The sequence below is a fragment of the Spirosoma agri genome (assembly GCF_010747415.1).
Taxonomy (GTDB): Bacteria; Bacteroidota; Bacteroidia; order Cytophagales; family Spirosomataceae; genus Spirosoma; species Spirosoma agri.
The window spans coordinates 3,344,940-3,806,312 of record NZ_JAAGNZ010000001.1; the positions used below are offsets into that span (position 1 = coordinate 3,344,940).

396 protein-coding genes, 1 tRNA gene, 1 other RNA gene and 1 CRISPR repeat array (2 of these 399 running past the window's edge) are annotated in these 461,373 nt (G+C 51.6%); of the genes, 185 read left to right on the forward strand and 213 right to left on the reverse strand.

Going from position 1 to position 461,373, the window contains the following annotated elements; genetic code table 11:
• Together GK091_RS13960 and GK091_RS13965 are read left to right on the forward strand one after the other, a co-directional pair.
• Nucleotides 1-467, forward strand: partial view of a peptidylprolyl isomerase gene (locus tag GK091_RS13960; RefSeq protein ID WP_164039084.1) — the end only. The gene continues 916 nt to the left of window position 1, outside the view; only the last 467 of its 1,383 coding nucleotides appear in the window; the start codon falls outside the window, past its left edge; it ends in the stop codon at nt 465-467.
• Nucleotides 468-559: 92 nt separating this feature from the next.
• Nucleotides 560-1,522: an AAA family ATPase gene (locus tag GK091_RS13965; RefSeq protein ID WP_164039087.1), complete on the forward strand. Its 963-nt coding sequence runs from the start codon at nt 560-562 to the stop codon at nt 1,520-1,522.
• A gap of 118 nt (nt 1,523-1,640) precedes the next feature.
• Here the strand turns inward: GK091_RS13965 and GK091_RS13970 are convergent, their stop codons facing one another.
• The 8 genes from GK091_RS13970 to GK091_RS14005 form a co-directional block, all read right to left on the reverse strand.
• Nucleotides 1,641-1,826, reverse strand: a complete 186-nt coding sequence (locus tag GK091_RS13970; protein WP_164034598.1) for a hypothetical protein — start codon at nt 1,824-1,826, stop codon at nt 1,641-1,643.
• A gap of 60 nt (nt 1,827-1,886) precedes the next feature.
• Nucleotides 1,887-2,876 carry an ABC transporter ATP-binding protein gene (locus tag GK091_RS13975; RefSeq protein ID WP_164039094.1) on the reverse strand — a complete coding sequence of 330 codons (990 nt, stop codon included), beginning with the start codon at nt 2,874-2,876 and terminating at the stop codon, nt 1,887-1,889.
• A gap of 12 nt (nt 2,877-2,888) precedes the next feature.
• On the reverse strand, nt 2,889-3,980 hold the full coding sequence (locus GK091_RS13980; RefSeq protein WP_164039098.1) for a hypothetical protein: 1,092 nt from the start codon (nt 3,978-3,980) through the stop codon (nt 2,889-2,891).
• Between the two features lie 83 nt (nt 3,981-4,063).
• Entirely contained in the window at nt 4,064-5,044 is a 981-nt protein-coding gene (locus GK091_RS13985; protein WP_164039101.1) for an SPFH domain-containing protein, read from the reverse strand.
• A 197-nt stretch (nt 5,045-5,241) separates the two neighbouring features.
• The gene (locus GK091_RS13990; RefSeq protein WP_164039109.1) at nt 5,242-6,867 is read right to left on the reverse strand and encodes an NADP-dependent glyceraldehyde-3-phosphate dehydrogenase; all 1,626 of its coding nucleotides are present in this window, start codon (nt 6,865-6,867) and stop codon (nt 5,242-5,244) included.
• Between the two features lie 183 nt (nt 6,868-7,050).
• A complete protein-coding gene (locus tag GK091_RS13995) occupies nt 7,051-7,743 on the reverse strand; it encodes a LytR/AlgR family response regulator transcription factor (protein WP_164039114.1) in 693 nt (230 codons plus the stop codon).
• Between the two features lie 3 nt (nt 7,744-7,746).
• The gene (locus GK091_RS14000) at nt 7,747-10,593 is read right to left on the reverse strand and encodes a PAS domain-containing sensor histidine kinase (RefSeq protein ID WP_164039118.1); all 2,847 of its coding nucleotides are present in this window, start codon (nt 10,591-10,593) and stop codon (nt 7,747-7,749) included.
• Nucleotides 10,590-11,129: a heme NO-binding domain-containing protein gene (locus GK091_RS14005; protein WP_164039121.1), complete on the reverse strand. Its 540-nt coding sequence runs from the start codon at nt 11,127-11,129 to the stop codon at nt 10,590-10,592. The genes GK091_RS14000 and GK091_RS14005 overlap by 4 nt, the downstream gene beginning before the upstream one ends.
• A gap of 237 nt (nt 11,130-11,366) precedes the next feature.
• Here GK091_RS14005 and GK091_RS14010 point away from each other — a divergent pair, with 237 nt between their 5' ends.
• The gene (locus tag GK091_RS14010) at nt 11,367-11,948 is read left to right on the forward strand and encodes an RNA polymerase sigma factor (RefSeq protein WP_164039127.1); all 582 of its coding nucleotides are present in this window, start codon (nt 11,367-11,369) and stop codon (nt 11,946-11,948) included.
• 150 nt (nt 11,949-12,098) lie between these two features.
• Here the strand turns inward: GK091_RS14010 and GK091_RS14015 are convergent, their stop codons facing one another.
• From GK091_RS14015 to GK091_RS14060, 10 genes are all read right to left on the reverse strand, one after another.
• Nucleotides 12,099-13,175 (reverse strand): dipeptidase, encoded by a 1,077-nt coding sequence (locus tag GK091_RS14015; protein WP_164039130.1) that lies wholly within the window; start codon nt 13,173-13,175, stop codon nt 12,099-12,101.
• 80 nt (nt 13,176-13,255) lie between these two features.
• Nucleotides 13,256-14,371 carry a D-TA family PLP-dependent enzyme gene (locus GK091_RS14020; protein WP_164039134.1) on the reverse strand — a complete coding sequence of 372 codons (1,116 nt, stop codon included), beginning with the start codon at nt 14,369-14,371 and terminating at the stop codon, nt 13,256-13,258.
• A 2-nt stretch (nt 14,372-14,373) separates the two neighbouring features.
• Entirely contained in the window at nt 14,374-14,850 is a 477-nt protein-coding gene (locus tag GK091_RS14025; protein WP_164039137.1) for a RidA family protein, read from the reverse strand.
• A 246-nt stretch (nt 14,851-15,096) separates the two neighbouring features.
• Nucleotides 15,097-16,329 carry an amidohydrolase/deacetylase family metallohydrolase gene (locus tag GK091_RS14030; RefSeq protein ID WP_170312736.1) on the reverse strand — a complete coding sequence of 411 codons (1,233 nt, stop codon included), beginning with the start codon at nt 16,327-16,329 and terminating at the stop codon, nt 15,097-15,099.
• 118 nt (nt 16,330-16,447) lie between these two features.
• Nucleotides 16,448-17,671 (reverse strand): aminotransferase class V-fold PLP-dependent enzyme, encoded by a 1,224-nt coding sequence (locus GK091_RS14035; protein ID WP_164039143.1) that lies wholly within the window; start codon nt 17,669-17,671, stop codon nt 16,448-16,450.
• A gap of 30 nt (nt 17,672-17,701) precedes the next feature.
• Nucleotides 17,702-18,190: a RidA family protein gene (locus GK091_RS14040; protein WP_164039146.1), complete on the reverse strand. Its 489-nt coding sequence runs from the start codon at nt 18,188-18,190 to the stop codon at nt 17,702-17,704.
• Nucleotides 18,191-18,270: 80 nt separating this feature from the next.
• Nucleotides 18,271-19,881, reverse strand: coding sequence for an alpha-L-fucosidase (locus GK091_RS14045; RefSeq protein WP_164039151.1), 1,611 nt, complete (start codon nt 19,879-19,881; stop codon nt 18,271-18,273).
• Nucleotides 19,882-19,935: 54 nt separating this feature from the next.
• On the reverse strand, nt 19,936-22,239 hold the full coding sequence (locus tag GK091_RS14050) for a glycoside hydrolase family 20 protein (RefSeq protein WP_164039157.1): 2,304 nt from the start codon (nt 22,237-22,239) through the stop codon (nt 19,936-19,938).
• Nucleotides 22,240-22,374: 135 nt separating this feature from the next.
• Nucleotides 22,375-23,895, reverse strand: a complete 1,521-nt coding sequence (locus GK091_RS14055; protein ID WP_164039161.1) for a SusD/RagB family nutrient-binding outer membrane lipoprotein — start codon at nt 23,893-23,895, stop codon at nt 22,375-22,377.
• 8 nt (nt 23,896-23,903) lie between these two features.
• Nucleotides 23,904-27,002, reverse strand: coding sequence for a SusC/RagA family TonB-linked outer membrane protein (locus GK091_RS14060; protein ID WP_164039164.1), 3,099 nt, complete (start codon nt 27,000-27,002; stop codon nt 23,904-23,906).
• A gap of 332 nt (nt 27,003-27,334) precedes the next feature.
• Here GK091_RS14060 and GK091_RS14065 point away from each other — a divergent pair, with 332 nt between their 5' ends.
• Nucleotides 27,335-28,093 (forward strand): DeoR/GlpR family DNA-binding transcription regulator, encoded by a 759-nt coding sequence (locus GK091_RS14065; RefSeq protein ID WP_164039167.1) that lies wholly within the window; start codon nt 27,335-27,337, stop codon nt 28,091-28,093.
• A gap of 146 nt (nt 28,094-28,239) precedes the next feature.
• Nucleotides 28,240-28,401: a lmo0937 family membrane protein gene (locus tag GK091_RS14070; protein WP_164039170.1), complete on the forward strand. Its 162-nt coding sequence runs from the start codon at nt 28,240-28,242 to the stop codon at nt 28,399-28,401.
• A 72-nt stretch (nt 28,402-28,473) separates the two neighbouring features.
• Here GK091_RS14070 and GK091_RS14075 read toward each other — a convergent pair whose 3' ends face one another.
• Nucleotides 28,474-28,785, reverse strand: coding sequence for a hypothetical protein (locus GK091_RS14075; RefSeq protein ID WP_164039174.1), 312 nt, complete (start codon nt 28,783-28,785; stop codon nt 28,474-28,476).
• A gap of 592 nt (nt 28,786-29,377) precedes the next feature.
• The gene (locus tag GK091_RS14080; RefSeq protein ID WP_164039180.1) at nt 29,378-29,749 is read right to left on the reverse strand and encodes a hypothetical protein; all 372 of its coding nucleotides are present in this window, start codon (nt 29,747-29,749) and stop codon (nt 29,378-29,380) included.
• Between the two features lie 387 nt (nt 29,750-30,136).
• On the opposite strand from GK091_RS14080, the gene GK091_RS14085 reads away from it, so the two are divergent.
• The gene (locus tag GK091_RS14085; RefSeq protein ID WP_164039183.1) at nt 30,137-30,592 is read left to right on the forward strand and encodes a response regulator; all 456 of its coding nucleotides are present in this window, start codon (nt 30,137-30,139) and stop codon (nt 30,590-30,592) included.
• 50 nt (nt 30,593-30,642) lie between these two features.
• Here GK091_RS14085 and GK091_RS14090 read toward each other — a convergent pair whose 3' ends face one another.
• A complete protein-coding gene (locus tag GK091_RS14090) occupies nt 30,643-31,407 on the reverse strand; it encodes a response regulator transcription factor (RefSeq protein ID WP_164039185.1) in 765 nt (254 codons plus the stop codon).
• A 223-nt stretch (nt 31,408-31,630) separates the two neighbouring features.
• Between GK091_RS14090 and GK091_RS14095 the strand changes: the two genes are divergently transcribed.
• Both GK091_RS14095 and GK091_RS14100 read left to right on the forward strand, forming a co-directional pair.
• Nucleotides 31,631-32,113, forward strand: a complete 483-nt coding sequence (locus tag GK091_RS14095) for an isochorismatase family cysteine hydrolase (RefSeq protein WP_164039187.1) — start codon at nt 31,631-31,633, stop codon at nt 32,111-32,113.
• 246 nt (nt 32,114-32,359) lie between these two features.
• Nucleotides 32,360-33,322 carry a YihY/virulence factor BrkB family protein gene (locus GK091_RS14100; protein WP_164039189.1) on the forward strand — a complete coding sequence of 321 codons (963 nt, stop codon included), beginning with the start codon at nt 32,360-32,362 and terminating at the stop codon, nt 33,320-33,322.
• A 196-nt stretch (nt 33,323-33,518) separates the two neighbouring features.
• Here the strand turns inward: GK091_RS14100 and GK091_RS14105 are convergent, their stop codons facing one another.
• Nucleotides 33,519-34,403 carry an alpha/beta hydrolase gene (locus GK091_RS14105; protein ID WP_164039191.1) on the reverse strand — a complete coding sequence of 295 codons (885 nt, stop codon included), beginning with the start codon at nt 34,401-34,403 and terminating at the stop codon, nt 33,519-33,521.
• A gap of 381 nt (nt 34,404-34,784) precedes the next feature.
• Here GK091_RS14105 and GK091_RS14110 point away from each other — a divergent pair, with 381 nt between their 5' ends.
• From GK091_RS14110 to GK091_RS14120, 3 genes are all read left to right on the forward strand, one after another.
• Nucleotides 34,785-36,905, forward strand: coding sequence for a bifunctional aldolase/short-chain dehydrogenase (locus GK091_RS14110; protein ID WP_164039193.1), 2,121 nt, complete (start codon nt 34,785-34,787; stop codon nt 36,903-36,905).
• Between the two features lie 11 nt (nt 36,906-36,916).
• Nucleotides 36,917-38,191, forward strand: a complete 1,275-nt coding sequence (locus GK091_RS14115) for a TIM barrel protein (protein WP_164039195.1) — start codon at nt 36,917-36,919, stop codon at nt 38,189-38,191.
• An 87-nt stretch (nt 38,192-38,278) separates the two neighbouring features.
• Nucleotides 38,279-39,679 carry an FGGY-family carbohydrate kinase gene (locus GK091_RS14120; protein ID WP_164039197.1) on the forward strand — a complete coding sequence of 467 codons (1,401 nt, stop codon included), beginning with the start codon at nt 38,279-38,281 and terminating at the stop codon, nt 39,677-39,679.
• Nucleotide 39,680: 1 nt separating this feature from the next.
• Here the strand turns inward: GK091_RS14120 and GK091_RS14125 are convergent, their stop codons facing one another.
• The gene (locus GK091_RS14125) at nt 39,681-41,441 is read right to left on the reverse strand and encodes a purple acid phosphatase family protein (protein ID WP_164039200.1); all 1,761 of its coding nucleotides are present in this window, start codon (nt 41,439-41,441) and stop codon (nt 39,681-39,683) included.
• A 107-nt stretch (nt 41,442-41,548) separates the two neighbouring features.
• Nucleotides 41,549-42,802, reverse strand: a complete 1,254-nt coding sequence (locus GK091_RS14130) for a DUF819 family protein (protein WP_164039203.1) — start codon at nt 42,800-42,802, stop codon at nt 41,549-41,551.
• A gap of 114 nt (nt 42,803-42,916) precedes the next feature.
• On the opposite strand from GK091_RS14130, the gene GK091_RS14135 reads away from it, so the two are divergent.
• The 4 genes from GK091_RS14135 (at nt 42,917) to GK091_RS14150 (ending at nt 46,455) form a co-directional block, all read left to right on the forward strand.
• Entirely contained in the window at nt 42,917-44,317 is a 1,401-nt protein-coding gene (locus GK091_RS14135) for an ATP-binding protein (protein WP_164039207.1), read from the forward strand.
• Nucleotides 44,318-44,335: 18 nt separating this feature from the next.
• The gene (locus tag GK091_RS14140; RefSeq protein WP_164039211.1) at nt 44,336-44,716 is read left to right on the forward strand and encodes a response regulator; all 381 of its coding nucleotides are present in this window, start codon (nt 44,336-44,338) and stop codon (nt 44,714-44,716) included.
• Nucleotides 44,713-45,759: an adenylate/guanylate cyclase domain-containing protein gene (locus tag GK091_RS14145; RefSeq protein ID WP_164039214.1), complete on the forward strand. Its 1,047-nt coding sequence runs from the start codon at nt 44,713-44,715 to the stop codon at nt 45,757-45,759. The genes GK091_RS14140 and GK091_RS14145 overlap by 4 nt, the downstream gene beginning before the upstream one ends.
• A gap of 102 nt (nt 45,760-45,861) precedes the next feature.
• Nucleotides 45,862-46,455, forward strand: coding sequence for an HD domain-containing protein (locus GK091_RS14150; RefSeq protein ID WP_164039218.1), 594 nt, complete (start codon nt 45,862-45,864; stop codon nt 46,453-46,455).
• 123 nt (nt 46,456-46,578) lie between these two features.
• Here the strand turns inward: GK091_RS14150 and GK091_RS14155 are convergent, their stop codons facing one another.
• Together GK091_RS14155 and GK091_RS14160 are read right to left on the reverse strand one after the other, a co-directional pair.
• A complete protein-coding gene (locus tag GK091_RS14155; RefSeq protein ID WP_164039220.1) occupies nt 46,579-49,794 on the reverse strand; it encodes a cyclic nucleotide-binding domain-containing protein in 3,216 nt (1,071 codons plus the stop codon).
• A 378-nt stretch (nt 49,795-50,172) separates the two neighbouring features.
• Nucleotides 50,173-52,107, reverse strand: coding sequence for a sensor histidine kinase (locus tag GK091_RS14160; RefSeq protein WP_164039223.1), 1,935 nt, complete (start codon nt 52,105-52,107; stop codon nt 50,173-50,175).
• Between the two features lie 240 nt (nt 52,108-52,347).
• Here GK091_RS14160 and GK091_RS14165 point away from each other — a divergent pair, with 240 nt between their 5' ends.
• The gene (locus GK091_RS14165) at nt 52,348-53,670 is read left to right on the forward strand and encodes a PQQ-dependent sugar dehydrogenase (RefSeq protein ID WP_164039226.1); all 1,323 of its coding nucleotides are present in this window, start codon (nt 52,348-52,350) and stop codon (nt 53,668-53,670) included.
• Nucleotides 53,671-53,772: 102 nt separating this feature from the next.
• On the opposite strand, the gene GK091_RS14170 is transcribed toward GK091_RS14165, so the two are convergent.
• The 3 genes from GK091_RS14170 to GK091_RS14180 form a co-directional block, all read right to left on the reverse strand.
• Nucleotides 53,773-54,234, reverse strand: a complete 462-nt coding sequence (locus GK091_RS14170; protein WP_164039228.1) for a YybH family protein — start codon at nt 54,232-54,234, stop codon at nt 53,773-53,775.
• 114 nt (nt 54,235-54,348) lie between these two features.
• Entirely contained in the window at nt 54,349-55,038 is a 690-nt protein-coding gene (locus GK091_RS14175; protein WP_164039231.1) for a YMGG-like glycine zipper-containing protein, read from the reverse strand.
• 304 nt (nt 55,039-55,342) lie between these two features.
• Nucleotides 55,343-56,485: a DEAD/DEAH box helicase gene (locus tag GK091_RS14180; protein ID WP_164039234.1), complete on the reverse strand. Its 1,143-nt coding sequence runs from the start codon at nt 56,483-56,485 to the stop codon at nt 55,343-55,345.
• 337 nt (nt 56,486-56,822) lie between these two features.
• Here GK091_RS14180 and GK091_RS14185 point away from each other — a divergent pair, with 337 nt between their 5' ends.
• The gene (locus tag GK091_RS14185; RefSeq protein ID WP_164039236.1) at nt 56,823-57,533 is read left to right on the forward strand and encodes a hypothetical protein; all 711 of its coding nucleotides are present in this window, start codon (nt 56,823-56,825) and stop codon (nt 57,531-57,533) included.
• Nucleotides 57,534-57,588: 55 nt separating this feature from the next.
• Here the strand turns inward: GK091_RS14185 and GK091_RS14190 are convergent, their stop codons facing one another.
• Nucleotides 57,589-58,929, reverse strand: a complete 1,341-nt coding sequence (locus GK091_RS14190; RefSeq protein WP_164039239.1) for a DEAD/DEAH box helicase — start codon at nt 58,927-58,929, stop codon at nt 57,589-57,591.
• A gap of 75 nt (nt 58,930-59,004) precedes the next feature.
• Between GK091_RS14190 and GK091_RS14195 the strand changes: the two genes are divergently transcribed.
• Nucleotides 59,005-60,339 carry a DEAD/DEAH box helicase gene (locus GK091_RS14195; RefSeq protein WP_164039240.1) on the forward strand — a complete coding sequence of 445 codons (1,335 nt, stop codon included), beginning with the start codon at nt 59,005-59,007 and terminating at the stop codon, nt 60,337-60,339.
• A 94-nt stretch (nt 60,340-60,433) separates the two neighbouring features.
• Here the strand turns inward: GK091_RS14195 and GK091_RS14200 are convergent, their stop codons facing one another.
• Genes GK091_RS14200 through GK091_RS14210 form a run of 3 tightly spaced genes read right to left on the reverse strand, consistent with a single transcriptional unit; the run spans nt 60,434 to nt 64,369 of the window.
• Nucleotides 60,434-62,023 (reverse strand): TolC family protein, encoded by a 1,590-nt coding sequence (locus GK091_RS14200; protein ID WP_164039243.1) that lies wholly within the window; start codon nt 62,021-62,023, stop codon nt 60,434-60,436.
• Complete coding sequence (locus tag GK091_RS14205) at nt 62,020-63,372, reverse strand: HlyD family secretion protein (RefSeq protein ID WP_164039248.1); 1,353 nt, start codon at nt 63,370-63,372, stop codon at nt 62,020-62,022. Before GK091_RS14205 ends, GK091_RS14200 begins: the two co-directional genes overlap by 4 nt.
• Nucleotides 63,365-64,369, reverse strand: coding sequence for an ABC transporter transmembrane domain-containing protein (locus GK091_RS14210; RefSeq protein WP_164039279.1), 1,005 nt, complete (start codon nt 64,367-64,369; stop codon nt 63,365-63,367). Before GK091_RS14210 ends, GK091_RS14205 begins: the two co-directional genes overlap by 8 nt.
• A 581-nt stretch (nt 64,370-64,950) precedes the next feature.
• Here GK091_RS14210 and GK091_RS14215 point away from each other — a divergent pair.
• Nucleotides 64,951-66,513, forward strand: coding sequence for a sulfatase family protein (locus tag GK091_RS14215; protein ID WP_164039282.1), 1,563 nt, complete (start codon nt 64,951-64,953; stop codon nt 66,511-66,513).
• Nucleotides 66,514-66,546: 33 nt separating this feature from the next.
• Here GK091_RS14215 and GK091_RS14220 read toward each other — a convergent pair whose 3' ends face one another.
• Entirely contained in the window at nt 66,547-68,250 is a 1,704-nt protein-coding gene (locus tag GK091_RS14220) for a DUF885 family protein (RefSeq protein WP_164040805.1), read from the reverse strand.
• Between the two features lie 301 nt (nt 68,251-68,551).
• Between GK091_RS14220 and GK091_RS14225 the strand changes: the two genes are divergently transcribed.
• The 5 genes from GK091_RS14225 (at nt 68,552) to GK091_RS14245 (ending at nt 73,176) form a co-directional block, all read left to right on the forward strand.
• Nucleotides 68,552-69,013 carry a GrpB family protein gene (locus tag GK091_RS14225; protein ID WP_262889194.1) on the forward strand — a complete coding sequence of 154 codons (462 nt, stop codon included), beginning with the start codon at nt 68,552-68,554 and terminating at the stop codon, nt 69,011-69,013.
• Nucleotides 69,014-69,056: 43 nt separating this feature from the next.
• Nucleotides 69,057-70,628 (forward strand): Na+/H+ antiporter, encoded by a 1,572-nt coding sequence (locus tag GK091_RS14230; protein WP_164039287.1) that lies wholly within the window; start codon nt 69,057-69,059, stop codon nt 70,626-70,628.
• A 179-nt stretch (nt 70,629-70,807) separates the two neighbouring features.
• The gene (locus GK091_RS14235) at nt 70,808-71,200 is read left to right on the forward strand and encodes a DoxX family protein (RefSeq protein WP_164039289.1); all 393 of its coding nucleotides are present in this window, start codon (nt 70,808-70,810) and stop codon (nt 71,198-71,200) included.
• A gap of 152 nt (nt 71,201-71,352) precedes the next feature.
• Nucleotides 71,353-72,252 carry an NmrA family NAD(P)-binding protein gene (locus GK091_RS14240; protein WP_164039290.1) on the forward strand — a complete coding sequence of 300 codons (900 nt, stop codon included), beginning with the start codon at nt 71,353-71,355 and terminating at the stop codon, nt 72,250-72,252.
• Nucleotides 72,253-72,255: 3 nt separating this feature from the next.
• A complete protein-coding gene (locus tag GK091_RS14245; protein ID WP_164039293.1) occupies nt 72,256-73,176 on the forward strand; it encodes a helix-turn-helix domain-containing protein in 921 nt (306 codons plus the stop codon).
• A gap of 50 nt (nt 73,177-73,226) precedes the next feature.
• Here the strand turns inward: GK091_RS14245 and trxA are convergent, their stop codons facing one another.
• The 3 genes from trxA to GK091_RS14260 all read right to left on the reverse strand — a co-directional run bounded on the left by trxA (nt 73,227) and on the right by GK091_RS14260 (nt 75,717).
• Nucleotides 73,227-73,931, reverse strand: a complete 705-nt coding sequence (gene trxA, locus GK091_RS14250; RefSeq protein WP_164039296.1) for a thioredoxin — start codon at nt 73,929-73,931, stop codon at nt 73,227-73,229.
• A gap of 207 nt (nt 73,932-74,138) precedes the next feature.
• Nucleotides 74,139-75,038 carry an NmrA family NAD(P)-binding protein gene (locus GK091_RS14255; RefSeq protein WP_164039299.1) on the reverse strand — a complete coding sequence of 300 codons (900 nt, stop codon included), beginning with the start codon at nt 75,036-75,038 and terminating at the stop codon, nt 74,139-74,141.
• A 268-nt stretch (nt 75,039-75,306) separates the two neighbouring features.
• Nucleotides 75,307-75,717: a DoxX family protein gene (locus GK091_RS14260; protein ID WP_164039301.1), complete on the reverse strand. Its 411-nt coding sequence runs from the start codon at nt 75,715-75,717 to the stop codon at nt 75,307-75,309.
• Nucleotides 75,718-75,753: 36 nt separating this feature from the next.
• Here GK091_RS14260 and GK091_RS14265 point away from each other — a divergent pair, with 36 nt between their 5' ends.
• The 3 genes from GK091_RS14265 (at nt 75,754) to GK091_RS14275 (ending at nt 78,043) form a co-directional block, all read left to right on the forward strand.
• A complete protein-coding gene (locus GK091_RS14265) occupies nt 75,754-76,176 on the forward strand; it encodes a winged helix-turn-helix transcriptional regulator (RefSeq protein WP_317166302.1) in 423 nt (140 codons plus the stop codon).
• Nucleotides 76,177-76,300: 124 nt separating this feature from the next.
• Nucleotides 76,301-77,527: a DUF5009 domain-containing protein gene (locus tag GK091_RS14270; RefSeq protein ID WP_164039306.1), complete on the forward strand. Its 1,227-nt coding sequence runs from the start codon at nt 76,301-76,303 to the stop codon at nt 77,525-77,527.
• Nucleotides 77,528-77,572: 45 nt separating this feature from the next.
• Nucleotides 77,573-78,043, forward strand: coding sequence for a lipocalin family protein (locus tag GK091_RS14275; RefSeq protein ID WP_164039309.1), 471 nt, complete (start codon nt 77,573-77,575; stop codon nt 78,041-78,043).
• A gap of 41 nt (nt 78,044-78,084) precedes the next feature.
• On the opposite strand, the gene GK091_RS14280 is transcribed toward GK091_RS14275, so the two are convergent.
• Nucleotides 78,085-78,999 carry a serine hydrolase gene (locus GK091_RS14280; protein WP_164039314.1) on the reverse strand — a complete coding sequence of 305 codons (915 nt, stop codon included), beginning with the start codon at nt 78,997-78,999 and terminating at the stop codon, nt 78,085-78,087.
• A 365-nt stretch (nt 79,000-79,364) separates the two neighbouring features.
• Here GK091_RS14280 and GK091_RS14285 point away from each other — a divergent pair, with 365 nt between their 5' ends.
• From GK091_RS14285 to bla (GK091_RS14295), 3 genes are all read left to right on the forward strand, one after another.
• Nucleotides 79,365-80,546: a cystathionine gamma-synthase family protein gene (locus tag GK091_RS14285; protein ID WP_164039321.1), complete on the forward strand. Its 1,182-nt coding sequence runs from the start codon at nt 79,365-79,367 to the stop codon at nt 80,544-80,546.
• An 18-nt stretch (nt 80,547-80,564) separates the two neighbouring features.
• A complete protein-coding gene (locus GK091_RS14290) occupies nt 80,565-81,908 on the forward strand; it encodes an amidohydrolase (protein WP_164039324.1) in 1,344 nt (447 codons plus the stop codon).
• 119 nt (nt 81,909-82,027) lie between these two features.
• A complete protein-coding gene (gene bla, locus GK091_RS14295; protein WP_164039327.1) occupies nt 82,028-83,071 on the forward strand; it encodes a class A beta-lactamase in 1,044 nt (347 codons plus the stop codon).
• Between the two features lie 7 nt (nt 83,072-83,078).
• On the opposite strand, the gene GK091_RS14300 is transcribed toward bla (GK091_RS14295), so the two are convergent.
• Nucleotides 83,079-83,831: a hypothetical protein gene (locus GK091_RS14300; protein ID WP_164039332.1), complete on the reverse strand. Its 753-nt coding sequence runs from the start codon at nt 83,829-83,831 to the stop codon at nt 83,079-83,081.
• 769 nt (nt 83,832-84,600) lie between these two features.
• Between GK091_RS14300 and GK091_RS14305 the strand changes: the two genes are divergently transcribed.
• The 5 genes from GK091_RS14305 (at nt 84,601) to GK091_RS14325 (ending at nt 95,874) form a co-directional block, all read left to right on the forward strand.
• A complete protein-coding gene (locus GK091_RS14305) occupies nt 84,601-87,732 on the forward strand; it encodes a SusC/RagA family TonB-linked outer membrane protein (RefSeq protein ID WP_164039336.1) in 3,132 nt (1,043 codons plus the stop codon).
• A 26-nt stretch (nt 87,733-87,758) separates the two neighbouring features.
• The gene (locus tag GK091_RS14310; protein ID WP_164039339.1) at nt 87,759-89,303 is read left to right on the forward strand and encodes a RagB/SusD family nutrient uptake outer membrane protein; all 1,545 of its coding nucleotides are present in this window, start codon (nt 87,759-87,761) and stop codon (nt 89,301-89,303) included.
• A gap of 91 nt (nt 89,304-89,394) precedes the next feature.
• On the forward strand, nt 89,395-92,775 hold the full coding sequence (locus GK091_RS14315; protein WP_164039342.1) for a VCBS repeat-containing protein: 3,381 nt from the start codon (nt 89,395-89,397) through the stop codon (nt 92,773-92,775).
• A gap of 120 nt (nt 92,776-92,895) precedes the next feature.
• Nucleotides 92,896-93,687, forward strand: a complete 792-nt coding sequence (locus GK091_RS14320; protein ID WP_164039345.1) for a polysaccharide deacetylase family protein — start codon at nt 92,896-92,898, stop codon at nt 93,685-93,687.
• Nucleotides 93,688-93,696: 9 nt separating this feature from the next.
• A complete protein-coding gene (locus GK091_RS14325) occupies nt 93,697-95,874 on the forward strand; it encodes a glycoside hydrolase family 20 zincin-like fold domain-containing protein (protein ID WP_164039350.1) in 2,178 nt (725 codons plus the stop codon).
• Nucleotides 95,875-95,906: 32 nt separating this feature from the next.
• Here the strand turns inward: GK091_RS14325 and GK091_RS14330 are convergent, their stop codons facing one another.
• The 3 genes from GK091_RS14330 to GK091_RS14340 form a co-directional block, all read right to left on the reverse strand.
• Nucleotides 95,907-96,347: a VOC family protein gene (locus GK091_RS14330; protein ID WP_317166303.1), complete on the reverse strand. Its 441-nt coding sequence runs from the start codon at nt 96,345-96,347 to the stop codon at nt 95,907-95,909.
• Nucleotides 96,348-96,743: 396 nt separating this feature from the next.
• Complete coding sequence (locus GK091_RS14335; protein WP_164039353.1) at nt 96,744-97,805, reverse strand: glycoside hydrolase family 43 protein; 1,062 nt, start codon at nt 97,803-97,805, stop codon at nt 96,744-96,746.
• Between the two features lie 8 nt (nt 97,806-97,813).
• The gene (locus tag GK091_RS14340) at nt 97,814-99,220 is read right to left on the reverse strand and encodes a glucuronyl esterase domain-containing protein (RefSeq protein ID WP_164039358.1); all 1,407 of its coding nucleotides are present in this window, start codon (nt 99,218-99,220) and stop codon (nt 97,814-97,816) included.
• Between the two features lie 444 nt (nt 99,221-99,664).
• Between GK091_RS14340 and GK091_RS29430 the strand changes: the two genes are divergently transcribed.
• The 3 genes from GK091_RS29430 to GK091_RS14350 all read left to right on the forward strand — a co-directional run bounded on the left by GK091_RS29430 (nt 99,665) and on the right by GK091_RS14350 (nt 102,348).
• A complete protein-coding gene (locus GK091_RS29430) occupies nt 99,665-99,970 on the forward strand; it encodes a hypothetical protein (protein WP_212592960.1) in 306 nt (101 codons plus the stop codon).
• A gap of 9 nt (nt 99,971-99,979) precedes the next feature.
• On the forward strand, nt 99,980-101,275 hold the full coding sequence (locus GK091_RS14345) for a GH35 family beta-galactosidase (protein WP_449448589.1): 1,296 nt from the start codon (nt 99,980-99,982) through the stop codon (nt 101,273-101,275).
• A gap of 455 nt (nt 101,276-101,730) precedes the next feature.
• Complete coding sequence (locus GK091_RS14350; RefSeq protein ID WP_164039364.1) at nt 101,731-102,348, forward strand: hypothetical protein; 618 nt, start codon at nt 101,731-101,733, stop codon at nt 102,346-102,348.
• Nucleotides 102,349-102,417: 69 nt separating this feature from the next.
• Here GK091_RS14350 and GK091_RS14355 read toward each other — a convergent pair whose 3' ends face one another.
• Both GK091_RS14355 and GK091_RS14360 read right to left on the reverse strand, forming a co-directional pair.
• Nucleotides 102,418-104,154: a hypothetical protein gene (locus GK091_RS14355; RefSeq protein ID WP_164039369.1), complete on the reverse strand. Its 1,737-nt coding sequence runs from the start codon at nt 104,152-104,154 to the stop codon at nt 102,418-102,420.
• Nucleotides 104,155-104,205: 51 nt separating this feature from the next.
• Nucleotides 104,206-105,936, reverse strand: a complete 1,731-nt coding sequence (locus tag GK091_RS14360; protein ID WP_164039375.1) for a hypothetical protein — start codon at nt 105,934-105,936, stop codon at nt 104,206-104,208.
• Between the two features lie 216 nt (nt 105,937-106,152).
• Between GK091_RS14360 and GK091_RS14365 the strand changes: the two genes are divergently transcribed.
• The 6 genes from GK091_RS14365 (at nt 106,153) to GK091_RS14390 (ending at nt 112,940) form a co-directional block, all read left to right on the forward strand.
• Complete coding sequence (locus GK091_RS14365; RefSeq protein WP_164039378.1) at nt 106,153-106,671, forward strand: RNA polymerase sigma factor; 519 nt, start codon at nt 106,153-106,155, stop codon at nt 106,669-106,671.
• A complete protein-coding gene (locus GK091_RS14370) occupies nt 106,655-107,449 on the forward strand; it encodes a HEAT repeat domain-containing protein (protein ID WP_164039381.1) in 795 nt (264 codons plus the stop codon). The genes GK091_RS14365 and GK091_RS14370 overlap by 17 nt, the downstream gene beginning before the upstream one ends.
• A 185-nt stretch (nt 107,450-107,634) precedes the next feature.
• Nucleotides 107,635-108,417, forward strand: coding sequence for a DUF4097 family beta strand repeat-containing protein (locus tag GK091_RS14375; RefSeq protein WP_164039384.1), 783 nt, complete (start codon nt 107,635-107,637; stop codon nt 108,415-108,417).
• 24 nt (nt 108,418-108,441) lie between these two features.
• On the forward strand, nt 108,442-109,140 hold the full coding sequence (locus GK091_RS14380; RefSeq protein WP_164039386.1) for a DUF4097 family beta strand repeat-containing protein: 699 nt from the start codon (nt 108,442-108,444) through the stop codon (nt 109,138-109,140).
• A 171-nt stretch (nt 109,141-109,311) separates the two neighbouring features.
• The gene (locus GK091_RS14385; protein ID WP_164039389.1) at nt 109,312-112,227 is read left to right on the forward strand and encodes a T9SS type B sorting domain-containing protein; all 2,916 of its coding nucleotides are present in this window, start codon (nt 109,312-109,314) and stop codon (nt 112,225-112,227) included.
• Nucleotides 112,228-112,301: 74 nt separating this feature from the next.
• Nucleotides 112,302-112,940, forward strand: coding sequence for a YciE/YciF ferroxidase family protein (locus GK091_RS14390; RefSeq protein WP_164039391.1), 639 nt, complete (start codon nt 112,302-112,304; stop codon nt 112,938-112,940).
• A 61-nt stretch (nt 112,941-113,001) separates the two neighbouring features.
• Here the strand turns inward: GK091_RS14390 and GK091_RS14395 are convergent, their stop codons facing one another.
• Nucleotides 113,002-114,156 (reverse strand): epoxide hydrolase family protein, encoded by a 1,155-nt coding sequence (locus tag GK091_RS14395; RefSeq protein WP_164039395.1) that lies wholly within the window; start codon nt 114,154-114,156, stop codon nt 113,002-113,004.
• A gap of 194 nt (nt 114,157-114,350) precedes the next feature.
• Here GK091_RS14395 and GK091_RS14400 point away from each other — a divergent pair, with 194 nt between their 5' ends.
• Complete coding sequence (locus GK091_RS14400; protein WP_164039398.1) at nt 114,351-116,228, forward strand: M1 family metallopeptidase; 1,878 nt, start codon at nt 114,351-114,353, stop codon at nt 116,226-116,228.
• Nucleotides 116,229-116,271: 43 nt separating this feature from the next.
• Here the strand turns inward: GK091_RS14400 and GK091_RS14405 are convergent, their stop codons facing one another.
• Complete coding sequence (locus GK091_RS14405; protein ID WP_164039402.1) at nt 116,272-117,072, reverse strand: arylamine N-acetyltransferase family protein; 801 nt, start codon at nt 117,070-117,072, stop codon at nt 116,272-116,274.
• A gap of 208 nt (nt 117,073-117,280) precedes the next feature.
• Here GK091_RS14405 and GK091_RS14410 point away from each other — a divergent pair, with 208 nt between their 5' ends.
• The 3 genes from GK091_RS14410 to GK091_RS14420 all read left to right on the forward strand — a co-directional run bounded on the left by GK091_RS14410 (nt 117,281) and on the right by GK091_RS14420 (nt 122,339).
• Nucleotides 117,281-118,513, forward strand: a complete 1,233-nt coding sequence (locus tag GK091_RS14410; protein ID WP_164039405.1) for a Bcr/CflA family multidrug efflux MFS transporter — start codon at nt 117,281-117,283, stop codon at nt 118,511-118,513.
• Between the two features lie 23 nt (nt 118,514-118,536).
• Nucleotides 118,537-121,917, forward strand: coding sequence for a DEAD/DEAH box helicase (locus GK091_RS14415; protein WP_164039409.1), 3,381 nt, complete (start codon nt 118,537-118,539; stop codon nt 121,915-121,917).
• 119 nt (nt 121,918-122,036) lie between these two features.
• Entirely contained in the window at nt 122,037-122,339 is a 303-nt protein-coding gene (locus GK091_RS14420; protein ID WP_164039411.1) for a hypothetical protein, read from the forward strand.
• A gap of 30 nt (nt 122,340-122,369) precedes the next feature.
• Here GK091_RS14420 and GK091_RS14425 read toward each other — a convergent pair whose 3' ends face one another.
• Both GK091_RS14425 and GK091_RS14430 read right to left on the reverse strand, forming a co-directional pair.
• Entirely contained in the window at nt 122,370-122,984 is a 615-nt protein-coding gene (locus GK091_RS14425; RefSeq protein ID WP_164039415.1) for a DUF3137 domain-containing protein, read from the reverse strand.
• Between the two features lie 229 nt (nt 122,985-123,213).
• Nucleotides 123,214-123,648 carry a VOC family protein gene (locus GK091_RS14430; RefSeq protein WP_164039418.1) on the reverse strand — a complete coding sequence of 145 codons (435 nt, stop codon included), beginning with the start codon at nt 123,646-123,648 and terminating at the stop codon, nt 123,214-123,216.
• Nucleotides 123,649-123,907: 259 nt separating this feature from the next.
• On the opposite strand from GK091_RS14430, the gene GK091_RS14435 reads away from it, so the two are divergent.
• Nucleotides 123,908-125,032 carry a glycoside hydrolase family 18 protein gene (locus GK091_RS14435; protein WP_164039421.1) on the forward strand — a complete coding sequence of 375 codons (1,125 nt, stop codon included), beginning with the start codon at nt 123,908-123,910 and terminating at the stop codon, nt 125,030-125,032.
• Between the two features lie 97 nt (nt 125,033-125,129).
• On the opposite strand, the gene GK091_RS14440 is transcribed toward GK091_RS14435, so the two are convergent.
• Nucleotides 125,130-126,344 (reverse strand): PQQ-dependent sugar dehydrogenase, encoded by a 1,215-nt coding sequence (locus GK091_RS14440; RefSeq protein ID WP_164039424.1) that lies wholly within the window; start codon nt 126,342-126,344, stop codon nt 125,130-125,132.
• Between the two features lie 266 nt (nt 126,345-126,610).
• On the opposite strand from GK091_RS14440, the gene GK091_RS14445 reads away from it, so the two are divergent.
• Nucleotides 126,611-129,169 (forward strand): glycoside hydrolase family 9 protein, encoded by a 2,559-nt coding sequence (locus tag GK091_RS14445; RefSeq protein WP_164039427.1) that lies wholly within the window; start codon nt 126,611-126,613, stop codon nt 129,167-129,169.
• 58 nt (nt 129,170-129,227) lie between these two features.
• On the opposite strand, the gene GK091_RS14450 is transcribed toward GK091_RS14445, so the two are convergent.
• From GK091_RS14450 to GK091_RS14465, 4 genes are all read right to left on the reverse strand, one after another.
• Nucleotides 129,228-130,298, reverse strand: coding sequence for a peptidoglycan DD-metalloendopeptidase family protein (locus GK091_RS14450; RefSeq protein WP_164039430.1), 1,071 nt, complete (start codon nt 130,296-130,298; stop codon nt 129,228-129,230).
• A gap of 91 nt (nt 130,299-130,389) precedes the next feature.
• Complete coding sequence (trxB, locus tag GK091_RS14455; protein ID WP_164039433.1) at nt 130,390-131,346, reverse strand: thioredoxin-disulfide reductase; 957 nt, start codon at nt 131,344-131,346, stop codon at nt 130,390-130,392.
• Nucleotides 131,347-131,537: 191 nt separating this feature from the next.
• Complete coding sequence (locus GK091_RS14460; protein ID WP_246202232.1) at nt 131,538-133,454, reverse strand: OmpA family protein; 1,917 nt, start codon at nt 133,452-133,454, stop codon at nt 131,538-131,540.
• 32 nt (nt 133,455-133,486) lie between these two features.
• Complete coding sequence (locus GK091_RS14465; protein WP_164039440.1) at nt 133,487-134,137, reverse strand: 7-carboxy-7-deazaguanine synthase QueE; 651 nt, start codon at nt 134,135-134,137, stop codon at nt 133,487-133,489.
• A gap of 75 nt (nt 134,138-134,212) precedes the next feature.
• Here GK091_RS14465 and GK091_RS14470 point away from each other — a divergent pair, with 75 nt between their 5' ends.
• Together GK091_RS14470 and GK091_RS14475 are read left to right on the forward strand one after the other, a co-directional pair.
• A complete protein-coding gene (locus GK091_RS14470; RefSeq protein ID WP_164039444.1) occupies nt 134,213-135,136 on the forward strand; it encodes a LytR/AlgR family response regulator transcription factor in 924 nt (307 codons plus the stop codon).
• A gap of 170 nt (nt 135,137-135,306) precedes the next feature.
• Complete coding sequence (locus GK091_RS14475; protein ID WP_164039449.1) at nt 135,307-136,734, forward strand: TraB/GumN family protein; 1,428 nt, start codon at nt 135,307-135,309, stop codon at nt 136,732-136,734.
• A gap of 95 nt (nt 136,735-136,829) precedes the next feature.
• Here the strand turns inward: GK091_RS14475 and GK091_RS14480 are convergent, their stop codons facing one another.
• Nucleotides 136,830-137,855, reverse strand: a complete 1,026-nt coding sequence (locus tag GK091_RS14480) for an SMP-30/gluconolactonase/LRE family protein (RefSeq protein WP_164039452.1) — start codon at nt 137,853-137,855, stop codon at nt 136,830-136,832.
• 163 nt (nt 137,856-138,018) lie between these two features.
• Here GK091_RS14480 and GK091_RS14485 point away from each other — a divergent pair, with 163 nt between their 5' ends.
• Together GK091_RS14485 and GK091_RS14490 are read left to right on the forward strand one after the other, a co-directional pair.
• On the forward strand, nt 138,019-139,098 hold the full coding sequence (locus GK091_RS14485) for an SMP-30/gluconolactonase/LRE family protein (RefSeq protein ID WP_246202233.1): 1,080 nt from the start codon (nt 138,019-138,021) through the stop codon (nt 139,096-139,098).
• A 98-nt stretch (nt 139,099-139,196) separates the two neighbouring features.
• Nucleotides 139,197-141,083 carry a heparinase II/III domain-containing protein gene (locus GK091_RS14490; RefSeq protein WP_164039457.1) on the forward strand — a complete coding sequence of 629 codons (1,887 nt, stop codon included), beginning with the start codon at nt 139,197-139,199 and terminating at the stop codon, nt 141,081-141,083.
• 79 nt (nt 141,084-141,162) lie between these two features.
• Here the strand turns inward: GK091_RS14490 and GK091_RS14495 are convergent, their stop codons facing one another.
• Nucleotides 141,163-144,048: a glycoside hydrolase family 9 protein gene (locus GK091_RS14495; RefSeq protein ID WP_164039460.1), complete on the reverse strand. Its 2,886-nt coding sequence runs from the start codon at nt 144,046-144,048 to the stop codon at nt 141,163-141,165.
• Between the two features lie 309 nt (nt 144,049-144,357).
• On the opposite strand from GK091_RS14495, the gene GK091_RS14500 reads away from it, so the two are divergent.
• The 4 genes from GK091_RS14500 (at nt 144,358) to GK091_RS14515 (ending at nt 150,196) form a co-directional block, all read left to right on the forward strand.
• Nucleotides 144,358-145,260 carry an alpha/beta hydrolase gene (locus tag GK091_RS14500; RefSeq protein ID WP_164039464.1) on the forward strand — a complete coding sequence of 301 codons (903 nt, stop codon included), beginning with the start codon at nt 144,358-144,360 and terminating at the stop codon, nt 145,258-145,260.
• A 7-nt stretch (nt 145,261-145,267) separates the two neighbouring features.
• Entirely contained in the window at nt 145,268-146,821 is a 1,554-nt protein-coding gene (locus GK091_RS14505) for a carboxylesterase/lipase family protein (protein ID WP_164039466.1), read from the forward strand.
• Nucleotides 146,822-146,925: 104 nt separating this feature from the next.
• On the forward strand, nt 146,926-147,813 hold the full coding sequence (locus GK091_RS14510; protein ID WP_164039470.1) for a cation diffusion facilitator family transporter: 888 nt from the start codon (nt 146,926-146,928) through the stop codon (nt 147,811-147,813).
• 277 nt (nt 147,814-148,090) lie between these two features.
• Nucleotides 148,091-150,196, forward strand: coding sequence for a TonB-dependent receptor (locus GK091_RS14515; RefSeq protein WP_164039473.1), 2,106 nt, complete (start codon nt 148,091-148,093; stop codon nt 150,194-150,196).
• 11 nt (nt 150,197-150,207) lie between these two features.
• Here GK091_RS14515 and GK091_RS14520 read toward each other — a convergent pair whose 3' ends face one another.
• Together GK091_RS14520 and GK091_RS14525 are read right to left on the reverse strand one after the other, a co-directional pair.
• Nucleotides 150,208-153,153: a TolB-like translocation protein gene (locus GK091_RS14520; protein WP_164039478.1), complete on the reverse strand. Its 2,946-nt coding sequence runs from the start codon at nt 153,151-153,153 to the stop codon at nt 150,208-150,210.
• Nucleotides 153,154-153,324: 171 nt separating this feature from the next.
• Nucleotides 153,325-153,817: a CRISPR direct-repeat array (repeat unit 30 nt; unit sequence ATTTCAATTCCACTCAGGTACGATTAGAAG).
• Nucleotides 153,818-154,077: 260 nt separating this feature from the next.
• On the reverse strand, nt 154,078-155,508 hold the full coding sequence (locus GK091_RS14525) for an aldehyde dehydrogenase family protein (RefSeq protein WP_164039481.1): 1,431 nt from the start codon (nt 155,506-155,508) through the stop codon (nt 154,078-154,080).
• A gap of 132 nt (nt 155,509-155,640) precedes the next feature.
• On the opposite strand from GK091_RS14525, the gene GK091_RS14530 reads away from it, so the two are divergent.
• From GK091_RS14530 to GK091_RS14545, 4 genes are all read left to right on the forward strand, one after another.
• On the forward strand, nt 155,641-156,852 hold the full coding sequence (locus tag GK091_RS14530) for a helix-turn-helix domain-containing protein (RefSeq protein ID WP_164039484.1): 1,212 nt from the start codon (nt 155,641-155,643) through the stop codon (nt 156,850-156,852).
• A 274-nt stretch (nt 156,853-157,126) separates the two neighbouring features.
• Nucleotides 157,127-157,900 (forward strand): tRNA pseudouridine(38-40) synthase TruA, encoded by a 774-nt coding sequence (gene truA, locus GK091_RS14535; RefSeq protein ID WP_164040813.1) that lies wholly within the window; start codon nt 157,127-157,129, stop codon nt 157,898-157,900.
• Between the two features lie 64 nt (nt 157,901-157,964).
• Entirely contained in the window at nt 157,965-158,573 is a 609-nt protein-coding gene (locus GK091_RS14540; protein WP_262889187.1) for a nucleotidyltransferase family protein, read from the forward strand.
• Nucleotides 158,574-158,680: 107 nt separating this feature from the next.
• Entirely contained in the window at nt 158,681-161,014 is a 2,334-nt protein-coding gene (locus GK091_RS14545) for a glycoside hydrolase family 65 protein (protein ID WP_164039489.1), read from the forward strand.
• A 45-nt stretch (nt 161,015-161,059) separates the two neighbouring features.
• Here the strand turns inward: GK091_RS14545 and GK091_RS14550 are convergent, their stop codons facing one another.
• Nucleotides 161,060-161,467, reverse strand: a complete 408-nt coding sequence (locus tag GK091_RS14550) for a hypothetical protein (RefSeq protein WP_164039492.1) — start codon at nt 161,465-161,467, stop codon at nt 161,060-161,062.
• Nucleotides 161,468-161,599: 132 nt separating this feature from the next.
• Here GK091_RS14550 and GK091_RS14555 point away from each other — a divergent pair, with 132 nt between their 5' ends.
• Complete coding sequence (locus GK091_RS14555) at nt 161,600-162,250, forward strand: class I SAM-dependent methyltransferase (protein WP_164039495.1); 651 nt, start codon at nt 161,600-161,602, stop codon at nt 162,248-162,250.
• Between the two features lie 97 nt (nt 162,251-162,347).
• Here GK091_RS14555 and GK091_RS14560 read toward each other — a convergent pair whose 3' ends face one another.
• From GK091_RS14560 to GK091_RS14570, 3 genes are all read right to left on the reverse strand, one after another.
• A complete protein-coding gene (locus GK091_RS14560; protein ID WP_164039498.1) occupies nt 162,348-163,085 on the reverse strand; it encodes a hypothetical protein in 738 nt (245 codons plus the stop codon).
• A gap of 23 nt (nt 163,086-163,108) precedes the next feature.
• Entirely contained in the window at nt 163,109-164,200 is a 1,092-nt protein-coding gene (locus GK091_RS14565) for an AMP-binding protein (protein WP_164039503.1), read from the reverse strand.
• 144 nt (nt 164,201-164,344) lie between these two features.
• Nucleotides 164,345-164,797: a ubiquinol-cytochrome c reductase iron-sulfur subunit gene (locus GK091_RS14570; RefSeq protein ID WP_164039506.1), complete on the reverse strand. Its 453-nt coding sequence runs from the start codon at nt 164,795-164,797 to the stop codon at nt 164,345-164,347.
• A 113-nt stretch (nt 164,798-164,910) separates the two neighbouring features.
• On the opposite strand from GK091_RS14570, the gene GK091_RS14575 reads away from it, so the two are divergent.
• Both GK091_RS14575 and menB read left to right on the forward strand, forming a co-directional pair.
• Complete coding sequence (locus tag GK091_RS14575; RefSeq protein ID WP_164039508.1) at nt 164,911-165,369, forward strand: DUF2452 domain-containing protein; 459 nt, start codon at nt 164,911-164,913, stop codon at nt 165,367-165,369.
• A gap of 66 nt (nt 165,370-165,435) precedes the next feature.
• A complete protein-coding gene (gene menB / locus GK091_RS14580; RefSeq protein WP_164039511.1) occupies nt 165,436-166,260 on the forward strand; it encodes a 1,4-dihydroxy-2-naphthoyl-CoA synthase in 825 nt (274 codons plus the stop codon).
• Nucleotides 166,261-166,392: 132 nt separating this feature from the next.
• On the opposite strand, the gene GK091_RS14585 is transcribed toward menB, so the two are convergent.
• Nucleotides 166,393-167,217 (reverse strand): hypothetical protein, encoded by an 825-nt coding sequence (locus tag GK091_RS14585; protein WP_164039516.1) that lies wholly within the window; start codon nt 167,215-167,217, stop codon nt 166,393-166,395.
• Between the two features lie 370 nt (nt 167,218-167,587).
• Between GK091_RS14585 and bla (GK091_RS14590) the strand changes: the two genes are divergently transcribed.
• Together bla (GK091_RS14590) and GK091_RS14595 are read left to right on the forward strand one after the other, a co-directional pair.
• Nucleotides 167,588-168,502 (forward strand): class A beta-lactamase, encoded by a 915-nt coding sequence (bla, locus tag GK091_RS14590; RefSeq protein WP_164039519.1) that lies wholly within the window; start codon nt 167,588-167,590, stop codon nt 168,500-168,502.
• Between the two features lie 128 nt (nt 168,503-168,630).
• On the forward strand, nt 168,631-170,037 hold the full coding sequence (locus tag GK091_RS14595; RefSeq protein WP_164039522.1) for a purple acid phosphatase family protein: 1,407 nt from the start codon (nt 168,631-168,633) through the stop codon (nt 170,035-170,037).
• A gap of 60 nt (nt 170,038-170,097) precedes the next feature.
• Here GK091_RS14595 and GK091_RS14600 read toward each other — a convergent pair whose 3' ends face one another.
• The 7 genes from GK091_RS14600 to GK091_RS14630 all read right to left on the reverse strand — a co-directional run bounded on the left by GK091_RS14600 (nt 170,098) and on the right by GK091_RS14630 (nt 176,701).
• Complete coding sequence (locus GK091_RS14600) at nt 170,098-171,159, reverse strand: hypothetical protein (RefSeq protein ID WP_164039525.1); 1,062 nt, start codon at nt 171,157-171,159, stop codon at nt 170,098-170,100.
• A 2-nt stretch (nt 171,160-171,161) separates the two neighbouring features.
• Nucleotides 171,162-171,797, reverse strand: a complete 636-nt coding sequence (locus GK091_RS14605; RefSeq protein ID WP_164039528.1) for an ABC transporter ATP-binding protein — start codon at nt 171,795-171,797, stop codon at nt 171,162-171,164.
• Nucleotides 171,798-171,801: 4 nt separating this feature from the next.
• Entirely contained in the window at nt 171,802-173,121 is a 1,320-nt protein-coding gene (locus tag GK091_RS14610) for an ABC transporter permease (RefSeq protein ID WP_164039531.1), read from the reverse strand.
• A 72-nt stretch (nt 173,122-173,193) separates the two neighbouring features.
• Nucleotides 173,194-174,108, reverse strand: a complete 915-nt coding sequence (locus GK091_RS14615; RefSeq protein WP_164039534.1) for an ABC transporter ATP-binding protein — start codon at nt 174,106-174,108, stop codon at nt 173,194-173,196.
• Nucleotides 174,109-174,275: 167 nt separating this feature from the next.
• Entirely contained in the window at nt 174,276-174,716 is a 441-nt protein-coding gene (locus GK091_RS14620) for a chromate transporter (protein WP_164039537.1), read from the reverse strand.
• Nucleotides 174,717-174,814: 98 nt separating this feature from the next.
• The gene (locus GK091_RS14625; protein WP_164039540.1) at nt 174,815-176,059 is read right to left on the reverse strand and encodes a dicarboxylate/amino acid:cation symporter; all 1,245 of its coding nucleotides are present in this window, start codon (nt 176,057-176,059) and stop codon (nt 174,815-174,817) included.
• 204 nt (nt 176,060-176,263) lie between these two features.
• On the reverse strand, nt 176,264-176,701 hold the full coding sequence (locus GK091_RS14630; RefSeq protein ID WP_164039544.1) for an SRPBCC family protein: 438 nt from the start codon (nt 176,699-176,701) through the stop codon (nt 176,264-176,266).
• Between the two features lie 155 nt (nt 176,702-176,856).
• Between GK091_RS14630 and GK091_RS14635 the strand changes: the two genes are divergently transcribed.
• Both GK091_RS14635 and GK091_RS14640 read left to right on the forward strand, forming a co-directional pair.
• Nucleotides 176,857-180,867, forward strand: coding sequence for a hybrid sensor histidine kinase/response regulator transcription factor (locus GK091_RS14635; RefSeq protein WP_164039547.1), 4,011 nt, complete (start codon nt 176,857-176,859; stop codon nt 180,865-180,867).
• A 235-nt stretch (nt 180,868-181,102) separates the two neighbouring features.
• The gene (locus GK091_RS14640) at nt 181,103-181,501 is read left to right on the forward strand and encodes a LytR/AlgR family response regulator transcription factor (protein ID WP_164039550.1); all 399 of its coding nucleotides are present in this window, start codon (nt 181,103-181,105) and stop codon (nt 181,499-181,501) included.
• A 109-nt stretch (nt 181,502-181,610) separates the two neighbouring features.
• Here GK091_RS14640 and GK091_RS14645 read toward each other — a convergent pair whose 3' ends face one another.
• Nucleotides 181,611-183,107, reverse strand: coding sequence for a glycine--tRNA ligase (locus GK091_RS14645; RefSeq protein WP_170312655.1), 1,497 nt, complete (start codon nt 183,105-183,107; stop codon nt 181,611-181,613).
• A gap of 90 nt (nt 183,108-183,197) precedes the next feature.
• Between GK091_RS14645 and GK091_RS14650 the strand changes: the two genes are divergently transcribed.
• The 6 genes from GK091_RS14650 to GK091_RS14675 all read left to right on the forward strand — a co-directional run bounded on the left by GK091_RS14650 (nt 183,198) and on the right by GK091_RS14675 (nt 188,189).
• Complete coding sequence (locus GK091_RS14650; protein ID WP_164039553.1) at nt 183,198-184,238, forward strand: AAA family ATPase; 1,041 nt, start codon at nt 183,198-183,200, stop codon at nt 184,236-184,238.
• Entirely contained in the window at nt 184,235-184,690 is a 456-nt protein-coding gene (locus GK091_RS14655; protein WP_164039556.1) for a hypothetical protein, read from the forward strand. Before GK091_RS14650 ends, GK091_RS14655 begins: the two co-directional genes overlap by 4 nt.
• Before the next feature lie 11 nt (nt 184,691-184,701).
• Complete coding sequence (locus tag GK091_RS14660) at nt 184,702-185,184, forward strand: methylated-DNA--[protein]-cysteine S-methyltransferase (RefSeq protein ID WP_164039559.1); 483 nt, start codon at nt 184,702-184,704, stop codon at nt 185,182-185,184.
• 6 nt (nt 185,185-185,190) lie between these two features.
• Entirely contained in the window at nt 185,191-186,228 is a 1,038-nt protein-coding gene (locus tag GK091_RS14665) for an MBL fold metallo-hydrolase (RefSeq protein ID WP_164039561.1), read from the forward strand.
• 162 nt (nt 186,229-186,390) lie between these two features.
• Nucleotides 186,391-186,879, forward strand: a complete 489-nt coding sequence (locus GK091_RS14670; protein ID WP_164039564.1) for a hypothetical protein — start codon at nt 186,391-186,393, stop codon at nt 186,877-186,879.
• A 92-nt stretch (nt 186,880-186,971) separates the two neighbouring features.
• Nucleotides 186,972-188,189: a pyridoxal phosphate-dependent aminotransferase gene (locus tag GK091_RS14675; protein WP_164039567.1), complete on the forward strand. Its 1,218-nt coding sequence runs from the start codon at nt 186,972-186,974 to the stop codon at nt 188,187-188,189.
• A 177-nt stretch (nt 188,190-188,366) separates the two neighbouring features.
• Here the strand turns inward: GK091_RS14675 and rpiB are convergent, their stop codons facing one another.
• Nucleotides 188,367-188,801 carry a ribose 5-phosphate isomerase B gene (gene rpiB, locus GK091_RS14680; protein WP_164039569.1) on the reverse strand — a complete coding sequence of 145 codons (435 nt, stop codon included), beginning with the start codon at nt 188,799-188,801 and terminating at the stop codon, nt 188,367-188,369.
• Nucleotides 188,802-189,061: 260 nt separating this feature from the next.
• Between rpiB and GK091_RS14685 the strand changes: the two genes are divergently transcribed.
• Nucleotides 189,062-189,862: an LOG family protein gene (locus tag GK091_RS14685; protein ID WP_164039572.1), complete on the forward strand. Its 801-nt coding sequence runs from the start codon at nt 189,062-189,064 to the stop codon at nt 189,860-189,862.
• A gap of 56 nt (nt 189,863-189,918) precedes the next feature.
• Here GK091_RS14685 and GK091_RS14690 read toward each other — a convergent pair whose 3' ends face one another.
• Nucleotides 189,919-190,953 (reverse strand): helix-hairpin-helix domain-containing protein, encoded by a 1,035-nt coding sequence (locus tag GK091_RS14690; RefSeq protein WP_164039577.1) that lies wholly within the window; start codon nt 190,951-190,953, stop codon nt 189,919-189,921.
• Nucleotides 190,954-191,131: 178 nt separating this feature from the next.
• The gene (locus GK091_RS14695; RefSeq protein ID WP_394351868.1) at nt 191,132-192,268 is read right to left on the reverse strand and encodes a PQQ-dependent sugar dehydrogenase; all 1,137 of its coding nucleotides are present in this window, start codon (nt 192,266-192,268) and stop codon (nt 191,132-191,134) included.
• A gap of 355 nt (nt 192,269-192,623) precedes the next feature.
• On the opposite strand from GK091_RS14695, the gene GK091_RS14700 reads away from it, so the two are divergent.
• The 3 genes from GK091_RS14700 to GK091_RS14710 all read left to right on the forward strand — a co-directional run bounded on the left by GK091_RS14700 (nt 192,624) and on the right by GK091_RS14710 (nt 195,477).
• Nucleotides 192,624-193,469 carry a serine O-acetyltransferase gene (locus tag GK091_RS14700; RefSeq protein ID WP_164039585.1) on the forward strand — a complete coding sequence of 282 codons (846 nt, stop codon included), beginning with the start codon at nt 192,624-192,626 and terminating at the stop codon, nt 193,467-193,469.
• 116 nt (nt 193,470-193,585) lie between these two features.
• Nucleotides 193,586-194,494, forward strand: a complete 909-nt coding sequence (cysK, locus tag GK091_RS14705; RefSeq protein WP_164039588.1) for a cysteine synthase A — start codon at nt 193,586-193,588, stop codon at nt 194,492-194,494.
• Nucleotides 194,495-194,607: 113 nt separating this feature from the next.
• Nucleotides 194,608-195,477 carry a YitT family protein gene (locus GK091_RS14710; protein WP_164039593.1) on the forward strand — a complete coding sequence of 290 codons (870 nt, stop codon included), beginning with the start codon at nt 194,608-194,610 and terminating at the stop codon, nt 195,475-195,477.
• A gap of 52 nt (nt 195,478-195,529) precedes the next feature.
• On the opposite strand, the gene GK091_RS14715 is transcribed toward GK091_RS14710, so the two are convergent.
• The 4 genes from GK091_RS14715 to GK091_RS14730 form a co-directional block, all read right to left on the reverse strand.
• Entirely contained in the window at nt 195,530-195,655 is a 126-nt protein-coding gene (locus tag GK091_RS14715; protein WP_212592962.1) for an NmrA family NAD(P)-binding protein, read from the reverse strand.
• Between the two features lie 30 nt (nt 195,656-195,685).
• Nucleotides 195,686-196,279, reverse strand: coding sequence for a TetR/AcrR family transcriptional regulator (locus tag GK091_RS14720; protein ID WP_164039596.1), 594 nt, complete (start codon nt 196,277-196,279; stop codon nt 195,686-195,688).
• Nucleotides 196,280-196,483: 204 nt separating this feature from the next.
• Entirely contained in the window at nt 196,484-197,248 is a 765-nt protein-coding gene (locus tag GK091_RS14725) for an SAM-dependent methyltransferase (protein ID WP_164040817.1), read from the reverse strand.
• Nucleotides 197,249-197,320: 72 nt separating this feature from the next.
• Nucleotides 197,321-197,788: a redoxin domain-containing protein gene (locus GK091_RS14730; RefSeq protein ID WP_164039599.1), complete on the reverse strand. Its 468-nt coding sequence runs from the start codon at nt 197,786-197,788 to the stop codon at nt 197,321-197,323.
• A 208-nt stretch (nt 197,789-197,996) separates the two neighbouring features.
• Here GK091_RS14730 and GK091_RS14735 point away from each other — a divergent pair, with 208 nt between their 5' ends.
• The gene (locus GK091_RS14735; protein WP_164039602.1) at nt 197,997-198,917 is read left to right on the forward strand and encodes an ROK family protein; all 921 of its coding nucleotides are present in this window, start codon (nt 197,997-197,999) and stop codon (nt 198,915-198,917) included.
• 65 nt (nt 198,918-198,982) lie between these two features.
• Here the strand turns inward: GK091_RS14735 and GK091_RS14740 are convergent, their stop codons facing one another.
• Nucleotides 198,983-201,640 carry a TonB-dependent receptor domain-containing protein gene (locus GK091_RS14740; protein ID WP_164039607.1) on the reverse strand — a complete coding sequence of 886 codons (2,658 nt, stop codon included), beginning with the start codon at nt 201,638-201,640 and terminating at the stop codon, nt 198,983-198,985.
• A gap of 148 nt (nt 201,641-201,788) precedes the next feature.
• Nucleotides 201,789-202,532 carry an SOS response-associated peptidase gene (locus GK091_RS14745; protein WP_164039610.1) on the reverse strand — a complete coding sequence of 248 codons (744 nt, stop codon included), beginning with the start codon at nt 202,530-202,532 and terminating at the stop codon, nt 201,789-201,791.
• Nucleotides 202,533-202,796: 264 nt separating this feature from the next.
• On the opposite strand from GK091_RS14745, the gene GK091_RS14750 reads away from it, so the two are divergent.
• The 4 genes from GK091_RS14750 to GK091_RS14765 all read left to right on the forward strand — a co-directional run bounded on the left by GK091_RS14750 (nt 202,797) and on the right by GK091_RS14765 (nt 208,045).
• Nucleotides 202,797-203,435: a pyridoxamine 5'-phosphate oxidase family protein gene (locus GK091_RS14750; protein ID WP_164039613.1), complete on the forward strand. Its 639-nt coding sequence runs from the start codon at nt 202,797-202,799 to the stop codon at nt 203,433-203,435.
• Between the two features lie 29 nt (nt 203,436-203,464).
• Nucleotides 203,465-203,965: a DUF4385 domain-containing protein gene (locus GK091_RS14755; protein ID WP_164039617.1), complete on the forward strand. Its 501-nt coding sequence runs from the start codon at nt 203,465-203,467 to the stop codon at nt 203,963-203,965.
• 98 nt (nt 203,966-204,063) lie between these two features.
• Entirely contained in the window at nt 204,064-204,945 is an 882-nt protein-coding gene (locus GK091_RS14760; RefSeq protein ID WP_164039619.1) for a bifunctional 5,10-methylenetetrahydrofolate dehydrogenase/5,10-methenyltetrahydrofolate cyclohydrolase, read from the forward strand.
• A 148-nt stretch (nt 204,946-205,093) separates the two neighbouring features.
• Nucleotides 205,094-208,045, forward strand: a complete 2,952-nt coding sequence (locus GK091_RS14765) for a glycosyltransferase family 117 protein (RefSeq protein ID WP_164039622.1) — start codon at nt 205,094-205,096, stop codon at nt 208,043-208,045.
• A 93-nt stretch (nt 208,046-208,138) separates the two neighbouring features.
• Here the strand turns inward: GK091_RS14765 and GK091_RS14770 are convergent, their stop codons facing one another.
• The 5 genes from GK091_RS14770 to GK091_RS14790 all read right to left on the reverse strand — a co-directional run bounded on the left by GK091_RS14770 (nt 208,139) and on the right by GK091_RS14790 (nt 212,584).
• Nucleotides 208,139-209,737 carry a Na+/H+ antiporter gene (locus GK091_RS14770; protein ID WP_164039624.1) on the reverse strand — a complete coding sequence of 533 codons (1,599 nt, stop codon included), beginning with the start codon at nt 209,735-209,737 and terminating at the stop codon, nt 208,139-208,141.
• Between the two features lie 239 nt (nt 209,738-209,976).
• Nucleotides 209,977-210,651 carry a response regulator transcription factor gene (locus tag GK091_RS14775; RefSeq protein WP_164039627.1) on the reverse strand — a complete coding sequence of 225 codons (675 nt, stop codon included), beginning with the start codon at nt 210,649-210,651 and terminating at the stop codon, nt 209,977-209,979.
• Nucleotides 210,648-211,442, reverse strand: coding sequence for a sensor histidine kinase (locus tag GK091_RS14780; RefSeq protein WP_164039631.1), 795 nt, complete (start codon nt 211,440-211,442; stop codon nt 210,648-210,650). Before GK091_RS14780 ends, GK091_RS14775 begins: the two co-directional genes overlap by 4 nt.
• The gene (locus tag GK091_RS14785; protein WP_170312656.1) at nt 211,418-212,071 is read right to left on the reverse strand and encodes a hypothetical protein; all 654 of its coding nucleotides are present in this window, start codon (nt 212,069-212,071) and stop codon (nt 211,418-211,420) included. The genes GK091_RS14780 and GK091_RS14785 overlap by 25 nt, the downstream gene beginning before the upstream one ends.
• A gap of 30 nt (nt 212,072-212,101) precedes the next feature.
• On the reverse strand, nt 212,102-212,584 hold the full coding sequence (locus tag GK091_RS14790) for a hypothetical protein (protein ID WP_164039634.1): 483 nt from the start codon (nt 212,582-212,584) through the stop codon (nt 212,102-212,104).
• A gap of 348 nt (nt 212,585-212,932) precedes the next feature.
• Here GK091_RS14790 and GK091_RS14795 point away from each other — a divergent pair, with 348 nt between their 5' ends.
• From GK091_RS14795 to GK091_RS14805, 3 genes are all read left to right on the forward strand, one after another.
• Nucleotides 212,933-213,187, forward strand: coding sequence for a hypothetical protein (locus GK091_RS14795; RefSeq protein ID WP_164039637.1), 255 nt, complete (start codon nt 212,933-212,935; stop codon nt 213,185-213,187).
• 247 nt (nt 213,188-213,434) lie between these two features.
• Nucleotides 213,435-213,977, forward strand: a complete 543-nt coding sequence (locus tag GK091_RS14800; RefSeq protein ID WP_164039641.1) for a phage tail protein — start codon at nt 213,435-213,437, stop codon at nt 213,975-213,977.
• Between the two features lie 274 nt (nt 213,978-214,251).
• The gene (locus GK091_RS14805; protein ID WP_164039643.1) at nt 214,252-220,068 is read left to right on the forward strand and encodes a putative Ig domain-containing protein; all 5,817 of its coding nucleotides are present in this window, start codon (nt 214,252-214,254) and stop codon (nt 220,066-220,068) included.
• Nucleotides 220,069-220,178: 110 nt separating this feature from the next.
• On the opposite strand, the gene GK091_RS14810 is transcribed toward GK091_RS14805, so the two are convergent.
• Nucleotides 220,179-221,291, reverse strand: a complete 1,113-nt coding sequence (locus tag GK091_RS14810; RefSeq protein ID WP_164039647.1) for a hypothetical protein — start codon at nt 221,289-221,291, stop codon at nt 220,179-220,181.
• A 375-nt stretch (nt 221,292-221,666) separates the two neighbouring features.
• On the opposite strand from GK091_RS14810, the gene GK091_RS14815 reads away from it, so the two are divergent.
• Nucleotides 221,667-222,674, forward strand: a complete 1,008-nt coding sequence (locus tag GK091_RS14815) for an SDR family oxidoreductase (RefSeq protein ID WP_164039649.1) — start codon at nt 221,667-221,669, stop codon at nt 222,672-222,674.
• A 79-nt stretch (nt 222,675-222,753) separates the two neighbouring features.
• Here GK091_RS14815 and GK091_RS14820 read toward each other — a convergent pair whose 3' ends face one another.
• The 3 genes from GK091_RS14820 to GK091_RS14830 all read right to left on the reverse strand — a co-directional run bounded on the left by GK091_RS14820 (nt 222,754) and on the right by GK091_RS14830 (nt 226,982).
• The gene (locus tag GK091_RS14820; RefSeq protein ID WP_164039652.1) at nt 222,754-224,916 is read right to left on the reverse strand and encodes a M3 family metallopeptidase; all 2,163 of its coding nucleotides are present in this window, start codon (nt 224,914-224,916) and stop codon (nt 222,754-222,756) included.
• 212 nt (nt 224,917-225,128) lie between these two features.
• A complete protein-coding gene (gene dnaJ, locus GK091_RS14825; RefSeq protein WP_164039656.1) occupies nt 225,129-226,292 on the reverse strand; it encodes a molecular chaperone DnaJ in 1,164 nt (387 codons plus the stop codon).
• Nucleotides 226,293-226,367: 75 nt separating this feature from the next.
• Nucleotides 226,368-226,982 (reverse strand): nucleotide exchange factor GrpE, encoded by a 615-nt coding sequence (locus GK091_RS14830; RefSeq protein ID WP_164039663.1) that lies wholly within the window; start codon nt 226,980-226,982, stop codon nt 226,368-226,370.
• Nucleotides 226,983-227,206: 224 nt separating this feature from the next.
• Between GK091_RS14830 and queG the strand changes: the two genes are divergently transcribed.
• Nucleotides 227,207-228,136, forward strand: a complete 930-nt coding sequence (queG, locus tag GK091_RS14835; RefSeq protein WP_164039668.1) for a tRNA epoxyqueuosine(34) reductase QueG — start codon at nt 227,207-227,209, stop codon at nt 228,134-228,136.
• Nucleotides 228,137-228,270: 134 nt separating this feature from the next.
• Here the strand turns inward: queG and kynU are convergent, their stop codons facing one another.
• On the reverse strand, nt 228,271-229,614 hold the full coding sequence (kynU, locus tag GK091_RS14840) for a kynureninase (RefSeq protein WP_164039672.1): 1,344 nt from the start codon (nt 229,612-229,614) through the stop codon (nt 228,271-228,273).
• 239 nt (nt 229,615-229,853) lie between these two features.
• Between kynU and GK091_RS14845 the strand changes: the two genes are divergently transcribed.
• From GK091_RS14845 to GK091_RS14865, 5 genes are all read left to right on the forward strand, one after another.
• Nucleotides 229,854-231,278 (forward strand): glycoside hydrolase family 88 protein, encoded by a 1,425-nt coding sequence (locus tag GK091_RS14845; protein ID WP_164039675.1) that lies wholly within the window; start codon nt 229,854-229,856, stop codon nt 231,276-231,278.
• Nucleotides 231,278-232,723: an oxidoreductase gene (locus GK091_RS14850; RefSeq protein ID WP_164039678.1), complete on the forward strand. Its 1,446-nt coding sequence runs from the start codon at nt 231,278-231,280 to the stop codon at nt 232,721-232,723. Before GK091_RS14845 ends, GK091_RS14850 begins: the two co-directional genes overlap by 1 nt.
• The gene (locus GK091_RS14855) at nt 232,720-233,520 is read left to right on the forward strand and encodes a 3-ketoacyl-ACP reductase (protein WP_164039681.1); all 801 of its coding nucleotides are present in this window, start codon (nt 232,720-232,722) and stop codon (nt 233,518-233,520) included. Before GK091_RS14850 ends, GK091_RS14855 begins: the two co-directional genes overlap by 4 nt.
• 71 nt (nt 233,521-233,591) lie before the next feature.
• Entirely contained in the window at nt 233,592-234,896 is a 1,305-nt protein-coding gene (locus tag GK091_RS14860; RefSeq protein ID WP_164039683.1) for a Gfo/Idh/MocA family protein, read from the forward strand.
• 74 nt (nt 234,897-234,970) lie between these two features.
• Entirely contained in the window at nt 234,971-236,230 is a 1,260-nt protein-coding gene (locus tag GK091_RS14865) for an MFS transporter (RefSeq protein WP_164039686.1), read from the forward strand.
• A gap of 269 nt (nt 236,231-236,499) precedes the next feature.
• Here the strand turns inward: GK091_RS14865 and GK091_RS14870 are convergent, their stop codons facing one another.
• The 6 genes from GK091_RS14870 to GK091_RS14895 form a co-directional block, all read right to left on the reverse strand.
• A complete protein-coding gene (locus GK091_RS14870; protein ID WP_164039689.1) occupies nt 236,500-236,865 on the reverse strand; it encodes a heavy-metal-associated domain-containing protein in 366 nt (121 codons plus the stop codon).
• 37 nt (nt 236,866-236,902) lie between these two features.
• Complete coding sequence (locus GK091_RS14875) at nt 236,903-238,438, reverse strand: hypothetical protein (protein ID WP_164039692.1); 1,536 nt, start codon at nt 238,436-238,438, stop codon at nt 236,903-236,905.
• Between the two features lie 62 nt (nt 238,439-238,500).
• A complete protein-coding gene (locus GK091_RS14880) occupies nt 238,501-238,848 on the reverse strand; it encodes a four-helix bundle copper-binding protein (protein WP_164039694.1) in 348 nt (115 codons plus the stop codon).
• A 140-nt stretch (nt 238,849-238,988) separates the two neighbouring features.
• Complete coding sequence (locus GK091_RS14885) at nt 238,989-239,579, reverse strand: AraC family transcriptional regulator (protein WP_164039697.1); 591 nt, start codon at nt 239,577-239,579, stop codon at nt 238,989-238,991.
• 5 nt (nt 239,580-239,584) lie between these two features.
• The gene (locus tag GK091_RS14890; protein ID WP_164039701.1) at nt 239,585-241,873 is read right to left on the reverse strand and encodes a TonB-dependent receptor; all 2,289 of its coding nucleotides are present in this window, start codon (nt 241,871-241,873) and stop codon (nt 239,585-239,587) included.
• 74 nt (nt 241,874-241,947) lie between these two features.
• Nucleotides 241,948-242,400, reverse strand: a complete 453-nt coding sequence (locus GK091_RS14895) for an HYC_CC_PP family protein (protein WP_164039704.1) — start codon at nt 242,398-242,400, stop codon at nt 241,948-241,950.
• 195 nt (nt 242,401-242,595) lie between these two features.
• Here GK091_RS14895 and GK091_RS14900 point away from each other — a divergent pair, with 195 nt between their 5' ends.
• Entirely contained in the window at nt 242,596-246,228 is a 3,633-nt protein-coding gene (locus GK091_RS14900; protein WP_317166305.1) for an FG-GAP-like repeat-containing protein, read from the forward strand.
• A gap of 62 nt (nt 246,229-246,290) precedes the next feature.
• On the opposite strand, the gene GK091_RS14905 is transcribed toward GK091_RS14900, so the two are convergent.
• Nucleotides 246,291-246,800, reverse strand: coding sequence for a DUF4494 domain-containing protein (locus GK091_RS14905; RefSeq protein ID WP_164039707.1), 510 nt, complete (start codon nt 246,798-246,800; stop codon nt 246,291-246,293).
• A gap of 292 nt (nt 246,801-247,092) precedes the next feature.
• Here GK091_RS14905 and GK091_RS14910 point away from each other — a divergent pair, with 292 nt between their 5' ends.
• Nucleotides 247,093-247,641 (forward strand): YceI family protein, encoded by a 549-nt coding sequence (locus tag GK091_RS14910; RefSeq protein ID WP_164039710.1) that lies wholly within the window; start codon nt 247,093-247,095, stop codon nt 247,639-247,641.
• 280 nt (nt 247,642-247,921) lie between these two features.
• Entirely contained in the window at nt 247,922-251,185 is a 3,264-nt protein-coding gene (gene porU2, locus GK091_RS14915) for a putative type IX secretion system sortase PorU2 (protein ID WP_164039714.1), read from the forward strand.
• On the opposite strand, the gene GK091_RS14920 is transcribed toward porU2, so the two are convergent.
• Nucleotides 251,182-251,883, reverse strand: a complete 702-nt coding sequence (locus GK091_RS14920; RefSeq protein WP_164039718.1) for a hypothetical protein — start codon at nt 251,881-251,883, stop codon at nt 251,182-251,184. The two genes, porU2 and GK091_RS14920, sit on opposite strands and share 4 nt — an antisense overlap.
• A 140-nt stretch (nt 251,884-252,023) precedes the next feature.
• On the opposite strand from GK091_RS14920, the gene GK091_RS14925 reads away from it, so the two are divergent.
• Nucleotides 252,024-253,970 carry an asparagine synthase-related protein gene (locus tag GK091_RS14925; RefSeq protein ID WP_164039722.1) on the forward strand — a complete coding sequence of 649 codons (1,947 nt, stop codon included), beginning with the start codon at nt 252,024-252,026 and terminating at the stop codon, nt 253,968-253,970.
• A gap of 11 nt (nt 253,971-253,981) precedes the next feature.
• Here the strand turns inward: GK091_RS14925 and GK091_RS14930 are convergent, their stop codons facing one another.
• From GK091_RS14930 to GK091_RS14965, 8 genes are all read right to left on the reverse strand, one after another.
• Nucleotides 253,982-255,151, reverse strand: a complete 1,170-nt coding sequence (locus GK091_RS14930; RefSeq protein WP_164039725.1) for a nucleotidyltransferase domain-containing protein — start codon at nt 255,149-255,151, stop codon at nt 253,982-253,984.
• A gap of 3 nt (nt 255,152-255,154) precedes the next feature.
• Complete coding sequence (locus GK091_RS14935) at nt 255,155-256,075, reverse strand: phosphoenolpyruvate carboxykinase (ATP) (RefSeq protein ID WP_164039729.1); 921 nt, start codon at nt 256,073-256,075, stop codon at nt 255,155-255,157.
• A complete protein-coding gene (locus tag GK091_RS14940; protein ID WP_164039732.1) occupies nt 256,066-256,506 on the reverse strand; it encodes a lasso peptide biosynthesis B2 protein in 441 nt (146 codons plus the stop codon). The genes GK091_RS14935 and GK091_RS14940 overlap by 10 nt, the downstream gene beginning before the upstream one ends.
• The gene (locus tag GK091_RS14945) at nt 256,478-256,765 is read right to left on the reverse strand and encodes a PqqD family peptide modification chaperone (protein WP_164039738.1); all 288 of its coding nucleotides are present in this window, start codon (nt 256,763-256,765) and stop codon (nt 256,478-256,480) included. Before GK091_RS14945 ends, GK091_RS14940 begins: the two co-directional genes overlap by 29 nt.
• A gap of 202 nt (nt 256,766-256,967) precedes the next feature.
• On the reverse strand, nt 256,968-259,115 hold the full coding sequence (locus GK091_RS14950; RefSeq protein WP_164039741.1) for a M3 family metallopeptidase: 2,148 nt from the start codon (nt 259,113-259,115) through the stop codon (nt 256,968-256,970).
• A gap of 227 nt (nt 259,116-259,342) precedes the next feature.
• The gene (locus tag GK091_RS14955; RefSeq protein WP_164039743.1) at nt 259,343-259,831 is read right to left on the reverse strand and encodes a hypothetical protein; all 489 of its coding nucleotides are present in this window, start codon (nt 259,829-259,831) and stop codon (nt 259,343-259,345) included.
• Nucleotides 259,832-259,980: 149 nt separating this feature from the next.
• On the reverse strand, nt 259,981-261,252 hold the full coding sequence (locus GK091_RS14960) for a dicarboxylate/amino acid:cation symporter (RefSeq protein ID WP_164039746.1): 1,272 nt from the start codon (nt 261,250-261,252) through the stop codon (nt 259,981-259,983).
• Nucleotides 261,253-261,326: 74 nt separating this feature from the next.
• Nucleotides 261,327-261,854 (reverse strand): acyl-CoA thioesterase, encoded by a 528-nt coding sequence (locus GK091_RS14965; RefSeq protein ID WP_164039749.1) that lies wholly within the window; start codon nt 261,852-261,854, stop codon nt 261,327-261,329.
• Nucleotides 261,855-262,048: 194 nt separating this feature from the next.
• Between GK091_RS14965 and GK091_RS14970 the strand changes: the two genes are divergently transcribed.
• From GK091_RS14970 to GK091_RS15005, 8 genes are all read left to right on the forward strand, one after another.
• Nucleotides 262,049-262,498: a DUF2147 domain-containing protein gene (locus GK091_RS14970; RefSeq protein ID WP_164039752.1), complete on the forward strand. Its 450-nt coding sequence runs from the start codon at nt 262,049-262,051 to the stop codon at nt 262,496-262,498.
• A 109-nt stretch (nt 262,499-262,607) separates the two neighbouring features.
• Nucleotides 262,608-263,741: a flavin-containing monooxygenase gene (locus tag GK091_RS14975; protein ID WP_164039756.1), complete on the forward strand. Its 1,134-nt coding sequence runs from the start codon at nt 262,608-262,610 to the stop codon at nt 263,739-263,741.
• Between the two features lie 65 nt (nt 263,742-263,806).
• Nucleotides 263,807-263,992, forward strand: a complete 186-nt coding sequence (locus GK091_RS14980; protein ID WP_164039759.1) for a CsbD family protein — start codon at nt 263,807-263,809, stop codon at nt 263,990-263,992.
• Between the two features lie 207 nt (nt 263,993-264,199).
• Nucleotides 264,200-267,058 carry a M16 family metallopeptidase gene (locus GK091_RS14985; protein ID WP_164039762.1) on the forward strand — a complete coding sequence of 953 codons (2,859 nt, stop codon included), beginning with the start codon at nt 264,200-264,202 and terminating at the stop codon, nt 267,056-267,058.
• 155 nt (nt 267,059-267,213) lie between these two features.
• Nucleotides 267,214-270,030 carry a M16 family metallopeptidase gene (locus GK091_RS14990; protein WP_164039764.1) on the forward strand — a complete coding sequence of 939 codons (2,817 nt, stop codon included), beginning with the start codon at nt 267,214-267,216 and terminating at the stop codon, nt 270,028-270,030.
• A gap of 186 nt (nt 270,031-270,216) precedes the next feature.
• Nucleotides 270,217-271,668 (forward strand): leucine-rich repeat domain-containing protein, encoded by a 1,452-nt coding sequence (locus GK091_RS14995; RefSeq protein ID WP_164039767.1) that lies wholly within the window; start codon nt 270,217-270,219, stop codon nt 271,666-271,668.
• 172 nt (nt 271,669-271,840) lie between these two features.
• A complete protein-coding gene (locus GK091_RS15000; RefSeq protein WP_164039770.1) occupies nt 271,841-272,761 on the forward strand; it encodes an EamA family transporter in 921 nt (306 codons plus the stop codon).
• Between the two features lie 12 nt (nt 272,762-272,773).
• On the forward strand, nt 272,774-273,379 hold the full coding sequence (locus tag GK091_RS15005; protein ID WP_164039775.1) for a DJ-1/PfpI family protein: 606 nt from the start codon (nt 272,774-272,776) through the stop codon (nt 273,377-273,379).
• A gap of 116 nt (nt 273,380-273,495) precedes the next feature.
• Here GK091_RS15005 and GK091_RS15010 read toward each other — a convergent pair whose 3' ends face one another.
• The 3 genes from GK091_RS15010 to GK091_RS15020 form a co-directional block, all read right to left on the reverse strand.
• Nucleotides 273,496-274,260 (reverse strand): SDR family NAD(P)-dependent oxidoreductase, encoded by a 765-nt coding sequence (locus tag GK091_RS15010; protein ID WP_164039778.1) that lies wholly within the window; start codon nt 274,258-274,260, stop codon nt 273,496-273,498.
• A 163-nt stretch (nt 274,261-274,423) separates the two neighbouring features.
• Complete coding sequence (tnpA, locus tag GK091_RS15015) at nt 274,424-274,849, reverse strand: IS200/IS605 family transposase (RefSeq protein ID WP_164039781.1); 426 nt, start codon at nt 274,847-274,849, stop codon at nt 274,424-274,426.
• Between the two features lie 163 nt (nt 274,850-275,012).
• Nucleotides 275,013-276,719: an IlvD/Edd family dehydratase gene (locus tag GK091_RS15020; protein ID WP_164039785.1), complete on the reverse strand. Its 1,707-nt coding sequence runs from the start codon at nt 276,717-276,719 to the stop codon at nt 275,013-275,015.
• 282 nt (nt 276,720-277,001) lie between these two features.
• On the opposite strand from GK091_RS15020, the gene GK091_RS15025 reads away from it, so the two are divergent.
• The 6 genes from GK091_RS15025 to GK091_RS15050 all read left to right on the forward strand — a co-directional run bounded on the left by GK091_RS15025 (nt 277,002) and on the right by GK091_RS15050 (nt 283,002).
• Nucleotides 277,002-277,856 carry a lytic transglycosylase domain-containing protein gene (locus tag GK091_RS15025; RefSeq protein ID WP_164039788.1) on the forward strand — a complete coding sequence of 285 codons (855 nt, stop codon included), beginning with the start codon at nt 277,002-277,004 and terminating at the stop codon, nt 277,854-277,856.
• A gap of 318 nt (nt 277,857-278,174) precedes the next feature.
• A complete protein-coding gene (locus GK091_RS15030; RefSeq protein ID WP_164039791.1) occupies nt 278,175-278,990 on the forward strand; it encodes an MlaE family ABC transporter permease in 816 nt (271 codons plus the stop codon).
• A gap of 56 nt (nt 278,991-279,046) precedes the next feature.
• The gene (locus GK091_RS15035) at nt 279,047-279,802 is read left to right on the forward strand and encodes an ABC transporter ATP-binding protein (RefSeq protein ID WP_164039794.1); all 756 of its coding nucleotides are present in this window, start codon (nt 279,047-279,049) and stop codon (nt 279,800-279,802) included.
• 100 nt (nt 279,803-279,902) lie between these two features.
• The gene (locus GK091_RS15040) at nt 279,903-280,925 is read left to right on the forward strand and encodes an MlaD family protein (RefSeq protein WP_164039797.1); all 1,023 of its coding nucleotides are present in this window, start codon (nt 279,903-279,905) and stop codon (nt 280,923-280,925) included.
• A gap of 180 nt (nt 280,926-281,105) precedes the next feature.
• Entirely contained in the window at nt 281,106-281,492 is a 387-nt protein-coding gene (locus tag GK091_RS15045; protein ID WP_164039799.1) for a hypothetical protein, read from the forward strand.
• 67 nt (nt 281,493-281,559) lie between these two features.
• A complete protein-coding gene (locus GK091_RS15050) occupies nt 281,560-283,002 on the forward strand; it encodes a Kelch repeat-containing protein (RefSeq protein WP_164039804.1) in 1,443 nt (480 codons plus the stop codon).
• Here GK091_RS15050 and GK091_RS15055 read toward each other — a convergent pair.
• On the reverse strand, nt 282,995-283,945 hold the full coding sequence (locus tag GK091_RS15055; RefSeq protein ID WP_164039807.1) for an EamA/RhaT family transporter: 951 nt from the start codon (nt 283,943-283,945) through the stop codon (nt 282,995-282,997). The two genes, GK091_RS15050 and GK091_RS15055, sit on opposite strands and share 8 nt — an antisense overlap.
• Nucleotides 283,946-284,085: 140 nt before the next feature.
• Here GK091_RS15055 and GK091_RS15060 point away from each other — a divergent pair, with 140 nt between their 5' ends.
• The 3 genes from GK091_RS15060 (at nt 284,086) to GK091_RS15070 (ending at nt 286,624) form a co-directional block, all read left to right on the forward strand.
• Nucleotides 284,086-284,643, forward strand: a complete 558-nt coding sequence (locus tag GK091_RS15060) for a DUF4142 domain-containing protein (RefSeq protein WP_164039810.1) — start codon at nt 284,086-284,088, stop codon at nt 284,641-284,643.
• Between the two features lie 88 nt (nt 284,644-284,731).
• Complete coding sequence (locus GK091_RS15065; protein ID WP_164039813.1) at nt 284,732-285,403, forward strand: PorT family protein; 672 nt, start codon at nt 284,732-284,734, stop codon at nt 285,401-285,403.
• Nucleotides 285,404-285,481: 78 nt separating this feature from the next.
• Nucleotides 285,482-286,624 carry a serine hydrolase domain-containing protein gene (locus tag GK091_RS15070; RefSeq protein ID WP_164039815.1) on the forward strand — a complete coding sequence of 381 codons (1,143 nt, stop codon included), beginning with the start codon at nt 285,482-285,484 and terminating at the stop codon, nt 286,622-286,624.
• 55 nt (nt 286,625-286,679) lie between these two features.
• Here GK091_RS15070 and GK091_RS15075 read toward each other — a convergent pair whose 3' ends face one another.
• The gene (locus GK091_RS15075) at nt 286,680-287,417 is read right to left on the reverse strand and encodes an EcsC family protein (protein ID WP_164039816.1); all 738 of its coding nucleotides are present in this window, start codon (nt 287,415-287,417) and stop codon (nt 286,680-286,682) included.
• Between the two features lie 106 nt (nt 287,418-287,523).
• On the opposite strand from GK091_RS15075, the gene GK091_RS15080 reads away from it, so the two are divergent.
• The gene (locus GK091_RS15080) at nt 287,524-288,246 is read left to right on the forward strand and encodes a murein L,D-transpeptidase catalytic domain family protein (protein ID WP_164039818.1); all 723 of its coding nucleotides are present in this window, start codon (nt 287,524-287,526) and stop codon (nt 288,244-288,246) included.
• A gap of 312 nt (nt 288,247-288,558) precedes the next feature.
• Here the strand turns inward: GK091_RS15080 and GK091_RS15085 are convergent, their stop codons facing one another.
• Nucleotides 288,559-289,773, reverse strand: coding sequence for a L,D-transpeptidase family protein (locus GK091_RS15085; RefSeq protein ID WP_164039820.1), 1,215 nt, complete (start codon nt 289,771-289,773; stop codon nt 288,559-288,561).
• A gap of 245 nt (nt 289,774-290,018) precedes the next feature.
• Nucleotides 290,019-290,624, reverse strand: coding sequence for a fasciclin domain-containing protein (locus GK091_RS15090; protein WP_164039823.1), 606 nt, complete (start codon nt 290,622-290,624; stop codon nt 290,019-290,021).
• Between the two features lie 287 nt (nt 290,625-290,911).
• Between GK091_RS15090 and GK091_RS15095 the strand changes: the two genes are divergently transcribed.
• On the forward strand, nt 290,912-291,379 hold the full coding sequence (locus GK091_RS15095; protein WP_164039826.1) for an FKBP-type peptidyl-prolyl cis-trans isomerase: 468 nt from the start codon (nt 290,912-290,914) through the stop codon (nt 291,377-291,379).
• 154 nt (nt 291,380-291,533) lie between these two features.
• Here the strand turns inward: GK091_RS15095 and GK091_RS29835 are convergent, their stop codons facing one another.
• Nucleotides 291,534-291,659 carry a hypothetical protein gene (locus GK091_RS29835; RefSeq protein ID WP_262889189.1) on the reverse strand — a complete coding sequence of 42 codons (126 nt, stop codon included), beginning with the start codon at nt 291,657-291,659 and terminating at the stop codon, nt 291,534-291,536.
• 140 nt (nt 291,660-291,799) lie between these two features.
• Between GK091_RS29835 and GK091_RS15100 the strand changes: the two genes are divergently transcribed.
• Nucleotides 291,800-292,753 (forward strand): L-threonylcarbamoyladenylate synthase, encoded by a 954-nt coding sequence (locus GK091_RS15100; protein ID WP_164039828.1) that lies wholly within the window; start codon nt 291,800-291,802, stop codon nt 292,751-292,753.
• Nucleotides 292,754-292,769: 16 nt separating this feature from the next.
• Here GK091_RS15100 and GK091_RS15105 read toward each other — a convergent pair whose 3' ends face one another.
• Entirely contained in the window at nt 292,770-293,681 is a 912-nt protein-coding gene (locus GK091_RS15105) for a 1-aminocyclopropane-1-carboxylate deaminase/D-cysteine desulfhydrase (RefSeq protein ID WP_164040824.1), read from the reverse strand.
• Nucleotides 293,682-293,809: 128 nt separating this feature from the next.
• Here GK091_RS15105 and GK091_RS15110 point away from each other — a divergent pair, with 128 nt between their 5' ends.
• The 4 genes from GK091_RS15110 (at nt 293,810) to GK091_RS15125 (ending at nt 298,108) form a co-directional block, all read left to right on the forward strand.
• On the forward strand, nt 293,810-294,847 hold the full coding sequence (locus GK091_RS15110) for an RluA family pseudouridine synthase (protein WP_164039830.1): 1,038 nt from the start codon (nt 293,810-293,812) through the stop codon (nt 294,845-294,847).
• A 60-nt stretch (nt 294,848-294,907) separates the two neighbouring features.
• The gene (locus tag GK091_RS15115) at nt 294,908-295,360 is read left to right on the forward strand and encodes a GNAT family N-acetyltransferase (protein WP_164039832.1); all 453 of its coding nucleotides are present in this window, start codon (nt 294,908-294,910) and stop codon (nt 295,358-295,360) included.
• Between the two features lie 141 nt (nt 295,361-295,501).
• Nucleotides 295,502-297,724 carry a transglycosylase domain-containing protein gene (locus GK091_RS15120; RefSeq protein WP_164039835.1) on the forward strand — a complete coding sequence of 741 codons (2,223 nt, stop codon included), beginning with the start codon at nt 295,502-295,504 and terminating at the stop codon, nt 297,722-297,724.
• Between the two features lie 12 nt (nt 297,725-297,736).
• Nucleotides 297,737-298,108 carry a hypothetical protein gene (locus GK091_RS15125; RefSeq protein ID WP_164039838.1) on the forward strand — a complete coding sequence of 124 codons (372 nt, stop codon included), beginning with the start codon at nt 297,737-297,739 and terminating at the stop codon, nt 298,106-298,108.
• An 88-nt stretch (nt 298,109-298,196) separates the two neighbouring features.
• Here the strand turns inward: GK091_RS15125 and trmD are convergent, their stop codons facing one another.
• The 8 genes from trmD to GK091_RS15165 all read right to left on the reverse strand — a co-directional run bounded on the left by trmD (nt 298,197) and on the right by GK091_RS15165 (nt 309,204).
• Complete coding sequence (trmD, locus tag GK091_RS15130) at nt 298,197-298,871, reverse strand: tRNA (guanosine(37)-N1)-methyltransferase TrmD (protein WP_164039840.1); 675 nt, start codon at nt 298,869-298,871, stop codon at nt 298,197-298,199.
• Complete coding sequence (gene rimM / locus GK091_RS15135; protein ID WP_164039842.1) at nt 298,861-299,454, reverse strand: ribosome maturation factor RimM; 594 nt, start codon at nt 299,452-299,454, stop codon at nt 298,861-298,863. Before rimM ends, trmD begins: the two co-directional genes overlap by 11 nt.
• Before the next feature lie 137 nt (nt 299,455-299,591).
• On the reverse strand, nt 299,592-300,176 hold the full coding sequence (locus GK091_RS15140) for a 30S ribosomal protein S16 (RefSeq protein WP_164039844.1): 585 nt from the start codon (nt 300,174-300,176) through the stop codon (nt 299,592-299,594).
• 133 nt (nt 300,177-300,309) lie between these two features.
• Nucleotides 300,310-300,707, reverse strand: an RNA gene (rnpB, locus tag GK091_RS15145) — RNase P RNA component class A.
• 173 nt (nt 300,708-300,880) lie between these two features.
• Nucleotides 300,881-302,533, reverse strand: coding sequence for a RagB/SusD family nutrient uptake outer membrane protein (locus GK091_RS15150; protein WP_164039846.1), 1,653 nt, complete (start codon nt 302,531-302,533; stop codon nt 300,881-300,883).
• A 27-nt stretch (nt 302,534-302,560) separates the two neighbouring features.
• Nucleotides 302,561-305,752: a SusC/RagA family TonB-linked outer membrane protein gene (locus GK091_RS15155; RefSeq protein WP_164039848.1), complete on the reverse strand. Its 3,192-nt coding sequence runs from the start codon at nt 305,750-305,752 to the stop codon at nt 302,561-302,563.
• A 733-nt stretch (nt 305,753-306,485) separates the two neighbouring features.
• Complete coding sequence (locus tag GK091_RS15160) at nt 306,486-307,907, reverse strand: DUF4403 family protein (protein ID WP_164039850.1); 1,422 nt, start codon at nt 307,905-307,907, stop codon at nt 306,486-306,488.
• 238 nt (nt 307,908-308,145) lie between these two features.
• Nucleotides 308,146-309,204 carry a Smr/MutS family protein gene (locus tag GK091_RS15165; RefSeq protein WP_164039852.1) on the reverse strand — a complete coding sequence of 353 codons (1,059 nt, stop codon included), beginning with the start codon at nt 309,202-309,204 and terminating at the stop codon, nt 308,146-308,148.
• 135 nt (nt 309,205-309,339) lie between these two features.
• On the opposite strand from GK091_RS15165, the gene GK091_RS15170 reads away from it, so the two are divergent.
• Nucleotides 309,340-311,826 carry a helix-turn-helix domain-containing protein gene (locus GK091_RS15170; RefSeq protein WP_164039854.1) on the forward strand — a complete coding sequence of 829 codons (2,487 nt, stop codon included), beginning with the start codon at nt 309,340-309,342 and terminating at the stop codon, nt 311,824-311,826.
• Nucleotides 311,827-311,856: 30 nt separating this feature from the next.
• On the opposite strand, the gene GK091_RS15175 is transcribed toward GK091_RS15170, so the two are convergent.
• The 6 genes from GK091_RS15175 to cobA form a co-directional block, all read right to left on the reverse strand.
• Nucleotides 311,857-313,323 carry a rubredoxin domain-containing protein gene (locus tag GK091_RS15175; RefSeq protein ID WP_164039856.1) on the reverse strand — a complete coding sequence of 489 codons (1,467 nt, stop codon included), beginning with the start codon at nt 313,321-313,323 and terminating at the stop codon, nt 311,857-311,859.
• Nucleotides 313,324-313,440: 117 nt separating this feature from the next.
• Nucleotides 313,441-316,980, reverse strand: a complete 3,540-nt coding sequence (locus GK091_RS15180) for a nitrate reductase (protein ID WP_164039859.1) — start codon at nt 316,978-316,980, stop codon at nt 313,441-313,443.
• Between the two features lie 78 nt (nt 316,981-317,058).
• Entirely contained in the window at nt 317,059-318,366 is a 1,308-nt protein-coding gene (locus GK091_RS15185) for a NarK family nitrate/nitrite MFS transporter (protein ID WP_164039861.1), read from the reverse strand.
• A gap of 66 nt (nt 318,367-318,432) precedes the next feature.
• Nucleotides 318,433-319,983, reverse strand: coding sequence for an alginate export family protein (locus tag GK091_RS15190; RefSeq protein WP_164039863.1), 1,551 nt, complete (start codon nt 319,981-319,983; stop codon nt 318,433-318,435).
• A 44-nt stretch (nt 319,984-320,027) separates the two neighbouring features.
• A complete protein-coding gene (locus GK091_RS15195; protein WP_164039865.1) occupies nt 320,028-320,288 on the reverse strand; it encodes a hypothetical protein in 261 nt (86 codons plus the stop codon).
• 7 nt (nt 320,289-320,295) lie between these two features.
• Nucleotides 320,296-321,054 carry a uroporphyrinogen-III C-methyltransferase gene (gene cobA / locus GK091_RS15200; RefSeq protein WP_164040826.1) on the reverse strand — a complete coding sequence of 253 codons (759 nt, stop codon included), beginning with the start codon at nt 321,052-321,054 and terminating at the stop codon, nt 320,296-320,298.
• 276 nt (nt 321,055-321,330) lie between these two features.
• On the opposite strand from cobA, the gene nirB reads away from it, so the two are divergent.
• The 14 genes from nirB (at nt 321,331) to GK091_RS15270 (ending at nt 339,860) form a co-directional block, all read left to right on the forward strand.
• Nucleotides 321,331-323,859: a nitrite reductase large subunit NirB gene (nirB, locus tag GK091_RS15205; protein WP_164039868.1), complete on the forward strand. Its 2,529-nt coding sequence runs from the start codon at nt 321,331-321,333 to the stop codon at nt 323,857-323,859.
• 134 nt (nt 323,860-323,993) lie between these two features.
• Nucleotides 323,994-324,347: a nitrite reductase small subunit NirD gene (nirD, locus tag GK091_RS15210; RefSeq protein WP_164039870.1), complete on the forward strand. Its 354-nt coding sequence runs from the start codon at nt 323,994-323,996 to the stop codon at nt 324,345-324,347.
• A 120-nt stretch (nt 324,348-324,467) separates the two neighbouring features.
• Entirely contained in the window at nt 324,468-325,952 is a 1,485-nt protein-coding gene (locus GK091_RS15215) for an ATP-binding protein (protein ID WP_164039873.1), read from the forward strand.
• 75 nt (nt 325,953-326,027) lie between these two features.
• Nucleotides 326,028-326,705: a response regulator transcription factor gene (locus GK091_RS15220; RefSeq protein WP_164039876.1), complete on the forward strand. Its 678-nt coding sequence runs from the start codon at nt 326,028-326,030 to the stop codon at nt 326,703-326,705.
• Between the two features lie 258 nt (nt 326,706-326,963).
• Nucleotides 326,964-327,587 carry a TetR/AcrR family transcriptional regulator gene (locus tag GK091_RS15225; RefSeq protein ID WP_246202235.1) on the forward strand — a complete coding sequence of 208 codons (624 nt, stop codon included), beginning with the start codon at nt 326,964-326,966 and terminating at the stop codon, nt 327,585-327,587.
• 83 nt (nt 327,588-327,670) lie between these two features.
• Nucleotides 327,671-328,987: a TolC family protein gene (locus tag GK091_RS15230; protein ID WP_164039883.1), complete on the forward strand. Its 1,317-nt coding sequence runs from the start codon at nt 327,671-327,673 to the stop codon at nt 328,985-328,987.
• A 40-nt stretch (nt 328,988-329,027) separates the two neighbouring features.
• Complete coding sequence (locus GK091_RS15235; RefSeq protein WP_164039885.1) at nt 329,028-330,077, forward strand: efflux RND transporter periplasmic adaptor subunit; 1,050 nt, start codon at nt 329,028-329,030, stop codon at nt 330,075-330,077.
• Nucleotides 330,078-330,107: 30 nt separating this feature from the next.
• Nucleotides 330,108-333,254 (forward strand): efflux RND transporter permease subunit, encoded by a 3,147-nt coding sequence (locus tag GK091_RS15240; protein WP_164039888.1) that lies wholly within the window; start codon nt 330,108-330,110, stop codon nt 333,252-333,254.
• A gap of 57 nt (nt 333,255-333,311) precedes the next feature.
• A complete protein-coding gene (locus GK091_RS15245) occupies nt 333,312-333,551 on the forward strand; it encodes an acyl carrier protein (RefSeq protein WP_164039891.1) in 240 nt (79 codons plus the stop codon).
• Between the two features lie 79 nt (nt 333,552-333,630).
• Nucleotides 333,631-334,050 (forward strand): hypothetical protein, encoded by a 420-nt coding sequence (locus tag GK091_RS15250; protein WP_164039894.1) that lies wholly within the window; start codon nt 333,631-333,633, stop codon nt 334,048-334,050.
• Nucleotides 334,051-334,168: 118 nt separating this feature from the next.
• Nucleotides 334,169-335,221 carry a lipid A deacylase LpxR family protein gene (locus tag GK091_RS15255; RefSeq protein WP_164039896.1) on the forward strand — a complete coding sequence of 351 codons (1,053 nt, stop codon included), beginning with the start codon at nt 334,169-334,171 and terminating at the stop codon, nt 335,219-335,221.
• 69 nt (nt 335,222-335,290) lie between these two features.
• Complete coding sequence (locus tag GK091_RS15260; protein ID WP_164039899.1) at nt 335,291-336,616, forward strand: adenylate/guanylate cyclase domain-containing protein; 1,326 nt, start codon at nt 335,291-335,293, stop codon at nt 336,614-336,616.
• Between the two features lie 162 nt (nt 336,617-336,778).
• Nucleotides 336,779-338,812 carry an SUMF1/EgtB/PvdO family nonheme iron enzyme gene (locus GK091_RS15265; RefSeq protein ID WP_164039908.1) on the forward strand — a complete coding sequence of 678 codons (2,034 nt, stop codon included), beginning with the start codon at nt 336,779-336,781 and terminating at the stop codon, nt 338,810-338,812.
• 121 nt (nt 338,813-338,933) lie between these two features.
• A complete protein-coding gene (locus GK091_RS15270; RefSeq protein ID WP_164039910.1) occupies nt 338,934-339,860 on the forward strand; it encodes an aldo/keto reductase in 927 nt (308 codons plus the stop codon).
• 1,665 nt (nt 339,861-341,525) lie between these two features.
• On the opposite strand, the gene GK091_RS15275 is transcribed toward GK091_RS15270, so the two are convergent.
• From GK091_RS15275 to GK091_RS15285, 3 genes are all read right to left on the reverse strand, one after another.
• Nucleotides 341,526-342,359 carry an SPFH domain-containing protein gene (locus GK091_RS15275; RefSeq protein ID WP_164039912.1) on the reverse strand — a complete coding sequence of 278 codons (834 nt, stop codon included), beginning with the start codon at nt 342,357-342,359 and terminating at the stop codon, nt 341,526-341,528.
• A complete protein-coding gene (locus tag GK091_RS15280) occupies nt 342,359-342,544 on the reverse strand; it encodes a hypothetical protein (protein WP_164039914.1) in 186 nt (61 codons plus the stop codon). Before GK091_RS15280 ends, GK091_RS15275 begins: the two co-directional genes overlap by 1 nt.
• A 341-nt stretch (nt 342,545-342,885) precedes the next feature.
• On the reverse strand, nt 342,886-343,263 hold the full coding sequence (locus GK091_RS15285) for a hypothetical protein (RefSeq protein ID WP_164039916.1): 378 nt from the start codon (nt 343,261-343,263) through the stop codon (nt 342,886-342,888).
• A 770-nt stretch (nt 343,264-344,033) separates the two neighbouring features.
• On the opposite strand from GK091_RS15285, the gene GK091_RS15290 reads away from it, so the two are divergent.
• Nucleotides 344,034-345,398, forward strand: a complete 1,365-nt coding sequence (locus tag GK091_RS15290) for a tyrosine-type recombinase/integrase (RefSeq protein ID WP_164039919.1) — start codon at nt 344,034-344,036, stop codon at nt 345,396-345,398.
• Here the strand turns inward: GK091_RS15290 and GK091_RS15295 are convergent, their stop codons facing one another.
• The 3 genes from GK091_RS15295 to GK091_RS15305 form a co-directional block, all read right to left on the reverse strand.
• Entirely contained in the window at nt 345,399-345,635 is a 237-nt protein-coding gene (locus tag GK091_RS15295) for a hypothetical protein (protein ID WP_164039921.1), read from the reverse strand.
• 115 nt (nt 345,636-345,750) lie between these two features.
• Nucleotides 345,751-346,572: a 3-deoxy-8-phosphooctulonate synthase gene (gene kdsA, locus GK091_RS15300; protein WP_164039923.1), complete on the reverse strand. Its 822-nt coding sequence runs from the start codon at nt 346,570-346,572 to the stop codon at nt 345,751-345,753.
• Nucleotides 346,573-346,586: 14 nt separating this feature from the next.
• A complete protein-coding gene (locus GK091_RS15305) occupies nt 346,587-347,429 on the reverse strand; it encodes an SHOCT domain-containing protein (RefSeq protein ID WP_164039925.1) in 843 nt (280 codons plus the stop codon).
• 80 nt (nt 347,430-347,509) lie between these two features.
• Between GK091_RS15305 and GK091_RS15310 the strand changes: the two genes are divergently transcribed.
• The gene (locus GK091_RS15310) at nt 347,510-348,109 is read left to right on the forward strand and encodes a hypothetical protein (protein WP_164039927.1); all 600 of its coding nucleotides are present in this window, start codon (nt 347,510-347,512) and stop codon (nt 348,107-348,109) included.
• Nucleotides 348,110-348,486: 377 nt separating this feature from the next.
• Nucleotides 348,487-348,681 (forward strand): hypothetical protein, encoded by a 195-nt coding sequence (locus GK091_RS15315; protein WP_164039929.1) that lies wholly within the window; start codon nt 348,487-348,489, stop codon nt 348,679-348,681.
• 8 nt (nt 348,682-348,689) lie between these two features.
• On the opposite strand, the gene GK091_RS15320 is transcribed toward GK091_RS15315, so the two are convergent.
• The 6 genes from GK091_RS15320 to GK091_RS15345 form a co-directional block, all read right to left on the reverse strand.
• Nucleotides 348,690-349,607, reverse strand: a complete 918-nt coding sequence (locus GK091_RS15320) for a hypothetical protein (protein ID WP_164039931.1) — start codon at nt 349,605-349,607, stop codon at nt 348,690-348,692.
• Between the two features lie 41 nt (nt 349,608-349,648).
• Entirely contained in the window at nt 349,649-349,834 is a 186-nt protein-coding gene (locus GK091_RS15325; RefSeq protein ID WP_164039933.1) for a DUF2158 domain-containing protein, read from the reverse strand.
• A gap of 70 nt (nt 349,835-349,904) precedes the next feature.
• Entirely contained in the window at nt 349,905-350,738 is an 834-nt protein-coding gene (locus GK091_RS15330) for a DUF4393 domain-containing protein (RefSeq protein ID WP_164039935.1), read from the reverse strand.
• Between the two features lie 36 nt (nt 350,739-350,774).
• Nucleotides 350,775-351,449 (reverse strand): DUF4145 domain-containing protein, encoded by a 675-nt coding sequence (locus GK091_RS15335; RefSeq protein ID WP_164039937.1) that lies wholly within the window; start codon nt 351,447-351,449, stop codon nt 350,775-350,777.
• A gap of 31 nt (nt 351,450-351,480) precedes the next feature.
• Nucleotides 351,481-351,762: a hypothetical protein gene (locus GK091_RS15340; protein ID WP_164039939.1), complete on the reverse strand. Its 282-nt coding sequence runs from the start codon at nt 351,760-351,762 to the stop codon at nt 351,481-351,483.
• A gap of 36 nt (nt 351,763-351,798) precedes the next feature.
• Nucleotides 351,799-352,503: a LexA family transcriptional regulator gene (locus GK091_RS15345; RefSeq protein ID WP_164039941.1), complete on the reverse strand. Its 705-nt coding sequence runs from the start codon at nt 352,501-352,503 to the stop codon at nt 351,799-351,801.
• 89 nt (nt 352,504-352,592) lie between these two features.
• Here GK091_RS15345 and GK091_RS15350 point away from each other — a divergent pair, with 89 nt between their 5' ends.
• The 14 genes from GK091_RS15350 to GK091_RS15410 all read left to right on the forward strand — a co-directional run bounded on the left by GK091_RS15350 (nt 352,593) and on the right by GK091_RS15410 (nt 358,760).
• A complete protein-coding gene (locus tag GK091_RS15350; protein ID WP_164039943.1) occupies nt 352,593-352,835 on the forward strand; it encodes a hypothetical protein in 243 nt (80 codons plus the stop codon).
• Nucleotides 352,836-352,936: 101 nt separating this feature from the next.
• The gene (locus tag GK091_RS15355; protein ID WP_164039944.1) at nt 352,937-353,134 is read left to right on the forward strand and encodes a hypothetical protein; all 198 of its coding nucleotides are present in this window, start codon (nt 352,937-352,939) and stop codon (nt 353,132-353,134) included.
• A 3-nt stretch (nt 353,135-353,137) separates the two neighbouring features.
• On the forward strand, nt 353,138-353,341 hold the full coding sequence (locus tag GK091_RS15360) for a hypothetical protein (protein WP_164039946.1): 204 nt from the start codon (nt 353,138-353,140) through the stop codon (nt 353,339-353,341).
• Between the two features lie 2 nt (nt 353,342-353,343).
• Nucleotides 353,344-354,132, forward strand: coding sequence for a phage antirepressor KilAC domain-containing protein (locus tag GK091_RS15365; RefSeq protein WP_164039948.1), 789 nt, complete (start codon nt 353,344-353,346; stop codon nt 354,130-354,132).
• 13 nt (nt 354,133-354,145) lie between these two features.
• Nucleotides 354,146-354,409 carry a helix-turn-helix domain-containing protein gene (locus GK091_RS15370; RefSeq protein ID WP_164039950.1) on the forward strand — a complete coding sequence of 88 codons (264 nt, stop codon included), beginning with the start codon at nt 354,146-354,148 and terminating at the stop codon, nt 354,407-354,409.
• 119 nt (nt 354,410-354,528) lie between these two features.
• Nucleotides 354,529-354,948, forward strand: coding sequence for a hypothetical protein (locus GK091_RS15375; RefSeq protein WP_164039952.1), 420 nt, complete (start codon nt 354,529-354,531; stop codon nt 354,946-354,948).
• 7 nt (nt 354,949-354,955) lie between these two features.
• Nucleotides 354,956-355,174, forward strand: a complete 219-nt coding sequence (locus GK091_RS15380; protein WP_164039954.1) for a hypothetical protein — start codon at nt 354,956-354,958, stop codon at nt 355,172-355,174.
• A complete protein-coding gene (locus GK091_RS15385; RefSeq protein WP_164039956.1) occupies nt 355,171-355,458 on the forward strand; it encodes a flagellar brake protein in 288 nt (95 codons plus the stop codon). Before GK091_RS15380 ends, GK091_RS15385 begins: the two co-directional genes overlap by 4 nt.
• A gap of 99 nt (nt 355,459-355,557) precedes the next feature.
• Complete coding sequence (locus tag GK091_RS29840) at nt 355,558-355,680, forward strand: hypothetical protein (RefSeq protein ID WP_262889190.1); 123 nt, start codon at nt 355,558-355,560, stop codon at nt 355,678-355,680.
• Between the two features lie 19 nt (nt 355,681-355,699).
• Entirely contained in the window at nt 355,700-356,731 is a 1,032-nt protein-coding gene (locus tag GK091_RS15390; RefSeq protein ID WP_164039957.1) for a MarR family transcriptional regulator, read from the forward strand.
• Complete coding sequence (locus GK091_RS15395) at nt 356,691-357,365, forward strand: hypothetical protein (protein WP_164039959.1); 675 nt, start codon at nt 356,691-356,693, stop codon at nt 357,363-357,365. The genes GK091_RS15390 and GK091_RS15395 overlap by 41 nt, the downstream gene beginning before the upstream one ends.
• Complete coding sequence (locus GK091_RS15400; protein ID WP_164039961.1) at nt 357,362-357,781, forward strand: VRR-NUC domain-containing protein; 420 nt, start codon at nt 357,362-357,364, stop codon at nt 357,779-357,781. The genes GK091_RS15395 and GK091_RS15400 overlap by 4 nt, the downstream gene beginning before the upstream one ends.
• The gene (locus GK091_RS15405) at nt 357,756-358,043 is read left to right on the forward strand and encodes a hypothetical protein (RefSeq protein WP_164039963.1); all 288 of its coding nucleotides are present in this window, start codon (nt 357,756-357,758) and stop codon (nt 358,041-358,043) included. The genes GK091_RS15400 and GK091_RS15405 overlap by 26 nt, the downstream gene beginning before the upstream one ends.
• Nucleotides 358,044-358,055: 12 nt before the next feature.
• A complete protein-coding gene (locus GK091_RS15410) occupies nt 358,056-358,760 on the forward strand; it encodes a DUF4494 family protein (RefSeq protein ID WP_164039964.1) in 705 nt (234 codons plus the stop codon).
• A 31-nt stretch (nt 358,761-358,791) separates the two neighbouring features.
• Here the strand turns inward: GK091_RS15410 and GK091_RS15415 are convergent, their stop codons facing one another.
• Nucleotides 358,792-358,965: a cobalt-precorrin-5B (C(1))-methyltransferase gene (locus GK091_RS15415; RefSeq protein WP_164039966.1), complete on the reverse strand. Its 174-nt coding sequence runs from the start codon at nt 358,963-358,965 to the stop codon at nt 358,792-358,794.
• Between the two features lie 8 nt (nt 358,966-358,973).
• Between GK091_RS15415 and GK091_RS15420 the strand changes: the two genes are divergently transcribed.
• From GK091_RS15420 to GK091_RS15445, 6 genes are all read left to right on the forward strand, one after another.
• Nucleotides 358,974-359,387, forward strand: coding sequence for a hypothetical protein (locus tag GK091_RS15420; RefSeq protein WP_164039968.1), 414 nt, complete (start codon nt 358,974-358,976; stop codon nt 359,385-359,387).
• Between the two features lie 536 nt (nt 359,388-359,923).
• Complete coding sequence (locus GK091_RS15425) at nt 359,924-361,417, forward strand: hypothetical protein (RefSeq protein ID WP_164039970.1); 1,494 nt, start codon at nt 359,924-359,926, stop codon at nt 361,415-361,417.
• Between the two features lie 93 nt (nt 361,418-361,510).
• Nucleotides 361,511-361,756, forward strand: coding sequence for a DinB/UmuC family translesion DNA polymerase (locus tag GK091_RS29965; RefSeq protein WP_164040828.1), 246 nt, complete (start codon nt 361,511-361,513; stop codon nt 361,754-361,756).
• Between the two features lie 948 nt (nt 361,757-362,704).
• Entirely contained in the window at nt 362,705-362,932 is a 228-nt protein-coding gene (locus GK091_RS15435) for a hypothetical protein (protein WP_164039972.1), read from the forward strand.
• 134 nt (nt 362,933-363,066) lie between these two features.
• A complete protein-coding gene (locus GK091_RS15440) occupies nt 363,067-363,258 on the forward strand; it encodes a hypothetical protein (RefSeq protein WP_164039974.1) in 192 nt (63 codons plus the stop codon).
• Nucleotides 363,259-363,663: 405 nt separating this feature from the next.
• Nucleotides 363,664-364,305, forward strand: coding sequence for a hypothetical protein (locus GK091_RS15445; protein ID WP_164039976.1), 642 nt, complete (start codon nt 363,664-363,666; stop codon nt 364,303-364,305).
• Nucleotides 364,306-364,320: 15 nt separating this feature from the next.
• On the opposite strand, the gene GK091_RS15450 is transcribed toward GK091_RS15445, so the two are convergent.
• The 16 genes from GK091_RS15450 to GK091_RS15525 all read right to left on the reverse strand — a co-directional run bounded on the left by GK091_RS15450 (nt 364,321) and on the right by GK091_RS15525 (nt 381,775).
• Nucleotides 364,321-365,685 carry a toprim domain-containing protein gene (locus GK091_RS15450; protein WP_164039978.1) on the reverse strand — a complete coding sequence of 455 codons (1,365 nt, stop codon included), beginning with the start codon at nt 365,683-365,685 and terminating at the stop codon, nt 364,321-364,323.
• A gap of 205 nt (nt 365,686-365,890) precedes the next feature.
• Entirely contained in the window at nt 365,891-366,166 is a 276-nt protein-coding gene (locus GK091_RS15455) for a hypothetical protein (RefSeq protein ID WP_164039980.1), read from the reverse strand.
• 145 nt (nt 366,167-366,311) lie between these two features.
• Entirely contained in the window at nt 366,312-366,764 is a 453-nt protein-coding gene (locus GK091_RS15460) for a lysozyme (RefSeq protein ID WP_164039982.1), read from the reverse strand.
• A gap of 146 nt (nt 366,765-366,910) precedes the next feature.
• On the reverse strand, nt 366,911-367,369 hold the full coding sequence (locus tag GK091_RS15465) for a hypothetical protein (protein ID WP_164039984.1): 459 nt from the start codon (nt 367,367-367,369) through the stop codon (nt 366,911-366,913).
• Nucleotides 367,339-367,569 carry a hypothetical protein gene (locus GK091_RS15470; RefSeq protein ID WP_164039987.1) on the reverse strand — a complete coding sequence of 77 codons (231 nt, stop codon included), beginning with the start codon at nt 367,567-367,569 and terminating at the stop codon, nt 367,339-367,341. The genes GK091_RS15465 and GK091_RS15470 overlap by 31 nt, the downstream gene beginning before the upstream one ends.
• Nucleotides 367,557-368,018, reverse strand: coding sequence for a hypothetical protein (locus GK091_RS15475; protein WP_164039988.1), 462 nt, complete (start codon nt 368,016-368,018; stop codon nt 367,557-367,559). The genes GK091_RS15470 and GK091_RS15475 overlap by 13 nt, the downstream gene beginning before the upstream one ends.
• 28 nt (nt 368,019-368,046) lie before the next feature.
• The gene (locus GK091_RS15480) at nt 368,047-368,310 is read right to left on the reverse strand and encodes a hypothetical protein (RefSeq protein ID WP_164039990.1); all 264 of its coding nucleotides are present in this window, start codon (nt 368,308-368,310) and stop codon (nt 368,047-368,049) included.
• 172 nt (nt 368,311-368,482) lie between these two features.
• Nucleotides 368,483-368,914, reverse strand: coding sequence for a hypothetical protein (locus GK091_RS15485; RefSeq protein WP_164039992.1), 432 nt, complete (start codon nt 368,912-368,914; stop codon nt 368,483-368,485).
• Complete coding sequence (locus GK091_RS15490) at nt 368,914-369,348, reverse strand: hypothetical protein (protein ID WP_164039994.1); 435 nt, start codon at nt 369,346-369,348, stop codon at nt 368,914-368,916. Before GK091_RS15490 ends, GK091_RS15485 begins: the two co-directional genes overlap by 1 nt.
• 7 nt (nt 369,349-369,355) lie before the next feature.
• Nucleotides 369,356-371,368 (reverse strand): SGNH/GDSL hydrolase family protein, encoded by a 2,013-nt coding sequence (locus GK091_RS15495; protein WP_164039996.1) that lies wholly within the window; start codon nt 371,366-371,368, stop codon nt 369,356-369,358.
• 6 nt (nt 371,369-371,374) lie between these two features.
• A complete protein-coding gene (locus tag GK091_RS15500) occupies nt 371,375-371,935 on the reverse strand; it encodes a hypothetical protein (RefSeq protein ID WP_164039998.1) in 561 nt (186 codons plus the stop codon).
• A gap of 24 nt (nt 371,936-371,959) precedes the next feature.
• Nucleotides 371,960-374,128 carry a hypothetical protein gene (locus GK091_RS15505; RefSeq protein ID WP_164040001.1) on the reverse strand — a complete coding sequence of 723 codons (2,169 nt, stop codon included), beginning with the start codon at nt 374,126-374,128 and terminating at the stop codon, nt 371,960-371,962.
• 3 nt (nt 374,129-374,131) lie between these two features.
• Nucleotides 374,132-376,021 (reverse strand): hypothetical protein, encoded by a 1,890-nt coding sequence (locus GK091_RS15510; protein ID WP_164040003.1) that lies wholly within the window; start codon nt 376,019-376,021, stop codon nt 374,132-374,134.
• A gap of 1 nt (nt 376,022) precedes the next feature.
• Complete coding sequence (locus tag GK091_RS15515) at nt 376,023-376,442, reverse strand: hypothetical protein (protein ID WP_164040004.1); 420 nt, start codon at nt 376,440-376,442, stop codon at nt 376,023-376,025.
• A gap of 3 nt (nt 376,443-376,445) precedes the next feature.
• On the reverse strand, nt 376,446-379,133 hold the full coding sequence (locus GK091_RS15520) for a discoidin domain-containing protein (RefSeq protein ID WP_164040006.1): 2,688 nt from the start codon (nt 379,131-379,133) through the stop codon (nt 376,446-376,448).
• A complete protein-coding gene (locus tag GK091_RS15525; RefSeq protein ID WP_164040009.1) occupies nt 379,130-381,775 on the reverse strand; it encodes a hypothetical protein in 2,646 nt (881 codons plus the stop codon). The genes GK091_RS15520 and GK091_RS15525 overlap by 4 nt, the downstream gene beginning before the upstream one ends.
• Before the next feature lie 612 nt (nt 381,776-382,387).
• Between GK091_RS15525 and GK091_RS15530 the strand changes: the two genes are divergently transcribed.
• From GK091_RS15530 to GK091_RS15550, 5 genes are all read left to right on the forward strand, one after another.
• The gene (locus tag GK091_RS15530; RefSeq protein ID WP_164040011.1) at nt 382,388-382,594 is read left to right on the forward strand and encodes a helix-turn-helix domain-containing protein; all 207 of its coding nucleotides are present in this window, start codon (nt 382,388-382,390) and stop codon (nt 382,592-382,594) included.
• Between the two features lie 163 nt (nt 382,595-382,757).
• Entirely contained in the window at nt 382,758-383,177 is a 420-nt protein-coding gene (locus GK091_RS15535; RefSeq protein ID WP_164040014.1) for a hypothetical protein, read from the forward strand.
• Nucleotides 383,170-383,427 carry a hypothetical protein gene (locus tag GK091_RS15540; protein ID WP_164040015.1) on the forward strand — a complete coding sequence of 86 codons (258 nt, stop codon included), beginning with the start codon at nt 383,170-383,172 and terminating at the stop codon, nt 383,425-383,427. The genes GK091_RS15535 and GK091_RS15540 overlap by 8 nt, the downstream gene beginning before the upstream one ends.
• Nucleotides 383,428-383,430: 3 nt before the next feature.
• Complete coding sequence (locus GK091_RS15545) at nt 383,431-383,820, forward strand: HNH endonuclease (protein WP_164040017.1); 390 nt, start codon at nt 383,431-383,433, stop codon at nt 383,818-383,820.
• Nucleotides 383,771-384,946, forward strand: a complete 1,176-nt coding sequence (locus GK091_RS15550) for a hypothetical protein (RefSeq protein ID WP_164040019.1) — start codon at nt 383,771-383,773, stop codon at nt 384,944-384,946. The genes GK091_RS15545 and GK091_RS15550 overlap by 50 nt, the downstream gene beginning before the upstream one ends.
• Here the strand turns inward: GK091_RS15550 and GK091_RS15555 are convergent.
• The 13 genes from GK091_RS15555 to GK091_RS15615 all read right to left on the reverse strand — a co-directional run bounded on the left by GK091_RS15555 (nt 384,915) and on the right by GK091_RS15615 (nt 394,569).
• Entirely contained in the window at nt 384,915-385,163 is a 249-nt protein-coding gene (locus GK091_RS15555; protein ID WP_164040021.1) for a hypothetical protein, read from the reverse strand. The genes GK091_RS15550 and GK091_RS15555 overlap by 32 nt on opposite strands.
• Nucleotide 385,164: 1 nt before the next feature.
• Entirely contained in the window at nt 385,165-387,930 is a 2,766-nt protein-coding gene (locus GK091_RS15560; RefSeq protein ID WP_164040023.1) for a tape measure protein, read from the reverse strand.
• Between the two features lie 2 nt (nt 387,931-387,932).
• Entirely contained in the window at nt 387,933-388,160 is a 228-nt protein-coding gene (locus GK091_RS15565; protein WP_164040027.1) for a hypothetical protein, read from the reverse strand.
• A 50-nt stretch (nt 388,161-388,210) separates the two neighbouring features.
• Nucleotides 388,211-388,600 carry a hypothetical protein gene (locus GK091_RS15570; protein WP_164040030.1) on the reverse strand — a complete coding sequence of 130 codons (390 nt, stop codon included), beginning with the start codon at nt 388,598-388,600 and terminating at the stop codon, nt 388,211-388,213.
• A gap of 95 nt (nt 388,601-388,695) precedes the next feature.
• On the reverse strand, nt 388,696-389,157 hold the full coding sequence (locus tag GK091_RS15575) for a hypothetical protein (RefSeq protein ID WP_164040032.1): 462 nt from the start codon (nt 389,155-389,157) through the stop codon (nt 388,696-388,698).
• 1 nt (nt 389,158) lies between these two features.
• Complete coding sequence (locus GK091_RS15580; protein ID WP_164040034.1) at nt 389,159-389,557, reverse strand: hypothetical protein; 399 nt, start codon at nt 389,555-389,557, stop codon at nt 389,159-389,161.
• The gene (locus GK091_RS15585; RefSeq protein ID WP_164040036.1) at nt 389,554-390,036 is read right to left on the reverse strand and encodes a hypothetical protein; all 483 of its coding nucleotides are present in this window, start codon (nt 390,034-390,036) and stop codon (nt 389,554-389,556) included. The genes GK091_RS15580 and GK091_RS15585 overlap by 4 nt, the downstream gene beginning before the upstream one ends.
• The gene (locus GK091_RS15590) at nt 390,036-390,392 is read right to left on the reverse strand and encodes a phage head completion protein (RefSeq protein ID WP_164040038.1); all 357 of its coding nucleotides are present in this window, start codon (nt 390,390-390,392) and stop codon (nt 390,036-390,038) included. The genes GK091_RS15585 and GK091_RS15590 overlap by 1 nt, the downstream gene beginning before the upstream one ends.
• A 2-nt stretch (nt 390,393-390,394) precedes the next feature.
• Nucleotides 390,395-390,946 (reverse strand): head-tail connector protein, encoded by a 552-nt coding sequence (locus GK091_RS15595; protein WP_164040040.1) that lies wholly within the window; start codon nt 390,944-390,946, stop codon nt 390,395-390,397.
• Nucleotides 390,946-391,170 carry a hypothetical protein gene (locus GK091_RS15600; RefSeq protein ID WP_164040041.1) on the reverse strand — a complete coding sequence of 75 codons (225 nt, stop codon included), beginning with the start codon at nt 391,168-391,170 and terminating at the stop codon, nt 390,946-390,948. Before GK091_RS15600 ends, GK091_RS15595 begins: the two co-directional genes overlap by 1 nt.
• A gap of 2 nt (nt 391,171-391,172) precedes the next feature.
• Complete coding sequence (locus GK091_RS15605) at nt 391,173-392,438, reverse strand: phage major capsid protein (protein ID WP_164040044.1); 1,266 nt, start codon at nt 392,436-392,438, stop codon at nt 391,173-391,175.
• 2 nt (nt 392,439-392,440) lie between these two features.
• Complete coding sequence (locus tag GK091_RS15610; protein WP_164040046.1) at nt 392,441-393,433, reverse strand: HK97 family phage prohead protease; 993 nt, start codon at nt 393,431-393,433, stop codon at nt 392,441-392,443.
• Nucleotides 393,430-394,569, reverse strand: a complete 1,140-nt coding sequence (locus tag GK091_RS15615) for a phage portal protein (protein WP_164040048.1) — start codon at nt 394,567-394,569, stop codon at nt 393,430-393,432. Before GK091_RS15615 ends, GK091_RS15610 begins: the two co-directional genes overlap by 4 nt.
• On the opposite strand from GK091_RS15615, the gene GK091_RS15620 reads away from it, so the two are divergent.
• Complete coding sequence (locus GK091_RS15620) at nt 394,568-394,843, forward strand: hypothetical protein (protein WP_164040050.1); 276 nt, start codon at nt 394,568-394,570, stop codon at nt 394,841-394,843. The genes GK091_RS15615 and GK091_RS15620 overlap by 2 nt on opposite strands.
• Here GK091_RS15620 and GK091_RS15625 read toward each other — a convergent pair.
• The 11 genes from GK091_RS15625 to GK091_RS15675 form a co-directional block, all read right to left on the reverse strand.
• Entirely contained in the window at nt 394,836-395,141 is a 306-nt protein-coding gene (locus GK091_RS15625; protein ID WP_164040052.1) for a hypothetical protein, read from the reverse strand. The two genes, GK091_RS15620 and GK091_RS15625, sit on opposite strands and share 8 nt — an antisense overlap.
• Nucleotides 395,134-395,472 carry a hypothetical protein gene (locus GK091_RS15630; RefSeq protein ID WP_164040055.1) on the reverse strand — a complete coding sequence of 113 codons (339 nt, stop codon included), beginning with the start codon at nt 395,470-395,472 and terminating at the stop codon, nt 395,134-395,136. The genes GK091_RS15625 and GK091_RS15630 overlap by 8 nt, the downstream gene beginning before the upstream one ends.
• Nucleotides 395,473-395,614: 142 nt before the next feature.
• Nucleotides 395,615-396,001, reverse strand: coding sequence for a hypothetical protein (locus GK091_RS15635; protein ID WP_164040057.1), 387 nt, complete (start codon nt 395,999-396,001; stop codon nt 395,615-395,617).
• A 104-nt stretch (nt 396,002-396,105) separates the two neighbouring features.
• Nucleotides 396,106-396,294, reverse strand: coding sequence for a hypothetical protein (locus GK091_RS15640; RefSeq protein ID WP_164040060.1), 189 nt, complete (start codon nt 396,292-396,294; stop codon nt 396,106-396,108).
• A gap of 16 nt (nt 396,295-396,310) precedes the next feature.
• Nucleotides 396,311-398,065 carry a terminase large subunit gene (locus GK091_RS15645; RefSeq protein ID WP_164040064.1) on the reverse strand — a complete coding sequence of 585 codons (1,755 nt, stop codon included), beginning with the start codon at nt 398,063-398,065 and terminating at the stop codon, nt 396,311-396,313.
• Nucleotides 398,066-398,087: 22 nt separating this feature from the next.
• Nucleotides 398,088-398,582, reverse strand: coding sequence for a phage terminase small subunit P27 family (locus tag GK091_RS15650; protein ID WP_164040067.1), 495 nt, complete (start codon nt 398,580-398,582; stop codon nt 398,088-398,090).
• Nucleotides 398,582-399,190, reverse strand: a complete 609-nt coding sequence (locus GK091_RS15655; RefSeq protein ID WP_164040068.1) for a ParB N-terminal domain-containing protein — start codon at nt 399,188-399,190, stop codon at nt 398,582-398,584. The genes GK091_RS15650 and GK091_RS15655 overlap by 1 nt, the downstream gene beginning before the upstream one ends.
• Before the next feature lie 181 nt (nt 399,191-399,371).
• Nucleotides 399,372-399,665: a hypothetical protein gene (locus GK091_RS15660; protein ID WP_164040070.1), complete on the reverse strand. Its 294-nt coding sequence runs from the start codon at nt 399,663-399,665 to the stop codon at nt 399,372-399,374.
• 5 nt (nt 399,666-399,670) lie between these two features.
• Nucleotides 399,671-400,213, reverse strand: coding sequence for a hypothetical protein (locus tag GK091_RS15665; protein WP_164040071.1), 543 nt, complete (start codon nt 400,211-400,213; stop codon nt 399,671-399,673).
• Entirely contained in the window at nt 400,210-400,488 is a 279-nt protein-coding gene (locus GK091_RS15670) for a DUF4884 domain-containing protein (RefSeq protein WP_164040073.1), read from the reverse strand. The genes GK091_RS15665 and GK091_RS15670 overlap by 4 nt, the downstream gene beginning before the upstream one ends.
• 27 nt (nt 400,489-400,515) lie before the next feature.
• Entirely contained in the window at nt 400,516-400,836 is a 321-nt protein-coding gene (locus tag GK091_RS15675) for an HNH endonuclease (protein WP_164040075.1), read from the reverse strand.
• A gap of 532 nt (nt 400,837-401,368) precedes the next feature.
• Here GK091_RS15675 and GK091_RS15680 point away from each other — a divergent pair.
• The gene (locus GK091_RS15680) at nt 401,369-401,593 is read left to right on the forward strand and encodes a hypothetical protein (protein ID WP_164040077.1); all 225 of its coding nucleotides are present in this window, start codon (nt 401,369-401,371) and stop codon (nt 401,591-401,593) included.
• Between the two features lie 862 nt (nt 401,594-402,455).
• Here GK091_RS15680 and GK091_RS15685 read toward each other — a convergent pair.
• The 7 genes from GK091_RS15685 to GK091_RS15715 form a co-directional block, all read right to left on the reverse strand.
• The gene (locus tag GK091_RS15685) at nt 402,456-402,899 is read right to left on the reverse strand and encodes a hypothetical protein (RefSeq protein WP_164040079.1); all 444 of its coding nucleotides are present in this window, start codon (nt 402,897-402,899) and stop codon (nt 402,456-402,458) included.
• A 295-nt stretch (nt 402,900-403,194) separates the two neighbouring features.
• Nucleotides 403,195-405,168, reverse strand: a complete 1,974-nt coding sequence (locus GK091_RS15690; RefSeq protein ID WP_212592963.1) for a TMF family protein — start codon at nt 405,166-405,168, stop codon at nt 403,195-403,197.
• 589 nt (nt 405,169-405,757) lie between these two features.
• Nucleotides 405,758-406,195, reverse strand: a complete 438-nt coding sequence (locus GK091_RS15695) for a hypothetical protein (protein WP_164040081.1) — start codon at nt 406,193-406,195, stop codon at nt 405,758-405,760.
• 3 nt (nt 406,196-406,198) lie between these two features.
• Nucleotides 406,199-406,678, reverse strand: coding sequence for a hypothetical protein (locus GK091_RS15700; RefSeq protein WP_164040083.1), 480 nt, complete (start codon nt 406,676-406,678; stop codon nt 406,199-406,201).
• The gene (locus GK091_RS15705; RefSeq protein ID WP_164040086.1) at nt 406,656-406,961 is read right to left on the reverse strand and encodes a hypothetical protein; all 306 of its coding nucleotides are present in this window, start codon (nt 406,959-406,961) and stop codon (nt 406,656-406,658) included. The genes GK091_RS15700 and GK091_RS15705 overlap by 23 nt, the downstream gene beginning before the upstream one ends.
• Nucleotides 406,958-407,149: a hypothetical protein gene (locus GK091_RS15710; RefSeq protein WP_164040088.1), complete on the reverse strand. Its 192-nt coding sequence runs from the start codon at nt 407,147-407,149 to the stop codon at nt 406,958-406,960. Before GK091_RS15710 ends, GK091_RS15705 begins: the two co-directional genes overlap by 4 nt.
• Nucleotides 407,130-407,303: a hypothetical protein gene (locus GK091_RS15715; protein ID WP_164040089.1), complete on the reverse strand. Its 174-nt coding sequence runs from the start codon at nt 407,301-407,303 to the stop codon at nt 407,130-407,132. Before GK091_RS15715 ends, GK091_RS15710 begins: the two co-directional genes overlap by 20 nt.
• A gap of 130 nt (nt 407,304-407,433) precedes the next feature.
• Between GK091_RS15715 and GK091_RS15720 the strand changes: the two genes are divergently transcribed.
• Both GK091_RS15720 and GK091_RS15725 read left to right on the forward strand, forming a co-directional pair.
• Nucleotides 407,434-407,784 (forward strand): hypothetical protein, encoded by a 351-nt coding sequence (locus GK091_RS15720; protein WP_164040093.1) that lies wholly within the window; start codon nt 407,434-407,436, stop codon nt 407,782-407,784.
• On the forward strand, nt 407,781-408,341 hold the full coding sequence (locus tag GK091_RS15725; RefSeq protein WP_164040096.1) for a GIY-YIG nuclease family protein: 561 nt from the start codon (nt 407,781-407,783) through the stop codon (nt 408,339-408,341). Before GK091_RS15720 ends, GK091_RS15725 begins: the two co-directional genes overlap by 4 nt.
• A 97-nt stretch (nt 408,342-408,438) precedes the next feature.
• Here the strand turns inward: GK091_RS15725 and GK091_RS15730 are convergent.
• From GK091_RS15730 to rpoN, 4 genes are all read right to left on the reverse strand, one after another.
• Nucleotides 408,439-408,512: transfer RNA gene (locus tag GK091_RS15730), tRNA-Arg, on the reverse strand.
• A 53-nt stretch (nt 408,513-408,565) separates the two neighbouring features.
• Nucleotides 408,566-409,363 (reverse strand): enoyl-CoA hydratase/isomerase family protein, encoded by a 798-nt coding sequence (locus tag GK091_RS15735; protein WP_164040098.1) that lies wholly within the window; start codon nt 409,361-409,363, stop codon nt 408,566-408,568.
• Between the two features lie 180 nt (nt 409,364-409,543).
• Nucleotides 409,544-410,182 (reverse strand): hypothetical protein, encoded by a 639-nt coding sequence (locus GK091_RS15740; RefSeq protein WP_317166307.1) that lies wholly within the window; start codon nt 410,180-410,182, stop codon nt 409,544-409,546.
• Nucleotides 410,183-410,302: 120 nt separating this feature from the next.
• Complete coding sequence (gene rpoN, locus GK091_RS15745) at nt 410,303-411,754, reverse strand: RNA polymerase factor sigma-54 (RefSeq protein ID WP_164040100.1); 1,452 nt, start codon at nt 411,752-411,754, stop codon at nt 410,303-410,305.
• A gap of 147 nt (nt 411,755-411,901) precedes the next feature.
• On the opposite strand from rpoN, the gene GK091_RS15750 reads away from it, so the two are divergent.
• The 6 genes from GK091_RS15750 to GK091_RS15775 all read left to right on the forward strand — a co-directional run bounded on the left by GK091_RS15750 (nt 411,902) and on the right by GK091_RS15775 (nt 419,168).
• A complete protein-coding gene (locus tag GK091_RS15750; RefSeq protein WP_164040102.1) occupies nt 411,902-413,434 on the forward strand; it encodes a nicotinate phosphoribosyltransferase in 1,533 nt (510 codons plus the stop codon).
• Nucleotides 413,435-413,803: 369 nt separating this feature from the next.
• Nucleotides 413,804-415,642, forward strand: coding sequence for a histidine kinase dimerization/phosphoacceptor domain -containing protein (locus GK091_RS15755; RefSeq protein ID WP_164040103.1), 1,839 nt, complete (start codon nt 413,804-413,806; stop codon nt 415,640-415,642).
• A gap of 9 nt (nt 415,643-415,651) precedes the next feature.
• Nucleotides 415,652-416,386 carry a response regulator gene (locus GK091_RS15760; RefSeq protein WP_164040104.1) on the forward strand — a complete coding sequence of 245 codons (735 nt, stop codon included), beginning with the start codon at nt 415,652-415,654 and terminating at the stop codon, nt 416,384-416,386.
• A 131-nt stretch (nt 416,387-416,517) separates the two neighbouring features.
• Nucleotides 416,518-417,255: an HAD family hydrolase gene (locus tag GK091_RS15765; RefSeq protein WP_164040106.1), complete on the forward strand. Its 738-nt coding sequence runs from the start codon at nt 416,518-416,520 to the stop codon at nt 417,253-417,255.
• Between the two features lie 93 nt (nt 417,256-417,348).
• Entirely contained in the window at nt 417,349-418,500 is a 1,152-nt protein-coding gene (locus GK091_RS15770; protein ID WP_164040108.1) for a TIGR03364 family FAD-dependent oxidoreductase, read from the forward strand.
• A 467-nt stretch (nt 418,501-418,967) separates the two neighbouring features.
• Nucleotides 418,968-419,168, forward strand: a complete 201-nt coding sequence (locus GK091_RS15775) for a hypothetical protein (RefSeq protein WP_164040110.1) — start codon at nt 418,968-418,970, stop codon at nt 419,166-419,168.
• 19 nt (nt 419,169-419,187) lie between these two features.
• Here the strand turns inward: GK091_RS15775 and GK091_RS15780 are convergent, their stop codons facing one another.
• The 7 genes from GK091_RS15780 to kaiC form a co-directional block, all read right to left on the reverse strand.
• On the reverse strand, nt 419,188-419,571 hold the full coding sequence (locus GK091_RS15780) for a hypothetical protein (protein WP_246202236.1): 384 nt from the start codon (nt 419,569-419,571) through the stop codon (nt 419,188-419,190).
• A gap of 398 nt (nt 419,572-419,969) precedes the next feature.
• Entirely contained in the window at nt 419,970-420,374 is a 405-nt protein-coding gene (locus GK091_RS15785) for a response regulator (protein WP_164040112.1), read from the reverse strand.
• A gap of 98 nt (nt 420,375-420,472) precedes the next feature.
• Complete coding sequence (locus tag GK091_RS15790; protein ID WP_164040114.1) at nt 420,473-424,105, reverse strand: PAS domain S-box protein; 3,633 nt, start codon at nt 424,103-424,105, stop codon at nt 420,473-420,475.
• 137 nt (nt 424,106-424,242) lie between these two features.
• A complete protein-coding gene (locus tag GK091_RS15795; protein ID WP_164040116.1) occupies nt 424,243-425,547 on the reverse strand; it encodes a sensor histidine kinase in 1,305 nt (434 codons plus the stop codon).
• Nucleotides 425,544-425,870 (reverse strand): circadian clock KaiB family protein, encoded by a 327-nt coding sequence (locus GK091_RS15800; protein ID WP_164040118.1) that lies wholly within the window; start codon nt 425,868-425,870, stop codon nt 425,544-425,546. The genes GK091_RS15795 and GK091_RS15800 overlap by 4 nt, the downstream gene beginning before the upstream one ends.
• Nucleotide 425,871: 1 nt before the next feature.
• Entirely contained in the window at nt 425,872-426,165 is a 294-nt protein-coding gene (locus tag GK091_RS15805) for a circadian clock KaiB family protein (protein WP_164040120.1), read from the reverse strand.
• A 19-nt stretch (nt 426,166-426,184) separates the two neighbouring features.
• On the reverse strand, nt 426,185-427,888 hold the full coding sequence (kaiC, locus tag GK091_RS15810; protein WP_246202237.1) for a circadian clock protein KaiC: 1,704 nt from the start codon (nt 427,886-427,888) through the stop codon (nt 426,185-426,187).
• Between the two features lie 372 nt (nt 427,889-428,260).
• On the opposite strand from kaiC, the gene GK091_RS15815 reads away from it, so the two are divergent.
• The 4 genes from GK091_RS15815 to GK091_RS15830 all read left to right on the forward strand — a co-directional run bounded on the left by GK091_RS15815 (nt 428,261) and on the right by GK091_RS15830 (nt 430,040).
• Complete coding sequence (locus GK091_RS15815; RefSeq protein ID WP_164040122.1) at nt 428,261-428,491, forward strand: hypothetical protein; 231 nt, start codon at nt 428,261-428,263, stop codon at nt 428,489-428,491.
• Nucleotides 428,492-428,495: 4 nt separating this feature from the next.
• The gene (locus GK091_RS15820) at nt 428,496-428,918 is read left to right on the forward strand and encodes an EamA family transporter (RefSeq protein ID WP_164040124.1); all 423 of its coding nucleotides are present in this window, start codon (nt 428,496-428,498) and stop codon (nt 428,916-428,918) included.
• Between the two features lie 117 nt (nt 428,919-429,035).
• A complete protein-coding gene (locus tag GK091_RS15825; protein ID WP_164040126.1) occupies nt 429,036-429,392 on the forward strand; it encodes a nuclear transport factor 2 family protein in 357 nt (118 codons plus the stop codon).
• Between the two features lie 270 nt (nt 429,393-429,662).
• Complete coding sequence (locus tag GK091_RS15830; protein ID WP_246202238.1) at nt 429,663-430,040, forward strand: hypothetical protein; 378 nt, start codon at nt 429,663-429,665, stop codon at nt 430,038-430,040.
• Between the two features lie 116 nt (nt 430,041-430,156).
• Here GK091_RS15830 and GK091_RS15835 read toward each other — a convergent pair whose 3' ends face one another.
• Both GK091_RS15835 and GK091_RS15840 read right to left on the reverse strand, forming a co-directional pair.
• Complete coding sequence (locus tag GK091_RS15835; protein ID WP_164040128.1) at nt 430,157-432,949, reverse strand: ATP-binding protein; 2,793 nt, start codon at nt 432,947-432,949, stop codon at nt 430,157-430,159.
• A 349-nt stretch (nt 432,950-433,298) separates the two neighbouring features.
• Entirely contained in the window at nt 433,299-433,628 is a 330-nt protein-coding gene (locus tag GK091_RS15840; RefSeq protein WP_164040130.1) for a hypothetical protein, read from the reverse strand.
• A 232-nt stretch (nt 433,629-433,860) separates the two neighbouring features.
• Between GK091_RS15840 and GK091_RS15845 the strand changes: the two genes are divergently transcribed.
• Together GK091_RS15845 and GK091_RS15850 are read left to right on the forward strand one after the other, a co-directional pair.
• A complete protein-coding gene (locus tag GK091_RS15845) occupies nt 433,861-434,118 on the forward strand; it encodes a hypothetical protein (RefSeq protein ID WP_164040133.1) in 258 nt (85 codons plus the stop codon).
• 206 nt (nt 434,119-434,324) lie between these two features.
• Nucleotides 434,325-434,582 (forward strand): hypothetical protein, encoded by a 258-nt coding sequence (locus GK091_RS15850; RefSeq protein ID WP_164040136.1) that lies wholly within the window; start codon nt 434,325-434,327, stop codon nt 434,580-434,582.
• 165 nt (nt 434,583-434,747) lie between these two features.
• Here the strand turns inward: GK091_RS15850 and GK091_RS15855 are convergent, their stop codons facing one another.
• The gene (locus tag GK091_RS15855) at nt 434,748-438,095 is read right to left on the reverse strand and encodes a M43 family zinc metalloprotease (RefSeq protein ID WP_164040138.1); all 3,348 of its coding nucleotides are present in this window, start codon (nt 438,093-438,095) and stop codon (nt 434,748-434,750) included.
• 346 nt (nt 438,096-438,441) lie between these two features.
• Nucleotides 438,442-441,312 (reverse strand): gliding motility-associated C-terminal domain-containing protein, encoded by a 2,871-nt coding sequence (locus GK091_RS15860; RefSeq protein WP_164040141.1) that lies wholly within the window; start codon nt 441,310-441,312, stop codon nt 438,442-438,444.
• Between the two features lie 789 nt (nt 441,313-442,101).
• Between GK091_RS15860 and GK091_RS15865 the strand changes: the two genes are divergently transcribed.
• Nucleotides 442,102-443,892, forward strand: a complete 1,791-nt coding sequence (locus tag GK091_RS15865; RefSeq protein ID WP_246202239.1) for a fibronectin type III domain-containing protein — start codon at nt 442,102-442,104, stop codon at nt 443,890-443,892.
• 109 nt (nt 443,893-444,001) lie between these two features.
• On the opposite strand, the gene GK091_RS15870 is transcribed toward GK091_RS15865, so the two are convergent.
• The 3 genes from GK091_RS15870 to GK091_RS15880 all read right to left on the reverse strand — a co-directional run bounded on the left by GK091_RS15870 (nt 444,002) and on the right by GK091_RS15880 (nt 447,486).
• A complete protein-coding gene (locus GK091_RS15870; protein WP_164040146.1) occupies nt 444,002-444,886 on the reverse strand; it encodes a sugar phosphate isomerase/epimerase family protein in 885 nt (294 codons plus the stop codon).
• A gap of 148 nt (nt 444,887-445,034) precedes the next feature.
• The gene (locus GK091_RS15875) at nt 445,035-445,820 is read right to left on the reverse strand and encodes a DUF2490 domain-containing protein (RefSeq protein WP_164040148.1); all 786 of its coding nucleotides are present in this window, start codon (nt 445,818-445,820) and stop codon (nt 445,035-445,037) included.
• Nucleotides 445,821-445,989: 169 nt separating this feature from the next.
• Nucleotides 445,990-447,486 carry a capsule assembly Wzi family protein gene (locus GK091_RS15880; RefSeq protein WP_164040151.1) on the reverse strand — a complete coding sequence of 499 codons (1,497 nt, stop codon included), beginning with the start codon at nt 447,484-447,486 and terminating at the stop codon, nt 445,990-445,992.
• A 155-nt stretch (nt 447,487-447,641) separates the two neighbouring features.
• Between GK091_RS15880 and GK091_RS15885 the strand changes: the two genes are divergently transcribed.
• Complete coding sequence (locus GK091_RS15885; protein WP_164040154.1) at nt 447,642-448,961, forward strand: esterase-like activity of phytase family protein; 1,320 nt, start codon at nt 447,642-447,644, stop codon at nt 448,959-448,961.
• Between the two features lie 197 nt (nt 448,962-449,158).
• Nucleotides 449,159-451,006 carry an alkaline phosphatase gene (locus GK091_RS15890; RefSeq protein ID WP_164040156.1) on the forward strand — a complete coding sequence of 616 codons (1,848 nt, stop codon included), beginning with the start codon at nt 449,159-449,161 and terminating at the stop codon, nt 451,004-451,006.
• 43 nt (nt 451,007-451,049) lie between these two features.
• Here GK091_RS15890 and GK091_RS15895 read toward each other — a convergent pair whose 3' ends face one another.
• Nucleotides 451,050-451,664, reverse strand: coding sequence for a chemotaxis protein CheB (locus GK091_RS15895; RefSeq protein ID WP_164040158.1), 615 nt, complete (start codon nt 451,662-451,664; stop codon nt 451,050-451,052).
• Between the two features lie 455 nt (nt 451,665-452,119).
• Nucleotides 452,120-452,287 (reverse strand): hypothetical protein, encoded by a 168-nt coding sequence (locus GK091_RS15900; RefSeq protein ID WP_164040161.1) that lies wholly within the window; start codon nt 452,285-452,287, stop codon nt 452,120-452,122.
• Between the two features lie 211 nt (nt 452,288-452,498).
• On the opposite strand from GK091_RS15900, the gene GK091_RS15905 reads away from it, so the two are divergent.
• Nucleotides 452,499-453,161, forward strand: a complete 663-nt coding sequence (locus GK091_RS15905; RefSeq protein WP_246202240.1) for an HAD-IA family hydrolase — start codon at nt 452,499-452,501, stop codon at nt 453,159-453,161.
• 230 nt (nt 453,162-453,391) lie between these two features.
• Here the strand turns inward: GK091_RS15905 and GK091_RS15910 are convergent, their stop codons facing one another.
• The 5 genes from GK091_RS15910 to GK091_RS15930 form a co-directional block, all read right to left on the reverse strand.
• A complete protein-coding gene (locus GK091_RS15910; RefSeq protein ID WP_164040163.1) occupies nt 453,392-453,748 on the reverse strand; it encodes a LytR/AlgR family response regulator transcription factor in 357 nt (118 codons plus the stop codon).
• A gap of 375 nt (nt 453,749-454,123) precedes the next feature.
• Nucleotides 454,124-456,910, reverse strand: coding sequence for an ATP-binding protein (locus GK091_RS15915; RefSeq protein WP_164040165.1), 2,787 nt, complete (start codon nt 456,908-456,910; stop codon nt 454,124-454,126).
• A 338-nt stretch (nt 456,911-457,248) separates the two neighbouring features.
• The gene (locus tag GK091_RS15920; protein WP_164040168.1) at nt 457,249-459,615 is read right to left on the reverse strand and encodes a TonB-dependent receptor; all 2,367 of its coding nucleotides are present in this window, start codon (nt 459,613-459,615) and stop codon (nt 457,249-457,251) included.
• Between the two features lie 255 nt (nt 459,616-459,870).
• Nucleotides 459,871-461,205: an MFS transporter gene (locus GK091_RS15925; RefSeq protein WP_164040169.1), complete on the reverse strand. Its 1,335-nt coding sequence runs from the start codon at nt 461,203-461,205 to the stop codon at nt 459,871-459,873.
• Between the two features lie 114 nt (nt 461,206-461,319).
• Nucleotides 461,320-461,373: the end of a zinc-dependent alcohol dehydrogenase gene (locus GK091_RS15930; protein ID WP_164040173.1), read on the reverse strand. 960 nt of this gene lie beyond the right edge of the window; 54 of the gene's 1,014 nt are visible here — the last part of the coding sequence; the start codon falls outside the window, past its right edge; the stop codon is at nt 461,320-461,322.

A 461,373-nucleotide genomic window follows, 5' to 3' on the forward strand; every position in this document is an offset into this window, starting at 1 on the left:
GGACGCTGGTTGCAGCGGACTCGATCAAGTTTGACAAAGCGGCCCACGACGTTTCGGAAGACAAGGCTACCGCCGATGCGGGTGGTCTGATTCGCGATCCACAATCGGGAAGCAGCCGCCTGGCCATGGACGGTACGATGGAATACGCCATGTTCCAGATGCTGGACACGATGCAGGTAGGAAAAATTTCGGTTCCGCTGCCTTATCGTACCGAAGATGGTAAGAGCGCGGTGCGGTTGTTGTACTTCAAGAGCAAAGTAGCGCCCCATACGGCCGACTTCAAGATTGATTTCGAGAAACTGCAAACGATCGTATTGTCCAACAAAAAGAACCGCGCCATCGATGAGTGGTTTCGCAAGTCGGTTGCCGATGTATACATCACGGTCGATCCAGAATTTCAAAGCTGCCGCATTTTTGGTACCACGCAGAATAGTGCGGCTTCGGTCAACGGGAGCGGCAACGAATAGTTTTTCGTTTTGAGGTTTACAGTTTTCGGTTAACTTGCAATGCCAGGCTCGGAATCGGGAACTGTAAACGTAAACTCTTTAACTTCTTTATTGTGCCTTACTCATCGGACGTTGCGGCTGCGGAAGCCCTCACTAACTCGTACAGGAAACTAAAAGCAGAGATTTCAAAGGTTGTTATTGGGCAAGATGATACGGTACGGCTGTTGTTGACGGCTATTTTCTGTCAGGGGCACTGCTTGTTGGTTGGTGTACCGGGGCTGGCGAAAACACTGCTTATCCAGACGATTGCCGGCGCACTGGATCTTGACTTCAACCGCATTCAGTTCACGCCCGATCTGATGCCCTCGGACATCCTGGGTTCTGAGACGCTCGATCAGGAACGGAATTTCAAATTTATCAAAGGCCCGGTTTTTGCGAACATTATTCTGGCCGATGAGATCAACCGGACTCCGCCCAAAACACAGGCGGCCCTGCTCGAAGCAATGCAGGAATACTCCGTCACCATTGCCGGCCAGAAATACGATTTAGGCCGTCCATTTTTCGTGCTGGCTACGCAAAACCCGATTGAACAGGAAGGTACGTATCCGCTACCGGAAGCACAGCTGGACCGGTTCATGTTCAATATCTACCTGGACTACCCGTCCTACAAATCGGAGCTGGATATTGTAAAAAGCACCACCTCCGATCAGCGCTACCAGGTACAGCAAGTGATCACGGGCGAAGAAATCCGGGAGTTTCAGCATCTGGTTCGTCGAGTGCCGGTGGTCGACAACGTGGTCGAATACGCGGTTACGCTGGTCCATAAAACCCGTCCCAATACGGAGATGGCGTCTTCGGATGCAAACCAGTATCTGGAATGGGGCGCGGGTCCACGGGCATCGCAGGCATTGATCTTAGCGGCTAAATGCAACGCGCTGCTGAACGGTAAATATTCACCGGACATCGAGGACATACGGGCGGTTGCGTTACCCATTCTTCGCCACCGCGTTGTTCGGAACTTCAAAGCCGAAGCCGAAGGTATTTCGGTCGAGCAGTTGATCAAGCGATTACTGTAGTCAGCAGTCTCCACGCCCAGACCGGATGCGTTGGGTTCACAAAACTGACTCCATCTATAACAAAAAGGGCCGCTCTCTGCGATGGAGAGCGGCCCCTTTGTATTGAGAGCAACACGACTTAGTTGTCTTCTTCCTTATCGTCCCGGTTCGTTTTACCAAGATAATCGTCATCGCCCATACCGGTCGATTTGTCATCAACGCCTGATGCGTCGACATCGTCGTCATTTTCACTAACGAGGAACGGTTTTTCGGGGCCCTGCCCTGTGTCCGTCTTCCATTCGCCCTCACTTTCCGGCCTTTTCATAACGTGTTGTCTGGTTTGTTTACCCGTACAACACGGAACGGCATACAGAGTTGACAAAAGTTAGCGTTGGAGTTTCCAGAGCGATTCAGCAGCCACCCGGATCTGTATCTGTTGTCCAACGCCTAAATAATCGCGGGTCGACAGCATACGTAAACAGACGTATCGCGAGATGTCTACCTCAATTTCGTAGTGGCTCCCTTTGAAAAATAAAGCCCGTATCGTGCCCGGTACGCCCGTCTCGTCCAATTGAATCTGTTCGGGTCGTAAACACAGTAAACTATCCGGATTATCGCTCGTGGTTACACCTAGTGCGGGTAAATGTTTAGCCTTGATCACATTGACCGGGCCAGTCATGCGGGCGGCATAGGCCGTATTTGGCTGACGATAAACCGCTTTGGGATCATCCAACTGAATCAATCGTCCATCGCGTAGAATGCCCAGCGTGCTGGCAATCGACAAGGCATCGCTGGCATCGTGGGTCACGAACAGACAGGACGTTTTTTCGTGACGAACCAGATCGAAGAGCAGATCGCGCACCAGGAGTCGATTGGGTAGGTCGAGGTGACTGAACGGCTCGTCGAGCAGCAACAGGGCGGGCTTATCAGCAATGGCACGGGCAATGGCGGTTCGCTGTTTTTCACCCCCCGACACCTGTCGCGGCAGTCGGTCCTGTACTTCCGTTAGTCGGCACAGTCTCAGCAGTTCATCGACCCGATAGGTGCGGTAGTTCGTTTCAAAAAAGCGCAGTGCATAGGCGATGTTCTCGCGAACTGACACATTCGGCATGAGTTGATACTCCTGATGGACAAGCCGGATATCGGCATGACCGGGCACCAGCACCTCCGCGGGTCCGGGCACCCGACTACCATTGAGCCGAACCTCCCCGCTATCAGCGTCCGTCAGACCCGCCAGTATACTCAGCAGGGTGCTTTTCCCCGAACCGCTGGCCCCAACGAGCGCCAGTATCTGCCCTGGTTCAAGGCGTAACGATACACGGTGAACCGCCGTCAGCGACCCGTAATTTTTGGTAATAGTAGTAGCTTCCAGCAAGCGGGTAGGCGGTTATTTTTTACTTATCGCGTAGAAAAACAGAATCAATAAAAGGATACCAGCCACCAGAAACGCAATTTTCCAGGCCGACTTAGGCCGTTCACCCGCAATACGACCCGTTTGCCCGTTCACCAGAAAACGGTACGCTTTTCCGTTGTACATATAGGCACAAATCCAGAGCGGCAACAGAATGTGCTTGAACGTCTGATCGCTCAATTGAGTATCCACCCGAAGCCCCCGCTGCACATCACCACCCAATTCCGACGCACAGGCGTTTTCTTCACGTTCGTGAATGTTGGCTTCGGCCTGGCGGGCACTCTCGGGCAGATCGATACTGTATACTTCGGCGTCCCAGCCCAACAGAAAACGCGGGTCGTAGTCAACCACATCGGTCAGGGTGTAGCTACTGGCTTCGGCTACCGTATCGGTCTGACTCTCCAGCTGTTTCGAGGCCATGATCAGTATATCGTCGTAGAAACCGGCGTGCGAACCACTCCGCGACTCCCATCGAACGCGTTGCTCCTGCTGGTTCATAGTTCCACCTTTGCCATCGGGGACCTGCACCGTCACGTAATAATGAAACCCGGCCTCACCCTGCCAGTTTGAGTAAGCCTGCGCATCGAAGGTCCAGAAGGGAATGTAGATGCCCCGAAAATTGTCGGGCATAGCCCCCGCTTTCAGATCGGACGGAGCCAGAAAGTCATCACCCACCCAGCTTCGGAATCGCTCTATCGCCTGCTCATGGGAAATCCGGAAGGGCAATACGCCAGCCGGTTCGATCAACCGGGTTTTGCGCGCTTCCGGGTTGACATTTTTCGTACCGCAGAAGGCACAGGTAATCGTTGGCACGTCGGAATTAACGGTAGTCCTGGCTCCGCAGTTGGGGCAGGCAAACACGCGTTTTTCTTCCGTCGGCGCATTGGGCAGCAACTGATTTTCCACCTGATACCCGTTCAGGGGACGCTCCTCCAGTTTCTCTTTAGTGAACGGAATGGCTTGTGTTCCGCCACAATGATCACAACTTAATTGCTGTTTTTCGGCCGAAAAGCGCATCTGTGACCCGCAGGTTGGACAGGGTACCCGAAATAAATCGGTTGGTGGCATTCAGTACAGATCGTTTTGGGGTTATCAGGGTTACAGTGGTCGGTACAGGATTAGGCATACGCTGACCACCGTGGGATAAATCGTTAAATTTTGGCCAGCAGTTCGGCTTTTTTGGCGGCAAATTCCTCTTCCGTCAGTACGCCAGCGGTCTTGAGGTCAGCAAGTTGCTTTAATAATTCCATGGTTTTGGCTTTATCATCACCGGCAGGCTGCGGTGCGTTCTGGGCGCTGGCTCCACCCATAAAATTACCCAAACCGCCCATCAGCACGGCAGCGCCACCGGCCCCACCCGATTCGGCGGCTTTTTCGAGCGATACACCCGCCTGAAACTGCTGAAAACGCGCCATGTCGCCAACCATGTTCATCTGGGTTGTCTTGTCCAGAAAAGCCTCAACCTCTGGTGGCAAACTGGTATTTTCGATGTAAAACCGGGTCAGTTCCAGCCCATAAGCGGTGAAATCATCCTGCAAGATCGGGCGCATCTTTTCCCCCAGTTCCTGATAATTACGCGCCAGATCAAGCACCGACGTATTCGATTCGGCCACCGTATCGGAAAATTTACTGACAATAGCCGTCCGTAGCTGCTCTTCCAGATCGCTAATCCGGACAACGGGGGTTGTACCGCCGTATTCGTGGATGAACTTGCCGCCATCGGTCACGCGCAGCGAAAACACACCAAATGCCCGCACCCGCACCTGTTTGAACTCAGGATCGCGCACGATGATCGGGTTTTGCGTACCCCATTTCAGGTTCGTGAACTGCTTCGTCGAAACGAAATATACATCGACCTTGAACGGCGATTCGAAACCGTATTTCCAGGATTTCAGTGTCGTCATGATCGGCATGTTCTGCGTGGTGAGTTCATACCTGCCCGGCGGATACACATCGGCCAGTTTGCCTTCGTTTAGAAAAACAGCCACCTGCGATTCACGGACGGTCAGTTGCGCCCCGTATTTGATATCGTTGCCGTTATCAGGAAATTTATAAATGACCGTATCGGTGGAGTTATCTACCCAATCGATTACGTCGATGAATTCATTACGGATAAAATCAAAAAGGCCCATTGTTGTTCGTTTAGGGATTGGAGGGAGAGAATAAGTGAAAGAGTGATTAGTGATAGAGCGATTGGTGCTGCGTATTGGTTGGTAAATTATACTATTTCTTCTTCACTATTCAGCCCAATCATAATTTACCGGCCAATACCCAAAATTCAATCACTCGTTCGCTCTATCACAAATCACTCAATTACTCGTTCACCCAGTTAAAAGATAAAGTTGGTGCTCAGAAACTCGGATTTATGGTTGCCAACAATGTCGTTCAGGATGCTTTTGTTGGCGTCGGTATCTTTGGTGGCAACAACGGTGCGAATGGAGAACGAGCGAAGCGCATCCTCTACCGACAGCGTTCCTTCAGCCGAATCTTTGCGACCCGTGAACGGAAACGTATCCGGCCCGCGCTGGCATTGCGCATTGATGTTGACGCGACTTACCTGGTTGACCAGTGGATCGATCAGGTCGGCCAGTTGGTCGGTATCGGTTCCGAAAATGCTCACCTGCTGACCGTAATCCGCCGTGATGATGTACTCAATGGGCTGCTCGATGGTGTCGTAGGGAATGACGGGCACGACCGGGCCGAACTGTTCTTCCCGGTAAAGTTTCATGCCCTCCACAATGGGGTAAACGACAGCGGGTCTGAACAGCGATCCGGCTACTTCGCCCCCGCCCTCGTTGATGATCGTGGCGCCCCCGGCCTGTGCTTCGCGGATGCACTCCGCCAGGTAATCGGGTTTGGTCGGTTCGGGTATGGGTGTAATCTGAACCCCGGCATCCCACGGCATGCCGGTTTTTAATTTGCTTACTTCCGGCCCAAAGCGACGCAGAAACTCATCGGCAACGGAGCGATGCACCCAGATGATTTTGATCGCGGTACAACGCTGCCCGTTAAACGAAAGCGATCCGAGCAGGCATTCTTTTACCGCCACATCAAGGTCGGCATTGGGCAGAATGATAGCCGCATTCTTCGCATCCAGACTCATGACCGACCGGAGCCGGTTGAGTTTCGGGTGAAACCGCTGCAACTCATCGGCAACCCGGCTCGACCCGATCAACGTCAGCACGTTGACTTTCCCCGACTTCATAACGGGCGGAATGACCGTAGCACCCCGACCGTAGAGCGAGTTGACAACACCTTTGGGGAAACTGGTCCGGAAGGCTTCGAGCAGCGGATAATGCAGTAACGACCCATGTTTGGGCGTCTTGAACAGGATGGTATTCCCCATCAGAATACTCGGAATGAGCGTCGTGTACGTCTCATTCAGCGGGTAGTTGAACGGCCCCATGGCTAGCACCACGCCCAGCGGTGACCGACGTATCTGCCCGATGATGCCTTCTTCAATGCGAAATCGGGAACTGGCACGATCGATGTTCTTCAGCGCATCGATGGTGTCATAAATGTACTTGACCGTACGGTCGAATTCCTTGGCGGAGTCGGCCAGATTCTTACCGATCTCCCACATCATCAGGTTAATAACCAGTTGCCTTTTTTCCAGCATTTTGCCGATAAACGTCTCCATGCACTGAATACGCTCACCGATCGACATCGTCGGCCACTCACCCCGACCATTGTCGTAGGCATTGACGGCGGACTCCAGCGCTTCGAGGGCTTCCTTTTCGGTCGTAACCGGAAAACTACCGACGAGCGTGCGTTGCAGCGTCCCGTCTTCGGCGGGTATACCGATTGGTGAATAAACATCAGAAACGGCACCATCCCACTGGCGCATCTCACCATTGATCAGGTATTCGCGCTGATGAATCGGTTCGATACGGTAGTCAGCCGGGATGGCCGACTCGTTTTGAGGAAACAGGCGGGCTAATGTAGGGTCATTCATACGAAACAGACGATAAGGAGAACGGCGGCAAACGTCGCAATTCGCGGAATGAATTCCAACCCGGTTAGACAAAAATCAGGTAGTGGTCCGTTCCAGAGCGCCCAATTGGACTCTGGCACCAAAACTGATTTTACCTGGGCTTGTCTGTGTCGGACACCAACTCACCATGAATCGGTTCTGTTTTCAGAGTAGATTCAGCCGATTCATCAGCGCTGATTTGTGGGCACGGCTAATCGGAATGACTTTATTGTTGAGAACCAGCGTATTCTCTTCAATATCAACGATCTTATCCAGGTGAACAATGTAGGAACGATGAACCCGCAGGAACTGACCGTCCAGCTTTTCCTCCAGCGATTTCATCGTTGTGTAAACGATGTGCATTTGGGTAGCCGTATGAATTTTAACGTAGTCGCCGGTATTTTCGACGTAACAAATCGACTCGAAGGGTAGCCTGACATAGCGACCGTCGATCTTTATGTATATTTCCTTCCGCTTTATCGTTGAATTTGGCAGGACACGTCTGTTCAGTTCCAGTACTTTTTCAACGGCCAGATTGAAGCGAGGTAGTGTGATCGGTTTCTTAAGATAGTCCGTCACCTGGTACTGAAACGCATCGAACGCGTATTCTTCTTTACTGGTTGTCAGGACTACAAAGGGAATCGATGAGAGCTTTTCCAGCAAATCAAATCCCGACAGACCCGGCATTTCGACATCGAGCCAGATCAGATCGACCATCTGTTCGGTAAGAAACACCAGGGCATCCGTCGCATTATTAAAAACACCATAAACATCCAATGACCCATGCTGCTCGCAAAGCCGCTGTAACGATTTGCGAGCCATCGACTCATCTTCAACAATAATACAAGTCAACGCCATAGCCTACGAGTGGGTAAATCTTTGTTTTTCTTTCTGCAAAACCGGAATCAGTTCGTTCACCTTCGCCACGATATCCCTACAGTCTATTTCCAGCGTTTTACCATCGACACCTTGTCTTACTTTATCTTCCAGGCTGTTCATTTTATGTTCCAGCATCGACAGGCCAACCATCCCAAATGTTGGCTTTAATTTATGCACTTGCTGCGCCAACACGGTTCGATCCTGTAGGAGACACACAGCAGGCAGTTCAAGTAGTTCGGGCACCACATCGTTCAGAAACGTTTCGAACATCTCCGCAGCGTAGACGCGGTCAGTGCCGTAGAGTTGTGTCAGGCGCTCCTGATCGAGTACGTTTTCAGCCTCGGTATCAAGGCCGACGGGTGCGTACCGCTGTAGCAGCGTACGGAGTTGAACGGGTTCGAATGGCTTCGTCAAAAAGTCATCCATACCCACTTCTTCGGCTATATTTTTTTGATCGAGCATGGCCGATGCCGTCAGGGCCACGATGGGTACGTGCTGGTTTGGATTGTGGGTACTCCGAATGGCAACCGTTGCTTCGTAGCCATTCATGATCGGCATTTGAATATCCATCAGAATAACATCGAACCGTTGTTTTTTCGCTTCTTCGACGGCCTGTTTACCATCCATCGCCAGCGTAAACGGAATCTTCCATTTGTTGAGCAGGCTACATAAGTATTTCTGGTTCATGAGGTTGTCCTCAACGACCAGCACGTGGCAGACCTTCAGGGCATCGTCGACCGACGCACTGTTGGGAGCCTGCGGTTCCGCTTCGACTTTCTTGTCGCTTCTGGCGTATGGCAGCGTAAACGTGAACTGGCTCCCCTCCCCTTCGGTGCTCCTTACCGAAATGGTGCCGCCTTGAATTTCAACCAGTTCTTTGGTTATAGCCAGGCCGAGCCCGGTGCCTTTGTGCTTGTGTCCCTGCGGATTCACCTGCTTGAACTTTTGAAAGACCACATCGAGCTTTTCCTCCGGAATGCCAACGCCTGAATCGATCACCGAAAATTCGATCCAGTTCGTCGGGCCATCCTGCTTTTTGATCCGGGCCATGATCTGAATACTCCCTTCTTCAGTAAACTTTTCGGCATTGCCCACCAGATTCATCAAAATCTGGTTCAGCATCACATCATCACCGATAAAATCACCGGTAATTCGGGCATCCAGCATCACATCGACCGATATGGAACGCCCCTGAAGTTTCATATCAAACACTTTCTGAACAGACCGCAGCAGGCCACTCAGGTCGAACGGTCGGGCATGCATTTCTATACGTCCGGCTTCAATCTTAGTCATATCAAGTAAATCAGAGATCAGGCTGTGTAAAAAATCAGCGGATGTTTTTAAGATATCGATATATTCCCGCTGCTGGTTTGTGGGTTGGGTATCGAACAACAGGTGCGACATGCCGATGATGGCGTTCAGCGGAGTCCTGATCTCATGGCTCATGTTCGCCAGAAACTGTTTTTCGGCCTGTCGGGCATCGTCGGCAATCAGCCGGGCCCGTTCCAGTTCCTCTTCCAGATGCTTGCGCTCCGTGAGATCATAATGAATGCCCATCGAGCCAACGATTGAGCCCGCTTCGTCCAGAATTGGTACGCCACTCACCAGAACCCAGACCGGGCTGCCGTCTTTCTTTTTCAACTGCAACTCGTAGGAACCGGCATTCCCCTTTTGCCGTTCCCGCTGCTGCTGTTCCAGAACGCTCAGGTAGCTGGGCACTACCAGAAAGTCCGTGGCTTTTTTACCAATCAGTTCGCTTTCGGTATAACCGACCATCTTACAGAAGCGCTCATACGAACGTACGATTGTCTGATCATTATCGACTTCGAGCAAACCCAGCTCCATATTATTCATGATACCCCGGTATTTTTCTTCACTTCGACGAATACGCTCCCGTGCCAGATACTTTTCGGTAACATCGTTGTATTTCCATAGATGGCCCATGAACTGATCACCCAGAAAAATGGGGACATAATCCCGTTCCAGGATTCGTCCGTTCATCATCCGGATTTCTTCACCAGTCGTCGCCTGCCGATTCTGAATCAGCCGCTCAACCTGATGGGCAAACCCTTCCGGGTCTTCCATGAGCTGCTTAAACGTATTCGTCGACTGCGAATAGTCCGTCCCGATCAATTGCTGTGGACTCTGTTCAATCTCAAACAGATCGCAGAACAGTTGATTGACCAGAATGATGCGTCGCTGTTCGTCTTTTACCAGCACACCCGATTGCAGACTGGTAATCAGGGTCGATAATCGGCTCTGGGTTGTCTGTAGCTCTGTTTCGGCTTTTTTTCGGTCCGACACATCACGCGCAACCGCCACCAGTTCGACCACATCACTACCCGATTCGATAAGCCGAACCGTTTGGCCGATCCAGACAATACGCCCGTCTTTAGCCACTACCGGAAACTCATTATACGAGCTGTCTTTCCGCTCGATCAGCATCGTCTGATAAAACTCCAGGAGGCTTTTTCGGTAACCGGGCGCGACAATATCAGTGAAATGTTTGCCGACAAATTCCTGTTCGCTATACCCAAGCATTTTTTCGACGGCCGAGCTGACGAACGTAAAAATGCCATCGGGCCCAACCTTATAAATAATGTCCTGAACCGACTCGATAACCTGACGATACCGCTGTTCGCTCTCGCGAAGTTCGGCCAGTTTATCCCGGATCTGTTGTTCCAGATTATCGTTCAGATGCTGAAGCTGCTCATTGGCATCGTAGAGTTCCAGCGCTTTTTTTTCTAAGATCAGTTCAGCCTCTTGCCTGGCCGCCTTTTCGCGGTCAAGGTGTCGTTTCAGTAGACCGATATCGTTGTTGTGTATCATTCCTTCACGATATCAAAGAGTACTTTGCTGCCGTCGTCCACCAGATTCGTTTTTCGGATTGTTGCTTTTTCCCCGAAATGAGCGAAACAGCCGTCCATCAGACCAAGCGCAAAGTCGGACAGTTTTCGCTCTGACGTGTAGTACATATAAATCTGACGATCAGACACTTGCTCTACAGTAAAATGCGGCAATTCCGCATCCGGATACAACTTCCTCACTTCGACATGGATATGATGATCGATGGAATGGAGGAGGCTGAACGCAGAATCGGACCGGTCGATCAGGGAGCGATACTTTTTCGTGAAGGTAACAAACATGTACTGTCCATACACCCGAAGCAGATCGGGTACCGGAATGTTGGTATGCTGGCTTAATTTGGTCACGAGTGTCACCATTTCGCCATGATTGTAGGTACCAATGGCAGTGTACTTTCCGCCTGACGGTAGGTCTGTTTCGGTCAATAATTGATCTACTAACGAATAACCGAATTTAGTTTCGATCATTTCCAAAAACTCTGTAAACACAATTCCTTTCATGGAAACTAGAGATAAACTTATCCTATTAGTAGATATATTTTAGTAACAAATATATTATTATTCTGGAGGATAAATCATTAATCCAAACTGCAAATACTTATTTATGCCAAAAAACGGGCAAAAGCTACAGTTCATCGAATTTCCGATAATAAAGACGGTTAACAGTCACAATTTTGTCAAAAGGAAACGAAAACCACTGCACTAAACCTCGTTTCTGCTTTACTCACTGCTCCAGCCATGAAAAGTAAATTGAACGACGAAGAAGTAATCCGGCAGTATTTGACAACCAACCCCAACGATTGCTTCGAAATGCTTTATAACCGGTACGTCGGTAAAGTCTACAATCGCTGCCTTTCATTAACCAAAGACTCCGAAAAAGCCCAGGATTTCACGCACGATATATTCATCAAGATGTTTTCCCGGCTGGATAAGTTTGAAGAGCGCTCTACCTTTTCGACCTGGCTGTATTCGATCTCCTATAATTATTGCATGGATCAGATCCGGCTTGGCAAGCGGCTGACAACAACGTCGCTGGAAGACGACATGAATGCGGATACCGAGCAGGATGCAAAAACGAGCCAGTACGTAAGCGCCGATGACTCAGAAGATCTGGAAGATAACCTGCAACACCTCAACCGGGTGATGAATGCCTTACCAAAAGAGGAATCCATGATCCTGCGACTGAAATACCAGGACGGGCTCGACATCCGCCAGATTGCGGAGCAGCTCAACTTGAAGGATAGTGCCGTTAAAATGCGCCTGAAACGGTCGCGGGAAAAGGTCAAACGTATTTATGGCATCGGGCTTATGGCCGGATAATTTTTGTAGAGACGCAATCCCTTGCGTCTCATACGCGTCAGCAATACATTACACTTACAAATCAGACTTAAACGCGCCTATTGCTTACGCGTGATATTGCTGGCGCGTATGAGACGCAAGGGATTGCGTCTCTACATAAGAAAATCCATATTACGTAATCGCCCACGCCTTGCGCAGAAAACGCAGCCAGTTGCCGTGCATGACGTTCGTAATGTCCAGTTCAGTGTACCCCCGCTGACGCAACAGATCAGGAATTTTCTGTAAGTCGGCAATCGTTTCCAGATCGTAGGGGCACTGTTCCTTGCCGAACGCACCATCCAGATCCGAGCCAATGCCGATGTGATTGGCATTTCCGGCAATTTGACAAATATGGTCCAGGTGATCAATCATCACCGCCAGATTGCAGTTCGTTCCTTCGGGTGTCGACTGACCGCGCACCCAGCCTGGAACCATCATCCAGGCGTCAAGAGCTCCCCCAATGACCGCATCGCGGGCAATCAATTCCTTAATTTGTTCGTCGCTGAACTGACGGTTGTGGTTCACCAGAGCCCGGCAGTTATTATGGCTTGCCCAGACCGGTCCGCTGAAGTAGTCCAGCGCTTCCCAAAAACTATCGTCGCACAGGTGGGTAGCATCCAGAATCATGTTGAACCGCTCCATTTCCTGAAGCAATGCTTGGCCTGCTGCGCCCATAAACCCCGTGGCATCGGTGCCCTGCGCGTATCGACCCGGACCGTAGTGAGCGGGGCCAATAGCCCGCAGCCCGTATGCATGGGCGCGTTCTACGTAGGCCGGAGTAATGATCGAATCGGCTCCTTCCAGACTCAGGATATAACCGACTGGTTTTCCATCGTTTGGTTCATCGTTACTCCAAAGCGTCAGGTGGTTCTCCAGACTGGCCAGATCGCGAATCTGCACCATCTCCCCCGCTTCTTCCATGGTTTTGTACCAGATTTGCTGGGCCTGCGTCTGTGCCCATGCCTGCTCCGGCGACTGCCAGCCGGGCAGTGGATTGTCGGGGGCGACGTACCGGGCAATCTGCGTAGCCACGACCAGACCCACATTACCCCGGCGCAAATCGGGCAGCGAAACGGTAGCCTTCGCCCGATCCGGCTTGTCGGTCATACCCCGTTCACGTTCCCGAAGGCGTTCGACCGGCTGGCGCAGATCGCGATTCCATTCCATCGCGTTCATGCTCAGATCAAGATGGGCGTCTATTGTAAACATTCGTGTCGTTTCTACTAGATGGTGTTTCGTAGGGCAGGCAACCGCCATGAATAGCTGGATCGCCCGCCATACGGAACGAATTAAACGGATAATTTGCGGTCTCGGGCAATGGTTAGCCACTCCCCGGAGACTTCACCAGCTTCGATGGTATACGCCCGTTCATACAGGGCTACGGTCGGGCAAATGTGGTTCGGCAGTCCGTACAACACATCACCGATCTGATACGAATGGCCGGGACCGGCTTCGACAACCAGATGCTCTTCGCTCTGCCCGACAGCCTTCAATTCCGGCGCATTCAGGAACGTAACGCGCTGGGCTAAGTCCCCCTCGGGAGCCACCGATTTATGGCCTAGATCCAGACAAACCGTTGTGGCGTCGGGTAACGAAATAACCCGCGCGACAACGAGTGCAGCCGTCAGAAACGGTTGTTCCGGCAAGCCAGCCTGATAGCCTTTGTCCCAGTAAATAAACGTACCGGGGCTACACTCGACATCCGCCCGTTTTGCGTGAATTGGGAACGTCGGGCTCCCTCCCACCACAAGTGCCGGTGTTGCAAAACCCCGTTCTACCAGCGTTTCCTGGAGTTGTTTTACGGGCTGGAAGGCAGCATCACAGTCAACTGTCCGGGCGGCTAGATCCGGATTTCGAAGGTGACCGTCGTAGGCATGCAAGCCAACCGGCCGGACACCAACCAACTGACTCAGTTCGGCGTAGAGCGTCAACACCGCATCGCCGGGACTAATACCCGTACGGTTCATACCTACGTTCAGGTCGATATACACGGGAACAATACGATCCGCTTCAACAGCTAGCTCCGACAGATGCTGAGCCGTAGTCAGGTTATCAACCAGACAGGCGAACTGGGTTTCCGGGTACGCGTTCATCAGCGCCAACAACCGGTGCATTTTCGGAACGCTGGGTTGATAGGCCAGCAGAACATCGTTTGCCCCGCAATAAGCCAGCATTTCGGCTTCGGCAATTGTCGCGCATTTGAACTTGGTGATACCCGCATCCAGCATCAGCCGGGTGGCTTCCCGCGACTTGTTCGTTTTTACGTGCGGCCGGAGTCGGTTCACATCGTCGATGGCGTCGATGAGTAACTGGATATTTGCCTGAACACGGTCGGGATAGATGACCAGTGCGGGTGTATCCAGCTGGCTAGCGTCGTCGAGTTGATACCAGGGGGTTTGTTCCATGATTAGGCTAATTCAAACAAGGCTTCCACTTCGACCGGAATGTTGTCGGGCAGCGAGCCCATCCCAACCGCCGAGCGAACGCCAATGCCGTTGTCCGTGCCCCATACGTCGGCGAACAGTTCACTGCATCCATTGATGATGTATGGATGGCGTTCGAATTCGGGAACGCAGTTTACCATGCCCAGCACTTTAATAACGCGCTTCACCCGGTCGAGGCTTCCCAGGTGGGTTTTGATGGTCGACAGAATGGTCAGCCCAACCTGCCGGGCGGCCAGTTTTCCTGCTTCCATGTCTATATCGGCCCCGATACGGCCAATAATCAGGCTTTTATCGTCCCGAACCGGACCATGACCCGATACATACAAATACTTTCCGTCGATGAGGTACGGTTTATAAACACCCAGTGGTTGAGGGGCAGGCGGCAAAGAAAGGCCGGTTTGGGCAAAGGCAATTTCGGGTGTTAATACATCAACTTGCATAATAACTTGATTTTAAGCAAAACAATTGAGTAATGAGGCTTTTACCAGAACAGCCGTAGCCATACAATCGCTACGGTATTAGTCGTGTAACGCTCAAACTTAACGGAAAATAGTTGTTTAATGGTCAGCGGACAGATCATCAATTAGTGAACGTTTGCGGCCATCAGCCCTTTTTCGTACGTGTCTTCTCGCCGATACACGCAGAGGAAAAGCCGATTTTTCGCGGATGATACGTGAATCGCCATGCTACGAACGGGGCGTCTGCGTTACGACAACCGGGATGGCAATGCCGTTCAAATCGTAGACAATCTTACCCTTACGAATGGTCATCTCGCATTCGAGCTTCTGCTTGCCAACGATTTTGTGACCAGTATAGTCGAAGAACCCGAAGTAACCCGTATCACGCACCTCAAACTGCCCTCCCCGAACGTTCAGGATCGCAATGTCGGCAACTGCACCCACGGACAAATGACCGAGTTCGGGTCGCCGGATCGCCTGCGCCGAATGCCAGGTGCTGGCCTCGATGACACTCGGTACATCCATCCCCATCGCCATAAATTTCGACATAACATTGAGCATATCTTTCATCGCATTGTTCATGCTGCCCGTGTGAATATCGGTACTAATGGTATTGGGGTAAAAGCCACTTTTCAAGGCCGGAATCGCCTGCGAAAATGCGAAGCTGATCCCACCGTACCCAACGTCGAACAAAACGCCTTTTTTCTGTGCTTCCCGGACGAATGGTTTTACTGTACCGGTTGCCGCGTCGAGAATGGGCTCACGCGTTTTTAGCTGCCCGAAACAATGCGTGTAGATGTCGCCGGGGCGCAGGTGTTTGGTAAACAGTTCTTCGAGGGACAGCATCGGGGTGCTACTACCGAAATCGATCATGACCGGTAGGTTCGCCAGTTTCCCTGCTTCGATGGCTCGCTCGGTGGGTGTCCAGTTGTAGCCGCTGTAGTGGGCCAGCTTAACGCCGACTACTAGATCAGGATACTGTTTTGCCATGTCGGCGGTCAGACGGGCGTCCATGTCGTCCAGATTCTGTTCGACCTTACCACCCCGCATACCGCTTCCGACAATGTTCAGCAAAGCCAGCACCCGCGTCTGTGAGCGATCAATCGTCTGGCTCTTAAAGGTTGGAAAGTCGCGCCAGCCCGAACAGCCCGCATCCACAATGGTCGTTACGCCGTTGCGGAACGTAAAACCGTCGGGTGGCAAAGCATTCGGGCCATTGCTATACGCCTGATCGGGATTCGTCCCGAAAAAAACGTGGGTGTGAATGTCGATCAGGCCCGGCGTCACCAACAACCCTTTCGCATCGACAACCTGTGCAACGCCCTGCGTATCAATATTTTTTTCGACCTTACTGATTTTACCATCCCGGATGGCAACGTCCAGAATGCCATCAATCTTGTTTTTCGGGTCGATAACGTGTCCGCCTTTGATGACAATACTGTACGGCTGAGCACACGCCATTTTTCCGGCGAAGAGAATAAACAGCCAAAGAACGACCTGTTTCACGATTGGATCTTTCTAGAATAAACGAATGATTTCCCGGCAAGGCCGCTTTCGGTCTACCCAGCCAGAGACCTGCCTAAACAGCCGCTTTGGACAGTTCTTCCTTGATCCGACGCGCCACAATTTTTTCCTGACCGGGTTTCAGCATCCAGACCGTTACGCCGATGTGGCTGGGTCCGCTACCGCCTACTTCAATCGACGGGTCACCTTTCCGGAGTGCTTCCTGTAGCTCTTTTCCGGTCAGATGAAGTTTATCGGGGTCCCACGAGATACGGAGTGTAGGCGTATGATTGCCCAACGGCGGAACGTGTACGTCCGTCTTAACTCCGCTGACGGTTTTCACCGCGCTTTCGATATGGGCGGTGTTGTCTTCCCACATTTTCCAGACTTTACCGTGGTCCTCGTTGATGAATCGTTCCAGCGCCACATACATGCCCAGAATTTCTTCTTTGTTTACTTTCATGCCCCGACCGATGTTGAAACCGCGGGGAGGCATGTGCAAACGAGCCGCCGATATAATGTCTTTTTTGCCCATCAGCAGACCGGCGCTTTGCGGCCCCCGCATGGCTTTACCACCCGATACGACCACAAAACTGAACCCCATCTCATTGAATCGCCATAGGTTCTCTACCGGCGGCACATCGGCAGCAATGTCGATGGATGTGGGGATGTTGTGCTTTTTGCCCAGGGCTACCCATTCTTCGTGCATGATCTTGCCCTTGTCGGCTTCGATGTGCAGAAAATGCATGAGCGCGGTCTTTTCGTTGATGGCTTTTTCGACATCCTCGGCGGTCTCTACCTGAATGATTTTACAGCCCGTATTGGTCAGTGCGTGGTTATACACGATGTCGTGGGCTTTCTGGCAGATCACCTCCGTTTTCATCCCGGTTCCTGTCAGGTGAGGCAGTTGCTCTACTTTTTTCAGGTCCATGCCGGTCAAGATACCCGCCAGACCAAGCGTCATCCCGGAAAAAGCGCCCGACGTAACCACGGCTGCTTCCGAATGAACCATCTGCGCAATCTTCGCTCCTACTTTGTCCTGAATCTCGTCAAGTAGACAAAATTCTTTGGCACCGTTCTGAATAGCTTCCAGCACTTCGTCGTGCATAAGCGATCCGGTCATGTAGGTCAGCGTACCAGCCGCATTGATGAAAGTGCGCACGCCTAACTCCTTGAACAGATCTCGTTTGGGGGCCGCTGTTGGAGCGGCCGTTACCGTTATCGGGAGAGCCCCGCCGACCAATCCACCGACGAGCGTTCCGCTCGATAACCGCTTGATGAGTTTTCGTCTGCTTAACATGTGAGTAAGGTTAAAAAAGAGAAAGGTTCGTTAGATATAGGCAATGCAATCCATTTCGACCAGTGAGCTACCCGGTACACCCCCGTAAACGGCAACGGTCGTGCGTACCGGCGGCTTGTTGCCAAATCGGCCTTTGTAGACTTCGTTCATGCCTTTGTAATCGTTCAAATCATGCAGGTACACGCTTACTTTCAGGACTTTCTCCATCGATGAACCGGCTTTGATCAACTCTTTCTCGAGTTCTTTCAGCACCTCCTCCGTATGGACCTTAATGTCTCCTTCTTTGTGGTAGCCTTTCCCGGCAACGAAAACCAGATTGCCCAGCTTGGTCGAACCCGAAAACAAGGGTACGTCGTCCTGCGTCACGACATTAAAGGCTTCTTTCTGCGGAGCGGCTTCGGTTTTTACCAATTCTGGGGATTCATCGGCGGCAACCGCGTTAGTCGCTGCGCTTAGTCCAGCGACACCGGCAATGGACGAAAAAAGGCGTTTTAAAATGGATCGACGTTGTGCTTTCATGAGCGAATTAACTGTTTGAGGGTATCGTTTTCTGTAGTTTTGCGCGTTTTTGGCCTACTCCTGCGCTCCGGTTTTACGCTTTATTCCAAGCGTAGCTTACTGATTTTCTGCGTATTGCCGTCAATCTTCAACCCGTCTTGGTACAGAATGGCCCGGTATTCGATTTCGTCGTAGGTGTTAATATTGTTGGCTACGATTTCCAGCGTCTGCGCACCCGGCTTCGAGATGGGATACACATCCGTTTGGGTCCACTTCTGGTTAAACTCTTCATTCAACGAGCTTTGTACCGGACGGTACTCGAAACCAACTTGGTATGTTTTGCCGCTGCCCATCTTCGTTAAATCAGCGGTCAATTTCAGATTACCACTGGCTGTTTTTTCGGCGTTGACCGTCTTGAAATGGGCTGGTTCAACGGCAGCTTCGACATTTTTCAGCTTAACGACGATTGGATTGGGCCACTTATGGTTGTTGTAAATCCGCTGCGCCCGAACCACCGAGATCTTGAGTCCTTCCGGTGTTTGCTCGAACCGCGCTTTGCCGTCGTTTGCCGGTTGGTATTCGACAACACTGCCCGTTTGGCCGAGTACGCTCACTTCGGTTGACGGCGTCGTCTTGACCGATTTCAGCAAAAACGTCCGGCGTTCACCGCGTGGCCAGTCCGGCATATTGGTCAGGTACGCGTAGACCGTATTGACGTCTTTCTGTTTGGTAAACCAGATATCACCCTCGTTTCGGACAATCCACGGACGAACGTTGTGAACCGCTTCCTGATTGATGAAATGCCAGGCCCCGATTTCCATCAACCGCCCTTGTTGCCCTTCGTTGAGGTCACCCCACTGCGTTGGTCCAATGTTAAGCAGATACGATCCGCCCTTGGCCCGCGATTCGATCAGAATGTCGATCAATTCTGTACCCGATTTATAGTGATCGTTGGTCGGCTTGTAATTCCAGGCGGTTCCCATCGTCATGCAGCTTTCCCAGGCCGTTGTCAGGGTTTCGCCGGGGAGGTATTGCTCGGGCGTTTCCAGCACACCCCGCGTGACGAGGCAGTTGGGCTGGTATTTCCAGACGGTTGCTTTCACCTCTTCGCGAAGTACGTCGCTGTCGATAAAAAATAGGTCGACCGGGCCATAGTTCGTCATCAGCTCTTTGCACTGCGCTTCGACAAACTGTTTGTATTTAGCCTGGAACGGTTTCGCTTTTTCCCAATGATCGTCGCGGGTAATAGCCTTCATGCCGTTGCGGTAGGCGAACGAAAAATCTTCGGGCGAGTAGTAAAAGCCAACGGCTAACCCCCACTTCCGGCACGCATCGACGTATTGCCGCACGATGTCTTTCTTATAAGGCGTGTTCATCACGCCGAAATCGGTGGTTTTGGTATCCCACATACAGAAACCGGCGTGGTGCTTCGTCGTGAACATGATGTACTTCATGCCCGCGTTTTTGGCCAGAATCACCAGTTTTTCCGGGTCCCAGTCTTTCGGGTAGAACGTTTTGGGTAGCTCACTGATGTACCGTTCGACGTAATCGGGCGACGCACCCACCAGCGAGTGACTGATAACAACGCCCAGTTGGGTATCCACATTCCAGTGGATGAACATCCCGAAACCAGCGTCTTTCAGCCACTCTTCGCGCTGGGGTTTGTTGTGATTCGCCCCAATCTGCGCAAACGAACTGATGGTAATAAGCAAAAAAAAGAGAAAGGTTAACCTGTTGATAAGCTGCATAAACACGTAAACTATAAATTAATCGACCCGAAACTCGTCGAGTAGAAGCCATGCTTTCCCACCGGCTCCGTATTCGCCCGATGGAATGATTCCTTTGTTGGTTGCCCGTATCCGTACATAACGCGCCCGAACCGGCGGAAACGTAGCGGTCACCGAATTGATCCCGTTGATCGGGAACTGCGTTTGCCGGTACACCTCCCGAAACGTTTTACCGTCTTCCGACACCCACATCTGAAGCGTGTCGGGTGCCCACATCCGCTGCCAGTGGTAGTTCAGAATGTGCGTACCGATGCTTGAAATGGACTGAGCAGTCTGTAAATCGATCAGCACGTCCGCATCTTTACCCTGAGAACCGATCCATTCGCCCGTATTGTAGCGGCTCGTTCCGGCCACGCCGTTGACTGCGATCAGCGGACTGGCGGGGCGGTAGCCGCCCATCGGTTCGGTTGAGAACGTGACCGGTTTACCCGTACTTTTGCTGATCGTCAATGCTTTCTGATAGACCCGTCCCTGTTGTTGATTGTCCAGAAAAACAGCGGCTTTCACGGTGCTGGTCCGATCAACTACGAGTGGTTTAGCATAGATTGAACTGGACGGAACAGGGACCGACCCATCAGTTGTGTAGCGGATGGTGGCATTGGGCAACGTTGTGGTCAGCGTCAGCTGCACCGTACCGTTCGGGTTGACCGTCACGGAATCGGTCAGTTCGTCGAAGCGATTGGCGTAGTGAACATTAAGTCGTTTCAGCATGGGCTCTTGCTGGCGTAGTCTCCGCAGAAAGCTTGGATAGTTACGGTGTTGCCGTTGACTCCAGGCGATTTCAGCAACGGCCAGGACCCGGGGAAAAATCATGTACTCGGCCTTTTCGGGACTGTCCATGTATTCGCTCCACGCCGTTCCCTGAACGCCTTTCAGGTACTTCGTCTCACTGGCCTGAAGATCGGCAGGAATCGGTTCGTACGCGTAGACTTTGCTCAAGGGCGTGTACCCGGCAGCCGCTAAGGGTTCTTCAGGATATAACGACTGGTAATAATCGAAATACACGTGACTTTCGGGCGTCATGATGGCGTTATGCTTTTGTTTCATGGCCTCAATCCCGCCCTCGATTCCCCGCCAGCTCATCACCGTAGCCCCCGGCGACATGCCTAAATCAGGACCGGTCCCTTCCAGTATCTCATCCCAGCCAATCACCTGCCGCCCTTTGCTGGTCAGGTATTTGTCGATCCGACGAATAAAATAGCTTTGTAGTTCGTCCTCATCCTTCAGGTGTTCACGGTGAATGCGGGCCTGACAGTTGGCGCAGGTTTTCCAGCGCGTTTTCGGGCATTCGTCCCCCCCAATGTGAATATAGGTGGACGGAAACAAGGAAACGACCTCATCCAGCACCCCTTCCAGAAACGCAAAGGTGCTGTCATTCCCCGCGCAAAATACGTCGTCGAAGATACCCCAGAACGTTGCCGCCTGATAAGGGCCGCCCGGCTTGCCATCCGGTTTCAGGCATCCTAGCCCTGGATAAGCGCTCAACGCAGCCAGCGCGTGACCCGGCATTTCAATTTCGGGGATGACGGTTACGTGCCGTTGGGTGGCGTACCGAACAATATCTTTGATTTCGGCCTGTGTGTAATACCCACCGTAGCGTTTGCCATCGAAGCGATGCCTGTTTCCACGGCGGGACAGCTCTTTCTTGTGACCGATCAGCGTTTCGGCTCGGTACGCGGCTTTTTGCTGTAAGGCCGGATATCGTTTGATTTCGATGCGCCAACCCTGATCATCGGTCAGATGCCAGTGAAAGGTGTTGATTTTATACAACGCCAGCAGGTCGATGTATTTCTTGATAAAGGCAATCGGAAACAGATGGCGGCTCACATCGAGGTGCATCCCCCGGTACGAAAAACGCGGGTAATCCATAATCGTGCAGGCTGGAATCGTACCCGCTGTTGCCTGCGAAAGAAGTTGGGTTAAGGATTGAATTCCGTAAAAGAGTCCGGCTTCGTCGTGTCCGGTTACGGTAATGCCCTGCGGACTGATCTGAAGTCGATACCCTTCGGGCTGGGTAATTTTTAGTGAGTCGATGGTCAAACCGATCGCGGACTTCGCTTTCGTCAGGGCCAGCGTCACCCCCGTACTCGCCCGAAGCTGCGCCTGCGCCAACGCGACAAATTGACGGGATACCCCCGAACCGGACGTAATGCCCACCTGGGCGTCAAGCCGGAATTGACCCGCCCCTGATTGATAGGATACGGGTTCAGGAATTAGGCCGCTTTGTGCAAACAGCTTTCCGGCATAAAGCAGGGTGAAAAAAAACGGGAATAGAACGCGCATTTGTTTTGAGAATAAAATTGACTGGGCACAACACGGCCCAGCCAATTACGTACATGAGAAAAGGGATTCGGTTTTCAAGCTTACTCCTTTGCCCGGTAACTACACCAAATAATGCATTAGTAACACCGTCGGCCCTTATTTGTCGAGCCACATATGGGTCAGAAATGTGTTCTCGCCCTGCCGCGCAACGGCGCTGTTGTAGTTCTCTTTGTTCAGGTTCTCCTCCGTGGCGGGGTAGAGCATCCGGCGGAAAATCTGTCCACCGGTGATGTTTCCGACGTAGTTGTTGGGAACCAGTGCGGGGTAGCCCGTGCGACGCCAGTTCAGGAAAACCTCCTGCGAATTCGGGAAGACCGATACCCAGAACTGCGTGTAGAGCTGCTCCATCTGTTTGGCAACCGTAGCCGTCGTCACCAGTGCGTTGGCGGTAGCGTAGGCGTCGATGTTTGCCTGCGAAATCACACCATCGGCTCCGTACAACGCCCATTGACGCATGGCCGCTTTCAGCCCCAGATCATACAGCGTGGCTGCCGACTTGGCCGTATACCAACCCCGGATCGCAGCCTCCGCCAGATAGAAGTTCATCTCGGCGGGGGTGATCACCAGCATCGGTGCATTCAGCTTCAGAAGCGTGTTCTGGTTCGGCTCCGAATACGTTACAAAATTCGAGGGTTTCGTATTGGGAATGTTTGCCGGCATCCCTTTCTGGATGCTTACATCCGTGCTGGCTTTTCCGTTTACGTACACGACCGACAGAACCGGCAACCGGGGATCGTTCGTGCTTTTCAGGTAATTGATAAACGTATCGTAGTATTTCCCCCCTTCCGGATTACTCACGCCATCGGCTTTCAGGTAATCGCTGTTCAGCATCCAGTAAGATAACGGATTCTGGTTGATCACCTGACCAGAGGCCATATAGGTAATTTTGGCGAGGTCGGCATCTTCCGTAATCACACCACCCGCAATGGCTTTCTTCACCCACGTTTCGGCCAGGGCCACGTCGGGTTTCGTCATGCGCATGCCCATTCGCAGCATAAGCGAGTAAGCAAATTTCTTCCACTTGGTGATGTCGCCCCCGTAAATCAGGTCAGCAGCGCCAAACGTCGATTTCGACGCGTCGAACAAGGCAACGGCTTTTTCCAGTTCGCTCAACAGATTGGCGTAAACGTCTTTCTGGGCATCGTAGGTTGGTTTGAACACGCTTTGGGTATACCCCTGCGCAGCCTGCGTATACGGTATATCGCCGTACAAATCCGTGACTTTGGCGAAGCTGTACGCACGCCATATTTTGGCGATGGCCAGTTTGTTCACCAAAGCCGGATCTTTTTCCAGTCCCCGGATCACTTCACCGATTTCGTTGATCTCGTTCGGGTACGCATTGCTGAACACCGTATAGGGTGCGGTTCCCTGGTTGAAAATGTATTTGGAACCCCAGCTCGCGACATCGTTGTAGCTGGTGGTGTATTGCATGGTTCCCTGAAGCCCCGTGATCACGTTCCCGACGGCATCGTACTGGGCTTTGGTAAAGACGAAATCAGGACTGGCTACGCTGGACGCATCCGGATTGACATTGAGTTCTTCCAGCCCCTTGTCGCAACTTTGCAGCGCGAAGAGTGCTACCAGGCAATAGGCGAATGTATGGAATCGATTTTTCATGGCTGTCATTAGAATTTTACGATGAGGTTCAGACCATAACTTCGGGTGCGGGGTAAGCCCAGCGATTCGAAACCCTGGTTCGAGCTGTTGGTGAAGCTCTGCTCCGGATCAAAATTGTCGGTCTGTTTGTAGAGGGTCAAGAGGTTCCGCGCCACAAACGAGATGCTGGCCGATTGCAGACGGACGAACTGAATGGCACTGACGGGAATGTTGTAGCTGAAAATCACCTGACGCAGTTTCACAAAGCTGCCATCGTGCAGGAACAGTTCCGTGTAGTTTTTGTCGTTGTCGTAATAGGTACGCAGGTTTTCTTTGGCGATCGTTTTGGTGTAGGCATCTCCGCTGGCCGTTACGCCCGTTACGGTTAGCCCATTTTCGCGACCATCGAGCGTGCGTTTCAGCTTGCCCATCCGGTTCGCATATACTTCCAGTACCGAAAACACTTTATTACCAAATTTGCCGTCGAGCAGTACGTTCAGCGAGAAGTTCTTGTATTTGAACTCGTTAGTCAGCCCCATCGTCAGTGGCGGAACGCCTTTGCCCAACTCCTGAAGGGCCGATTTCTGGGCAAAACCCGTTGTTGGATCGTAGACAATATTGCCATTGGCATCGCGAACGCGGGTCGTTCCAACGATGGTGCCGTACGAACGCCCTTCGATGGAGTTGATGTAGGCCCAGTTACCCACCGACGTAGCCATCTGCATCGAACTGATTCCGTCGGCCAGTTTCACTACTTTGCTGTCGTTGTAGGCAATGTTGTAGCTCACGTTCCAGCCGAAATTCGACCGCCGGATCGGGTTGACGGTTAGCAGGGCTTCGAGACCCCGGTTGTTCAGTTTACCGACGTTCAGGTACACCGAGTTGTAACCCGATGTTGGCGAAATGCTGGTCTGTACGATGTCGTTCGTGGTAGCCCGGTTGTAGTACGTCAGGTCAAGGCCCAGTTTTTTCCCGAAGAACTGAAGGTCCATACCCACCTCAAAGGTCGTTGAGGTCAGTGGTTTCAGACCCGCGTTGGTGATGGCATTGCTGGTTACGTTCTGAAGCGGCTGGCCGGAGCTGGGCACCATCGAATAGGTCAGATTGATCACGTAGGGATCGGGCGTTGCACCGCCCACCTGCGCCCACGACGCGCGCACTTTCGCATAATCGATCACGCGGGGCAGTTGAATCGCCTGTGACAGCACAAAACTTCCGCCAACGGAGGGGTAGAAAATCGTGTTATTCTGCGGGCTCAATGTCGAGAACCAATCCTGCCGACCCGTCATGGTCAGAAACGCAACCCCTTTGTAATCCAGATCGACCGAGCCAAAGGCTGAGTTGGTTTCCGTACGCTGGTTGAGCGGAATCGTGCTTGTCGTGGCGAGGTTGGTGGAGCTGTAGAAATAAGGGATAATGAACGTTTGTCCGCTCGTATTCAGCTGATTGTAGCGGAAATCGCGCCGGTTCAAACCCGCCAGTGCCGACAATCCGAAGTGGCCGAACGTCGTGTTGTAGTTAGCCGTAAGCATGCTGTTCGTTTCGCTCACGTCCGTCTTCAGCTGCGAATACTGTCCGTTCGGGATGTAGCGCGTGCCGGTTGGCAGAATGTAGGTGTAGTTATAGTTGTAAAAATCGCGGCTCGCCGTCCCTTTCACCGACAGGTTTTTCAGGAGTTTGTAGGTCAATCCAACCTGACCGATAAAGCGGTTTTTAGAATCGTCCTGCTTGAACTTATTGACGACGAAGTAGCTGTTCGATGCAATATCGGCATCGTTCCACGCAATTTCATTGCCGTTGGCATCGTAGCCGGGACTCAGCCAACGAATATCGGACGTGTTACCGATCATGTAGGGCGTCCAGTTCGGGTTGCCCAGGGCATCGCCCGCACCCGTCTTGTTATGGCCCGTTTCAAGTGTATACTGCGCCAAGGCTTCAATCGTGATGCGCTCGCCAAAGGCACCGTTCACGTTCAGGTTACCGGTTTTGCGGTTGTAGGTGTTGGTCGGCAGAATTCCTTTGGCATCCAGATCGGACAGCGAAAACCGATAGTTTACTTTCTCATTACCACCCGTGAAGGCCAGCGTGTTCGTAAATGTCTTGCCAGTTTGGTAGAAGTTTTTGAGGTTATTTTTCTGAGCCGTGTACGGGTGTGTCTTCCCGTCAGCCGCTACGAAATCAGACCCGTCGATCTTAGCGCCCCACGAACGACGTCCCCAGGCAATACCCTGCGCCTGCGTTGTCGGCTTGGCAGCGCCATCGCCCTGACCATACTCATACTGCCAATCCGGAAAGACAGCTACGTTGTCCATCGTAAAGGTCGAATTATACTCAACCCCGATACCGCGTTGCGCTTTGCCTTTTTTAGTCGTGATCAGAATAACACCATTGGCCGCCCGTGAGCCGTACAGAGCCGCAGCCGTGCCGCCCTTCAGGACACTAATCGATTCAATATCATCGGGATTGATACCCGCGATCCCATCCCCCCGGTCAACGTTTCCCTGACCACCGTTGGGTGTCGCGCTGCCGCCCGGCACCGTATTGTCGATGGGCATACCGTTGATTACATAGAGCGGCTGGTTGTCGCCGGTGAGCGAGCCATTTCCCCGGATAATGATCCGGCTTGAGCCACCGGGTCCGGTTGATAAGCCGGTTGCGTTTACCCCGGCAATTTTGCCGGACAGCGCGTTGGCAACGTTGTTTTCACGAGCCTGCGTAAATTCCGAGCCTTTCACTTCCGAGACGGAATAAGCCAGCGCTTTTTTGTCTTTGGTGATACCGAGCGCCGTCACCACGACCTCCCCAAGCTGGGTGGCGTCTTCTTTCAAGGCCACATTAATAACCGAACGGCCAGCTGCGCCAACTTCCTGCGCAACAAAGCCGATGTACGAGAAAATCACCGTTGCCTGTGGTCCCGACAATCGAAGGGTATAGTTCCCCTCGCTGTCCGTCACGGTTCCTTTGGTCGATCCTTTTTCCACAATGGTAACGCCGGGCAGCGATGCGCCATCACCAACGTTCGTCACCTTACCGGAAATCGTCTGAGCCATTGCGGGGACACTCAGCAACAGGAATAACGTTAAAAGCTTGCCCAACCGAGCCTGCCAGGGTAGTAACGTACAGTTCATAGAGATACTACTTTGAGTGTTGACTTAATAGGTTAGTACTTTAAAAAGGGGTCAGATTGCAATTTTTGCAATCTGACTCTGCAAATTTTGCGCAATATAACTACCTAACAACGTCTTTTGCAAATAATATTTTATTTATATGCTTCATATCTCCAGAATATATGCAAATTGTACGTTTTTAATTTAGTTTATATAGGTAATTCGAAAAATTTGCGAACTTCACCGCAATTAATACGGCATAATTTGCACACTGAACAAAAGTCGATTCGCTACTGCGTTAGATTCAGTCCTCTTTTTACTTTTACATTGAATAACTGATCTTGGATCACCCTATGTCAATTGCTTTTTTAAAGGACGAGCGTAAAGAACTGATTATAAAGCAGGTAAGCCTTCATACCCGAATGAGTCTGACTGATCTGGCCGCTACGCTGCACGTTTCGGAGGATACCGTTCGACGAGACATTAATGATTTGTCTGATGAGGGCAAGCTGATCAAAATTCGCGGGGGAGCGATGTCAAAGGCCTATCATCACTCGTCGCAGTTGCAGGAAACGTACGCGCACCAGAATAAACTGACGATTGCCGGAAAAGCCCTGACGCTACTCCACGATGGCATGTTAATTCTGATGGGCGGTGGCACAACCATCCGGGAATTTATCAAGATGATTCCAACAGACCTGAAAGCAACGTTCATTACGGTTAACCCTCTGACGGCGGTTGAGCTGCTGGACAAGCCAAATCTGGAGATCATTATGATTGGCGGGCAGATTTCCCGGTACAGCCAGATGAGCGTTGGCGGGGAAGTTTACCAGCGCTTGTCGGAGCTAAAGGTTGATCTCTGCATTATGGGGACGAACGCCATCGATCCCAAAGAAGGGCTTACCGATTCGGATTGGGAAACAGTACAGGCGAAAAAAGCCATGATTCGGGCCGCTCACAAAGTTGCTATTCTGGCCATATCCGAAAAGATGAACAGTGTCATGCGGATGAAGGTCGCCGATCTGAGCCAAATCGATTATCTGGTTACCGAACTCCCCGCCAACTCAGTGCAATTGGCACCCTACAAAACCGGCAAAACCACCGTGCTGTAACCGGCCGGCAGTAACCTGAATAAATCAGCATATGTAATACTAACGATACCATTCCCTCAAGTTTTCAGCCATAGGAGCCTCCAATGCAGTTTATTGGTCAGTATCGCCTTTAATTATCAACTTAAGCTTCTTATCATCTTACCGACATGGGAAATTTACTGTACACCATCGCTGTCATTTTAATCATCATTTGGCTATTGGGTTTTCTTGGATTCGGTAGTTTTGGTATGGGTGGTCTGATTCACATCCTGCTGGTTATCGCTGTCATTGCCATTATTTTACGCCTGATCCAGGGTCGAGGTATATAACAGCTCAACCCGCAACAACGCAAAAGCCAGCATCCGACGGATGCTGGCTTTTGCGTTGTTCAACAGATATGTTTACCGGTCAGTGCTGAGCCAGCGTGTTCCATTTTTATCAATCGTATTCTGAGCTGATGCCATCGTGCGCTTCATACCGTAGACCAGCTTAGTAACCGAATGACAAATTTTATAGGCTGTTCGTTGTCCCTTGATGCTATACGTATTGACTTCGGCCTCCTTGCACTCGTTTATGAGGTGCGGCTCAATAAGGAAGTCCTTGTAACGAATAGCCATACCTAACGCCTGATTTCTCGATTTATGTTGCTGGGAACTGCCTGCGTTGACAATAACCAGGGTCTGATGATTCTTGAGTAGCTTACTGAACTTCATGTTGAACAGGTTAATGGCTCAGAAAATAAGTCCCCATATCCACGAAACGGTTAACCAAAATAAAGAACCAGCAATGAGAAATACTAATGTCCAGGGGCCAACAGCCATTGCTTTCTTTTGGATTTCCATTGTTTAGGTCGTGTAGCGAATGATGAGACAATGATAATCGAAACGGGCCACAGCTAAAAATAACCTAAGTATTTATAACTATTTTTTAATCTAAGTAAATTTTTGGTTAGAAAGCATTTTTTCCGACTTAATACATTACCTGTCAGCAAGTTACAGCTAACTGATAGCTAATGAGGTGAGTACGATAAAACGCCAGGGTCTCATCCAGCGTACTGTCCACAGAGCTACTTATTTTACGCAACCTAACTTCACTGAGTTACGGAAAGTCGGTCATTTATCTAACGATAACTTAAGGTTTTTCTAATCCTCCTCTAATCCGGGCGATCTGGTGAGGGGTTACCTTTGTTTCATTAGTTTAACATGTATTTTTAAGGTAGATAATAAAAAAACGCCAACCCTTCTAGGACTGGCGTTTTTCGTGTTTACGTATTGTGCGTAACCCTATTGGGTGGGTCTGAATGCGCTATTGCTCGTGTGGAAACGTGATTGTGGCGGCTTCTCCACCAGGTTCGACCACTAGAACCCGCACACCGGTTGTTTGCTCAGACGCTGACGCCTGCGGTTCCGTTCCAGTAGCGATATAGTCAATTACCTGCTGCTCATCGCTGAATAAATAACTCGTCACCAATCGCCCGTTCCGGTCGGAATCTGGCCCGTCAGCCGTGTGTTCATTCACAAAAACGAGGTTAACGACCGAAAAATCAGCCGACCGCCTAGCCATTATTTCCAGGGAATCTGACCCGTTCGAATCGTGCTGGCGATGCGTGTTTAAGACGGTGTAGTAGTGGCCAGCATTACCTGTGTTTTCAAGCAGCCAGTTGTAAATTGTTTCCATAGTGAAGCCTTCCGATGTCTTGTTTCAACGATAACGGAGCACAAGCCGCTGCTGTTTTGAAAAAAACGAACGCCAATTTGTAGCACGACAACTCCGCTTCAACCGGCCAGCAGCGTATGCCGATTCTGAACGAAACGAGCCAGCCCAAAACCATGCTATGCCGGTTCTCATGCACTGCCATGCGGTACAGATGAGCAGTGATCAGGCTATGTGTCATGAGTCGAAGACAGGCTGAAAGTACGTTTCCCGGCTTTTTTCACCTACTAACCCAAAAGAAAAAATTGAATTGGCCAAAAGATAAATAAACTACACAAGACGATGCACGATAAGTTCTATTTAAGCAGTATCTTTAATTCTAATTCAATTCACCCAGTTGACCATAGCTCTATGAGTCGTCGCTTAACTAATTTCCGCTTGTTGGTTGTGGATGATCAGGAAGATCAGGCTACACTGACCCAAGGGGCTTTTTTGCAGATAATCCCGACAGCTCAAGTTGTTCGTGTAACAAACGGCGATGAAGCCATTCGTTTTTTGGCCAGCTGCACTGATCAGGAATGGGATTTCCCTCAACTCATTTTGCTGGACCTGTATATGCCCCACCGCGAGGAAGGGTGGCAAATTCTAAATGCGATTCGGGCTTTACCCGCTCCGTTAAACCAGGTTCCCGTTATCATCTTCAGCAGCTCTACTCACGAAGACGATATTCAAATGGCCTACCAGCTTGGCTGCACATCGTATATGGTCAAACCCATGACCTACGAAGAGTGGCTGGATTACTTCAAAGCCCTGAAAACGTATTGGTTAGATACGGCTACATTACCCCGTATGTCGTATACTATGTAGCTAACCCAACACCAGTGATCGGGTAACTAAGCACATGTTTACCCGATCATTTAATTTGCTGCGGGCAAACGCATAACGGTTAACCAATAGTGAGCAAGCTGGTTGATCGTATGAATGAAGGCGGTATTCTGCTCGGGAAGGACAACAACTGAATTCGCCTTACCCTCGTAGCCTTTCTCAACTTCCGATTTGGCTTTCTGACTCACCAGTAAGAGTGTGGGGATCGATGCGGTGCGTGCATTTCCTTTCAATAGCTGTAACGTGGTCAGCAAGCTCATCACCGACTTTCGGGCATCCAGCAGAATCAGGGTCGGCAATTCATGATCGGGCAGTAAGCCAAGCAACTCCGGCAAGCGAACGCCTGCATTCAGGCGGTGTACCTTACAGTCCGGCCACTGGTTTTCGATCGTCTGTTGCAAGAGCGACCCTTTCGTATCATCTTCGGATTGATAAAAGACCGAGCGCGACCGTTTATTCTCGACCTGTTCGATTTTTTCGAGTTTGATCGTAACTGCCGTATGCGCCACCTCAGTCCACCGCCGGCGTCCTACCGGAAGCACTACCTCGCTACTCATGCGGACCGTTCCGGCCATCCGGCGCCGAAGTGGTGCCTGCCATTCCTGAATATACTGCGGGTTAACCAGCGCTGTTTTGTGAACACGAATGAAATGGGGCAGCTGCTTTTCGAAATAGCTTAACGACTTACTAATCAGCTGTTCGCGTCCATCCATGAAATACAACCAGGTATAGTTGTTCGCTCCGGACATGTATTCGATCAACGTCGACTGATCGACGATTTCCTTAATAAATCCCATAAGTCAGTTTACGGATCTTCTGGTGAGTTTGCACACTGGGTGCTCAACTAAAAACTGTCCATCATTTCACGTAGATCATAAATTCTAATATAATGAGGATTTGGTCCCCGCTGTCAAGCGATGACCACAGGATGACGCGTGGACCATACGCTAGATACCAGAAAATAAACGTCCGTTCCGCTTGGTCAACCGGTATCACTCAGGCGTTAGCCCACCTTGACCCATGGCAACGAAAAGCGGAGATTTACGCGGCAACACCCCGGACGCTGCCCCGGTAGCACTGCTTATCATTGATATGATTAATGACCTGGAATTTCCGGGTGGCGACGACTTATTGACGCCGGTAATCGAGGCAGCCAAGAACATTGCCGTCCTTAAAAAGCGGGCCAAAGCCTTGAATATCCCAGTGCTTTATGCCAATGACAATTTTGGCCGCTGGCGCTCCGACTTTACGGAGCTTGTCAATCACTGTCTGAACGACGGGGTTCGCGGAAAGCGACTGGCTGAACTGCTGCCTCCCGAAGACGATGATTATAGTGTTCTTAAACCCAAACATCCCCCTTTCTTTGCGACAACGCTTAATGCGCTCCTAACCTACCTGCAAGTCGAACAACTTATTCTAACCGGTATCACGGCTGATGTGTGTGTGCAGTTTTCGGCCAACGATGCGTACATGCGCAACTATGGTCTGTTTCAGACCAGTTAGACCTGGCCTGTTTACTGGAGCAACCGTCTCCCGTTTAGTCCTGAATCGGTACGCTGTTTTAGCTAAATCTGGCGTATAGGCAACCCGAGGACACAGATACTTTTGGTGCACAAACAGCACTTTTATTGTACTTCTGGCCTAGTTTCGCCAACAACACCCCGCCAGTTGGGTTACAATTAGAGGCCATTGAGCTAAATTGACAGTTGATTAGTAAGACAAGGCAGCTTTCTCATTCACTCAACCGCTATGACAACTAGGACAACTAAGCCTTTTTTTGCCAGTTTATGGATTATTCTAAAAGATTCGTTTAACGGTTTTCTGGATGATCGCTGCCTGAAATTGAGCGCAGCTTTAGCCTACTATACCGTTTTCTCACTAGCTCCGTTATTGGTTCTCATCATCTCATTGATCAGTGTTTTTCTGGGCCAGGAAGCGATCCAGGGAGAAATTTTTTCCCAGATCAATGGACTGGTTGGCAACGAAGCCGCCAAGCAGATCCAGGATATGATCAAGAGCGTGCAATTATCGGGGAAGACCAATAGCGCGCTGGCCATTGGTATCGTCACGCTGTTACTCGGCGCTACCAGTATTTTCGTCGAAATTCAGGATTCGGTCAATCTGATCTGGCGTGTAAAGGCTAAACCGAAACGGGGCTGGCTGAAACTCATCAAAGACCGACTCCTTTCTTCATCACTAGTCGTCAGTCTGGGTTTTTTACTGCTTGTGTCACTGATCATAAACGGGATCATTCTAGCCCTGAGCGGCTTTCTGACGCGCTACATCCCCGAAATCGGCGTATTGATCATTAGTGCAATTAACTTCCTGATCAGCACTACGGTGGTTGCCGTCTTGTTCGGCGTTATTTTCAAGGTCCTGCCTGACGCCAAGATTTCCTGGAAAGATGTTCGGTGGGGCGCTATTTTCACGGCGCTACTCTTTATGCTGGGTCGTTATATCATTGGGCTCTATGTCGAAACGACAAGCACCAGTTCGGCTTACGGAGCAGCAGGTTCGTTGATCGTTATCTTGACCTGGATCTATTACACGGCGGCTATATTATACTTCGGGGCAGAATTCACCCAGGCGTACGCAAACCATATCGGCGTTAAGATCGAGCCAGCCGATTATGCCGTTTATGTCGAACAAACGGAGCGGGAACGCGAAGTAAAGACGATTCCAATCGCTCAGAAAGCGGCTAGCAGCCGGTAAATGGGTGCGAAGCCGGACCAGCGCAACCTAACAACGGGCGGGCTACTTTTTTCTCGGGGAAAAGTAGCCCGCCCGTTGTGTTACCAACGAACCTTCTCATTCACCACGCTCTGGAATAAGGAGAGTCTCATTAGAGATTGTCCAAATTTCTGTTTTGAGGTCATTTTGTCATCCTGTGTGAAATTTAGACTGTCTCTTAAAGGCCTACGAACTTGCGTGTTCCCTGATAAATGACGTTATTTTTCCAGAATAACTGCGTGACCATCGGGATATGTTTCTTACCGGGCAACACGGTGAACGCATGCCTGACGCCAAGATCCTGGAGCCGTTGCCTGAACTTACGGGTACTCTGCGCAATGCTCGGATAGGTACGCTCACCGACATACAGCAACACGGGTGGACAACGGGCGCTGACATGATACAACGCCGACATGGCCCGCCAGACGTCCGGTTTCTTACCGAAAGGAATGAGGTATTTTTCGTCACCGGAATACTCCATTTTTTGCAGATAATCATACATGTCCAGGCCAGCCGGATCGTCCAGAATTGCGCCTTTTATTGGATTTTGGGGGAGACCAAGCCGGGCAAAAAATGGATCGTCGGTAGACAGACTGGCGGCTATACCTCCACCAGCCGAATGCCCCATGACAAAAATCCGGTTCGGATCTCCACCGTATTCAGCGATGTGCTGCGCTGTCCAGAGAACCGCCCGCCCGCAATCATCGACCATTGCCGGAACTTCCACATCGGGTGCCAGCCGATAACTGACAACGACCGCAACGATTCCCTGTTTCGCGAGTCGCCGACCGACAAAACTATAGAGGCTTTTACTGCCGCTATTCCACGCCCCGCCGTGAATAAACACCACCACAGGCCGCGTCTTGGCCGACTCATTTTTAGGCGTATACACGTCAAGGGTCTGCCGTTCGGCATTGAAACCGGGCTGGTTCGCCTGTACATAGGCAATATCTTTCGTCCGTCGGCTGGAGCGGGCAACGGCGTATTCGTTGGCAAAGACAAACACCATAATAAGAACGAGCAGTGTCATCGGAATCTGCCAGATCAATCGGAGAAGCATCATTATCGAAACGTTCAGAAGACTAGAAGCGGGGCAGTTGACAGCCGCTCGCATCTATCAATACATACCTTATATACCCCCAGACTACTGTTTCAGTTTGTAAGGGGTTGTTTTATTTTGAATTTACCCTCCCCCCCGTCCTTTTACCCATACTGAGCGAGGGGTTGGTGAGGGTAAATTCCAGCGCGTATACATTAGTTTTACAGGCGATCGCTCTTTTGTGGTTTGGTCTTTCGTGTCCCTATGGAAATCACTATATTTTCAGAAATACGTCACAAAATAGGACAGTACAGGAAAGCACTTATTTTCGGGTCAACTAGCTTTGGCATCAACTAAAGAGCACAACAACACACACCTGCTTAACAGCAGTCTAATTTGTAAACTATGTCAACGACGACGAAAACGTTTCAGCACGTCAGCTATCTGTGGGACGAAGCCAAAGCAGCCGAATTGGCGGGCGATGAGGTAGGTTTGTTAATTTACCGGTCGAACCTGCTCGGTGCCGACCTGCGGCTGACCAACTACGGTGGCGGCAACACCTCCTGCAAAGCCATGGCCAAGGATCCGCTTACGGGTCAGGATACCGAAGTCATGTGGGTCAAAGGATCGGGTGGCGATATAGGAACGCTCAAACGAAGTGGTCTGGCCGCGTTGTACGTTGATCGGCTTCGGAGTCTGAAAAAAATATACCGGGGCCTCGAATTTGAAGATGAGATGGTCGAACTCTTCAACCATTGCATTTTCGATCTTGCCTCGAAAGCCCCTTCTATCGATACGCCCCTGCACGGCTTTCTGCCTTTTAAACATATCGACCACCTCCATCCCGATGCTGCCATTGCCATCGCAGCCGCCAAAGACGGTAAACAAATCGTTCAGGACCTGTTCGGCGGTACGGTTGGCTGGGTTGACTGGCAGCGTCCGGGTTTCGAACTAGGCCTGCAACTGGAACAATGTCTTCACGACAATCCGGGCATTCGGGGCATCATGCTCGGTTCGCACGGTCTTTTCACCTGGGGTGACACCGCTTACGAGAGCTACGTAAATACGCTGGAAGTAATTGAGCGGTGCGCCGAATACCTGGAGGAAAATTACGGTAAAAAAGGGGCGATTTTTGGGGGAACGAAACTAGAATCACTGGCCAAAGAGGATCGGCTAAGCCAGGCAGCTAAACTGGCCCCGATTCTGCGCGGTTTCTGCTCGAACCAACAGCCCATGATCGGTCACTTCACCGACGACGAACGCGTTTTGCAGTTTACCAATTCGGTAGATCTCGACCGGCTGGCTCCGATGGGAACCTCCTGCCCCGACCACTTCCTGCGTACCAAAATCAGCCCGCTCGTGCTGGAACTGGCCCCCGACGAAGCTCTGTCCGACACGCAAGCCATTAAAGAGAAACTGACCTCGGCGTTCGAGTCCTACCGGGCTATGTACGAGGACTATTACAACACCTGCAAACACCCGAACAGCCCGGCTATACGGGATAAAAATCCGGTTGTCATTCTTTATCCGGGTGTGGGGATGTTTACGTTCGCGAAGGACAAGCAGACCGCCCGCGTTGCCGCTGAATTCTACATCAACGCCATCAACGTGATGCGTGGTGCCGAAGCGATTTCGGAATATACTTCGCTGCCCCGGCAGGAAGCCTTTGATATCGAGTACTGGCTCCTGGAAGAAGCCAAGCTACAGCGGATGCCGAAGCCGAAACCATTATCTGGCCGGATTGCGCTCATTACGGGTAGTGCAGGTGGCATCGGGAAGGCGATCGCCAAGCGGTTTCAGGCCGAGGGCGCGGTTGTAGTGATCAATGACAACGATGCCAGCCGACTAAAAGGGGCCGATGACGAATTCAAGCAGCAGTACGGCAAAGACGCCCACGCAGCAGCCTTACTGGACGTTACTGATGCCGCTACCATCCGGAAAGCGTTCGATACGGCTGCGCTCGCATTCGGTGGCGTCGACATCGTAGTCAATTGTGCGGGTCTGTCCATTTCGAAGCCAATCGAAGAGCATACCGAAAGCGACTGGGATATTCTGTACGATGTGCTCGTGAAAGGTCAGTTCCTGGTCACGCAGGCTGGCGTTGAGGTGATGCGCAAACAGGCTATTGGTGGCGATGTGCTGAACATTGTCAGCAAAAACGCGCTGGTATCGGGGCCGAACAATGCGGGTTACGGTTCAGCCAAAGCCGCACAGCTCCACCTGAGCCGGCTCAATGCCGCCGAACTGGGTAAGGATCACATTCGGGTGAACGTGGTTAACCCCGACGCGGTGATTTCGGACAGTAAAATCTGGGCGGGGGCCTGGGCCGAAGGACGCGCCAAAGCCTACGGCGTAACGGTCGAAGAGCTGCCTGCCTATTACGCCAAACGAACCCTGTTGAACGAGGTTATCCTGCCCGACGATATTGCCAGTGCCTGTTTCGCGTTCGTTGGTGGTTTACTGAACAAATCGACCGGTAACGTGCTGAACGTGGATGGTGGTGTTGCTATGGCCTTTGTTCGCTAAACCCATCGCTTATGCAACTCGAATCCTATCAGATCGCTGACCATAACAATAGTCTTCGGGAACGTCACCAGCGCAAACTGGCGTACTGGACAGAAGAGGTAGCTAACGCCGAAGCGGTTATCGGTAAACTTATCGACTTTCAGATCGCGATTCCAAGCTGGGCACTGGGCACCGGCGGCACCCGTTTCGGGCGGTTTGCCGGTGGTGGTGAACCCCGTTCGCTGGAAGAAAAACTGGCCGATATTGGCCTGCTGCACGCGCTCAACCAGTCGAGCGGGGCCATTTCGCTGCACATTCCCTGGGATATCCCGAGCGATCCGGAGGCCATCAAACAACTGGCCACCCAGTACAGCATTCGGTTCGATGCCATGAACTCGAATACGTTCCAGGATCAGCCGGGTCAGCCGCTGAGCTACAAATTCGGGTCGCTGCAACACGTCGATCCGGCAGTTCGGCAACAGGCCATCGAACACAATATTGACGTCATTCGGCACGGCCTGGCACTGGGTTCCGACTCGCTGACGGTCTGGCTGTCGGATGGTTCCAGCTTTCCCGGTCAGCTGAATTTCCGTAAGGCGTTTGATCGTACGCTGGATAGTCTACAGGCGATTTACCAAGCCCTCCCCGACGACTGGAAAATGCTCGTCGAATACAAAGCCTACGAGCCGAATTTCTATTCAACTACGATTGGCGACTGGGGGTCATCATTGCTGTACGCGACCAAGCTGGGTCCGAAAGCGTACACGCTGGTCGATCTGGGCCACCACCTGCCGAACGCCAACATCGAGCAGATCGTCGCTATTCTGTTGAACGAGAAGAAGCTGGGCGGCTTCCATTTCAACGACTCCAAGTACGGTGATGATGACCTGACAACGGGTAGCGTCAAGCCCTATCAATTGTTTCTGATCTTCAACGAACTGGTTGACGGTCTGGACGCTCGGGGCCTGAATCATGCCACTAGTCTGGGCTGGATGATCGACGCATCACACAACGTAAAAGATCCATTGGAAGACCTGCTCCAATCGGTTGAAGCGATTCAGCTGGCCTACGCCCAGGCACTGCTAGTTGACAGGGCCGCGCTGGAAGAGGCACGGGAAACGAACGATGTGGTACGGGCGCAGGAGATTTTACAGGAAGCGTTCCGCACCGATGTTCGTCCACTGGTGGCCGAAGCAAGGCTACGGGCGGGTGGAGCGCTTAACCCGCTGGCCTTATTCCGGCAGTTGGATACGCGCCAGAAGCTCATTGGCGAACGCGGTACAAAAACCATTGCAACCGGACTGTAAATGATGCAGGATGTAGTAGGTATGATGTATGACTAATTGACTCCGGCCATACATTATACCTACTACATCACATATTAAAACCTACTCATGCCTCAAACGCCAGTTATCGCTATTTTCGACGTTGGTAAGACGAATAAGAAACTGTTTCTCTTCAATGAACAGTACGAAATCGTTTGGGAGAAGACGGCCCAGTTTCCCGAAACAATCGACGATGATGGCGATCCCTGCGAGGATGTGAACCGGTTGAGCGATTGGGTACGGTCGTCGCTGAAGGACGTACTGGCTTTGTCGGAATACTCGATCAAGGCCGTCAATTTTTCAGCGTACGGAGCCAGTTTTGTTCATCTCGATGCGGAGGGCAAACCCGTTGGGTATCTCTACAATTACCTTAAACCGTTCCCGGCAGCACTTCGGCAGCAATTTTACGCGACCTACGGCAGCGAGAGCGATCTGTCCCTGCAAACGGCCTCGCCCGCGCTGGACAGTCTCAACTCGGGGCTGATGCTCTATCGGCTCAAGTATGATAAACCGGCTCTCTTTGAGCGCATTGATTGCTCATTGCATTTGCCGCAGTATCTCAGTTATCTTCTTACGACGAAGTGCTTTTCGGACCTCACCAGCATTGGCTGCCATACCATGCTGTGGGATTTCCAGCAACATGACTACCACCAGTGGGTGAAAAACGAAGAAATCGATCAGATTCTCGCGCCCATTTTTCCGGCTGATGACGTAGTTAGCCCGACCGAGACTTATCTGCCGTATCCGGTTGGTATTGGCCTGCACGACAGCTCAGCGGCACTCATCCCCTATCTGGCATCATTTCAAGATTCGCCGTTCATACTTATCTCAACCGGCACCTGGTCCATCAGTATGAATCCGTTCAATGCCAGTCCCATTACGCCCGAAGAATTGCAGTACGATTGTCTGTGTTTTCTGCAATTCAGGGGGCAACCAGTGAAGGCGTCGCGGCTCTTTGCGGGGTATGAACACGAGCAGCAAACCAAACGATTAGCGGAGCATTTTGCCCTGTCCACTGACTATTACAAAACGGTCGCCTACGACCCGACTATCATTCAATCGCTGAGAACCAACCGGCCCACTTCGGGAACGAATTTCGATCAGGTGAAGAACCCGCCCATGCAGGAGTCGCTGTTCAGACACCGGGATCTAGCGCATTTTCAGAATTACGAAGAAGCGTACCACCAACTCATGCTGGACCTAGTGTCGCAACAGCTGATTTCTACGGATTTGGTGCTGGAAAATTCGCCCGTAACGCGGCTGTTCGTCGATGGCGGATTTAGCAAGAACCCGATTTATATGTCACTGCTGGCAGCGGCTTTTCCGCAAACGGAAGTCTATGCCGCTTCGGTAGCACAGGCTACGGCACTGGGGGCAGCCCTGGCTATTCACAAGCACTGGAATCAACAACCCCTTCCCCGCGAAATTGTCGAGTTGAAATTGTATTCGGTAGACTCTGTAACAATTTAGCTCACAGTTTAAAGGTCATCCGGGCCAGCAACTTGGTCCCGACCCGGGCGATGAACAGGTAATCGCCCGGAGGTACAGCGATCTGCTCCCTAATGTCAGCCGTGTTTACGTACTGCTTCTCAAAAAGGACAAGTCCCTGTTGATCCGTGATGTGCACGTCAATTGTTTGGGGAACCGGTACCGCTACGTTAATGGCCGCTGAACCCGTAGCAGCGTTGGGCTTGACTGTGATCTGACCGGAAAACTGCACATTATTATCCGTCGAATTGTCCATATCGACCGTAAACGCATCCATCAAACAACCGTTCTGATCGGTAACGATATACGATGTCGGCACCGATGGCGACACATTGATGGTGCGTTCCGTCTGACCGGAACTCCAGGTGTAGCTTCCCGGCCAGGATGCCGTCAACGTGAGTGGTTTACCGGGTTTAGTCAGGAAATAGTGGCGTTTGTTTACGTTCTTGAGCAGCGTGAATTTATCCCGGACAACACCGTCGGCGGCTACCCACTGCGCATCAAGCCGGTTATCGGTCACATCAATGATCATCGAGCCACCCACCTGATTGTTCGTGTAGACCATTGCCGGATGCGGAAATCCGGGAGCCTGCCCACCCAGTTGTCCACCGCTGCCGTTGACGACATAAATGGTCCCCGCCTGCTTATTCACGATGGGGCAGGAATTGGGCGACCCGTCGTAGCGGGCGTTGCTTTTCGACACGGCGTGCTGGTTACTATCGAAAGTGCCTGACTGTCCATAGTGTCCTTTCATCAGGTAACTTCGTTCGTACAGGTGGCTATGGCCCGACAAGACCAGATCGACACGAAACTGCTCAAGAATAGGCGTTAGCTGTTGACGGATCTGAATCATGTCATTATCAGCGTCCGAATCACGTTGTCCCTTGCTGTAGGGTGGATGGTGAAAAAAAACGATTGTCCACGGTAACTGGTTGGCGGCTAGATCCCGCTGTAACCATTGGGCCTGCCGACCCGTCGGATCATAGACGCGGGTGCCATCGTTACCCTCGGAATCAAGTGAAACGAAATGAATATTCGCATAGTCGAAGGAGTAGTTCTGTTTTGAACCCGATGGCACACCACCCGCTTCCCCCTGTTGCGGAACGCTGATGAGCTTAAAATAATCGATATTTAAATTGTTCGGATTATCAATGTATTCATGGTTTCCAGGGGTCGGCCAGGAAGGTAAATGCTTTAGAAGATCGGTATATACATTAAACAGGTTCTGTTGAAATTGATCGTCAAAACCCTGATTATAGGCATTATCACCGAGCCAGAGCCAGATATCAGCGGGACGATTTTGCGTAGCCTGGCGGAACTTATCCAGTACAGCAGCTTGGTTAGCGGTTCCACTACCGAAATCCCCGAGTGCCCATATCCGAACGGGAACCGTACTTCCCGCAACGGGTGATGTTTGAAAATACTGATCGCCAGACACCATCTGATCACCCGCCGACGAGCCCACCGCGTAATAGTAGCGGGTGGCGGTTTGTAAGCCCGTTAACGTAACAATGTGCTCGGTTGTCGAATTAACGTCCGTAAACTCCTGATTGAGTTGACCGTTGGTCGTGCCATACCGAATGCGGCTGTTGGTTGGCTGATCAGTACGCCAGCGGATGGTTATGCCCGTAGGGGTAACGGTTTGCAGATAGGGTGAGCGGGTAACCGTTTGGGCAACAGCAACCGAGCTTAGCAGCACAAACCCAACGATCCAGACGTAACGAAGTAGAACGATTCTCAACATAAATTACTGATAAAGACCATTAAAGGTACGGAACTTTAGCGAGGGTAACCAGATCACTCAACCAACCCGTTTATTCTGCCGGTATCAACACCGCAAATCGGTTAGCCTCATGGAACCAGTTGCATCATCCAGGCGCAGGCAATTCCGCCGTAGGTCCCCAGTACGTGACTAAGGACGGCCAGCAACACGCCTACCGGTGCCAGCGCCGGGTGAAAGACCGAAGCAACCGCCGGGGCCGTTGCAATACCGCCAATATTCGCCTGACTCCCCACCGCTACGAAAAAGTAGGGCGCTTTGACCAATCGGGCAACGGTGAACATAACCAGAATGTGAATGAGCATCCAGATAATGGCGACGACGAATAACCCCAGATTGCCACTGATATTCGATAGGTCGAGTCGCATACCGATCGTCATGATCAGGAAGTAGATGAACAGCGTCGATAAATCCGTTGTTCCCAGCTTTTCGAGTTTGCGGGCGCGGGTAAATGACAGGCCAATACCCAACGTCGTCGAGAGAATCACAACCCACAGGAAGTTCGACAGGAACGGTTCCAGGCCATGTGCCCGCATCCAATCAGCGTTGGGTAGAAATAATTGGGTCAGGTAGTGGGCCAGTCCGTGGGCAATGGCGGCACCGCCGAAGCCCAACGCCAGAATCGTCGCCAGATCGGTCAGATCAGCGGGTTTGTCGCGCTCCTCCCGGTAGCTTAGTATCCGCTCTTTCACCTCCTCAATGCTTGACGTATCAGCCTTTAGAAATCGATCGATTCGATCTGAGAAAGCCGCTCCGTAGATCAGGCAGGCCGTCCAGGTGTTTGCGACCACCGCATCGACAACCAGGACAATCACAAACAGCGCTTCGCTACAGCCGTAGATTTCCTTTAACGCAATCTGACTGCTGCTGCCACCAATCCAGCTGCCCGAAATGGTAACTAGTCCTTTCCAAAGCTGCTGATCGGTAGCCTGCTGCCGAAATTCGGGGGATAGTGCACTCACCAGTGCCAGAGCAATAGGCCCGCCAACGACGACACCCACCGTTCCGGCCAGAAAGACCAGCAACGCTTTATTCCCCAGCCGCAGAATGGACCGCAGATCAGCGGTAGAGGTTAGCAGGACTAGGGCTGCCGGCAACAGATACTGCGAAGCGACCGTGTAGAGCTTCGATTGCTCACCCGACAGGATACCAAAGCTGTTCATGGCTCCCGGAAAAATGTAACAGAGCAACAATGCCGGCACCCAGTTGTAGAATGTCTGCCAGCCCCTGTGTTCAGACCGGGATGTATGGAAAATCAGGGCCAGTAAGGCCAGTAGAATGCCCAGAATAACGGCATCCTGGGTGATCAACGGTTGCTTCTGCATAGCGAATCGCGGGCAAATTCAGGCCATAAGCTACTACTATTATATTTTTTATGCTCTCTCAGATAGTGTTATTTTGCGAAACCCATCTATACCTTTATCCAATCATTGACTCCTATGGATTTCGACAGTGGCCTGGTCCTGAGCATCCCGATTGCTATTTTCACCCTGCGGTGGTTCCGTCGATTCATGAGTACCGAGACGCGCCTGCCTCAATGGGATAATTTATTAAAGCGGGGCTGGCTACTGTTTATCGTTTTCTTCGTTATTGGCAAACTGTTCTCGGTCAAGGAAGGTGTCATAGAAGACTGGTACTTATTTTTTGTCTTTGGTGGTATTGTCGCGGCTCTGGTACAGATGCGGGATTATCGACCTGCCCGAACGCTGCTGCTGGCCGTGGTCCCGGTTATGCTTTGCTTTCTGCTTTCGCTGCTTATAGAAAGTATCGCACCCAGCCTGATGGAACGCTTCGAGGACCTGGTTGGCTCGTCGTGGGTGTTTACCATCATCTGGCTCGGCACCTTTACCATTTACGCCCGTAATCAGCAGAAATCCATCGAAACCGAACGCCTGAAGCGGGAAGCCGAACTGGCGAAAACGCAGCTCATCGTGGGCCACAACGCCGAACTCGAGCGTCTGGTAGAAGCCCGCACCGCCGAGTTGAACGGCCAGAAAGAAGAACTGGAACAAGCCCTGACGAACCTGCAAGCCGCGCAAAATCGACTGATTCAATCCGAAAAAATGGCCTCGCTGGGTGAACTCACGGCGGGTATCGCCCACGAAATTCAAAATCCGCTGAACTTCGTCAATAACTTCGCCGAGGTATCGGTCGAGTTGGTCGATGAACTGAAAGAAGAACTGGAAAGGCCCGAACTAGATACGGACTACATCAAGGAATTGGCCGACAACCTGATTCAGAGCCAGCAGAAAATTCATCACCACGGACGCCGGGCCGATGCCATCGTCAAGGCCATGCTCCAACACTCCCGCAGCAGCACCGACGAGCGGCATTCCATTGATGTCAATGCCCTCTGCGATGAATACCTGCGCTTATCGTACCACGGTCTTCGGGCAAAGGACAAGGAATTTAATGCGGAGTTGCTTACCCAATTCGATCCGACGGTGGGTAGGATAACGGCTGCCGGACAGGAAATAGGCCGGGTGATGCTCAATCTGTTCAACAACGCTTTTTACTCGGTCTCAGAAAAGAAAAAACAGCAACCCGCAACCGGCACGTATATGCCGCTGGTGCAGGTGTTTACCAAACGCCTTGACGGTCAGGTCGAGATTCGGGTACGCGACAATGGTCTGGGTATTCCACAGGCCGTTATCGACAAGATATACCAGCCTTTTTTCACCACCAAGCCAACCGGCGAAGGCACCGGACTGGGTCTGTCACTCTCCTACGACATCATTACGCAGGGACACGGCGGCACGCTGGCGGTGAACACGGTTGAGCAGGAGTTCGCCGAATTTATCATTACACTACCGGCATCAGACAGAATCAGCGTATCTTAGATCATAAAATTACTTCACATGAAAATATTGGTGGTAGACGACGAGACGGACATACAGCCGCTCTTTGAACAGCGGTTCAGACGGGAGATCCGGAGCGGCACCATGTCGTTTGCGTTCGCCAATTCGGGTGAGTCAGCGTTGGCCTACTTGGCACAAAAAGGAACCGAAGCCGTTCTGATTCTGTCCGATATCAACATGCCCGGCATGAGTGGCCTCGAACTGCTGCGTCGGATTCGGGGGGGGCATGCGGTGCCGCCACCGATTGTGATGATGATCACGGCTTATGGTGACCAGCAGAACTACGATCAGGCTATACGGGACGGTGCCGATGACTTTTTAACCAAACCAATCGATTTCGCCGAGTTGAAGAACAAACTCAGCCAGTTGAATCCGTTATGAAGACAAAAATATTAGTGGTCGATGATGAGACGGACCTTGAATTGCTGATCAAACAGAAATTCAGACGTAAAATTCGGGAGAATGTATACGAATTTATCTTCGCCAGTAACGGCCAGGAAGCCCTTAGCAAAATAGCCGAACATCCTGATACCGAAGTTATTCTAAGTGACCTGAACATGCCTGTCATGGACGGGCTTACCCTGCTGACCAAACTTCCAGAGCGGAGTGCGCTGCTAAAAGCGGTGGTGGTATCCGCCTACGGCGATCTGAACAATATCCGTACCGCCATGAACCGGGGGGCCTTCGATTTCGTCATGAAGCCGGTTGACTTTGCCGACCTCGAAATCACGATCGAGAAGACCATCAGTTACGTGGCGCAGCTGCGCGAAACGCTCCGGGCCGTTCAGGAAAATAACATTCTGAAAATGTATGTCGACGAAACCGTGATCAACTTCATGGCCCGGCCCGAATTTGCCAACAGCCTGCTGGTCAGCGAAACCGTTGAAGCGACTGTGATCTTTTTCGACATCTGTGGGTTCACCGCCATATCCGAAAAAATGCCGGCGGCCGAAGTGGTTCGGCTCCTCAATACATACTTTGATCAGATTGTCCAGGAGATTATTGCCCAGGGCGGTTATGTCGACAAGTTTATGGGGGATGCCGTGATGGCCGTTTTCCGGGGCGCTCACCACCTCGACCGTGCTATCGACGCGGCTTTAGCCGTGCGGCAGCAAATTCAGGCGAATCAGCTACAGGTGTCGAATGGCGTTGAATTTCAGCCAAGCGTATCGACGGGGATCAGTACGGGCGAGATGGTATCGGGCAATATCGGTTCAGAATCGCTCCGGCGGCTCGATTATACCGTTATTGGCGATACGGTCAATCTGGCCCAGCGCCTTCAGTCGGTAGCCAAGCCCAACCAGATCCTGATTAACGAAGCTACGTACCAGCGGGTCAAGGAGTCGTTTCAGTGCGAACGGGTTGGGGATGTAAGTCTGAAAAACAAATCCAATGCGGTTACTATTTATGAAGTGCTGGCCTGACCGAAACAAGTCGCGGTAAACGAGTGCCTGGCACTGATTTTGCGACCGTTTATGTAGCAACTATTCATTCCTCCAATAAATAGTCGGGAAACAACCAATTGTATGAACTACCAGGCTGCCAGCGACTATATCCTGCATCGACTACGGACACAGCTGTCGCCGTCCTTGTCTTACCACGGTGTTCATCATACGCTGGATGTTCTCCAGACGGCACAAGCTTTAGCCGAAGCCGAAGGTATAACAGACGAAGCATCACTGATATTGTTACAAACGGCGGCCTGTTTTCACGATGCGGGCTTTCTCACAACGTATGAGGGGCATGAGGAACAGGGTTGTCTGCTGGTGCGCGAGGTCTTACCCGGTTTCGGGTATTTGCCGGAACAGCTTGAGATGATCTGTAGCCTGATCATGGCTACGCAAATTCCGCAATCGCCCCAAACCCACCTGGAGCGTATTCTGTGCGACGCCGACCTGGATTACCTGGGCCGTGACGATTTTGCACCCATTGCCGACTCCCTTTTCCAGGAATTGCGGACGCGGGGAAGCGTGACCGATACACCGGTCTGGAACCGGATTCAGGTAAAATTCCTGGAAAATCACCGTTACTGGACACCAACGGCGATTGCTTGGCGACAGGCTGGCAAAGAGCAGCAGCTGGCTGCATTACGGACGCTGGTAGAAGCCGAAACGAACTGATCAGCTATTACCAAAAAAAACGTACCACGGGTTTTAACCCGTTCGCGAATTGGTTCGACGAAAAACCGGTAGTACAAGTATAGACCGCTTTGTAGCCATTTAGTTGGCTGAACAGGAGTCTGCTTAAACCGAGGCCGATAAATCGCGCAGGACTTCGTTCTGCCGACGCAGCCGCTGACACAAGGCCCGTACGATATTCTGCAATACCTCCCCCCGCTCTTCCATCAGATCGTAGAAGTCATCCTGATCGATCCGGAAGGTCGAAGCATCGGTTAGGGCAATGGCCGTTGCCGAGCGGGGTTCGGCATCCAGCAGCGCGAGTTCACCGAAGAATCCCCCTTTCAAGAACGTTGCCAACTGTTCTGACCCGTCGTAAATGCCTACTTCACCGTCGTAGATGATGAACAGACTGGTCCCGGTCTCGCCTTTGGCGAAAATTTCCTGTCCTTCGTGGTAGGTCACCTCGTTCATGATCTGAGCGACACTGCTAAGCACGTTTTCAGGAGTATCGGCAAAGAGCGCAGTTCGTTTGAGCGCAACGATGCGGTCGATGACCGAAATCTGGGCGGTTTGTGAATGAGTCATGGTTGTAGAAGCGTGTCCAGTTGATACCTTATAACGATCGGCTTTAGGCGGGTCCAGTTGCTGAAGTGCGGCCAATGCACTTTCCTGAATGAGCGGATTCGTCGATTGTAGATAGTTATCCAGGTAGCGGGTCAGCTGGCCGTCCGGAACAATCTGGCGCAGCGCTACACTGATCGTCCAGTCAGTGAAGGCCCGCTCGCCCTGCTGAACCACGTAAATCCGTATCGGCTCGGCATCGGTAAGCGGAGCCGTCAATTTCGTTAGTAATCGAACCTTCTCAGCAACGGGCAACTCGTCAACTAACGCTTGCAAGCTCCGGTACACAGGCTGCGGTATCAGGTTGTCGAGCATTTCGAGCGCGTTGGCTTTCCGGTCGCGGGCAGCATGAGAAACCCCACGTTGCGCATCGGCAATCAACTGTGGATCGTAGAGCTGCATCAATATCCCAAAAACGCGTTGCTGGAGTAACGTCAGTTCGTACGCCAGACAAGCGGCCAAATAGGGGTCCGACTCGCTGTCGATTCCCGTAATTAGCCGCAGAGCCAGTTGCCACTCGTCATCAAGGAGTGTCTGAAACCGACCCGAATCAGCGGCATCGGGCGCAAAACGACGCAGCGACCGAATAGCGGCCGCCCGCCAGAACAGATTAGGTTGTTCGGCCAGTTCGACTAATAGTTGTCGGCTTTCGGGAGTAGCGATCTGTTCGCACACACCCGCTATGCGCTGGATTAGCAGCGGATTGGCCGATGGCTGCACTGCCGCCCGCAAGAAAGGAATAATCGCTGACCCACCATTTGCCAGACTTTGTACGGCAACGCGTCCTGATTTTGGTTTGGTCAGCAAGCCAATGAGTTGTGGGGTTAGCTGAGCATCAGCCGCCTTGCCAGCGGCCCGTATGCCGGCCTCTTGCAATCCTCTATCCGAGCTTCTCAGCGCGGCTTCGACCAGTTTCTGCTGCTCAGGCTGGGTCATGAACGGCAACAGATCAAGCGCTTCAATGCGGTGGGTCGTATCGTCGGTAGCCAGTAAATCAGCCAGTTGAACCCGCGCTTCCGGATTTGCTGGGTTCGCCGTCAGGCGTCCCTGGATCGATCCCGTCCGACTATAAACATCCGGCTGTTGCCCTAATTCGGCCAGTTGATGCGAACTGATTTTGGGATGCTGAACCAGCAAACGAGCGGCTTTTTTTCGCAATTGCGGATCAGAATCGGTCGTGGCAACAGTATGCAGTACCAAGAGGTCCACCTGCTGGCCGACCGTGTTTATGGTTCGTTCCCGTATCACTTTATCGGCGTGTTGCAACAACAAGGCCGACTGCGCCACCAGGGTAGCTGGTTCATGTTCCTGAAGCCAGTCGATGGCATTTAGTACATCGGCGGGATACGGGCTTTGCAGGTTATTGATGATCACCTTACGGGCAGCAACGGGCAACAGGAGGTCATCGCTTCCCAGAAACCGGCGCTCCAATGCGCCTTTAAGCGTGTCGAGGTAGTGTCGGTAGGTCTTGTTCAGAAAGTAGATCGCCACTACCATAAACAGGGCCATCCACAAAAATGGAATCCAGTAGGGCAACGTCGGCACGTAGTGGAGGCCGATGAGGAGTGCCCCCGCCAGCGCCATACCCATCGGCTCGTAAAAGCCCTTCACCAGCGTATGCCCTTTCAAGCGAGTGTGTGGCGTAAGCGGCTGGAACAGAACCAGAAAAATTGGATCGAATACGGACCGGCGCAGCACTTCCAGCAACAAATACAACCCGCAGAAATAGACCAGCAGTCCGGTTTCGCTAACGCCTAGCTCCAGCAGAATACCAAACACAACAATGCTTAGTAGACCCGCCAGCGGCAATACCGCCAGCGACCAGCGAATACCGATCCGCTCGAATGTTTTCCAGGAAAGGACCAGTTTGAACAGGAGAGCTGACAAGTAGGTCAGGATCAGTATGATGCCAATAAACTGCATCAGGTCTTCCTGATGATGGAATTTTTCTTTGACGTTGACAAAAAAGAAGTACTCCACACTCGTGACCACGCAGGCAATGGCCGCCAGACTCAGGCACATCGTAAACACAAGTTCGCTGCCACCAAACAACTGCTGAACAAGCGGTGGTGGTGGTCGCCGGTGCAACCGGGCTTTAGTTGGGGCCACATCGACCACATGCAGCCGGATCGTTTGCCGTACGACATACATGGCCGCCCCAAACGCACCGAAAGCGGTAAGCAGCAGCAGAATCAGATCGGCATGGGCGTGTACAAGTACCGACAGCAGCGCACCGAGTGCTTTAGCGGGCATATCGCCCGAGCTGATGATACTGAACAGCCGTTTGCCCTGCCGAACATCGAAAACGACCGCCGACACGCCCCAGAATTCCAGGTTGGTCAGCAAATAGATCATTCGGTAACCGACCATAATTGCCACCGCCGACGCCACCGAATGTCCCCACAGCACAAACAAACCCAGTATGAACGTCATGACGACTACGGCCAGCAATACGCGAACGGCCAGCCGTTTCAAAAGCAGATGATGCTCAAAATAGGTGTACACCCGACCGACGACCATCATGGCCAGTGCCGCGCAAACGTAAGCAATGGGCAGGCTGGTTTGGGGATGATTTTCGAGCAGAATGACATTGGCCGCTACGTAGATCAGGATGGTGCCAATACCCAGAAAGAAATTGTGCAGAAAAAAGAGCCGGACTGTTGCTGCTTCTGTTGAGCGAACACCAATGAAACGATACCAGGCCTGAGCAGATGTCATTATAAGAAGAAACAAATGTAGCGCTAGCGCACTGTTTATCTATTCAGCGTCGAAAACGGCGAATAGACCGTAAAATAACACAAAGTTGCCGTTATTGCTCAACGCGCCAACCAAAAGAATTGAGTGTATGGCCTGTGTTTGTCCGGAGAAGAGCCCGCCGATTGACTGTTTATTGACTACCAAACCGCTAGATATCTTGCGTTAAGCGGTGGTGGGGGTCGGTCTTTTCGTTTAACAGCAAGGGGTTTGTTCCAACGCTATACCGGCACCATTGATCCGTTGGGTACCGACCCAGATACAGCTATTTCACAACCGTCATCTTTCCGAGCGGTTTCCGGATTCGACGGTCAGGATTGAAACGATGCGATACCATCGTTATCAACTGATTGCGGGCAAGGTTATGGTTAGTTCCGTAAATTCTCCTTCCCGGCTAGCCAACGTGAGCGTTCCTCCATGCCCTTTGGTGATGATGTCGTAACTCAGCGACAAGCCTAAACCAGTGCCCTGACCAGTCGGTTTAGTGGTGAAGAACGGCTGAAAAATCTTCTGCCTGATGGCGTCCGGAACCCCTATTCCGTTGTCGCGGATTGTTATACGGATCTGGTTCGCCTGTCGGCTCGTGTGCACCGAAACCACTGGCTGATAGCCGGGTTCATTGCTTTGCTGCCGCTTCTGTACTGCGTAGAACGCGTTATTAAACATATTGAGGAGCACCCGGCCTACCTCCTGCGGCACGACGTTAGCCTCACCCAGCGCTGGATCATAATTGGTTTCCAGGTGCGCTTCAAAGGATTTATCCCTCGCCCGAAGGCCGTGATACGACAGCTTTGCGTACTCATCGGTCAGGGCGTTCAGGTCCGTAGGTTGTTTGTCGCCCCCGCTCGTGCGGGCATGTTCCAGCATACCTTTCACAATGGCCGAAGCCCGCTTGCCATGCTGGTTTATTTTCTGGAGATTTTGCTGCATGTCGCCGATCAACTCATTTTCCAGTTCGTCGTCGCGCTGCCCATTCTGCCGGTATTCGATCAGTTCATCGACCAGTTCCGAACTGACTTCCGAAAAGTTATTGACGAAATTCAGCGGGTTCTGGATTTCGTGAGCAATGCCTGCCGTCAGTTCGCCCAGCGACGCCATTTTCTCCGACTGAATCAGTTGAGCCTGGGTTGCTTTCAGTTCGGCCAGCGTTCGCTGAAGTTCCTCTTTCTGCTCGTTCAGCTGCCGATTGGCCTGCTGCTTTGCCCGGTTGTTGCGGGACAGAATCAGCGCAAAAACCGCCAACAGCGCAACGCAGCCAATGAGCGCAAAAACAAACTGCCGCTGCCGATACGATTCCTTATCGCGAAGCTGGCGGTCTTTTGTCAGCAGTTGAATCTGGTTTTCTTTCTTTAGCAGATTCTGCCGGTATTGCAGCGAAGCCAGTCGACGGGTCGTTGCTTCGGCGGTCAGGCTGTCTTTATAGGCCGTATACTGCAAAAAATAGCGGTACGCCTGCGCATAATCCCCTTCTTTGGCGAAAGCCTTGCTCAACGCCTGGCTCGAATCACGCAGTTTCTTGCGGGCGGTCAGTTGCTGTACCACTTTGGGACTACTGCTGACCGATTTGATGAGGGTATCGATCCAGCGATCGACGAAATCCGGCCTGACCCGAACGCGCCGGTTCAAATCAGGGCTATACGCCGGTGACGGTATAGGAATCGCGTTCAGAAACTCGGTAGGGATCGAGGGCGAAACGCGTATATCATTCGCTCGTTTTCGCTCGAATGCCCCGGTAAAGTCGCCCCCTCCATCGGTACTCTCGCCCCTCGCTGACCGAAATGACTTCCGATTCATCACACGGGCAGCCTTTTGCATCGTCGCTCCCAGCGCAATCATCACTTTTCCCACAGAGCCAGTCAGCGCGGGCGACACGCGACGGTACTGGCTTTGGATTCGACCAACCTCATCCAGTGCCCACCCCGCTTCGCCCATATCCTGAATTTGGTCAGCGGCTTTAGCGGCCCTGTCCAACAACTCCGTAGCGGCTTCGGCCTGCTGTTTGTCCGCCTGCAAAGCGGCCAACCGACACAAAGCAACGACCTGACCTGGCCAGTATCCCATCGCTCTGGACTGACCCAGTAACGAATCGGCGACCTGAGCCGAACTGATACGTTGGCTCAATGCCGTCTTTAACCGGCTGATGTCGCTGGCTGGACCCTGTTTCGAGCGAGTTGTCATACTATCCTGACGCATCTCCTGAGCCTGGACAGGACACACAAGCCCCGACAAAAAAAGCAATAGGTCAATCGTGATAACCAAGTGCGCATTGAGCTTCATTCGTACGATGTTAACGAACAATGGGATGAACTTCTGAGCATAAGAGTTGGGTAAATCTAACCAAGTTCCGTGAAACTTGACTCAATCGTATTGATTTGCCTTCCATCTGGACTTAAACCGGAATTTCTCTGTGGCGGTATGACTCACCCTACATTTGTGTGCGCCTGATTAGTATTTTTCGGCGACGGATCACTTACTAGAACAGTCAATCATTTTTCTGCTTCTGGCTTACCCTCTTTTATGAATTACCAATTCTTTACGGCTTCCTGCCTAACCGTTGCGCTGGCAGTCAGTGGCCGGGCAAACGCTAGTTCCAGCGATACTCCGCCAATCCGGTCGCCCCGCACGTCAGCAAAAACCATCGTTGCGGCTGACCTGAAACTTCCAGCCGGCTTTTCCGCAACCATTGCCGCCGAAGAATTAGGGTCCGCCCGCCATCTGGTTGTCAGTAAAAACGGAGACATCTACGTAAAGCTGGGGAAACTCAAAGACGGCAAAGGTATATATCGGTTACGCGACACCAACAAGGACGGTATCATTGACGAACGGGTCGGCTTTGGCGATTATCCGGGTACGGGTATTTTCCTGAAAAACGGGTATCTGTATGCCTCGTCAAATTCGGGCGTCTTTCGGTATAAACTGAATGACAAAGACGAAGTGATTGACCCCGATCAGCCCGAAAAGATCGTATCCGGCCTGATGGTCCATACCCGTGACCAATCCAAATCGATCGCCGTTGACAATCAAGACAATATCTACGTAAATGTAGCGTCCGATAATGACGCTTGCCGGGAAGCGGGTACGGGAAAAGGCATCATGCCCTGTCCCCTGCTCGATTCGGCCGCAGCCATCTGGCAGTTTAAAACGAATCGGCCTAATCAGACGTATGCCGATGGTGTTCGGTACACGACTGGCTTGAAAAACGTGGTTGGTCTGGACTGGAACTCGAAAAGCAATTCACTGTTCGTTACGCAGCATGGCCGGGGTCAGTTTCACGACTTCTACCCGCAATACTATACCGCCAAACAAAGCGCCGAACTCCCTGCCGAAACCATGTATGAGGTGCATAAAGGCGATGATGCTGGCTGGCCGTATATTTATTACGATCAGGTTCAGAAAAAGAAGATTCTGGCTCCGGAATATGGTGGCGATGGCAAGAAGACGGGTGGCGAAAAAACCATTGATCCGGTCGTGGCTTTTCCGGCCCACCTGGGACCAAACAGTCTGCTATTTTATACCGGAACCACTTTCCCGGTGAAATACCGCAACGGTGCGTTCATTGCTTTCCACGCGCAATCGGCCGAGTTGCACAAAGGCTACATGGTTGCGTTCGTGCCATTCAAAAATGGTAAACCTTCCGGAAACTGGGAGATCTTCGCCGATAATTTTGCCGGAACCGACCTGGTAAAGCCGACGGGTCCCGTTCAGCACCGCCCATGCGGTCTGGCGCAGGGTCCCGATGGATCGTTGTACGTAACGGATGATCTGAACGGAACGCTGTTTCGGATTGCCTACAAAGGCGCATCCGCTGGTCCGAAAAAATCGGCTTCGGCTTCCCGATAACAACATTGTCTTAAATCCAAATGGCCCACAACGATACAAAGAGCATAGAGATAACCTCTATGCTCTTTGTATCGTTGTGGGCCATTTAGTTTGCTCGTTCGATCAGTTCTTAGCCTGTACGGGCATATCCTCTAACTGGGCGTAACTTAGCAACCAGGTGCCTGCGTCGTTTTTCTTCCAGAGCAGGATAAAATTTCCTTCCCCGATGCCATGTGGCAGGTCTGGGCTGGATGGCAATACATCGACCGAGAATGTACCGGCTTCGTAGGCCGTACGGGTATCGGCACCTGAACTGACTACGTTCGTTTTCAGGTCAGACAATGATGGTAACGTTTCCTTCACCCATTTATTCGACACCTCTGATTTCCCCTTAAAGTGGGTGCTTCCCTGAAGAAAATCAACGTCTTCGGCCAGGAAGCCAACTATTTTGTCCGAGTTTTTCGAATTCCAGGCGTCGATAAATTGTCGGTTCAGGTCCTGAATATTCACCGCATCGCCCGATCTGGAGCAGGATGTGGCTAAAAATAACGTAGAAGCGAGTAAAAGCGAAAGGAATGGTTTCATGACTGATGGCTTTTGGGCAGAAGAGTCTCGTGCCGTGCCACGCGCTTATGACAGGCGTGGCACGGCCGAAAAAATGCCCGGTTAACTGAATGGTGTTTTTAACAATAGATTTCTCTACCAGCTTTTCCGTCTGTACTCAGAATCGCCGTAGGGCGTCGCCTGGTCCCCATAGGACTCGTTGGGCAGAAAACCCTCCCGCAGGATATACGATGCCGGAGCCGGATTCGAATTGTACAGCGCGGTCGGCTTCGGCGAAATAGCCGTAGCGGCCCTGGTAGTCGTGCCATTTGTTCGGGACGTGGCAACGTAAGGACGCAGGTCACTGTTGAAAGCCACACGGTCGGCCGCTTCGCGCTCGGCTTCGGCGCGTGCTGCTGCTTCACGTTCCGCAGCGGCAGCTTTTTTGTTTTTATTGTCGATATGCTTCCCGACACCGTAGCCGGCAGCCCCACCAACCACCCCGCCAATGACGCCACCAACCAGCCGATTCCGTTTGTTGATGATCGCTCCGGCGGCTCCGCCAACACCAGCGCCGATGGCTGTGCCCTTCGCTTGTGGGCTCCAGCGTTTTTTACTCTTTTTGCCAATGGCGTAGCCGCTCGCACCGCCCAGTACGCCACCAACCACACCCCCTACAGCGGGGTTACGCTTGTTGATAACGGCACCGGCTACCGCACCGACACCCGTACCAACGGCGGCACCGGTAGCCTGCGGACCCCAACCTAATCGGGCTTGCGCGTTAACTGAATGACCAAGCAATATGGCCCCTATGAACAAAATAAGTTTATTATGGATCGTTTTCATAGCCGTGGATTTTTAGTGAGTACCCGCGTTGATCATCTATACAAGACAAGCAACTAACCATACTTGTTTTGTCTAAGACCAAAATCGAGCCTATTGGTTTAATCTACGACAAAACAGGGAAGGGAGTTTTATGCACTTGGGCCTTTACAGTCCAGCGTCAGACAAACCCGGTTCGCCGATTGACAGAAAGACACCCGTCAGCTAATCAGACACCGAACTGGTTCGCTTCCGAGTACTGGTACGCTACTAAACTAAGGAGCAACGGATTTGGCTGGATCAGGCTCCGAACTAACAGGAGAAATCACTAGTACTTCAGCAGGTCCAGTTCGGCGGTTTCGAGTAGCTCAACCCGTTTTCCCATTTTTTTCTGGATAATCCGGAAGTGATGCTCGTCGTCCGGGCAGATCAGCGAAATGGCTTCGCCTTCGGCTTCCGCCCGACCCGTACGGCCAATGCGGTGAATGTAATCTTTAGGCGATCGGGGTAGTTCGAAGTTGATGACGTGTGGCAACAGCTGAATATCAATTCCTCTCGAAATCAGATCCGTAGCAACGAGTACGGTCAATCGGCCCGCTTTAAATTTGGTGAGCGCGTCCGTGCGGGCACCCTGCGTTTTTCCGCTGTGGATGGCAGCCGCCTGAATACCATTTTTATTCAGCTTGGTGACGACATTGTCGGCGGTTCGGGTGGAGGATACGAAGACCAGCACCTGCTTCATCTTACCCGTTTTGATCAGGTAGCGCAACAGGGGTCCTTTCCGTTCGGCGTCGACGCGATAGGCAACCTGCTTGATCAAGTCCAGATTTTGCTCCTCTTCGACAACCTCGATCGTCACCGGATTACGCAGCAGGTTCTGGTTGATCGTTTCGATGGCGTCGCCCAGCGTAGCCGAAAAAAGAATCGTCTGCCGTTTTTTCGGCAGCAGGTCAAATACCTGGTCCATCTCGTCGGCAAAACCAAGGTCCAGCATCTTATCCGCTTCGTCGAGCACCAGCAGTTCCACCGCCGACAGTTGTACAGCATTCGACGAAATCAAATCGAGCAACCGGCCTGGTGTAGCCACAACGATCTCGGCATCCCGTACCGCAATCATCTGGGGGTTAATGGATACGCCCCCGTATACGGCCAGTGTTTTGACCTGTCGGGGAATCGTCGCGCCAAACGTCTGAAATACCTCGGCGACCTGAACGGCTAGCTCGCGGGTGGGCACCAGCACCAGCACTTTGACGTCATTATTTTTAGGCAGTTGCCGACGCAGAAACAGTTCCAGAATCGGCAGCACGAAGCTGGCCGTCTTGCCGGAACCCGTTTTGGCAATTCCCAGAATATCTTTTCCCTGCAAAATGGCCGGAATGGCATCCTGCTGAATCGGATAAGGCTTTGTATACTGTTGAGCGTCTACTGCTTTCAATAGCGGCTTCGACAACCCGAGTGATGAAAATGGCATAGTAACGTACTGGTAAATCCGTGGATAGTCCCTGTCCAGATGCGTACAGGATCTGTCCACAAACGGACGGTTATTTTTTATTGATTAGCGAAAAAGGGCCTTCAAACCCACTCTTCGCTATTTCTTTTCTTTGGCAAGCCCTTTGCACCACTACTTGTCGTGCACACAACCAGCTTGCTGGCTTCTCTTAACCTTAGACGAATGCGTCCGAACGACTGAATCGATGGCAAGGAAACATTCCTTCATTCGATTGGGTCACCTGCCTCTCCTGGTGGTAGTCTTACGCATAGACCCGATCTACTCTGTGTTTTTCTAAGAACAGTAACCAGCAAATCCGATGTTCTCCCAAAAAAAATGCCCACACTGGCTGCTTCTGGCAGTCGGTACGCTACTTAGTCAGTTGCCGCTTCTGGCTCAGACCGATCACGCATCCTCAACGGCCCATTCCGGCCATCCCGACTCGACTGGTGCGTACTGGAAACTAAAAACCGATTACAAAACGCGAACGACCGGCATTCAGTTTTTCAACACGCAGCACCAGCTTATTTACGAAGAAAAACTACCCGGTCGCTACGTCAAACTGACCAAACGAACCGTTCGCGTTTTCGATGAGTTGCTGGATGGTTTGGCAAACCGCCGACTGCTGGACCCGCAAATCGAATCGCACGACTTACTGGCGAATAACCCGGCCCAGTTCGCCCGCCATTCGAAAACATCAGCGCATATTGCGGGTACTATAGCCAACAGCCCGGATCTGAACGAGTCAGTATTTACGGCAAATTCGGCGGTTACGGACCTGGGGAAACTGATACTGTACTGCACTAATCCTGACAAAGTTCCCGTTTATGTCACCCTATCCAGTGAGGATCAGCAAACGGACTTCTTCAATGAACGTAGTAAAGCCGTTGATTACACCCGCTATTTTGACATTAACCAGTTACCAGCGGGCACCTATCGGCTGAACATCAAACATCCAAAAAAGCTGTTTCGCTTCATGCTGACGATCAATCGGAAGGGCGAACGGTTTAGTATGGTGAACGTAAAGTAGCAGTTTCGTGACGTTCGTCGGACACCTGGTCCTCATACCGGCGAACGTCATCCGGTTAATCCCGCTTTTTCTTCCCGCCAACCCGCTTGATCGGTCTGCCGTATTTCAGCATCTTCTCGGCGGCATGGTCACGGCGCACGTTCACTTTTTTGTTTTTCGCACTCTTCTCATGAAAAGCCGGACCAACTTCCTCGCGTTTAGGCGTTTTTACGTCGATCGTTTTCATGTACACTTTCGGCTTCTCATCCTCGATCAGTTCGTCCGACATCGTGAGTTTGTCCGGTAGCGGTGACATCGGAACCTGAAAATTCATCAGTCCTTCGATCGTGGCCAGATGCTCTTTCTCAGCCTCCGTCACGAACGTAATGGCAATGCCTTTTTTGTCGGCCCGACCCGTACGGCCAATGCGGTGAATGTAGCTTTCGGGCACATCCGGCGTGTCGAAATTGATCACGTGCGACACGTCGGCCACGTCAATTCCGCGCGAAATGATATCGGTAGCGATCAGAATCCGGTATCCACCGGACTTGAACTGTTCAACGGCATTGAATCGTGCATTTTGCGATTTGTTGGAGTGAATGACACCCAGCTTATCCGAAAAATCGCCCTCCAGCTGGTCATACAGCAGATCGGCCAGGTGTTTGGTCGCCGTAAAGACCAGTACTTTGGTCATGGCAGCGTTTTGCTCGAGCAGCAGCCGAAGCAAATTGACTTTCGTGTAGAAGTTAGGGACCAGATAACCGGTCTGCTCAATATTTTCCAACGGAGTGCCCACAGGAGCCGCTTCGACACGAACCGGTTTATTGAAGTAGGCATTGACGAGTTGGTCCACGTCGTCAGTGAGGGTAGCCGAAAAGAGCAGGTTTTGTCGCTTGTGAGGCAGCAGATCCAGAATAATTTTCAACTGCGTACGAAAGCCAAGATTCAGCATTTCGTCGAACTCATCGATAACGAGCTTCTTGATCGCTTTTGTTTTGACGGCCCCATTCAGGAGCAAATCTGCCAGCCGACCGGGGGTAGCGACTAGTATATCGAGCCCTTCGCGCACCTCGGCCAGCTGTGATTTCATGTTGACGCCCCCGTATACGCCTACCGCCGTCAGGTTCATGTACGTCGTCAGCTCCTTGATGGCTTCGACTACCTGAACGACCAGTTCACGGGTTGGCACAATGATCAACAATTGGGGAAGTTTCTCTTTCGAGAATTGAAATTGCCGAAGACTGGGCAACAGGTAGGCAAACGTTTTACCCGTTCCGGTTTGCGCGATACCGCACACATCCTGACCAGACATGACGACCGAGAATACCTTCTCCTGAATGGTCGTTGGCGTCGTATACCCCCGATCGGCCAGGGCATTCAGGAGCGGTTTCGTTAAATTTAGTTCGTCGAAATTCATAGTTATGCTGTCTACCAAACCACGAAGGTAGGCTTAATCTTTAGTAGCCCCCGCATTTTAGGCTACTTTTACAGTATGATAACCCCTCAGCAACAAACACAATTCCTGACTAACCTGGGAATTTCGGCTTTGAACCCGATGCAGGAAGCTGCCCAGAAGGCGATCCGGCAGGACAACGATACGTTTTTGATTGCCCCTACCGGCTCCGGCAAAACGGTCGGGTTTTTATTGCCATTACTCAGTCTGCTTAAACCGGATCAGACAACCGTTCAGTGCCTGATCCTGGCCCCCTCCCGCGAACTGGCGATGCAGATCGAGCAGGTCTGGAAAAAAATGGGAACGGGCTACAAAGTGAACGTGTGTTACGGGGGGCATCCGGTCGAGATCGAGGTCAAGAACCTGAGCAATCCACCCGCGGTTCTGATCGGTACGCCCGGTCGCATTGCCGATCACATTACCCGCCGGACGTTTTCGCTGGATGGCATTCATACGCTGATCCTGGACGAATTCGACAAATCGCTGGCCCTGGGGTTCCATGACGAGATGGATTTTATCGTCGGTGGGTTACGTAATCTTCGGAAACGGGTACTGGTTTCGGCGACATCAGGCATTAGCATTCCCGATTTTATCCGGCTCAACGCGCCAACCAAACTAACCTTCACGGCGGAACCTGACGATCAGGCGGGGTTAACAACAAAAGTGGTCTATTCAGTCTCAAAGGATAAGGTCGATACGTTGTTTCAGTTACTTTGCTCACTCGATTCGGAAGCCGCGCTGATCTTCTGTAACCACCGGGATGCTGCCGAACGAACCAGCGAATTGCTGGCCGAGCGGGGCATTCGTTCGCTGGTCTACCACGGCGGTATGGAGCAGGCCGACCGTGAACGGGCGCTGATCCAATTTCGCAATGGCAGTACCCGCTATCTGGTCACGACCGATCTGGCCGCCCGTGGTCTCGACATTCCCGAAATGAAATACGTGATCCACTACCATCTGCCCTTGCAGGAACACGAGTTCACGCACCGGAATGGCCGAACGGCCCGGATGCACGCGTCGGGAACGGCCTACGTAATTTTGTCCTCCGAAGAGACGCCCCCGGCTTATCTGGACGCGTCGCTCGACGAGTTCGTTCTTCCAGCCGATGGACCAGCCGGACCAACGCTGCCTGCCCCCCCGGAGTACGTGACTCTTTACGTCAGTGGCGGAAAGAAGAATAAGCTCAACAAAGTCGATATCGTCGGCTTTCTTTCCCAGAAGGGACAACTCGACAAAGGTGATTTGGGGCTAATCGAAGTCAAGGATTTTATCTCATTTGCCGCCGTCAAACAGGCTAAAGTGCAGGCGCTCCTGGCCAGAATCAGCCAGGAAAAGATGAAAGGAAAGAAGTACAAAATTGAAGTAGCACGCTAAAAACACCGCCCGTTTGCCGATGCGCTGGCTCAATAGCAGAACATCGACGAACGGGCGGTAAAGGGCATTTTTAGAGCCGGAGCTTATACACGAGCTAGCGCGTACCGATGCTGGTGCCGGCTGCGTACCACAAGTTAGCCAGTGCCTTCTGTTGTTTAGAGCGTAACTCTTCCAACTTGATCTGATAGTCGATGAGTTTTGCTTCCCGGCTATTGACCAGAAACAACGAACTCTCACCAAGCTGAAATTTTTCAACTTCGGCACGGACCAACCGATCCTGATTGGCCATCGTTTGCTGCTGAGTAACAATCTGCCGTTCCAGCGCGGCCAGCTCGTTCCAGGCTTGTTGCACCTGGTTGACAATATCGCGACCGGTTTGTTGCCGTTCCAGACCGGTCTGCTGGTTCTGGAGCTGGACCTGCCGGAGTTTACCCCGTTCGGCGCGCAGAAACAGCGGAAAGGCCAGATCGACCCCAATCTTGTGGTTATCGGCCTGAAAACCATACGCATTCGATCCGTCGTAGTTGGCTTCCGAAAGAGGACCCCGGCTCAGCAGACTGGCTTCAACCGATACTTTCGGTAACAGTAAGGCCCGTCGGTATCGCTCCTCGATGGTTAGCTGCTGTTGTTTACTGGCCAGTTTGATCAGGTCCGGGTGCTGTTGAGCAGCTCGGTTGAGCAGCTCCTGAAGTTGAACCTGATCGATCTGATTCGGCGGAGCCGCCTGCGGAATAACGGCAAGTGGCAAATCGACGGGTTGAGGAGTGGCATTGTCCTTCGCACTCCACAAAAAGGCAGTTAAACCCAGGCGGGTATTTTGCAGATCAACAACCGCTTGCTGAAGTTGGACCTGCCGGTCCTGAACCGTGATCAGGGCTTCGGTGGTATCGATGGGCGCCGTGTCACCGATCAGCGTCTGCCGCCGAATGGCGATGAAGCGCGTTTGGGCCAATTGATAGCCGCGCTCGATCCAGCGAAACTGCTGATAACCCAGATACCAGTCCCAATACGCCTTGGCCGCGTCCAGGATCGTTTTGTTGATAAGCGACAGCCGATCGGCGTCGGCCAGGTTGATACCCAACTGCGCTTGCCGAAGGGTGTTCCGGCGGGCATCGATGAGCAATCCCTGCGAAACCGGTACGCTCACCCCAAACGCGATCAGGCCCGTGGGCGGAACGGTATATTCAGGATTCAGGTACTTACCCATGTTCCGGTCGTACCCCATCTTTACATCGAGGCCACCCGGCAAAACGGGCACGACCAAACCCGACTGCCACTTATCGTAGTAGAGCGTATTCCCGAAATTCTTGCGCTTATAGTCCGAAAATAACCGGGGATCGAATGCGCCACGGGCCTGCTGCACCTGCGCCTGTGCTTCCTGACTCAGCAAACCAGCCTGTCTGACAATCGGATGATGCTGTAAAACAGCCTGGTAAAATTCCTCTGCCGTAAATACGGGTACTGTATCGGATGCGGACGTACCTGCCGGAGGAGTGATCGACCACGACACCGCCCCGGTCGACGTACCTGACGCCGATATAGCCGTTCTCGACAGGACTTCGGTGGCTACCGGAGTCGCGGGCTGGCGAACCGTAGCCGGACGGTTGGGGATCTGTTGCCCAACTACCGATCCTGTCCAGAGCAGCAGGCTCCAGAAACAGAACTGACGAACGAATGATCTCATACTTTTTCGGTCGTGGTAGGTTCGTTGCGCAGGCTCGGCGGAAATCCATTGAGCTGCCGCCATAGTTCATACCAAATGGGCACATCATCGAGCATAACCCAGCCAATAACACCCGAACCAAGACGAAGCTGCTTTGGCCACGGCTGATCGCCCGGACGAGTGTCAGGTCTGACCAACAGACGGTACATCCCGTTGGGGCTGCTGACAACGTCGATCACCGCGACACGACCGCCAAACGTACCGACCGCAACGGCTGGCCAGCCCGAAAACTGAATGGCAGGCCACCCATCGAACTGGATGCGTACCATGCGCCCGCGCTGGATCAGTGGTACATCCATTGCCCGCACGTACAGCTCAACGGCCAGCGTTGGACTGGCAGGCTGTAGAGTGGCGATGGACTCCCCTTCTTTAATGTTTTCGCCAATACCCGCTTTGAGCGTTCGCACCACGTAGCCGTTCTGCGGGGCACGAATGATGTACAATCCCCGCCGTACGTCTACATTACTGATCTTATTGCGCATCACAGCAATGTCATTGTTGGCGCTGGCTTTGCTTGAAACTGCCGAGCTGCGGTCAGACATCGTTTTGGCGATTTCCTGCTGGTATTTAGCCTGGATGATCTGCAAGTCGAGCCGGGCGTTGGCCAGTTCCTGACGCGTCACGTTCAGTTTGTTTTCCTGCACAATGACCTTGGCGTAATCCTGCTGGAGACTAATGCGCCGGGTTTCCAGATCGGTGAGCGAAAACAACCCGTCCCGATACCCTTTTTCGTACCGTTCCAGCCGGTCGACGGCAATCTGATAGTTTCGGCGGATAGCGACCAGATCGGCACTATCGATGCCTACCTGCAACTGATTTTGACGAACGCGGTTTCGGGCCGACGCCAGATCGACCGTTACGCCCGTACCCAGGGCTTTGATCTGCCCGTCAAGGGCCGTAATCTTGGCTTCCGTTGCCAGCCGGGTACCCTGTTTGGCGGCTAGCTGCTCGTTGAGTCGCTCCGGTAGGTTGGGATCAAAATATTCATCTTTGACCTCAGAAATGACCAGTAACGTATCGCCTTTTCGTACGTACTGCCCTTCACGAACTGCCCACCGCTCGATCCGTCCAGCAATGGCATTCTGAAGCGACTGCGGCCGATCTTCTGGCGTCAGCGACGTGACGGTGCCGCTCCCACTGATGTTCTGACGCCAGGGGAGCAGTAAAACGACAATCGTTAAGAAAAGAAAAAAGAGCATCCAGCGGCCCAGCCGTCGGCTACTTCGGGGGTGCGGGAGTTCGTGTAATGTTTTGAGCGGATAGTCGACGAACATCTGCTCATCAATCGACTGATTAGAGATATTAAGCATGTGTCGTTGTATCAGTTTCTATCGGTAAGTCAGTTACAGCGGCAATTTTTTCGACACCAGCCAGCATGTCGAAAATCGTATCGATGCTGGAGGTTAATTTATCAACGGCTCCCGTGACGAGTACAATCACCAGCTCCGACGCAACGAACTGGCCCAAAGACAGTTGGCGACTTACGACCAGCGATGTTCCCAGGATCAGCAGGCCACCCGTAACCAGCGCCCTGAACGCAACTGAACTGTAATAGAACCGCTTGAGAACGCGAAAGTGATCGTTTCGGTGGCTCACGTAGCTGGCCAGTCGGGAATCGATCTGAGCAATAGGATTGGCCGTATCTTCACCGTCTTTATGCTCCGCCAGGTGCAGCGAATAGCTTTCGAGCCAATCGACGACCTTGTACTTATCGCTTGATTCCTTGATGCTGGTCCGTGTTCCCTCCGGGCCAAACAACCGGACAACGACGTAAATGACCAGGAGTGTAACCAGACCGAACGCGATGAAAATTGGGTGGTAGAACGAGAGCAGAATGATACCGAACAGAATCTGAACCGCAGCCGATGGCAGATCGATCAGCACCTTCGACATGCCTTTTTGCAGGGTCACCACGTCAAAGAACCGGTTCATCAGTTCGGGGGGGTAATACCCTTCCATGGCCTCCGGTTTGATGCGGGGCAGGCGGTACGTGAATTCAAACGCGGCCTTGGCAAAGATGCGCTGCTGAATGATCTCAACCAGCGTAAACTGGACGATCGTCAGCAGGCCGCCAACCAGAACGCCGATAATGACCAGTCCGATCATGACATAGACCGAACTAAAAATCATACCACTTGAAACCAGATTGAAGACTGCCTGAATGCCTAGTGGCAGGGTAAGGCCGATCAAGCCCGTGATAATGGCGAACAGAAGAATGTAGACTATATCTTTTCGTTCAGTTCCTAGTAGCCGTAATAGTCGCTGAAGGGGCGATGGGGGTGGCTGCTGAAGCTTACTCACCGTCATTGTTGTTAAAAAAAAGCGTTAATATTAAAAAAGCATTAAAGACCAGTTAAGGAATAACGTCCGTAATCGGGTTTTGGTTTGTTATAAAAGAAATGTGGAATTGATACTACGGTACTCAGATTGAGCGCACACACCGGTTTCTTCCAGCAAGTTCTGAGAAATCATAACTAGCATACCAACCGCTCGTTTGCCCTATTGCACGCTATACTGACCTTCGCTACTGACAAAAGGAAAAACTATCTAAGAATAAACCAATTTTAGGCAAAATGGTTACGCGCGAACGTTACCCAATCTCGCCTAAACCGAATCAGGTAACGTTTCTGCCTTATCCACCGATAACGTACTTATTTAACTTCTTTTAATAAAATAATTTTGGCAATCGTATTTACAGAAGCCGTGGATCGTGTTGAACAGGTTGCCGGACAGACCGTCACGTCCTGTATTCAACAACCAATTGATACAAAATTCTGGGTATTTACCGACTTCGACCTGCTTAGGGTAGCGTTCGGATATACTCAGGCAATGCACCATGCTTTCAAATCGATTGTATCCTGCTACTTTCGTTCTACAATTGCTGAATCATGAAAAACCCACTCTTGTACACCATCAGCCTTCTCCTACTTGTCGGTTCGCTGGCTGCGTTTCGTCCGCAGACCTCGTTTACGGAGGGACCAGACCAAACAACGGGGAAACCGAACGCAACGAAACCCAAGAACATCATTTATATTCTGGCCGATGATCATCGCTACGATTTTATGGGCTTCACGGGTAAGGTCGCCGGTCTAAAGACACCCAATCTGGACAGGCTGGCGAAGGAAGGAGCCCATGTACGCAATGCCTTTGTCAGTACGGCTCTCTGTTCGCCCAGCCGCGCCAGTATCCTGACCGGACAGTACGCGCACACGCACAAGGTGGTCGACAATTTCGCGCCCCTGACACCGGGCCTGAAATTCTTTCCCCAGTACCTGCAAAAGGCGGGTTACAAGACTGCGTTCATGGGAAAATGGCATATGGGCAACACGGACGACGCCCCCCAGCCCGGCTTCGATTACTGGCTCAGTTTCAAAGGGCAGGGTATTTATTATAACCCGACGTTCAACATCAACGGCAAACAGGTCGCCCACCGCGATAGCAGCTACATCTCTGATCTGCTGACCGACTATGCGGTCAACTGGCTCAACTCGCTCGACAAAAACAAACCGTTTTGTCTGTACTTGTCACACAAGGCCGTCCACTCCGAATTTCAGCCCGCCAAACGACATCGGGGGATGTATAAAAACATGCCGATCAATTACCCGGAAACGATGTACCTGACGGCCAGCGACACCAGTAAAATCTGGGGGCCGAAACCCTCAGCAAGTCCTGAATCGAACGCGCTGAAAGTCAACATGGCTGATATGCCCAACTGGGTCAAACAACAGCGGTATAGCTGGCATGGCGTTGATTATCTGTATCATGGCGCGATCGACTTCAATGATTTTTACCGGCAGTACTGCGAAACGCTGATGGGCGTCGACGACAGCGTTGGGCGGGTGCTGAAATGGCTTGAAGAAAATGGTCAGCTGGAGAACACGATGGTCGTTTACATGGGTGACAACGGATTTAGCTTCGGCGAACGGGGGCTCATCGACAAACGGCACATGTACGAAGAGTCGATGCGGGTTCCGTTGCTGGTCCGTTGCCCGGCGGTGGTCAAGCCCGGCACGAAGCTGGATCAGGTCATTCAGAATATAGACCTTGCTCCCACCTTTCTGGCCTACGCGGGTCTTCCCAAACCAACTCAGATGCAGGGCAATTCGTTTTTGTCCCTGCTCAAAGGCGAATCGATCCCCTGGCGCGATCGGGCTTTTTACGAGTACTATTGGGAGGCTGATTTTCCGCAAACGCCTACCATGTTCGGCGTCAGGAACGACCGCTACAAATACATTTTCAACCACGGCGTCTGGGATGCCAACGAGTTGTATGATCTAAAAGCCGATCCGCAGGAAGTGAATAACCTGATTCGTAGCCCGGCGCATCAGGAAATTGCCAAGGACCTGAAAGGACAGGTATTCGACTGGCTCGAATCGACGGGGGGGTTACAGATTCCGCTTCACCCGATCAAACAAAAACGGTTCGATCATCGCTACAAGGATAACTATTAACGCGCTACGCATGGCCATTCGGAACAGGACCGGTTACGGTTTCAAGGCGTAAAATCGCCACTTGGTTGTAAAATCCTTTGGTAACTGCTGATTGGTAAGGATGGCCCGGACCATTTCAACGGGCATCGAGTTGAGTTGCAGGACGGCATCGTGAAACTGCTTGTGCGTCATTTTTCCGCTGTCGACCAGTTCTTTCTTGAGGGCCAGAAATTGAAAGCCACCCGTCATGTAGGCCAGTTGATACAGGGGCGGGTAACCACCGATGAACGACCGGCGGACTTCGCCTTCCGCATTGGCCCGCTCGTGACCGACTCGATCCACCAGAAAGTCGATGCACTGCTGCGGCCCCCAGTTGCCCAGGTGGTAATTGAGCGAAAAGATGATCCGGGCGCACCGGTGCATCCGCCAGAACAACATCCCGATCCGGTCTTCCGGCGACTGCGCAAAGCCCTGTTCCCAGAGCAGCATCTCCCAGTACAGGGCCCAGCCTTCTATCCAGAACGGGGTATCAAAATGACGATACGTTTTGTAACGGTTGTTCATGAACCCCTGCAAATGGTGACCCGCGATCAGCTCATGGTGCACCGTGGCGCGCGAAAAATGAGGATTGTTCCCCCGCATGCTCATCAGTTTGTCCGGGTGTTTCATGCCGTCCGTTGGGTACGAAATCATGATCTGTTCGCCCCCCAGAAAGAACGGATTGACCAGCTGCCGCTCGGGCGACATCATGGTCATTCGCCAGGTTTCTTCGGCCAGTGGTGGGATCGTTATCAAGTCCTTCGCTTTCAGAAATGCCACCGATTCGGTCATCAAGCGCAGAATCATCTCGGGCTGTCTGCCAATGGGCACGTAGCTGTTTTTCACTTTTTCCTGAGCGGCCTTCCAGTTATCGCCAAACCCCATCTCGCGCGCGGCTTTCAACAGTTCGCGGTCGCACCAGGCAAATTCCTGATTGGCCATCTCGATCAACTCCTCCGGCGAATAGGGAATCAGTTCGACCTTTAGTTGACGCAGCAATTCGGTCCGGCCAACGGCAATGCCCCGAATGCCGCTGCCATCCTCTTTGAGGGGTGTCGCTTCGTAACCTTTCCGACGAAAGAAGGCCGTATAAGCCGTTAGCAGGCTATCCGTTTTTTTGTAAGGCTCCGGCACCCACCAGGTGAAATCGGCGTCGTAGTGATTGTAAAAGGAATAAATACTGGTCAACGCTTTTTGTAACCCTTCGGCCGTTGATTCGGCCCGGCGCAGCAATGCGACATCCAGCGTTTTACTTTTGTCGAGTTGCTGCTGACTCTGTCTGATCTGCGTACCGATAGTCGTCAGACTCTGAGCCAGTTGCTTCGCGTTGAGCACATGACCCCGGCGACGTAATTTCTCGACGGCATAGAGGGTATCCGCAAAGGGGAACCAGGCGTTGATCTGCTCCCGTTCCGTAGCTTCGACCGCGAGCTTATCGAGTTGCTGCTGTAAGTCCCGCCGAAACAGCAGGTAATCGACCCGGCTGTCGGTGTTCATCCGGTCGAAATTCAGTTGTTCGACCTGCTTCAGATAGTCAGTATGGAATTTTTGCAACCGCACTCGTCGTTCGGGCGATCCGGTTACGGTATAAAAACGGCTCAGACTCCCTAAATCGGCGTAATATTGGGTCAGGAGATGATGGACATCGCTACTCTGGGGGTTTATGCCGTTACGTAGATTCGGCTGAGCGTCAACGCACAGACTGCCAGCCAGCAACATATATATAAACGATAACGAACTGATCACAATCCGGCGAAGGACCGTATTCTTTGAATTTTTCGTGTGTACGCTCATACAAATTAAATACAGAACAAATAGGCACATTTCTGGCGAATACAGATTGATTCTATGGCAAGTAAAGCATAATGTTACGGATTAATTTGCAACCCTGCTTATGTAAACACCACAACGATTACAATTTGTATTCCTCAGCAACTAAAACTGACCAATGGACAACAGTATGCGTCTGGGCGTTAAACGGGGAACCGTTACGCTGGTGCCTTATCAGTCTGCCTAGAAACTGGCTTATGAAACGGAGCGTGATTTATTGCTAACCGTGTTCGAGGGTGTTGCGCTGGCTATTCAACATATTGGTAGTACGGCGGTGGAGGGCTTGTCGGCTAAGCCAATTATCGACATTGCCATCAACATACAAACGTTACCCATTGACGACGATATTCTTAATCAACTGGCGCGATGCGGCTACAAAGAGCGTGTTAACCGACTCGGCCCCGAACAGGCGGTCTACGTAAAAGGTACAGAGGAAATGGAAACTCATATTTTACATATCATTCCCGTTGGCAACCCGGATTGGCATAACAAAATACGGTTTAGGGACCATTTAAGAAATCATCCAGCCAGTCGGACACTATATGAACAGATAAAACAGGAACTTAGCCGCCAATACATAACTGATCGTGGAAGCTATACGAAAGGCAAAGAGCCATTCATTCGCCAGGTCCTGTCTATTAATCCGGGTTAATTATATCACAGGTCATTTATGCAGTGGAAACCAACGCTCAACTATGCTTCATCTTTTCCCGTATTATTTAGCCCTTATCATTATCATCGTGCTCTTGATCATGCTGGCCAACAGGATCAAAGTGGCGTACCCTATCTTGCTGGTACTGGCCGGTTTAGGGATTAGTTTCGTGCCGGGCGTACCGCTAATTCAAATCGACCCCGAACTTATTTTCGTTATTTTTCTGCCACCCCTTTTGTACGAAGCCGCCTGGGCCATCTCCTGGAAAGAACTCTGGAAGTGGCGACGGATTATTGGCAGCTTCGCGTTTATCGTCGTGTTTTTGACGTCGTTTGCCGTGGCCTGGGCGTCCAGTATGTTTGTTCCGGGCTTTACGCTGGCGCTGGGGTTTCTGCTGGGAGGCATCGTGTCACCACCCGACGCGGTGAGTGCCGGGGCTATTCTGAAATTTGTCAACATACCCAAACGACTGGAATCCATGCTTCAGGGCGAAAGTCTGCTCAATGACGCATCGAGCTTAATTATCTTCCGATTTGCCCTCATTGCCGTGAGTACCGGGCATTTTATCGTGCAGGATGCAGCCCTTAGTTTCGGCTGGATGGTGTTCGGCGGTGTAGCGATCGGGTTAGCCATTGCCTACCTCTTTTTCAAGCTGCACACCCTACTCCCAACCGACGCCAACACCGATCTTGTGCTTACACTGGTCGCGCCCTATGTGATGTACATTGCAGCCGAATCGGTCCATAGTTCGGGCGTGCTGAGCGTGGTTAGCGGGGGTTTGCTCCTATCCCAGCGACGGCATCTTTTCCTGAGCAGTACCAGTCGGTTGCGGGCCGTCAATGTGTGGGAATCGCTGAGTTTTATTCTGAATGGACTGGTGTTCATGCTCATTGGGCTGGACCTCCCCGAAATCACCGCCGGCCTGGATGGGGTCAGTACGATCACCGCCGTTGGCTACGGTTTGCTGATCACGGCGGTACTGATCATTAGCAGATTACTGTCGGCTTTCGGGGCTATTGTCGTCACCATGATTGCCCGAAATTTCATAACCGTCGCTGATTCAACGTATCCGGGTATCAAAGGCCCTTTTGTATTGGGCTGGGCTGGTATGCGCGGGGTCGTGTCGCTGGCAGCCGCCTTGTCTATTCCGGTTCACCTGAGCGATGGTGTCGCGTTTCCGCAACGAAACCTTATCCTTTTCATTACGTTCATCGTCATTTTGTCGACGCTGCTGCTACAGGGTCTGACCCTGCCCTACCTGATCCGGGTCTTCCGGTTGCCAGACTCCGATCACCACTTACCCGAAGAGGAAGACTACCATCTGATGTATAAAAAGCTGGTTGCCGAAAGTCTGACTCATCTCAAAACCGAGTATGCCGCGCAGGTGAACGAGCATCCCGCCCTACAGCAACTGGTCAGAAAATGGGAAGACAGCAATCAGTTGCTCGACGATGAATTGCAAACGTCCGATCACAAGGCCATTTACCTGCAACTGCTTGATCAGCAGCGCCAGTGGTTACGCCAGTGGAACAAAGACCCCGTAACCAACGAAGAAGTCGTCCGCAAGCATTTACTGCGATTGGACTTAGAAGAAGAACGGGTTCATTATCTGTAAGTCTGTTGCCGGCGTGTGGCTTCATACGCCGTATCTCCAAGATACGGCGTATGAAGCCACACGCCGTGATTCTGATCGATACGGGTTTTACTGGTTTGTCAAGGAGCGGCCAAAAACCCTGACTCCGTAAATCGAGTTACTATAGCTCATACGATGTCAACCAAAAAATAAGTACGGTTATGAGCGAGAAAGACCTGAAAAAGATAGCCAGAATTGCGTTGGGTGCCAATTTGATTTTTGCCGGAATAAGCCATCTGACCTTCGCCCGCAAGGCGTTCAGAGCTCAGGTTCCCGACTGGATTCCGTTGAAGGTTGATGATACGGTGGTGTATTCGGGCATCGCCGAAATTGCACTGGGCAGTAGCCTCGTGCTGACCAATGAAAAACACCAGGAGACGGTTGGAAAGGTAGCCGCTTCGTTTTTCACGGCGGTTTTCCCCGGCAACATATCACAGTATGTCAATGACCGCAGCGCATTTGGTCTGGATACGGACACGAAGCGGTTGGTACGCCTGCTCTTTCAACCCGCGCTTGTCTACTGGGCTCTGAAAAGCACCAATAACCTCAAATAAAATAGTCCGACCTTGACCGGTTAGCTGCCCATGCTGTAGGGGCAAGCGTCAGTTTTACCGGATACCCCTCACGTTCGACTACAACGACCGTAGATTCGGCTACGTCTGTCCGTTTGTGGCTGCTGAACTTTGCAACAACAAAACACAGCAACATGAACATTGTCATAACGGGTTCATTAGGTCATATCGGTCAACCGCTGACGGCGGAGCTGGTACAGAAAGGGCATACGGTTACGGTCATCAGCAGTAATCCGGAACGACAAGGGGCCATTGAAGCCTTGGGGGCCACTGCGGCCATCGGTTCCGTAGAGGACGTTGATTTTTTAGTGGCTACGTTTACCGGTGCCGATGTGGTGCATGCCATGGTTCCACCCAAAAATTCCGTTCCCGACCCAATAGCGCGGACGGCGAAATTAGGCGAGTGCCTTGTACAGGCACTTGCGCTGTCGGGCATAAAGCGTGTGGTCTATGTCAGCAGTTACGGGTCGGATCTGGACAAAGGGACCGGATTAATCGTTGGTCATCATCACGTCGAAAATGCGTTGAATGCCTTGCCCGGCCTGGAAGCACTCACGCACCTTCGTGCTACCTACATTTACTACAATTTGTATGCGTACGTGGGCATGATCAAAGCGACGGGATTCATTGCGGCAAATTATGGCGACGATGACCGGGTCGTTCTGGTATCCCCAAAAGACATTGCGGCTGCGGCTGCCGATGAGCTGGTGAACCAAAGTAACGGCAGGCACATTCGCTATGTGGCCAGTGACGAACGGACCTGCAAGGAGATCGCTCAGCTGCTGGGCGCGGCCATTGGCAAACCTGATCTGACCTGGGTAACGACCACCGATGAGCAAATGCAGAACGGCATGGAAGCAAACGGCGTACCGCCGAACGTGGCAGCCCAGCTGGTGGAAATGTACGGTGCCTGTCATACGGGTTCGCTGCATCACGATTATGACCTGCATAAGCCAGCAGTTATGGGCAAGGTGAAACTGGAAGATTTCGCGCAGGAATTCGCTGCGGTGTTTAATCAAAACGAACAACGATGATTTATGGCGAACACGCAACCTCGTCGGATCAAGACCATTAGCGAGTATCACCAGGCGATGGGGCTGCCCAAACCGGCGCACCCACTGGTTAGTGTAATTAACATGGACGCTGTTACCCACTGGCTTGGTGATGAGTCCATCAGCCTGGTGTTCGATTTTTATTCAATTTCGTTAAAGCGGAATTTCAATGCTAAAATCAAATACGGGCAACAGTCGTATGATTTTGATGAGGGGATCATGTTTTTCATGTCGCCAGGTCAGGTGTTTGGCATCGAGCTTAAGAAAGGGGCCACGATAAAACGGTCGGGATGGATGCTGCTCATTCATCCCGATTTCCTCTGGAACACGTCGCTGGCGAAAATGCTGAAGCAGTATGATTTTTTCGATTACTCCGTCAACGAGGCTTTGTTTCTTTCCGAAAAAGAAGAAGTGGTCATTACGGGGATGATGCAGAGCATTGAACAGGAATACCACGCTAACATTGACAAGTTCAGTCAGCCTATTATTATTGCTCAGATCGAGCTATTGCTCAAGCATGCGGATCGATTTTATCATCGCCAGTTCATCACCCGCAAAATCAGTAACCATACCATCCTGGCTCGCCTGGAAACCATTCTGTCCGATTATTTCAACAGCGACTCTCTGGCGAAAGACGGCTTACCGACCGTTCACGCTATTGCCGAATCCCTGAACGTATCGCCGAACTACCTGAGCAATCTGCTTAACGTCTTAACCGGTCAAAGTACGCAGCAACATATACACGATAAACTGATCGAGAAAGCGAAAGAGAAGCTATCGACGACCGACTTATCCGTCAGCGAAATCGCGTATGCCTTAGGTTTTGAGCATCCGCAGTCGTTCAGTAAATTGTTCAAGACAAAAACCGACCGCTCGCCCATTGAATTCAGACAGTCGTTCAATTGACAAACCGTGCGCCAACCCGTTTACCGGCAATCGTCCGTAGGGACAGAACCTTACTTGATCAGGGCGCGTAGAGCCGCTTCGTCGCGAAATCCGATTTCGCGGTTAACCAACTTGCCATTGCGAAAAACTAATAAAGTCGGCAATTCATCGACCCCGTAGGCCGTCATCAATGGCTTCTCCGCATCGGCATTTAGTTTGACGATGGTCACCTTGCCCGCCATCTCTTCCGAAAGCTTGTCGATGATCGGGGCCATCTTTTGGCAAGGCGCGCACCAAGACGCATATACGTCCACAAACACCAGCGGCTCTTTCTGGATCAGGCTGTCGAAACGGGCCGTAGTCCATTGCGGGTTAGCGTTCGACCGGTTCACTCCTTCCACCGGCATCATCCGTGACGACCATTTGAGATAGCCCCCTTTCAGTTCATGGACATCAGTATAACCCAGCTCATGCAACTTATCGACGGCCCGTTTGCTGCGTCCTCCCGACAGGCAGTACACAAATACCGGCTTGGTTTTGTCGAGTTCACCCAGCGCCTGACTAAAATCCGTCCGTTGGGAATTGATATTGACCGCATTTGGCAAGTGACCTTCAGCAAATTCGGTCGGTGTCCGGACATCGATCAGTTGAGGCTGCTGGCTCTGTTTGAGCATCGTACTGAACGTATCAACCGAAACGGTCTGCGCCATCCCCAGCTGACCCAGGAATGAGAGAGAAAGGACTAACGCGTATTTCGTGAACGAATGAAGTTTCATAATGGATTGCGATTGGTGCAGGAGACACACAGCCAAAACTACCTAAATCAGCTGGAATTAACCATTACTTAGGCTCTGATTACAAACGCAATCACCGACTTTTTTCAACGCCGGGAGTTGCGGCACCGTTCCGATCACACACATGGTTAAATCAGCATCCCCAAAGAGGCTACCCTTTTGCGATAGCCTCTTTGGGGAGATGCAACACTACCTTTTAAAAACCGCAGCAAAGTCCTGCGCAAAATCCTCTATTTTCACCTTGCCCGTAACTACTGGCTGATGCAGGTCATACGCTTCACGCAGGGTACCGTTGTGAATACTCGATCCCAGTTCAACAAGGTTAGTCACAAGCGAAGCTGGCATTCCACTCGATGTTAGCGCGTCTTTCGTTTGCGATTCACTAACGGTTACCCAGGTCAAATCCGGCTTGCCAATGGCCTCACCCAAAACACGAGCGACTTCGCTGGCGGTACGATCATCACTTACCACATAGCGAATGGTTGACCTCGTACGCGCGGCCGACGACCCGGATGTTTCCAGTTCTTCGACTGCCACGGCAGCAATATCGCTCGGAGCCACCATGATCAATTTGTCATCGCCACCATAAATGGCCCCCATGATGCCTTGCTGGTTGATCATATCCACAAAGCTGTACAGATTGTAGTAGAAGTAAGCGGCCCGCAGGTGGGTAAGGTTCACGTCTGGCAACTCGTTCAGGGTGTTTTCGACATGGTGTGACCCAAGGATAAACCCGGTCCCTTTGTCCAGATCCGCCCCGTAGCTGCTGAGGTGTACCACGCGCCTGACACCCGACTGCCGGATGGCCCGTGCGTAGTTCGTACCGATCTGGCGGTAATACGCTACCTGATCGGGCATGGCATAGTTTGGCGGCACCATGGCGAACACAGCGTCGGCCCCGGCAAACGTAGCGATCAGAAAACCAGCGTCTTCCAGTGATCCGATGGCCGCGGTGGCCCCCAGGGCTTCAATGGCCTCTCGTCGTTCCGGATTACTGCTGATGACCGTAACCGTATGCCCTTTCTGTACTAATTCCGCCGTCAGCGGTTGGCCGATGTGCCCTAACGAACCTGTTACGACGATGTTCATGTTGCTGTGTTTTTAGTTTGATGCACAAAGGTCTGCCCGTCCGGACTCCTTCCCGTAGCCGAATCTTGGGTTGTTGTAGCCGTTTCTTGACCAATGGCCAATGCCTGCCCGTTGAGCGACTGCCGGACGTCCGACGGTGAGCTGGGACCATCGTCTGTTATCGCTTTATTACGTCAACCTTGCTGACAGGAACCAACGGGTGCTCCGGGGAAGCGCCATAATCCGGTGATACCCGGCTATGGATTTGATGCTGCGTGGCGGTCCGCTTTTATTTCGGTTCTATCGGGGCTTTGTTCATTCGTCCCCAGGCTATAAAAGCCGCTATACCGGCAAACACGACATTCGCCCCTATTTGTGCGACTTCTCCCCTGGCAATGTGAAAAATACTGGCGCAGACCATCAGTACAACGATACTGATCGCTGCGACGGGTGTCAGTTTCGGCTGAATGCGCAGGAATGAAGGCAGAACCAACCCAAGTGCACCCAGCAAGTCGATCAGTCCGGTAACCCTCACCCATGCTTCAGGGATCTGACCGGCCCAGGGCCACATGGCGGCTAACGTGGCCGTAGGCTGAAACAACTTCATTAGGGCGGCCCAGCCAAAGGTCAATGCCAGCACCAGTTGTGCTACCCAAAGGAGAATGTGTATTGTTTTCGACGGCTTTAGTTGATGGGCCATGATGCGCTGTTTTTTCGTAGTAGCGCGAAAATAGCTATGTTTGCTATCGACTGGCCGGTACTTCCCCACTGGATAGTGCTTTCCAATCGGGTAGTATCGGTCCCTTTGTCCCAGAAACTCATGTTGACCACAGGTGGATGTCCCAAAACGGCTCTTTCGATTAAAGATGCGTTGGAAGCGCTGGAAGGTCGTTGGAAGCTGCTCATATTATTTGCCTTATCAACGGGAAACAAGCGGTTCAACCAACTGGCGAAAGAGGTTACCGGCATCACCGACAAAACGCTGTCCAAGGAGCTAAAAAGCCTGGAAGCGAATAAGCTGATCCAACGAACTGTTCACGCTACCTTTCCTCCGACCGTTGACTATTCCATTACGGCCCACGGGATGTCGCTGGAGAATGTTATGGAAGCGCTTCATTACTGGGGGTTGGCCCATCGTCAAGAGATCATTGGCAAGTAATCACGCACCCCATACTAGTATTTCGTTGTATAGGGGCCGATGTCCCAAACTAGCTGCACCCGTCGTTGACTGGACGGCTATCGTTAAGTAGAGATCCAACAAACCAGACCAGTCACCTTATTCTATGATCGCTACTCCATCGAAAACCAGCACAGTCGATCTGTCGTTGAAACGGGTTTTTTCCATCGACGTTTTTCGGGCGCTGACCATGTTGACGATGATTTTCGTGAACGACTTCTGGACGCTGTCGGGTATTCCCGGCTGGCTCGAACACGCGCACGGTGATCAGGATTTTCTGGGTTTTTCGGATGTTGTTTTTCCCTGTTTTCTGTTCATTGTGGGCATGTCGATTCCCTTTGCCATTCGGCAGCGGCTCGACAAAGGCGATTCGTATGCCCAGATCAGCAGACACGTCATTCTCCGGTCGATTGCCTTGCTGGTGATGGGCGTTTTTACGGTCAACACCCCAGACCTGAATGCCAAAGCGACCGGCATGCGTACCGAATGGTTTCAGATACTGATGGTCCTGGGCTTTTTCCTGATCTGGAACCAATATCCCAGACGAGAAGGATCGACAAAAACGATTGTCACGGCTTTACAAGGGCTGGGTGTCGCGCTAGTCGTGTTTCTGGCCGTTCGTTTTCGGGGCGGCACCGACGATAAACTGACAACGATGACCCCGCAATGGTGGGGCATTCTGGGCCTGATCGGCTGGACGTACCTCACCTGTGCCCTGCTGTATTTGTTTGCTCACAAGCGACCGGTGCTGATCGTCGGTCTGTGGCTGTTTTTTACGATTCTCTGCATCGCGGGTCATGCCGGCTGGTTACGTTCCGTATGGTCCGACGGTCCCAACGACTGGGTGCTTGGCAATGGTGCGTTTGCCTCTTTTTCCTTCGCAGGCATACTGGCTACGCGTTTACTGACGCGCTTCTACGCCACCGGAAAACAACAACAGATACTACTCCTTTTTGTCGGCATTGGGCTGCTGTTGCTGGTTGCAGGATTCCTGTCCAGACACTTTTTTATCATCTCAAAAATTCAGGCGACACCCACCTGGATTTTTCTCTGTTGCGGCATCGCGTTTTGCCTCTACGCCGGCATTTACTGGCTCGTTGACCTGAAGGGGAAAGCACACTGGTTCGACTTCATAAAACCCGCCGGAACCAGCACCCTGACCTGTTATCTGATTCCCTATGTTTATTACAGCGTAGCCAATTTGTCGGGGCTTTCGCTGCCCCATTCGCTCACGGTTGGGACAGTTGGGTTGCTCAAATCGTTCGTATTTGCGCTCGTGGTCATTGCGATAACGGCGGTTTTAGGCCGGTTGACAATAAAGCTTAAACTGTAGTACGACGGGCCCAAGTTCATTTTTGCGTATCACTTATCACTGCCGATGAAACCCCTCATACAAGCACTTGTTGGAACCTGGTTTATTTGTAGCACAAACTTTCCAATGTGGCTGAAAGGCGATAAAACCAGTCCCACGTTTACGTACTCGATTACCGATAAAAAAGGCGACACGACCGTGCTGCTGGATGAGGTCAAATACCAGCAAAAAGGCGGACACAAAACGCTTACTGGCTTCGATTACCAGGACCAGGCCGATTCTTCCGCCTTCGTCTGGCGGGGCAAAGGACTACTGAGTCTGGTCCGGAGCAAATGGCGTGTTCTACTGCGTGATCCCGATGGACAGTGGGCGGTCGTTCAGTTTTCGAAAACGCTATTTACGCCCGCTGGTGTCGATATCATCAGTCGGACACCGCAGCTCCCGGATAAGACGCTCAATCACATAAAGTCGCTGATCGCTAATGATCCGCAAGCCGCCAAATACCTAATCGATATGAAAGACCTACCCGTTCAGTAAGCTCGATTCTATTCAACTGTTTGCTGGCAAAAACGGGTTGATTAGCCCTGCGTTACGAACTGGTAGATCCACGCCGAGACGGTTGCATATGCGTTAATGACCGCCTTGTCATCGGTAATGTCTTTTGATAGCAAGACCAGCACGTACCGCCGACCATCGGGCAACATGACTAGGCCCGAATCGTGCCGAACGCCGTTGATCGACCCGGTTTTGTGGGCCACCTTCACCGCCTTGGGCAGCTTAGCGGGAATCGCATCGTTGAACTTTTGGTCCAGCAGCGTAGCGATCATGGCCTTCGAAGCTTCGGCATTGACGGCCTGGCCGGTGGCGATCTTGTCAAAAATCACCATCAGATCATAGGCCGTAGTCGAGTTGTTGAGTCCCTTGGCGAAGGCTTTGGTATCCTCGACGCCCCGTCGCACCTGAATGTCACTGGCCCCCAAATCACGCATGGTCTGCACGACGTTCGGGGCACCTACGCGCTCGATGACCAGATTAGTAGCCAGGTTGCTGCTGACGGTGATCATGTCGTAGACCAAAGAGGCTAGGGTCCGTTTGGAACCTACCTGTTTGTATGTCGTTGAGTCACTGTCCGATGTGGCCGGTAACGTATACGGACTACCATCCACGATGCTGTTGAACTCGGTCTTGATCAGGATTGAATCGGTAAGCGCCAACTTGCCCTGCGCCTGCTGGTTGTAGACCTCGATCATAACCGGCGTTTTCATGGTACTGGCCGCATGAAAGACCTCCCGCTCCCGAATCAGCAGTTCATTTCCGGTGGTCAGGTCTTTGAAGGCGACGGCAAAAACGCCCGTTTGTTGGTTCAGCTCCCGGTCAATGCGCTGGCGTAACGCGGGCAGGGTCGTGCGCGACTGACCAGCAACGACTAGCCAGGTAGCCGAATAACAGACCAGGGCAGTAATCAGACAGATGGCTTTACGGTTTAGATGCATTGTCGTTCAGGGTGTATATGTGGTCGTAATGTAGCCGTAATAAACACCAAAATTTGGTTGGCTAAACGCATTTTGTCAACGCACCCCTTGGATTTAAGGGCAGCATAACCGATCTGGCTCGGCCAACTTAATCACGCCGAGCGCGTAAAATCAGGGTATACCGCCTTCTCTTTTTGCGTATTATTACCTCCGGCTCATTGCCTACCATCAAGTTGACGCAGAAAATTACCTGTTCAGTCGTTTCTGCCAATTAAATGTCGGCTTAGTACAACTACATACGGTTCGCTATCACGATAGCGGTCGTATGCACGGTTTCAGCAGCGAACGCAACCTAAAAAGTACCACCTGTCAACCAATCGTTTACTATGGATTTTTCGAAGTACCAGAAAAGTACCGCGTCTGTATGGGCCGGTGAAACCGAACCGACTGCCGACGGGGCTGTTACAACACCAATTGTGCGCAGCGTAGCGTTTGCCTATACCGATCTCGATGAATGGCATAATGTAGCAACCGGTAAGGCCGACGGCTACATTTACAGCCGGAACACGAATCCCACCGTCCATGTGCTCGAAGAAAAAGTCCGGATTCTGGAAGGGGCCGAAGCGGCCACGTCTTTTGCTACCGGGATGGGGGCCATCAGCAACACGCTGTTCGCGCTGTTGGGACCGGGCAAACGGGTTGTTTCGCTCAATGACACCTACGGCGGCACCAGCCGGCTCTTCCTCGATTTTCTACCCCGTTATCAGGTCAACGTTACCCTCTGCGACACGACCGATTTTGACCGGCTCGAAACCGAAATAGCCGCCGGTTGTGACGTTCTTTACCTGGAAACACCGACAAATCCGACCCTGAAAATCGTCGATATAAAGCGGTTAGCGGCTGCGGCCAAAAACGCGGGCGCGATCACCGTTGTTGACAACACATTTGCTACGCCGATTAACCAAAATCCGCTGGCGTTGGGTGCCGATCTGGTGCTTCACAGCGCGACCAAGTTCCTCGGCGGCCATTCTGACGCGATGGGCGGTGTCTTGTGTGGCGCGAAGAAACTGGTGGAGAAGGTATTCCAGTTTCGGGAAATCAACGGAGCGAGTTTACAGGCCGACCCGGCGTATCTGATTGCCCGGGGAATGAAAACGCTGGAACTCCGCATCGACCGTCAGAACGCATCGGCGCTGACCATTGCCAGGTATCTGAAAGCGCACCCTAAAGTCAGCGACGTTTTTTATCCGGGTCTGGACACCCACCCCGGCCACGCCATTGCCAAAGCGCAGATGACCGGATTTGGTGGAATCTTAAGTTTTTCGCTGAACGGTGGCTACGAGGCCGTGAAGAAATTTCTGCCGACCCTTCAGTTCGTGCACTTGGCTGCCAGTCTCGGCTCCGTGAGTACCCTGGCTGGCCCACCGAGAACGACCAGTCATGTCGAACTAACGGAAGACCAACGCAGACAATTGGGTATTCCCGAAAGCCTGATCCGGTATTCGGTTGGTATCGAAAATGTTGACGACTTACTCACTGATCTGGATACGGCACTAGCCTCCCTATAACCCAACCCACCGTCGCCCATGTATCAGCGTCCTACGTCACTCGCTGGCCATTTGCTGGCAATATTACTTCTTCCGGTCAGCTGTTTAGCCCAAGCACCACAAACCCGTACCGCAAGTGCAATGACCCTGCTGGTGCGCATGGATACAATCGCCGATGGACTAACGGCGAAAGTTATCGGCTGGCGACGCGCTATTCACCAGCATCCCGAGTTGGGTAACCGGGAGGTCAACACGGCGGCTAAAATAGCGACTCACTTACAGGCGTTGGGCATTACCGTGCAAACGGGGGTCGGTAAAACGGGGGTGGTGGGCCTGCTCAAAGGGGGCAAACCCGGTGGCCCGGTTGTCGCCTTACGAGCCGATATGGATGCGTTGCCGATCATAGAACGGACAGAGTCGCCCTTTAAGTCGACGGTGACGGCGGAGTACAATGGTAAACCTACGGGCGTTATGCATGCCTGTGGTCATGATGCGCACGTAGCCATGCTGATGGGTGCCGCCGAAGTGCTGGCATCGGTTCGAAATGAGTTACGGGGTACGGTAAAATTCATCTTCCAGCCGTGTGAGGAAGGGCCGCCAACGGGTGAAGAAGGGGGTGCCAAACTGATGGTTAAAGAAGGCATACTCGATAATCCAAAAGTAGATGTCATTTTCGGCCAGCATATATCGTCCGGCACCAACGTTGGCACCTTCAGCTACCGACCGGGCAGCGTTAGCGCCGAAAATGACATCTTTCGCATTACGATTCATGGCAGGCAAAGTCACGGCGCGGCTCCCTGGTCGGGGATCGATCCGATTGTCACCGGGGCACAAATCGTCATGGGACTGCAAACGATCGTGAGCCGGAATCTGCCACTCACCGACCAGGCTGCTGTGCTGACGATAGGAGCTTTTCACGCTGGTAACCGCGAAAATATTATTCCCGAAGAAGCCACGATGATTGGCACCATCCGCACCCTGGACACAACCATGCGGAACACCATGCACCGACGCATCAGGGAGGTGGTCACGGCCATTGCCACGAGTGCCGGGGCCACGGCCGACGTGTCGATTAGCATGGAAGATGCCATGCTGGTCAACAACAAAGACCTGACCGCGAAGATGATTCCTACGCTACAGGACCTAGCGGGCCTGTCTAACGTGGTTCTCGTGCCGTCGGGTATGGGATCTGAAGATTTCGCTTATTTCGCCCAGCAGGTTCCCGGCTTCTTCTTCAGCACCGGGGCCCGGCCAAAAGACAAAAAACCAAGTCAGGTGGCGCACCACAGCCCTGATTTTCAGATTGACGAAAGCAGCTTCGGATTGGGCGTCAAGGCCCTTTGCCATCTGACGGTAGATTACATGGAGAAAACCGCCAAGTAACGTAGACCGCTGATCCGCATGGCCGCGCCTGGAACGGATGACCCGTTTGACTACGTATTCTTTTGAACGGATAACCAGGTGGACTGGAAGTCCGCCTTACATTGACACCTCACTAACCAATGAAAAATCGATCATCACTACTGCTTCTCTTTTTCCTGCTAACTCATTTTACCAGCCTGGGCCAGGCCACTGGTTCAGCAAAAAACTCGTCTGACCTGGCGACGCAGCGACTGGAACACGAACTGGAACGAATCGCCAAACTGGCGAAGGGAAACGTTGGTGTCTGTGCGCTTCACCTCGAATCGGGCAAACAGGTGAGCATGAATCTACAGGAGCGCTTTCCGATGGCCAGCACAGTCAAGGTGGCGATTGCCGTGCAGTTATTTACCCTGATCGAAAAAGGTGATCTGTCGATGATGACGATGGTCGACCTACAACCATCCGATTTACATCCGGGCAGCGGTACACTGGATGTACTGTTTGCCAAACCCGGCGTTCAGTTGTCGGTTCAGAACCTGCTCGAACTGATGATGGTTATCAGCGACAACTCTGCTACGGATATTCTGCTTCGGCTGGTGGGCGGCCCAACAGCCGTTCAAAACCGATTGAAAACGTTAGGTATTACGGGAATGTCCGTTGATCGGACCATCATCCAACTACTGGCCGACCTCGATGGTATTACACTTCCCCCAGCCAGCCAGTGGACGCTCGGCTTTTATGCAAAACTGGACAGCGCCACTACGCCAGCGATCAAACAGGCTGCAGCTAGTAAGCTAAAGACCGATCCGCGTGACACATCGACACCCGCAGCGATGGTAAATTTACTGACGCAAATTTACCGGGGTAGGGCGCTCAAACCGGAGAACCGGGCACTTTTGCTGGGCGTTATGGAACGTTGCCGGGGTGGAGCCGCCCGACTTAAAGGCTATTTGCCTCCTAACACCATCGTTGCGCACAAAACGGGTTCGCTGGGTGGCAGCGCCACCGACGACATCGGCATCATAACTCTGCCGGGCGATGCGGGGCACATTGCCATTGCCGTTTTTGTGGGTGATTCGCCGATGCCCCTCACCGAGCGTGAACAGGTCATTGCCCATACCGCCCGCTCGATTTACGATTATTTCCTGTACCAGCCCCCCGTTTTATCCACCTCGTCCCGGTAGCTTGCCGTTACCAGATTCGGCTGGCAATCAGGTTAATTGCTGCGTTCACACCGAAAGCTATAGCGAAGGATAACGCCACCGAAAAAGTGGGCAGCAAAAAGGCTTGCAGGAACAGAAACGTGGTGAACCCCAGCAAGCCAATAACAAGTCCCCGTAGCGTAGTGATGGCGGCATTACTGCCCTGTAGCGTGTGCGAAAAAATAGCGAGAACGGATGTCATGATTGGAAACGGCGTCAGAATACCACTCCAGTTAGGCCCCAGCACACTGGCTAATCCGGTGATGACCAGCACGAACAATGTAGCCACGGCCATACGAATGGGAATGTCGAACGGTAAGCGTCGGGTGGTGGTTACCCGTTCCGTTGGTGCCGGAAAGAACCGTAGTACCAGCAGGACGAAACTCAGCACAAGCCCGTAACTTACAAGTAAACTCAGCTGCAAGTAATTGAACAGCAAGGCGGTAACGGCATAGAGCGTATAGGCCAGCAGAAGCGTAGGCAACCAGGCGAATTTCCGGGAAAAAGACGAGTAGCTGAAGCAAAAGACGATCAGGGCCAGAATACCCGTCATGGTTCCCTGAATCGACCGGATGCCAAAGGGTTTGCCCTGTTCGAGAATAAAAAATAGGAGAATGGGCCCGGCGGTCCACGGCATACTACCAATCAACCCTCCGATCTTGTTACCCCATTTCCGGATTGCCAAGGTGACCAGCGCAATGACAGCCGGAATAAGAGTTAGTTTGATCAGAAGAAGATTCATGCGTGAGGCTACTTGTAATGAACGCGCAAATTAGCCCGAAATACGGAGTTACCCATCACATGCGGACGTCTGTAGGGCAAGCCGTTCATTTTCGGTTCTATTGTAAATAAAACGAAGCGATTCAAGCAACTTTTGAAGCCACCAGCCTACAGTAGTTCGTCAAATTTTCGTATTGTTCGAGTTAGCTGCTTTCGTCTGGCTACGAATAACGAGTGGCGGATAGACTTTCCGTCCGAAAAACCAGGCTCATGGCACGTTTGGCGTACGGTATGCCCTAAGTACAACCCCTCAGGTATTTTTCTCAAAAAGCTTTGCAACCGATTGCGTTTGTCATTACAATTCCGATATTTGCATTTCCTTGAGTATAAATAGCATTCAACGCACATTTTTCTACTCAGGTGACGTACACTACTGTCAACAAACTATTCTTCGACGCGTCGTCGTCAAACTCACTGCTCTTAATACAGCGTCAACGGATACACCGATGAATCATATTCTGATGAGTGGACATAACATATAATAATTCTTTGAACTATTAGTTATATTCAATTAAATTAACGCGACCAAAAAGCACTGGTCCAGCTTCACGTTAGTTGTCCACCAAATTTCCTCACCTGCCTATGCCCGTAACTAGTTGACCGAACTAAGTCAGTACCGCTAATCTGGTACTGAATCGGAACTACAGCCCACTTATTCCTGTACTCATTCCATCCAAAAACTGGATGCACGCTTTTTATTGCCCTTTCTAAACTCAATAAACCTTCGTACTATGTTAAATCAATTACAATTCTACGGCTTTCTGAGCAGGCTCCCACGACATGGCCTCTATCAGTTCATTCTGATACTTGCCCTCACCATGACGGCATGGGCCAAAGCAGATCAGCCGGTTTCGGGCACCGTGCTCGATGAAAAAGGCAGCCCACTGGTGGGGGTTAACATTCAGATCAGAGGGACCACACGCGGTACGACCAGTGACGCGCGGGGTACCTATCGTATTGAGGTGCCAACCGGCAATGCAGTACTGGTATTCAGCTACATCGGCTATAAGAAACAGGAAGTTCCGGTTAATAATCGGTCGACGGTCAACGTGTCGCTGGAGAGCGATGCGGGTTCACTGGAAGAAGTAGTGGTGGTGGGTTATGGCACCCAACGGCGGTCGTCCATGACGGGAGCGGTATCGTCCGTAACGCCCAAAGAACTCACCGCCCTTCCGGTCCCAAACGTCTCCTCGGCCTTGCAGGGGCGGGTGCCGGGTGTATCGGTCGTGAACAACGGTGGGCCGGGTAGCTCACCAACCGTCCAGATTCGGGGGATTGGTTCCATCAACTACGCATCGGGCCCTCTTTACGTCATCGACGGTGTTCCGACGGGTGATCTCAACAGTTTCAATACCAACGACATTGAGTCTCTGGAAGTACTGAAAGATGCCAGTTCGGCGGCTATTTACGGCTCCAGGGCTTCGAATGGTGTTATTTTGATCACGACCAAAAAGGGCAGCCGGGATAGTAAAGTACGGATCACGCTGGACTCCTACGTAGGCACCCAGAGTGCCTGGCATAAAATTGACGTGCTCAACCGGGATCAGTACATTCAGTATGCGAAAGCACTGACCTCCAATGCCGGTATCGCGTTACCAGCGCGGCTGAACGATCTGAACCAGCCGATCTATACGGGCGCTACGCAGACTTTCGCCCAAACCGAAACGAACTGGCAGAACGAGCTTTTCCGTAATGCGCCCATTGCACAGCACCAGCTATCACTGTCGGGGGGAAATGCGACATCACGCTTTTTTGGATCAGGGGCCTATTTCAAGCAGGAGGGTATCATGCGGGGAACCAGTTTCGAACGGGGCACCCTGCGACTTAACTCGGATCATCAGGTTGCTAAATTCCTCACCATTGGCCAGACGCTGACGGCTTCGTACAGCAACCAGCGACCCGAGCAGCTCGGCGACCGCTCGCAGCTGATGCACGCCCTGCGGATGATGCCCTACTGGCCCACGATGGACCCCACCAAAGTAGGTGGCTTCAGCGCCCCGACGGCACTCGATGGGTCGGACCCGGAGAATCCGCTCCGTTTCCCGGCGATGGACATCACCCGCAGCAAGTTTTTGAAAGCCTTTGCCACGATCTACGCCGATGTTCGCCTGACCAGTTTCCTGCGCTACCGCTTCAACTACGGGGCTGACCTGGGGTACGGCGTAAGCACAACCTTCCAGCCGATTTACAACGATGGCTACGCTGGCCGTACCTCGTCGACCATTTCGGACTCCCGCTCGACTAACATCGCCCAAACCTTTACCAATCAGCTTACCTTCGACAAAACGTTTGGCAAACACGCCATCAACGTGCTGGCCGTGGCTGAGCAGCAAGTGGTTAAGTTCAACAACCTGAACGGTTCCGGAACGCGCCCCAACAACGACCTGGACGTGATTCAGGGGGTTAGCAATCCATCCGTAAACAGCTCCCGCAGCGAAACGGATCTGCTCTCGTACGTAGGCCGTCTCAATTACGAATACGATGGTAAGTACCTGATCAGTGCCTCGATCCGGCGCGATGGCTCATCGTTGTTTGCGCCCGGTAAAAAGTGGGGCAACTTCCCTTCGGCTTCGGTCGGCTGGCGGCTGAACCAGGAATCATTCATGAAGTCGCTGCCGCAGTTCTCCGAACTCAAACTACGAGCCAGCTACGGTCGGACCGGTTTCAACGGGATCAACAACTACGCCTGGCAGTCGCTCGTACAGGCCGATGCTACCGCCTATCCCTTTGGTACAACGAACAACCTGGGTTCGTACTTCAACTCGCTGGGGAATACCGACCTCCAGTGGGAAACGACCGACATGGTCAACGGGGGTATCGACGTAGCGCTGTTCAACAACAAGATCACGTTCACGGGTGAAATCTACAATCGGTTCACCGATGGCCTGATCCTGGCCGTTCCCATTCCGAACTCGATTGGGTACACCAACGCGCCGGTCGCGAACATCGGCAGTATGAAAAACTGGGGCTACGAATTCCAGGCGGGTTATAACTACGCCAAAGGCGATCTGCGCTGGAATGTGTCGGCCAACATCGGCATTACCCGCAACCGGGTGCTGAGCCTGGCGACACCCACCGCATCGATCTACGCGGGTCAAAATGCAGACTACGGCGGCTTCGACCTTACAAAAACGGAAGTCGGCCAGCCTATCCAGTCGTTCTATGGCTGGCAGGTAGACGGCATTTTCAAGACCATCGATGAGATCTACAGTGCCCCCCGCCAGAACCGTCCGGACAGTCGCACGGATTACGATGCGACCAAAAACACCGCGCCAGGCGATATTCGGTTCAAGGACATCAACGGCGACGGTAAGATCGACGCCAATGACCGGACCTACCTGGGCAGCTACCTGCCGAAGTTCAACTACGGCGTTAACTTCTCGGGCAACTACAAGAACTTCGACTTTACGCTGTACTTGCAGGGCGTTCAGGGCAACAAAATCTACAACGGCACCAAAGTCGTTACGCAGGGTATGCTGCGGCTGTTCAACGCCGGACCCGCCGTACTCGATGCCTGGACCCCGACCAACAGCAATAGCAGCATACCCCGCGCGATCAGTGGTGACCCGAACAACAACAGCCGCACGTCAGACCGCTTTATCGAAGATGGCTCGTACATGCGGCTCAAAAACCTAACGATCGGCTATTCGATTCCCGCCAAAGTACTGGGCAGCGCAACCAGCAACGTAGTCAGCAAAGTTCGGGTGTATGTGTCGAGCCAGAATCTGCTGACGTTGACCAAGTATACGGGTTACGATCCTGAGATTGCTTCCCGTGCCGGCACACTGCTCCGGAGTGGGATTGATTACAGCAACTACCCACAGGCGCGTACGCTCCTGGCCGGACTACAAATCACGTTCTAACCGACCCTTCGAAAACGGAAACTTCCATGAAACGATACCCTATTCTTGTTGGTACGCTACTACTCGGTCTGGCAGGAAGCTGCAACGAGAAAGCACTCGACCAACTCAATCCTAATGCCGTAACGACCGATAGCTATTTTGCTTCTGACGGGCAGATTCAGAGCGCGCTCAACGGTGTATACGCCATCGTTCAATCGCAAAGCCTGGTGGCGCGCGAGTGGTTCTTCACCGAAGATCTGCGCTCCGACGATGTGGCAGCCGGGGGCGGGCAGCTTGAAACGCCCCGCAATCAGTTGCTGACCGGCGCTTACGACACGGGTAACGCGCTGGTGAGCACCGTGTGGACAGGTTGCTACCGCGTCATTCACCGGGCCAACGTAGTCGTTGATAAGGCCGCCGTCAATTCGGCTAAGCTGACCCCTGCTGTGGCCACGCAGGCCGTTGGTGAGGCTAAGTTTCTGCGGGCCTGGGCCTACTTTGAACTGGTCAGCCAGTGGGGGGGCGTGCCGCTCTACAAAAACTACGTGACGTCGCTGGCCAATTCACAGGCGCGTGCCTCCGAAGCCGATGTGTATGCGTTTGTCATCGCTGACCTGAAAGCGGCCCAGGCCGCCCTGCCTGCCACCTACAACGCATCCAACCAGGGTCGGGCAACCAGCGGTGCCGCCACCATGCTGCTGGCTCGCGTCTACATGCAGCAAGGCGATTACACCAACGCAAAAACCGAGTTGCAGAAACTCATTAGCTCGGGACAGTATCAACTGGTCGATGAATACACCAACAATTTCATCGAAGAAACGGAGTTCAACAAGGAGTCGATCTGGGAAATAAACTACCTGCCCTCGAATGGTTCGTTCAACTGGGGTGGTGATGGCGACGGAGCCACCGCTGGCGAAGAAACCGTACGGACCCAGGAGTACTCGGCCATTGGCTGGCGTAACATCATCCCGTCGAACGGCCTGCTGAACGAGTTCGAGCGGCCCAGCAAGGGCGATGCCAAGCTTGATCCACGCTACGCCAAATCATTCTACACCACGGGCGACAAGTACAACAACGACCAGAACGTACTGACCGACGCGCAACAGAACGGCAACAGTTCGGTCGTTGATGGTGTGACGCAAAAAGTAAGCTGGCGGAAGTTCAGCCTGATGTATAAAACCAACAGTTCGTTCCTGACCGGTGCTATCAACCAGCGGATTATGCGTTACGCCGAAACGCTGCTGGCGATGGCCGAATGCGAAAATGAACTGGGAAATTTGGCCAGCGCGGTCACGTACCTGAACATGACCCGTGCCCGGTCTAGTGTGGCCATGCCCGCTTATCCAACGGCAAACTACCCGGTATCGACCAAAGAGCAGGTACTCAAAGCCATCATGCACGAGCGCCGGGTCGAATTGAGTGGTGAACAGATTCGGAACCGGGACATCCTGCGCTGGCGGAAACAGGGCAAGCTGACGACCGAACCGCTTTCGTATTTCCAGAAAGGCAAACACGAATTGCTGCCGATTCCTCAGCAGGAAATTGACAATAACCCAAACATTGGCTTAACGGGGCAGAACCCTGGTTATTAACCACGTTCGTTGGGTTAACTTACACGTTGACAATGACACCGGGCTATCCTGGTGTCATTGTTATAATATGCAATGATAAACAGGGCCGTTTATGCAAACAAAGTGGTTACGGGTAATCGGGATTGGTTGGCTGGCCTGCACACTGATGGCTTGTCAGCAGCCAGCGCCTACCCTCTTTGAGCAACTCCCCAGCGACAAAACGCACATCACCTTTACCAATTCGCTGACACCTTCCGAACCGTTGAATGGCTTCACCTTCACCAATTTCTACAACGGCGGAGGGGTTGGTATTGGCGATTTCAACCGGGACGGTTTTCAGGATGTGTTGTTTACCGGTAATCAGGTCAGTTGCCGCTTGTACCTGAATCAGGGAAAACAAACCAACGACGCGTTCACCTTCGAAGACATCACCGAATCAGCGGGGTTGACGACGAATCGCTGGTGTTCGGGCGTTGTCGTTACTGACATCAACCAGGATGGGTGGCCCGACATCTACGTTTCGGTAGCGAGCCACCCGGCGTTGGCGCACACCGAAAATCTGCTCTTTGTTAATCAGGGGCTCAAAAATGGCAAACCCGTTTTTAAGGAACAGGCAGTGGAATACGGCCTGGCCGATTCAGCGTTTACGACCCAGTCCGCCTTTTTTGATTACGACCTCGATGGTGATCTAGACGTTTTTCTGCTCAATACCGCGCCTGACTTTCAGAACCCTTCCCACCTTCGTCCGATTGTCTCCGACGGAACGCATCCCAGCACGGGTAAACTCTACCGCAACGAAGGCATTGGCAAAGCCGGTCATCCGGTATTTAAGGACGTATCGACCGAAGCGGGTATCACCTACGACGCGTTAGGTTTAGGGCTGGTTATCAGCGACATTAACAAGGATGGGTGTCCGGACATATATTGCTCCAACGACTTTACCAGCAGTGATATTCTCTACCTGAACGACGGTAACGGCCACTTTACGAATGTGATCAAACAGGCCACGGCCCATACCAGTATGTACGGCATGGGCGTCGATGCCGCCGATCTGAACAACGACACCCGGCCCGATCTGATGCAACTGGATATGCTGCCGAACGAAAATGATCGACTCAAGATGATGCTGAATGGGCAAGATTTTGACCGGAAAGAAATGAGCGTATCGGCCCCGTATGGCAATCAGATGCAGTACATGCGCAATTCGCTACAGCTCAACCTGGGTAATCTGGGGGGCCATGACGCCCCCCTCTTCAGTGAAGTTGGCCTGATGGCGGGTGTCGCCCAAACCGACTGGAGTTGGGCAACACTCCTGGCCGATTACGACAATGACGGCTGGAAGGATATGTACATCACCAACGGCTATCGAAAGAATGTTACCGACCGCGATTTCATCAATTTCAACGAAGACTTTTCGGGCTTCGGCACGACCGAATACAACACCAAAAAGCGGCTCGAATTACTGGACAAAGTACCGGAGATTCCGCTTGCGCACTATGCCTTCCGCAATGCCGGGGATGCCTCGTTTACGGATGTCTCCAGCCAGTGGGGTCTCAATACCGAGTCGTTTGCCAATGGCGCGGCCTACGCCGACTTCGACAACGATGGCGATTTAGACCTTGTGGTGAACAATGTGGATGCCGAAGCCCTTGTTTACCGGAACCGAAGCCGTGAGCAGCACCCCGATCAACACTATCTGACGGTCAACGTAGCCGGTGATTCAGCGAATCGACAAGGTATCGGCGCAACCGTGACGCTGTGGTCGGGTGGTCAATTGCAATACAGCGAATTGGCGGTGGTGCGCGGGTATCTGTCGTCCGTAGAATCTGCACTTCATTTTGGTTTGGGCAAAAAAACAAAGATTGATTCGCTCCGCATCCAGTGGCCGGGTGGGCGCATTGAAACCCGCCGGAACGTTCCGGTCGATCAAGCGCTTACGTTAACCTATCGGCAGGTAAGTGCACCCGTCCAACCAGCCGCAAAGCCCACGACTAAACCGCTCTTTTCGGACGTAACCCGTTCGTTTCCGATTGACTTCACTCACCGCGAATCTGACTTTGTCGACTTTAAGCAGACGCCTGCCATGCATAAACTATTGTCGCGGTCTGGCTTTGCGTTAGCCGTAGGCGATGTCAACGGAGATGGGCTGGATGACTGCTTCGTGGGTGGTTCCTACCGGGGTAGTGCCGCCTGTCTGTTCTGGCAAAACGCCAGCGGTGGATTTGGCAAACGGCCCTTTCCCGCTCAGGCCGATCAGGAGGCAACGAGTGCGTTATTCTTCGACGCGGACGGCGACAAAGATCTGGATCTGTACGTAGTCTACGGTGGAAACGAACGGCCAGCCACCGAAAAGGCGGTATACCAGGACCAGCTTTATTTAAATAACGGCAAGGGCGACTTTAACCTGTCATCTACCAACGCATTACCCGATTTGTCTGGCAGCGGCTCCTGCGTCGTCGCGTGCGATTTCGACCACGACCACGACCTCGATCTGTTTGTGGGTGGTCGCCAGATTCCCGGCCAGTATCCCCTACCCGCCCGCAGTTATCTACTGCGCAATGACTCCTCCCCGCAGGGGATTCGCTTTACGGATGTGACCCAGCCGCTTTGTCCATCGCTAATGCAAGTGGGTTTGGTTTGCTCGGCGCTCTGGTCGGACTATGACCGGGATGGTTGGGCCGACCTGCTGCTGGCGGGCGAATGGATGCCGTTGACCCTCTATAAAAATACGAAGGGAGCGTTCAAGGCCGCGCCCATCCAGATTCCGAACACGTCGGGGTGGTGGAACAGTCTGGCGCAGGGTGATTTCGACCACGATGGTGACCTGGATTACATCGCCGGTAACGAAGGGCTGAACACACTCTACCATGCCTCGGCGGATGAACCGGTTAAGATTATCGCCAAGGACGTCAACAACGACGGCACGATGGACCCACTAATGGGCTATTACATCAACGGCGTCTGTTATCCGGCGATACCGCGCGACGCTCTGAATCAGCAGGTTATTCAGTTTCGGCGGAAGTACCAGCGCTTTGCCGACTATGCCGCCGTGCGGTTCGATGAACTTCTGACGGATGACGAGCGGAAAGACGCCTACCAGGCGCAGGCTACCTACCTACAAAGTGCTTACATCGAAAATAAGGGGAACGGAACGTTCGTGGTTCACGCCTTACCACGCGTTGCTCAGGCAGCCCCTGTCTTTGGGATCGTTGTGCATGACCTTAACCGCGATGGCCATTTAGACGCAGTACTGACGGGAAATTTTTACCCCAACGAGGTCAACATGGGTCGGGAAGATGCATCGGTAGGGGTTGTGCTGCTGGGTGATGGGCGCGGTCACTTCAAGCCCGTAAGTCCGATGGCAAGTGGGTTGCTCATTCGGGGAGATGCCCGATCTTCTGCGTTGCTGACCAGTAAAAATCGAGAAATACTGCTTGTAACAGCAGTTAACTCGCAAGGGCTGCAACTGCATAAGTGTATCCCACCCATGTAACGCGGACATCCTGTCCGCAGCGAATAAACTAAAATTAAACCCGCTCTGCATCGAATAAGCTACAGCCTGCGGACCAGAGGTCCGCATTACATCCCTTACTAAACCCGAATCCGTCAACCTATGCGACGCTTTATCTTGCTTACCCTGCTGCTACTTTCTCCCGTCCTGATTTATGCGCAGAACGTCTGGAACGGAAAGAAATGTGCCGTGGCGCTCACCTACGATGATGCCCTGCTGGTGCATCTCGACAACGTCGTTCCCGTTCTGGATTCGCTCAACCTGAAAGGCACCTTTTACTTATCCGGCTATTTTCCCGGCTTCGCCAATAATATTCCCCGCTGGCGATCGGTGGCCGCCAACGGGCATGAGTTAGCCAACCATACGCTGTTCCATCCCTGCGCGGGTGACCGTCCGGGCCGGGAGTGGGTGAACCCCAATAACGACCTGAGTGAGTACACCGTCAAGCGCATGACGGATGAGATCAACATGACCAATATTCTGCTCAAAACCTTGGACGGTCAAACCGCCCGCACCTTTGCTTATCCCTGTGGCGACACGAAAATTGGCGACGTTGATTATTACAAAACCGTCGAGGCTAATTTCGTAGCCGCCCGGGGCACAACGAGCGAAATGAAGAAAATTACCGAACTCAATTTCGCGGACATTGGGGCTTACGGCATCAACGGGCAAACGGGTGAGCAGATGATCGAACTGGTAAAAAAAGCGCAGGCCAGTAATTCACTGCTCGTTTTCCTGTTTCATGGTGTGGGTGGTGGTCACTCACTGAATGTCGCCCTGGCCGAACACAACAAACTGGTTCGTTATCTGAAACAGAACGCGGCTGATGTCTGGGTAGCACCCTTCATCGAAGTAGCCAAATACGCGAAAGGCTATTCATCGAAACCGAAATAGGCATACCTCATGCGAATTAATTCCCTGTTTCTGTTTCTCCTTTCGGTTGGTGCTTCTCTCACGGGTGTTGCCCAACGGGTATTCATCCAGCAAATGGAGCCGTCTCGGCAAAGCGTCTATGCGGCAGAGCAGCTAAAAAAAGCGCTTGTTGCCAAAAAATACGCGGTGATAACTAACGCCAGGTCAGCCGAATACACGATTCGGTTAGCGGCTGTCGATACGGAAATAGGAGCTGAATCGTATGTCCTTGCCCCGAAGCCGAATCAACTTACGATTACCGGAGGAGATAAGCGGGGATTGATTTATGGGTCACTTTCGTTGGCGGAAGACCTGCAAAATGGTATTTCTCTGAAAGCGATCGCGGCCCGAAGCGAAAAGCCGCATCTGCCCTTGCGGGCGATAAAATTCGACCTACCCTGGGATACGTATCGGCACAGCTACGCGCTCGATTTGCATTACGATACCTGCCGCGACACGCTGTACTGGAAAGCATTTCTGGACATGATGGTTGCCAATCGGTTCAATGCCTTGAGCTTGTGGAATCTGCATCCGTACACGTTCATGATCAGACCCGCGAATTTTCCGGCCGCAACCCCGTTCGACGACCGGCAGCTGAAGGAATGGCAGACGCTTTTCCACACCCTGTTCAAGATGGCCGAGGAGCGGGCGATTGAGACCTACCTGGTGCCGTTTAATATTTTCACCAGTTCCGAATTCGCCAAAGCCTACAACGTAAATCCCAGGCTGAACAATCTGGAGCACCTCCATTTTATTGATGGCGACACATCGGCCATTGTCAAGCGGTACACGCGGGAGTGCGTTACGCAGGTGCTTCAAGAGTACCCCGAACTGACTGGTTTTGGGCTAACGCTGGGCGAAGCGATGGGCGGCATGTCACCCCAGCAGCGCGAAGACTGGATGAAGGCTACGATCATCGACGGCATGCGACAGGCCGGTCGCAAAACGAAGCTCATCCACCGGATTCCGTTTTCCAGTACAACCGGCTCGTTAGGCGTCACCAGTGTCGAAACCGAGAAGCTGACCCGCAAGTCCATCGAGCAGGAAGAAGCACTGGATTTTATCGAAGGGCCAGTCTGGGCGGATCTGAAATACAACTGGTCACACGGTCACTCAACACCGACGCTGGTGAAAGTCCACGGTGGGAAACTGTACGACACCTATTTTAAACCCGATCCAACAGCGTACAAAATTACCTGGACGGTTCGTAACGAAGATTTTTTCTGCCTGCGGTGGGGCGTTCCCAGTTTCGTCCGCGCGCACATTGCGGCCAATAACCAGTCGTACGTAGGCGGCTACTTTCTGGGCTCGGAAACGTACATTCCGGCCAACGATTACTTCACCACACCCGGTGCGCCCGTCAACTGGAAATTTGCCTTTGAACGGCAGTGGCTCTTTTACAAACTGTGGGGTCGCTTGCTGTATAACCCGACCACGCCAGATGCCCTTTTTCAGGCCGAATTCGTTCGGCGCTACGGCCCCGCAGCGGCAACTTTACTGGAAGCGTATGCGCTGGCATCGTCAACACCTTTACGGCTGGCTTCCGCCTTCGATTTCACGTGGGATTTTTCGCTGTACAGTGAGGGGATGATGGCCTTTGACGCGGCCAAAAACGTATCCTACATTTCCGTAAACCAGCAGATCACGCAACCCACGTTAGACCCGAACTACGTATCCGTCGTTGACTACGTCAAAACGGTATCCGCTGGCGGATCGTTTGGCGCGAACAAAATCACACCACCCCTATTGGCTGCTCTGCTCAGGCAAGACTGCCAGAAAGCTCTTACACTCGTGCAGCCGATTAAGGTATCGGCCAATCGGTCGTTGCAGTACGAAGTTGCCGACGTAACGGTCTGGGCGAATCTGGGGCTGCATTTTGCCGAAAAACTGGAAGCTGCCGTAGCGTTGCAGACCTATCGTACCAACGGTACCAAAACCCAGAAACAGCAGGCTATTCAGCATCTGAAAGCAGCCCTTCACTATTGGGATGAAGTCGTTGCCATCACCCGGCCACTTTACAGGGACATGCCGCTGGTTCATCTGACCGAGCAGAAAGGCCATACCTGGGCAGAAAATAATAAGCTCCGCTTCCACTGGGAGAAGCTCCGCCTCGATGTGGCCAAAGATATTGAACTGGCCGAAAAAACGCAGTTCCGTACGGGTAATTAAGCGGTTATGGACTAGCCACGGTACAGCCCGAACTAGGTCTTTTCATTCCTGATAGTAACCATCCAGTTTACTCCGTACTGGTCGATTACCATACCAAAATGATCCCCCCAGAACTGCTTGATCAGCGGTGCCGTAATTTGACCTTGTTGAGCGAGCTTTTCAAAATACCCGGTTAACCGATCTCCGTCGGAGCCTTCGAGCGATAAACTAAACTGACCTGTGTTTTTAGCCTCAGTACCGTGCGGATTATCACTCGCCAACAGGACAATATCGCCATCGAGCCGGGCGTGCATAATTTTCGACTTTACCGCTTCACTGTTGGCTTTGGGGTCCTGATGAGCGTCGTCGGGCCCGTCCCCAAAATTGGACATGGACAGCTTACCGCCGAAAACACGCTGATAAAACGTCATGGCCTCCCGGCAACTACCACCGAAGAAGAGATACGGATTGAGGGTCGTTGCAAGTTGATTCACAGGAAATTACTTGTTAGTTTATCCAATAAACGAGCAACCGATTGAGTTTGTTTTCTCGTTGATCCACTAGCCAGCCATCAACGGTGGATTGGTCAGTAACTCGTTCAGGGGTCCACTTAGCCGTACAAGGTTCTCCAGGTTTTTTCGAGGGTATAAAACAAATTTTAGCTACGTTATCGCCACTGATCTGCCAATTTATAGGCATTTCCATTGCGCCGATTTCAGCTTAGTAATAAGGCACAACTAGTGCTTTATCCGGCGGACAAGAACTAATCGACCATAGTTTTACTGATCTATTTACCGGAAAGAGCGATAAAACCATTTCGCCCATCGCACCGGTAAGCCCCACACGGAGCATCGGTACGATGGGCGAAACTACCTGTAACGATAAACCGATCAGGGTGTGATCAGCTCGATCGACCCATCGGCTTTCCGCTTCAGCTCGCGCACTTTGATGTTCCGCAGGTGCGTTTGCCCGGTTAGCTCAACGTCGTGATAGAAAATGTACCATTTCCCGTTCAGCTCAATGATGGAATGGTGGGTGGTCCAGCCCGTCACGGGTTTCATGAAGGTTCCCTGGTACGTGAACGGGCCATAGGGCGAGTTACTGGTGGCATAGGCCAGAAAGTGCGTATCGCCGGTCGAGTACGAGAAATAATACTTGTCCTTGTATTTGTGCATCCAGGCTCCTTCAAAAAAGCGTCGGTCGTGGTCACCACCAAGCAACGGTTTACCGTCTTTATCAACAATCGTCACGTCTTTGACCGGCTCATCGAAGGTGAGCATGTCTTTGCTCATCCGAACGACCTTGGCACTCAGGGCGGGCTCGTTGTCTTTTTTCAGATCCGTATTCGAGCTTTTGTCATATTTGCCGGTATGCCAGCGCTGAAGCTGTCCGCCCCAGATACCACCGAAGTACATGTATGTTTTGCCATCGGTATCCGTAAAAACCGCCGGGTCGATGCTGTAGCTGCCGGGAATCGGAGCCGGTTCGGCCTTGAACGGACCCGTTGGCGATTTGCTGGTCGCGACGCCGATCCGGAAGATATCCTCCTTGTCCTTGACCGGAAAGTACAGGTAATACGTACCGTTTTTGTACGCGGCATCCGGTGCCCACATCTGCCGACCTGCCCACGGAACATCTTTCACGTCCAGTGCGACACCGTGGTCGGTCACCTTGCCATTGATGTTGTCCATCGAAAAGACGTGGTAGTCCCGCATGTTGAAATGGCCGCCTTCGTCGTCTTGCGGCACGTTGGCTTCAATGTCGTGCGATGGGTAGATGTAAATTTTCCCGTTGAACACGTGGGCCGATGGATCTGCTGTGTAGATGTCGGTCACCAGCGGTTTGGGGTTCGCAGGATCACGTTTCGTGGCGGTGGTCTGGCAAATGCCTGTTTCAACAGCACCACCGATCAGCATGAGGGCGGCAAGACTAATTTTAGTCGAGATAAACATAAAAGGGATTAGTTAAAATAGCGGTCTGCATACCGTAAAAAAGTTGGCCAGTTCGGGCCGGTCGTGTGCCCGCCACTGTGCTGGCGAAACGCAATGTCACCATCGACAAGGGCCGTCTCAATGGACGGAAACGTCATAGTTCCCATATCTTTTTTGCCCAGCAGTTTATAGACAGGCCCCGCGTAGGCTCCGCCCAGAAACATGCCTTTTGCATCGACCCAGTTACCTTCTACAGCGGGGGAGCCCGAACTGATAAAAACCGGTCGTGGTGCACATAAAGCGACTAGCTCATGCGCATCGACGGGTAAGTCATTGGGTGTCAATGGGCCGGCATATTTGATAAAATTACCCGCCATCCAATGATACTCAGCGGAAGAGGCTACGTTCTCGACCTGCTCACCGAACTTACGACGGTGAATCTTAACGCCCCCTTCACCCGATGAACCAACGAACGCAATGGCGAAACGGGGTTCGTAGGCCATCGTCACGATCGTCGCTTTGCCGTAGCGGGACAATCCTTCGATCCCCACCTTTTTAGCGTTTACGGCTTTGTCGGTTTCAAAATAATCCACCGCCCGGCTGGCTCCCCACGCCCAGGCCCGCAACGCTCCCCAGTCGTCGGGTTTGCGCGGCTGTCCTTTGTTGACCAGTCCGATGATACCTTTTGTCAGACCGGCTCCGTTGTCAGCCTGATAGCTGGTGGGATACAGAATAGCATACCCCCACCCCTTGGCCAGGAGCTGCTGCTGCCAGGTAGGTTCAGGTTTGGCGGCTTGTGTTGCGGTTCCCGAAGTCGCTGCGGTGGCCGTTGGCATCCGAAAACCAGCCGGGAAGCGGAAACCATAACTCATCATGACGGGCACCGCACTGGTCGCATTGGCAGGAGTCGAGAGGGTCAACTCAATATCAACGTTGATCGACGGATAAGCCGAGTTATCGACGTGACCCACCAGATTTTTGGTAATGACGGGAAATTCACCGTTCATCTCTTTGGTTTCGCTGACCACCTTCCACGTAACCTTCGGAACATTCTTCGGGACCCGACCGTAGACTTCCCGGTCGAAATCCTCCACGATTTCGGGACGACGCTCGTTCCACCACTGCTTGGCGGTCGTTACTTTCTTACCGTTTTTCAGCGTCAGGGGATCGGGCAGGCTGGTGTAGGGCGTTGCCTGCGACTCATCGACGTTAGCCGCATTGGGCGCTTTCGGATCACCCGACGGGCCAGGCCGCAGTGCAGTAATGTGCAACTGTTCCAACATCTTGGCATGGTCTGCTGCCGACTCTTTCTGAATAATCGCCTGAGCAGCCATAAAGGCGCGTCTGGCCGAATCAGGTTCCGGCGGTCGCCCCTGCCCCAGTGCCCTGACACTAACCAGAGCCGTGATCGTCAGAAAATACATTGCTTTTTTCATGTCTATCGATAAGGGTATGGGAACACATTTTGCTCTTGTCACGAATCGAACGGGGAAGCCTGACCGGACTAAGGAGTTACTCCTGCAATCCATTGAATTTTGGAACTAGCCGCAAAAAGTATCCGGCTTATGGCAACTATCGACTTAGATTTTAGCTGAGTTATATCCTAACCTAACCGCCAGATGCATCCTGAGACCATCGATTCTGCAATAATACAAAAAACAGGAGATTAAATTTTTTTTAGAAAAAATTGTTATGCAACCGATTGCCATGCGACCACCGTACTGAAAACTTTACAATGCATATCCTTACCTTTCGATGTCAATTGAGCCAAGACTGGTACGGCTTTACGGCTGGTAATCGAAGAATCTGGTCCCAAACCAGCGTCGGAATGCTGCACCACCCCAGTACGCACCATACAAAACTTTCATACCAATCCATGTATGCTTAATCGCTACCTTTCGTTCTGTCTACTTATCCTTTCAGTATCGGCTTTTGCCCAGATTCCTCACCTGCGAAAGCAAGGGTCAACCGCTCAGTTAATCGTACAGGGAAGACCCTTTTTGATACTGGGTGGGAAACTGGGCAATTCCAGTGCTTCGGACATGGACTATATGCAGCCCATCTGGCCGAAGTTACAGCAGATGCACGTGAACACTGTGCTGGCTCCCATCTATTGGGAATTGCTGGAACCGCAGGAAGGTACATTCGATTATACGCTGGTCGATGCGCTACTCAAAGATGCCTGAAAGCACCAGATCAAGCTCGTTTTGCTATGGTTTGGTAGCTGGAAAAACAGCATGTCGTGCTACGTACCGGCCTGGGTAAAAACGGACACGAAACGATTCCCCAGGGTGCAAACGAAGGCCGGGAAAGCCGTTGAAATCCTCACGCCCTTTGGCACCAACAGCCTCAATGCCGACGTGAAAGCGTTCAGTGCCCTGATGCGACACATTCGCGAGGTCGACGAGCGGCAGCAAACGGTGATCATGGTTCAGGTTGAAAACGAAATCGGTATGCTGCCCGAAGCCCGCGACCATTCTGCACTGGCAAATGCAGCTTTTGAACAACCCGTCCCTAAATCACTCATCCAGCATTTACAGACCCACAAAGCGTCGCTTGCCCCAGCCATGCGGACGACCTGGCAAGCGAATGGCACCAAAACAAGTGGCAACTGGGAAACGGTATTTGGCAAAAGTCTGGCTACCGACGAGCTGTTCATCGCCTGGTATCTGGCTCAGTACACAGACAAAGTAACCCAGGCGGGCAAGGCGATCTACCCGATTCCCATGTTTGTGAACGCGGCTCTGAATCGTCCGAATGTCAAACCCGGTGATTACCCGAGTGGTGGACCACTGCCGCATATCATCGACATCTGGAAAGCGGGCGCACCCACGCTGGATTTCCTGTCGCCGGACTTTTACAATCCAGATTTCAAGTACTGGAACGATCTGTACACCCGCCCCGACAATCCGCTGTTTATTCCCGAGATTCGTTTTGAACCTTCCGATGCCGCCAAGGTTTTTTACGCCATCGGTCATTACCAGGGCATGGGTTTTTCGCCCTTCTCGATTGAGTCGACGGACAAACCCGCTGACGATCCGATCGCTAAAAGCTATAACGTGCTGGCCCAACTCAGTTCTACCATTCTTGAACATCAGGGAAAAGGGGTGATGAATGGTGTACTTTTCGACAGAAAAGCGACCAGCGACACTGTTCGACTGGGCGGCTATACGTTTATCTGCAAGCATGATTACACCCTGGGCTGGTCGCCGAAAGCGAAGGACGAGGAATGGCCGATGACGGGCGGATTGATCATCCAGACGGGTCCTGATGAGTTTACAATTGCCGGATCAGGCATTGTGATTACCTGTTTCTCCGATCGACCCCAGACCCCGAACGCGGGTATTTTGCAATTGGACGAGGGTACTTACGTGGATGGCAACTGGAAACCGGGTCGTCGGATGAACGGCGATCAGGACCATCAGGGACGACACATTCGCATCCCAGTCGGGGAATGTGGTATCCAGAAATTGACCCTATATCGTTTTTAAATCGCGTAGTTGTTAACAGGAGTTTCGCCGAAGTTTTTCGCCGGTATAATAGATACCTACATTTTTTTTGCTGATCGTAACATAAATTAGAACAACAGTAGCTGTTATTTTTTTGATAACCAATTCCATATTCTGTCATCCCGACGGCAGGAGGTACCTTCAGTGACGCACTAAAAGATGCTCTTCGCCAAAGCTCCCTCCTGCCGTCGGGATGACAGAAAAATACAAGCTAATTGTCCCGATGATTCATTCACAAAACGCAGCCATTTATGATTCACATTATCTTGGAAGTCGTTAGTCAAAACCAGTTTTGGCATTGACAGAAAAAGTAGAATTTGCTTTTCTCGTTTCGAAATTTCGTTCGTGTCTGTCGCACCTAGCTTCTAATCGTTCAGTTTTAGAGACGATAGAAACTAATCAATGCTTATTAATAGCTAATTTTATCAAGCCAACATATGGAACTGGAAGAGATCAATGTGGCACACAACAAGTGGGTAATCGGTTTCCGATTGGAGGGTGCACAGCTGTACAGCGTCTGGGGAGCCGATTCTACCGATAGCGGTAACGATAAATTGTGGATAGACGAGTACCAGAACATTATTACGTTCGGCACCTTCCAACAACCTATTGAAGCGGTCCTGACATCATCACTGCCCTTATTTGACTCAGACAATGTGCATCGTTGGGCTTCACTGATAATGGAGCATGGACATTCTAATAAGCCTACCTCTGTCTATATATATGATATTGACAGAATTTCCAAACAGATAGACCAGATCGATTTCGATAATCTGGAAGCAAACAGTCCCGACTTGATGCATGAGCTTATTACCATCCTCAATCTAGTTGGCGATTATGTTCTCCAAATTGACGATAAGGCTGCTATGAAAACCTGGGGTAATTCCTCTCTGCGCCTGTTTCAAGAGTACATGTATAATGCATATTTCTGGACGATTCCTCCCGAAGAATTAAAACATAAGCAAGCAGAATTACTTCGTAATTATAACGCTTTTGATTGCGAGCAATCACTAACTAAAACCCTGCTTATCTTCAGAGAACGCCTACAAGTCTAGACGTAACAAGTCCTATGTCAAATGCTTTCTGTAAACTGTAAGATCAGCCTTTAGCAACCGACATCCCATCTACAGGCCCAGCTTCAATTGTGCGCCCCGACCCTGCTGCAACTGGTTAGCCGCATTGTAAACGACTCGTCTTGCCTGGACCACGGCACTGGCCGGAATCGATACGGTATGCTTCAACACCACCACATCGAGCGCCGTCGGCAACCGGTTCTGCGACCAGATCGACGCATCAGTCCAGCTACCCGTTTTGACCGTATAGAGTGGCGGTGCATCGGTTGTCAGCGTCACAACCACGGCGGTCATGGGGGCTACCGGAACGCTGAAACCGGTCGCGTTCGTTACGGCAAGCGGCACAGCAGTCCCTTTGGTAAAACTCCCGTCGGTGGCCACCTGCGCATTGGCGTAGTAGGTAGCCGTAGCCACATCGTACATGTTCGTTTGGGGCCGTAGAACCTGGTAACTGGCTGTGTTGATGTTGATACCGGGGACGCTCACACCGGCATTGATCCCGTTGGTGAAGTCTTTGTTGATGATAGTTATCTTCACCGTTTTTCCGTCGTCGCTGGTGGTGGCGTAATAGCTGGCTCTCGGATTGGTGGCGGAGTTCGGCGGGGTAACGGTCAGCATTCGTTGGTTTCGGGCTCCGTCGGTAAAGGCCAGTAAGCCGTAGTAAATGGCGCCGATGGCGTAGACTCCGTTGGCGGTGCTGACCCGGTAAATAGGCGCGTAGCTAGCGCTGTTGCCGCCACTGTGAAAGTTGGCACCCTCCGCCTTATAGTTCGCCAATGTGTACAGGTAGTCGAGCGCCCAGATAGCCGTAGCGAAACTGTTCGACACAGTCGCCACGGTCCCACCGGCAATGGTATTGGTTTCTGACAGACGAAGCGGTGCCGAATAACTGGCTGCCAGCATAGCTAAATAACTAAGATGAGTCTGAAACGTGCTATTTGGCGACAGCGAGCTGAGCAGCGCATCGATCGATTGTTCGGGGGTGCCGGTCAGTTCATCGGCGCGGAACGGGTACGCATGGATATTGAACGAATCAATCGGTCGAAACGGCGACGTTGACGGTACGTTGTTCATCTTCTGCAAATACCCGCCGTTCCAGGTGTTGTATTCGGTCCGTCGGCCAATGTCGCCCCCACTGACAGGAATGGCGGAATTGGCGCTCTTGATGGCATCGAAGACCGGTAAATAATTGGCAACGTAGAGCGTCGGATTGTAAGGGTTTCGATAGTTGTTGACAACATACGCCATGGGTTCATTGCCGATGCTGATGCTTTTTACTAGGCCGCCATAGGTTGAATACACGTAACTGGCCTCCGAAGCCGCTTCGACAACCGCATTACCCGCGTAGTTCGCGCTGTCTTTAGCGAAGTTTATCGTGTAAATGCTTTTCCAGCCATTACCAACAGTCGGCAAGAACCCGAACAGCTTATCAATATCCGACGTAAAGAGTTTATTAACATCGGTGCTACTGCCTCGGGCACTGGCTGTCCAGCTCATCTGGTCGGACGTGTTGCCGCCAACCCGGATGATCGAGCTGGGACTGATGTTCGTCAGTATGTTACGAAATCGAGTCAGCGCGGTTGCCGAAGCCACGTAGAAATTACCCAATGTCGATCCCCCGCCCCCATCCGTCGTCAGGGTTTTCTGTTCCAGACTAAACCCAACAAAATCGTCATTGACCCGGTAACCGACCGTAGCGGCATCAACCTTCACCGACACAGTGATCGATTGCGCCATTCCCTGTAGCCACAACACCGACAACGCGAAACAACTGACTATGAACTTCATACTGGTATTGACGAGGGTAGATACATGAACCGATCCGCAACTGATTCCTGTTTACAGACTTAACTTTAGCTGGGCATTCTGACCGTACTGCAACTTGATACCGGTGGCATAGACGACCCGAAGCCCGTAGACAGTGCTGTTGGCCGGAATCGTTACCGTGTGTTTCAGTTCCAGTACGTCGCTGCTGTTCGGAACGCGGTTTCCCGACCACACGGCAGGGTCTGTCCAGTTGCCGGTCTTGAGCGTGTACATGCGTTGGGAGCTGGTTTCTACCGTCACGACCGTTGCGGTCATGGGGGCCAGCGATACCGCAAAGCCAGCCGAACCGGTGAGCGAAACCGGCGTTGGCGTACCCTTCGTAAACGTGCCATTGGCGGCAACCTGGGCGTTGGCGTAGTAGGTATTCGCTGCGTAATCGTACCGGCTGGTTGTCGGACGGAGGGTCTGCGAACTGGCCTTGCTGATCGTCACGTCCGGAATCGTCACCGTGGTACTGATCGTGTTGGCGACGTCTTTGTTGATCAGCGTAATGTTGAGGGTCTTGCCGTCATCTGAACTGGTGGCAAAATAACTCGCGCGGGGACTGGTGGTTGATCCGGACGGCGTAACCGTGAGCAATCGCTGATTTTTGGCCCCATCGACAAACGCCAGTATTCCGTAATAAATGGGCGCAATTTTGTAGGCAGAAATCGACGCACTTGGTCCCCAGTCGATAGCCGAATACACACTCGAGCCCGACGAATGGAAATTGACCCCGTTCACGCCACTAGCGGCTAGTGTGTACAGGTACTGTAAGGCCCAGAGCGCGCTTACGTAGGTGTGCGATACATTCGTTGTGTCGGCGGTTCCGGTAGCGGCACTGCTCGTTTCCGAAAAGCGCAGGGGCGTATTCTTAGCCTGGGCCAGTTGAGTTACGTAGGGCAACAGGCTGGCTTTGAACGTCAGCGGGGCGTTATTAAAATTCAGGAGCGTATCGGCCGCAGCATCCCGCGACAGCGTATTCGAATTATTGCCCAGTCCATAACTATGCACGTTCAGCGCGGCCAGTGGCCGACTACTACCCGAATTATTGATCGCGTTGGTGTAGACATCGTTCCACCGCTGATTCATGGCTCCGTAATATTTCCGGGCTCCGCAATCGAGCCCGCTGATGGGTATCGCCGGGTTCGCGGCTTTGATCGCGTCGTACATGGGCAGGTAATCCTTAATCATGCAGCTATCCGGCGTATACCCCGTTGACCGAAAAACGCCCGCGTACAGGTAAGGCTCATTGCCCAGACTCAGGCTGTGCAGCTGGGCGCTGTACTTGTTCATGATGTAGGTGGCTTCGGAAACGGCATTGGCGGGCGTGTTGATCGGCAGGTTGATGGTATAAATTCCCTTCCACCCGATCTCCGCCAGAAACGTAAAAAACTTGTCGGTATCGTCCGAATACGTTGCCCGAACGTTGGTGCTGGTACCGCGCGGAGCATTTTGCCAGACCATCCGGTCGTCGGCGGTAAACCCACCCAGCCGAATTACGGAATGGTTACTGATGTTAGCCAGCAGATTTTTGAGCCGGGCATTGCCATTTGTCCCACCCGTCCAGAAGCTCCCCAGCCTTCCCCAATAGCCTGTCGACAGTGTGTATTGCTCCATACTGAAGCCGACAAAATCCTCATTGACCCGGTAGCCCGTGGTTGTCGCATCGACGGTAACGGCCACATTGACAGACTGGGCAACGGCGGTCTGGCTCACGAACAGGCATACAGTCACATACAGCAGGGAAAATCTTACGCTCATGGGAAATACAGCTAACAAGACGATAATCAGTGCGACAATACGTAGATAAGTAGTTATCGAAAAAAGGGACGATGTAACGAAGATAAGCAGGAACGTGTATAAACGTGAACTATCCGCGTATATCTCCTTCACGAACCGATTCTGGCTGCTATATATTTTCAAAAAATGTCGGATGATCTGTAATGTTTTGCCGCCTTTCTCGTCTTTGTCAATGACATGGATTTACAAGCCTTCAAACAACGCATCCTGCCCGTTCAGGGCCGTCTTTTTCGGCTGGCGAGTCTGTTTCTGCGCAATCGCGAAGAAGCCGAAGACGCCATGCAGGATGTGTTGCTAAGGCTCTGGACCAACCGCCAACAGCTGGATGCGTACCATAGTGTGGAAGCGCTGGCTGTTCAGATGACCAAAAATCTGTGTCTGGACCGGTTAAAATCTCCCCTCAGGCAGAAATTATCGGACGACTCCGGTTTACTGACGGTACAGGCCGAAACGGTCTCCCCGTATCGGCAAACCGAGCTAACCGACAGTGCGGTACTAATCAAACGCCTGATGGACGAACTGCCGGAACAGCAGAAATTCATTCTTCATCTGCGCGATGTGGAGGAGTATTCGTTCGAAGAAATCGAACAGGTAACCGGCCTTAGCGTCAATAATATTCGCGTAATTCTGTCGCGGGCACGTCAACGCCTGCGGGACAATTACTTAAAAGTCAACGATTATGAAGCTGGACATTGATGCTTTACTCGAGAAATACTACAAAGGAGAAACGACACTGGCGGAAGAGAAACAGCTGCGTGATTTCTTTCAGCAGGACACCGTACCGGCCCATCTGATGAGCCACGCGGCCCAGTTTCGCTTCTTCACCGAAGCCCGGACGCAGCACCCGTCCATGGCCTTCTCGAACCGTCTGGCGGCAACACTGAGCGCTTCCGAACCAACCGGCCTCCGGAGGCTCACCAGCTGGACCACGCGCATAGCCGCCAGTGTCGCGTTGTTGCTACTGGGCTTTTTGGGCGGACGACTTTACGATCACCGGCAAGCGGGCGGGACCAAAAACCAACCCGTTGCATCGGCAGATGGTGACGTAGCACCCGCCAGCGAAATGAAGAAAGTGCTGGCGTTTGAACGGATGCCGAAAACGTCGGCCAGCGAACGGATTCAGGCAGTGAACCAGAGCTACGAACTGACGCAGGTTGACCGCGCCATTACGCAGTTGCTGATCAATACGCTGAACTTCGACGCCAATGTCAACGTGCGGCTAGCCGCCTGTCAGGCATTAACGCGCTTCGAAAACGAGCCGGAGGTACGGGAAGCGCTGATTCAATCGCTTGCGATTCAGACCGACCCGAATGTTCAGTTGACACTGATCGACGTGCTGGTTTCGATCAAAGAAAAACGCGCTGTAGACGAAATCCAGCGGCTTGTCCAGAATCAGAACGTGCTGGATGTTGTTCGCACCAGAGCTGAAGAAGGCATCAATCGACTCAATAAAACCAGTAATGCGCCGTCCTGAGTAAGTCCACAAACAGGGCGTAGTTGTAACGCGGGTGGAAACCTGCATCTCTTGTCAGCGATCACGAGTTGCCACTGGCTTTGTCCTCCATAGGTGAACCCATATCGAACTATCGTTTAATCAGCTTTCACGGGTTTCTACCCACGTTACAGAAAACTCATTTTTTACTTCGTTCCAATCAGATTATGAAAAAGTTGCTCCTGCTGAGTGCCGGTATTGTTTGGGGTATGACTACTGCCCAGGCTCAGGAATTCAAGACAAAACTGGCCAATGCCAAAGATCGAAAAGTGACCATTGAGATGGCAGCCGCCGATATTAGAATCGAAGGGCACAACAGCGACGAGGTCATCATCCAGGCCACGTCGGGCTTCGAGGCCCCCCCCGAACGCGCCAAAGGGCTGAAGCCTCTCTACAATAACGCAGTCGATAACTCGGGCATCGGCCTGGCCGTAACGACCGAAGGCAACGGACTCAAGATCGAAAAAGCGACCCGCAAATCGGTAAAGTATACGGTTCGATTGCCCCGAAAAGTAGCCATCCTGTTTTCGCAGACGAACTGGCAGGGCGGGTCTGACATCAAGATCAGCAATATGGACGGCGATCTCGAAGTGCGTACGCTCAACGCAGACATCGATCTCACGAACGTAACGGGACCCGTTGTTGCCAACACAACAAGCGGAGAAATAAAAGTGGTTTTTTCGGCTCTCAGCCAGGATAAGCCCACCGCCATATCGACCATCAGTGGACCAATCGATATTACGCTTCCAGCTAGTTCCAAAGCGAACATGCAGCTCCGGTCGATCAGTGGTGAGATGTACACTGATTTTGATCTGGGCATGAAAACGACCAAAGACGGGATGTCGAAAGTAGGCGGTGGTCAGAACATTGAAGGAACCGCGAATGGCGGTGGCGTTGAAATGCAACTCAAAACGATTAACAGCAATATCTATATCCGTAAACAAAAGTGATCAACTCCTACCCTTCTTATCGCCATGAAACTACTCGTGTATCTCTTCCTGACCGGGTTCTTCGTTAGCCCAACCCTTGCCCAGAAAATCATTCAGAAAACGCTGGCGGTCGCACCAAATCAACGGGTAAATCTGAACCTGAAATTCGCCGACAGCATCCAGATACGCTATTGGGACAAATCGGAGATCTCGGTGCGTATAGCCGCCACCGTTAACGGAGGACGTCTGAACGATGCACTGCTGGTTACGACCGGCTCGACCGATCAGGAAGTCAGCGTCAAAACCGATTTCGATAATGACCTACTGAAACAGGGCAAAGCCGAAGACTGTCCCGGCACCCACTCAACCTGGCAAACAGAACGCAACGGCCAGCGTTATTACGTATGCAGCGAGATCAATTACCAGGTTTATCTACCCAAAAAGGCGCAACTGAGCGTTGAATCGATCAACGGTAACATCGACATTCGGGGCGCAACAGCCGCCGTATTTGCCAAAACGATCAGCGGCTTTGTCGATATGACCTGGCCCACCGGGCAAGGCGCTAACCTCTCGGTGAAAACGATAACGGGCGAAGTCTACTCGGACCTGGCTATCGACTTCAAGAACAAGAAGGAAAAGCACCCCATTGTCGGTTACCTGCTGGAAGGAACGACGAACGGCGGAGGCCCCAGTGTCCATCTGGAATCCATCAGCAACAATATTTTCTTACGCAAGAACGAGTGACCAGCCTTGATTAAAACGGGTGACCGGGAACTGCCGATCACCCGTTTATCGGCATCGGTCAGGCCGGTAGATAGAATCTTTACGTACCCTGCCGGTCCCGGCAATTTCGCGGCAAAAAAATAGATATATGTTTTCTGGTTCAATGCGTTGTAAAGGAAATGCAATAACTCTATGCGTCTCGTCTACATCATTGGACTACTTGCTCTTTGCCTGGGCGCACTGCTTAAGCCAACGGTCAGCCAGGCTACACACGTACGGGCCGGTGAAATCACAACCCGACGGCTTCCCGGCTCCTCGTTGACCTATCTCATTACGCTCACGGCGTATTACGACGAAAGCCCCAAAGGAAGGGATGCGTCCCTATCGGCCCGCGACAATCCGATTTGCTTTGGCGATGGCACGAGTGAAGTGGTGCTCAGGTCTGGCCGAACGTTTATCAACGGAAACACGTCTTCGGTCAATTCCTATACAGTCATTCACACCTACGCGGGACCGGGTGCTTATGTCATTGGTGCGCAGATCGTCAATCGCAACGAAGGAACGCTCAATCTGCCCCCTGCCGCTGATTCGGATGACATTTCCTTTTACGTCTCAACGACCATTCTGATCAATGCGGCTTTGCAGGTGAACTCAACGCCGGTTATGCTCAATCCCCCACTGGATTCAGCCCGCGTTGGGCAGAAGTTTTGCCATAATCCAGCCGCGTTCGATGTGGATGGCGACAGTCTGGCTTATCGATTATACCAACCTCAGCAAGGCTTTATCAACAGTTGTCGCAGCCGGATCATTCCGGCTTATCTCGATCCTACCCAGTTTAGTAGCGCGCGGGAAGACGGCGGCACCCCGGACACGTTCACGATCGACCCCGTAACGGGCGATCTGTGCTGGGATGCGCCGGGGCAGGCCGGTCAGTTCAACTTTGCCTTTATCATTGAGGAATGGCGAAACGGGGTACTCATCGGGGAAATCATCCGCGACATGCAGCTTACCGTTGTCGATCAACCCAACAAACGACCACTCATTGCCGGGGCCGAAATCTGCGTCGAAGCGGGCACCCTGATTCAGCAGGCGATCACGGCTACCGACCCCGATGGACAACGGGTCATTATCCGGGGCTACGGCGGGCCGTTTAACATTAATAGCGATGGGCTTCCGCTACCCGCCGATCTTCGCATTCCACCCGAGTACGCCAGACTCATTAATGGAGGTGTTTCCCTGGCTCAGCCAGCGACGGTTACCTTCTCCTGGCAAACCAACTGCAATCAGGCCCGTGAGGAACCGTATGACATTACGCTCAAGGTGAACGATGTGCCGCCGGGCCGGGGCACAGTTTCGCTCGTGTCGTTTGCCACATTACGCATCCGGCTCTATGCGCCATCCGTAAAAAATCTGACCGCCCGACCAACGGCTACTGTTGCCGGGCGAGCCATTCAACTCAACTGGACGGCCTACAGCTGCGGACGAATTGTGAATACGGGAGCGGGGCTTGACACGACTAAACTCATTGTTTACCGGAAGGAAGGGTGCACTACTGTTGACATTCAGCCATGCGTTACGGGCCTTGACCCAAGTTTTGGCTATCAGCAAATTGCCAGCATTCCCTACACGGCCACCAGTTACGTGGATACAAGCGCGCTCCGACGGGGTGTCAGCTATTCGTATCGGATCGTGGCCCGTAATCCCGGCATCGGCAACAACGGAGGACTCAGCGTTGCTTCCACCGAAGCCTGTCTCGAACTACCGCTGCTGGCTCCGGTGATGACCCAGGTTACCGTCGATAGCACGGATACGCAGCGGGGTCGGATCACCGTTCGCTGGACCCGGCCAATCGGGCTTACACCCGGTGATCTGGGGGCTCCGTACCAATACCGGCTCCAGCGGGCAACGGGGCTGGCAGGTACTGACTTTGTGAACATTGCTACGATCAATACAACACTACAGGCCGGGGTGGCCGACACGGTCTATATCGACCGAGGCAGTTCCGTGAGTGCGTTGAATACGACGGCCAATGCGTATCGGTATCGGGTGGAGTTTTATTATACCGGCACCAACGGTCAATTTACCCGATTGGATGTGACCGACCCGGCTTCCAGCGTTCGACTGGCGGCTACCCCCAGCCAGCGACAGGTTGCGTTGAGCTGGCAGGCAAACACGCCCTGGAGTAACGATAACCGAACGCATGACATCTACCGAAGCCGATCAGGGCCCACTGGCCCGTTCAACAAAATTGCCGAGGTACGGGTGCAGGGGCCGCAGACGTATGTGTTCACCGATACGGGTAATGACACCTTTCTGGCCGATGGCAACACGAGCCGTATCCTTACCGCCGACAGCAGCTACTGTTACCGGGTGATGACCCGTGGCCAATATGCCGATCCGAAACTGGCGGGTCTGGCTCCGATCGAAAATTACAGTCAGGTTCTGTGCGCAACACCCAGCGACACGACTAAGCCGTGCGCTCCCCAGCTAAGGCTGGACAGTCTGAACTGCGCGAACCTGAGCAGTGAGAGCCTATGTGGTCAGGTCAGTTTTACCAACAAACTGCGCTGGACGCTGACCACTGGCCCAACCTGCGATCCGAACGTGGTCGGCTATAAACTGTACTACGGGCGCTACAGCCAGGATACGCCCGCCGTACTGGCCAGCATTCCGGCACCAACGACCACCTTCGACCATACGAATCTGACGACAGTAGCGGGTTGCTATTACGTGACGGCGGTGAGTCGATCGGGGGTGGAAAGCCTGCCTTCGAACCGGGTCTGCAATGATGCCTGTCCGGCCTTTGTGCTGCCCAACGTATTCACGCCCAACGGCGATGGAAAGAACGATCTGTTCGTTCCTTTGGCGTGTCCCCGCTTTGTGGAAAGCGTTGCGCTGATCGTCTTCAATCGCTATGGCAGCAAGGTGTATGAAGGAACCAGTCCAACGCTGGCCTGGAATGGAAAGACGACCAATGGGGCCGATTTACCCACGGGGTTGTACTATTATCAGGTGAGCGTCCGGTACGCGGTGCTGGATCGGGATGCGGCCCCGCAAGTGCTCAAAGGCTGGGTGCAGATTCTGCGCGAGGGTGTGAGTATGCGCTAGCTAAATGGGCGCGAACAATTCGGAATAGGTATGGTTTATCCTACAGTTATTCATTTTCAACTTAGTAAAAGGTCATGGCATCGTTGGCAGATAGAATAGGAAGTTTTTTCAGCGGCAATGACTCGTCGGCCGACGAAGGGTTACGCGATCTGTTCATCAGCGAATTAAAGCGAGTCTATCACGTAGAAAAGCGGGCAGTCAACGCATTGGTCGATCAGGCGGATGCCAGCACAACCAATGAAGTGCAAGCTGCCTTTTTGCAACATGAGGACGAGAGCCGCATTCAGGTTGAACGGCTGGAAGAAATTTTCAGAATAATCGGTATACAGACCGAAGAACATGCGTCTGGGGCTATCGACGGGCTGATCAGTGATGCTAAAGCTGTGATTTCGGAAACAGAAGCGGGTTCACTGACGCGGGACGCGGCCCTGATTATTGCGGCCCAGAAGATAGAGCACTACGAAATTGCTATTTATGGTTCGCTCCTCACGCTGGCGAACGTGCTGGATTTTACCCAGTCGGCAGAGTTGCTCGCGCAGACGCTGGAGGAGGAAAAAGCAACGGATCATAAATTGACCGTGCTGGCTCAGTCTTTCGTGAACTCGCGCGCCAAAGAGGAAGAAGATCAACATCCGGGAAGCCATCACGCGAGTCGCCAGCCCCTGCATGGGTCTGATGCCGACGTGACGCTGGGTGGTCCGCTGGGTATTTAGTGTGTCGAATTGAGTAAAAGGTCCGGGAAAGACGTTCTTTTCCGGACCTTTTGCGTTTATCCTATCGTCCATTTCGCAGTGGCCGGAAAAATTCCCGAATATCGTTGGCTAACCGTTCGGGTTCTTCGAGGGCAGCAAAGTGGCCCCCCTCAGGCATCTGTGTCCAGCGCTGCACGTTGAAAAACCGATCGGCAAATGCTCTGGGTGGCGGAATCAGGTCTTTGGGGAATAGCGCTACCCCAGTTGGCACTTCGGTCTTTTTGGACGCGGTATCGGGTGGTTGTTGCTGAGACTCGTAGTAGAGCCGTATCGACGAATTGATGGTTTCAGTGACCCAATAAATGGTTGCATTCGTCAGCAGTTCATCTTTCGTAAACCGGCGTTCTACGTCGCCGTCCGAATCACTCCACCGTTGAAACTTTTCGACAAGCCACGACAGCAAGCCAGCAGGTGAATCATTGAGTCCGTAGGCCAGCGTTTGCGGCTTCGTCGATTGAATCAGTGCATAGGCTCCTTCGCGCATTTGCCAGGTCTGCCCGGCTTTCAGGTAGTCCTGTTCGTCGGGCGTCAATTCGTCGGGGTTTACGGTGAACAGATGGTGGTACGGAATATCCGTCAGGTGAATGCCGATCATGGCTTCGGGATACCCGAAGGCTAGTTGCTCGGTTATGCTGCTTCCCCAATCGCCACCGTGTGCTCCAAAGCGCTTGTAATTCAACCGATCGGTCATCAGGTGCGCAAACACGTCGGCAGCCCGACCCGCCGTAAACCCTTTCTCATGTGGCCGCTCCGAAAACCCGTAACCAGGAATGGAAGGAACGATCACATCGAACGAATCCTCGGCCCGTCCACCGTATTTTTCCGGGTCGGTCAATAGCGGAATGAGCTTATACATGCGAAAAAACGAATCCGGCCAGCCGTGGGACAGCACGATTGGCATCGGATCTGGCCCCTTCCCCCGTTCATGGATAAAGTGAATGCCAAGCCCATCGATGGTTGTCTTGAACTGAGGGAACTGATTCAGACGGGTTTCCTGCTTCCGCCAGTCGAATACATCGTGCCAGTATCGCAGCAGTTCCTGAAGATAAGCCCGATTCGTCCCATAGTCCCAGCCGGCACCGTCAATTTCGTCGGGCCATCGGGTGCGGATCAGGCGTTCACGCAGATCGTCCAGCGTTGTCTGCGGAATAGCAATCGTGAAAGGCTGAATTTCCATATATCAAGCAGTTGTATTTTATTGTAAACCTGCTCATCTGGCGATTGTTACCGGCGATTAGCCTCTTCGCTTTTACGGAACTTTGATCGTCGTTCACTTACCGCTTATGTAATGCTTCTGCATCCAGTTCTTTGTTTTTAATACTTTAGCCTGCTCAACCAACCTTGTCGGACCCCGATTCCGAAACACACTCAATGAAGAAGTTCGCTTTTATTTATTGCCTTACGCTGTACGTGGTGGGTAGCGCACACGCCCAGAGCCTATACATGCCGCGCAACGTAAAGCAGGCGTACCAGAAAGGCACCCGGTCGCCGGACGGAAAACCCGGCAAAAACTACTGGCAAAATTCAGCGCGATACGATATCGCCATTACGGCCACCCCGCCCAACCGAACGATTCAGGGCACCGAAACCATTACGTACCTCAACAACAGTCCGGATACGCTGAAAATCCTGATTTTCAAGCTATTTCTGAACAGTCATAAGCCGGGAGCGGTTCGTCAGTCTGCCGTGTCTACGGAGTACATGACATCGGGTATTCACATCGATAAATTTGCCGAAAACAACACGACAAAAATCTGGGAGGAGGCTGCCACAGCCACGACGAAGCGGGTTGCGCTGACCAAACCGCTACTCCCCCGCGACTCGGTCAAACTGTCGATCGACTGGCACTACGATATTTCCGCTGAGAGCAACCGCGAAGGGGCACTCGATTCGACTACGTTCTTCCTGGCTTATTTCTATCCCCGCGTAGCCGTGTATGACGATTATTATGGCTGGGACCGCACCGAGTTTACCGAAGCGCAGGAGTTTTACAGCGACTTCAACGAGTACACCTTCACGGTGAATGTTCCCAAAAACTACCTGGTCTGGGCCACCGGCGACCTGCTCAATGCCAACGAGGTGTTACAGCCTACCTACGCCAAACGCCTGAGCGAATCAATGCAGACGGATTCTGTAATTCATGTGGCCACACTCGCCGACGTAACGTCGGGCAACGTTACTAAATCGCAGCCTGTGAATTCGTGGAAATGGAAAGCGAATTACGTACCCGACATTGCGCTGTGCATCAGCAACCATTACGTCTGGGACGCGTCGAGTGTGGTTGTTGATAAGAAAACCAACCGTCGATCGAGCGTACAGGTGGCTTTTCTGGATGATGCAAAAGACTTTCACCAGATGGTAGGTTTCGGGCGGCACTCCCTCGACTGGTTCTCCAATAACTGGCCCGGTATACCCTACCCGTATCCGAAAACGACGATCGTTCAGGGCTTTGCCGACATGGAATATCCGATGATGGTGAACGATGCCACCACGCCGGACCCTAGGTTCTCGCGGTTTGTGGCCGAACACGAGATCGCGCATACCTGGTTTCCCTTCTACATGGGCATCAACGAAACCCGCTACGGATTCATGGACGAGGGCTGGGTGACGGCCCTGGAATACCTGATCAGCCAGGCCGATCTGGGCACGGAACAGGCAACGAAAAATTTCCAGCAGTTTCGGGTGGCTTACTGGAGCAAAGATCCGTCCGCCGAGCAGGATCTGCCAATCATCACCCCGGCCAATGTGCTGAGTGGTGCGGCACTGGGAAACAATGAATACGGCAAAGCAGCTATCGGGTATCTGGCGCTCAAAGAATTACTGGGCGATGCCGTGTTTAAAAAGTCGATGCACGAGTTCATGAATCGCTGGCACGGCAAACACCCTACCCCGTGGGATATGTTCTACAGCTTTAACAATGCCTCCGGGCAAGATCTGAACTGGTTCTGGACTAACTGGTTTTTCAGCAACAACTACATCGATTTCGGCATCCGGAACGTTGCTCCATCCTCGACAAAATGCGCGGTTACGCTGGACAATATTGGTGGTTACGTAGCCCCGGTCGATCTTGTCGTCACGTTCACGGATGGCACCAAAGAGACATTCCACCAGACGCCCAATCTCTGGAAAGCAAACCAGAAACAAGCAACGGTCAACCTGCCGGTGAGCAAAAAGATTCAGTCGATCAACCTGGAAGGCGGCATTTTTATGGATGCGGACGCGACCAATGACAGCTGGAAAGCGAAGTAAGCGGTTGTATCTGTAGTATCTTCACCGGAAATCGCGAGTTGGTTCAGGTAACGGATTGAACTAACTCGCGATTTCCGGTAAAGGCTTTTACATCAATCCCGAAGTAGTCGAGTAATAACCGTTCGAAATCATTCTGATCAACGACAGGCTGTTCGACCACCCGATCCGGCATCGTGATCTTCAACGTACGGTCGGTCAGCGTGATTCGCCCGGTGGGGATTACGATCGTACAAAGTTTATTTTGGGTAAAATAGGAGTCCGGCGAGGTTTGATGAAACCAGCACATAGCCGAAAAGTCGGTCAGTTCCCGCGCCGTTTCCGTAAAGCGATAAGCCGGTATCCAGTCTCCGGCTTCGTCCTGCTGCTCAACACATAAATAATCCGCATCGTATCTCGACAGCTGATACCGCCCGGTCCGGTCCTCATGGGTTTGATTCAGCGTCAACGGCATTGGATGCAGGGGAAACCGTCGGCCAAACCCCACATCAACCAGCCAATCGCTCCCATCGATATGGACAATGTTGGCCAGGTGATCGAACTCATCATTATAACCGTTCCCCGGATCATACACCCGTCCTGATATGCGCTTCACCTGAAAGCCAATAGCCCGGAGTAATTCGTAAAAGAGGCCGTTCAGTTCGTAGCAGAATCCGCCCCGCCGTTGTGTAACGATCTTGTCAAACAACGCATCCGGCTCAAGCACGATCGCTTGTCCGTACTGAGTATTCAGGTTCTCAAGTGGTACGGCCAATAGATGCTGGTAATGAAGCGCTTGCAGTGTTGCCAGCGTCGTTTCCAACTCGCCGGTATACCGAATCCGGTTCAGATAAGCTTTAATATCCATGCTAGTGGTCTGAAATAACGGACCAAAAGTAAGTCAAATTCTGAACAGCAACCGGTCTATCTGTCTTGAATTGAATAGAACTACCGGCAGATTGCCCTTTCGTGGGACTGAGTTGGACTTACCTAACTTTTGTCCTATAAATCGGCGGATATTGGAACAATAAAGTACTATTGAACGTCTCTAAAGCAGAGACTTTTATTTTGAGTTTATGACTCGCCGACAGTATTTTACCATCATTCTGATTTTAGGGACGCTCACGACGATCAGTCCTTTTTCGATCGACATGTATTTGCCGGGCTTTCCGGCCATTGCCAACGATCTGCATACGTCCATCTCTCAGGTTCAGTTATCGTTGACCGCGTACCTCATCGGCATTGCGTTCGGGCAGCTCATTTATGGTCCATTGCTGGATCGGTTTGGCCGAAAGCTGCCCCTATACGGCGGTTTGGCTATTTATCTGCTGGCTTCGGTGGGGTGTGCGCTGACCAATTCCATTGAAACGCTGATTCTGATGCGGCTTCTACAAGCCCTGGGCGGATGCGTCGGGCTGGTAGCGGCTCAGGCGCTGGTTCGCGATCTGTTTCCCGTAACCGAAATTGCGCAGGTTCTCTCCTTGCTTACGCTCGTGGTGGCGGTTTCGCCCATGATTGCGCCCACCGTGGGTGGTTACGCAACCGTTGCGTTAGGCTGGCATTCTATTTTTCTGATTCTGGCCGGCATTACTGCTCTGATCATAGTCGGCATTTATTACGCGCTGCCCGACGGAAAGGCACCGGACCCCGCTCTGTCGCTTCGTCCAAGAGCGGTTTTAGGTAATTTTTTCACGGTGCTGAAACAACCTCAGTTTCTGACGTATGCTCTCGTTAGCGGCATCGCTACGGCGGCCCCCTTTGCGTATATTTCCGGCTCGCCTGATGTGTTTATGAACCTTTACAAAGTGACGGAACAGCAGTACGGGTGGATCTTCTCCTTTCTGGCCATTGCCATCATCGCGCCAACACAGCTGAATCGTATTTTGCTGAAACGGTTTGCCAGCGAACAGATCATCTACACGACCCTGGTCTACCAGACGGTTGTGGGTCTGCTCCTGGTTTTCGGCACCTGGGCGGGCTGGTTCGGACTGCATGGTCTGATCGGGATGCTCTTTCTGTATCTTTGCGGGCAGGGCCTGACCGGACCCAACGCAACGGCGTTATCGCTCGCTCCTTTTTCGCGCCATGCGGGGAGTGCAGCGGCCTTGATGGGTAGCTTTCGGATGGGTTGTGGCGCACTCGTTTCCGGTGCGGTCAGCGTGCTCCACAACCACACGGCCATGCCGATGGTCAGCGTCATGACGGTCTGCTCGATCAGTGGCTTGTTGATTTTAGTGGCCGGACAGCGCGTAATCTATCACAAACGTGACCATGCGGATGTAAATTCGGCCTCAGAAGTAGCTTTGTAGTTCGCTGTTTTCAGAACCAACCGATGCCCGCCGATTGTAGTAATAACGATAAAATAGCCAGTCCGTACGACTATGAGCTGGAAGGCGTCACGATTGCTACGCTGTCGGATAGTGTGTTACGGCAACATAGTTCGGGGGGGGTGTCACCAATGGACGGGTATCCCGACGTTCAACCGCTGGTCATCGAGCTAAATCTGGCTTCGTTCGCCACCACTTCCCGCGTTGCTTACTTCCCCACCGTTGTTGTGCAGCAAACAGCGCATTCGCTGCGGGTATCCTGTGCCTGTAATGCGCCCAAAGACAGCTTGTGCGATCATCAGGTCCATATGCTGTCGAGCATAACCAGACGCCGGGAACTTCGTCTGTTTTTTGATTCGGATCAGCGTCTTGACGCCATCAAGCAAGTCGCGAAAGATTACGGGCTGGAACATGAGCGATCGTTAGACGACTGTTTTCGGCTGTCGTATGAAAATAAAACAACGGTTATCCGGCCAGCCCGTACCGATCTGATTTCCGTTACGTCGGCAGACCGCGCCCACTTGGAATCCCTGCTGCTACCGAGAGCAAAACACCCGCTCCCGGTAACTGAGGAGCCCACTTCGTCGCGCAAAAGAATTATCGTTTTTACCAAGCATCGCTACTACGATCATTTTTGTCTGGAACTGTTTGAAGCCGCGACGGCCCGAGATGGGAAGCCCAAAAACCCGTTAACGGTCCTTTCGCCACTGGATTTGATTCCCAGGTTGGACAAGCTGAACGAGTTGAAGTTCTATTCGGCTGTGGCTAAATTCCAGAATCACCACCGTACTAAACACGAAACGACGGACCTGGACGGGCTGCGGTTAATTGCCGAAAATCCGGCCCGGCTATCCGTTTTTTATCACACCAGCAGCGTTTCCGAAAACATCACGGCGCATTCGCTGGTGCCGGTTCAGCTAAAACTCCTGAAAGCTTCGCTTAGTCTGCTGGTGCGCCGAATCGACAGTTTCTACGAGATACACGGCTCGCTCACCATCGACGGCATTTCGTATGGCTTGAATAAAGTAGCGCTTAAATACGACTACTTCATTCAGCTTCATGATACGGTGTACCTGGTCGATAACCCCGACCATCTGCGCGTCATTCAATTCTTCAACAAGGACAACCGAATAACGATTCATGAGTCGAAGTACAACGAATTTCGACAAACAATCCTGGCTAAGCTGGACGATCAGATTCAGGTCAACTACGCGTACCTGCAACCGGCCACTCAGCAGCAACTGGCCGAGAATGGGTTCAGTCAGGAGCGGGAACGGATCATGTATCTGGCCGATTCGGAGCACTATGTACTGATTACGCTCGTGATGAAATACGGAACCGTGGAAGTGCCGATCCTGTCTAAGCGGCTGATTTATTCGGTTGATAGTCAAGGGAAACCCTTCATGGTAGCGCGGGACGAAGAAGCCGAAGTTCAGTTTCTGATGGCGTTACTCAGCCAGCACCCTGACTTTCATGACCAGCTTGGCCAGAGTCAGTTCTATCTCCATAAAAAGCATTTTCTGAACGACGACTGGTTTCTGGATGCGTTTGACTTCTGGCAAAGCCAGGACATTCGGATTCTGGGCTTCAATACGTTAAAGAACAACAAACTCAACCCGCACAAAGCGAAGGTTTCCGTTGTAGTCAGCAGTGGTCTGAATTGGTTCGATACGACGCTGGGCCTGTCGTACGGCAAACAGCACATTAGCCTGAAACACCTGCACAAAGCCATTAAAAACAACACCCGGTTCGTTACACTCGACGATGGAACGCAGGGTGTGCTGCCCACCGAATGGCTGGAGCGTTTTGCGGCCTATTTTCAAACGGGCGATGTAGTTGACGATCGTATCCGAACCCCGAAAGTCAACTTTTCGAGCATCCGTGACCTGTACGACGAGGATCAGCTAACGCCTGAGGTTTCGAATCAACTGGCTACATTCACTACCAAACTCGCCAATTTTCAGTCCATCCAGCCCGTGGCGGTGCCCAGTGGCCTCCGCGCCGTACTGCGCGACTACCAGCAGGAAGGTTTAAACTGGCTGAACTTTCTGGACGATATGGGCTTCGGCGGGTGTCTGGCCGACGACATGGGCTTGGGAAAAACACTCCAGATCATTGCGTTTATCCTATCGCAGCGCACAAAGGTCGGCCCGAACACGAACCTGATCGTTGTACCTACATCGCTACTGTTCAACTGGCAGTCCGAAGTGGCGAAGTTTGCACCAAGCCTTACCATCCACACGTTTTATGGTACGAACCGTACCCTCCGAAAAGCCGAATTTGAACAATACGATATTATTCTGACGTCCTATGGCACGCTCCTGTCCGACGTTCGTTTTTTGACGGATTATCCGTTCAACTATATTTTTCTGGATGAATCGCAGGCTATAAAAAATCCGGAATCGCAACGGTATCAGGCGGTTCGGCGCTTACAGTCACGCAACAAAATTGTGCTAACGGGGACGCCCATCGAAAACCATACGTTCGATCTGTACGGGCAGCTTTCCTTCGCCTGTCCGGGATTGCTGGGCAGTTATAACCACTTTAAAAGTCATTACTCGACCCCAATCGACAAATTCAATGACCGGCAGCGTGCCCGTGAACTTCAGCAGAAAATCAGCCCGTTCATTTTGCGCCGGACCAAAGCGCAGGTAGCAACCGAGCTTCCCGACAAAACGGAGATGATCATCCACTGCGAAATGGGTCCCGAACAACGAAAGGTGTACGATGCCTACGAGTGGGAGTTTCGCAATTACCTGCTGACCACAAAAGAAGGTGACATTGCCCGAGAGCGCTTGCACGTGTTGCAGGGACTGACAAAACTGCGTCAGATTTGCAACTCCCCGGCCCTGCTCAATGACGAGGAATTTTACGGCAATTCGTCGGCCAAAATTGACGCACTACTCGAACAGATTGAGACCAAGTCTCCCCACCATAAGATCCTGGTTTTCTCGCAGTTCGTTACCATGCTCGACCTGGTCCGGACGGAGCTGGCAGCCAGAAACATTGCGTTCGAATACCTCACCGGTCAAACCAGCAACCGGGCTGACAGCGTGAATCGGTTTCAGTCGGACGCCGATGTTCGTGTGTTTTTGATCAGCCTGAAAGCGGGTGGCACCGGACTCAATTTAACGCAGGCCGATTACGTTTATATCGTCGATCCGTGGTGGAATCCAGCGGTCGAAAATCAGGCCATCGATCGCAGTTACCGCATTGGCCAAACAAAAAACGTAGTGGCTGTACGGCTAATCTGCCCCAACACGATCGAGGAAAAGATGCTGGACCTTCAGAAAACTAAAACAGAACTCGCCGAAGATCTGATCAAAACGGACGCATCTGTCCTACATTCGCTAACTCGGTCTGACTTATTGTCGCTATTGAACTAAGCTACATCAGTCAATTCTCCATAAAGTAGGTTGTTTAGTAAAAATAATAAAATATTTAATAACCTTATGTTACTATTTATTAGTTATATTTACTTTAGCAAATAAATACGATATAGACCATGACTCACTTAACTCGTACCCTCACCGCTGTCACAAAATTGGCCTTCGTTGCCGATGCGTATCCATATAAAAACGACGACACCATCGTGGTCGTTTTAAAGCCAGCGTTACGGGACAACCTGCCTTTGAATCGGTCCCTGTTGACGTTCGAAGCCGCGGATTTCACCGTAGCTGCCGTTGTGGAAGCCTACGAGCGGGAGATCGTTCGTTTTCTGGCCGACACTCTGCGTACGGCCGAACAGCTCCTTGCCAGTTCGACATCGGCCAGAATTATACCCATAGCTCCGTTTTGCCTGAACTAGACGGGTGGGTTATAGCGCTCGGTACAACAATTAGTTCAGTGCTACATTCGGATCGTTTTCGTACGCAGACCCGATGCGGCAGAGGTGGTTTAGGGTTTCGGCGAAGAGTTCGTACAGTTGTTTCAACCGCTCAATGTCTTTAATTACGCCAACCACCTTAAACGTCAACTGATCGACGTCTTCGGGAAAATGGGTTGATAGCCAGCCATCATCATCTCGTACTTCCAGGCTAATATCGGTCTGTGTGTCAATTAATTGCCGTATCCGGGTATTATCGAACAGGCGACGTAGTTTGTCGTCATCATTTCCCTGAATAATAAATTGCTCGTCAAAGTCGGAATAACCAATTTCCACATCCTGCATCCCCAGCTTCTTACCCAACTCACTAAAAAATCCTTTTCGGTATATCTTGAATCGAAAACCGTCCTTGTTCACATACGGGGCTCTCATTTGAGTGTAGGTGATATACACCTTTCCGGTTGATACGACGTAGGTGTCGAGCGTGATCGTCCACTCGTTTACGGTTGCCTGTACCTTACTACCTCTCCAAAAGTTACCATCAACAAAATCAGCCTTAATTTCCCGGGCTAGCTCTCGCCAGACATCATCTTTATAAGGGCCAAATAGTTCTTTCAGTGCGTTCATAAGGGCATGCGGGTTAAGTTGTTTGTAGACCCGTAAGTTAGGCGAATCGTTGACACGGCTGACAGAACATATTTTTGTGGTGCTATTGGTGGATGAATGGATTTACCACGTTGATCAACAGGCACTATCCGTACCGGGCAACCTTCATGAATACGTCACGGATCAACGATAAACAGCCGTAGCAGGGGACATCTGCTACGGCTGTTTACACCGGATTGGAGCAAATTCGTTAGGCAGCACTAGCCTCAGTAGTCGGCGGCTCCTGATTCGCAGCACCTGGCTCCATGTACATAATTTCCCAAAGGTGACCGTCTACATCCTGAAAACTACGGCTGTACATAAACCCTTCATCCTGCGGCTCGTTCGATACAGAACCGCCAGCGGCTAACGCTTTATCGGCCAGTTCATCGACACCCTGTCGAGAGTCGGCCGAAAGACAGATAATCGATTCAGTAACGGTAGTGGCATCGGCAATTTTCTTTTTCGTGAATCGCCGGAAAAAGGGTTCGACCAGCAACATCACAAATATAGTGTCGCTGATGACCATACAGGTTGCATTTTCGTCGGTGAATTGTGGGTTAAAGGTGTAGCCGAGTTGCGTGAAGAAGGCAATTGATTTGGTAAGGTCTTTAACGGGTAGGTTTACAAAAATCTGAGTGGCCATAGTCGTTGCGTTTTGTTATTTACAGAACAAAGGTACAGGCCGTGAAGCAGACCGAACGAGTGTGAATGCGGCAATAGAAGGGGGCAATTGCGGCATATTTTCACCCCAATCCTAAGGCTCATCGGCGTTCATCGCCCAGCGTAAAGCCAGGGTGGATCAATCAAAAAAATACCCTAAAAACTGGACAAGTCAGCGATTAGTTGCACATTAAGGCATCCATTGCGGTTCACTTGTTTTCACGCTTAAACCGATTCGTTGCATGGTTCGCCTGTTTTGTTTTGTGTCGTTCGTTTCTTGTTCACTTGTGCTACTGGCTGGTTTTGTACCGGCGCCAAAAACCAAACCCATTGTGCTGGCCTACGTTGGTGGCTTTCGTGGGCTGGTGAACGCGGAAACGATAGCGGCTGAGAAACTAACGCACATTAACTACGCCTTCGTCGATATTAAAAACAACCGGGCCTGGTTGCATAACCTCGCCACCGACTCTACCAATTTCCGGAACCTGAACGCGCTTAAACGTCGTAACCCCGACCTGAAAATTCTGATTTCGATTGGTGGCTGGGCCTGGAGCGAACATTTTTCCGACGCTGTTTTGAGTGACACCGCCCGAACAGCCTTCGCGGCATCAGCGGTCGATATCGTCCGGCAATACCAGTTAGATGGCATCGACATCGACTGGGAATACCCCGGCATGAAAGGCGAAGACAATGTGTTTCGGCCTGAAGACAAAGCCAATTTCACGCTGCTATTCAAAGCGTTGCGCGACCAATTGAACGGGCTCAAGCAACAAACCGGCAAAGAATACCTGGTGACGACCGCCCTGCCCGGCTTCCCGGAGATTTTCACGCACACGGACATGGCGCAGGCGCAGCAGTACCTGGATTACATCAACGTGATGTCGTATGATTTTTTCACGGGTGGTCCGCTGGCAGGGCATCACACAAACCTGTACGAGTCGGGAAAGGTGGATAACGAGCAATCGGGCGACCGAGCCATAACGCTGTATAAACAGGCAGGCGTACCCACCAGCAAGCTCGTGCTCGGCATTGCGTTCTACGGTCGGGCGTGGCAGTTGAAAACCGATGACCCTGACGCGTTTCCGCGCACCATCGCGACCGTTGAGCGGGGCGGTGGCTACAGCTTCATCAAAGACAGTCTCCTGACCAACCCAGCCTACAAGCGACACTGGGACAAACGGGCTAAAGCGCCGTATCTCTACAATGCCGATCTGAAGCGGTTCGTCTCTTACGACGACGAAAAATCAGTACGGGCTAAATGCCAGTACGTTAAAAAACAGGAACTGGCGGGCGTTATGTTCTGGGAGTACTTCAGCGACCCCAAAACGTATTTACTGAGCGAGATCGACCGCAATTTCCAGCGGTAATAATTCGCTTAAAACGAACACCTATGTTGAGCCTAAACAAGACGGCCACAATGCTCATGTAAGCATTGTGGCCGTATCACATTCGTAAGAACTTCTTCTACTTACGGTAGCTTACCCGATAGATAATGCCGTTGTTATCATCCGAGAAGAGGACCGATCCATCGGTGTAGGTCGCGATACCGACCGGACGACCAAACTGCGACTGATTGTTGTCAACCAGAAAACCCGTCACGAAATCTTGTGAACTCACCGGTTTGCCGTTCTCAAAGTGAATCCGAACCACTTTGTACCCCGACGGCTTTGTGCGGTTCCACGAACCACGCATCGTAACGAACGCGTCGTTCTGATATTCCGTCGGGAATTGGCTACCCGTGTAAAAAATCATACCGAGCGGTGCCGCGTGGGCTTCGTATTGCAACGTGGGCAAGGTAGTTTTCGCCAGAATCTGCGCGTACGTCGTATCGCCCATTGGTCGTGGGTGTGGGTTATAGCGTCCATCACCGTAAATGTAAGGCCAACCGTAAAAACCACCCTGTTTGATTACGTTCAACTCTTCCTGCTGCTGCTCATCGCCCAGCCAGTCGATGCCGTGGTCGAATCCGTACAGTTCCTTTGTTTGCGGATGCCAGCCAAATCCAATCGTATTACGCAACCCGCTGGCGAAAATCTTACGACCGGATCCATCGATGTTGGCTTGTAAAATCGTCGCATTTTCAACGTTGGGTTCCGCGCAGGCATTGCAGGTGCTTCCCACGGTAATGTATAGTTTACCATCAGGACCAACGGCAATGGTGCGGTTCGGGTGCTGTCCCGCATCGGGCAAACCCGTCATAATTCGCTGTGGTTCGGTCAGGGTTCCATCACCGTTTATATTGGCAACGTACACATCGTAAATGGAAACAAGGTACATTTTGCCGGAATTGATCGTCAGACCGTGTATGCTCTTGATGTTAGCAACTACCTGCCGCTGGTCCGCTACCCCATCGTTGTTCGTGTCGCGCAGCAGGGTGACGGTACCCGCGTCGCGGCTGGTTACGTATACAGCACCCGATGCGCCAACGGTCAGCATACGCGGCTTACCCAGATTGTCGGCAAATTTTGTTACCGTGAAGCTGGTTGGTGCTTTCAGTTGGGCGATCCGAGCATCGGTTGCCTGGACCAGTGCGGGCTCGAACACGTTACCAGACACCTGGGCACTTGTCGGCTGGTCTGTTGTTTCGGGAATTTGAGCATTAAACACCTCATCCTTACTACAGGCGATTACCAAACTGGCCAGTACGAAACCAGCCACTGGTTTAAGTAGATTTTTCATAACGTTTTACTTGGTTGCTTTAGGTAATTTGTTCAATTCATCTGCCTTATTCGCGCGATAGCTTTCTGCTACCGACAAGGGACAGACGGCTTTCCCCGACTAACCTCAATGGATCAGGCGGGTTTGGCCCAAAATGGCTGATGTTATTGAATGGGACAAGCAATGAGCGAACGGCTACAGCAACCATTAGCTCATGATCATTTTATCTTCTTTTTTTCTTTTTACTTTGCCTGATCATCCGGGTTCTTTACGGCCCATTGTTCGTTATGATACATCGTTTCCTCCTTTTCGTGGGCCTGATCGTCGCGCTGGCTGCATTCGTAGCGCCTGCCGATGAGCCCGCCGTTATCCGGATCAATCTCCTCGGCTATCGACCCGCCAGTTCGAAAACAGCCGTATGGGGAAGCCTGACGGACAAAACAACCGCTCGCTTTCAGCTTGTCAATGCGGAAACGGATCAGGTCGTCTGGCAACGGGAGGTCGGACAGGCGTTTGGTGTCTATGGCCCATTCCGGCAGACGTATCGACTCAATTTCTCCGCATTCCGGCAACCGGGCCGCTATTACGTGCGCACGGACGAAGGCACGCGATCACCCGTATTTCGCATTGGCGAGGATGTGTACGATGGTGCCGCCGATTTCTGCCTGCGTTATATGCGCCAGCAACGCAGCGGTTACAACCCGTTTCTGAAGGATTCCTGCCACACGCACGACGGCTACACGATGTATGGTCCCATGCCCGATAGTACGCACATCGACGTATCGGGCGGGTGGCACGATGCGTCGGATTATTTACAGTATGTGACTACCTCTGCCAATGCGACTTATCATTTATTGGCGGCTCTGCGTGACTATCCGGACGCGTTTACGGATCAACATCAGACCAACGGACTAGCCGGGGCCAATGGTCAGCCCGATGTGCTCGATGAAGCGCGCTGGGGCCTCGACTGGCTGCTGAAAATGCACCCGACCGACGAATGGCTGTTCAATCAGCTCGGCGACGACCGCGACCACGCCGGCCTACGCATCCCTGACGAAGATAATTTTTATGGCAAAGGCTTCGAGCGTCCGGTTTACTTCGCAACGGGTGAACCGCAGGGGCTGTTCAGGTACAAAAACCGGGCAACAGGTGTAGCGTCAACCGCCGGAAAAGTAAGCAGTGCGCTGGCGCTGGGTTATCAACTCCTGCGTAAACGCCCGGCTGACTACGTCGATCAATCCTACCTTACCCGCTTACGGCAACGGGCCCAATCGGCCTATAAATTGGGCGAGCAGAAGCCCGGCAATTCCCAGACAGCACCCGGTCGTGCGCCTTATTTTTACGAGGAAGACAACTACGCAGACGATATGGAGCTGGCCGCGGTTGAACAGTTGAACCTGGCTGGCACAACGAGCAAACAGGCTGGCCAATGGCGTGCAACTGCCCTCAAATTTGCCCGTCAGGAACCCGTCACGCCCTGGATCGATAATGACACCGCCCGGCATTATCAGTGGTATCCATTTGTGAACATCGGTCACGCTGAACTGGCCAAACGCTTTCCGGTTGGTCAGCGCAAACCGGTTACCGACTTCTATAAACGGGGCATTGAAACCGTATGGCAGCGGGCTAAACAAAACGCGTTTTACCGGGGTGTACCCTTCATCTGGTGCAGTAACAACCTGACAACATCCTTCGCTACGCAGTGCCTCTGGTATCGTCAGCTGACCAACGACCAGCAATATGCCGCGCTCGAGCAGGCTACCTTCGACTGGCTGTTTGGCTGCAATCCGTGGGGAACCAGCTTCGTGTATGGCCTGCCCGCCAACACCGATACACCCACCGATCCGCATTCGGCCTTTACCCACCTGAAAAAATACCCGATCGATGGTGGGCTGGTTGATGGGCCGGTGCGGGGTAGTATTTACAAGAATCTGATTGGCATAACCCTCCACGAAGCGGATGAATACGCAGCCTTTCAGAGCGATCTGGCCGTGTACCACGACGATTTTGGCGACTATAGTACCAACGAACCGACTATGGACGGCACGGCGTCGCTGGTGTACCTGCTGGCCGCCAAACAGGCCGAAAAACGCACTAAATCACCCGAAATACAATCAACCATAGCCACCAACAAGTCAGCAATTGAGTTAACGTCTGCGTACGCGAAGGGGGCCAAAATTCGGGGCGACACAAGCGTCCGGCAACTGTCGCTGGTCTTCACGGGTGATGAATTTGCGGACGGCGGACGAACAATTGCCCGTGTTCTGCGGAAACAGAACGTGCGGGCATCGTTCTTTTTGACGGGACGTTTTCTGCGTAACCCGGCTAATGCGTCGCTGGTGCAACAACTTCGTCGCGATGGGCACTACATTGGGCCGCACTCCGATCAGCACCTACTCTACTGCGACTGGACCAAACGCGACAGTTTGCTGGTTACGCATGAACAATTCAGCAAAGACCTGAAAGCAAACTATGTTGCCTTGGGCCGGTTCGGCATTCAGCGTAGTAAGGCAACGTTATTTTTGCCGCCGTACGAATGGTATAACGACAGTATTTCAACCTGGACACAAGCCGCCGGTTCACGGCTCATCAGCTATACGCCCGGTACGCTAAGCCACGCAGACTACACCACACCGGACGACCCGAACTACCGCGACAGCGAAACAATCCTCCAATCGATTCGAGCGTATGAACAGCGGAATATCACCGGTCTCAACGGCTTTATTTTATTGATGCACATCGGCACCGCATCCGCCCGCACCGACAAGTTGTACGACCACCTGGATGCATTACTAACAGAACTCCGTCAGAAATCATACCGGTTTGTGAACGTGAATCGGTTGTAATTTCCTTCATCAAAAAACCAGTGGTTTGTAACAAACCCCTGCTGCTAGAAAAACAGCTTTAATTCACTCGCAGTTTTTGTCCGGGTCGAATGCGTGACCGCGAGGAAAGATGATTCTTACGCGTTAGTGCCGACACCGACATACCGTAACGGCTGGCAATCGAGCTAAGCGTTTCGCCCGAGCGAACGCGGTGCAATACGGTTCGTTTGAAGCGTGGCCGTGAGCTGGATTCCGACGATGAGGAACGACCTCCCCGCAGATAGTCCCATACCGAACTGGTCAGCAGAAAATGATCGGAATTGACGGTATTTTCCGGAAACGAGTAGATGTTTAACGGGCTAAAGGGATTCCCCTCGTAGCGCGTTTCGAAGTGCAGGTGCGCTCCGTAACTCCGTCCGGTGTTTCCACCCAACCCGACCTGATCACCCGCTTTGATAAGCTGTCCCATCTCCACGGTCTGTTTGGACATGTGCCCGTACAGCGTTTCCAGCCCGTTATAATGCCGTACCAGCACATAACGACCATACCCATTGCCATCCCACCCGACAACCCGCACGATGCCATCAAAGGCCGCATAAACCGGGTCACCCGTTTCCAGGTCAAGGTCAGTTCCTGTGTGCCAGCGGCCCCAGCGGTACCCAAAGTTGGAGGTCATTTTACCCTCGTTGAGCGGGGCCGACCAGTAGCGGTTGGCAGGAGGATCGTAAAGCTTGATGTCGATTGCCTCGTTGAACTCCAACGGGTTAATGTTGTATGGGTCAATGGTTCTGGAATCCCATACGGCGTAATAATCAGCGATTTTGACCCACTCATTCCCGATCAGCACCGAGTCGATCACCTCAACAACACTGGCTTCACCCTGATCAATGGTGCTGGTGTCTTCGCTGACAACCTTATTAAGTTCTTTCTTTGGCTCAAACTGGTTGTTAAAGCGCAATTTTGTCGTTTCCTGCTCGAATGGGTCGTCCGCTTTTTGTGGCTGATCGACGACGGGTGCATTCGGGTTATTTTGATTTTTGGGGGTGATCGTGAGGTTTTTTTTGAATCGACCTCGCTCCTGGGCCTGTGCCGTTACGGTAAAACACAGACAACCGATGGCCAGGAACCATCGAAAAGCCGTTTTTCTCATCAGTTTCAAAGATGAATTTTCAGCTCAGCGAGTAGCACGTTCCCTTGTGTTAATAGGGAACGTGCTACTCGCTGAATCAAAAACTAGTACGTTAATGAACAAGTTGTTGCTCCTGCATTTCCACGGTAACAAGATAACGTTCAGCGTCGAGTGCGGCCATGCAACCGGTTCCGGCGGCTGTAATGGCCTGACGATAGACGTTATCCTGGGCATCTCCGCAGGCGAAAACACCGGGTATGTTGGTCCGGGTACTTCCTTTTTCGGTCAGGATATACCCATGATCGTCCAATTCAAGATACTCCCGGAATATATCCGTATTCGGTTTATGGCCAATCGCGACGAAAAAGCCGGTCACGTCTAAAACACGCTCTTCGCCCGTTTCTATATTCTTCACCCGAACGCCCGACACTTCATCGTCGCCCAGCACCTCCAGGGTTTCGGTATTGTACAGGATTTCGATGTTCGCAGCCGTTTTTACCCGCTGCTGCATGAACTTCGACGCTCTCATTTCGTCCCGGCGAACCAGCATGTACACTTTACGGCACAGATTTGCCAGGTAGCTGGCCTCTTCGGCAGCCGTATCACCGGCCCCGACGATTACCACGTCCTGCCCGCGGAAGAAGAAACCGTCGCAGACGGCACAGGCTGAAACGCCTTTGCCATTGAGTCGCATTTCTGACGGTAAGCCAAGCCATTTGGCCGACGCACCGGTCGAAATAATAACTGAATCAGCCGTAATTTCGTGTTTGTCGTCAACGATGGCGCGGTGCGGATGTCCCGACAAATCGACGCTGGTTACCATACCATACCGGATATCGGAACCGAACCGGCGGGCCTGGTTCTCCAGATCCTGCATCATTTGCGGTCCCTGAACGCCGTCAGGATAGCCGGGAAAATTATCAACCTCGTTGGTAATGGTCAACTGTCCACCCGGCTGTGGCCCCTGATACATAACAGGTTGCATATTGGCCCGCGCTGCGTAAATAGCCGCTGTATAGCCAGCAGGACCGGAGCCTATGATCAGGCACTTAACGTGTTCGGAAGTCATGAGATTGGCACTAAGTTGTCTTCTTTGTTAATACTATACCGTTCCCTAAAAAGGGTTGGCATGTAGACAACATATACAAAATTGAAAAAAATCCCGCAGAATGCAAAGAGACAAAGTATGTAGAGCCTATGGTGTATGTTCGCTATCGACGACCGACTGTACTCACGATCCGGCATCCCGCGAAAACCGTTCTACAGGATTCGCCACTCGATCCGCCGATTCAGTTGCCGGTTTTCGTCCGTGGTGTTCGGAACGACCGGCTTCGTTTTACCGTACCCAACGGCCCGGATGCGCCCCGGATCAATGCCCGCCTTGGTCAGATAGCCCACAACCGACTGTGCCCGTTTTTGCGAAAGCGTAAGGTTCGCAGCAGCATCGCCCCGGTCGTCGGTATGACCCGCGATCTCGATTTTCACCGCCGGGCTGGCTTTCAGAAAGGCCGATAACCGATCCAGTTCCGTTCGTGATTTGTCGGCAAGGTCATAGCGTCCCGATTCGAAAAATAAGTTATTGAGCGTCTCCCTGGCCGTTTCGCCCGCCACCGCGGGAACCAGCGGAACGTTCAGCAACAGGGCCGAGCCGCTATCTCGCTTCTGCGTAAAGTCGAACGAGAGGCTTTTGAACAGGTAACCTGGCACACTCACGTAAAGCGCATAGTCGCCCCCGCCGGGCATCACCGCCGTGTACTGACCCGTCTGGGCGTCGGCTTGAACGCGCGAAACGATCTGGTTCGTTTTCAGATCGATCAGCTCGACAGTGGCAGCGAGTGGTTTTTTCGTTTTCGCATCGGCCACAATCCCTTTGAGGTAGCTGACGGGCTTAACGCGCTCCCGCAGTGACTCGGGCAGATCGAACGCATACAACCGGGATTTCTGCGAGACGCCTTCTTTCTGTTCCTCAAACGAATAATAGGCCCGCTTCCCGTTCGCAGCGACGAACAATGACGCCTGATCTTCGGACGTATTGATCGGATAGCCGAGGTTTGTCGGATTTGTCCAGCCCGTGTTAGCGCTATCGGATACGAACAGATCGTAACCGCCTAGCCCTACGTGGCCTTCCGAAGCGAAGAACAGGACCTGCCCGTTAGCGTGAATGAACGGCGACGCTTCGTTGTACGGTGTATTGATGGGTTCGCCCACATTGACCGGTTCGTGCCAGTTACCGTCCGTATCGAGATCGCTGCGCCAGATGTCGCGTCGGCCTTTGCCACCCGGTCGATCCGAAACGAAGTAGAGCCGTCGTCCATCCGCCGAGAGTGACGGCTGCGATTCGTAAAAACGGGTATTCACGGTTGAGCCTAGATTTTCGGGGGCCGACCAGTCGCTCCCCGTTTTTCGGCTCACGTATAGATCGCAGCTACCGAACCCTTTGCGTCCCTGACAAACGGTGAAAACGATCATCCGACCATCAGCCGATAGACTGGCCGTTCCTTCATTATCGGGCGTATTGATACCAGGCGACAGCGATGCGGGTGGCGACCACGTTTCGCCGTTGAACGTTGCCGTCATCAGGTCTTCATCCCCTTCGGGTTTGAGCGCCGTGAAAACTAGCGTCTGTTCATCAGCCGTCAACACCGGGAAATACTGCGACGGTGTCGTCTGTAGCACCGACGATAACGGTTTCGGATCAACGGGTTGTGGGTGTTGTATCGCTTCCTGTGCAAATCGGGCGGATTCGATCTGCCGACCAATTCGTTTTCCCTGTACAGACTGTGGTGTCACCATCGCCTGGTATTTTTCCAGGTACGGCAATGCCTCCCCGTAACGGCCCAGTCGCAGGAGTGTGGTACTCAGCGATTGATAAGCCGCGCCGGAGGCCGGACTGTCGGGTTGAAGACGAATCGCGTTCTGGTAGGCCGTTATGGCCGGTTCGAACCGCCGGGTAAATTCGTAGAGCTGACCGAGTTTGAGGTAGGCATCCTTGAAGGTGGGGTCCTGTTTCACCGCCTGCTCCATAAACGGAATAGCCTCGGTCGCTTTCCGCTCGCTAAACAGTTTGATCGATTGGGCGTACAGCTCCTGCGCTTTTTTGTCCTGCCCAGAGGAATCATGAATGCTGACGAATGAACAACAAATACCCAGGATAACAACCCGACTAATCCGGGTCATCGTCCACGGTTTGTTTGCCCCTATTCGCTTGGTTATGGAATGTCCAGATACTTGTGTGTTTGCAACGAAATTTGCCATTGCGGGTGCTCTTTAACGTAATCAACGATGCGAGGCAGCATTTCATTGGAACGACTCCACTCAGATTGCAAAAAGAGTTTGCAATCGGGTCGAAGAGCGGGCACAAACGACTCGGCAAAGGCAAAATCGGACGAATTGTAGATGATCACTTTCAGTTCGTCGGCCTTTTCGTAAATAGCCGGATTAGGCTTTTTAAACTTCTTGGGTGAAAAGCAGATCCAGTCCCACGACCCCGTCACGGCCTGACACACGCCCGACGTTTCGATGTTCGTCCGGAAACCGGCGGTTTGCAGCGCATTCGTCAACGCCGTAAGATCGTGCATCAGCGGCTCCCCGCCTGTGATAACCGCCATTCGGCCGGGATGTTGCAGGGCTCCGGCAACAATGGCATCAATTGTCCGTTTCGGATGGGCGTCGGCATCCCACGACTCCTTCACATCACACCAGTGGCAACCCACATCGCAACCACCAAGCCGGATAAAATAAGCGGCCCGCCCGGTATGCCCCCCTTCCCCCTGAATGGTATAGAACGCTTCCATAACAGGCAGGGTTGTCGGCATGGCGTCAATCGTTGTTGGTTCGTGTTGTTTCTGTTCTAAAAGCATACGGCAAAGATACGCACTTATGGGCAAGCGCGATACGTTTTTGAAACCGTATTGGACTTGCCTATTTTTGCTGATATGCGCCAGCTGTTACGCTCGTTTCTGAACCGTCCCATTGCCGAAGACTTTAGCTTTACGAATCATTTACGACTGGCCTTGCAGTCAGGACTCTACGTTTTTGTATTTGTCAGCTTGTTGAATGGTAGTTTCAAACGATTTGACCACCTCGCCGTTAGCGCGTTGATTTCGGTTGGTGTAGTCGGGGTCGTTCTGCTGGCCAACGTAGCCATTCCAAAACTGTTCCCCGCTTTCTATACTGAAGATCGCTGGACGGTTGGCCGTCATATTCTTCACACGCTGCTGGTTCTATTCCTGATCAGTTGCAGCAATCAGCTTATTCTTGGTCTCCTAGACGCAGGACGCCCTACGTTCGGGCAAATGTATTTCTCCGTCACGCTCATTGGCTTTTTTCCGATCATGCTGGGCGTCTTCCTGACGGAACACCGGCGGCTAAAGCGAAACCTGAGCCAGGCGCAGGCAATCAATGAGTTGATGCACCAGCGCGGTACGTTATCAGTCCACCCCGTATTGCCGGCTGACACGAAACCCGTCGAACCCGCATCCGAACAACCAACGGTATCAACGTCTATTTTGCTCACGTCCGAAAGCGGAAAAGAACGCCTGCACTTGCAAGCGGATCAGCTGGTATACATCGAATCGGTCGGAAACTACGTGGATGTTCATTGGCTAAACGGGGCTCAGCCGCAAAAAACTGTTCTCCGCAGTACGCTCAAAGAATTAACTGACACCCTCCGTCCGTATCCGCAGTTTTTCCGTTGTCACCGGGCTTTTCTGGTCAATCTAAAGGCTGTCTGCCAAACCGACGGAAACGCGCGCGGCTACCAGCTGACGCTGACCGGTACTGACACCCGGATTCCGGTATCCCGAAGCTATCTGGATGCCTTCAGTGAGCAAATAGCGATCGCCCAAACGCTGGATTGAGCGGCCCTGTCCTGATTAAAAAGCCTTCCCATTCATCCCGTTTTGTCCCGTACAGCCCCGGAACGCCCCTTTTGTCCCTGTATGCTACCGGGCATCCCAGTTACTTGTGGTCCTTGTGATTATAGGCCAGCTTTGCATCAGTCAACCGCAAAAAACAAACAAGTCTGATCATGCTTATTTCTACCAAACTCACCCACTCTCACCGTTCACAAATCAGCCGAAAAGCCACTAAATTCTTCTACGCATGGACCCATATGGCTCAGTCAGCCGCTGATCATTTGTGGCGATCGCTGCTCCGAAACAGGCAAACGCCATTCCGTTTACGGGTCGTTCAAGCGGTTGCGGGTCTGATCGCAATCATCAGCTGGCTGGCGGGATCGCCTACACGGGCTCAGTCAGATAGTATCGACTATAGCCACGTTCCGAAGGAAGAAATCGTGCTGGGCAGTTCCAATAATTTTAAACTTTTTGATGACGCGTTCTACCAGAATCAACTCTTTTTACTGGGCGAATCACACGGGGTTCAGAAACCGCAGGACGTTGATTTTGAGCTTTTGAAGCATCTCAACCAAAAACTTGGCATTCGCTATTACATTGCGGAGGTAGACGCCACGAAAGCCCACTACCTGAACGAATACCTGCAAAGCGGTGACGACGCTACATTAATGAAGGTTTTCCGGAACTGGGTAGCGGGGAAAGCGCAGTGGGCCAATAAAGACTTCGTGCGGAAGATTCAGAAAATCCGGGCGTTGAACCAAACGCTACCTGCCAATCGTCGGATCGAGTTCGTGGGTATCGACCGTATTCACGACAATGCGCTGGCTGCCGAACACCTGACCGGGCTACTTCGCGGGAAAAAACTTCCCAAAACGACGCAGGTCCTCGCCGACTCCCTGGTCCGTAAACTAGGAGCTGGCCCGGACAGTCTCGCGGCTGATCTTGCGCTGACCTGGCTAACCGACTGGCAAGCGAAGGAAGCCGTTTACCGAAAAGCCCTTGGCAGCGATGCCCCTACCCTGCGTCATCTGCTCACCAACGTCGGTTATATGAAAACGATCAAAAGCCGGGAGAAGACGATTTTCACCAATTTCACTACACTGCTACCCAGCTTAAACAACGAAAAACTGTACGGCTTCTGGGGCTTCTTCCACGTATTGCAAAGCCCACCCCTGGGTAGTGCAAAGCCGTTCGCCTGCCTGATCAAGGAATCCGATCTGCCTCTGCACGACAAAATTGTTTCGATCACGTTCAGTTACCTGGACTCCTATTCGATGGTGCCGACGGCTTTCATCCCTCCCTTCTGGCAGGATAAAGGAAAGACGTATACCCGCCTGAACAAATTCAATCAGGACAGCGAGCTGATGCATACCGAAGGTATCGAGTCTATGCGGGCGGCTACCCGTCCGAACACGCTGACGCTGTTTGCCCTCGACCGGCCCGGTTCGTTTGCGCGTACAACCCCCATTCGGATAAAGTATGCGCCCTTTATGCCTAAATCGCAGCAGATGAAATTTGATCCGGCCCATCCTACCACCGACTACTTCCAATACGTCATTCTTGTTCGGGATTCCGACATGACCGAGCCGCTGGTGCCGTAGAAAGAAGGTGGCGAGTCTGGATGGTCATATGCCGTATCTCCAAGATACGGCATATGACCATCCAGACTCGCCACCTTCTTTCTTTTCATTTATTGTCAGGGCATAACGCCGTTGGTTGTTGTCTTGATTCGGCACAGAAACATGCCAGATGTCAGGTAAAGCGTCGATCCATCGTCACCCCAGGCACAGTTGGAAATTACCTCTCCCGTATCGATACGTCCCATCAGTTTACCCGCTGGCGAAATGATCAGCACCCCTCCCGGTCCCGACGTCCAGACGTTACCCGCCTTGTCCGTTTTCAAGCCATCGACTACTTCTTTCGGGCGAAACTTCGGCAATGAGGATGCATCAAAATAAACGCGGCCTTTACCAACGGCCCCGTCAGCCATGACCGGGTAAGCCATAATCAGCGGTTTTAGCGAATCCGACTGGGATACGTACAGCGTTTTACCATCGGCCGAAAAAGCCAGTCCGTTAGGATAGGTAATGTCGTTGATCAACAGGGTTACCGTACCATTCGATGCCATCCGATAGACACCATTGACGGTTGTTTCGCGAGCCGGATCGTTTTGCTGCTGCGGCAAACCATACGGCGGATCGCTAAAGTAAAGACTCCCGTTTGCATGCGCTACAACGTCGTTCGGGCTGTTGTAGCGTTTTCCCTGAACGTGGTCAGTCAGCGTGCGCTTGCCCCCTTTCCCCCGTAACGGCATGACCGCAATGCGCCGGTCGCCGTGATCACAGATAATCAACTGCCCTTTCCGATCAATGGTCATGCCATTGCTGCCGGGTTCTTCGCTGTAGGGCAATCGGCCCGTATAGCCGGTATGTTCCAGAAACTTCGACAGACCCGTTTTGGGAGACCATTTATAGGTTGTCTGTGCCTTGGTGTCGTTGACGAGCAGGTAGCTACTATCGCGCACCCAAACGGGGCCTTCGAGGTGATCGAAGCCAGCGGCAATGATTTCGATTTTAGCGTTGGCTGGAATCAATTGATTGAGTTGCGGGTCCGTACGAACCACCTGACCGATGGTAGCGTATGGCTGTGACTGGGCAATGCCCGATAGCGGAATAAACCCTAAACTGGCAAGCAAAAACTTAACGGAATGCGGATACTTCATAACGTTGACTGGACTTAATTGTATAGCTTTCCCAACCGTATACCAGGCCGAAAGTTTGCCGATTCGATGGAGTTTAGCCAATGCGCTGCGGAAACGACGAATGCTAACTTTAAAAACCTTCCCTTCCGTCTTCCGTTAAAGCTGTATCAGCACGATCATTTGCATGAAAACTCCGCTTTTTGTTTCGTTTCTTTTCATGAGTAGCCTTACACATGCTCAGCCCGCTCTGTCGCCCAAGCTGGAAACCGTCGCCGAATTTGGCAAGCATCAACCCATTGGCGTGGGCGTATCGAAGGAAAATCGCATTTTCGTTACCTTCCCCAAGAATCCCGATAATTACGATTATGGACTGGCCGAAATCGTCAACGGACAACGGCGGCCCTATCCTAACGAAGAGTGGAACAAGTGGGACTCGTTGAATCCGCAGAATCGGTTCATCAACGTACAGGCGTTGTTTGTCGATCAGACGAATGCGCTCTGGGTACTCGACCCGTCGAATCCGGCCGAACAACCCCCGCTTATTCAGGGTATCAAACTAATGAAAATCAATCTGGCGACGAACCAGGTAGAGAAAATTTACCGGTTTGAAGACCTGCCCCGAGAAAAAACAGCACTCAACGACGTTCGGGTCGATACGCGTCGGCAGGTGGCTTATTTATCCGATCCGGGTCGGGCAACGATCGTGGTGCTGGACCTCAATACGGGCAAAAGCCGCTCGTTGCTCGAAGGGGATAAATCAACCAAGGCTGACCCCGATTTTCACCTCAAAATAGATGGTAAAGAGGTCAGAGATAACAAAGGCAAGTATTTCAGCAGCAACGTTAACGGTATTGCCCTGACCGACGATTTCAAGTATTTCTATTTCCGGCCCATCACCCAAACGAAGTTATTCCGTATCGAAACACAGTACCTCAACGACCCTAAATTAACCCCGGCGGAGGTAGCCGCGCACGTCGAAATAATGGCCGAAACCGGCGTATCACACGGCATGTACTCGGACAAAGTCGGGAACGTGTACCTGACCGATTCGCCGGCCAAAGCCGTTCGCTACCTCACCCCCGACCGTAAACTCGAAACGCTCGTACAGGATAGCCGCTTGCTCTGGCCCGACAGTTTTGGCATCGGCTCCGACGGGTATCTGTACCTGACAGCCGCTCAGATTCACCGGACGAAAAAGTACAACAATGGTGAGGACAAAGTAGATTACCCATTCCGATTGTATCGGATGAAACTACCCAAGTAGATCAGGCAGTCTCAGAAGCCAGGAGCGTTTTCAAGTAAATTCAGTCATCCGTTGGCTTATTTACCTGAAAACGCTCTTCGTTTACCCGCTCTTCCGGTATGAAAACGGCTACCTTCTTCCTGCATTTTCTCGCTCTCTCGTTGCTGGCCGTTTTTTCGGCAAACGCCCAGATCGACCATCTGGCCACTACCGCCAGGCTCCCCGATCACCCCCGAATTTTACTGCTGAAAGGGGAAGAAGAAGCGATTAAGCGAACCATAGGCGCTGACAAAACCTGGGATAAACTACACCTCGCCATCCTGACCGAATCGGACGTACTGCTCGAATCGGCTCCGCTGGAACGGATTCAGATCGGGCGACGGTTATTGTCTACATCACGCGAGGCATTGCGTCGGTTGTTTTTTCTGTCGTACGCCTGGCGCATGACCCACCAGGACAAGTATTTGAAACGCGCCGAAAAAGAACTCCTGGCTTTATCGGCCTTCAGCGACTGGAATCCAACTCATTTTCTGGACGTGGCCGAAATGACAATGGCCGTGTCCATCGGGTACGACTGGCTGTACAACGACTTATCCGAGTCGTCCCGCTCCGTTATCAAGGAAGCAATTCTGAAAAAAGGATTGGAGCCATCGCTGGATTCGAAGTACAACAGCTGGCTGAAAGCGAGCCATAACTGGAATCAGGTCTGCAATGCGGGGATGACCTACGGTGCGCTGGCGATTTACGAAGATCAGCCGGAACTGGCCAAACGCCTGATCAATCGGGCCGTCGACTCCATCGAGTTGCCCATGGGCGATTATAATCCGAGTGGCGCGTATCCCGAAGGCTATAGCTACTGGGGGTATGGAACCAGCTTCAATGTTATGTTCCTGAGCGCAGTTGACAAGGCATTCGGGACCGATTTTGGGTTATCGGCCAAACCCGGTTTTCTACAAACAGCCGGATTTATGGAGAACATGACCGGACCATCCAACAACGCGTTCAATTTCTCCGATTCCGGGTTGAGCGGAGAGCTACAACCGGCAATGTTCTGGTTTGCCCAAAAACAGAAAAACCCCTCGCTGCTTTGGGTAGAGCGCAGTCGGTTGATGAACGGCGACGCTAAACAACACACCAAAAACCGGCTTCTACCCGCGGCCATTCTCTGGAGCAATGGCGTTGGTGTATCCTCTATTGCCGAACCAACATCGACCGTCTGGGTTGGCGCGGGCAAAACACCGGTCGCGCTAATGCGTACTTCCTGGTCTGATCCCAATGCCATTTACGTAGCTATGAAAGGGGGCAGCGCATCAACCAACCACGCGCACATGGATATCGGCTCGTTCGTCATGGAAGCCGACGGTGTTCGCTGGGCGATGGATTTCGGGATGCAGAACTACGAATCGCTGGAATCCAAAGGGGTTGACTTGTGGAACGCCAAACAAAATTCGCAACGCTGGCAAGTTTTCCGCTATAACAACTTCGTTCACAACACACTCACGATCAACGGCCAGCTACAGCGGGTTGAAGGCAAAGCGTCGATTATCGGTTCGTCAGCAACCCCTGCCTTCATGAACGCCACCACCGACTTGACCGATATTTATTCCGGATCGCTGGTAAAAGCGACGCGTGGTGTTGCCATTGTAAACAACGCTTACGTTGTAGTTCGGGATGAACTGGAAACGCTGCCGACTGAAACGACGGTCCGTTGGACAATGCTCACGCCGGCTACGGCCAAACTGATTGGCAATAACAAGATCGAACTCACGAAAGACGGCAAAACGTTGGTCATTCAGGTTCAGGAACCCGCGAACGTAACGCTGAAAACCTGGCCGACAGAACCACCGCACGACTACGACGCACCCAACCCCGGCACCACACTGGTCGGCTTCGAAGCCACGCTCCCTGCCAACGCAAAAGCAGCACTGACGGTATTGCTCATCCCCGAAAAATCAGCAAAAAACGTCACTCAGCCAGTACAGCACTTACAGCAATGGCCGAAGTAACGCGGACATCTTGTCCGCAGTGGTAAGTTGCCTTATACTTATTGTACTTACCGTTTATACTACGGACAAGATGTCCGCCCTACAGTCCTACCATTACTTTTCCACCGTTTGTGTACGAGAGTTTGCCGCGTAACGTCAGGCTTTTGGCGGGCACGGTGCTGCCCACGGTTATGTTGGTGTCGTTCTGGATGACGACGTTATCCGTAGCCGTCGGCACGCGCCGACAGGCCCACGTAAGCGGATCATTCCAGTTCCCGGACTTCACGCTGGTGATCACATCAGTGTAACACATCGACTGTGACAACAACCGCAGATAGGCCGCCTGCGAATATATGGCAGGTTCGTCGAGCTGCCAGGAATTTTCGGGATAGGACGTGTTCCAGGCTTTGTACGATTTCTGAACCGGCTGATTCTGCGGGGGCGAAATCGCGGGACCCGTATAGGCCGCGTCGGGCGCGTAGGTTGGATTGGCTCCTCCCACCAAATAACCCGGTGGCGGATTGACGTCAAAGGCAGTACCATCGCCAAACCAGCTATGGTACATGGTCGGAGCCGAAAATTCCGCCCCGGCAGTGGTCATATTCGTCAGGTAGCAGTAAGCGGTCGGATTGACACCGTGCATGTAATGAACAAAACCCATGCCCGCATCCTGGTAATTGGTTTTGTTCGCAGCATCCAGATTATACGTGTTCATGGCGAAAAACAGGTTGCCCTGGTGCGCTTTCGTCTCATTGCTTCCCCACGTGTAGTTTCGATCACCCAGAAACGCCCGGTACGCATCTGTCTGGTTCAGATAGGCCGGTAAATTCTCGGCATTGTTCGTTTTAACGCTGCCCGAGTACGTTGTCAGAATGGCGTTTTTCACGCTTACCGTAGCACCGGAAGCACGAGCATAGTATAACAGCGCATCCTGATACGTGGCCTCGAATGGGTAGGCATAGCCCCATTGTATCAGGTGAACCTGACTATAATTCGCGTCGAAAAACGTTTTATAGGTCGTATTTCCGGTTAGCACATACAAAAAAGCCGAAGCAGCAACCCGCCGGGCGAGTCGGTCATCAGCGGTGTAGGTTGCAGCCGCACTCTGAAAGCCGGTGTTGGAGAACGTTACGTTTGGATTCGCATTTGCCCAGTTGAACGCATTGATGGCAGCGGTCTGAAGCGTGTCGCTATAGCGTTGTTTGGCCGGATCACTCAACGATTTAAACTGGATAGCCGCCAGTGCCAGAACCGCAGCGCCGGTAGCCGTGGCATCGGTACTGGCTGCACCATACCGGCGAACGTTCGTATCGGCGCTGGGTGGCGAAACCGCGCTAAAATCCGTTACGGAAACCTTGTGAAGCAACGAGCCATCCGTCTGCTGCATCCGAAGTAACCAGTCCAGTTCCCACTTGGCCTCATCCAATATATCAGGAACGCCGTTGCCCGATTCAGGAATGGTAAAATCATCGGTCCAGACAGCCGGATTATCTTCGTAGGCCAACAACATATCGACCATCGTCCCGTAGGTGAAGGGAACGTATTTGTTGTAGTCGCCCGCGTCGAACCAGCCACCCCGCAGGTTTTTCGACGTGGCTACCGACGTATTCGTTACCAACCGACTATCGGTATCCTGCTGCGGCTTCAGGAAAGCAGCCCCATCGGTCCAGGGAGTTTCGGCGTAGGGCGTCTGTTTGGCAAAGCCACTTCGCTGATAGAAAAACACCCGTGTCGCCTGTTTCAACACGTTTTTGTAAACCTCGTTGCCAATGTCGAAGGTGTAGGATCGCTTGTTTTGCAGGGAATCGTAAACGTAGTAACTACCTGCTTTCTGAACCGCCGAAAAATCGAACCACCACGCTTTGTCACCCGACTGCGCATGGGTAGCCCCACCGTTCCAGCTGACGGGCGAACCGCGCAGCACAACCGCATCCGTGGCAGCGTCCCGAACCTGATAGAATGCAGAAGGCGTGAAGGGTTGCGACGCATTGTAACCCGTTTGTGGATTGCTGAGTACCGCAATTTTCCGGGCCATCGGCAGGTAGCCAAACTGATCGACTTTCAGGTGATTGTCCACTTCGGGATAGGTGGTCAGCTGGTACGTTTTGACAAAATTCCAGATCGTCTGGGGCATGTTAACGAGTGAACTCCACCCGTGCGATGCGTCTTTGGTCATCAGCATCACGACCTTTTTTCCGAAACTACAGAACGTCAGCGAATCAGCGTTCGGGTTCAGCGCCGTAGTTGTATAAGTACCGCCGTTGCCACAATTCAGGTAGGCATAGTTCGACATCGGCCACACGAAAGCGGGTGTTTTCGGATAAGGCGTAATGGGCGCCTGCACGGTCGGATCACCTTTACTGTGAATGTGCATCAGGGGCACCGGTCTGTACGTTGTTGCCGTAAAATAGCTGGACAGGAACGCATCATTTCCCCACAAGTTAGCCGCAACGGGAACAAAGGCCGCCAGCTTGTCAGGGAGGGCCATACTCAGAAAGTAGCTCATATATCCACCCCCCGAATGACCAGTCACGTACACCCGATTGCGATTGATCCGGTATGTCCGGAATAAATAATCAATCAGATCGGACGTGAACTGGACATCGTCCGGTGCGTTCGGATCGGCAGGATTCGGGCCGCTTGTGTCGCCCACCGATCCGAATCCGGGTTTGGTATCGGCATATTTATTAAACTGGATGGTGCCCCCTACGGTGACGGCATCGGGATAAACGACAATAAAATTCTGTGCATTGGCTACGGCATCGAGCCCGGCATACGCCTGAAAACCGGCTCCGCTCCCACCATCGCCATGATACGCCAGTACGACGGGGAGGTTATCGGTAGACGGACTGGCGGGCAGATGAAACCGGAAGGTCCGAGTACGCCCTCCTGATGGAAGGCTGCCGGAACCATTGATGGGCGTTTGGGCCCAGGTAGCTGCGTAAATCAGTCCCAGCAACAGGGTTGTACCAACTACATTTTTCACTAGAATTGTTGATTATGACGAGATTTATCAAAAATAACGCATAAAATTCGAAGACATGGTAACAATTGAGTCGTCGGACGATTTAGCGCGTATTGGGTAGCGTCGTTAGCGTGAACGGCATCAGAATGGATGACTATACACTATTCTGAGTACACGCATGCTTATAGTTTGTCATGAATTATCACAAAAATCAGCGATAGGCTTTGGTCGCAAAATTGCACAACGTACTTTTGACGCCAGGCGATTTAGTGCCGCGATAGCCTCCGCTCAGTATGAACCTAATCGCTCTGACCCTCACCTACTTTATTTATGCATAGGCTCGTCCGCTGGCTCTTTCTCGCCAGCCTTTCATTGATCTCAGCAATTGGTTTTTGCGCCAGAGTCGATACACTCGATATTCCGAGCGCGAGCATGAATCGAACCTTACGGGCGGCTGTGGTGCTCCCAGAGCGTTATCCGAAAAACAAAAAATCCGCGTCGAGAAAAGACGCTCACCCCTTCCCCGTGCTCTACCTGTTGCACGGAGGCACGGGTAATTTCCGCGACTGGCTGACCAAAACGCCGGACAAATCACTGCTTCAACGGCTGGCCGATCAGTACAACCTCATCATCGTTACGCCCGATGGTGATCCGACCAGCTACTACTTCGACAGTCCACTCGTCAAAACCAGCCAGTTCGAAACCTTTATCGCCAAAGAGCTGATTGACAAGATCGATAACACCTATCACACTGTCCGTGACCGGAAAGGACGCATCATTGCCGGTCTGTCGATGGGTGGGCATGGGGCCATGTTCATTGCAAGCCGTCATCCGGATTTATACGCGGCTGCCGGTAGCATGAGTGGCGTGATGAACATCAATACCGCAACCTGGAAAGTAGCCCCCGATTTTGCCAAATCACGCGCGGAAAATTTTGCCAAGTTGCTGGGTCCGCCCAAGGACGGCGACGCCCCGTATCCGGGCTACACGATGGTAACGCTCGCGGATCAGCTTAAAGCCAATAACCTGCCCCTGATTTTTGACATTGGCGTCGATGATTTTCTGATCGAGACCAATCGTGATCTGCACCGCCGGTTAGTGGAGAACAAAACGCCACACGAGTACACGGAACGACCCGGTGCCCACACCTGGGAGTACTGGGAAAACGCGCTGCCCTATCAAGTCTTGTTTTTCAGTAAAATCCTGAAAACGAACCAGGTTGCCATTCCTTAACTGTCGTATGAAAACGTTCCGACTACCTCTGCTTTGGGTCACCCTTTTGTTCGTGCTGAGCACAATTGCGTTCACGACTGTGCCGAACGACCCATCGCCCGTAACAATCACAGGTGGTCAGATTTCAGGGACGGTAAACGAGGATGGTACTATTCGTATTTTTCGGGGTATCCCCTTTGCAGCTCCACCCGTTGGCGCGTTACGCTGGCAGGCTCCGCAGCCGGTTAAACCCTGGTCGGGCGTACGCACTTGTACAGCGTTCGGGCCGAGTCCTATGCAACCGTCACCCGCTCCCTTCAGCATGTGGAGTGCCGAATTTCTGATCCCCAAAGAGCCCATCAGCGAAGATTGTCTGTACCTGAATGTATGGACCGGTGCTAAATCCAGCGGGGAGAAACAACCCGTTCTGGTCTGGATCTACGGCGGAGGCTTTAACAGCGGTGGCAGCGCCGTTTCGATCTACGATGGAGAAGCGACGGCGAAAAAAGGCGTCGTGTTTGTCAGCATCAACTACCGGGTGGGGCCATTCGGCTTCTTCGCCCACCCGGAACTAACGAGCGAATCGGGCCGGAATGCTTCGGGGAATTATGGTCTAATGGATCAACTGGCCGCTTTGCAATGGGTTCAGAAAAACATCGCTGCTTTTGGCGGTGACCCCACTAACGTGACCATCGCGGGCCAGTCGGCGGGTTCGATGAGCGTGAATTGTCTGGTGGCGAGCCCACTGGCCAAAAACCTCTTCAAGAAAGCCATCGCCGAGAGCGGAGCCAGTTTCACGACGCCCCACCCAACGCGTCAACAGGCGGAAGAAAGTGGGTTGAAAGCTATGCAGGCACTGGGCGCATCGTCACTAGCGGAGTTACGAGCCAAACCCGCCGACGAGATTCTGAAAAAAGGACAGGGCATACGGGGGCCCATCATCGACGGCTATGTGCTGCCTGAATCCATCGCCAGCATTTTCGCGGCTCGTAAACAAAACGATGTAGCTCTGCTGACCGGCTGGAACGAAAATGAGGGGCTGATGAATGGCCCGATTAAGAATGCCGATGCGTATAAAAAGCAGGTCCAGGAGCGGTACGGACCGGACGCACAAACGTTCCTGACCTTTTATCCGGCGAACTCCGATGCCGAAGCGGCTGCTTCACAACTGAACGTTTCCAGAGATATGATCTTTGGTGTGCAGAACTACGCCTGGGCCACTAGTCAAAGCAAACAGGGCAAACAGGTATTCGTGTATCGGTTCACCCGCAACGTACCGGCTACCGGTGAGTACGTCAAATACGGCGCGTTTCATACGGGCGAAGTAGCGTATGCCTACGATAACCTTGCCTTTATCGATCGACCCTGGGAGCCGGTCGATCATGAACTGGCCCGTATCATGTCGGCCTATTGGGTCAATTTCATCAAGTCCGGCAACCCCAACGGCAAGGGATTACCGAACTGGCCTGCTTATGCTACCGCGACCAAACCAATTATGCGGCTCGGTTCCAGCGTTCAGTCGGCAACCCTGCCCGACGGGGCCGCGCTGGATTTCCTGTTTACCAGCATGAACAAACGATAAGGGCGTGACAAGAACAAGCGCCACCAGTTCCGGCAAAAAAATCGGTCTGCCACCTTTTTGTGTTCCCGGAAAAGAGTGTTCTTTGTCGTCATTAACTACGCCGTATGGAGTCAACAACCGTAGAACCGCATAAAGCCAAACGGGGCGAGCAAACGACCCTTGTCGGAATTCTGGTCAATATCGGTCTCGTGCTGGTAAAAGGCATTGCCGGATGGCTGGGGCATTCCTATGCGCTGATCGCCGACGCGATGGAGTCCGCCACCGATATTGTCACGTCGATTTTTGTCTGGGTTGGTCTGCGTACGGCGTCTAAAGCCCCCGATCAGAACCATCCCTTCGGGCATGGCAAAGCCGAACCGCTGGCCGCTATGGTCGTTTCCATAGCCCTGGTCGGTGCCGCCATTCTGATCGCGGTTCAAAGCATTCACAACATTCAGGTTCCCCACCAGATTCCGGCTCCGTTCACGCTGGCGGTGCTGGCCGGGGTCGTTGTTGTTAAAGAAGTGTTGTTTCGGCGCGTATCCAAGGTGGGTGAAGAAGTCGAAAGCAGCGCCGTAAAAGCCGATGCCTGGCACCACCGGAGCGATGCCATAACCTCGCTGACGGCCTTCGTGGGCATCAGCATTGCACTCATTGGCGGGCCGGGCTACGAAAGTGCCGACGACTGGGCGGCCCTGCTGGCTGCCGGTTTCATTGTGTTCAACGCCTATCACATCTTCCGCCCGTCGTTCGGCGAAATTATGGATGAGACGCCAGCGGGTGACTGGCATCAGGAGCTTACCGAAATTGCCATGACGGTTCCCCAGGTGAAAGGCATCGACAAATTCAGAGTGCGTAAAACTGGTTTCGAGTACTTTATTGATTTACACGTAACCGTACCCGGCAGCCTGACCGTGAGCCAGGGTCACGCCATCGCCCACGCGGTCAAGGCGGCTATCCGGGAAGCGAAACCAGCCGTTTATGACGTTTTGGTCCACATCGAACCGGCTTAACTAGTCGTAATGAATACGGCGTCACAAAGAAGGCGGAGATTCGGTTCGTTAGCCAGAAATCGTCTACATCGTTGTGTTCTTCCTGTCGCGGTGTTTTTTTTCCAGGCTATAAGCCTAACCCTCACGAGTCGATCAGTACGTGATAGCGTTCACATTGCACCCGTTTGCCAAAAATAGTGAACCGGATATCAGAAACTCCGGTTACAGTCCAGACATTTGCCGACAGCTAGGTTCGGCCTGATGCCGTTTGATAAGCTGTCTTTCATTACTCAACTTTATGCTACATCGTTACCTGTCGGTTATCCTTTTCAGTTGCCTAAGCGCTCCCGCGCTCTTTGCCCAGGCTCCGGTACCCACCTCATTAGACGATACGCTCCAGATCAACGAGGTAGTTGTACGCGGCTATGCCACCAATCGTCGCTTACTGGAAACGCCCGCTTCTATTGGGTTATTGACGCGCCGGGATTTAAATCAGCGCTTCGGTACGCCGACGCTCGTTCCGGCATTGAACACCTTACCGGGCGTTCGAGCCGATGAGCGGTCGCCGGGAAGTTACCGGCTGGCGATTCGGGGTAGTGCCATCCGGTCACCCTTTGGGGTCCGCAACGTGAAAACTTATTGGAACGAACTGCCGCTCACCGACGCGGGGGGCAACACACCGCTCAATGCGCTGGACGTTCGGGCACTGGGTCGGATCGAAGTTATCAAAGGTCCATCGGGCAGTTTATACGGGGCCGGAACGGGTGGCACGGTTCTGTTCAGCGGACTGGCGGTTCCGGCGGGCAAAACGAACGTCGAGTTGTCGGCATTGGGTGGTAGTTATGGCCTGTATGGCAACGGCGTAGCGGTCCAGAGCGGCAAGAACAATTCGTCTATCGCCGTGAACTACAACCACCTTCAATCGGATGGCTACCGCGATCATAGTGCGGTGGTTCGTGATAACCTGAGCCTGATCGGGTCGTTTAGTGTCAGTCCCAAACGGACCGTGTCGGTGCTGGGTCTTTATTCCGATCTGCACTACCAGACGCCGGGTGGCCTGAACGAAGCCCAGTTCCGGGCGAATCCACGGGCATCGCGACCAGCCACGGCAACGTTACCCAGCAGTGCCGCTCAACAGGCGGGCATCTATCAGAAAGTAGGGTACCTGGGTATTTCGCACGAGTACCGCTGGACGGATCGAATCCAGAATACGACGGTCTTGTATGGCTCGACAACCGACTTCGCGAACCCGTTCATTACCAACTACGAAAAGCGCACCGATCAGGGTCTTGGTGGCCGAACGATCACCCAATTCCGACTACCGGGTGGTCCCCTACCCACCACCTTCACCGTTGGTGCTGAACTGCTGCGCAATTTCACCGTTGACCGCAATTTTGGCAACCGGGGTGGCACGCCTGACACCATCCAGACCGACGAGGAGCTGATTGCCCGGCAGACCACGATTTTTGCTCAGGCTGAAACCGAATTACCCGCCCGCTTCCGACTTACGGCCGGACTGAGCCGTAACGACGTTCGCTACGATTTCACCCGCTTCCCGGTTCGGTCGGCGGGGGCTTTACCCGCTACAACCTTAACGCGTAATTTTTCGCCCGTCTGGTTACCGCGCGTGGCCCTGCTGCGAACATTCGGCTCGAATCTGTCGGCCTTCGTTAGCATCAGCACCGGTTATTCGGCCCCATCGAGTCAGGAGGTGCGCCCATCGGCGGGTGGATTCAATACAACGCTCAATGCCGAACTCGGCACCAATTACGAAGCCGGGCTGCGTGGGTCTGCAATCAACAGCAAGCTGCGATTCGACGTATCCGTTTATCAGTTTTATCTGCGCCAGACCATCGTTCGGCGGTCGGATGCTGCCGGGGCGGAGTTTTTCGTCAACGCGGGTCGCACCGACCAGCGCGGTCTGGAAGCGCAACTGTCCTACGATTTCATTTCGCCTTCAGCTTCCACGTCCTCTTTCTCGCTACTACGAATCTGGCACAGCATGACGCTTACGAATTACCGGTTCCGGGATTATCAGCAGGGAACGACGGATCTGTCGAACAATCGGGTACCGGGCGTAGCGCCCACGACGCTGGTAACGGGGCTGGATGCGGAAACACGAGCGGGTATTTACGCGCACGTAACGTTTCAATTTTTGGATCAATTTCCTCTCACCGATGCCAACACAGTCACGTCTGACCCAACCCGACTCTTACAGGCGACCGTTGGTTTCCGGCGACCATTGGGTCAGCACCTGACGCTGGATGTGTACGCCAGTGGCGATAACCTGCTGAACCAGACCTATTCGCTAGGCTATGATCTGAACGCGGTTGGCAATCGATTCTACAACGCGGCCCCGGAACGGAATGGCATTGCTGGTGCTCGGTTAAGCGTACGGTGGTAGACTAAAACCGGTTAAAAGCCGATATCGATCACCAGCGGCTGAATGAGCCACTGCTGCGTCGTGATGTTGTAGATTGTGCGAAAACCAGCCTCGAAGGGTGTACGCAGCCGGAGGGCGTTGAACACGAACGACACGTCGAGCCCCGTTGTGCGGTAAGCACGGGTCTGGGTTTCGTAACCGCGCAGACGGCCATATATGTCACGCACGTCGACCCGACTCTGACCCTCGGCAAGATCAAAAAACCCGCCCGCTTTAATACGCTGGACGTATAACCAGCGGCCTAATGACCAGTGCGTATCAGCCACCGGTAATCGATATTCAACGTTTCCGGCGGCAATTTTGTCGTCACTCACATACGACTGCCCACGTGGGTAGAAGATCAGGGCACTAAACCGGTACGACCCCTGCGCCTGTTGCTGGTAGCCCGCCCGCAGCCGGATCGAGTGGTGTTTTCCCAGTCCGGGCAGGAATACATTGCCCTGGACACCCCACTGCTCACCAGCCAGCCGCCCGCCAAACGGAGTCGTTCGCCAGTTGGCCGACAGGGTCTGGCCCATACGCGGGGCAACATCGCGCTTGCTTTGTCTCAGTAGTCTCGAATAGCTGAAGCCATAGGTAATGGCATTGACCGAACCCGCTGATCCAACGTCGGTTATGTAACGAACTGGCAGGTCGTAACCCGTAACTTGCAGAAAGTTATAGTAAGCTGACAGACTCATATTCTGTGAATACTTCGAGTTTGTCAATTGAAAGGGCAGCCGGAATCCAGCCGTCAGCTGATTGTATTGCCACTGATCAGACCGCAGACTATCGGCGGGTGCCGTGCGGTCGATGTAGAGCGATGTGTTGCGATTACCGCGCTGAAAGCTCAGGTCGATGATTGGATATAGTCCCTGATAACTCAGGTTCGCATAGAAATTCCCGACCCGTTCCGACTGATCATACGCGTACCCAACACCGATCTGCGTCGTACTCAGCAAATCCTGCGAACTTAATCCTACCGACAGCGCCTGGCCCGTACTAGCGACATTCGGCCCCCAACTGTACACGTTTATCGCATTGGCAAGCCGCCGAAAACGGGACGGCGGATACGGTGCTGACGCGGGTAAAGAGTCCGCCAGAATACGTCGCCCCTGTGCAGCCCCCGGCTCCATTCCGGCCAGTGAACCAAAATAACGAACGGGTTGCGTCTGGCCCGGTGCCGTCGGATTTGTCGGGACCGCTTTCCAGTCGGCGGGGTTCAATGGCATGTCGGCAATGCGGTAACCGGTCGCGGAAAAATCCTCGAACGCAAGCCGCGTTCCCGACGGTGACACCGTGGCGTGGTAGGCCGCCAGTGGTCTTGACGTAACCTGAAAAACCTGCTTCGTCCGCACGTTAACCGCATACACATTGTCGATACCCGAACGAGGTGAATTGTAGAGAATGAAATCGCCCCACGGCTGTGGATTGCTTAAATTTTCGTTGACACGGGGCAGCAGATCCGTTCGGGTGCCCGTTTGCGTATCAATCGTCTGGATCGTTTTCTCACCATTTTTGAGCGACACAACCACCAGCGTTCGGTTGTCGGATTGCCAGCGCGGATGCAGGTAAAACTCATCGTCAGGGTTTAGTAATTCGTTCAGGAGCTTCCCCGATTTAGCGTCCAGTATGCGCAACCGGGCTTTGTAGCGTTCCGTATTGTCGACAACGACTAATTTAGCGTTGTCGGGCGACAGGGCGGCCACCGTGTAGCGGGCGCGGTGGGTCAGGCGGGTGAGTTTCCCCGTTGTCAGATCGAGCAACCGAATGTTCGAGTAAATGCGTTGTCGCCAGCGCGGGTCGTAACCAAATTCGATCCAGCACGCGTTGGTCGCGGTTGCCGATAGCATCGCCGGATCATTCGGAAATCCTTGGACGAAAACCGTTTTCTCCTGCCCGTTTTTATCCAGAATCACCAGCCGGGGTGTATCGCCAAGGCCGCTCTTTACGCACAGAACCGTTGAATCGGTCAGGTATTGCGGGTTCTGGTAGCTCGTAAAAATTGGTCGTTTACTCTGTTGTTTTTCGGCGTTGACCGGAAAAGTCGTAACGGGTGTACTGACGAGCCGTTCCTGCTGCTTTTGCCAGGTTTCGGTCATATCGTTCATCGCTTTCCGGTATATATCATCGGTTCGCAGGCCCGTTTCATCCTTGATGCTCGCCGAAAACGCGAATGGCCACGGAAACCGGTGGTAGTTCCGGTTCAGTACCCGGCTCCAGACATCAGGACCGTACGTTCGTTTGAGGTAAGTCGTCATGAAATAGCCCAGCACGTAATGGTTGGGCACATTATCCCGGTACGACCCACTGACGGCTTTCTGGTAATCGAAGCGCCGACCGGCCAGCAAGTTCGCCCGCATCCCCAGATCGAAGTTCGGGATCCGTCCGCGACCGCTGGTACTCAGTAATGTTTCCGTACTGACCGCATCCCCTTCGGCAAACCAATCGGGAACGGTCAGCAGGGGGAGAAACAGACCCGCATTACCAAACAGGGTGTAAAAGACGCGTCCATAGCCTTGCAAGGCTTTGTCATTCTGCACCACATGCCGGTACTCATGCACGGCCAGCAGATCGAGCCAGTTGAATGTCCCCAGCAAACCGGGGTCCTGGGGCGGAACGGCGAAAAACTCCGACCGGCGCGGAAACAGCGTCACGAAACCGTTGCTGTTCGTCGTCTGGTTCTGGAGCAGCAGCGAGATCCGCCGGGGCTTTTTCCCGAGCGATGCGCTGACGGGTTCGTAGAGACTTTCAAGCCGCCGGGCCGTTCGTTGGGCGGTTGAGTCCAGCCCCGTCGGATAGAGCACCCGAAAGTGGGGCGTCGTCAGGCGATACCAGTGCAGACTGGGTGGATTTTGGTCGAGAATGGGTAAGATCTGGGCGTTGGTCATCGGCACAACGAGCAGAAACAAGGCGGTCGAAAGGGCTCTTCGTAACATGCAGTATCAATGATACGAAGTTTTACTAAAAAATGGTCTGTGTGTCGCATGACTCACCATTTTCAATAAGCGAAAGAGCGATTGAGCGACTGTAGCATCCGCAAATTTCAATTCCACACTTGGTACGATTAGAAGACAATGGGGGTTGATACCGACGACATTCCGTATAGCATTTCAATTCCACACTGGTACGATTAGAAGTGATCAGACGATTGTACAGCTTGACTTTATCAACAAATTTCAATTCCACACTGGTACGATTAGAAGCGTAAGACCCTGTTTACTCACGCCTTACTTTGGGGCAAATTTCAATTCCACTCAGGTACGATTAGAAGTCGTTACCCCGAAATCCATCCTCGTTTTCATGCGCTATTTCAATTCCACTCAGGTACGATTAGAAGGGTAAAACCTGCTACGGGGGGTTGGATCTGGCCAAAATTTCAATTCCACTCAGGTACGATTAGAAGGTAACGAAGGTCAGGTAACTTAGGGGTGGCAGCCTTATTTCAATTCCACTCAGGTACGATTAGAAGCACGTATTCCTCTTCTTCGTAGCCACCGTGTAGTAATTTCAATTCCACTCAGGTACGATTAGAAGGTTCATGGCGGGCTTCGGCGCTTTCGAGGCTATTGTATTTCAATTCCACTCAGGTACGATTAAAAGGGGTTATTTAAAAGCCGACGAAGGACTCCGCAGGGCTGGCTGTGCGGCTTTTCGGCTGGCTATGTAACAACCGAAAATCGTCGACCGGTAATCATACAAAAAGCCCATGAGATTGACGACACGCTACCAGTCAGCGTATTATCTACAAAAAAAGCCTTTTATACTTTGGATCAAAGAACGATTTTAGGGGTAAAATACGCAACCGACGCGGTTCGTAACACGTTCTGTCTGATAGCTAATCGAAACTCACTGTCAAGTCTTCAAAAATACTTCATCACCATGTCGATCAGTTTCTTCACCTTGTCCGTGTAGGGTGGATAGATGAACTTCATCGTGCCGAAATCGCGCTGCATGATCCCGCGCTGATTCGAAAACTCCTGAAAGCTAAAAAATCCGTTCGATTTGCCAAGCCCGCTGTTATTGACGCCCCCAAACGGCAACTCCACGTTCGCAAACTGAAGCAAAGTATCGTTCACCACCGTATCCCCCGCCGACGTTCGGTCCAGGATGTATTGCGTATTCGTGCGGTTACGGCTGTGAATGTAAAGCGCCAGTGGCTTCTCGCGCTGGTTGACGATTGTCAGTGCTTCATCAAGGGTCGAAAACGTGAGCACGGGCAGGACAGGACCAAAAATTTCGTCCTGCATCACACGCATGTCGTTCGTGACATTTTCCAGCACGGTTGGTTCGATAAAATTCTCGTCCGTGTTCATAGTTCCCCCCACAGTGACGGTCGCGCCTTTTTCCACGGCATCGTCCACCAGGGCGCGGATACGCTGAAAATGACGATTATTGACGATCCGGGCGTAGCTATCCGACTGCTCGATGGGTTGGCCAGTGGGCCTGTACATACGCGTTAGCGCATCGCGGAAGGCCAGCATGAACGGCTGCTTGATCGACTGGTGTACCAGCAGGTAATCGGGCGCAATGCAGGTTTGTCCGTTGTTGATGCACTTGCCCCACGCCAACTGCTCGGCCGCCTGTTTGATCGCAGCCGACTCATCGACGATAGCCGGCGATTTACCCCCAAGTTCGAGCGTCACGGATGCCAGATGCTTCGCGGCAGCGGCCATCACGACCCGACCGATGGCCGGGCTACCCGTAAAGAAAATATGGTTGAACGGTAAATCGAGCAGTGCCTGTGATACGTCCGCATCGCCTTCAAACACAGCAACTTCTTCCGGCGGGAACAATTCAGCAATCATCGTTTTGATCAGACCGGCCGTGTGCGGTGTCAGTTCCGACGGTTTCAGGATAGCCACATTACCGGCGGCAATGGCTGACACCAGGGGACGGATGGTGAGCACAAACGGGTAGTTCCAGGGTGCAATGATCAGGACGTTCCCTTTGGGCTCGTGGTGCAGATAGCTTTTCGTACCGATCAGACTCATGGGCGTTGGCAGCCGCTGCGGTTTCATCCACTGTTTCAGGTGCCGGATCGTGTGTTTTATCTCCGCATGAAGCGCCATCAACTCACCGAGCGTCACCTCGGCGGACGGCTTACGAAAGTCGGCAAACATGGCCTGCTTGATGTCGGCTTCGTGCGCGTTTACCCACATTTGAATCCGCCGGATGCGCTCGATACGCTGGTCGGCAGTGGTCAGCGCCATTGACTGAGCCTGTTGACGTTGTGACGCAAAAACCGCTTTCAGTTGCGTGCCAAGGGCTGTTTCAGCCAGTGAAGTGTTCATATCGGATTCGGAGCCAGTCTACCAGAGACAAAAGAATAGTCTAAAAGTACAAATAATTGACCAGAAAGCCGGATGTTGGTATTTACAGGACGAATCGGCTATCTTAGCTAAAACTTTAGCAAACCCAACCGGATGACGCTCGTCAGTGACAACATCCGCTACCTGCGCAAACTTAACGGACTGACGCAGGAGCAATTTTCCCGAAAAATAAACATAAAGCGTTCATTGCTAGGTGCGTACGAAGAAGGTCGTGCCAATCCAAACCAACAGAATATCCAGGCTATAGCCAAGGCTTTTAATACAACGATTGAACTGCTTACCCGTCAGGATCTGCGAAAACTGCGCGAAACGCCCAGCCTTAGTATTCCATTGGGACAGCCGGGGAAACCCGCCGATACTCGGCTTACTCGAAGCGATGTTCCACACATTCGCTCCGACGGCCACATCGACGCGGGCGACGACGACCCATTTCAGCATCCCGATTTCCCCGATATTTTTGCCCATCCCGGCCAGCCAGCCACTAAAACTCCTGAACCACAGCCACTTTCGTCGGTACTGAATAAGTATTATCGACAACAGGAGGAAACCCGTTCGGCACCGGCTCCACCAGTCATTACGTCCCCCGTTCGCCCAACGCAGGAGCGGCCCATTCACGAGCGGTCGCAACCGGTATCGTTTCAGCCCGTATCGGCAGATGAGCCGGGTCGCTCACCCGTTGACCGGCTGTTTGGTCAGTCCGATAGTCAGCCAGCCCCGGCTTCGACCCGTCCGTCAGAACCACTGTCGTTCAACAATGTCTATGAAGGATCAGGCCGGTTTGGTGATTTGGGGGCAGCCCGGTCAGCTGCGCCAGCGCAGGTAACGGCCCCGGCGATTCCGGTGGTGATGCAGGCGCAGTTCATGGAGTATAACCAGCGGTATCAACAGATCGACTTTGTAAATCGATTGCCGTCCATGCACTTACCCACCCTCCCCGATGGCCAGTACCGGGCTTTTGAAGCGGGCGATGATTTTGTGTTTCCGGGTGCTTTGCTGGTGGGGCAGTTCGTTCGCAACTGGTTCGACATTGCTGACGGAAAAATGTACGTTCTTCTCGTACACCATCGTCCCGAAGGCTCAGGCATTCTGTGTCGCCGGATTTACAATCAGGTAAAAATTAAGGGCAGTCTCCTCCTCACCGCCGACAAAGCAGGGATACCCAACCACGAAATAGCGCTGAAAGATGTGCTGGAGGTTTGGGAAATTCGGGCGTTTGTCAGTCAGCAGATACCACCGCCAGCGCCCAGCACCGACCGATTGAAGCAACTGGTCGATGAGATACGATTTGAAGTTGATCGGTTGTAATCCATTCGTCAGCAGGACCGTACCCTCATTTCCCGGACAAATTAGCGTGATCAGTCAACGTTGCCGATGGGTAAGGTGTTAGACGAAGTAGGGGTGCGCCATACCTGAACGGGTGTGGCCGATTCACGTCGATACCCCTACGCTGTCGAAAGCTGCTAACCTTTCGTACTTTCCTCTTTTGATAGGGCTTTGGTTTAGAACCCATCCAGGTTTTACGCCAAAGCCCTTTACTGTTGGGGAAATGCCCAATCAGGTTCGTATTTTTACCACCGATATGCGCTATTTTCTCGAATTAGCTTACCGGGGCACGAACTATCATGGCTGGCAACGGCAACCCAATGGCCTGAGTGTACAGGAGGTGCTCGAAACCGCCTTGGCAACCGTGTTCCGACAGCCTATAGCCATCGTCGGGAGTGGCCGCACAGACACGGGCGTTCATGCCGGGCAGCAGTTCGCTCATTTCGAAACAGAGCAGCCTCTGCCTAAAAATCTGCTTCGGTCACTCAATAGCCTGATTCCCGGCGATATTGCCGTGTACGACTGCTTTCCCGTCCGCCCCGATGATCATGCCCGCTTTACGGCAACCTTCCGCTCTTATCAATACCAGATCATTCGTCGGAAAGACCCTTTCCTCGACGGCCTCGCCTATGTGTTCACGCTGCCGCTGAACATCGACCGGATGAATGAAGCCGCCAACCGGCTTTTGCAGCATACCGATTTCGAAAGTTTCAGCAAAGTAAAAACCGACGTCAAAACATTTACGTGCCGAATCGATTTTGCTCATTGGATCCTTGCCCCCAACGGTACACTGGTATTTCACATCCGGGCCGACCGCTTTTTGCGGGGCATGGTGCGGGCCATCGTTGGCACACTGCTCGATGTTGGTCAGGATCGGCTTAGCATAGATGAATTCGATCGGATCATTCAGGCCAGGGATCGCAAAAAGGCCGGACGTGCCGCTCCCGCCGATGGCTTATCGCTGGTTAAAGTCGGGTATCCGGATGAAGTCTTTTCATCGCGGCAATCAGGTTTTCAACAGGATCAATAGTATTTTTCCTGTTGATCATGAAGACACTCATTTACACGTACGCTACATTAAACCGAGTTCACTCTTGAAAATTGGAACGATCATATTAGCCGCTGGTGCCTCGACCCGCATGGGTGGTGAGCCGAAGCAATTGCTGACCTACAAAGGCCAGTCGCTTATTCGACGCATTACGGATACCGCGCTGGCATTGCAGGCGGGCCCGGTTATCGTAGTACTGGGGGCGAATCGCGAACGCATTGTGCCGGAACTGGCCAATCTACCGGTCACGCTGGTGGATAATGAAGCCTGGCAAACGGGCATGGCGTCGTCGCTCAAGATGGGTCTTGCGGGCCTTTACCTGACCAATAAGGATATTGACGCCGTGTTGGTTTTACTTACCGATCAGCCACTCGTATCAGTAGGTTTGCTCCTCCATATGCTTGAGACATATACCAGCGAAAACAAGGAGATTGTCGCCTGTCGGTACGATGATCAGTTGGGCGTTCCGGCCATCTTTGGTCGAAAGTACGTTGAGCCTATGCTGCAACTGGAAGGGGATAAAGGCGCGAAGTGGGTCATTATCAAACACCGGCAGGACTGCGCTGAAGTACCGTTCGAAGCGGGGGCCATTGATCTCGACTCCAAACGCGACGTTGAACTTTTCTCGCTGGTACAGACGGGAACTACTCTGTAGCGAAGATGGCGTAAATGCCTACTTTTGCCCTAAACTAACTGATCGAACTGAGCAGGCTTACGGGCTGATGCCCAAATGCCGTGTGCGCAGTTATAACCTGTGACTGAATGAAAAATTACATTTCCCAAGACCCCTGGTGCATTGTTGAAGATGGGTTTCACCGTGACTACAACGAGATTTCAGAAAGTGTGATGTCCCTTGGCAATGGCCGACTTGGCCAGCGGGGCAATTTCGAGGAAAAATTTACCGGAAAAACCCTACAGGGCAATTACGTGGCCGGTGTGTACTACCCCGATAAAACCCGCGTCGGCTGGTGGAAAAACGGGTATCCGGACTACTTCGCGAAAGTGCTGAACGCGGCCAACTGGATTGGGATCGACATCGATATCGAATACGAAACCCTTGACCTTAACCTCTGCGACGTTCGTGATTTCCGGCGGGTGCTGAACATGCAGGAAGGCTACCTGGAACGGTCGTTCGTGGCCATTCTGAAAAGTGGCAAAGAACTTCAGGTCAACAGCAAACGCTTTTGCTCCATCGTCGACGATGAGGCCGGGGTGATTCGCTACGCCATAAAGCCGCTCAACTTCGACGCCAAAATTACCATTACACCCTACATCGACGGGGCCATCCGCAACCGGGATGCTAACTACGACGAAACGTTCTGGGATGAAGTTCGTAAGGAAACGGGCTACGGGGAGGCTTTTATTGAACTGCGTACCCGTAAAACCGGCTTCCACGTAGCCACGGGCATGGGCGTCGAAATTGAACAGGACGGGATCAAGGTCGATTATCAGTCGCAGCCGATCAAATACGAAAAATACGTCGCCAACCGGATGACCCTCGACTGTCGCCAGGGTCAGGAAACGGTCATTTATAAATACGCCGTCAATCTGTCGTCGCTGAACTATGATCCGGACATGATCATGAAGGAAGCGCGCCAGAGTTTACAGCGAATTACCCGCAAAGGCTTCGACAAGATGCTGTTCGAGCAGATGCAGGCCTGGGCCGATAAGTGGAAAACGAATGACATCGTAATCGACGGTGACGTTGCTGCTCAGCAGGGAATCCGCTTCAATATTTTTCAGCTTAATCAGACCTATACCGGCGAAGACGAGCGGCTGAACATTGGCCCCAAAGGCTTTACCGGCGAAAAATACGGTGGGTCAACCTACTGGGACACCGAAGCGTACTGCCTGCCCTTCTATCTATCGACCGCCGATCAGAAAGTAGCGAAAAACCTGCTGGTCTACCGCTATAAGCAGCTGGGGAAAGCCATCGAAAATGCGCAGAAGCTGGGGTTCCGGGCCGGAGCCGCCCTCTACCCGATGGTGACCATGAACGGCGAAGAATGCCACAACGAATGGGAAATCACCTTCGAAGAGATCCACCGTAACGGGGCCATCGCTTATGCCATCTACGATTATGTTCGGCATACCGGCGATGAGCAGTACCTTGTCGAGTATGGGCTGGAAGTCCTGATCGCCATCAGTCGGTTCTGGAGCCAGCGCGTGAACTGGTCGAAGGCTAAACAGCAGTACGTTATGCTAGGCGTGACGGGGCCGAACGAGTACGAAAACAACGTCAATAACAACTGGTACACCAACTACATTGCAGCCTGGACACTTCGGTATACCATCGAAGCCATTGAAAAAGCCAAGGCGCTGGATGCCGAAAAATACGCGGAACTGATCGACCGGATTCACTTCCGCGAAGAAAAGGAAATGGCGACGGCCCGTCAGATCATTGAGAAAATCTACCTGCCCAAAGACGACGAACGGGGCATTTTTCTGCAACAGGAAGGTTTTCTGGACAAAGACCTAATGCCAGTCAGCGATATTGCCAAGGGACAGCGCCCCATCAATCAGCATTGGTCGTGGGACCGAATTCTGCGGTCGTGCTTCATCAAACAGGCCGATGTACTTCAGGGGCTATACTTCTTTGAGGATGAATTCGATACGGAAACGCTCCGGCGCAATTTCGACTTCTACGAACCGATGACGGTCCATGAATCGTCGCTGTCGCCCTGCGTGCACAGCATTCAGGCGTCGAAGTTAGGAATGCGGGAAAAAGCATATGAAATGTACCTCCGTACGGCCCGGCTCGACCTCGACGATTACAACAACGATACGGAAGACGGTTGCCACATCACCAGTATGGCCGGCACCTGGCTGGCTGTCGTAAAAGGATTTGGGGGTATGCGTGTGGAAAAGGCGGAAGGTGCAGATGCTCAACTCCTGTTCAATCCCTACTGTCCGAATCACTGGCAGTCGCTGGCGTTCAAGATCCGGTTCCGGGGTGCGTTGCTGCAAATCACGACCACGCAGTCGGACGTAACGGTGACCAATTTCTCGACGAAGCCCGTCACGGTTATCATCCACGGCAAAGCGATAACAGTTGACGGTAATGCAGCGCAAACGGTCAAGATAACTGTTGAATAATGTATTCTTTTCCCTCGCCCGGTATGGGCGAGGGAAAAGAATACACTACTTACTCACATCAGGCAGCCCTTCGCCGGGCGGTTCGGCACCGGTAAACAGGGTAAAAAATGTTAGGGGGAGTAGCTCTCCGACCAGGGCGGTCTGCGGATCATCGTCGAATTCGATGCGCACCGACACCGGCTTTTCGGTGCGAAGCACGTCGTAATACTGAGGAAACTCGCCAATGGGAATAGTTGTGTTACCACGGAACGAGCCGTTTGCCTGCTTCTCAATTGTTCCGGTCGACGCGTGCTTGGATTCGGGTACGAAGTTCAGGCTATAAAACGCTAGCATTCCGGCGTTGGCGGTAAAGCGCAGCTGAATAAACCGATTTCTGAAAGGCGACCGATTTGGGCTGTTACCATGTTCGAACAGAACAGAGTAGCTCGCAATTTCAGCGATGAAGGTTGGCATGGCATTGACGCATTTTGATTACACGTTAATAGTAGGCTTCTTTAGGCAGGCGGTCAAACTAACTTTAGTTTACGGTCATGATCGACCAGATAGCCATACCGTAGCGTGTCTAACTTCCCGATTGGGCCATACATGAGCGAAATAACCGATTCTTCTGCCGGTTTCGACTGGGTAGCTCCCGTTTATGATCGGATCGCTTCCCTAGTGTTTGGTCGTAAGCTCCAGCAGGCGCAGGTCGTTTTTCTGGACGCCATTCCAGCCAATGCGTCGGTACTGTTGGTAGGTGGCGGAACGGGGTGGCTCCTTGAACAGCTGCTGATTCAACGCAAACCCAGACGCGTCCTATATCTCGAAGCATCGGCCCGAATGGTAGCGCTGTCCAGTCAGCGAATGATCGAAACGGAAACGCTGGGATCAGTCGAATTTCGGGTCAGCAGTGACATTACCCGTCCCATCAATGAACAGTTCGATGTTGTCATTACCCCTTTTTTGCTCGACCTGTTTCCTGAGGTAAAGTTGCGTGATTCTCTGATTCCTCAACTTCGAAATGCACTTGACCCCACCGGAATCTGGCTGGTAACTGATTTTATTCGCACCGACGTTTGGTGGCAAAAAGCGTTGTTATGGTCCATGATCCAATTTTTTCGGCTAACAGCGGGCATAGAAACAAAGCGTCTGGCTAACTGGCAGGCACGTTTAATTGAAGCTGGTTTGTCCTGCCAAAACCGTCAGGCACGGGTGGCCGGCATGGTGTCGACGGAAGTTTGGACCATTCAGCCGTAGCTCCTTCTTTCGAATCGGTTGTATTTTTGATCCACTCCCTGCCATTTGCTGTGCAGCAGAACGCAGGCTGTACCGATCTTATCTACGGCCTACTCTCCTACAGCTTTCCGAACATCGTTGCCAGTGTAGGAAATTCACTCACGTCAAACCATTCCTCCCCGCCTAGATTCAGCCATTGACCGTCGCGTTTGGGCCGTTTGGTTTGTGCGTCATCTGCGTCATAATCGTGGGTGTAGACCTCCGTCATGACGCGCTGCAAGGCCGACCAGGGTATGGTTTTGGTTAACTCCTTGCGGTTCATACCCGTCACCACGTCGACGGTGCGCTCAACAAACGAAGCCGTCAACCGTATTTCCAGATCGCCCTGTGGATTGATAAAGTCCAGAAAGATCAGTTCAAAGGGTCGTTCGCGACCGATCGCTTCGTAAGTCGCCTGGATCAGTTCCTGCACTAGGTACTGCCAGCTATCGGGCTTCTTGGGTTGACCCTGTTTGGGGGAATCATTGTCTGTTTCCAGCGAAATAGCCCAGAAATCATCATCCTCTTCCAGAAGGTCTTCGCTGACTGGTTCTAATTGGGTTTTGTTGACCAGTTCAGTAATCACTTGCAGCCAGGCCCTGGGTAATTGACCGGACCACGAAAAGTCATCGTCACGGGTATAGCCTTCGGCAATCAGTTCATCGTCGTCAATATCGTCACGGTCGGGGTAGGTAATAGCCAGATCGACCTGTACCGTTTTATCAGGCAACGGACGGACAGCCAGTGTATAGAAGTAAGCGTAAGGCGCGGGTAACGACCGGGCCGTTTGATAACGAATTTGAAGTTGCTTGAGCATACGGGATGGAAAGTGGTCAGCGATCAGGGAGCCGATTTGGATAAATACGCGGCTACCGTAGCCCGCCGATCAAGTTTGCCGGTGGCTGTTTCGACAAAGGTAGGAACAATGCCTATATCTTTCGGAACAGCGTACCGGCCAATCCGCTGACGAATCGCATCCTGAGCCACCGACACGGCAGTCTGAAGCTGCGTAGATACCTCATGGGCTGGCGTTTCGACCAATAGAACAAGTCGCTGTCCAAGCCGTTGATCGGCCAAACCAGCAACCATAATTCGCTGGTTTAGCGCATACTCACCCAGAATACCGGCAATAATGTGCTCGATCTGTTCCGGCTGAACCTTCACACCACCGGAATTAATGATCGTATCGGCCCGACCCACGATCCGGAAGTGCGTGCTATCGGCAAATTCGACAACGTCGTTCGTTTGAACCCGCTCGAAATTGCTGGCCGCTGCGGTGATGTGCAGACAGCCCCGATCATCGACTCCCAGTTGAACACCGGCGAGGGCAGTAAAGAAATCACTTTTCGCCGGTCCGTTCAGCCGCCGTAACGCAATGTGCGACACGGTTTCGGTCATGCCGTAGGTGGCAAAGACCGGTGCCGTAATCCGTTGCAGAGCCTCCTCAAGCGCCGGACTGGTAGCTGCACCACCCACCAGAATGGCCTTCATCCGGTTCAGGATCGGCAGTTTTTGCGGTGTGGTGTCTAGTATTGTCTGTAGTTGTAATGGCACAAACGCGGTAAAATCAAACTGAGCCTGATCGGGGTCAAAGTCGCTCAACGGATTGCCCGACGGCTCCTGAACAGTCAGTGTCATACCCAGCTCCAGCCCGCGCACAAGCATCATCACACCAGCCACATAGCGACTGTTCAGGCACACCAGCGCTTTATTACCAGCCTGTAAACCAAGCGCCTGCCCTGTCAACTGCGCACTGGCCCGCATCTGTGCCCGCGTGAGCGTAATTGGCTTGGGCGTACCCGTAGAACCGGACGTGTGAAGGATGAACTCCGTTTGTCCACGCTGCCACGACCGGCAGAAGGCCAGTGTTTCAGCCTCGTAATCGGTTTGGGGATCAGGCCAGGTTTCTGACCGTAACGTATCTATCGTCATTTCTTGTGGAGACCGCACCGGCGGACCGGCAGTACTTGGCTGGTTCGCCGGTGCGGCCTCAGGACCGGATGGTTTTTGCTGATGCCACTAATTGCTGGCGCATAGGAGACCGCACCGGCGGTGATGCGGCATTCCGACCGACCTCTACGCTTGCACCCGAAGTGTACCATTGGCCATATCGGTAACGACGTACTGTTTTAGGCCTACCGTGGCTGGTCCGGACACTACCCTGCCTTTAATGTCGAACCGGGACAGATCGAGCGGGCAATAGAACTGATTTTCTTTAGGCTTGAACACCAGCGCGGTTCCTCCCTGATACGTGCATTTTGACGACACCGCGACGAATAGCCCATCGTTCGTTTGGGCAACCAGCACGTTATTGACAATAACGTAGCCCCCTTTCGTACTCAGGTTTTCGTTGTCATTTGCATTGAGATTAACCAGAAAATCAAGCGTTTGCCCCGCATCCGTTGCCGGGTCGCCCGCGTCGCTTTTTGCGCATCCCGCATGAGCAGGTGCCAGCAGCATGACGCCGACGCTGGTAGCCGCTAATCGAAAAAACTCATGCCGGTCCATTGTAGGTACTGTGTTTTGCATGTTGGTTCGTTGTAATTTTGCCGATGACATCGATTTCGTGATGTAAATATGAGTTTTTTTTGTCATTCAACGACAGCGAACAAACAGGTTCGCCGGGCAGTTTCCCAAACAGTATGGAAGAAGCAAAAGTAATTGTCAATCCGATTTCTCCAGACAAGGTCGCCAGCGCACCGGGACTTCTGGAATATGCTCACACGGCGGGCGGAGCCGTCATTCGCCCCGAAGACAAAGGCAAGATTACGGGCCGGGCCGTGTCAGCTATGCGCGAACAGACGGATATGCAGCTTAGCCAGCTTTACAAACAGATGCAGCTACTGGCCGAGCAGGCAACCGCTATCCGGCATCGCGTCGAAATATCCGAACGAATTTATGCCGCGCAGATGAGTTTCGAGCCCGTTATAGGGCATACGTATCATTTTTATCAGCGCAAGAACGGCACCGATCTATTGTCGATGGTCGGTCCAACCGAATGGGGACGCAAGTTCCCGTTTGAACGCTGCCTGGCCACGGTTCGCATGATGGCCGATCACACATGGGACGTGCAGTATCACGATGTTTCATTTAGTGAATGAGTTCATCCGTGAGAAAGCAACGCTTTCAGGTCACGCGTGCACGCATTCACCCATTCACTTTTTATCATGACAAGCAACTATCCCTGGGAACCGATTAAAGAATACCAGGAAATTCTGTTTAGCTACTACAACGGTATCGCTAAAATCAGCATCAATCGCCCCCATAAACGCAATGCGTTTACGCCGTTGACCGTCAAAGAAATGTCGGAAGCGATGGAGCTGGCTCGTCAAGACGAACGGGTCGGTGTCGTTATCCTGACCGGCGAAGGTGGCGAAGCCTTCTGTAGTGGTGGCGACCAGTCCATCCGGGGTCACGGCGGCTACGTGGGTGAAGATCAGGTTCCCCGGCTGAATGTGCTCGACCTGCAAATGCAAATCCGGCGGATTCCGAAACCCGTTATTGCCATGGTGGCGGGTTATGCCATCGGTGGCGGTCACGTGCTCCACGTCGTCTGTGATTTGAGCATTGCCGCCGATAACGCCCGCTTCGGACAAACGGGTCCCAAGGTCGGCAGTTTCGACGGTGGATTTGGTGCGTCGTATCTGGCACGCGTCGTCGGTCAGAAAAAAGCGCGCGAAATCTGGTTTCTCTGCGACCAGTACGACGCGCAGGAAGCCCTCGATATGGGGCTGGTGAACAAGGTGGTGCCGCTGGATCAACTGGAAGAAACGACCATTGTCTGGTGCCAGAAAATTCTGGATAAAAGCCCGATTGCCCTCCGAATGCTCAAAGCCTCGTTCAACGCCGAACTCGACGGGCAGGCTGGTATTCAGCAGTTGGCTGGGGACGCAACCCTGCTTTACTACCTGTCTGAAGAAGCCAAAGAAGGGAAAGACGCCTTCCTCGAGAAGCGTAAACCCGATTTTAGCAAGTTTCCGAAGTTTCCATAAGCCGAAATACGAGCCCGGACTTTGCTAAACATACGCCGTATCTTGAAGATACGGCGTATGTTTAGCAAAGTCCGGGCTCGTATTTCATTACTCGAAGATTGGTTTTTTGTCGATATGTGTCTAGCGACCAACCTACTGGTAGACGAATTCCCGGATGCTGGACGGCCAGTTGGGGTCGGTAGCGGAAACGACGAACTCCCGCACCGCGCGGCCCTGCGTATCGAAATCGTATTGATAGGTGAACACACTTGTCTGCGAAACCCCTGTTGTAGCAGACGTCGTTACCATCGTCTGTTTGGTGACCAGATTCTGACTTTGTTTACCGCGAAACGTCAATGGCGATGGAATACTGAGTTTGGTCAGATCGTATTCGTAAACGCTCTTTTGCACCGCCCCCGAACTATAGACCGTTTCTTTCGCGATGACATTGCCATTTTTTATCGTGTACGTGTCCTGTTGGCCGTTGCCTTTATAGCTGACCAGATACCCATCGGCATCATAGCCATATTCGTCCGGTGCCGAATTTCCTTTCAGATAGCCTTTCATATTCAGAAGCAGCGTATTCAGCAGGTCTTTATTTTCGGAGTTCTGGTAACGCTGAACGAGGTCCGGCGTGTATGTATAGGAAAGCTCTTCCCACCAGTTGGCATTATTCTGGCCCTTGGTTTTTTGGCTGATCAGGCGGCTCTGCGCATCATACGCATACTCATTCCGGAGTCGCCAACTAACCGACAGGTCTTTGCCGTTCAGTTTCACCGTTTTCTCCCCATTCGCGAGAATAGAAAACTCAGTAATCTGCACAACCAACCCCTGTTTCGCCGTGACGGGTGATTGCGGAGTAACCGTCGTTTGCGAGGTGGCGGTAGCGGGCGCAATATCGTTTTGCGGAGTCGAGCAGGCCGACAGGAACGCAAGGCCAGCCATAACGAGTACTGAATAGGTATCGTTTTTTTTCATACTGTGTATTGATTTACTAGACCATTTTACAGAATCTTAAGAGTCTCTCACTACAGTGCGAAAGCGGTAACATTCCCGGGTAGCAGCAAGGCTACTGGCCGATAATCAACCCATTCGCGCATTAAAACCAGCTTAGATCAGGGCTCGTAAATATAGAGAATTTACGAAATCGTCTTTACGACCATTCAGTAAAAATGGCTACCCTTTATTGGCTACCTGGTCAATCAACACGCTTTGCATCCGCGCCGTGTTGCCGGTTTTGAATCGGGTACTGTATCTGCATTACGCTAGGATAACTCTCCTCAAAAACCGGCTATTACCATTGCCAACCGATTCGATCCATTATTTTCGCAGAAATCAGCGATTTCCCATGCTTAAGTATTTTTTGTTTTTGCTCATTCTCTTTGTCTCAGCCTCTCTATCTGCCCAACCCAAAACGACTCGACTAGCCGGGCGCCACTCGCTCGACAGTCTTCGTAGTCAGCTTGAACGCACGGCCAGTGCCGCACAGGGAAAAGTGGGCGTTGCGGCTACACTGCTTGAAACCGGCGAATCCATAGCCCTACAGGGCGACCAGCGGTTTCCGATGCAGAGTGTGTATAAGTTGCCGATAGCTATGGTGGCGCTACATCTGGTCGATCAGGGTAAGTTAACGCTCGACCAACCGGTACGCGTCGACAAAGTCGAGTATGTTTCGGAACGTCAGCACAGTCCGCTACGCGATAAGTCGCCCGATGGAACCGAAGTAAGCGTCTCAGAACTTCTGCGCTACGCCGTTTCGGAGAGCGACGGGTCAGCCAGTGATGTACTCATGCGGCTCGTCGGTGGGCCCAACGTGATTATGACTTACCTGAATAGTCTGGGGATCAAAGACATGATCGTCGCTAATACCGAAAAAGAACTCGGAGCCGATAATGCCGTTCAATACCGCAACTGGGCAAAACCAACGGAAGCGGTGGCCTTGTTACGGTTGATTCAACAGGGCCGTGGGCTGTCCGAAAGTAGCCGGGCTTTGTTGCTGCGGATTATGACCGAAACGGAAACCGGCCTTCATCGACTGAAAGGACAGTTACCAGCGGGTACGGTTGTAGCGCACAAAACAGGAACCTCCTGGACCATCGATGGCCTGACCGCTGCCACCAACGACATTGGTCTCATCACGCTGCCTTCGGGTCGGCACATTGCGCTGGCCGTCTTCGTTTCAGACGCCAGGGCCGACCAGAAAACGCGTGAAGCCGTCATCGCTAATCTCTCCCGAACGATCTGGAATTATTGGAACAAGTAGCGTTTTCGGCGTACAAGGCGCTGGGGCACTGCCCTACCATTCTTAATCCATTTCTTCACACAGTGATAACACATCTTCCCGGTCATCCTACTAGTTTTGTTGGGGAATAGCCTCTCCCGTTGCCCATTATGACTCACTTACTACGCGCTACAGCTCTGATCCGGCTTTGCACCTTCATTTGTTTGCTCCTGCCAACCGCTCATGCGCAGGATACGCTGGTGAGGGGCCCCTACCTGCAAAAGGCAACACCAACCAGCATGACCTTCCGGTGGCGTACGGGAACGGCCTCCGCCGGTGTTGTTCGTTATGGTTCATCGACCGGCAAACTGACTAGAACAAGTACCGAGTCCGAAAGCCGGACAGACCATGAGGTAACGCTGACGGGCTTGACCCCAAACACAAAATACTATTATTCGATCGGTACGGCCAGCGCAACCTTGCAGGGCAGTGATCAGCACTATTTTTATACATTCCCCAAAGAAGGTACGGCCAAAAAGACGCGAATCTGGTCATTGGGCGATTTCGGCAATCATTCGGCGCGGCAGTTCAACGTAAAAAATGCGTTCAAAAATTACGTACAAAGCATTGGCGATCCGTACATCGACCTTTGGCTCTGGCTGGGCGACAATGCCTACAACCGGGGGCTTGACAAGGAATACCAAGCCAACGTGTTTAGCGCCGATACGGGCTATAGTGGAGATCGGTTCATGAAGCAGACGCCAATCTTTGCGACGCCCGGTAATCACGACTACGCGGGCAACAACAACCTGCGGGTCAGTTTAGCTATTCCGTACTACCAAGTCATCTCCCACCCGACCAATGCCGAAGCGGGTGGCGTTCCATCTGGATCAGAGTCCTTTTACTCGTTCACGTATGGTAACATTCACTTCGTCAGCCTGGATTCTGACCGCTACGATGACAGTACGTTCAAAGCAGCGAACCTGCGCTTTGGCGAAGCCAGTCCGCAAATCGCCTGGCTCAAACGGGATCTGGCAGCCGCGCAAACGAACCCCAACATCACCTGGATCGTCGCGTACTGGCACCATCCGCCCTACACGAAAGGCACGCACGATTCGGATACGGAGAAGCAGCTTCGGGATGTCCGCATGAATCTATTGCCCGTGTTGGAGCAGTACAACGTTGATTTAGTGATGTGCGGACACAGTCACGTTTACGAACGGTCGGGCTTGCTGAAAGGCCACTACGGCGATGCAGCCAGCTTCGATGCTCGGGTTCATACCAACAGCCCTGCCCCTGCCGGGAATTCGTCAAAAAACGTGAGCAACTTCGTTAAAAATCGTAAAGCGTCCGTCAATGAGGGAACGATTTACGTGGTCAACGGCGACGGCGGTGCGGGTGGTGGTCACGTAACAACCGGCACAGCACAATGGCCGCACAATGCCATGGACGTCTCATTCGACGGAACCGGTGGGTCAATGTACATCGAAATAGACGGCAGTAAACTGGTCGCAAAAATGATTACCGGCGACGGAACAATCCGGGACGAATTCACCATCCGCAAAGAATCGAAGTAACGCGGACATCCTGTCCGCAGTGCGTTATAACTCATTGCTACTGCGGACAAGATGTCCACGTTACGTGGTGAACGACCGATACCAGATCACAACTGCGCCAACCCAACCGACCAGTAGCCACCCACCCACTGGGAATCCAAACATAATGAGCAGTAAGCCGCCAATAAATCCGGTGAAGATGCCCGTCAGCCAGCGTTCCGGCAGCACGTCCCGATCATACGCCAGGCTGTGCATGAGCAGTAACCAACCCCACCCGGCCAGCCAGAGCCATAATACATAATCGAGTCGTACGTCGGTCGGGCAATTCCGCAACAAAATCAGCAGTTCAGGTAACCAGATCAGCCCATAGGTAAACGCATACCGTCCGAAACGCTGCTGCCAGGACAGCGGCAGGTTAGGCAATACTAGTAGGTAGCGACGCTCGAATTCACTCACTTGCCCACCCACCTGCGAATGCGCCAGCACAGCCAGCAATAAGCCGATCAGTAGCAACCGCTGATCGTAGTCATCCGTGGGATACATTCGGCAGACGCCCGCGAGCAAAAGGCCCGAAACTGCCTTTGTCAACAGTAGGGATAACGGTTCGTGCCGGAGCCAATAGGCTGGAAAGAAGAGTTCATACGGCAGTTTTATGTTCAGGCGAGGTAGCCGAATCGCATTGGGTGCCGGATGCCGCAACCGATAATCAGCCGCCCACGCGCCGACGATAACCAACCCCAACACAAACAGCACTATGGCACTGAATGGACCCCATACTCGGTAATGACCAGCGAGTTGCAGCATCCAGATCGCGTAGGCGATGATCGGCATCATCACCGCCGTCTGTAGACACAGCCACAGGGCTAGACGCGTGGGTGTGGGAACGAGCCAAAGTGTTTGCACAAACAGGTGTTGGGGCGCCGTTAGCTGATCATGGATGAAGGCTATTGTTTTAACCAGATATAGACTCCACAGACCAAAGATCAGCGCCAGAAAAAACGGGGAACCCAGCGCAGCCGTAATCAGCGCTTTGTGCTCGACGCTACTCAAAAAGCCAAAAGCCAGCAGCACAATCACCAGAAACGTACCGGCGTTCCGGGCGTAGAATTGTACGACAAAAATTCGGTTAAGGGTAGTCAGCATGATCAGGTCGCGGGGAGGATAACGCCGTCACCCACCTGCCAGACATTCGCGATGGATAACCCCGTCAGACTAACATCCTGATGCGAGGTGAGCAGAAACGATACCTCCTGCCGGTCCGTAAGCTGCCGGATAAAATCGAACAAATTAGCCGCCGTAGTCACGTCGAGCGTTGTCAGGGGCTCGTCTAGTAGGATGAGTTTAGGCGTACCCAACAGGGCTAATAGTAGCGATAGTTTTTTGAGCATACCGCTCGAAAACGTACCCGTTGCCTTGGTCCAGAACGTATCGACGCCCAGGAGTTCGGCCAGCGTATTGACCTGACCAGCCGGTGCCCGTTTTGCTTTACCGACAAACCCGGCCAGATCGCGGGCGGTCAGAAAATCGGGGTAGAGTGGTTCGGCCTCCGCGTAATTCACCCGCATCCGGTAAGCCACAGCATCACGCTTGATGTCGTACTGGTTATCAAGCGTGATGGTTCCCGTAAACGGCAGAAGCCCGGCAACAGTCCGAAAAAAGGTAGTTTTGCCCGAGCCGTTTCCACCCCGGAAATAATGAATACCCGGCGACAAGTGTAAGTCAGGAATCGTCAAGACGGTTCGCCCGCCATAGGCTTTGGTCAGATTGGAAACGGTGAGCACAGGATTACGCCTTGTAAAATAGCCACTTCGATAACTCCTTGTAGGTCACTTTCTTGCCGTACATCAGAATACCGACGCGGTAGATGCGGGCGGCCAGCCAGGTTGTACCCATAAAGCCTAGAACCAGCAGAAACATGGATAGAGCTAGCTCCCATGCGGGTACACCAAACGGAATACGAACCATCATTACAACGGGTGATGTGAACGGTATGATCGATGTCCAGAACGCCAGCGCTCCATCGGGATCACGAATGACAAACTGCGCGACGGCTATCGCCCCGATAATGGGCAGGGTAATCGGAAACATAAATTGCTGCGTTTCCGTCTCGTTGTCAACAGCGGCACCGACGGCTCCGAACAAGGCACTGTACAGCAAATAGCCCCCCAGAAAATAGAACAGAAAACAACCGACGATCAACGGAATATTCAGCGTTTCGACCGCCTGGAGTACGCTGGCTACGGCCCCATCCTGAACCTGGCTGGCCCCAACGGCACCTGGCTGAGCCATCGCGCCGGACGCCTGCATCGCCTGTCGCCCCCGATCGGCCTTATCGCCCACGAGTGCACCACCTACTGCAAACAGACCCACCGTCAGCAGAATCCAGAGCATAAACTGCGTGAGCCCAACCAGCGCCACACCCAGAATTTTACCCAGCATTAGCTGAAATGGTTTCACCGACGAGATGATCACTTCAACAATCCGGCTGGTTTTTTCTTCCATCACCCCACGCATGACCTGCGTTCCGTAGATGAACACCGATATGTAAATCATGAAGGCGCAGAAATAACCAATGATTGTCATGGCGATAGCATTGCTGCTTCGTTCACCTTCGTCGCTCATACTGATGGTCTGCGCATCGACGTTCACTTTCGCATCCTCGATCACTTTCTGCGTGATACCGGCCTGACCTAGTTTGATCGTTTCGATCTCCTTGGAAATAGCCCGTTCGATGGTATTCTGCAACGACATGCTAACGCTTTTCTCGGCGAAAATCTGAACCGTTTTCGGGTTATCGATCACGGTCGACGGAATGAAAACCAGCGCGTCGTACCCCTGCTTGACGAACGTCTTTTTCACCGTTGCCAGCGGCTGTTTCGGATAAGCGTAAACGGTTTCATCGTCGTTTTTGAACTTACTGGCAAAGCGGCCGCTCTCATCGACGACGGCAATTTTCTTCTGATTGATCGAGCTGACAGCCGCCCAGCCAATGATGGCGTAGAAACCAAAGATCAGCAACGGGCCAAGAATCGTCATGACCAGAAATGACCGCTTGCGAACCCGTGTCAGGTATTCGCGTTTTATGATAAGGAAAATTATATGCATGATTTTAATGCTTGATTTTAGCGTACGATTAAGCCGACGGATCGGTAGTTCACCAGTTCGATACACATTGTCTTAATCATCGTTGGCCTCGCCCACCGCCTGAATGAAAATATCGTTCATACTCGGTATGTTCTCCCCAAAAGACCGAACAGCCACGCGGTCGAGTAGGATTCGGATCAGCTCATTGACGGCCGCATCGGGCGGAATGCGGATGTCGGCGCGGGTGAAATCATCATCGACGGGCCGGGTACTCAGCAGGTCGAACGCGTCGGGCAGGTCGCCCAGCGTTCCCTGATAATCAACGTGGTAGGTATGCGTTTTAAATTGCTCTTTGATCGCCTTTTTCGTACCATCCAACACCTTGTGCGAGCGGTTGATCAGCGCGATATTGTCGCAGAGTTCCTCGACCGACTCCATGCGGTGGGTCGAGAAGATGATCGTTTTGCCGCTATCCCGTAGTTCCAGAATCTCGTCTTTGATGAGGTTGGCGTTGATAGGGTCAAAACCCGAAAACGGCTCATCGAGAATGATCAGGTCAGGCTCATGCATAACGGTTGCCACAAACTGAACCTTTTGCTGCATCCCCTTGGAAAGATCCTCGATGTGTTTGGTCCACCAGGTTTTGATATCAAATTTGACGAACCAGACTTTGAGTTTGTCCATCGCCTGCTTCTCGGAAAGGCCCTTGAGCTGGGCCAGGTAAAGCAGCTGTTCGCCGACCTTCATTTTTTTGTAAAGCCCCCGCTCTTCGGGCAGGTAGCCAATTCGCCGGATATGATCGGGTTTAAGCCGTTCGCCACCCAGAAAAACATCGCCGGAGTCGGGCGCGGTAATTTGGTTGATGATCCGGATCAGGGAGGTTTTTCCGGCACCATTTGGGCCAAGCAATCCGAAAATACACCCCTGTGGAACAGTTAAACTAACATCGTCCAGCGCCCGATGAGCCGCATACTGTTTAACAATGTGATGGGTTTCAAGAATATTCATTCAGCTTAGGTTATTCGTTAGCAGCGTACACTGAACCAAACTACGGGTATAGCCTACCAAGAGGCAACCAATTTACGGATGAACTGTCTCCCTGCTATACGGGCGGTCATAAAAAAGGTCGCAACCCCTGTTGATTGCGACCTGATCAAAGCGAGAAATGAGCTGGCCTAGCGCGTATAGTAGTCACGGACCTGGAATAACAGCATCAGAAACAACAGCCCCAGCAGGACGCCAAGCAGACTGAATGAAACGATACTGGTCAGCACGCTGAGGAGTTGGGCATAATAACTGAATACCCATCCGGCCCGTTTACGATTGAATAAGCCCGGCAGAGCCAGCCCACCCAGTATCAGACCTATCAGGGACAAAACCATAGAAATGGTATAGCCAACGCCAGCACCAATGCCTCCCAGGTAGGAAACAGGGATCAAAGCCGTTCCTATGCCTAGAAATACCAGAATAGCAGGCAGGGCTATAACGAGCATTACCAGCGACACAATCGGCCAGTATTTAACGAACGATTCCCGAAAGTTGATCGGGAATTGAAACGGCGCTTTGGTGGTGAAATAAGGAGCTAGTTCGGTCTCCAGCACGGCAGGTTGGGCCATAACGAACAAGATAAAATTATTGATTTAACTGAATCAATTAAAAGTACATCGTTCAATCGGCCGGTATTGCGTCGACTGTGTGAATGGCAGCGGGTTTATCAAACGGTAATTTCCTCCGATTCAACCGGCTGCGTCCGAAACTCACCCTCCCACTTCGAGATAACGCAGGTAGCAACGGCATTACCGGCTACGCTGGTTGCGCTTCGGCCCATGTCAAGAACCTGATCAATCCCCAGCAGTAAGGCCAGCCCTTCGATGGGTAGGTTGAAGAGCGACATGGTGCCCGCAATGACGACCAGCGATGCTCTCGGCACACCCGCAATTCCTTTGGAGGTGATCATAAGCGTAAGCATCATTGTGATCTGTTGCTCCAGACTCAGCGGGATGTGGTAAGCCTGCGCGATGAAGGCCGTAGCGAAGGTCATGTACAGCATCGATCCATCGAGATTGAACGAATACCCCAGTGGCAAAACGAACGAAATGATCCGCTCCGAACAGCCAAACCGACGCAACGCTTCAATCGTCTGCGGAAAGGAGGCTTCTGAACTGGCCGTACTGAACGACAGAATGACGGCCGAACGAATTTCCTTCAGTAGGGCAATGTACGGAATTCGCACGACCACACAGATAGCCGCCAAGACGACGAACATGAAAAAAGCCAGTCCGCCGAAAAAGCACAGAATAAGGTAGATGTAGCCCGTTAATATGCCCAGTCCCTGCTTGGCCACTACAGCGGCAATGGCCCCCAATACGCCAAAGGGCGCAAAGGCCATAACGAAGCTGGTCACTTTGAACATAATGTGCGACAAGGCATCCAGCGCTTTAATGATGATTTTGCCCTGTGCGCCGACCGATCCGACGGCAATACCAAAGAAAATACTAAAAACAACGATCTGGAGAATTTCGTTAGTGGCCATCGCGTCGATAAAGCTCGTCGGGACGATGTGCTCGATGAAATTATCGAACGTCAGTTTTTGAACTTCCACCCCCGTGTCAGTGCCTTTGGCCGGCAGGGGCAAACTCATCACTTCGCCCGGTTTCATGATGTTAACGACCAGAAGCCCAACGACCAGCGATAGAATGGTGGCGAAGTAGAAATACGCCAGTGTTTTGAGGCCAATGCGTCCTACCGTACCAAAATCACCGAGTTTGGCAATGCCGACAACGAGTGTGGCGAACACCAGTGGCCCGATAATCATTTTGATGAGCCGAAGGAAAATCTTGGAAAGGATGTTCAGGTCGGTTCCCGAAAACCCTGAATCGGTCGCGGGAAAAAAGTAGCCGATCAAAATACCCAGTACCATGCCCAGGAAAATACGAGTTGTCAGATTGGGTAGTTTCATGCAGAGAGGTCAAGTTGCCGTATCGACAAATGTAACAGAAACCGGGCACTCGTGAAAATGCCGGGCACCCGGGATCGGAATCAATGGTTCCCTCCTCACCGCTTCCGATCGAAAAACCACCGATTAATATATATTTTTTTTGCAAAAGACAGGAGCTTGGCGTAATATGCAGACTGAGTATCAACCCGATTTATCAACAACACCTTAGTTGAACAGTCGCTTGTAGATCGGCTTTCGATAGGCGAACAAAAGCCACATGACAGGATAAAGTAAGAGATCTGTTAATCGAAACGGGGTTCGAAACGTAATATCATCGATAATGCAGGTGCCACCGGACGGATTTCGAAGCAGCCGATGTCGATGATGCCAGTACGTGAGAAAAAACGGCAGGCGCGTACCCTGGTCGACAAAGTATATCTCGAACTCAGTCGTTTGCTGGTCCACGATCTGACTAACCCAGTCCTGACGAAAAACCAGGAAATTGAGTCGTAAGTGAACAACGTCGCCTTTCAGGCAACCATCGAAGCGAACAACATCAACGGGCGGGAATGGCGGACTAAGCCGGTCGAACAGGTCTCGGTTGAATCCCTGCCAAACGTCGGCCATAGACTTGGTAACGTCGGTTTTAAGTTCTAGATGCATAAGCAGATTCCGGTCATAAAAGGAAACGAATGGGAGCAAAAGACTACCCGACACGAATACTACGCATAAATCAGGGAAGCCGAGCAGCTGACGCTACTTTAGTGTGGTCACTCGTTTCGTTGTTGAGTGCGTTCAACCAGGCAAACTTCGGGTTTATGCGTCGACGTTCCTCTTATCTGTCTTCTGTGCTGCTTTTCGTGATTCTCAGCCAAACGGGTTGGGCTGCGATACCCGGCCCCGAATTTCTGACAATGCAGGACGGCTTGCCACAGGGCTTCATCAAATCAATGCTACAGGATCGGCGTGGGTTTGTGTGGCTGGCCACCCGAGACGGACTATGCCGCTACGACGGCATCCGGTACAAAGTCTACCATCACGATCCGCACAATGCCGGATCACCTTCGTTCAGCAGTATTTACGAAATTCGAGAGGACAGGCAGGGATCACTCTGGACGCGTACTGAAAATAACAATGTCGATCAGTTCAACCCCATTACCGAACAGGCACGACGCGTCTCTGATTCACCCGACTTCCGAACGATTGTTAACCGGAACCAGCTCACGGCGATCTACCCCGATCAGCGCGGTAATGTGTGGGTGGCCACGTTAACGAACGGATTTTTCCGGCTGAATGCGGATGGCAAAATCACGCATCGAAACTGGGCCATCCGAAACGATACCGTTCAACACCGGATCGATGCGATGCTGGTCGATCGGCACGGTTACCTATGGCTGGCAACGACCGATGGGCTTCACCGATACGACCCGAAAGCTAGGCAATTTACGGTTTTTCGAACCGTAAACGGCTTACCCCGGAATGATGTTCGGGCCTTGCATGAACGGAAAAACGGGGAGCTGATGCTTGGTTTTCCTGGCCTGTTCGCTTTTTTCAACCCGAACGGCGGTATCGTCCGGCAGGTTGTTGCGCTGCCCGAACAACCCCTGGCGGCACCTTTATTTACGGGTGATCGATTGGGAAACGACTACGTGAATCTGAACCGCTATACGGATAAAACGGGACTAACTCCCCTGCCCATACCCACGGGTTCGCCTGCCACAAACCGGCCACCGCTTTCCATGCTGGTCGATCAATCAAACGTGCTGTGGATCGGCACCAATGGCTATGGTGTCGTTAAGTACAATCTCAACAAACAGCTGTTTCAGGGTGTGCCGTACGCCATCAATTTTCAGATCGACTGGATAAATCAGCAGTTAGGCGTGCCCATCACCGACATTCCAGTCGATGTCAGACGACAGGACCCGATTGCATTACGGTATCAATTCGACCGACAGAAAAATCTGTGGATCGGGGGACCCAGAAACCCCGTGTACCGATATAATACCGTTCAGCAAACCTTTGAGCCCGTTTTACCAACCGGTATTGAAGCCCGCTGGTTACCCGGTGGCGTTTTTCGCTTATCGACGTTGACCACTGGCCCGGTGGGTGAACTCTGGGGCATTGTGGGGACCGATGCGCGAGCGGTAGTGCGCTACGACCAGGCCAATCGTTCGTTTACGGCCTTTCCGTTGCCCCTGCCCGCCAGACACCCGTATGAGATCATGGCGATGACGGTGGACGGTGGCCGGATTTATCTGGCCACGCAAAATCATGGGTTGCTCCGTGCGGACCTGGCTAACAAACGGCTCATCAGCTGGCGTGCAGACCCTAACGACACCAATGCTTTACCGATCAATTCGTTGCTGAGTTTGGCGCAGGACCCGGCTCATTACAACTTTCTGTGGATCGGAACGTATGGCAATGGGTTGTGTCGGCTGGATAAACATACGGGCAAAATCCGCAGCTTTACGGTTCGGGACGGCCTGCCCAACAATGTTATTTATGGCATTCGGCCCGACACCGATGGTCACCTTTGGCTTAGTACCAACCGGGGCCTCTGTCGCTTTGATACCCGCACGTTCGAGGTGCGGGATTACACAACCGACGATGGACTACCCGGTGATGAGTTTAACCGGTTTCATGACATTGCCCTCCCCGACGGGCGCATTATTTTTGGCGGCACCAGTGGCTATACGGCCTTCTATCCCCGCCGTGTTATCGACGACAAGTTCAAGCCGATCGTTGCGCTAACGGCACTTCGCATCAACAACCAGCCCGTTAGTGTCACCGATCCCGACTCGCCACTTAGGCAGGATATAAACGCAACGCGGGAGATCGTTCTTAACCATCGCCAGAATTTTCTATCGTTTGACTTCGCTGCGTTGCAGTTCAATCACAGCGGCAAAAACCAGTACCGATACAAGCTGACCGGTCTAGATAAAGACTGGGTTTATAATGGCAACCAGGCTTCCGCCACCTACACGAATCTACCACCGGCAACGTATTCCTTCGTGGTCAATGCGTCGAACACCTCCGGCGTCTGGAGCCCAAATACGCATCAGATTCGAATCGTTATCAAACCGGCTCCCTGGGCTACCTGGTGGGCTTACACAATTTATGCGCTGCTACTCTTAGGAGCCATAGTCGCATTTATCCGCATTCGTATCAATCGGGTTCGGCTGCAAAGTCGCATGGAGTTACGGGAACAGGAATCGATCCAACTGAAGAACATCGACGAAATCAAATCGCGTTTCTTTTCCAACATCACGCACGAATTCCGGACACCCTTAACGCTTATTCTGACGCCACTCGACCAGTTACTGAAGGAGGTCAGTGATCCTCGGCACCATAATCGACTGGCCATGGTTCATCGAAACGCCAGTCAATTACTGAGACTTATCAACGAACTGCTCGATCTGGCCAAACTCGAAACCGGTAGCCTGACCGTAACGCCATCGCAGGGTGATCTGGCCGAATTTCTGGAACGTACGGTCAGCACGTTCGAGGAAGCCGCTCAGCGAAAGGACATCCGGCTGCGGGTCTATTATCAGTTAGCCCAGCGGTTGTACTGGTTTGATACCGATAAGGTGGAGAAGATCATCAACAATTTGCTGGCCAATGCCTTGAAATTTACCGACCGAGCGGGGAGCATCGACGTTGACTTTTTCACGTTCTCAGTGCCAAACCCGTACCCATCGTCCAACTTACCCGCCCAGAATGACATGCTTCGGATCATTATCAGGGATACGGGCATCGGCATTCCGGAACACAAGCTGTCCTTTATCTTCAACCGTTTTTATCAGGTCAATCAGGCGGAGAAACCGGAATTAGTCGGTTCAGGTATCGGCCTGGCCCTGGTGAAGGAACTGGTTGACATCATGCAGGGAACCATCAAGGTCGATAGTAAACCCGGCCAGGGATCACGGTTTACGATCGAACTGCCCTGTCAGCCGGTCCATGCACCGGAGACGACACCAAACGTAAACGAACCCAACGCCGACCAATCATCCGATCTTCTTGTAGCGAGCCCGTTCGATGTCACGTCGCCAGCCGATCTGCCACACCTGTTACTCGTGGAAGATAATGACGACATTGCCGAGTTCGTAACGGACATTCTACGGGCCGACTGGCATGTTCAACGGGCCAGCAATGGCCGACAGGGTGTCGAAGCCGCCCTCACTTATGGACCTGATTTAGTTATCAGCGATGTCCTGATGCCCGAACTCGATGGCTACGAGCTATGCCGTCAATTAAAGAGCAACCCGATTACCAATCATATTCCCATTTTGCTGCTGACCGCTAAGTCATCGATCGAGAGCCGGGTGGAAGGGCTGGCAGCCGGAGCCGATGATTATTTAGCCAAACCGTTTCAGGTGGACGAACTTCGCTGGCGGGTTCGCAACCGACTCGAGCAGCAACGACGGTTTAGCCAGCACTTCCGGGCGCGGTTACTAAGCGAAGGCCACGTGCCATCCGTCAGTACTACCCCGGAAGATGACTTCATGAATAAGGTCTACGCCGTACTCAATGACCGGTTGGGCGACACAACATTTGGCGTAGAACCCCTGGCGGTAGCCGTAAACATGAGCCGGATGCATCTCAACCGAAAAGTGAAAGCATTAACAGGACTTTCGCCCATCGAGTTGATTCGGGCCGTGCGATTAAACAAGGCGAGTGAAATGCTGTTGACGAATGTGCCCATTTCAGACGTTGCCTACGCGGTTGGTTTCGACACGCCTGCCTACTTCTCGAAGGTATTTAAAGAACATCATGGCCTCACCCCTTCCGAATACGTCGAGCAAAATCGACAAAAGCTGAAGCAGGTTTAGCAAGCTGGTAGTCTATACCGCTCAATAAAGAAAGGCCCGGATCAATGTCCGGGCCTTTCTTTATTGAGCGGGTAGTAACCACTACTCCATAAAAGTCAGGGTGTTAACGCGCATGTTACAAATTTTATAGACCATGTTACAAATGCGTAAGACATTGGTATTCCTCCTTGCTATCATTGCATCATCTTCTTTTCAAGCCGTAAGGTTAGCACCGTTAAAATCAAAAATGAGTCTTATGACCTACGTATCCTCTGTCGTAGCTTCGGCCCGTACCACACCTGTAGAGTGGCCTCCTCTGAAATTATATTTACGGGAAACTGGGCGCCAGTCATTTCCAGTTTCTGATCTGGTTTTCATGCAGGCAGTCGCTAACTACAGCTGGCTGAACTGGATGGATGGTCGCCGGATGCTGATGCCGCGCACGCTCAAATATTACATGCCTAAACTACCGACCGAATGGTTTATCCGGCTACATCGCAACTGCGTTGTGAATCGCCGATACGTTGAAAGGCTGGAGCGTACAGACACAGGCGGACTTGTCCATTTAACAACTGGCGATGTATTACCCGTGTCACGTCGGCGCTGGAGCACAGTTCGGCGGCAGTTGGTCAATAATATGCCACACTTAAACTAATAAAGCGGCTTTTCGCTTCTTGCAACACGACACACCCAAAAAGCAGCGGGCCTAAACTACGTTTAGGCCCGCTGCTTTTTGGGTGAAGCTGATCAACCGGATCAACGAGTTACATCTTCTCCAGAATTCGCTCGATTGATACGTCTTGTCCGATGCGGGCTTTCAGTTCGCTGATTGGCACCCGGATTTGTTCGGTCGTGTCGCGGTAACGGATCGTGACCGTATTGTCCTCCAGCGACTGATAATCGACGGCAACGCAGAACGGCGTCCCGATCAGATCCTGCCGTGTGTAGCGTTTACCGATAGCATCCCGTTCTTCGTAGACAACCCGGAACTCCGATCGTAAACTTTTTACGATTTCCTGCGCTTTTTCGGGCAGACCATCTTTACGAACAAGCGGGAACACCGCGACTTTGATCGGGGCCAGTGCCGGGTGCAGTTTCAGATAGGTACGTTCTTTCTGGTCATCACCCTCGCCGACTGTTTCTTTCGTGAACGCGTTGCAGAAAACGGCCAGAAACAACCGGTCAGCACCAACGGATGTCTCAACGACGTAGGGAATGTAATTGCCGAACGGTTTGCCGGTGGCCGGATCAACGTCGTTATCGAAATACTGCTGCTTTTTACGGCTCAGCTCCTGGTGCGATTTCAAGTCGAAATCAGTGCGGGAGTGAATACCTTCCATTTCCCGGAAACCAAACGGAAACTGATACTCGATATCCACGGCGGCATTGGCATAATGCGCCAGTTTCTCGTGAATATGAAATTTGAGCTTCTCCGCCGGAAGGCCCAGCGCCTTGTGAAAGTTCAGACGCGCATCACGCCAGCGTTCGTACCACTCCATCTCGGTGCCGGGCCGAACGAAGAACTGCATTTCCATCTGTTCGAATTCGCGCATGCGGAAGGTAAACTGGCGAGCGACGATTTCATTCCGGAACGCCTTACCGATCTGCGCAATTCCGAACGGAATCTTCATCCGACCCGTTTTCTGCACATTCAGGAAGTTCACAAAAATACCCTGTGCCGTTTCGGGGCGCAGGTAGATCAGACTGGCGTCTTCGGCCAGTGAGCCGACCTGCGTTGAAAACATCAGGTTAAACTGCCGCACCTCGGTCCAGTTGTCGGTTCCCGAAATGGGATCTTTGATACCTTCTGCAATGATCAGGTTTCGAACGCCATCCAGGTCTTCGTTTCCTAACAGACGAGCCAGTTCTTCGCGCAGCGCTTTGCCCCGCTCTTCGTCACCACCGGTTTCGTAAGCTTCGGCTTTAAGCTCAATGAGCTGATCGGCGCGGTAGCGTTTTTTCGAATCGCGGTTGTCGATCATGGGATCATTGAACGAATCAACGTGCCCCGATGCTTTCCAGGTGAGTGGATGCATGAAGATCGACGCATCGATGCCCACCACATTGTCGTGGAGTTGCGTCATTGCCTTCCACCACACTGATTTGAGATTATTTTTCAGTTCGACGCCATTTTGACCATAGTCATACACGGCTTGGAGGCCATCGTAGATTTCGGAAGACGGAAATACGAAGCCATATTCTTTGGCATGGGCGATAATATCCTGTAAAGAGGTCGCCGGAGAAACTTTCACTTCTGTCATAGTCAGTTACTGAGACCGCAAAGATAGGGTTTACGCTGAAAATCCCCGAAATTGGCTAACTTTCGGCAGTAGCTTTGCCAATAAACACATATGCTGATCAACTCACTCGCCCTAAAGAATTTTAAGTGCTTCGAAGAACTCGACGTAAAATTTGCCCCGATTACGCTACTGACGGGTGCAAATAGTAGCGGAAAGAGTTCGCTGATCAACGCCATATTGGCCGTATTGCAAACAGAACAATTTCCCTTTTACTTGTCACCTAATGGCAAATATGTAAACATGGGGAGTTTCGAGGAAATGGTTTATCAAAATCAAGCAAACAGAGCTTTCGATATTTTTATCGAATTCACAGGAGACGATGCCGTCTTTGATACAAGATGGTACCGCAATAGCTCCAATAATTTACCAAGGAATATATATGATCTAGATCCGTCTTTCGTGCCGGATGATTTTGAAAAAGATTTTAATTATTTAGGTTCTTTCAGGCAGCCACCAGAAAGAACTTACTATCAAAAATCAAAAGCTCAACAGAAAGTAGATACTGATGGGAGTGGATACATTGACCAAATTATTGAATGGGAAGAAACAGAACATTTAAAGTTGGAAGCTTTAAATGGAATAATGAGCCAAATAGAGCTTTTCACGGAAATACAGTCAACCAAGTTTAAAGGTGGCCGATTTGATTTGAACGTAAAAACATCTGTAAATTCTCGTTTTGCTTCCCTAACTGATGTCGGGTTTGGCATTAGCCAATTCTTACCAATTATTGTCGCTGATCTTCAGCTATCAAATAAATCCTGCCTTGCTATTTCCCAACCCGAAATTCACCTCCATCCAAAGATACAAGCCCAATTTGGCGATTACTTAGCCAATCAAATCAAGTCAACTGAAAAACAGTATATCGTTGAAACTCATAGTGAATATTTGCTCAATCGTATTCGACTTTTGTTAGTCACAGGCGAATTGAAACCGGAAGATGTACGAGTACTTTATTTTGAGAATGACGGTGTAAAAAGTACAGTTCATGATGTGGAGTTTACCACCGATGGTCAGATCAAAGGTGCACCACAGGGCTTCTTCGACACGTATGGAATTGATGTAATGAATATCGCAATGAATGCTTTAGGATGATAAAAGATTTATTCGTTGATAATAACGTTGCCAAGAATTTTAAGAATCCAGCCGACCCCGAATATCAAAAATTAATGAAGTGGCTATTTACGGAAGGTCATCTGGTGCTTACCCAAAAACTACTTTTGGAGTATCACGCCAGTAATCAGGGAAATTTTGGGCAGAGTATTATTTCAATCATTAATCAGTTGACGATTGACGGTCGGTTAGTTAAAATATCTACGGAGGAAATGAAGGCCCTGACATTCCCTAAACGCCTTGACGAAAAATGTCTGAAACTGAACAAGGATTACTGGCATTTGAAAGCCATTCTTTTATCCAATCGGAAAATAGCCATCATCATTGATAAAGCTTTCCGTGATGCCGTCAACAATCATCCAAAAGTTGATGGTGTCCAGGCGTGCGCCGTTGCCCGACCAGAGGAAATTGACTACGAAAATCTAGCGGTCTGAATTCATTCTGTATGACCACAACCACGTTTGACTCTCCGCTCGGCCTGGTTCGTGTTACGGGCGATGATGCCGGCGTTACGGCTATAGCCTGCATGGACATCACAGCCGATGAACCTGCGCCAGTCTATTTACCCGAACCCGTTGAACAGGCAGTTCTGCAACTAACGGAATACTTTGCCGGAACGCGCCAAACGTTTGATTTTCTGATAAATCCGGTTGGCACTACGTTCCAGCAGACTGTCTGGAAAGCCTTGCTCGATGTACCCTTTGGTACAACACGTTCGTATCTGGCCCTGACCCGGCGCATTGGCGACGAGAAAGCGATTCGGGCGGTAGCCGCTGCCAACGGCAAAAATCCACTCTGGATCGTTGTGCCTTGCCACCGCATCATTGGGTCCGATGGGTCGCTGACGGGCTATGCGGGTGGGCTCTGGCGCAAACAGTGGCTGCTCGAACATGAGCGGGGTGGTACCGGACAATTGTCTCTGTTTTAATTTCGAATGACTAGATCACACTTAATGCTTGCCGGTTGGCTTACGTTGACGATAACGGCCTGTGCACCGCGCTACAAAGGCCCGGTAACGGATCACTTTACCGGTAAAAAGTTTTTCAACCCCGCTATGCCCGAACGAACATCGGGTGGGCTACTGAAGTGGCTGTTTAACCGGGACAAAGGACCGTGGCCCGATCAGCCCGATGCCTTTGTCGGTCCCCGACCAGCCACGCGCGTTGAGGGCGATAGCCTGGTGGTTACGTTCGTGAACCATTCAACGTTTCTCCTCCAAACGAACGGACTAAATATTCTGACGGATCCGGTCTGGTCGAAGCGCGTGGGCCCAACGTCGTGGCTGGGCGTCAAACGCAAGCGTCCACCGGGTTTGCGCTTTGAGGACCTACCGCCTATCGATGTAGTGTTATTGAGCCATAATCACTACGATCACCTCGACCTTCCCACGCTCAAAAAACTCGTTAAAGCGTATAATCCGCTGTTCATCACACCACTTGGCGTATCCCACCTTCCCAAATCGGTCGGTGGTCGAACAAGCCGCGAAGTCGACTGGAACGATACGCTACGGGTCAATGACAAGCTGCTGATGACCTGCACACAGGCGCAACATTTCAGTAATCGGGGCATGGGCGACCGGGACGAAACGCTCTGGTGCGGCTATCTGCTCCATACGCGTTTTGGCACGATCTATTTCTGTGGCGACAGCGGCTACGGTCCTCATTTCAAACGCATTGCCGAACAGGCGGCCCGTAGTCCAACGGGGCCGATCAAACTGGCGCTGTTGCCCATTGGTTCGTATCGGCCCGAATGGTTTATGGCACCAGTCCACGTATCACCAGCGGGTGCTGTGCAGGCGTTTTTGGATACGAAGGCGGAACGGGCTGTGGGTATTCACTTCGGCACGTTTCAGCAGGGCGACGATGGGTTGTTTGAACCCGCCGATGATCTGCGAAAATCCCTTCGCGAAAAAACTATTCCCGAAAGTCGGTTTTTAGTACCCCAGGAAGGGCGGGCTATTACGTTTAAATAAGAGCATTGTAAAAAAGTAGCCGGTTTTTCGTAACGTGGACATCCTGTCCGCTTAGAATGAATAGTGTATCGATACGATGTGCTTTTTAGTGATGCGTTCTATGCTTTTTTGTAATCTTGTCCGTCATTCCGGCTCACTTTACGTAGCTTAAACCTACTCTTCGTGAAACAACAGTTGCTATTTATCTTCTTCGGTTTATTTTTTATCGGCTTTATCAGTGCCTGCTCCAAAGAAAGCGAGGTTCCTGTCGCTTCGGGACCTATCGTTGGCCAATGGGACATTAACCGATACGTCGTCTCGAACCTACCGGCATCGTACTCCACACTGAACGGCACGATCAATAGTAATCTCGGCACGGACACCTACACCTTCCGAATTGATTCTACGTATTCGGAGAGCTATTCGTCCTCGAACGGCAACGCAAAAGGTACCGAAGAGGGCATGTGGTCACTTCGCGATTCTGTACTGATTATGAGGCCGCTAACCTCATCCAGCCAGGTTCCGGCGCCTTACATACTCAAGTACGTTTCAGCGAACGGTGAGATCTCGACCGGTCCGCGTCAGACGTCCGGGAGCGTAACTAACCCGACTACGCGCGTAACCGAAACGGTTAGCTACTCCCTCGAATTCTTCTACAGAAAACGGTACTAATCGCTGTTCACTGGCTCAACTCAACAACAAGTTCGGGCGGCACCGCATCGACTTTAGTTGATTTTGGGATGATCGCCTTGTAGTTTTGCAGGATGGATGAAATATTGAAGAGTGATCGGCTTACGCATTTAAAATACGACATCAGGGGGCCGGTTTACGAGAAATCGCTTGAGCTTGAAAGTCAGGGCTATAAAATCATTAGTCTGAATATTGGCAACCCGGCCACGTTCGGTTTTGACGCCCCTGACGAGATCGTTCACGATATCATCCTCAATATTCGCAATGCGCAGGGGTACTCCGACTCGCGTGGGTTGTTTGCCGCCCGCAAAGCGGTGATGCACTATACCCAAAATATCGGTCTGCCAGGTATCACGATCAACGACATTTACATTGGTAATGGTGTCAGCGAGTTGATCATGCTGTCGATGCAGGCGCTGCTCAACGAGGGCGACGAGGTCCTGATCCCGACACCCGATTACCCGCTCTGGACGGCCTCGGTGGCCTTTTGTGGTGGAAAACCCGTGCATTACGTCTGTGACGAAGCGGCTGGCTGGAACCCCGATCTGGCCGATCTTGAAGGCAAAATTACGCCCCGCACGCGGGCTATCGTTGTCATCAATCCGAACAATCCGACGGGCGCCGTTTACGACAAATCGGTACTGGAAGGAATTGCCCGCATCGCCGAGCGGCATAAACTGATCGTCTTCTCCGACGAGATTTACGACCGGATTTTATATGACGGAACCATTCATTACCCGATCGCCAAAATGGTCAACGATACCCTCTGCATCACCATGGGTGGCTTATCGAAAAACTACCGGGCCGCTGGGTTCCGGGGTGGCTGGATGATTATGAGCGGGGCACGGCACCGGGCTAAATCGTATATCGAAGGACTTACGCTGCTGGCCAGTATGCGGCTGTGCGCTAATGTGCCGACACAATATGCGATCCAGACAGCACTTGGTGGTTATCAGAGTATCAAGGATTTAGTTATTCCTGCCGGGCGACTTTACAAGCAGATGATGCTCGCGTATGACCGCATGACGGCGATTCCGGGCGTGTCGTGCGTGAAGCCAAAGGGCGCGTTGTACATTTTCCCGAAACTCGATCTAAGCCAGTTTAATATTGCCAACGACGAGGCATTCGTCTACGATTTATTGACCGAACAAAAAGTACTGGTCGTAGCTGGAACCGGCTTTAACTTTCCGGACAAAGATCACTTCCGTATTGTGTGCCTACCCACTGTGGACGAATTGACGGTAGCCCTTGATCGTATTGAAGCCTTCCTCGAAAGCCGCCGAAAACTTTGACTGGTGGGTCTTCCACTCTTGCTATACCAGAGCCATGCCGTATCTCGAGGATACGGCATGGCTGAAAAGCACACAAAACCACGGGCAGACGCTCACTTTTTGGTTAAAGTAAACACGCCGGATTTATCTCAGCCAAGACATGCCGTATCCTGAAGATACGGCATGTCTGTTTTCAGCTTAGCAGGAAATCTTTCCGACCCGTTGTTGGTGGCGACCTCCTTCGAACTCGGTGTTAAGAAACAGTTGAACGGCCTGAATGGCATCTGCCAGTGAAATAAAGCGTTCAGGCAGGCACAGCACATTGGCATCGTTATGTTGCCGGGTCAACTCGGCAATGGCGGGTTGCCAGACCAAAGCCGCCCGCACCGCCTGGTGCTTGTTCGCCGTCATCGCGACGCCCTGCCCGCTGCCACAAACCAGAATCCCACACCGGGCCTGCCCCTTTTCGACGGCTAATGCAACGGGATGGGCAAAATCAGCATAATCTGCCGAGTCACTGGAGTACGTTCCGAAATCGGTTACGGTGTAATTGCGATCTTCAAGCCATACTTTAATCGCTTCTTTGTAGGTAAATCCGGCGTGGTCGGCGCCGATAGCAATGCGTTCAGGCATAATGATTTAAGGTAAATAGACAGATAGAACAGTGGGGTAACTAGTCGTTAATTAATCGTTCGATCAGTAATTGATCGCCATGATCCATTTAACGCCATCCAAACGAAACGTTTTGACAAAATTATTCGTTATTTGACTCCGCCCGAATAAAAAATTCGATTCATTTCGTTATGTCTCGCCTTTTAATGCACGTACAGGGTGGCTAATTTGTTTATAAACCAAGTGAGTACGTTTCGCGCCCACTGCCTTTTTTTACATTGATGGAAGAGACAAAGGAAAATGTTCACCGCTCTGAAACGCAGAGCACCGAACGCATTACGCAGGATTTACCCAAGCGCGACGAGTTACTTCTTACCCCCGACGAACTACGTATCAAAGAAGCGTTTCAGGATCGAAACTGGAGTGAAATTAAGGTAGCCGATTCATGGGTCATCTTTAAGGTCATGGCGGAGTTTGTGGAAGGCTTCGATAAACTGGCTAAAATTGGCCCCTGTGTGTCCATTTTTGGCTCGGCCCGTACCAAGCCCGACAATCCATACTACAAAATGACGGAAGAAATTGCGGCCAAACTGGTTCGTCATGGCTATGGCGTCATTACGGGTGGTGGTCCCGGCATTATGGAAGCGGGCAACAAAGGCGCGTTTGAAGAAGGCGGAAAATCGGTTGGCCTAAATATCAGACTACCCTTCGAGCAACACAGCAATATTTACATCGATCCCGACAAGAGCATCAACTTCGATTTTTTCTTTGTCCGGAAAGTGATGTTCGTCAAATACGCTCAGGGGTTTGTGGTGATGCCCGGTGGCATGGGTACGCTCGATGAGCTATTCGAAGCGATGACCCTGATCCAGACCCGCAAAATTGCCCGTTTCCCGATTGTATTGGTTGGACGGGCGTTCTGGACCGGCTTGCTCGACTGGATTCAGGAGGTGATGCTGGGTCAGGAGCATAACATCAACCCAGAAGATATGAAGCTGGTTAGTCTTGTCGATACACCGACCGAAGCCGTCAAAGCAATCGATGATTTTTACAGCAAGTATTTGCTGAAGCCTAACTTTTAATTGACTTTTTGGCTGGGCCGGGCTGTCGCTTGGCCCAGCCAATTTGTAGCTACGCGTTATGTTGGCCAGGCATCGATCAGCCAAAACTCGATGTACGGCGTAATTTTCTCAATTGTCTTCGCATCCAGAATCCGGATCGGCTTCAGTGACTCCGCTGATGAGTAGGCCCCGTGCTGCTCCCGGTATCGGACAATGACTTCAGCCTGCCGACGGGTTAAAAAAGGGTGCCGGTCCAGTTCCTCGGCACTGGCGGTATTAATCGGAATCCGACGCGGGGTGGACTGAATCTTACCGAATTTCTGCAACTCCTCCAGCGCCAGCGAATCGAGGCCGTAGATATCCCGGAACTGTTCGGGCGCAACGAATCCGCCGAGTGCGTCCCTGAACTTGATAATTCGACCGGCCAGTTTGGAGCCGATGCCTTTCAACGCAATCAATTGAGTCGTGTCGGCGGTGTTGATATCAAACGGCTGCACTGCGGGTTTTGCCGGTCGTTCGGCAAAGGCAGGACGATTACTCGCCTTGTACCCATCAGACGGGTATGGCTTCCCGGCGACAACGGACTCGCTTGTCCGATCTGTCGAAAATTTTTCCGACGATGGACGATCCGCGAGTTTCACGTATGGCTCCAGTTGTTCGTATAAATCAGGCGGAAAATCGTATATCCGGAGCAGATCTTCTTTCTTTCGAAATTTCCCGCCTTTGCTTCTGTATTTGTCAATCCGTTCGGCCAGCCAGCGTGGCAAACCCAACTGCTGCCAGCCGACGATACTGACCGTATTCGGATCGAACGCGAACAGTTTGGGTTCCGTAAATCGCTCAGCCGTGGTTTTGTCTTTCTCGGGTGTACTACCGAAGGCGGGCTGTCTGGCTTCCTCCGCTTTCATAAGCGCCACCAGGCTATCGAGTTTGCGCTGATCGGCAGCTGATGTAGCTGCGGTATCCGCCGATTTTCGACTGTTGATATACCGGTACAAAAACGGAATGCTCAGACAGAGCAGGGTGAGAATGAGCAGGACGATGAATCCCCTCGACTCGCGGTGGGAAAAGCCGAAGTAATCGCGGATGAGCGACTGGAAACGATTGATCATGATGGCAGGTACGGTGGCAAGTGCAGGCCAATGTACGTAACCAAATCGACACAATCAATTGACAAAATTAAAAAGTATGTCCATTGCTATTGCCCCTTCTTCGACAGGATTACATGAACAGACCGGATTCCAGTTACCTGAAAATCCGGTCTGTTCATGTGGAAAAGATAAATTGGTCTTACTCGCTAATGAGCTTCAGGATTTTTCCCGCACCCAGGTCGCATAGATACAATTCGTGCTGCTTATCTTCCCCAAAAGCCGATATGGAACCTGCTCGCTCCACCACATTCTGGTTCGTAGCCGTCTTGTTTCCGGTCTGTGTCAGCGCCCACACGCGTCCACTGGCATAATCCGCGTAGATGTATTTACCCCGCAACGAGGGAACTCGCTGACCGCGATAGACTAGTCCGCCCGTTACGGATACGTCACCGTTGCGATGGCTGTATTCCCAGATTGGTGCGATCAGGTCTTTAGGCGCTGGATTGTTTTTGTCATTGTAATCGGCCCGACCTTCTTTGATACGCCAGCCGTAGTTGCCGCCTTTCGTGACAATATCAATCTCTTCGAGTTCGTTCTGACCAACATCGCCAGCCCACAGTTGTCCTTTTTCATCGAAACTCAAACGCCACGGATTACGTAGGCCATACGCATAAATTTCTTCGCGCAAACCTTCTTTGTTGCCCGTGAATGGGTTATCGTCAGGAATACCGTAATTTCCTTTCTGCGTGCTGTTTACATCGATACGCAGTATTTTGCCGAGCCAGCTGCTTCGATCCTGTCCATTGTTTTGCGGATCGCCCCCACTGCCGCCATCACCCGTCGACACGTATAGATAACCATCAGGTCCGAACAGTACTTTGCCGCCATTATGGTTCGAATAGGGCTGCTTGAATTTGAACAGGATAACTTCGGATTTCGGATCGACCTGTGAGGCATCAGTCGAAGACGCCTTAAACCGACTGACCACTGTTTCGCGGGGATTGTTCTTGGTGTAATTGACGAAGAAAAAACCGTTCTCGTTGAATTTCGGGTGAAAAGCCAGGCCCAACAGGCCCATTTCACCACCGTAGCCGACATTTTTGCGAATGTCCAGGTAGGTCTGGGCGGAGGTGGCGTTGGTGTTATTCTCGAACACCTTGATGCGCCCTTCCTGCTCGACCACAAACACACGGTTGCTGCCATCGTTGGCATACGTGTACTCTACGGGCGACTCGAATGTTAATTTTGGATACGCGTTGACGGCGCGTACGGAAGGAGCCTTTTTTTCCGTTGTGAAGAAGGTTGGCAAAATACCAGCCTCTTCTACATTGCTCATCGCGTTTGCTGCGACATTTGTTTCGTCTGGCTGACAAAGTGAACCAACGAACCAGGAAAATCCGGCTGTGGCGACTAGTGAAACTGTCAGTACGTATATAGCCTTAGTAAACATGGCCGTTCATCTATAGTTGTTGAGTAAAACGATTACAGATCAAAATCAACACCAAACTGGCCGTACGAACTTTACAGTACGTAATTTGTTGTGATAGTAACAAAATACCTTCGTTTATGAACGTAATCAGCGATCGGCGCTCGTTTAGGCTGCTGTAGCCTTTCCTCATTACGGGGCAATAATTCTACTTTTCTCACCTTGTATCGCCAACGTATCCGTATCGACATTTGCCTGGACTCTTATGATTGTTGCTAATTCGTCTTTCCTCGATCACCTACAGGCTCAGCGGAGTCAGTATCGTTACAAACTCCCATCCCGGCCTGAGGCCGGTCGCTTCATTGATCAGCTGATGCGGCTGCTGTTTCCGGTGACTCAGGATTGTCAGTCGGCATCGCAGCAGATTGAGGAAACCTACCAGAAGCTCCACCAGCAGCTCATTCATTTATTTCAGCCCTTGTCGGCAACCTTACCAGCTAGTCCTGACGTTATTACGGATCAATTTTTCGAGCAATTACCCGCGATTTATGACAACCTGCTGCTCGATGCACATGCCATCGTTGACAACGATCCCGCAGCGATTGGGATCGAAGAAGTCGTAGCCGTATATCCGGGGTTTTACGCCATTGCGGTCTATCGCATTGCCAATGAACTGCTCCGGTTGAACGTCCCGCTCCTGCCCCGCATGCTGACCGAGTATGCGCACGGACATACGGGAATCGATATACACCCCGGTGCGCAGATTGGCCGTTCGTTCTTCATCGATCACGGTACGGGCGTCGTCATCGGCGAAACGACGATTATTGGTGATAACGTTAAGGTCTATCAGGGCGTGACCCTGGGCGCGACGCACGTGGCCAAGTCAATGGCGCAGAAAAAACGGCATCCGACCATTCAGAACAACGTTGTGATCTACGCAAATGCCACTATTCTGGGTGGGCGTACCGTTGTCGGTCATGACTCCGTCATTGGCGGTAACGTCTGGCTGACCAATAGCGTTGAACCGTATTCACTGGTTTACAATCAACACCAGACCGACGTTCGGCTGAAGCCCCTTGACGATGGCGAACCGATCAATTTTGTCATCTGATTGACGACCAGTTAGTAACTAAGTGGGTAATTGAGGGGAGTGACCGCACTTTTTGCCTTAGTTGCCCATTTTCTTTAGTCTTCTGATACCACTCACTTGCTTAGCGAAAAGAACCCATGAGAGCAAACTCCATCTTAGACACGATCGGCCAGACACCCCACGTACGGCTCAACAAACTTTTTCCGGGCTACGAGGTCTGGATGAAGTTAGAGCGGGCTAATCCCGGTGCAAGCATCAAAGATCGCATTGCACTGGCGATGATCGAAGACGCCGAAGCCAAGGGAATACTGACGTCGGACAGTACGATCGTTGAACCGACATCCGGCAATACGGGGATCGGGCTGGCGATGGTTGCAGCCGTGAAAGGCTATAAGCTGATTCTGGTTATGCCCGAATCCATGAGCGTTGAGCGACGCAAGATTATGGCGGCATACGGCGCCGAGTTTGACCTAACACCCCGCGAGCTGGGCATGAAAGGAGCCATTGCGCGCGCTCATGAATTAGTCGATGCAACACCGGATGCATGGATGCCCCAACAATTCGAGAATCCGGCCAATATCGCTATTCACAAACGAACAACCGCTCAAGAAATTCTGGCTGACTTTCCTGACGGGTTCGACGCCCTGATCACCGGCGTTGGCACAGGCGGCCACATTACGGGCGTTGCCGAAGTGTTGAAAGAAACATTCCCAAACCTGAAGGTCTACGCAGTTGAGCCGGAAGCATCACCCGTGATCAGCGGGGGCGCACCGGGTCCTCACCCCATCCAAGGCATTGGTGCCGGTTTCATTCCCGCCAATTTACACGTCGACGCCATTGACGGTAGCATTCAGGTCAGCCGCGAAGATGCGTTCGCCTGGGCGCAGCGGGTGGCTAAAGAAGAGGGCATTTTTGTTGGTATCTCGTCGGGAGCTTCACTGGCGGCCATCGCTCAAAAATTGCCCGATCTGGCTCCAGGAAGTAAAATCCTTACATTCTGTTACGATACGGGTGAACGATATTTGTCGATTGAGGGGTTGTATTGAGAGCGTTGTGCTTACTTGCAGTTAGCGACAATGAAGCGTAAACGGGAACTTTCTGAATCATTTAAGGACCCATTTGCGCGAACCACCTCCATTACTCCATTCACCGTGACACTATGATTCAACACTCTTCCACCTATCGCGTTATTAGAGATACAATTTTTATTACAGCCGGGGTTCTTAGTGCCGGTATGGGCATTAAAGGATTTCTGGTTTCGAGCCATTTCATCGACGGCGGAGTCACTGGTGTTTCGATGCTGCTGGCTTCGCTGTTCAATATTCCCCTTCCGATCTGGCTGCTTGTCATAAACCTGCCTTTTATTGCATTAGGTTACCGACAATTCGGCCGGCAGTTTGCCTTCAAAAGTACGCTTGGCATTGCCGGACTCTCGCTTAGCCTGGCGCTCATTCCTTACCCGGACGTTACGCCCGATTTGTTGCTAACTTCCGTTTTTGGTGGTTTTTTTATTGGTGCTGGTATCGGTCTGGCGATGCGTGGGGGCGCAGTACTGGATGGCACTGAGATTGCGGCTCTCCTCATCAGCCGAACGAGTCACGTGTTTAAGGTAAGCGATGTCATCCTGGTCCTCAATGTACTGATTTTCAGTGCAGCCGCTTTCTTTCTGGGTGTTAGTCCGGCGCTTTATTCCATGATCACCTATTTCGCGGCTTCAAAAACGATTGATTTCATTATCCACGGTATTGAGGAGTATACCGCCGTTCTGATTATTTCCAAACACCATGTGGCTATTCGTGACCAGATCATCGAGCGGGGTTGGGGCGTCACTGTCCTGAAAGGCGAGGAAGGCTACGGAAAGCATGGCAGCCACCACGACATAGAATCGGTTCTATACGTGGTACTTACCCGCCTTGAACTGAGCCGGTTACGCAATATGATTACGCTGACCGATCCGAATGCCTTTGTTATTCAGCACACCGTCGATGATGTAGCCGGGGGCAAAGTTAAAAGTCTGCCGTTGCACTAGATTGACCCAATCGACGCCATAGACACTGCCTATTAGCGGGCGGCAAACTGCTCTATTGTCGTTTCCGGTTTCTAAAGCCAGGACGGGCAATGATCCGTATCGAGAAACCCGCCCTGATGAATTCATGCGTAACTGGTTGACCAAGCATACCCGTCGCTCCAATAATGGCAATACGCATAGGGTGTAAGGTGAAGCTGAAGACTGGTCATTAACGCAATCCGCGAACAAACCGGCGCATGGCTTCCCGGTAAATCTGCTCTGACTTGTCAAGTGGTTGTTGATCTTTCAAAAACATGGACAGAACAATCATGCCGTGCGAGATAGACCACCACTCGAAATACAGTCGCTGGATGCTTTCTTTTGCTTTGGGAATGAAGGAGAAGATAATTTCACAAACCGTGTCACTTACTTCCTTCATAGCGTCCGACTGGCCAACGGGAAGCGTGCAGTAAGCCCCATCCAGATTGTACATAACCTGATAAATTTCAGGCTGCTGTTGGGCAAATTCCCATTGAATGAGCGAGATCTCGTAGAGTCGCTTTTCGGGGTCACGGTATAATTTCAGGATGCGTTCATACTCCTGGTGCAGGAACCTGAATCCTTCGTTCCGGATCTCGTTCAGTAGAACGTCTTTACTGTCGAAATATTCGTAAACGATGGGGGCACTATACTCAATGGCGTCAGCGATCTTACGGATCGAAACCGCCTGCCAGCCTTCACGACGGGCAATGGTTTTTGCAGTTCCCAAAATCCCGGAGCGGGTATTTTCGCGGGAACGTGGCTTGCGCTCGATTGTTTCCATAGGTGATCAGCCCTTAGTTAACAGTGTTAAACGGACTGAAAACTACGTATTTATACGTTTACAAGCTAAAAGTAAGCTACAATTTCTCGAAAAAGTTAAATATTCTCTTTAACAAATAAAAAAAAGCGTTTATTTATCCACCTGAAAGGAAATGAAATCCCTGGGCAGTAATTTTCGGTAGAGCCAACACCAAATGAGTCGTTATCAGACTCGTTCGGCTAGTAGCCATACGCCTTCATCACCAAGCGAGTAAGGCTCTCCTTCCACCGTACCGTAACAGGCCACCACGCGGAATCCAGCCTCGACGAACAGATGGCAAAGCTCAGCCAGTGTGTATACAAAATGTTGCGCCATCCGGGTTTGGGTTTCCCCCGCCCGCACATACGTCAGATACGAATCGATTCGGCTTTCGAGTGGATCGTACTGGTTTTCGACCAGAAAAAGAATGGGCGGTTCTGCCTCGCCGACGGGTTGCCAGTTACGTTCTTGATAATCGGGCAGTATTGATTCGGCGATCATTTCGGAATGCGCCAGAAACCGTCCGCCGGGCGTCAGTACATTCGCAATTCGGGTCAGCAAAGCCAGCATGTCGTGTCTGGGAAAAAAACTAAAGCTATTTCCCAAACAATAGGCGGCATCAAACGGCGTAGCATGGGCCAGCTCTGCGATCGGCATAGTCAGAAAATCGGCTTGTACCGCTTCCAGCGACAGTTTCTGCGCGTTGGCGACCCGATTAAGCTCGTCGATATATTCTGCTGAAATGTCCACGCCCGTGACGTGGGCACCCATCCGGGCCAGCGGCAGCGCGTGACGTCCGTATCCGCAAAATATATCCAGCACCCGGTCGTCCGGGCCAAACTCCAGCGTTTCAACGAGCAATTCGAGATCAAGCTGTGTTTGTTCCTCGGTCTGGGCCGCTTTCCAGGCATCCTGCGGTAATCCGTAAAAAAAGTTATGATACCAGGCCATATTTCTATCAATGGCCTGTGAATGCACGATGTTGCACTCACAGGCCATCAGTTAGTGCTGTTTATCGATCGATTAGTTCAGCGAAGCAAGTGTCTCCCGAACAGCCGCAAAATCAGGCACATCGCCCGCGCTTTCGAGCACTTCAGCATACTGGATAATGCCATCGCCATCAATGACAAAGGCAGACCGTTTGCTGACGCCCTTCAGATTCATAACAAACGTTTCGTAATAGGTGTCGTACGCCTGTGACGCTTCTTTGTTAAAATCAGACAGCAGATCAAACGGAAGCGCCTGTTCTTCTTTGAACTTAGCTAACGTAAACGGTGAGTCAACCGAAATGGCGACAATGTCAGCATTCAGACCCATGTAGGTGGCAATGTTATCGCGCATTTCGCACAGCTCAACGGTACAGGTGCTGGTAAAAGCCATTGGAAAAAACAGGACAACGACATTCTTGCCGTGAAAGCTCGACAGCGATATTTCGTTCCGTTCTGTGTTGAAAAGCGTGAAATCAGGCGCTTTTTGTCCGGGGGTAAGCATAATAGATTTTTGATTTTGGATTTATGGGTGTTGCTTTGGTGCTAAATCCGTTTGGGTGGCGAAATTCCGAAAAAGAAAGGGAAAACAAGCACTATTTCGTGTTATCTAATCCATTCTTCATGTTGAGCCTCCCGATGCATTGTAGTTTTGCTTATCGCTACAGCTTGACGATACGCGCTTTTCGTTAATCAGAAATCATACATTTTAAATGCAGAACTACTGGGGTATTGACCTGGGCGGCACCAAAATCGAAGGAGTTATCTTGAGCGCCCCCTCGCCCGACGCCGTTATTATCCGCAAACGCATCGATACGGAAGCCCACAGAGGGTATGACCACATCATGGGTCAGATCATTCGGCTCATCGATATGCTCAAAGCCGAAACGGGGTTGTCTCCGGAGCGCATTGGTTTCGGTACGCCCGGCACCTTTGATCCGGCCCGGCAGACCATGAAAAATTGCAACACGACCGTGTTGAATGGTCGTCCCATGAAGCAGGATCTGGCTCGTCTGCTCGGCGTTCCGGTCGCGGTAGCCAACGATGCCAATTGCTTTGCCCTGGCCGAGTCGACAATGGGTATTGTTCCGGATGTGGTTCCTAATTTCCAGACGGTATTCGGGGTGATCATGGGCACGGGCGTTGGCGGAGGAGTCGTGATTAAGGGTCGCGACGGCGTTCCTTTCGTTTTGAATGGATTACAGGGTATCGGGGGCGAATGGGGACATAACATCCTGGAAGAGAACGGTCATCCGTGTTATTGCGGCAAACGGGGTTGCAATGAGCAGGTCATTTCAGGTCCGGCTCTGCAACGGTATTATCAGCAAATCAGTGGCGAAGAGCGGACCATGAAGGAGATTATGGAGCGCTATACAGAGGGCAATGACCTGTTCGCCAGTCAGACCGTCAATCGCCTGCTCGAATACTTCGGACGAGCCGTTTCCGTCATCATCAACATCCTCGATCCGGATGCAATCGTGCTCGGGGGCGGGGTTGGCAACGTCGATCTGCTTTATACCGAAGGCGTTGAACGGGCAAAAAAATATGTGTTCAACTCCAGGGAGATAAACACACAGTTCTTGAAACCAAAGCTGGGTGACAGCGCCGGAGTTTTTGGGGCGGCCCTGTTATAGACACCGTGGTAAATGGATGAGTTGGTTGCTTAACTGATTTACCCATTTACCGCGGTGCATTTACATTATCTCGGACGACGTCCGCCACCGGCTGCGGGCGTGGCTGGCTGCTGCTGACCACCGTTATCACCGCCCCCTTCACCACCTTTCACGTCATCGTTGTTGACTGATTTCTTCTGCCGTTGTGGCTGATCGAAGCTGAGCTTACCGAACTTGTAGCTGAAGTTTACGCGGACACCGGCATTATACAGGCTCGTAAGGCTGTTCTGCGTGAAGATAGGCGACGCTGATTCCGAACGAACAGTGAACGGATGGCTGAAGAAGTTCTCACCCGCAATGCCAAAGCTACCCCGTTTATTTTTGAGGTCTTTCTTTACGCCCAGGCTGTAGAACGCAAACCCGCCCTGCGTACCCTGTAACTGCACCTGTTTTCCCCGAATGAAGCCGAAGCCCTGAACACCCCAGCCATTTTTGATGGTCAGGTTCGTGAAGAAACGACCCGTGACCACCCAGCCCGAGTTCGTCGCGTTGTAGATGAACGTCGAACTGTTGTTGGTCAGGTAAGCGTAGTACACGTCGAATCCACCACCGATCTGCCATTTCGAAAACAGCGTTGCGTTACCGAACACGTTGGCTCCGTACGCCGACTCTTTACCGATGTTCAGGTACGTTGTCCGGATCACCTGCGATAACGCCGGATTCGTGACCTGACCAACACTGGTTGTCACGGTATCGCGCACATTCGTGATCGAGTTGTTCGTCTGGCGGGCAAACAGGGCAACGTTCAGGTAAACGCTTTTGATATAGGCACTGCTGCTCAACTCAAAATTGTCAGTTAGCTCAGGCGACAGTAATGGGTTACCCTGCGTGATGTTGGTCGGGTTCGATGTGTTGACGTTCGGATTCAGAAATTGAATACCGGGCCGTTGCAGACGACGGTTGTAGGCGATCTTCACCGTTTTACCACCTTTCAGCGCCTTCGATATGTTAAGGCTCGGCACCAGGTTGTTATAATTGGGAATACCCAGATCCTGACCGGCCTGTCCACCCTGTTCGCCGGGTTGGTTCTGGCTGTAGTTAGCATTGATGGTTGTGTGCTCCAGACGGGTTCCGGCCTTGATCGTGTATTTGTTCTTGGTCGTGATCGTGTAGGATACGTACCCTGCGCCAATGCTCTGATCGTAATTCAGCGTGTTGGGTGATCGCGTCGGATCCGTTACCAAACCACCTGTTCCGACTGAATAGTTGTAGCTGAAAGCACTCTCAACCTGCCGGTAGATGCCCTTACCGCCGAACTCGATCATCTGATTTTTACCGATAGGCGTCTGGTAATCAGCCTGAATGGTCGATTCCTGATTGTAGCTATTGTTCAGGTTCTGCTGCCGCGACACAATGGTCGAGAAATCAGCCGAGCTCAGGATATCAGCGGTGAAATCGTTGTTTCGGTTATTGCGGCTATACTGCGCGGAAATGCTTAGCTCCTGCTGTGGCTTGGCGTACGTACGTGTATAATCGACGTTCGCATCTACCGTACCTGACAGATCTTTGGTCAGGACGTTCCGGTTACTGACCGTAGGAAAATAAGCCGTTGGCGAGGTGGTCCGCGTCAGGAAATTATCCTGATTCTGGTAGTTGTTCCGGGCACCGTACCGTAAACTGGCGGTTATTGAGCTATTCTTGCTGATATCATAATCCCAGCCAAGCGTATATTGGCCGAAGATACCATGATTACGCGTGTCGGCGGTTTGCTCGGTTGTCGTCGTACCCCGGCTGCCGAACGTCTGCTGCGTGTTGGCGAACTTACCGATTACGTTGTAGTTCGCGCGACCGAAACCGCTCAGGCTAAAGCCCATCTTACCCGTGCGTAAGTTCCCGTTCAGGCCCAGGTTCGTACCCCGGTTACCAACCCCCGAATCGAGGTTAAGCGTGAACCCCTGCAAGGTCGTTTTCTTGGTGATAATGTTGATGATCCCCGCCGATCCTTCTGCATCGTATTTTGCCGAAGGCGATGTGATGACTTCCACACTTTTGATCATGTCAGCCGGAATCTGTTTCAGAGCATCGGCTACGCTGCTGGCGACGATCGTTGACGGTTTGTTGTTGATCAGCACCCGCACGTTGCTGCTTCCCCGCAGGCTCACGTTCCCGTCCAGATCCACCGACAGCAGCGGCACTTTACGCATCACATCCGTAGCGTCACCCCCTTTAGCGGTAATATCTTTTTCGGCGTTGTAGACGAGCCGATCCACTTTTTCTTCTACCAGTGAAGCCTGACCAACAACTTCCACCTCTTTCAGCGTGCGCACATCGGCCCCGAGCTTGACCGTTCCCAGATCGACATCGCCTTTACGGTTGAGCTTAACGCTGGACACCGTTTTATTGCGGTAACCAACGAAAGAAATCAGCAGTTGAAAGTCGCCCTGCGGCAGTTTGGTAAGCGTAAACCGTCCTTTTTCATCGGCTACGGTTCCGTCGACGGGTTTGTTGGTTTTCGTATCGATCAACGCGATACTGGCAAATTCAACAGGCTTACTGGTCGTCGAATCAACAACAGTACCCGTCAGTTTGGCATTGCCACGGGGCGTATCGTCACTGGATGTACCAGGAATTGCAGCGGGACGCTGTCCTCCCCCACCCGGAATCGACGGGAACTGTGCATGAGCCGCATTTGTCGCAGCCAGTACAGCAGTAGCCATCAAAAAAGTACGTAATGTGTGTTTCATAGTCAGGTTATACCAATAGAACAGGATAATAGATCCGGAATTTGTCCCGGAAAAAGACAATTTAATGCGCAAAAAAACGAGTAATAAAGCAGTTCATCCCCTAATACTACACAAGCGGACCGCAATGGGGACGAGCGGGACGGATTACTTAGGTAAATAATGCAGGTTGATTTTTCAACTCTGTATACTCCGATGGGGCAAGCACTTCGGGCACATCACTCGGCTCCGTTCGGGAGGTAATCCGTTTGCTGATGCTGTAGCTGTGCATCTCTCTGGCCGGGTACGGTTCTGCCAGCAACGCCAGCGCCTTTGCTTCGCTCAGATCGTCATGTAGCCAGGTCTGTTCCTGGGCCGGTGTCAGCACGCAGGGCATCCGCTTTTTTGTGTTATGAATAGCCGCCAGCAATGGATTGGCCTCGGTAGTCAGCAGTGTGTAGGTCTGCACCAGCTCGCCGGTTTCGGGATCGGGCCATTCGTCCCATAAACCCGCAATCGATGCTATCGTCTGATCTTTCGTGCTGATATAAAATGGAAATTTCTTACTGCCCATCGTATGCCATTCATAGAAGCCCGTAACCGGAATCAGACACCGCTTACCAGACTGGGCAGCCGCCCGGAAGGATGGCTTTTCGTAGATCGTTTCGGAACGGGCATTGATCGTTTTCGCACGGATATCATCGGCATTATCGCGGCTTTTGGTCCAGCGCGGAATCAGCCCCCACTGGATCATCTGAATGCGTTCTGGCTCCTGTCTTGTTATGATCGGCCAGGTCGGAAACTGGTACGCATTGGCGTGATAGACCGGCTGAAAATCAGCAGAATCAGGCAAAGCAGCCTTGTAGCGGGCTTCGAGTTCGGCGGCCTTGACGGCCAGAGATTTATGGAAACACATTGAGCTGTATAGTAAACGATCGGGCGACCTGTCGATCTAGATATGTAACTAGCGAATGCGCGATCCGGTTCTATAGTTGGCGGGGTTTTCAGCGAACGGTTCAGCGTCGTTCATCCGGCTCTTTTACTGGCTAGCAGGCCCCAGATCAATGCTTCCAGACGGCTTACGTTTACCTCGTTGGTTGCTTACCAGGCCGAAAGCGCACAACATGAACAAAAAAGGTATCCGTCCGTTATTCCTTCGATTGTGATTTATGACTGTTTTATGCCCGATACAGAGCAACTGACTACTACTACCCCGAACGTTCAAACGGACGCTCCATCGCTACCGAATCTCGAACAGGAAAGTTGGCAACAACTCGCGTCAGCAGCCGATAGCGAAGCAGACCCTTTCAAAACATTAGTAGTTGCTACCTGCACCAATACCGGGGCCGGAGCCAGAATGGTTGTGCTGCGACAGGTGGATGTTATTCGCAAATACCTTTGGTTTCACACCGATGCCCGGTCGGAGAAAGTCATACAGCTCGAAGCCTTCCCGACCGCTACGCTCCTGTTCTGGGACGACAAGCAACAGCGGCAATTGCGGCTGGTTGTCGAGACTAGATTGCACACGGACGACTACGTAGCGGATGACCAATGGCATACCCTTGGACTGGGAAGCCGGAAGATTTATTTGTCAGAAAGAAAGCCGGGCAGTGAGCAGCCCGCTCCGTATCAAGGTTTTCCGGAACAGCTGGGCGAAAACCTGCCTACGAAAGAAGAAAGTGAAGCAGGGCGTAAAAACTTTGCGGTCATTGAATGCCGGACGTTGTCAATGGAGTACCTACACCTGAGTCGAAAAGGACAAACGCGGGCTCTGTTTCAGTACGAACCGGAATCCAAACAGGTGTGGCTGGCCCCTTAACGCCCCTTTATCATTGTTGCCCGCGACGTATGCCAGCGAACGATCGATCCTTCAATTACGACCTTGACTACAGGCATCTGAACCTGCGTGAGCAGCCTGAACTCTATCGCGTGGGCAAGGGAGAGATGGGTGTTCTGCTCGTGCAGCCCTATAAATCGGAAATTCTCCCCTACTGGCGCTTTAAAACACCAGACATTGCCCGCGAATCATCGGAGAAGATTTTTCAGTTGTTCCAGGATTACAAGGAAAAAGGCGATTTCATCGGTATGGATATGGCCCGGAAGTTTCTCCAGATGGGCTATACCCGATCCAGGCGATATGCGAACCACCGCACCGGTCAAAAGTACGACGGCCCCGTACCCGATGATCAGAAAGGTCGCTCGGGGGCACACGGTCGTGAACAACTCCCCCGCGAAGAAGACCCGATAAAAGCGGAATCCGCCCGAATCTTCTACGCGAAATACCTGGAAGCGAGAGAAGATTCGGATTACAAAAAGCTGAAAAAGGCCTGGCAGGAACAGTACGGGTAATCTTTGTGTAGCTTTGTGCCTTCTTTACAGACTCCGTGTTCGCTCAGCACATCGAACACAAGAGTCGCCAAGCAAGCACAACGATCACCAGGACATCTATGCAACTCCTTGACGGTAAATTCCTTTCGGCACAAATCAAACAGGAAATCGCGGCTGAGGTCGCACAAATTCGCGAGCAGGGCGGCAAAATTCCGCACCTTGTCGCTATTCTTGTCGGCAATAAAGGGGCTTCCGAAACCTACGTAGCCTCTAAAATGAAAAACTGCGAAGAAGTGGGGATGCACTCCACCCTGATTCGCTTCGATCCGTCGGTTTCAGAGGCCGAACTGCTCGACAAAGTCCGCGAGGTCAATAACAATCCCGACATGGATGGTCTGATCGTTCAGCTCCCATTACCTGATCATATCTCCGCCGACCGGGTAATGGAAACGATCGATCCCGCCAAAGACGTTGACGGTTTCCATCCGATCAACATCGGCCGCATGGCTAAAGGCTTACCCGCCTACATTTCGGCCACCCCGCAGGGCGTACTCGAAATGATCAAGCGGTATGATATCAAAACCGCAGGTAAGCACTGCGTCGTAGTTGGTCGTAGTCAGATCGTTGGACTACCTATGTCGATCCTGATGCAGCGTAACACCTACCCCGGTAACTGCACCGTCACGCTCACCCACAGCCGCACGCAAAACCTCGCGGAGATCTGCCGTACCGCCGATATTCTGGTGGCGGCTCTGGGTAAACCGGAATTCGTCACGGCAGATATGGTTAAAGAAGGAGCCATTGTGATCGATGTAGGTCTGGAACGGGTACCCGATGCCAGCAAAAAAAGTGGTTTTGCCCTCAAAGGCGATGTCAAGTTCGACGAAGTGGCACCCAAAACGAGTTTCATTACGCCCGTTCCCGGTGGTGTCGGCCTGATGACGATCTGCTCACTGATGCAAAACACGCTGAAAGCCGCACGCAAGGAAATCTATCCGTAGGCAATAAGCATAGTGCCTTTAGACCAGACAAGAGGGATGGTTTTCCCGGTTAACAAACTTTAACAGCCCGCTCTAGCCCGGTCGGGCTGCTTTTTTACGTATTTTTGGCAGTTACTTACACAAAAGCAGTCAGTTAATCTTTACTTATATGCAGTCATTCAAACGCCTGAACACCCTCGCAGGCTGGCTCGTTTTCGCTGTCGCGCTCATTACCTACGCGATGACCGTTGAACGTACGGCCAGTTTCTGGGATTGTGGTGAGTTCATTGCGTGTTCGTTTAAACTACAGGTTCCTCACCCACCGGGAGCACCCTTCTTCCTCCTGCTGGGACGGCTTTTTTCCATGATGTCGTTTGGTGACCTGACCAGCGTAGCCTATTGGATCAACATGGCTTCGGTACTGGCCAGCGCGTTCACCATCGCGTTCCTGTTCTGGACCATCACGATGCTGGGGCAGAAGCTATTGGACAAAGCAGAGAGCGAGTATTCGACCGCCGACACACTGCTGGTTCTCGGAACGAGTGCCGTTGGTTCGTTAGCGTACACGTTCTCAGATACGTTCTGGTTCTCAGCCGTTGAAGCGGAAGTATATGGCATGTCGTCGTTCTTTACGGCCATTGTCGTATGGGCCGCGTTCAAGTGGGAGCGCATCGAGGACGAAGCCGCTGCCAATCGCTGGTTGATTTTAATTGCTTACCTGACCGGTCTTTCGATCGGCGTTCACTTACTGAACCTGGTAACGCTACCGGCACTGGCCCTGATTTATTATTTCAAAAAATACCCCAAGCCAACCTTCTGGGGTGGTGCGGCTGCGTTTACTGTCGGTCTGGCGATTCTGGGTATTATCAACTCAGGTATCATTCCGGGTCTGCCGGGCATGGCCTTTGCGGTCGAGCGGCTGTTTGTCAACACATTCGGTCTGCCCTTCAACTCGGGGATGTTCTTCTTTATTGTTGTCTTCCTCGGCGCTGTAACGTACGGTATCATCTGGTCAGTCAAGCAGAAACGGGCGATACTTAACACGTCGCTGTTAGCGCTGGCCTTCGTTCTGATTGGCTACGCATCGTACATGCAGGTGCTGGTACGGGCTGATTTCAACCCGCCCATCAACGAGAACGATCCCAGCGATGCGCTGAACTTTCTGTCATACCTGCGTCGGGAACAGTACGGTAGCCGTTCGCTGCTGTATGGTCCGGTCTTTACGGCCCGGCCCGTCGATCAGAAACAGGGAGCCGCTATGTGGAAGAAAGAAGGCAATAAGTATGTCGTCTTCGATCACCAGCCCGAATACGTGTATGCTCCCGGTGATGAGATGCTGTTCCCCCGCGTCTACAGCAGCCAGCAGAATCACCCACAGCTTTACCGGCAAATGCTGGGGCTGGCCGAAGGGCAAAAACCAACCATGGGCGACAACCTGAAATATATGTTCGACTATCAGCTCGGCCATATGTGGTGGCGGTACCTGATGTGGAACTTTGCCGGTCGGGAAAGCGACGAAGAAGGCGCGGGTTATCTGCTGCCCTGGTCTACCGATCAGAACGCACCCGATCTGCTGAAAGAAAACAAAGCCCGCGACAACTTCTTTATGTTGCCGTTCATGCTCGGCCTGTTCGGTATCGTCTTCCAGTATTTCCGCCGTCGTCGCGATTTTCTGATCGTTGGATTGCTGTTCCTCTTCACGGGTATTGCGTTACAGATATTCCTGAATTCGCCCCCGTCGGAGCCGCGCGAACGTGACTATATTTATGTCGGCTCGTTCTATTTCTTTGCGATCTGGCTCGGCCTGGGCGTGATGGCGATTGCCGAAGGACTACGAACCTATCTCAAAGCCGATATGGCCCGCAATGGACTGGTCGTTGGTTTGTCGCTGCTCGTGCCGGTCATGATGGGCGCCAAAAGCTGGGATAACCACAACCGGGACAAACGCTACCAGTCCGTCGATTTCGCCAAAAATCTGCTGAACTCCTGCGCGCCGAATGCCATCCTGTTCACCGGTGGCGATAACGATACGTTCCCACTCTGGTACGTTCAGGAAGTCGAAGGATTCCGTCGCGACGTTCGCGTGTGTAACCTGAGCTTGCTGGGCACGGAGTGGTACATTCAGCAGATGAAGCGTAAAACCTACGAATCGGATGCGCTGCCCATTTCGCTGGCGTACGACAACTTCAACAAAGGCAAGAATGACATCGTGCCGTTCTATGAGGTGCCAGGCGTGAAAAACGGTATCGATCTCAAGCAGTACATCAACCTGATCAAGACCAATAATCCGGCCATTCAGGTGCCGCTCACGAGTGGTGATATGACGAGTGTACTGCCATCGTCAGTGCTGTTTCTGCCTATCGATAAGGAAGCGATCAGCAAAGCTAATTTCGTTCCGGCGATGTTGCAACCCATGATCAAGGACACGTTGCAGTGGACAATCGGGAAGAAAGATCTATACAAGCCTGATCTGATCATGCTCGATATGATTGCGACCAACAACTGGAAACGTCCGATCTATTTCTCCAGCACGCTGGCCAGCGACAACTACCTGAGCCTGAAGAACTACATGCAGCTGGAAGGTTACGCATATCGGCTGATGCCGGTGGCGGTACCCGGCGCAACGGATGGCTACGTGAACTCCGACATCATGTACAACAACATGTTGAAGAAGACGTTCTGGCGTGAGTTCAACAACCCGGATGTGTATTATGACGAAACCTACAAAGGCCCCCCCGTTATTTCGGCCCGCATCGCGTTCTTCCGCCTGGCCGACCAGCTGATCCGTGAAGGCAAGAAGGATAAAGCCCGCGAAGTACTCGATTTTTCGCTTAAGGTAATTCCCGATAAGAGCATCCCGTACGACCAGATTTCGTCCAATTACGTTCGGTTCCTGTTTACGGTTGGTGACGATAAAAAGGCGCTCGACATTGCGAACACGATGGCAACCCGCGCCGACCAGAACCTGTCGTACGATAAAACGGGCAGACGGTTCGGCAGTCCTGACGCCGATCTGTACATCCTGCAAACGATCGTTGAAGCCTGTAAGGAAGCCAAGCAAACGGCAGCCGCCAGCAAGTTCGAAGCCATCTTCCAGAAGCACATCAATTCATTTGGTTGATCCGGATGAGGTCTAAGTTAAATGCCCCAGTCACTCGTTCGTGGCCGGGGCATTTTTTGTGTGATCGACTATGAAGAGAGTGTTCAATATGCGTTAGTGGATCGGGTGATTGATCTTTTCCTCTTCCAGGTCCATCCGCGCTTCTTCCTTCCGGATCAGGTCATCGTCGAACTCCTGTTTGCCACGCAATCGCTGTAGCTCAGTCCGTTTAACAGCAATGATGTCGGCAATAATCTGGTTGTATTCCGTGACGTTTTCGTCATCGCTCTCCAGGCAATGTAAGTGCTGTTTCGTCTGGTGCATATCGCTTTCCAGCCTATCCTTCAGGTTCTTCACCAGCTCATTATTTCCTGATTCAGTAGCGTAGTTTTCCTGAAGATGGGTCAACGCAACCTTGAGCAGCTTCAGCTGGATCAACGCTTCCTGTTCATCGTCGGGTATTCGCTCGTCGGGGTCTTTGTAGTCGACCCACCGGATAACGAGCGGCAGGGTCAGCCCCTGAAAAACCAGCGTAACCAGTATCACCACAAACGTGATGAACAGAATCAGATTCCGGTGCGGGAATGGGGTGCCGTTCTGTAAGGTCAGCGGGATGGATAAGGCCGACGCCAGCGATACCACACCCCGCATACCTGCCCATCCCAGAATAATAGGACCACGCCAGCCAGGTCTACGCTGAGCCACCGTAATGTATTTTCCAATGAACTGCGTGAAGTAGGCTGACGAGATCGTGAACACCATCCGCGTAACAATGACCACCGCCGTGATCAGCAGCGCGTAGACAATGGCTTCGGTTTTTGAGTAGTCGCCCAGACTATTGATGATGACGGGTAGTTCGAGCCCGATCAGAATAAAGACCAGTCCGTTTAAAGCGAAAACGACCGTAGCCCACATCCCCACTCCTTGAATCCGCGAGCTATGGTTCAGGATCACGTGGCTCTGGTTCGACAAAAACAGCCCTCCACTCACTACCGCCATAACCCCCGAAACATCAAATTCTTCGGCCGTCATGTACATGATGTACGGAGCCATGAAGGTCAGCAGAATACTGATTCGGGTTGACGTAGGAAGCCATCGATGAATCGCGTAAAATACACACGCCACGGCCAGGCCAACAACAACACCCATCACCGTGACCATTACAAAATCGACGGAGGCTTCCTGCCACACGAATGAACCGGATAAAATAGCGGCCAGCGCAAAGCGAAATACGACCAAACTCGACGCATCGTTCACTAAACTCTCACCCTCCAGAATGCTGATAGCCCCTTTGGGAAGGTTAACATTCTTCAAAACCGACGTTGCCGCAACCGCATCGGGCGGTGAAATAATCCCTCCGAGTAGAAATCCCAGGGCCAGCGTGAACCCCGGAATGACCGCACTCGACACATAAGCGACGGCAACCGACGTAAAAATCACCAGCCCGAAGGCGAGTACAACAATGATCCGTCGCCAGCGCCAGAACTCTTTCCAGGACATGAACCAGGCCGCTTCATGGAGTAAAGGCGGTAAGAAAATCAGAAAGATTAAGTCAGGATTGACTTCGACGAGCGGAATACCCGGCACCAGACTTACCGCTAAACCACTCAACACCAGAAAAATGGGCACCGGAATTCGTAAACGCTGACCGGCCATGACCAGCAACGAAACGGCAAGCATCAATGACAAACAAAGAAGTAGTGTTTGGTGCATACGTATCTAAAAGAGGGATCGAGCGAAGATACGATAACTCAGCTTTATCAGGCAAGCGGAGGTTCGTTGGTAGCACCAGACCAAGCTATGCCGAGCCATGAAGATGTTCATGCTGGCAGAACACGTTTAGTCTTCCTTGCCTGACTACAGCAAGGATAGTCGTTTGAACGAAGAGCGAGCGTGTGGTATTGAAATCGCCGGTCAAAGCCCGACAGTAGCAGGCACGACGAAATTCTGAATTAAAGGAGTGAAGCCGGGTCCAGCAAATGATTTTTCACGGCAAAGATGACCAGGCCAGCGGTGTTGCGGGCACCGGTTTTCTCCAGCAGATGGTTTCGGTGGCCATCGACCGTTCGGGTGCTGATATTGAGCTGATCGGCAATTTCCTGGGCGGTCAGTTGCCGGCATATCAGGTTGAGTATTTCCACTTCTCTCGCGGTTAAACTGGAGGCAAGATCGACGTTTAGCAATTGACGCGGCTTCTTGATCGATAACCGGTTTTTCATGGCCGTCAGAAATACATCGTTGACGTAAAACTCTTTTTCGACAACGGTATGGATAGCCCGTTCTACCTCCGACGGCTCTACATTTTTGAACAGAAACCCATTTACTCCCAGGTCAATCATGTGGATGACAAATCGGTCTTCGCCATAAACCGATAAAATTATTATTTTGAGGGCCGGATACATGCTGTTCAATCGCTTGGTGACTTCAACCCCATTCAGCTCCGGCATCGACAGATCCAGCAGCACCACATCGGGAAAAGGAGAGGCCGTTTCGAGGGCGTCCAGCAAAACCCGTCCGTTGTCGGCTTCCAGGGTGACTTGCATGCCTTCGAAACCGTTGACAATCGACAACATGCCTTTTCGAAATAAAACCTGATCATCAGCAATAGCGATATTGATCGTTTTCATAGGTCAGTCAGTAATGGAACCTCAACCGTGACGTGTAATCCCTGACCCGCGTGGGTTTTGAATCGAACAGCCCCGCCAAGCATTTGAGTACGCGTTTCAATATTCTTCAGGCCCAGACTCTTTTTTTGATACGCTTCTTCCATATTGAACCCGATGCCATTGTCGGTGTATGTAAGACGGAACTGGTCCGTAGTAACTATGATCTGAAGCTCGATGCAGGTGGCCTGGGCGTATTTCGTGGCATTGATCAGTAGCTCCTGAACGAGCCTGTATATGGTCAGATTGAACCGGGCGCTAAAGTTAACCGTACCCTGAACCAGTAACTGGATATCATTCTGCGTTACAGCCATAATATCCTCACACAGGCCCTCCAACGCGTAGACCAAGCCGAGTTCAGCTAACCCTTGCGGTAACAGATCGTTGGAGATGCGCCGAATCGTATCCAGCGTATGATCGATCTGGCCTTTGAGCTTGCTTCCTGCCGGGTCGATGATGGGATTGGATTGAACCAATTGGCCTACCAAAAGACGCATGACGGAGAGGGAAGCGCCTACTTCGTCGTGCAGATCACGGGCCACCCGGTGACGCTCGTCTTCAACCGCATCCAACGTACGATAAATTACGTCGCGCTGGTAGTTCAGTTCTATTTGTTTCATCGCCAGCTCCTGTTTTGCCAGCCGCTTCTGGTACAACAAAAGAAACGTTATCAGACCAGCTACCAGGAATAAAATGGCGATCGAACCACCAAACAGCAATACGTATAAATCTACCGAAGATTGGGACTGAGCCATAAACCAAGACTAATAGCAAGATGCATTAAGACAAACAAACAGGAATGTAAGCCCCAAGACATCAAACTTAATGACTGATTAGGTTGCTCAATCGTAATATTGGCTAATAAAAACAGAATGAGACTTCCCGCGAAATAAAGCAGGAAACCCGTATTTATCCAAAATATAGGATACGTTTCAGGATGCTTGATATCGAGTTCGGTCAGCATCTTGTAAAAGCACAGGATGGCCAGCCCAATGACCATCAGACTTTCCAGGCCCCGTGGATACGTGTTGAAAACGGTCAGCGGCTGAAAGAACAGTGTGTTCAGGACGACGAAGCTATTGAATACCAGCAGTAATACAACAATTAACCACCGGGGGTAGAACGCCGAGAAAAAGCGTCGGTAGAATAAAGCAATTATATTGAATTCGAGTAAGGTGTAGATGTGCAGAAGAAATAGATTGGGTATGTGCAGTTTGGACAGGGTGAGCGAAACGATTTCACCCACCAGACTGAGCAGTAGAAAAGCCCCGATATACTTTAATTCAGCCTGTAAAAATCGACGGCGCACGAGAGCAACTCCCAGGGAGATGATCATCACATAAGAGCCATTTAAAAGCATCCAGTGCAAAAAGCGCTCGATCATAAAGAGAATACGGGCTAGGGTATCTTATAACTAGCAATCACACGGCTGATCGCTGGCAATGAATAATGGACTGTCCTCATCGCACTGCGGAGGGCAAACGTGGGTGAAATCGAATACGTTATAATTCTGTTCCGCCAGAATCGGTGCCGCAGCGTCATCGTCGTTCATGTGCCCGATAAGATCGATAACAGTATCAGGGTCTTTTTCACTCGTGGGGTCAATATCTCTGCGATAGGCCGCCGACACCAGCAGTAAGCAGGGCCGAATCCGCTTTTTACCCGTCTCAGCTTCTTCAACGGGCTTTTTACCGATATACATCCGGATAAATTCGGTATCAAGCTGATTCAGCAGCTCAACAATTTCAGCCCGTCTGACCAGAAAGGCGCGCATGGCAGTTGGGGGAGTCGCCGACTGATTTTCCGAATCAGAGTCAACCCAGTTTGTAACCCAATCCTGAGCGATTGCCAATGGAACGGCATAAGGGACCAAATCCAGATTATCGTAATTATCCATCGTTGTGTGTATTTCTTTTTTGTTGTGCCTGGCAAATAAAGAGCTTTGTTCATGGGCCTATACCCGTAAAAATACCTGTTTTCAGAAACAGGCATAAATTCTTTGTTCATATAGGCGTAACTACTTCATTTGAAAATAGCGTCTTTCTACTCCTTTAATACCCTTCAACGTAATAGACCTTTGCCCCACAATCAGTTCATTCCGGACGGAGCAAGCGATGTCACGAATACCCTGATTTCGTGGTCGACCAGGTTAACAAAATGTCTGTCTAGACGAGACGAACTGATCGTGGCTTTACGGCCTGATGATGATCATCAACCACCTAATTACGAATGCCTATTCATGTCTATGATTATTTCCCGTCAGGACTACAATAAGAAACCATTAGCCATTCAGCAAGGCGCTCTTTTGCTTTGGGGAAAACTACTGATGAATTACAGGGAAGGCGATTTTTTGTGCCAATTGTATAGTCTGAATAACTTTTTCGTCCAAAGTTATTCCAGTCTCAACCCTCAGAAAATTGTCAAAATTTACACCTTTCATACCACCAAGAACTTGAAAATCAACCCTACGAGTGTCTGGAAAGCGGGTAGTGCGGTTTGACAATTAATTGTCTCGTTCACGCCTTATACCTGCTAGATAGAGCGAGTCAACGAGCCTACCACATGCGCAAACTAGACGCTGCTCATTGAGTCATTCTAACCGATAGTTTCCAAAAATGAACGATTAGTACATTACGAGTACATACTTCCTGACCTACTAGAAGCTTATAAGTAAAATATAAGTTTCTATCCACACCAAACGATTATTAACGTTTACAATTCCTTCACCTTTAACCTTTTTTTCAATCATGGATGAGTACATGGGTATTGTCAAGCTGTTCGCAGGAAATTTCCCAATAAAAGGGTGGGCCTTTTGTAATGGTCAATTACTTTCTATCAGTCAAAATTCAGCATTGTACTCCCTGCTGGGCAACACCTACGGGGGCGATGGCGTAAGTACCTTTGCGCTGCCTGATTTGCGGGGACGAACTGCCGTTGGTTTCGGTTCGGGGCCGGGTCTGCAAAACTATAATTTGGGAGAGGCGGGTGGTACGGAAAGCGTCACGCTGACAAACAACCAACTACCGGTTCACACTCACTCCCTGAATGCTACGACAAATTCAGGTACTCAAGTGTCGCCTTCGGGAGTTCTACTCGCTGCCGCTACGGGCGCTGACGAAGGTGGTACTTCGGTCACCGTCAGTACTTATGCAAATGGCTCCCCCAATACCTCGCTTAGTCCAAACAGCATTGGAGGAGCAGGCGGAAACCAGCCCCACGAGAATCGTCAACCCTACCTCGGACTCAACTACATCATTTGCACAGAGGGTCTTTATCCGCCCCGTCCGTAGCCGCATAAACTCTTCGACTTAAGCTGGTTTTCCTGGGGTATCCCGGCGAGGGATGAGGTGTTGACCAGTCTATACGCAAAGCAGTGCTCTATGTCGTAGAGCACTGCTTTGCGTTGACTTATTTCTGTTTTACTCATTCAAACGTATGAAAACATCTTTTCGAAGGACTAAAAAGGATAATCCGCCGTGAGCTGATCCTACCACTCTGTTGTCGAGTCATGACAACACCTTGATGGTTATTCCTATCCCTTTTCAATCTTTATCCATAGTTCTTATGCGCTTCTCACTTTTACTAGCTTTTCTGCTGACACTTGTTGCCGGGCTCACCTACGCACAGACACCTACGCGGCTATTTCTCACTCGTGGTAGCGGCACTTCGTCGAATGATGCACTACTTTCAGTCGATTTGAATGGTTCGCTGCCGTCCACGGGCACTGTACTGGCTAACGATGCTGGCAACTTCACTCAGCCAAGCGATTTACTTTACGACCCAGCCACTAATTTTCTCTACGTAGTAGATGAATACGTACCTGCAAGTGGAGGAGGTGGCGGTGTATTTCGCTATCTGTATAATCCTTCAACTAACTCTGTATCGAACCGAACGGCGCTAGTGGCATCCAACGGCTTCAGCTATCGGGGTCTGTCCCTTGACGCAGCCAACAATCGACTGTATGTCTCTCAGGGAGATGCCAATAATGTGACGGATGCACTGCTGATGCTGAGTAACGTAACTGGTAACGGTCCCTTCACCGCAACAACACTTGTTATTGGTACAGCAGCCGACGGCGGTTTTACGAATCCGGCTGACCTCGTCTTCGATCCAGCCAGTAATTACCTCTACGTATCGGACCAGTTTATCAATACGGGTTCGATAATACGATATACGGTGAATGGCAGCGGTACGGCCGTTTCAAACCGCACGGTTGTAATTGCGGCAGCAGGTAGTGGAAGCATTGCACCAGGGGGGTTGGCACTTGATCAGGCAAACGGTCAACTCTACTTCACTACGTTTACCAGCAGCAATGCGACTGGTGATGCGAACGACGCGCTCAAGCAGGTAAATGTAGGTAATGGAGCCAGTTTCCCCGGTACACCAAGCACAATAATAAACGGAACGAACTCGTCTTTAACCGTACCTCAGGATTTAGCCCTGGATCGCACCAATGGGTCTATTTATGTTTCGAATGCGGCAACGGGCGGCCAGGTATACCGCTACACCACGAGTGGAAATAACGAAACGGCCATCGTTCCCGGAACAGCGGTAAGTACCTATACCGGTCTGGCGCTGAACGGTGGTTTTACAACCTCCAGCACGACCGTCACCGCTATCAATCGGACAGGTACTATCCCGACCAGTGCAGGTAGTGTAACTTACTCAGTGGTCTTTGCCGCAAGCGTGACGGGCCTTACGACGAATAATTTCTCGGTAACACCGACCGGCAGCATTAGTGGAGCCAGCGTCAGCAGCGTGTCAGGTTCGGGCACTAACTATACTGTAACGGTAAACACGGGCACGGGCAGTGGTACGCTTACGCTAAATCTAGCTAATAGCTCGGGGGTCTCCCCTACCGTTTCCAACACGCCCTTTAGCGGACAGACTTATACCATCGACAAAACAGCGCCCACAGTGAGCAGCGTGAGCGTACCCGCCAACGCCACCTACCGCGCCGGACAGACGCTGAGCTTCTCGGTCAACTTCGCCGAAAACGTCATCGTCTCGGGCACCCCGCAACTGCCACTCACCATCGGCACCACTACCCGGCAAGCCAACTACGTATCGGGCAGTGGCAGCTCCGCCCTGGTCTTCACCTACACCGTCCAGACCGGCGAGCTGGACACTGACGGCATCGCACTGGCCTCCGCCCTGACTCTCAACGGGGGCACTATCCGCGACAATGTCAATAACAATGCCACCCTGACCCTCAACGGTGTCCCTTCCACCACCGGCATCCTGGTCGACGCCGTGGCCCCCACCGTGACCATCACCTCCTCGGCGGGACCGTCGGGCTCCACCACCGGCACCAACCCCATCCCCTTCACTATCACCTTCTCCGAAAGCGTGACCGGTTTGGTAGCTGGCGGAGTGAGCGTGACCGGCGGCACACCCACTGGCTTCAGTGGCAGCGGCACCATCTACACCCTCAACGTGACCCCTACGGCCAACGGAGCGGTGACGGTCAATGTGGCCGCTAATGTGGCCCAGGATGCCGCCGGCAACGGTAACGCAGCGGCCAGCCCGTTCAGCATCACCTACAGCCAGCCCGTCACGGCGGCTCCGGTGGTGACCAGCCCGGCCAACAGCAGCCAGCTCAACACCAGCACGCCCACCTACGCGGGGACGGCCCCAGCCAACAGCACCGTGACGGTCTACGTCGACAACACCGCCATCGGCACCACCACTGCCAACGGGGGGACCTGGAGCCTGACGCAGCCCACGGCTATAGCGAACGGCACCCACTCAGTCTACGCCACGGCCCAGCTCAGCGGGCAGGCCGTGAGTGCAAACTCCAACACCAACTCCTTTACCGTCGATACCACCGTCCCCACAGTGAGCAGCGTGAACGTACCCACCAACGCCACCTACCGCGCCGGACAGACGCTGAGCTTCTCGGTCAACTTCGCCGAAAACGTCGCCGTCGCGGGAACCCCACAACTGCCACTCACCATCGGCTCCACCACCCGGCAGGCCAACTACACCTCCGGCAGTGGCAGCTCCGCCCTGGTCTTTACTTACACCGTCCAGACCGGCGAGCTGGACACTGACGGCATCGCACTGGCCTCCGCCCTGACCCTCAACGGGGGCACCATCCGCGACAATGTCAGTAACAACGCCACCCTGACCCTCAACGGTGTCCCTTCCACCACCGGCATCCTGGTCGACGCCGTGGCCCCCACCGTGACCATCACCTCCTCAGCAGGACCGTCGGGCTCCACCACCGGCACCAACCCCATCCCCTTCACCATCACCTTCTCCGAAAGCGTGACCGGTTTGGTGGCTGGCGGAGTGAGCGTGACCGGCGGCACACCCACTGGCTTCAGTGGCAGCGGCACCATCTACACCCTCAACGTGACCCCCTCGACCAACGGAGCGGTAGTGGTCAATGTGGCCGCTAATGTGGCCCAGGATGCCGCCGGCAACGGTAACGCAGCGGCCAGCCCGTTCAGCATCACCTACAGCCAGCCCGTCACGGCGGCTCCGGTGGTGACCAGCCCGGCCAACAGCAGCCAGCTCAACACCAGCACGCCCACCTACGCGGGGACGGCCCCGGCCAGCAGCACCGTGACGGTGTATGTGGACAACAACGCCATCGGCACCACCACCGCCATCGGGGGAAGCTGGTCACTGACTCAGCCCACGGCCCTGGCCAACAGCACCCATTCGGTCTACGCCACGGCTCAAGTGAGCGGGCAGGCCGTGAGTGCAAACTCCAACACCAATACCTTTACTGTCAACAACTCGATGCTTAGCCTGGCTCTGTCGGTAAACGAGTTATGCGCTAATAGTCCGCTCAGTCTGACGGCTACAGCTACGAACATCGGTTCTCCCGTAACCTATTCGCTCAGTAGTAGCCCCGCTGGCTTTTCGGGTTCAGGCACCTCGCCCCAGTTTACCCTGACTGCCCCCGCGATTGAGTCGACAACGGCCTTCACATTGACCGTTACCGCTACCAGCACAGCCGGTAACGCTAGTGCCACTGCGGTTGTTACGGTGAATCCCCTGCCCACAGCTACGTTGGTAGCGAGTGGCACGCTGACTTGCGCGCAACCCAGTATCACGCTAACGGCCCAGGGAGGAACCTCCTATCAATTCAGCGGACCCGGTCTGGTCAGTCAGTCGGCAAATACAGCGCTGGTCAATGTGGCCGGTACGTATTCAGTGACGGTGAGTTCAGGTAGCGGTTGTTCCAGTACGACTAGTGTGGCTGTTAGCCAGGAAAATAGCCTGCCTACGGTGACTATTACCCCGGCCAGCAGTACGTTGACTTGTGCCAATCCGACCTTGCAACTGACGGCCAATAGCTCGGTCTCAACCCTGCGTTGGAGTACGGGAGCCAGCACGCCCAGCATTTCGGTGAGTGCTGCGGGCACTTATTCAGTGACGGCTACAGGTACCAATGGATGTACAGCCACGGCCAGTGCTCAGGTGATCCAGGACAATACCGTGCCCACACCAAGCCTGACAGCCAGTGCCCTGACAACCGTCAATCAGCCCATTTCCGTTACCGCCAGCGGTTGCAGTGGTACGCTTACCTGGCAGGTACAGGGGGGGGCAGGCCAGGCCAACGGGTCAGTCTATACGCTCACCCAGCCGGGCAACTATACGCTCTCGGCAACCTGTACAGTGGGCAGTTGCACCAGTCCACCCGCCCCGGTCCTGCTGCTAACCATTCAGGCTCCCAATACGAACTTCGCGATCACAGGCGTAACCATGGTCAACTGTTATCAGGCCAACCCCAGCCGGGGCGAGTATCTTGTGCAGTTCACCCCCCAGTACGCCGGGCAAAACAGCAACCCCATCAGTTTTTCGGTGGTGCGCGAACTGGCACCCACTACCCAGCCAGCCCCTTATGTGCTGAATCTCTACCAGGATAATCCCGTTATTACGCTGGTAGCCAATCAGGCGGGTAATGGCGAAGCTCGCTACAATTACAACTGGCTGGCGTCCTGTAATTCGGGTAGCAGCCCCAATCAGCCGCCAACCACGTTGGGTATCGGGGCTCAGACGCTAACCGTGAATCAGCCTTATCAGCTCAACCTGAGTAGTTACTTCACCGATCCGGAAGGACAGCCGCTAACGTACTCAGCTACGGGTCTGCCCGCCGGATTGAGCGTAGCGGGTAGCGTGCTCAGCGGTACACCTTCGCAGACTGGTACGTTTGGCGTAAGCATCACAGCCATCGATCCGGGCAACCTCTCCGTCAGTAGCAATTTCACCCTGACGGTGCAGACCCAACCGAGCCAGCCAACGGCTTTTACAATCGCGAGCGTCAATACAGTCAGCTGTGAGGTGCTCTCGGCCGGTCAGCGCCGGGTTCGGTTTACGCCCCAGTACAGTGGACTTTCGGGTCAGCCGATTACGTTTCGGGTGGTGAACGAACTCGCTCCGACGACCCAGGCGGCTCCTTATAGTCTGGACCTGTACACCGATAATCCAGTAATTGAGTTGCGGGCCAGTCAGGCGGGTACAGCAGGCGAAGTGAGCTTTAGCTACAACTGGCTGGCAGCCTGCGGTAGCACACCTCCGGTAAACGGGGCTCCTACGGTTACACAAACAATACCTAATCAGGTGGGTGCCGTGAACCAGGCGTTCAGCTACAGCATCCCGGCGGGTACATTCACCGATCCGAACGGGGATGCGCTGGTCCTAACCGCTAGTGGCCTACCATCAGGCTTGAGCCTGAATGGATCAGTGATCAGCGGTACGCCTTCGAGCAGTGGAGTATCAACAGTGAGCATCACAGCCACTGACCCCGGCAACCTATCGGCAAGTACCCGTTTTACACTGACCATCAACCAGATCACGATACCGCCTACGCAGGATTTTGCGATAACTGGGGTAAGTTTGCTCACCTGTCAGGCAGTAAATGGACAACAGCGCCTAATCCGTTTCAGCCCACAGTATAGCGGTTTGACGGGCCAACCGGTGAGTTTTTCGGTGGCCAACGAACTGGCTCCCACGAATGCAGGTGGTCCGTATGAGCTGCGGTTATATCTGGACAATCCGGTCATTGTGCTCAAAGCCGCCCAGGCGGGTACGGCAAATGAAGCCAGCTTCAGCTACAACTGGCTGGCAGCCTGTGGCAGTGCTTCGGGTCGTCGGCCCGCCGACGAATTACCGGCCTTCAATGTAGTAGTACTGGGTAATCCGGTAGAGAGTACTACCGCTGAAGTAGCGATTCATGGGGCACAGGGACAAACGGTGGCGGTGCGTGTAGTAGATCTGCAAGGCAAGCTGGTGGCTACGATTCGGATTGAGCAGGCCCAGGCCGTTGAACGGGTAAGCTTACCGTTGGGGACCAGTAGTGGAGTGCTGCTTCTGGAGGTGCGTACGCCAACCCAGTATCAGCAGGTCAAACTGGTAAAACACTAATTCGATTTGTTCTATTGCTGAAAGCCCAGGCCAAAACAGGTCTGGGCTTTTTTGTAGCTTTTTTCTTCCGCTTTGATCAGATCGAAAACGGGCAGATTCCTGGGATTCCACTATTCAGCGTTAACCAACTCAGCCATCAGGGCCATCAACTCGGTAGCCGTACTAGCGCTTCGGCGGCCTAATCCGCACGAGCAGGCTATATCTACCGACTGGCCCCTGGCACGCTCAATGCTGTCAAGGATGAGTCTGTTCTCAGCCAGCGTACGTTTTTCGTGGACAAACCCGGCTACAAAGCGAGTACCCACCGGGAGTCGAATCTGTTTGAGCGGAGTGTAATGGTCAGCATCCACAGAGGGAGGCACCACACCTTCAGCAAATGGGTAGTGCATGTAAACCAGCGTGTGCTGAGCGGGCCACTCCTGGACTAACCGATTAGAGAACGCCACCATTTTGTCCAGTGTTTTGGGGTGCACCAACGCTTCGTTATGGAAATCACCCAGACAGAGGTGAATACCAATATGGGCACCTGGGTTGATTTTTCGCAGTAAATCCTGAATTGGCTTCAGCGCCAGACCCAGCAGCGGTGTTGGTAATTTATAGGCAGCGTACAGTTCGGGAGGTACTTCGAGCTGAATCACTACATCCTGACCGGCTTCGGTCAGGATGGCGTTGACCTCGCGGGCAATAACGGTGTTGAACGCGTACGTATAGCGCAACCAGGTAAGGGGGCTGGCGAAAGCAAAGCCCATCGCAAAGCCGGTTGGCACACCCACCTGAAATTTCAGATCTGGTAGTTCATGCTGTTCCCTTAAACGGGTAAACGTTGGGTAATTGCGTCGAAAGAAATCATCGTAGCCCAGGCGAACATGCTGGGGCATATCAGCCGGTGAGTATAGGGGCTTGAGTTTCTGAAAGCTATCGTAGTCAACAGCCATACCATCGGCCCCTCGGATGGGTTCTTTAACGATCTGCCAACTCGTTTTGTCCTGGGTCAGCTTCTCAATGGCATAGACTACCCAGGCCGTACGATTACCCTTGGGAAAGGCGGGTGTCTTCTCTCCCACCTCCCCATCAGGCAGGCAAAACAGCATTGGCCCGAGCGCGTCAAAGGCGCGTTCCATACAATCTTCATCACTGTCGAAAGGCAGACTGCCCACCAGCAAGGCTGATCGTATGGTCGGGGACTGAGCGTTACCGATTGGTTTTGGTTGTGTCGTTGACATGCGATTAGTTTTTAAAAGGGTTAGTGAAGGTACCGGCTCGCTATTGATGCCTCACCGATTCATTCAAACGTAGTCAAGTTAACAAAACTACGGCTCCCCACCTATTGATAGTCAATCAACTAGCAACGGCAAGCTAAACTTAGATTCACCGTTCGTGACGGTGAACACTTATGCATCAGCGGTACACTCGATCAGCCAGAACGCGCTGGTTAAAAGTCATATCCACGCTCTTTTTCAAACCCTAGGTAAATTATGGCCGCAAAAAAAACAAAAATCTAACCTTACCCTTCTACCAATCGTTCACCCCAGTAGCCTACTGGCATACTATCGTTTAAAAAGACTAATTCATTTACTCAACGTCTGAAAACAACCAACATGAATGAGAATCAATTGAGCCGACGCCAGATCATTGGTGGCATCGGCAGCAGCTTAGCCGCTACCGTAATAGCACCAGCGGTTTTTGCCAATTCGGAAAACCAGACCACAACGGGAACCGCTCCGGCAGCCCTTGTCGATCCAACGACCAAATACCCAAAACCTCCCTTCAAAGCCCAGCCCCAACCGTGGCCGGGACTGGCGAGTAAGATGGACCCCCGCCCCGATCATGGCGAAACCAGCTACAAAGGATCGGGACGCTTAACGGGTCGGAAAGCCCTGATCACCGGCGGTGATTCGGGAATGGGTCGGGCAGCCGCGATTGCCTATGCCCGTGAGGGAGCCGATGTAGCCATCAATTATCTGCCCGCTGAGGAATCCGATGCCAAAGAGGTCATTGACCTGATCAAGAAAGAAGGCCGCAAGGCGATTGCCATTCCCGGTGATCTCCGCGACGAAGCGTTCTGTAAACGACTGGTCGATGAAGCGGTGAAAGGGTTGGGGGGGTTAGACATTCTGGTCAGTAATGCGGCCCGTCAGCAACAGCGCGAATCCATTCTGGAGCTAACCTCGGAAGACTTCGATGCCACGATGAAGACGAATATCTACGCGCCTTTCTGGATTATCAAAGCGGCACTACCGCACATGCCAGCCGGCTCGTCCATTATCGGCACTACCTCCGAACAGGCGTATGATCCTTCGGCTAACCTGTACGACTATGCTCAAACGAAAGCGGCTACGATGAATTTTGTCAAGTCGCTGGCTAAGCAGCTTGGTCCAAAAGGCATACGGGTAAATGGTGTAGCACCGGGCCCGATCTGGACACCGTTGCAACCCAGTGGTGGTGCCACCCAGGAAAAACTAAAAACGTTTGGCGGGGATACTCCGCTGGGCCGTCCTGGACAACCCGTTGAGCTGGCGTCTATTTATGTTCAACTGGCAGCCAATGATGGCAGCTACGCCACGGGACAGGTGTACGGTGCAGCAGGTGGAGGTGGACAGCCTTAGCAAAATTAAGTCATATAAAAACACAAAAGCCGCGTTCAGTGTCAACTGACGCGGCTTTTGCTGTATTGAAGCCTCAGTACTACACGTTCTTGAGTAACCCACGTCGGCGGAGTAACGGCTTGATGTCGGGCTCGGCACCCCGAAATTTGCGGTATAACATCATCGGATCGTCCGTACCGCCCCGTTCCAGAATATTCTTCCGGAACGATTGGGCCGACTTCGGATCAAACAATCCCTTTTGCTTGAACACCTCAAACGCATCAGCATCCAGCACCGCCGACCAGATGTAGCTGTAGTAACCAGCCGAGTAACCACCCGAGAAGATATGCTGGAAGTAGGTGCTCCGGTAACGGGGCGGAATCTGATCGATCAGGCCAATCTTGTCCATTGCCTGCTTCTCGAAGGCCAGTACATCCGACGGAGCCTGCCCTGGTTTCAGTGTATGGTAAGCCATATCCAGCAGCGAAGCGGCCAGGTATTCACTGGTTTCGAAGCCCTGATTGAACAGCTGGCTCCGCTTGATCTTGTCAACCAATGCATCCGGAATGACCGCGCCTGTCTGGTAATGTTTCGCAAACAGTTTTAGCATTTCGGGCTCTACGGCCCAGTTTTCCATAATCTGCGACGGCAATTCCACAAAATCGCGGGGAACCGACGTACCCGACTGACTTCCGTAGTGAACATTCGACAACAGCCCATGTAGTGCGTGTCCAAACTCGTGAAAGAACGTGCTGGTTTCGTTTAAGGTAAGCAGCGCGGGCGCGTTGCCGCTCGGCTTCGAGAAGTTACAGACGATCGACACAACCGGCGTTATCTGTTTGCCGTTTTCGACTTCCTGCCGCCGGTAACTAGTCATCCAGGCACCTCCGCGTTTGCTGGCCCGCGGGTAAAAATCCATGTAGATCAGCCCTATGTGCCGCCCATCGGCCTCTTTCACTTCGTAAGCCGTAGCCTCCTCGTGGTAGACCGGCACATCGGTACGACGCTCGAAGCGAAGTCCATAAAGCCGGTTAGTGAGCGTGAAGATACCTTCGCGCACGCTTTCCAGAGAGAAGTAAGGACGAAGTTCCTGCTCGTCGAGGGCATATTTTTCCTTGCGCAGTTTCTCGGCATAATAGCGCCAGTCCCAGCTGGCCAGTTTCTCGCTCTGGCCGGGATTGGCTTTGTTTTCTTTATCCATCATCGCCTGTAAGTCAGCCGCTTCCTGCTTAGCGACAGGGACCGTGGCCGTCCAGAGTTGATTTAACAGCTGAGCGACTTTCTCGGGCGTTTGGGCCATACTCTCTTCCAGCACGTAAGCCGCGTGATTATCGTAACCCAGCAACTGGGCTTTCTCAGCCCGGAGCGCTACCATGTTCGCCATAATCGACTTATTGTCGTGCTCGTCGTTGTGATTAGCCCGTTCGAGGTAGGCCCGGAAAATCTGTTCCCGTAACTTCCGGTTATCAGCATACTGCAAAAACGGCATGATGCTCGGATTTTGCAGAGTGAACACCCACTTACCGTCCAGTTTACGCTTTTTCGCGTCGTCGGCAGCTGCGGCTACTACCGAAGCAGGTAAGCCACTCAGATCTTCCGGCTTGTCGATAACCAGGGCATAGGCATTGTTCTCGGCGAGCAGATTCTGCCCAAATTTGAGCGTCAGCACCGACAGTTCGCCGTTGATTTGCCGCAACCGATCCTGTTTGTCAGTCGTCAAGGCGGCCCCGTTGCGCACAAAATTCTTGTACATTTTTTCGAGTAACCGCTGCTGATCACCCGCCAGTTTGAGTTTGTTACGACCTTCGTAAACGGCTTTCACCCGGCTAAACAACACGGGATTGAGCATAATATCATCGCTGTGCTTGGCCAGTTTAGGGGCAACCGTCTGCGCAATTTTCTGCAACTGATCGTTGGTATTAGCCCCGTTGAGATTACCCAGAACCGTGTTGACGCGCCGGAGCAGATCACCACTGGCTTCGACGGCCTCGATGGTGTTGGCAAACGTGGGCGCTACCGTCTGTTTGGTGATCGTTGCGATTTCAGCTGTTTGCTGCCGGATCCCCTCGTCGATAGCGGGTTCGAAATGCTCGGGCTTGATCAAATCGAAGGGCGGCACACCAAACGGGGTGTTGTATGTACTGAAAAAAGGATTCGACGCGTAGGGTGCTACGTTTGCGGTAGCGACGCGGGGCGTGTCAGTATCTGGAGAAAAAGCCGTCATTACTAAAGTCAGCGCGAAAAGAGAGTGTCTGTAGTTCATTTGACTGAGTGCATTCGTCGTTAGTACGGGTATAGTCCACAAAAATAGAACAATCTATTCAGAGAAAACCGCCAGATTCGTTACCGATTAGTCCGCCCGTAGTTTATCGAAATAAGTACACGTGTTCACGTATGATCTGCAAAACCAAAAAAGCCCCTTTCGGGGCTAGGTTGGCTGTATATAATCAGTTGCTGATGCTAGTCAGTTCGTGCTCAACCGTGAAAGAAATCTTTCATTTTGTCGAAGAAGCCTTTTTCGTTCTTATTCGGCTTCGGTTGGAAATTCGGTGAGTGCCGTAGTTTTTCCAGCATCGAACGCTCTTCCGACGACAGTGTTTTTGGCGTCCAGACGTTTACGTGCACAAGTTGGTCACCCCGTCCATACCCGTTCAACTCTTTGATGCCTTTACCTTTGAGCCGAAGTATTTTACCACTCTGCGTACCTGGGTCAAGCGTGATCCGGGCTTTTCCGTCGATGGTCGGTACTTCGACGTTTGTTCCGACTGCCGCATCGACAAAGTTGACGTACAGATCGAACACGACATTGTTGCCATCGCGCTTGAGATCGCCATCTTCCTCCTCTTCGATCACGATCAGCAGATCACCCGCCACACCACCTCGGGGCGGAACGTTCCCTTTGCCGCCAACCGACAGTTGAATACCTTCGGCTACACCCGCCGGAATTTTGATAGGAATAACGTCTTCCTGCAAGACACGCCCTTCGCCGAAGCAAACATCACACCGATCGGTTACCAGTTTCCCTTCGCCGTTACAGGTCGGACAGGTACTCGTGGAAACCATCTGACCAAGCATCGTATTGACCACTTTACGGGTCTGTCCGGTGCCATTACAGGTCGTACAAGTCTGCACAGCCGTTCCATTTTTGGAGCCGTTGCCACCACAGGTCGTACAGCTGACGTGCCGCTTGACTTTGATTTTTTTCTCGACGCCGTTGGCAACTTCCTGCAAATTCAGTTTCAGCTTGATACGCAGATCGGAACCACGACGAACGCGTTGACGTCCACCGCCACCCTGCGCTCCCCGGAAGAAGCCGCCAAAAGGGGACTCATCACCGAAAACATCGCCAAATTGGCTGAAGATGTCTTCCATCGTCGGGCCGCCAGCGCCATAGCCACCACCTGCCGCTCCGCTCATGCCCGCATGACCAAACTGATCATACCGAGCTTTTTTCTGCGGGTCGTTGAGCACGTCGTAAGCCTCGGCGGCTTCCTTGAATTTCTCCTCGGCGGTGGGGTCGTCGGGATTTTTATCCGGGTGGTATTTGATGGCCATCTTCCGATACGCCTTTTTCAAGTCCTCCGCCGAGACGTTTTTATCAACGCCTAATATTTCATAATAATCGCGCTTCGTCGCCATACATTCAAAGAGCGAACGAATGAACGAGCCAAGGAATCGCCTTAAGCACTCCTTGGCTCGTTCATTCGTTCGCTATTAGCTTCCTACAATTACTTTCGCAAACCGAATGACTTTGTCATTCAAATAGTATCCTTTTTCAATTTCGTCGATGACTTTACCCTTGAGGTCATCACTGGGAGCCGGGAACTGCGTGATCGATTCGTGCAGATCGGCATTAAACGGTTCACCTTTAGCCGTCATTGGCTTGAGGCCCTTGCTTTCCAGCACCTTGAATAACTTGGCGTAGATCAGCGACACGCCTTCTTTAACGGCTGTAACATCTTCGGTCGTTTCTATGGATTGCATAGCCCGTTCGAAATCGTCAACAACCGGAATCAACGCCTGCAACAGCCCCTCGTTGGCATTACTGATCAACTCAAGTTTTTCCTTGGCGGTGCGCCGACGAAAGTTCTCAAAATCAGCGTACAAACGGAGGTATTTATCTTTAAGCTCAGCGATTTCGCGGGTGGCCTGGTCAGCCTTACCGGCCAATTCGGGTTCAGCTTCAGCCGTAACTTCTTCGGCAGAAACATCTTCTACCTGTACTTCCGGCTCTCCACCATTGACAGTAACAGCTTCGTCAGTTGTCAGATTGTCAGGTTGTTGTGTATTGGTGGACGTTTCTTCGTCCAGTGTGTCTTTATTTTCCATTGATGAGCTTCTATTTCGCTTCCAGAAATTCATATGCAAAGATGGGCAAAAGACCGGCCAAAACCGCATATCCTGTCAAGTTGACACACTACTTAATGCAGTCAGGCCAATGATTTATAGAAATTGGAGCATGTACAGGATTTAAAAAGCCCGGAGTATCGTTCTTCGCTTGGAACAATCAGCCGTTTATCGTCCTACCCGTCACGCTTCACCCTACCGTATTTATGCACCGGACCCGCTATACGCAACTGATCAAAGCCAAAGCCAGCGAACTGGGTTTTGATTTTTGTGGTATAGCTAAGGCTGATTTTCTGGAAGAAGAAGCACCCCGTTTAGAGACGTGGCTTAAAAACGGGATGCACGGCCAGATGAATTATATGGCCAATCATTTCGACAAACGACTCGATCCCCGTTTGTTGGTCGATGATGCAAAATCGGTCATAACGGTCCTGCTCAATTATTATCCGGAGCAGAAACTACCCGAAGGCGACGACGATTACAAACTATCTAAATACGCTTACGGCACTGACTATCACTTTGTTATAAAAGACAAACTAAAAGATTTGCTGGCCTATATTCATCAGGAAATCGGCGAAGTGGGCGGACGGGCGTTTGTCGATTCGGCCCCGGTCATGGACAAAGCCTGGGCGAAACGGGGCGGCCTGGGCTGGGTGGGCAAGCACACCAATCTGATCAATCGCGAAATCGGTTCGTTCTTCTTTATTGGCGAACTGATTCTTGATCTTGAACTGGAACCCGACGGTCCGATCACCGACTACTGCGGCACCTGCACCCGTTGCATCGACGCCTGCCCGACCGACGCCATTGTCGGTCCTTACGTCGTCGATGGGAGCAAATGCATTTCTTATTTCACGATTGAATTAAAAGAAGCCATTCCCGACGACGTTCGCGGAAAATTCGAGAACTGGACATTTGGTTGTGATATCTGCCAGGATGTCTGCCCCTGGAACCGTTTCGCCAAACCCCACAAAACACCCGCCTTTGATCCACACCCTGAACTGGCCGCTTTCACCAAAAACGACTGGGAGGAAATTACAGAAGATGTGTTTCGGGAGATTTTTCGCCGGTCAGCGGTGAAACGCACGAAACTGGAAGGCTTGAAGCGCAACGTAGCGTTCAACAAGCCGGACTAATGTTGTGAGCTATGATCAGGGAGTTGGTAGCCGCTCATCATTCTGGTAAATGAGTATTTTGTAGACTGGTAAACAGACATACGCCGTATCTCGAAGATACGGCGTATGTCTGTTTACCAGTCTACGAAGATAGGCTACCTATCAAAATAACGTCTGATTATCTCCCCTACCTGCCAAACCTCCTCGAACGTGTTGTAGAGTGGCGTAGGTGCCAGTCGAATGCAGTCAGGTTCGCGCCAGTCGCTAACAACGCCTTGTTCGGTCAGGTACGCAAATAAATCTTTCCCATTTTTTCGTACCAGTAGCGATAACTGACAGCCACGTTGGTTGGGATCGTCGGGCGTTAGAATCTGTATGTCGTCAAACGGCGTCAACAGGTACTCAAGATAGCCCGTCAACCGTTCGCTTTTTTGCCGAAGTGGCACAATCCCCGCTTCGGCGGTTATGGCAATAGCCGCCCGGTGAAGGGCCAACGCCAAAACGTTGGGCGTACTTACCTGCCACCCATCGGCACCGGGCGCGGGTAGAAAACCGGGCGTCATCTCGAAGCGTCGGTCTTCACGATAGCCCCACCACCCCGCCAGCCGGGGAAGATTTTGGTCATGGTGTTTCTGGTGAACGAACACGCCCGATACGGCACCCGGACCACCGTTTAGGTATTTGTAGGAACACCAGGTCGCAAAATCAACCCCCCACTCGTGGAGTCGCAGCGGCACGTTACCGATCGCATGGGCCAGATCGAATCCGATGGGAACGCAATACCGCTTGGCCGTTTGGGCGATAGCATCCATGTTGTATACCTGCCCGGTGTAATAATTCAGGCCACTCATCCAGATGAGCGCCAGCGAATCGGCGTGGTCAGCAATTGCTCGCTGTATGTCCGTCGTGTGAATCAACCCATCGTCCGGGCGGGGTGCTATTTCAATGATAGCATCCGACGGATTCAAGCCATGATGCTTCACGTGCGTTTCGAGCGCGTACTGATCAGAGGGAAAATCTCCTTTGATCGTCAAGATCTTGTATTTCCTATGCTCACTCGACCCCACCGCGCCGGCAAACCGGCCGGGCGAATCCACGCTGGACGAATCCACGCCGGGCCGGTAAAATGAAGCCAGTAGCAGGTGCAGATTTACCGTCAGGGCATTCATCGGACACACTTCCAACGGTTCCGCGCCTACGATTTGCGCCAGCGATTCTTTGCAGGTAGCATGGTAGCCTAGCCACGGCTGTTCACCCCCTTCGGCCCCAGCAGCCGTGGTTTGCTCGAACCAACCCTCAACACCCAGATTTTGCCAGGTATCGAGTTCCTTGGTCAAGGATTCCCGTGCCGTTTTCGGTTGCAACCCAAGCGAATTACCACATAGATAAATCAGGGATTTACCGTCGCGCTGAGGAATGTGAAAACGGTCGCGGAAGTGGCGGATCGAATCGGCTTCATCGAGTTGCAGGGCAAACGATCGTGAGTTTTCGTAGGTCATAGAATGATTTCAACAATTGCTTTACAAACTACGATTTTGCCGTCGTTTTGTTCACTATCGGCTTTCCGGGATTTCTACAGGCCAATCACTTATCGCCACAATAATGGAACAACGCGGATCACATGTACTGCATTTTTCCAGTGTTTAAATGGATTTATAGTAGGTATTGCTATATGCTGCACTTTGGGACTATAACGGGCTTATCCCACGGCCTTAACCCTGCACATTTTCTTCTCAGTATGCAGATTAACAACTCATTACAGCCCATCGATCTATCCGCAAAACTTGATCAGTTCTGGGCCCTCTCCGGTCAGAAAATCCAGCTGATCAATCAACAGTATGATCTATCGAAAGGCTCACCCGTCTTCACGGTGCAGGGCCAGTATACTACTCGTGGCTGGACCGAGTGGACGCAGGGCTTTCAGTTTGGGTCGGCAATTTTGCAGTTTGATGCTACCGACGAATCCGAATTTCTGGACATAGGTCGCCAGAATACTCTAAACCGGATGGCGCCCCACATCAGCCATACCGGCGTTCACGATCATGGCTTCAACAACGTCAGCACGTATGGTAATCTGCTTCGACTGATGCAGGAAGGCCGAATTCCGTACAATGCCTGGGAGAAAAACGTGTACGAACTGGCGCTGAAAATTTCGGGAGCCGTTCAGGCCAGCCGCTGGACAACCCTTAAAAAGAACAAGACAGCCGATGCGGGTTTTATCAGTTCCTTCAACGGGCCACACTCCCTGTTTGTCGACACCATCCGTTCGTGCCGGGCGTTGGTGCTGAGTCATGCGCTGGGCCATGTTTTTCAGGGCGAAGGTGACGTCAAAATCAACCTGCTCGACCGGGCAATTCAGCACATGAAAGCCACCGCCGACTATGCGGTCTTCTACGGGGAAGGGCGCGATACCTATGATGTGTGGGGTCGAACGGCGCACGAAAGTGTGTTCAATGTGAAAGATGGCAATTTTCGCTGTCCGAATTCGCAACAGGGTTACTCCGGATTCACGACCTGGACGCGTGGACTGGCCTGGGCCATGTGCGGATTTGCCGAAGAACTCGAGTGGCTCGCCACCCGCAGCGATGCCGAACTTGACCCGTTCGGCGGACGAACGACGATCGAAGCATTTATGCGTAAAGCCGCAACGGCCACCTGCGATTTTTTCATTGACCAAACGCCCACCGACGGCATTCCCTACTGGGACACGGGCGCGCCAAATTTATACCGACTGGGCGATTACCTCAATCGTCCGGCGGACCCGTACAACAATGTGGAGCCGGTTGACAGTTCGGCAGCGGCTATTGGTGCACAAGGGTTACTGCGTTTGGGCAACTACCTGATGGCAGCCGGTGAACCCGATGTTGGTCGGCGCTACTGGCAGGCTGGCTTAACGGTGCTCGATACGCTTCTCGCGGCACCCTATCTAAGCACGGATCCAACACACCAGGGGCTGATACTGCATTCTATTTATCACCGGCCCAACGGCTGGGACTACGTGCCACCCGGCAGTATGATTGCTTATGGCGAATCGAGCATGTGGGGCGATTACCACGCCCGCGAAGTCGCGCTTTACGTGCAGCGCATCATCCGTAACGAGCCATACTACACCTTCTTTAACGGGATTGCCGAACCACGGATCTCCGAAACGAACCTGGCCTGATGAGCGAGAAATATAAACCCCGGTTTCCCCGCATGGCCCAGCTAAAAACGGTGGCTGACCTGCGCCATTATCTGCAAACGAACGACATCGACCTTCCGGTTGACGAAGCGTTAGTACCTCCATCCGAAAGCCCGTTCAACCAATCGATTCCGCTTAAATCCGGCAAAACAATTGGCAATAGTCTTTGCATTTTACCCATGGAAGGCTGGGACGGCACTACCGAGGGCCGACCAACCGACCTCACCCGAAATCGCTGGCAGAAATTCGCGATCAGTGGCGCTAAACTGTTGTTCGGTTGCGAAGCCGTAGCAGTCTGCCATTCGGGCAAGGCCAATCCGAATCAGCTAGTCCTGAACGAGGAGACGTTCGCTGACTTTGTGGCGCTACGGCGCTTGCTTCTGGAGGAGCACACTGCAGCGTTTGGCACGACCGACGATTTGGTAATTGGCCTCCAGCTTACCCATTCCGGACGTTTCTGCAAACCGAACAGTTCTAAAACGTTCGAGCCGAAGATCGTGTACAGCCACCCGATTCTAAACAGCAAGTTCGGCATGGCGGCTGACTATCCACCGCTGCTGGATGAGGACATTGACCGCGTCATCGAACAATACGTCGACGCGGCTGTACTGGCGCAAAAAGCCGGTTTCGACTTCGTGGACGTCAAACATTGTCATGGTTACCTGGGCCACGAATTTCTAAGTGCCGTCCATCGGGAGGGGCGCTACGGCGGTTCATTCGAGAATCGGACACGCTACCTGCGAACCATCGTTGCCGGTATTCACAAGGCAGCCCCTGGGCTGGAAATCGGCATTCGCTTGAGCGCATTCGATATGCTCCCATTCAGGAAAGGGCCCGCCGACATCGGTATTCCCGAAGCAATAGAGCCTTACCCGTTTGCTTTTGGCGGGGCCTCAAATGGACTGGAGCCTGACCTGACCGAAACCAAGGCATTGCTATCGCTGGTCGAATCGCTCGGCATACAGCTGGTGTGCATTACGGGTGGAAGCCCTTATTACAATCCGCATCTGATGCGCCCGGCCCTGTTTCCGCCCTCCGATGGCTACCTGCCCCCCGAAGACCCGCTGCTGGGTGTCAAGCGTCAGATCGACGTGACCTACGCACTAAAACTGGCCTTCCCGGAGCTGGTGTTTATTGGGTCGGGCTATTCGTATTTACAGGAGTGGCTTCCCCATGTGGCGCAGCACGTTTTGCGGTCGGGCATGGCCGATAGCGTCGGTTTCGGGCGTATGGTTCTCTCCTATCCGACCATGCCCGCTGATCTGCTTGCAGGTCGTTCGCTGGTTCGCAACCAAATTTGCCGCACGTTTTCCGACTGTACCACAGCTCCGCGTAACGGGCTGGTTTCGGGTTGCTATCCGCTGGATACGCTCTACAAGAAGAGTCCCGAGGCCGGTCAGCTCAAAGCCATAAAAGAACGCCTGTGAACACAACGGAACGCTCGCTCCATCGCACCGGTCCGGTCGCGTTCATAACCGGTGGTAGCCGGGGCATCGGTTATGGCATTGCCCAACACTTGGCCAGGGCGGGATTCGACCTGGCGATCAACGGAGTGCGGCCCGAAGAAGCGGTCAACGATGCGCTGGACGACCTGCGAAAACTAGGGAGCGATGTGCTTTACTGCCCCGGCGATATTGCGTCGGCAGAAGCCAGGTTAACCATGGTAGAACGGATCAAATCCCATTTTGGGCGGCTGAATGTACTGGTCAACAACGCAGGCGTGGCCCCGAACGAACGACGGGACATTCTCGATGCAACGGAAGAAAGCTTCCACTACGTTCTCTCAACCAATTTGCAGGGCCCCTATTTCCTGACGCAGTCCGTCGCCAACTGGCTGATTGCTCAATCGGGCCAACAGGCTGATTTTTGGGGCTGTATCATCAACGTGTCCTCGGTTTCGGCAACTGTAGCCTCCGTTAACCGGGGCGAATATTGTGTAGCAAAAGCTGGATTGAGTATGGCCACTCAACTATTCGCGGTTCGGTTGGGCGAGTACAACATTCCGGTTTATGAAGTACGACCGGGTATCATAAAAACTGACATGACGGCGGGCGTTACCGCCAAATACGATGCGTTGCTTGAGTCCGGACTTTGCGTTCAGAAACGCTGGGGGCTGGCCGACGATGTTGGCCGGGCCGTTGCCGCGCTGGCCCGAGGTGATTTCCCCTACTCGACTGGGCAGGTCATTCTGGTCGATGGTGGGTTGACGTTACCAAGATTATAACTCTTTTTTTAAGTCGCTCCATATCAAGGCGATAAAGTTTATCAATACCTATTCCTAAATCCGTTAGAACCATGCATTCCAATCAAGTTTCCCGACGAGACGTCCTCAAGGCAGGGGTAGTCGGTTCGCTGGCCACCATCGGCCTTCCTACTTTCATTCCGGCCAGTGCCTTTGGAGCCAACGACCGTATCCGTGTGGCTGTCATCGGCATCAATGGCCGGGGTAAAGATCACATTCAGGGCATTCAAAAACAGAAAGACGTAGAGGTAGTCACGCTCTGCGATGTGGATAGTACAGTGTTGCAAACCGGCGCGGCTGAATTCGAGAAGAAGTACGGCAAAAAGGTCCAGACAATGGCCGACCTGCGACAGGTTTACGACGACAAAAACATCGACGCCGTAACGATTGCTACGCCCAATCACTGGCACGCGCTGGCGGTTATCTGGGCCTGTCAGGCCGGTAAAGATGTGTACGTCGAGAAACCGGGGGCACACAATCTGTACGAGGGCCGTAAACTGGTGGAAGCCGCGACGCGCTACAATCGGATTGTTCAGCACGGGGTCCAATTGCGGAGTTCGGTAGCGATTCAGGAAGCCATCAAGCACCTGCGCGACGGCCTGATTGGGAACGTGTACATGGCGCGGGGCCTGGTCTATAAATGGCGGCCCGATATCGGCAACAAAGGCACCTCCCCCGTACCCACCGAGCTTAACTGGAACCTGTGGCAGGGACCGGCGCAGACCAAGGAGTTCAGCAAAAATTATGTTCACTACAACTGGCACTGGTTCTGGGATTACGGCAATGGCGACATTGGCAACCAGGGCATCCACGAAACAGATCTTTGCATGTGGGGTCTGGACGTGGGACTGCCCGAAGAGATAACATCAGCGGGTGGCAAGTTTCTCTGGAAAGACTGCAAGGAAACGCCCGAAACGCTTACCTCGGTCTACAAATACCCCAAAGAAGGCAAAGTGATTCAGTTTGAGGTGCGCCCCTGGATGACGAACAAAGAAGATGGTGTCGAGATCGGTAACATTTTTTACGGCGACAAGGGCTACATGGTCATCAACGGCTATTCGGATTACAAAACGTTTCTCGGCAAAGAACGGGCACCCGGCCCGGCCCGCAACGAAGGGGGCGATCACTACGCGAATTTCATCGAAGCCGTGCGGTCTCGGGACAAGTCAAAACAGAACGGTCCGGTCGAAACGGCTCATCTATCGTCAGGCATCGCGCATTTGGGCAACATCGCGTATCGGTTAGGTCGTACGCTGCACTTCGACCCCAAAAATGAAGTGTTCGTTGGCGATAAGGAAGCCAATCAGATGCTCACCCGTAAATACCGGGCTCCCTTTTTGGTTCCGGAAAAAGTATAGTCAACAAGGGTCGGCACCGGTTCGTGGCCTGTAAACAGCTGCGAACCGGTGCCAACACTAATCGATTTGACCTCATGAAACCACTGCTTACGCCTGAACCAATGGCAACCAATCGTACGGTCATCAGTCAGCTTTGGCAACTGCCGGTGCTGGTGGCTGCGCTGGGTTACCTGGTCGATATGTACGATTTATTTCTGTTCAGCGTCGTTCGTGTGCCCAGCCTGAAAGCACTGGGTATTGACGGCGATCGATTGCTCAACGAAGGAATTTTACTACTGAATTCACAAATGGCGGGTTTGCTGATCGGTGGTATTTTCTGGGGTGTGCTGGGCGATAAACGCGGTCGGTTATCCGTGCTGTTCGGCTCCATCCTGCTTTACTCGCTGGCAAATATTGCCAATGGGTTTGTCACCTCACTACCCCAATACGCCCTGCTGCGCTTCATCGCCGGGATCGGTCTGGCGGGTGAACTAGGGGCAGGCATTACACTCGTCACCGAAATTTTACCCAAAGAAATTCGGGGTTACGGCACTACGCTAGTGGCAACCATGGGCGTGTTGGGCGCTATTCTGGCTTACTTCGTTGCCGATCTGTTCGCATGGCGTGTCTCCTATTTTATCGGGGGCGGCATGGGCTTACTATTACTCGTTCTGCGCGTAAACGTATTGGAGTCAGGCATGTTCATCAGCATGAAGCAACGGGTGCTGCCGCGCGGTAACGTCTTGATGCTCTTTACGTCCGGCTCCCGGCTGGCCACCTATGTTCAGTGTATTCTGGTCGGATTACCCATCTGGTTTGTGGTAGGTATTCTCATCACGTTCTCCCCGGAACTGGGCAAAGCACTGGGATTGAGCGAGCCCGTAGTTGCCGGGAAAGCCGTTATGCTGAGTTTTTCGGGCCAGGTGCTGGGTGATCTGGTCAGCGGCTTTTTAAGTCAGTATATGCGTAGCCGTAAAAAAGTCATCCGGCTGTTCATGGTACTCTCGCTACTCGTTATGCTCATTTATCTACTGGCACCCGTGCGCGATACAACCTGGTTTTATATCATCTGCGTTTGCCTCGGTTTCGCGAATGGCTACTGGACCTTGTTCGTAACCATTGCCGCCGAGTTGTTCGGCACCAACCTCCGGGCCACCGTAGCGACTACCGTACCGAATTTCGTCCGGGGGGGCACCATTCCGTTAAGCGCGCTATTTATTCAATTAAAGCCTGTGCTGGGAACAGTTTACAGTGCATTAGCCGTAGGGCTGGCCACGGTAAGCGTTGCCCTCGTAGCCCTCTCCTACCTCAACGAAACCTTCACCAAAGAGCTGGATTACGTCGAGGAAGATTAAGTGCCTGCCCAAACTTTTCAAAGCAAGCTACAACTGGCGTGTCTTTGTCATTCTGACGAAGCCGGGCTTAAAGAAGTCAAACAGGCGCTCACATTACTCTCGATAATGCTGCATGGCCCAGGCAGGATTTATTCAGTTGACAATCCAACCAACACGCTCAAGACGACCAGCCACTATTTTTCCACATACTCATCCATTCGGGATTTTCCCATAGCAAAAGCGGCCAGACATCTCAAGATGTCTGGCCGCTTTTAGTGCAAACCATATTTTTATTGGTGGTCCATACCGCCACTTTTTTTGCAGCAACTGGGCAATTTGTTGTAGCCTGCTTCATCAGCGGGGATTTCTTCGGCATCGTAGCCGGTTTTGCTGATGTTCGCTTTCAACTTGGTAATGTCCGTTTTAGCCGGATTGTATTTGATCGTTACTACTTTCGTTTTCACGTCGAGGTCCGCTTCTTTAACGCCCTTCTCGAAGGTCAGATTACGCTCAATGCGCGACTTGCACATACTGCATATGGCCGATGTTTTGATTTTGACCTCTTTTTCTTTATCATCGCGGGTTGGTGCACCAGCGAAAAGGTTGCCCACGATCATCAGCGAAGTCAGGGCGGTCAGGAACAGGTTACGAAACATGGCTGTAAGTGGTTTATAGTGAACTGAAAACGAAAAATTAATTAGAATGGTGCCCGCTCATGCGATGCATTTTATTCATGGTCATCAGGCTGGGCGAAAGGCGCAGATAAATCTGTCCGGAGATCGGTGTGTTGCCATAGAGCCTCTGCAAGATGCGGTCCGGCTTAGCGCCCGTTAGCTGCGCGCCAAGCGTCAAATCCGTGTTACGGCGCTGTGCCAATCGGTAATTCATGCCCAATGTCAGGTTGTTGATGGCAAAAACCCCGGTATAGTCTGGTGGCAGTCCCTGGTTATCGTAAAACGTAATGCTTAACTCCTGAGCCGATTTGCGAACGTTTTCATAGCGTCCATAAAACGCGAATCGGTCAACCTGGACACTACTTTCGGCGAGAAACGAATTTTCGCCGGTGCCATCATGGCTGTTCCGACCCCATACCAACGCAGAGGTGACGTAACTCGCCGGCCCCAATCCCTTACTGTGTAAAACCGACGCCGTTGTCCGCGTAACGTTCTCGCCGGGATGCGCTTCTTCCGGATCGGTCAGAAACCCCTGCGAAAACTGGAAGGCCAGCGATGGCGATGGATTGATCGAGAGCCGATAGGAGTAACTGTCAAACTTGGGTTTATCGAAGTTGTACCGATTTTCGTCGGGTTCACGACCTTTGAACGTCGATCCCTCTATTTTGGCCCATTTATACCGAAACCCAACCGTTGCGACGCCAAACAGGATATGGGAAGCGTCCTGCCAGTGGTGACTCAACGGCGCATCGGGGTTATTGAACGACGAGATCCGGTGCATGAATGCGGGGGGGCCAAGCGCCGGTTCACCGGGGTAGCCTACGTACCCGAACAGGTCAATGTCTTTGCTGAATGCGTGGCTGTAACTGACCGACAATTCCGAGACGAGATCGTGCGGATGCTGCTTGTCGATAAGAGGCTGACCTTTATAAGTTTCGCCCGTCTGGAACAGCAATGGATACCCACCATTACCAACGGTCAGCGGGTCGAGCGAGAGCATGGCCCGCACCTGAAACAACCCCCGCTGTCCAACTTTACGTTGCGCCATACCCATAAACCAGTTGGGTGCGCCAAGCTGCTGCGCCCGACCACGCCCGTTGGCATTGGTAGCATTCTGACTCGTGTAGCGCAGGTAGATGGCGTAATGCAGCATGTAGCTCCACCCCTTTTGTGTCGGGTGAGTCATGTAGGCGTACATGGGCGTGTTATCGGGGTGCCACGACGTACCCGACCCGTTGCGGTTCATCGGCAGGTTACGCGACAGGGAGTGCGTCATGCCCGGCATGGATTTGCCTGACATTGTCGTGTCCATCGTCAGGCCATAATTTAGCTCGTGCATTCCGGCCATTGACTCGTCCATATGCATCCCCTCGTGCCCCGAGTGATCCATCGGTTTTGTCGTATCGTTCTTTGTTTTTGCGCCGGACTGACCTTTCATGGGCATTGTCATCGTTGGCGTTTTGCCTACTCCGGGTGCACCTTCGTGGTGTTGATGCTGGCCAAAGGCAAGGCTATAGGTCAGTAGCACAAAGGCGTATATAAGTCGTTTACTCATAAGTCATTTAGAAAAAAACTGGGATAGTGCATAGGTGTAAGTAGGACTACCCCAGTCTGGAATTAAGCGGCCATCCGGCGGCACTCGTCAGCGCACTTCCGGCAGGCTTCGGCGCAGGCTTTGCAATGGGCAAAATGGTCGGCGTGTTTTTCACACTCAGCGGCACAGGCTTCGCAGGCTTCTGCGCATACCTGCATGAACGATTGCATAAACTGCGAGCCACGCGCTGCCAGGCGACCGCATAGCGTGCAGATATCGGCGCAATCCCGGCTGAGTTTGATACAGGCCGTCATGTCGTGACCTTTGCTGTCAACATCACCCGATTCAAGGCAGGCGGTGGCACATTCTTCACAGGCTTTAGCGCAATCGAAACAGGTGTCAACGTGTGCGGTCATTGTCATGTTTTCCATAATCGTCGGTAAGTTTATCGTCTATTGACCACCATTGGTCTGACAAAATAACTAACCACCGGCTATTCAGTTTTTACATAATTACGGCTGGAGTTTATAAGGAGCCAGTGGGCGATGGCTAGTCACGTTTTTGCGCTCGTCTACTCCTTCATCGGTTCGTTTTGTAAGACCTTGTCCAGACTGTGCCGTTCGACGAGGGCGGCCTTCCGAAAGTGTCCCGGCGTCTGTCCCGTCACATTTTTGAACTGATTCGACAAATGCTGTACACTGCTGTAACCCAACCGCCAGGCCATTTCGCTCAATGTCAGTTCGTCATACCGCAGCCACTCTTTTACCTTCTCAATTTTCAAGGCAATGACGTATTTCTCGACCGTGTACTGTTCATTAGCGGAGAACAAGCCACTCATGTACGAGTATTCGTAACCAAGTTTGCGCTCCAGAAACGTCGAGTAGTTCTCGGTTGGTAGCCGCTCCCCTTTCAGGTGCTGTATCTCATTGATCAACAGCACTTTCATGTGTTCAACCAGCGACTGCTTTTTATCATCGACAAGATCGAATCCATTCGCCTGCAACATCGTCCGGATCGTATCGCGGGTGATCGGTGCGGGTAGCTCCGCAATAGTCACCTCCCCAAGCGTTATGTGATTGACGGTGAGGCCCAGTTTTTCAAGCTCTTCGCGCACAACCCGTTTACACCGGTCGCACACCATATTTCGGATGGTCAATGTCATACTAATTAACGTTGAGGTTTGAAACGAAAGCCAGCATATACCAGTTGCCCGGTAACGGGTCCCCACACCCGCGCGCCCGCATCAAAACTGGTTCCAAATGGATCGTTTGGCGCAACGATGGGGTTCTGCTGCCGAAAGCCGGTCAAATTTTCACCCCCCAGATAAATCTCCCAACCACTCCGAAAGGCCCGACTAACCTGCGCGTTGAGGTTATAAAATCCGGGCGAAAACTCGACTGGCATGTTATCGTACGTGGTATGCACGTAGCCTTCCTGCAAATACGGTATCCGCCGAGGACCGTTCCATTGCAGTGTCGCATCGAACTTCCACTTATCGAAAGGCAGTGCATAACCCGCATTCAACAAAACGCGGTCACGGCTAACCATCATCTTCGGCAGTAGCCGTTCCTCACCGAATGGACCACCCATGCTCTGCTTCACATCGAACAATCGGTAGGCCGCCTTTACCTCAAACCGTTTGGCGGGCTGAACAGTCAGCTCAGCCTGAAAACTGTTCGCAAACGAAGGCCCCTGTAGGTTGTAGAAATACAGTTCGCGCGGATGTTCAATATCGACGATCAGCTGATTCTGAAAATTTGTTCGGTAATAATCCACCGTGAGTGACGCCTTTTTGCGCAACAGCTGAAAGTCATCGGTGAGACTAAGCCCATAATTCCAGGACACTTCAGGCCGTACTTGTTCCGTCAGAAAAATAGCCCGTGAACTCACCAGATACCCAAAGTTTTCGGCCAGTGGGTTCGGCACCCGGAAGCCCCGACCAGTGGACGCCCGTACGGACAGGTTATCACTCAGGTTGTATTTCAGATGAAGCCGTGGGGTAAACTGGGTGCCGTACAGATTGTGAAAATCGACCCGGCCACCCGCTACCAGCGTCAGCTTTTCGGGATAAATATAAGTGTACTCCGCAAATACGCCCGGCACCGATTCAGTGCGCGCCGTGGCGATCGTTCGGTAATTCTCGCGGTAGTCATCGAGCAGATAACTCAAACCCGTTTTGATGCTGTGGTTCGTGTTATCGATGATTGTCTGATAAATCAGGTTAGCGTACAATGTCTGCTGCCGACCGTCGTAAGGGGCAAACCCGAACCGGGCCGTCTGTTCGTGATGGACGCCGTTCAGAATCAGGCCCAGCCCTTTGTAGGGTTTATCGGGGTAAAGTTTTGCCGTTTTCGAGAAAAATTCCAGCCGCTTGGTCGTGTTCAGAAAACTGTACCGCGACGTACCGAACCGGGACAACTGCCCCCCATCGCGGTCCTCGTACAGTGCCTTGACGCCAAACTGCGCCATCACTCGCTCGCTGCTGTACTTGTACCGATTGATGGCGTTGACCTGTGTGTACAGGGGCAAATCGCGAAAGCCGTCGTTGTTCTGGTCGATCTCCCGACGCAGCGTGCTGGCATGGCCGAGCACCCCCACACTCCACTTTTTGGTTAACGCTTTCGACCAGTTGGCATTCCCTTCCAGCCGCCCAAAACTATTGACGTAGCCGTTCAGGAACAGCGTTTGCTTGTCGTCCGGCTTTTGTAACTCGACGTTCATCTGGCCGCTCATCGACTCGTACCCGTTCACGACTGACCCCGCCCCCTTGCCCACATCGATACTTGTGATCCAGGTGCCGGGAATGTAATTGAGCCCAAATGTGGTGGCTAATCCGCGAACGGTCGGGATATTCTCGACATTCGTTTGTACGTATTGACCGCCCAAACCTAGAAACTGGATCTGCTTGGCACCGGTAACGGCATCGCTATACGACACGCTCACCGACGCGTTGGTCTCGAAACTTTCGGACAGATTGCAGCAGGCGGCCTTTGCCAGGGTGCGCTGCGTGATCAGTTCGGTTTGAATGGGATTGATGCGGTCGATCTGGCCTGGAGCCCCCGAAACGGTTACCTCCTGTAAGGTTCGTTCGGCCCGGAGCGTCACGACCAGTGCCGAAGCGGGATCGGTTACCGTTACCGTGTCGGATTGGTAACCTACGTAACTGATGATCAGCTGATTGATCGCTGTCTCTACGGCCAGTTCGAAGCGGCCGAGCGAATCAGTTACAGTACCTTTGGTTGTGTTTGCCCAGCGTAAGGTCGCACCGGCAAGTGGTACTCGTTTGTTGTTGACAGACTCGCTTACGGTTCCCCGAACGGATGTTCCCCGAATGGAGATTCCCCGAACGGAGTTTCCCTGTGTTGAGTCGGTGGATCGTTTATTGGCTATTGAATCGGATTGAGCCCATGCTGGCGTTATAGCCAGTAGGGCAACCCATAAAAGAATGAATCGCATGCGTTCGTTGATTGATGGAAAACACGATAGTCCCCATGACAGCGTGACATGGGTAAAGCGGCTTTATCAACGAATCAAATAAGAAGGGTATTGATCAGAGTAAGGATGTCCCGTCCCGAGCGTGATGGGGACGAATCGATAACGTTGACCGCTACCGATGTACTTTTGTTGAAGATCCAGTCAACCAGCCATGTCAGCACCACCGTCACACCGGCTAACACAGACTCGGTTAGTGTCTTGACGAATTTGGCAACTAGCTGATTCAGTGATGAGGTTACGTCTACATTCTCATAACGCTGATCGTCCTGGCAGCAATCCGTTTTTTTCAACACCGTCTGATCCGATGGCATCGTTTGTTGTTGATCGGCACAACCCGTTTGCGCTTTGGCATCGCTGAAAACGACAACCATCGTTTTCTTTTTACCACGCATCTGGCACGAATGCTCCACCAGCCCAAAGCCCGTACTGCTCAGCAGTATGACACAGGCCATCAGTAGGTTTAGGAACTGGAACAGAGTGCGTTTCATATGGGGTCAAAAGTAAAACCGGTTACGTGAAAAAGCAAACGCCCCTTATAAAACTCTAACATTATGTAAGTCTGTCGCTCAATTTTGTAAGTGGTAAATTCGTTAGCGGTCGAATGGACATCCATAATTTATGAAATATCTTTCTGTAATCGTATTTTTGTTTTTGCCTAATCACGTAATTGTCCGTAGCTCATTGTGAGAACCCTTTCTCTTTTTTTTGTGGCTAGCCTGGCGTTTTTATTAACGGCCTGTGATAAACCGCTCTTTTCTCTTCTGCCCGCCAGCGATACGGGCATTACGTTTTCCAACCGCATCACGGAAAACGATACAATGAATATCATTGATTTTGAATACGTCTACAACGGGGGTGGTACCGCCATCGGCGACTTCAACAACGACGGTTTGTCCGACATCTTTTTTACGGGCAATCAGGTATCAAACCGGCTATACATTAATAAAGGCGATTTTAAATTTGACGATATCACCCAGAAGGCGGGCGTTACCGGCAATGGGAAATGGTGCTCGGGCGTCGCGCTAGTCGATATTAACAATGATGGCTGGATGGATATCTACGTGGGGGCAACGGTCAGTAAGGTGGCCGCCAAACGCGAGAATATGCTCTTCGTCAATCAGGGCGCAAAGCCTGGGGAGACGCCCGTATTTCGCGAAATGGCGAAAGAATACGGCATTGCCGATGATGGTCATACTACCAACGCGGCCTTCTTCGATTACGACAACGACGGCGACCTCGACCTGTACGTGCTGACGAATACTATCGAGGAAAACCCCAACGCTTACCGCGATCGGATTCTGGATGGCTCCTCGCCCACCACCGACCGACTCTACCGCAACGACCCGAACCCGACCTTAGGGCACCCCGTGTTCACGAACGTGTCGAAACAGGAAGGTATTCTGAGTGAAGGCTACGGTCTTGGACTCAATATCACGGACATCAACCGGGATGGCTGGAAAGATGTGTACGTGACCAACGATTACCTGAGCGACGATTTGCTGTACATCAATAATCATGACGGCAACAACCGCCACACCGGATTTACCGATCAGGCACCCCAGTATTTCAAGCACACCAGCGGTGCGGCAATGGGAAATGACGTGGCCGATATTAACAACGATGGCCTGGCCGATATTGTCGCAGTTGACATGCTTCCCCGCGACAACGCCCGCAAGAAAATGCTCATGGGAGCCAACAATTACCAGACCTATCTCAACAACGAGCAGTTCAAACATACCTATCAATATACGCGCAACACGCTGCAACTGAATCAGGGACTCGCACCCACCCCAACAGGGAAGCATCCTGTTTTTAGCGAGATCGGTCTTTTCAGTGATGTGGCCGAAACCGACTGGAGTTGGGCACCTACCCTTATGGACTTCGACCACGACGGCTACCGGGACCTGCTGATCACCAATGGTTTTCCGAAGGACGTAACGGACCGCGATTTTGGCTCCTTCAGAGCGGAAAGCGAACGGATTGCCGAAAAATCGTTTATGCTGGCCCAGATTCCGGTTATCAAGATCAGCAATTATGCCTTTCGGAATAAGGGTGATCTGACGTTTGAGGATGTCACGGAAAAATGGGGACTTAAGTTACCCTCCTTCTCGAACGGCGCGGCCTACGGCGACTTGGACAACGATGGCGACGTTGATTATGTAGTCAACAACATCAATGATTCGGCCTTTGTCTATCGCAATAATCTGGTTGAAAGCAAGATCGATAAGGCCAACTACCTGCGTATAAAGTTTGCGGGTGAAGCCCAGAATCGGATGGGTCTGGGTGCCATTGTCGAACTTCATTACGGCAATGGTCAAGCTGGCGGCACCAAGCAGCAGGTTTATGAACACAGCCCTTACCGTGGCTATCTGTCTACGGTAGAGCCGATTGCACATTTCGGGTTGGGTGACGTTTCGACCATCGATGAGGTACGTATTATCTGGCCGGGTCTGAACGGCAGTCCGCAAAAACAGCAGACCTTACGGAATGTAAAGACCAATCAGGTGCTGGCCGTCGATGTACGTAATGCGCACGAACCGGTTCCGCTAACTCCGCAGCCAAAGAGTCTGTTCACGGAAGTCACCGATTCACTGAACATTACGTATCAGCACGTCGAGCCGGAACACATTGACTTTAACGTTCAGAAACTGTTACCCCACAAACTCTCGCAGTTTGCGCCTGCCGTGTCGGCGGGTGATGTCAATGGGGATGGGTTGGACGATCTGTTCATTGGTGGTTCACGAATGAATAAGGGGCATTTTCTGATCCAGACGGCTGCGGGCTCGTTCGTCGAAAACGATCTGCTTCCCGGAGCCGCCATCTCCGTAGCGGCTGGCGGCAATGCGAAAGACAAGCAGGAAGAGGACATGGGAACGCTTCTCTTCGATGCCGATGGGGACGGTGATCTGGACCTGTACATTGCCAGTGGAGGTATCGAAGGCAATGCCAACACGCCAACCTTCCAGGACAGACTCTACCTGAATAATGGCAAAGGTGTTTTCACGCTTGACCAGCAGGCACTGCCAGCCTGCACAGTCAGTAAGTCCTGCGTGAAGGCCATCGATTTCGACCGGGATGGCGATTTGGATCTGTTCGTTGGCGGACGAGTTGAGCCGGACCATTACCCCAAACCGGTGTCAAGTTTTGTGTTCCGTAATGATTCCAAACCGGGTCAGGCGAAGTTTACGGACGTAACGAAAGCCGTTGCCCCCGCTTTGCAGGACCTGGGTCTGGTCTGCGACGCCCTCTGGACCGACTACGATAACGACGGATGGCCCGATCTGATGCTGGCCGGTGAGTTTATGCCGCTAACTATTCTCCGAAATCAGCAGGGGAAACTTCAGCCTGTAGACAATAAGCTCGGCAACCAAAAAGGCTGGTGGAACTCGCTGGTTGCCGGTGACTTCGACCGCGATGGTGATATGGACTACATCGCTGGTAACCTCGGCCAGAACGCCCGGATGCGAGCCAGCGACAAGGAACCCGTGCGTATCTATGCCGGAGACTTCGACAACAATGGCTTTTACGACGCGATTCCCACGATTTTTATAACCGATGAGAAGGGCATAAACCGGGAGTTTACCTTCCACGGCCGCGATGACCTCATTAAACAGATGATTGCCATGCGGAAACGCTTTCCGCTTTACAAAGATTTTACGCAGGCCAGTATCGATAAATTGCTGACGCCCGAAGAGCGCGAAAAAGCGCTGGTTCTGGAAGCCAACTACCTGCAATCGGCCTATATCGAAAACAAAGGTAATGGCGCGTTTGCGATACATCCACTGCCAACCCCGGCCCAGATGGGACCGATTTTCGGTATGGTAGCCGACGACGTTGACCATGATGGCAATCTGGATGTGATGTTGGTCGGTAACGATTACAGTGGCGAAGTGATGATGGGGCGGTACGATGCCCTGAATGGGATGTGGCTTCGCGGCAATGGCAAGGGGGAGTTTGCTCCTCAGTCCATAGCAACCAGTGGATTTTATGTACCCGGTAATGCCAAAGGATTGGCTCAACTGACCACGGCCAACGGTCACGAACTGCTGGTGGCTACCCAAAACCGGGGCCGGCTGTGTGTCTTCCGTAACTCCAAATCGGTCCCGTCGGTGCGCCTGCGGCCAACGGATGCCTCGGCCTTGCTGACCTTCGCCGATGGCAAAAAACAGAAGGTCGAGTTTAGCTATGGCAACTCGTTCCTGTCGCAATCAGCCCGAACCTTATCGATTGACCCACAGGTAAAATCTGTGGAGATCACCGATTCGCGGGGACGCAAACGACAGGAACTCGATCAGGTAAAGCTGGTCGTCCGGTAACGAAAAAGCGGGCTCTCATCGAATGAGGCCCGCTTTTTTAATTCCGACGTTGATGTTTCGCCTTATTCGGCGGCTTCAACAACTTCGCTCAGAGGGCGTAGGTTGCGCTTCTCCTCTTCATTGTACGGGAAAATCTCCAGGATCTTTGTTGTATTGACGTCCGTAATCTCGAACGGATCAAGGGCGGTTTTCAAACTAAGCTCAACGCGTTCGTAAGCCTGCTTGGGCGTTTCGGCATTGACCAGCATGACACTGGGCGTTTTTTTCTGTTTACCCGTTTTCTCGTCGTCGGTGATAAACATCGCTTTCACTTTGAACCACACGTCACCCCCATCTTCGTGGTGAAACACATCCGCGAGTTTCATTCGGGAAATGTTCGTGATGTCAAAGTCGGGAGTATTGGCCGCAATCTCCTGATAGAGTCGGCCTTCGGCATCCGTGTAGCTAACGGCATCGACCAGATAGGCTTCCGTGACCGTTTTCTGTTTAATAAATTCTTCGTTCCGCGATCCCACATTTGAGTCGTCAATGGGTTGCTGATAACGGATTTTTCCGAGGAACCAGTTAGGCATTTTCTACTAAGTTGATATATAAATAGAACAAAAACCTGTGGGCAAAAGTGCCTAAAAATACCCAGATACCACACAGGCGGGCATCAAATAAGCGAAGTTTTCTCGGCGTCTCCGGGTACGAAAGTAATCCGAATCGATGGAGTCTTCGTGCCGGATAACTATACTTTAGAAACAAGCATCAGCTGTTCATGAAAAAAGCCGGGCCGACTGAAACATTTTTTTCAAATTAGATGTATATACATTAAATGCAACGACAAGCATTAACGAAACGATAACATAAACACGAACAATCATGGAAGCACAACCAACCACCGCCACAACCTGGGTTATTGATCCAATGCACTCTGAAGTGCAGTTCAAAGTAAAACACCTGATGGTATCAACCGTAACCGGCCAGTTCAGTGCCTATGAGGGTAAGCTGGAAATGGCTGGTGACGATTTTGAAGCCTCTACAATCACGTTCTCAGCCGACATCGATAGCATCAGCACCGGAAACGAGCAACGGGATGGTCACCTGAAATCAGCCGAGTTCTTCGATGCCGAGCAGTTCCCTACATTGACCTTCACGTCAACCCAGTTCACAAAAACGGGTGATGACACGTATGATCTCACGGGTGATTTAACCTTGCATGGGGTTACCAAATCAGTAAAACTGAAAGCGGAATATGGTGGACAGATGCAGGATTTTTATGGTCAAACCAAAGCAGGTTTTGAAGTAACGGGCGTCATTAAGCGTAAAGAATTTGGCTTAACCTGGGATGGTGTGACCGAAGCGGGTGGCGTGGTGGTTAGTGATGACGTGCGATTAGTTATGAATATTCAGGTGACGAAACAGGCGTAGTTTTTTAGACCGCCTTATAGATAGATTGGGGTTCATCAGGAACTGGTTCGGTTAGAACGCAGGGCCTGGTGAACCCTTTTTTTTGTGATAAGCGTATCATTTTGTCGATTTCATCGATCTAAATAAGAAACTTAAATAAGCATTAAAGTTACATTTTATCATTTGCGTATTAATTTTGAATCGACAAGCTCTGCGTCTATACAGCTATGTATTGGAGCAACCTAGACGTGTAAATGCTATTGGCTATAGTATCGATAGGTTAGTCAGGATTTAAATGCGTATGAAAAGAGAGTTACTGTTGGTCTGCTTGCTGGTGAATGCGCTGGCCTTGTCTGCTCAGAATCCGTTTGGTAATGAGTGGATCAGAGCGGACCAATCGTATCTGAAGTTTTCGATCAATAAGGCGGCAGTTTACCGGATTAGTTACCAGGATATCAAAACAGCCGATGCGTCGTTTGTCAAAACGAACCCGACAAATTGGCAGCTATTTTTCAGAGGCCGGGAAATGGCCATCCGGGTGGTGGGGCAACAGGACAACGTTTTTAATGAGCCGGATTATGTTGAGTTCTACGGCGAAAGCAACGATGGCAGTCAGGACTCGTTACTCTACCGACCCCAGCAACGCCTACACCCCTACCAAACGCTCTTTTCCGACGAAGCTGCCTATTTTTTAACCAGTAGCCCCACGCAAGCCGGCAAACGGGTACCCGAATTGAACCAATCGATACAGGGCCTTATTCCTGAACCCTTCCACATTGAAGAAACGGTTCAGGCATTTACCACCGACTACACGTTCAACAACCTGAAAGGACTGGAGCCGGTTCTGCAACACAGCTATTACGAACCAGGGGAAGGCTGGTCGGGCCCAATGCTCACTATCGATTCGGTGGGTATCGTTACGCTGAAACTAACAGGGCGGGTTTCTACAAACTGGCCGATCACGCTGGAAGGTATGGTTAACGGACGTGATTTCTCGAATCATAAAGTAGTGGTTCAGCAAGCGGCCTCGACGACAACGACGCTGGCCACCTTGACTTTCCCTGGCTTCTCCAGCCAGACGTTTCAGTCAGCGATCAGCCCCGGTACGATCCAGAACGAGCAGATCAACCTGCGTTTCAAGCCCGAAAACTTCGGGTTCATCAACCATTTTTCCATCACCTACGTGAAGCTTTCTTACCCGCAAGCAACGGCGATGACGAACCAGTTAACAAAAGTATTCTATTTGCCTGTTCGTCAACAACCAACGGCCTTGCTATCGGTAAAGGATGCGCCTTCGGGGTCGTTTGCCTACGATATCACAGACAAGATGAACTGTCGCTACATAAGAGTTCAGACCAATGGCGGTCAAACGTCGCTGGCAGTTGCTACGGACGCGCAAAAACGAGCTGTTCTGGTGACAAATCAGGTAGAGAAACCGTTGGCAATTAGGGCTATTCGTTTTGCGAACACATTCTCAACATCGGCGGATTACCTGATCATCACCCATTCCTCGCTTAACCGGTCGGCAGCCACCTATGCCAATTATCGGGCCTCCGCTCAGGGGGGCAGTTACAAGCCACTTGTTATTGACGCCGACTCCTTATACGATCAGTTCAATTACGGCGAAAAAAGTCCGCTTGCTCTCCGGCGTTTTGCTGATTTTATGCTCGCTACTGCCCCTGTCAAAAATCTCCTGTTGATCGGCAAAGCGTGCAGTTATCCCTATTTCGTAAAAACGGCTACCGACGATCTGGTTCCAACCATTGGCTACCCCGGCTCTGACATTTTACTAACCGCTGGTCTGAACGGCTACCCGCGCAACACCCCTGCCATTCCTACCGGTCGCCTGAACGTAACGACCAACGAGCAGGTACTGGCTTATTTGAAAAAAGTTAAACAAACCGAAAACACTACACCCAATGGTCTGTGGCGCAAGCACATACTACACATCAGTGGCGGGAAAAGTAAAGAAGAAGCGCAGAGCCTACGCACGACATTAAGCACGTTAGGCAACGTATTCAGCAATGGTATTTTAGGCGGACAAGTCAGTGCGTTTAGCAAAAGCAGTGCCTACGAAGAAGTCGAGCCCATCAACATTACGTCCTTGGTAAACGATGGGGTCAGTTTGCTTACCTTCTTCGGCCATGCCGGACCGGCCATAACGGATATGAACTTCGGGTTTGCTTCACCGCTGGAAAACGGCTACCGGAATACGTTCTATCCACTTATGCTTTTCAACGGCTGCGGAGTCGGTGAGATTTTTTCCCGATTCACCACCTTATCAACCGATTGGGTACTGGCACCAGATAAAGGGTCCGCGCTTGTTTTAGCCCACTCGTATTTAAGTTACGAACAACCAACAACCCGCTATCTGACAAAACTTTATCAGAGCCTGTTTACCGATGCCACTACGCTTGGTATGCCTTTCGGGAAGTTTCAACAGCAATTAAATAGAGCCCTCGAAAAAGAAGGAATCGATTCCTATGACGAATCCGTTTTACTGGAGATGGTTCTACAGGGTGATCCGGCCCTTAGCGTCTATCCACTGCCCAATCCTGACTTTGCCATTGCGCAGAAAGGCATTTATATTCAATCGTCCGTTGCCGGTAGTTCGATCAAACATAGTGACTCGATTCGGGTCGTTATTCCAATGGCCAACTTAGGTAGATTCGTTGCTGGTCAGTCGGTCGGCTTGTCAATAACGAAGACAATGGCCAACAACACGACAAGAAGCACGGTGTACTTTACCAGTTTTCGCTACCAGGACACGCTGTCCTATACGATTGCCAACGATCAATCACTGCGGTCGATTTCGGTGCAGATCGACCCGGCCAATCAACTGATTGAGTTAGACAAAACCAACAACAACGCCACGTTAGCCATCGACTGGGCACGGGCAGAAACCAGCAATAGTTACCCGGCCGATGCGCTACCAGACGTAGTTAGTCCAACCGTCAACGTGTTTATCAATGGAACAATCAAAGAAAATGAGGCTGTTGTCGATCTAACGCCTACCGTGTCAATCTACCTCACGGACGAAAATCAATTAGCGGCCAAGGATACGAATGCGGTTGAACTTTACCTGAAAGCGTGCGAGACCTGCGCGCAACAAAAGCTGTCGGCCAAAAGCATCACGTTTGCTCAAGTATCAGCGAATCAGTTGCAGGCAATCACAACACTGTCTCTCAGCCCAGGCAGTAGGTATGAGCTTATTGTTATTGGGAACGATGTTGCCGGCAATCGTACGCAGCCCCCCTACAAACTGGCGGTTAGAACGTTGGCAGATGATCAACCCATTACGTTGTCAACCTATCCGAATCCAGCCTCAACCTACGCAAAATTTGAGCTGACCCTAAACGTACAGGCATTACCCACCGAGTCAAGATTACTTATTTACAATCAGAAAGGATCACGAGTTTATGATAATCCATTTCCTGTATCAACCGGCAAAAACTCGTTTTTGTGGCATGGAACAGCACCCGGCCTCTATCCGTATTCGTTGCAATTGACCTGGAAAGATGGACGAAGGCAAACTTATTCGGGCAAAATTCTTTGGCAGCCTTAAAGCAATCGATTACTGGCCACTAATTCCCATCTCTGTTTTGTCCCCGATTCGACAATGCCTTTTGCGATGCAGTCCGGTGACAATTGACAATAGGCCAGCGATGTGTTTTCGCGGTAAATCAGGCCAACGTTTCGGGCGTATACCCGGCGGTATCGATTCAGATTGATCAGGGTCGAATCGTTGGCGCCGACTACCGAAATCGTGTTATCGAAATTCAGTTTATTGACCGAAACGGAACGACCACGTCCTTCATACCGAAGCAACGTATCCGGGTTTGTGTTGTATATGTTAGCGTTCCAGGACGTAGTTGATGCGATGGGAAAAACCAGCTTGACGACGGGTACCGTATTGTCTAGTCCAACAACTTCGGCGGGCGTTTTATAAACGGTACGGATGGCATTGAGCTGCCATTCCGACTGGCTCGTTTTTTTTATGGACTCTTCCATCAGAAAAATAAGCTGACCGTTTTGGGTAAAGGAACTACTGACTTTCTGCTGTATCTGGTAGACACGTTCGGCAACCGGACTGCCTGATGAGTACGTATGCTGCGTTACCTGATAAATCCAGTAATCACCGATTTGCAAAGGGAAATAGGCAGAATCATCCGTTGCAGGATCAGTCGATGGCTGCTGACAACCATTGATTATACTGAGAAAAGCCAGTAAGATAACCGTATACAACTTATTTTTTTTAAGCATAGTCAAGTTTGCTTGCCAGTTACGACGCTTACCTTAACGGCCCTACGCAACTTGCTGTCAAAGGTTGAATAGACGTATCAGTAAGCCGGAGCCAAGGTACAAAAGACAGACTTTTTTCGAGGTATCTATACAAGTCAATTATGAGCGGAATTGCGGGAATGATCCGGTTTGACGGGAAGGCTATCGACCAGACTGACCTAACTGCTATGATTCGATTGCTGAGCCATCGGGGTCAGGTTACGAGTCAGTTAATTGATCAGGGCATATTATTGAATTTCGGAGGTATACCCGAATCAAGCCAGGGTACTCCTATTTACGCCACTGCCGATGCAGCCATCTTTACTCACGCGCCAATTCCTCAACCTTTTAGCACGAATTATGCCAGCAGTGGACCAGCTTCATTCGATACAATTAATGCCGATTTCGCCGTCGCTATATGGGATTCTACGAAACAGACGCTCTTTTGCGGGCGCGATCCACTGGGTGTAAAACCACTCTACTACGTGTTCCAGCCGGGTCGTTTTTTTGCTTTTGCTTCCGAAATTAAGGCATTGCTGGCACTCAATGAGGTTGTCGTTAAACCCAATGAGCATAAATTTAGAGAGTACCTGGTCTGGGTTACGGACTATGTCCATTACAGTGCTGAAACCTTCTACGCAAGCATCTTCAGCGTTCTGCCCGGTCATTATGTAGAAGTGACTGACCACCGTTTGCAGACCCACCCCTACTGGACAATAAACCTGGCCAAATTTGATACGCTAAAAACACCGGAGGATTACTCGTCGGTATTTAACGACTTGTTTACGGCAGCCATCGATCATAGAATTAAGGGCAAAAAAGTTGTTGGGGCACATCTGAGTGGTGGTCTGGATTCTTCGTCCGCGAGTTGTGTAGCACAAGCCCTGTTGACAAAGCAAAATCGACCGCCCCTGCACACATTCAACATTGATCCTGAGCTACCATCGGCCGATGAAAGCGAATATGTTCGGGCCGTTATTGATCACTATCCGCTTCGTCATCACACGGTTCATCCGGTGGCAGACGTGCTAGATAGTGTACTTAAAATCAACCAACTATTCGATCGACCAGAGCACTTCATCATTCCCTCCAGTTTTCACCTGAGCGTGTCACTGAAAGCGCAACAGGTCAACTGCGACGTTCTGTTAACCGGTCACGACGGCGACAGCGTGATCACAACAAGTTTCGACTTTCTGGATGAGTTGTTCGATGCAAACGACTGGGACGGTTTACAACAGGCGGTTCTACAGTTTGTTGCCCCCCCGGACAGAAATCTCCGGTTTGTGCGCGAAGACTGGCTTCAGTTGACAGATAAAGCTAAATTCGAGACGTATGTCCTTTACTTCATCGGCTCGAAACTCAAAAAACGACTAAAAAACCAATCGCCAGGCGTTGTTTTCAGAACGCTTCACATTCAGAAACAAGTATTTGGTCTCTCCTCGAGCGCGATTGTAGCCTATTGTTACAAACGGATCAAAGACAAGCTGGCTCATAAAACGCTCATTGACAACGCACTCAGCAGCGAATTTAAGCAACGGGTTCCGCAACGAGTCCAGCCATCAACCAACGAACTTGTAATGAGTTTAGAAACTGATTTAGCGATGCCGGTTCGACAGATTTTGAATACAACAAATGTCATCTGCAATGAGCAAATGAATCACATTGGTGCTTACTACGGTCATCAGTATTCATTTCCTTTTTTCGATAAAAACGTCATCGAGATTGGTCTCGCCACGCCAATGGCAGTAGGTTTCGACAACGGACGCGGACGCGGGTTGATTCGGCATGGTTTGAAAGACGTGCTGCCTGCGACCATTGTATCGAGGCTTACCAAAGCCAATTTTGTGGAGTACGGTAACCTCTCCGCTCAACAACTCTACCAGTCAACCCATGAACTGTTTTCTTCCGCCAGCCATCCAATCTGGTCGGTGATCGATCGAGACGAGTTTACGAAAATTGTCACTATCGTTTTTAATCAGCAAATTCCAGTCATCAAAAAAACCCGCTACAACTGGTTATTGAGCCGGATTATTTACCTGTCGCTCTGGCTTGGCTCACTACCGAATTAGCGTGGTGCAGTTTAACGCGACGTCGGAATAAATTTACAAAAAGACCGGATCGCGCGTACAAAAACGGTTATAAAGCCTAGCTCCTTTGGCACGTAGACTAGTCTTCTCCCAATTTTGAACGTACTCGCCCGAAAAATTCGACTGGTGACAAACGTAGCGTAAATTTTTGCTTTCAGGCCAAACCGGGTCTGTGCGCTGGCAAAATACCTCAGCTGACTAAGGACCAGCTTACTGAGAGCCAGCGGCTCACTGGTCTCCCAATTTTTTTCGTAGGCATCAGCGAGCGCACGTATGTCAGGCGCAGCAACCAGTTTCTGCACGGGCGTCGGTAAGGACAAATGCCCTAGTTGCTGACACCAGTACAAGCCCACCAGAAAGATCCGCTCCATACCGTACCGGCGCATTTCCTGCATAAGCCACGACCAGTCGATGGGCTTATCGTTCAGCAAAAAGTAGAGGTCATTTATGTAGTAAAGTTGCTGCCAGATATTGGTCACGCCATGATGCGTTACCAGCAAGATAACCTGCATTTCCGTCTGAACATTCGTCGGCGAAAGCACATCGTCCAGCTCAAACGACGCGTAGTTTTTGTTGAAGCACAATAGCTTCCAGTGTAAATCGATGTCGATGTAGTTATCGTTGAAGAGCCGCTTAAACAGGCTGACTTCCGATAATTCCGTAAGCAGACGCTGCTCACCATCCTGGCAATAAAGCGTCTGCTTGGGGTTTAATTCATAGTCACCCTTCCGCAGCAACTGGATCGTTTTGAACGCATCGGCGGGTCGTACCAGCACATCAATGTCACCACTGATCCGAAGGCTCCCCTCCGGATAACAATGTTCAGCCAGATAGACACCCTTGAAAGCTAGATGATCGATTCCGTTATCAGCCAGCAATTTATCGAGCAGTCGATACTGGTGGCGCTTGATCATACTATCGGCCGCAGCGGTCTGGTAATTACTGCGCAGGGCAGTTAGAAACATTTCCGGCACGTTTGGTAACGACTGAGCCGCCTGGTACAGAAAGGGTGTAAGTCGATGCCGGTCGGCCAAACGGTAGAGCCGGTCCCAGTTTAGTGTTTTTTGGGCTATCGAGTCAATGAGTTGCCCCTTCTTTTCTGCCGACAACGCAAGGGTGCAGGCGAGTTGCAGCACCTTAATTTCGGGCGAGTGAGCAGCCATTGGTTACAGTGACGCTTTAAGTTGCTGAACAAACTCGTGTAGTTTGGGAAAAGTAGCGGGACGACTTAATTTGTAGAGTGGTATACTGTCCGCAACCAAGCTACTTTTTTCAAAATACTCCTTTAACAGTCTACCCGTCAGGAGTGAGTCTGGCAGGGGAAAGTGATTCAGAAACTCGATGGGCAACTGACTTTTTGCGACCGGTATGGGAGTATTTTCCGCTTGATCAGGCGGTTCGAGTACAAAAATCTGCTGTAAAGGCACGGCGGTTTCGGCGAAAGAAACCGATTCGTGCCACGAAAATTTCGTCAATCCCTCACGAACGGGCGCCAGATTTGTTTTATCCAAATTCAGCCCATCAACAGCATTCTGCCAGAGTTTAATCTGCGAAAAAGCAGGAATGATCATCGGGCGTTGACCCTCGCTTAACCGAATACAAACCATATCGTCACTCAACACCGGTATACCCGTTTGGGCAAACGCAGCCACCGTAGTCGATTTTCCGGCGCCGGGCTGACCCAGGAAAACAACGCCTTTATCGTTCAACTGGATGGCACTTCCGTGAAGCAAAAAATAGCCTTTCTGAAACAGAATCAACCCAATTGCCTCACTCAGCGTGAACAGAGCGAGTAAGTCTTCATCCGTCTGCTCCGTATCCAGAATGAGCTCGTTGCCACCCACAGCCATGAATGTCATAAGGGGAGACCAGTCCAGCCAGAAGCACTCCGAGTCGTTCTGAGCGAAACGCGCGTTCAAACCGCTTCGATACACTTTTGTCGGCTCCAGTGGAGGGCTTACAGGCACATGACCTCGTTTGATAGTTAGATCGACTGCCGTTGCCGGTACCTCTTTAAGATACGGAAGTGCAATTTCGGAACCAATGGTCAGCCCAAAGGCAGTGTAATAAGTAAAGCTCACTTCCATTCCAGAATAGGCTGAAATACCTGGGTCGTCTGCTCACCAAGAATGACGGTACCGTTGTAAGTAACCCAGGCATGCGCTGAAAATTCCTGCGCAGTACTTTTGTGCACGCCAATGTGTATACGAACACCCGAATGCTTTCGTAATAGCCATTTTGCACTAAGTGCCTGCACAAGGCAAGTAAAGCCCAGCGGGATTCGGTTGCTTACGACCCGAATGGCCCACACGGTCGTTTGAAGAGTATACTCATCGGGTGTTATTTGTGCAACTGTACGTTGATCGACTTTCTTTATTAAATAACGAAAAGGCACCATAAGCAGCTGCCCCTTGTAGATAGTAAGTATCCCCAACGCCTTGCACAATAATACAATTTGTTGCCAGCTTACTGCTATCAGTTTCGCTAAACTAGATGGCCGTTTCGATGAGTTTTTCATGTAGCATTGATTCCAGAAACGACATTAACTCATTTTGGCAAACTGCTTCTTCGACATCAAACGCATCGAGTAACTTTTCTCTGATCTCACCAACAGAAATGGATTTCTGATCCTGAAGTAGCGACCAGATAAAGCCGCCAATCTCATTGAGTTCGTAGTAATTGCCAAGTTCATAATTCAAAACAATGGTTTCATTACCAAGAACAGACGAAGATTGGCCAGGTGCCCGCTGGATTCGAGTGGTCGGTGTAATGGTCATAGCGATATCTCTGTATAGACTGAAAGCCAACAAAAATAACTTAATTCACCTAATAAGTGACAAAATAATTTCCAGCCAATTTGGGCCCTTTCAGGAGTTGGAGGTTCCTTTTGCTCACTTAATAACAGACCAGTCACGCGTAAACGGAAAGAGCCACGGCATGTGCCGTGGCTCTTTTTGCTGGTGCGAACTAATATGTAAATTACAAAATCAATCCGCTCCGGCGCAGCATCGCTTTGGGTGATGGTTCACGACCCCGGAATTTTTTGTACAGCTCCATCGGTTTCTCGCTCCCGCCTTTTTCCAGTACGTTTTTACGGAAGCTATCAGCTGCCGCTTTATTCTCCAATCCGCCCTTTTCTTTGAAGAATTCGAACGCATCGGCATCCAATACTTCACTCCATTTATAGCTATAATAACCCGCCGAATACCCACCCGCGAAGATGTGCGAGAATGCCGGACTAAAGGCGACACCCTCAACGCGGGGAAATAAATTGGCAACCGAATCGACTCTGTTTTCGACCTGCGAAATCGTTTCACCCGTCGGCTTCTGACCGTGATAATACATATCGACCAGCCCAAGGCGTACCTGACGCAGATTGGCTAACCCTGCCAGGAAGTTCTGGCTCGCCCGAATTTTTTCGATCAACTCGTTTGGAATGACTTCACCCGTCTGGTAGTGCTTGGCGAACAGTTTAAGTGCTTCCGGATCGTAGCACCAGTTTTCCATAACCTGCGAAGGCAACTCAACGAAATCGCGGGGAACGCTCGTTCCGCTCAAGCTTTCATACGTTCCGTTAGCCAACATACCGTGCAGACCATGCCCAAACTCATGAAACAATGTGGTCACTTCATAAAATGTCAGCAACGACGGTTTCGTGTCGGTGGGGCGAGTGAAATTGCACACATTGACGATATGCGGACGAATGTTCTGGCCATTCTCGATTTTCTGTCCCTGAATATCGTTCATCCAGGCACCACTCCGCTTCCCATCGCGGGGAAAGTAATCGCCGTAGAACACCGCTACAAACTTCCCGTCCTTATCAAATACATCGAAGGTTTTCACTTCCGGGTTATAAATCGGAATATCCTTACGCTCCTTGAAGGTGATACCATACAGCTTGTTTGCAACCGTAAATACGCCGTTCAGCACGTTTTCGAGTTTGAAATAGGGCTTCAGCGTCTCGTCGTCAAGGTCATATTTCTCTTTCTTCAGTTTTTCGGCGTAGTAGCTATTGTCCCAGCTTTGGAGTTTATCCTCCGTGAATCCGTTCGCTTTGGCATACGTTGTCAGCTCCGCTAACTGGCGTTCGGCAGCCGGGCGGGCATACGTTACCAGCTCGTCCAGGAAGCTCTGCACCTTGTCTTTCGAGCCAGCCATACTTTCTTCAAGCACAAAGTCGGCGTGGGTTTTATAACCGAGCAGATTTGCCCGCTCGTAGCGCAGGTTTACGATTTTATTGATGATGGCTGAGTTGTCGTTCTTGTCACCGTGAAAGCCACGTCCGTTATACGCCAGAAAGAGTTTCTTACGCAGGTCACGGTTGTTGGCATATTGCATGAACGGTCCGTAGCTCGGTGCCTGTAACGTGAAGAGCCAACCTTCTTTGCCCTTCTGTTTCGCGGTGGCCTTGGCGGCTTCACGCGCAAAATCGGGCAAACCGGCCAGGTCTTTCTCGTCCGTCACGACCATCGTGTATTCGTTGGTTTCGTTCAGCACGTTCTCGCCGAACTGGAGCGACAATTGCGACAATTCTTTATCGATGGCCCGTAGCCGCTCTTTACCGTTCGCATCCAGATTGGCACCATTGCGCGCGAAGCGTTTGTAGGCTTTCTCCAGCAGCATGGCACTTTCGGGATCAAGTTTCAGACCAGCCCGCTGATCATAAACAGCTTTCACTCTGGTAAATAGCTTATCGTTCAGGGTAATGTCGTTCCCGTATTCGCTCAGGAGTGGCGACGCTTCTTTGACGATTTTTTGCAGTTCGGGGGTCGTTTCAGCACTGTTCAAGTTGAACAATACGGATGTTACCTTACCCAATAGATCACCCGACTGTTCGAGCGCTACAATCGTGTTGGCGAATGTTGGTTTAGCCGCATTATTGACAATCGCGTCAACGTCTTTACGGCCCTGCGCCAGTCCTTCTTTCAGGGCGGGCATGTAATCGTCGTTTTTGATCTTATCGAACGGGGCCGTTTGGTGAGGTGTTGTGTACGGCGCTAAAAATGGGTTCTGGGTCATTTTAGATTTCTGGGTTGACGCCGGAGTCGCGGGCGACTGGGCGAGCGCAGTCGTGGCAACAATGGCTAGTAATCCGCCCGTTTTAAGGAGCTGTCGATGGAGTAACATACAATTTTAGGGTATGAGTTTCCTGGAAAAATACGAAATAAAGACAGTGTTAGCAATCAACCGTTGCATATGCGGTCATATATAAGGCTGAACGGCAGGTACTGATTGGGTCGGCATCCAGCTCTATTATTCCACCATTCCCGCTTTACTTTTAAGCCAAAACTGATCAGACATAAAAAAACAGCCGGTCGTATTGACCGGCTGCTCTTCACTCGTCTCTCTCTAAATTAGTACCCTCTGGGATAACCGCCCCGCTCGTTTCCGTAGCCATTGCCATAGCCCCGCCCACGGCTGGCCGACCGGTCGTAAGGGCGCATCCGTTCGATCACCCGGTCCCGTTGCGCTGGATTAAGCACCGCCATCATGTCAAAAAACTCCCGTTGCCGCGCCTGTCGGAAAAAATCGCGCTGACGTGGATCACGTGCATTGATGGTATTGGTTTGCTGCTCGAACCGCTCCCGAATCCGACGAATCTCCCGCTCCTGCCGACGCGACAGATTCAGTTCGCGGTCCCACCAGTCCAGATGACGATCGAACTGATAATCATCGTAATCGTAGTTATAATTGGGTTGACCGTACCCCGGCTGACCGTACCCCTGCTGTTGTTGTGGGTAGTTTCCGTTGGGGGGCGGTGATGGGTAGCCATACCGTTGCGCCAATACATTGGTGGAGAGTAGAACGACCAGCGTAGCGGCCGTCATCAGGACTTTTTTCATGGTTGATGTTTTTCAGGTTGTATTTGGCTCTTTGAACAACCAGCCATGAATTGGTTTAATTTAATCTCAAAAAAAGTATACAGAGCGAAAAAGTGAATGAATGAGCGCATCGATCACTCAACCACTCATTCACTCTTTCGCGTAATCACTCAATAGGTATAGTCTATCGGATCTTTCTGCGCTTCTAATTGCAATACCCGCTCGTACTTCGACCGGTCGAACTCGCCCTCGTTGTTGGCAATAAACAGGGTAGCCACCGTATTGCCGATTATGTTGGTAATGGATCGGGCTTCGGACATGAACCGGTCAACACCGAGCAGTAACGCCAGTCCTTCAACGGGAATCACTTTGATGGCCGTCAATGTGCTCGCCAGTACAATAAATCCGCTGCCGGTTACTCCCGCAGCCCCTTTCGAGGTCACCATCAAAATGCCGATTATGGTTAGCTCCTGACCCAGCGTCAGATCGACACCGAAAACCTGCGCCAGAAATACGGTTGCCATCACCAGGTATATCGTCGTACCATCCAGATTAAACGAATACCCCGCCGGAACCACAAGTCCCACCACGGAACGCGAACAGCCCAGCGTTTCGAGTTTGTCCATGATCTGCGGCAAAGCTGACTCCGACGACGACGTTCCTAGCACGATCAGCAGTTCTTCTTTGATGAACTTCAGCACCGCCCACAAACTGATCTTGTAGTAGCGCAGAATCAGGTTCAGGATGACAAAAACGAACAGGAACATGGTGGCATAGACCGTGCCCATCAGCTTGGCCAGGGGCAACAACGTGCTCAAGCCGAACTTGCCGATCGTGAAGGCCATACCCCCAAATGCACCCAACGGAGCCAGCACCATAACCACACTCAGGATATTGAAAAATACCTTCGAGAGCCGCTCGAAGGTCTGGATCAGTGGCTTTCCCACATCACCCATTCGGGCCAGACCGACGCCAAACAGGATCGAAAAAACCAATACTTGTATAATATCGCCGTCAGCGAAGGCTTTGATCGCATTGCTCGGTACGATGTGCAGAAAAAATTCCGTCCAGTCCATACCGGCTCCCTGCTCGGTGTATTTGCTGATATCACCGCCCTTGACGGCCGCGGTCTGAACGCCATCGCCGGGCCGGATAATATTGGCCAGCAGCAGACCGATTGCCAGGGCACCCGTTGTTACGACTTCGAAGTATAATAGCGCCTTTCCACCGACCCGGCCAACTTTTTTCAGATCGCCCATATTACTGATACCCAGCACGATGGTCAGGAATATAATGGGCGCAATAACCATCTTGATCAGGTTGATGAAGAGGTCGCCGATGGGTTTGAGCTTGGCGGCTGTTTCGGGAAAGAAGTAGCCCGTCAGGATGCCGAGGGTAATGGCAATCAGGACACGAACAGTGAGGTTATTGAGAAGACGCACAGAACAGCAGGTTGTAGTTTATAGATTAGTATGGCCGAATGAGACACAACAAACCACAAACTACAACCTTTTTTTCAAACGGCCTTGATCGGAAAAAGCTGATGCTTGATTTCCCGTATGCGGTCGTTAAAATCGACATTTGGATAGTTTACGTTCGGCAGCAGGGTAGCCTGAAGGTATTCCATCACAACGGGGTCATGCTGAATGCGCTTGCCCGTCAGTACGCTGATGTATTTCGATGTCATCCAGAGTACGTTTTTGAGGTGCGTCTTGGCGTCGTCGGTCATCACGAATTCCGTCACGAGCGTGTCTTCGTTAAAGTAGATCAGCCGGGACCTGATGCGTATCCACTCGCTGACCATGGCGGGGCGTATGTAGGCGATCTGGTGCTGATAAACGACCCAACTCGTTTTCAATTCCCGAAACATCTGCCCCGGATTGAAGTCATAAAGGGTAGCGACCTGATCTTCGCGGGCGTTGAAATAATAATCGAAATACTTTGAGTTGTTGAGGTGTTGCAGCGGGTCGCAGTCCTGAAAGCGGATGATTACCCGTGTTTCGGTTTCTGTCGGGTACGTACGGTTGGGGTCGCGGTGAAACATAACTGGCCGTGAATTTAGAGGGTGACGCCGATTTTAAGTATTTTACTGGATACGGCCTCTTTTTGTTCCGAAGAAAATCCGGCACCTACAGGAATTGGCCCAATCCAGCCGGGTTACCAGCACCGTTCAGACTTTTTATTCCCGATTTGCGTTAGTACAACAAGTTCATTTCTCCTTCTAATTACCGGACATCTATGAAAATCATACGCACCCTGTTACCCGTCCTTGTTCTGCTACTTAGTCTATCGGCCTTTGCGCCAGCCGACAATCCCGATGCGGTTGTTGGCACCTGGCTCAACGGCACAAAAAAAGGACACGTTCAGATTTATAAGCAGGGCGGCACCTATTTCGGTAAGCTCATCTGGATCAGCGAACCCAACGATCCGGCTACGGGTAAACCCAAAACGGACATCCGCAACGCCGATGCGTCCAAACGGAACCGCCAGCTGATGAATCTGCCCCTGATGTACAACTTCAAGTTCAATGGCGACAACGTCTGGACCGACGGGAAGATCTACAACCCCGAAGACGGCAAAGAATACAACTGTAAGATGACGCTCAAAGATCCAAACACCCTCGACGTTCGCGGGTACGTAGGCATCTCGCTCCTGGGCAAAACCCAGACCTGGACACGAATCAAATAAGGTCAGTTTTTGCGGTCCGCCGGTCCATCCTACCCGTGGCCCGACGGACCGTATCTAGTACCACCCCGGCTGCAACGACGGTTCGGCTTTTGCACAAGTTCATAAACCTATGTCAACCCTCATTATCGGTGCCGGACCAGCGGGGCTGGCGATGGCCGGGCAACTTGCCCAGCTCAATCAGCCGTTCACGGTGCTCGAAGCCAGCGAATACATTGGGTTTGCTTGGCGAAATCACTACGACCGGCTGCATCTGCACACCGTTAAAGCGTACTCCCAGTTACCGCATTTCCCCTACCCGGCCAGTTACCCGACCTACGTTACGCGCTTACAGGTTGTCGAGTATCTGGAACGCTACGCTGAACAGTTCAACATTCGGCCACTCTTCAATCAAAAGGTTACCGCTATAAGCCGCAACGCAGACGGAACATGGCAGGTCCAGACCGAAACAGATAGCTTCACGGCAGAACGGGTTGTTGTCGCCACGGGTTACAATCGCATCCCGAACGTACCGGAGCTGCCCGGTCAACGCAATTTTCGGGGCATCATCTGGCATAGTCACGAATACCGCAATGGCGCTCCCTTCCGCGACGAAAACGCACTGGTCGTAGGCATGGGCAATACGGGAGCAGAACTGGCACTGGACCTGCTGGAGCACGGAGCACATCCGTTCATTTCGGTACGCGGACCGGTCAACATCATCCGGCGCGATGTGTTCGGGAAACCAGCACAACCAATGGCCATTTTTTTGAGTAAATTCCCGAACTGGTTCTATGATTTTGTGGCGGGCCTGTCGCAGAAATTCAGCGTAGGCGACGTGTCGGTGTATGGGTTGGGCAAACCGGCTCACCCTCCTTCCTATGACACCCGACGCGGTAAAATACCGGTGATCGACATCGGCACCCTCGACCAGATCAAAGCCGGCAGGATTACGGTCGTTCCGGGTATTGACCGGCTTAACGCCAAAACCGTAACGTTTACCGACGGACGCGAACTGCCGTTCGATGTTATTATTCTGGCAACGGGCTATAGACCGGGACTCACTTCATTTCTGAACCCGACGCTGACTGCGCGTATTCTAAACGACAACGGCTACCCTAAACACCTCTGGTTCAACGAGGATGCACTGCGCGGTCTTTATTTTCTGGGTTATACTACTCCGTTGACCGGCATCATTTATAACCTCACGATTGATTCGGATCGAATCGCCCGGCATATTGCCCAAAACAATTTTGTCTCGGCATAGTTCTATTAGTGTAATCACGATGATTGCGGAGTATCATTCTATTCTACGTTATAAACACTACGATCATGAACGAGACAACACTAAAAGGAGGCTGGAACGAACTAAAAGGTAAAATCAAACAAGCCTACGGTGAGTTAACCGACGACGACCTGACGTACGCGGAAGGGAAGGAAGACGAAATGTGGGGTAAACTCCAGCAGAAAACAGGTAAGACGAAAGACGAAATAAATAAATCCGTTGCTGATCTTTAATCAATAACGGTCAGCTCAGTGAAAAGCCGGAACCGACAGGTTCCGGCTTTTTTTGTCCCCCTCGGTCCTAATATGAAGGCTAGCTTGTTGAGGTATACCCTACCGTTCTTACAAAAATTGTTAAAAACCACTCGGAGCCATTGACTTAACCGGGAAGCCTGTGTAACTATACGAGTAGTTTCTATTCCTGACTTAATCGTATAGTTTATGCACACCTTCTCTAGTCAATACGGACGAGTTGTATCGACGCGCGCCTGCCGTGGTATACTTGTCATCGCCTTTCTGATCGGCAGTTACCTGCCCATTCTGGCTCAGGATAAGCCAGTGGCCAGCGCCCTGCCTGAGGGCATCACTAAGGTTGCGTCGGTCGAAGGCATCACCGAATACCAGCTCAAAAACGGGTTGCGTGTTCTGCTCTTCCCGGATCCTTCCAAAGCAACGATTACGGTTAATATCACCTACATGGTCGGTTCACGGCACGAGGGTCTGGGCGAAACGGGTATGGCCCATCTGCTGGAACATATGGTCTTCAAAGGCTCAACGAAGCACAAGAATGTACCGCAGGAACTAACCGAACATGGTTCCTGGCCGAACGGGACCACCTGGTATGACCGCACCAATTATTTCGAGACGTTTTCCGCAACGGATGATAACCTAAAATGGGCGCTTGACCTGGAGTCGGACCGAATGGTGAACAGCTTCATCAAGAAAGAAGACCTGGAAACCGAATTCACCGTTGTCCGGAATGAGTTTGAGATGGGCGAGAACTCACCGCAGTACGTGCTCATGGAACGGGTGCTGTCGTCGGCGTATTTGTGGCACAACTATGGCAAATCGACCATCGGTTCGAAAGAAGACATTGAACGGGTTCCCATCGATAACCTGAAAGCATTTTACCAGAAGTATTACCAGCCCGACAATGCTATTCTGCTAGTGGCCGGAAAGTTGGATGAGGTCAAAACCTTGGCATTGGTCGATCAGTATTTCAGCCCCATCCCGAAACCTACCCGCGTGCTCAAACAACCATATACGGTTGAGCCAACGCAGGATGGCGAGCGAGTGGTGACACTCAAGCGGGTGGGCGACACCCAGGGCGTTGCGGCTGCCTACCACACCCCCGCCGGAACGCATCCCGACTATCCGGTACTGGATGTGCTGATGGACGTACTGACCAACGAGCCTTCCGGCCGACTCTACAAAGCGCTGGTCGAGAACAAAAAAGCGGCCTTTCAGTATGGCTGGACACCCGCCCTTCATGATCCGGGCTTTGCCTATTTCTACGCCGAAGTGCGCAAGGAAAACTCGCTGGATTCGGCCCGAACGGTCATGATGAGCACGCTGGATGGCATCACCGGCAAAGCCCCTACGGCAGACGAAGTTGAGCGGGCCAAGACCAAGATCCTGAGCGGTATCGAACTCATGTTCAAGCAGGTAGATCGCGTAGGACTGCAACTGAGTGAGTATATGGCAGCGGGTGACTGGCGGCTGGTTTTTCTGTACCGTGACGCCATCCGGAAGGTGACACCTGCCGATGTGCAGCGCGTCGCTCAGGCCTACCTAAAACCCTCCAACCGAACCGTTGGCCTGTTCGTACCTGACCAGAAACCCGACCGGGCTGAAATTACGGCTGCGCCGGACATTATGAGTCTCGTCAAGGATTATAAGGGTGAGCAGATGGTGGCGGCTGGTGAAGCCTTTGACGCATCGCCGGCCAATATCGACAGCCGCACCAAACGTGGGCAGGAAGCAAACGGGCTGAAATATGCGCTGCTGCCCAAAAGTACGCGGGGCAATTCGGTGAACGTACGCATCCAATTGCGAATGGGCGACGAAACAAGCCTGGTCAATAAAATGACGGTTTCCGGTTTCACGGCATCGATGCTCGAACGCGGTACAAAGACCCGGAGCTATCAGCAGATCAAGGACGAGCTGGACAAATTGAAAGCCCGCGCCTATGTGTATCCATCCGGTCAGAGTGTAGTGGCCAGCATCGAGACGTCGAAAGAGAATCTGCCCGCCGTACTAAAAATCGTGACTGATTACCTGCGCAATCCAACCTTCCCTGAAGCCGAATTCAATAAGCTGAAGGAAGAGAGACTAGCGCAGATCGAGTCGCAGAAGCAGGAGCCGCAGGCGATTGCCTACAACGTGGCCGAACGAACCATGAACCCCTACCCCAAAGGACACGTCTGGTACACGAAGACGTTTGACGAAGAAATCGACGAGATCAAGAAACTGACCGTCGATGAGGTTCGCCAGTTTTACAAAGACTTTTATGGAGCGCAAAACGCCGTTGTGTCCGTTGTCGGTGCTTTTGACGAGCCAACTATCCGAACGGCGCTGAAAAACGATCTGGGCAAGTGGAAAGCCGCGAAACCCTTCTCACGCGTGCCGCTCCAGCTCTTTGCCGATCTGAAAAACAAAACGGAGTCGATTCAAACCAGCGACAAGGCCAATGCTATGCTAGTGACCGGCATGAAGTTTCCGATGCGCGACGATGACCCCGATTATGCGGCTCTGTACATGGCAAATTACATCCTGGGCGACGGGTTTCTAAACTCCCGGCTGGCAACCCGAATCCGGCAAAAGGAAGGGGTCAGTTATGGCGTTGGTTCGTACGTATACGCCGATGATAATGACAAGGTGGCCAACTTTGGCTCGTATGCGATCTACAACCCCGAAAACTCGGACCGGCTGGAAAAAGCGTATCGGGAAGAAGTTGACAAACTCGTTAAGGAGGGCATAACAGCCGATGAGCTGAAAGCTGCCAAAACTGCCGTGTTGCAGAACAACCAGGTCGAACGGTCGCAGGATGGGGTGTTGACCCAAAAACTAGGGCAGTACCTTACCAGAGCTGAAGGCCGGACATTTGCCTACGATGCCGAACTAGAAAAGCGAATTCAGGCGCTGACGCCCGAACAGGTGAATGCGACCGTGAAGAAATACATCGATTACTCAAAACTGACGATCGTGAAAGCCGGTGATTTCGAAAACGCAGCAAAAAAAGCCGCCGAGAAAGCCAAAACACAACCGGCTTCATCCATTGGCGGGGGTGACAAAAATTAGGTCAGTTTCAACCCGCATGGTTAGTTTGTGCGGGTCGAATAACCACTCATCCATTTATTTACGAAACCGTGTAGAAAGCATTGACATAATCAAAAAGACGCTGTATTTATACCACTATTTTTTGAATGTCTACTTAATCCTATTTTTTTATGCGTATGAATACGCTTACCAAACGGGCTCAGCGAAGCATACTGGCGGCTACCGTACTGGCTGGCAGTCTGACGATCGCGTCGGCCCAGACTAAAACAACGGCAGTGGCTCTTCCCGAAGGCGTCACGAAAGGTGCTTCCGTCGAAGGCATCACCGAATACAACCTAAAGAACGGTCTGAAAGTATTGCTCTTCCCAGATGCATCGAAGCCAACCGTCACCGTCAATATTACCTATCTGGTGGGATCGCGCCACGAAGGACTCGGCGAAACCGGCATGGCTCACCTGTTGGAGCATATGGTCTTCAAAGGCTCGACAAAGCACACCAACATCCCGGAGGAACTGACTTCTCACGGTGCACGGCCCAACGGCACAACCTGGCTCGACCGGACCAACTACTTCGAAACGTTTGCGGCAACGGACGAAAACCTGAAATGGGCGCTCGATCTGGAAGCCGACCGGATGGTGCATTCGTTTATCAAGAAGAGTGATCTCGAAACCGAGTTTTCGGTCGTGCGTAACGAGTTCGAGATGCGCGAGAATTCACCTCAGAACGTCTTGAACGAACGCGTGGTGTCGTCGGCTTTTTTGTGGCACAATTACGGCAAATCGACCATTGGCAACCGTTCCGATCTGGAAAAAGTCCCCATCGAAAACCTTCAGGCGTTTTACAAAAAATACTATCAGCCCGACAATGCCGTGCTGGTTGTAGCCGGGAAGATCGATGAAGCCAAAACCCTGCAACTCGTCAACGAGTATTTCAGCCCGATTCCAAAACCAACCCGGATTCTTCAGCCAACTTATAGCGTTGAGCCAACGCAGGACGGTGAGCGCGAAGTAACGCTCCGGCGCGTAGGCGATACGAAAGTAGTATCGGCATTGTACCACATCATGCCCAGCTCGCATCCGGATTATCCGACGATGGATGTACTAACCGAAGTCCTCACGGATGAACCCAGCGGACGGTTATACAAGGCCCTGATCGAAACGAAGAAAGCATCACAGGAATATGGCTATTCGTTTATGACCAAAGACCCTGGCTATGTGTACTTTGCGGCCGAACTGCTGAAGGAAAAATCGCTCGATGACGCCCGAAAGTCCCTGCTTGGTACACTCGATTCGGTGTCGATCAAAGCGCCAACGAAAGACGAAGTCGATCGCGCCAGAGCGAAGCTGCTGAAAGACCTTGAAGTGAGCTTCAAAGACGTTGAACGCCTGGGTCGTACACTGAGCGAATACATCGCTACGGGCGACTGGCGGCTCGGTTTCCTTTACCGGGATGCCCTCGAAAAGGTTACACCAGCCGACGTACAGCGCGTAGCCAGCTTCTACCTCAAACCCTCGAATCGCACCGTTGGCGAATTCATTCCAGAACCGAAACCAGAACGGGTTGACGTACCGGATGCGCCGGATGTCGATGCACTGGTAAAAAACTACAAAGGTCGGGCTGCTATCGCCAGCGGTGAAGCCTTCGACCCCTCCCCGGCCAACATCGACGGGCGGACCCGCCGGATCGAGCAACCCAACACGATCGAGCTGGCCCTGTTGCCGAAGTCGACCCGTGGTAATGAAGTAAACGCCCGCCTGACTTTCCGCTACGGCGATCAGAAAAGTCTGATGAACAAGAGCGCCGTTTCGGTATTCACAGCGTCTATTCTCGACAAAGGCACCACGACCCGGACCCGTCAGCAGATCAAGGATGAGCTGGACAAACTGAAAGCGCAGGTCAACGTATTTGGTGGCGGCAATCAGGTCAATGTGATCGTAAAAACGACGAAGGAAAATCTCCCGGCAGTGATGCGCATCGTAGGCGATATGCTGAAACACCCGGCCTTCGATGCCAACGAATTCGAAAAACTGAAACAGGAGCAACTGGCCCAAATTGAAGCACAACGTTCAGAGCCACAGTCACTGGCGTTCACGGCGTTCCAGCGGCAGATGAATCCGTATCCCAAAGAAGACATTCGGTACGTCTCGACGCCTGATGAAGATATAGCGGATGTAAAAGCGCTTAAGCTCGATGATCTGAAGCAGTTCCACAAGGATTTTTACGGGGCCCAGAACGCAACGGTGGCTGTCGTTGGTGACTTCGACGAAGCACCAATCCGCAAAGTTGTTATGGATGAATTGGGAACCTGGAAAGCGAAAAAGCCTTTCAGTCGGCTGGTAACGCCCTTCAACGATATCAAGCCAGCACCACAAACCATCGAAGCGCCGGATAAAGCCAATGCGTTTCTGGTCGCGGGCGTTAATATTCCCCTGCGCGACGATGATCCGGATTACCCGGCGCTGGTGATGGGCAACTATATTCTGGGCGGTGGCTTCCTGAACTCGCGACTGGCCGTTCGTATTCGGCAGAAAGAAGGCATCAGCTACGGCGTTGGTTCGCAATTGCAGGCGAACCCGCTCGACAAATCGGGTATGTTCATGACCTACGCTATTTACAACCCAGAAAACGCCGAGCGGCTGACGAAGGCTTTCCGCGAGGAGCTGGATAAGGTCGTAAAGGATGGCTTTACCGCCGAAGAACTAGCCTCCGCCAAGTCGGGCTATCTGCAATCGCGGATGGTTGGCCGGGCGCAGGACCCCGGTCTGGCTGGTACGCTCAACAACTACCTGTACCTGAATCGGACGATGGCGTGGGATGCTGATTTTGAGAAGAAGATCGCGGCATTAACCGCCGATCAAATAAACGCAGCCATGAAAAAACACATCGACCCTGCCAAAATTTCGATCATTCAGGCGGGCGATTTTGCGAAAGCAGCAAAAAAGCTTTCGGATAAGCAACCCGCTTCGTCGGTAAGCAGCGGACAGAAAAACTAGTAAGACCAAACGGTCGGCCCCGCGGGATTTTTGTGATTTAATTGACTGATTTTGACTTTTCCTAGTACTTCGGTGAAGTGTACTTCCTAAGAAAAATCAGATTAATCAGTAGAATCGCAAAAATCCCGTTTTTCTTTATGGAATTTAACTATAAATATCGTCATATACCTAAACTTGTCGTTAATCATGAAAAAGCTTCTTCTTTTAGCAGGCTTTAGTCTATTCGGGATACGTGGCTGGTCGCAGGTAAGCGTGGTATTGCTGCGTGACACAACGCGATTAAATCTGTCACCGTCTACGCTGGCGAAGACATATCCACCTGCTCTCGATCGTATGACTTTCTATTCGGGAGTTTCTTCAAAAATAACGGGTGCCTTCAGCAGCAACAAAACCAAGCTATTCTTCGACACCCTCAACACTAGAAATCAGCAGTTTTATACGTTTATCGAGCGCAACAAAAAAAAGTTACCTATACTTGGCGTCCTGTTACAAACTATAGAATTTATCCGACCCGATGGTACGTATGAACAGGTCTTTTGCTCATTTACAGGTCAAAAATTGACCGACGAACAGGAAGGGCAATTGCTCCTGCTACTAACTGACTGGTATAAGCGTCCATTTCCAATCAAGACCCAAACCGGTTTCACCTGGAACAGCATGAATACGCTGGGGAATGTCCCGCCGAAACGTACGGTTCGGCGGGGTGCGGGCATCATCAGTACGTTGGAAGCCGCCGAAAAAACTACCCGCCCCGATACGGTCAAAATGCTGGCCTTCAACCAGCTCGATCTGCTCACCATACCAGAGGTTGTATACCGCTTCCCGAAACTGGAAGAGCTGGATTTGTCGAAGAATAGTCTGCATGAATTACCCGCCCGGCTGACTGCCGCTATTCCTACCCTGAAACGATTGAGTGTACTCTATAATACTATTCCCGACGATAGTGTGTTTATCACTCGAAACAAACACCTAGTTGCCCTGAATTTGCAGGGCAATAAACTGACCCGCACTCCCCGATCGATAGGTCAGAACCGGCGGCTGGAGAGCTTATGGCTTGGCAATAATAAACTGACTGAATTAGATACTAAACTGATCCGTCGGCTGCGTCGCCTAACGGATCTAAACCTGTACAACGCGGGGCTAACCCAACTACCCAAAACTATCGGCAAACTGAAACGTGTTCGAGTTATTGATCTGTATTACAACAAATTAACCGAACTGCCGCGCCAGCTGACCCGCATGAAACGACTGGAACAACTAGCCGTTTCGCACAATGATCTTAAGGAACTCCCGGCTTCGCTGGCAAAACTCCGCCGACTGCAAGTCATTTATGCGCATCATAATCGCATCAGCCAGTTGCCCGATACCTTCCAGAAAATGAAGTATTTGACCATCCTAGATCTGGGATATAACTGGTTTTCGGTGGCTCCGGCAGTGCTGGCATCAATCCCTTCTCTGGAAGAACTGGACCTGAGCAACAATAACTTACAGGAGCTGCCCCGCTCCCTGGGCGAATCAAGGCAACTCCGAAAGCTTTACCTGCGCTCAAATCCATTATCGCGTGACAATGTTAAAGCCGGGCCTTATGCGCCCCTCATTCAGCAACTAGAAGCAAACCAGACGGAGGTATTTTATTGAGGTTCCGGTTCAGCGCACACCTTGATGCTCGTTTTGGGAATGTGCTTTTGTCATACCAAATAAAATTTTGCTTAGAATCTTCATAATCAATCACAGATAACGCAAAAAAAAGTACGGATAAAGAAGAAAATGGTTTCTTACCTGTGTTATTTAGCGTCAAGAAGTCCGTTTTATGCAAGCCATTTCTCCGTCCGTTTCCCCTACACCCAACCGCGTAACGCTTTGGTCCGCTTTACTTTCGGTTTATATTCTCTGGGGTTCTACGTACCTGTTCATTCACTTCATGACCGAGCGAATGCCGCCCCTTTACATGGCGGCTACGCGGTACATTGTGGCCGGTACACTCCTGTACAGCTATGCTCGGCTGACCGGAACGCCCCGTGCTACCCGAGTGGAATGGAAATCGGCTGGCCTTGTGGGCGTTTTGCTTCTGACCATATCCAATGGTTGTCTTACGCTTGGCATTCAGTACATTCCAACGGGTATGGCGGCTTTACTGGGCGGCATGCTGCCCGTTTTTCTGTTGACGCTCAACTGGGTATCGTTCGGTCGGCAGCGTCCGAGTAATCTGGCGCTGGCAGGATTGCTGGTCGGTTTGGCAGGTATTTACTTTCTCGTCAAACCCGACAAAATGCAGGGAACGGGCGGAATGCACGCGAATCTGGTTGGCTCGAGTCTGGTCGTATTCGGTAATTTCGCCTGGGCAATCGGTACGTTATTAGCGCCACGGGTATCACTTCCATCGGGTACGATTTCGAGCGGCATTCAGATGATCGTTGGTGGAGTCGTTCTGTTGCTGATCAGTTTGGCGGTAGAACCCGTTACGCCCTGGAGTATCGTAGTGGCCCCGCCCAAAGCCATCTGGTCCATGTTGTATCTGGTCATCTTCGGTAGCATCGTGGGCTTCTCCTCCTACGCCTGGCTGGCTCGTAATGCACCGCCCCAACTCCTGTCTACGTACGCTTTTGTTAACCCCGTAGTCGCGATGCTGCTGGGTACGTTCTTCGCGGGGGAAGTTTTTTCGAGTCAGTCGCTTATCGGAGCCATAATTGCGCTGGCGGGTGTCGTCCTGATTACGCTAGGCAGAAAATAATCGATCATAACTATGCGCACTGTAGCTATTCTGCTTTTCAACGAGATCGAAGTACTGGATTTTGCCGGTCCGTTCGAGGTATTCGGTGTTGCCGGAAAAGTATCGGGCAAACCGCATTTTCAGGTGTTTACCGTTGCTGAACAGGGGCCGGTTTATGCCCGAAATGGTTTGTGCATAACGCCCACGTATCTGCTGAACGATCACCCCAAAGCCGACATCATTATTGTGCCGGGCGGGGGTGGTTTTCACGCCGACCGTACTCCCTTCGGCTCGCGACGGGAACTGGAAAATCCCGCGATACTGAACTGGATTCGTCGCTCGGCAGAAACGGCAGAGCTAGTATTATCCGTCTGTACAGGTTCGTTGCTACTAGCCAAAGCGGGTTTGCTGGAATCGCGATCGGCCACAACGCATTATCTGGCCATCGACAGCCTCGCGCAACTGGCTCCAACCACCACTATCTTACCCAACGAACGCTACGTTGATAACGGTACAATCATCACGTCAGCGGGTATTTCGGCAGGAATTGATATGTCGCTGTACACACTCAGCAAACTCCTTGGTAAAGACGTGGCTGACGAAACCGCACGCTACATGCAGTACGATTACTGGCACTAAAATCGGGCGTAAACTAGATGCGTACTGCGGGTTTTAACCCGTAGGTTGGTTTAGAAACGGGTTAAAACCCGTTACATTTCTGATCGGGTACTGCCCACGGAGCCAGCTCTGATTGCTTAGACAGGTGGTGGACTGATACTGGTCCAGCCCCCGTCAACCACCAGACTCTGCCCGGTGATGTGTCTCGATGCCGGCGAAACCAGAAACAGAGCCGCATTGGCAATATCCTCGACGGTAGCCGGGCGACCCATGGGCGTGATGCGTGACCAGATTGGGATGTACGTCGGATCGTCTAATGTGCGTTCGGTTAGGGTTGCGCCGGGCGCAATGGCATTGACGGTAATTCCAAGGGGTGAAAAGTCGATTACCAATTGTTTCGCCAGCATTTCCAATCCCGCTTTGGTCATACTGTAAACGGGCAGACCCGGATGCGCCTGGTGACCAACCACCGACGACATAAACAGCACGCTCCCGCCTTTTCTCTGCTCCCGCATCTGGCTGGCTGCAGCCTGAGCCAGGAAAAAACTACCCCGCAGGTTGACATTCACAATCTGCTGAAATGCGTCGGGTGTCGTCGTAAAAATATCGCCAAAAACGGTGATACCGGCGTTGGCAATGGCAATGTCAACCGACCCAAATAAATCGACAGCCGCCCTGACCATCTGTCTGATAAAATCCACATCGGATACATCGCCGGGATACGCCTGACAGTTCCCTCCCGCCTGTCGTATGGTTTCGGCGGCTTTGTGAGCTAAGGCTTCATCATAATCGTTGAGCAGTATAGTGGCACCCTGCCGGGCCAGCGCCTGCGCAATGGCAAAACCAATTCCCTGCCCAGCCCCCGTGATAAGCGCGGTTTGGTTTGTAAAATCTGCGTTCATAGCGTCGATTGCGGGCGAATTAATTCGCCCGTTATTGGAATTAAAAACGTGATCACATCACCTTCGGTTTCAACTTCCGTCAGCGGGCGAATTAATTCGCCCGCTAGGAGAAACAGAAATCGTGATTCTGGTAACCTCCGAATTGATTCGGAGGTTACCAGAATCACGGTGAATCAGCGTATTGAGCAAATAGCTGTAATTCGTCCAGCAATACTTTTTGCGTGTGGTGCTGTTCCTGATTGAAAATATACCGTGTTACTCTCAGTACGTGCTGCGGGCTGACCGAAATGGCCCCGTAACCGTCCTGCCAGACGAATAGTCCCTCCAGCTTATTGGATTGATTTAGCCAGCGGGCCGACTCTCCCTTAATTCGTTTCCCAACATCAGCGATGGATTGCGTCGATCTGAGGGCAACCAGGCAATGGACATGATCGGCTACCCCATTGATTATCCGGATATCGATATTGTTTTTAACCGCTTCCTCACGAATATGAGCGAACAACGCATAACGAGCAGCCGGAAATAAAACGGGCTCACGGTACTTCGTTGTCCAGATCAGATGGACATAAAGGGCGATGTAATTGCTCATGGCTATTGGACGGTTGCAGGTGCCATCGGTTTCTAATAGGGGGCGGATTAATTCGCCCCCTAACGGAACAAAAGGAAACCAAAAGTGATGCAATCACGTGGTCAATTCCCTTAGCGGGCGAATTAATTCGCCCGCTAAGGGAATTGAAAGCACGGCCCATGCTTTAATGCGAATCGCGCTTCACCTCACTGCCAGAGCCGCCCCGCAAGAAGTCAAAGTCGGCTCCTTCGTGTGCCTGCGTAACATGGCGAATGTACAGATTTACGTAGCCCCGTTCGTAGCCCAGATCGATCGGTTTGAAATGAACAAGTCGCCCGGCTAATTCTTCATCAGATACATGTAAATGTAGGCTTCGGTTATCGACGTCGAGTGTGATCAGATCACCATTCTGAACAAGTGCCAGATTACCGCCAACGGCTGCTTCGGGCGAAATGTGTAAAACGACCGTACCGAAGCCCGTGCCACTCATGCGCCCATCCGAAATGCGAACCATGTCGTGAACACCCAACGCCAGAATTTTGGCCGGTAGCTGCATATTACCCACTTCAGGCATTCCCGGATAGCCTTTTGGACCCACATTCTTCAGCACCAGCACACAGCTTGGATCAACGTCCAGGTCGGGATCATCGATGCGGGCTTTGTAATCATCGATATTCTCGAAAACCACCGCCCGGCCCGTGTGCTGCATCAGACTCGGCGACGCAGCCGAGGGCTTTATAACGGCCCCATTCAGGCAGAGGTTTCCCCGCAAAACCGCCACCCCCGATTCGGGTTTGAACGCGGTGGCTACCGTTGCGATCACGTCCGGATCATAACATTGCGCATCGGCGCAGTTGTCGCCAATGGTTCGCCCATTGATCGTGAGCGCGTCATTGTGCAGATAATCCCGAAGCTCGCGAATTACGGCGGGTAATCCACCGGCATAGAACAGGTCCTCGACAAAGTGCTCACCGGACGGTTGCAGGTTGGTCAGCAGCGGAATTTTGGCCGATAACGTATCGAAATCATCCAACGACAAGTCGACACCAACCCGTCCGGCGATAGCGGTCAAGTGAAGGATAAAATTAGTAGAACCGCCCAACGCGGCATTGATCATAATGGCATTTTCAAACGCCTGGCGGGTCAGAATTTTCGATGGCGTAATGCCCTCCCGCGCCAGTTCGACCGCGCGCATTCCGGTCAGATGCGCCAGCACTTTCCGGCGCGAATCGGCGGCTGGGATAGTGGCGTTATCCGGCAAGGCCAGCCCGAGCGATTCGACCATGGCCGCCATTGTCGAAGCCGTACCCATCACGGCGCAGTGTCCCTGCGAACGGGCCATGCTGGCTTCGGCAGCCACAAATTCGGATTGGCTCATCTCACCCATTTTATAGGATTCGGCAAACCGCCACAGGTCGCTGGTCCCGATCTTGCGTCCCTGAAAACGTCCGGCCAGCATCGGCCCACCCGACACGACGAGCGTTGGAATATCGACACTACACGCGCCCATCACCAGTGAAGGCGTTGTTTTGTCGCAGCCACACATCAGAATGACCGCATCAATCGAGTTGCCGCGAATACTTTCCTCAACGTCCATACTGGCGAGATTGCGAAACAACATCGCCGTCGGTTTGATCTGGCATTCGCCGAGCGACATAACGGGGAACTCCAACGGGAAACCGCCTGCCTCCCAGACCCCACGTTTAATGGCTTCGGCCAATTCGCGGAAGTGCGCGTTGCAGGGCGTCAACTCCGACCAGGTATTACAAATGCCAATAACGGGCTTTCCCTCAAACTCATGATGCGGAAACCCCTGATTTTTCATCCAGGCGCGGTAAATAAAGCCGTCTTTACCGGTGCGGCCAAACCAATCTCGAGAACGTAGTGGCATTTTTCTGTAAGCAGGTGGCAAAAGCCAGTGACTTGTTGATACGTAGTAAAAAAAGACCCTAAATGGCATAATCTACCAGTCACAAGCCTTTGTTCATGTATTATTTTAAGGTAGTGATTTTCAGTTGGTTTCGGTTCTATCCGGGCGCAAATAAATTTTGCACACCACTCGCTCCGCGTTAAAATATTGACAATCAACAAACTAAAAATTAGTCTATCAGCGTTGTAGACTCAGTACCATCACAAATGAGTTTTGTTAAAACGAGTTGGATTATCTTTATTGATGGCCGTTGTTCGCCCGGCTGTCACGGTCGCTGCGAAGTTCACCGCCCACACAATTCCCAATCTCAAACCATCCGAAATCAGTGGTGTCATTCAGTCCGGCCTGAATAGGCTAACACCATCCGGGCTCATGCGATCCGATGCAACCCGGTCGGATATGACCCGAACAAACGCTAAATCGGCGCTGCTGTCTTCGTCATTGGCAGCCCCGGACCTTCCGCTGCTGGATGTTGATTTTTGCGGAGAATGCCTGCCTCTCGATCAGATCGACGTTGTTGACTGCTGGAAACACGTGTTTACGCTTTTTCGTAGCCACGCCAGTGATTTGGGAAATATTCGGCAGCGGGCAGATGCGTTCTTTCCGATCATCGACCCGATTCTGGAGAAATACGATATTCCCGATGACTTCCGCTACGTACCACTCGCCGAAAGTGCGCTCCGACCCAAAGCAATCTCGCGGGCTGGTGCAGCTGGTTACTGGCAGCTGATGCCGGCCACCGCCCGCTCATTAGGGTTACGGGTCAGCGGGCGCACCGATGAGCGGTTCAACGTTCAGAAAGCAACCGATGCTGCTTGTCGCTACCTTCGGAAACTGTATGATCAACTGGGTTCCTGGTCGCTGGTAGCCGCTGCCTACAATGCAGGGCCCGGTCTGATGAAGAATCAATTAAAGCGCTACGAACACCGCGATTACTACCGGATGAGCCTCCCTCGAGAAACCAAATACTACCTGTATCGGGTGTTGCTTTATAAAGAATTACTGTCTCGGCCCAACGATTACTCATCGTTTTTAGCGCCTGCCCCTCAGACAGCCTACCGATTTCAGCCGATTGCGTTAACGCAGCAACCCGGTTAGAGTTAGGTTGTACTGACTGATATAAGAGAAGGTCTGCTACTCAGCGGGCCTTCTCTTTTGTTGTCTTACCCCGCTCTGCCAGTCACTGAAATTCGTTTGCCGGACAAGTTTCGTACTGCGAATTGATTCCTCACTAACTGCGGTAGGATGCGTAAAATGAAGCGAAGTCATCTACCTTTGCCGATCAGTTAGCGATCTTTTCTGCGGCTTGGTTTGGCCTATTTTGGCACACTTTGTGAGGCTAGCGCCTAAATTAAAACCCAAACCGCTCAAATCAGTTATTAGCATTATCAAATCAGTACTACTGTCAGCGCTTTAATGCAGTCAGACACCACCAATTCCGCAAGCAAGTCATCCAGCAAGCCCGTCGTTACCCGGCGACTGGACAAATTTTTCCTAAACCTGGCCGATGTAGCGGCTTTTGTCGGACGCTTTTTTCGGGAAGTGCTGGTTCCCCCCTACGAATTCAAGGAGATCATCCGGCAGTGCTACGAAGTGGGTTACCGGTCCTTATTGCTGATCTCAACAACGGGTTTCATCACGGGTATCGTTTTTACTAACCAGTCGCGACCGTCGCTCTCCGAGTTCGGGGCTACTTCGTGGCTACCTTCCCTGATTGCCATTGCGATCGTGCGCGCGTTAGGACCACTCGTAACGGCGTTGATTGCATCCGGTAAAGTTGGGTCCAGTATTGGTGCCGAGTTGGGCTCCATGAATGTAACCGAGCAGATCGACGCCATGGAAGTTTCGGGCACCAATCCATTCAAATTTCTGGTTGTCAGTCGCGTACTGGCTACGTCGATCACGATCCCGGTACTCACGATGTACACCATTTTCGTGGCGCTGCTTGGGGCCTATATTAACGTTAACTTAAACGAGCAGACTAGTTTCACCTCCTTTTTTCAGGAAGTATTCGGTGCTATATCGTACGTCGACATTTTCGCGTCCATCACCAAATCGATCGTGTTTGGCTTCACGATTGGGATGGTTGGCTGTTACAAAGGTTACCATTCGTCGAAGGGAACCGAGGGTGTCGGTAAAGCGGCCAACGCATCCGTTGTGACCGCCATGTTCCTCGTATTTATTGAAGAACTTCTGTCGCTTCAGATCATCGCGGCCCTACGGGGAAGCTGATAAACTGAGTGATTGTGCAAGTACCCAAATTACCTATTTACCCAATTACTAAATCAATGACACAACCAACCGATCCCATCATCAGCATCCACGACCTGAAAAAGTCGTTTGGAGATTTACACGTGCTGCGTGGGGTTGACCTGGATGTAAACCGGGGCGAAAATGTGGCTGTACTGGGGCGTTCCGGTACGGGTAAATCGGTGTTGATCAAAATTCTTGTGGGTCTTCTGAAGCCCGATTCCGGAACCGTTACCGTGCTTGGGCAGGACGTTGAACAATTACGCGGTCCGGAACTCGATCAGTTTCGGCAGAAGGTTGGGTTCTCCTTTCAGAGTAGCGCCTTGTATGATAGTATGAGCATCCGGGAAAATCTGGAATTTCCGCTGGTCCGGAACGTTCGTAACCTGACGCAGGGCGAGATCGATCGTGCGGTCGAGGAAGCACTGGCCGACGTAGGTTTGTCGCAAACAATCAACCAGATGCCTTCTGAGTTGTCGGGTGGCCAGCGCAAACGCATTGGCATCGCCCGAACGCTTATCCTGAAGCCCGAGATTATGCTTTACGATGAGCCAACGGCTGGCCTTGACCCGATCACGAGTGTCGAGATCAATAACCTGATCAATGAAGTACGGGAACGCTTCAAGGCTACGTCCATCATTATTACGCACGACCTGACCTGTGCCAAAACCACTGGCGATCGGGTAGCGATGCTACTGGATGGGCGTTTTGCGCGGGTTGGTCCTTTCGAAGAGGTTTTTGCCGACCCCGACGAACGAATCCAGCAGTTTTACAACTATAAATTTGTCAATTAACATAGTCCGGTAACTGGATGATTGAGCGATTCAGCCGCTATTTCTTAACCAATTACCCCATTTATAAAGTTACCTAGTTACCCCCATCAATCAAGTCACTATGAGTTCGGAATCAAACAAACGCTCTATCGTTGTCGGCATCTTTGTTCTGCTGGGCATTGTCATCTTTGTCGCCGGGGTGTTTGTGTTGGGCGGCCAGCAAAAACGCTTCACCAAAAGCATTCGTCTGATTGCTGTCTTTAAAGACGTATCGGGTTTGAAAGCAGGCAACAACGTTTGGTTTTCAGGCGTTAAGGTCGGCACCGTTAAGCGCGTCAGTATCTACAGCAATGCGCAGGTCGAAGTAGATATGGACGTTGAACAAAGTTCGCAGCAGTACATCCGGAAAGATGCTAACGCCACCATCAGCTCCGATGGACTGATCGGCAACAAGATTGTTGTCATTGCGGGTGGCACGAACAACCACCCGGAAGTTGAAAACGGCGACCGCTTGAAAACGCTTTCGGCGTTGAGTTCCGATCAGATTATGGCAACGCTTCAGGAGAACAACAATAACCTCCTGAAGGTAACCAACGATTTTAAGGAACTGGTTGGCAATCTCAAAAAGGGGAAAGGTACTGTGGGAGCCGTTCTGACGGATTCGATGGTGGCCAATAATTTCAAAAAGGCCATGGAAAATCTGGAAAAGGCGTCGGCCAACACTGTAAGCGTTACCGGATCAGTCTCAAAGTTTGCCTCCCGGCTGAATACCCCCGGTACGCTGGCGAATGAATTGGTTTCAGACACGGCCATCTTCCGCAAACTGAGCCGCTCCGCCAGCAAACTCGAAAGCGCAGCGACTTCGGCTGATGTATCCGTTGGTAGTCTACGGCGCACTACCGACAATTTCAACCGGGCCTCCGAGAAACTCAATAACAACAATAGCCCACTGGGCGTACTACTGACCGACCAGGAAACAGCGGCTAACCTTCGGGCCACGCTTCGCAATCTGAACAGCGGTACGGTATTGCTGAATGAGGATCTGAAAGCTGCGCAGAGTAACTTCCTGCTGCGAGGCTTTTTCAAGAAAAAAGCGAAAGCTGATGCAAAAAAACTAGCTGACAGCACAGCCGCCAAGCCCTAGGCAGCCCGTTTTGATAGTGTAGAACAGGCTGTAAGCGTATACTAGCACTCTTGCTCGTACGTTACTAAATTGCACAGACTAACTACCTTTGCCAGTGGGTGTGGACTAAAAAACGACCCTTGTTGGCAGAGGTAGTGTCTTGAAAAAGCCTTCCGGTCAAACCCTAAATTCTGAAGCCGTATGTGGATACGCTTCTTGATTTCGCTTTCTTGGCTTGTTCTGACGATTACCCTGCCACGCGTTCATGAACAGGCAAACGGGCAGACGATCTCGTTCCCAACCTACCAGCAAATCAAGCCCAGCCATTCGGAGATTATCGATCAGGTTACACCAAAAAAACTACCAGCAACACACGGTCAGGTAATTATTACCAGGGCATCATCACTGAATTTATACGATTACCCGGCAGGAACAGTCACGTATTATTTGAATGAACAGCCAACCACGGATGTCAATTATGTCAAGAAGGTTTTGGCTACTAAGAGTATCGTGATCGAAACCATCGCCATTGAGCCACCCACTGAAAGCGGTAAGCGAACGATCAGAATAAAATACGAAGCCCGTTAACAATCTGTATACTAGCAATTAATCATCATGCTATATTTGGGCCATAACTTATAGTTTTTGGCAAAGCATGAATGACAAACGTTTGCTACTGCTATTTCTCATCCTGGTATCGTCTTGCCAGAACCCACAGGAAGCCACACCAGCCAACCTAACCGCTAATCTTAAAGAAGTCGGTATCAATGCCGTTGGCCTGACATTCAGTGACGTTAGCCTGGAGGCCCACAGCAGCCAGAATACAGTTACGATACGCTGTTCTGTTTACTTTAATGATGGTCCGATAAACGTTCGCCAGTTCGGGTACTGCTTTTCGGAAACAGATAGTTTACCCCAACTCAGCAGCTCCGGCGCTCAGCAGGTAACCGCTCCATTCCCGAACCGATTTGGCAGCACCAATGCGCTCGAAGCGACGCTGACCAATCTGAAGCGCGGCCAAACTTATTTCGTTGATCCTTATGTCATTCTGGAAAACGGCGATGTCCTGTATGGTCGCTTCAATTTTGCCGACCGACTATCCCGCTTCGACCATAAAGCCATTGCCTTTCAGTTACCCCAGCGGCCTGCCCTGCAACCTGCACAGCTGGTAAACCGATCTAAAGTGCCTACGCCTGTCGTGTCGGATGGGTCAATGCCGATTCCCAACTATCATCAATTTATTACGTTGCGTGGTCGTCTTTATTCATTTTACCCCAGTGGCGAACTAACGGCTTATGACGCGCTGGCTGATCAGTGGACACCCCAGCAGAGTCTGGGACAAAGTGTATTTGCGATGTCGCCCATCGTGTTCGCGGCCAATGACAAGCTCTACGTACACGCCACTAAAAACTACTGGTATCCCACCGGCAAGGAGCCTATGATGTGGGAGTATGATCCGAAACGAAATACCTGGACCAATCTGGGGCAAAAGGCGGCCGAAAATCTGTTCAATAGTTTCTACCAGTTATCGGCTGAGAACAACGCCTACTTTGTCAACACCTTCCCATTCCAGACCCTTTCGTTCGATACGCAGCAAAATCAGACCACGGCGATCGACAAGCCGGTGCTTCGGGCAAATCGGGGTAGTACGCCCTATTATCTGGCGAGCGACGGCGATTTCTACAACGCAATTCCACTAAATGTCAATAACGGGCAAGGCACTGTGAGTGAGCAAATTGTCCGGTACGATCTGGACACGGACCACATTGAGGAAGAATCCACGTTGCAGAAAACGCTGGCTCAGCAAGGGTATACGAATTACTCGTTTCTCATGCCGGTTGGTTCAGAATTGTTCGTTGGTTTAGGGTCTGCCAATAATCTGCTGGTACAGCCGGGCAGTGTACGGGCCCGGGGAATTTTGTATCGAGACGAGCTAGTGCAATACTCGCTGTCCGATCGTCGAACCATAACCTACTATGACCTCCCCGGTCTATCAGACAATGATCAGCGGTTTGCGCTACTGCCACTCACCGTCAACAATCGACTGTATGTGTTCAACCGGACGACTGGTGCGTTGACCGAAATATTCCTTAAATAGCGAGTAGTTCCTGCCACGAAATCAAGCCGATAGCCAGCACCGCCAGCCCTAGACCAATCTTATTCGCGGTCGACAGTTTTTCCCGGAAAAAGAGAACGGCCATCAGCGCAGCGACCAGAATGACGCCGATGTTGTAGAGCGGATACACAAACGCGCCGTTGCCGCCAAACTGCGACAACGTCAGCAGCAGCGTATAGAAACTAAGGAAGTTCGGAACGCCGAGCGTAACCGCACCAACCAGACTACGCGCCTGAATAGCCTCTTTTCCCTGGATGACGCGCACTAGCAACATCAGCAAGCCCGTGACAATCGCCCCCAGCACCATTGTCAGCGTGACAACGATGGTTTTGTCCGCCGACGGGATATAGCGAATGTTCATGTAATTGATCATCGTATTGGTCGCGCCATAGAACAGAAACACGGCTACGGGCAACAACACTGTTAGCCCTACTCGGCGCGGTCCGGCGGCTGACGATGCCACTCCTCCCGCCGGAACAGGCGTTTCTATTGATAGATCGGTCGGCTCCTTTTTATACGTACTTAATCCCACGGCAACCACGGCTAGGAATAGACCCAGGTAATTCAGCGCATCGAAGGATTTGCCGCCCGTCTGAAAAACGAAGAGGCTGAAGCAGACCGGAATCACGAGCGACAGGTTGTTGGCCAGCGACGTGGCGGTAATTCCCATGCGTTGTGTCGATGCGCCAGACAGCATGAACGTCAGGATAAAGCCCACGCCCAGTCCAAAGGCCAGCCATGTCCACGTCTGCCCGAAGTCGACCGAGAACGACTGTCCAGCGGGCAACAACAGATAACCGGTTAGAAAACAAACGGGATAGTTGAAAACGATGGCCTGAAACGTATTGACGTCATAGTGGGGAAACAGCCGAAAATTCAGCAGCAACACCACCGAAAGCAGAACACTTAATACAAGAAAGAGCATAGAGCGACACGGGTCTATCAGGAGTCTGGAAGCGATTGACCAGCGCATAAAATAAGTCATCATTCGCAGGCCAAACAATACGCACGAATCAGGGTTCTAATTACTAATCTGTATATCAACGTTATAAAGGCAACAAAACCATGAAAAAGACCATTCTCCTGGCCCTCCTGATCGCAAGTGGCCTGACGCTGCAATCGTGCGGCAGTAGTGAAAAGAAAGACAGTGAAGAGCGCGCTGAACAGGCCAATGAAGCCAAAAGTACGTCGGACGATGACGACTCTGAATTCGCCGTAAAAGCAGCCAGTGGCGGTATGTTGGAAGTTGAACTAGGTCGACTGGCTCAGGAAAAAGCCCAAAATCAGCAGGTAAAAGACTTTGGCGCGATGATGGTAAAAGATCATTCGAAGGCAAACGACGAACTTAAATCACTGGCTGCCAGCAAAAATATCACCCTGCCAACAACGCTGGGGGAAGATCACCAGAAACATGTGAATGAGCTGGCGAAGCTCTCCGGCAAAGAATTCGACAAGAAATATGTAAGCCTGATGGTTGATGATCATAAGGAGGATATCGACGAATTCGAAGAGGCCAGCAAAGATGCGAAAGACCCTGATATCAAGGCACTTGCTACAAAAACGTTACCAACGCTGAAAGAGCATCTGACCAAAATCCAGGCAATCAACGATGCCTTGAAATAAGCGTAATTCGCCACTAAAAAAAGGGCACTACCAGTTGGTCGGTGCCCTTTTTTGCGTTATTTCACTTAAAATTGATCCGACTTCTCGTATGACCAAACCGCTCTATTCGTTGCTCTGCTTGTGTTTGCTTCAGGCTGTATCGTCTTTTGGTCAGGGAAAATTATCGGTTTCGGCGGCCATTACTCCCCTGTATGTTAATACGGCCTACTCGCGCTTTTATCTGTATCCCGACAGCGATGGAGCAATCGTTGAACCCATATACATGAACGGCACCGTTGGTTCGGTTGGCTACGTAGCGGGTGCCACGGCTTATTACACTTACGCCCCCGGCTGGTCAGTAGCCGCTGGCATCTGGTATCGCTATTTACCAACTCAAGTTGCCCGCTCGCCACTGGCGGGCGAAGGCACTACCAGCATCCGCAGTCGGGCCATTCGCATTCCGCTCATGCTTAATTTCCGGTCGTCGGCAAAAAAACTATCGCCCTATTACACCCTCGGCGTACTGATCGATATACCTTTTTCGTCGCGGGTGGTTGCCGTGCGGGATGATATGCCCACGCAGAAACTTCGGCTAAGTCCTGATCCCGGCCCACAATTTAGTGCCATGATCGGAGCGGGTGCTGTTTATCAGATTGACCCAACGCTTGCGCTGACCGTACAACCAACTGCTACCTATCGGTTAGGCCGCTTCGGTGGTTCTCACACGGATAAGCGCACCTACGAACTGGGCCTGCAAACTCAGTTGATCTATTCTTTCTGACCACCTGCTTACTGGATCAGGTCAATACCATTCACACTTCGGGACCGATTTCATACAACTGACCGGTGCTACTAACGAATGAACTCATCTACCCAACCATTGAACAGACTATACGTTTGGTGCTTCCTAAATCTCTTGACGGTTCAGCTCGCCAGCGCTCAATCGGCGTTAACAACCGCTAAACTGCATCGGCTGGATCAACGCATCACGCAACTAATGGATAGCGCCCATGTGCCCGGTCTGTCCATAGCGATCATTCAGAGCGGTAAAGTGGTGTACACGAAGGGATATGGACTGACAAAGGCCGACTCGACGCAGCCGGTTACCCCAGCCACCGTGTTTGAAGCGGCCTCATTAACTAAACCCGTGTTTGCGTATGCCGTTCTGCAACTGGTTGAGGAAGGCAAACTCGACCTCGACAAGCCACTGTATACGTACCTCCCCTATTCGGATGTGGCTGACGATGAACGCTATCAGCAATTGACCGCCCGCATGGTGCTCAGTCATCGGTCCGGTTTTCCGAACTGGCGTAACGATAGACAATCCCCCCACCTGTCGCTGTTATTTCCGCCCGGCAAACGATTCAGCTATTCGGGCGAAGGGTTCGTTTACCTGCAAAAAGTAGTCGAAAAAATTACGAACCAGCCTATTAATGAGCTCATGGAGGAACGGGTTCTGAAACCGCTGGGCATGACTAAAAGTGGATTCGTCTGGAAACCCTCCTTTGCAGCCAACGTGGCCCAACCACATAATGAGTCCGGGGAAACCGAACCCAAATACAAACCTCAGCAGGCAAACATGGCTTATTCGATGCACACCACCGCCAGCGATTATGCGCGATTTATTCTGGCTATTGTCAACAATAAGGGTTTGAAACCAGCTACCGTCGATCAGATGCTAAGCCCGCAAAGCCAGTTACCGAAGCGATTTGCAGACTCCACCACACTGGCACCTGACCTATTCTGGGGATTGGGTTTCGGACTAGAGCGCACACCAAAAGCGACCTACTTCTGGCACTGGGGCGACAACGGCGCGTTTAAATGCTACGTTGCGGCCAATCGTAGTCGGAAGGATGCTGTAATCTATTTTGCGAATGGATCGAATGGTCTGGACTTCGCCGACGAAATATTGACGCAGACCCTTGGTGGTTACCATCCGGCCTTCGGCTTTTTAGGCATAAACTGGCGGGAAGAAGTCCGCAAACGAACGCAAGCTAAGTAACGCGGGTGGCAACCCGCAACAGTCTATCAGGCGAGCTACTACCCTTTTTACATGTTCAACTCAGTAACAACTTATTTTCTTGCAGCCATCGCGTCCGGTAGGCGTTCATTGCGGTACGTCCCAGCTGACTAACCAACTGATAATTGGCGACAATGCCCACCGCAGCACCGATACCAGGAATCAGCTGCGCCATTTTGACCAGATCGATGTAATCGCGGTACTCCTGCTGAAACGTTAGCCAGTCGAACTGGTTGATGTCATCCGGTAACTGGCGGCTGTGTTCGGGCCAGTCGGTAATAAATTCGTAGACGGCCTGCCGACGCTCCTGACTCGAAAAGGCTAGCTGGAAAACATAAAGAATATAGACCCGTTCGCGGTAATCGCGGGACGAATAGCCGTAGAGTGCGGCAATCTCAAACAGTAATTTCATTTTCAGGCCAAGCAGCAACGGGAAATCGGCCAGCCCGAGCAACAGCCCGCCCGCTCCCGTTACCCCTCCTTCGGCCGCACTGGCTTTCCGGTAAAAGTTGATCCGGCTGACGACTTTTGCTTCCCGTTGCGGCAACGTCAGACCAGGTTCCGGCAGGCGATTCAGTAAGTCGGCACCGAATAGAACGGCCCGCGTCATCTGTTTAATGGTAGCCGTAATAACCTGGTGGATACGCCGGGGAATGATCCGATTAATCCGGCGCTGCACGGACGTAGAGAGCCTTCCCAGGGCCGATGGCGGCTTTTGCATAGCCTGTTGCCAGCGGACCAATTCGGTTCGAACAGTGTCCTGATAGGGGGTCATAGTGGGTGTTTTTGGCAAAAAGATAGTACTTTAGCGAATTAAAAAACGCCAAATCGAGTTTTAGTCGTACATTTCCTTACAAAATACCAACACCCCGCTTGTACTTATGAATAAAGTCGTTTGGCTTCTGGCCGTGCTTGTTCTCACTTATTTTGCAAGTACCGGATTCAAATCTACGCGCGTCGTTGTCGCTACATCAACTGCGGCAAAAGCTGCTCCAAAGGAAAAGCGATTTGCCAAGCTGGATGTCTATGAACAACTCAATCTGGCACAGTCTGGTTTACAGAAAAGTGTATTTGAGTATGCGATGCGGGGCTGGCAAAAAACAGACACCACCAAATCGGTCATCTCAATCGTCGATCTGAGTCAGCCATCGACAAAAAAACGGCTCTATGTCGTTGACCTTGCCAGCAAAAAACTCCTGTTCAACACCTACGTTTCGCACGGTCGTAACTCCGGTGATCTGGTTCCCAATCAGTTCTCCAATACCAATTCGTCGTTTCAGAGCAGCCTGGGTTTTTACCAGACGCTCAACACGTACATGGGCAAACATGGTCTGTCGCTGCAATTGAAGGGACTGGAAAAAGGCTTCAACGACAATGTGTATAACCGCAACATTGTGCTGCACGGTGCCGATTACGTATGCGAAGCGTTTATCCGTAAAACCGGTCGTCTGGGTCGTAGTCAGGGTTGCCCGGCAGTGCCATACGAGTTGTCAAAACCAATTATCGAAGCGGTGAAAGGCGGTACCTGCCTGTTCGTTTACTCGCCCGACCCGAATTATCTGAATCAGTCGACGTTCCTGACCAACGCGCTGGCCTCTTTGTAGAACTGCTCTCCGTTCGGCTCGAAGCTCATTCGGCAATCGGAAACGGTAAGTAATAATGCTTCATAACCGTACCAAACTAATCAGAACGAACTGACCACTGGTTGCGGCCATCTACGTATCTATAGTTGATTTGAGTTGATAGCCCGTATCATTCGATTGCGAACGATACGGGCGCTATTTTTTGTGGCTGGTATGGTAGCGAGCGACGTGCCCAGAACAGGTCCGATCGATGGCTAATAAATAAACTGCGGGGTAAGGCCATATAAAGTTTATGGTTTTACCCCGCAGTTGACAATCGGCTGACTGGATTACTCAGTTGCCGAGCCCATACACATCGTTGTAAAAGTGTAGTCGCCCAGCTGCGTCAACGTCCGCAATGTTGTAGGTAATGAAGACCGGAAACCGTTTAGGAATGGCCAGCGTCTGCGGCTTCTGATCGATCAGGCAGCGATTCATGAAACCAGCATCGAACGTTTGCTTACCAAGAACAAAATTGGCTAACTCAACAGGCTTCTGTACCCGCACACACCCGTGACTGCGCCAGCGGTCGTCAGAAAGCGTAAATATGTCGCGACCGTTGGTATCGTGAAGATAGATAGCCAGCGGATTTTCCAGATCGAATTTGATCAAGCCAAGCGAGTTGTCGCAACCCGATGCCTGCCGAATGCGGTACGGAAAATTCGTCTCGGACAGACTTTCCCAGTCAATCTCGTCGGGGTCCACTTCACGATCCCGGCTATCCAGCACCTGCAAATTCTGACTTGACAGAAACGACACGTTTTTCTGGATTTTGGGCAGCATTTCTTTGGTGGCAATACTTTTTGGAACATTCCAGTATGGATACGCCACAATGTCCTTGATGTAGGTTGTCATGCAAGGCGTCCGCTTGTCTTTCTTGCCCGCAACTACTTTCATCGGTAAGAACCGCTGTCCCTTCCGGTCAAAGACGTTCAACTCGCCCGCCGGAATGTTGACCACAACGAATTTGTCCGGGTCGAACCGGTTGATATAGCGATAAAAATTAAGCGTCTGTCGAATCAGCCGCAGCGAATCGGCAACGGCGGGACTGCCTTTCCCCTGGCTCCGCAACCGGCTGTAATGCTTCACCAACTGATTATAGGGTGTAAATGACAGATCGCGGGTCAGGTCGGTGGCCGAAAAAGCCGTGTCCATTTTCGCAACCCACGAAGAGTCTATCGCTTCGGGAAGACCACTAAACTCAATACGGGATGGCTTCTTTCCGTAGCGCACCTCCATCATCAACTGAGCCGCTTTTTTAGTAATCTCATCGATAGCCATTGTGCCCGTAACCGCATAACGACTCGTATCGATACCCACTGAGTCGGCGTATTGGCACACCTGATGCAGGCTTTGCTTCGCCTGAGCAAGTGACTGGGCCGCTTGTTGCTGATCCTGTTTTGCTACCTGCTTTTTTTGCTGCCACGTTACTAGTTCGCGGCCAACGAAGAACAAAACTATTAATCCGGCCAATACGGCCACGCCAATCCAAATTTTCCGATTTTCCATTTTTCGTTGAGTGTAGTATCATTTTAAACACAGAACCTCCCGTTTAGGTTATTAGCGCCCGAATCTATTTCACCTTAAATACAAAACATACGCAACAGGATTGTCCGTTGAGCGACGAATTTGGCTATTAATCCTTTTCGGCTGAGCTAGCTGACCTGTGCGCCTACGTCTGGTTTGCACGAAACAAAAACTCCGCCAATCCTGCTATAGAATTGGCGGAGCCTGATAAAACTCGTTTTTATAGTCTATTTGCCAGCTGCTGGCATCAACACTGTATCAATTGAATGGACAATCCCGTTGGTTGCTTCAACATCGGCCGCATTGACCGTAGCCGTATTACCTGCTCCGTCAGTAATCGTCACAGTATCGCCCTGTTTGCCAACGGTCAGCGTACCACCGGTCACGGTTTTAAGCTTTTGACCATCCTGCAACTGAGCGGATGTCAGCTTGCCTTTGACGACATGATAGGCCAGCAGTTTGGTAAGTTTTGCCTTTGACGCTGGTTGCAGAAGCCCATCGACAGTACCGGCTGGTAATTTATTGAAAGCCTCATTGGTTGGGGCAAAAACGGTATAGGGGCCTTTGCCAGCGGCCTGCTCGGTTAACCCTGACACGCGCAAAGCCCGGAACAAAATGGTATGATCGCCCGACTTTGCCGCGCTGATTGCCAGATCTTTTCCGGTAGAAACGCCTGATTTCAGGTTGTTTCCGGGCATACCCAGGTTACTCGCTGTTGCGGGCTGAGCTGCTGTCGTCTGGTTGTTCTGATTGTCCTGAGCGTTGGTAGTTGCGTTGACGCCAATAAGTAGAGCGAATGCAATCGCCCAGCCGAAACTCGATTTCGTAGTCATATGTTGGGTATAGATGGTGAATACTAATCGACTCATTCGATCGAACAAGCCCCAATGCCACACGCATCAGTTTTTGAAAAACGCAGCAATTCGGCAAATGTTTCGTGAGCGGTAGCTTTTAGCGCAGAAAACGAAGTAACTTTTCCGGGTAAGGACTCAACCAGCAAAATGCACGTGTACTTAACCGCTTCACATTTCTTCACTATGGATAAATTTATTTTCAACAGGAAGAGCCAACTTTGCATTTCGATTGTTTCTAATCAAAAACCAATCGGACGTTAATTACTATGCAAATCTCGAACGACAAAGTCGCTGCCATCCATTATACCCTTCGTGATGATGCAGGCAACATCCTGGATTCGAGCCAGGAACGTGACCCGCTCTTTTATCTTCATGGCAAGGGTAACCTCATTCCAGGTATGGAAGAAGGGCTGGAAGGAAAAGCTAAAGGCGATAAAGCAGTTATAGATGTCGCACCCGAAAAGGGCTACGGCAAACGCAATCCCCAACTTATTCAGGAAGTGCCCATCTCCGCATTTGGCGGGCAGAAAATTGAAGTGGGCATGCAGTTCGAAACGAATCAGGGCGAACTGATCACGGTGACGAACGTAACCCCGGACACGGTAACGGTCGATGGTAACCATCCACTAGCCGACCAGAATCTGCATTTCGACGTTGAAGTTATAGACGTTCGTGATGCCACTTCTGACGAGCTGGCCCACGGACACGTTCATGGTCCCGGCGGTCATCACTAATTGCCGGTGACGGGAGAAAATCAGTATTTGGACACAAAATTGTGGGCTTCCAGCTTCCCGTAGCGGGCGAATTAATTCGCCCGCTACGGGAAGCTGGAAGCCCACAAATACAGAATTTATAAACCAGAGCTTACCCCAATTGCTCATTTATCAGCTACTTCGAAAAGACTCCCTTCGCGATCAGGTACGGAATCAGTAGCCAGAGTAGACCCTTGATCAGAAAAAAGAAGAAGCCCAGCCAACCCACGCGCTTGAGCCATAGTTTGAACCGCTCGTTCATGGCTTTAGTTTTTTGGGTAAAGATAACCACGAATGCGGTGTAGGTGCTACCCCTGCCGGGTATTGTTACGAATAGAACGCATTACGATCCAGTAAAGTCAACACCGTATCTGTGTACAAAATCTTCGTACCTTTGCGGCCATGACCCAGATTGGCGCAGATATTCGAGTTGCAGCCGCGTATCTACAAGCAGGAAATGTCGTCGGGATTCCGACAGAAACAGTATATGGGCTAGCTGGCAATGCCCTCAATCCGGACGCGGTCCTGACTATTTTCAGGGTAAAAAATCGCCCGGCCTTCGACCCTCTCATTGTCCACACGGATTCACTGGCTAAGGTAGAGCAGGTTGTTACGGACATTCCCGAGCCCGCCCGACGCCTTGCCGAACAGTTCTGGCCGGGTCCACTAACGCTTCTTTTGCCCAAACAGGATCAAATTCCGGACCTGACTACATCGGGCTTGCCGACGGTTGCCGTTCGTATTCCGAACCATCCGTTGACGCTGGCTTTGCTGCGATCACTCGATTTTCCACTGGCGGCTCCCAGCGCGAATCCATTCGGTTACATCAGCCCAACCACGGCGCAGCACGTTGCCGATCAGCTAGGCGATCAGGTTCCCTACATTCTGGATGGTGGTCCGGCTAGTGTTGGCCTTGAGTCGACGATTATTGGTTTCGAAGCCGGTAAAGCGACTGTCTTTCGGCTGGGCGGTATGGCGTTGGAAGACATCGAACGCGTCATCGGGCCGGTAAACGTTCGTACGCATTCGACCTCTAACCCCAAAGCACCCGGTATGCTGAGCAGTCATTACGCTCCGCGAAAACCGCTTATCCTCCTACAGCCGGGCGAAAGTCCCCAGCCTGATGCCAAAGCGGGTGCGCTTGTGTTCCGTGAACCCTTCGGCGGTATTCGATCCGACAATCAGCGGGTACTCTCCCCTACCGGCGATCTGAACGAAGCGGCCAAGAATCTTTTTGCGCACTTACGAGCACTGGATTCGCTGCCCGTAGACATCATTTATGCCGAACCGCTGCCCAATCAGGGGTTAGGCTGGGCCATGAACGACCGGCTAAGACGGGCTTCTGTGCAGCACTAATTTTGTGAGCCGTTTTCTAATCCAGCTCACTGCTTCTACCCTGCAACCCACCCGTGTGGACCGCTACCACTGTGGCACCAGCGGGGAAATAGCCCTGACGAGCCAGCTCATAAATACCATACAACATCTTGCCGGTATAGACCTGCTCGATCCGGATACCGGTTTTCCGCTCGAATGTTCGGATAAATTCAAGTAATGCGGGCGTTGTTTTGGCATAACCCCCAAACGAATAGCCCGTTTGCAGCCGGAAATTTTCGGGTAACGGGTCAACGAAAGGCAACTGAAACGTTGGTGCGTTCAACGCCAGAAACCCTAAAACAGTCGTAGCTGGTGTGGCCGACCGGATCAGGCCCATCACCGTTCCACCCGTTCCAACCGGGCAGCAAACGTAATCGGGCATATAACCTAACTGAGCCCTTAGTTCGGGGATAATCTCGGCGGTACCGCGCACGGCTAATTCATTCGTACCACCCTCCGGCAGCACGTAGCATGGCCCAAATCGGTTAATCAGCGCCTTGATAAACGGTGGCTCATCTTTCCGACGGTACTCCACCCGACTTACGAAATGAAGCTGCATACCACACGCTTCGCAGAATTGCAGCGTCGGGTTTCTGGGCCTATTCGCCAACTCCTCACCCCGAACGATCCCAATCGTAGTAAAGCCAAACACCTGTCCAGCGGCAGCGGTGGCATATAAGTGATTGGAGTAAGCCCCACCGAACGTCAATAAGGTTTTCAAACCCCGCTGCTGCGCGGCTAGCAAATTATACGTCAACTTGCGCCATTTATTTCCAGACACCTGCGGATGCAATAGATCATCCCGTTTCAGAAACAGCCGGATGGCAACGGGTTCGGGGAATGGATCGGCCAGTAGCTGAACTGGTGAGTTACCAGCTAATTCGGCGAGTTGCCGGGCAAGTTCGGCCATAATCCTTATTTTTGCTGTTTGGTAAATAGTCTGGCTAAAAGCCGCGCACCGGAAGGTTCCTTTGTCATCGGACAAGTCGACCTGCGGATCGCGGATTGTCAACCAGGCGCAGGTACAAATCTGAGAAAATGGTAGCGGAAACGGAAGACGAATCACCCGAAGACGACGAATTATACGAACACCACCGCATTGTGGTTGATAAAGGCCAAGGCTTACTGCGCATCGACCGGTTCCTGATGGACCGGCTGCAAAACGCCACACGCACTAAAATTCAGGCGGCTATCGATGTCGAGTCGGTACGGGTCAATGGTAACATCACCAAAGCCAGCTACAAGATCAAGCCGGATGACGTGATCACGGTTTCGCTTCCACATCCACCCCGCGACACGGACATTAAGCCGGAAAATATTCCGCTCAATATCGTTTTTGAAGACGACGAACTACTGGTTCTCAACAAACCAGCGGGCATGGTCGTACACCCCGCCCACGGCAACTGGGACGGAACGCTGGTGAACGCGCTGGTGTATCATTTCCAGAACCTGCCCACATCCCGAAACGGCGCGATCAGACCCGGCCTGGCGCACCGAATCGACAAAGACACGTCGGGCCTGATGGTGATCGCCAAAACTGAGTACGCCATGACGTACCTGGCCCGGCAGTTTTTCGAACACAACATCGAACGAACCTACAATGCCCTGGTCTGGGGACTGCCCGACCCAACCGATGGCACCATTACGGGCTACATTGGCCGAAGCATTCGAGACCGGAAAGTGCAGGTCATCTACGACGACGAATCGAAAGGTAAATGGGCCATCACGCACTACAAAACGCTGGAATCCCTTCGCTATGTCGCCCTGGTACAGTGCAATCTGGAAACAGGTCGTACCCATCAGATCCGGGCGCACATGAAGCACATTGGCCATCCGCTGTTCAACGATGCCATGTACGGGGGCGACCGCATTCTGCGGGGTACTCCGGTTGGTACCTACAAAGCCTTCGTCGATAATGCGTTCAAGCTCATACCCCGGCAAGCCTTACACGCGAAGTCGCTGGGATTTACCCATCCCCGTACCCGCCAATGGCTTCAATTCGATTCTGACCTCCCCGACGATTTTCAGGCGGCCCTCGACAAATGGCGCAAGAAAACGACGAACGACGACCAGTAGTCTGGCACTATCACTCAACGCACACCTCAACTAACCCGTCCCTCCTAACGTACTCGTTACATGATTTCAATTCGTCCCGGTACCCGCGCCGACATACCACAGGCTTTTGCTCTGGTAACTGAACTGGCCGTCTATGAATTAGCCGCCGATCAGGTCACAAGTTCCGCCGAACAGATGGCCGATGATGGTTTCGGCGCTAATCCGCTTTTTGGGCTGCTGGTGGCAGAAGACTCCGAAAGTGAAAAAATCGTAGGCATGGCCCTGTATTATTTCCGGTATTCGACCTGGAAAGGCAAGCGTCTTTACCTGGAAGACATTATCGTTACCGAAGATTTCAGGGGGTACGGCATTGGAAAGCTCCTGCTGGATGCAACCATCGAGACAGCCCGCGAAACGCATTGCACCGGCATGATGTGGCAGGTATTGGACTGGAATAAGCCCGCTATCGGCTTTTATCAGCAGTTTGGCACCCGTTTCGACGACGGGTGGACGAACTGCCACCTGGATTTTTGAGCGAGCGGCACTGGGTACGAAATGGTGTTAAATCCTCCTTTCCCTAAAATCTCCCCGCTTCGTACCCAGTGCTCTCTTGGTTCTATACCTTGCCCGATGATCAAAAACCCTATCTTTGCGATTCGAGACTAGTAACAAAGCATGACGTATAGTCAACGTAAAGCCATCAGAATCGCTGGCTGGGTATTTCTAAGTATATTTTTGTTAGGCTGTGTAGGGGCGGGTATTGCCTACTCCAAACGGGAGAGCCTACTCCAAACCGCGCTTGAGCGGGCCATTCGAAAAGCAAAACGAGACTACAAGCTCGATGTTCGGATTGGATCGGCCCGATTTACGGGCCTGAGTTCAGTGGCGTTCACCGACATTTCGGTCGTTCCCGAAGAACGGGATAGCCTGGCCCGTATTCAGCGGGTGGAAGTGGCCGTTCGCTTCTGGCCACTGCTGGCCGGGAAAGTGGGTCTGTCGGGTATGACGCTTGAAAATGGGCTGATCCAGGTCACGAAGCGCGATTCGCTGACGAATATCGATTTTCTGCTTCGTAAGGAACGTGATTCGACAAAAACCGAGAGCAGTAAACGCACCGACCTATCGAACGTAGCGGAGAATCTGATCGACAATATTCTGTCCAAAATTCCCGATGATCTGAGTATCAGCAATCTGGAATTTCGGGGTATGGACAATAAAGATACGATCAGTCTGCTTACGCAAACGGCCACGATAAAAGACGAGGACGTTACCTCTACGCTGAAGCTCAATAAAGATCAGGCGACCTGGCACGTTACGGGTACGGCTGACCCCGCCGACCGCGAATATGATCTGGCCCTCTACGCGGATAACAAGCCGTTGGAGTTGGCTTATATTCAAAAGCGATTCAAGCTGAAACTACAGGCCGACACGGTTCGGGCGCAGTTGCGCGATGTCGATCGGGCGGGTGACGAGTTCCGGCTCGAAGGGGCCGGTTCGGTGCGTAACCTTCGTATCAACCATGAAGCCATTGCCCGTACGGATGTTTTTGTGCCCAAAGCGTCGATAGACGCCAACCTGTTCGTCGGCGAGAATTACGTCGGGGTAGACAGTTCATCGGTTCTTCAACTGGGCGAGGTTAGCGCACGGCCCTTCGTTAAATACACGCTAAAACCGACCAAGGTATACGACGTGCAGTTGCATACCGATCAGTTGAACGCCCAGTCGTTATTCAACTCGTTCCCGCAAGGGCTGTTCGAATCGCTGGAAGGTATGCAGGTGACGGGCAAGCTCAAATACGATATGGCTTTCCATCTGGATATGTCGCTACCCGATTCGGTGAAATTTAATTCAGGACTTACACCGGACGGATTTCGCGTGCTGAAGATGGGGAGAACCGATTTTGCCGCGATTAATCATCCATTCGTGTACACGCCTTACGAGAAAGAAAAACCCGTTCGGCCTATTGTCGTGGGCCCCGATAATCCCAACTACACACCACTGAACCAGATTTCTCCGGACCTGCGTAACGCGTTGCTGACCTCGGAAGATTACAATTTCTTTACCCACAAAGGGTTCAACGAGAAAGCGTTCCGGGTATCGATTGCGACCAATATCAAAGAGAAATCCTTCAAACGGGGAGCCAGTACGATTTCGATGCAGTTGGTTAAGAACGCGTTTCTGAGCCGGAATAAGACCCTTTCCCGCAAAGTTGAGGAGATTCTGATCGTCTGGCTCATCGAAAATGAGCACATTGTTCCTAAAGACCGGATGTATGAAGTCTACCTGAACATTATTGAGTGGGGGCGAAACATTTACGGTATTGGTGAAGCGGCCCGGTATTATTTCGCCAAAAGCCCGGCTGAGCTGAACCTTGGTGAGAGTATTTTCCTGGCCTTCGTAGTACCAAGGCCCAAACGCGCGCTCGACTGGTTTTTACCCGACGGCACCTTGCAGACCCGTAATGTGCGTGGTTATTTCCGGCTCATTGGCAAGATCATGGCCCGGCGTGGCCTGACTACGCCCGATTCAGGAGCTTATGGTTTCTATGACGTACGGCTGCGCGAGGGCCTACGCCGTCAGATTGCCCCTGTCGATTCACTGTTCCAGACCGATAGTCTGATGACCGAGCCAACCGATGAACTGGATGGCGACCTCGAAGAAGGGAACGGGATCGGCAATTTTTTCCGTCGTTTATTTAAAGGAAACAAGAGCGACCGCGACAATAATCGCACCGACGAGCAACCCACGGTTCAGCCGGATCGCAGCGAAGCGATCCCCAGCGAACAGGCTCCTGCTGACACGGTTAAAACGCGCAAACAGCTTCGTCAGGAACGCCGGGAACGTAAACGCCGGGAAAAAGAAGAACAGCAGTTGCAGAACGGTACCGGTAATCCATAGAATGAATAACGAATGAAAGCATTTATAAGACTTCTCCTGATTGTGCTCGTCCTTGGCGGGATTGCCCTTTACTTTTTTTCGCAGTATAACCACACATCGTTGACACCCCAGACCATTGACCTGACGGTCGATTGCTCCGAGGTCGATAATGTGCTGGTCACCTCGACCGTCAATGTGGCCGTAAAAAATCTATCATCGCGATCTCATAATGATATATCCGTCAAGATCGAAGCATTTGATGGAGCAGGCAATCGGTTGAAGGAGAAATTTACTACGTTCTCGCGAACACTGTTGCCCAAAAGCATCTTCGATAAACCGGTTACGCTACCCGCCGGCACCAAACGTTGCGACTGTACGGTTGTCAGTTCACATCCGGTAGAGTAATAACATAGTCATAAAATGACCGACGCCATATGCCGTATCTCCAAGATACGGCATATGGCGTCGGTCATTTTATGGTTTATAATACTGGTTACTCCAGTAAATCCGGTCGTCGTTGGCGCGTTCGTTCCAGCGCCTGTTCGTGCCGCCACTCGTCGATTTTAGCTTCGTGGCCAGACAGCAAAATAGCGGGCACCTGATGTCCTTCGAACTCAGCCGGACGGGTATAGACGGGTGGGGCCAATAGATTATCCTGAAATGAATCGGTTAGTGCCGAGGTTTCGTCGTTCAACACGCCCGGCAGAAGCCGAATGATCGCATCGGACAACACAGCCGCAGCCAGTTCGCCCCCCGACAAGACGTAATCGCCAATGCTGACTTCTTTGGTAACAAATAACTCCCGTACGCGCTCGTCAACACCTTTGTAATGACCACACAAAATGATCAGATTCTGGCGCAGTGATAATATGTTAGTCATCTGTTGATTCAGCCGTTCGCCGTCGGGCGTCATGTAAATGATCTCGTCGTAGGCGCGTTCGTTCTGCAACGATCGGATACAGCGGGCAATCGGTTCGATCTGCATCACCATACCCGCTCCCCCACCAAACGCATAATCGTCGACACGTCGATGTTTATCAGCCGTAAAATCGCGCAGGTCGTGCACGACGACCTCGACATAACCTCCCTGTTGCGCCCGCTGCAAAATGGAATGCGCGAAAAAGCTGTCGAGTAGCCGGGGCAGACAGGTAATGATATCAATCCTCATCGGTATCGTCTGGGCTACGGTCAGTCTGATCGTCTGGTTTTTCTTTAGCGTCGTCTTCCATGTAAATCGCCAGCAGACCGTCTGGTAAGGCAACATTCAGTTTCTTATTTGCCCGATCCACGGTTCTGACAATATCGCTGTTGATGGGAATCAGCACTTCTTTTTCCTGGTAATCCATCGCGATCAAATCCTGCGCGTTCATAGCATACACCCCCCGAACGATACCCAATGGCCCTTCCGTCGCATCAACAATCTGAAAACCAACGATTTCGTGGAAATAAAACCGGGTTTCGTCCGTGATCGGCTCCAGCTCATCGAGTGGCAGAAAGGCTCCGCAGTTAATAAGCCGTTCGGCCTGCTCCATGGAATCGATATCCTCAAACGCAACGATTGCCCGGCTACCTTTCACGATAGCAATCGACTCAATAAAATAAGGAATCAACTCGCCCTTCACTTCCAGTAATACCGATTCCAGATCGGCGTACTCGGCGGCATTGTCAACGTCTAAATACAGCACCAATTCACCGCTGACACCGTGCGTCTTGGTTATATGGCCTACTTGGTAGCAATCGTCCTTTGTCATATGAAATGAAATCGGTCGGTGTACCGAATGAGAGCCGTTCGAGCTGAGGCTGTTCGGTAAGACACCGACTATTTTGGTTATAAAAAGAGCCTGTCCAGATACGAACAGGCTCTTTATCAACAAATTTTTTCGAAAAACTATTCCGCAGCAGGAGCCTCCTCCGCTGTTGGAGTCGCTTCTTGGGCAGCCGCTTCGGTAGCTGGTGTTTCGTCGGCAGCCGCTTCTGCGGGTGCTTCGGCAACAGGCTCAGCGACGGGCTCTTCAACTTTGTTTTTCTTAGCGATCGCTTCGGCACGCGCTTCGTTTACTTTACGCTCAGCTTCCAGACGCTCGGCGCGAACCTGCTCTTTGGTTTGAGTTTTAGTATCGGCAGCTCCTGCTTTACGGCTCTCTTTGTCATCTTTCCAGGTTGAGTATTTATCATCAGCCTGATCCTGCGTGATAGCGCCTTTGTTAACGCCCACTTGCAGGTGCTTGCGGTACATGATGCCTTCGTGTGACAATACCGAACGAGCGGTATCCGTCGGCTGAGCACCAACCATAAGCCAATACACAGCCCGATCCGACTTCAAAACGACCGTCGAAGGGTCAGTGTTGGGATTATATGAACCGATTTTTTCGATGAATCGGCCATCACGGGGCGATGTTGATTCGGCCACGACGATGTCATATATCGCCATTCTCTTGCGTCCACGACGCGATAAACGGATTTTAACAGCCATTTGTGCTTGTTGGTTTTTGATGGAGGACGCGTCCCCCGCGTAAAACGTGGCCGCAAAGGTACAAAAAAGCTTTCAGAAAAGTGCATGATTTTTACTTTTCTGAAAGCTACTTACGATCGCGGTAAAGAAACCTGGGCAATACGAGCCTATAAGCCGGGTTCTGTCCACTGACGTAGGCTTGTGGCTGAGTCAGATGGCTTATCATTTATCTGGGATGGTCGTCACCGGCCACCTCGTTCGACCTACCCGCGTCGGCATCGGGCTTACGCCCGAACGGGAACGAGCCGCCCCACGTCCGACGCTTATTTGGTCTTTCAGCCCCTAAGGTTTATCCTGCCCCGCTGATCACCCAGCGGGCGGTAAGCTCTTACCTTACCTTTTCACCCTTACCTTTCGGCGGTATATTTTCTGTGACACTAGCTGTCGAACGGTCGTTCCCAACCGTTCTCCTTCCCGTTAGGAAGTAGGGTGCTCTGCGCTGCCCGGACTTTCCTCGCCTGATTGCTCAGACGCGATAAGCCAACTCGTATTACTCAGGGGGAACAAAGGTACACCCATCCTGCCGGTTTCTCAAGTGATCATTTTTTTGATTTGAGGCTTGTTTTTCGGGGGTGCCGAGCGAAGGGGGTTGTTCCATACGCCGTATCTCCAAGATACGGCGTATGGAACAACCCCCTTCGCTCGGCACGGCAAACGATTACCCGTTAATTCGCCTTTGGATTTTTCGTTGGTGCGCTTCCGCTGGTTGGCGGGTTGTAAACGATTTCGTTATCGGGTACATCCCAGTAATCAAGATAGCCATACGTGATGGTTGCGTTCGTACTAACGACACCGGTGCGGCTAAGCGCGACAGCCCCTTTCCGACCTGTTTCCAGCAATCCCCAACGGCGGGCATCGTAGAAAGACAGTGCCCGGAACAGTAACCCAATGCGCCGTTCGCGACGAAGTTCTTCTTTAGCCGCATCCAGGGTCAGGCTCGTACCGGCAACGGCAGCCAGACCTGCGCCCTGCGCCTTACGCACTTCATCGATCAGGGCAAGACCATCTTCGATTTTGCCCGTGTTGATCAACGCTTCGGCGCGCATCAACTGGTTTTCTTCGTACGAACTCGCCAGGTATAATTCATACCCACCTGCATTCGTATTTGAATACGAGATAACGGATGCACTTCCTTCTGAACCAGCAGCACCCCGATTGATCAGGTCGTAGCGGGTAAAGAACGAATTTCCGCGCGACGTTTCACCAATGTATGGAGCCGTTCTTCGTCTGAAGTTGTTCGTAAACCGAAGGTCACCCGTCTTGAAATCCTGAATCAGACGCTCGGTAATCTTATATGTATTTCCGGCACCGGTTGTTTTGGCAGAGACGGTTCCGGTCGTCGGGGCCAGGAAATCACCGGCGGTGTTTGACCGGCCGGTAAAGACAAAATCAGATGCCTGAACGCCGTTCGTTGTCAACGTAATAAGTTCAGCCCACTGAGCAGCCGTCATCGCGCTAACACGGGTGTTGACCAGGAGATTCCGGGCTTTCATCGTGTTGATGTTGCGTATCCACATAGCGGGCGATAACACACCCCCTCTGCCAACCCGGTTGAAGCTCGGAATGAGTCCCTCCATCGTTGCCGTGTAATCGGAGTTGACGGTTAAACCGGCCAGAATTGTCGAAGCGGCATCGAAGCTTTTGTTCGCTTCGGTAATCATGGTTTCTTTGGCCACGTAATTACCGTTCGTGCCATTCAGGGCCTCACCGTTTGCCTTATCATTGATGATACCGGCATAGTACATAGAGCCAATTCGAGAATAGGCATACCCTTTCCACCAGTACGCCCACGCTTTCAGTACGCCCTTTTTCGTATCAGCGGCCCCGGTAAACGTAACCGCGTCAATGTTCGTCAGGATCGTATTGGCCGCATTGTTCATGTTGTACATGTATGCCCACTCGTAGTACGTCGAGTTCTGAAAGCCCGTCGAGTTGACGTTCGCCGTAATGCGAATAAAGTCGATCTGCTTATTCGGCGAGTTCGGGTTCAGCAGGATCGTACCATCGTCGAGCGTGATCTGATTCGGAGCCCCAATCTGATTGATGAAGACGTTGGCAATATCCGTTCCGATCACGTCGCCCATCAATTCGTGATTGCCAATGGCTCCCGACCAGAAATAACCCGGAACGCCATCGTAGTATTTTACGTCTTTGAAACCGGTTATGTAAAAACCTTCCCCGAAGGAGACTAAACCCGTCTCACTTTTCAATGCTGCTGACGATGGCTGGTTGGGGTTTTTAACGTCCAGTTGTTCTTTACAGGATGCCATGAACCCGGAGAACGCCACCGTCAAGGCAAGTATCTTTAGCTTATTCATACGATCAGTTTTTTGAGGTGGGTTTCGTTAAAAACCAAAGTTTAAAGCAGCCTGGTACGACTTGAAGTTTGGCATCGTGCTGTGATCGGTTCCCCGATCCCAGGCCGAGTTCGACGTTCCCGAGCTAATTTCCGGATCGAAACCGGTGTACTTGGTGAGCGTCCAGAGATTACGGCCCGACAGGACCAATTGCAGGCGTTTAACTGCCGGAATCTTGAACACTTTCGCAAAGTCGATACCAACCGAGATGTTTCTCAACCGCAGGAATGAAGCATCTTCGTAGAAATAATCTTTGGTGCCATTGGCTGTCCGTTGTGCGTAGATACCCCGGTAGAAAGCCGTCCAGGCACCCGTTTGGCCATCGATGGTGAAGGGCTTCGTGTAATCGCTGTGGATACCATCCCGGTACATCCATTCTTTCGTCTGGTTGTAGAGGTGGTTACCGTTCACCCAGTCAAACTGAACGCCAAACGTCAGGAAGTTCTTGAAGGTCACATCTTGGATAAACGACATGTTGAATTTCGGGTTTGGATCGCCAAAGCTGAACTTGTCCGCCGTGAAGTAAGGTTGTTTCGTTGCTTTGTTGACGACGAACCCGTTGCTGGCCAGGGTGTAATTTTCCTGATCGGCCGTGGCAATGAATGGGTTACCATTCGCATCCCGCGCATCGACACTATGGATGGTTTTGTAACCATAAAGCTGACCGATTTTTTCACCCGCCTTCAACACGTAGTTCGTACTACCGGCATTGGACGTAACCACGATCGGTGCATCACCCCGAACAGCAAGGATCTCAGAAGTCTGCTTCCCAAAGTTGACGGTTGTATTCCATTTAAAATTAGCCCCCTGATAAACCGTTGAGTTCAACGACATCTGAAGACCATTCGAACCCAAGGTAAAGGCATTATCCGTTAGCTTACCCAGGCCGACAGAAGGCGCTACGTCAATCTGGTAGATGGCGTCTTTCGTTTTCCGATTCCAGTACGTAGCCGACAGGGCAATGGCGTTCAACCAGTTGCTACCCTTGAATAAACTGAATACCATGTCGGTTCCAAGTTCGAGTTCTTCCGATACCTCTACGCCCAGCGCCGGATTAGGCTGTCCGTTTGCATAATAGAATGCCGTAGTGTTACCTACTGTTGTTGGTGTAATGGTTACGTACCGGTCGAAGGGCTGCGGCTGGATACCCGCCTGACCGTAAGCTGCGCGTAGTTTCAACTCAGGCAGGAAATTATTCACGGCGCTGTTCTCCCAGAATTTCAGGGATGACAACCGCAGATACGCGTCGCCACGAGGGAACGTAAAGGGCTTGGAACCCTGACCGAACGCAGACGAATAATCGCTCCGGAAACCACCCGAGAAACCAGCAAATTCACCAATTTCAAACCGTTGGTTGATCAGATAACCATAGGTGATGAATGGTTCCAGATAGTCACGGTACACACGCCATGAGGTTGTGTTGGCCGCGTTATACGGTGCGTAGGCAGCGGGCAGGCCAATGGATGCGCTCGTGTACTCTTTCACCTTACTATTACGCCAGTCGAACAAGACCTGCGTAGTCGATTTGATCGGAAGATTCAGGTGAAAATCATCTTTAAAATCGAAAGAAGCCGTAGCCGAAGCCAGGAAGTTCTGGAACACTTTACTATTTACGTACTTCGTCAGATCACCGGTGTTCGTGGTGTTGTAATTAGAAATATAGTTCGTCGTTCCCTGCGTTAACCAAAATTTGTTGTTGGCGTTGTTGGCCTGGTTCATGTACTCCAAATCACGGTTTTGGGTCTGGTAGTTCAATCCGTATTTCAAATCCAGATCAACGTATTTTGGAAACTTGTAGTTAAGGTTCAGGTTCTGAATGATGTCGACCTTATTGTCGTTGTTACGGGTATACGCCTGCCGGTACGATGGGTTAGACGCGTTGATACCGATCGTCTGGTTCATACTCAGCGGAATAGACCCATCTGTAGTTGTCAGGTCGAAGTCAGCTAATGGATAGGCATTCAGCAGGCTGTACAGAATAGTCCGGTCCAGTGATTTCAGCGTGCTCTTCGTATAGGCTAACTGCGTGATCGACCGCAGGGTAAGCCCTCTGGCTAACTGTGCACCGATGTTAGCGGATAAATTGCTCCGATCCCAGTAACCATTATCCCGAATGTTACTTTCCTGGTGGCTATTGGAAACAGACAGGCCAAAATCGGCTTTCGGACTACCACCCGTGATGGCGATACTATTGTTGATCGTATTAGCCGGTTTGAAGAAATAATCGAAGTGATCGTGGTATTGCAGATTGGCGTCGTATGGCTTGCTGTTGGTAGCCGTCGGGTCCGTCGAGTTGTATTGTACGTTCTCGGAATAAACGCCGTTGACTGCATCATACACGATTGGTCTGCCCGATGAGCCAATAATGTTGTTGTTGGCATCGGTAGCAAACGCGTGCAATTGCGCTTTGCTCAGGCCGCCATTATTCAGGAAGGTATTCTGGGCAATGCTCGACGAAAAATCGATGTTCATCTGACCGTTCTTCCCCTTTTTGGTGAACAACTGGATAACACCATTGGCACCCTGCGCCCCGTATATCGTAGCCGCAGCCGCACCCTGTACGACCTCAACGCGTTCGATGGAGTTTAAATCGATCGTTTGCAGACTGGTAGCGCCCATCTGAATACCATCGATCAGGATCATAGGCTGCGTACCCCGGTTGATCGTGTTGATACCACGCAGCAGGATGTTTACGTCCGCACCGGGCGTACCGCTCCGGCTGGTGATCTGGGCACCCGGAATTTTACCGATCAGCGCCTGATCGACCGAAGCTGACGGCGTCTGGGGTAGATCTTTAGCCGTGACCGCTTCAACCGAGATACCAATTTTCCGTTTGTCGGTAGCCACGCCAACCCCGGTGATAACAACTTCCGACAGTTGTTTGGTATCACTTGTCAGGCTAACGTTCACGACCGAGTTCGCCCCAATCTCAACTTCTTTGGTGGCCATGCCGATGAAGGAGAACACCAGCGCACCTCTTGCCGGGGCCGCTATCGAATAATTACCCTCTCCATCGGTGACGGCACCGGTGGTGGTTCCTTTTACAACTACGGATACACCGGGAAGTGTGGTGCCATCTTCGGCGGAGGATACCTTACCGGTAACAGTCCGTCCCTGAGCCCAGGTAAAAGCCCACGTTGAGCACACTAGCAAGAAGCTCAAAAGTAATTTTCTTATCATTTTCGACTTCGTGTAAATTAGGTTAGACTACTTAAGGTAATTATCCATCAAAAGTAGATACGACAACGTTTATTTCAAAGTTCAATATTGAAAATATCATAAAACTTAAGGTAAAGAACTGTACTTCCGCGCACAAAATATAATTTTGACTTAGTGCCATATATAGAATATAGTAGGGACAAAATCGCAATAAATAAAATTATTTCCTCTATTTATCAGCCAAAATAGCATCTTTTTCTACATAAAACTAAAATTGGTCACACAAAGCTACTATTAGAAAAGTACCTTTTTTATTAACCATCAAATCGTAGTCAAATGGACATTTTTTAAGTATAATTACTTAATTAAATCAATATTTTCATACATTACCATAGAATTAATTGTACTTAAACAATATTTCATAATTAAATTTTATACAAGGCAAATCTTTCTTTCTTTTAGATAGAAAATTAGATAATTAACGATAGATTCTAAATAAAATTTCCGGGAAGACTTCTGCAAAACTGTCCACAGTAAATCCAGCACAGGGCTGATGGGCTACCTTGTGTCAGTGAATTCCAGGAATCGTATGCGATGTAAAACTGGTTTTACCAGGTGACGAATGCCCGGATGCTGCACACGAGCATATAGACCACGGACGTGGAGAAATGGCGAACGCCTGACCGTGAAACTAAAAATGTGTAGCACCAGCCTCGACAACCGATACTACACATTTCGTTTAGTGGACTCTATTTTACTGTAATCCGTCCACTTTCACGTCGATTCGGCCACGGGCATTCACTACGGCCAACAGGGCAGTTGGGGTTAGATAAACCTGATCGGGACGAATTTCATCAATCCGGCCATTGACGACAACTCCTTTGGTCAATTGGTTATTCCTGAGTTTTTCCCCGAGAAGCTTCTGCATGTCGGCAATCTGCGAACCAACCGGAATCGTGAACTGCTTTTCCAGCGTCCGGGCAAAGGTGCCTTTTAACAACCAGCTGGCTGATTGCTGGAGAATGTTTTTCGTATCCAGATCATAGGCGAGGTCTTTGAGCGAAATGGTCTGACTGGCGGCATCATAATAGGGTCGTCCGCGCAGATAAACATCTCCGTTGATCGTTCCTTTCAGACCGGCTTTAATGATCAGGTTGTTATTCTGTCCATACATTTCTATACTCGTCACCGTGATTTTGTACCGATCTTCGTTGAACGAGAACGATTTGCCCACAAATTCGTCGGCAACAAGGCGGGTTGCTTCCTGGTAGCTGGCTTCACTGAGCAGACCGATCTGAAAATCGTCCTTCACCTGCGATACCACCGTTAGATCAGGCAGCGACACGACCGAACGAACATCGGGTTTGGCACCAGTCGTTGTCAGGGTAAACCCTTCGATACCAATCGTAGCCCGGATAGTACGCCCCTCAAACCGAAGGGGCGTAATGAGCACGCGCTTGGGCACAACCTGCAAATACGTTCGGTATTTTTCGGAAACCAGATATGGTTCGCGTAGGGTGTTCCAGGCTTTTAATACGGGCGTTCGGAGGTCGATATTCCGGCGGATCTGCTGATCGAGCGTTTTGGTGATCGTGCCCAGGTTCTTATCGATCAGCCGCCCGACGATGTTCGTTATAGGAATATTCAAACCGATGACACTCACGGTTGGCCGACGTACCCAGCCGTATCCATCCGCTTGCGTCTGGGTGTGAACAGACCAGTCGGGATCAAGGTCAAATTTGGTTTTGAACCGCAGATCGATCTCGAATTCGGTTTCTTTGTACTGAGTGAACCCCAATACCGTTATGCCCGCTTTGGCCCAGATCTTCAGGGGAACCGTAAAATGAAACAGGCTGTCCTGCGCATTGATGATGATGGTGCCCCGCTTCCAGACCTTCGTCATGAAGTTGTCTTTGTTGTTGTCATCGAGGCTATTGTCTTCATAGATCAGCCCGTTAACCTGCGCATTGATCTGGCGTTCAACATCCCCAAGCGCAATGGATACAGGCACGTGTACAGTAGACAAAAAGCGTTCGTTACGGACTTCCATTTCGGTAGTATTATAGGCTTCTTTAGGTGCTTTTGGGTTTAGACGATCAGCCGAAGGCTGGCAACTAATGCTAGTGATGATCAACAGCCCAAGACACGCTGAACGAACCACTGAAAAACGACTCATACTAACTGGTTAATTTGGCAGCTAAACGCTAGAAATGGCTTCAGTAACGATTATGTAAGATTGCTCGCTGAACGGTAGGGAGCAACCCACTTATATCGCATACGATACAACATACAGAACGAACGAATTGACGTTATGGCAGACTCCGACCGTTTGCGGCACTGCTACGTGTTGCAAACGGTCGGAGTCTGTTTAGATAATCAAACCAGGCAAACCGGAAAATGGCTTCCCAGATTCGCTATTTAATTGTCACTTTCGTGGCTCCATACCCGAACTTCTCTTTCTGGGCATCTTCGAAGAAGCGTACGTTCGGATGCTTCCCCAGTCGTTTATGCAGTTCCGTTCGGAGCGCCCCGCTCCCAACCCCGTGAATGAACGTGATGTCCTGCATACCACTGGCAATCGCATTTTCAAGGGAACGGTCGAACGTGTCGAGCTGAAGTTTGAGGAGATCAGCCGAGGTGCGTTTATCCGTCCCACTGGGCAATAACGCTTCCGTGTGCAGATCAACGACCGATGAGGGCCGCTCGATGGATGATCCGATCGACTCCGATTTGGGCTTGAGCATTTCGGCTTTCAGATCTTCCGGCCGAATCGTCGCGGGCCGATGCTGCGTACTGACATTGCTCCCTCCCCGATTGGCTGCGGGTGCTGCCGGCGACGCTCCCGACGAACTATCGACCGCCACATCAGCATCCAGCTGGGTCTGAAAACCAGGTTGATTCAGCACGGGAACCGTCGTTTTGGCTTTGAAGAACGTAGCCGCCCGCGCTTTAAATCGTTTGACCAGCGGTGCCCGTAGCGAGGCTTTACCGGCCCGAAACCATAATCCCTGGACCACGAACGTTGGCCATTCTTCAAACTTGGCATGTGCGTACAGATCGTTCATTTTCTGCTGTCCCTTCGGCTTTAGCACCCCACTTTGCAGACCACGAAACTGCACACCGCCCCCGGCACCCGCCGATTCTTCGCCCAGCGTGTAGGGAAAATCCCAATCGGTGTTGTTGACCAGATGAAGCGTATACTCCCGATCGTTGACGGGAATAAAAGCCAGATAAATCCCCTGGTTGGACAGAATAGCGGGTGCCGACGGGGTCACTGTTTTCTGCGGTTCAAAGATACTGGGCTTTAATAATCGCTCGGCCTCCAACGGCGAAACCAGCACCAGTTCCGACCGCATGACCGGAATCCGGAACCCATCCTCAATTTCAATTTCAATCATGTTGCCCGGTAAAAACCGCGACACCACACCCTGTTCTTTTGCCCGAAGCAACCGGACTTTATCGCCGATATTCATACACGTTAAATTTTGACAGGATTACCCGCGCAATTGGATTGATTCAACCGGAAATCCTGTTACTGTCTTTATATTCTTAGCAATCGCTTTTCAAAGGTACAACGATTAAATTTGCCTGATTATACCAACCGTACTATGACCGTCGCCGTAAACGAAAAACTTGATCTTGCCACCAACTTCGTTCTGCATACAAACCGGAATATTTTTCTGACGGGCAAAGCAGGAACGGGCAAAACGACATTTCTGCATCAGATCAAGCAGTCGAACGCCAAGCGGCTGGCGGTAGTGGCTCCAACGGGGGTAGCGGCTATCAATGCCGGGGGGGTTACCATTCATTCGTTGTTTCAGCTACCGTTCGGTCCGCTCGTACCGGGTTCGACGCAACGCGAAACCCGGAAGTTCAACCGCGAAAAAATCAACCTGATCCGCACCCTCGATCTGCTCGTTATTGACGAGATCAGTATGGTCAGGGCCGATGTGCTGGATGGTATCGATGAAGTGCTCCGGCGCTATCGGAACAACACCCAACCGTTTGGTGGGGTTCAGTTACTGCTGATCGGCGATATGCAGCAGTTACCGCCCGTTATTCGGGATGACGACTGGGCTCTGCTGCGCCCGCATTATGACACCGGCTATTTTTTCGGAAGCAAAGCTCTGCAACAGACGCCTTACGTGTCGATCGAACTGACCCATATTTATCGTCAGTCCGATGAACGGTTTATCAATCTGCTGAACAGTATTCGGGAGAAAACCGTGACCCGGCTGCAACTGGACGAACTCAATCAACACTACATCCCTAATTTTCAGCCGAAAGATACAGAGGGATACATTACGCTATCGACCCACAATACAACGGCCCAGCAGATAAATAGCCAGAAGCTGGAATCCCTACGAACAAAACTTCATTCCTTTACGGCCATCGTCGAAGGGGATTTTCCGACCCACGCCTATCCGACCGAAGCCGAACTCGACCTGAAAGTTGGGGCTCAGGTGATGTTTATCAAAAACGACATCTCCCGCGATAAACTGTATTATAACGGCAAGATTGGGCAGGTAACGGATATGGAGGAAGGGGTGATTTTTGTGCGCAGCCAGCAGGATGGCGACGAAATTGCCGTCTACCCGGCAGACTGGACCAATACACGCTACACCCTCGATCCGGAAACGAAGGAGATCAAAGCTGAACCAATCGGCAAATTCACCCAATTTCCCCTACGACTCGCCTGGGCCATTACGATCCACAAAAGCCAGGGGCTAACGTTCGAGAAAGCGATCATCGATGCGTCGGGCGCGTTTGCGCACGGGCAGGTTTACGTGGCCCTGAGCCGCTGTAAAAGTCTGGAAGGACTGGTGCTGCGGACGCCCATTCCATCGCACAGCATCAAAACGGAGCAAACGCTGGAGGACTTTCATGAGCAGGTTCAGCAGCAGACGCCCACCCAGCAACACCTCGAAGAATCGAAGCGAACGAATCAGGAGTACCTATTGCGGGAGTTATTTTCCTTTGAACGGGCCAACTCGCTGGTATACCGCTGCCGACGGATCGTTAACCAGCACCTAGCCAGCTTTCCCGATGAACTCCATGTGAATCTCACCCAGCTTGCCGATAGCATACGCGCCAAGGCAATGGACATAGGGAATCGGTTTCAACAGCAGCTGTTAGTCTATTTTTCCAGTGACGTTCTGCCCGAAACGAACGAGTCGCTACAGGAACGTGTCCGCAAGGCAAGTGCGTATTTCCAGACCTTACTGGCCGACGAACTGCTCCCGATCATTTACCGCTGCCCAACCGATTGCGACAACAAACAGGCGCGCGAAAGCATGCTGGAGCTTCTGGATGAGCTAGAGAAAGAGCTGTTCAGCAAACTCCGCAGTTTCGAAAGCAGTCGCAATGGGTTCAGCGCGTTGTTGTACTTGCAGGCACGTAACCGGGCCGAGCTCGACTTTATGCCCGAGCGCCGAAAGATTGAACCCCAACCAACCGAAACACCATCCGATAGTTCGTCTCGTGGTGGCCTCTACGGTGCGCTCATGAAGTGGCGGAATGAGATAGCGGGTGAACACAATACGTCTGGCTACATGATTCTGCCACAGAAGACCGTAGCCGAACTGGCGCGCATCCGTCCGACTTCGACCGACGAACTGCTGGCAATCAAAGGATTCGGAAAAACGAAAGTACAGCAAGTGGGGGCCGACATTCTGACGATCATTCAGGCCCATGCCGCCCGGAGCGAAGAACGTCAATCGGCGAAAGAACCAAAACAGAAGACGCCGAAGGAACCCAAAGCGCCGAAGGAGCCAAAAGAACCAAAAATTCCATCGGCGACCGTTACGCTGACCCTTTTCCAGTCGGGCAAAACAATGGCGGATATCGCGGCTGAGCGTGGTTTATCCGTTTCTACGATCGAAAGTCATCTGGCCAAATGCATCACATCCGGCGATCTGTCGGTTGACGATGTGCTGCCAGCTGACCGCATCCGTGCCATCCGCTCCTACCTCGAAACCTATCAGCCTGACAATCTGTCCGACGTGCTCAACGCCATTGGCGACGGAGTAACGTACAGCGAAATCCGGTTTGTCAGAAACGCCATGCGGGCCGAACTGGGGCTAGCCGATGAATAATTACCAATCGATATGACTTTCCGGGTACGTTTATACGGGTAGCGTGTTGATTTCCTGCTCCACTTCGGTCAGATCGGCTTTCGGGGCATCGCAGGTGGAGCAGCAATAGTCACCGGGTAGTTCCGAAAAAGCGGTTCCGGCCGGAATGCCATTCAGCACGTCACCGTATTGTTCGTCGTACACCGTGTAGCAATGCGGGCATTGATACACAATCGAAACGGGCACAAACGTAGGTTCTGGCTTTTCCGGTTCCAATCGAACGATTGCGGTACGTTCCTGCGCGCGCCGGGTATTGAACGTACGGCACAAACGGTTTATCTGATTGGGCAGGTGTATCTTCAATAACCCCTTTTCAAACAGATGATATGTTCGGCTGTTGGGATTGAACGCGTCGGTGTAGTAGACATCATAGACACTGATCAGCGCTAACTGGCCGATCTGAAGCAGTGGCCGTTTCCGTACGAGCACTGAACCGAACACTTCCGATTTTGGCCGTGTCTGTATACCAAAGCAGAGGCCGAACGTTCGCGTGTCGTGCTTCTCGAAGTAACGCAGCACGTAATGTTTAAGCTGCGTTCCTTCGTCGGTATGGTCTTCCGTTTGCCAGGCCAGTTCGTTGGCCGCGTGGCGCACGTTGATGTTGTGCTTCCCCAGTATGTACGACCAGGCAGCCCGATCTTTCTCTTCGATCCCTTTGATAATGAGCGATTTCCAGGGCGTCACGCATAACTCACCAATCCGGGTCGTCAAACATACGGCGCAGACATCCAGCAGGAACGCAATCGAAAACTGTTCATCCCGACGATAAAGACCCAGCCACGAACGCTGTCCGTATCGGTTGAATCCTTCGTAATAGGGCAGCGAAAATTCGGGGAGATGGACCTCATCCGTAGCCGGTTGTGTAATAAATGACTGTTCTGCAGTTACGGCTTTGTATAGTTGCTCTTCGTCACGGTGACCCTGGTCCAGCATGGCCTCTTCAACCGCTTTGGCAAGCCGCCCGAGGTCGTTCACGTAGATCAATGTTGGCCATCGAAATAAGGTATTGCTTTGTTTGGGACGGACGTACAGATACCAGAAATGGGGTTCCGACGAAGCGATAAAATTCAGGTTTCCGGTAAAAAACGGCGTGAAACTCTGGTTCGAATCAGACAGATTGACCTTTAATCTGGGCTGGTAATCAAACTGATCCAGAACGGTATGGTATTCGCTCTCGCGCAACCAGGCTCCGGTCCGAAACACATCTTCTCCACAGTAAGAGCTAATGATGTTCGGATACTGCTCCGTGTTGACTTCATAGACGATCTGGTGCTTTTTCAGGTCTTTTTCCAAAAATCGCATGTCTTCGTAATGGACCGTCATCAGCAACTGCTGACGGGCTCCAAACCGCACGGTCCGAACTTTGGCGTCGTGAGCCAGGGTCAGGATGGTCTGCAACGTACCGGGCGATACGATCCCGGCGGGCATATTGATTTTTACGGTATAGTAATCGCGCATAGTTTTTTGTGTAGAGACCGCACCGGCGGACCGGCCATCCCTGGTGTCTCATGTGCGTCAGCAATAAACCCATCCGGTCAGGAGACGCCAGGGATGGCCGGTCCGCCGGTGCGGTCTCTACGCCAGCACGTTCATTTTTTCCAGAATACTCCGCACCTCGGGCCGGCACGAACCGCAGCCCGTTCCAGCCCCGGTCTTCTGACAAAGCTGCTGAAAATCGGTGCAGCCAGCCTGAATGGCACGTTCCAGATTTCCCTGCCCGATGGTGTTGCAGGAACAAACTAGTTTACCTTCCACCGGGTCCACTTTTTTGCTGGCCCGCAGCAGTTGCAGTCGTTTGTCGGATAGTTCAAGACCGTTGGCAATGAGGTCACGGAATTCGGCAAATTCATTTTTATCGCCGACCAGAATGGCCCCGACAAGCTTATCGGCCTGAACGATGCACTTCTTATAATACCGTTTCGCTTTATCGATAAAGACAATTTCCTCATAATCGGCTCCGGCTGCTGTTGCGGGGCCAGCGGGTACTTCACTGATGCCGATACTACACAGATGCAGCCCTTCCATCTTGAGGATATTCATGGACAGGCTTCCGCGATACGGCTGTGAAATATCGCCCGCGATAAAGCGAGCGGCAATGTCGGCCTGTTGCTCAGCCGCCAGTGTAACACCCCACATCTGACCATTCCACTGGGCTACTTCGCCAGCGGCAAAAATGTCGGGATCAGCCGTTTGCAGGTAATCGTTCACGACGACGCCCCGGTTACAGGTCAGCCCGGCGGCACGGGCCAGTTCAATGTTCGGCTCCGTTCCGATCGCCATCACCACTACCTGACAGGGCAGTTTTCGACCCGATTTCAGCGTAACGCCTTCCAGCCGGGTGGTTCCGGCAAACGTCTGTACTTCCTCGTTGAAATATACCTCAATGCCCCGGTCCAGCAGTTCAAGATAGAGCAATTCGCTGGCGAGCGCATCGAGCTGACGTTCCATAAACCGCCCTGATCGATGAATCAGCGCCACGCGAACGTCAATCTGACGCAACGAAGCCGCTAGTTCCAGCCCTAACAAACCGCCCCCAACCACAACAGCCTGGGGTGACTTTTGATCAAGAAAGGGCAATAAAGAATCAGCATCGAGTCGGGACCGCATGTTGAAAATGCCGGGCAGACGGGGTACGCCTTTGGGCATAAACGCGCGACTACCGGTTGCTAACAGAAGCTTATCGTACTGATGTTCAATGCCATTGGTATCCGTAACGACCTTACAAGCCCGGTCGATATGCGCAATGCCAACGCCTTTATGAACAACGATGTTAGTGTCGGCAAACTGATCTTCCCGAAGCTTGACAAGTTGCTCCCAGCTCTGCTCGCCACTGATGTAGTCGGGCAGCAGAACCCGGTTATAAAAGGGATAAATCTCCTTGGAGAAGACGTGGATTTCGTCGTTACTGTTCAGCGTCCGGTACGTATTGATGAAGCCCAAACCAGCCGAACCAGCTCCAATGATGATAATCTTCTCAACGGGTTTCCGATACGCCACGACCTCAACCGCCGAAAACTTGAAATCCGGCTCTTTCGAGCGCGGGTCTACGAGCGAATTCGTCAAATTATTGGCCCGGTTCAGGGTACTGATTCCCGGCGCGCCAGCCGGCATCTTACCCCAGTGCATCGGCAGAAAACACAACCCAACGCGAACATCTTCCGTCAGTTGCGCCTTCACACGCACGTGCCCGCGCCGGCCCCGCACCTCCACTAACTGGCCTTCCTCAATGTTTCGAACTCGGGCGTCTTCGGGGTGAATTTGCAGGACGGGTTGCGCGCTGTGCTGGTTCAGTTTGGCAACCCGGCCCGTCTTGGTCATGGTGTGCCACTGATCGCGGATACGACCAGTCGTTAAGACAAGCGGAAAGTCTTCGTCAATGGGTTCGGACGTATTTTCGTCGGGAACCGCGTGAATCTGCGCCCGCTGGTTGGGGGTGTAAAAGCGATGATCCGTAAACAGTCGTTTCGTCCCGGTCTCCCCTATCCCGCTCCCCTCGCTTTGTGCCGGATAGGGCCATTGTATCGTACGTTTCGTTCGCAGCAACGCATGACTAACGCCCGTTACATCGACGTTCGTTCCGGCGGTAATGCGCGTGTATTCCTCATACACCTCGGATGCATTCGCGTAGGTAAAATCAGCGCCGAAGCCCATTTTCTGCGCAAATCGCCAGATGATTTCGGCGTCGGGAAGCGCTTCGCCGGGTGCATCAAGCACTTTTGGCAAGTACGTGATCCGACGCTCGGCGTTGGTCATTGTTCCTTCTTTTTCGAGCCAGGCCGCAGCGGGCAGCACGACATCGGCAAACTGTACGGTATCGGCCCGGTTCGATACATCCTGCACAACCACGAAACGAGCCTTTTTCAATGCTTTTTCGGCTGCGTTCACGTCAGGGAGGCTAACCAACGGATTCGTGTTGATGATCCAGATGGCTTTCAAGCGGTCGTCAGCCAGGGCTTCGACCATTTCAGTGGCCGTCAAACCGGGTTTAGCGGCAATCTTGACCGGACTATTCCAGAACGCTTCCACTTCGGCACGGTGGGCGGCATTCGTCACGTCGCGGTGGGCGGGCAAACTGTTCGCCAGGCCACCTGTTTCGCGGCCACCCATCGCGTTCGGCTGACCCGTCAGCGAAAAAGGACCATTGCCGGGTTTGCCGATCCGGCCCGTGATCAGGTGCAGGTTGATCAGCGACAGATTTTTGTTGACGCCGATCACCGACTGGTTCAGGCCCATCGTCCAGAGCGACAGAAACCCCTTCGAACGGCCAATCCACTCAGCCGCCGTTCGAATCGCATCGACCGAAACGCCACAGATGTCGGCGGCTTCCTCGATCGAGCGTTGCCTTACCTGCTCCTGGTAAGCTAAAAAACCATCGGCATGATTAGTAATAAACTCGTTGTCAATGTAATTTCGCTCGATCAGCAACCGACCAATGGCGTTATTGAGCACAATATCGGTGCCGGGCCGAAGCGGTAGATGCAGGTCCGCCGAGCGGGCAGTATCGGTCTTTCGAGGATCGATACAGATGATTTTCACGTTCGGATTAGCCGCTTTTCGCGCTTCGATACGACGCCACAGGATCGGGTGGCACCAGGCCGGATTGGCCCCTTCGACAAAAAATAAGTCCGCTTCGTCAATATCATCGTAACAAACCGGCACCGAATCTTCACCCAGCGACAGTTTATACCCAACCACCGCCGAACTCATGCAAAGCCGGGAATTCGTGTCGATGTTGTTGGAGCCGATAAACCCTTTGATGAGCTTATTGACCAGGTAATATTCTTCGGTCAGGCACTGCCCCGACACATAGAACGCAACAGAATCAGGGCCGTATTTCTGGATAAATGTCCTGAAGACGGCGGCAGTGCGTTCCAGAGCCGCTTCCCAACTCACCCGCTGCATCGGCATCGACCGGTTGAGCCGCATCTGGGGATAGAGCAGGCGATCCGACTGGTCCATGACCGTGTAATGCAGGTTCATCCCCTTCGAGCAAAGCATACCCTTGCTGGATGGGTGTTGCGTATCACCTTCCAGGCTCAACCGCCCGTTCTGCTCCTGTTTGACTACAATTCCACAGCCAACGCCACAATAACAACAGGTAGTTTGGTGAGTCATGATGCGTCCTGATTGAGTAGAGTAAACGGGTTGCAGAGCGGGTCGAAACCCGCCCGACAACACCGCATTCGTATAGGGTTACGCAGTTTGCAATTCGGCTTCGGCGGGTTCGACCACCACCGATTTGTTAAAGTTGACCAGGAACAGAACCATTCCGATGACCGCTACGATACAGCCAATGTAGAGAAAAGCCTGTCCGTACGAGATCGACGGCGACTTGAACAGAAAGCCCATTAGCATACCACCGACGTTTCCGCCCGCACCAACGACACCCGAGATGACGCCCACGGCTTTTGGATTTACAAAAGGCACGATCGCGTAGGTAGCCCCGTTCGACATTTTCAGGAACAGCGCAAAAGTGATCATCGCCAGAATCGCCATGGGTAAGTTACCCGCCTGGGCGAATAGCATAATTCCCGCCCCTTCCAGCAGTAACATGGCCGCCAGCAGCAAGCCTTTGCCGCGCATACCGTATTTATTGCCCACTTTATCGGCCACAATACCGCCGAGTGCCCGGGCAAAAATGTTCATCCCGCCGAACAGCATCGCCCAGAAACCGGCCTGCGTTTCTTCCATCTTGAAATTGTCGAAGAAGTAGAGCGCAGCCACACCATCGAACGTAATTTCCATCCCGAAGCAGCAGCCATATGCCAGCGCCAATGCCCATACCCGAATGTCAGCGCAAGCCTTCCAGAAACTTACCTTCTCACCCGTTACCACCGTCCGTTCAACTTCAGGCGATCCGTAATTTCCATTGGGTGTATCCTGCGTGAACCGGTAATAGACAAACGCCATGATCAGCATCAGAACGCCCGGAAAAATCATCGCCAGACGCCAGGCTTCGGGCTTCGTGTAGCCGAACCCGACAATGGTAGCCATGATCAGCGGCATCGCCAGTTGGGTAATGCCACCGCCCAGATTGCCCCAGCCACCCGCTACGGCGTTGGCGGTTCCTTTAATTTTCGGGGCAAACATCATCGACGTGTGAAACTGGGTGATCACAAAGGAGGCTCCAATGGTGCCGATCGCCAGGCGGAACAACAGAAATGTCGTGTAGTCATGCGCCAAACCGACAAACATCACAGGTAATGATCCCAGCACGAGCAGCGCCGTGTAGGTTTTACGTGGTCCCCACGTATCGCAGAGTTTACCGACGATCAGCCGGGCAAAAATGGTTGCCGACACGGCAGCAATGATGATGTTCCCGACCTGGGGTTTGGTCAGGCCCAGGTCGGCCCGGATGGCGGGCATCAGCGGAGCCAGTCCAAACCAGCCGAAAAAACAGACGAAGAAGGTTAGCCACGTAATATGGAACGTGCGCATCTGAATCCCTTTGAAGCTAAGAACATTGAGCTTTTCGAGCGGCTTATTAACGAATGCATTCATGGTTGTGTGCGTTTAGAAAGTCTTGTGTTGTGTTTCTTTAGCGTTGGTTTTTGACCCGACGACCGATTATTTTTTGATAGCGAAAAAGTCAGGGCGGATGTTAATCATCAGGTAAGCCCAGGTCCCGGTTTTACGTTTCTGGTCCATAGTACCCTGTTTGGCGTACTCCAGGCTATTTGTTCCCTTCATAAGCGAATACCCAAACTCGGCGGTGGTAAACTTATTGAGGGCGTACGTCGCAATAAAGTCATACTCGATACCTAGTTTCGAGTCGATCAGCGCACCCGCGGGGGCATCGGGCAGTTTGTTGTAGGTAGGAGCTGCCAGCGAAAAATAATGGACATCCAGACCCGTTGTCAGGCGATTGCCCGTGTACCTGAATTTCAGAAAGGCATCTTTCAACCCACCCGTAGGAGATCCCGTTCCCGCGTAGAAATAATCCATATTACCCCGGAATTTGTGTGGTGTTCCGTACAAGGGATCAAATCGGCTGGTTTCTCCGGCCTGAATGGTGGTGGCATTGTTGCCCGATAGTAGTTCATAACCCGGTCCGAAGCTCAGTGGACCTTTCTGAATCATGACGTTGGCGCCGTAGTGATACGCCTTCCGAATGCTCAGTCCATCGCGGTCTTTACCGCTTTGGCCATACGCGAACGCCTGCCATTGGATTTTCCCAATTCGAGATGAAGGTCCACCCAGCAAACCCGTCAGCATAGCACCATACGTCATACGTGAGTTCGTACCCGCCACGTCATAACGTCTCCCATATACGTAGCCTTGCGCGGCATTGCCCAGCGAGTCGATCCGATACTTCTGGAAGTCATCTTTGAAGAACAGCGCGGAGAACTTGGTCTGCCCCGACGACGGCCCGCGAAACGTGCGCGCCAGGTAAACCATCTGGAACGATTTGAACTGCTGATTCTGACCGTTCGTGCTCAATGGCGTCAGTAAAACCGGGGCACCCCCTTTGCCGGCTGTCGGCAGGAAACCGGCGGGTACGGCCAGCGTTACGTTGTTGGTAGACAGGGCCGAAGCGGGTGCGTTGGCTGCCGTATAATAATCACCCACCACGCCGAATGCATCTGTGTTCTGGTTAAACCCAACACCCAGGTCGAGGGCCCAACCCTTGTGCTGCCCTTTCAGGATGGCGGCATCGAATCGGCGGCCCTGCTGAAGCCAGTCCAGGTTTCCGATCAGGCGGGCATCGTCGTAAATCATTTCCTGCCGGCCGATTTTCAACGATAAGTTTTGAATCGGCTTAAAGTTCATCGTCGTATCGGCACTGTTGATGAGCGTAATATCGGCCCAGGCTTCGTGCACCATGAGCCGGTTTCCATCAGCATTGTTGATCGTAGCGGCATCCTGACCCCAGACGCGGATATCCTGAATCGCCGTTTGAAACTGGATACGATCCCACTTGTACCCAAACGTCAGCCGGGTGCGCTGCGACGTAAAAAACGCAGCCGGGCTACCGTTGGGAACCAGATTACCAACCCCGTTCCGCAGTTCGGTTCGGGTGCGCAACTGCCCGACGAGCGAGACTTGCGCAGACAACTTCGATTGAGTAGCCAATAGAATAATCCATAGGGCTACTATCCGATTAACGGTATAATTCATAGCAATAGACAATCCGGTTAAGACGAAAATGAACGGTAGAAGCACTAGCGAGCGGGCTTATCCAGATAGGATAAGCGCTTGACGAACAGACCGGGATCGATCGTTCTGACGAAGAAAGGGCGAGGATGGGTGGGCTGTTGCCGCACCATTGGCGTGAAGACGCGGATTTGCTTTACCTGCTTTTTTTCATTTTCTTTGAAGCGTTTGTGTTTTTCGCATAAACAATCCTGTTTGGCCGATCCAAAGGTGCCCCCACACCGGATCGGCTTTTTTTGTTTGAATTCCTGTTTTGTCGGACGCCACAACCCTTACCTAGCAGGCCATAGAGAAGTTACGCATGCACTCCGCCAGGTAAGACGGATGCAGGGAAACCACGTCGCCAATGATGAGTACAGCGGGCGCCCCCACGCCTTGTGCTGCCACCAATTGAGGTATGTTCCAGACCTGACCAAGTACACTCTGTTCATCAGCCCGCGTGCCGTTCTGCACGACCGCCATCGGCAAATGACCACGACCGGCTTCACAGTACATAGCGCAGATTTCGGCTAGCTTGCTCAGCCCCATCAGCACGACAACCGTAGCTTTTGACTGAACGGCCAGCCGCAGATCGTCGGACAGTTCGCCGTGGCGCGTCGTCCCCGTAATGACCCAGAAACTTTCGCTGACGCCCCGGCTTGTGACCGGAATACCCTGCGATGCGGGTACAGCAATACAACTTGATACGCCCGGTACCACCTCGCACTGAATGCCGTACTGACGCGCATAGTCATATTCTTCAAAACCGCGCCCGAATACGTACGGGTCGCCCCCTTTTAACCGCACCACATGACCATGCTCCTGCGCCAGACGCACGATCAGCGTATTGATTTCGTCCTGTGATAGCGACACTCTGCCGGCCCGTTTGCCAACGTACATTGTCAGCGCCGATTCAGGTGCAAAATCCAGTAAAGAGTCATTAGCAAGGTCGTCGTATAAAACAACATCTGCCTGCCGGAGCGCCCTGATCCCTTTCAAGGTGATCAATTCGCCGTTGCCGGGACCCGCCCCCACGAGTGTAAGCTTTGGCTGCATCGATTGATAAGGTTTAGCTTTCATAGTTAAATAATACTATAACCAGTAAAAGCGTTCTGTTCTAATAACTGCTCAAAATTATGAGTGATATTTTGAAAAACAATACCTATTTCGCAAAAACTAGATTAAATTTTAGCTAAAACGAAACAATATTCTATGTTTTTCCCAAAAAACAGTTTAGTTTTGACCTATCAAATTTTAAGAGCTACGGGGGTAATTCTTAGAATAACACTATTTAAAAACAGGTTTGTTTCATTGATATAGTCAATTTAAACTATGAGCGACAACACAAACAGGCGTATCGTCGTCATTGGCAACGGCATGGTAGGCTACAAGTTCTGCGAGAAATTGATAGCCAAGAACAAAAACGGACACCACTTTTCGCTGACGGTTTTTGGCGAAGAACCACGCGTAGCCTACGATCGCGTCCATTTAAGTGCCTATTTCGCCGGAAAATCAGCCGATGACCTGACGCTGGCACCCGAAAGGTGGTACGCCGAAAACGGTATTGATCTCTACCTGACCGATCCGGTCGTGGACATCGATCGGGAACGCAAACAGGTCCGTTCTCACCATGGGCTCGTAGTACCCTATGACTATTTGATTCTAGCGACAGGGTCGGGCGCGTTCGTGCCGTCGGTAGCGGGTGTCGAGAAAGACGGCGTCTTCGTGTATCGTACCATCGAAGACCTCGACTTCATTCAATCGTACGCGCGAAAAGCGCGCAAAGGGGCTGTACTGGGCGGTGGACTACTTGGTCTGGAAGCGGCCAAAGCCTTGCTGGATCTGGGTCTGGAAGAAGCGCACGTCGTTGAGTTTGCCCCGCGCCTGATGCCCCGGCAAATCGATGATGCGGGCTCGGGTATTTTACAACGCCAGCTGGAATCGCTGGGGCTGCATATCCACCTGTCCAAGAGTACGCAGGAAATTACCGGCGACGATGCCATAACCGGGATGCGGTTCGCCGATGACTCCCTGCTCGAAGTCGATATGCTGGTTATTTCGGCGGGTATCCGGCCACGCGACGAACTAGCCAAAGCCAGCGGTTTAGATACGCATCCGCGCGGAGGTATTCTGGTCAATAATTTTCTGCAAACATCCGACCCCACCATTTTTGCCATCGGCGAATGCGCGGTGGTTCACCACATGATCTACGGTCTGGTGGCTCCCGGCTACGAAATGGCCGACGTGGTAGCCTCGCGACTACTGGGCGACGAGAAGGAGTTCAAGCCCTTCGATATGTCGACCAAGCTCAAGCTGATCGGTACGGACGTAGCTAGCTTCGGCGACCCGTTTGCGGCCGAGTCAGGCACGCACGCCTGCCGCACCATCGTTTACGAAAACAGAGCCAAGGGCGTTTACAAACGGATCAATGTATCGGCAGATGGTAAAGAATTGATCGGCGGTATTCTGGTAGGTGATGCCGAGCAATATAATATGCTGTTGCAGACGTGCAAAAATAAGACCATCCTCCCACCCGACCCCGAAGACCTGATCCTGGGATCGCGCGGGGGCGAAGATGCGGGCGCTGGCGTGATGAGCCTGCCCGACGATGCGCTGATCTGCTCCTGCGAAGCCATCACCAAAGCCATGCTCTGCCACGAAATCAGCGAAAAAGGCCACAACACGGTCGATGCGCTGAAGAAATCGACCAAAGCCTGCACGGGTTGTGGCGGTTGTACGCCCATGGTGAAGGACCTGATTCTGGGGGTCATGAAGCAGCAGGGCGTTTATGTCCGGAACATTCTCTGCGAACATTTCGACTACACACGTCAGGAACTGCTGGATCTGGTCAAGATCAATAACCTGAAATCCTACGGCTCTATCCTGAATCAGTTCGGGCATGGCGACGGTTGCGAGGTCTGTAAACCAGCCGTAGCGTCTATTCTGGCGAGTCTCTGGAATGAGAATATTCTGGAAAAAGGCCGGGCAACCATCCAGGATTCCAACGACCGTTTTCTGGCGAACATCCAGAAAGGTGGCACGTATTCGGTGGTGCCGCGCATTCCGGGGGGTGAAATCTCCCCCGACAAGCTGATTGCGATCGGGCAGGTTGCGAAACGATACGGGTTATATACCAAAATTACGGGCGGTCAACGCATTGATCTGTTCGGAGCGCACGTGGGCGATCTCCCCCGAATCTGGGAAGAACTCATTGCGGCTGGTTTCGAGAGTGGTCACGCGTACGGTAAATCATTGCGCACGGTGAAAAGCTGCGTAGGCAGTACCTGGTGCCGCTACGGCGTTCAGGACTCGGTTTCGTTCGCGATCGAGATTGAGGAACGTTACAAAGGCATCCGGTCTCCGCACAAACTTAAATCGGGCGTATCAGGCTGTGTCCGCGAATGTGCCGAAGCCCAGAGCAAAGATTTTGGCATCATTGCGACCGAAAAAGGCTGGAATCTGTATATCGGCGGCAATGGCGGTTCTAAACCGCAACACGCTCAGTTACTGGCGTCTGATGTTGATAAGGAAACCTGCATTCGCTACATCGACCGGTTTCTGATGTTCTACATCAAAACGGCTGACCCCCTGACCCGCACCGCTACCTGGCTCAACAAGCTGGACGGGGGCATGACGTACCTCAAAGCGGTGGTGATCGACGATGTGCTGGGCATTGCGGCTGACCTGGAACGCGAGATGCAATTACTGGTCGATACGTTCAAGTGCGAATGGACCGAAGTTGTGGAAAATCCTGAACTCCGCCAACGGTTCGCGCACTTCGTGAACGTACCGGAGCAATACGATCCCACGGTTCAGTTCGACGCCCTGCGCGATCAGAAACGGGCGAAAGAGTGGCGATAAACGAGGCAATGGCCAGAAGCCATTTCCGATCGCTGCACCCGATTCGGTTTACACCAGTACAAAACTCCACATCGTCTCCGGATCGCGGTGGGGTTGCAATTCTTCCTATCGTATCATCTAAAGCAATACAACCCATGGACGTTCTCGTTGCTCCCAATCCTGACATAACGTGGCATCTGGCCTGTGAGGCCGACGCGATCCCCGAAGATGGTGGTGCCTGCGCCCTCATCAACGGACGGCAGATTGCCATTTTCAATTTTACCCGGCGTGGCGAATGGTATGCCACCGATAACGAATGCCCGCACCGCCAGCAGATGGCCCTGTCGCGGGGTATGATCGGCAGCCAGGGCGACGAACCGAAGGTCGCCTGTCCGTTTCACAAAAAAACGTTTTCGCTCCAGAGCGGTCAGTGCCTGACGGATGACGCGTACCAAATTGCTACTTATCCAGTCAAAGTAGACGCCGGATTCGTGTATATTGGGGTATAATTGGCCCACAATTGAGGTTATAGATGTCCCGCTGAACGGTGATCGATACGCCATGTCGTCAAGATATGGCGTATCGATCACCGTTCAGCGGGACGGACGGTTTTACCCAAGCGAAGCAGCATGAAACAACTTGATCAGCAGGTAGCCCGCCGGTTAACCCGGTTTTACGTCCTGGCACTCACGACCATTGCCGTGTTGGTTGTGAGCGGGCTACTGTTCATCAGGCATACGATCAGCACCCACTACGACGATAGTCGCGTCGTGAACGTAACCGGTCGGCAGCGGATGCTGAGCCAGCGACTAACGAAACTTGCTCTACTGAAAATCACGGGATTACCGGCGGCTGATACCGTTTCGTTCGACTCCCTGCTGCATACGTGGCACCAGACCCACCTTCAACTCCGGAGTGGCCTGCTGGCAATGGAGAAGACCTATACCGTTCGGAAAAGCAGGCAGTTAGACAGCATGTTTACCCGAATCGACCCGGTGTTCAACTCTATTTACCGGAGCTTCGCCCGGATCAATGACGCACAGGCTACGCAAGCGCAGAAAAAAGAAGCCCTCCAGGTTATTCTGCGGGATGAGCTATCGTTCGTGCAGCAGATGAACGACATCGTTTTTCAGTTTGACTCCGAAAGCTTCGAGCAGGTGCGGTACCTGGAACAAATTGAATGGGGCCTGACCCTGGCTACGCTCTTGACTCTTTTGATCGAGGCTTTGTTTGTTTTCCGCCCGGTGGTTCGGTATACGAAGAATATTGTTTGGCAGTTGGCCCAGTCCGAAAATGACCTTCAACTAGCCAATGTGCACATGGAACGCACCAACCATGAACTGGAATTGACGAACCAGCATCTGGCGGCTACGAATCACAAACTGGTCGATACGCAGCAGGAACTGCTGCGCACGACCGAAGAGAAGTACCAGCTTCAACTTGCCGAAGAAACGATCCGGTTAGCCGCCCTGATCGAAGGCCAGGAAGAAGAACGGCGACGCTTTGCCCGCGAGCTTCACGACGGTATCGGCCAGATGCTGACTGGTCTGAAACTACACGCCGAGACGATGAAGTCGATCAAATTCGCGGACGAAAAACAACGGCTCCGCTTTGAGGAACTGTGTCAGCTAATCTACGACATTATTCAAACCACCCGTCAGATATCGCATAACCTGATGCCCTCCGTATTGGGCGACTTTGGTTTAGGCGCTACCTTGCAGTTGCTGGCCGATCAGACGATGCGCTCGTCTGGCATCAACGTGATTTTTGACGGCAATCGGGAGGCAAAACGATTGAACCCATCCACAGAAATCGGGTTATACCGGATTGCACAGGAAGCCCTGAACAATGCCATAAAGTATGCCGATGCACAAACCATTCGTATCAGTCTGCAACAAAATACCCGTAAACTCGATCTGGCCGTGATCGACGACGGCAGAGGGTTTACGGTCAAGGCGGTTCGCACGGAGAGCGGGCAGCTTTCCGTTATCAACGGCCTCGAAACGATGCGTACCCGAACGCGACTGCTCAACGGTACACTGACCATTACCTCGAAGCCTAAAAAAGGTACTAAAGTAGTTGTTAACATGGCCCTGGCCGACAATCGGCAATGAACGACCTGGCGGTATTCGTTTACTACGGCATCCTCATCACTCCATCACGAACGAAAAATACAAACCCGATTTATCATGGCTATTCGAATCATTCTTGCTGATGACCATTCTGTAGTGCGAAGGGGAATGCGGATGCTGCTGGAAGACGAAGCGGATATTCAGATCGTGGGCGAAGCGTCTGACGGCGACGAAGCGATCGATCTGGTTGCATCCACCAAACCGGACGTGTTACTGCTGGACATTACCATGCCCCGGCTGTCGGGTATTGACGCGCTGAAGATGATCTCACAGCAATACCCTACCGTTAAAACACTGATGTTCAGCATGCACGAAAACCCGGATTATATCTTAAAAGCGGTTCAGTATGGCGCGGTCGGGTATCTGCTGAAAGATACGGGCCACGAAGAAATAATACGTGCCGTCCGGACCGTGACCAGGGGAGACCTGTATTATCCACCCAATGCGGCTTCCATTATTATTCGTCAGTTCGTTCTACCAACGATCGGTTCGACGAATCGAGATACGCCGACGTATAGTCCGAAAACATCCTCCGTCTGGAACAAGATTACCACGCGGGAAGCGCAGATTCTGACCTGCTTGATGGATGGCATGAGCAGCCAGAAAATCGCCGAGCATTTTGGTATCAGCGCCAATACCGTAGCCAACCAACGGGCGAGCATCATCCGGAAAGCAGGGGTAAAAAACACGGTAGACCTGATCCGGGTAGCGATGGAAGAAAAGAACAGCAATTAGTTTGGCCCTAGTTAAGGGCGGATGTGGGTTGACCTACTTAACGATCCCGGACAGGCCCGTATGAGCTGGGTGCAAAGTAAGTACGCTTTTGGATCATTGTTTTTGTCCAGTTCACCGCGTCATTTTCACTCCTATAGTCCGTGAACTACTTTAATTATGACTTTTCAGGGAAATTAAACGTTTGTTTAAAAAAACTATTCAAATAAGTTGTGTGTTAACTAGTGAACAAATACTTTTGATGACCCAATGAGAAAAAACATGAGTTGTTCTCCATTTAAATCAACCGAAGAAAAAATCCGGGAAGCCGCCAAGCAGGTCTTTCTGGAGAAGGGGTTTGATGGAGCTACATCACGGGACATTGCCGATACCGCTGGAATAAACATTGCACTGACGAATTACTATTTCCGGAGTAAAGAGAAGCTGTTCATGAGCATTTTCGAGGAAATGCTTCAGCTGTTTTTCAACGGCATGATCGAGATTCTGAACAAGCCGACCGGTTTACGCGAAAAAATTGCCGATCTGATCGAGCATGACTTCCAGTTGATGAAGGCCAATCCGAGTCTGACGATTTTCGTTATGAACGAGATTCACCGCAACCCGGATCGTATGGCCAATTGCATTGGGGTTATGAAACAAATTCATCATTCCATGTTCGAGGAACAACTTCAGCAGGAAATCAGCCAGGGGAATATTCGCCCTATCTCGGCTACGCACCTGATGCCCATGATCTTCTGCAACATTCAGTTCCTGTTTATCGGCAAAGCCATGCATATGAAGACGTGGCAGATGAGCGAGGCTGATTTTGATACATTTAGCACGCACCACAAAAATTTGGTCATCGATATGATTACGAACTTTTTGTTCGAATCAGAAAAGGCATGACCTTTTTTTTGCCTATGTTTTAAACAAATATTTAAAACCATTGATTAGTTCAACCATTTAAAAACACTGTTTTATCTCCAACCATGAAAACCGTTCACTGGTACCTTTCCACCCTCTTCCTGTTGACAGGCTCGCTGGCCAGCGCGCAGGACAATACACTCGACCAGTTAATTAGTAAGGCCCTGACCAACAACTTCAGTGTGCAGTCGGCGCGGCTCGATGAGGTCAAGACCGAAGCACAGATCGCCGAAGTGAAAGCCAATGCACATCCGCAGGTGAACCTGACGGGCGACTACAGACGCTATCTCAAAATTCCGGGGCAGGTAATTCCCGCTTCGGTGTTTGGCGGACCGGAAGGCACGTATTCCGCCGTTGCGTTCGGACTCCCTTACAATCTCTCTACGACGCTACAGGCATCGCAAACGCTTTATAATCAATCGTTGTTGATCGCCACCAAAGCCGCCAAGGCCAGCCGGGACTTATCAGCGTTGCAAACGCAGAAAACGAAAGAAGATGTGGCTTACAACGTGTCGGCTACGTATTACAACCTCCAGACGACTGCCCAACAGATCGCCTTCCTGCGCAGCAACCTTACCTCGACGGAACGGCTCATTCGCATTACGGAACTACGGCGTCAGAATCAATTGGCGCAGGGCATCGATGTGGACCGGCTGCAACTCAGCAAAACGGCATCGCAAACGCAGATCGAATCGCTACAAGCCAGTTACAACCAACTACTAAACATGCTGAAATTCCTGACCGGAACGGCACAAACGGATTCGTTGCAGGTTCGCACAGCCATTGAAGAAACGATTCCGGTAGCCCCTGGCAACGAATACACCATCAACCGGACGGACTTGCAGCTGATCGATCAGCAGAAACTGATCAACGGTCTACAGCAACGGAACATCAAAGCCGGTTTTTTTCCGACGGTGTCAGCTTACGGCGTTGCGAATAGTTCGGTCTATGCCATTGGCGGAGACAACTCGTACATCAAAAACCTCCCCGGCTACTGGGTTGGTCTTCAACTGAACTGGAACGTATTCGACGGCCTGGCGCGTAAAGCAAAACTGAGCCAGAACCGCATCGACAACCAAAAATTGGAGGTGCAGAATCGGGAAGTTCGCGAGTCGATCTCGATGGATATTGCCAATGCCCGCACCAAGTTTCTGGTCGAGCAGCAGAACCTGTCAACAAACCGGGGGCAAGTGTCGCTGGCCGAAAAGGTCTACACCCAAACCCAACTTCAGTTCAAGGAAGGCACCGTCGATATCACCGATGTGGTGCAGGCCGAAAACTCCCTTCGCGATGCCCAGAACAACTACCTCGGCACGCTGGTCAACCTGCGCACTTCCGAACTGGACTGGAAAAAAGCAACCGGCAGCTTAATTAACCGATAGATCAACTCCATTAACACAACCTGTAATTTCAGCAAAAGCCATGAAACGAATTTGGATATTAATTGCCCTGATCGGCACACTGGGCATGACCGCCTGGACGCTGTTGAACAACAAAAAACAAGTCGAAGATAAAATTTACAAGCCCAACCCGGATCAGAAAGTAGGCGTCCGCACCGCCGTTGCCGAGTTACGCAGCTTGTCGCAGGCAAACGAATTTTTGGGCTCGTTTGCTGCGAATCGTCAGGTCGAAATTCGCCCGCAGGCGGGTGGTCAGATCATTCAGCTGCCCGTTGAAGAGGGACAGTCGGTGGGTACGGGTCGCCTGATCGCGAAGCTGGACGACGAACAGCTGCGCTACCAGATCGAGGCTCTTCAGGTAACGCTGGAAGGCTACCAGAATGACCTCAAACGCTACGAGAATCTGGTGAAAGGCGACGCCACCCCCGCCGTCAATCTGGAACGCACCCAGTTAAGTATCCGCTCTACGCAGGCGCAGATCAAGCAGATTCAGAAGCAGATTGCCAACACCACAATCACGGCTCCGTTCGGCGGTATCGTCACGGAGAAGATGGTTGAGAAAGGATCGGTCGTCTCGGTAGGGTCGCCCATCATCAAAATAACGGACATTTCGTCGCTGAAACTGGTGGTCGATGTACCGGAAAAAGCCATCAATCAGTTCCGCGTTGGTCAGTCGCTTTCAGTGTCAACGGAGGTATATCCAGCCGCACGCTTCGCGGGCCGGGTCACGATGATCGGGGCCGAAGGCGATGCCGCCCACAACTACCCGGTTGAAATTACGGTCAATAATTCCGGCAAGAACCAGCTACGGGCCGGTATGTACGGCTCAATTGCCAACACCAGCAAACTGAGCGGACAAACCCTATCGGTACCTCGTCAGGCCATTATTGGATCGGAAAAACAGCCGCAGATCTATGTCGTAGAAAACGGCAAATCAGTACTTAAATCCGTCAAAATCGGCGCAACGACCAACGAGTATTATGAAATAACGAACGGCCTGAAAGCGGGCGATCAGGTCGTTACGAGCGGTCAGATCAACCTACAGAACGGAACAGCCGTCAACGCGCAGTAGTGCCGACGCACACCCTAACGAATCTATATCATGAATTTCGTAGAAACAATTATCAAGCGCCCCTCATTCATTATCGTACTGTTTGCGATCCTGACGATTGGTGGTGTGTTTTCGTACCGGCTGCTGAGTTACGAGTTGCTACCGGAATTTTCTACCCCGGTTATCACCATCACGACCGTGTATCCGGGCGCGGCTCCCTCGGAAGTTGAAACGGAGGTGAGTCGAAAAATTGAAGATGCCGTATCGGGCCTGGATAACCTCGACGATGTGAAGGCCAATTCGTTCGAAAACGCGTCGGTGCTGGTCGTTCAGTTCAAACCCGGCACTGACATCGATCTGGCCTTGCAGGATGCCCAACGGGAAATTGACAAGATGGTGAGCGATCTGCCCGACGATGCCGAGCAGCCTTCCCTCTCTAAAATCTCGCCTAGTGATCAGCCCATTATGCAGTTGCTGGCCACCTCCACCCTGCCGAATGAAGTGTTTTATCAGCAGGTTGAAGACAAATATTTACCTGTTCTTCAGCAGATTAAAGGCGTAGCCGACATCACAATGGTTGGGGGCGACAAGCGGGAAATCCGCATTAACGTCGATGATGACAAGCTGAATTATTACGGGTTGTCGCTGCTTCAGGTAACGCAGGCCATCAATCAGGCCAACCTTGACTTTCCGACCGGTAAAGTGAAGAGCACCACCGATAACATGACGCTGCGGCTGGCCGGCAAATTCACCTCGCTGGACGACATTCGTAAATTAGTGATCGTTACACCCGTTAATGGCAGCCCGATTCGGGTGAGCGACGTGGCGAACGTAACGGACGGACTAACCGAAGCCAGCAGCATCAGCCGCTACAACGGGAAGGACGGCATCGGTCTGTTCATCAAAAAACAATCCGATGCGAATGCGGTTGAAATCAGCCGGTTAGTGCAGGAGAAACTGGGGCAGATCGAGAAAGAAAACACCAAAGACAAAGTCAATTTTGCGATTGCCTACGACAGCAGCGTATTTACACTCGCATCCGTAGAAGCCGTTACGCACGATTTGTTTTTGGCCGTTGGGCTGGTTGCCATTGTGATGCTTTTGTTCCTGCACAGCTTCCGGAACGCGTTCATCGTCATGGTATCCGTACCGGCTTCGCTGATCTCGGCGTTCCTGTTCATGTATGTGATGGGTTATTCGCTCAACCTGATGACCCTGCTGGCGTTATCGCTCGTGATCGGGATTCTGGTCGATGACTCGATTGTGGTCCTCGAAAACATCCAGCGCCATCTTGAAATGGGTAAAAATCGCTGGCAGGCTACCCTCGACGGCGTTAGCGAAATTGGCTTTGCGGCTGTCGCCATCACGCTGGTTATTGTCGTCGTATTCGTACCGATTACGTTCGTCAACTCGGTCATCGCCGATTTGCTGCGGCAGTTCTCGCTGACAGTTGCCTTCGCCACGATGGTCAGTCTGGTGGTCAGCTTCACCCTGACGCCGTGGCTCACGTCGATGCTCGCCAAGTTGGAGCACCTGAATCCAAAGAATCCGTTTCAGGCGTTTCTGCTCTGGTTTGAAAAAGGATTGACGGCGCTGACCAACGGGTATCACAACAGCCTGGGCTGGGTACTGAGCCACAAACTGGCGTTTACAGGTATTCTGGTGGCTATTTTCGTCTTCACCGGCTGGGTCATGAGTTTGGGCATTATCGGCTCGGAATTTGTGGCGCAGGGCGATCAGGGAAAATTCCTGTTAACGATGAAGCTCGACAAAAGTGCCTCGTTGCAGCAGAATAACCTTACTTCGCGGAGCATCGAAAATTACCTGCGCCGGAAACCCGAAGTGCAGACCATCTTCGCCAACGTGGGTGGCGCCAGCACGGGTATGAACAGCACCGGGCAGGGTGAAACCAACCGTACTGAGCTGACCATACAACTGGCCGATGCAGCCGAACGACCCGGTCATGTGCTGACGGAACAATACATGATTGATGTGCGGCACGAACTGGAAGAACAGTTTCCGGCTATTGAATTTAACTCCTCGGTAGTCGGTATGGTCAACTCCGGCTCGGCCCCGATCGAGATTTTCCTGAGTGGCGATGATGTCAGCAAGAACCTGGCAGCCGCGCAGGAACTGGCCAATCGCATCAGGAAAACGCCCGGTGCCAACGACGTGAACGTGTCGGTAGAGGCTGGCAATCCCGAAGTTCGGGTAGATATCGACCGGGAGAAAATGGCGAAACTGGGTCTGAACATTCAAACCGTGGGCGGCACCCTACAAAACGCCTTTGCCGGTAACGACGACTCGAAATACCGGGATGGTGGCGAAGATTACGACATTCGCGTGATGCTCGATGCCTTCGATCGGAAGAACCCGGATGATGTGAAGAATATCAATTTTTTCAGTCCCTCCGCCAATCGTACGGTTCGTTTAGCTGAGTTTGCGAACGTATCGCTCAGCAATGGGCCATCGTTGCTGGAACGGAAAAACCGACGCTCCTCGGTGACAGTGACGGCCAATACGCTCGGCACGGGTTCGGGTACGTTGACGGCGGTGATTCAAGCCGATCTGGCCAAAAATCCGATGCCTGCCGGGGTTACATTGAGCTGGGGTGGTGACGCTAAAAACCAGAGTGAAGGCTTCGGATCGCTGGGGATCGCGATGCTGGCGGGTCTGATGCTGGTGTATTTCATCATGGTGTTACTCTACGATAGTTTTGTCTACCCGTTTGTGGTACTGTTCTCGGTGCCGGTAGCCGTGATTGGTGCGTTGTTGGCGCTCGCTTTAACCTCGTCGAACATCGGTATTTTCGCCATGCTGGGTATGCTCATGCTGATTGGTCTGGTGGTTAAGAACGCCATTCTGATCGTCGATTTTGCCAACCAGCAAAAAGCGCAGGGCGTACTGTTCCGGGCAGCTATTCTGCACGCTGGTGAGGAACGCTTACGCCCAATTCTGATGACGACCATCGCAATGGTGATCGGTATGATTCCGATTGCTACGGCAAGCGGGGCGGGTGCCGAATGGAAAAACTCGCTGGCGTGGGTGCTGATTGGTGGATTGAGCAGTTCAATGGTGCTAACGATCTATCTGGTGCCGATGATGTATTACCTCGTCGACCGACTCCAGGAATGGTTTAACAGCCGCTCGAGGAAGACGAAGAAAGCGGAATCCCTGACTGAGGCCGCTGTTTCTTAACGCTAAACTATTCTGCCCCTCTCCCTCAACCGGAGAGGGGTTTAACCCTCTAAAAACATGACACTTACGCAAATTAACAATCGGTTGCAGGACGTGCTGGCAACCATGGGCGTTAGCTTGACGGCCCTTAGTGATCAGGCTAATTTCACGCGCGATCTGGGTCTCGATTCACTCGACGTTACCGATTTGCTGGTACAGGTGGAAGCCAGTTTTGGTATTCGTATTCCGGACGAAGACTGGTGGACACTCCAAACAATCGGCCAGTTGAAAGACTATCTCAGTTACGTCACCCTGTGAGCACTACCCCCATCTGTGGCTATCAATGACCAGCCATATCTTCCCTTGACCCGATACGCTAACCTTCTTCCCTTGACACATGGAACCGGCCTTACACGCATCCGATCAACCGCAACAGGTAATGCCCCTTTTGGCAGACTATGACCGTTGGCTGGCGTTTCTGACGGCTTGCCGATTAGCCACCCGTCACTATGATCAACAACTCAAGCGGATCAAACGGACCAATCCGCAGCTCGAAACACTAAGCAACTACCTGCGCGATTGCATGCGTCATCGTACAGTATTTTTCGGAAAACTGGCTACGCTTTTAGCGACGCGCACCGATCAACTGCGGACCGACCCGACCAATGCAGACCTCGTCCAGCGCCTGACGCATGCTCATCCGGTGCTGCAACTGATGATCGGTCAACTGACAACCGCTTTCGCTGAAATCGAAGACGCCTACCAATCGTTTCCGTTCCTGACGACAAGGGATACTCCACCGGTAATCCAGAACTAACGGACCTTATCGTTTTGCGGGCGTCGACCATCCAGCTGAACAAAGCATTTTTATATCCGGTTAACTCTGCGCAAGCCTTCGAACGCCCGGCCACCCGCGGAGCCGTTGACTTGTTGCAATGGTCACCATCCTGAACGTTGGCAACGAATTTTTCTATGGACAGGCCAGCCTCCTAGAAACTGATGCCGCCAGTTTAATGAATCGCTTCTTCGTTTTAGTCTTGCCCTGTTTACTTTCTGTTGCCGCACTGGGCCAACGAAATACCCTTCAACTGATCCGAGTTAGTGAAGATAACGATGGACTGAACACGCGCCGGGAAATCAGCGACCGGCAATACACCAACGGGACCCAGCTTGAAATACTGTACACCAAACAGACAAGACCCCGTTTTTTGAGCGCCCTCCTGATTCCCATCGCCAGCCAGGCGAACAACCTGTATGGTATCGGGCTGACTCATCTGATGTACACCCCAACCGACATCAAGCGAAAAACCATCGTAAGGGGTGATCGACCGTACACGGCGGTTCTGTACGTAAGTCATTCCCTAACCTCGGCTGATCCCGTTCGCAAACAGCGCCTGACTACCGAACTAGCGCTTGGGGTGCTGGGCAAAGCGGCTTTGGGCGAAGAACTTCAGGAATGGGTTCACCGTCAGTTGGGCTTCGATAAACCCCAGGGCTGGCCGTATCAACTGCCAACGGACGTTGTTGTCAACTACCAGATTCAGTACGAAAAACAGATCGTCCAGCTCTCCCCTTACCTGCAACTGCTGGGGTTGGCGAGCGCAAACGCGGGCACCCTGAGCAATAATATCAATGCGGGACTCCTATTCAGGGCGGGCCTTTTCAGCAACTATTTTATAAACTACGAACGACCAACAGCCGATAAGCCGCCTGGTTACCGCAAGTTTCAACTCTTCCTGTACGGGCGACCTGTTGTTCGTCTTTTGCTGGACGATTCGACCTTGCAAGGCGGTATCTTTACGCGTAACCAGGCTGATTACGTGCTGACTAGCGGCCTTATGAACCACTCATTCGTTCAGCTTGAGTGCGGGGCCGTGCTGACACGCAATCGACTGGGCGTCTCCTTCAGCGAACGTTGGATTTCGGCACAGTTCGCAGGAGCCCCAACGCAACAGATCGGCAACATAACGCTGTTTGTCGGTATTTGACCCTCACCCGCGTCTAAATCAGCCCGCGCGATGCGTTTTTTCGGCTTATTTTGGGAAATCCTGTAGCCTATGTTCAAGCCTATCTACCACCGGCCAGCCCTCACCTATTTTCAGCATGAATTAGAGGAAGAAAACTTCCGGCGGGAACGTCAGCGCGCGGTTGTGCTCGCGGCCTTGTTTGCCTTTGGGTTTTTGCTTTACGGCATAACCGTTCCATTTGGTAACCTCCCTATTGGCGCGGTTCCAGGCTATAAAGACATTTCGGTCCAAGTAGCTGCTTACATGGGTGGTATGCTGCTGTATGAACTCTTTCTCTGGCAAACGTTGGGCACCGTCAGCCGACGTTTTCCGGGAACGGCCCTGGCCTACTTCGCTAAATTCGGGAATGCTACCGTAGAAATTACGGTGCTGACAGGAGCCCTGTACTTGGTTAGCCAATCGTTCGATCACCCGATCCTGATGCTGCTGTCACCCGTCGCTTATCTGTATTTTATATTTATTACCCTCTCCACCCTGCGCCTGAGTGCGACCGTTTCGGTCTGGACCGGTGCCCTGGCGGGTATCGAATTCTATGGCCTGAGTCTGTACTTGATTGAATCCGTTCCTTCGACAGAGAAAGAACTCACCTTTTACCTGACTATGACCTTCCCCTACGCGCTGAAGGCCCTGGTCATGATACTAACAGGGGCCGGAGCCGCTTACGTGGCCCGCCAGATTCGCCAGAGTATTCAGCTGTCTATCGAGCGCATGGAAACGGGCGAACAGATCAGGACACTGTTCGGGCAGCAGGTGTCACCCGAAGTTGTGGAAGCGATTTTAGCGCAAAAAGGAACGCTCGAAGCCAGCCATCGAAAAGTCGCTGTCCTATTTCTGGATATTCGCAATTTCACTCACTATGCCGACACGCATACCCCCGACGACGTAATTGCCTACCAAAGTGCGTTTTTCGATGTTGTCGCCACTGTCATCCGGAAAAACGGAGGCATCATCAATCAGTTTCTGGGCGACGGCTGCATGGTTACGTTTGGGGCTCCGCTGGCGGTCACGAACCCAGCCGAACGGGCGATTGACGCCAGCCTAGGCATTCTGGAGGCTGTTGCGGAGGCCAACCAAACCGGCCTCATTGCCCCTACATCCATCGGAATCGGCATTCAGACGGGTGATGCCGTCGTAGGCAATATCGGCACCGAATTCCGCCAACAGTACAATATTACCGGTACGGTCGTCATTCAGGCGTCGCGCATTGAACAGCTTAACAAAGAATACAACTCACAGATTCTGGTGAGTCAAGAGGTTATCGACGACTTGTCCACCGTACCCGCCAACACCCGGCGCGTCGGCTCGATTCATCTCAAAGGCATGAGCAAGGATGTTATGATCTGGCAAGTAGCCTGACGCTGACACAACGCTCACCTAACGTAAAAACACTATCGCTGCCTATCTTCGCACCAAAGAAATGCCGTCAAAACCAGCGGAGTTCGTTGGGGGTCAGGTTTGAGTAAGCCTATTCTCCCGACTGATCCGTATCTTATATTCGTACACAACTTGTCATCAAACGTGATCCGGCCCCTACTCTTCCTGTCTTTAATTGCTCATTCGGTTTTTGGTCAATCAGCCAATTCGGTTGGTATCCAGCTTGTTCCTATTCCGGCGGGGACGTTTTACATGGGGTCGGAACGTGACGGTGAGGATGCCGATGAGCAGCCAATCCATCGTGTTACGATCAGTAAGCCGTTTCGGATGGCCGCTACCGAAGTTACGAATGCGCAGTACGAAGCGTTTGATCCTGCGCATAAAACGTTGCGGGGTAAGATGGGTTTTTCGAAAGCCGATGATGAAGCGGTCGTCTTCGTGACGTATGACCAGGCCGTTGCATTCTGTACCTGGCTTACCAGGAAAGAAGGAAAACCCTATCGTTTACCGACCGAAGCCGAATGGGAATACGCCTGTCGCGCACGAACCCTTTCCGATTTCTCAACCGGGAACAGATTACCCGCTGTCTACCAGAAAAGTCAGAAAACCGACCGCGACCCGGTTGTTGTCTCGCTACAGGTCGGGCAAAGTCCGGCGAATGCGTTTGGTCTCTACGATATGCACGGCAACGTTGAGGAATGGTGCAGCGACTGGTACGGACCTTATCGAGCGGGCGAACAAACCGATCCGGTCGGGCGGGTTAGCGGCCTGTATCGCGTTACGCGGGGGGGCAGTCATGGTACGCCCATCCGGTATCTGCGCTCGGCGAACCGACTGGCTATGATTCCCAACGACAACAGCTGGCTGGTCGGCTTCCGGATCATTCAGGCCGACGCGCCGGTTAGCTCCCCCCTGCCGCCCAATCCAGTACCGGCGGTTATGCAACGGGTGGTTCAGAAACCAGCCAGTTGGCAACCCGTCGCATCGACAAAACCAATTTTTCTGGACCCCATCCGCTACGTCCGTAAACCCGATTGCGCAGGGGGTGTACCGTACTTTTCGCATAACCACTGTCCGGCCATTACGTGGTGTCCCAACGGCGATTTGCTCGTTGCGTGGTTCTCAACCGATGAAGAGTCGGGCCGCGAAATGACCATTTTAGCGAGTCGGCTGCGGTCGGGTAACCAGGTGTGGGATGAACCTTCGGAGTTTTTCAAAGTCCCGGATCGGAACATGACCGGTACGTCACTCCTACACGATGGCAACGGCACAATCTACCACCTCAACGGACTGGAAACCGACGGCGACTGGCAAAACCTGGCCATGACCGTTCGCGAAAGTCACGACAACGGAGCGACCTGGTCAGCACCCCGGCTGGCCGATCCTGAACACACGAAACGAAATCAGGTCATTGCCGGACTTATCCAGACGCGGGAAGGCTGGCTCGTTCAACCGGGCGATGCCGACCCAGGACCAACCGGCGGAACGGCCATTCACATCAGCAAAGACAAAGGGAAGACCTGGAACAATCCGTATACCGATCCACAGAAACCCAGGTTCCGGAATGGGGCAATGGGTGGCTTAATTGCCGGTATTCACGCGGGTGTGGTGCAGCTAAAGGATGGAAGCCTGATGGCACTGGGCCGGAAAGACGATCTGCCGGGTCCTGACTCGATTGGTCCGCGTATGCCCATGAGCGTATCGACCGATATGGGCAAAACCTGGACCTATCAGGCATCGGATTTTCCGCCCGTCTGGAGTGGGCAGCGGCTGGTTCTTTACCGGCTCAACGAAGGTCCCCTGCTCCTGATCTCGTTTACGCACCATCCCGACGAAGCAAGCGACGCGACAAATGGCATGCTGTTCACCGATGCATCTGGCAAAACGAGCAGGCGCTATGGCATGTATGCTGCATTATCCTATGACGAGGGCAAGACCTGGCCGGTCAAGAAGCTTCTTACGGATGGAAAGTACCGATACCTGAACGGCGGGGCCTGGACGGGTGCGTTCGAAATGGACGCCACCCATGCCGAACCGAAAGGCTACCTGGCGATCACCCAAACGCCTGACAATCTGATCCATCTGGTTAGTAGCAGTCAGCATTACCGGTTTAACCTGACCTGGCTGAAACAACTGCCCGCTGCCTCACAACCGTCCATTAATTCGACCCGGAAATAAGGTACCTCATCACGTTATCGCGTCTATTGATGGGTTTAATGAGTGGGGCAGCATTCGGCCACAAAGCGAAAAGCTAACCTTTCCGGGTGGGATCAGTTAACGTAGTGAACTACCTGCGCTCATGATAAACAGCTTTTCACGGCGGGCCATGCTCAGACAGACAGCGATTGCCGGATTCGGCGCGCTAACTGGTTCATTTTCTGCGAATATGGACCCACAATCAATACTAACCCGACAGATTCCATCATCGGGCGAACGACTTCCCGTTGTTGGACTGGGTTCCTGGCAGCAGTTTGACGTTGGCCCGTCTGATCCGGACAGACGTTCTTTACGTGACGTGCTTACGCTCATGCACAAGCAGGGTGGTAAATTGATCGATGCCTCACCTATGTATGGGCGCGCGGAAGAAGTGATCGGTGACCTGACTACCGATCTGGCGTTGACTGACAACTTCTTTCTGGCAACCAAAGTCTGGACTACGGGCAAACAGGCGGGTATCGACCAGATGCAGACATCACTGCGTCGAATGCGCCGGAAAACCCTCGATCTCGTTCAGATCCACAACCTCGTCGATTGGCAAACACAGTTGAAAACGCTGAAAGACTGGAAGCAGGCAGGTACGATTCGCTACATTGGCATTACTCATTATACGGCTTCGGCCCACGACCAACTTGAGCGTATCGTTAAAAGCGAACCCATCGACTTTGTGCAGATGAATTATTCCATCCGCGTTCGTAATGCGGAACGGAGTCTGCTACCATCGGCCCGCGAGAAAGGCGTGGCCGTTCTTGTCAACGAGCCGTTCGAAACCGGCTCGCTCTTTCGACTGGTAAAAGGAAAGCCATTGCCTACCTGGTCGTCGGAATACGATATTCGGAGTTGGGGGCAATTTTTTCTCAAGTTCATTCTGGCTAACCCCGCCGTAACCTGCGTCATTCCGGGCACCTCCGATCCTAAACACCTGACCGATAATCTGGGTGCTGGTTCAGGGCGACTACCTGACGGGAAAATACAGGCTCAGATGGCCGCTTATGTAGCCACGCTTTAACGGGCGCTCGATACTGGAATACCAACAAACAAATCGATTGAACTCAACCAGCTGCCGGGAATGTGACTGATTGAAGCCTCGAAAAGTCTCAATAAAAAGCGGGTTCAATCAAACGTGTCGTAGCGAAGCTAACCAGGCTGGTCAACGTACGATTACAGCGAATGAATCACTTAATTTTTGTAACTCGCCCGAAGGGGCAAAACTCAACATGGAAGATACTAATAAGTGGGACGGCGTTTCGACGGATACGTTTTCAATCGATTGCATCATTTGTGACAACGCCATTGTGGTTCAACAGGGATTGACAATGAAGATGGCTCCAATCTGTAACAACTGTCGGACAACGTTAAAGAACTATGTGCTGAGACATCCTTCGCCTGCTGCTGCCGCGGTTCCACAATAGCCTCGGGTAACCGTTGGAGAAAGGTCCGTTTGTATGCTCATCATCGGCGTAGACTGGCTGCTCGTACGTCTCGATCAGGGAAGATAGTTCGTCGCCCCTAGGGAAAAAATAACAGGAACTTCATACAAACAATAATCCCCAGCCGCACGACGGTCAGGGATTACTAACTATTTCTTTTCAACTACCAAGGTTGAACTTAATCAACCCGTCTATACAGGCCAAACGACATGAGTAACCGGTACTATTGCTCTTTGATCGTATTAGCTACGGCCGCGATAATGTACGGGTAACTTCTGTAACTTTCAGTCTATTTTCCTCTATACATTAGGCAATATCTAGCCTAGGAAATACTCTATTTAGTTACCACTTTAGCTAATTTTTGACGGTACAAATCCGGAAGCAACCAGCGAACTCGATTCGTTTGTCTGCGGATCGATTCTGTCGTCTGGATTAGTCTTTAGGACACGAGACGTTTATCCTGCCACGGGCCCTGTTGACGATCTGGCCAAATAAGTTTCCGATACCGCAAATCTCTCTTATTTACTTTTACGTAAGTACTGTAACTTATACCTCTACCACCATGAAAAATAAACTATCTCTCAACAGCACATCCCTCGTCTGGCTAGCTGTCTTTACCATTTCTATTCTCTATGCGATCGCGGTTTTCAGGTTCTTGTTCTAACTGCCGAATACTAAATTCAGAGGAAGCGATACCGTCGTTTATCAGCTACTCTTTAATTTGCCAGGAACACCTGCACCATGAAAAAGAACCCTTTCCCATCCGTCGCCCTCGTATGGCTTAGTCTTTCCATTCTATCGATATTGTTTTTGTATTGGCTTCTCACCCTATTTCTGTAACGCCAGATGGCATCGGTAGCGATCAACTTGTATTGACTATGTATTTGGCTTAGCTTCTTGAATTCTGTGGAACTTGTTTTTTACTCTGCTGGTGGATTAGTCATTGTAGCGGTACTAGTCTATTTATATCTACACCTTTCTTTTTCGGTAAAATGCCCCAAATGCGGTAAGATTGATGAAGAACGCATTGCCCGTTCCAACTTAGCCCGTTTTTTTTCCCGGTTTATTACCCTGAAAGCCTACCGCTGCAGAAAGTGCTGGAACGAATATGTTGTCGTTGGCCATTAAAACAGACTATGCACTGTAGGTATCTACAGCTATGCGCATCGTCAATCGGCACCGAAAACCGTGCTGATCGGATTGTATCTGGGATGACAACTACGATCAGCACGGTACGAATAAAGTTATTTGAGCGGTAATTGAACCATCGTAGAGCTATTACCAAGCTGCGTAGTCGGTAGGGCTCCGTTCCACTTGGCAATCCATTGCTGCTGAATAAGCAGTGGCGTCAACGTTCTCTGTTTTAATTCGTTGGCCCTTGCTTCCGCTTCGGCTTCGATTACCTTCGCCCGGGCAAGACCAGTAGCTTTGGTCACCGCAATCTCAGCGCTGGCTTTCTCGGCCGCCACCTGGTTGTTGAGACGAAGTGCGTTTTGAACTGCCGTATTTTTGGCATCGATCATGGCTTGCAACGACTCCGGTGGCGTCAGATTCGAGGTTATATTCTCGAAGACAAATCCATCGTTGACAAGCGCCTTCTGAAGCTTGGCCTCGACCTGATCTTCAAATGAAACCCGGTTATTAACCAGCGAATCAGGGGTGAAGGTGTTGGCTACATCGCGGTAGGAATTATACACAATGGTACGCAGGATATTATTCTCGATATCAGGCAATTCCTTCCGGTATTTCCGGTACACATTGGCCCCCTGCCCGCGCTGCAAATGATAGTTCAGTGTCGGATCTATCTTGAACAGTGTACCCCCTTTGGCACTAACCGTAAAGGGATCATAATCTTTCGTCTGAGTAAAAGTCGGGTATTGTTCGATGAATGAAGTAAGCGGGTTATAGAACTGCCAGCCAGTCACGTTTTCAATGTCATTGGCACCCCGGTCGGAGCCGATCTTGCTAATTTTGATACCTTCATGACTGGCATCAATGGTAGCACAGCCAATCAGCGTTTGCGAGGCAACAATGACGGCAAGAACAGCAACGCCTGCCCAGATGAAAAGTCTTCTCATTACTTGAACGGATTTTTAGTAAAGGCTTTGGTTTTGATGGTAATGTAAGCGTACAGAATGACCGTAAGGCCCGCGATAACAAGTAGCAAATCACTGGGTTGATTCAGCAGCCAGCGAATACCATTGAAGCAGAGCGCACTGAAGACAAAGAAGGCGAAATACAGTAAAATTCTTTCCAGTGTCATCGTTTTGTTGATTGATGGCTCAAAGGAATACACTAGGTGGACGTTCAGCGTAGGAAATTGTATGAGCGGCTATTTTGACCTAAAATAGCCCTGGAAGTCTTTATGAGCTAATTCACTATACTTGTTGCTCAAACCAAAGACTTATAATAGTGGTCATAAAAAAATCGGCCGGGCAATTGATTGCCCGGCCGGAAGAAAGAGCCTACCTACTCGTTTGGAATACCATGGAACCAGGTACCTATAGCACGTACACGTATTAAAGTCACAGCCGTCCTCAACGACTGTACACGATGGCTAAACCTATAGAGTCGACAACCACTGCTTCGTAAGCAGCGATCGTATCAGGTAAGAATTTGGTCTTTCCATGAACCAGCGGTTAAGTGCTTACCTAACCCGGCACGTCGTGTTTCGCTGATCACCCTCTGCGCTACATAGGCCCAGATTAACTCCGTAGGAGTCTGCCGCTGAAACTCTTCGGAGAGCATTAGCACATGTGTAAAGGGCAGAAAGACAGCTTTAATTAAGATCTTAGTATACCCTTCCCGCGAATCGGCCTCGTGGCCGGGAATCTGCTCAAATATCCTGATCGAAAAGAGTTGTTTACCGATGAAGTCTTGCCTGATCCCAATCTGACGGGTGCCATATTCATTTCTTAGTCCATCAACGGGCGTATACCACTTTTCCATATCGTAATTTTGCACGGCCTCTTTCGTCTGCATTCATTGTATCCGCATAACCCAAAGCGGTAATGAAAGTCAGATTGTCTCGTCTCCTCTATTTAGAATGATTGTAGCGCACAGAGTCACTTTTTATTTAGCCTGCTGCCGGAGCAACTTTTAATCAGGCCACTGATGCCTCCTGTTCTGAATAGATTGATTCGTTTAACGATCCGTTTGTGACAGCATCAGCGCGTAAAGCGTACAAAATAGTTTGGAAGTGATCCAGCCAGAAAAGAGTGTAACTAACCAGAATGCACAGAATGATCCGTAGGGTCTGCCATCGATAAAAAAGTAATTCGATAGCTAGGTTATCAGGCTTATTGACCGATTACACAGTAGTGCTACTTGTACATTTTCTTTTTGAAACGTAACCCCTAGATGGTACCGGTCAGGATGTAGCCAAGCCACAAAATCAATGGCGAATGCTAACAGAGTTGACAATCGCTGACCTACCATAAGTAGATGTCGCATTCAGGACGGATAATCGATGCGGACGAGTCTTTGGGCGAGTAAAAATAAAAAAGCCGTTACATTTCGTGTAACGGCTTAGTGATCAAGTGCACTCGTAGGGATTCGAACCCCAAACCTCCTGATCCGTAGTTACTATGCCGATCCTTTCGGATACCTGCTAATCATTACGTTTCCTGCACAAATAGCCCTTTAAGCCTCAATTTCGCGGTTTTACTTTTCGGATATTTACGTCTGGTATCGGATGTTCTTCGTAATATTGGGCGAGTTTGTGGGCGAGTGACCCAACTAGCTCGCCCGCTATGAACCCCAATCAGGCCACCGTCAAGCTTACCTACGACAAAGTTAAAGATGGTTTGGTTAGCATCAAACTACGGGTACGCTACCAGACCGAGCGCCCCCGGTATCATCTACCTATTAAGGAGGGCATCATCGTTACGCCCGACGTCTATAAGCGCCTGGTCCAGTACCACCAGACCCGCAGCGGCCGCACGGCCGAGGAGATCCGCCAGCTGTACGCCAAAGTGCTACCCTTTGTGGAGCGGGCCGAAAAGATCATCGAGGGCCTGGAGCCGTTCTCCTTTGCCAAATTCGAGAGTCTGTTCTACGCCGAGAACGCCGTCAGCGAAAAACCCGAAGCCAACGACGTGCTGGCAAGCCTGATGACTGCGTACGCCCAGATGGACGCCGAGGGCCGGATCAGCAACGCCGATGCCTACCGATCGGCGGCCCAGTCGCTGAAACGGTTCGTGGATGGTCTGAGCGACGCGGACCGGGCGCAGCTGCTGCCGACGACGGGCAAGAAAAGCGCGAAAACGAACCTGCTACGCTTCGATCACCTGACGCCCGAGTTCCTGTCCCGCTACGAGGCCTGGATGCTGCAATTCGGCGCCTTCGCCCGAAAGGAAGGATCAGCCCCAACGCCGGCGTCCTTAACTACGGTGGGCATTTACCTGCGTCAGGTACGGACCGTCTTTAACACCGCCATTCAGGAGAAAATCATCGCCGAGAACGCTTATCCGTTTTCGCGCAAAGGCTACGTAATCCCCACCGGCCGCAACGTCAAAAAGGCGCTGCGCAAGAACGTGATCCGCGATATCATGGGGTATGCCTGCCAGCCGGGCACGCTGGAAGAGCGGAGCCGGGATCTGTGGGTCCTCTCCTACCTGTCCAACGGCATGAACCTGACCGATATCTGTAACCTGCGGTGGTCGAATGTGAGCTACGCGGATCAGACGATTACGTTTGTTCGGAAAAAGACATCGCGCACCCAGCGGGGTAATCCCATCACCGTGCAGGCAACGCTGTTTCCCGAAACCAAAGTGATCATCGAGCGCTGGAAGGGCGAGAGCCAGGCGCTGGGGGCGTTCGTGTTCCCCTTCATTACCGATCAGATGGATGCCCGGCGCAAAAAGCGCACAATCGCTCAGCTGATCAAGACTACCAATAAATACATGAAGCTGATCGCTCAGGCGATTGGCGTCGATATCGAGATTCGGACCTACGAGGCCCGCCACAGTTTTGCCTCGGCGATGCTGAAGGCCGGCGCGGATCTGGTGTATATAAAGGATAAGCTCGGACAGAGCAGTCTCAAATCGACCGAGTCCTACGTGGTGAGCCTCCACGACGAGGACGAGCAGACGATGCTGCGCAATTCCCTGATGTAATTATCGATTACGCAGCTGCTGACTGATCTGCTTTAGCTCGGACAGGGTCGCCAGATTGGTCAGCCGGTACCCGCTGATCTGATCGCAGATGGCCAGGCTCAGCGACAAATAACTATCGACCGAGAGATTGGTCAGGTCATGGACTTTCTGATATTCGAGTTGCTTGAGCGTTTGCTGGCTTGCGACCAACTGCGCTTCGAGAAAAAATAGACGCTGACGGAGTTGTCGACGATTCATGGGTGGTATTACTGCCCTAAAATTTATGAGTTCAATCCCTTTGCATTTCCTTTGCAAAATATTGAAAGCTGTAAAGGAAATGCAAAGGGATATTTAAGTTGAAAAAGAACATTTTTTAATGAACAGCATCCCATATTTTAACCAAATCCTCAATAAGAGAGCGCATTTTTGAAAGCGGGTAAGTACTTGCTGGATCTGAAAGCGCTTGCTCAGGATTAGGATGCGTTTCAATAAAAACTCCATCTGCCCCAACTGCAATGGCTGCCTTGGCCAGCGTTAATGTCTCATCTCTGTTACCGCCTGACATACCTTCAGTTAAATTGACAATCTGTACTGTGTGAGAGCAGTCTACAATTGAATATTCGTCTTTTCGATTGTTGACTTTTAATTTAGGAACATCTCTAAAATCCACAACTATGTCGTGTTTTCCAAAGGTCATTCCTCGCTCTGTTAGAAACAGTACTGCATCAGGATTAACATTTCGGATTTTTTCAACCTGGTAGAAAAGAGTTTCCACTGTCATGAATTCACCTTTCTTTATGTTAATTGGCATTTTAGAAGCCGCAACAGCTTCCAATAGATTAGTTTGCCTAGAGAGAAAAGCGGGGATTTGAAGGATATCAACATGTTGCATTATTTCAGGCACCTGAATCGATTCATGAATATCCGTTAACACAGGAATTTCAAACTCTGACCTAATAGTGCTTAAAATATCTAATGCTTTAGAGTTTTCCATTCCTCTAAATGACGTTGCCTTAGTTCTATTTGCTTTAGTAAAAGAAGCTTTAAAAATATAATTAATATTATACTTTGCACAAAGCGTCTTTAAGTGATTAGCAATTTCGTAACATATATTCTCATTCTCTACTACACAAGGCCCTGCTATAAGTATAAATCTCATATTGGGCTTAGAAAGATAATCTTTGAGATCAGTCATCTAAAGGTTGTTTATTAAATATATTTTTGCAGTGAATTGTCATTTATATAATTCGTATCATAGCTATTACGATTGTCCATGTATTTTTTCCAAGACTCATTATTATCATGAAATATCGTGTTACATCTAAAGAAAAAATAAATTGTAAACGCCAATGTTATTAACATTGACCCTTCAGAAAGAAAGCATATTATTCTGTACTCTATTTTCACTGTATTGTTGTCAGTTCCCCAGCCAAGCCACAGGAAAACGTTAGTTACAGCTATACAACATAAAGCTAAAACCAACTGGAGAGTACAGAAAGTTTTGAACTCGAATCCAGCAAAATATTTTCTAACAGTTATATGTAAATGATCAACCTTTCCTTTACTTCTGTTAGCCAGTATCCAGAGAGGCGCATAATCAGAGTCGTTAATCGATTTGGCTTGTTTTAAACGTTTAAGTAAAGGCAACTCATAAGCAAAAAACAAATATGTGATTTGGTGAACGGCTTGATAAAACCAAGAATTGCCAAAAAAAGTACTAATCAAAATAATGACCGACATCAATATTCCATATATTGAAACCTTACCAATATCAGCAGAATTTGGGACTATGTTTTGAGCGATAAAACCAATAATTGTAATCTGAGCTAATATCAAGGCTCTAAACGATGAAAAAATATAAGAAGTCTCTGTGCGTAGAGCTTGATAAGACTGATCAAATTTGGGTTCTACAGATGGATCAGCTTTGGTAGATACAGGTTCTTTCTCGGCGAGAAGAGATGCTTTGTGCTTATTAAACTCGTCTTCCGTAATAGCTCCCTCCTGTTTCAATTTGTGCAAAAGTTCTAGGTTTCGCAACGAATCTTGGTTCATTTCTGTGGTGTGGTTTAAAGTTTAATAGTAAATTGATAGATACAATTGAACTGCTGTATATTTAGAAAAAGATTGAAATTATGGAATCAGAAGAAGACTCAAGACCGGAAATTCAAATTAATTGGAAACCAATCGTAGCTGATGTTTCAAAAGTTTCCATTGAAGATTTGAAGTTCATTTTTGCTCAAGCCGAAAAACGTTTAGATGACAGCATTAAAAATTTCGACATTACAACAACTAAGTCCACATCCTTTATTACTCTCAGTTCTACACTGTTGACTGCACTAACAGCTTACTTCTTTATTAATCACGATCCTCGGGGAACATTTGACCCAAAGCTTTGTACTGTGAGTGTAACTTGCCTCTACTTGTTTGCAATTTTAACGCGCTTTGTTTGGATCATTTTACCGAAATCAATTGAGCCAATAGGGACATATCCACAAGACTTATATAATGATAATGTACTTTATGAAGACCCAAAAACAGCAGACAACTCAGCAAAACCATATATTAAAGAGATCTATCTAACTGAATTGCAGAGTTATGATAGACGTATTCAGCACAATGAGACAGTCAATCAAAATCGCCAGAATGTATTCAATCAGTCGGTGTGGCTTATTTGTGCTATGCCTGTTATAGCCACAATACTTTATTCCTTATTATCAGTTTGTTTTTCATGATCTTGGTCGCGTTCCCGATAAACTGGCCGGTTTGTACTAGGTCGGTCACGCTCTTCATTATGAGCTTTATCCCGGTTTACTTCTTTAGGTTTTATGCGTCTTTCCTCCTTTTTAGCCATTTAGATCAAGGTTTATTTGGTTCGCCTTTCTTTGGGTTCATTTGACTCACGTAGTACCTGACGGCCAGTTTCATAGCGCTCCCGTTCGACTTGCGGTGGAGGTGATGGGGTTGGTGCCGGTGGCGGTGTTTGGGCTGGCTGGCTTGGTTCAGTTGCCATAGTAGTGTGTGGCTTAGTCGAGGTTTTAGTTTCCGGTTGAATGTTATTGTCAGGCTTTATGTTATTACATTTGCAAGCAAACTATTCATACTCAATACAATGGAAATCATATCATACATCCTTGTTGCTGTAGCACTCGCCGTCTGTGTATTCTGCGAACGCCGTATCAAACGCTATCAGGCGGAACAAAAAAGGCTTTTCGACGAGCAAAAACGCGAAATGACTCGTTTGGAAGCGAACATTGACCTGTTACTGAATAAGCTCAACTCGAATGTTCAGCTGCATCAGAATTAGTTCTACTCCTATTCTGCTTTTTGTCCTCCCTCGCTAAGCAGTTTAGTCTTTGATTCAAGTAGTTCCTTGATTGAGAAATCGGGAAAAAGTGGCTTTATCTCATCAGAAGCTTTTATGGATGGGTAAAATTGAGCCCCCTTTTCTATAAGTGCGCCAATTGCCTCAATAGAGCCCCGCATGTTATTATTCAGGTTCGGCGAATCCTTATCCGCCATATACATACTTATGATATGCTGAGCCTCCCCTTCCTCGATTAGTTGAATTTTTTTTCGCTCTGCCTCAATAAGCATTTCCAGGTAGTCATTTTTGATTTCAAGCGTTCTTGCATGTTCAATAAATACTTTACCTTCTCTTGCTTTATTTTGAATAGCAACAGCTGCCCAGATTAGATTTGCACATAATTTAAGCGCCATACCAGCAGCTCCAATTATTCCAAGTGTGATCCAAACAGAACCACTGTCAACTTTCTCAACAGTTACTTGGCCACCAATTTCTAAGACGGGTGTGTTAAATGACCTTCTTAGAAGATTAGCGGCCTTTTCCAGTTCCTCTAAGCTATCTATATGTTTTAATTCGACATCTAAGCTCTCCTCCGTTGCTTCTGTAAACTCTTTCGGTCCAACAAAATTTATAAACCTAATAACCGAACTCATAAGATCAACTGATGCGTTGATTAATGCCTCTGCACTTGCCTTATCTGTTGGATAATACTCTCTAGTTGAGTTTTCAATTGGCTCAAGTATTCTTCTTATTAAAGGCGTAATCAAATAAGGAGCAAATAATTTAACTTTTTCATAAGCATCCCGAAAAACGGGTAAGTCATAAAATAAATGATCCTTATCAGGGTCATTATTATAATCGTGTTTTTTTAACTCTAGTAATGGGTATACTTTAGAAAGTATTCTGTAAGCTTGTTTATTATTCATGCCTTTTCTAGCGGTGTGGAGTAGGGTATAATTTGATGAAATCACATTTTTTCTTCCTCCTTCGCTAATCTCAATGAGCTTGGAAACATTTTAGCCGTTTTAAATTCGCTGTTTTTGTCAAACCAAACACAAACAGCTTCCGCGCCGATATATCCGCTAAAGGTCATTATTGGACCACCTGATTTTAACTGCACCAAATCCCCTTGTTTAATTTTTTCGTTTTCCATTTTCTTAAAAATTAGATGAAAACAATACCACTTTATATTATATGCACTTTCATTAATACTGGCGATTAATTCATCCACCAACTAATTCGTTACCCTTTCCCGAAAGGCATGCTTGTTTGAACTGAATACCGAAATCAGTAAGTCTTATTAACTTGTTATATGCTGATGCAGTGTAGTTGGAGCCAAGCACACCTATTAACAGATTATACTCTTCAGATCCCGTTAATCTATCGTACTCTGATATATCATTGAGTTTTTGTCCATATGGAATCTCAAGAATTCCTAAACGGCACAGATTATTTAAATAGTTTGGAAGAAGATCGGGTACTTTTACATTGGCCTCCATATTAATGTGTGAATAGTTGTCATAATAATTTAAATATCCGGGATTATCACCTCTTTTAACCCTGATGTCAACTAAGGGCTTTTTATCAGTTTCACCGAAAATATTTATTATTAAACCCTCATCTGAAGTTAGATTTTTGATGATTTCTACAAAGCTAGGGTGAGCCAACTGCACAGTATCCCTGTCCATAGCATTAGCTATTAGATTGGCATACATTTCTGCTAATGTTTCGTTGTGGCCAGTAAACCGTAAAGACTCTACAGCTGGGCCAACAACATGAGGGTCAGGCGTGACAATATTTTCGGGTGGAGTATTGCTAAGCTTTTTCTCTAGGGTCGAAGTGAGCCAATCACTGATCTTTTCGTAGCCCCAGACTATTCCAGTAATTGGAGCTAAGGCTACATGAATGATTTTTGCGGCATTACCCAGACCTTTACCTACTTCTTGTAAAGCTGGCTGTGCTAAATCATTGTAAATTGGTACAGCTTGAACCAAACCAGTTGCCGCTTCAATAGTACCTTTTACAATACCTCCGCCATTGCTGTCTTCGTCTGCCATGCTTTCCTTAAAGTGTGGATTAGGTGTATTGGTTAGTTAATTTGGTATATTAGGCACTGAGATTATAGTAGATGGTGCTGGGTCTGAAAGCTTAGTACTCTCACTGTTATTCGTTGCAGCAATTCCCCGAGTCACTTTAGCGGGCAATACAAATAGAAATTCAGCGAGCGTTCGGGTAAATTCTACCGCTTTTTTAGCATCTTCAACAGATGGCATACTCGCATTTTCGTCAGCGTGCCGTTCGTCATTAGCGTCAAGCCGGACCTGATGCGCCCACGTTTCCATATCGGGGGTTAACAGTCCATTCTTAGCTGCTTCGTCAATTCGCTTATATAGGCTTCCTTTCGAATACCCTTTCTCTTTTAGCATTGCATCTACAGCGCTCGCGCAGAGCATTATAGAACCAGAAGGAGCAAACGTGGTTTCGATAGCCTGTTGAAGGAAGTTTCTTACTTTGGGTGGTAGAATATCGCTTAGCGTATCAACGCCTGGATAAGTTTCTTGTACAACTTTTCGGTTATAACCATCGATTTTTGCAGAAGCTGTTACAACTCCTCCGCAACGACTGCATTTATAAGTTCTCCAGTACCTGGTATCTTTACCATTATCTGTTTGTGTATAAAATTCACCAGACACAAAGACTAAATTAGGCTTATCAACTGAGCAATGCGGACACTTGCCCAATTTTAAGTGATCATCAAGGGTTAACATATATATAGGCGTGGTTTAGATAATAGCCTGATCAAGCTTTATCCTTATTGCTCAGCTCTTCCAAAATTTTCAATGCTCTTGCGGCAATATCTTTGGCAAGAGCGTTAATTTCCTCTTCTACTTTTGCCTTTGCAGCTTCTTCGTCTTCCCCCCTCAAGTGCGCTAAAATTCGAGTTGATTTCATAGCAGCAGCAAGGCTCGTAGCCTCTATCCTGCTTAGCGAGGTAATGAGATAGGGCGTTAAATTATTTAGAGTCAGAGTAACGGTTTTGTCAAAGCGTGAATCTGGTTGTTGATTTAGTTCAGTTGCCATGATTAGGTGCGGATTGGTTAGTGAGAAAAGTTAGGTTTAGTCAGCAGGAGAATCAATAATGCGCAGTATTTTCCAGATATGGTGTATCTGATCTGTGGGTACAGTCGTGCTTCCATAATCGGGATTATCTGAGTGAAGGGTTAAAAAACCTTTGGTGTATAATTCGTTATCTTTTATGCGCTTTACGACGAAAGAGTCATTATAGCTTATTGCATATACCCCAGACGAGATATATTCCCAATCGGCTGGGTTAACTATTTTACATCGAATTTTTGTACCTTCTGAGTACTTCGGATACATACTTTGACCTCTAACTTCAAAGACTACATTCCGCTCTACGTTCTCGCCCCTCTTTATTATCACTTTTATCTTTTCTGCCTGACCGTAATTCGATTCAGGATCTGACATCTCGTTAAAGCTGCCCTGCAACGGGATTGAATAGTAAGGTAACCACGCACTTTCATACTCTTCGTCATCTACCATTTTCAGTTCGACAGTCCCTTTCGGAGCAAACATTTCCCCTTGGCCGGTTTCCCACCAAATAGGGTTCAAATGCAACAACCTTACTAGTTCATTTGACTTATGCTTACCGATAGGTCTTTTCCCCGCTTCCATCTGGTAATAATTCGATGGATTCTCCTCAAGTTTATCCGCAAACTGTTTAGGATTCAATCCAAGCGTCTCTCTTACTTGAATTAATCTTTGGGCTTTATCACTCACAAGTTCTAACAGTTCGGTCATAGTAATAAAAATATAGTTCAAAAGATTTGCTTTGAATAGTTCAAATGAACTATATTTGCTATCAGTTACGAACGATAGCAAGCAAATCTATGTCAAATGCCTTCATAACGCAAGAAAACCCAGTTGAAACGGTAGCAAATAATACACAAGCGTTTCGTCGTGCGTATAAGCGGTTAAATTCCGGTGAGCAGAAAGACGAGCAGAAAGCATTCTGCCGCCACTACTCAATCTCACCGCCCGCCTTCCGGGCTCGATTGTCTGGATCGACCCGCGTTTCGGATAGTGAGTTAGCTTGGTTCGAAAAACGCGTAGCAACCTACTTCCCCAGTTAGCCATGACGCACGATGAACATAAAATCCCAGCCACTGAGGTTCTTAGGCAATTTTTAGCTGGAACGAAGACACCACAACAAATTCACGAAGCTCAACCCCCTATGCCACAAGAAGAAAAGCAAGCCCTAGCCGATCAGATTCGGCAGAAAGCAACTGAGTTGAATGATCTCGTCAAAACCGCTACCGATGCCGGGCTAACGGTTGACTTGACCACACCTGATATCTATCAGTCGCTAATTCGTGGTGCACAACCCAGTATCAAGATCGATATCAGAGAGATTCAAACCACAAAATTCTAAACAATGAGTGTCGACGAAAAAGGAGTCTTAGCTGATCAAATTCGTCAGACGATCAGCACACTCAACTCGCAGCTCACAGTAGCCCACTACGCCGGACTGGCCGTTGTTATTCAGGGCGCAAGGGACTGCGAGATCATGGTTGCTGGTAATGGGCAATCCCCGCACGTGGAAGTGACAATCAAGGAAGCAGAAATTAGGCACTATTAGCCATGAACACGTTACAGGTTTTCAGCTACAATGACTTTTCGATCGAGTTTGAGCTGATCGGCAGTCAGGTTTACGCCAATGCAACAGCCATGTGTAAACCCTTTGGTAAACGTCCCAACGACTGGTATGTACTTCCTGACACCCAACGCTACATTCAGGCAATTACCGGAAAATCTGGTAATTCTGATTATCAGCTCTTTATCAAAAAAGCGGGAAATCCTGACTATGGCGGGGGTACCTGGATACACGAAAAGTTGATCATTAAGCTGGCTCAGTGGCTGGATGTTGACTTTGAAGTATGGTGCGATCAGCAAATCGCTACGCTATTGACTCGCCGGCAACTCGCCGTTTCCACTCCCTCTTACATGATCGAAGACCCCATTCAGCGGGCCGAAGCGTGGATCCGGGAAGCGAAAGAGAAACAGGCGCTAAGCTTTCAGAACGCTGAGCTTAAACCAAAGGCCGAGTACGCCGAAACGGTACTGCTCAGCGAGTCGGCGCTGACGACCACGAAAATTGCGCAGCAGCTGGGCATGTCGGCCATTAAGCTCAACCGGATTCTGCGCGACAAACGGGTGCAGTATAAGCAGTCGGGCATCTGGAACCTCTACAGCGTTCACACCGGTAAGGGGTACGCTACCCTTCGAACGTATATGCACCCCGGTAGCGATGGCATTATTCGCACGGAACACCTGCTGGTCTGGACCGAAGCGGGTCGTCAGTTCATTCACCAGCTGCTCAATCCCGCCCTAAGTCCAGTCGCCAGCCCGCTACGAGTCGCCACAGCCTAAATACTCCCTTGTTATGGATAATCCCTTTGAAACGCTCTCGACGCAGCTTAGTCATTTGCAGGGACTGGTGCAAACGCTGTCCAAAAATGTGCAGGCGCAAAAACCTGTCCCTGAATCCGACGATCCGATCACGGTCAAACAGGCGGCTGAATACCTGCACCTGTCCCAGTCGGCACTCTACCAGAATATCGATCGTATTCCTCACCGCAAACGGCACGGTAAGCTCTATTTCTTTAAAAGTCAGCTCCGGGCCTACCTCGACGAGGGTAATGCGTAAGGCAGGCACTACAATCTAAATCAACTAGTGAAGCGTGACCTATAATCTAAATCAGTAAAAGGCACGCCCGGCAAAAAGCGTCCGGGCGTGACCTACAATCTAAATCTAACAGTAAAGTTATGCAAACTCTCCAAGCTCCCCGCAAACGGCTTGTTTTTGCCGCATTGCTGGCCACCTTCTCCACGAACGCAATCAGTTCACCCGCCCCCGAGACAGCACCCCTCACCCTGGCGGATCTGGATGCTGAGCAGGATTTTTCCGAACTCGAACACCTGGTCAGCAAACTGGCCGGTCCCCACTGCTCCAGCATCGAATTTCACGACGATAACCGCAAACACGGCTGCCGCTCCCTGGAATGGATCGTTTGTACGCCGGTTTACAACGGCTATTCCGATCGCAATGAAGACGGAGTTTACGCCGACACCTCACCCCTGCGGGAAATTATCTGGGTGCCGGTTGAGGCTCACCACACCATTCAGAACATCGCCGAACGGGTAGCCTACGAAGTACAGTGTATCGACGATAACCGCTTCGCCTAGCCTAGCCATGACAACACTCAAACTTATCGGTTGGGGCTGCCTGGTGGTGGCCCTGCTGATCAATATTCCCTTTTGGATTCATATCATCCGGCATTTAAAGCTACGTAGCCTCTGGCGGGAACTTTGCGCCTGGTGGCTGCTGCGGTCGGAGGATCTGGGCGGACTGCTGCTGATCGTGCTGGTTGTTGCGTTTCTCTGGGTTGGCCTACTTATCACCTGCCCATGAGTCTGCTCAACGATATCTACCAAACGCACCTGCAAACGCTGCTGGGCAAGACAACCCGCATCGAGGAAATTGACATCGATGATGATTTCATCACGTTTGCCCTGCCCGTCGATCAGCCACTGGATCTGCAATTGGGCGTAAAGCTCACCATCTACGGCATCAACGAGGGTAAACTATACTGCTCCATTTTCAACCACGAACTGGAAAAGCAACTGGCCGATCTGCCCCGGTTTGATGCGCTCAAGCAACACATTTTTACCGAAGCCTCCCATGACCAAACGTGAACGACTGAAAGCAGAAAAAGCCGAACGGGACCGTGTTCGGCAGGAACAAAAGGATTGGTACGAACGCGAAAAAGCCCGGCTCGCCCAGCAAGTCTAACCATGTCGAAACGCACACGCTACTACGTCTGGGTGATCTTTTTTGCCCTGCTGCTGGGCGGCTTCGCCTGCAAACATTCGCTCTACTTCCGAGCCAACTTTCCGGCCCTCTGGAGCCGGCACTAGCGTCTATTTTTTATTTTTTATGGCTGGCCTTTGGATTGATGACGAGATAATGAAGCTCAAGCGGACGCCTGCCGAACGGCTACTGCTGGCCCGTATTTGCTACCGGGCCGGCATAGCCAAGGATGAACTATGCCACGACAGTAATAAAGAACTGGCGCTGGCAATCGACATCCATGCCCAGACGGCATCCGATTTGGTTCAGAAGCTCGAAAAAGACGGGTTGATAAATACGAAAGTCTATCCCGAAAAGAAGAACGAACGCACGATTTCGCCTATCCGTAAAATCCTTATACCCTATAAGGAAAATGCGGATAGGTATAAGGAAAAGACTGATAGTGACTATAAGGAAATTCCTTACAGTACCCCCGAGACCCTATCAGGAAATTCCTTAGAGGGTATAAGTCAAATCCTTATAGGGTCTAAGGAAATTCCTGATAGCTATAATAAGGATATAAAACCTTTAGAAAACTTAGAAAAATCTAAAGCTGCTGCCTCCGCTTCAAGCGCGGGCGCGAGGGATGAACCGGGTAGTCAACACCTACCGGCTGAACAAAAGCCCCCTAACCCCCCTGTTGCGGCCGCCCCCCAAGTCCCCAAAAAGAAGTACGGCGACGGCAAGCTCCAGCAACTCGTCAAGGCCTTCATCCAGGCCAACCCCGACAAATACGAGACCGAGATGTACGTCGATTTTCTGGAAAAGTGGACGGCCATCGTCGATGACTCGAAAATTACGGCCGACATCGGCAAGGAGCTCTGGCGAACGCAGGACAGCTTCTCGGTAGCTACCCGACTCAAAAACTGGCACCCCGGCTATCTCAAAGACCAACAGAAACCGCATGAATCAGCAACTCGCCCTTCGCAATCCAACCATTCAGCTGGTAAGAATTCAACCGGCTATTCAGGTAAGCCGGTTAAACGACTTGCCCTTATCCCCCCTGGCAGCCTCAGCCGTTTCGGCAAAGCTAAACGGGACGAAGATCCTCAACGCGACGGAGGAACAATTAGAATCGATGTGGGATCAGATCACGGTTCTGCTGGGGATCAAAGTTGAAGAAAAGGACCTTGAGGCCCACATCGAGGAAATTGCCGCCACGACGGCGTGGCTTCAGGAGAACTACGGCGAGAAGCTGACCTGCGAGGAAATCGTTAACGCCTACAATCTGGCCTGCCAGCGTAACCTCAAGCTCAAAGAGTTATTCGGGCTCATTTCTCCCAAACACGTCGGCGACGTGCTGGATGCCTACCGCACCTACGTCCGGGAGGATCTGGAGATCAACCGGGTCTTCGCCCAGCAGCTGCTACTCGATCAGGAGCCCCGCCAAACCGAAGAGGAAATCACGGCCTTTATGGAATCGGCGCTGGAGAAGGCCCGCGCCGAGGTAGCCGCCGGTAAATTCTATTTCGATGCCGGTAACGGGCTCTTTGACTGGCTCTACCAGAACGGGCGCATCACGATCGACGAGAACCAGGCCGATCATTTTTACAAAAAAGCCAAACAGCAGCTACCCAAACTGCTGGAGCGCGAAAAGAAAGACGTTACCCCGGGCGACACCGGCAAGCAGTCGCAGCTGGAGAAGCTCATTCAGCACGCCGAAATGGGGCTGATCGGCGCTGATCACCATGCCCGCATCGAGGCCTACGCCAAACGGCTATTTCTCAATCACTACCTGACCCAGCAGCCATGAAAAAGCGCCCCAACGTGAACGAAATGTCGGCCGCTGATTTCCGTAAACGCTACGTCGATCAAATCGAACATAACCTGCAAAAGCTCTGCATTGACTGGTTCCGGCTTGACTACCCGCAGCTGATGATTGCCGCTGTGCCCAACGCTGGCGACCGCTCCCCGGCCGAAGCGCAGAAGATGCTCAATGAAGGCCTGCTTCCGGGCTTCCCCGACACCGTCATTCCGTTTCCGAGTGCGTCCTACCACGGTCTGTTTGCGGAGCTAAAAACGGTCAAGGGCCGCATTTCGCCCCAGCAGCACATCGTTCATGCTCACCTGCGGGCGCTGGGCTACCAGGTGATCGTACCCCGCACGTTCGAAGAATTTCAATCACAGGTTACCGACTATCTACATGGCCCAGCAAATTCGGGGCACTGAGCCCCCCGGTTACATTCATCTGCCAAAATTGGGATTAGTGGCTACGAGTGATATAGGCTATTTCGTCTCGCAGAAACAGTACTGTCACATCTACTTCGTAGGCTCCAATAGGCCGCATCTGCTCAGCGAGCCACTCGCCTACTTTCGGCGGAAGCTGCCGCACTTTGTTGAAACCCGCTTTCACAACTGCCAGGGTTTACGCATTCGTCGAAAACTCTATAACCCGGCTCTGCCTGCCATAAACGGCCTGCGTGAAGCGTAAACCCTACCGCCCATGATCTACTACAAATCGAAAATCAAATACAGCGCCCTGGTCGATGGGGAGGCCAAAGCCCTGACCGAAATCTACCTGCACGAGGCCATTAACTACGGGGAGGTCGAAACCCAGTGCCCGGAGATCCTCAAGACGCGCATCAAAACCTTCGACGAGGATACGATTGCCAATATCGGCAAGATCAAGTTTGCCGAGGTCATCTTTCATCCGATGGCCGAAGACGACGCCTTCTGGCAGGTCAAGGTGACGGTCTTCGACGAGAAAAAGCGCAGCTGGGCCTGTCTGGTACCGGCCCTCGATTACATCGCAGCGGGCCAGCGTGTCAGCGACTACCTGAAGGGATCACTTTTGCCCTACGAGATCGCCGACGTCAAAAAGTCCGATATCCTGGCCGTCTGGCATCCCAAGAACGAGCTCTGGCAGGGCGACTGGTACAACCGGATGGAGCGGCTCTACGACGAGGGCAAACGCGAAGTCGGCCACAATCAGCTCGATATTGATTTCGACAGCAAAGCCGATGAGGACGACGAAGACGATTCGGATAATTATGATTATGCCCAGCGCCGTAATCAGCTGCACGACGAGTTAACGAGTCTGGGCAATGGTTTGGGAGCCGTCCAGATTACGGCCAGCGGTACCGATCGGGCGGGCAATCACAAGTCGGTGACGGTCAACCTGCGAAAAAACCGAAAACGGAATGGCTAACGTCGTCCGTATCGTCGCCGGCCTGAAACCCTCAACCGGCGACTACCACATCATCACCGTTTTTGACGACGACCGCATACGCATCGAGCGCCCGTTTTGCAGCCTGCTGCTGCGTCGGGAAATGGGCACGCTTGACGAATCCAGCTGGAAACCGCACCGACACCTGATCGGGCTCCTTGAGCCAAACGCCTACTTCATAATCCACTACTGCCCATGCCGATCACACCCGATAATAAAGCCCGCTATCCCCGAGATTGGAAGCAGATTTCGCAGCGTATCCGTACCCAAAGAGCTGGCAACAAGTGCGAAGTGTGCGGCCTGCTCAATGGATCGCGCGGCTGGCGCACTAAGGACGGGACGTTTTACAGCGTCGAGGGCTTTGCAGGCGAAGCTATTAGCCCGCTACACGAAGATGAACTCTGCAAACTCGTTGGCAAACGCAACCCAATTACAATTGTTCTGACCGTCGCCCACCTGGATCATACGCCGGAAAACTGCGCAGATGACAATCTGAAAGCCATGTGCCAGCAGTGCCATAACCGTTACGATATGTCCCACCGGCAGGCGAACGCCCGCAAAACACGGCTCGATAAAATCTTCAAAAAGCAACTTACTCTATTCGCATGAACCAGCCCTTTCGCCTGCGCGGCCCACCTAAACAGTAGCTGCTGTCATAGCACCGGACACGGATGGGTGTCAAAATGGGAATCTTACCCCTACCGTGTCCGGTGTTTTTCCGTCAATTAAGATTTATACGCTACTATTTAGGCCCAATAATTCATAAAAAATATTCAAACTATCTTATAAAGAAGGGGCTTTAATAGCTGTCAAACTTTTATTTATAATACAAAATAAAAATTAAGTAAAAAGTGGATAAAAATAACTAGTAAATTCAATTATAATTTAAGTATTAACGGCAAAAATAAACTCATCTTAAATACAAGTAATTGACGTATATAGTATTATTACTTTACACGCTTTAAGTAAAAAATAGTAGAATATTACTTACCAAAAATTTAATAATAACTAATAATTACTCATATCCAAAAACTGTAACTTTTTATTTAAAAATTTTTAGATTTTTTACTAGTATATAGCATCGATTAAATCCTTTAATCCAAAAATATCTTATTATAATTTTAAATCTCTTACCGTCTATTTTTATGAATACGATGTATAAAAGACCAGTCTGCTTATTACTTGCATCAGTTTTACTGATCTTCTCCGCTTGCCAAAGGGGAAGTATGGAACCGGTCGATTTTGGCCAAACTCAATCGGTGAAGGTTAGCGCTGAAGTTGCTGAACAGTATCGCATTGAATTCGCGAAACTAATGGCTAAAGCCGTGGCTAGGGAAGATGTGCGCACGCTATTGAAAACAGAGGCAAAAAAACAGTTTGATAATGATACGGATATACTGTATCAAAGAACCAAAAACACTAAATTAGAAAACGGTCAGACGTTTGAAGAAGCTCTCATTGAACTGTATGGATCCCAAGAAAATTTCAATAAGATTGTTAATAGCTTACCACTACTAACAATTTTTATTCCCACGTTGGATAAATTTTCCGTTGACAAATGGGATATTAAAACAGAATTACCACAGGTCGCTTCCTATCCAAATAAAATTGGTGATGGGAAAAATCAGTATACGTTCCCCGCTTTTACTCAAGCTGGTGAATCGGTGCTTTTACAGAAGCATATTAAGCCAACTTCTGCAACCATTTTGATCAAGGACAATGAGCGACTATTTGTCAAAAATAAAGATAATCAAAATGCCCGGCTTCCTTTTGGTGCCAATCGCTTGATAAATGAAGGCGGAGTTACCTATGATTTTATTGATGCCTCCTTTGATGCCAGCTTCAGCAAGTCGGTTGCCAATAATAAGCAGGCCAGAATTGCCCGTTCTGCTAACGAATTAGGACAAGAAGTAAAAGATTCGTATGAATTTGGTCTGCAATACCAACGCGATTATATCTATTATGGCATTGCCCCTGAACGGGGCGTAAATACAGGTACTCTCCGCGATAATTATTATGAGTACATAACCACGTTTGGGGTATTAAGTCCAGCTAGTTTCGATCATATTGTTGACGATCCAACGAACGACTGGGGTGACGGAAATCTGGAATTCGTTATCAATGTTATTGCAGTAGACGGTAAGTCTGCCTTAAACACCCAAACGAAAGGTTTCAGCTGTAATCTTCGTGATATGTTCTTTTTTTCTGGCAACAAAGACAGTCATCAGGTGTACAACTCATATACGTATTTTCTTCCTACCCCTATCGAATTATTCCGGTGGGATATGGAGCGTTATGGGGATGCAATTAAGTTTTTGGTTTACGAGAGCGATCCAACCACGTCAGGAACAACCACCTATAGTACGACTACTACCTCTACGTATGGCTTTAATTTTAATATTGGGGTTAAGGATGGTCCCAATTTTGGCATTAATGCCAGCAACGTGGATGCCAGGAATCATACGTACAGTGTAGTCGTGGCTGGCGCACCTGATTACTTGTACGATGCTGTACTTACCTGGAGAGATAAAGTTGTGACGGAAAAATACGACCTAGGCGGAGGTTCCGTGTATTATGGAATTAATGATGTCCAGACTGGAACAGTCAGTATGACGGTAGAGCCGCGAAGGAAGTTTTAGTAAAACAACCCAGTTTTGCAATAAAAAAGGCGCTCCGACATTCGAGCGCCTTTTTTATTGCCCGGCGGATCAGGGCCATAAAAGCCCGGCTGGCTGAGTTGCAACTCCCGAACCGGGCAACTGCCGCATTCGACCAGTAGCACCCCGGAGCTCATGAGGTACGCCAAATCGGCACTGGACTCGATCTTTGCCTTTGGCTACCACTATCAGAAAGTGGGCGTGATGCTAACCGATCTGGTGCCCGCTTATTTATTTGTTCAATCATCCCCTGAGAGGGTGGCTAGGCCGGAAGGCCACGCAGCCACCCTTGAACCAATAAAAAATGGTTCGTACAACTAATGACCTTTATCAGGCGGGTTGCTGATCAACGGCGATCCGATCCGAAATTTCGCTCGGGTTTCGTCTGTTCAACGGAACCCGTTAACGAATAAACGCGCCAACAACTTTTTGCCATCCTAAAAAGGGCCTTTATCCCTCTTCGCTTACTACAGCATGCCTGAACTAATACTAAATGCTACCTTGATAATAGCGTAAGGCTTGTTCAACTGATATACCTTGTAACCGAGCATTATCAAGGATGAGGAACGTGATTCTGTAAGCCTCAGGATGTTTGCAAAAACGTTTCCATAGCCTATAGGCGTCATCATAACTATGGCCTGTCTTGGTGGATATATAGACAAGTTTGCGGGCGTCCCAGACCGAGTAGGGAGCTAATATCGCTTTTAAGTACCGACTAATAAATAAAAGTTTGCTCATGAAGTAGGTTGTAGTTCACTGGTAAACATAAGTACTTATGCTCAGTGATTTTTAGCCCCTCTATTAAATTGGAATTAAATCGGTATGGGCTAATTTCTCTTGTGAAGCGATTGAGATTCACCCTGGAATGGCCTGTGCACCGGGAACAAATTAGTTGCCGGACACCTTGTCTAGTTTAAGTAAAGCCATTTCGTTTCTGGCTTCTGGTAAGGTTAGCTTATACGAATAGAACATCGATCGGCAGAGCCGGGCTATACCCTGCAATTACTACTTGAAGTAGGTCAGTACATTAAAACTAGCAAACACCTACCCAGCATCCCTGAGCGGCTGAACTCGTTGAGAGGCGGATTGATGTGGCCACCCACGTGAGTACCGCAACGATAAAGTAGCCATGATTATTCACTGACGTTCACAGTTAATAAAACGGACTTTTGTCGGTTCTGTAGGGTAGGCATTTAAGCGTTTTCAATTCAGAAATTGGCTGTACCTGATTTTCTTTGTATCCTTACTCAACGGGAACAACAACTACCTATGCCAGAGCAAGCCGCATTAAGACAAGCCGCCGAATATTGGGAAGAGCAGTACAATCGGATCAGCGAGCAGGCTGAATCGTTCCCTAAGACAGGAATCATAGAGGATGACCTGGAAACAGCCTCTTGGTTGGCGGAAGTGAAGGAAATGTATCATCAGAAGTATCAGAAGGCTCGGCAGGACTACATTGACGCTGACTACGGCAATGTGCAGGATTTGCTAGGGTAAAAAAGGCCAGCTCATCCGGGCTGGCTTATCGAATAAGGGTGACCATGAGGCGCTGATCTCTTTTTACGGTTATTCACTAAATATAGTCTATTGCTGTGCGTTTTCTTGCTACATGAACCCTTACCGTTAAGCCTATGGAAGGACTATCCGCTGAACAATCGCCCGAGCCGCATCAACCCACCATATCGCAGCAGCAGTTCGATGCCGCCAATGATTTTCTATCCATCTGTGATCGGTTGTCGAATGAGTACGACAGCGGCTATTATTGGGCTGATGTGCAGCGGGCCCTACGTATTGCCGCTGGACTTGAGAAATGGCCTGAATAAGCAATAAGCTTATAGTGGGCAATCATACCTACCCCTAAAGTGCCCAAAAGCAATAGGGCATGCTCGTGAAAAACGAGGTTTAAGCGGATCGATCATGTTCGCTGAGTAAACCGACTAGTTTGAAGCTAAAGTAGGCGGATAACCGTGGCTATGGTAGCGTTATGATCCTGAAATAAGGGTCTCCTTTTCGTGAGTCGTCTAGAAAAACGAGGTTTAGGCGGCGTTTTCGTCGACCTGTATGTAGCCGTTTACTATATTTTCTGATACTTCCCTTCTCTGCCATCGTCTCACGCTCATCGTTGACAAGCCAGCCCGGATGGATAGGCGTCGAGGTCCGATCTTCATTGGCCTGTCGTTCGCCTATCCAGTACGGTTTCTTACCACTTACTCCAGCATCGACCACGCATGGCCCTACTCCAGCTCTCCGCTATCAAGCAACTCCAAAAAAGCATCACCCGCCAGAAACAGGCCGTCAGTAGCCATTGCTTTAACTGGCCGTCTGATCAGGCCATAGCGCCGGACCTGTTCATCCGGATCAGTAAAGCCGAGCTACAGGTCGCTAACTTAGTATCCCAACTGGCGTTGCTTTACCAAGCCTGTCTGGCACTCGCCCAGGACAGGGTCATCGACGAGCCGTGGTCTTTTGAGGAGGAGCCGCCAATCGATCCCCTGGCTGGCATCCGCTTTGTGTTCCACGCTCAAACCGAGTGTGATTTGCCCCCCACCATTGAGCAGTACAAAGAACTCCATGAACTGGCTATGACCTACAGCCAGTTCCAGAAAGCCCGGCGGCAACTCGTGCAGGGGGTGACAAGTAGCTATCCTGAATTGACGGACCGGGGCGAGCTTAAACTCATACCCAAAAGGTCACTGACTCTCGCAGCCTGGGCCCAAAAAGAGTATCAGCAGGAAATTGCCGATATTGACGTTGACTACTGCTTAGGGGGTTACAATCAATTCTATCAGCAGAGTATGACCCTTCTGCAAGCGAACACCGATGGCCAGCGAACAGCCCTAAGTATCTTACAATTGATCAAACTACACTAAATAGGAAGGCTTTCATTAATTAATTTCCTGCCTTAAGTCCTCATTGAAGTCTTTGTTCAATGACTTGATGATTTGAACGCGCTGATTGAGCCGGGTCAGTTCCAGCAGGCTTGTACAAACGGCTGACAGCGGAGCGATCGCTTCCGGAATAACCAGATCAAACTGCCCGTTGGTATCCACAACCATAAGGAGCTGGCTCTCCCCCGAGTCGGTCGTTATTGGCGAACCCATCCGAACGCCATTGTTATAGGTAGCGATCCGGTCAAGTAGCGCCTCCCGCAGCGGCCAGTATCGTTCCTGGGCCGGAAGGCGATAACCGATCCGGCCAGGGCCAACGGCGGTCGGGCGGATTGGCAATTGAATCGCGATGAGTTGCTGAATGAATTGCAGATCGAACAGATGCCCTTTGGTATCGTTGTCGAAAGCCAGGTTGATTCGCCAGGCGGGTGATTTTTTAAACGAGTCAATGTACCGGGTGATGGTATCGACCTGCTGGGGAGTAAGCTGCCCCCCGGTGGAAAAATAGACCGAATTAATTGTATCATCTCCCCGCCTGGTCCGCAACTGCTTGTGCGAAAGCGCATCGATAGCGCTCTCCAGGACGAAAAACTGCTCCGCTATCGGCACCGGATTCGACAGAAACACACTGTTGAGCCGATCACTACCGGGCGCATGCAGCTTTACCTGCTCATTGCGAAGTTCCAGTCCCGTCACGTCCGCTGACAGGCCATTGTAGTACGGAAACGCCACGTTCGTAAACTGGATGTACTGCCGCTGGGGATGCGCCTTTACCGTTGGGAACTGTTCGGCGTGGCCCCCTTTCGGATCATAATAGGTAACCTGGGAAACCACTTTACCCGCAAACTCAGGACTATTGATCGTTTCGGGAGAAATTTGCCGCTTGATGAGGTAGTTCTCGTTCTCCAGCGGTCGGATATCAAACAACGCTACATCAAAGGCCTCCTTTGGTTTATCATCGGGCAACCGGACCGCCATTTGCGGATTGCGGACAATCAATTCAGCGTCGACCTGGAGGTAGCTGTAAAGGACACTGGTTATGTTTTTGAACTCATTGTCAGCCGGTTGATTGAACTGACTAAAAACCGTTACCAGTCGATTCCGGATAAAGTCAATGATCGTACCCGAGTCGGCAAAGTCACCGGCGCGCTGATAGACCTGTTGGGCAGGATTTCGGGGATTTTTGATGACAATTCGATCCTGATAAGCGGTGTGTTCCAGTACCGGCCGACTATGCCCTTTGTTGGGTTGCAGCTCGTACCCATAATGCAAAGCCAGTTCGATAATCGAGACGGTAGCCCGAAGTTCCTGAACAGGAATCAGATTGGGAAAGCGCTTCCGGAGTTCATCGAGCTTTGTCATTAGTCAAAGTAAGGCATTTTAGCCGATACGCCAGACTTATACAACCCGTGATTCAGGCCGGGCTGTGCTTCAACCCGGCATTGGCACCATTACCGACCTGAAGTATCTGTTGATGCTGATCAATTACCAGTATCAGAGCACGGTTGAGCCCAGCCCCAACCCGATGAATTAGGGGGCTATCTTCCAAACAGCCGGCATACCTTCGTTAGCCGACGGTTCCCTCTAGTTTGAAGAACCGGCCAAAGGACGTTAGACTAATGTTGAGAAACAGGCCAAAGTGGCCGCTTTCCATCAAGTCCAGATAGATTCGCTGATGATCTTTATCCACACTGATCACAAAGCCTTTGGTGCCTACCCGAATAATACCCGGACTGGCCGAGGAAGTGATCTGAATGATTCCTTTCGAAATGTAATCGGCATTTAGGCGAATCTCAGCCGTGGAAACCACCCGGTCGCTGGCTTTAAATGGTCGTAACGTCATGATTATGATGCAGATATATTAACTACAAAGCAACTTAGTAACGAAACTACTGTCGATCCATTCGGGGTTCTACGCTAAATATACCGCCTAACAAAAAACCCCGGACCTATCAGCTCCGGGGTTTTCCGACTACAAACCTACTTTCTTAACTAAAATACAGATTGGCCTCCCGCTCCCGACGAGCTACCAGTACCGGTAGTTTGACTTTCTCGCCGTTTCTGGTACCGAACACCCACCGGTTAAACTGCTTCCGGATATCAGGATCACGAGGGTTTTTATTAATCACCTTCAGCAGCGTCGAGCCTCTGAATGCCCCCTCGCCGGCGTTAAAGGCAAAACTGACGCAGGCGTCAAACATCTGCTGCGTGAGCGGCTGAGTAACACACTTATTGACGCAGGCCTCGAAGCGGTCGAGATCCGAATCGAGCAGCCGCAGCGCTTCGGCCGAGGTGATGGTTTTGCCCATGAACACGTCGGGGCCCGTATGACCGATGCCAATGGTGGGCACACCCACCTGGTCGCGGTAGGCTTTGAGTTTGCAGCCTTCCTCATTCTTAATGAAGTCGATGCCGCGCACGGAAATTTTGTAGCTATTCATACAAGTTACGCTAGTTTACGGTAGAACTTTTATGTGATTGTGTGCGTGTCTGTGTGCATTACCGGCTAGGCCAACTAGCTCATAAACAGCGCGCTCTTACTTGCCTGGGATCGTGACGGTTATGTGACTGTGCGGCTTGTGGGCGGTTAAAACTTTTCCAGTACTGACTTGATCCACCGCTTGCGGCCCCAGCCCAACAGGCGCGTACGCAGCAGCTCACTCTCCAGTTCCGATCGCAGTTCTTTGATCTGCCCGTTCGATTCGACGAGCGCCTGGCCAACCTGGCGCTCCCGGCCGCTGGCGGTCGTCAGCTTGGCGTTGGCCTGATCCTGCAAGGCCTTGATGCGGGCGTCTTTCTCCTGGATCAGATCGCGGCCGGCCAGCCTAGTCTGTTGCAATAGACTCACCGACTCGTTGTATTTGCTGGTCATCTGCTCCAGCTGCTGTTTGTAGGTAATGGCCTGCGTGCAGCAGTCGGGTATGGGTACAGGTTGCCCCTGGGCGACGAGGGCCGACCAGACCAGCAGGGCCAGCACGGCCGTCAGCCCCGCGATGATTTTTTCGGTTTGGTTTTTCATGGGTTGATCTGGTTTAGGGAGTCCCACCGGGCTTTGGCGGATTGTTCGCTCGGCCGGGGGGCGGTAAACACCGAGTCGGGCCGGGTTTCGCCCAGCACGTAGACGGTCTTTTTCTGCCGGTACTGTTGGTAGAAGCCCCGGCCGATCAGGCCCAGGGCCGTCAGGGTGAAGGCGAGCAGCAGCAGCTTCAGCCCGTTCTTTTTGAGGTATGACTTTACTTGATCCATTTGTCAAAGGTTTGTTCCATCCGCACTTTCATGCCCGCCAGCGTCTCCTTGATATCCTGCGCCATCTCCTTGGTTTCGGTTACCTCTTCGCCCAGCTTGGCCACCTTTTCCGACAGCTGGCGGGCGTGGTTCTCGGTTTGCAGCTCCAGCTTGGTGGTGCGCTCGGCGATGTGCTCGCGCCAGGTCTGCCACTCGCGCAGGTTGGCCTGGTAGGTGGTCTTGTGCTCAGCCAGGTTATCGGCAATCGCCTTCAGCTTGGCTTCTTCGTATTGTTCGGCCTTTTCGGCGGGTCGGGTAAACAGGGAGCGAAACAAGTAGCCGGCCAGGGCCGACACCAAGGCCGCAATGCCGGTTTGCACCAGGGCGGCCGCGCCCCCGCCCGAATCGGACGCAATGGCGATGTTGGCCGGCTTGTCGACGTGTTGCAGCAGCAGAAAAAAAAGTGTCATTCGTTCAGTACAGTTACGGAGGTAGTGGTTAATTGGTAAGGGGGTTTTCGATCTTGGCGATCGAGACCAGGTAGGTCAGTAGTTCTCGGATCGCCTGCGAGGAAGCCCCCACAATGAAGGCCGCTACGGGGATTAGCCAGTCCATTTTCTGACTCGACAAATGGTTGCTGAAGGCCGAGATGCCGGCTCCGGAGATAGAAGTGGTTGACAGCCGGTCGAGTACGCGGTTGATCGCGTTCATCGTCGCGATCGTCCGGCGGTCGAACTGGAGTAATTTGGGGGTTGTGTCCATGGTTACGTTACGGTATTTTATTTACGGTTTTACAAAAGCGTATCTTTGGGGCACCATGAGTAAAAAGTCATTTCCCTTTCCCGGTCCCTGGACACTGGTGGCGTTGGTCAGCGGCTATCTGTTTTATTTGGCCGTGAAGTGGCTTATCGGGCTGTTTTAGCTGCTAGACTTTCTAGTCGATGTAGGCGATCCAGCAGATATTGAGATTGGTCAGCACGGATATACCGTTGATCTTGATATAAATATTGGTGCTGTCTGCCGTCCAGCTGGTGCCAAGCGACAAGGGCGTATTATACTGAAACGAGTACTGGACATTGACGGGCGTTGCGCTTAGCCCGTGCGGAATCGTGAAGCTCTGCGTACCGATCGCCAGCGTCAGCACGGTAAACACCCCTCTGGCCTGAGTGAGCGGCTCGGACTTTACCCACCGGCCCACCGGCCAGCTGCCGATCACTTTCTTGCCGTCGTCAGTCCCTGTCGACAAATCATCCCAGAAAAACAGGCCACCCATTTTATCATTCATGACAACCCCATACCGGACGATGGCAAAGCTGGAGGAGGTTCCTTTTTGCGCCCGGAGCGCGGTTAAGTTTTCAAAGCGCATCAGCGTAGCTCGATTGAATAGATGAGGTTATTACTGCCCGGTACCGGTGCGGTCGTGTAGTAGATCGTTACGTTGGTAGCGTCCACAGTATAGTAGCGGATATTGGCCGCGTCGTTGCTGTTGGGATGGACGGCCACAAAGCTTGGCGTAAAACCCAGGCTGTGGGCGACGGTAAAGGTGGTTTGATTGCCCGTACCGGACAGCGACGCACTCAGCGGATAGGTACCAAACGGTTTACCATTGACGGTTACATTGTTGCCCGTGATCGACAGGCCCGGTATGCCCAGGTTCGCTTTGGCCGTGGCCACGTTTCCCAGATCGGACAGGTTGGCGCTTTTGGCCATGCCCCCGATTTGATCGAGCGTCGGCATCGGACCGGGGGTGATTTGGGCGAAACTGGCAGTAGAGACTAGCAGAAACAAAATCGCTTTCATGGTCTCGCTAGTTTGGTGTAACCGCCAGCCCTACTACGCCTGTCGCTTGGCTGGTTGCAGAGGTGATAACAAACTCATAGATCTGGCCAGCACCCACAGTGCTTGGATTGCCAGTAGTCAGCGTGGCACTTCCCTGATTTGCCGGTATAGTGATTGTCCCTATCAGCGTGTTAGTGGGGTAGGTCTTGTTGTATACATCGACCGTTACGGATTGTGCGATTGGCTCTGTAAGGAAAATGCTTAGTGTTGCTCCGTCCGCCATTGTTAAAGGGCAGTGGACAAATCCACGATTGTTCTGCGCATGTGGTATAACTGATCGTAACGTGAACACAGCTTCATAGGCGCGGGGCGAGGGCTTATCGTCGGCAAAGAATAAAGCAGCTGGCTTGCCTACGTAGCTGCTGTAATCGGTACTACCCATCCCCGTAGTGCGAACATAGCGAGCGCTAGTCGTACTGCTGCGCGTGGGGTTTCCGGTGCTTAGGCTCACTATGGCGGAGGTTGTGCCACCGACCGCGAGTTGACCCGCCTTGAACCCGCCTAGGTACTTGGTCGATAGTCGGGGTGAGTCGCTACTGAACACAAAGTCGATATAGCCCACTCCACCCCCGGCGATGGTGCCTACGTAGTACTCTTTGCTATTTTTTACTTGCGTATCGACATAACTATCATTTGCAATGAAGCTAAACGTATTGTCCTGATAGATTTCGATTGTGTTGCCGCCCGTAGCCTGCATTGCCCCCGTGGGACTCACGCCTGTCAGCCGGGTATTTGCTCCCGACACACTTGCTGCATAGTTAGAAAAATACTGCGCTGCTTTCGAATTAATGACAACATAAATCGCCTTTTGTCCCGTTGCGGCAGTGAACGCTGTTAGGCTCATTCCCAAATCCACATAATTGCTGCCAATGCCAACCAGTTTGAGGTCTGCTACCTTTTTGTAGCGAACATCGCCCCGGAAATAGCCAGGGTAATAATCCCACACATTGCCACCCAGGTTAGTTACTTTGAGTTCAGCATCGTACTTTTTTGCCTGGTTAATCAGCGTAGACGGTGGGACCAGAAATTCAGCAAAGGCACTCGCTCTGGCACTGTATCCCGCGCCGGACGGGTGAACCAGATCGCCCAGCAAGGGAAGTTGTGTACCTGCCGTTAATGTTGTGGTGGACTGGCCAAATACCCTATCCCAGGTATCGAATAGGCGAACCCCAGAAAAGTCGTTACGTACAGCGAGATACCCATTCCGTAGGCCCTGATTCCATTTTTCGACAAGTGCCTGATCCGTTGGTAAATCCTGCCCAAAGTTGGGATACGCTGTTGAACTTGGAAATCCCTGCCCAGCCGTGAAGGGTCGCGCCGTCATCGGGTTAGGCGTGCGCAAGATGATCTTGTCTTTTGGATAGGCTTTCTGAATGCGCGTGATGGCGGTACGTAGGCGTTGTGCGATGTAATCGCTTATCTGGGCCTGCGTCAGGTTACCCGTAGCGGCATACAGAATTAGGTCGTTGATGCCGTAACAAACCACCCAGCATACCTTATCGGCTTTACCAGCCCGCCAGTTGAGTTGCGTAGCGAGTGAGGTGGCCCCGCTTGGTTTGTGCCCGTAGTAATCCCACTGATTGATACCCGCATTCGTGGTCACAATGGTAGGGGGCGTAGCTGCGGCCCCGGTTAGCCAGTCGTCCAGGCGGTGTCCGGAAGCCCCAAAACTGACCGTCCCGACGACACGCTCCAAAACTTCGCCCGGCTTGCGCAGTTCGGTAAGCCGATCGAATCCGTACCCCGAACCCTGGTCCTGCTCGGTGGTGGAGTCGCCACTAAAAAGAAACAGCACATTGTCGGGCGAGAAATCACCCAGCCCGCCCACCGAAACGATATTCAACGCATCCGCCACCATGACCGATTCGCTGCCCGTGCCCGTTGGTGTGTACGAGGTAGTACCACTACCGCCACTGGGTTTATACACCTGCGCCTGCACCAATCCTGCGCAGAGCAGTAAAAAAACGAGTATCTTCTTCATAGGTTGTTAGCGGGTTCCAATGATTAAAAATGTGTTGCCAGCGCCGGGATCATAGGTGATCGCTCCATGTTTGATGCCTGGAATAGCAGGAAACGTAAAGCCCGTTTGAGCCGCCAAGGGTTGTCCCATCAGGGTTCCGCTGGTGGTGCCGTTGTTGAATACACTCACGAAGTAGGCTCCGGCTGCTATTGTACCGGCGGTCGTGGCCGGCGTGTTAAAATCAGTACCAGTTGTGGTTGTGATCGTGACGTTACCGCCCCCACCGCCGCCCGACGCGGGAATAGCCGCTTCGTAGTTGGCCAGCGCGGTCGCCACCGTGGTGCCCCAGGCGCTGCCATCCGCCTTTTGAAAGTTGGCCACCTCGTAGGGAAACGAGTAGCCGCCGACGCGCACGTTGATGCTGCTGCCGGCTGCGGTCACGGCGATATCGCCCGGGGCGAACGTGCCACTGATAGAGGTGCCCCGCACGCCGACCTGATCGCCGACGCGGTAGAGTTTGATAATGTTCTGCCCGAAGCCGATGCTGGCCAGCAGGCACAAGAGGGGAATTAACAGGAGTCGTTTCATGGTATACAGGGGGATTAATTAAGACTATTGATCGGATCGGATGCGGTAAATTTTCCACTTTACGCCACCGATGGACGGGTATTGACCATCGCCATTCGGGTCTTTGTATTGGATCGAAAAGCCGAGCATGTGGGAGCCATCCCAACCTGAAACGTTTGTCATGTCAACCGTGTAGGTCTGACGGCCAGCGTTCGGATTGATACTAAAGTCTCGGCTACGCTCTACGCTAGGGTTGTCCGGATTCGACCAGACGATTTTCATCTGAGAAGCCCCGTTTACGAACTCCGCATCGATGTAGATTTTCTTAACGAACTCGCCATTGATCCACTGCTCAGGGCTTGACGCTTTCATGTCTTTTCCCTGTTGATCGCCCTGAAGGAGCGGTACAACTTCCAGATAATCGGTGATATTCTTCTCCAGCTGATCGCCCGCATGGTTGTAATACCAGCCCAGACGCGACCGCTGATTAAAGACATAATCGAACTTGCCCGTCCATCTTGGCTGCGCGTAACACCAGGCTTTAATCTCATCGACGGTTCCGTATTTGGCCGCAAAGTCCAGGTCGTAAATGGCGTCTTTATGATCGAGAATCAGGTGCGGAGCAGAACCCACATAGAACAACGCGAAGTCTTTATCGATGCCGGTATCGGCCCCTTTGCGGTCATTATCGTGCGCCCAGCGCCCCGAAAAAGGCATATAGAGACCCCATCCTTTGCCTATCCGGTTATCGATTGCCGCCATGCAGGGCTCAGTCGATCGGAACTGAGTAGCCCCCCCGTCATCTTCCGGCTGATTTCGGGAAATCCAGTTGCCGGTGTAGGGTTTACCCGTTGCGTACATGACCGTCGTAAAGTCCGGAACAAGCATAAAGCAAGGCGTTTCCTGCGTCCTAACGTCGGGAAACGAATTCGACCAGGCGTCGTCGCGGAACATCGTCCAGCGCATGTGCATTCGGAAAGCAGACGCGTCGTTTGGATCGTGCCTGAGCCACTTTTCCATGTACATCTTACCCAGAACCCGGCTCATGTCCCATTGATAGGGCTGCGCTTTGGTATAGAGCTTGCCCGTACTTTTGTGGAATGTCAGTAAGGGGGAAAAGTCTCCGTTTGAACCCTCGTTGCCACCTTCGATGGGATTCCATCCGATGCCGTGCGTCACCTGCCCCGCTTCTGTATACTCATCTCCGGCCCCTCGTGGCGTGGAGTAGGCTCCCATTTGGACCTGCCGGCCCGCATCTAAAATGCCATTACCCCAAATTGGACTATTAACCTGATTCTTGCCGTTGTACGCAGAGGAGACACTGAGGTAGTCCAGGAATCCGGCACCCGTCAAATTTAGTCCGATCCGAACACCGCCCGAAGTCGGTGGATCAAGATATACCCGGTTGTAAGCGCCGTTCGCTTCACCTGAGCCGCTACGTCCCGTCTCTGACAAGGCGACATACGTACTATTTAGCTCGTAGGCATTACCGTACCCTGCCGTCGTTGTGGCCGTATTACTACCAGGGTTTGTCGTGGTCTGCGAGGGCGGCTGGGTAACGGTCGTGCTGGTAGCATTGAACAAGGCCACGTCTCTCGCTCCGGAAACAGGCGTAAACGTTTTACTGAACGTCACCTGATCGGACTCTTTGCGGATGGTTATTTTCTTGGCGGAACCGTTCGGCAAATTGACGATCCAGCGCCGGGTATTACTGGTGGGCTCCGATCCGAAATAGAACGTCGTGTTGTTGATCGGTACGCCGTCCGGATTATTGATAGTAAAGCTGCTGCCGTCTGCGTTTTCAAAGCGCATTTTGACGTTATCCCCCGAATTCAGCGAAACCGTGGCGTTTACCGTCAGCGAGTTCGGACTGAACGAATACGTCGCCGACGCAAAGGCCGGGCCGGTAGCGGTCGTCGAGCACGTCGGCTCGACAATGGGCGCTTTGCCCGACGGGAGCGGACACCCGCCCGATTTGGTGACGCGGGCAATGGTGCCATTGGCCACGGCCGCTTTGAACTCGTTGTTCTTGCTAACGGTATACGGATACGTCGTCAGGTTGCGCTGGGCAATGACCCGGTACAACTCGACACTGGGCGCGTTGGGTTTGTAGATATAAAACTCGACGGGTACGACCGTTTGCGCGAGTCCACGCGGGGCTAAACCCGACAGCGTCAGGCACAATACGGACAGAAGTGTAAGAAGCTTTTTCATGGTTTAATTCGAAATAGCGGTGGGTATAGTTTCTGAGTTGGCGGCCGTAAACCGGTAGTCACCCGTCCAGGTGATGGTCGGCGAGGGGGTGATCAGTGGACTGGAGTAGCGAAAGCGCAGGTGCTGGGGCAGTATCGTTGTACCAGTCGGAACATTGGGAATTTGCCAGGCATCCACGTACGTCTTGCGGCCCGTAATGAAAAAATGCGTCGAGCCCGATTTCCAGCTTCCCGTATCGACCCACACGTCAACGCGGACCTGATCAGCGGGGTCGAGCATCGGCCAGGCGGCTACAATCTCGACGTTATTGCCGGTCTCCGAAATGCGGCCCCGGATGCAGGCTTCTTTCCACTTGTCGAAGTCCACGTCAATGCCCCGGTGCGGGCGCACCCAGTACCAGTTGCCCCAGTTGCGACCTTCAAACTGGCTAAACCGATGCAGGCCCTTGACGATGTATTCAAACTGGCCCAGATTGGTCTTATAGCCGCCCTGATTGACCGTTACCCCCGGAAACTGAATCGCTCCGTTATCGAACGTAGTGGGGCTACGCTGTAAATATTCCCCATGCCAGAGGAATTCGCTGTCGTGCAGCAGGGCGCGAAAGATGGTGCCACTCTCCAGCGCATCGCCGTCGACCGGGCGTGCATCGGTCTGCCCTGGTGCATTGGCTTCTTCGGTATTGGTCCGGTACCAGTCGCCCAGCATGACCCCCGTAAAGTCGGAACTCCGGTCATTTTTCCGCAGCGCGTAGGTTCGGTTGTTCATCCAGAACCGATTGGCCTCCTCGCCAGCTACATCTTCGTAGAGCCAGCTGGTATGATAATCGTACTCGTTCTGATTGAAGTAGTTAGGGTCGTTGCCATAGACGGTGAAGGTTTTACCGAAGGCAGTTGTCGTTGAATTGTCCGTCCGAAGAACCCGGCGACCATTGGCCAGCACGTACGACCCGTCCCCGTTTTTCTGGTAGATCGTCTGCATGCCACCGATCGTCGTCCGGTAGTAATGATCGCCAGCGGCAACGCCCCCCCCGTTCGCCCGCAGTGCAACGGCCATCGGGCTGTTCACATCCAGGGGAGCCGAGGTGTTCCCCGTGCCCCACCAAAAGTTGATGGCGTACTGAGGGTGTTCCGTGAACAGGTAGCCATCGATCGACTTTCCCTTATCGGCGTAGCCCTTGAAGCTGGGCGAGGTAACGGGTTTGGGCCCGTAGGTAAACACCTTGCTGGTGGTACAGACCTGCAAAATGCCCTGGTAGAGATAGCCGACAAACTTTTTCAGGGAGCCTTCTTTTTCCGGGTGATCCCAGTAGTGGGCGCTTTCCTCATCAATCGTCACCCATTTGGGGATTTTACCCCCGCAAATGCCATTCTTGATCAGATCGCCCATCCAGGTGCCCATCAGCCTGGCCGCATCCGGATCCGTAACCGGAATCAGCGAGTTGATGTAGGGAGCAATTTGGGCTTTGCGGGGATCACTGTCGGGCAAGGCGTTGTAGGGGCCAGTCAGGTACGAGGGCATATTGCCCGGCGAACCCGGCATGAGGATATACCCCATCATTTTATCCCCCGAATTGTTGAGAATATCCTGATAGTTTACCGCATCATTACCCGTACCGGAGTAGTTCAGGTTTGGGATTAACTGCCGAAAGCCGTGCGTAAAAAAGTCGTCATCCCACTCCCCGATATCACCCGACCGTTTTTTAAAGCGTGGCCCCCAATAGATCCAGTCTTTTTGAATCGAAAAACGGGGAAACCGTTTCCAGTTCAAGGCCGCTTTCGCCTGCTGGGGCTGGTAGGTGTAATCGTTACCTTGTGGTCGTAGATAGTTACGGTAGGTCTGGCCGAAGGAAAGGCTACCCGACAGCAGGAGCCAGAGAATAAGGAGCTTTTTCATGTTAATTGGTCGGATCGGTTAGTATGTTCGCGTCGGAGTAGGTGACGGGCGTGCCTGAGTCATCGGTGTCGTTGGGGTTTCCTGCGGTCCAGGCCGTGCCATCGGTGGGCAATGGATCGGGGTCAGGATCGGGCGTCGTGCCCCCGTCGACGGGGGGCTGGGTGACGTATTCGGCCAGCGTGTCGTTACTGGCGATCGCGCAGACCAAAACCTCTTCCTGCTTGCCCGCGGGAGGGCCTGTGCGATCAATCAGGGCCGCGATGTTTTGAGCCGAGCTGGTCCACAGCGTTGGCACGTCCGCGCAGACCGATGCGAGAGCAACGGGTATCATTTTGTCGACCACCGTAACCGTTGGCGGATTCGTGGAGCTGTCGGTTGTGGTCTCGACGACAAGCAAAAAGCAATCGGTTATTGTTGCCATGGTCTACAGCGGGTAGAGTTGAACGGTTGTGTGATCGGGCGTACTGGCCTGCGGCAGGTAGTGGGGCTGCACCTCGGAATTCGCCACCGTTTGCAGCTTGACGGCGAAAATGTTCAGCGCCCGGGTGGTGTTGGAAAAGTCCTCATCGGCGAAGAAAGTCACGTGCGTATAGCCCGGCGGCAGCGTGCCCCAGCTGGTCTGGGCGTTGTAATCCAGTTTCTGCATTACCCCGTAGGTGGCATCATTTCTGGATTGTAGGTAGCGCGACCGCACGTCTGCGTTAGCCGCATTAGTACCCTCAATCCTGACCAGAATAACCAGGTTTTCCGACACCGTGCCGGAAGACGGTAAGATCGAATGCCAGCCGGTTGGGTGAAACACCGTTACCTTGGCGATGCTCAGGGGCGTGGTTTGATTGGCCACATTCTTGAAAACGATGGCCTTCTCAATGACCGCCCCGTTGCCGAAGGTGAAGAAGATTTTACCCGGCACATCGGCGGTGATCGAATTGATTGGGGTATGGATTTTAGTACGCGAATCGGCCAGGGCAATCAAATCAACGCCCGGTGGGTAGGGCTCAAAGAGGCCATACGCCCCTTGCGAATCGATGTAGTTCTGCCGGCTGCCGTTGGTGTATACTGCGTCAATTGAATACTCTGGATCACTGCCCCCTTCGACGGCTTCAGTCGGACCAACGATTTCATATTTATCAAAAACAGCCGTGTCCGCTACGTTGATCAAATCGATCAGCTTCTCGACGTAGCCACCACCGGCCGGGAAGGTGAAACGAAGCGTACGGGTCAGGTTGGCAGTAATTGAACCCATTGGCAGGGTTACCGTGCCGATCGCATTCATGCCCGTAGTGGCCGTCATACCATCCGGATACGGCGTATTGATCGAGTAGGCACCCGATTCCGTGTACTGCTCTTCGAGTGGCGCCTGATTGAAGAGCGCCACTACTTTAAAGTGAGCCTGGGGCCCTCCTTCAATAATGGCCTGCGACGTTTCAATGCGATCGATGCGGTAACCCGTGATGTACCTTGTAATTGATGCGTCATAGATCTGAATGACTTTGCTGGCATTCAGGCCCAGATAAGCCGCCGTAAGCGTCGGGCTGCGGGTATCGTTTGGCGTTGAGTTAACGGCGGCAAATAGCACCCCGTCGGCACCCCACGTCAGGGAGAAATCACCACCCGTAGTTTTATTTGATGCAGCCGTTACATCCTCCGTATCACCGTTGGTGTAGGTCAGCCACACTTTTTGGTTGGTCTGTGCGCCTTCGTTCTGACCCAATGGACCCAGTATTTCCAGCTTTTTAGGCAGACGGGTAGGTGGTGTACCGCCGTCTGGAGTCTTACTGGGCGCCATGATCCGGATGGAATTCAGCCGGACGTAGTTACAAGCCCCGCCGGCATTACTGTTCTTGCTGGTGACCAGTCGAACGTAGCGCAGGGATCGGTAATTGGCATCAAGATCCGTCTCAACGGGCAAAACGATTTCCTGGGTGGTACGCGCTTGGTTGGTAACTGTTGCCAGCACAAACCAGGTAATCCCATCCGTGGAGCCGCTGAGCTGATAATCTACTGGTAGCCAATCGGCACCATCTGAAAAATTGTTCGGCACTAGCCGAATCTGCTGGGGGGCAGCCGTTCCGCCCAGATCGACGCGAATGGTAACGGGCTCGGTTTCCCCTACGCAAGGGGTGGTATAAGCCGAATCCGGATCATCGTCGGTCAAATGCTCGGCGACCCAGATCGGCCCAAAGCCCGAATCAGGCGCGGTTACGGTCGCATCGACTGCTACATCAATCAGATTACTCAGACTCACGCAGGCGAAATCCGACGTTCTGGGTGAATACCGGAAGGCAGTTGTGCCGGACAGGGGGCGAATCTCGACGGTAATAGGCTCCCCGTTTTTGAACACATCGGGAATAGTAAACGTCCAGCCGCAGATGTGCGTAGTCGCGCCGGATAGCCCTAGTACGTCAGCCACTTCGGGCCGGGCGAACGTAGCCGTGGCAATACCCGCAAAAATGCCGTTGATGAAGACCCGCAGCTTGGCGGGCGTATTGAGATTATTAAGATCATACACCCAGCCGCCACACTGAGAACAGTTAACGAAATCCAGTGAGGCATCATAGAGGGGGGCCAGGATGCTGACCGGCGACCATTGGATAATGTTGGTTGCCGTATATGTTTTGGTAACCGTACCCGATAGGTTGCAGGTTGCCGCGATAGCACAGAACAGTTGCTTCAGGCTTGGATTAGCGCTTATGGTAGTAAGCACCGTTTGCCCTAACAACAGCAGCGTTTCGGGTGCCAGGCTTCGCAAAAAGGCGCGATACACAGCATCCCGGTCCAGATCGTTCGACCGGGCAACCAGGGAGGTCAGCGAGGATGAGCCGGTCGAATTCTCTTCACTCGGATCGACAATATCGTAGCCACCCGTCTCCTTGAAGACCACCCGAATCAGCTCCTCGTCCGCCATGTGAACCGGATGGTAGCCCAGAAACCGGTAAACGATTCCCGCCACGAACGGGTCATTGTTGTAATCCTTATCGAAGTATGGATCCTCAACCTGCTCCCGTTTATCGTCCAGGTGGCCAGCCTCATTGGACAACACCGAAAAGGTGAAGCCCTTGGTACCATAGCCACCCGTCGTCAGGGTGATTTCAGAAACGGGATTGCTCATTGCGTAAAGAAGGTTACCTGACGGCGCAGGGTGGATTTAAGCTCGCCGATCGTAATGCCGTCTTGGCGCACGATGGCACCGAGCTTGGCCTTACCTGGTTCAATGGGCACAAAGCCGCTCACGCTGGCCGTTGCGCCGAGTTTGGGAACAATACCGACACTGGTCAGATCCTGTAAAAATTTATCGTGGCGACTGGTTGTAACGGGCAAACTGGGCGGCACGGGCTGATCGGCCTCGTCGGGGTTCAGCGGGATCAGATTGCCGTCCTTCTCCACCCAGAAGCCTTTCGGCGAGGGCAGCTTTTCAACGTCTTCGTGCATGATACGTACGCTGCTCGTTTCGTAGCGGCAGCCCTGCACGTCCCATTCGAACCGCGAGGCAATTTGTTGATCGTAGGGCTGAAACGTGGTTTCCTTGATCGTGCTGGCATCGGCAATGGTCACCTGCGAGACTTTCTGACTGATGACCGTGCGGTCTACCAGAAAATACCACGGATTGCGCACAAAAGCGGGAATTGAGGTAACTGTATAATCCCCAAAATTCAGTCCGTCGCTAGTGACTCGGATGGTCATGCCCACCTTGATCCAGGGTAGATACACCCCAGGGTAAACGGCATTGACAATCTCTTTTTTGAATTCGACAAGCAGATTCGTCGCCTGCGTGGCGGGCTCCTCAGAAGGGATACCGCCAATATCCAGGTAACGCAAAATGGTATGCATACCCAGCGGCAATCTTCCTAGCAGCGTGGCCTCGACCACATCAGCCGGCTGCATATACTGGCGGGCCATGGATGCGGCCAAATGATACGGCAAGCCCTGACCAACGGCACTAGCCCCCGTTTTGTCGGCCCGATCCCAGCTGACGGTTGGCTCGTGGGTACCCAGGCGAAACAAAGGTCCCGTGCGGTCATACGGCAGGGGGAAATACACATCACCCAGCGTCAGGCTGGCGGTCGTCTCTAGTTTGCGCTTTGAGCTAGTAATGGTGACCTGCGTACTATCGATGCTGACGCCATCCTGCTTGGTTTCCAGCGTGATGCCGTACTGCTTCAGGTACGGGCGGTTGCTAGGCGTACCGGGATTCGCGCCCCCGCCGGGCTTGTCCAGCGCTTCACCCACGCAGACCCACACCTGAAGAAAGCGCACGTTGCCGATCGCTTCCATCTCCAGGGCAAACTCCGCCTGTCCGCTGTAGGTGATCGTGCCCGCATCATTGCAATGGTAGGTCAGAATGCCGACTAGCTCCGATGTTTTGGGGCTCTCCTTCCAGGCTCCCCCCTTTTGCAAAATGTGCATTTGCAGCGGGCCGTTGCTCTGTTGTGTGTAGGCAAACACAACGATTTTGGACGCCCTGAGCAGGTTTAGCTCGAACTTACCCCGCAGCACCCGTTTGTAGGCTTGCTGATACTGGGGTGAATCTTTGGCAAACTCGACTTGGTAGCGAATGGAGGGTGTGTCGGGTTTGGCTTTCTCGTCGCCGTACCCGTACAAAACCATTGCGTATTGATCCTCTTCCGTGCCAACTCCGACCCGAAAAGAGTCAGCGGCACTGATGTTGTTACGCGTCCAGCCCGTCGCCAGGCCCGTATTGTCGACCTGCCCCCAGTCCCCGCTTTTTAGCCAGTTCAGGTAGCGCCCAAAGTCCTGTTCGACCGTCACGCCCGGTTTGATGCCCAGTAGCCGAACGGTGGGTTTTTCGTTTAAAACCTGCACCGGTTTTCCGGGATAGATATCAACCCCAAAGTCAACACTGCGCTCCGAGAGCCCATCGGGGGGAGCCGACAGATCCGGGCTTGAATAGTTGCGCAGGTGAACCGTCTTTTTAGAGCCCTGATTCCAGACGTCCCAGCCCCCACCCGCTTCATCGGCCCGCAGCACCAGCCAGCCGCCCCCTGCTCCGCCCAGCTGACCGATCCGGCAGCCGTAGGGCTCGAGTACTTTTTTTAGCGCATCGTAGCAGCTGAGCGTATCGTTCTTTTCGTTGACGAGGGCTTCAGCCACGATCTGCGTCGTGAAGAGCGGATCAATGGCCGGGTCAACTTTGCCGTTCACGATACTCAGCGAACGCAGCGTCGCCTGCTCGTAGATGTTTACCCCGGTGACGAGCGGCAGATCGAAACCGGTGTTGAGAAGCGCGGTGCGAATAACCGTCGACAAGCTAACGTATCCCTGTAAACGTTTACCGTCTCGATCTACGATCGGGCGGTCGCGCAGCGTTGAGAGACCGCAGGCCGCACTCACCTCGATCGGGTAGGGCTTCTTTTTATAAGTTTCCGAGTAGTCGGCCGGCATGATCCAGCCCGCAAACTCGACGCGGGCATAGTTACCCGTGTTGGATGGGTCGCTCAGCAGCACGGCCTGTACCTCCCGGTCCGAGCGGACGTAGAATTCCCGGCTCTGGTAGAATGACTCCGCGCGGAGCTTGAAGTCCGCCTTCAGGGGATGCCAGAAAGCAAACCGGCTCTGATCGGACGAGGACTTACTGATCTTGACCGGCGTGCCTTTGTAAAGTGAAAGCTCTTTGGGCGTACCGGTAAAATCTCTGAATCGAAATTCGACGCGGTACTGCACCGGCGCGATGCCCAGCCCCTTATTGGGCAGGTCAACGAAATCAGCGTAGTATTTAACCGCGTAGGTAGACATAAAAACGACGCCCCTGTGGGGGCCTTCGAAATTACGGCTACCCTTAAGGGGTGTCGCTTAACCAGCGTTAAGGCGCATTACTTAAACTTTTGAAGTTACGCAAGCTGGAACAATTCGTGTATATACACGAATTCCTTAAGTTGGAATTGTAAATAAATAATCGAAAAAAATCGTTAACGGAGGTAATCCGCTTTGTACTGATCAATCTTAGTTTGAAGGTTGTCGCACTTATCCTCAAATATTTGTTGAAGGAGCCGAATAGTTACTTGACGTTGCCTTGCCCGTTTATTCGAGTTCATAGCCCGCCGGGAAGACTCTTTAGATTTCCTGTTTGAAGTCAATAAAAAGTGGGCGACTGATGAAGTTCCATTTTCGTCATGGGTTTCCATAGCGGTTCAGACTTTAGTGTGTCTGTTAGAAAACAACACGCCACATTGGGAAACGATTTATTTTTCACTGTTGGGTTGTGTCATACAGGCGAGTATTTCTCTCGATTCCCTCGCCTACTGCGTTGGCAATAAGTCAAAGAAAGTTGTAATCTATAACTAGGGACCAAATTATTTGTTATGATCGCCTATTTACTATATTTGAACTTAGTTACAAAGGATTTCAATGAATGATATTAAGCTATTAGTTGGCCAACAGATTCGGGAAGCGCGCAAAGTGAAAGGGCTGACTCAGAAGGAGCTGGGCGAGAAGCTGGGGGTGGGAGAACCTACAGTGAATGGTTATGAAAGCGGCAAGCAAAATCTTACAATTGAGACTCTTCAAAAGATCGCAAATGCGATAGAAGTAGAAGTTAATACTTTCTTCAAATAGAATATATTTTTGACCTTAAACTTGCCATATATCAGAAGTTTTTGTATTATTGTAATGTAAATGGGAATGAGTGTCACCCATTTACATAGATAAACCCCCAACGCAAACATCTTGGCGGACTTAGCGAAGGGGGCGATGTGTCACACAAAAACAGGTAGTAATCATGAACACGCAGCAAAGCTACGCGGGTAGGGCGAATCACGCAACCCCGAATCCACCAACGGCCCAAAGTGGGGGCCCAACCTCGCCTATTACTGATAGTCGGCAACAAAGCACAGTCCCAGCATTGAGCGACGAATTGGTTACAATTCCCGAAGACCTGTATAATGCCTTCATTCAGTTCAAATCAATTTCGGATGATTTTTTAGGTATCTCAGAGAGCCCCGTTTATGCCATTACCAGAATCTTAGAATCTTGGCTTGTCGATGCTCGACTATATAAGGATTCTACCGATATGAAATGTCTGCTGACGACTCTGCGCCTGCTCGATTTTTTGTATGATCTGCGCGTTGAGCGCGAATCGCTTGAATGGTTTCAGGACGAGGCAAGGAAAATGGCGAAGGGAGGGCAGAATAATGAATAGCTTAGTAAGTGTTCGCTCGATTACCCACCAAGTTGTCACCCGCGTAGCCATTCTTTGGAATGAGCCCCGCTCGGAAGTGTACGCCCGAATCTATAACCGGCTTCACTGCTTCTACGGTATAGACCTGACCCAGTACCCGCGTAGTAAAGGGGAATCATTGCTTGCCGTTGCGGAACGACTCGATGTGATCGACAAGGTCTATCAATTAGCCGAAGCCGAAAGCCTGTATCTGCCACTCACCGAGAATTAGTCAATGAGCAAGCAACTTGTTCAGCACAAGGGTTTGTCTCGCACAGCCCTTGTGCGCTTGATTCGTCGGCTTGATCTGTACGAACAATGGAAACGGGCAGTGTTCATTCGTGACCGCTTTACGTGCCAGCACTGCGGAGCCAGAAACGGGCGAAAACGCGTTATTGAGGCCGACCATATTATCAGTCTCACTCAATTGGTAAAAGACAACAACGTAGGCTCAATCGAAGGGGCTGCTGCGTGTCTAGCCTTGTGGGATATTGGCAACGGACGGACGCTGTGCCACACCTGCCATGAGCAGACAGAATCATATCCAATACAACTTAGAAAAAAGAAAACATCATATGCCAGCAAGAGTCGTAATTCCCGAAGAGGTGCTATCAAAAATTGTTGATGCTTACCAACAAGGAGTACCCATAATTAAGCTTATTTCTCAGTTTGGATATGGAGAAAAGACCATAACCAGAACATTAACCAATTTGGGGGTTCATCAAATTTCACCTCGACAGTTTCACCTTTTAACTGGAAAGGAAGAGGAAGTAAGAAGACTATACCAAAGTGGTTCCAAGTTGGCTGTTATTGCCAAAAGCTACGGTGTTGGCAAGTGTGTTCTTTCGCACTTCATTAAAAAGAATGACATTAAAATACACCCCCTTGGTAACGATGCGAAAGAAAGAGAAGGGTTGATACTAGGCGACTACGAAAGCGGAATGGGGATTTCTGAAATTGCTAAGAAGTATAGGGTCTGCGCTAAGAAAACGGTTCGCAGATTATTGGTCAACGCTAATATTGTTCCTCGAACTGCTTCTGAAAATTCTAAAATTGCCCATGCAACAAAAAAGAAACGAGGCAGTAAATTGGCTCCGCGTCGTTACAACATTGATGAAAATTTCTTAGATCAAATCGACTCAGAAGCGAAGGCGTATTTCTTAGGCTTCTTTTATGCAGATGGGTATAACGATCAGAAAAGGGGTGAACTCTCAATCGAGCTTAATCAGAAGGACAGGGCAATACTAGAACTGTTTCGTACATTTTTCGGCAATACGAGGGCGGTTTGGGACTCAAAGCCGGGTTCAGTTAAATTTCGAATGAAAAGCAGAAAGTTGTCAGATCGACTTGCGGAACTAGGGTGTCCGCAGCGTAAATCATTTATTTTGACTTTCCCGGAGTGGATTGACGAAAATTTATTGCACCACTTTTTGCGAGGCTACACGGATGGTGATGGGTACGTAATGTGCAGGTCTAAACGTACAGGTATTGGCGCAATTGGCTCAGATGCGTTTATTGACGCAATGGCAAGAATAATCTCAAAAAAATGCAGCGTATTTTGTTCCTTTCAGCCACATAATATCAGTAAAGGTATGTTGAATTTCAGGGTGAGCGGGACCCAGCAAGTTAAGAGAGTAGTACAGTTTTTGTATAAAGATGCTACTTATTTTTTGGAGCGAAAGAAGCTAAATGCGGACGCGATTATCGCGAAGAGAGTTATTAACATGCAACTGTTTCTTGGCGAGCTTTAGTTGCGGCATAATACCGGGACAAAACCACATGAAAGGTAGAGCGGTCACTGTACATCCGGCGACCTTTGTACCATTTTTCGTGGCTTTGTTCGGTTAGCTCGTAAGCCAGCGCCTTATCTCCCACTAAGTCCAGATTTTTTCGGTACTGCTTGATAAACCCCTCGACGCTATTAAGTGCAATAATATCCTGCACAAAATCGAATAAAAGACTTTCCATGCTAATTGAAATATTGATTGGTTTGATGATAATCGTCAATGGCGGCTGAGAGGTCACCATTACGGAGGTTGAAACCACCAGAAACGTTCAAGTCTAGCGACTGACGACCAACTCGGTTCATGTCAGGCCGGTTGAAACGAAAATTATTGCCGAGTTGCTTGGTGATGCGGTCGCCAATCAGGTTAGCACCTAAATCGACTGAACTTATAAATTCCCCTCCACCTTTACGAGCTTTCGACGTTTCACCGCCGTAAAGCAGTGTGGGTCCCGTTAGTAAGCCCCCCGACTCCATAGCGGTAGCCCCCCCACCTATTTTGGCAGCACCGGCCTGAACGGCAGTACCCAGTGCGACCAAGGCAACACCAGCCACCGCAGCAACGACAGGGTTTAGCGTCTTTAAGGCCGCTTGTATTGCGCCAATACCTATTGCCGTTTGAATAGCCAACGTACCTAACTGCTTTAACATGCCGCCGAGTGTGCCGAGTAACATTCTCGGAAGCGCATCAATGCTTTGCGTTCCAGCAATTAGGCCGCCAATAACCTCCCCCATACCCACCAGTGCGCTTACAGCCCCTTCTCTTAGAATGTCCCGAACACCTATATTAAAGTCTCTCAACTTCTGTTTAGCGGCCTCTAGGGGGGCTGTAATTCGTTGCTGCAAGCCTTCTAAGCCGGGCAATGGCGGAGGGGCTCCAATTCCGTTTATCGACCTAAACGCATCGGCAAAATTTATTGAAGTCGCTATAGGCTTAACCTCGCCGATGTTGACGGGCTTAAAATTCGCCCGCTCCTTGTCGAGTTTAACCAGTTCCTGAAACGCGGCCACCTGCCGACTGCGTGATTTGTCGCCCGTATCGCCCTGCTCTTTAAGTTCTTTGGTGAGCCGCTTTAAAATGCGCTCATTGGTTGTTAATGCACTACCCACCCCTTCAACGGCGGGCTTCTGCTTTCTAAACGACGCGGTCGCCGAATCCAGACTAGCTTTTAGCTGATCATACTCAATCTGCTGCGCGGAGACATCGAGTCTTTTCAGCTTGCCGCTGGTGATCTCGTCCTTGAGCGCTTTTAACTTGTCTTTGGCCTGCTCAGCGGCCGAGCCCGCCAGGTTGATGCTGGAGTAATCAAATGGTTTGGGTGCGGCCGCTGCGGTTTTAGCACCCGTGGCCACCGTCAGCGAAACGCCCGCCTTGGCCACTGCCTGCACGGATTGAATGTTGCCTTTCAACCCATCCAGTTTCACCAGTGCCTTGTCGATGCCGGCGGTTATTTTGTCCGCCAGGCTGGTGGCTCCGAAAAACTGGAACGTAGCGGCAATGGAGCGGCCAATCCCTGCCGCCATGAGCCGGAACCCATCGATGAGCAGGTTCCAGATCGATTTGGCGACGATGAGCAGGCCATTGCCAAACTGCGAGAAATTTCCCGTCAGCAGGCCCGTTAGCGCCGTAAAAATACCCTGAATAATACCTGCGTTGAATCTAAAAATTGCGGCTACGGCTTCAAACGCCGTTTTGCCAATAGCGGTGAAAAAGCCCCCAAATCGCGCCCAGATTAGCCCGGCTACATCAATCGTTCGCTGGATGACGGCCCGAATATACCCCATTGCTGAAGCAACTAACCCTTGAACACTCTGCCAGATACCCGAATCGGTCAGGATCGTTTTGATGCTACTCCAATTAGTGGCAATTAATACCGCAGCCCCGACAACGGCCGCCCCGATCAGCAGGATTGGACCGATGGCAACCCCCAGCGTGGCGGTAATGGCGGTGGCTCCGGCGATAACAGACGGCACCAGGGCTAACAAACCACCGACAGCCAGCGCCAAGGGGCCAATGGCAGCGACCAGACCGGTCACCGTCAGAATTACTTTCTGCGTCGTAGGTGATAAAGCCGCAAACTTATCGGCCAGGCCGGTGGCCCCGTTGCCGATCCGGTCAATGAGCTCGGTCAGCCCAAAGGCTTTATCGGCGGCCTGCCCAAAGTTGAACTGGGCCAGCTTGACGGCATCGCCCAGATTTTCCAGCGCATTTTTGGGGCCGCCCTTGACCCGCTCCAGTTGGGACAGCTTCGCCGTCAGATCAGTGATGAAGTCCATCGGGGAGCGGCCCGCAGCTTGCAGCTTCGCGCTGATCTGCTCGGAGTCGACCGTGCCGAACATTTCCTTGATGGCCTTGGCAACGGCGGGGCTGGAGGTTAGAATAGGCTTTAAGTCCTCGGAGAGCACTTTAGCCTTACTGCCCATCTGAGTCAGCTGGGTCAGCACCGAATCCAGTTCGAACTTACCCCCGCCCGTCAAAGCCAACGCGTTGCCGAATTGTAACAGGGACTCCTTGGATTGCAGAGCTGAAAAGCCGACAGCTTGCAGGCGCACATCCCCCTTGATCGCTTCTTCCAGGCCGAGGCCTGGCAGGCGCACCACGGGCAACAGTTCGTCGAACCGGGCTTTGGCCCCCGCGGCCGAACCCGTGATGTTCTCCAGCCCCAGTTGCAGGGCGTTGATCTCCGAGTAGGCTTTAAACGAGGTGATGCCGACGACAGCAATACTGGCGGCTACGATCGAGGCCTGCCGGCCAAACGACTGAATTGATTTACCCAGTTGGCCAATGCCGCGCTCGAACTGCCGGGACTGCCGGTCCGCAGCCGCGAAGCCCGCCGACAGGTTGCTGTTTAGCTGGGTAGCCAGTTGCGCCGTAGCCGCACCCGCGGCCCGGAACCCCGCAATGAAGTCCGTGACGATTGCCCCCAGTCGAATATTAACAGCTCCTGCCATGCCTATGAGTTAGCGATGCGGCTTACCAGATCCGCCCACTGAGCTTCGGTTCGTTTTTTGAGTCGGGGTGCCGACTGGCCCCGCCGTTTTTTCTCGCCCGGCAGCCGGAGCACGTCCTGACTGTCGATGGCGGGGGTTTTCTCGCCCCGGTTGATGTTGTAGAGCAGCGCGTAGAGCTCCCGGAAGTAGATACCCTGCGGGTTGGTCCGCCGGTAGTAGCCGGCCAGCATCCGCTCGAAGTCGGCGGGCGTGGTCTCCCAGAACTCTCCGGACCGCAGGCCTATTTCGTATCCGGTTTCTTGGAGGGCTTCCCAGTCAGTGGGTTTCCGTCTTCGCCCAGCCCCAGCAGCCCGTTTACCCGGGCGCTTACGTTTGGGAGTCGCTCGAAGGCGCTGCGGGAGGCCACCAGCACTTTAGCCAGATCCTCGTCCGACATGGCATCCATCAGCTCGTAGACGTCATCGACCTTAAAATTGTCGGCCAGCGCGTTCTGGTCGAAGCGGCACATCAGGCCCGCCCAGAGCGTGAGTGCAATGGTTTCGATGTTGCCCGTCAGACCCTCGCCGTGTTTTTCGACGAGTTTGGCGGCCAGCATGCCGAATTTGAAGGTAAAGGGTTTACCGTTGATGAAAACGACGATCTCGCCGTTGGTTAGTTCAGTAGGTTTCATGGGGTCAATCGTTACGGATGGGTCACTCGGGTTTTCTAAAAAAACCTACTAATTCACTTCTGCTTTAGTAGGTTTTTTCTCGGTTCCTGGCTGGTTTACGACAGTGTGGAGCGGGTCGGCAGCTGAAAGAAATTGAACTTGGCCCCGCCCGTGGCATCACCCTTCTGGGGGCCTTTGCGCGAAAAGCCGTTGAAAAAGCCCTGGCCCGTGTAAACCGGATCGCCTGCCTTATCGCCCACCGAATACTTCAGATCGATCGTCGCTGCGGTATCGTTCCACTGCTGAATCTCGTCGTCGGAGACGTTGGTGGCCTTGTCGCCGGTGGCGTAGTTGCGCACGATATGCTCGATCGAGAGCGTAGGCACGGCGATATCGCCCGAGGGGCTTTTGGTGGTACCCGACCGGCAGGCCGTTTCTTCGACTTCGGCCCCGGGCGAATCCAGATCGGCGGCCGTCATGCAGCCAAAGAGGATGTAGTCGGTACCGCCCGGCTTTTTGATGAGAACAATAATTTCCCTGCCTTTCACAAGGGTATTGGTGCGTGCAGCAGCTGCCATCTTACAGTTTGGTTACGGTTAAATCGAAAATCAATCGTTTATAAAAAGCACTGATCTCGGGGTCGGCCTCGTCGAAATCGTCGTCGTTGGTCTCGATGCTGACCAGGTAGCCCAGATGAATGCCATCATAGCGGTTCAGTACCTCCACAAGCGTATCGGCCAGTCCCTCGATCTCTTCGGAATTATTGGCAATGGCCCCGATCTCCAGTAGTCCCTGCTTGGTCGCCGAACCACCCCGGCAGCCGAGCGGCCGCAGCCCCTTGGTATTGTAGTACAGGGCCGGAAACGCGCTCGCCTGCTCAAAGACGACCGGCGTGACCCGGCCCCCGTGCAGAGCCAGCAGATCGGGTTGCGTGCTCAGCAAATCGTACAGGGCATTACCAATTCGGTTTGTACTCATCGGCGTAATTCAGTTTCAACCACGGCCTGGGCAATTTGGCCGATGCCCGCTTCGATCAGGGGTGTACCCCGGCTTTCGGTGCGGGCCAAAAAATCATTGACGCCCACCCGGTGGATATTGGGCCGGGTAATCCAGTGGGTTCGCCAGCCGGCGTAGCCCCGTTTTTTGCTGGCCCCGACCAGCACCCGGGCCACTTCACCCGGGCCGCCCGGCACAATCAGAATCCGCAGGCTGCGTTTAGTAGCGCCACCCTTGTCGTACGTGCTATCCCGCTTCAGCTTGCCCGACCGGAGCCGGCGCGTCAACTGGGAGCGGAACGTTCGACGACCGACGGGCACTTCCTGCCGGGCAATGCCCAGAACCGGCTGCGTAGCCGTTTTAAGCGTTTTGCCCATTAGCCGGGCATCGAAGACACGGCCCACCCTGGCCAGCGTTCGATCCATCGCATAGAGCTCCGTCGAGTCGGTTTGAATGCGCATCAGTCATGTTTCTGGGCTTCGATGATGAGCCACTGCCGACGTCCCTCGCCCTCGCGGACGTTAAGAATATCGTAGCGAACCCCCTCGCAGTAAAGAATCATCGTTTCCAGCACGCCCGTGCGGTAGCGCAGATCGAATTCAACCGTGCCGAAGGCCGTCTCGCGGGAAGCCTGGGCCGAGCCCGAGCCGTCCCCACCCGTTTCAACGCCCCCGGTTTCGCGTTTACGACAGGGCACGTTTTGGGCGAAGGGCGATGGTGATTCACCAATCTTTTCGCCTTTGCCGTTTTTGTGGGCGTCTTTGGTAAACAGGTCCAGCGTCCGATCCAGGTTGCCGGCTTGTAAGGGCTTGGCCATCGTTACAGTATGGGTAAAACGTAATCCTTGATGAGCCACTCGGCGTGCGAGGGCACTTCCTTTTTCTCGTCCGATCGGATGTCATACCAGCGCCCGATCAGCAGCCGAATGGCCTGCACGATATCGGCCGGCACACTCGTTGGCTCGTAGCCCGCCCGGTAGCTGACGCGGATCCGGGACACACCCGTAATCATCTGCGCTAACGGGTAAAATGTCAGTTCGCCCGTCTCCGTCCAGTCGTAGCTGGAAGCATCCAGTGTGACCCAGTCCGCAGAACCCATCAGCCGATACTCGATTTTGGTCACGCTGAGCACGTTCAGACTGGGCAGATCAGCTTGCAGGCCAAACCCCTCCCCGAAGGCGAAATAATCCCGGGCAAAAATGGGCTGCTTGCACATTGTTTCGATCCGGGCCATCGCCGACCGCATCAGATCCGCTGCCACCCCTAGTTCCGCCATCGCTCCGACATCGGTGCGCAGCCATTCGCAGGCGGTAGCCAGATCCATGACAGGATCAAGCGGAACGGCGGGGTTTTGCGGGCGGGCGGTGAGCATTACTTGTTGCGGGTTTCGCCTTTTGGTTTGGCAGTAGCCGTCTGACCAGTTGGGTTCAGCTTCGCCGTTTCACCCGAAGGCTCTGCGGTCGCCGTCTGGACTTCTTCGGCCAATCCGTGTTTGACCAGATCGGCTCCTACTGCCGGGTCAACTCCTTCAACCACCTGGTCTTGATGGAAGGAGTAGTTGACGCCGGAGCAGGAGGTTGTTAGTTTAATCGTCATGGTTAGGCTGCTGCGTGCTGCATGAATTTAACGGCGCTCGTATTCATCAGCCGGGCATCAGTGCGCATAAAGCCCACGTAAGCCGTCTGGTTGAATTCAGCGAAGCGCTCCGTTAACCGGATGATCAGTGGTTGCGCTACGTTCCGGATGACGTACTTGTTAAAATCGCCAAAGCCAACCGACTTCGCGCTCGCTCCGATATCCGCCAGGTCGTCGTTGATCACGTACTGGTAGCCCCAGATCGTGTCGGGTGCGCCCTTCTGTATATCGCCCAGCTGCCAGACGTAGCGGCCCTGGTTGTCCTTTAGTTTGCGAATAGCCGCTAGCGTCAGATCATTGAGCGTGTACTTACCGTTTTTGCGGTACGCCCGGTTTACCGAGTGCAGCAAATCGATCAAATTGTCAGCCGTGAGCGCGGTTGCCGCCACGTTCGTGTTGAACACGCCCGCGTTGATGATGACGCCTTCGGGTTTGTTGGTACCGTCGGCTTTGGTGTAGTGCTCATTCTGAATCCGGCCAAAGCGAATGCCCATGGCTTCGGTGATCAGCGCACCCAGATTGAACGCACTATCTTGAATCAGAGCGTTATCTACTTTGATCACGTCCGAGGTGTAGGTGAATGCGCTCAGCGTTTTGTTACCAAAACCAAGGTCGGTCGAGCCCGTGGTCGCATCGGTGCCGGAGGCCAGCAAACGACCTTTGGTCGCCGTGTCGTCCATGGTTGGCCAGTCGACCGTGGCGCCCGTACCTGTACCCCAAGTGCGGCCTAGTTCCAACATACCGCCGTAGGCTTTCAGCGCAATTTCGAGTTCGTTGGAAAACTCGCGGGGTACCGTGTAGCCGCCCGCTGCGCCCGATCCTGCACTCTGGGCCCGGGTTTCACCGCCATTGACGTCTACTGCTTTTTGAAAACCACCCAAGGCCCGCTTTTCGGCTTCGGTCAAGTCAGCAATACCATGACGCAGATACGCATCAAACGCCTGCCGATGGGCCGTCTCCGCCGTTTTGTCGTCCGTTTTAGCGCGTTTTTCCTCTTCAGCCTTGTTAGCCGTTTCGGCTACTGAGCGCTGATCAGCTTCTTCGCGCTGGTAGTGCGAAATTTGCCGGTCAATGTCGGCAATGTCCGAATCGTGTTTGTCGAACTGGCTGCGCTCCTCGGCCGAGAACGAGCGGCTATTCTCCGCGTCTGCCTTGTCGATGAGTGACCGTTGTTCCGCGACAATACGCCCTTTCTTTTCCTGAAGGGCTTTCAGTTTGTCTTTTGACATAGTTATAAAGAGTTACGATGGGCAGTATTTTTCGCTTTATACCAGTCCAAGGAATGCCCTTGTGTTTCCTCCGACTGGATGTTTTCAGACGACTCCGCGGAGCGCGTCTCTGGATTTTCGGTAGTGGGTTGCTGGGTCGCCGCTTCGCCGGCTGGCTTAGCGCTACGCTCGGCATCGACGGGCGTTTCGGGCGTTTCGACGACAGCTTCCTGAAGCTCGGCGATCGTTTCTTCGATCCAGCTTTGCGAATAGATCAGATCGCTCAGCCGGCCCGCAGCCAGGCGCTTGACATTCTTGTCGGTCAGCTTGGGAATGCCCTGCGAGACGAAATCGATCTGGGTTTGCAACTGGGCAACCATGCCCGTCAGAAACGCCTGGTCATTGTCGTTAAGCTGTTTCTTTTCGCGCATATACAAGCCGCGTGTCGTGGCTTCTTCGGCAGAGATGCCCGCGTAGGAACGCGTCGAAGCCGCTACGCCAATGGTGGTTTGCAGATAAGCCGCCCGGGTCACCAGCGAAAGGTCCATCAGCTTGCTGATCTTCTCGACGTAGCGGTAGAGTACGTTATCCTTGGTTTCCCAGCGGTCCTTGGCCACAAAGAACTTAAAGCTCATGCCCCGGATATCACCCCGGTTGACCCAGACCTCACAGTCGTTGCCAACGGTGTTCTCGGGCTTGAGAATCCGCACGTCCACGCCCGTTTCGGTGGTTTTAAAACTCAGCGTTCCCGAATAATTCGCGCCCAGCAGCCGGTTCTCGTCGTGATTGAACACGGCCAGCACCTCCGACAGATCGGTGTCATCGTCGATGGCACCCGGCTCGATGATTTCCTGAAATACGCCCCGCTTCTGATCGTAGAGCGGCCGCGAGGGTTGATTGAAGACGATACCGGTACCGACAAAGAATTTGCCCCCACCTTCGGTAGCGGACCGCTCTTCGACGGTGATACTGGTTTTATAGAGCCGTTCTTCAACGGTGGCGACTAGCTCGTTCATGCGTCAGTAGATGGTTTAGGGTCGGCGGGGTCGGGTTTACCGTCACCCACTTTGGGTTTTGCTTCACCCATATGCGAATCGGCGGTCACCTTTTGCATGTTCATCTGGGTGAAGGTGTCGTCCAGATTCGGTTTGCGGTTCATGTTGCTGCGCCGGCGGATCTCGTTCGGCGTAATGGAGGCCGTGTTGAAGAGCGCTTGGATCTTGGTGGCTTCGGCCGTGGAATCTCCCCGCAGCAGAAAATCAAAATCAAAGACAACCTCTTTGACTTCCTTATCGTCTTCGGCAATCAGCTTACTTTCGAATTCCTGCCGAACCTGCTCAGTCCAGGGCAAAATGGTGTCAGTAATAAACTCCTTGTTCTGGTGCTCGATGTTGTTATTCGTCGAGCGGTCGAGCTTGCCAATCTTGTGCTGGGGTACTCCGTACATCCGGGCGATATCTTCCACCTGGAAGTTGCGCGTCTCGATGAACTGGGCGTGGTTGGGCGGAATGGTGACCGGTTTATAGGTCATGCCGTCTTCCAGAATCAGCGGCTTGTGGGCGTTGCTGAGGCCCGCCTGCCGCTCGGCAAACTGCTTGCGCAGCCGGTCGATCGCGCCCGAGTCTTTGAAGGTTTTTCCCGTCTCCAGCACGCCCATACCCCCCGCCCCCTGGCCGAAGAACTTGCCGCCGAACTCCTCGGCCGCCAGCGATAGCCCGATGCCGTTGGCAAACAGCTCGATGGGACTTTTGCCCTCGATGCCGTTGGTACCCGGGCACTTGAGGTGAATGATATCCCGCTTGTTGACAATCTCCCCGAACACGGTGTAGTACAGATAGCGCGTGCGGCCCATGTTGACGTAGATGGGCTGACACTCACCGGGCTCCAAAAAGCGCACGCCGATCGGCTTCATGTAGGTATCGCGCTCAATGAAGGCGTAGGAATTACCCCGGGCCAGGCACGTAGCTACCAGCATGTTCATAAAATTGAAGCGGTTCATCAGCTCGTCGAGCCCGTAGATGAACAGCTGCTGCAAGGGATCTTTCTTGTCCAGATCCCGGCCGTACTCGGTTTCTTTGTAGACGCCGATGGGCAGCATGGCGATGGTCGACGCAATGCGGTTGATACAGGCGTAGACCGCCGATACGCGCATGGCTGATTCGGGGGTGACCGCAACCCCGGCATGGGAAACGCTGGGCGCTCCGCCGTACACATCCGCCCAGGAAGTCATGGCGGACAGGGGAACGGCTGGGTTTTCGAGGGAGCGGGATTCCGAACCGGAACTCTCCCCAGTATACGCAACGGGCAAAGCAGGAGCATCGGACGAACCGGCCCCTGTTAGTAAATTCCTCGCCCACGTTGCGAATCCCGCCATTCTGCCCTTTGAGAGACCCGAAATTGAGCGGTTTGCACCGGGATTTATCTAGTGGATTGGCTAGATAACGCGAGTTTTATGACTTTTCCCCGGCTGAACTTGGAATAGCCGTCGAAAAAATCATCCCGATCGGCAAAACAGCGGCCGCGCTGGAGGTATTGCTCGTAGAGTGCCTCCGTTTGCTCGTAAGCCCTTGTTTTCAGGCCCCGTTTGGTGCGGGTGGTGCCCCAGATCAGGGCCAGTTGACCCTCGTAGACCCGGTAAAAACCGGCCCGCGTCTGGAAAAACAGGCAGAATTCGAGCGCTTTGCGGGCCGATTCGCACAGCGGCAGGGTTGGCAGCTCAGGCATGGCGCTGAGCGGTTACGATAGCCGAAATGGGCACATGCAATGTTTTCAGGCGCATTTCGGTGCCGATCACGGTCAATTTGCCCCGTTTGGTCGCCAGAATGGCCGCTTCGCCCCGACTCTCCAGCACCAGGTAGGGGATGTTGTCGGTTTCCAGGCCAACGACCCGGCCTTCCAGCGTATAGGGAATGGATGCCACTTCGGGGCCAGACGGTGTATAGCGCTGGCGATCCCCATCGGGCAGGCCTTTGTAATAAATTGAGGTCGGCGCTGTGCGGCAGCGCAGGTCAACCTGCATCCCGGGGGTGAAGCGGGCCAGTTCGGAAAGAGTCATTCAAGTACAGTTACGGTTACGGCAGACTCTTTCGAGCTGATGTAAAAGTAGCCGACTTGTTTAGCGAAATCGTCTCATTCTGCGCCGTTTTTGGTTGCAGAATGAGACGATTATCAACTGAAATTTTGTATATACCTACGACTTACTTCTTCTCGAAGTCGCCGGGTATCTCGGCGTTGGTTTTTAGTTGGGTCTGAATAAGCCGATGACTGTTCGGGGGCGAACTGGAGACTTTATCTTCGTAGGCAATAAAGAAAAAGACAGGGCTTTCCGTACTAAGGATCTGGTAGATTCCGGTAAAGTCTGCCAGGTCATAGTTGACCACCGCATTTCTGGGATCGAAGTTGAGTCCATCCACATTTTGGATGTACCCCTTGTCTTTCGCGTCCGTGCCCTCAAAGATGAGTCGGGCGTTGTAGCGGATGCCGTGCTGAAGAGCCTTGCTGATCAGCTTGATTTCGTAGCGGGTACTGATGTCCCGGTAGGCGGTGACGGTATAACTTTCAATTTCAACCTGTATAGAGGCCATGCACGTATGGATTAGATTTTGCCCGAAGTAAATCATAATCCAATAACACCGACGAATCTGTTTAGCAAGCGGTTATCCTGTTTTATGACCAGTAAGTCAAGCCCTTACCCACGCCGGTACAACACCCGCTTAAAGGTGGCCAGCGCAAACGGCAGCTGGTGCCGGTGCAGCTGCTCATAGTGCTCCTTCGCCCAGTCGAACCGCTCGCTAATGGTCCTCAGCCGGTGATTGCGCATGGCCGGCTCGTAGAATTGTTTCAGAAATTGTTCTTCCAGGGTAGGCAGTGGGTGCATAAAGTCCAGTAAGGGGTTATAATTCGATGAATCCGCGACTGTCATACACGTTACCGCCCACCTCGTTGCGATCCATCATCCAGCCGGCCATGCTCATGATGCCCGACACGATGCCATCGACCTTATCAGGGGCCCGGCGGGGGTCTTTGGTGATCTTGATGTTGCCGTTGGTGTCGGTAATGGGAATGGCATTGCGCATCATCCACTGGGCAATGGGGTTCATGCCGTGGTTGAAGCGCTCCTGAAGCACCAGATCCCGAAACGCTTTGGTGGGCTCGGCGAACATGGGCATCGTCTGGGGAAATTCCAGCGCCGGCACGCCCCCTTTTTCCTGCACGGTCAGCGCCGTCGAGGTCGCATTGTAGCGATCGTACGTCATGCTCTGAATATCGTAGAGGGGCTTTAGGGGTAACACCATCTCTTCGATCTGGCGCGGATCGATCACGTTGCCGTCCAGCACGGTAATGAGCCCGTTTTTCTTCCAGTCCCGTAGATTGTGCAGCCCGTCGGATATCCGGTTGTCGAATTTGAAGCTCGGGATCCAGAACCACCACAGTATGTGGTGAATGCCGGGTACTTTCAGGGGTGAGCGCAAATAGAGCAGCTTGTCTTTCTGCTCATCGGTCAGCTCCTCGTCGTACTCCCACCAGTTCTCCGGCGGAAAATACAGCGAGTAGGCGCAAAAATCGTTGGTCGCTCCCATGTCCAGCCCCGCCCAGGCTTTACGGCCCTCCAGCATGGCCGGATCGAATTTGCTACCCGACTTGATCCAGATCGAATCCGGAATAAACACCTGGGGCGCATCGCACCACCAGTTTAGATTCAGCGTCTTGAAACTGACGATACCCTCCTCCCCTTTCAAATACTGCGCGTCGCGTTCCTCGACGAGCGTTTCGAGGTTAATGATACCGCCTTTACAAAGCATCGGGTTGGATTTGATCCACGTATCGGGCCGCTCGATCTCGTCTTCCGAGTCCTGGGAGTAGATGACCACGAAGAACGAATCGTTGTGTACCGACCCATTCAGGATAGGCATGTACACTTTGAACTCGGCCTGAAAGCAGGGCCATTCTTTGTGGCTGCCCCGGGTAGTGACAATGCTCATGATGGGCTCATCTTTTTTGATCAGACCCGAGGTGAGCTTGTTGAGCATTTTGTCGTCTTCGAACTCGTGGTACTCGTCGATCACTGCATAACTCGGTCGGGTACCATCAGCCGTTTTGGGGTTTGACGTTAAAAACCCAAACTTGGCGTTACTCGACGGGTTGAAAATGCGCTCAGCGGATGCCTTCAAATAATCCTGCAATTCAGGTGATGAGTTGAGCATCAGTACCGCATCATCGAAAGCAATTTTGGCCTGCGCTTCCTTGGTAGCCGATACGTAGGCCTCGGCGTTGGTTAGTCCTTCGACCGTCAAGTGATAGAGGATCTGGAGCGATTCGATCGGGGTTTTCCCGCTACCTCGGGCGCAACTCTTATACTTCCGGCGAAACCGTCGAAACCCGTTTTCCCGCTTCCAGCCGTAGAACACATATAACTCCCACACCTGAAAGGGGAACAGATGCAGCGGCTTTTCGGGGCCGATGTTGACGCAATCGGCAAAGTCGAGCATTTTCTGGCCCGCGTCATGATCGAAATACAGTCCCCGTTTGTGGCCGTTCTTCAGATCATCCCGCTGGCGTTTGACGGCCTTGATCAGTAGATCACCTGCCAGCAGCCGGCCGGAAAGAATGTCTTCTTCGTACTGGTACGCAATCTCGTTGTACTCCACGTTACGGTATAGAGGTAATCAGTTAGTTGCCACCCATTAATTTCCCCAGCTTCGATTTGGGCTTGGTATCCACGGCACCCGCTCCCATGGTCAGCCGGGTGCGGGCCGCCGGGGTAAAGCCGAACTGGGTGGCCAGCTTCAGGGCTTCGTTGAGCGCATCCTTGCGAAGGCCGGTGAACGGATTCTTTTGCACCCGCACGACCAGCCCCTCTTTGCTTTTGATCGCAATCACGGCACCCTTCGCTTTCACCTGAGCGTCGTATTCCCAGTAATTGGATACCTCATTACAGTAAGCCGCGATCAGGCTTAAATCCGTGCCGGCCAAATTGCCCGTATCGTGCAGCCAGCGGCAGACAACCCCCCACTCGCGAACGCCCCACTCGCCCAGCCCTTCGGGCGGATCAGGAATGTGGGCCAGCAAATCGGGTTGCACCTCGTTGGGCATAGCCCGGTCTGGCCGATAAGTACCTTCCAGCACTTTAACGGCCGTAGGTTTGGCGGGTCGTCCGGGGCCCATCAGCTACGCTTTTTTAAGAATTCGTGCACGATGACCATCAGCGCTTCCCCGTCGGTCTCTTTTACCTGCTCCAACTCACGCTCCATTTTGGCCGTGGTCAATGCCCGTTTGAGTTCTGTCTGCTGGAAAGTGCTCAGCTGAAAGGTTATTTTATCACTTTCCCGCTCCACCTTTTCGCCGGCTTCCTCTTCTTGCTCATCCTCGAACACCGAAAAGCCCCACGAGTCCAGATCGATACCGTGCTCTGCGCCCAGTTCCGCAATCACCACCGAATCAAAGTCCAGATTAACTTGGCTGATCTTGTTGTCGGCCAGCGCCAGTTTGCGTCCCTGCTTGCTGTCGATATCCAGATCCGTACGCTGCACCACGATCAGTTTGGTACCGTCCGAGGGTACGATGATCACGTCGTTCATGCCGATCGCAGCAGCGGTTTCGAGGGTTTTATTGCCCGCGATCACGTTGCCGTGTTTGTCGGCCAGAATCGAGCGGCCAGCCCCCAGTTCACGCAGTGATTTCTCAAGCAGGTGCTGGCCGAATTCTTTACCTTTATTAGCGTTTTTCTGGTCCGGCGTCAAGTCTTTGATCGTTCCGGCTTTGAGATTGTTCATGGGGTCGTTACGGTGAATAAACGGCAATTAATTTTAGGTCGAAACGGCAGGTTACTCCCTATGGAAATCAGTGGCTTAACTAGTTGCAACAGGCCCCGAGTAAGTGTGAATATTGACGCGCGCTTTTTTTGGGGATAGCTACGGTCGCAAAGCCGGCTCGCTTTGAGGATTTAACCCACCCCTACCCCTTGCTGGCGTCGTCCGCTGTCTGGTGCTCCGGCGGCACTCTCGAAGCCTCTATAGCAGCATGTGCTTCGTCCTTCGAATCATACACATTCACCAGCATCGTTAGCCTAAGTCGGGTTGAAGCTTTACCCTGTGCGGCAGCAAGCGGCTGCTCAAGCGTAGCATCAATGATACGTGGGACAACCTGCCCTTGCTGATCTAGTACAATGATGACTCCCTTCTGTAGATAGACACTGTAAGCTTGATTGAGATGGCGTGTCTTTAGGTGGCTTATGTCTTCGTTTTGCATAGTAACTAAGTTTGGCTTCGTTTGCGTAGGCCATTGAAAGATCTCGACTTTTCGTACTGGACTGGGGCTTCAGTAACGTAATCCCGTTCGGTCACCGCTTCCCTTTCTGAATTAGCTTCAACAGTTTCACCTATCTTCCGTTTACCACTTGCCACATCAGTTACTCGATCGATCGTTTCAATCGCTTCGTCAATACCAGCGAAGCCCGTCTTACCACGGGTAGGTTCTTTCACAGCCCCCTCCTGTTCAGCGGCTGGCTCGGCTTGCCACTTAATGGCTACTTCACCACCACCCAACACTTCCATTATAGGCTTGCTGCCAGCGGGCGGCTGGATAATACCGGTACGCTTATCAACGATGTCCAGATCAGCCGTTGAGGCTACAGCAAACCGGCCCGGATAGTCGATAACATCGTCAACTGTTTGCTTGATCAGGTATAAAACGCGCAACGCTGTTTCCGGATAGCCCTGATTCTTGTAGCGCAGATAGTCGTTGACCAGATCATGCAGCAGCGGCACTTCTTTGGGCATTGGGGGTGGGTTCATCATCGGGGTAGCTCTTCGGTGAGTGAATCAACGTGGTGCGTGGTGCTGCTCTTGCCTGACCGGGTGGTGTAGTCGTAGCTGACCTTGCCTTTGCAGGTCGTAAAGTACACATCCCGGCCACCATCGTTGAACCGGTACACTTTGCAACCATCGACTTCTAAAAGCAACATGGTGAGCTGGCCGGGGTTGTTGGTGGTGACCACATCGATGGGCGTCATTTTGCTTTTGCAGCTGGCTGCGATAAGCACGAGAGCCAATAAGGTAAAGATGCGTTTCATAAGGTACGGTTAGTGGTAAAGAACGGTTTACTGCGCTTTCGCCTGGTGGCGCTCCTTGGCCGACTTGGTCTGGTGACACTTTAGGCACAAACTGTTATAATTCTCGGGATCCCACGGCTCACCACCCTGATTGATGGATCTGATGTGGTCGGTGATGGTCGCCACGGTCAGTTTGCCGGCGGCTTCGCAGTGCACGCAGAAGGGGTGAGCCCGCAAATGATTCTTCGAGGTGCGTTTCCAGCGGGAGGAGCCGTAGATCTCCCGGTTTGGATTCTCCCGGCCCTGGTTAGCGGCAGCGGGCACTATTCCCCTGGAGGAGGGGCGTTTGACTTTAAAAACGGTGGGCATTGAACCAATTGATAAGGGCATCCAAAAATATAGAAAATATCTATAGGATAATAAATTAAATCAATTGTCTCGATAAGTAGTTGTACGGGGTTAAGCTAGTCCGTCAGGGAGTAGGGAAACGAAGTGTTTACCGGTTAGCGGGAACAGGGCAGCCGCTAGTTCGCGGGCCTAACGTTCCAGTTCGTCAGCGGTGGGTGGAGTGGGTTGATCGTTCATAAGGGTACTCAAGGTAACTTATGAAGAAGTGGCGGCTTGTTATACACAAAAGCCCGGCTAGTAGCTGGGCCCTGTTATCCTCTCTATCCAAAATAATGTTTTAACCTAGTTAAAAGCACATTTGGCTTCTTCCTACTTGAAGGTTAGTAGGAAAGAAAAGAGCCCAGCGCAAGGCATCGGGCTTTTCGGATCTATCCACGCCGCGCATGAGAAGTGAATCCCGTGCGCACAAGGTAACTATCAAAGCTACTGTTCAGAATACGGCTGGCAAAATGGTAACTTGGGCCGAAGTAAACCCCTCCTATTTGAAGCTGATATGAATGAACAACGGGTAGCTAACCAACCACTAAAGCTTGATGCGAGGGACATTAACAGAACTCTGCGCGCAACTAAGCTTGCCATTGATGATTCTAAGAAACGCCTTGCCGAGTCAGTACATAGGCAGCAAGCCCTTAGTAATAAGCTTGCGGGTCTTTACCTGAAAATAGATGTACTGGGCGAGTTTATTCAAAAACTGAAAACTGATTGGGGTGTAATTTAAGGGAGCCTCCAATTGGTATTTAGCTAGTGTACAATAGACACTTAGGCTTATCGGGTTTACATGGAAACCAATCGTTGTCAATTGACTCTAAGCTAAGAATTACATTCAGGGGGTATTACTCTTTGTAAATCGCCTGTTGCAGTGCGGACAATAGTACGAAGATCGAGAATGCATTTTTGATCTAGGTTCCTTGCGGAGCAGATGAGCGCAGCGGGGACAGTTGGCTTTAGAGCTGAGCTTAAAGTACAAAAAGCTGCTGGCCGTCAAAGCACTAGTGAGCATACTGATAGGTAAGAGTGCATCCATACGAGTAGTTTATAATAGGTGTATTTTTACATAAATGTATGCTTAACAATCAATTAGTTAACATATAGCAATAAAAGAAAACTTAATATTTATTATTAGGTAAATGTACTAAGATATAAGTAAGTATAAATCTTGAAAATGACCTAGGTGATAGAACATAAAAAAGCCGAACCCTAGTAGAGTCCGGCTTAGTTAACTATCTCGTAGTATTCTATATAATAGACCTCTCTTATATAGTAAAGGTTCCTCCGCTTAATATATTTTGGTAGAATTTCATGGAAAGAGTTTGTGAAAAAATTAATACAGTAACTACATTGCTTTCGTGTTTACACGTCTATCTCGTTGTATTCGGCACAGTCAGGTTGCCCGAAGGCAACCTGACTGTTTTTGGTTTAACAAATCGCAACCAGTATATAGCATAGACTTTCTGATTTACTCAGTAGTGGCCCCTGAAAAGGGGTATGTAACGTTAAGTGTATACAAAAGCCGCCTCCCTTCTGGATGCGGCTTTTTTTGTTTTTAGTTGGAGTTACCCAAGCTGGCGAGGTAGTTGTAGTTAATAGTCTAGGTAGGCAGACAAACGCTCACTAACGCGCCGTTGTCCAGCTTTTGCCTGTTTCAATTGCTTACGGTAAAGGGTCATTTGCATTTCAAAACGGATATAACAGGACTCCCAGTAAGCGGTACGGGGTAGCCGGTGAATACGACCCTCCGTTTTTCTGATAGCAGCTTCAAGCCAATCGATTCGGGTTTGATACGTTTCATGCAAACGCCCGGAACAACTGGTAAGCAGTTGATGAGTGGCCGATTGGGGATTAACAGACTCATTAAGAAGAGTAGTCCATTCGACTTCAAGTTTTCTGATATGGGACGCGATTGGCTCACCATCGAAGGCTTCGGACGGTAGAGGCGTACGAAGGCCATTATCAAGGAGGTGAACGTGTACGACGATCCCGCCAGTCCTCACAAACTCACTAAGCACATCGAAGGTTTCTTCCAATGTGGAGAGTTGGGAGGAAAAAGGCCGAAATTGGCCCTCATTATCCATTGTTACGAATACTAAGATCATGCAGGTCGAAAAGTAGGGTATCGTAAGCGTTGAGGTATAAAGCTAACGGTTAAACTACAATTAGAAAACGATGGGGGGTTATCTATCAAATGGGTTAGGTAAAGGGCTACGATTAAGCGTTACGCAACTGGCGAGATACGTGTATATTCACTAAAACGATCGATCAATAAAACGCCCGGTAGCGTAGGCTGATCGGGCGGGTAAAGCAAACCATACTCGCAAACCTCTATTTCTTATCCACGAGCTGCTTGACCAGCTGCTTGAGTTCATCAATCTCTTTCTGTTGCTCTTGATTTTCCTTCAGTCTTTGCTGATCACTTTGCTGCAATTGCCGATTGGTTTTTTCCAGCTGAATGCTATACAGGGTCAGTTCCTCGATCTTGGCTAATAGCTTGGCATCCGTCTTGTGCAGATCATTACCCTGCTCAACCATCTCTTTGGCCGAGGGTACACCGGGCAGATGCTCATGCTCTTGAATGTACTGCTCAACCTGAGACAGGGGTTGCAATGCATAACCCGGCTTGAAGACGTAATCACTCCACTCGCTAGTGTTCTTGACGGCTACCTTCACCTTTTCGGTTAGAATACCTTTGCTCACAAACAGATTGTAGTCCGTTGGCGTCTTATCCACGCCCTGACCGATAATGATCGATTCCCCGTTGGTGCTCTGCAAGAATGATCCTTTCCGCTGCCACAGGGCATCCGCAGCGCCTTCGCGAGCTGAACCATTCAGGCTGCCCAGAATCACGTTACCAGAACCGTCCACTGTCAGAAACTTGGTCTGATTAGTCACGCTGGCGTTATTGCCGATAGTTAAATTCTGTAAGCGAAGACCTGATGTGCCATTCACGCCGGTACTGATGTGTAGCTTGGCCGAAGGAGCCCCCGTACCAATACCAACGTTGGCATTGGCTCCCAAGACGATACTGTTGCTCTGGCTAACCCGAGCACGAGCACCGATGGCGGTAGCATTAGTCAGGTTAGGTGTGTCAGGTGTAACATCAGCCGCAAAGCCAATGAAGACGTTTTCATCGTTACGGCTTTCTACACCCGCGAAACGGCCAATGGCCACGTTGTGAGTGCCTGTACTGTTGCGCAGTAGTGAGCCATCGCCAATGGCCGTATTGCCCAGGCCAGTGGTGGTGGTACTGCCCGACGCGTTCCCCATGAACAGGTTGTATGAACTGGTAGTGTTGTAGCCTGCCTGTTGACCCAAAAACATATTACCTGTACCAGTAGAGTTGGTGTAGCCAGCCGCACTACCAATAAAGACGTTGGCCTGACCAGTAGTATTGCCATAACCCGCCTGATAACCCATGAACGTATTCTGGGATCCGGTTGAATTGCTACTCCCCGTTGAGGCACCCACAAATGTATTATTAGCGCCCGCATTCGTGGTATAACCTGCACCGCTACCGATAAACGTATTTTGGGATCCTCTATCATTGCTGTAACCAGCTTGGCCCCCCAAAAATGTATTGCTGAAGCCCGTGGTATTACTGATGCCGGTTAGAGAGCCATAAAAAGCATTTTGCGAGCCGGTTGTCGTTGAATAACCGGCCTGGTTACCCGTAAAGGTGTTGTCGGAACCTGTCGAGTTATAGTAGCCGGCTGAGCTGCCTAGGAAGACATTTCGGCCACCGCTCGTATTAGTGTAGCCAGAGCTACTACCCAGGAAGGTATTTGTTGTACCTGTATTGTTTTTGTAGCCTGAAAAATAGCCGATGAACGTGTTGTCATTACTGCCCGCATTGGTTCGACCGGCTGAATGACCTAGAAAAACATTTCTCTCGCCATAGTTACTGAAGCCTGCTTCGTTGCCAATAAACGTATTGTAGCTTTTATCAACATTGTTGAAGCCGGCAGCGTAACCAATGAAGATATTTTCCAAACCCGACGTAATGCTGTAACCTGAGCGAGACCCCATACTGACATTACGGCTACCCGATCTGTTGTTATGCCCTGCATTAAAGCCAACGAATGTATTTTCATGGGCGTTTTGCGAGCTTTGACCAGCCCAATAGCCTAAAAAGGTATTGCTACTGCCATTAACGGCAGTAGCCGTCATTGGGCCAATCAGTGTATTGTAAAAACCGGTACCGGTCGAGTTGGATTCAGTAATTACGTAATTGCCTTGTGCCTGCACCAACCCAGGCAGCATAAGCAACAGAAAAACCAGTGAAAAGTAGAGTCGTTTCATACTATATAAGATTATAATTTAATAGCCTAAGCTAACAGAGATAGTTGTAGCAAATTCCAAGCAGCTATCCTTTTTACTTTTCGGCACTGTCCGTTCTAGTTTAAGTAACATTACTGGAATAGAGTAGCTCCTTAGTTCTTACAACAAAAACGCCCGGCTCAAGATGACCGGGCGTTTCCTCTTCTATCCACACCATATTTAGACGAGGTATCGCCGTCTATAGACGGGAATCCGGTCTAATGTCGTCTAGGCTCGTCTAAGCCTTTGTTCGGTTTTAGGTAGGATGATTAAGATACCCGGCCACAAGCGCAGCCGGGTAGTCTGCTTCTATCCACACCCTGATAGCTATTCGCTACCAGATATCGTTAGGCCCACCGGAGCAGGCGCTGTATCGTATCGCGGGTCTGGGCCCGCGTTGGTTTGACTCGTTTGTATCTGGGAAAGCGCCAGCGAACATTTATTTCCTTAGAAACCTTGACAATCTCTCCAGTTAACGGATCCGGAAACCAGAAATGCAACCAAGTTGTGTAATTATAAGATTCACCTTCATTGACTGACGCAGGCCCTTTTATGGTGTAATACGGATCGTTCATGCGAAGAATAGTTTATACTGACCGCGATGATCGACTCTTGCTTCGGGTTCATCGGCGATAACTGGCTTTGCAACTTGTTGACCGAAATACACTTCGGGGCCAACAAACACCAACTCTCTATTACCACATTTTACCTGCATACCTTCGTAAGAACGTCTCCGGTTGCCTTTATCAACCTCAACAAAATGATTTATGTACCTTAAAGGCTTCAGTTCGCCTTTATAGCTAGATAGGTCCACGACCCGCTGGCAGTCAATAACTTTCCAGCCTTGATTGCCCCCCTTTGATACGGCACCCGTGGCCACCCATTCCTCATTTTGCCACATGAACGTTTGACATTTGCCGCCATCGACAATGCTTTGGCAGGATATCTTTTTGTCCATCTCCTTGAATTTGGCCTCAGGGACAAATACGGTAGCATCGTAGTAGCTCATAGCTCAGAATAACATGAGTTGACCTTTGCTACCGACCTGCGGATCCGGCACCACGACAGGCTTGGCTACAAGTAGGGCTTCTAGCTTGATTTGCTGCTGCTTCAGCTGATACCCTGCCGTAACCGGGTGGTTGTGCGGCTGATTGAAGTGATAGCCCAGTTCATGCGCGATGATCGTATTTCCCTCGATCGCCAGATTGAACCACGTCAGACAGTGATTATGCACGTGGTAGCCACACAGACAGAAGTAGGCCAGCTGGAGGGTATGGTAGCCGGCCCCGTTGCTGTAGAACGATAAGCGGGCATTATGCTTCTGCTGACAGGGCAAACCCGTTTTGATCCAGCCCATGTCCAGCCCCACGATCGTGCCAGTGCTGTACTCCTGCTTCGTTGCTGTTACGTGGATCTGGCCGAGTTCGGGGGTAACGACGATGAACGAATCCCCGTCGCGGAAGGACTGTTTATTGACCAAGTAGGTGTTCATAGCTCTTTATCTTTTTTCTGACCCATTCGACGTGTTCCTGCAATAGAGTCTCAACCTGTTGCCAGGCCTCGACCTCCGTTAATTTGGCTTCCAACAGCTGAACGCCATCGGTGTAGTACGGCCGGCGGTTGCTGATCACCCCGTCCTGATCCGGTGGGTGCAGCAGCGTGTAGAAGTTGCGACCCGGCACCTGCCCGGCGAACGACCAGGCTTTGACCTCTACCCCGTCCGGGAGGTAGATCACGGTGCCGTACTCAAGTGCTTTGAGTTCGTCGGCCGTCATAGACTGATCTTTTTACAGTTATCGGCTGACACGGTCTTCTTCGACTCAGAGGCCTTATCGGGCTGAACAATGAGTTTACCCCCGTCTGTCCAGTGAATCACCGTCGCTTTGTAAGTACCCCGAACGTGGCCCTTCACAAGCTTTGTAACCGATACCCGGTCGCCGGGCTTAATGACGGGTGATTTCATAGCTAGAGAGAGCAGCGTGCTTGACGACGACTTTGTGGGGTTGACCGAACAGGCCAGGGCGAACGGGCTGGCTCGTCTGCTGTACGGTATTCAGGCAAATACGGTAGGTGTAGGCAGCCAGCAGGAATAGGGCGACGGGGATAACTTTTGTCATGATTGAGGTTGATTTAGATTGTATCGACTTAGTCGACATGCAAATGTAGCAAGTATATTTGTTACAATCAATACTATTAAACAAATATTATTGTTTATTTTTGTCCATCAACTCAAAGCTGCTTACTATTATGACAAAATTACTTGTTATGGCAATTGAGGCCGAGATTAAAGGTCAATGGTTAAGGGAGGCTATCGAGTTACAAGGTGATACCCTAAAAGAGTGTGCGTCTAAAATGGGACTGAGCTACCCGACCACAGTTTACAATCATGCCAACGATGTGAGCTATATGGGGGCAAAGCTTTTGGCAGGTTTAGCACAAGTTTATCCAAGCATCAATCTTCACTATATTCTTACTGGGGTGGGGTTGCCGAAGCTCTCACTAGGCTCTGATTTTTCCAGCCTAACGGATGATGCGCGTACGGCTTATGAAGCAAACAAGCGCATAGTTGATCATCTGAAAGCTTTTGATGACTTATGAGAACCTATTTCATTTATATACTATCAGACCCCAGAGATAATAGAGTGCGTTATGTTGGCTGTACGCTTAATCCAAAGAGTAGGCTCATTAGCCACATTTCTGGCAAAAGTGGATTTAAGCGTGCAGAATGGATCGACGAACTTAAGGTTTGTAATTTAATCCCGACTCTTACTGTTGTGTCAACGAGCCATGAAAAGCAGGCTGCCGTTTTAGAGGAAATTAGGGTCTATAAACTATATGATCCAAGTGACCTGGTTTGCGAAAACCCAGAAAGATTTAAATATTCTCAGGCCTCCAGTAAATACGAAAAGGCCAAGGGGTTGTTAGCCACAAGTCAAACCGATATCCTCGATTTCCTAAAATCGACACGATGGCTGAATATCGACTGGGTTGCAAACCAAATGTGGCCTAACAACAAAAGTGCAAACACTTACCTCAGCCGTAAGCTCAGCGGAGAACGACCCTTTACTCGAAAGGACGCTTTGTTGGCAAAAGATGTATTGAATAAATTGGGTGTGACACTGACAGAATTGTCAGTTGCGGATGTCTATAAATAGACGCCCACTAATGGAAGAATAGCCGATGCGGGCGAGTTTGTGGGCGAGCCAAAAATAAAAAAGCCGTTACTTTGGATGTAACGGCCTGATAATCAAGTGCACTCGTAGGGATTCGAACCCCAAACCTCCTGATCCGTAGTCAGGTGCTCTATCCAATTGAGCTACGAATGCATTTCCCGTTGATTGGGAGTGCAAAAGTAGACAAGAAAAGATCCTTTGTCAAGCTATTTTCCTAAAAAATTTGTCTTCCGTTTCGTGAGGAAAGCATCTATACCCTCAATAGCATCGGTCGAATGACCCAATTCGTTTTGATTCTCAGCCTCTTGTTCTAGCTGATGGTCGAGACTTGAGTACAGTGATTGATTAAAAACTTTTTTCATCGCCCCGATTGCACAGGTTGGTGCCGTTGCATAATAGGCAGCTACTTCGTCAATTGTTTTGGCCAGATCAGCCGCTGGCACCGAACGATTGACTAGACCTATCTGGGCGGCTTCAGGACCATAAACACGTCGTCCGGTGCTACTCATCTCGAAAGCCCGCTGTGGGCCAATGAGACGGGGCAGGAAAAAAGTGGAGCCCGCATCTGGCATAAGGCCAATGTTGACAAATAGCTGACTGAAATAAGCCTCATCAGCACAGATAACTAGGTCACAAGCAAGCGCCAATGAACAACCCGCACCAGCGGCAACCCCGTTAACGCAGCCAACGATTGGCTTTGCCAGATTTCGCATCGCCCTGATCATAGGGTTGTAGCCAGTACGTAGCGATTCACCAAGCTCCAACTGACCTCCTGTAGTCGCAGCACTGGCAAAACCCTCCTTCAAATCGGCCCCCGAACAAAAAGCCTTGTCCCCTGCCCCGGTTATTACTGCGACCCGAATGCTGTCGTCGTCTCCAGCCGCGTTGATGGCTTCCGTAATGTCCTGAATCAACCCAGCACTAAGCGCATTGTACACCTTCGGTCGATTGAGGGTGATGCGGCATACTCCGTCGGTGATCTCGTAAAGCAGGTTCTCAAACATCGTTTAGCGTCGTTACTCTATATTAATAGGCAAGCATACAGCTTTTATCAGACACAGCAAAACGAACAACGTTTTAATGGAATTTTGTCAATAAGACACCGTGTACGCCAGCCATTCGACTGGTCTCTAATTGGGTACAGAGCATACTCGCCCGGTAAACCGCGGGGAATGCAACCGGTGTCAGATCAGAAACTGAACGGTAAGCATACTCAGGAAGAAACCCAATCCAAACCCGGCTCCTATCTGGGCGGGCGTATGTGCATTGAGCTGAAGGCGGGCACTGCCTGTCAGGCCAGCCAGAATAACTAAAATTGCCAGTACAAACACCAGATCGACCTCACCAAATTTTGTAATGATGCCTGCCACTGCACCCACCACTCCGCCAATACCTACGCTATGCGCACTGATTTGCCAGTATAAACTGATCAGCCCGACCAGCAGAATAGAAACCGTTACCGACCCAAGCAGAATAGCGATCTCGGGGGCAACACTAGACAACAGCTGCATCCGAAAACCGAACAGGAACGTAAGCCCGGCATAGACAATGGCCGTCAAAAAATAAGGTAATCGACGGTCAGCCAGGGTGTCCAGCTGTAATGATTGAACGTAGCCACTACGATATAGATAGTAGATCAGCAGCGACGGCACGGCGAATGTGCCAATAAAGATCAGGACCAGCAGACTAAGCCGTAACGTACCCGAAAAGGCATCGACGCCCACTATAGACGGGGCCAGATATAGCAGAATAGCGAACAGGAGCGTCGGCATCAACAAGGGATGTAACGCAATGGAGAGGAAACGGGCAAGCGAAGCGTTCAACGAATTAAAAATTAGGACCGGGTCGCCGGTGCGATGATATATGCGCTCGGAAGTGGCCGATAGCGACAACGTTGGGAGTAGTAGCCGTCGTTATCCTGGCCTGCTCACAATCACACGTGATTAAAGCTGTTTTCTGAGTCGGGCTACCGGAATGTTTAGCTGTTCACGGTACTTGGCCACCGTACGGCGCGCGATGTTGTAGCCCCGATCATTCAGGATTTTTTCGAGCTTGTCGTCCGAAAGCGGGTTCAGTTTAGGCTCGTTATCAATCAGGTCCTTTAGAATGTTTTTCACCTCCCGACTACTGACATCTTCGCCCGAATCCGTTGCAATACCCTCCGAAAAGAAATATTTGAGCGGATAAATACCGAACTCGGTTTGCACCGATTTGCTATTGGCTACCCGCGAAACGGTCGAAACATCCATATCGATCAGCGTGGCAATGTCCTTCAAAATCATTGGACGAAGCTTCGACTCTTCGCCGGAAAGAAAGAAATCGTACTGAAAACGCACGATAGCATTCATCGTTTTCAGCAACGTTTGCTGCCGTTGCTTGATTGCGTCGATAAACCACTTGGCCGCGTCGAGTTTTTGCTTCACGAACGAAACCGTTTCTTTCAGGGACTTATTCTGCTTGCTGCTCTTATCGTACGTATCGAGCATGTCGGCAAACGACCGGCTGATGCGTAGTTCAGGCGCATTCTTGGAATTCAGCGTCAGGTCGAGTTTACCGCTGCTGTTGGTCAGAATAAAATCCGGGATCAGGTACTGAATGGACCCTCCTTCCCCATCGACGGAGCCCGGCTTCGGGTTCAGTTTGATAATGATGTCGATTACCCGTTTCAGCGATTCGTCACTGATGTTGAGCCGACGCTGGATTTTGTCGAAGTGCTTCTTGGAAAACTCGTCGAAACAATCTTCAATGATGCGAATGGCGAGTACAATGTACGGGTCCGATGTATCCTTACGCTGAAGCTGCAACAGCAGACATTCCTGAAGCGAACGGGCACCAATACCAGGCGGGTCGAAAGTTTGAATTTTCTGAAGCACTTCTTCCAGCTCGTCCGTATCCGTGAATACATTCTGCGAAAAAGCGAGGTCATTCACAATGGCCTGCATCGACCGGCGAATATAGCCGTCCGCTTCTATGCTACCGATAAGCTGAAGGCCAACAATGCGTTGATTTTCGGTCAGTTGCAGGTAACCAAACTGCTGCATCAACGAGTCGAGCAGGCTCGAACTGGTAGCAATGGGCATATCCCGGTCTTCTTCGCCGTAATTGCCATCACCCTGCATTTTATAACCAGCGTAATCTTCGTTCTGTAGATAGGTATCAATGTCCAGATCGTCGTTGCGGTCCTTGTAATCGTCGTCGAATTCGTCAGCGAAGGAATCTTCTTCTTTAGGTTCGTACTCTTCGTCCATGCCCTCCTCAAGCGCCGGATTGATTTCCAGTTCCTCTTCGATGCGGGTGTCGAGCTCGGCCGTGGGAATTTGCAACAGCTTGATAAACTGTATCTGTTGGGGAGACAGTTTCTGTTGAAGTGACTGGGAGAGACTTAACTTCTGCATGGATGGTGAGTATAAGCAGTACAATAACGAGTCATGCGGAGCTGTCTTTGCCAAAGCGCCCGGCACAAATATCAGACCAATTTACCTTTTTTTTGTTTGGAACGGACAAAAATTTTGCAGAAAGTTACATAGCCTTACCTTCGTACCATGACCAACAAACTGTACGATACGTCACTTAGCTTACTGACCGATTTGTATCAGGTAACCATGGCCTATGGCTACTGGAAATCCGGGACCGCTGAGAAAGAAGCCGTCTTCAATTTATACTTTCGTAAACATCCCTTTGGTGGAGGATTCACCGTCGCCTGCGGATTAACGAACGTCATAGGCTACATAGAGCACTTTAGCCTGTCGAAAAAAGACATCCGTTACCTTGGCACATTGACGGGCAATGATGGTCAGCCGCTTTTCGAAGAAGCGTTTCTGGATTATTTGGCCCAGTTAAAACTCACCTGCGACATAGAAGCCATTCCGGAAGGAACCGTTGTGTTTCCCAATGAACCCCTGGTTCGGGTTCGTGGTCCTATTCTACAATGCCAGCTTCTTGAAACGCCCCTGCTCAACCTGATCAATTTCGAATCGCTGATTGCCACCAAAGCCGCCCGATTACGCCTGGTCGCCGAAGAAGATACGCTGCTTGAGTTTGGTCTGCGCCGGGCACAGGGTATCGATGGCGGCATGACGGCGTCGCGGGCAGCTTACATTGGCGGGTGCGATGCGACCTCAAATGTGTTGGCGGGAAAGCTATATGGCATTCCGGTTCGCGGTACGCACGCGCATAGCTGGGTCATGTCGTTCGATACGGAGCTGGAAGCCTTTCAGACGTACGCCGATGTGTTGCCCAACAACGTAACGCTGCTGGTCGATACGTACGACACGATTCAGGGGGTTCGCCATGCGATTGAGGCTGGTCGAACGCTGGAACAGCGGGGCCATAAACTGGCGGGCATACGGCTCGATTCGGGCGATCTGGCGTACCTGAGCATTGAAGCCCGTAAACTACTGGACGAAGCGGGGTTTACGGATACGGCCATCGTTGCCAGTAATGACCTGGATGAAACCATTATCAGCAGCCTCAAACAACAGGGCGCAAAAATTAACGTCTGGGGTGTCGGTACCAAGCTCGTTACAGCTTTCGATCAGCCCGCCCTGGGTGGGGTCTATAAACTGGCGGCTCTGCGTCATGAGCAAACACCCGATTCATCGCCGGATGCGTGGGACTACAAAATGAAACTCTCGGAGCAGGCCATTAAGGTGTCGACGCCGGGTATTCAGCAGGTCCGCCGGTTTCGCAACGAACAGGGTTTTATGGCCGACATGATTTATGATGAAAGCAGCACCGGAGCGCATCCCGATAAAGCGACGATGACCATGATCGATCCGCTTGATTTCACCAAACGACGCAAATTCGATGCCAGTCAGCCATTCGATGATTTACTGGTTCCTGTATTTCGGGGCGGTACTTGTGTGTACGAGAATCCGGATATTCATGCGATTCGGGAACGGGTACAGACGCAACTCGCCGGGCTGCATCCAGGCGTGAAGCGTTTTGTAAACCCGCATACGTATCCGGTCGGCCTGGAAAAAAAGCTGCATGAACTGAAAACCGAACTGATTATGAAGCTACGAGAGGGTAATGACCAAAACGCTTCCTCCCGTACTACCGAAAGCCCTGCCTAGAAAACTAGGTCCAGGCAGGGCTTCGGCCTAACAAAGGGCGATGTGTTTCAACGGACCTGTTTACGCGCGTTTAGCACACCATCAGTCAATGGACATTGTGGATAGTAACGAAAAGCGTAAGCGAATCTACAGCAACTCAATACGTAAACTTAGTTTCTATTGTCAATGGATGATCCTCTGTCAAACTTCCCCTATTTCATCCATATCGGCAAGATTAAGCTTATCAACTACCCGGTTTTTCTTTTGAAATGACGAGTTTTTCTTTCGGCAGATACGCCCGTTAAACCTACTTTCTTTCCGTAAATTTGGCTTAAGTACATAGCTAGTAGTCAGCAATAAGCACCTTGCCTTTCGTAAATCACTGCCCTGATGGATCGTTTTGCTTCGTTCTGTATTTTCCTGTTCGTGCTGTGGCTCCCTATGAGTAAGCCGGTTGCAGCGCAGGGTACGACCCACCTGACCGTTCAGTTGGACAGGCTCCGGAAGGCAAAGGCAACCGAACAGGAAGCGATGGCAAAGAACGATTCGTTACTTTTGGCCGAAGCCTGGTATCTGTACGGGAAAACCTACGCGTTCTCGGGGGATTATCGGGTCTCGCAGCAGTATTTCGTAAAATCGCTCAGTATCCATGAACCACGGGGTGATTCTTTTGAGCTGGGCCGATTGTATGTCCGCCTGAGTGAAAATGAAAACAGACAGGGCGATAGTGAACGGGCTCTTTATTACGCCAACCTTGCCACTCGTGTTTTCCAGCGAATTCATTCAGACGATGGGCTGATGCGCTCCTACGGCTCGCTGGGCAAAGCATACGAACGTAATTGGCATGGCCAGTGGCAACGGAACCGGGCGAAATTCGATTCGATTTTTTCCTGCTACAAAAAAGTGGAGTCCCTGGGCTACCAGTTAAAGGATACGATGGGCATTGCTGAAGCGCACATGCAACTGGGCGAGTTTCTGACCCAGGTCAATGATCCGAAAGCCATACCTTACCTGGAATCCGGTCTTCATCTCTTCACCATAAACCACAAGATCGGGCCCAGCGTAGATGCGATGGCGCAGCTGGCGACAGCTTATTTGATGGTTGGAAAGACGACGTTAGCGTACCAGATCCTGCGCAACGCCGAAGCGATCTACGCGCGCGAAAAGCTCAATGAGTATACCATTCTTCTGAATCTGGAACGGGTGTTCGTTCACTATTTTGAGACGACGGGCCAATTTGATAAAGCCTACCGGCGACTGAAGACGAAAAGTGAACTGGAACGGTCCATTCTTCTCGAAGACCGGAATGGGGCCATCGCGCGGTTGAACGTAGAATATGAAACCGCAAAAAACGTAACTCTGCTCAATGCTCAGAAACGGGAACTGGCTTTACGCGATCAAAATCTGCTAACTCAACGACGCTTCATGAGTACGCTCCTGGCCCTGCTGATCATGGCTCTGGTGATGAGTCTCGTCTTTTTTCAGTTGTACCGAAAGAAACAGCGGATCAGCAGACGCTACGAAGACCTACTCAAAGAGCAGAATCACCGGGTAAAAAATAATCTACAGGTCGTGTCGAGCCTGTTGAGTATGCAATCCAAGCGGCTTACCGACGAAACGGCGAAAAAAGCGGTACAGGAAAGTCTCCTCCGGGTGCAGTCGATGGCTATCCTCCATCAACGGCTTTACGATGGTGATCACCTGGCCGAAGTTGATCTTGACGATTACATCAGGGAAGTAACCAAAGGAGCCTTACAGGCGTTCGGTTATCCGTCACTGGATACTCAATTCGACATCGAGTCGATTTACCTGCCAGCCGACAAAGCCATTTCGATGGGGTTAATCCTGAATGAACTGATCACGAATGCCTGCAAGTACGCCTTCCCGCAAAACAGCGAGCCTTTCCTGGCCATAAGCTTCCACAAAAAAGGCCAGAAGTTAATATTGACGGTAACCGACAACGGGCCCGGCATGGATAGGCCCGGACTGGATAGACCCGGGCTGAATAGATACAGCGTGAACCCCAGTTTAGATGGATACATCCCGAACGGCTCCCAACCGGCCCAGTCAGTCACAACGTCAGCCCGCAGGTCCCATACCACGGCCCGTTCGTTTGGCATGGCGCTGATTCAGGCACAGGTCATTCAGCTTAATGGCACCTCCTGGTTCAGTTCCAGCAACAACCCTGCGGATGATGGTACGGTATTTACCCTCGAGTTCAACGCATAGCATTAGCTTATGAATCCATTAACTATCCTGATCGTAGAAGACGAACTTATAACCGCGATGGATCTCCGGGAAACGCTGGAAGAGGCTGGTCATACGGTTACGGCAATTGCCCGCGATTTTCAATCAGCGCTGACTGCCGTCAAAACGAATCCACCCGATCTGGCGCTGGTCGATATTCAGCTGACCGGATCACCGGTCGATGGCATTACGACCGCAAAGGAAATTCTGGCCTACCACCCGATGCCCATACTCTATCTGACGGCCAATTCGGAACCAGAAACGTTTCGGGCCGCGAAGGAAACGCTTCCGGCGGCTTATCTATTGAAACCGTTTCGCCACGACGAACTAAAACTACAGATTGAACTGGCTTACTTCAATTTCCAGTTGCACCGGCACGCTGATCTGACGGCACCGGGCCACCTGTTTTTGCCCATCGACAAGGGCTACGAAAAAGTAAACCTGGCGGATGTTCTATTTCTGAAAGCCGATGGGTCTTACGTAAAAGTCTACATGAGTGGCCGGGAGCATCCGTATCACATCAGCACGAACCTGAGCCATCTGGCTCACTATTTTCTACAGCCTAATTTCTACCGCCTGTCGCGGTCATTACTGATCAACCTCGATCACCTGGAGCGCCTGGAAAGTAACCATCTCTTCCTGGTAGACCATAAAACGCCAATTCAGATTCCCACCGCGAGCCGGAAGGAATTGATGAAAAAACTCACGGTAGTCCGGACAAAATAAGGACACTTAGCGGCTATTGAGAGGTCGGTAAACCCTAGTACCAGAGACTGATTTTTCTCTATTTCTTAACACAAAGCAGGTCATTCGTATTGAAAGATTGTGTTGTTTTACTTCTCTTTCGGCAAAAAAAGATGCACCCAATTGAATTAGTGGTTTTTGATATGGCCGGCACAACCGTGACCGACCACCATGAGGTAGAGCGATGTTTTGCGCAGGCTGCCGCCCAAACGGGTCTGTTTGCTTCGGGCGAACGGATTCTGGCTATGCAGGGATTGTCGAAACGATATGTGTTCAGCACCCTCTGGAAAGAACAGCTCGGTGAGGTGCATCCCGATGTGCCCAGCCATGTCGATGTATCGTATGCCGCCTTCCAGGGTATCCTGGAAAACCATTACCGGGTCAATGGCGCAACGCCCACCGATGGCTGCCTGGACACGTTTGCGGACCTGCGCGACCGGGGCATTGCCATTGCCTTGACAACGGGCTTTTACCGGGTCGTGACGGATATTATTCTGGAAAAACTCGGCTGGCTTGACGGGCTCAACAACCAGCGGATCGGCAACGCTGGCACCATCATTCAGCTATCGATTGCCAGCGATGAAGTAGAACACGGTCGGCCTTATCCGTTTATGATTGAACGGGCCATGCAGTTGCTCGGTGTCAGCGATCCAAAAGCGGTCGTCAACATCGGCGACACGCCCTCCGATTTGCAGTCAGGACTCGCAGCGGGCGTTGCGCTAAATCTGGGCATTACCAATGGCACGCACTCGCGCGAGCAACTGGAAACCTACCCGCACGATCGGCTGATTGGTTCGCTTCGTGACCTACCGGCTCTGCTGGACTCTCGTCAAGTATCCGTAAACAGTTGATTTCAGAGTTGGCCAGCGTGTTCGCAAGCCAACCTTAAAACGAATCCTTACGCTACCATTTCCTACTAATCAATTCCCGTTTTTCTTTCCCGTATGGCAACTTACGATCTGATCGTCATCGGCGCGGGCGCGCTGGGCACGTTTCATGCTTATCACGCGGCTAAGGCCGGTCAGCGGGTGCTTCTACTCGAAAAAGACCAGTATCCCGTCGGCGCTACCGTACGCAATTTCGGTCAGGTGGTGCCCTCTGGACTGGCTGGACCCTGGTTCGATTACGGTCGGCGAAGTCTGGAAATTTATCGGGATATTCAACAACAAACGGACCTGACGGTACGGGCAAACGGTACTGTTTATATTGCATCAGATACCGATGAGTGGACCCTTGCCAACGAACTCCACGACCAGTATACGCGTATCGGTTATCCCAGCGAGTTACTGTCGAAGGCCCAGTGTCTGACGAAATACCCGACGCTACAACCTGATTATGTAGTCGGTGGTTTGTATTTCCCCGACGAATTGAGTGTGGAGCCGGAGCAGATGGTGCATCGACTGATCGCGTTCATTCAGCAAAAGTATGGTGTAGAGTACCGTCCTGGTTCCGCTGTGATCGATTGTCAGTCCAACTACAGTGGTGCTATCGTCTCGCTGGCGAATCGGCAGCGGTTCCAGGCTGGCCGTGTCATTATCTGTAGTGGTCACGAAGTACGGTTACTATTTCCCGACGTGCTGGCCGATGCAAATCTTATCGTCAGTAAGTTACAAATGCTTCTGGTTGAGCCGGTTGCAGGCGTAAATCTACCCGGCAACATACTAACGGGTCTCACTATACGTCGATATGAATCGTTTCAGGGCTGCCCATCGTATGCCTCTATCACCAAACCCGAACGGCTGGCCGAACTGCAAAAATGGGGCATACACATCCTGTTCAAACAGGCAGCTGATGGTTCGTTCATCGTTGGTGATTCCCATGAATACGCGGATGCTGCCAGAGCCGACGATCTAGGTTATCATACCCAAGATTATATCAATGAGTTGATGCTGAACGAAGCCCGGCGCATTGTCACGTTTCCATTGCTGGTCAAAAAAACGTGGGCTGGTTTTTACAGTCAGACGAAAGCGGAGATTTTCGAACACGACATAGACGAGAACATTCGTATTGTAACGGGTATTGGTGGTAAAGGTATGAGTTCGGGGGCCGGTTATGCCGAAGCCAGCATCCGCCAATGGTTAGGCGTAACGGCGTAGTACTGTACTGGTCCATTTCGACAGATTAATCGTTTGCCTGTATTGGCAGTTGCACGGTACCGTTAAAACGATAGTTAGCTACTTATTTTTTCTGGCTATATCCGTCAATACAACCGGCATTAGTAACGTCGGTAGTAAGTAGCGGAGTCGATCTTCAATACTCTATAGATTCCGAAAGGCCGCCAATTTATTCACTGGCGGCCTTTTTCCATATCGACTGAACAGGTAACTGCTTGTTTCCCGAACGCTGGAATCAAAAGCTAGTACTGATTTTTTATAGATAATCACCACGTTGCCCAGTCCGAAACCTGCTTATTGCCTTACTTCGTTGCTCGCTAATAAAACAATTAGCGATTTATTTGTTATAGTACAATAATGTGAATTAATTAAACATAGCGATGACGGATTATAGCTTTCTATCCGCTACAGGCCGTTATCTACGACGTTTCGTATAACTTCTATCGATCATGACTAATCATGCCGAGCGGTCAACTCACGAGATTGACCCGAACCTAGACCCTACTGCACTCGTTGAGAAGCACCTCAACGAATGGCTCCAACTGCTGGACCACTTACGGGATAACCATGCGCCAACAGATCAGTTGCGGTACTGCCGCAATCAGGTCACACGATTACAACTCGACCTTTTCAAACTTCGAGATGTATAGATCAGCCGAACCGATCTTCTCAAAGTCCGTTAATCAACGTTGAGAAGATCGGTTCCTGAATAATGCCTGGTTCTTGTCGTTGCTGCTCTTGCTGGCGCAATGTTTGTGCAATGGAAATCAGGTGGTTACCCAGTCGCCCCTGCTCTTCAACGCCTAGCTTATCATACTGGTGTTTCTGGACGGGCTCCCAGTCAAAGAGTTCTGTTTTGGCATCATATATTCCAATGGGCTCTTTGTCCTGGTCGATAAATACCTGCTTTAACATTGCAGCGGCTTCTGCCTGAGTAGCACAGGAAATTTGGTGGTACTGTTCAGAAGAAATAAAAACTACCGAAAATCGCTCCATATATAGAATAATACGTTGATTAGTTTGTATAACCGATAAACTCAAAAGAGCCATCATGGTTTTAAATTCGGATCGTGCCTTACCGCTACAGTAACGCATTCACCGACAGGTTTAGCCCTTAAATCAACCTGATTACTTCTCATTTGTGCTCAATCTGGCTGATTGAGCGCAGAAAGAAGCAGGCTGAAGGGACTCTTGGTTTAGACTTCGTTTTTTTGATTAAGTTACAGAAGAAGGCCATTGAATCACTGGTAGGCCGATCAGGCTACCGTCAATTCAGCAGGTAGTCGAACCGTAGTATTCGGACAGGATTGACCAGGAATGAAGGTCGATCGACGGCGTGACGTCAATCCAAAACGGGTCACTGGCTGCCAGGAACTCCAGCCAGACCCATACCTACTTCGTACAGTTTGCAGCTATTTTACAGCGGTATTCTCCGGTTCTTGCCAGACCGCTTAGCTTAGTCGCCAATCCTGTACCAGCTCCCGAAATAATACGAGAAGCATATCCATGGAAGGCGGTTTGGTCAGGAACCCATTGGCCCCCAGACGCATTGCCCTCTCCTGATCGCCATGCCAGGATGATGTACTTAACACAACGACGGGCACAGTCTCATAAACAGGGTCAGCCCGGAGCTGCTTCAGCGCTTCAAAACCATTCAGCCGGGGCATATTGAGATCCAGTATGATCAAACTGGGCAGCGTATCACATTGATTCAGAGCCGGCAACAATTCTTCTCCGTCATTCAGAAGTTTAACGTCTACCGGGGGCACAAGGCGCTTGAAAGCGACCTGAAACAAATATTGGTCATCCTGATCATCATCAACAATCCAAACTCGGGGCACATTCACGGTGGGCATGGACATCAAGCGTCGGTTCGTATAGCCTGTTTTAGCGGAAAACTAACAAACATACCAATTAATCCTGAATTCGCGGCAAAGTCTATATAATCGGTCTGCTATACCGGTAAATACACCGTGAACGTTGCCCCTTCACCCGGTTGACTCGTTGCCGTAATGACCCCTCCGTGGTTCATCACCACCTTCTGGCAAATAGCTAACCCCACCCCCGTTCCCGCGTATTCGTTCTTGTTGTGCAGGCGCTGAAAGACTTGAAAAATGCGGTCTACGTACTTGTCGTCAAAGCCTATCCCATTGTCAGCTACCTCAATCCGATGGTATGTCAAGGTCTGTCGGGATGGTTTTATAGAAGGCGGCAGATCGCTGGTCGGAATCTCGCGGGCACGAATGGTAATCTGGGGCATAATCCGATATCCTGCACGATCTTTTTGGCTAAATTTAAGCGCATTGGCCAGTAAATTCTGAAATAGCTGTCCCAATTGTAGCGCGTCACCCTGAACAGTGGGCAAAGGTGCTATCCGGATCTGCGCGTTGGTTTCCTCAACGGTGACCGCCAGATTTTCCAGCGCATAATCAACTACATGGCGCAACGGCACCGGAACGGCCTGTGCCTGCCGGGTCGAAATACGGGAAAACGCCAGCAAATCCCGAATCAGCATCGACATTCGCGACCCTGCTGATTCCATCCGGTGTAGTAAATCATTCCCCGAATTGCCCAACACCTCAGCATATTGCTCCCGTAAGAGGCTGCTGAACTGCTGCACTTTTCGGAGGGGTTCCTGCAAGTCGTGCGAGGCAATGTAGGCGAACTGTTCCAGATTCTGATTCGACCGGGTTAAGAGTTGGTTAGATTCCGCCAGGCCGGTGTTGGACTTGGCCAGCTCTTCATTCGCTTCGGCCAGTTCTTCGTTCGTAGCGGCCAGCTCTTCATTGGTAGCCGCTAATTCTTCGTTCGTCGCTTCCAGTTCTTCGGTGCGCTCCTGCACAAGCCTTTCCAGCGCAATCTGTATTTTCCGCTGTTCAGTTATATCCTGTACCGTACCGATAATTTTAACGGCCTCGCCCTCTTCGTTGAAAAACGCTTTACCCTGCGCGTGTAAGATGCGCTCCCGACTTGTCGAGGTAGCATTTACGGTATATTCTACATCAAAGGCTCCCTCTTTCCCCTGCGTCACTGCTTTTGTAATGTAGTCTCGGATGATCACCCGATCGGCTTTCCGGATAGGTCTGAGCCCCTTCCGAAGTGTTATGGCTTCTTCTTTTTCCAGACCAAGCCAATACTTTAATCGGTCGGAATAGAGCAGGTTGCCGGTTTTCAGGTCGATCTGCAACGTACCCAGTTCCGCCAGTTCGATGGCTCCGCGCAGGGATGATTCAGCTTCTTCTACTTTCTGCCGGGCCACCACCTGATCGGTCACTTCCGTGGCGGTAATCATGATCCCGTAGCGCTCACCCGCTGTGTTGTAAAGGGCTTTGTAGGTATAGTTGTAATAGCCAGTATAGGGTCGCCCAAATTTTATAAGATCGATTTTTTCTTCGGGTTGGTAAAAGGTCTCCCCGGTACTGAATACATGCCGAAGGCGATCCAGCAAGAGAGTCGACTTTAACTCGGGTACCGCGTCTATGATAGGCATACCGATAATTGATCGGTCACGGCCCAGCATTGCCTGCATTTTTTCATTTACCGTCCGAATAATCATATCCGCACCCAGGCAGACAACTTTAGCAACGGGCGAAGTTTCGACAATATCCCTGGAGAACAGCTCACTCTCTTCCAGTTCCTGCCTTGCCTTTACCGCTTCGGTCACGTTGACCGCCATATCCATGATCGCATATACCTCACCGGCGGCATTGCACAGGGGTTTGTATGTATAATCGAAGTAGTAGGTACCCAGCACACCATTTACGACCAGATCGGCCCGCATGCCCTGAGCCGTGTAGGTCTTTCCCGTTGTGTAGACGTCGTCCAGAATAGCCAGGAAAGGCTGTCCTTCCAGTTCGGGAATAGCCTCTGCCAGTGGCTTACCAAGCACGGCATTGCCTTTTCCCCACATTTCGATCATGGGTTCATTCGCTACCTCGATGGTCAAATCGCGACCCACAAACAAACAGGTGGCTACCGGCGCTTCTTCGATCAATGAGCGGAACTTAGCTTCGCTGTCCTGTAAGGCACTACGTCCGGATACCAGTTCGTCAATGTCCATGCAAAAACCAGCGTAGCCAGCGTAACTACCGTCTTCCCGGTAATAAGGATCACCGGCGGCCCGGCACCACATGGCGCTACCGTCCCGTTTGATTAGCCGGAACATGACATCGTAATGAGCACGGGCGGCTACCGCGTTCTGAAAGATTTGCGCACTTATCAGCCGGTCTTCCTCCACAATGGCGTTGTCCCAGCCAGCACCCAGGAGCGATTCGTACGGCAATCCGCTCCAGTCGACCAGCGTTTTGTTCAGATAGGTCAGGCTACCCGCTTCATCCGACAACCACAGACCCGTGGGTGAACTGTTTGTCACGTTTCTGAACAGAGCTCCGCTTGTTGCTACTAGTTGCTGATTGTCAATTTCGGCGCTTATATCGCGTACTGTTTCCAGGATCCGCCCTTGCTTATCGACACTGCCCGTTATCCGGGTTAAATTAACGTCCGCCCATCGGATCGTGCCGTCTTTATGGATGTAGCGTTTGACAAGGTTAACGAACTGGCGCTTGCCGGCAACCAGCTCCCTAATCGGTTCGTCGTGCTGGGGTCGATCGTCGGGGTGCGTGAGTGCCCGATCAGTGGTCGCGTACAGCTCTTCTTCCGTGTAGCCCAGTAGCTCGGTAAAGGCCGAGTTGACGGTGATAAACTGCCCATTGAGTTCGGTAAAGCCCATACCGACAGATGCATTGGTAAAGGCCGCAACCAGCAACGCTTCGGCTTCCCGCTGCAAATGTTCAGCCGTTGTATCATAGACGGTACCTGTAAGCAGATAGGGATTACCCGACTTATCGTAGAGGTAGTTACCCCTGGCCCGCATCCAGTGAATCGTATCGTCATACCATACGATTCGGACTTCGTAGTCCAGCCTCCCCGTTTGAACCGCCACGTTGAAGGCATTGGCACGAATCAACAGGTCGTCGGGATGAATGCGATCGAGAAAATCCTGATATGCCAATGCGTGGCTCTCCAGCCCCGTCATCACCCGCGCAAAACCCAATGAATAATCGAGTCGGTCGTCGGGGATTGAATACCGGAAGTAGCCTGCGTTTGCGTTATCCAGCGCCACCTCGGCCATCTTCTCCGACATCAGCGTTTCGTTTCGATCCCGACTGGTCTGGGCCCAACCGGTCGGGGTACGATCCTGCACAGTACCCAAGAACCGATCAGGTTGTCCATCGCGATCGAAATGCGCACTGCCTTTGCTGTAAAGCCAGCGTACCTGACCGGTTTCGGGATTGATCGTTCGGAACGCTATCTCGTATGAACCGCCCATCGGAGCGGTCAACGCCAGTTCTACGGCCTGGCGAACTTTTTGACGTTCATCAAGGTGAATATACGTCAGTAGCTGCTCGAAGGAAATGATCCCATCCGGCAGACCACCGAACAGCACTCGGCTACAATCGTCCAGGTAAACCAGTTTATGGATGGGATTCATTTCCCATATACCAATACCGGCAGCCTGGATGGCCGTGGTTACCCGTTCTAAACGTGCGGCATTGATCTTGTCAACCGGTGAATCTGGATCAGTCATCGTTACTGGAATTGAGCCAGCAAGTTACTAATTAATCAGAATTTGGTCGGCATCGGTCAGGGCTTACCCCGCGCCTTTTTGTGGTATGTGCCTGATCTTCTGGCCCTACCTATGTATATGGGTTTTGGAAGCAACGCTTAGGCAGGCAGGTAGACGCTGAATGTGGCTCCTTCACCCAGCTGGCTGGCTGCGGTTATGGCTCCGCCGTGGTTAGCCGCTACTTTCTCACAGATAGCTAACCCGATTCCAGTACCCGGATATTGATTTTTCCCGTATAAGCGCTGGAAGACCTGAAAAATCCGGTCCAGATATTTTGTTTCGAAGCCAATACCATTGTCCTGTACGTCGATCCGATGATACGAAGCAGCCTCGTGGGTTGGCTTAACGGAACTGGGCAAGTCGCTGGCTGCCAGCAATTTCGACCCTATCCGAATGTGCGGAGAAACATCGGACCGCCGGAACTTGATCGCGTTACTGATCAGATTCTGGAAGAGCTGCCGTAACTGAGACGGATCGCCGGAAACGGTAGGCAACGGCTCCAGGTCAATAACGGCTCCCGACTCGTCGATTGCCATTTCCAGATCCGTCAGGATCGGGTCGATGAGTTGGGAAAGCGGTACCGGAAGCGTAGTTTCCGGCTGGATGGAAATGCGCGAAAAGGTTAATAAATCTTTGATCAGAATTGACATTCGGCTGGCAGCCGACTGCATCCGTTCGATGTAATCGATGCCTTCGCCCAGCTGAGCGGTGTGTTTTGTTTTCAGCAGGTCGCCGAACGCCTGTATCTTTCGGAGCGGCTCCTGCAAATCGTGACTGGCAATGTAAGCGAACTGCTGAAGGTTGTCGTTCGATCGGTTTAGCGCCTGATTACTGATCTGAAGGGCCGTATTGGCTTTTGCGAGTTGCTGGTTGTTTACTTTCAGCAGTTGCTGCGTTTCCTTCTGTGCTGTCAGATCCGTCAGAACCATACTCAGACACAACCCGCCATCCAGTTCGATCGCCGTGGCCGAAAGCTGACAGTGCACCTGCTTTTCGGCGGTGCTGCGCAGCGTAAATTCAATCTTCCGGTTGTTGCCCCACCCGCTACTAAACAGCGAATCGAACTCACGCTTGCAGTCGGGGGCGACAAACTGATCGAACGCCAGACCAATAACTTTCGACAGGGGCAAGTCCACCATAGAGGCAAAGGTCGAGTTGCAGTACAGAATAAGCCCATCTTTATTCAGTGTTACCGCCCCTTCGTTCATGGTTTCGATGAAGATCCGGTAGGTATAATCGGATGTCTTCAGTGTATACAGCTCATGGCCGTTAGACCCCTCAACAACCAGCGCATCGACCTGGCCCGTTCGAATGGCCTGTATCGTTTCCGTAGCTTCGTCGAGTTGCCAACGCAGCCGTTCATTTTCGGCGAGCAGTTCCTCATATGTTTTACCCCCGTTCATTCGTGTTGAGCAGAAATTCCTAGTCCTTCAAGCACTTTTTTTGTTTCTGACAGATCGCCGATCAATCGTCGTTCAGGCAGCGGAAACCGTTTGATCAGCAAGGGCAAGGCAATGATTTGTTCGCGCTCGGCCAATCCTTTTTGCTGATAGACATCGATGATCTCCAGCGAATAGTTCCCCGGTATGTACTGCTCACAAATATGCTTGACATTCATGATCGCCCGCGTTGAGTTTTGAGAGGCCCCCGTTACAAATAAATGCAGGACGTAGTGCTGGCCTTCGCCACCTGGATCAGCTTCTTCTGGTAGTGATGGCTCAGTCATTTCATTTACTTGCAGGACGAATATTCAGGCCAACGAGCACTTTTTCTTCATTCGATAAATCACCGATGATCTTACGGATGGGTTCAGGTACTTTTTTTACCAGCGTCGGTACGGCCAGAATCTGGTCACCTTCGGCTAGTTGTGGCTTTATCAATAAATCGATTACTTCGATGACGTACTTACCCTTCAAATGCTCCTCACAGTATTTTTTCAGGTTGGTGAGGGCTGTCTGGGATTTGGCTGTATTGCCTGCAATGTAGAGCCTCAACTCCCATATTTCTTCTTTTGTTTTCATTCACGTTTGGTTAGACTACTCATTCAGGTTGCTCGTTATGCCGGCTACGGGTTATCTGCTCCCGATTTTTTGCCATAACATCTTTTCGCAGTTCGTCTTCGATATAGGTCTTGTTCAGTTCGTCCTGTATTGATTCAAATTCTTCTTTCAGACCCGCAATTTTTGACTCGAGCACCAATCGTTTTCGTTCAATTTCCCGGTCTTTCCGGCTAACGGCATTTTCCCGCAAAACAATACCGGTCTCTTCCTGGAGTTGCTGCGCTTCGCGCGCGGAACCCGTCAGCACGCCCTCCGGTCCTAAATACACGTCGACCAGTTTCAATCCTTTGTCCGTAATGACAAACTCCCGCACCTGATTGGAATGCTTCATACCGCGAGACTTCATCACATACATACCCCGGTTTCGTTCGCCGTTATTTTCGATATCTCTCACCAGCAACCACGCGTCAACCAACGACGAAACGCCCTCGTCGGTCTGTTCATTCACGATATTGTTGAGCGAAAGCGCCGTGAACATAACCGTAATTTGCTCCGCCTGGAGGAAGTCAATGAGCCGGATCAGCATCGCTTTCACATCACTGACCGAACCGACCGTGATCAGGTTCGTAATCGGGTCCAGAATAACGAGCGATGGCTTAAATTTCCTGATCTCGTTGTGAATCGTGACCAGATGCATTTCCAGGCCATTGAGCGTCGGTCTGGATGCTTGGAATTTCAGCAAGCCATCGTCCATGTGTTTCTTGAGATCGATGCCAATCGAAAGCATGTTGCGAACGATCTGATGCGACGACTCCTCGAACGCAAAAAAGATACACCGTTCCTTTCGCCGGCAGGCTTCATTGGCAAACGTAGCGGCAATACTTGTTTTACCGGTACCGGCAGTACCCGAAACCAGGATACTGCTTCCCCGGAAAAAGCCCTTCCCTTCCAGCATCTTGTCCAGCGACGGAATACCCGACGAAATCCGTTCTGACGACACCGGATGATCCAGCGCCAGGGACGTAACCGGCAGCACCGAAAACCCACTTTCATTGATCAGGAAGGGATATTCGTTCGTACCATGTACGGAACCCCGATACTTGACAATGCGCAGGAGCCGGGTTGAAATCTGATTACTGATCCGATGATCGAGCAAGATAACGCAGTCCGACACGTACTCTTCCAGCCCGTGGCGTGTCAGGGTGCCGTCGCCCCGTTCTCCCGTAATGATAGTCGTCACCTTTTTAGCTTTGAGCCATTCAAAAAGGCGTCGCAGTTCGGCCCGCAGAATTCCCTGATTAGACAACCCGGAGAACAGGTTTTCAATGGTATCGAGCACTACCCGTTTGGCGCCGATGCTATCGATAGCGTAGCCCAACCGGATAAACAGGCCATCCAGATCATATTCGCCGGTCTCCTCGATTTCACTTCGCTCAATACGAACATGGTCCAACTTGATGAGCTTGTCACGCTGGAGTTTGTTCAGGTCGAACCCTAACGAGGCTACGTTCTGGGCCAGTTCATCCGCTTTTTCCTCGAAAGCCATGAAGACCCCCGGCTCATTGAAGTCCATTGCCCCGCGAACGATAAATTCGACGGAGAATAACGTTTTCCCACTGCCAGCGCTACCACAGACGAGTGTTGGCCGACCTTCAGGAAGCCCTCCTCCTGTTATTTCATCCAGGCCCGCAATCCCGCTCAGCGATTTGGGCAACGGTTTCAATTTATCAGATTTATTAGTCAACTCCAGGCTAATTTATGTACAGAAAACGTCTGACACTGAATACGAATCGTGTTGATGAACTGATTCTACTGATTGCTTGCATTCATACCCACCGCTACGAACGAGCAGTAGCTGCCATACTACGGCTAAAGGTACGGAATAGTTGGAGTAACAAGGCATTCTGCCCTGTCAATCTGCTTCCGTGCGACGAAGCCCATATGCACCGGAGATTAGCCATTTCTTGTCAAAGATCGCTTTCTTTATTATACATTATCGCCTTTTCACAAACTAAAAGTTATTATTTTTAATAAATACCGACTTGCACAAGTACATTTAAAAAAAGCCAATTACCTACATCAAATTACCTACGGTAGCGATCGCTCGCGTGATGCCATGATTATTTACAACAGTCGATCACTGACCGACTTTGAGCCTACTCCCCGCGCTGAATCGTATCATCATTCCTACCTCATAACTGATCTGCCTGACCTGAGCCTGGTTCCTGTACGGCTGGTCACAACTGATCCACCCAATGCAAATGGGCCGGGGTCTAATCTTTCTGCTCGTTACCATAACTTTCAATCGCTACAGCCAGTTGATTACCACAGATTGGCCCGTTCGTAAACCTATGTGGATACTCTTCTCATTATTAGCCGCTGTTGCATCGGCCATTGTCGTCACGCTGTCAAAGGCGGGTATCAAGAACGTTGATTCGAGTCTGGCGTTTGCCATTCAGTCCGTATTGATTTTTCTAGTCTCCTGGGGATTCGTCATTGGTCAGGGAAACTTCTCCGATGTCGCCCGCATCGAGCGCCGGGTCTGGATTTATCTCCTAATTGCGGGGGTCGTCACGTGCGTTTCGTCACTGCTGTCATTCCGGGCGCTGAAACTGGGTGATGCCGCCCGCGTTTCATCGCTGGACAAGGTGTCACTGGTATTTTCCATCCTGCTGGCCGTCGTTTTTCTGAAAGAGAAGATAAACTGGCAGGTTATTGCCGGAGCGACTCTTATGGCTATTGGCGCAGTCGTCATTGCCCTGGCCCGCAAGTAGTAATTCCCCCGAGTATAGTACTGGTTATCAATTTATTCCGATACGATCTCAACGAAAACCGACAGTCAACTCGGGCCATCGTGTCGATCTTTGTGGGCAAACTAAACCTCCCTGCCCATGCCTCACCCCGACCATCGACTCTTATTGATTACGGCTTATGCAGCCTTTAACGCCCGCGCGATTGATGAAACCCTGGCGACAATGCACCCGGAAGTAGACTGGCCTGCCAGCTGGGAAGGCGGCCGGGTGACCGGTCACGAAGCGATACGAACCTATTGGCTACGGCAGTGGGAGCAGCTGAACCCGCGGGTAGAGCCCCTCCACATTGTGGTCGATCAGGAAGGACAAGTGATTGTCGATATCCATCAGGTCGTCCACGATAAAACGGGCGTTTTACTGGTGGATGAGCAGATTCAGCATGTCTATCAGCTAGACGATGGGTTGATCAGGCGAATGGACATCCGTCGTCAGTAGTGACAGCGACGCATCACAGACTGAAGCAATCCCGTTCATACCGGATTGTCGGCAACCTGTTTCCAATTCCCGATACGTTTTCCGGCACCCAGATGTGTCCGCTACGTTGTCCGCAAGTGAACAGCGATTGTCCAGATGCGGACAGTATTGATGGTTGGCACGATAAACAACTAACTGACAATCAGCGAAACTAGTTATTGGCACACACTTTGGATAGTAGTGATCAACGGTAAATAACCATACACAAAATCACTAAACGCAACGACTACCATGTTACTACCCCTAATGAGCAAACTGGCTGTTTCGATCCTGATGAGCGCTGTCACCCTGACCAATCCAACCACGCCAAAATCATTGTCATTCGACGCGAGCGCCTATATCACAAATACCAATCAAATCCGGATAGCCGTCAGCAAAACAACCGGCGTACCCGTTGTCGTACTGCTGCGTGACGCCCAGCATCTTGTCGTTTTTCAACAGAACATCAGTAAAAAAGACGTTACGTATGCTGCCAAGTTAAATGTCGATGCACTGGCTGACGGGCAGTATGAACTGGAAGTTAAATCGGACGAAGGTAGCATCAAGAAGCAATTGAACCTGTCTACGCAGCCTGTCCAGCAAACAAGCCGTGTCGTGGCCATGAATTGATACGCACTCACCGACACCTGCACTACCCGAGAAGCCCGACACCCGTTGGGCTTCTTCGGTTTATGGCGATCATGTTGCGTGTAAAATAAGCCCTGAGGTCAAGGCAAGGATAGACACTAATCGGTAGGTGGCTGGCTCATCATCGTATCCGCTACCGATTGAATGGCGGGCAGCTCGGCTTCGACCGTGTACAGGTACTGGTGAACAACAGCTGCCACTTCGCTCACAGGCACTTTAGCCGGTAGTAGGCTTTCTAGGGCCTTGATCTGTAGAACCGCTTCGTCGAGCCCAAACATTTTAATGGCTACTTTCTGCGCGTGAATGATCCGGCCTATTGTCGGCAAATCAGTACTGGCCAGCGCCTGCCGAATCTGTGCCAGCTGGAGTGGGGTCTGCTCCAAAAACACCTCCAGCAGTTCCAGCGCGAACGATACATCACCATCCACCGCCTTCATCAGCGGTTCCATCGAAAAGGCACTCGACGGGGCTGAACACGCAGGAGCGGGTTCGGGCTGCTCATCCGGCAATGGCGCGCTTGCTATGTATTTGCGCAGCAGTTGTTGTAATTCGCTGGGCTGAAAGGGTTTGGACAGGAAGTCATTCATACCAGCCTGTAGGCACTGCTCCCGTTCGCTGGCCAACGCATGGGCCGTCATGGCAATGATCGGAACCTGACTATGGAGAACCGTTCGGATGTGTCGGGTAGCCGCGTACCCGTCCATGATGGGCATCTGAATGTCCATCAGTACCAGATCATACGTATTCGTTTCCAGGTATTCGATCGCCTGCTGCCCGTTTTCGGCAATGTGGGCCGTATGTCCCAATCGATTCAGTACCCCAAGCGCCAGCTTCTGGTTCATCAGGTTATCTTCGGCCACCAAAACACGCAGCGCCCGCCCCTCGGCTCCCCAGGTCATTACTCTGGTGACAAGCGATTGATCCGCCGTGTTTTTGGCAATTCGATAGGGAATCTCGACGGTGAAGCAGGAACCTTCGCCGGGAACACTCGTCACGTTGGCCGACCCGCCCTGTAGCTGGGCTAGTGATTTGACAATACTCAAGCCTAATCCGGTGCCGCCATACTGTCGGGTGGTGGAATCGTTGGCCTGCCGGAAGCGTTCAAAAATATGCGGTAATACATCCGCAGCCATACCAATGCCCGTATCCTGCACGATAAACCGAACCCGTACCGAATCAGCGGTTTCCTTACTTTTTTCAACCCGTACTTGCACGCTGCCCTGCTTGGTAAACTTGATCGCGTTGCTCATCAGGTTCAATAAAATCTGCGTCAGTCGAGTCGGATCGCCCAGCAGTACAGGCGGTATCGTGGGATCTACCTCGGCCGTCAGCGCAATTTTTTTGTCGCTGGCGGCTGCATGGAGCATCGTTCGTATGGAATCGACCAGCGACGGAATGCTGAAGGGAATCGTTTCCAGCGGCATCATCCCCGACTCAATTTTAGCGATGTCAAGAATGTCGTTCACGATTGTCAGCAGGTTTTTGCCTGCCGTTCCAATATACCCGTTGAATTCTTTCTGTTCCGGCGTTAAGGCCGTTGTTTCGAGCAGGTTGGAAAAGCCCAGAACGGCATTTAGCGGTGTCCGTATTTCGTGGCTCATATTTGCCAGGAACTGTTTTTCGGTCAGCCGGGCTTCATTGAGTGCGAAATCGAAGCGAAACAGCAAAACCAGCGACTGCAAAAAGAAGAAACCGATATACCCGAAAAATAAAGCGGTCTTGACGGGGGTAGCCAGGCCGAAATACTGACCCAGAATCAGACTGAAAACAACCAGCAGCAAGCCGGTACTCATCAGCGTATACCGGGCACCGGGTCGTTTGCGACGCACGGCTATCCAGTACACGTATAGAGCATAGCCGATATACGTGACCATCAATACCAGAAAAGGGTCCATCAGCCGGGTAAACCACACCGTTGGCAACACCACAACCGTTGCCGCGAACGCCAGACATACCCAAACCATAGCGGTGGTCACGCGTTTGTCGGTGTCTTTGGGATATAGATACTGGGTGTAAATGACAAAGACTGCAATGGCCAGATACAACGAGCTATATTCGAGCCGGATGGTCAGTACCCAGGGAAGGCTGGGCATCAACGAGTGCAGTACATACTGGTCCGTACCAATGATCCGGTAACTATAAAGCAGACAAAACAAGCCAAAATAGAGCATGGGCCGATCGGTTCGGCTAAACCCAAATAAACCCAGAAAGAACATTCCGGTCATGAATATACAGCCGGTCAGCAGCAGATCCAGCGCCCAGTCCGTGGCCAGATCAACTTCCATTCGTTTGACCTCCCCAATGCGTATGGCTTTTGCCGAACCTCCTTTGGCATGCTGGAAATTAGCAATCTGTAACAAGAGTTGAAGGGTGTCGCCCGAGGTCGGCAAACGAATCAATTGAGTTGACCAGTAAGGGATTGTGGCCGCTGGCGTAGCTGCGGGATTCCCATCATGCGCCAGTTCCTCGCCATTGACGAACAGTCGGTAGGCGGTATACTGATCGGGTATTTCCAGCATGAGCGGAGCCGACCGGGGTGGCAGTAGAATCGTGAGCGCGTACGTGGCAAAACCCTGACTGGAAAGACCTGATTTTTGCCCAGTAACGGACGACCAAAGGTGCGGAAATGTCGTGTAATCTACCGGCAACGCTGGCTCACCGGGCGTTCGTAACTGCTTCCAATATACGTTCCATTCGCCGGTCAGGTCCACCTCCTGTTGTGCAAAATTTACGTGTCGAAGGTCAAGGACGCCCTTTTTTGCAACAGGTGGTAGCTGTCCCCCAGCTTGCGCCGGTAAAAGGTTTACCAGAAACAGCGTTAACGCAAGTGATACCAGTATAATCGCCTGTACAGACAGCAAGGGCTTCGATTTGTTCGTAGCATACGGCATCGTCGCTACGACTTGTTCTCTCTGGTCGTAGTCGCTCTGCTTACTAAGTAGACAATAACATCGATTAAATAAGCTGTCCTGCATTTGTAATTTTTCCACGATTACATAAACAAATCGTATATTTCTCAGGCATTTGAATGCCATGGCTACTTTGTCATAAAACTAGACATTTGTTTTTACAATTATAGTTACCGTTAAGTTAATTATATAAATTTATCAACAGAAACAGTACTTTTCTATCCAACTTGTACACACCATCCAACAACAAAAATACTCAGATAGTTTTCTGAGTATTTTTACTTATTTAGAAAAAGATGACCAGGCTCGTCACTGCGGGCGCAGTATCAGGTTAAGCGGCCTCCTGATTTTCACTCCCGATTGGCTCGAAAACCATTTTAGGAAAGATAAACTGGGGCCATTCTTCATAACGAGCCAGAAATAGCTCAACTAGCAGCGCATTCTTTCCACTGTCGGCGGGGTCCGTTATTTGCTGCATGTGAGGAATATGGGCCACATTGTATTTGGGCCAGGTCGCTGGATCGTCGTCCGTATTACCTATACGAACCGATTGACCATAACTGCATTTGGGTGGCTCGTCAATCGGAATATCAGGGTGAATTTGTTTGGTTGTGTGTCGGTCAGGGCCGTCATAACACAGGAAGCGAAGGTAGTATTGCATAACAGTCAATTTGTTGTTTACTGCCTACAAAAATAAGAATTTACTGTATTTTACTTGTACGATATAACAAATAAATAGCATAAAGTTTCAGCGGGTAGGCAGTCGTCGAGCGAACGATGATGAGATGAATCGAGACAGGTTACGTAACTTTGTCTGCACCACTCTTATCGATCAATCGTTGAGCCCGGTGCACACCCGTTTCCAATAACCAGACTAGCTATAAACCACGGTAATGATAAAGATTTCTATGACGCTGATGCCCAGCGATAAGCCCTATGATGTGATAGCTGACTACGCCAGACAGGCTATTATAGACGGGTTCCGGGAAAACCTGACGGCTGACCTTGCCCCATTTAAAGAAGAGATCGAATCGTACGGCGGGGAAGTTGAACTCATCCTACAGGAGGATTTGAAAGACGCGACCATTACCTACCACAACCTTCCCGATGAGCTGATCAGCAGGATCAACACATCCCTTGAGCAAGAATAGCCTGCTCTACAGGTATGTGTTTACGCGGGATGGTGTTCAATACGCCGTGTCGGAGAGATCGATCATATTGGCCATCATTCTGCGAGAACATTCTTACAATCAGCCTAATCCAGTAAAGTAAATTTTACAGTTCAGTGTTATCGTAATAAAAATCGTAACCTAATTTGTCATTTCCTGTTAATAGAGGAAACCCATTGTTTTCTCCGATGGCCAAACATACGAAAACGGTCCTTCCAGCAAGCGACGAACACGACACACAGCCCACTCACGCCCAGGAGGTATTTGCTCTTGAGAACGTGACACAACTACGGGAAGCCGTTGAACAGGCGGTTTACGGAACCGTTGACGAAACGAAACACAATGATCCTGAGCGGGTTCATACCGTTGAGGGATTAACAACGCTGGGTCAGATGGGACTTTTGACAGAGACCGATCTCGACGAAGCGAAGAAAGGTTATTTATAATATGTACGTTGTGAACACGCTGGCCAGTGCGTCAGTGAGTTCCGTAGTTCACGCTGCAAATGCCCACAGTCTCAGTCAGAGCTGTGGGCATTTGCTTTCACGTTCATCGTAGGCAAATCATGCTCCTGAGTCAGTAACGTGGTGATTTAGCGCTAAATCACCACGTTACTGACTCAGGAGTAAACGGGCACCACTCATCCACATCACGGACACGGCAGCATCGTAAACAAGACGGCGAGCCGTGGCCTGATAATTCTGCGGTATGATTACAGCGTGCTTCAGATGTACAGTGTCTGTAGTGATTGGCACCCGACCACAGGACCATATGTTTGGATCAAACCAGGTACCGCTTTTCAGGGTGTACATCTGTGTACATGCTGCCTTTGTCTGGAAACTATACGAATTTGTAAAGGCTGAACTTTCTGAAGGCGAACACAGCGATCTTACCTGCCACTCGTATTGGGTTGAACCGGTCAGTCCATCCAGCGTATAGTTTCCTGATCCGCTGGACATTGTCAGGCTACTTACAGTTGTCCAGTCAGCAGTCCCAGCAACCCGGTAACGCAGTTCGAGCCGAGTATCAGCAGCGGCCCCGCTCAAATACCAACTGAGTATGGCTGAACTTTCGGTAGCCCCATACATAGCTGCATTGGGGCTGCTGCACTGGAGCGTCGAGAAACCCGCTATCGTCGAGAAATCCGAATACTGCCCATCGGTACAACTCGTACGAACCTGCCACTCGTAGCCCGTACTGCTCGACAACCCGGTGAGTGATGTCGTTCGATCCGGCAGGTTTCCCAGCAAGGTCCATTCGGTAGTGCCTGTCCGCCGGTAGCGCAGATCGTAGGTCACATTTACGCCCATTGGGTTCCAGGCGAGCTGAGCGCCCGTAAACGTGGTCGAATAGACACTGAGCCAATCCGGGATTCGGCATTGTGTCGTAAAATTCGGCCCGGTTGTGAAGGCCGAGCGTTCGGTGGATGAACAGACCGTGCTAACCTGCCATTCGAACGTCGTATTGTTGGGCAGGTTCGTTACGTTAAAATTACCCGCCGAGGTAGTAGCCGTCAGATTACTGACCGTAGTTGTCCACTCGGATGAACCCAGGGGGCGGTAGCGGATTTCGTACGTCGTACCCGCTTCGTTTTCTACGTACCAGAAGAACTGGGCCGACGACGACGTCACGTAGGAGACATAGGCATTATACGACAGTACGGGATTACACCGGGTGGTGAAGGTCGCCGTTGTCGAGTACTCCGACTGCGCGTTCGCGGAACACGCCTGGCGGACTCGCCATTCGTAGGCCACATTGGTCGAAAGGCCCGTCAGGACGTAATTCGTATTACTTAAATTGCTGACAGAATTCCAGTCTCCACTGCCTGCGACCCGGTATTGCAACTCGAAGGTACGACCCATTTCAGTACTACCGCTGGTGTACCAGGATAAACGGGCTCCTGTGGCTGTTATCGCGTTGTACAAGCCCTGGGGAATAGCGCATACCGTCGTAAAATAACTGGACGTCGAAAAGTCGGACTGTTGCCCACCCGGACAAATACTTCTCACCTGCCACTCATACGGTGTATTATTACTCAAACCCGCCAGTGAATAGCCCGTTGTCGTCAGATTATTCACCACCGTCCAGTCAGCACTTCCTACTACCCGATACCGTAGTTCGGTCGTTCGGCCTGTTTCGTAATAATTGATTGACCAGTACAGGTAAGCCCATGAGGACGCCACCGTAGAGGCCTGTAATGAAGTAGGCGTCTGACAGGATAAGGTCGAAAAGGTTTGGAGGGGTGTAAAGTCGCTACTCACCGTCGGCGAACAAACCCCTTGTATCTGCCATTCGTAGGTAGTTGATGGCTGTAGATCTGTCAGCGAATAGAAACTCGTCGTTGCGGGCAGGTTCCTGACTGTCCAGTCAGCACTACCAACGACCCGCCAGCGCAGATTATAGGTTTGGCCGGATACTGAATTGCTCCAGGAGAGGGAAGCCGACACCCGGGCCGGATACGAATACGGATATGTAGGAGCCTGACAGGGAATGGTAAAACTGACCGGACCCGCATACTGACCACTGCCCACCGTTCTGACCCGCCACTCGTAAGTGGTGTTGGTAGCTAGTCCGTAGAGATAAGTTGTGTTTGTTGTCAGACCCGATAGCGTGGTCCAGGCAGGGCTATCGACGGCACGCCATTCCACGTCATAGGTAGCCCCTGCGCCAGCAGCAGGCCAGTTCAACTGGGCAGTGGTCCCGGTGACGGCGGTCGATAAGCCCGTGAGCGTTACGTCGATGGTTGTGCTCAGCCCCCCCGTCGTTGCATTCGAAGGGCGAATACGGTAATAGTACCGGTTTGGCGAGGTCGCCCGACTATCGGTGAACGCCGTTGCATTAGGCTCTACCCCCCCAATGGGCAAAAAACCCGTAGTGGGCGACGTGGAGCGCTCGATGAAATAGCCCATCTCGTTGGAGGCATTATCCTGCCAGGTCAGGGTCACCAAAGCGCCGTTCGTGCTAAGGCGCAGATTGCTCGGGGCAGCCACATCGGTCGGTGGTGCATCGAGCGAATAGGCCGTATGGGTCTGACGCAACGCCAGGGCGGCCTGCATCCGATCGTGCTGGCCAGGCGTAAAATCGTGCGTACACGGAAAGTAGTACGACATAATGTTGGAGACCGAAGGCGAGTAAGGCTGCCCGTTGGCATCGCGGGCGGTGCTGTTCGGATCGTACTGGGGACAACCCGTGATCGAAGTCAGGTTAGCACCAGTCATGTTGTAGGGGTCGGCGGGCGTATCGCAGATCAGGTCTCCATCCGTTGCGCAGTTGGCCCCGGCTCCCCGCGTCACCAGTTCGGTCGTTACACCACTACCCAGTGATCCATTGCCTGAATTCTGACCGAAGGTATGGATAAGGTTGAAGGTATGCCCTAGTTCATGCGGAATCAGCCGGTTGCCCAAGTCATCCAGCGACTGAAAATTTCCGGTTAAAATAAAGGAACGGGTGGAGTAAATCCCGTCTCCGGGGTAGTAGGCATAGCCACCCAGCCCCGGAGTTGTAAACTGATTCACGTAGTATTGATTCAGCGCATTCGTCGCATCCCGACCATCGACCGACTGGTTTCCGAAGCCGGCATACATATCGTCGTCGTCAATGTAATCGGGCGTTGTTCCTGCGAAGTAAAACTGAATACCGTAGCCGTTTAACAGGTAGTAGCTGTTGGTGATAGCGATTGCCTGATTCATGTTGGCGAGCGGAAAGCCTCCGGAGCCGTTACTTTGCCGAATGATGTGCGGTCGAATGGGTATGTAGGTGATGGCATTGAAGGCGGCTCCCGAGGCCCGTTTGCGTTCCAGGGCCAGGTTTCCCTGTTGCACCAGTGCCCGTATCTGTTGGGGTGTAAGGTCCACTGTTCCACATTGAGGCAGCGGAACAGGAGACTTTTGAGCCAGTAATGGAGTACTACAGATGAGTAAGAGCAGCCAGATGCGAGTAGCGGCAATGATTCGGTTCATTGGTTCGGGTAGAAATGCAGATAGGTGTGCTGGTCCGACGCGGTCCAGTCGAGAAAGTAGCGAAAATACTAGCTGCTTCACACCCGTCACTTACCGCTTAAAAAATAACGGGGCAACCCATACTCAAGTCCCTAAAAGTCAGTTTATTAACAGGATATCAGGCAACAACCTACTACAAAATTCATCAAGTCAGATTCGCTTCGTTTGTCTACGCTACCTATCTAAATCAGGTGTCTGCCTGAACTCGCCACCTATAGCGAACGGAATCGATATAATGCCTCCCTCTACGCCAATTACCGTCTCTCAGGTACATGCCCTATTGCGGATCGGCGAGAAAAGTAGCTGGCTATCGCAGCAAAACGACAGATCCTACCAAACGCTTTTTGGGCGTATCGTAGGTGATGACGTAGCCATAAACACCCATGGGTAAACCCTGCCCGTCAAACGGTCTGTCGTAGCCGGTTGACTGAAAAACTACTAGTCCCCAGCGATTGAGAATCGTAACCTCCACATCCTTGAATTGGGTCAGGTTACGCAGTGCCCAGACATCGTTCTGTCCGTCTCCGTTGGGCGTAAACGCATCCGGCACATACAATTGAGTTACGACAACGACCCGTACACTGTCCTGCGCCGTGCAGCCGAACGAATCCTGTACAACCAGTCGATACAAAGTTGTTTGGTCCGGCGAAGCCATCGGACTAGCCACGGAAGACATATTCAGACCAGCCGACGGACTCCAGCTATACTGGTAGGTTGGGCTCGCGGGTCCCGGTAAGGTAACCGATCCACCCGGCTGAATCACTAACTCGTCTGGCAGGTTTACGGTTGGGCCTGCCCTGACAACAATCATTCGGTTGGTCGTGCCGCTCTGACAGGTTGTGGCACCCGTAACGGTATAAACAACGTCGTGTGCGCCAACCCCAGCCAGCGCGGGTGAAAACTGCGATCCAACAATACCATTACCGCTGAAAACCCCTCCGGCAGGCGTTCCCGCAAGCGTTACGGGCGTACTTGCAGTGCCACAAAAAGGTGGGATCGAGTCGATGAGAACGTTGACTTTGTCAATTTCAGTCAATAACCAATTGGCCGACGTCGCGGAACACTGATTCGGGTCAGTCACCTTCACCTGATAGTTACCACCACTTTTCGCGTCTACATTGACACCGGTTGCGCCGGGTATCGTCACCCCATTGAGTAGCCAGATATAGGTCAGCGATGTGCCACTGGCGTTAGCGGCTAATGGAACGGTCGCATTGCGGCAAAGCTGGACTGGACCCGTGATGGTAACCGTGGGTGGACTGGTTACGGATACGGATTTAGGCGCTGAAATAGCGGTACAGGAACTCGCAGCCTTAACGATGACCGTATAAACGCCAGCTTCTGAAGCGTCGTAGGCAACGGACACGGCCCCACTCACGGGCGACCCATTCCGTATCCATTGATAGGACAAATTACTGCCGGTATTCGCCTGCAACCGGAGACGGCCACCGGAACAAATCGTATTTTCGGCTGTCAGAATGGATGCATCGGGAGGAGCGTTCGTCGTTACCGGTACTGGTGTTGATCGGCCCGTACATCCATTGCCATCGGTAACGGTGACGACGTAACTACCCGCTCTATTGGTTTCGTAAACTGCCGAGGTAGCCCCGGTTATAGTCGTTGTGTCGCGTTGCCATCGAAACGTTGCCCCAACAGCCGACGAGGCTGCCGTGAGGGTTAGCGCACCGCCCTGACACAACGATCCTGATAAGCTGCCGACGATCAGATTAACGGTTGGGCTGGGGCTAACCGTTACGGAAACGGGGCTGGCACTTGCCGATTTCGGGCACGACAACTCACTGGTGACCACCACCGTATAACGACCACCCTGCCGGGAAACCAGTACGGAATCGGTAGCACCGTTGACTGGCTTGTCATTCAGATACCATTGGTAATTCACGTTTTTCAACGGCGTTTTTGCCGTAAGCTGAACCGATCCGTTTTCGCATATCGTGCCTGTGACGGGTTCACTGGGTTTGCCCACAGCTGACAAGACAACGGTGGGGGGTGTTGCTGCCGGGCACTCCTTCACCTGGAGCATTAATTCGCGACGCAACTCAAACCCTTTGAACGTACCCTGAAAGAGTTCAGCTTTAACACCATACCGGAACGTACCAACTTTTGTCGGAGTCCCGGTAATGATACCGGACTGGTCGATTTGCAACGGGGCGGCACTCTCCATGAACCTGTTCGCCCCGTATCCAGTGGCCCAGCTAACATCCTTAACGGGCGTGCTGGCATCGCCCGTTGACGGCGTCACCAGCGAATAACGTACATTATTCAGATTGGTACTGGCCGTTACGTAACTGTTGAGCTGTACGGGCTGATTCACACAGGTCTCAATGCGGGCAGGCAACCCGAAAACACTGCCAAACGTGCTTCTCGACGATGTTAGGTTATACCGTGTTCGGTCGCCCAGTTCCATGTAAAAAACAACGGGACCGGTTCCTGCCACATTATCGCTCACCTCACGGCAGCATACAGGTTCGGTCGTGACGTAATACCCATCCGGATCATTGTATACGGATGCCAGAAAGTTAATTGAGCCAAAGTACAGCACGTTCTGAATTTTCGACTCATCACCATCACAAGCACCTGGCAGGGGCGTAAACTGGCCATCCTGAATAGAACCCCTACCCATCGACACCGTTGTCACCAATTTATTGTCCCGTTTTTGGTATACATAGGCTTTTATGGAAGAAGGAAATTTGGTAGGGGAAGCCGTATTGGTCAGGTAAACAGCCTTTAAGAAAACATAGGATTGCGTTTCGGCACCTGCATTATAATCTTCCAGTTGCCCACCCAGTATGGGCACTAATCCCCCGCTACCGCACTGGTTCACACTAATGGTTGTGACACCCGAACCAATAGAACCTGAACAGTTTCCGGTCTGGGTGAGCGTTACGGCATACGCTCCCGCCTGACTGACAGTCAGTGTAGATCCGGTAGCGCCGGCAATATCCGCCCCGTCCCGTTTCCATTGGTACGAAACACCCGTTGCCCCCGTAAGAGCGTTTAATTGTACACGCTCTCCCTGACAGAATGATGCACTGGCTTGCCCGTTTGGCAAACCAACCGGAGAGACTTTGATACCAGGAGTCACCAATGTCGGGCAGTTTTGAGCGATGGCTGCCAACCCACTAAAAAGCCCCAGAAAAAACAGATAAACATACGTCATTCAATCCGTGCTTTTGTCGCTCCTGACACCAAACGACGTTATAATACTTATTTATAATCAGGCAGTTACTCAAAACGGCAATAGCGTCAACTGAGCCTTGTAAATCTATTTCTTCTTACCATATAGTCGCAGTGCTGACAGACTCCGACTTGCCGTGATCTGAACGCGATACTATTATTATTTTTCACCAAAAAGTAACATTTGTATTATTTATCACTAACGATAGTTATTTACTCTCTATAAGCAGGCTAGCGAAGATAGTTAATCTATCTACTTGGTAAACAGAGCATACATTACTAAATTTTTACTTAAACCTATATAGCAGGTAGCTCCATATCGTGAGGCTTTATCGTCGTTAAGAATGGCAGTTATCGTCTCATTACAATGAGCAGCCGCTGTACAGACCAGAATAATTATGGTTATTTAATGATAAAATGATAGTTTTTTCCCTTTTATAGGTTAGTAAAACTACTCACAAATTACATTTCTACTTATTTTGTTTTTTAAAGTAGGGTTCGGCCTAATTGATACATTGATTTTTACCAAGTTATGGTATTTTTGACAGCTTTATTCTACTTACTTTCCGGATTTACTATCCATTCCATGACTGTACGTACATTGTGTTTATTCGTTTGGCTTTGGCTTGCCGTTATTTTCTCAGGTTATGGTCAACAAGTAAGCTTTTCCCAACTCCCAGCTTCCTATCAGCTTTTTCCCCGTAATCAGAATTCACTAGCAACCGTACCTATATCAGGACAGGTACGGTCTCTTGGCTACAGTCGGGTAAGCATGCAGGTAACGCGTAACCAGTCACCGTATCGTTACGTAAGTCAGCTTTTGACGTACACAGCGGATACGGCTCCCTTTTCGTTGTCAGCCACAATTTCAGCCGAACGGGCCGAATATGGGGTGAAGGTATTTCTCTACCGATCTGGCGCGTCGGACTCCGTGCTGGTTGCTGACCGGCAGAATATTGTCGCTGGGGATGTGTATCTACTTAGTGGCCAGTCGAATGCCGCTTCTTATCAGCCCACGTACACCTATCAGAACGAGTACATTCGAACCGTCGGCATATATACAAATAATACGAACTACGACGATTATAATCCTGCCGATACGCTCTGGGGCCCTTGTGGACAAACTGGCTACACCTCCGCGGGCGTGTGGGGCACAGAACTGGCCCGTCAGCTTATCGAGACCTACGGTATTCCAATATGCGTCATCAACGGATCGGCGGGGGGTGCTTCGGTCGAACACCTCAACATACGGAATGCGGCCAATCCAATGGACCTGACTACCAACCACGGGAAGATGTTGTATCGGGTGACCAAAGGGGGATTGAAGGGCGCCGTAAAGGCTTATTTCTTTCGGCAGGGCGAAAACGAAACCAGCGGCAATGCGCCGGCCTGGCCCACAAATTTCGAGAAACTCTATCAGAATGTTCAGCTCGACTATCCTGAGATCAGCCGGTTCTACTTGTTTCAGATTAATCTGCTGAGCGGCCACCTGGAAGCCTCCGCATCCATGCGCGATTACCAGCGCCGGGCATCCAGTATCCATCCGCTGATTGTGTCGCATGCAACCGTTGGCACAATCGGATACGATGGCATTCACTACAATGTTGCGGGTTATGCGCAAACCGGGGCGCAAATTTTTAAGATCGTAGCCCGAGACCTGTACGGTTCTACCGATACGGCTCAGATAACGTCGCCCAACGTGCAGAAGGTGTATTACCGAACAGCGGCCCGGCAGGAGATTGTCGTGCAGTTTGACGAAGGACAAAAAATCATCTGGCCAAACGACACGACCGTCGCTGACACGTACGGGAACCCTACTACCCACAAGTTGACCCAATGGCTTCTGCTCGATAAGCAACCGGGAAGCGTGCTAGCCGGTCAGGCAGACGGCTATCGGGTTACCCTTTCACTGAGTGGCTCCCGAACGGAACAGAAACTAGCCTACCTCCCGCCCAATTACCCGTTGCTCGATGGGATGGGAAACCCGTTACCGGGTTACGCCACGATCTTCCCCGGTCCATTGCTTAAAAATCAGCGCGGCTTAGGCGCTTTTAGCTTCTGGGATGTCCCGATCAATGCGCCAATGGCTCCGCTGAATGATTTTATCGCCCAGATACTATCGACACGATCCGTTCGACTTACCTGGACAGATCATGATTCCGAGCAGTCTTACATTCTCGAACGCAAACGCCCGCAGGATGCTTCCTACACCCGATTGGTGCAGCTCCCGGCCGGCTCGACAACGTTTGTCGATACCAATGCTGCCAGTGCGGGCGTCTACACGTATCGGCTTAGAGCGATCACAGCCCTTGCCGAGTCAACGGCTGATGCATCAGTAACCATCGATTGTGCAACAGGCAGCGAGCTTATCAGCGTTCAAAGCGGTAATTTTTCGGATATAACCACCTGGCAATGTGGACGCGTACCCACGGTAAGCGACCGTATCCGTATTGCCGTGGGAAAAACCGTAACCCTCACTCAGGAAGCTTCCGTTCAGTCGTTGACATTGGATGGTACCCTGCGGTTTGGCCCGGGAGGCAATTTGAAAGTAGTGCCCCAATGAGGTGGTAATCAGTTGACGTTTATCGACTCAGCTGACAACTGTCGCGTTAACGAATCGAAAGGGTTTTGACAGCAGTACGGTGAGTGGAGCCCAAATGAATAATGAGCGGCTATCCTGCTTTCGCAATCATCCGGTCGAACACGGCCCGCTGCTCTTTCATGGACTTTAGTTTATCCGCCGGATTGGTGTGGCATTCCAGTAATACCCACCCTTTGTAATTCATCCTGACAAGGTTGGCCAGGAGCGCCTGGTAGGGATAATCGGTTCGATCCAGCTCACGGACGTGGCAGGTAGCGCCGAACCGATCGCGGATCAGCGTAAAGTTGGCTTCAAACCCGCTCCCGTTCAGATCCTGCGGGTTGCAATTCCAGCAGATGGTGGCGTTTGGGTGGTTAGCCACATCCATAATCTGTTTGGTGACAGGCAGTTCCTGCGTTTCTTCCCCGTGTACTTCCAGCCTGATCTGTTGACCCAGTTCAGCCCCGTAGCGCGCCAGCTCGTTCAGGGATTCTCCGATCTGGGTTATTGTTTTATCGACAGGCACCTCTTTGTGAAGGGCATTGGGCTTCACTTTTACGCCCGATCCGCCCACGTCGGCACTCAACCGGATGAATTCTTTTGCCCGCTGAATAGAAGCTTTAAGTTGGCGTTGATCTACGTAATCGAACTGCTGATTCGTACCGAGGCCAACGAGTTTAACCGGGCTGTCGGCAAATTTTCTGTTGACCTCCAGCCGTTGTGCGGCATTCAGTTCGGGCATGACGTTATGGGCGTGCTCAACACGTAACTCCACGCCGAACAGACGGGCATCGGCACAGTTTTTTAGCAGCGTTGCTAAATCCCAGTCCTTTCCCCACAAATACGTGACAAAACCCAGCTTGACCAACGATTTCTCGCGCACTGGTTCAGCGGCCCAGATCGGTCCCGGAACAAGGGTGGCACCAGCCAGCAGGGAAGCTTCTTTCAGGAACGTTTTTCGGTCGATATCAGACATAGCCGTTGGGATGTATGCCTGACTAGTCCGGAAAATGGATCCGGCTTGCTGGCTAGTTACTTAATCAGCTAAAGCATACAATGCCAGTCAGATACTTACACAACGTTTATTTGTCAAGCGAGATCGCTAGAGCAACCTCAGCCCAACGCTACGGCTCTCGGGTAAAATTCAGACCGTATACGATATTCAGCCGAAAGCCTTGATTGAGTTCAACGACCGATCGGTTTGCCATGGGATCCGGTTCCGCGTGTTGCCGGATCTGATAAAGATAATTCAATTCCAGCTTGGCCTTATCCGTAATTTGATAGCCAAGGCCACCTGACAATCGGTTCTGGTTAAATACGTTGTCGTCTACATTACGGCCAAAGCCAATAAACAATTCGTCAAACGCATTCAGGTACCACTCGCCATCGTCGATCGTCGGCCCTTGCAGCGGAAACTCCACCGATAGCTGATACCGAATCCGGTTTTGGTACTCCCACTGCTGCACGGGCCCTTGTCCGGTCTGGTCGCGCGAACCCAGCCAGCGTTGTTCCAGTCGGACACGGTGTTCCAGTCCCAAACGACCAAGCTTGTCAGTCAGCGTAATGTCTTCGTAGATTCGACTCTCGGGTTCGGGACGACCTAGTACCTCGGGGTAAGCGCCGTACCGATAGCTTTGAAAATACGTGTAGCCACCCGACACCTTTACCCGATCGGTAAGTTTGTGGACAAGCCCCAGCCGGGCCAGTTGTTGCTGAGCGCTACCCAGCCCCCCCACCCGACGCCATTGGTATTCGGTATGTACGGCCCACTTCTGGCTAATCTGGTGATCGCCTGTGTAGACGAACCAGGCCAGCGCATTGGTATCCCGTAAGCGGGGCGATTGTCCGTTCGCGGTGAATACGATTAAAAAAAACAGAACAGTCAGTATTGTATAGTGCCGTATACTCATCAAAGTTGCGATAAACTGCACCAAATCATCGGTGAAGTACAAAATGGGGCGTTTCGATCAACTTGCCCCCGGCACCTAACTAACAATTGGCGACTGATGTTCCGGTAATCAACCCAGTGACCCGATTATAGATACGGTCGATACTCAAGACAACGCCTTGATCCACCGCTCACCAGTAGCGACGAAATCCGGCATGTACGCCTAGATTGTTTTCCAGCAATGCCCCCTGATCAAAGGCTAAATCGATGAGTAATTGCGACTTTCTCGATGTAGATACGGGCGTGTTTAGCTGTAGACAGGCCGAAAATTGATTTTCAACAGTCCGAAAAGGCGTCGAGTAACTACCAAAATTACGGCTGTAGGAGAAACGGCCAGTTACAGCCATCCTGCTTTTGACAAGGGCTTCAAAAGCGGCATAATAGGCGACAACCCGATTGCTGGGAACATAAAATTCGCCCGGCTCCGACGTTGCGGCCAGGTCAGGGCGGGGTATCAGAAAAGGGGTGCCAAGGGTCTGCCCCCGGTAAGACCAGCCTTCCACGTACTGAGAATGATTGTAGTAATTATCAGCACCTTTGTAACTCTGGCCCGGTCGCGAGAAATACGGACCCGACTGATCGGTCGTCACCAGCAATTCGCCCACAATGCGACGCCAGTGCCAGAATGGATGGCGTCTGTCAGCACTCGCCCCCCGGTTGAGCCATCGCAAACCATACAATCCGTCGGGCACATTGCGTCCGCTTAACCCACTGGCATCTTCGTACGGATGTTGATGATAAATCAACCAGGACGATGCCGGACGATCCAGACTGATACCAATATCGATGCTACCCAAGTGATTACCAATGCGATTGGCTGCATCAAAGCTGCCATAGCGAACATTTCCCAGATCTTTGGGAATCTGGCCCAGTACGACACTCTTCAGGTAGTCACCAAAATCGGTCGTCAGTTGTCCGTCATTAGCAACCGGCGAATTGATCAGGTATTTGGCGTGTCCACCCCATTGTACCTGATGGTTGATACCTGCCAACACATGGAGATTCGACGCAGGTCGCCCAAACCGAGCGTAGATGAATTTCTCGTGTATCATCGCTCCCTGAATGTAGGGCACGTTGAACCACCCGTGCGAAAATCCGGCTTTAAGGGCAATGACATCGTTGAGAAAATGAAGCGGCACAAAGTCAGGCAACAGCAGCTGAATCTGAGGGATCGGCAAGGCATTTGACGAAACGGCGTAGGAGCCCGATGACAGCAACGTGTCGATCAGGCCAACGACCTGCGGACGCCGTCCACCCCATAATTCCAGTTTACCCAGCCGCATTTTCAGGTAAGCGGCCGGAAGAAAAACCGGATAATGATTGGGCTGCGTACCGTTGTGAGCAAGCGTACCCACAGCCAGTATACCAAATCCCCAGTCAAACTTCCGTGTCAGACTCGAATCAGCGGGTCTGTACTCGCGGCAAAGGCTAAGCCGGAGACTGGCCGCCGGAGCGTTTAGAGGTACCACGCCCCACTGATTCGTCCGCAGCCAGAACGGCATCCGCTGACCCGTAGCCGCATACGTGTGCAGGTCCACATAACCCGTCATTCGGGCGACTGGCTGAGCCCAAACCAGTTGGGATGCCAGCATAAACAGGATCAATCCCCGGAAACAAAATTGGTACATCGAGCCGAAAACTACGCGACTTTCCGACCCACTGCAACAACCACCGGCTCCACTGTCGATAATTTCACAATACCATAATCTGGCCGCGACTTTCCTCACATTCTAGTAATACAAGGCCCTTAGTTTTGCGGAATAATTCCTTGTTCTCACGCACTATGATCACAAAATTACGCTCAGTACATACATTTGTCTACGCAGCAATCGCTGGTGGGCTCCTACTCGCCGGTTGCCAGGAAGAACTCGATCAGATCGACAACTTTACGTATCCATCGTTTGCCGAAGCGTCAAATCCTAAAATTCTGTCTACCGCCCCCAACGGTACCGTTCTCTACAACGGTGGTTTCGGTTCGTCCATCGCCCCCGATTTGACTGATCCATCGGTGTTCTATTTACTGACCGACCGGGGACCGAATGCGGCTGGTGTACAGGCTAATTCCATCATTTTCGGGAAGGCCGACTTTACACCCCAGATCGGCAAATTCCGGCTTGTTGGCAATCGCCTGGTGCTGGAACAGACCATTCTCTTGAAAAATGCAGCGGGCCAGTTACTAACGGGACTGCCCAATCCGGTAGGACAAGGAAGTACGGGTGAACTTGCACTCGATTTAAACGGGCAGCCCATCACACCCAGCGCCGATGGACTTGACTCCGAGGGGTTGGTACTGATGCCCGATGGTTCGTTCTGGATCAGTGACGAATATGGTCCGCACATCGTGCATGTCGACGCGACGGGCAAAACGATCGAGCGCATCAATCCATTCGGTAGCGGCACGGGTGGACGGACAATACCGAAAGTATTTGCCAAACGTCGCCCGAATCGCGGCATGGAAGGGCTGACGATTACCCCTGATGGGAAAACGCTGGTCGGTTTGATGCAGTCTCCCATGTACAACCCTTCTTCGTCGGCGGTATCTGGCTCAACGGTTATCCGGATTTTGACGTTCGACATTGCTACTGGTGCCACGAAGCAGTACGTCTATCTGATGGAAAACGCCAGCCTGACCGGGTGTAGCGAAATTGCCGCCATAACCAACACAACCTTCCTGGCACTGGAGCGCGATGGCGATTACGGCGGCAGTCCCACAAAACCGTCCGCGTTCAAGCGAGTGTACAAATTCGATCTGGCAGGAGCAACGGACATATCGGACCCGGCCAACGCGGAAACGGGTAAGCTCTTCAACGGGCTAACCGTCGAGCAATTGAAGGATAAGGCCGGTTTGCAAACAGCCGGTGTTGTTCCCGTCACCAAAACACTAGTGCTCGATCTGTTGACCGACATTTCGCCGGTGTATCCGCACGACAAAGCCGAAGGTGTTGCCCTGATCGGTCGCAACCGCCTGGCTATTTCCAATGATGATGACTTCGGTGTGGTCGACAATGGGCAAAACGGTTTTGCTTCAAAAATTCTACCGGCTACGGGCAAGGTCGATCTGAACCGCATCTATTTCGTACCGCTGAAATCACCACTGCGGTAATCTGCTCGCCGAACCCAGTCGCCGGCTTACCAGACTCTCGTCCACACGGACAAAAATTGATTGGTACATTGACAGATAGGCCACGGCAATTGTGGCCTATTTTTGTTGACATATCAGGTATATTTATTGCCGCGAAAACAGGGCTGTACGACCCAAATCGTTCAGACGACCTACTATCGTTATCCATCTGAAATCAAATGATAAACCAGTTTTTCTTCACCAGTCTCCTCTGGCTAAGTAGCTGCTATGTGGCCCGTGCGCAGTCACCGATTACCTACTCACCCGAACAGGCTCACTCCCACAACGACTACGAGCAAACCATCCCGTTCTGGCAGGCCTACGATCAGCAGTTTGGCTCCATAGAAGCGGACATTTATGCCCGCGATGGCCGGCTCTACGTCGCCCATGACTCTGCCAATATTCTCCCCAACCGCAGTCTGGAGGCTTTGTATATCAATCCAATCGTCGAAAAAGTACGGGCCAACAAGGGCAAAATCTATGCTAAATCCGGCTACGGTCTGCAATGGCTGATCGACCTGAAAACACCCGCCCGGTTGTCGTTGCCCTTGCTCGTGCAGGCGTTGAGTACGTATCCAGACGTTTTTGGCAAAGGAGGACCGGTGAAGGTGGTCGTCAGTGGTAACGTGCCCCCACCCAATCAGTTCAGTCAGTATCCGGACTGGATTCAGTTCGATGGTCGGCCCGATGTTTCCTACACGCCCGACCAGCTGGCGCACGTGGGTCTGATCAGTCAGGATTTTACGCGCTATACCCGCTGGAATGGCAAAGGATTGATCGTCAAAAAGGAGCGATCCGCTATTCAGGACGTTGTTCAGCGCGTGCATCAGCTAGGTAAAAAAATCCGGTTCTGGGCAACACCCGATAACGTCAACACCTGGAAATCGCTGATGAACCTGGGTGTCGATTACATCAATACCGATCAGATCGCTCCGCTTGGGCACTTCCTGAGTCTACGAAAAACGGCTGAATACCAGAACCCTACGCCACACACTCTTTACCAGCCCACCTACCGTAACAACGACAGCCGGAGTCGTGTCAGAAACGTAATTCTGCTCATTGGCGACGGGATGGGGCTGGCTCAGATTTATGCGGGTCTGACCGCCAACCGGGGAGACCTGAACCTGGCCAAACTACTGAACGTTGGCTTCTCCAAGACCAGTGCCGCCGATACCTACATCACCGATTCAGCCGCCGGAGGAACGGCCATGGCGACCGGACAGAAAACGAACAACCGCGCGATTGGGGTTGATTCGACCGGAAAGGCGCTACCGGCTATTCCAACGCTCATTAAAAAGTGGAACATGGTCAGTGGCCTTATTTCGGCGGGGGCCATTACCGATGCGACCCCAGCTGCTTTTTATGCCCACCAGCCTGACCGGATGTTCGAACGGGAAATTGCGGCTGACTTTCTGCGTAATCCCGTGCAGATTCTGATTGGTGGCGGCTCCCGCTATTTTCGGGAGGAGAAGGTGCTGGATACGCTCCAGCGCAACGGCTATCAGGTGGGCACCCAGTTTAGCCAGCTGGAAAGCCTGAAACCACCTTTTGTGCTGCTCGATGATCAGTCTGTGGTAGCGATCAGCAAAGGACGACCGGATTTCCTGACAAAGAGCCTGCAAAAAACGATGCACGATCTTCAGAAAACGAAGGCAGGCTTTTTCGTCATGGCCGAAGGGGCGCAGATTGATTACGGTGGACACGCGAATGATGTCCGGTATGTCGTGCAGGAAATGCTCGACTTTGACCGGGCGATCGGCGAGGCTATTCGGTTTGCCGATTCAAATGGTGAAACGCTGGTTGTCATCACAGCTGACCATGAAACAGGTGGCCTGAGTCTGCTGGATGGCAACCTGTCCCGCGGCTACGTCGACGGTAATTTCAGCACCAATGATCATTCGGGCGTTATGGTCCCCGTTTTCGCTTACGGACCTCATTCGCTGGATTTTCGAGGTGTCTACGAAAACACCGAAATTCAGCGAAAAATCATGACCATTCTGCGGACCTACCACGCCACTAAAAACTAGCAAACAGTGGGGATGTCATTCCAACGACAGTCAGGGTAGCGCGCTACGTTTTGCGGGTATCTGCCTGCGGAAGCAACGGGTCTTTGGGGGCGACAAAAGCCAGCAACACTTCGGCCAGTCGTTTGGGGGACAGAACCTCGTCAGGGTGATCCTTGATGATCGCGGATTGCGGCATACTGGCGAAAAGCGCGGTCTTCGGGTCCTGTACCATCATCATACCCTGATGATCATGAATCTGAATCGCGCCCAATGTACCATCGGAACCTGCCCCGGACAACAGGATTCCGATTGCCTGTTCCTTTTTTTCGTTCGCCAACGAGCGAAAGAAGCCATCGATTGGCCACTGGTTTTGATGTTGGTCTTCTACCCCCTGTATATGAAGATGGCCTTTACTGATGGTCATGTGCTTGTGTTGCGGCAGCAAGTAAACGTGATTAGGCTTAACTCGCTGCTGTTCGGTCGCCCAATGAATGGGCATAGCCGTATGTCTGGCCAGTAGTGTATCCGCAATGCTGTTGTAGTCCTGATTTGAGTGGTGAATAATAACAAAGGCGATTCCGGAGTCGGGCGGAATCTGCTCAAAAAACTCCCAGAGCGGAAAATAGCCGCCAGCTGCGACACCAATTGCTACAACAAAAAAAGGACGGGGGGGTGTCATGGGCGGCTACGTCAAAAGGATAGAACTGAAACGAACGTTACGTACATCGATATTTCTGATCACCGATCCACAGCTTACCGTATGACTGGCCTTTACCTCGACACAGCACCATAGAACGCATGATGAGCTATTCGTTCGTGTAGTGGCGTCTGTAATCAGCATTGTCTATTCGATAGCGAACCAGCGACTCAAAACGAACCACTCGGCGTGAGACCAGCCAGTAAAGTTGCTCTAAAATCCGTTGTGTAGCTAGAAATGCGATTTAATTGAAGCGAAAGAAAAACAAAGAAGCCAGCCCCTAAATAGAGTCTGGCTTAAAGAACTATCTCGTTATATTATACTAAATTAATTGTCGCCACCTGGTTTACTCATCAATGGTAAGTTAATTACTTCTCAATGTATGTATTGGTGTATGTGCGATTATGGTAACTGTCAGTAATATCAGCTTTCGACGTCTAATTCAGGCACATCAGAAAATGCTTGGTGTATTGCGGGCCACTTCGCTCGTAGATTGAAACAACACGAAACGGTTGCTGATGATTGGGTATATACGATGGCAGCTGTTCGTGAAACGTCCATTGCGTGAAGTGGGTAATCGACTGATCTATTCGTTGCTTGTTCATCGTGGTGTCGTTGAATTGGTGTAACAACGCGGCTTGTCACTATTAGATGCGTTATTTGTTACTTTGTCACATTAAATTTTACCATAACTCATTTTTTTGTGCCATCAGCCTTTACTTAATTACCCCATAGTTAAAAAACGACTGGCATCCGGCGGAGTACTTCGTCGGATTTGGGTAGCTACCGAATCGGCTCAGGCGGACAGGCTCAATTATGATTCCTATCAACATCATGCGCTATAAATTGATCATTTTCGATTTTGACGGTACACTAGCCGACACATTTCCTTATTTTCTGCGTACGATCAATACCTTGGCGACTACCTACAATTTTCCAGCAATCGAGCCCGAAGAGGTGGAGCAACTGCGTGGACTCGACGCCCGGCAGCTGATGAAGCGCGCCAACTTACCAGCCTGGAAAATTCCTGTCATTGCCAGTTCATTTATGCAACGGATGGCGCAGGATATCGATCAGATTCGTCTATTCGATGGTATACCTGAACTGTTGACAACGATAGCTAGCCAGGGCGTCCAGCTGGCCATCGTCAGTTCGAACAGCGAAGAGAATATACGCCGGGTGCTTGGTCCCGACTGTGCCTCGTTGATTACCTACTATGGGTGCGGCTCTTCGCTGTTTGGTAAACACCATAAATTTAAACGAGCGATGGCGAAGAGTGGCGTTACACCCAATGAAACGCTCTGCATAGGCGATGAAGTTCGGGATATCGAAGCGGCTCAGGAAGCGGCAATCGCTATTGGCGCGGTAACCTGGGGCTATACAAGACCTGATGTGCTGGCAACTTACACAGGTGTTGCCTTGTTCCATACAACGAATGATATTATACGAATGGCACTTGGGCACCACGTGAGAAACTAACCACCAGCCGTTTTCAGGCTATTGTCAACAGACACTCTAGCATCTTTTGGACGAAAGCTGAGCTTTTCTCCCCATCAGACCCGACGATACTAAGTAAAGAATAGCTGATTTAGCTGGGCCCAGCCGGAGTTTGGCCCAGCTAAAATGCCGATCAATTTTTGGCTACGAATTAACCATTAACTTGTAAAGCGCTGTTGTGGATAAAAGCGAAAAGTTCAGTTATACTTGGTTCAATTCACGCTGATCAGTTGAGCACGACCGGGAGTCTTATTCAGTAACTCTCGCACCAGTTCTACGTTTCGTCGGGATACGCTCAGCTTCAGATCATTCTCCATAACGACATACCCGTGTGGACTTCTTCCCCGGCTTAACGAATAGTGTGTCACGTGATTCAGATTGATCAAATAGCTCTTGTGAATGCGCAGGAGCGAGGGATATCTATCCTGAAGCCATTTCAGTGTCCGACTGTGAAATTGACACTGCCCATTGGCTAGATATACATAGCTATAATTAACGTCGCCTGTAATCGCAATTATACTGCTAATTTCAACCTTTTGACGAACGCCAGCGGCAAAAGAAGGTTTCATGTGGACAAATAGTTGTATGTGTAACGGTACAAAAAGGCTCTACATTCGACCTAAAGCATGGGTGACGAACCGGACAAAAAGGCAATCCGGAAACGCGATCAACACAGGTAAGCATACGACAAAAGTACCCCTGATCCTGACCGATATTCAGAGTCAGAAAATGGGCAACTCATCTACTATGATCAGCCGTTCGATACTAGCAAATCTCGGTTTCTGTGGCCAGAATGGCTCTACTGAATCAGACAAAAACTCTACCCGATTGACACATATGCCCCTTTTCAGCCTAAAAATACGTATAAAACAATCTAATTAGTATAAATATAACGACAAAATGTATATAAATTTAAAAATCTGTACCAGGCAACATAACCGTTTTCACGAGCGTTGTCTGGCCGAAGGAGCATGACCATATTGCTCTTTGTAGGCTCTCCCAAAAGCTGATAAGCTTCCAAAACCCACCGCATAAGCCACCTGAGTCGGTGATACACCCTGCTCCAGCATGTCGCTACCTCGTTGGAGTCGGTACGACCGAATCGTTTCCCTGGTGTTCAGGCCCAGTACTACTTTGAGCTTACGATTGAGCGTACGGCTACCGAGGGATAATGCATCGGCCAGATAGTCCACATCTAAGTCGGACTGGTCGAGATGTTGCTCCAGAATCGCATAGACCTGCTTCAAAAAGTTGGGTAACTCATCGGGGAGCGGGTCAGGCGTTCGCTGATTATCCGGTGAACGGATCGCTGAACTGAGCGACAGACCAGCGACTGTTTGTTGCCAGCGCGTTTGCAGGGCCGCCTGTCTACGGCGTATATTTTGCAACCGCAGTATCAACTCGGCTGGTATGAACGGCTTGGTCAGATATTCATCGGCACCCGTTTCTAAACCTGCCAGCCGATTCTCGATGGTCACCTTGGCGGTAAGCATGATCAGCGGAATGTGATCGGTACGACAATCGGCGCGCAACGCACGGCATAAGTCCAGTCCATCAAGCCGGGGCATCATCAGGTCGGTGATGATCAAATCGGGTTGGGCATCGAGGGCCATCTCCAGCCCCTGCTGGCCATCGACGGCTTCAAGGACAGCATAGTATGGCGTTAAGGTCATACGTATGTAGGTACGCAAGTCATAATCATCTTCGACCACTAACAACAACGGCTTCTCAGGCTCACGTTCGTTACTGAACTCTTCGCTCGAGAAAGCAGCCTCAGCTGGTAGTGTTCCCACGCTCTCGATCAACTCACGCTCAAGGGATTTATTGATTGTCGGCTGGTGGATAGATGGCCCGAACTCATTACCTAGTGGATAACCCGTGCTTTTTTCAACGGGGAGCGACACGCAGAATAATGACCCTTTACCCAGTTGGCTGTTCACCGTAATAGTCCCTCCGAGCAATTGGACCAGTTCGTAGGTTAGTGACAATCCTACGCCCGTACCGGCCTCCAATCGATTGGTCTTTGCCCCCTGATAAAACCGATCGAACAGATGAGCCAGCACTTCGGCGTCCATCCCTGCGCCTGTATCTTCCACCTCCAGCGTCAGCCCTGTTGTGCTGTACAGAGCCTTTACCGTAATGACTCCGCCGTCTGGCGTGTGTTTGAGAGCATTGCTAAGCAGGTTCGTCACAATCTTTTCAACCTTATCAGCGTCATACAAAGCAAGCCAATTGGCTTGGTTTTGCCGTACGGTTAGGGTTATTGATCGCTTTTGCGCCAGGGCGTCGAACTGGGTAATCCAGCTGTGCATGTGATCGGCCAGGTCACCCGCGGTGGGCAGGTTGCGCATCTGATTGGCATCCAGCTTTGCCAGATCGAGCAACTGATTGATGAGTGTCTGGAGCCGGGTTGCATTACGATACATGAGCGCATATAACTCGTTGTCCGGGAAGCGGGTATGCAAGGTTTGTACAGGCCCTAGCAGTAAGGTAACCGGCGTGCGAAGTTCGTGGGAGACATTAGTAAAAAAGTCCGTTCTGAGCCGGTCGAGCGCCTGGATAGTTTCGCGGTGTGCCTGTTCGATGGTTAGCCGGTTGGCCGCCTGAACGCGTTCGCGGGTAGCCTGCCAAAGCATGATCACCACGAAAACCGGTTCTAGGGCAAAACAGAGCATCAACAGAAATTTAAGCGTTTCCTCGTGCATCGAGCCAGGAAAAAACCCGGCATTTCTTCCGTAAAAATAGGTGTAGATCGGCAACGTCAGCACCAGCGCCAGTACATTCCAGATAGCCGGTCGAATGCCACTGAAGAACAGAACGAGCAGCAGCAGCAGCGTAAATCCCATCATGATCGCCAGCGCAGCTATTATTACCCAGGTGATGTAGGGATGGCGCACAAACAGACTAAGCACCGCATAGAGAATCCCTAAACTACCAAACCCCACGTAGACCCAGACCAGCCGGGGCCTGTGCTGGGGTAGCTGATAGGCTTGTACCACATAGTAGGACAGGGAGGGCAACAGAAGCCCAACGGTAATAAAGTGGCTCGTGTGAGCCCAGTAAGGCGAGTGAGGAAACAAAACATTCGAATTCCCCGACGCAAAAAAAACACTCAGGCAAACGACCAGCGCAAACTGAGCGTAGGAACGAAGTACGACATAGTGACGCATGAATACCAGCAACGCCAGCTGGAATAATGACAGCATGATCGCCAGCGAAAACATGATATAGCGGTCTATATCAGGTAATCGATTCGTGATGAACGTAGCCCGATCCCAGATCCGCCACTGATAGCCGTGGTGCTGTGTCGATAGAACACGGGCGTAAAAGGTTACAGGCGTCGTTCCAGAGAGTGACACGTATACCGTGGGAAAGCGCGAGGAAGGAGTCCTCAACGCAAACGGAATCAGATCGCCGGAGTACTGAACCTGCCATGTCGCGAGGGAATCGGACTGATAGAGCGTTAAACTATCGACGTAAAAGTTGGTCAGTTCCAGGGCATAGGGATAGGCAGCCGGTCTGGCCTGCTGTACGGTAAAGCGGCACCAGACGGGATGCGTTGTAAAGCCCAGAATCAGGGTGCCGTCGCCAACGGATTTCCAGTGGTTCGATTGATTCGTGAGTTGCCCGATGGTAAGCTGATTGGTCGAGTCGACCAAGTATTGAAACTGTAAATCAATCGGCGTTGGTAATGGTGGAACCGGCACTTGGGTCACAGGAATCTGAGCCACAGCCTTTAGTGCGAATAAAAGCCATAAGCAGCCATATAGCCCTGCTACTAGTATCCGGCGATTCCTGAACATTCTCTCGACTCTATTGGTAAGTTATTGACTCAAGGCCGTCCATTCAGAATTCTGTTCTGTTACTATGCCCTGAAAACGAAACTGATGCACTGAGCCTATCAACTCATTAGTATATGAACAAGTATAGACAAATATCCGAATAATTTCATCTACCCAGTGCTACCGGCCTCAAGAACTGGCTGCTACCGATAGCGTTTTTAACCAATTATTTTAGCGTCGCATTCACAGGCCCCAAGTCGTCAGAAAGGCTCAATTAGTCGCAAGTCTCAGAAATTGACTCTCAACGTAGTACCATACGTTCGTGGATTGCCCAAGTGAGCCGCTCCAAAGTTGTAGGCATAGTCGATGAACGTTTCGTTGCTTAGATTACGTCCCCAGAAAAACAGGTCAGCGTGTCGGGATGAAATACCCAGGCGAGTATTGAATAAGCCGTATCCCTGTTGGGAAATTTGATTCGCCAGATCGAAATACTGTTTCCCCAGGTAGCTCCACTCGCCACGGGCAATCAGTCTGAATTGCTGAGCGCCACCCAGCGCGTAACTGTATTGTACCGCCAGCATAGACGTCACATCGGGCGTAAACAGTTGGCGGTTGCCCTTTAAATTGACGGTTTCTCCGTTCGAGGCCAGATTGAGCGATCCGTATGTAGCCTTCGTATAACCCAGTTGATACGTTAGTTCCAGTCCTTTGGCGGGGGTTGCCTGCACCTCCAGTTCAACCCCTCGACTAGTCAACTGGCCCGCATTCCGGGTAATCGTTATGGCATCCGGCAAAACCAATGTGGGCACCTGAGCGTCCTGCACCTGCGTATAGAAAGCCGCCACATTTACCCGCAACTGGTTATTCCAGAACGTGTTCTTCACCCCGATTTCAACGTTATTGCTGTATTCGGGCTTGTAAGCATATAACGGCGGCTGCGAGGGGTCGGACGATAGCTGGGTAATACCGCCCGCCCGGTATCCCCGGCTATAGGTTCCGTAGACCTGGTGATTTTCGGTCCATTGGTAGGCCAGACTAGCTTTTGGTGAGATAGCGGTAAATGTGGCCGTCGCCGACGTATCGGGCTGGGTAACCATAGCTACGTCGCCATCCTGCTGAAACTCGCCCAGTACGGATTGCTTTTTGTGCTCGTAATCGTACCGCAGCCCCAGGGTCAGTTTCAGTCTCGGATTGATCGCGTACGTTCCCTGTCCGTAACCCGCGACGCCGAAACTCGTACCTTTATTGGTATTGATACTGGTGAAATTAGGAAAGGGTGCCCCCACCAAATCGGCATCATTGCCAAAATGAGTACCTTGCTTCACCGGGTTATCCTGGTAAAATCCGTACGTACCCGCAATCCAGTTGAAGCGGGACGTTGAACTGGCCGGGGACGTAAACCGGAACTCCTGCGTACCGACCCGCATATTGTTCCACTTCCTGCCATAGTCAACGACAATCGTAACCCCGTCGATAGGCGAAAAATCACCGTCGAGCGGCTGTGTGTAGTACCGATAGTTGGACTGATAGGCGGTTTGCGAAGTAAACGTAAATCCTTTCCCCGCATAGTTTGCCGACAACGACGTATTGATCACCTGATCGATCAGTCGGCCAACGGCATTCTGATTCACCGTAAATGGTTCACTCAATGCATCCTGTGGACTGGACGCCAACGGAAATGTACCATCATTCCGGTTCGTGTTGTGCTTTACGTTGAGTGTCAACGACCAGCGCGGACTGGCCAGAAATTTCAGGTAGTAATTTCCCATGACGTAATTCGCCCGGTCGAATGACGATTGTGTAAAGGCATTCCGGTAAAAGCCAGCTTGCTGCCCGTACAAAGCCGAAACACCCAGGAACAGACGGTCCTTCACCAGCGGGGTTCGCAACCCGGCACTGTACCGTTGCTGGCCATAATTACCATAATTGAGTTCGACAAACCCGCGCGTTTTGTTATCGGGTTGTTTCGTAATAATATTGATCACGCCACCCATCGCATTACGGCCATAGAGTGTTCCCTGTGGGCCACGCAACACTTCAATTCGCTCAATATCAAGCAGCTGCGTTACATACGTATCCAAACTAAACTGGTTTACCCCATCAATGTAGGTGGCTATGGTAGGGTCGTAGGACGTCGTGGCAATGCCCCGGACAGATGTTACGTTGCGACCGTCGCCGGGATTGGCCGAATACAAATTCGGGATCAGCGCAGTCAGGTCTTTACTGGTCCACAACCGGTATTCCTGCACTTGCTTCGATGACAGGGTCGATACACTGAATGGCAGTTTTTGCGGGTCTTCTTCTACTTTCTGGGCCGATACCGTTACTTCGTCCAGACGTCGGGCCGCTTCTACGAGCGTGATCGTCAGGGCAGGATTCTCAACAGTGAGCGTAACGGATTTGACAGTTGTAGCAAATCCCAGCGCACTGATCGCCAGCGTGTATTGACCGGATGGCACATTCGGAATACTGAACTTGCCCTGATTATCGGTCGGAGCGCCCAGGTTGGTGTTTAACAGATGGACATAAGCGCCACTGATGCCAAGCGATTGCTGATCGGTAACTGACCCGGAGAGGCTGCCCGGCGTCTGGCTCTTTACGATTGGAATTGAACTAATAAAGACGATACACAAAGACCATAAAAAGTTCTTCATAGACGGGTAGAGGCAATGGACGTGGTTTGCTTACTGAGTTACCAGCGGTGTAAAATTAACCGTTGGTTGGCGAGATGAGCCGTTTTTTTCGAAATAAAGCGTCCGAATGATTCGTTCGTCTCGATCGGCTGTATCGACCGTACCTACTATTGATGCGGGCCGCTTTAGAGAAAGCCGCTGTTGCATTAACCACGTTCCGAACACGTCGTACCCGTTCCCCGCGTCTTTGTTGAACGGACGACGAATGATGACTGGTTACGAATCCAGATTCTTCGACGGAATCATAAAGGCCATAAAACCAGCAACTACCAGAGGGGCTGAGAATAGCGTAAATAAGGTAGCTTTACTCAGTTCAGCGTCCGACAATATACCGAACAAGGTTGGGCCGAGAATAGCGCCAAACCGGCCAATACCCATAGCCAGACCAACGCCCGTTGTCCGCATCAGGGCCGGATAGACACGGGCCGTAGTTGGGTAAAAACCGTTGAATCCCCCTTGTACGAAAAAACCGATAAAGAAGGTCATTGCGAACATCAGCCAGTAACTCATCGACAGGTTTCCATACAGCACCATGATACTAAAGGCCACCAGCATAAACACGGGGATCAATCTGCGAAGACCGAAACGACCCGCCAGCAGGCCAAACGAAACGCTACCCACAAAGGCTCCCAGGTTCAGGGCGGTACCGATGTAGGTAGCCAGTTCAAACGGCATACCAACGTCTTTGGCCAGCGTAGGAACCCAGCTCATAACCGTATACAGTGTCATCATACCGAAGAAAATACCAATCCACAACCGTATCGTCGACGCTCGGTAGTCAGCGGTAAACAGATCGGTGAACGGTATGGTCTGACGCTGGGTCAGCATGGGTGGCAGACCATCAATCGTCGCCTGATTCATGCGGGTCAGCAGGCGGTTGACTTGACGAAGCGCCTGCTTCGGCTGTTTCCCCAGTAAAAACGCCAGCGATTCGGGCATGAACAGCGTAATGCTCACCAGCATCAGGGCAGAAACCAGTCCGGCAGCCAGATACGCTGATCGCCAGCCAAACTGGGGGACAGCCCAGGCCGTAAAGAACCCCGCCAGAATAGCGCCGATGGGCCAGCCCGCCTGCACAAACCCGACACTGAAATCACGTCGTTTATCGTTAGAAAATTCGGCCGCCACCGCAGCCAGCGAAGGTAGTATCCCCCCGATCCCCAGCCCGGTGACCAATCGACAGAGCAACAGTTGGTAATAAGCCGTTACCAATGATGACAGCAGCATGCCGCAGGTGATCAGGCTCAGCGCAATGATAAACATCTTCCGACGCCCAATTTTATCGCCGAAGGGAGCCAGCAGAAAACAGCCTATCGTCATACCAACCAGCCCGGCGCTGAACACGTACCCTAGCTCGCTTTTCGATAACGACCACTCCCGGACAAGCTCAGAGCCGGTAAATGACACGACCAGTACGTCGATGCCATCATTCATGTTCAGGATGAAACAGATCACAACCATCAGCACCTGAAAAGAGCTCATTGGCTGGTTATCAAGCAGGTTTTTCAAATCGGGCGGGCTGGCGACCTGATCGTCTAGTTGGGGTAACATGATTTTCTGGTTAGGACTGTGCGCGCAACTACAGCTACACGCCATACGTCAAAGTGACAAGCTGACCTGGTTTACTGAGTTTTTGTGAAGGAAGCGGTCGGGAAATTCGTCGATCTACACCGTAATCAAGATTTTGCTATCCTCTCCTTGGGCTGCGGTTTCCAGAGC

Coding starts and splice junctions, on each gene's coding strand:
- GK091_RS13970 (WP_164034598.1), bottom strand. CDS start 1,826: ATGAAAAGGCCGGAAAGTGAGGGCGAATGGAAGACGGACACAGGGCAG.
- GK091_RS13980 (WP_164039098.1), bottom strand. CDS start 3,980: ATGCCACCAACCGATTTATTTCGGGTACCCTGTCCAACCTGCGGGTCA.
- GK091_RS13985 (WP_164039101.1), bottom strand. CDS start 5,044: ATGGGCCTTTTTGATTTTATCCGTAATGAATTCATCGACGTAATCGAT.
- GK091_RS13990 (WP_164039109.1), bottom strand. CDS start 6,867: ATGAATGACCCTACATTAGCCCGCCTGTTTCCTCAAAACGAGTCGGCC.
- GK091_RS13995 (WP_164039114.1), bottom strand. CDS start 7,743: ATGGCGTTGACTTGTATTATTGTTGAAGATGAGTCGATGGCTCGCAAA.
- GK091_RS14000 (WP_164039118.1), bottom strand. CDS start 10,593: ATGATACACAACAACGATATCGGTCTACTGAAACGACACCTTGACCGC.
- GK091_RS14005 (WP_164039121.1), bottom strand. CDS start 11,129: ATGAAAGGAATTGTGTTTACAGAGTTTTTGGAAATGATCGAAACTAAA.
- GK091_RS14010 (WP_164039127.1), top strand. CDS start 11,367: ATGAAAAGTAAATTGAACGACGAAGAAGTAATCCGGCAGTATTTGACA.
- GK091_RS14015 (WP_164039130.1), bottom strand. CDS start 13,175: ATGTTTACAATAGACGCCCATCTTGATCTGAGCATGAACGCGATGGAA.
- GK091_RS14020 (WP_164039134.1), bottom strand. CDS start 14,371: ATGGAACAAACCCCCTGGTATCAACTCGACGACGCTAGCCAGCTGGAT.
- GK091_RS14025 (WP_164039137.1), bottom strand. CDS start 14,850: ATGCAAGTTGATGTATTAACACCCGAAATTGCCTTTGCCCAAACCGGC.
- GK091_RS14030 (WP_170312736.1), bottom strand. CDS start 16,329: ATGGCGTGTGCTCAGCCGTACAGTATTGTCATCAAAGGCGGACACGTT.
- GK091_RS14035 (WP_164039143.1), bottom strand. CDS start 17,671: ATGTTAAGCAGACGAAAACTCATCAAGCGGTTATCGAGCGGAACGCTC.
- GK091_RS14040 (WP_164039146.1), bottom strand. CDS start 18,190: ATGAAAGCACAACGTCGATCCATTTTAAAACGCCTTTTTTCGTCCATT.
- GK091_RS14050 (WP_164039157.1), bottom strand. CDS start 22,239: ATGCGCGTTCTATTCCCGTTTTTTTTCACCCTGCTTTATGCCGGAAAG.
- GK091_RS14055 (WP_164039161.1), bottom strand. CDS start 23,895: ATGAAAAATCGATTCCATACATTCGCCTATTGCCTGGTAGCACTCTTC.
- GK091_RS14060 (WP_164039164.1), bottom strand. CDS start 27,002: ATGAACTGTACGTTACTACCCTGGCAGGCTCGGTTGGGCAAGCTTTTA.
- GK091_RS14065 (WP_164039167.1), top strand. CDS start 27,335: ATGTCAATTGCTTTTTTAAAGGACGAGCGTAAAGAACTGATTATAAAG.
- GK091_RS14070 (WP_164039170.1), top strand. CDS start 28,240: ATGGGAAATTTACTGTACACCATCGCTGTCATTTTAATCATCATTTGG.
- GK091_RS14075 (WP_164039174.1), bottom strand. CDS start 28,785: ATGAAGTTCAGTAAGCTACTCAAGAATCATCAGACCCTGGTTATTGTC.
- GK091_RS14080 (WP_164039180.1), bottom strand. CDS start 29,749: ATGGAAACAATTTACAACTGGCTGCTTGAAAACACAGGTAATGCTGGC.
- GK091_RS14085 (WP_164039183.1), top strand. CDS start 30,137: ATGAGTCGTCGCTTAACTAATTTCCGCTTGTTGGTTGTGGATGATCAG.
- GK091_RS14090 (WP_164039185.1), bottom strand. CDS start 31,407: ATGGGATTTATTAAGGAAATCGTCGATCAGTCGACGTTGATCGAATAC.
- GK091_RS14095 (WP_164039187.1), top strand. CDS start 31,631: ATGGCAACGAAAAGCGGAGATTTACGCGGCAACACCCCGGACGCTGCC.
- GK091_RS14100 (WP_164039189.1), top strand. CDS start 32,360: ATGACAACTAGGACAACTAAGCCTTTTTTTGCCAGTTTATGGATTATT.
- GK091_RS14105 (WP_164039191.1), bottom strand. CDS start 34,403: ATGATGCTTCTCCGATTGATCTGGCAGATTCCGATGACACTGCTCGTT.
- GK091_RS14110 (WP_164039193.1), top strand. CDS start 34,785: ATGTCAACGACGACGAAAACGTTTCAGCACGTCAGCTATCTGTGGGAC.
- GK091_RS14115 (WP_164039195.1), top strand. CDS start 36,917: ATGCAACTCGAATCCTATCAGATCGCTGACCATAACAATAGTCTTCGG.
- GK091_RS14120 (WP_164039197.1), top strand. CDS start 38,279: ATGCCTCAAACGCCAGTTATCGCTATTTTCGACGTTGGTAAGACGAAT.
- GK091_RS14125 (WP_164039200.1), bottom strand. CDS start 41,441: ATGTTGAGAATCGTTCTACTTCGTTACGTCTGGATCGTTGGGTTTGTG.
- GK091_RS14130 (WP_164039203.1), bottom strand. CDS start 42,802: ATGCAGAAGCAACCGTTGATCACCCAGGATGCCGTTATTCTGGGCATT.
- GK091_RS14135 (WP_164039207.1), top strand. CDS start 42,917: ATGGATTTCGACAGTGGCCTGGTCCTGAGCATCCCGATTGCTATTTTC.
- GK091_RS14140 (WP_164039211.1), top strand. CDS start 44,336: ATGAAAATATTGGTGGTAGACGACGAGACGGACATACAGCCGCTCTTT.
- GK091_RS14145 (WP_164039214.1), top strand. CDS start 44,713: ATGAAGACAAAAATATTAGTGGTCGATGATGAGACGGACCTTGAATTG.
- GK091_RS14150 (WP_164039218.1), top strand. CDS start 45,862: ATGAACTACCAGGCTGCCAGCGACTATATCCTGCATCGACTACGGACA.
- GK091_RS14155 (WP_164039220.1), bottom strand. CDS start 49,794: ATGACATCTGCTCAGGCCTGGTATCGTTTCATTGGTGTTCGCTCAACA.
- GK091_RS14160 (WP_164039223.1), bottom strand. CDS start 52,107: ATGAAGCTCAATGCGCACTTGGTTATCACGATTGACCTATTGCTTTTT.
- GK091_RS14165 (WP_164039226.1), top strand. CDS start 52,348: ATGAATTACCAATTCTTTACGGCTTCCTGCCTAACCGTTGCGCTGGCA.
- GK091_RS14170 (WP_164039228.1), bottom strand. CDS start 54,234: ATGAAACCATTCCTTTCGCTTTTACTCGCTTCTACGTTATTTTTAGCC.
- GK091_RS14175 (WP_164039231.1), bottom strand. CDS start 55,038: ATGAAAACGATCCATAATAAACTTATTTTGTTCATAGGGGCCATATTG.
- GK091_RS14180 (WP_164039234.1), bottom strand. CDS start 56,485: ATGCCATTTTCATCACTCGGGTTGTCGAAGCCGCTATTGAAAGCAGTA.
- GK091_RS14185 (WP_164039236.1), top strand. CDS start 56,823: ATGTTCTCCCAAAAAAAATGCCCACACTGGCTGCTTCTGGCAGTCGGT.
- GK091_RS14190 (WP_164039239.1), bottom strand. CDS start 58,929: ATGAATTTCGACGAACTAAATTTAACGAAACCGCTCCTGAATGCCCTG.
- GK091_RS14195 (WP_164039240.1), top strand. CDS start 59,005: ATGATAACCCCTCAGCAACAAACACAATTCCTGACTAACCTGGGAATT.
- GK091_RS14200 (WP_164039243.1), bottom strand. CDS start 62,023: ATGAGATCATTCGTTCGTCAGTTCTGTTTCTGGAGCCTGCTGCTCTGG.
- GK091_RS14205 (WP_164039248.1), bottom strand. CDS start 63,372: ATGCTTAATATCTCTAATCAGTCGATTGATGAGCAGATGTTCGTCGAC.
- GK091_RS14210 (WP_164039279.1), bottom strand. CDS start 64,369: ATGACGGTGAGTAAGCTTCAGCAGCCACCCCCATCGCCCCTTCAGCGA.
- GK091_RS14215 (WP_164039282.1), top strand. CDS start 64,951: ATGAAAAACCCACTCTTGTACACCATCAGCCTTCTCCTACTTGTCGGT.
- GK091_RS14220 (WP_164040805.1), bottom strand. CDS start 68,250: ATGTTGCTGGCTGGCAGTCTGTGCGTTGACGCTCAGCCGAATCTACGT.
- GK091_RS14230 (WP_164039287.1), top strand. CDS start 69,057: ATGCTTCATCTTTTCCCGTATTATTTAGCCCTTATCATTATCATCGTG.
- GK091_RS14235 (WP_164039289.1), top strand. CDS start 70,808: ATGAGCGAGAAAGACCTGAAAAAGATAGCCAGAATTGCGTTGGGTGCC.
- GK091_RS14240 (WP_164039290.1), top strand. CDS start 71,353: ATGAACATTGTCATAACGGGTTCATTAGGTCATATCGGTCAACCGCTG.
- GK091_RS14245 (WP_164039293.1), top strand. CDS start 72,256: ATGGCGAACACGCAACCTCGTCGGATCAAGACCATTAGCGAGTATCAC.
- trxA (WP_164039296.1), bottom strand. CDS start 73,931: ATGAAACTTCATTCGTTCACGAAATACGCGTTAGTCCTTTCTCTCTCA.
- GK091_RS14255 (WP_164039299.1), bottom strand. CDS start 75,038: ATGAACATCGTCGTAACAGGTTCGTTAGGGCACATCGGCCAACCGCTG.
- GK091_RS14260 (WP_164039301.1), bottom strand. CDS start 75,717: ATGGCCCATCAACTAAAGCCGTCGAAAACAATACACATTCTCCTTTGG.
- GK091_RS14265 (WP_317166302.1), top strand. CDS start 75,754: ATGTTTGCTATCGACTGGCCGGTACTTCCCCACTGGATAGTGCTTTCC.
- GK091_RS14270 (WP_164039306.1), top strand. CDS start 76,301: ATGATCGCTACTCCATCGAAAACCAGCACAGTCGATCTGTCGTTGAAA.
- GK091_RS14275 (WP_164039309.1), top strand. CDS start 77,573: ATGAAACCCCTCATACAAGCACTTGTTGGAACCTGGTTTATTTGTAGC.
- GK091_RS14280 (WP_164039314.1), bottom strand. CDS start 78,999: ATGCATCTAAACCGTAAAGCCATCTGTCTGATTACTGCCCTGGTCTGT.
- GK091_RS14285 (WP_164039321.1), top strand. CDS start 79,365: ATGGATTTTTCGAAGTACCAGAAAAGTACCGCGTCTGTATGGGCCGGT.
- GK091_RS14290 (WP_164039324.1), top strand. CDS start 80,565: ATGTATCAGCGTCCTACGTCACTCGCTGGCCATTTGCTGGCAATATTA.
- bla (WP_164039327.1), top strand. CDS start 82,028: ATGAAAAATCGATCATCACTACTGCTTCTCTTTTTCCTGCTAACTCAT.
- GK091_RS14300 (WP_164039332.1), bottom strand. CDS start 83,831: ATGAATCTTCTTCTGATCAAACTAACTCTTATTCCGGCTGTCATTGCG.
- GK091_RS14305 (WP_164039336.1), top strand. CDS start 84,601: ATGTTAAATCAATTACAATTCTACGGCTTTCTGAGCAGGCTCCCACGA.
- GK091_RS14310 (WP_164039339.1), top strand. CDS start 87,759: ATGAAACGATACCCTATTCTTGTTGGTACGCTACTACTCGGTCTGGCA.
- GK091_RS14315 (WP_164039342.1), top strand. CDS start 89,395: ATGCAAACAAAGTGGTTACGGGTAATCGGGATTGGTTGGCTGGCCTGC.
- GK091_RS14320 (WP_164039345.1), top strand. CDS start 92,896: ATGCGACGCTTTATCTTGCTTACCCTGCTGCTACTTTCTCCCGTCCTG.
- GK091_RS14325 (WP_164039350.1), top strand. CDS start 93,697: ATGCGAATTAATTCCCTGTTTCTGTTTCTCCTTTCGGTTGGTGCTTCT.
- GK091_RS14335 (WP_164039353.1), bottom strand. CDS start 97,805: ATGTTTATCTCGACTAAAATTAGTCTTGCCGCCCTCATGCTGATCGGT.
- GK091_RS14340 (WP_164039358.1), bottom strand. CDS start 99,220: ATGAAAAAAGCAATGTATTTTCTGACGATCACGGCTCTGGTTAGTGTC.
- GK091_RS29430 (WP_212592960.1), top strand. CDS start 99,665: ATGCTTAATCGCTACCTTTCGTTCTGTCTACTTATCCTTTCAGTATCG.
- GK091_RS14350 (WP_164039364.1), top strand. CDS start 101,731: ATGGAACTGGAAGAGATCAATGTGGCACACAACAAGTGGGTAATCGGT.
- GK091_RS14355 (WP_164039369.1), bottom strand. CDS start 104,154: ATGAAGTTCATAGTCAGTTGTTTCGCGTTGTCGGTGTTGTGGCTACAG.
- GK091_RS14360 (WP_164039375.1), bottom strand. CDS start 105,936: ATGAGCGTAAGATTTTCCCTGCTGTATGTGACTGTATGCCTGTTCGTG.
- GK091_RS14365 (WP_164039378.1), top strand. CDS start 106,153: ATGGATTTACAAGCCTTCAAACAACGCATCCTGCCCGTTCAGGGCCGT.
- GK091_RS14370 (WP_164039381.1), top strand. CDS start 106,655: ATGAAGCTGGACATTGATGCTTTACTCGAGAAATACTACAAAGGAGAA.
- GK091_RS14375 (WP_164039384.1), top strand. CDS start 107,635: ATGAAAAAGTTGCTCCTGCTGAGTGCCGGTATTGTTTGGGGTATGACT.
- GK091_RS14380 (WP_164039386.1), top strand. CDS start 108,442: ATGAAACTACTCGTGTATCTCTTCCTGACCGGGTTCTTCGTTAGCCCA.
- GK091_RS14385 (WP_164039389.1), top strand. CDS start 109,312: ATGCGTCTCGTCTACATCATTGGACTACTTGCTCTTTGCCTGGGCGCA.
- GK091_RS14390 (WP_164039391.1), top strand. CDS start 112,302: ATGGCATCGTTGGCAGATAGAATAGGAAGTTTTTTCAGCGGCAATGAC.
- GK091_RS14395 (WP_164039395.1), bottom strand. CDS start 114,156: ATGGAAATTCAGCCTTTCACGATTGCTATTCCGCAGACAACGCTGGAC.
- GK091_RS14400 (WP_164039398.1), top strand. CDS start 114,351: ATGAAGAAGTTCGCTTTTATTTATTGCCTTACGCTGTACGTGGTGGGT.
- GK091_RS14405 (WP_164039402.1), bottom strand. CDS start 117,072: ATGGATATTAAAGCTTATCTGAACCGGATTCGGTATACCGGCGAGTTG.
- GK091_RS14410 (WP_164039405.1), top strand. CDS start 117,281: ATGACTCGCCGACAGTATTTTACCATCATTCTGATTTTAGGGACGCTC.
- GK091_RS14415 (WP_164039409.1), top strand. CDS start 118,537: ATGCCCGCCGATTGTAGTAATAACGATAAAATAGCCAGTCCGTACGAC.
- GK091_RS14420 (WP_164039411.1), top strand. CDS start 122,037: ATGACTCACTTAACTCGTACCCTCACCGCTGTCACAAAATTGGCCTTC.
- GK091_RS14425 (WP_164039415.1), bottom strand. CDS start 122,984: ATGAACGCACTGAAAGAACTATTTGGCCCTTATAAAGATGATGTCTGG.
- GK091_RS14430 (WP_164039418.1), bottom strand. CDS start 123,648: ATGGCCACTCAGATTTTTGTAAACCTACCCGTTAAAGACCTTACCAAA.
- GK091_RS14435 (WP_164039421.1), top strand. CDS start 123,908: ATGGTTCGCCTGTTTTGTTTTGTGTCGTTCGTTTCTTGTTCACTTGTG.
- GK091_RS14440 (WP_164039424.1), bottom strand. CDS start 126,344: ATGAAAAATCTACTTAAACCAGTGGCTGGTTTCGTACTGGCCAGTTTG.
- GK091_RS14445 (WP_164039427.1), top strand. CDS start 126,611: ATGATACATCGTTTCCTCCTTTTCGTGGGCCTGATCGTCGCGCTGGCT.
- GK091_RS14450 (WP_164039430.1), bottom strand. CDS start 130,298: ATGAGAAAAACGGCTTTTCGATGGTTCCTGGCCATCGGTTGTCTGTGT.
- trxB (WP_164039433.1), bottom strand. CDS start 131,346: ATGACTTCCGAACACGTTAAGTGCCTGATCATAGGCTCCGGTCCTGCT.
- GK091_RS14460 (WP_246202232.1), bottom strand. CDS start 133,454: ATGACCCGGATTAGTCGGGTTGTTATCCTGGGTATTTGTTGTTCATTC.
- GK091_RS14465 (WP_164039440.1), bottom strand. CDS start 134,137: ATGCTTTTAGAACAGAAACAACACGAACCAACAACGATTGACGCCATG.
- GK091_RS14470 (WP_164039444.1), top strand. CDS start 134,213: ATGCGCCAGCTGTTACGCTCGTTTCTGAACCGTCCCATTGCCGAAGAC.
- GK091_RS14475 (WP_164039449.1), top strand. CDS start 135,307: ATGCTTATTTCTACCAAACTCACCCACTCTCACCGTTCACAAATCAGC.
- GK091_RS14480 (WP_164039452.1), bottom strand. CDS start 137,855: ATGAAGTATCCGCATTCCGTTAAGTTTTTGCTTGCCAGTTTAGGGTTT.
- GK091_RS14485 (WP_246202233.1), top strand. CDS start 138,019: ATGAAAACTCCGCTTTTTGTTTCGTTTCTTTTCATGAGTAGCCTTACA.
- GK091_RS14490 (WP_164039457.1), top strand. CDS start 139,197: ATGAAAACGGCTACCTTCTTCCTGCATTTTCTCGCTCTCTCGTTGCTG.
- GK091_RS14500 (WP_164039464.1), top strand. CDS start 144,358: ATGCATAGGCTCGTCCGCTGGCTCTTTCTCGCCAGCCTTTCATTGATC.
- GK091_RS14505 (WP_164039466.1), top strand. CDS start 145,268: ATGAAAACGTTCCGACTACCTCTGCTTTGGGTCACCCTTTTGTTCGTG.
- GK091_RS14510 (WP_164039470.1), top strand. CDS start 146,926: ATGGAGTCAACAACCGTAGAACCGCATAAAGCCAAACGGGGCGAGCAA.
- GK091_RS14515 (WP_164039473.1), top strand. CDS start 148,091: ATGCTACATCGTTACCTGTCGGTTATCCTTTTCAGTTGCCTAAGCGCT.
- GK091_RS14520 (WP_164039478.1), bottom strand. CDS start 153,153: ATGTTACGAAGAGCCCTTTCGACCGCCTTGTTTCTGCTCGTTGTGCCG.
- GK091_RS14525 (WP_164039481.1), bottom strand. CDS start 155,508: ATGAACACTTCACTGGCTGAAACAGCCCTTGGCACGCAACTGAAAGCG.
- GK091_RS14530 (WP_164039484.1), top strand. CDS start 155,641: ATGACGCTCGTCAGTGACAACATCCGCTACCTGCGCAAACTTAACGGA.
- truA (WP_164040813.1), top strand. CDS start 157,127: ATGCGCTATTTTCTCGAATTAGCTTACCGGGGCACGAACTATCATGGC.
- GK091_RS14545 (WP_164039489.1), top strand. CDS start 158,681: ATGAAAAATTACATTTCCCAAGACCCCTGGTGCATTGTTGAAGATGGG.
- GK091_RS14550 (WP_164039492.1), bottom strand. CDS start 161,467: ATGCCAACCTTCATCGCTGAAATTGCGAGCTACTCTGTTCTGTTCGAA.
- GK091_RS14555 (WP_164039495.1), top strand. CDS start 161,600: ATGAGCGAAATAACCGATTCTTCTGCCGGTTTCGACTGGGTAGCTCCC.
- GK091_RS14560 (WP_164039498.1), bottom strand. CDS start 163,085: ATGCTCAAGCAACTTCAAATTCGTTATCAAACGGCCCGGTCGTTACCC.
- GK091_RS14565 (WP_164039503.1), bottom strand. CDS start 164,200: ATGACGATAGATACGTTACGGTCAGAAACCTGGCCTGATCCCCAAACC.
- GK091_RS14570 (WP_164039506.1), bottom strand. CDS start 164,797: ATGCAAAACACAGTACCTACAATGGACCGGCATGAGTTTTTTCGATTA.
- GK091_RS14575 (WP_164039508.1), top strand. CDS start 164,911: ATGGAAGAAGCAAAAGTAATTGTCAATCCGATTTCTCCAGACAAGGTC.
- menB (WP_164039511.1), top strand. CDS start 165,436: ATGACAAGCAACTATCCCTGGGAACCGATTAAAGAATACCAGGAAATT.
- GK091_RS14585 (WP_164039516.1), bottom strand. CDS start 167,217: ATGAAAAAAAACGATACCTATTCAGTACTCGTTATGGCTGGCCTTGCG.
- bla (WP_164039519.1), top strand. CDS start 167,588: ATGCTTAAGTATTTTTTGTTTTTGCTCATTCTCTTTGTCTCAGCCTCT.
- GK091_RS14595 (WP_164039522.1), top strand. CDS start 168,631: ATGACTCACTTACTACGCGCTACAGCTCTGATCCGGCTTTGCACCTTC.
- GK091_RS14600 (WP_164039525.1), bottom strand. CDS start 171,159: ATGCTGACTACCCTTAACCGAATTTTTGTCGTACAATTCTACGCCCGG.
- GK091_RS14610 (WP_164039531.1), bottom strand. CDS start 173,121: ATGCATATAATTTTCCTTATCATAAAACGCGAATACCTGACACGGGTT.
- GK091_RS14615 (WP_164039534.1), bottom strand. CDS start 174,108: ATGAATATTCTTGAAACCCATCACATTGTTAAACAGTATGCGGCTCAT.
- GK091_RS14620 (WP_164039537.1), bottom strand. CDS start 174,716: ATGGCCCAACCTGCCGTGCTGGAGACCGAACTAGCTCCTTATTTCACC.
- GK091_RS14625 (WP_164039540.1), bottom strand. CDS start 176,059: ATGAAACTACCCAATCTGACAACTCGTATTTTCCTGGGCATGGTACTG.
- GK091_RS14630 (WP_164039544.1), bottom strand. CDS start 176,701: ATGCATCTAGAACTTAAAACCGACGTTACCAAGTCTATGGCCGACGTT.
- GK091_RS14635 (WP_164039547.1), top strand. CDS start 176,857: ATGCGTCGACGTTCCTCTTATCTGTCTTCTGTGCTGCTTTTCGTGATT.
- GK091_RS14640 (WP_164039550.1), top strand. CDS start 181,103: ATGACCTACGTATCCTCTGTCGTAGCTTCGGCCCGTACCACACCTGTA.
- GK091_RS14645 (WP_170312655.1), bottom strand. CDS start 183,107: ATGACAGAAGTGAAAGTTTCTCCGGCGACCTCTTTACAGGATATTATC.
- GK091_RS14650 (WP_164039553.1), top strand. CDS start 183,198: ATGCTGATCAACTCACTCGCCCTAAAGAATTTTAAGTGCTTCGAAGAA.
- GK091_RS14655 (WP_164039556.1), top strand. CDS start 184,235: ATGATAAAAGATTTATTCGTTGATAATAACGTTGCCAAGAATTTTAAG.
- GK091_RS14660 (WP_164039559.1), top strand. CDS start 184,702: ATGACCACAACCACGTTTGACTCTCCGCTCGGCCTGGTTCGTGTTACG.
- GK091_RS14665 (WP_164039561.1), top strand. CDS start 185,191: ATGACTAGATCACACTTAATGCTTGCCGGTTGGCTTACGTTGACGATA.
- GK091_RS14675 (WP_164039567.1), top strand. CDS start 186,972: ATGGATGAAATATTGAAGAGTGATCGGCTTACGCATTTAAAATACGAC.
- rpiB (WP_164039569.1), bottom strand. CDS start 188,801: ATGCCTGAACGCATTGCTATCGGCGCCGACCACGCCGGATTTACCTAC.
- GK091_RS14685 (WP_164039572.1), top strand. CDS start 189,062: ATGGAAGAGACAAAGGAAAATGTTCACCGCTCTGAAACGCAGAGCACC.
- GK091_RS14690 (WP_164039577.1), bottom strand. CDS start 190,953: ATGATCAATCGTTTCCAGTCGCTCATCCGCGATTACTTCGGCTTTTCC.
- GK091_RS14695 (WP_394351868.1), bottom strand. CDS start 192,268: ATGAGCAATGTAGAAGAGGCTGGTATTTTGCCAACCTTCTTCACAACG.
- GK091_RS14700 (WP_164039585.1), top strand. CDS start 192,624: ATGATTGTTGCTAATTCGTCTTTCCTCGATCACCTACAGGCTCAGCGG.
- cysK (WP_164039588.1), top strand. CDS start 193,586: ATGAGAGCAAACTCCATCTTAGACACGATCGGCCAGACACCCCACGTA.
- GK091_RS14710 (WP_164039593.1), top strand. CDS start 194,608: ATGATTCAACACTCTTCCACCTATCGCGTTATTAGAGATACAATTTTT.
- GK091_RS14715 (WP_212592962.1), bottom strand. CDS start 195,655: ATGCGTATTGCCATTATTGGAGCGACGGGTATGCTTGGTCAACCAGTT.
- GK091_RS14720 (WP_164039596.1), bottom strand. CDS start 196,279: ATGGAAACAATCGAGCGCAAGCCACGTTCCCGCGAAAATACCCGCTCC.
- GK091_RS14725 (WP_164040817.1), bottom strand. CDS start 197,248: ATGGCCTGGTATCATAACTTTTTTTACGGATTACCGCAGGATGCCTGG.
- GK091_RS14730 (WP_164039599.1), bottom strand. CDS start 197,788: ATGCTTACCCCCGGACAAAAAGCGCCTGATTTCACGCTTTTCAACACA.
- GK091_RS14735 (WP_164039602.1), top strand. CDS start 197,997: ATGCAGAACTACTGGGGTATTGACCTGGGCGGCACCAAAATCGAAGGA.
- GK091_RS14740 (WP_164039607.1), bottom strand. CDS start 201,640: ATGAAACACACATTACGTACTTTTTTGATGGCTACTGCTGTACTGGCT.
- GK091_RS14745 (WP_164039610.1), bottom strand. CDS start 202,532: ATGTGTTTCCATAAATCTCTGGCCGTCAAGGCCGCCGAACTCGAAGCC.
- GK091_RS14750 (WP_164039613.1), top strand. CDS start 202,797: ATGCCCGATACAGAGCAACTGACTACTACTACCCCGAACGTTCAAACG.
- GK091_RS14755 (WP_164039617.1), top strand. CDS start 203,465: ATGCCAGCGAACGATCGATCCTTCAATTACGACCTTGACTACAGGCAT.
- GK091_RS14760 (WP_164039619.1), top strand. CDS start 204,064: ATGCAACTCCTTGACGGTAAATTCCTTTCGGCACAAATCAAACAGGAA.
- GK091_RS14765 (WP_164039622.1), top strand. CDS start 205,094: ATGCAGTCATTCAAACGCCTGAACACCCTCGCAGGCTGGCTCGTTTTC.
- GK091_RS14770 (WP_164039624.1), bottom strand. CDS start 209,737: ATGCACCAAACACTACTTCTTTGTTTGTCATTGATGCTTGCCGTTTCG.
- GK091_RS14775 (WP_164039627.1), bottom strand. CDS start 210,651: ATGAAAACGATCAATATCGCTATTGCTGATGATCAGGTTTTATTTCGA.
- GK091_RS14780 (WP_164039631.1), bottom strand. CDS start 211,442: ATGGCTCAGTCCCAATCTTCGGTAGATTTATACGTATTGCTGTTTGGT.
- GK091_RS14785 (WP_170312656.1), bottom strand. CDS start 212,071: ATGATCGAGCGCTTTTTGCACTGGATGCTTTTAAATGGCTCTTATGTG.
- GK091_RS14790 (WP_164039634.1), bottom strand. CDS start 212,584: ATGGATAATTACGATAATCTGGATTTGGTCCCTTATGCCGTTCCATTG.
- GK091_RS14795 (WP_164039637.1), top strand. CDS start 212,933: ATGATTATTTCCCGTCAGGACTACAATAAGAAACCATTAGCCATTCAG.
- GK091_RS14800 (WP_164039641.1), top strand. CDS start 213,435: ATGGATGAGTACATGGGTATTGTCAAGCTGTTCGCAGGAAATTTCCCA.
- GK091_RS14805 (WP_164039643.1), top strand. CDS start 214,252: ATGCGCTTCTCACTTTTACTAGCTTTTCTGCTGACACTTGTTGCCGGG.
- GK091_RS14810 (WP_164039647.1), bottom strand. CDS start 221,291: ATGTCAACGACACAACCAAAACCAATCGGTAACGCTCAGTCCCCGACC.
- GK091_RS14815 (WP_164039649.1), top strand. CDS start 221,667: ATGAATGAGAATCAATTGAGCCGACGCCAGATCATTGGTGGCATCGGC.
- GK091_RS14820 (WP_164039652.1), bottom strand. CDS start 224,916: ATGAACTACAGACACTCTCTTTTCGCGCTGACTTTAGTAATGACGGCT.
- dnaJ (WP_164039656.1), bottom strand. CDS start 226,292: ATGGCGACGAAGCGCGATTATTATGAAATATTAGGCGTTGATAAAAAC.
- GK091_RS14830 (WP_164039663.1), bottom strand. CDS start 226,982: ATGGAAAATAAAGACACACTGGACGAAGAAACGTCCACCAATACACAA.
- queG (WP_164039668.1), top strand. CDS start 227,207: ATGCACCGGACCCGCTATACGCAACTGATCAAAGCCAAAGCCAGCGAA.
- kynU (WP_164039672.1), bottom strand. CDS start 229,614: ATGACCTACGAAAACTCACGATCGTTTGCCCTGCAACTCGATGAAGCC.
- GK091_RS14845 (WP_164039675.1), top strand. CDS start 229,854: ATGCAGATTAACAACTCATTACAGCCCATCGATCTATCCGCAAAACTT.
- GK091_RS14850 (WP_164039678.1), top strand. CDS start 231,278: ATGAGCGAGAAATATAAACCCCGGTTTCCCCGCATGGCCCAGCTAAAA.
- GK091_RS14860 (WP_164039683.1), top strand. CDS start 233,592: ATGCATTCCAATCAAGTTTCCCGACGAGACGTCCTCAAGGCAGGGGTA.
- GK091_RS14865 (WP_164039686.1), top strand. CDS start 234,971: ATGAAACCACTGCTTACGCCTGAACCAATGGCAACCAATCGTACGGTC.
- GK091_RS14870 (WP_164039689.1), bottom strand. CDS start 236,865: ATGTTTCGTAACCTGTTCCTGACCGCCCTGACTTCGCTGATGATCGTG.
- GK091_RS14875 (WP_164039692.1), bottom strand. CDS start 238,438: ATGAGTAAACGACTTATATACGCCTTTGTGCTACTGACCTATAGCCTT.
- GK091_RS14880 (WP_164039694.1), bottom strand. CDS start 238,848: ATGGAAAACATGACAATGACCGCACACGTTGACACCTGTTTCGATTGC.
- GK091_RS14885 (WP_164039697.1), bottom strand. CDS start 239,579: ATGACATTGACCATCCGAAATATGGTGTGCGACCGGTGTAAACGGGTT.
- GK091_RS14890 (WP_164039701.1), bottom strand. CDS start 241,873: ATGCGATTCATTCTTTTATGGGTTGCCCTACTGGCTATAACGCCAGCA.
- GK091_RS14895 (WP_164039704.1), bottom strand. CDS start 242,400: ATGAAACGCACTCTGTTCCAGTTCCTAAACCTACTGATGGCCTGTGTC.
- GK091_RS14905 (WP_164039707.1), bottom strand. CDS start 246,800: ATGCCTAACTGGTTCCTCGGAAAAATCCGTTATCAGCAACCCATTGAC.
- GK091_RS14910 (WP_164039710.1), top strand. CDS start 247,093: ATGGAAGCACAACCAACCACCGCCACAACCTGGGTTATTGATCCAATG.
- porU2 (WP_164039714.1), top strand. CDS start 247,922: ATGAAAAGAGAGTTACTGTTGGTCTGCTTGCTGGTGAATGCGCTGGCC.
- GK091_RS14920 (WP_164039718.1), bottom strand. CDS start 251,883: ATGCTTAAAAAAAATAAGTTGTATACGGTTATCTTACTGGCTTTTCTC.
- GK091_RS14925 (WP_164039722.1), top strand. CDS start 252,024: ATGAGCGGAATTGCGGGAATGATCCGGTTTGACGGGAAGGCTATCGAC.
- GK091_RS14930 (WP_164039725.1), bottom strand. CDS start 255,151: ATGGCTGCTCACTCGCCCGAAATTAAGGTGCTGCAACTCGCCTGCACC.
- GK091_RS14935 (WP_164039729.1), bottom strand. CDS start 256,075: ATGGAAGTGAGCTTTACTTATTACACTGCCTTTGGGCTGACCATTGGT.
- GK091_RS14940 (WP_164039732.1), bottom strand. CDS start 256,506: ATGAAAAACTCATCGAAACGGCCATCTAGTTTAGCGAAACTGATAGCA.
- GK091_RS14945 (WP_164039738.1), bottom strand. CDS start 256,765: ATGACCATTACACCGACCACTCGAATCCAGCGGGCACCTGGCCAATCT.
- GK091_RS14950 (WP_164039741.1), bottom strand. CDS start 259,115: ATGTTACTCCATCGACAGCTCCTTAAAACGGGCGGATTACTAGCCATT.
- GK091_RS14955 (WP_164039743.1), bottom strand. CDS start 259,831: ATGAAAAAAGTCCTGATGACGGCCGCTACGCTGGTCGTTCTACTCTCC.
- GK091_RS14965 (WP_164039749.1), bottom strand. CDS start 261,854: ATGTTTCACCGCGACCCCAACCGTACGTACCCGACAGAAACCGAAACA.
- GK091_RS14970 (WP_164039752.1), top strand. CDS start 262,049: ATGAAAATCATACGCACCCTGTTACCCGTCCTTGTTCTGCTACTTAGT.
- GK091_RS14975 (WP_164039756.1), top strand. CDS start 262,608: ATGTCAACCCTCATTATCGGTGCCGGACCAGCGGGGCTGGCGATGGCC.
- GK091_RS14980 (WP_164039759.1), top strand. CDS start 263,807: ATGAACGAGACAACACTAAAAGGAGGCTGGAACGAACTAAAAGGTAAA.
- GK091_RS14985 (WP_164039762.1), top strand. CDS start 264,200: ATGCACACCTTCTCTAGTCAATACGGACGAGTTGTATCGACGCGCGCC.
- GK091_RS14990 (WP_164039764.1), top strand. CDS start 267,214: ATGAATACGCTTACCAAACGGGCTCAGCGAAGCATACTGGCGGCTACC.
- GK091_RS14995 (WP_164039767.1), top strand. CDS start 270,217: ATGAAAAAGCTTCTTCTTTTAGCAGGCTTTAGTCTATTCGGGATACGT.
- GK091_RS15000 (WP_164039770.1), top strand. CDS start 271,841: ATGCAAGCCATTTCTCCGTCCGTTTCCCCTACACCCAACCGCGTAACG.
- GK091_RS15005 (WP_164039775.1), top strand. CDS start 272,774: ATGCGCACTGTAGCTATTCTGCTTTTCAACGAGATCGAAGTACTGGAT.
- GK091_RS15010 (WP_164039778.1), bottom strand. CDS start 274,260: ATGAACGCAGATTTTACAAACCAAACCGCGCTTATCACGGGGGCTGGG.
- tnpA (WP_164039781.1), bottom strand. CDS start 274,849: ATGAGCAATTACATCGCCCTTTATGTCCATCTGATCTGGACAACGAAG.
- GK091_RS15020 (WP_164039785.1), bottom strand. CDS start 276,719: ATGCCACTACGTTCTCGAGATTGGTTTGGCCGCACCGGTAAAGACGGC.
- GK091_RS15025 (WP_164039788.1), top strand. CDS start 277,002: ATGGCCGTTGTTCGCCCGGCTGTCACGGTCGCTGCGAAGTTCACCGCC.
- GK091_RS15030 (WP_164039791.1), top strand. CDS start 278,175: ATGCAGTCAGACACCACCAATTCCGCAAGCAAGTCATCCAGCAAGCCC.
- GK091_RS15035 (WP_164039794.1), top strand. CDS start 279,047: ATGACACAACCAACCGATCCCATCATCAGCATCCACGACCTGAAAAAG.
- GK091_RS15040 (WP_164039797.1), top strand. CDS start 279,903: ATGAGTTCGGAATCAAACAAACGCTCTATCGTTGTCGGCATCTTTGTT.
- GK091_RS15045 (WP_164039799.1), top strand. CDS start 281,106: ATGTGGATACGCTTCTTGATTTCGCTTTCTTGGCTTGTTCTGACGATT.
- GK091_RS15050 (WP_164039804.1), top strand. CDS start 281,560: ATGAATGACAAACGTTTGCTACTGCTATTTCTCATCCTGGTATCGTCT.
- GK091_RS15055 (WP_164039807.1), bottom strand. CDS start 283,945: ATGCTCTTTCTTGTATTAAGTGTTCTGCTTTCGGTGGTGTTGCTGCTG.
- GK091_RS15060 (WP_164039810.1), top strand. CDS start 284,086: ATGAAAAAGACCATTCTCCTGGCCCTCCTGATCGCAAGTGGCCTGACG.
- GK091_RS15065 (WP_164039813.1), top strand. CDS start 284,732: ATGACCAAACCGCTCTATTCGTTGCTCTGCTTGTGTTTGCTTCAGGCT.
- GK091_RS15070 (WP_164039815.1), top strand. CDS start 285,482: ATGAACTCATCTACCCAACCATTGAACAGACTATACGTTTGGTGCTTC.
- GK091_RS15075 (WP_164039816.1), bottom strand. CDS start 287,417: ATGACCCCCTATCAGGACACTGTTCGAACCGAATTGGTCCGCTGGCAA.
- GK091_RS15080 (WP_164039818.1), top strand. CDS start 287,524: ATGAATAAAGTCGTTTGGCTTCTGGCCGTGCTTGTTCTCACTTATTTT.
- GK091_RS15085 (WP_164039820.1), bottom strand. CDS start 289,773: ATGGAAAATCGGAAAATTTGGATTGGCGTGGCCGTATTGGCCGGATTA.
- GK091_RS15090 (WP_164039823.1), bottom strand. CDS start 290,624: ATGACTACGAAATCGAGTTTCGGCTGGGCGATTGCATTCGCTCTACTT.
- GK091_RS15095 (WP_164039826.1), top strand. CDS start 290,912: ATGCAAATCTCGAACGACAAAGTCGCTGCCATCCATTATACCCTTCGT.
- GK091_RS29835 (WP_262889189.1), bottom strand. CDS start 291,659: ATGAACGAGCGGTTCAAACTATGGCTCAAGCGCGTGGGTTGGCTGGGC.
- GK091_RS15100 (WP_164039828.1), top strand. CDS start 291,800: ATGACCCAGATTGGCGCAGATATTCGAGTTGCAGCCGCGTATCTACAA.
- GK091_RS15105 (WP_164040824.1), bottom strand. CDS start 293,681: ATGGCCGAACTTGCCCGGCAACTCGCCGAATTAGCTGGTAACTCACCA.
- GK091_RS15110 (WP_164039830.1), top strand. CDS start 293,810: ATGGTAGCGGAAACGGAAGACGAATCACCCGAAGACGACGAATTATAC.
- GK091_RS15115 (WP_164039832.1), top strand. CDS start 294,908: ATGATTTCAATTCGTCCCGGTACCCGCGCCGACATACCACAGGCTTTT.
- GK091_RS15120 (WP_164039835.1), top strand. CDS start 295,502: ATGACGTATAGTCAACGTAAAGCCATCAGAATCGCTGGCTGGGTATTT.
- GK091_RS15125 (WP_164039838.1), top strand. CDS start 297,737: ATGAAAGCATTTATAAGACTTCTCCTGATTGTGCTCGTCCTTGGCGGG.
- trmD (WP_164039840.1), bottom strand. CDS start 298,871: ATGAGGATTGATATCATTACCTGTCTGCCCCGGCTACTCGACAGCTTT.
- rimM (WP_164039842.1), bottom strand. CDS start 299,454: ATGACAAAGGACGATTGCTACCAAGTAGGCCATATAACCAAGACGCAC.
- GK091_RS15140 (WP_164039844.1), bottom strand. CDS start 300,176: ATGGCTGTTAAAATCCGTTTATCGCGTCGTGGACGCAAGAGAATGGCG.
- GK091_RS15150 (WP_164039846.1), bottom strand. CDS start 302,533: ATGAATAAGCTAAAGATACTTGCCTTGACGGTGGCGTTCTCCGGGTTC.
- GK091_RS15155 (WP_164039848.1), bottom strand. CDS start 305,752: ATGATAAGAAAATTACTTTTGAGCTTCTTGCTAGTGTGCTCAACGTGG.
- GK091_RS15160 (WP_164039850.1), bottom strand. CDS start 307,907: ATGAGTCGTTTTTCAGTGGTTCGTTCAGCGTGTCTTGGGCTGTTGATC.
- GK091_RS15165 (WP_164039852.1), bottom strand. CDS start 309,204: ATGAATATCGGCGATAAAGTCCGGTTGCTTCGGGCAAAAGAACAGGGT.
- GK091_RS15170 (WP_164039854.1), top strand. CDS start 309,340: ATGACCGTCGCCGTAAACGAAAAACTTGATCTTGCCACCAACTTCGTT.
- GK091_RS15175 (WP_164039856.1), bottom strand. CDS start 313,323: ATGCGCGATTACTATACCGTAAAAATCAATATGCCCGCCGGGATCGTA.
- GK091_RS15180 (WP_164039859.1), bottom strand. CDS start 316,980: ATGACTCACCAAACTACCTGTTGTTATTGTGGCGTTGGCTGTGGAATT.
- GK091_RS15185 (WP_164039861.1), bottom strand. CDS start 318,366: ATGAATGCATTCGTTAATAAGCCGCTCGAAAAGCTCAATGTTCTTAGC.
- GK091_RS15190 (WP_164039863.1), bottom strand. CDS start 319,983: ATGAATTATACCGTTAATCGGATAGTAGCCCTATGGATTATTCTATTG.
- cobA (WP_164040826.1), bottom strand. CDS start 321,054: ATGCAGCCAAAGCTTACACTCGTGGGGGCGGGTCCCGGCAACGGCGAA.
- nirB (WP_164039868.1), top strand. CDS start 321,331: ATGAGCGACAACACAAACAGGCGTATCGTCGTCATTGGCAACGGCATG.
- nirD (WP_164039870.1), top strand. CDS start 323,994: ATGGACGTTCTCGTTGCTCCCAATCCTGACATAACGTGGCATCTGGCC.
- GK091_RS15215 (WP_164039873.1), top strand. CDS start 324,468: ATGAAACAACTTGATCAGCAGGTAGCCCGCCGGTTAACCCGGTTTTAC.
- GK091_RS15220 (WP_164039876.1), top strand. CDS start 326,028: ATGGCTATTCGAATCATTCTTGCTGATGACCATTCTGTAGTGCGAAGG.
- GK091_RS15225 (WP_246202235.1), top strand. CDS start 326,964: ATGAGTTGTTCTCCATTTAAATCAACCGAAGAAAAAATCCGGGAAGCC.
- GK091_RS15230 (WP_164039883.1), top strand. CDS start 327,671: ATGAAAACCGTTCACTGGTACCTTTCCACCCTCTTCCTGTTGACAGGC.
- GK091_RS15235 (WP_164039885.1), top strand. CDS start 329,028: ATGAAACGAATTTGGATATTAATTGCCCTGATCGGCACACTGGGCATG.
- GK091_RS15240 (WP_164039888.1), top strand. CDS start 330,108: ATGAATTTCGTAGAAACAATTATCAAGCGCCCCTCATTCATTATCGTA.
- GK091_RS15245 (WP_164039891.1), top strand. CDS start 333,312: ATGACACTTACGCAAATTAACAATCGGTTGCAGGACGTGCTGGCAACC.
- GK091_RS15250 (WP_164039894.1), top strand. CDS start 333,631: ATGGAACCGGCCTTACACGCATCCGATCAACCGCAACAGGTAATGCCC.
- GK091_RS15255 (WP_164039896.1), top strand. CDS start 334,169: ATGGTCACCATCCTGAACGTTGGCAACGAATTTTTCTATGGACAGGCC.
- GK091_RS15260 (WP_164039899.1), top strand. CDS start 335,291: ATGTTCAAGCCTATCTACCACCGGCCAGCCCTCACCTATTTTCAGCAT.
- GK091_RS15270 (WP_164039910.1), top strand. CDS start 338,934: ATGATAAACAGCTTTTCACGGCGGGCCATGCTCAGACAGACAGCGATT.
- GK091_RS15275 (WP_164039912.1), bottom strand. CDS start 342,359: ATGAGAAGACTTTTCATCTGGGCAGGCGTTGCTGTTCTTGCCGTCATT.
- GK091_RS15280 (WP_164039914.1), bottom strand. CDS start 342,544: ATGACACTGGAAAGAATTTTACTGTATTTCGCCTTCTTTGTCTTCAGT.
- GK091_RS15285 (WP_164039916.1), bottom strand. CDS start 343,263: ATGCAGACGAAAGAGGCCGTGCAAAATTACGATATGGAAAAGTGGTAT.
- GK091_RS15290 (WP_164039919.1), top strand. CDS start 344,034: ATGAACCCCAATCAGGCCACCGTCAAGCTTACCTACGACAAAGTTAAA.
- GK091_RS15295 (WP_164039921.1), bottom strand. CDS start 345,635: ATGAATCGTCGACAACTCCGTCAGCGTCTATTTTTTCTCGAAGCGCAG.
- kdsA (WP_164039923.1), bottom strand. CDS start 346,572: ATGACTGATCTCAAAGATTATCTTTCTAAGCCCAATATGAGATTTATA.
- GK091_RS15305 (WP_164039925.1), bottom strand. CDS start 347,429: ATGAACCAAGATTCGTTGCGAAACCTAGAACTTTTGCACAAATTGAAA.
- GK091_RS15310 (WP_164039927.1), top strand. CDS start 347,510: ATGGAATCAGAAGAAGACTCAAGACCGGAAATTCAAATTAATTGGAAA.
- GK091_RS15315 (WP_164039929.1), top strand. CDS start 348,487: ATGGAAATCATATCATACATCCTTGTTGCTGTAGCACTCGCCGTCTGT.
- GK091_RS15320 (WP_164039931.1), bottom strand. CDS start 349,607: ATGAATAATAAACAAGCTTACAGAATACTTTCTAAAGTATACCCATTA.
- GK091_RS15325 (WP_164039933.1), bottom strand. CDS start 349,834: ATGGAAAACGAAAAAATTAAACAAGGGGATTTGGTGCAGTTAAAATCA.
- GK091_RS15330 (WP_164039935.1), bottom strand. CDS start 350,738: ATGGCAGACGAAGACAGCAATGGCGGAGGTATTGTAAAAGGTACTATT.
- GK091_RS15335 (WP_164039937.1), bottom strand. CDS start 351,449: ATGTTAACCCTTGATGATCACTTAAAATTGGGCAAGTGTCCGCATTGC.
- GK091_RS15340 (WP_164039939.1), bottom strand. CDS start 351,762: ATGGCAACTGAACTAAATCAACAACCAGATTCACGCTTTGACAAAACC.
- GK091_RS15345 (WP_164039941.1), bottom strand. CDS start 352,503: ATGACCGAACTGTTAGAACTTGTGAGTGATAAAGCCCAAAGATTAATT.
- GK091_RS15350 (WP_164039943.1), top strand. CDS start 352,593: ATGTCAAATGCCTTCATAACGCAAGAAAACCCAGTTGAAACGGTAGCA.
- GK091_RS15355 (WP_164039944.1), top strand. CDS start 352,937: ATGCCACAAGAAGAAAAGCAAGCCCTAGCCGATCAGATTCGGCAGAAA.
- GK091_RS15360 (WP_164039946.1), top strand. CDS start 353,138: ATGAGTGTCGACGAAAAAGGAGTCTTAGCTGATCAAATTCGTCAGACG.
- GK091_RS15365 (WP_164039948.1), top strand. CDS start 353,344: ATGAACACGTTACAGGTTTTCAGCTACAATGACTTTTCGATCGAGTTT.
- GK091_RS15370 (WP_164039950.1), top strand. CDS start 354,146: ATGGATAATCCCTTTGAAACGCTCTCGACGCAGCTTAGTCATTTGCAG.
- GK091_RS15375 (WP_164039952.1), top strand. CDS start 354,529: ATGCAAACTCTCCAAGCTCCCCGCAAACGGCTTGTTTTTGCCGCATTG.
- GK091_RS15380 (WP_164039954.1), top strand. CDS start 354,956: ATGACAACACTCAAACTTATCGGTTGGGGCTGCCTGGTGGTGGCCCTG.
- GK091_RS15385 (WP_164039956.1), top strand. CDS start 355,171: ATGAGTCTGCTCAACGATATCTACCAAACGCACCTGCAAACGCTGCTG.
- GK091_RS29840 (WP_262889190.1), top strand. CDS start 355,558: ATGTCGAAACGCACACGCTACTACGTCTGGGTGATCTTTTTTGCCCTG.
- GK091_RS15390 (WP_164039957.1), top strand. CDS start 355,700: ATGGCTGGCCTTTGGATTGATGACGAGATAATGAAGCTCAAGCGGACG.
- GK091_RS15395 (WP_164039959.1), top strand. CDS start 356,691: ATGTGGGATCAGATCACGGTTCTGCTGGGGATCAAAGTTGAAGAAAAG.
- GK091_RS15400 (WP_164039961.1), top strand. CDS start 357,362: ATGAAAAAGCGCCCCAACGTGAACGAAATGTCGGCCGCTGATTTCCGT.
- GK091_RS15405 (WP_164039963.1), top strand. CDS start 357,756: ATGGCCCAGCAAATTCGGGGCACTGAGCCCCCCGGTTACATTCATCTG.
- GK091_RS15410 (WP_164039964.1), top strand. CDS start 358,056: ATGATCTACTACAAATCGAAAATCAAATACAGCGCCCTGGTCGATGGG.
- GK091_RS15420 (WP_164039968.1), top strand. CDS start 358,974: ATGCCGATCACACCCGATAATAAAGCCCGCTATCCCCGAGATTGGAAG.
- GK091_RS15425 (WP_164039970.1), top strand. CDS start 359,924: ATGAATACGATGTATAAAAGACCAGTCTGCTTATTACTTGCATCAGTT.
- GK091_RS15435 (WP_164039972.1), top strand. CDS start 362,705: ATGCCAGAGCAAGCCGCATTAAGACAAGCCGCCGAATATTGGGAAGAG.
- GK091_RS15440 (WP_164039974.1), top strand. CDS start 363,067: ATGGAAGGACTATCCGCTGAACAATCGCCCGAGCCGCATCAACCCACC.
- GK091_RS15445 (WP_164039976.1), top strand. CDS start 363,664: ATGGCCCTACTCCAGCTCTCCGCTATCAAGCAACTCCAAAAAAGCATC.
- GK091_RS15450 (WP_164039978.1), bottom strand. CDS start 365,685: ATGACAAAGCTCGATGAACTCCGGAAGCGCTTTCCCAATCTGATTCCT.
- GK091_RS15455 (WP_164039980.1), bottom strand. CDS start 366,166: ATGACGTTACGACCATTTAAAGCCAGCGACCGGGTGGTTTCCACGGCT.
- GK091_RS15460 (WP_164039982.1), bottom strand. CDS start 366,764: ATGAATAGCTACAAAATTTCCGTGCGCGGCATCGACTTCATTAAGAAT.
- GK091_RS15470 (WP_164039987.1), bottom strand. CDS start 367,569: ATGGATCAAGTAAAGTCATACCTCAAAAAGAACGGGCTGAAGCTGCTG.
- GK091_RS15475 (WP_164039988.1), bottom strand. CDS start 368,018: ATGACACTTTTTTTTCTGCTGCTGCAACACGTCGACAAGCCGGCCAAC.
- GK091_RS15480 (WP_164039990.1), bottom strand. CDS start 368,310: ATGGACACAACCCCCAAATTACTCCAGTTCGACCGCCGGACGATCGCG.
- GK091_RS15485 (WP_164039992.1), bottom strand. CDS start 368,914: ATGCGCTTTGAAAACTTAACCGCGCTCCGGGCGCAAAAAGGAACCTCC.
- GK091_RS15490 (WP_164039994.1), bottom strand. CDS start 369,348: ATGAAAGCGATTTTGTTTCTGCTAGTCTCTACTGCCAGTTTCGCCCAA.
- GK091_RS15495 (WP_164039996.1), bottom strand. CDS start 371,368: ATGAAGAAGATACTCGTTTTTTTACTGCTCTGCGCAGGATTGGTGCAG.
- GK091_RS15500 (WP_164039998.1), bottom strand. CDS start 371,935: ATGAAACGACTCCTGTTAATTCCCCTCTTGTGCCTGCTGGCCAGCATC.
- GK091_RS15505 (WP_164040001.1), bottom strand. CDS start 374,128: ATGAAAAAGCTTCTTACACTTCTGTCCGTATTGTGCCTGACGCTGTCG.
- GK091_RS15510 (WP_164040003.1), bottom strand. CDS start 376,021: ATGAAAAAGCTCCTTATTCTCTGGCTCCTGCTGTCGGGTAGCCTTTCC.
- GK091_RS15515 (WP_164040004.1), bottom strand. CDS start 376,442: ATGGCAACAATAACCGATTGCTTTTTGCTTGTCGTCGAGACCACAACC.
- GK091_RS15520 (WP_164040006.1), bottom strand. CDS start 379,133: ATGAGCAATCCCGTTTCTGAAATCACCCTGACGACGGGTGGCTATGGT.
- GK091_RS15525 (WP_164040009.1), bottom strand. CDS start 381,775: ATGTCTACCTACGCGGTTAAATACTACGCTGATTTCGTTGACCTGCCC.
- GK091_RS15530 (WP_164040011.1), top strand. CDS start 382,388: ATGAATGATATTAAGCTATTAGTTGGCCAACAGATTCGGGAAGCGCGC.
- GK091_RS15535 (WP_164040014.1), top strand. CDS start 382,758: ATGAACACGCAGCAAAGCTACGCGGGTAGGGCGAATCACGCAACCCCG.
- GK091_RS15540 (WP_164040015.1), top strand. CDS start 383,170: ATGAATAGCTTAGTAAGTGTTCGCTCGATTACCCACCAAGTTGTCACC.
- GK091_RS15545 (WP_164040017.1), top strand. CDS start 383,431: ATGAGCAAGCAACTTGTTCAGCACAAGGGTTTGTCTCGCACAGCCCTT.
- GK091_RS15550 (WP_164040019.1), top strand. CDS start 383,771: ATGCCAGCAAGAGTCGTAATTCCCGAAGAGGTGCTATCAAAAATTGTT.
- GK091_RS15555 (WP_164040021.1), bottom strand. CDS start 385,163: ATGGAAAGTCTTTTATTCGATTTTGTGCAGGATATTATTGCACTTAAT.
- GK091_RS15560 (WP_164040023.1), bottom strand. CDS start 387,930: ATGGCAGGAGCTGTTAATATTCGACTGGGGGCAATCGTCACGGACTTC.
- GK091_RS15565 (WP_164040027.1), bottom strand. CDS start 388,160: ATGCTGGCCGGCTACTACCGGCGGACCAACCCGCAGGGTATCTACTTC.
- GK091_RS15570 (WP_164040030.1), bottom strand. CDS start 388,600: ATGAAACCTACTGAACTAACCAACGGCGAGATCGTCGTTTTCATCAAC.
- GK091_RS15575 (WP_164040032.1), bottom strand. CDS start 389,157: ATGGCAGCTGCTGCACGCACCAATACCCTTGTGAAAGGCAGGGAAATT.
- GK091_RS15580 (WP_164040034.1), bottom strand. CDS start 389,557: ATGAGTACAAACCGAATTGGTAATGCCCTGTACGATTTGCTGAGCACG.
- GK091_RS15585 (WP_164040036.1), bottom strand. CDS start 390,036: ATGCGCATTCAAACCGACTCGACGGAGCTCTATGCGATGGATCGAACG.
- GK091_RS15590 (WP_164040038.1), bottom strand. CDS start 390,392: ATGGCCAAGCCCTTACAAGCCGGCAACCTGGATCGGACGCTGGACCTG.
- GK091_RS15595 (WP_164040040.1), bottom strand. CDS start 390,946: ATGCTCACCGCCCGCCCGCAAAACCCCGCCGTTCCGCTTGATCCTGTC.
- GK091_RS15600 (WP_164040041.1), bottom strand. CDS start 391,170: ATGACGATTAAACTAACAACCTCCTGCTCCGGCGTCAACTACTCCTTC.
- GK091_RS15605 (WP_164040044.1), bottom strand. CDS start 392,438: ATGTCAAAAGACAAACTGAAAGCCCTTCAGGAAAAGAAAGGGCGTATT.
- GK091_RS15610 (WP_164040046.1), bottom strand. CDS start 393,433: ATGAACGAGCTAGTCGCCACCGTTGAAGAACGGCTCTATAAAACCAGT.
- GK091_RS15620 (WP_164040050.1), top strand. CDS start 394,568: ATGGCTGATTCGGGGGTGACCGCAACCCCGGCATGGGAAACGCTGGGC.
- GK091_RS15615 (WP_164040048.1), bottom strand. CDS start 394,569: ATGCGCGTATCGGCGGTCTACGCCTGTATCAACCGCATTGCGTCGACC.
- GK091_RS15625 (WP_164040052.1), bottom strand. CDS start 395,141: ATGCCTGAGCTGCCAACCCTGCCGCTGTGCGAATCGGCCCGCAAAGCG.
- GK091_RS15630 (WP_164040055.1), bottom strand. CDS start 395,472: ATGACTCTTTCCGAACTGGCCCGCTTCACCCCCGGGATGCAGGTTGAC.
- GK091_RS15635 (WP_164040057.1), bottom strand. CDS start 396,001: ATGGCCTCTATACAGGTTGAAATTGAAAGTTATACCGTCACCGCCTAC.
- GK091_RS15640 (WP_164040060.1), bottom strand. CDS start 396,294: ATGCACCCACTGCCTACCCTGGAAGAACAATTTCTGAAACAATTCTAC.
- GK091_RS15650 (WP_164040067.1), bottom strand. CDS start 398,582: ATGGGCCCCGGACGACCCGCCAAACCTACGGCCGTTAAAGTGCTGGAA.
- GK091_RS15655 (WP_164040068.1), bottom strand. CDS start 399,190: ATGAACAATCTCAAAGCCGGAACGATCAAAGACTTGACGCCGGACCAG.
- GK091_RS15660 (WP_164040070.1), bottom strand. CDS start 399,665: ATGCAAAACGAAGACATAAGCCACCTAAAGACACGCCATCTCAATCAA.
- GK091_RS15665 (WP_164040071.1), bottom strand. CDS start 400,213: ATGATGAACCCACCCCCAATGCCCAAAGAAGTGCCGCTGCTGCATGAT.
- GK091_RS15670 (WP_164040073.1), bottom strand. CDS start 400,488: ATGAAACGCATCTTTACCTTATTGGCTCTCGTGCTTATCGCAGCCAGC.
- GK091_RS15675 (WP_164040075.1), bottom strand. CDS start 400,836: ATGCCCACCGTTTTTAAAGTCAAACGCCCCTCCTCCAGGGGAATAGTG.
- GK091_RS15680 (WP_164040077.1), top strand. CDS start 401,369: ATGAATGAACAACGGGTAGCTAACCAACCACTAAAGCTTGATGCGAGG.
- GK091_RS15690 (WP_212592963.1), bottom strand. CDS start 405,168: ATGAAACGACTCTACTTTTCACTGGTTTTTCTGTTGCTTATGCTGCCT.
- GK091_RS15695 (WP_164040081.1), bottom strand. CDS start 406,195: ATGAGCTACTACGATGCTACCGTATTTGTCCCTGAGGCCAAATTCAAG.
- GK091_RS15700 (WP_164040083.1), bottom strand. CDS start 406,678: ATGAACACCTACTTGGTCAATAAACAGTCCTTCCGCGACGGGGATTCG.
- GK091_RS15705 (WP_164040086.1), bottom strand. CDS start 406,961: ATGACGGCCGACGAACTCAAAGCACTTGAGTACGGCACCGTGATCTAC.
- GK091_RS15710 (WP_164040088.1), bottom strand. CDS start 407,149: ATGAAATCACCCGTCATTAAGCCCGGCGACCGGGTATCGGTTACAAAG.
- GK091_RS15715 (WP_164040089.1), bottom strand. CDS start 407,303: ATGACAAAAGTTATCCCCGTCGCCCTATTCCTGCTGGCTGCCTACACC.
- GK091_RS15720 (WP_164040093.1), top strand. CDS start 407,434: ATGACAAAATTACTTGTTATGGCAATTGAGGCCGAGATTAAAGGTCAA.
- GK091_RS15725 (WP_164040096.1), top strand. CDS start 407,781: ATGAGAACCTATTTCATTTATATACTATCAGACCCCAGAGATAATAGA.
- GK091_RS15735 (WP_164040098.1), bottom strand. CDS start 409,363: ATGTTTGAGAACCTGCTTTACGAGATCACCGACGGAGTATGCCGCATC.
- rpoN (WP_164040100.1), bottom strand. CDS start 411,754: ATGCAGAAGTTAAGTCTCTCCCAGTCACTTCAACAGAAACTGTCTCCC.
- GK091_RS15750 (WP_164040102.1), top strand. CDS start 411,902: ATGACCAACAAACTGTACGATACGTCACTTAGCTTACTGACCGATTTG.
- GK091_RS15755 (WP_164040103.1), top strand. CDS start 413,804: ATGGATCGTTTTGCTTCGTTCTGTATTTTCCTGTTCGTGCTGTGGCTC.
- GK091_RS15760 (WP_164040104.1), top strand. CDS start 415,652: ATGAATCCATTAACTATCCTGATCGTAGAAGACGAACTTATAACCGCG.
- GK091_RS15765 (WP_164040106.1), top strand. CDS start 416,518: ATGCACCCAATTGAATTAGTGGTTTTTGATATGGCCGGCACAACCGTG.
- GK091_RS15770 (WP_164040108.1), top strand. CDS start 417,349: ATGGCAACTTACGATCTGATCGTCATCGGCGCGGGCGCGCTGGGCACG.
- GK091_RS15775 (WP_164040110.1), top strand. CDS start 418,968: ATGACTAATCATGCCGAGCGGTCAACTCACGAGATTGACCCGAACCTA.
- GK091_RS15780 (WP_246202236.1), bottom strand. CDS start 419,571: ATGATGGCTCTTTTGAGTTTATCGGTTATACAAACTAATCAACGTATT.
- GK091_RS15785 (WP_164040112.1), bottom strand. CDS start 420,374: ATGCCCACCGTGAATGTGCCCCGAGTTTGGATTGTTGATGATGATCAG.
- GK091_RS15790 (WP_164040114.1), bottom strand. CDS start 424,105: ATGACTGATCCAGATTCACCGGTTGACAAGATCAATGCCGCACGTTTA.
- GK091_RS15795 (WP_164040116.1), bottom strand. CDS start 425,547: ATGAACGGGGGTAAAACATATGAGGAACTGCTCGCCGAAAATGAACGG.
- GK091_RS15800 (WP_164040118.1), bottom strand. CDS start 425,870: ATGACTGAGCCATCACTACCAGAAGAAGCTGATCCAGGTGGCGAAGGC.
- GK091_RS15805 (WP_164040120.1), bottom strand. CDS start 426,165: ATGAAAACAAAAGAAGAAATATGGGAGTTGAGGCTCTACATTGCAGGC.
- GK091_RS15815 (WP_164040122.1), top strand. CDS start 428,261: ATGATTATTTACAACAGTCGATCACTGACCGACTTTGAGCCTACTCCC.
- GK091_RS15820 (WP_164040124.1), top strand. CDS start 428,496: ATGTGGATACTCTTCTCATTATTAGCCGCTGTTGCATCGGCCATTGTC.
- GK091_RS15825 (WP_164040126.1), top strand. CDS start 429,036: ATGCCTCACCCCGACCATCGACTCTTATTGATTACGGCTTATGCAGCC.
- GK091_RS15830 (WP_246202238.1), top strand. CDS start 429,663: ATGTTACTACCCCTAATGAGCAAACTGGCTGTTTCGATCCTGATGAGC.
- GK091_RS15835 (WP_164040128.1), bottom strand. CDS start 432,949: ATGCCGTATGCTACGAACAAATCGAAGCCCTTGCTGTCTGTACAGGCG.
- GK091_RS15840 (WP_164040130.1), bottom strand. CDS start 433,628: ATGCAATACTACCTTCGCTTCCTGTGTTATGACGGCCCTGACCGACAC.
- GK091_RS15845 (WP_164040133.1), top strand. CDS start 433,861: ATGATAAAGATTTCTATGACGCTGATGCCCAGCGATAAGCCCTATGAT.
- GK091_RS15850 (WP_164040136.1), top strand. CDS start 434,325: ATGGCCAAACATACGAAAACGGTCCTTCCAGCAAGCGACGAACACGAC.
- GK091_RS15855 (WP_164040138.1), bottom strand. CDS start 438,095: ATGAACCGAATCATTGCCGCTACTCGCATCTGGCTGCTCTTACTCATC.
- GK091_RS15860 (WP_164040141.1), bottom strand. CDS start 441,312: ATGACGTATGTTTATCTGTTTTTTCTGGGGCTTTTTAGTGGGTTGGCA.
- GK091_RS15865 (WP_246202239.1), top strand. CDS start 442,102: ATGCAGGTAACGCGTAACCAGTCACCGTATCGTTACGTAAGTCAGCTT.
- GK091_RS15870 (WP_164040146.1), bottom strand. CDS start 444,886: ATGTCTGATATCGACCGAAAAACGTTCCTGAAAGAAGCTTCCCTGCTG.
- GK091_RS15875 (WP_164040148.1), bottom strand. CDS start 445,820: ATGAGTATACGGCACTATACAATACTGACTGTTCTGTTTTTTTTAATC.
- GK091_RS15880 (WP_164040151.1), bottom strand. CDS start 447,486: ATGTACCAATTTTGTTTCCGGGGATTGATCCTGTTTATGCTGGCATCC.
- GK091_RS15885 (WP_164040154.1), top strand. CDS start 447,642: ATGATCACAAAATTACGCTCAGTACATACATTTGTCTACGCAGCAATC.
- GK091_RS15890 (WP_164040156.1), top strand. CDS start 449,159: ATGATAAACCAGTTTTTCTTCACCAGTCTCCTCTGGCTAAGTAGCTGC.
- GK091_RS15895 (WP_164040158.1), bottom strand. CDS start 451,664: ATGACACCCCCCCGTCCTTTTTTTGTTGTAGCAATTGGTGTCGCAGCT.
- GK091_RS15900 (WP_164040161.1), bottom strand. CDS start 452,287: ATGAACAAGCAACGAATAGATCAGTCGATTACCCACTTCACGCAATGG.
- GK091_RS15905 (WP_246202240.1), top strand. CDS start 452,499: ATGATTCCTATCAACATCATGCGCTATAAATTGATCATTTTCGATTTT.
- GK091_RS15910 (WP_164040163.1), bottom strand. CDS start 453,748: ATGAAACCTTCTTTTGCCGCTGGCGTTCGTCAAAAGGTTGAAATTAGC.
- GK091_RS15920 (WP_164040168.1), bottom strand. CDS start 459,615: ATGAAGAACTTTTTATGGTCTTTGTGTATCGTCTTTATTAGTTCAATT.
- GK091_RS15925 (WP_164040169.1), bottom strand. CDS start 461,205: ATGTTACCCCAACTAGACGATCAGGTCGCCAGCCCGCCCGATTTGAAA.